355 protein-coding genes, 3 tRNA genes and 2 riboswitches (1 of these 360 only partly in view) are annotated in these 394760 nt (G+C 73.6%); of the genes, 186 read left to right on the top strand and 172 right to left on the bottom strand.

Annotation, left to right across the window (positions count from 1 at the left end; all coding sequences use genetic code 11):
- Nucleotides 1-18 precede the first annotated feature (18 nt).
- The 4 genes from ACQP60_RS09765 (at nt 19) to ACQP60_RS09750 (ending at nt 5981) form a co-directional block, all read left to right on the top strand.
- Nucleotides 19-936: a carbohydrate ABC transporter permease gene (locus tag ACQP60_RS09765; protein ID WP_429731424.1), complete on the top strand. Its 918-nt coding sequence runs from the start codon at nt 19-21 to the stop codon at nt 934-936.
- A 100-nt stretch (nt 937-1036) separates the two neighbouring features.
- Nucleotides 1037-2347, top strand: coding sequence for an ABC transporter substrate-binding protein (locus ACQP60_RS09760; protein ID WP_429731377.1), 1311 nt, complete (start codon nt 1037-1039; stop codon nt 2345-2347).
- Nucleotides 2348-2513: 166 nt separating this feature from the next.
- Nucleotides 2514-4790, top strand: a complete 2277-nt coding sequence (locus ACQP60_RS09755; protein ID WP_429731375.1) for a glycoside hydrolase family 43 protein — start codon at nt 2514-2516, stop codon at nt 4788-4790.
- Between the two features lie 78 nt (nt 4791-4868).
- Nucleotides 4869-5981: an App1 family protein phosphatidate phosphatase gene (locus ACQP60_RS09750; protein ID WP_429731372.1), complete on the top strand. Its 1113-nt coding sequence runs from the start codon at nt 4869-4871 to the stop codon at nt 5979-5981.
- On the opposite strand, the gene ACQP60_RS09745 is transcribed toward ACQP60_RS09750, so the two are convergent.
- The 5 genes from ACQP60_RS09745 to ACQP60_RS09725 all read right to left on the bottom strand — a co-directional run bounded on the left by ACQP60_RS09745 (nt 5948) and on the right by ACQP60_RS09725 (nt 10065).
- Nucleotides 5948-6634, bottom strand: a complete 687-nt coding sequence (locus tag ACQP60_RS09745; RefSeq protein ID WP_429731370.1) for a response regulator transcription factor — start codon at nt 6632-6634, stop codon at nt 5948-5950. The genes ACQP60_RS09750 and ACQP60_RS09745 overlap by 34 nt on opposite strands.
- A gap of 49 nt (nt 6635-6683) precedes the next feature.
- A complete protein-coding gene (locus tag ACQP60_RS09740; protein WP_429731367.1) occupies nt 6684-7973 on the bottom strand; it encodes a sensor histidine kinase in 1290 nt (429 codons plus the stop codon).
- A 119-nt stretch (nt 7974-8092) separates the two neighbouring features.
- A complete protein-coding gene (locus ACQP60_RS09735) occupies nt 8093-8791 on the bottom strand; it encodes a ubiquinone/menaquinone biosynthesis methyltransferase (RefSeq protein ID WP_429731364.1) in 699 nt (232 codons plus the stop codon).
- Entirely contained in the window at nt 8788-9435 is a 648-nt protein-coding gene (locus ACQP60_RS09730) for a lysophospholipid acyltransferase family protein (protein ID WP_429731360.1), read from the bottom strand. Before ACQP60_RS09730 ends, ACQP60_RS09735 begins: the two co-directional genes overlap by 4 nt.
- Before the next feature lie 60 nt (nt 9436-9495).
- Complete coding sequence (locus ACQP60_RS09725) at nt 9496-10065, bottom strand: TetR/AcrR family transcriptional regulator (protein WP_429731357.1); 570 nt, start codon at nt 10063-10065, stop codon at nt 9496-9498.
- Between the two features lie 111 nt (nt 10066-10176).
- Here ACQP60_RS09725 and ACQP60_RS09720 point away from each other — a divergent pair, with 111 nt between their 5' ends.
- Nucleotides 10177-11019 (top strand): alpha/beta fold hydrolase, encoded by an 843-nt coding sequence (locus tag ACQP60_RS09720; protein ID WP_429731354.1) that lies wholly within the window; start codon nt 10177-10179, stop codon nt 11017-11019.
- A gap of 19 nt (nt 11020-11038) precedes the next feature.
- Here the strand turns inward: ACQP60_RS09720 and ACQP60_RS09715 are convergent, their stop codons facing one another.
- Both ACQP60_RS09715 and ACQP60_RS09710 read right to left on the bottom strand, forming a co-directional pair.
- Nucleotides 11039-12286, bottom strand: coding sequence for an NYN domain-containing protein (locus ACQP60_RS09715; RefSeq protein ID WP_429731351.1), 1248 nt, complete (start codon nt 12284-12286; stop codon nt 11039-11041).
- A gap of 52 nt (nt 12287-12338) precedes the next feature.
- Nucleotides 12339-13202 carry a phosphotransferase gene (locus ACQP60_RS09710; RefSeq protein ID WP_429731349.1) on the bottom strand — a complete coding sequence of 288 codons (864 nt, stop codon included), beginning with the start codon at nt 13200-13202 and terminating at the stop codon, nt 12339-12341.
- Nucleotides 13203-13368: 166 nt separating this feature from the next.
- On the opposite strand from ACQP60_RS09710, the gene ACQP60_RS09705 reads away from it, so the two are divergent.
- The 10 genes from ACQP60_RS09705 to ACQP60_RS09660 all read left to right on the top strand — a co-directional run bounded on the left by ACQP60_RS09705 (nt 13369) and on the right by ACQP60_RS09660 (nt 25036).
- A complete protein-coding gene (locus ACQP60_RS09705) occupies nt 13369-15639 on the top strand; it encodes a carbon starvation CstA family protein (protein WP_429731346.1) in 2271 nt (756 codons plus the stop codon).
- Nucleotides 15623-15859 carry a YbdD/YjiX family protein gene (locus tag ACQP60_RS09700; protein ID WP_429731344.1) on the top strand — a complete coding sequence of 79 codons (237 nt, stop codon included), beginning with the start codon at nt 15623-15625 and terminating at the stop codon, nt 15857-15859. Before ACQP60_RS09705 ends, ACQP60_RS09700 begins: the two co-directional genes overlap by 17 nt.
- A gap of 78 nt (nt 15860-15937) precedes the next feature.
- Nucleotides 15938-16261 (top strand): hypothetical protein, encoded by a 324-nt coding sequence (locus ACQP60_RS09695; RefSeq protein ID WP_429731341.1) that lies wholly within the window; start codon nt 15938-15940, stop codon nt 16259-16261.
- Nucleotides 16258-18081, top strand: a complete 1824-nt coding sequence (locus tag ACQP60_RS09690; protein WP_429731338.1) for a polymorphic toxin type 30 domain-containing protein — start codon at nt 16258-16260, stop codon at nt 18079-18081. Before ACQP60_RS09695 ends, ACQP60_RS09690 begins: the two co-directional genes overlap by 4 nt.
- Entirely contained in the window at nt 18048-18452 is a 405-nt protein-coding gene (locus ACQP60_RS09685; RefSeq protein ID WP_429731335.1) for a hypothetical protein, read from the top strand. The genes ACQP60_RS09690 and ACQP60_RS09685 overlap by 34 nt, the downstream gene beginning before the upstream one ends.
- 21 nt (nt 18453-18473) lie before the next feature.
- A complete protein-coding gene (locus tag ACQP60_RS09680; RefSeq protein WP_429731333.1) occupies nt 18474-19610 on the top strand; it encodes an SseB family protein in 1137 nt (378 codons plus the stop codon).
- A 14-nt stretch (nt 19611-19624) separates the two neighbouring features.
- Nucleotides 19625-20524: an NADP-dependent oxidoreductase gene (locus ACQP60_RS09675; RefSeq protein WP_429731329.1), complete on the top strand. Its 900-nt coding sequence runs from the start codon at nt 19625-19627 to the stop codon at nt 20522-20524.
- Between the two features lie 93 nt (nt 20525-20617).
- Nucleotides 20618-20724: riboswitch (SAM riboswitch) on the top strand.
- 5 nt (nt 20725-20729) lie between these two features.
- Nucleotides 20730-21752, top strand: a complete 1023-nt coding sequence (locus ACQP60_RS09670) for a methylenetetrahydrofolate reductase (protein ID WP_429731326.1) — start codon at nt 20730-20732, stop codon at nt 21750-21752.
- A gap of 25 nt (nt 21753-21777) precedes the next feature.
- The gene (gene metE / locus ACQP60_RS09665) at nt 21778-24171 is read left to right on the top strand and encodes a 5-methyltetrahydropteroyltriglutamate--homocysteine S-methyltransferase (RefSeq protein ID WP_429731323.1); all 2394 of its coding nucleotides are present in this window, start codon (nt 21778-21780) and stop codon (nt 24169-24171) included.
- A 349-nt stretch (nt 24172-24520) separates the two neighbouring features.
- Nucleotides 24521-25036 (top strand): FBP domain-containing protein, encoded by a 516-nt coding sequence (locus ACQP60_RS09660; protein WP_429731320.1) that lies wholly within the window; start codon nt 24521-24523, stop codon nt 25034-25036.
- A gap of 8 nt (nt 25037-25044) precedes the next feature.
- Here the strand turns inward: ACQP60_RS09660 and ACQP60_RS09655 are convergent, their stop codons facing one another.
- Nucleotides 25045-25521, bottom strand: a complete 477-nt coding sequence (locus tag ACQP60_RS09655) for an SRPBCC domain-containing protein (RefSeq protein WP_429731318.1) — start codon at nt 25519-25521, stop codon at nt 25045-25047.
- A gap of 16 nt (nt 25522-25537) precedes the next feature.
- Here ACQP60_RS09655 and ACQP60_RS09650 point away from each other — a divergent pair, with 16 nt between their 5' ends.
- The gene (locus tag ACQP60_RS09650) at nt 25538-25879 is read left to right on the top strand and encodes an ArsR/SmtB family transcription factor (protein WP_429731315.1); all 342 of its coding nucleotides are present in this window, start codon (nt 25538-25540) and stop codon (nt 25877-25879) included.
- 14 nt (nt 25880-25893) lie between these two features.
- Here the strand turns inward: ACQP60_RS09650 and ACQP60_RS09645 are convergent, their stop codons facing one another.
- The 8 genes from ACQP60_RS09645 to ACQP60_RS09610 form a co-directional block, all read right to left on the bottom strand.
- Nucleotides 25894-26553 (bottom strand): GOLPH3/VPS74 family protein, encoded by a 660-nt coding sequence (locus tag ACQP60_RS09645; protein WP_429731312.1) that lies wholly within the window; start codon nt 26551-26553, stop codon nt 25894-25896.
- A gap of 43 nt (nt 26554-26596) precedes the next feature.
- Entirely contained in the window at nt 26597-28096 is a 1500-nt protein-coding gene (locus tag ACQP60_RS09640) for an aldehyde dehydrogenase (NADP(+)) (RefSeq protein ID WP_429731309.1), read from the bottom strand.
- A 10-nt stretch (nt 28097-28106) separates the two neighbouring features.
- Nucleotides 28107-29108, bottom strand: coding sequence for a proline racemase family protein (locus ACQP60_RS09635; RefSeq protein WP_429731306.1), 1002 nt, complete (start codon nt 29106-29108; stop codon nt 28107-28109).
- Nucleotides 29109-29164: 56 nt separating this feature from the next.
- Nucleotides 29165-30082 (bottom strand): dihydrodipicolinate synthase family protein, encoded by a 918-nt coding sequence (locus ACQP60_RS09630; RefSeq protein WP_429731304.1) that lies wholly within the window; start codon nt 30080-30082, stop codon nt 29165-29167.
- Between the two features lie 72 nt (nt 30083-30154).
- Nucleotides 30155-31603: an FAD/NAD(P)-dependent oxidoreductase gene (locus tag ACQP60_RS09625; protein WP_429731301.1), complete on the bottom strand. Its 1449-nt coding sequence runs from the start codon at nt 31601-31603 to the stop codon at nt 30155-30157.
- Nucleotides 31600-31911 (bottom strand): (2Fe-2S)-binding protein, encoded by a 312-nt coding sequence (locus ACQP60_RS09620; RefSeq protein WP_429731297.1) that lies wholly within the window; start codon nt 31909-31911, stop codon nt 31600-31602. The genes ACQP60_RS09625 and ACQP60_RS09620 overlap by 4 nt, the downstream gene beginning before the upstream one ends.
- A complete protein-coding gene (locus ACQP60_RS09615; RefSeq protein ID WP_429731294.1) occupies nt 31908-33107 on the bottom strand; it encodes an NAD(P)/FAD-dependent oxidoreductase in 1200 nt (399 codons plus the stop codon). Before ACQP60_RS09615 ends, ACQP60_RS09620 begins: the two co-directional genes overlap by 4 nt.
- Before the next feature lie 85 nt (nt 33108-33192).
- Nucleotides 33193-33870 (bottom strand): GntR family transcriptional regulator, encoded by a 678-nt coding sequence (locus ACQP60_RS09610; protein ID WP_429731291.1) that lies wholly within the window; start codon nt 33868-33870, stop codon nt 33193-33195.
- 303 nt (nt 33871-34173) lie between these two features.
- Here ACQP60_RS09610 and ACQP60_RS09605 point away from each other — a divergent pair, with 303 nt between their 5' ends.
- From ACQP60_RS09605 to ACQP60_RS09565, 9 genes are all read left to right on the top strand, one after another.
- Nucleotides 34174-36111, top strand: coding sequence for a glycoside hydrolase family 127 protein (locus ACQP60_RS09605; protein ID WP_429731288.1), 1938 nt, complete (start codon nt 34174-34176; stop codon nt 36109-36111).
- Between the two features lie 72 nt (nt 36112-36183).
- Entirely contained in the window at nt 36184-37899 is a 1716-nt protein-coding gene (locus tag ACQP60_RS09600) for an ABC transporter substrate-binding protein (RefSeq protein WP_429731285.1), read from the top strand.
- A gap of 4 nt (nt 37900-37903) precedes the next feature.
- Nucleotides 37904-38860 carry an ABC transporter permease gene (locus ACQP60_RS09595; RefSeq protein ID WP_429731282.1) on the top strand — a complete coding sequence of 319 codons (957 nt, stop codon included), beginning with the start codon at nt 37904-37906 and terminating at the stop codon, nt 38858-38860.
- Nucleotides 38860-39858, top strand: a complete 999-nt coding sequence (locus ACQP60_RS09590) for an ABC transporter permease (protein WP_429731279.1) — start codon at nt 38860-38862, stop codon at nt 39856-39858. The genes ACQP60_RS09595 and ACQP60_RS09590 overlap by 1 nt, the downstream gene beginning before the upstream one ends.
- Nucleotides 39859-39868: 10 nt before the next feature.
- Complete coding sequence (locus ACQP60_RS09585; RefSeq protein ID WP_429731276.1) at nt 39869-40723, top strand: ABC transporter ATP-binding protein; 855 nt, start codon at nt 39869-39871, stop codon at nt 40721-40723.
- Complete coding sequence (locus tag ACQP60_RS09580) at nt 40720-41685, top strand: ATP-binding cassette domain-containing protein (protein WP_429731273.1); 966 nt, start codon at nt 40720-40722, stop codon at nt 41683-41685. The genes ACQP60_RS09585 and ACQP60_RS09580 overlap by 4 nt, the downstream gene beginning before the upstream one ends.
- A complete protein-coding gene (locus ACQP60_RS09575; RefSeq protein WP_429731270.1) occupies nt 41682-42965 on the top strand; it encodes an alpha/beta fold hydrolase in 1284 nt (427 codons plus the stop codon). Before ACQP60_RS09580 ends, ACQP60_RS09575 begins: the two co-directional genes overlap by 4 nt.
- A complete protein-coding gene (locus ACQP60_RS09570) occupies nt 42962-44395 on the top strand; it encodes an aminopeptidase P family protein (RefSeq protein ID WP_429731267.1) in 1434 nt (477 codons plus the stop codon). Before ACQP60_RS09575 ends, ACQP60_RS09570 begins: the two co-directional genes overlap by 4 nt.
- Nucleotides 44396-44475: 80 nt before the next feature.
- Nucleotides 44476-46497, top strand: coding sequence for an RICIN domain-containing protein (locus ACQP60_RS09565; RefSeq protein WP_429731265.1), 2022 nt, complete (start codon nt 44476-44478; stop codon nt 46495-46497).
- A 93-nt stretch (nt 46498-46590) separates the two neighbouring features.
- Here the strand turns inward: ACQP60_RS09565 and ACQP60_RS09560 are convergent, their stop codons facing one another.
- Nucleotides 46591-46815: a hypothetical protein gene (locus tag ACQP60_RS09560; protein WP_429731262.1), complete on the bottom strand. Its 225-nt coding sequence runs from the start codon at nt 46813-46815 to the stop codon at nt 46591-46593.
- An 89-nt stretch (nt 46816-46904) separates the two neighbouring features.
- On the opposite strand from ACQP60_RS09560, the gene ACQP60_RS09555 reads away from it, so the two are divergent.
- Nucleotides 46905-47480 (top strand): GNAT family N-acetyltransferase, encoded by a 576-nt coding sequence (locus tag ACQP60_RS09555; protein WP_429731260.1) that lies wholly within the window; start codon nt 46905-46907, stop codon nt 47478-47480.
- A 34-nt stretch (nt 47481-47514) separates the two neighbouring features.
- On the opposite strand, the gene ACQP60_RS09550 is transcribed toward ACQP60_RS09555, so the two are convergent.
- Nucleotides 47515-51612, bottom strand: a complete 4098-nt coding sequence (locus ACQP60_RS09550) for a phosphodiester glycosidase family protein (RefSeq protein ID WP_429731257.1) — start codon at nt 51610-51612, stop codon at nt 47515-47517.
- Between the two features lie 173 nt (nt 51613-51785).
- Here ACQP60_RS09550 and ggt point away from each other — a divergent pair, with 173 nt between their 5' ends.
- On the top strand, nt 51786-53642 hold the full coding sequence (ggt, locus tag ACQP60_RS09545) for a gamma-glutamyltransferase (RefSeq protein ID WP_429731253.1): 1857 nt from the start codon (nt 51786-51788) through the stop codon (nt 53640-53642).
- Nucleotides 53643-53760: 118 nt separating this feature from the next.
- Here ggt and ACQP60_RS09540 read toward each other — a convergent pair whose 3' ends face one another.
- On the bottom strand, nt 53761-54246 hold the full coding sequence (locus ACQP60_RS09540) for a MarR family winged helix-turn-helix transcriptional regulator (RefSeq protein WP_429731251.1): 486 nt from the start codon (nt 54244-54246) through the stop codon (nt 53761-53763).
- A 39-nt stretch (nt 54247-54285) separates the two neighbouring features.
- Here ACQP60_RS09540 and ACQP60_RS09535 point away from each other — a divergent pair, with 39 nt between their 5' ends.
- A complete protein-coding gene (locus tag ACQP60_RS09535) occupies nt 54286-55251 on the top strand; it encodes a DMT family transporter (protein ID WP_429731248.1) in 966 nt (321 codons plus the stop codon).
- Here the strand turns inward: ACQP60_RS09535 and ACQP60_RS09530 are convergent.
- Nucleotides 55194-58106, bottom strand: a complete 2913-nt coding sequence (locus tag ACQP60_RS09530; RefSeq protein WP_429731245.1) for an FAD-binding and (Fe-S)-binding domain-containing protein — start codon at nt 58104-58106, stop codon at nt 55194-55196. The genes ACQP60_RS09535 and ACQP60_RS09530 overlap by 58 nt on opposite strands.
- Nucleotides 58103-58633: a serine hydrolase gene (locus ACQP60_RS09525; RefSeq protein ID WP_429731242.1), complete on the bottom strand. Its 531-nt coding sequence runs from the start codon at nt 58631-58633 to the stop codon at nt 58103-58105. The genes ACQP60_RS09530 and ACQP60_RS09525 overlap by 4 nt, the downstream gene beginning before the upstream one ends.
- A 130-nt stretch (nt 58634-58763) precedes the next feature.
- On the opposite strand from ACQP60_RS09525, the gene ACQP60_RS09520 reads away from it, so the two are divergent.
- Nucleotides 58764-59315, top strand: coding sequence for a P-loop NTPase family protein (locus ACQP60_RS09520; RefSeq protein WP_429731239.1), 552 nt, complete (start codon nt 58764-58766; stop codon nt 59313-59315).
- A 22-nt stretch (nt 59316-59337) separates the two neighbouring features.
- Here ACQP60_RS09520 and ACQP60_RS09515 read toward each other — a convergent pair whose 3' ends face one another.
- The 8 genes from ACQP60_RS09515 to ACQP60_RS09480 all read right to left on the bottom strand — a co-directional run bounded on the left by ACQP60_RS09515 (nt 59338) and on the right by ACQP60_RS09480 (nt 67903).
- Entirely contained in the window at nt 59338-60009 is a 672-nt protein-coding gene (locus ACQP60_RS09515; RefSeq protein WP_429731236.1) for a GAP family protein, read from the bottom strand.
- 66 nt (nt 60010-60075) lie between these two features.
- Nucleotides 60076-60513 (bottom strand): (deoxy)nucleoside triphosphate pyrophosphohydrolase, encoded by a 438-nt coding sequence (locus ACQP60_RS09510; RefSeq protein WP_429731233.1) that lies wholly within the window; start codon nt 60511-60513, stop codon nt 60076-60078.
- A 117-nt stretch (nt 60514-60630) separates the two neighbouring features.
- Nucleotides 60631-60861 (bottom strand): helix-turn-helix domain-containing protein, encoded by a 231-nt coding sequence (locus ACQP60_RS09505; protein ID WP_429731230.1) that lies wholly within the window; start codon nt 60859-60861, stop codon nt 60631-60633.
- 250 nt (nt 60862-61111) lie between these two features.
- Nucleotides 61112-61480: a glycine cleavage system protein GcvH gene (gene gcvH, locus ACQP60_RS09500; RefSeq protein WP_429731227.1), complete on the bottom strand. Its 369-nt coding sequence runs from the start codon at nt 61478-61480 to the stop codon at nt 61112-61114.
- Nucleotides 61481-61548: 68 nt separating this feature from the next.
- Nucleotides 61549-62712: a glycine cleavage system aminomethyltransferase GcvT gene (gcvT, locus tag ACQP60_RS09495; RefSeq protein WP_429731224.1), complete on the bottom strand. Its 1164-nt coding sequence runs from the start codon at nt 62710-62712 to the stop codon at nt 61549-61551.
- Between the two features lie 80 nt (nt 62713-62792).
- Nucleotides 62793-65735 (bottom strand): aminomethyl-transferring glycine dehydrogenase, encoded by a 2943-nt coding sequence (gene gcvP, locus ACQP60_RS09490; RefSeq protein WP_429731421.1) that lies wholly within the window; start codon nt 65733-65735, stop codon nt 62793-62795.
- Between the two features lie 326 nt (nt 65736-66061).
- Nucleotides 66062-66168, bottom strand: a riboswitch (glycine riboswitch).
- A 79-nt stretch (nt 66169-66247) separates the two neighbouring features.
- Entirely contained in the window at nt 66248-66913 is a 666-nt protein-coding gene (locus tag ACQP60_RS09485; protein ID WP_429731221.1) for an HdeD family acid-resistance protein, read from the bottom strand.
- Nucleotides 66914-66994: 81 nt separating this feature from the next.
- Nucleotides 66995-67903, bottom strand: a complete 909-nt coding sequence (locus tag ACQP60_RS09480; RefSeq protein ID WP_429731219.1) for a LysR family transcriptional regulator — start codon at nt 67901-67903, stop codon at nt 66995-66997.
- 197 nt (nt 67904-68100) lie between these two features.
- Here ACQP60_RS09480 and ACQP60_RS09475 point away from each other — a divergent pair, with 197 nt between their 5' ends.
- Complete coding sequence (locus ACQP60_RS09475) at nt 68101-68541, top strand: CBU_0592 family membrane protein (RefSeq protein WP_429731216.1); 441 nt, start codon at nt 68101-68103, stop codon at nt 68539-68541.
- A gap of 7 nt (nt 68542-68548) precedes the next feature.
- On the opposite strand, the gene ACQP60_RS09470 is transcribed toward ACQP60_RS09475, so the two are convergent.
- From ACQP60_RS09470 to ACQP60_RS09460, 3 genes are all read right to left on the bottom strand, one after another.
- Nucleotides 68549-69046: a DUF6328 family protein gene (locus ACQP60_RS09470; protein ID WP_429731214.1), complete on the bottom strand. Its 498-nt coding sequence runs from the start codon at nt 69044-69046 to the stop codon at nt 68549-68551.
- Entirely contained in the window at nt 69043-69822 is a 780-nt protein-coding gene (locus tag ACQP60_RS09465; protein ID WP_429731211.1) for an endonuclease/exonuclease/phosphatase family protein, read from the bottom strand. The genes ACQP60_RS09470 and ACQP60_RS09465 overlap by 4 nt, the downstream gene beginning before the upstream one ends.
- 97 nt (nt 69823-69919) lie before the next feature.
- A complete protein-coding gene (locus ACQP60_RS09460; protein ID WP_429731209.1) occupies nt 69920-71101 on the bottom strand; it encodes an aminotransferase class I/II-fold pyridoxal phosphate-dependent enzyme in 1182 nt (393 codons plus the stop codon).
- A gap of 82 nt (nt 71102-71183) precedes the next feature.
- On the opposite strand from ACQP60_RS09460, the gene ACQP60_RS09455 reads away from it, so the two are divergent.
- Genes ACQP60_RS09455 through ACQP60_RS09445 form a run of 3 tightly spaced genes read left to right on the top strand, consistent with a single transcriptional unit; the run spans nt 71184 to nt 73196 of the window.
- The gene (locus ACQP60_RS09455; RefSeq protein ID WP_429731206.1) at nt 71184-71735 is read left to right on the top strand and encodes a DnaJ family domain-containing protein; all 552 of its coding nucleotides are present in this window, start codon (nt 71184-71186) and stop codon (nt 71733-71735) included.
- 7 nt (nt 71736-71742) lie between these two features.
- Complete coding sequence (locus tag ACQP60_RS09450; protein ID WP_429731203.1) at nt 71743-72333, top strand: AAA family ATPase; 591 nt, start codon at nt 71743-71745, stop codon at nt 72331-72333.
- Nucleotides 72330-73196: a Nif3-like dinuclear metal center hexameric protein gene (locus ACQP60_RS09445; protein ID WP_429731200.1), complete on the top strand. Its 867-nt coding sequence runs from the start codon at nt 72330-72332 to the stop codon at nt 73194-73196. Before ACQP60_RS09450 ends, ACQP60_RS09445 begins: the two co-directional genes overlap by 4 nt.
- Here the strand turns inward: ACQP60_RS09445 and ACQP60_RS09440 are convergent.
- The 4 genes from ACQP60_RS09440 to ACQP60_RS09425 all read right to left on the bottom strand — a co-directional run bounded on the left by ACQP60_RS09440 (nt 73184) and on the right by ACQP60_RS09425 (nt 77432).
- Nucleotides 73184-73600 carry a RidA family protein gene (locus ACQP60_RS09440; RefSeq protein WP_429731198.1) on the bottom strand — a complete coding sequence of 139 codons (417 nt, stop codon included), beginning with the start codon at nt 73598-73600 and terminating at the stop codon, nt 73184-73186. The two genes, ACQP60_RS09445 and ACQP60_RS09440, sit on opposite strands and share 13 nt — an antisense overlap.
- An 81-nt stretch (nt 73601-73681) precedes the next feature.
- Entirely contained in the window at nt 73682-74974 is a 1293-nt protein-coding gene (locus ACQP60_RS09435) for an alanine racemase (protein WP_429731195.1), read from the bottom strand.
- Nucleotides 74974-76281 carry an MFS transporter gene (locus tag ACQP60_RS09430; RefSeq protein ID WP_429731193.1) on the bottom strand — a complete coding sequence of 436 codons (1308 nt, stop codon included), beginning with the start codon at nt 76279-76281 and terminating at the stop codon, nt 74974-74976. The genes ACQP60_RS09435 and ACQP60_RS09430 overlap by 1 nt, the downstream gene beginning before the upstream one ends.
- Before the next feature lie 32 nt (nt 76282-76313).
- Nucleotides 76314-77432 (bottom strand): M20 family metallopeptidase, encoded by a 1119-nt coding sequence (locus ACQP60_RS09425; protein ID WP_429731191.1) that lies wholly within the window; start codon nt 77430-77432, stop codon nt 76314-76316.
- 160 nt (nt 77433-77592) lie between these two features.
- Here ACQP60_RS09425 and ACQP60_RS09420 point away from each other — a divergent pair, with 160 nt between their 5' ends.
- From ACQP60_RS09420 to ACQP60_RS09405, 4 genes are all read left to right on the top strand, one after another.
- Nucleotides 77593-78279, top strand: coding sequence for a helix-turn-helix transcriptional regulator (locus tag ACQP60_RS09420; protein ID WP_429731188.1), 687 nt, complete (start codon nt 77593-77595; stop codon nt 78277-78279).
- Between the two features lie 25 nt (nt 78280-78304).
- Complete coding sequence (locus tag ACQP60_RS09415) at nt 78305-79921, top strand: N-acyl-D-amino-acid deacylase family protein (protein WP_429731185.1); 1617 nt, start codon at nt 78305-78307, stop codon at nt 79919-79921.
- A gap of 15 nt (nt 79922-79936) precedes the next feature.
- Nucleotides 79937-81367 carry a GntT/GntP/DsdX family permease gene (locus ACQP60_RS09410; protein WP_429731183.1) on the top strand — a complete coding sequence of 477 codons (1431 nt, stop codon included), beginning with the start codon at nt 79937-79939 and terminating at the stop codon, nt 81365-81367.
- Between the two features lie 63 nt (nt 81368-81430).
- Nucleotides 81431-82582 (top strand): alpha/beta hydrolase, encoded by a 1152-nt coding sequence (locus ACQP60_RS09405; protein ID WP_429731180.1) that lies wholly within the window; start codon nt 81431-81433, stop codon nt 82580-82582.
- On the opposite strand, the gene ACQP60_RS09400 is transcribed toward ACQP60_RS09405, so the two are convergent.
- The 3 genes from ACQP60_RS09400 to ACQP60_RS09390 all read right to left on the bottom strand — a co-directional run bounded on the left by ACQP60_RS09400 (nt 82515) and on the right by ACQP60_RS09390 (nt 85090).
- A complete protein-coding gene (locus ACQP60_RS09400; protein ID WP_429731177.1) occupies nt 82515-83060 on the bottom strand; it encodes a GNAT family N-acetyltransferase in 546 nt (181 codons plus the stop codon). The two genes, ACQP60_RS09405 and ACQP60_RS09400, sit on opposite strands and share 68 nt — an antisense overlap.
- 90 nt (nt 83061-83150) lie before the next feature.
- Nucleotides 83151-83663 (bottom strand): nucleoside deaminase, encoded by a 513-nt coding sequence (locus ACQP60_RS09395; protein WP_429731174.1) that lies wholly within the window; start codon nt 83661-83663, stop codon nt 83151-83153.
- A complete protein-coding gene (locus tag ACQP60_RS09390) occupies nt 83663-85090 on the bottom strand; it encodes a nucleobase:cation symporter-2 family protein (RefSeq protein ID WP_429731171.1) in 1428 nt (475 codons plus the stop codon). Before ACQP60_RS09390 ends, ACQP60_RS09395 begins: the two co-directional genes overlap by 1 nt.
- Nucleotides 85091-85226: 136 nt before the next feature.
- On the opposite strand from ACQP60_RS09390, the gene ACQP60_RS09385 reads away from it, so the two are divergent.
- Complete coding sequence (locus tag ACQP60_RS09385) at nt 85227-86141, top strand: LysR family transcriptional regulator (RefSeq protein WP_429731168.1); 915 nt, start codon at nt 85227-85229, stop codon at nt 86139-86141.
- On the opposite strand, the gene ACQP60_RS09380 is transcribed toward ACQP60_RS09385, so the two are convergent.
- The gene (locus ACQP60_RS09380; protein ID WP_429731419.1) at nt 86101-86637 is read right to left on the bottom strand and encodes a low molecular weight protein-tyrosine-phosphatase; all 537 of its coding nucleotides are present in this window, start codon (nt 86635-86637) and stop codon (nt 86101-86103) included. The genes ACQP60_RS09385 and ACQP60_RS09380 overlap by 41 nt on opposite strands.
- A gap of 93 nt (nt 86638-86730) precedes the next feature.
- Here ACQP60_RS09380 and ACQP60_RS09375 point away from each other — a divergent pair, with 93 nt between their 5' ends.
- Nucleotides 86731-87654 carry an SDR family oxidoreductase gene (locus ACQP60_RS09375; protein WP_429731165.1) on the top strand — a complete coding sequence of 308 codons (924 nt, stop codon included), beginning with the start codon at nt 86731-86733 and terminating at the stop codon, nt 87652-87654.
- Nucleotides 87655-87926: 272 nt separating this feature from the next.
- Here ACQP60_RS09375 and ACQP60_RS09370 read toward each other — a convergent pair whose 3' ends face one another.
- Nucleotides 87927-88886, bottom strand: coding sequence for a diguanylate cyclase domain-containing protein (locus ACQP60_RS09370; RefSeq protein ID WP_429731162.1), 960 nt, complete (start codon nt 88884-88886; stop codon nt 87927-87929).
- A gap of 193 nt (nt 88887-89079) precedes the next feature.
- Here ACQP60_RS09370 and ACQP60_RS09365 point away from each other — a divergent pair, with 193 nt between their 5' ends.
- From ACQP60_RS09365 to ACQP60_RS09355, 3 genes are read left to right on the top strand one after another with little or no spacing between them, the layout of a single operon-like run.
- Complete coding sequence (locus ACQP60_RS09365) at nt 89080-92469, top strand: DUF5979 domain-containing protein (RefSeq protein ID WP_429731160.1); 3390 nt, start codon at nt 89080-89082, stop codon at nt 92467-92469.
- A 43-nt stretch (nt 92470-92512) separates the two neighbouring features.
- Nucleotides 92513-93433 carry a GNAT family N-acetyltransferase gene (locus tag ACQP60_RS09360; RefSeq protein ID WP_429731158.1) on the top strand — a complete coding sequence of 307 codons (921 nt, stop codon included), beginning with the start codon at nt 92513-92515 and terminating at the stop codon, nt 93431-93433.
- Complete coding sequence (locus ACQP60_RS09355; protein WP_429731155.1) at nt 93430-94218, top strand: alpha/beta hydrolase fold domain-containing protein; 789 nt, start codon at nt 93430-93432, stop codon at nt 94216-94218. Before ACQP60_RS09360 ends, ACQP60_RS09355 begins: the two co-directional genes overlap by 4 nt.
- 22 nt (nt 94219-94240) lie before the next feature.
- Here the strand turns inward: ACQP60_RS09355 and ACQP60_RS09350 are convergent, their stop codons facing one another.
- The 6 genes from ACQP60_RS09350 to ACQP60_RS09325 all read right to left on the bottom strand — a co-directional run bounded on the left by ACQP60_RS09350 (nt 94241) and on the right by ACQP60_RS09325 (nt 100751).
- Nucleotides 94241-95188, bottom strand: a complete 948-nt coding sequence (locus tag ACQP60_RS09350) for an ornithine cyclodeaminase family protein (protein WP_429731153.1) — start codon at nt 95186-95188, stop codon at nt 94241-94243.
- Between the two features lie 140 nt (nt 95189-95328).
- A complete protein-coding gene (locus tag ACQP60_RS09345; protein WP_429731149.1) occupies nt 95329-98007 on the bottom strand; it encodes a pectate lyase family protein in 2679 nt (892 codons plus the stop codon).
- 252 nt (nt 98008-98259) lie between these two features.
- Nucleotides 98260-99126 carry a DUF3800 domain-containing protein gene (locus ACQP60_RS09340; RefSeq protein WP_429731146.1) on the bottom strand — a complete coding sequence of 289 codons (867 nt, stop codon included), beginning with the start codon at nt 99124-99126 and terminating at the stop codon, nt 98260-98262.
- 80 nt (nt 99127-99206) lie between these two features.
- Complete coding sequence (locus ACQP60_RS09335) at nt 99207-99782, bottom strand: dihydrofolate reductase family protein (RefSeq protein WP_429731143.1); 576 nt, start codon at nt 99780-99782, stop codon at nt 99207-99209.
- A 41-nt stretch (nt 99783-99823) separates the two neighbouring features.
- Nucleotides 99824-100426: a DUF1062 domain-containing protein gene (locus ACQP60_RS09330; protein WP_429731141.1), complete on the bottom strand. Its 603-nt coding sequence runs from the start codon at nt 100424-100426 to the stop codon at nt 99824-99826.
- Between the two features lie 241 nt (nt 100427-100667).
- Nucleotides 100668-100751: transfer RNA gene (locus tag ACQP60_RS09325), tRNA-Leu, on the bottom strand.
- Between the two features lie 253 nt (nt 100752-101004).
- On the opposite strand from ACQP60_RS09325, the gene ACQP60_RS09320 reads away from it, so the two are divergent.
- The 7 genes from ACQP60_RS09320 to pknB are packed head-to-tail and all read left to right on the top strand — an operon-like array spanning nt 101005 to nt 110225.
- The gene (locus ACQP60_RS09320) at nt 101005-101724 is read left to right on the top strand and encodes an FHA domain-containing protein (RefSeq protein ID WP_429731138.1); all 720 of its coding nucleotides are present in this window, start codon (nt 101005-101007) and stop codon (nt 101722-101724) included.
- Between the two features lie 10 nt (nt 101725-101734).
- Nucleotides 101735-102226, top strand: coding sequence for an FHA domain-containing protein FhaB/FipA (locus ACQP60_RS09315; protein WP_429731135.1), 492 nt, complete (start codon nt 101735-101737; stop codon nt 102224-102226).
- A gap of 7 nt (nt 102227-102233) precedes the next feature.
- Nucleotides 102234-103643 (top strand): Stp1/IreP family PP2C-type Ser/Thr phosphatase, encoded by a 1410-nt coding sequence (locus ACQP60_RS09310; protein ID WP_429731132.1) that lies wholly within the window; start codon nt 102234-102236, stop codon nt 103641-103643.
- Nucleotides 103640-105220 (top strand): FtsW/RodA/SpoVE family cell cycle protein, encoded by a 1581-nt coding sequence (locus tag ACQP60_RS09305; RefSeq protein WP_429731130.1) that lies wholly within the window; start codon nt 103640-103642, stop codon nt 105218-105220. Before ACQP60_RS09310 ends, ACQP60_RS09305 begins: the two co-directional genes overlap by 4 nt.
- A complete protein-coding gene (locus ACQP60_RS09300; RefSeq protein ID WP_429731128.1) occupies nt 105217-106680 on the top strand; it encodes a peptidoglycan D,D-transpeptidase FtsI family protein in 1464 nt (487 codons plus the stop codon). Before ACQP60_RS09305 ends, ACQP60_RS09300 begins: the two co-directional genes overlap by 4 nt.
- Nucleotides 106677-108209, top strand: coding sequence for a serine/threonine-protein kinase (locus ACQP60_RS09295; protein ID WP_429731126.1), 1533 nt, complete (start codon nt 106677-106679; stop codon nt 108207-108209). The genes ACQP60_RS09300 and ACQP60_RS09295 overlap by 4 nt, the downstream gene beginning before the upstream one ends.
- Nucleotides 108210-110225, top strand: coding sequence for a Stk1 family PASTA domain-containing Ser/Thr kinase (gene pknB / locus ACQP60_RS09290; RefSeq protein ID WP_429731123.1), 2016 nt, complete (start codon nt 108210-108212; stop codon nt 110223-110225).
- A 53-nt stretch (nt 110226-110278) separates the two neighbouring features.
- Here the strand turns inward: pknB and ACQP60_RS09285 are convergent, their stop codons facing one another.
- The gene (locus ACQP60_RS09285) at nt 110279-110959 is read right to left on the bottom strand and encodes an aminodeoxychorismate/anthranilate synthase component II (protein WP_429731120.1); all 681 of its coding nucleotides are present in this window, start codon (nt 110957-110959) and stop codon (nt 110279-110281) included.
- A 101-nt stretch (nt 110960-111060) separates the two neighbouring features.
- Nucleotides 111061-111792: a DUF881 domain-containing protein gene (locus tag ACQP60_RS09280; RefSeq protein ID WP_429731117.1), complete on the bottom strand. Its 732-nt coding sequence runs from the start codon at nt 111790-111792 to the stop codon at nt 111061-111063.
- Nucleotides 111793-111933: 141 nt separating this feature from the next.
- Between ACQP60_RS09280 and ACQP60_RS09275 the strand changes: the two genes are divergently transcribed.
- A complete protein-coding gene (locus tag ACQP60_RS09275) occupies nt 111934-112197 on the top strand; it encodes a cell division protein CrgA (protein WP_429731114.1) in 264 nt (87 codons plus the stop codon).
- Between the two features lie 74 nt (nt 112198-112271).
- Here the strand turns inward: ACQP60_RS09275 and ACQP60_RS09270 are convergent, their stop codons facing one another.
- Nucleotides 112272-112955 carry a rhomboid family intramembrane serine protease gene (locus ACQP60_RS09270; RefSeq protein WP_429731112.1) on the bottom strand — a complete coding sequence of 228 codons (684 nt, stop codon included), beginning with the start codon at nt 112953-112955 and terminating at the stop codon, nt 112272-112274.
- A gap of 315 nt (nt 112956-113270) precedes the next feature.
- Nucleotides 113271-113810, bottom strand: a complete 540-nt coding sequence (locus tag ACQP60_RS09265; protein ID WP_429731109.1) for a peptidylprolyl isomerase — start codon at nt 113808-113810, stop codon at nt 113271-113273.
- A gap of 93 nt (nt 113811-113903) precedes the next feature.
- Here ACQP60_RS09265 and ACQP60_RS09260 point away from each other — a divergent pair, with 93 nt between their 5' ends.
- The gene (locus ACQP60_RS09260) at nt 113904-114926 is read left to right on the top strand and encodes a hypothetical protein (RefSeq protein ID WP_429731106.1); all 1023 of its coding nucleotides are present in this window, start codon (nt 113904-113906) and stop codon (nt 114924-114926) included.
- A 174-nt stretch (nt 114927-115100) separates the two neighbouring features.
- Here ACQP60_RS09260 and ACQP60_RS09255 read toward each other — a convergent pair.
- From ACQP60_RS09255 to gyrB, 6 genes are all read right to left on the bottom strand, one after another.
- Nucleotides 115101-115176 (bottom strand) — tRNA-Ala (locus ACQP60_RS09255).
- Nucleotides 115177-115206: 30 nt separating this feature from the next.
- On the bottom strand, nt 115207-115326 hold the full coding sequence (locus tag ACQP60_RS09250; protein WP_217700772.1) for a DLW-39 family protein: 120 nt from the start codon (nt 115324-115326) through the stop codon (nt 115207-115209).
- 63 nt (nt 115327-115389) lie between these two features.
- A tRNA-Ile gene (locus ACQP60_RS09245) sits at nt 115390-115463 on the bottom strand.
- Between the two features lie 116 nt (nt 115464-115579).
- Complete coding sequence (locus ACQP60_RS09240) at nt 115580-116443, bottom strand: DUF3566 domain-containing protein (RefSeq protein ID WP_429731102.1); 864 nt, start codon at nt 116441-116443, stop codon at nt 115580-115582.
- A complete protein-coding gene (gene gyrA / locus ACQP60_RS09235) occupies nt 116443-119064 on the bottom strand; it encodes a DNA gyrase subunit A (protein WP_429731099.1) in 2622 nt (873 codons plus the stop codon). The genes ACQP60_RS09240 and gyrA overlap by 1 nt, the downstream gene beginning before the upstream one ends.
- A 109-nt stretch (nt 119065-119173) precedes the next feature.
- On the bottom strand, nt 119174-121285 hold the full coding sequence (gene gyrB, locus ACQP60_RS09230; protein ID WP_429731096.1) for a DNA topoisomerase (ATP-hydrolyzing) subunit B: 2112 nt from the start codon (nt 121283-121285) through the stop codon (nt 119174-119176).
- A 442-nt stretch (nt 121286-121727) separates the two neighbouring features.
- Between gyrB and ACQP60_RS09225 the strand changes: the two genes are divergently transcribed.
- Entirely contained in the window at nt 121728-123281 is a 1554-nt protein-coding gene (locus tag ACQP60_RS09225) for an LPXTG cell wall anchor domain-containing protein (RefSeq protein ID WP_429731093.1), read from the top strand.
- 79 nt (nt 123282-123360) lie between these two features.
- Here ACQP60_RS09225 and ACQP60_RS09220 read toward each other — a convergent pair whose 3' ends face one another.
- From ACQP60_RS09220 to dnaA, 5 genes are all read right to left on the bottom strand, one after another.
- Nucleotides 123361-123855, bottom strand: coding sequence for a DciA family protein (locus ACQP60_RS09220; protein ID WP_429731416.1), 495 nt, complete (start codon nt 123853-123855; stop codon nt 123361-123363).
- A gap of 112 nt (nt 123856-123967) precedes the next feature.
- A complete protein-coding gene (gene recF / locus ACQP60_RS09215) occupies nt 123968-125158 on the bottom strand; it encodes a DNA replication/repair protein RecF (RefSeq protein WP_429731090.1) in 1191 nt (396 codons plus the stop codon).
- 32 nt (nt 125159-125190) lie between these two features.
- Nucleotides 125191-126087 (bottom strand): phosphogluconate dehydrogenase (NAD(+)-dependent, decarboxylating), encoded by an 897-nt coding sequence (gene gnd / locus ACQP60_RS09210; RefSeq protein WP_429731087.1) that lies wholly within the window; start codon nt 126085-126087, stop codon nt 125191-125193.
- A 41-nt stretch (nt 126088-126128) separates the two neighbouring features.
- On the bottom strand, nt 126129-127262 hold the full coding sequence (gene dnaN, locus ACQP60_RS09205; RefSeq protein ID WP_429731084.1) for a DNA polymerase III subunit beta: 1134 nt from the start codon (nt 127260-127262) through the stop codon (nt 126129-126131).
- 648 nt (nt 127263-127910) lie between these two features.
- The gene (gene dnaA / locus ACQP60_RS09200; protein WP_429731081.1) at nt 127911-129326 is read right to left on the bottom strand and encodes a chromosomal replication initiator protein DnaA; all 1416 of its coding nucleotides are present in this window, start codon (nt 129324-129326) and stop codon (nt 127911-127913) included.
- A gap of 418 nt (nt 129327-129744) precedes the next feature.
- Between dnaA and rpmH the strand changes: the two genes are divergently transcribed.
- From rpmH to ACQP60_RS09160, 8 genes are all read left to right on the top strand, one after another.
- Nucleotides 129745-129882, top strand: coding sequence for a 50S ribosomal protein L34 (rpmH, locus tag ACQP60_RS09195; protein WP_013840089.1), 138 nt, complete (start codon nt 129745-129747; stop codon nt 129880-129882).
- A gap of 3 nt (nt 129883-129885) precedes the next feature.
- A complete protein-coding gene (gene rnpA / locus ACQP60_RS09190) occupies nt 129886-130275 on the top strand; it encodes a ribonuclease P protein component (protein WP_429731077.1) in 390 nt (129 codons plus the stop codon).
- Nucleotides 130272-130595: a membrane protein insertion efficiency factor YidD gene (yidD, locus tag ACQP60_RS09185; protein WP_429731074.1), complete on the top strand. Its 324-nt coding sequence runs from the start codon at nt 130272-130274 to the stop codon at nt 130593-130595. The genes rnpA and yidD overlap by 4 nt, the downstream gene beginning before the upstream one ends.
- A 57-nt stretch (nt 130596-130652) precedes the next feature.
- Nucleotides 130653-131585, top strand: a complete 933-nt coding sequence (yidC, locus tag ACQP60_RS09180; RefSeq protein WP_429731071.1) for a membrane protein insertase YidC — start codon at nt 130653-130655, stop codon at nt 131583-131585.
- 23 nt (nt 131586-131608) lie between these two features.
- Entirely contained in the window at nt 131609-132139 is a 531-nt protein-coding gene (locus tag ACQP60_RS09175; protein WP_429731068.1) for a Jag family protein, read from the top strand.
- Between the two features lie 79 nt (nt 132140-132218).
- Nucleotides 132219-132881 (top strand): 16S rRNA (guanine(527)-N(7))-methyltransferase RsmG, encoded by a 663-nt coding sequence (rsmG, locus tag ACQP60_RS09170; RefSeq protein WP_429731065.1) that lies wholly within the window; start codon nt 132219-132221, stop codon nt 132879-132881.
- Between the two features lie 164 nt (nt 132882-133045).
- Nucleotides 133046-134113: a ParA family protein gene (locus ACQP60_RS09165; RefSeq protein ID WP_429731062.1), complete on the top strand. Its 1068-nt coding sequence runs from the start codon at nt 133046-133048 to the stop codon at nt 134111-134113.
- 106 nt (nt 134114-134219) lie between these two features.
- The gene (locus tag ACQP60_RS09160) at nt 134220-135638 is read left to right on the top strand and encodes a ParB/RepB/Spo0J family partition protein (RefSeq protein WP_429731059.1); all 1419 of its coding nucleotides are present in this window, start codon (nt 134220-134222) and stop codon (nt 135636-135638) included.
- 3536 nt (nt 135639-139174) lie between these two features.
- Here the strand turns inward: ACQP60_RS09160 and trxA are convergent.
- From trxA to ACQP60_RS09130, 6 genes are all read right to left on the bottom strand, one after another.
- Nucleotides 139175-139507, bottom strand: a complete 333-nt coding sequence (gene trxA / locus ACQP60_RS09155; RefSeq protein ID WP_429731056.1) for a thioredoxin — start codon at nt 139505-139507, stop codon at nt 139175-139177.
- Between the two features lie 33 nt (nt 139508-139540).
- Nucleotides 139541-140581, bottom strand: a complete 1041-nt coding sequence (gene trxB, locus ACQP60_RS09150; RefSeq protein WP_429731053.1) for a thioredoxin-disulfide reductase — start codon at nt 140579-140581, stop codon at nt 139541-139543.
- Between the two features lie 108 nt (nt 140582-140689).
- Nucleotides 140690-142633 carry a protein kinase family protein gene (locus tag ACQP60_RS09145; protein WP_429731050.1) on the bottom strand — a complete coding sequence of 648 codons (1944 nt, stop codon included), beginning with the start codon at nt 142631-142633 and terminating at the stop codon, nt 140690-140692.
- A gap of 148 nt (nt 142634-142781) precedes the next feature.
- A complete protein-coding gene (gene murJ / locus ACQP60_RS09140; protein WP_429731047.1) occupies nt 142782-144638 on the bottom strand; it encodes a murein biosynthesis integral membrane protein MurJ in 1857 nt (618 codons plus the stop codon).
- The gene (locus ACQP60_RS09135) at nt 144635-147019 is read right to left on the bottom strand and encodes a DUF6049 family protein (protein ID WP_429731044.1); all 2385 of its coding nucleotides are present in this window, start codon (nt 147017-147019) and stop codon (nt 144635-144637) included. Before ACQP60_RS09135 ends, murJ begins: the two co-directional genes overlap by 4 nt.
- A gap of 25 nt (nt 147020-147044) precedes the next feature.
- Nucleotides 147045-147695 (bottom strand): NUDIX hydrolase, encoded by a 651-nt coding sequence (locus tag ACQP60_RS09130; RefSeq protein ID WP_429731041.1) that lies wholly within the window; start codon nt 147693-147695, stop codon nt 147045-147047.
- A gap of 83 nt (nt 147696-147778) precedes the next feature.
- Between ACQP60_RS09130 and ACQP60_RS09125 the strand changes: the two genes are divergently transcribed.
- Both ACQP60_RS09125 and ACQP60_RS09120 read left to right on the top strand, forming a co-directional pair.
- Entirely contained in the window at nt 147779-149266 is a 1488-nt protein-coding gene (locus tag ACQP60_RS09125) for a CCA tRNA nucleotidyltransferase (protein WP_429731038.1), read from the top strand.
- Between the two features lie 93 nt (nt 149267-149359).
- Nucleotides 149360-150643: an MFS transporter gene (locus ACQP60_RS09120; protein ID WP_429731035.1), complete on the top strand. Its 1284-nt coding sequence runs from the start codon at nt 149360-149362 to the stop codon at nt 150641-150643.
- 107 nt (nt 150644-150750) lie between these two features.
- Here the strand turns inward: ACQP60_RS09120 and ACQP60_RS09115 are convergent, their stop codons facing one another.
- From ACQP60_RS09115 to ACQP60_RS09100, 4 genes are all read right to left on the bottom strand, one after another.
- Nucleotides 150751-152223 (bottom strand): MDR family MFS transporter, encoded by a 1473-nt coding sequence (locus ACQP60_RS09115; protein ID WP_429731413.1) that lies wholly within the window; start codon nt 152221-152223, stop codon nt 150751-150753.
- Between the two features lie 466 nt (nt 152224-152689).
- Entirely contained in the window at nt 152690-154033 is a 1344-nt protein-coding gene (locus tag ACQP60_RS09110; protein WP_429731031.1) for an MFS transporter, read from the bottom strand.
- A 178-nt stretch (nt 154034-154211) separates the two neighbouring features.
- Nucleotides 154212-155303: an inositol-3-phosphate synthase gene (locus tag ACQP60_RS09105; RefSeq protein WP_429731028.1), complete on the bottom strand. Its 1092-nt coding sequence runs from the start codon at nt 155301-155303 to the stop codon at nt 154212-154214.
- Nucleotides 155300-155974, bottom strand: a complete 675-nt coding sequence (locus ACQP60_RS09100; RefSeq protein WP_429731025.1) for a PadR family transcriptional regulator — start codon at nt 155972-155974, stop codon at nt 155300-155302. Before ACQP60_RS09100 ends, ACQP60_RS09105 begins: the two co-directional genes overlap by 4 nt.
- A gap of 310 nt (nt 155975-156284) precedes the next feature.
- On the opposite strand from ACQP60_RS09100, the gene ACQP60_RS09095 reads away from it, so the two are divergent.
- The 5 genes from ACQP60_RS09095 (at nt 156285) to rplI (ending at nt 160745) form a co-directional block, all read left to right on the top strand.
- On the top strand, nt 156285-158828 hold the full coding sequence (locus ACQP60_RS09095; RefSeq protein ID WP_429731022.1) for a transglycosylase domain-containing protein: 2544 nt from the start codon (nt 156285-156287) through the stop codon (nt 158826-158828).
- A 156-nt stretch (nt 158829-158984) separates the two neighbouring features.
- Nucleotides 158985-159275: a 30S ribosomal protein S6 gene (gene rpsF / locus ACQP60_RS09090; RefSeq protein ID WP_429731019.1), complete on the top strand. Its 291-nt coding sequence runs from the start codon at nt 158985-158987 to the stop codon at nt 159273-159275.
- A 126-nt stretch (nt 159276-159401) separates the two neighbouring features.
- A complete protein-coding gene (locus ACQP60_RS09085; protein ID WP_429731016.1) occupies nt 159402-159950 on the top strand; it encodes a single-stranded DNA-binding protein in 549 nt (182 codons plus the stop codon).
- A gap of 89 nt (nt 159951-160039) precedes the next feature.
- A complete protein-coding gene (rpsR, locus tag ACQP60_RS09080) occupies nt 160040-160276 on the top strand; it encodes a 30S ribosomal protein S18 (RefSeq protein ID WP_100422261.1) in 237 nt (78 codons plus the stop codon).
- Between the two features lie 19 nt (nt 160277-160295).
- Complete coding sequence (rplI, locus tag ACQP60_RS09075; RefSeq protein WP_429731013.1) at nt 160296-160745, top strand: 50S ribosomal protein L9; 450 nt, start codon at nt 160296-160298, stop codon at nt 160743-160745.
- A gap of 66 nt (nt 160746-160811) precedes the next feature.
- Here the strand turns inward: rplI and ACQP60_RS09070 are convergent, their stop codons facing one another.
- Nucleotides 160812-162116 carry an MATE family efflux transporter gene (locus ACQP60_RS09070; RefSeq protein ID WP_429731410.1) on the bottom strand — a complete coding sequence of 435 codons (1305 nt, stop codon included), beginning with the start codon at nt 162114-162116 and terminating at the stop codon, nt 160812-160814.
- A gap of 456 nt (nt 162117-162572) precedes the next feature.
- Between ACQP60_RS09070 and dnaB the strand changes: the two genes are divergently transcribed.
- Both dnaB and ACQP60_RS09060 read left to right on the top strand, forming a co-directional pair.
- Nucleotides 162573-163940 carry a replicative DNA helicase gene (gene dnaB, locus ACQP60_RS09065; protein ID WP_429731010.1) on the top strand — a complete coding sequence of 456 codons (1368 nt, stop codon included), beginning with the start codon at nt 162573-162575 and terminating at the stop codon, nt 163938-163940.
- 430 nt (nt 163941-164370) lie between these two features.
- The gene (locus tag ACQP60_RS09060; RefSeq protein ID WP_429731007.1) at nt 164371-165093 is read left to right on the top strand and encodes an AAA family ATPase; all 723 of its coding nucleotides are present in this window, start codon (nt 164371-164373) and stop codon (nt 165091-165093) included.
- A gap of 37 nt (nt 165094-165130) precedes the next feature.
- On the opposite strand, the gene ACQP60_RS09055 is transcribed toward ACQP60_RS09060, so the two are convergent.
- Nucleotides 165131-165628: a MarR family winged helix-turn-helix transcriptional regulator gene (locus ACQP60_RS09055; RefSeq protein ID WP_429731004.1), complete on the bottom strand. Its 498-nt coding sequence runs from the start codon at nt 165626-165628 to the stop codon at nt 165131-165133.
- 162 nt (nt 165629-165790) lie between these two features.
- Between ACQP60_RS09055 and ACQP60_RS09050 the strand changes: the two genes are divergently transcribed.
- Nucleotides 165791-166549 (top strand): SDR family NAD(P)-dependent oxidoreductase, encoded by a 759-nt coding sequence (locus ACQP60_RS09050; RefSeq protein WP_429731001.1) that lies wholly within the window; start codon nt 165791-165793, stop codon nt 166547-166549.
- A gap of 7 nt (nt 166550-166556) precedes the next feature.
- On the opposite strand, the gene ACQP60_RS09045 is transcribed toward ACQP60_RS09050, so the two are convergent.
- Together ACQP60_RS09045 and ACQP60_RS09040 are read right to left on the bottom strand one after the other, a co-directional pair.
- Nucleotides 166557-167660: a Gfo/Idh/MocA family protein gene (locus tag ACQP60_RS09045; protein ID WP_429730998.1), complete on the bottom strand. Its 1104-nt coding sequence runs from the start codon at nt 167658-167660 to the stop codon at nt 166557-166559.
- The gene (locus ACQP60_RS09040; RefSeq protein ID WP_429730995.1) at nt 167645-168352 is read right to left on the bottom strand and encodes a ThuA domain-containing protein; all 708 of its coding nucleotides are present in this window, start codon (nt 168350-168352) and stop codon (nt 167645-167647) included. Before ACQP60_RS09040 ends, ACQP60_RS09045 begins: the two co-directional genes overlap by 16 nt.
- 150 nt (nt 168353-168502) lie before the next feature.
- Between ACQP60_RS09040 and ACQP60_RS09035 the strand changes: the two genes are divergently transcribed.
- The 4 genes from ACQP60_RS09035 to ACQP60_RS09020 are packed head-to-tail and all read left to right on the top strand — an operon-like array spanning nt 168503 to nt 171395.
- Nucleotides 168503-169576, top strand: a complete 1074-nt coding sequence (locus ACQP60_RS09035) for a LacI family DNA-binding transcriptional regulator (RefSeq protein WP_429730992.1) — start codon at nt 168503-168505, stop codon at nt 169574-169576.
- 38 nt (nt 169577-169614) lie between these two features.
- A complete protein-coding gene (locus ACQP60_RS09030) occupies nt 169615-170214 on the top strand; it encodes a dihydrofolate reductase family protein (protein ID WP_429730989.1) in 600 nt (199 codons plus the stop codon).
- 51 nt (nt 170215-170265) lie between these two features.
- A complete protein-coding gene (locus ACQP60_RS09025) occupies nt 170266-170598 on the top strand; it encodes a hypothetical protein (RefSeq protein ID WP_429730987.1) in 333 nt (110 codons plus the stop codon).
- Nucleotides 170599-170648: 50 nt separating this feature from the next.
- Nucleotides 170649-171395: a sulfite exporter TauE/SafE family protein gene (locus ACQP60_RS09020; protein WP_429730984.1), complete on the top strand. Its 747-nt coding sequence runs from the start codon at nt 170649-170651 to the stop codon at nt 171393-171395.
- A 10-nt stretch (nt 171396-171405) separates the two neighbouring features.
- On the opposite strand, the gene ACQP60_RS09015 is transcribed toward ACQP60_RS09020, so the two are convergent.
- The 9 genes from ACQP60_RS09015 to ACQP60_RS08975 all read right to left on the bottom strand — a co-directional run bounded on the left by ACQP60_RS09015 (nt 171406) and on the right by ACQP60_RS08975 (nt 178583).
- Nucleotides 171406-172773 (bottom strand): threonine/serine exporter family protein, encoded by a 1368-nt coding sequence (locus tag ACQP60_RS09015; RefSeq protein ID WP_429730981.1) that lies wholly within the window; start codon nt 172771-172773, stop codon nt 171406-171408.
- An 80-nt stretch (nt 172774-172853) separates the two neighbouring features.
- Nucleotides 172854-173873, bottom strand: a complete 1020-nt coding sequence (locus ACQP60_RS09010; RefSeq protein WP_429730978.1) for a cation diffusion facilitator family transporter — start codon at nt 173871-173873, stop codon at nt 172854-172856.
- Entirely contained in the window at nt 173870-174244 is a 375-nt protein-coding gene (locus ACQP60_RS09005) for an ArsR/SmtB family transcription factor (RefSeq protein WP_429730975.1), read from the bottom strand. The genes ACQP60_RS09010 and ACQP60_RS09005 overlap by 4 nt, the downstream gene beginning before the upstream one ends.
- Before the next feature lie 58 nt (nt 174245-174302).
- Nucleotides 174303-174425, bottom strand: a complete 123-nt coding sequence (locus ACQP60_RS09000) for a hypothetical protein (RefSeq protein ID WP_429730972.1) — start codon at nt 174423-174425, stop codon at nt 174303-174305.
- A complete protein-coding gene (locus tag ACQP60_RS08995) occupies nt 174422-175375 on the bottom strand; it encodes an alpha/beta hydrolase (RefSeq protein WP_429730969.1) in 954 nt (317 codons plus the stop codon). The genes ACQP60_RS09000 and ACQP60_RS08995 overlap by 4 nt, the downstream gene beginning before the upstream one ends.
- Before the next feature lie 77 nt (nt 175376-175452).
- On the bottom strand, nt 175453-175908 hold the full coding sequence (locus tag ACQP60_RS08990) for a nitroreductase/quinone reductase family protein (protein WP_429730967.1): 456 nt from the start codon (nt 175906-175908) through the stop codon (nt 175453-175455).
- 165 nt (nt 175909-176073) lie between these two features.
- Nucleotides 176074-177198, bottom strand: a complete 1125-nt coding sequence (locus ACQP60_RS08985) for a M15 family metallopeptidase (protein WP_429730963.1) — start codon at nt 177196-177198, stop codon at nt 176074-176076.
- Nucleotides 177199-177406: 208 nt separating this feature from the next.
- Nucleotides 177407-178051 carry a DUF305 domain-containing protein gene (locus ACQP60_RS08980; RefSeq protein WP_429730960.1) on the bottom strand — a complete coding sequence of 215 codons (645 nt, stop codon included), beginning with the start codon at nt 178049-178051 and terminating at the stop codon, nt 177407-177409.
- Between the two features lie 79 nt (nt 178052-178130).
- On the bottom strand, nt 178131-178583 hold the full coding sequence (locus ACQP60_RS08975; RefSeq protein WP_429730957.1) for a hypothetical protein: 453 nt from the start codon (nt 178581-178583) through the stop codon (nt 178131-178133).
- A gap of 155 nt (nt 178584-178738) precedes the next feature.
- On the opposite strand from ACQP60_RS08975, the gene ACQP60_RS08970 reads away from it, so the two are divergent.
- Both ACQP60_RS08970 and ACQP60_RS08965 read left to right on the top strand, forming a co-directional pair.
- Nucleotides 178739-179056: a DUF4235 domain-containing protein gene (locus ACQP60_RS08970; RefSeq protein ID WP_429730954.1), complete on the top strand. Its 318-nt coding sequence runs from the start codon at nt 178739-178741 to the stop codon at nt 179054-179056.
- Nucleotides 179057-179060: 4 nt separating this feature from the next.
- Nucleotides 179061-179987 carry a hypothetical protein gene (locus ACQP60_RS08965; RefSeq protein WP_429730951.1) on the top strand — a complete coding sequence of 309 codons (927 nt, stop codon included), beginning with the start codon at nt 179061-179063 and terminating at the stop codon, nt 179985-179987.
- A 16-nt stretch (nt 179988-180003) separates the two neighbouring features.
- On the opposite strand, the gene ACQP60_RS08960 is transcribed toward ACQP60_RS08965, so the two are convergent.
- Together ACQP60_RS08960 and ACQP60_RS08955 are read right to left on the bottom strand one after the other, a co-directional pair.
- On the bottom strand, nt 180004-180297 hold the full coding sequence (locus ACQP60_RS08960; RefSeq protein WP_429730948.1) for a DUF4287 domain-containing protein: 294 nt from the start codon (nt 180295-180297) through the stop codon (nt 180004-180006).
- A complete protein-coding gene (locus tag ACQP60_RS08955) occupies nt 180297-180647 on the bottom strand; it encodes a cupin domain-containing protein (protein WP_429730945.1) in 351 nt (116 codons plus the stop codon). Before ACQP60_RS08955 ends, ACQP60_RS08960 begins: the two co-directional genes overlap by 1 nt.
- 173 nt (nt 180648-180820) lie before the next feature.
- Here ACQP60_RS08955 and ACQP60_RS08950 point away from each other — a divergent pair, with 173 nt between their 5' ends.
- From ACQP60_RS08950 to ACQP60_RS08915, 8 genes are all read left to right on the top strand, one after another.
- Nucleotides 180821-182008: an ROK family protein gene (locus tag ACQP60_RS08950; RefSeq protein WP_429730942.1), complete on the top strand. Its 1188-nt coding sequence runs from the start codon at nt 180821-180823 to the stop codon at nt 182006-182008.
- A 25-nt stretch (nt 182009-182033) separates the two neighbouring features.
- Nucleotides 182034-183281 (top strand): Gfo/Idh/MocA family protein, encoded by a 1248-nt coding sequence (locus ACQP60_RS08945; RefSeq protein WP_429730939.1) that lies wholly within the window; start codon nt 182034-182036, stop codon nt 183279-183281.
- A gap of 94 nt (nt 183282-183375) precedes the next feature.
- A complete protein-coding gene (locus ACQP60_RS08940) occupies nt 183376-184296 on the top strand; it encodes a carbohydrate ABC transporter permease (protein ID WP_429730936.1) in 921 nt (306 codons plus the stop codon).
- Between the two features lie 14 nt (nt 184297-184310).
- Entirely contained in the window at nt 184311-185273 is a 963-nt protein-coding gene (locus tag ACQP60_RS08935; RefSeq protein WP_429730934.1) for a carbohydrate ABC transporter permease, read from the top strand.
- A gap of 11 nt (nt 185274-185284) precedes the next feature.
- Complete coding sequence (locus ACQP60_RS08930) at nt 185285-186640, top strand: ABC transporter substrate-binding protein (RefSeq protein WP_429730931.1); 1356 nt, start codon at nt 185285-185287, stop codon at nt 186638-186640.
- 32 nt (nt 186641-186672) lie between these two features.
- Entirely contained in the window at nt 186673-187665 is a 993-nt protein-coding gene (locus ACQP60_RS08925) for an ArsR/SmtB family transcription factor (protein ID WP_429730928.1), read from the top strand.
- 42 nt (nt 187666-187707) lie between these two features.
- Entirely contained in the window at nt 187708-188916 is a 1209-nt protein-coding gene (locus ACQP60_RS08920; RefSeq protein ID WP_429730925.1) for an MFS transporter, read from the top strand.
- A gap of 63 nt (nt 188917-188979) precedes the next feature.
- Nucleotides 188980-189324, top strand: coding sequence for a DUF5808 domain-containing protein (locus tag ACQP60_RS08915; RefSeq protein WP_429730922.1), 345 nt, complete (start codon nt 188980-188982; stop codon nt 189322-189324).
- 47 nt (nt 189325-189371) lie between these two features.
- On the opposite strand, the gene ACQP60_RS08910 is transcribed toward ACQP60_RS08915, so the two are convergent.
- From ACQP60_RS08910 to ACQP60_RS08885, 6 genes are all read right to left on the bottom strand, one after another.
- Complete coding sequence (locus ACQP60_RS08910) at nt 189372-190151, bottom strand: thioesterase family protein (RefSeq protein ID WP_429730918.1); 780 nt, start codon at nt 190149-190151, stop codon at nt 189372-189374.
- 82 nt (nt 190152-190233) lie between these two features.
- A complete protein-coding gene (locus ACQP60_RS08905) occupies nt 190234-190875 on the bottom strand; it encodes a LysE family translocator (RefSeq protein ID WP_429730915.1) in 642 nt (213 codons plus the stop codon).
- 9 nt (nt 190876-190884) lie between these two features.
- Nucleotides 190885-192042, bottom strand: a complete 1158-nt coding sequence (locus tag ACQP60_RS08900; RefSeq protein ID WP_429730912.1) for an FAD-dependent oxidoreductase — start codon at nt 192040-192042, stop codon at nt 190885-190887.
- Nucleotides 192032-192268: a helix-turn-helix domain-containing protein gene (locus ACQP60_RS08895; RefSeq protein WP_429730909.1), complete on the bottom strand. Its 237-nt coding sequence runs from the start codon at nt 192266-192268 to the stop codon at nt 192032-192034. Before ACQP60_RS08895 ends, ACQP60_RS08900 begins: the two co-directional genes overlap by 11 nt.
- Nucleotides 192268-192747 carry a DUF2975 domain-containing protein gene (locus ACQP60_RS08890; RefSeq protein ID WP_429730906.1) on the bottom strand — a complete coding sequence of 160 codons (480 nt, stop codon included), beginning with the start codon at nt 192745-192747 and terminating at the stop codon, nt 192268-192270. The genes ACQP60_RS08895 and ACQP60_RS08890 overlap by 1 nt, the downstream gene beginning before the upstream one ends.
- Before the next feature lie 81 nt (nt 192748-192828).
- Nucleotides 192829-193494, bottom strand: coding sequence for a hypothetical protein (locus ACQP60_RS08885; protein WP_429730903.1), 666 nt, complete (start codon nt 193492-193494; stop codon nt 192829-192831).
- Between the two features lie 57 nt (nt 193495-193551).
- Between ACQP60_RS08885 and ACQP60_RS08880 the strand changes: the two genes are divergently transcribed.
- Nucleotides 193552-194775, top strand: a complete 1224-nt coding sequence (locus ACQP60_RS08880; protein ID WP_429730900.1) for a low temperature requirement protein A — start codon at nt 193552-193554, stop codon at nt 194773-194775.
- On the opposite strand, the gene ACQP60_RS08875 is transcribed toward ACQP60_RS08880, so the two are convergent.
- Both ACQP60_RS08875 and ACQP60_RS08870 read right to left on the bottom strand, forming a co-directional pair.
- The gene (locus ACQP60_RS08875; protein ID WP_429730897.1) at nt 194714-195562 is read right to left on the bottom strand and encodes an alpha/beta hydrolase; all 849 of its coding nucleotides are present in this window, start codon (nt 195560-195562) and stop codon (nt 194714-194716) included. The genes ACQP60_RS08880 and ACQP60_RS08875 overlap by 62 nt on opposite strands.
- A 29-nt stretch (nt 195563-195591) precedes the next feature.
- Complete coding sequence (locus ACQP60_RS08870) at nt 195592-196470, bottom strand: CPBP family intramembrane glutamic endopeptidase (RefSeq protein ID WP_429730894.1); 879 nt, start codon at nt 196468-196470, stop codon at nt 195592-195594.
- Nucleotides 196471-196608: 138 nt separating this feature from the next.
- On the opposite strand from ACQP60_RS08870, the gene ACQP60_RS08865 reads away from it, so the two are divergent.
- On the top strand, nt 196609-197826 hold the full coding sequence (locus ACQP60_RS08865; protein ID WP_429730891.1) for an MFS transporter: 1218 nt from the start codon (nt 196609-196611) through the stop codon (nt 197824-197826).
- On the opposite strand, the gene ACQP60_RS08860 is transcribed toward ACQP60_RS08865, so the two are convergent.
- On the bottom strand, nt 197780-198211 hold the full coding sequence (locus tag ACQP60_RS08860; RefSeq protein WP_429730887.1) for a VOC family protein: 432 nt from the start codon (nt 198209-198211) through the stop codon (nt 197780-197782). The two genes, ACQP60_RS08865 and ACQP60_RS08860, sit on opposite strands and share 47 nt — an antisense overlap.
- A 71-nt stretch (nt 198212-198282) precedes the next feature.
- On the opposite strand from ACQP60_RS08860, the gene ACQP60_RS08855 reads away from it, so the two are divergent.
- The 3 genes from ACQP60_RS08855 (at nt 198283) to ACQP60_RS08845 (ending at nt 203063) form a co-directional block, all read left to right on the top strand.
- Nucleotides 198283-199338: a YdcF family protein gene (locus ACQP60_RS08855; RefSeq protein ID WP_429730884.1), complete on the top strand. Its 1056-nt coding sequence runs from the start codon at nt 198283-198285 to the stop codon at nt 199336-199338.
- 108 nt (nt 199339-199446) lie between these two features.
- On the top strand, nt 199447-201645 hold the full coding sequence (locus tag ACQP60_RS08850; protein WP_429730881.1) for an adenylate/guanylate cyclase domain-containing protein: 2199 nt from the start codon (nt 199447-199449) through the stop codon (nt 201643-201645).
- Entirely contained in the window at nt 201642-203063 is a 1422-nt protein-coding gene (locus tag ACQP60_RS08845; protein WP_429730878.1) for a mechanosensitive ion channel domain-containing protein, read from the top strand. The genes ACQP60_RS08850 and ACQP60_RS08845 overlap by 4 nt, the downstream gene beginning before the upstream one ends.
- 2 nt (nt 203064-203065) lie before the next feature.
- Here ACQP60_RS08845 and ACQP60_RS08840 read toward each other — a convergent pair whose 3' ends face one another.
- Nucleotides 203066-204550, bottom strand: a complete 1485-nt coding sequence (locus ACQP60_RS08840) for an MFS transporter (protein WP_429730875.1) — start codon at nt 204548-204550, stop codon at nt 203066-203068.
- Between the two features lie 84 nt (nt 204551-204634).
- Between ACQP60_RS08840 and ACQP60_RS08835 the strand changes: the two genes are divergently transcribed.
- The 3 genes from ACQP60_RS08835 to glmS all read left to right on the top strand — a co-directional run bounded on the left by ACQP60_RS08835 (nt 204635) and on the right by glmS (nt 207316).
- Nucleotides 204635-205108 (top strand): MarR family winged helix-turn-helix transcriptional regulator, encoded by a 474-nt coding sequence (locus ACQP60_RS08835; RefSeq protein WP_429730872.1) that lies wholly within the window; start codon nt 204635-204637, stop codon nt 205106-205108.
- A 68-nt stretch (nt 205109-205176) separates the two neighbouring features.
- Nucleotides 205177-205437: a hypothetical protein gene (locus ACQP60_RS08830; protein ID WP_429730868.1), complete on the top strand. Its 261-nt coding sequence runs from the start codon at nt 205177-205179 to the stop codon at nt 205435-205437.
- Between the two features lie 40 nt (nt 205438-205477).
- On the top strand, nt 205478-207316 hold the full coding sequence (glmS, locus tag ACQP60_RS08825) for a glutamine--fructose-6-phosphate transaminase (isomerizing) (protein ID WP_429730865.1): 1839 nt from the start codon (nt 205478-205480) through the stop codon (nt 207314-207316).
- A 31-nt stretch (nt 207317-207347) separates the two neighbouring features.
- On the opposite strand, the gene ACQP60_RS08820 is transcribed toward glmS, so the two are convergent.
- From ACQP60_RS08820 to ACQP60_RS08810, 3 genes are all read right to left on the bottom strand, one after another.
- On the bottom strand, nt 207348-207764 hold the full coding sequence (locus ACQP60_RS08820) for a VOC family protein (protein WP_429730862.1): 417 nt from the start codon (nt 207762-207764) through the stop codon (nt 207348-207350).
- 155 nt (nt 207765-207919) lie between these two features.
- Nucleotides 207920-208513: a hypothetical protein gene (locus ACQP60_RS08815; RefSeq protein WP_429730860.1), complete on the bottom strand. Its 594-nt coding sequence runs from the start codon at nt 208511-208513 to the stop codon at nt 207920-207922.
- 179 nt (nt 208514-208692) lie between these two features.
- Complete coding sequence (locus ACQP60_RS08810; protein ID WP_429730857.1) at nt 208693-209412, bottom strand: alpha/beta fold hydrolase; 720 nt, start codon at nt 209410-209412, stop codon at nt 208693-208695.
- Between the two features lie 124 nt (nt 209413-209536).
- Between ACQP60_RS08810 and ACQP60_RS08805 the strand changes: the two genes are divergently transcribed.
- Nucleotides 209537-211021, top strand: a complete 1485-nt coding sequence (locus ACQP60_RS08805; RefSeq protein WP_429730854.1) for an SH3 domain-containing protein — start codon at nt 209537-209539, stop codon at nt 211019-211021.
- Here the strand turns inward: ACQP60_RS08805 and ACQP60_RS08800 are convergent.
- The gene (locus tag ACQP60_RS08800; protein ID WP_429730852.1) at nt 210994-212274 is read right to left on the bottom strand and encodes an MFS transporter; all 1281 of its coding nucleotides are present in this window, start codon (nt 212272-212274) and stop codon (nt 210994-210996) included. The two genes, ACQP60_RS08805 and ACQP60_RS08800, sit on opposite strands and share 28 nt — an antisense overlap.
- 96 nt (nt 212275-212370) lie before the next feature.
- On the opposite strand from ACQP60_RS08800, the gene ACQP60_RS08795 reads away from it, so the two are divergent.
- Together ACQP60_RS08795 and ACQP60_RS08790 are read left to right on the top strand one after the other, a co-directional pair.
- Nucleotides 212371-213213 carry a LysR substrate-binding domain-containing protein gene (locus ACQP60_RS08795; RefSeq protein ID WP_429730849.1) on the top strand — a complete coding sequence of 281 codons (843 nt, stop codon included), beginning with the start codon at nt 212371-212373 and terminating at the stop codon, nt 213211-213213.
- 122 nt (nt 213214-213335) lie between these two features.
- Nucleotides 213336-214595, top strand: a complete 1260-nt coding sequence (locus ACQP60_RS08790; RefSeq protein ID WP_429730846.1) for an MFS transporter — start codon at nt 213336-213338, stop codon at nt 214593-214595.
- Here the strand turns inward: ACQP60_RS08790 and ACQP60_RS08785 are convergent.
- A complete protein-coding gene (locus ACQP60_RS08785; protein ID WP_429730843.1) occupies nt 214564-214944 on the bottom strand; it encodes an ArsR/SmtB family transcription factor in 381 nt (126 codons plus the stop codon). The two genes, ACQP60_RS08790 and ACQP60_RS08785, sit on opposite strands and share 32 nt — an antisense overlap.
- Before the next feature lie 98 nt (nt 214945-215042).
- On the opposite strand from ACQP60_RS08785, the gene ACQP60_RS08780 reads away from it, so the two are divergent.
- Nucleotides 215043-216458, top strand: a complete 1416-nt coding sequence (locus tag ACQP60_RS08780) for an FAD-dependent oxidoreductase (RefSeq protein ID WP_429730839.1) — start codon at nt 215043-215045, stop codon at nt 216456-216458.
- A 13-nt stretch (nt 216459-216471) separates the two neighbouring features.
- On the opposite strand, the gene ACQP60_RS08775 is transcribed toward ACQP60_RS08780, so the two are convergent.
- The 5 genes from ACQP60_RS08775 to ACQP60_RS08755 all read right to left on the bottom strand — a co-directional run bounded on the left by ACQP60_RS08775 (nt 216472) and on the right by ACQP60_RS08755 (nt 221427).
- Entirely contained in the window at nt 216472-216906 is a 435-nt protein-coding gene (locus ACQP60_RS08775) for an arsenate reductase ArsC (RefSeq protein WP_429730836.1), read from the bottom strand.
- A 53-nt stretch (nt 216907-216959) separates the two neighbouring features.
- Nucleotides 216960-217787, bottom strand: coding sequence for a hypothetical protein (locus ACQP60_RS08770; protein ID WP_429730833.1), 828 nt, complete (start codon nt 217785-217787; stop codon nt 216960-216962).
- A 19-nt stretch (nt 217788-217806) separates the two neighbouring features.
- Nucleotides 217807-218313, bottom strand: coding sequence for a nucleoside deaminase (locus ACQP60_RS08765; RefSeq protein ID WP_429730830.1), 507 nt, complete (start codon nt 218311-218313; stop codon nt 217807-217809).
- 32 nt (nt 218314-218345) lie between these two features.
- Entirely contained in the window at nt 218346-220169 is a 1824-nt protein-coding gene (nhaA, locus tag ACQP60_RS08760; protein ID WP_429730827.1) for a Na+/H+ antiporter NhaA, read from the bottom strand.
- A gap of 106 nt (nt 220170-220275) precedes the next feature.
- On the bottom strand, nt 220276-221427 hold the full coding sequence (locus ACQP60_RS08755) for a GTP-binding protein (protein WP_429730824.1): 1152 nt from the start codon (nt 221425-221427) through the stop codon (nt 220276-220278).
- A gap of 102 nt (nt 221428-221529) precedes the next feature.
- Here ACQP60_RS08755 and rpmB point away from each other — a divergent pair, with 102 nt between their 5' ends.
- Genes rpmB through ACQP60_RS08720 form a run of 7 tightly spaced genes read left to right on the top strand, consistent with a single transcriptional unit; the run spans nt 221530 to nt 223200 of the window.
- Complete coding sequence (gene rpmB / locus ACQP60_RS08750; protein WP_429730821.1) at nt 221530-221766, top strand: 50S ribosomal protein L28; 237 nt, start codon at nt 221530-221532, stop codon at nt 221764-221766.
- Nucleotides 221766-221933: a 50S ribosomal protein L33 gene (rpmG, locus tag ACQP60_RS08745; RefSeq protein ID WP_429730817.1), complete on the top strand. Its 168-nt coding sequence runs from the start codon at nt 221766-221768 to the stop codon at nt 221931-221933. Before rpmB ends, rpmG begins: the two co-directional genes overlap by 1 nt.
- A complete protein-coding gene (rpsN, locus tag ACQP60_RS08740) occupies nt 221933-222238 on the top strand; it encodes a 30S ribosomal protein S14 (RefSeq protein ID WP_429730814.1) in 306 nt (101 codons plus the stop codon). Before rpmG ends, rpsN begins: the two co-directional genes overlap by 1 nt.
- 14 nt (nt 222239-222252) lie before the next feature.
- Nucleotides 222253-222531, top strand: a complete 279-nt coding sequence (locus ACQP60_RS08735; RefSeq protein WP_429730811.1) for a type B 50S ribosomal protein L31 — start codon at nt 222253-222255, stop codon at nt 222529-222531.
- Nucleotides 222528-222650, top strand: a complete 123-nt coding sequence (gene ykgO / locus ACQP60_RS08730) for a type B 50S ribosomal protein L36 (protein ID WP_079573901.1) — start codon at nt 222528-222530, stop codon at nt 222648-222650. Before ACQP60_RS08735 ends, ykgO begins: the two co-directional genes overlap by 4 nt.
- A gap of 37 nt (nt 222651-222687) precedes the next feature.
- Complete coding sequence (gene rpmF / locus ACQP60_RS08725) at nt 222688-222852, top strand: 50S ribosomal protein L32 (protein WP_429730808.1); 165 nt, start codon at nt 222688-222690, stop codon at nt 222850-222852.
- A gap of 36 nt (nt 222853-222888) precedes the next feature.
- Nucleotides 222889-223200 (top strand): DUF1330 domain-containing protein, encoded by a 312-nt coding sequence (locus tag ACQP60_RS08720; protein WP_429730805.1) that lies wholly within the window; start codon nt 222889-222891, stop codon nt 223198-223200.
- Nucleotides 223201-223214: 14 nt separating this feature from the next.
- Here ACQP60_RS08720 and ACQP60_RS08715 read toward each other — a convergent pair whose 3' ends face one another.
- Complete coding sequence (locus ACQP60_RS08715; protein WP_429730802.1) at nt 223215-223502, bottom strand: UBP-type zinc finger domain-containing protein; 288 nt, start codon at nt 223500-223502, stop codon at nt 223215-223217.
- Between the two features lie 98 nt (nt 223503-223600).
- Here ACQP60_RS08715 and ACQP60_RS08710 point away from each other — a divergent pair, with 98 nt between their 5' ends.
- Nucleotides 223601-224356: a response regulator transcription factor gene (locus tag ACQP60_RS08710; protein ID WP_429730799.1), complete on the top strand. Its 756-nt coding sequence runs from the start codon at nt 223601-223603 to the stop codon at nt 224354-224356.
- Here ACQP60_RS08710 and ACQP60_RS08705 read toward each other — a convergent pair.
- Complete coding sequence (locus ACQP60_RS08705; protein WP_429730797.1) at nt 224332-224709, bottom strand: hypothetical protein; 378 nt, start codon at nt 224707-224709, stop codon at nt 224332-224334. The genes ACQP60_RS08710 and ACQP60_RS08705 overlap by 25 nt on opposite strands.
- 250 nt (nt 224710-224959) lie before the next feature.
- Between ACQP60_RS08705 and ACQP60_RS08700 the strand changes: the two genes are divergently transcribed.
- Genes ACQP60_RS08700 through ACQP60_RS08665 form a run of 8 tightly spaced genes read left to right on the top strand, consistent with a single transcriptional unit; the run spans nt 224960 to nt 235345 of the window.
- The gene (locus ACQP60_RS08700) at nt 224960-226693 is read left to right on the top strand and encodes an NAD(P)/FAD-dependent oxidoreductase (protein WP_429730794.1); all 1734 of its coding nucleotides are present in this window, start codon (nt 224960-224962) and stop codon (nt 226691-226693) included.
- Nucleotides 226690-227163: a nitroreductase family deazaflavin-dependent oxidoreductase gene (locus tag ACQP60_RS08695; protein ID WP_429730791.1), complete on the top strand. Its 474-nt coding sequence runs from the start codon at nt 226690-226692 to the stop codon at nt 227161-227163. Before ACQP60_RS08700 ends, ACQP60_RS08695 begins: the two co-directional genes overlap by 4 nt.
- 42 nt (nt 227164-227205) lie before the next feature.
- Nucleotides 227206-229941 carry a cation-translocating P-type ATPase gene (locus ACQP60_RS08690; RefSeq protein WP_429730788.1) on the top strand — a complete coding sequence of 912 codons (2736 nt, stop codon included), beginning with the start codon at nt 227206-227208 and terminating at the stop codon, nt 229939-229941.
- On the top strand, nt 229938-230450 hold the full coding sequence (locus tag ACQP60_RS08685) for a hypothetical protein (RefSeq protein WP_429730786.1): 513 nt from the start codon (nt 229938-229940) through the stop codon (nt 230448-230450). The genes ACQP60_RS08690 and ACQP60_RS08685 overlap by 4 nt, the downstream gene beginning before the upstream one ends.
- A 6-nt stretch (nt 230451-230456) precedes the next feature.
- Nucleotides 230457-232034 (top strand): proton-conducting transporter transmembrane domain-containing protein, encoded by a 1578-nt coding sequence (locus ACQP60_RS08680; protein WP_429730784.1) that lies wholly within the window; start codon nt 230457-230459, stop codon nt 232032-232034.
- A gap of 25 nt (nt 232035-232059) precedes the next feature.
- The gene (locus tag ACQP60_RS08675) at nt 232060-233505 is read left to right on the top strand and encodes a basic amino acid/polyamine antiporter (RefSeq protein ID WP_429730781.1); all 1446 of its coding nucleotides are present in this window, start codon (nt 232060-232062) and stop codon (nt 233503-233505) included.
- A 49-nt stretch (nt 233506-233554) separates the two neighbouring features.
- Nucleotides 233555-234823 (top strand): arginine deiminase, encoded by a 1269-nt coding sequence (locus ACQP60_RS08670; protein WP_429730778.1) that lies wholly within the window; start codon nt 233555-233557, stop codon nt 234821-234823.
- A 57-nt stretch (nt 234824-234880) separates the two neighbouring features.
- A complete protein-coding gene (locus tag ACQP60_RS08665; RefSeq protein WP_429730775.1) occupies nt 234881-235345 on the top strand; it encodes a DUF2255 family protein in 465 nt (154 codons plus the stop codon).
- Here ACQP60_RS08665 and ACQP60_RS08660 read toward each other — a convergent pair.
- Both ACQP60_RS08660 and ACQP60_RS08655 read right to left on the bottom strand, forming a co-directional pair.
- Nucleotides 235342-236031: an ABC transporter ATP-binding protein gene (locus ACQP60_RS08660; RefSeq protein WP_429730771.1), complete on the bottom strand. Its 690-nt coding sequence runs from the start codon at nt 236029-236031 to the stop codon at nt 235342-235344. The two genes, ACQP60_RS08665 and ACQP60_RS08660, sit on opposite strands and share 4 nt — an antisense overlap.
- A gap of 34 nt (nt 236032-236065) precedes the next feature.
- The gene (locus ACQP60_RS08655) at nt 236066-237184 is read right to left on the bottom strand and encodes an FtsX-like permease family protein (protein ID WP_429730768.1); all 1119 of its coding nucleotides are present in this window, start codon (nt 237182-237184) and stop codon (nt 236066-236068) included.
- Nucleotides 237185-237333: 149 nt separating this feature from the next.
- Here ACQP60_RS08655 and ACQP60_RS08650 point away from each other — a divergent pair, with 149 nt between their 5' ends.
- The 3 genes from ACQP60_RS08650 (at nt 237334) to ACQP60_RS08640 (ending at nt 240446) form a co-directional block, all read left to right on the top strand.
- On the top strand, nt 237334-238524 hold the full coding sequence (locus tag ACQP60_RS08650) for a sensor histidine kinase (protein WP_429730765.1): 1191 nt from the start codon (nt 237334-237336) through the stop codon (nt 238522-238524).
- Nucleotides 238521-239156 (top strand): LuxR C-terminal-related transcriptional regulator, encoded by a 636-nt coding sequence (locus tag ACQP60_RS08645; RefSeq protein WP_429730762.1) that lies wholly within the window; start codon nt 238521-238523, stop codon nt 239154-239156. Before ACQP60_RS08650 ends, ACQP60_RS08645 begins: the two co-directional genes overlap by 4 nt.
- 423 nt (nt 239157-239579) lie before the next feature.
- A complete protein-coding gene (locus tag ACQP60_RS08640) occupies nt 239580-240446 on the top strand; it encodes an Ntn hydrolase family protein (protein WP_429730760.1) in 867 nt (288 codons plus the stop codon).
- A gap of 843 nt (nt 240447-241289) precedes the next feature.
- Here the strand turns inward: ACQP60_RS08640 and ACQP60_RS08635 are convergent.
- The 8 genes from ACQP60_RS08635 to ACQP60_RS08600 form a co-directional block, all read right to left on the bottom strand.
- Nucleotides 241290-242180: a hypothetical protein gene (locus ACQP60_RS08635; protein WP_429730758.1), complete on the bottom strand. Its 891-nt coding sequence runs from the start codon at nt 242178-242180 to the stop codon at nt 241290-241292.
- Entirely contained in the window at nt 242177-242617 is a 441-nt protein-coding gene (locus ACQP60_RS08630; protein WP_429730755.1) for a hypothetical protein, read from the bottom strand. Before ACQP60_RS08630 ends, ACQP60_RS08635 begins: the two co-directional genes overlap by 4 nt.
- A gap of 116 nt (nt 242618-242733) precedes the next feature.
- A complete protein-coding gene (locus ACQP60_RS08625; protein WP_429730753.1) occupies nt 242734-243489 on the bottom strand; it encodes a TIGR02391 family protein in 756 nt (251 codons plus the stop codon).
- 225 nt (nt 243490-243714) lie between these two features.
- Nucleotides 243715-246612 carry a hypothetical protein gene (locus tag ACQP60_RS08620; protein WP_429730750.1) on the bottom strand — a complete coding sequence of 966 codons (2898 nt, stop codon included), beginning with the start codon at nt 246610-246612 and terminating at the stop codon, nt 243715-243717.
- 337 nt (nt 246613-246949) lie between these two features.
- A complete protein-coding gene (locus ACQP60_RS08615) occupies nt 246950-247141 on the bottom strand; it encodes a hypothetical protein (protein WP_429730747.1) in 192 nt (63 codons plus the stop codon).
- A complete protein-coding gene (locus ACQP60_RS08610; RefSeq protein WP_429730744.1) occupies nt 247141-247365 on the bottom strand; it encodes a helix-turn-helix domain-containing protein in 225 nt (74 codons plus the stop codon). The genes ACQP60_RS08615 and ACQP60_RS08610 overlap by 1 nt, the downstream gene beginning before the upstream one ends.
- 281 nt (nt 247366-247646) lie before the next feature.
- Nucleotides 247647-249056 (bottom strand): recombinase family protein, encoded by a 1410-nt coding sequence (locus ACQP60_RS08605; RefSeq protein WP_429730742.1) that lies wholly within the window; start codon nt 249054-249056, stop codon nt 247647-247649.
- Nucleotides 248942-250324: an HNH endonuclease signature motif containing protein gene (locus ACQP60_RS08600; RefSeq protein WP_429730740.1), complete on the bottom strand. Its 1383-nt coding sequence runs from the start codon at nt 250322-250324 to the stop codon at nt 248942-248944. The genes ACQP60_RS08605 and ACQP60_RS08600 overlap by 115 nt, the downstream gene beginning before the upstream one ends.
- A 165-nt stretch (nt 250325-250489) precedes the next feature.
- Here ACQP60_RS08600 and ACQP60_RS08595 point away from each other — a divergent pair, with 165 nt between their 5' ends.
- The gene (locus tag ACQP60_RS08595) at nt 250490-251530 is read left to right on the top strand and encodes a S66 family peptidase (protein ID WP_429730737.1); all 1041 of its coding nucleotides are present in this window, start codon (nt 250490-250492) and stop codon (nt 251528-251530) included.
- Nucleotides 251531-251571: 41 nt separating this feature from the next.
- On the opposite strand, the gene ACQP60_RS08590 is transcribed toward ACQP60_RS08595, so the two are convergent.
- Nucleotides 251572-252369: an isocitrate lyase/PEP mutase family protein gene (locus ACQP60_RS08590; RefSeq protein WP_429730734.1), complete on the bottom strand. Its 798-nt coding sequence runs from the start codon at nt 252367-252369 to the stop codon at nt 251572-251574.
- A 77-nt stretch (nt 252370-252446) separates the two neighbouring features.
- Here ACQP60_RS08590 and ACQP60_RS08585 point away from each other — a divergent pair, with 77 nt between their 5' ends.
- Genes ACQP60_RS08585 through ACQP60_RS08575 form a run of 3 tightly spaced genes read left to right on the top strand, consistent with a single transcriptional unit; the run spans nt 252447 to nt 253849 of the window.
- Nucleotides 252447-252809 carry a YidH family protein gene (locus ACQP60_RS08585; RefSeq protein WP_429730731.1) on the top strand — a complete coding sequence of 121 codons (363 nt, stop codon included), beginning with the start codon at nt 252447-252449 and terminating at the stop codon, nt 252807-252809.
- Nucleotides 252810-252828: 19 nt separating this feature from the next.
- The gene (locus ACQP60_RS08580) at nt 252829-253179 is read left to right on the top strand and encodes a DUF202 domain-containing protein (protein ID WP_429730729.1); all 351 of its coding nucleotides are present in this window, start codon (nt 252829-252831) and stop codon (nt 253177-253179) included.
- Nucleotides 253180-253237: 58 nt separating this feature from the next.
- Nucleotides 253238-253849: a Pr6Pr family membrane protein gene (locus ACQP60_RS08575; RefSeq protein ID WP_429730726.1), complete on the top strand. Its 612-nt coding sequence runs from the start codon at nt 253238-253240 to the stop codon at nt 253847-253849.
- An 18-nt stretch (nt 253850-253867) separates the two neighbouring features.
- Here ACQP60_RS08575 and ACQP60_RS08570 read toward each other — a convergent pair whose 3' ends face one another.
- The 3 genes from ACQP60_RS08570 to ACQP60_RS08560 form a co-directional block, all read right to left on the bottom strand.
- Nucleotides 253868-255751: an alkyl/aryl-sulfatase gene (locus tag ACQP60_RS08570; RefSeq protein WP_429730723.1), complete on the bottom strand. Its 1884-nt coding sequence runs from the start codon at nt 255749-255751 to the stop codon at nt 253868-253870.
- 44 nt (nt 255752-255795) lie between these two features.
- Complete coding sequence (locus ACQP60_RS08565; RefSeq protein ID WP_429730720.1) at nt 255796-257493, bottom strand: SulP family inorganic anion transporter; 1698 nt, start codon at nt 257491-257493, stop codon at nt 255796-255798.
- A 108-nt stretch (nt 257494-257601) separates the two neighbouring features.
- Nucleotides 257602-258015, bottom strand: a complete 414-nt coding sequence (locus tag ACQP60_RS08560; protein WP_429730718.1) for a hypothetical protein — start codon at nt 258013-258015, stop codon at nt 257602-257604.
- Between the two features lie 279 nt (nt 258016-258294).
- On the opposite strand from ACQP60_RS08560, the gene ACQP60_RS08555 reads away from it, so the two are divergent.
- Both ACQP60_RS08555 and ACQP60_RS08550 read left to right on the top strand, forming a co-directional pair.
- Complete coding sequence (locus ACQP60_RS08555) at nt 258295-266109, top strand: DUF5979 domain-containing protein (protein WP_429730715.1); 7815 nt, start codon at nt 258295-258297, stop codon at nt 266107-266109.
- Between the two features lie 89 nt (nt 266110-266198).
- Nucleotides 266199-266516, top strand: coding sequence for a GlsB/YeaQ/YmgE family stress response membrane protein (locus ACQP60_RS08550; RefSeq protein WP_429730712.1), 318 nt, complete (start codon nt 266199-266201; stop codon nt 266514-266516).
- 16 nt (nt 266517-266532) lie between these two features.
- On the opposite strand, the gene ACQP60_RS08545 is transcribed toward ACQP60_RS08550, so the two are convergent.
- Nucleotides 266533-267615 (bottom strand): AI-2E family transporter, encoded by a 1083-nt coding sequence (locus ACQP60_RS08545; protein WP_429730709.1) that lies wholly within the window; start codon nt 267613-267615, stop codon nt 266533-266535.
- 339 nt (nt 267616-267954) lie between these two features.
- Nucleotides 267955-268374 carry a transferase gene (locus tag ACQP60_RS08540; RefSeq protein WP_429730707.1) on the bottom strand — a complete coding sequence of 140 codons (420 nt, stop codon included), beginning with the start codon at nt 268372-268374 and terminating at the stop codon, nt 267955-267957.
- 169 nt (nt 268375-268543) lie between these two features.
- Between ACQP60_RS08540 and ACQP60_RS08535 the strand changes: the two genes are divergently transcribed.
- Both ACQP60_RS08535 and ACQP60_RS08530 read left to right on the top strand, forming a co-directional pair.
- Complete coding sequence (locus tag ACQP60_RS08535) at nt 268544-269551, top strand: LacI family DNA-binding transcriptional regulator (protein ID WP_429730704.1); 1008 nt, start codon at nt 268544-268546, stop codon at nt 269549-269551.
- 150 nt (nt 269552-269701) lie between these two features.
- Nucleotides 269702-272683: a fibronectin type III domain-containing protein gene (locus tag ACQP60_RS08530; protein ID WP_429730701.1), complete on the top strand. Its 2982-nt coding sequence runs from the start codon at nt 269702-269704 to the stop codon at nt 272681-272683.
- Between the two features lie 20 nt (nt 272684-272703).
- Here the strand turns inward: ACQP60_RS08530 and ACQP60_RS08525 are convergent, their stop codons facing one another.
- The 3 genes from ACQP60_RS08525 to ACQP60_RS08515 are packed head-to-tail and all read right to left on the bottom strand — an operon-like array spanning nt 272704 to nt 278162.
- The gene (locus tag ACQP60_RS08525) at nt 272704-274839 is read right to left on the bottom strand and encodes a hypothetical protein (RefSeq protein ID WP_429730699.1); all 2136 of its coding nucleotides are present in this window, start codon (nt 274837-274839) and stop codon (nt 272704-272706) included.
- A gap of 12 nt (nt 274840-274851) precedes the next feature.
- On the bottom strand, nt 274852-276867 hold the full coding sequence (locus ACQP60_RS08520) for a DUF6807 family protein (protein WP_429730696.1): 2016 nt from the start codon (nt 276865-276867) through the stop codon (nt 274852-274854).
- Complete coding sequence (locus ACQP60_RS08515; protein WP_429730693.1) at nt 276864-278162, bottom strand: ABC transporter substrate-binding protein; 1299 nt, start codon at nt 278160-278162, stop codon at nt 276864-276866. The genes ACQP60_RS08520 and ACQP60_RS08515 overlap by 4 nt, the downstream gene beginning before the upstream one ends.
- A 207-nt stretch (nt 278163-278369) precedes the next feature.
- Here ACQP60_RS08515 and ACQP60_RS08510 point away from each other — a divergent pair, with 207 nt between their 5' ends.
- From ACQP60_RS08510 to ACQP60_RS08490, 5 genes are all read left to right on the top strand, one after another.
- Nucleotides 278370-279314 carry a carbohydrate ABC transporter permease gene (locus tag ACQP60_RS08510; protein WP_429730690.1) on the top strand — a complete coding sequence of 315 codons (945 nt, stop codon included), beginning with the start codon at nt 278370-278372 and terminating at the stop codon, nt 279312-279314.
- Nucleotides 279307-280218 carry a carbohydrate ABC transporter permease gene (locus ACQP60_RS08505; RefSeq protein WP_429730688.1) on the top strand — a complete coding sequence of 304 codons (912 nt, stop codon included), beginning with the start codon at nt 279307-279309 and terminating at the stop codon, nt 280216-280218. Before ACQP60_RS08510 ends, ACQP60_RS08505 begins: the two co-directional genes overlap by 8 nt.
- 61 nt (nt 280219-280279) lie before the next feature.
- Nucleotides 280280-281035 carry a GH25 family lysozyme gene (locus ACQP60_RS08500; RefSeq protein WP_429730685.1) on the top strand — a complete coding sequence of 252 codons (756 nt, stop codon included), beginning with the start codon at nt 280280-280282 and terminating at the stop codon, nt 281033-281035.
- A gap of 18 nt (nt 281036-281053) precedes the next feature.
- Nucleotides 281054-282223 (top strand): VanZ family protein, encoded by a 1170-nt coding sequence (locus ACQP60_RS08495; protein ID WP_429730681.1) that lies wholly within the window; start codon nt 281054-281056, stop codon nt 282221-282223.
- Between the two features lie 62 nt (nt 282224-282285).
- A complete protein-coding gene (locus ACQP60_RS08490) occupies nt 282286-283764 on the top strand; it encodes a mannitol dehydrogenase family protein (RefSeq protein ID WP_429730679.1) in 1479 nt (492 codons plus the stop codon).
- A gap of 15 nt (nt 283765-283779) precedes the next feature.
- Here ACQP60_RS08490 and ACQP60_RS08485 read toward each other — a convergent pair whose 3' ends face one another.
- Together ACQP60_RS08485 and ACQP60_RS08480 are read right to left on the bottom strand one after the other, a co-directional pair.
- On the bottom strand, nt 283780-284832 hold the full coding sequence (locus tag ACQP60_RS08485) for a YihY/virulence factor BrkB family protein (RefSeq protein ID WP_429730676.1): 1053 nt from the start codon (nt 284830-284832) through the stop codon (nt 283780-283782).
- Nucleotides 284833-284913: 81 nt separating this feature from the next.
- Nucleotides 284914-285861: a sugar-binding transcriptional regulator gene (locus ACQP60_RS08480; RefSeq protein ID WP_429730674.1), complete on the bottom strand. Its 948-nt coding sequence runs from the start codon at nt 285859-285861 to the stop codon at nt 284914-284916.
- Between the two features lie 169 nt (nt 285862-286030).
- Here ACQP60_RS08480 and ACQP60_RS08475 point away from each other — a divergent pair, with 169 nt between their 5' ends.
- The 4 genes from ACQP60_RS08475 to ACQP60_RS08460 are packed head-to-tail and all read left to right on the top strand — an operon-like array spanning nt 286031 to nt 289763.
- A complete protein-coding gene (locus ACQP60_RS08475) occupies nt 286031-287398 on the top strand; it encodes an ABC transporter substrate-binding protein (RefSeq protein WP_429730670.1) in 1368 nt (455 codons plus the stop codon).
- Nucleotides 287395-288348: a carbohydrate ABC transporter permease gene (locus tag ACQP60_RS08470; RefSeq protein WP_429730667.1), complete on the top strand. Its 954-nt coding sequence runs from the start codon at nt 287395-287397 to the stop codon at nt 288346-288348. Before ACQP60_RS08475 ends, ACQP60_RS08470 begins: the two co-directional genes overlap by 4 nt.
- Nucleotides 288349-288350: 2 nt before the next feature.
- On the top strand, nt 288351-289232 hold the full coding sequence (locus tag ACQP60_RS08465) for a carbohydrate ABC transporter permease (RefSeq protein WP_429730664.1): 882 nt from the start codon (nt 288351-288353) through the stop codon (nt 289230-289232).
- A 15-nt stretch (nt 289233-289247) separates the two neighbouring features.
- Nucleotides 289248-289763: an LURP-one-related/scramblase family protein gene (locus ACQP60_RS08460; protein ID WP_429730661.1), complete on the top strand. Its 516-nt coding sequence runs from the start codon at nt 289248-289250 to the stop codon at nt 289761-289763.
- Between the two features lie 5 nt (nt 289764-289768).
- On the opposite strand, the gene ACQP60_RS08455 is transcribed toward ACQP60_RS08460, so the two are convergent.
- Entirely contained in the window at nt 289769-290509 is a 741-nt protein-coding gene (locus ACQP60_RS08455) for a MarR family transcriptional regulator (RefSeq protein ID WP_429730658.1), read from the bottom strand.
- A gap of 244 nt (nt 290510-290753) precedes the next feature.
- Between ACQP60_RS08455 and ACQP60_RS08450 the strand changes: the two genes are divergently transcribed.
- Both ACQP60_RS08450 and ACQP60_RS08445 read left to right on the top strand, forming a co-directional pair.
- On the top strand, nt 290754-291419 hold the full coding sequence (locus ACQP60_RS08450; RefSeq protein ID WP_429730655.1) for a DUF4097 family beta strand repeat-containing protein: 666 nt from the start codon (nt 290754-290756) through the stop codon (nt 291417-291419).
- Between the two features lie 67 nt (nt 291420-291486).
- Nucleotides 291487-291981 (top strand): pyridoxamine 5'-phosphate oxidase family protein, encoded by a 495-nt coding sequence (locus ACQP60_RS08445; protein ID WP_429730652.1) that lies wholly within the window; start codon nt 291487-291489, stop codon nt 291979-291981.
- A gap of 40 nt (nt 291982-292021) precedes the next feature.
- On the opposite strand, the gene ACQP60_RS08440 is transcribed toward ACQP60_RS08445, so the two are convergent.
- Both ACQP60_RS08440 and ACQP60_RS08435 read right to left on the bottom strand, forming a co-directional pair.
- Nucleotides 292022-293116, bottom strand: a complete 1095-nt coding sequence (locus ACQP60_RS08440) for an RDD family protein (RefSeq protein ID WP_429730649.1) — start codon at nt 293114-293116, stop codon at nt 292022-292024.
- 59 nt (nt 293117-293175) lie between these two features.
- Entirely contained in the window at nt 293176-294348 is a 1173-nt protein-coding gene (locus ACQP60_RS08435; protein WP_429730646.1) for a PEP/pyruvate-binding domain-containing protein, read from the bottom strand.
- A gap of 109 nt (nt 294349-294457) precedes the next feature.
- Between ACQP60_RS08435 and ACQP60_RS08430 the strand changes: the two genes are divergently transcribed.
- A complete protein-coding gene (locus ACQP60_RS08430; protein ID WP_429730643.1) occupies nt 294458-294877 on the top strand; it encodes a DNA-binding protein in 420 nt (139 codons plus the stop codon).
- Nucleotides 294874-295524: a helix-turn-helix domain-containing protein gene (locus ACQP60_RS08425; RefSeq protein ID WP_429730641.1), complete on the top strand. Its 651-nt coding sequence runs from the start codon at nt 294874-294876 to the stop codon at nt 295522-295524. The genes ACQP60_RS08430 and ACQP60_RS08425 overlap by 4 nt, the downstream gene beginning before the upstream one ends.
- A gap of 10 nt (nt 295525-295534) precedes the next feature.
- Here ACQP60_RS08425 and ACQP60_RS08420 read toward each other — a convergent pair whose 3' ends face one another.
- Nucleotides 295535-295981, bottom strand: a complete 447-nt coding sequence (locus ACQP60_RS08420) for a MarR family winged helix-turn-helix transcriptional regulator (RefSeq protein ID WP_429730638.1) — start codon at nt 295979-295981, stop codon at nt 295535-295537.
- A gap of 177 nt (nt 295982-296158) precedes the next feature.
- Between ACQP60_RS08420 and ACQP60_RS08415 the strand changes: the two genes are divergently transcribed.
- The 3 genes from ACQP60_RS08415 to ACQP60_RS08405 all read left to right on the top strand — a co-directional run bounded on the left by ACQP60_RS08415 (nt 296159) and on the right by ACQP60_RS08405 (nt 299141).
- The gene (locus ACQP60_RS08415; protein ID WP_429730635.1) at nt 296159-297364 is read left to right on the top strand and encodes an MFS transporter; all 1206 of its coding nucleotides are present in this window, start codon (nt 296159-296161) and stop codon (nt 297362-297364) included.
- 48 nt (nt 297365-297412) lie between these two features.
- Nucleotides 297413-298243: an aldo/keto reductase gene (locus ACQP60_RS08410; RefSeq protein ID WP_429730632.1), complete on the top strand. Its 831-nt coding sequence runs from the start codon at nt 297413-297415 to the stop codon at nt 298241-298243.
- 148 nt (nt 298244-298391) lie between these two features.
- Nucleotides 298392-299141, top strand: coding sequence for an SDR family NAD(P)-dependent oxidoreductase (locus ACQP60_RS08405; RefSeq protein WP_429730630.1), 750 nt, complete (start codon nt 298392-298394; stop codon nt 299139-299141).
- On the opposite strand, the gene ACQP60_RS08400 is transcribed toward ACQP60_RS08405, so the two are convergent.
- Together ACQP60_RS08400 and ACQP60_RS08395 are read right to left on the bottom strand one after the other, a co-directional pair.
- Nucleotides 299095-299511, bottom strand: coding sequence for a DMT family transporter (locus tag ACQP60_RS08400; RefSeq protein ID WP_429730628.1), 417 nt, complete (start codon nt 299509-299511; stop codon nt 299095-299097). The two genes, ACQP60_RS08405 and ACQP60_RS08400, sit on opposite strands and share 47 nt — an antisense overlap.
- Nucleotide 299512: 1 nt before the next feature.
- Complete coding sequence (locus ACQP60_RS08395) at nt 299513-299827, bottom strand: DMT family transporter (protein WP_429730626.1); 315 nt, start codon at nt 299825-299827, stop codon at nt 299513-299515.
- 112 nt (nt 299828-299939) lie between these two features.
- On the opposite strand from ACQP60_RS08395, the gene ACQP60_RS08390 reads away from it, so the two are divergent.
- Complete coding sequence (locus ACQP60_RS08390) at nt 299940-300503, top strand: TetR/AcrR family transcriptional regulator (RefSeq protein ID WP_429730623.1); 564 nt, start codon at nt 299940-299942, stop codon at nt 300501-300503.
- A gap of 12 nt (nt 300504-300515) precedes the next feature.
- Here the strand turns inward: ACQP60_RS08390 and ACQP60_RS08385 are convergent, their stop codons facing one another.
- The 4 genes from ACQP60_RS08385 to ACQP60_RS08370 all read right to left on the bottom strand — a co-directional run bounded on the left by ACQP60_RS08385 (nt 300516) and on the right by ACQP60_RS08370 (nt 304115).
- A complete protein-coding gene (locus ACQP60_RS08385; RefSeq protein WP_429730620.1) occupies nt 300516-301115 on the bottom strand; it encodes a TetR/AcrR family transcriptional regulator in 600 nt (199 codons plus the stop codon).
- Nucleotides 301116-301166: 51 nt separating this feature from the next.
- On the bottom strand, nt 301167-301889 hold the full coding sequence (locus ACQP60_RS08380; RefSeq protein ID WP_429730618.1) for an ABC transporter ATP-binding protein: 723 nt from the start codon (nt 301887-301889) through the stop codon (nt 301167-301169).
- On the bottom strand, nt 301886-303025 hold the full coding sequence (locus ACQP60_RS08375) for an ABC transporter permease (RefSeq protein ID WP_429730615.1): 1140 nt from the start codon (nt 303023-303025) through the stop codon (nt 301886-301888). Before ACQP60_RS08375 ends, ACQP60_RS08380 begins: the two co-directional genes overlap by 4 nt.
- A 106-nt stretch (nt 303026-303131) precedes the next feature.
- Nucleotides 303132-304115, bottom strand: coding sequence for an ArsR/SmtB family transcription factor (locus tag ACQP60_RS08370; protein WP_429730612.1), 984 nt, complete (start codon nt 304113-304115; stop codon nt 303132-303134).
- Between the two features lie 87 nt (nt 304116-304202).
- Here ACQP60_RS08370 and ACQP60_RS08365 point away from each other — a divergent pair, with 87 nt between their 5' ends.
- From ACQP60_RS08365 to ACQP60_RS08345, 5 genes are all read left to right on the top strand, one after another.
- The gene (locus tag ACQP60_RS08365; protein WP_429730610.1) at nt 304203-305492 is read left to right on the top strand and encodes an MFS transporter; all 1290 of its coding nucleotides are present in this window, start codon (nt 304203-304205) and stop codon (nt 305490-305492) included.
- Nucleotides 305493-305620: 128 nt separating this feature from the next.
- Complete coding sequence (locus ACQP60_RS08360; protein WP_429730607.1) at nt 305621-306610, top strand: CorA family divalent cation transporter; 990 nt, start codon at nt 305621-305623, stop codon at nt 306608-306610.
- Between the two features lie 60 nt (nt 306611-306670).
- Entirely contained in the window at nt 306671-307408 is a 738-nt protein-coding gene (locus ACQP60_RS08355) for a response regulator transcription factor (RefSeq protein ID WP_429730604.1), read from the top strand.
- Nucleotides 307409-307755: 347 nt separating this feature from the next.
- On the top strand, nt 307756-308790 hold the full coding sequence (locus ACQP60_RS08350) for a sensor histidine kinase (RefSeq protein ID WP_429730601.1): 1035 nt from the start codon (nt 307756-307758) through the stop codon (nt 308788-308790).
- Entirely contained in the window at nt 308787-309761 is a 975-nt protein-coding gene (locus ACQP60_RS08345; protein WP_429730598.1) for a TAXI family TRAP transporter solute-binding subunit, read from the top strand. The genes ACQP60_RS08350 and ACQP60_RS08345 overlap by 4 nt, the downstream gene beginning before the upstream one ends.
- 12 nt (nt 309762-309773) lie before the next feature.
- Here the strand turns inward: ACQP60_RS08345 and galE are convergent, their stop codons facing one another.
- The 3 genes from galE to ACQP60_RS08330 all read right to left on the bottom strand — a co-directional run bounded on the left by galE (nt 309774) and on the right by ACQP60_RS08330 (nt 314356).
- Nucleotides 309774-310877, bottom strand: a complete 1104-nt coding sequence (gene galE / locus ACQP60_RS08340; RefSeq protein WP_429730595.1) for a UDP-glucose 4-epimerase GalE — start codon at nt 310875-310877, stop codon at nt 309774-309776.
- A 119-nt stretch (nt 310878-310996) separates the two neighbouring features.
- The gene (locus ACQP60_RS08335) at nt 310997-313210 is read right to left on the bottom strand and encodes a HelD family protein (RefSeq protein WP_429730592.1); all 2214 of its coding nucleotides are present in this window, start codon (nt 313208-313210) and stop codon (nt 310997-310999) included.
- 156 nt (nt 313211-313366) lie between these two features.
- A complete protein-coding gene (locus ACQP60_RS08330; RefSeq protein WP_429730589.1) occupies nt 313367-314356 on the bottom strand; it encodes an arabinan endo-1,5-alpha-L-arabinosidase in 990 nt (329 codons plus the stop codon).
- A 338-nt stretch (nt 314357-314694) separates the two neighbouring features.
- Here ACQP60_RS08330 and ACQP60_RS08325 point away from each other — a divergent pair, with 338 nt between their 5' ends.
- Entirely contained in the window at nt 314695-316773 is a 2079-nt protein-coding gene (locus tag ACQP60_RS08325; protein WP_429731407.1) for a heavy metal translocating P-type ATPase, read from the top strand.
- A gap of 71 nt (nt 316774-316844) precedes the next feature.
- On the opposite strand, the gene ACQP60_RS08320 is transcribed toward ACQP60_RS08325, so the two are convergent.
- The 3 genes from ACQP60_RS08320 to ACQP60_RS08310 all read right to left on the bottom strand — a co-directional run bounded on the left by ACQP60_RS08320 (nt 316845) and on the right by ACQP60_RS08310 (nt 322496).
- Nucleotides 316845-319469 carry a polysaccharide lyase family protein gene (locus tag ACQP60_RS08320; protein ID WP_429730587.1) on the bottom strand — a complete coding sequence of 875 codons (2625 nt, stop codon included), beginning with the start codon at nt 319467-319469 and terminating at the stop codon, nt 316845-316847.
- A 127-nt stretch (nt 319470-319596) separates the two neighbouring features.
- Nucleotides 319597-320883, bottom strand: a complete 1287-nt coding sequence (locus ACQP60_RS08315; protein ID WP_429730584.1) for an MFS transporter — start codon at nt 320881-320883, stop codon at nt 319597-319599.
- Nucleotides 320884-320948: 65 nt separating this feature from the next.
- Entirely contained in the window at nt 320949-322496 is a 1548-nt protein-coding gene (locus ACQP60_RS08310) for an alpha-N-arabinofuranosidase (protein WP_429730581.1), read from the bottom strand.
- 212 nt (nt 322497-322708) lie between these two features.
- On the opposite strand from ACQP60_RS08310, the gene ACQP60_RS08305 reads away from it, so the two are divergent.
- From ACQP60_RS08305 to ACQP60_RS08290, 4 genes are all read left to right on the top strand, one after another.
- Nucleotides 322709-323710 (top strand): LacI family DNA-binding transcriptional regulator, encoded by a 1002-nt coding sequence (locus ACQP60_RS08305; protein ID WP_429730578.1) that lies wholly within the window; start codon nt 322709-322711, stop codon nt 323708-323710.
- Between the two features lie 112 nt (nt 323711-323822).
- A complete protein-coding gene (locus ACQP60_RS08300; RefSeq protein WP_429730575.1) occupies nt 323823-326126 on the top strand; it encodes an alpha-L-arabinofuranosidase C-terminal domain-containing protein in 2304 nt (767 codons plus the stop codon).
- A gap of 66 nt (nt 326127-326192) precedes the next feature.
- A complete protein-coding gene (locus ACQP60_RS08295; RefSeq protein WP_429730572.1) occupies nt 326193-327716 on the top strand; it encodes an alpha-N-arabinofuranosidase in 1524 nt (507 codons plus the stop codon).
- A 21-nt stretch (nt 327717-327737) separates the two neighbouring features.
- On the top strand, nt 327738-330038 hold the full coding sequence (locus ACQP60_RS08290; RefSeq protein WP_429730570.1) for a beta-L-arabinofuranosidase domain-containing protein: 2301 nt from the start codon (nt 327738-327740) through the stop codon (nt 330036-330038).
- 5 nt (nt 330039-330043) lie between these two features.
- Here the strand turns inward: ACQP60_RS08290 and ACQP60_RS08285 are convergent, their stop codons facing one another.
- The 6 genes from ACQP60_RS08285 to ACQP60_RS08260 form a co-directional block, all read right to left on the bottom strand.
- A complete protein-coding gene (locus ACQP60_RS08285) occupies nt 330044-330334 on the bottom strand; it encodes a DUF1905 domain-containing protein (protein WP_429730567.1) in 291 nt (96 codons plus the stop codon).
- 47 nt (nt 330335-330381) lie between these two features.
- On the bottom strand, nt 330382-331983 hold the full coding sequence (locus ACQP60_RS08280) for an alpha-amylase family glycosyl hydrolase (protein WP_429730564.1): 1602 nt from the start codon (nt 331981-331983) through the stop codon (nt 330382-330384).
- A 41-nt stretch (nt 331984-332024) separates the two neighbouring features.
- Complete coding sequence (locus tag ACQP60_RS08275) at nt 332025-332759, bottom strand: VIT1/CCC1 transporter family protein (RefSeq protein ID WP_429730561.1); 735 nt, start codon at nt 332757-332759, stop codon at nt 332025-332027.
- A gap of 44 nt (nt 332760-332803) precedes the next feature.
- Nucleotides 332804-333721: a cation diffusion facilitator family transporter gene (locus tag ACQP60_RS08270; protein WP_429730558.1), complete on the bottom strand. Its 918-nt coding sequence runs from the start codon at nt 333719-333721 to the stop codon at nt 332804-332806.
- Nucleotides 333718-334083, bottom strand: coding sequence for an ArsR/SmtB family transcription factor (locus ACQP60_RS08265; RefSeq protein ID WP_429730555.1), 366 nt, complete (start codon nt 334081-334083; stop codon nt 333718-333720). Before ACQP60_RS08265 ends, ACQP60_RS08270 begins: the two co-directional genes overlap by 4 nt.
- Nucleotides 334084-334198: 115 nt before the next feature.
- Nucleotides 334199-335596, bottom strand: a complete 1398-nt coding sequence (locus tag ACQP60_RS08260) for a glycoside hydrolase family protein (protein ID WP_429730552.1) — start codon at nt 335594-335596, stop codon at nt 334199-334201.
- 306 nt (nt 335597-335902) lie between these two features.
- On the opposite strand from ACQP60_RS08260, the gene ACQP60_RS08255 reads away from it, so the two are divergent.
- The 5 genes from ACQP60_RS08255 to ACQP60_RS08235 all read left to right on the top strand — a co-directional run bounded on the left by ACQP60_RS08255 (nt 335903) and on the right by ACQP60_RS08235 (nt 341853).
- Complete coding sequence (locus ACQP60_RS08255) at nt 335903-336964, top strand: LacI family DNA-binding transcriptional regulator (protein ID WP_429730550.1); 1062 nt, start codon at nt 335903-335905, stop codon at nt 336962-336964.
- A gap of 52 nt (nt 336965-337016) precedes the next feature.
- Nucleotides 337017-338642, top strand: coding sequence for an FAD-dependent oxidoreductase (locus ACQP60_RS08250; RefSeq protein WP_429730547.1), 1626 nt, complete (start codon nt 337017-337019; stop codon nt 338640-338642).
- A gap of 197 nt (nt 338643-338839) precedes the next feature.
- Entirely contained in the window at nt 338840-340009 is a 1170-nt protein-coding gene (locus ACQP60_RS08245) for an ABC transporter substrate-binding protein (protein WP_429730544.1), read from the top strand.
- 1 nt (nt 340010) lies between these two features.
- Nucleotides 340011-340907: a carbohydrate ABC transporter permease gene (locus ACQP60_RS08240; protein WP_429730542.1), complete on the top strand. Its 897-nt coding sequence runs from the start codon at nt 340011-340013 to the stop codon at nt 340905-340907.
- On the top strand, nt 340897-341853 hold the full coding sequence (locus tag ACQP60_RS08235) for a carbohydrate ABC transporter permease (protein ID WP_429730539.1): 957 nt from the start codon (nt 340897-340899) through the stop codon (nt 341851-341853). Before ACQP60_RS08240 ends, ACQP60_RS08235 begins: the two co-directional genes overlap by 11 nt.
- A gap of 10 nt (nt 341854-341863) precedes the next feature.
- Here the strand turns inward: ACQP60_RS08235 and ACQP60_RS08230 are convergent, their stop codons facing one another.
- Complete coding sequence (locus ACQP60_RS08230; RefSeq protein ID WP_429730535.1) at nt 341864-342808, bottom strand: oxidoreductase; 945 nt, start codon at nt 342806-342808, stop codon at nt 341864-341866.
- Between the two features lie 96 nt (nt 342809-342904).
- Here ACQP60_RS08230 and ACQP60_RS08225 point away from each other — a divergent pair, with 96 nt between their 5' ends.
- Complete coding sequence (locus ACQP60_RS08225; RefSeq protein ID WP_429730533.1) at nt 342905-343555, top strand: DNA-binding response regulator; 651 nt, start codon at nt 342905-342907, stop codon at nt 343553-343555.
- Between the two features lie 7 nt (nt 343556-343562).
- Here the strand turns inward: ACQP60_RS08225 and ACQP60_RS08220 are convergent, their stop codons facing one another.
- The 4 genes from ACQP60_RS08220 to ACQP60_RS08205 all read right to left on the bottom strand — a co-directional run bounded on the left by ACQP60_RS08220 (nt 343563) and on the right by ACQP60_RS08205 (nt 345965).
- The gene (locus tag ACQP60_RS08220; RefSeq protein ID WP_429730530.1) at nt 343563-343694 is read right to left on the bottom strand and encodes a hypothetical protein; all 132 of its coding nucleotides are present in this window, start codon (nt 343692-343694) and stop codon (nt 343563-343565) included.
- Entirely contained in the window at nt 343691-343972 is a 282-nt protein-coding gene (locus ACQP60_RS08215) for a dihydrofolate reductase family protein (RefSeq protein ID WP_429730527.1), read from the bottom strand. The genes ACQP60_RS08220 and ACQP60_RS08215 overlap by 4 nt, the downstream gene beginning before the upstream one ends.
- Before the next feature lie 62 nt (nt 343973-344034).
- Complete coding sequence (locus ACQP60_RS08210; protein WP_429730524.1) at nt 344035-344691, bottom strand: response regulator; 657 nt, start codon at nt 344689-344691, stop codon at nt 344035-344037.
- 107 nt (nt 344692-344798) lie between these two features.
- A complete protein-coding gene (locus tag ACQP60_RS08205; RefSeq protein WP_429730522.1) occupies nt 344799-345965 on the bottom strand; it encodes a sensor histidine kinase in 1167 nt (388 codons plus the stop codon).
- 156 nt (nt 345966-346121) lie between these two features.
- Here ACQP60_RS08205 and ACQP60_RS08200 point away from each other — a divergent pair, with 156 nt between their 5' ends.
- The 11 genes from ACQP60_RS08200 to ACQP60_RS08150 all read left to right on the top strand — a co-directional run bounded on the left by ACQP60_RS08200 (nt 346122) and on the right by ACQP60_RS08150 (nt 355336).
- Nucleotides 346122-346559 (top strand): hypothetical protein, encoded by a 438-nt coding sequence (locus ACQP60_RS08200; RefSeq protein WP_429730519.1) that lies wholly within the window; start codon nt 346122-346124, stop codon nt 346557-346559.
- The gene (locus ACQP60_RS08195) at nt 346556-348175 is read left to right on the top strand and encodes a multicopper oxidase family protein (protein WP_429730516.1); all 1620 of its coding nucleotides are present in this window, start codon (nt 346556-346558) and stop codon (nt 348173-348175) included. The genes ACQP60_RS08200 and ACQP60_RS08195 overlap by 4 nt, the downstream gene beginning before the upstream one ends.
- Nucleotides 348176-348226: 51 nt before the next feature.
- Nucleotides 348227-348802, top strand: coding sequence for a GNAT family N-acetyltransferase (locus ACQP60_RS08190; RefSeq protein WP_429730513.1), 576 nt, complete (start codon nt 348227-348229; stop codon nt 348800-348802).
- Nucleotides 348803-348860: 58 nt separating this feature from the next.
- Nucleotides 348861-349307 (top strand): helix-turn-helix transcriptional regulator, encoded by a 447-nt coding sequence (locus ACQP60_RS08185; protein ID WP_429730510.1) that lies wholly within the window; start codon nt 348861-348863, stop codon nt 349305-349307.
- A gap of 14 nt (nt 349308-349321) precedes the next feature.
- Nucleotides 349322-349732, top strand: coding sequence for a VOC family protein (locus tag ACQP60_RS08180; protein WP_429731403.1), 411 nt, complete (start codon nt 349322-349324; stop codon nt 349730-349732).
- Nucleotides 349729-350232: a YdeI/OmpD-associated family protein gene (locus ACQP60_RS08175; RefSeq protein WP_429730508.1), complete on the top strand. Its 504-nt coding sequence runs from the start codon at nt 349729-349731 to the stop codon at nt 350230-350232. Before ACQP60_RS08180 ends, ACQP60_RS08175 begins: the two co-directional genes overlap by 4 nt.
- A 36-nt stretch (nt 350233-350268) precedes the next feature.
- Nucleotides 350269-350850 carry an MOSC domain-containing protein gene (locus ACQP60_RS08170; RefSeq protein ID WP_429730505.1) on the top strand — a complete coding sequence of 194 codons (582 nt, stop codon included), beginning with the start codon at nt 350269-350271 and terminating at the stop codon, nt 350848-350850.
- Nucleotides 350851-350905: 55 nt separating this feature from the next.
- Nucleotides 350906-353287, top strand: a complete 2382-nt coding sequence (locus ACQP60_RS08165) for an ATP-binding cassette domain-containing protein (RefSeq protein WP_429730503.1) — start codon at nt 350906-350908, stop codon at nt 353285-353287.
- Nucleotides 353288-353309: 22 nt separating this feature from the next.
- Nucleotides 353310-354077: an SDR family NAD(P)-dependent oxidoreductase gene (locus ACQP60_RS08160; protein ID WP_429731400.1), complete on the top strand. Its 768-nt coding sequence runs from the start codon at nt 353310-353312 to the stop codon at nt 354075-354077.
- A 62-nt stretch (nt 354078-354139) separates the two neighbouring features.
- Nucleotides 354140-354424 (top strand): DUF6412 domain-containing protein, encoded by a 285-nt coding sequence (locus ACQP60_RS08155; protein ID WP_429730500.1) that lies wholly within the window; start codon nt 354140-354142, stop codon nt 354422-354424.
- A 132-nt stretch (nt 354425-354556) separates the two neighbouring features.
- Nucleotides 354557-355336 (top strand): YidC/Oxa1 family membrane protein insertase, encoded by a 780-nt coding sequence (locus tag ACQP60_RS08150; protein ID WP_429730497.1) that lies wholly within the window; start codon nt 354557-354559, stop codon nt 355334-355336.
- Nucleotides 355337-355441: 105 nt separating this feature from the next.
- Here the strand turns inward: ACQP60_RS08150 and ACQP60_RS08145 are convergent, their stop codons facing one another.
- Nucleotides 355442-355903: a DUF2000 domain-containing protein gene (locus ACQP60_RS08145; RefSeq protein WP_429730494.1), complete on the bottom strand. Its 462-nt coding sequence runs from the start codon at nt 355901-355903 to the stop codon at nt 355442-355444.
- A gap of 114 nt (nt 355904-356017) precedes the next feature.
- Here ACQP60_RS08145 and ACQP60_RS08140 point away from each other — a divergent pair, with 114 nt between their 5' ends.
- Nucleotides 356018-356479: an Lrp/AsnC family transcriptional regulator gene (locus ACQP60_RS08140; protein ID WP_429730491.1), complete on the top strand. Its 462-nt coding sequence runs from the start codon at nt 356018-356020 to the stop codon at nt 356477-356479.
- Between the two features lie 83 nt (nt 356480-356562).
- A complete protein-coding gene (locus ACQP60_RS08135) occupies nt 356563-357363 on the top strand; it encodes an SDR family oxidoreductase (RefSeq protein WP_429730488.1) in 801 nt (266 codons plus the stop codon).
- Between the two features lie 16 nt (nt 357364-357379).
- Here ACQP60_RS08135 and ACQP60_RS08130 read toward each other — a convergent pair whose 3' ends face one another.
- Nucleotides 357380-357979 carry a GNAT family N-acetyltransferase gene (locus ACQP60_RS08130; RefSeq protein ID WP_429730485.1) on the bottom strand — a complete coding sequence of 200 codons (600 nt, stop codon included), beginning with the start codon at nt 357977-357979 and terminating at the stop codon, nt 357380-357382.
- Nucleotides 357980-358088: 109 nt separating this feature from the next.
- Nucleotides 358089-358652, bottom strand: a complete 564-nt coding sequence (locus ACQP60_RS08125) for a GNAT family N-acetyltransferase (RefSeq protein ID WP_429730482.1) — start codon at nt 358650-358652, stop codon at nt 358089-358091.
- Between the two features lie 103 nt (nt 358653-358755).
- On the opposite strand from ACQP60_RS08125, the gene ACQP60_RS08120 reads away from it, so the two are divergent.
- Nucleotides 358756-359904 (top strand): GNAT family N-acetyltransferase, encoded by a 1149-nt coding sequence (locus ACQP60_RS08120; RefSeq protein ID WP_429730479.1) that lies wholly within the window; start codon nt 358756-358758, stop codon nt 359902-359904.
- A gap of 19 nt (nt 359905-359923) precedes the next feature.
- Here the strand turns inward: ACQP60_RS08120 and ACQP60_RS08115 are convergent, their stop codons facing one another.
- From ACQP60_RS08115 to ACQP60_RS08105, 3 genes are all read right to left on the bottom strand, one after another.
- Nucleotides 359924-360586 (bottom strand): MBL fold metallo-hydrolase, encoded by a 663-nt coding sequence (locus ACQP60_RS08115; protein WP_429730476.1) that lies wholly within the window; start codon nt 360584-360586, stop codon nt 359924-359926.
- 19 nt (nt 360587-360605) lie between these two features.
- Nucleotides 360606-361514: an alpha/beta fold hydrolase gene (locus ACQP60_RS08110; protein ID WP_429730473.1), complete on the bottom strand. Its 909-nt coding sequence runs from the start codon at nt 361512-361514 to the stop codon at nt 360606-360608.
- A 173-nt stretch (nt 361515-361687) separates the two neighbouring features.
- A complete protein-coding gene (locus ACQP60_RS08105) occupies nt 361688-362536 on the bottom strand; it encodes an endonuclease/exonuclease/phosphatase family protein (RefSeq protein ID WP_429730470.1) in 849 nt (282 codons plus the stop codon).
- Nucleotides 362537-362606: 70 nt separating this feature from the next.
- Between ACQP60_RS08105 and ACQP60_RS08100 the strand changes: the two genes are divergently transcribed.
- The 3 genes from ACQP60_RS08100 (at nt 362607) to ACQP60_RS08090 (ending at nt 366081) form a co-directional block, all read left to right on the top strand.
- Nucleotides 362607-363170: a hemerythrin domain-containing protein gene (locus ACQP60_RS08100; RefSeq protein WP_429730467.1), complete on the top strand. Its 564-nt coding sequence runs from the start codon at nt 362607-362609 to the stop codon at nt 363168-363170.
- A 100-nt stretch (nt 363171-363270) separates the two neighbouring features.
- Nucleotides 363271-363678 carry a DUF3817 domain-containing protein gene (locus tag ACQP60_RS08095; RefSeq protein WP_429730465.1) on the top strand — a complete coding sequence of 136 codons (408 nt, stop codon included), beginning with the start codon at nt 363271-363273 and terminating at the stop codon, nt 363676-363678.
- Nucleotides 363679-363771: 93 nt separating this feature from the next.
- A complete protein-coding gene (locus ACQP60_RS08090) occupies nt 363772-366081 on the top strand; it encodes a 5'-nucleotidase C-terminal domain-containing protein (protein WP_429730462.1) in 2310 nt (769 codons plus the stop codon).
- Nucleotides 366082-366158: 77 nt separating this feature from the next.
- Here ACQP60_RS08090 and ACQP60_RS08085 read toward each other — a convergent pair whose 3' ends face one another.
- The 3 genes from ACQP60_RS08085 to ACQP60_RS08075 form a co-directional block, all read right to left on the bottom strand.
- A complete protein-coding gene (locus ACQP60_RS08085) occupies nt 366159-368267 on the bottom strand; it encodes a hypothetical protein (RefSeq protein WP_429730460.1) in 2109 nt (702 codons plus the stop codon).
- A 148-nt stretch (nt 368268-368415) separates the two neighbouring features.
- Complete coding sequence (locus ACQP60_RS08080; protein ID WP_429730457.1) at nt 368416-369345, bottom strand: hypothetical protein; 930 nt, start codon at nt 369343-369345, stop codon at nt 368416-368418.
- A gap of 1 nt (nt 369346) precedes the next feature.
- Complete coding sequence (locus ACQP60_RS08075) at nt 369347-369805, bottom strand: Lrp/AsnC family transcriptional regulator (protein ID WP_429730455.1); 459 nt, start codon at nt 369803-369805, stop codon at nt 369347-369349.
- 137 nt (nt 369806-369942) lie between these two features.
- Here ACQP60_RS08075 and ddaH point away from each other — a divergent pair, with 137 nt between their 5' ends.
- The 4 genes from ddaH to ACQP60_RS08055 all read left to right on the top strand — a co-directional run bounded on the left by ddaH (nt 369943) and on the right by ACQP60_RS08055 (nt 375394).
- The gene (gene ddaH, locus ACQP60_RS08070; protein ID WP_429730452.1) at nt 369943-370884 is read left to right on the top strand and encodes a dimethylargininase; all 942 of its coding nucleotides are present in this window, start codon (nt 369943-369945) and stop codon (nt 370882-370884) included.
- Nucleotides 370881-372095, top strand: coding sequence for an ornithine cyclodeaminase (locus tag ACQP60_RS08065; RefSeq protein WP_429730448.1), 1215 nt, complete (start codon nt 370881-370883; stop codon nt 372093-372095). Before ddaH ends, ACQP60_RS08065 begins: the two co-directional genes overlap by 4 nt.
- Before the next feature lie 397 nt (nt 372096-372492).
- Nucleotides 372493-373698 carry a hypothetical protein gene (locus ACQP60_RS08060; RefSeq protein WP_429730445.1) on the top strand — a complete coding sequence of 402 codons (1206 nt, stop codon included), beginning with the start codon at nt 372493-372495 and terminating at the stop codon, nt 373696-373698.
- A 217-nt stretch (nt 373699-373915) separates the two neighbouring features.
- Nucleotides 373916-375394, top strand: coding sequence for a zf-HC2 domain-containing protein (locus ACQP60_RS08055; protein WP_429730443.1), 1479 nt, complete (start codon nt 373916-373918; stop codon nt 375392-375394).
- An 83-nt stretch (nt 375395-375477) separates the two neighbouring features.
- Here the strand turns inward: ACQP60_RS08055 and ACQP60_RS08050 are convergent, their stop codons facing one another.
- The 4 genes from ACQP60_RS08050 to ACQP60_RS08035 form a co-directional block, all read right to left on the bottom strand.
- Nucleotides 375478-377061 (bottom strand): M20/M25/M40 family metallo-hydrolase, encoded by a 1584-nt coding sequence (locus ACQP60_RS08050; RefSeq protein ID WP_429730440.1) that lies wholly within the window; start codon nt 377059-377061, stop codon nt 375478-375480.
- Nucleotides 377062-377183: 122 nt separating this feature from the next.
- Complete coding sequence (rlmC, locus tag ACQP60_RS08045; protein WP_429730438.1) at nt 377184-378461, bottom strand: 23S rRNA (uracil(747)-C(5))-methyltransferase RlmC; 1278 nt, start codon at nt 378459-378461, stop codon at nt 377184-377186.
- 48 nt (nt 378462-378509) lie between these two features.
- Complete coding sequence (locus tag ACQP60_RS08040) at nt 378510-378932, bottom strand: VOC family protein (protein ID WP_429730436.1); 423 nt, start codon at nt 378930-378932, stop codon at nt 378510-378512.
- A complete protein-coding gene (locus ACQP60_RS08035) occupies nt 378929-379558 on the bottom strand; it encodes a DinB family protein (RefSeq protein WP_429730433.1) in 630 nt (209 codons plus the stop codon). The genes ACQP60_RS08040 and ACQP60_RS08035 overlap by 4 nt, the downstream gene beginning before the upstream one ends.
- Before the next feature lie 135 nt (nt 379559-379693).
- Here ACQP60_RS08035 and ACQP60_RS08030 point away from each other — a divergent pair, with 135 nt between their 5' ends.
- Nucleotides 379694-380341, top strand: a complete 648-nt coding sequence (locus ACQP60_RS08030; RefSeq protein WP_429730430.1) for a biliverdin-producing heme oxygenase — start codon at nt 379694-379696, stop codon at nt 380339-380341.
- An 18-nt stretch (nt 380342-380359) separates the two neighbouring features.
- On the opposite strand, the gene ACQP60_RS08025 is transcribed toward ACQP60_RS08030, so the two are convergent.
- Nucleotides 380360-382147, bottom strand: a complete 1788-nt coding sequence (locus ACQP60_RS08025; protein WP_429730428.1) for a SpoIIE family protein phosphatase — start codon at nt 382145-382147, stop codon at nt 380360-380362.
- A 92-nt stretch (nt 382148-382239) separates the two neighbouring features.
- On the opposite strand from ACQP60_RS08025, the gene ACQP60_RS08020 reads away from it, so the two are divergent.
- The 3 genes from ACQP60_RS08020 to ACQP60_RS08010 all read left to right on the top strand — a co-directional run bounded on the left by ACQP60_RS08020 (nt 382240) and on the right by ACQP60_RS08010 (nt 386725).
- The gene (locus ACQP60_RS08020; RefSeq protein ID WP_429730424.1) at nt 382240-383067 is read left to right on the top strand and encodes a CPBP family glutamic-type intramembrane protease; all 828 of its coding nucleotides are present in this window, start codon (nt 382240-382242) and stop codon (nt 383065-383067) included.
- Between the two features lie 128 nt (nt 383068-383195).
- Nucleotides 383196-385433, top strand: coding sequence for a SpoIIE family protein phosphatase (locus tag ACQP60_RS08015; protein WP_429730421.1), 2238 nt, complete (start codon nt 383196-383198; stop codon nt 385431-385433).
- A gap of 413 nt (nt 385434-385846) precedes the next feature.
- Nucleotides 385847-386725 carry a LysR family transcriptional regulator gene (locus ACQP60_RS08010; RefSeq protein ID WP_429730418.1) on the top strand — a complete coding sequence of 293 codons (879 nt, stop codon included), beginning with the start codon at nt 385847-385849 and terminating at the stop codon, nt 386723-386725.
- A gap of 12 nt (nt 386726-386737) precedes the next feature.
- Here ACQP60_RS08010 and ACQP60_RS08005 read toward each other — a convergent pair whose 3' ends face one another.
- Nucleotides 386738-387448: a DUF305 domain-containing protein gene (locus ACQP60_RS08005; RefSeq protein WP_429730415.1), complete on the bottom strand. Its 711-nt coding sequence runs from the start codon at nt 387446-387448 to the stop codon at nt 386738-386740.
- Between the two features lie 141 nt (nt 387449-387589).
- Between ACQP60_RS08005 and ACQP60_RS08000 the strand changes: the two genes are divergently transcribed.
- The 5 genes from ACQP60_RS08000 to ACQP60_RS07980 form a co-directional block, all read left to right on the top strand.
- Nucleotides 387590-388990 (top strand): LVIVD repeat-containing protein, encoded by a 1401-nt coding sequence (locus ACQP60_RS08000; protein WP_429730412.1) that lies wholly within the window; start codon nt 387590-387592, stop codon nt 388988-388990.
- A 503-nt stretch (nt 388991-389493) separates the two neighbouring features.
- Complete coding sequence (locus ACQP60_RS07995) at nt 389494-390477, top strand: ABC transporter permease (RefSeq protein WP_429730409.1); 984 nt, start codon at nt 389494-389496, stop codon at nt 390475-390477.
- A 13-nt stretch (nt 390478-390490) separates the two neighbouring features.
- Nucleotides 390491-391426 carry an ABC transporter permease gene (locus ACQP60_RS07990; RefSeq protein ID WP_429730406.1) on the top strand — a complete coding sequence of 312 codons (936 nt, stop codon included), beginning with the start codon at nt 390491-390493 and terminating at the stop codon, nt 391424-391426.
- On the top strand, nt 391423-393516 hold the full coding sequence (locus ACQP60_RS07985; protein ID WP_429730403.1) for an ABC transporter ATP-binding protein: 2094 nt from the start codon (nt 391423-391425) through the stop codon (nt 393514-393516). Before ACQP60_RS07990 ends, ACQP60_RS07985 begins: the two co-directional genes overlap by 4 nt.
- A gap of 48 nt (nt 393517-393564) precedes the next feature.
- Nucleotides 393565-394760, top strand: the 5' portion of a protein-coding gene (locus ACQP60_RS07980) for an ABC transporter family substrate-binding protein (RefSeq protein WP_429730400.1). The gene runs 568 nt beyond the window's last position; the window shows 1196 of its 1764 coding nt (coding positions 1-1196); it begins with the start codon at nt 393565-393567; the stop codon falls past the right edge of the window.

Raw genomic sequence — 394760 nt, 5'->3', positions numbered from 1 at the left:
CTACTCCGGAGACAACCGATGAGCGCCCCGACCCTCTCCCAGCCCGCACCCGTGCGCGAGCCGGCCACCATCGACACGTCCCTGCGCAAGGCGGCCAAGCGGCGTAAGGGGGCCCGGTCGCTCGGGTTCCACGCCTTCATGATCATCTGCACCGTGGTCGTGCTGTACCCCGCGGCGTGGATGCTCATGTCCTCGTTCAAACCCAGCAACGAGATCATCGGGAACATCAGCCTCTGGTCGGACAATCTGTCGTTGTCGAACTTCGCGACCGCGTTGTCCGGGATCGGCGGGGTCGGGTTCTGGACCTTCTTCGGCAACTCGATGATCCTGGCGGTCGCGTCGGTGGTCGGGGTGATCCTGTCCTCCACCGTCGCCGCCTACGCGTTCGCCCGGATCGACTTCCCCGGCCGGGGCATCTTCTTCGCGATCATGATCGGCACCCTGCTGCTGCCGTTCCACGTCGTGATCATCCCGCAATACATCATGTTCAACGAGCTCGGCCTCGTGAACACGTTCATCCCCCTGCTGGCACCGAAATTCCTCGCCGGCGAGGCGTTCTTCGTGTTCCTCATGGTCCAGTTCATGCGCAACCTGCCCCGAGAGCTCGACGAGGCCGCCCGCATCGACGGCGCCGGGCACGGGCGCATCTTCGGCTCCATCATGCTGCCCCTGATGCGCCCCGCGATCATCACCAGCTCGATCTTCGCGTTCATCTGGTCCTGGAACGACTTCCTCGGCCCCCTGCTCTACCTCAAGAAGCCCGACCTGTACCCCCTGCCCATCGCGCTACGCCTGTACGTCGACCAGACCAGCGTGTCCGACTATGGCGCCCAGATGGCCATGGCCGTCCTGGCCCTGCTGCCCGTGATGCTCTTCTTCATCCTCTTCCAGCGCTACATCGTCGACGGCGTCGCCACCCAAGGCCTCAAGGGCTGACGCCCCCGCGTCTGCACCACCCACCGGAAAACCGACCAGCCGCTGCGGGCACGACCGCCGCGGCCCGACCCCCGCAGTGCTGCGGGACGGAGGAACCACCATGAAGCTCGCACGTCTTTCCGGGGCGGTCGCCGCCGTCGCCGTCACGGTCGGCCTCACCGCCGCCTGCGGCAACGGCGGGGCCGACGCCGGCCCGGCCGCCAAGGTCTCCACGGACGAGGACATCACGCTCTCGTTCGCGTGGTGGGGCAACGACGACCGCGCCGCCCGGTACGAGAAGGCGATCGACGCCTTCGAGGAGAAGTACCCGAACATCACGATCCAGACGCAGTTCCAGTCGTGGGACGACTACTGGACGGCACGCTCCACCGAGGCCGCCGGCAGCGCCCTGCCCGACGTCGTCCAGATGGACGCGGGCTACGTGCGGCAGTACGGCGCCACGGGGCAGCTCGCCGAGCTGGACGGTCAGGAGGGGGTCAACCTCGACACCTCCGGCGTGGACGAGACCGCGCTCGCGTCGGGCCAGATCGAGGGCAAGACCTACGCCGTGCCGGTCAGCCTGAACACCCAGTCGATCATCTACAACGCGAAGCTCCTCAAGGAGCTCGGCATGGAGCCCCCGGCCGAGGGCTACACGTGGGACGACCTGGTGCAGTGGTTCGCCGACGTCGCCGAGGCGGGCGCGAAGCACGACCCGCAGGTCTACCCCATCGGCGACATGACGGGGAACAACCCGTGGTTCCTGCAGTGGCTGGTGCAGCAGGGCAAGGTGCCCTTCACCGACGACGGCCAGATCGCGTTCACCCAGGACGACGTGCAGGCGTGGGCCGACCTGTGGGCCCCGCTGCGCGAGCAGAAGGCGTTCTTCCCGGCCAAGCGCGCGGCGCAGCTCGAGCCCAAGACGGGCCTGAACTCCGCCGAGGTCGTGGCCGAGGCGAACTGGGACACGCTGATGCCCAACTACACCGCGGAGCTCGGCAGCGAGGACCTGGAGCTCATGCCGATCCCCACGGGTGACGACGGCAAGAAGATGTACTGGCACTCCGGCGTCATGCTCTCGGCGTCGGCCAGCTCGTCCCACCCGGACGCGGCGGCCGCATTCATCGACTTCATGACGAACGACCCGCAGGTGGGCGAGATCTTCGGCACCAGCAAGGGCGTGCCCGCCACCGACGCCCAGAAGGACGCCATGAAGATCGAGGACGGGTCGCCCGACGCCCGCCTGCTCGACTACGAGGACGCCCGCGCCGACGACGTCACCGAGCCCGCCCCGGTCCCGGTCGAGGGGTACGGCGAGATCGAGGTCGAGATGGCGCGCCTGTCCGAGGAGATGCAGTACGGCAACCTCGACGAGGACCAGTTCGCCGCCCAGTGGTTCGCGTACGTGCAGGACACCGTCAAGGCGCAGTGACCCCGGGGTGCGGCGCCCGGCGGGCGTCGCACCCCGCTCGGCACCACCCCTCGCCACCACCCGGCGGCAGCACCCGCTCGGCGCATCGACGCGCCGCGGCGAAGCAACACCCTCACCTGTCCGGGACACCGCCGTCCCCGGCCCTGCAGAAGGAGTTGTCCCACCCATGTCACGAGCTACCACGCCTCGCCGCGGGAGGGTCGCCGCCCTGCTGGTCGCGGTGGCCGCGTCGGCAGGCCTGGTCGCGTCGTCGGGCGCCACCGCCTCGGCCGACCCCGACGACGCGCCCGGCACGTACCGGAACCACATCATGGACAACCTCGCGGACGCGTTCTCCGACCCGTCGATCATCCGCGGCAAGGACGGGTACTGGTACGCGTACGCGACCCAGACGAGCATGCGCAAGGACAACCAGGGCGGGCCCTGGGAGGACCAGTACTTCATGCCGATCACGCGGTCGAAGGACCTGGTGAGCTGGGAGTACGTGGGCGAGGTCTTCGGCCCGGACAACCACCCCGAATGGCGCGACTTCGCCACTACCTACTACTGGGCGCCCGACGTCCGGTACATCGACGGGAAGTACTACCTCTACTACTCGGTGGCCGGGGGCGACAAGAACACGATCGCCCTGGCCACGGCCGACCACCCCGCTGGGCCCTGGACCGACATCGGCCACCCGGTGCTGCCGTACGACTACCAGCACAAGGTGGTCAACCAGATCGACCCCGCCGTCTTCGTCGACGACGACGGCCAGAAGTACCTCTACTACGGCTCGTTCAAGGACGGCGGCATCCAGGCCGTGCACCTCAACGACGACGGCACCGAGGTCGTGGGCGACTCGGTGCAGGTGGTCGGGGCCCGGCGCGGCGAGGCCCCGTACGTCGTGAAGCGCGACGGCTGGTACTACCTCTTCTACTCGGGCCTCGGCTGCTGCGCGAAGGCCGACGGCGCCTACCCGGTCTTCGTGGGGCGGGCCAAGGACCCGATGGGCCCGTTCGTCGACGCGGAGGGCGTGGGCCTCACCGGCCTGCACCTGGGCGGCACGATCGTGAACTCGCCCAACGGCAACCGATGGGTCTCCACCGGCCACTCGGCCAATGTGGTGGACAAGTCCGGCCAGGACTGGATCCTCACCAACGGCTTCGACCGCACGGAGACGGACCCGAGCTGGGGCGGCCGGCCGGCAGTGATGGACCGTCTCGACTGGATCGACGGCTGGCCCACCGTGCGGGCGGGCGAGTGGACCAGCGACGACGTCCAGACGGCGCCCGTGGGCGCGTGGGACGCCGGCTCGGACTTCACCCACGGCCTGCGCGGCTTCACGGCCGTCGGCGCCGGGCGCTGGACGACGGGCACCGACGCCGACGCGGGCGCCTACGCCCGGCCGGTCAGCCGGGGGGCCGACCCACAGCTCCTGCTCCCCCGCGAGGCGCCGCACGGCGACGTGCGGCTCGAGGCCGACGTCCGCCTGCGCGACGAGGCGGGGCGGGCGGGCCTGGTGCTCGCCTCGGACGGCGAGGACGACCACGCGATCGCATGGCTCGACGCGTCCGGCCGGCTGTCGGTCGAGCTGACCCGGCACGGCGTCGTCGTGCAGCGAAAGGCGGCGCGCCTGTACGAGGGCGTGGACCTGGCCACGTGGCACTCTCTCACCGCCGAGGTCCGCGACGGCACGGCCGACGTGCAGGTCAGCGCGGACATGCTCGGCATCCCCCTGGCCGAGCTGTCGATCGACGTGCCGCGCTCCTGGGACCGCGGCGGCGCCGCGTCGACGCGCGGCTCCGGCGAGGCGGACAACGTGGGCGTCACGACGCTCTACACGCCGGTGACCGAGAAGGTGGCCGACCCGGAGGTCGGGCCCGAGCTCACGGAGTACGGCGAGGAGTTCGACGACGCGGACCTGGACGGCTGGTCGTGGTTCGGCCCGGCGGACGGCCAGGTCGCGGACGGCGAGTACGTCTGGCCCACGCAGGACGCGGACTTCTCCGGCAAGGGCACGATGGCGTCCGCGCTGCTGCGGGACGCCCCGACGGGCACGTACACGGCGGAGACCAAGCTGCACCTGCCGATCACCGACGCGCCCGACGGGCGCAGCCAGGCCGGGATCATCGCGTTCCAGAGCCCGGAGGACTCCATCCACCTGGCGCCCACCCGCACCGGACCGTCGCGGCAGGTGTTCCTGTGGATCGGCCGCGACCGCGACAGCTGGCCGGAGATGCAGATCGGCCCGTCGGCGGACACCATGTGGCTCCGCCTGCGGCACACCGTGGACCCGGACAGCGGCGAGCACCTGTTCCGCGCGGCGACCAGCCGCGACGGCGAGCACTACGTCTGGGGCGGTGTCTGGCACCTGCCGGCCGGGCAGGAACCGCGGATCGGCCTCGTCTCCCTCGCTGGCGAGGGCCTGACCGCCGAGTTCGACTACGTACGGTTCTACCGCTGAGCGACGGCGACGGCCCCTCCGGCGTGGTCTGACCCGCCACGACGGGCACGAGCAGCAAGGACCAGGGACGATCGGGACATGCCCGGCCCGCACGCCCCCGCCACGCAGACCTCGGACCCCCGACCCACGCAGCGACCGCACGTCGCCGCGGCGGTCGAGGACTGGTGGTGCACCGTGGCGGGGGCGTTCCTGCGCCGCCGCGGCTGGGTGCCGCGCGTGCTCCCGTACACGGGCTACGGCACGCCGCGCGGCGTGCGGGTGCTGGCGCGCGTGCTGCTGGTGCCGCCGTCGCGGGCGCGTGGCCCGCTGTCCCCGGTGCGGCACGCGGACCGGCGGCCGCTGCGGAGCTACCTCACGCTCCCGGCCCCCGGCGAGCGGCTCCGCGTCGCGGTGGGCGGCGCCGTCGTCGACGTCGCGACCGACCGCGCGGGGTACGTGGACGTCGAGGTGGCGCTCCCCGACGCCGCTCCCCTGGCGCCCGGCCGGCACGACGCGACCCTCACGGCGCTCCGCGCCCGGGACGACGCCGCGCCCGTGGTCGCCTCCGTCGTCGCACCCGTCGTCGTGGTGGGCGACGACGCGACGTTCGGCGTCGTGAGCGACATCGACGACACGGCGATGGTCACCGCCGTCCCGCGGCCGTTCGTCGCGGCGTGGAACACGTTCGTCACGCGGGCGAGCGCGCGCCGCCCCGTGCCCGGGATGCCCGCGCTGTACCGGCGCCTCGCCGCCGAGCACCCCGACGCGCCGTTCGTCTACCTGTCCAACGGCGCGTGGAACACCGCGGGCACGTTGGCGCGCTTCCTCGACCGGCACGGCTTCCCGCCCGGCCCGCTGCTGCTCACCGACTGGGGTCCCACGCAGACGGGCTGGTTCCGCAGCGGCCCGCAGCACAAGGGCGACAGCCTCGACCGGCTGATGATCGCGTTCCCGCGGGTGCGCTGGCTGCTGGTCGGCGACGCCGGCCAGCTCGACGAGGACGTGTACGTCCGCGCGGCCGCGCGCTGGCCCGGCCGGGTCGTCGCGATCGCCGTGCGGCAGGTCGACGGCGCGCGTCCGCGCCCCTCCCGCGGGCGCCCGGACCCCGGCGCACCGCTGGTGCACGGTGCGGACGGCACGGAGCTCGGCGCCCGGCTCGACGCCGTCCTCGACCCGCGTCACCAGCGCAGCGGTACGAACCCGGACTCGTAGGCGCGGACGACGGCCTGGGTGCGGTCGCGCACCTGGAGCTTGGCGAGCACGTTGCCCACGTGCGTGCGCACCGTCTCGACCCCGAGGTACAGCTCGCGGGCGATCTCGGCGTTGGACAGGCCGGCGGCGACGAGCCGCAGCACCTCCGCCTCCCGCTCGGTGAGCCCGACCGACTGGAGGCGGTCGGCCTGCGAGGTGTCCGGCCCGTGGGTGGCGACGAGGCGCCTGATGGCGTCCGGGAACAGCAGCGAGTCCCCCCGGGCGACGACGCGCACCGCGTGCACCACCTCCTGCGGGCGGGCCCGCTTGAGCAGGAAGCCGTGCGCTCCGGAGTGCAGCGCGTCGAGCACGTAGTCGTCGTTCTCGAACGTCGTCAGCACCAGGACGCGCGGCGCGGGGGCGTCCGGCCGCCCCGACGCGACGACGGCGCGCGTGGCCGCGATCCCGTCCACCTTCGGCATCCGCACGTCCATGAGCACGACATCGGGCCGGGCGTCGCGCACGACCTGCGGCACCTCGGACCCGTCGCCCGCCTCCCCCACGACCTCCAGGCCGGGCTCCGCGTCGAGGATCACGCGCAGGCCCGCGCGCACCAGCGGCTCGTCGTCGACGAGGACGACACGGACGACGGCATCAGCACCGGGGACGGTCACCCGGACGATCCTGCCGCAACCACCGCCCGCCGTCGCCCGGGGAATCGGCTCAGCCGAGCGGGAACCGTGCCCGCACGACCCAGCTCCCGTGGTGCGGCCCTGCGTCGAGCCGGCCCCGCAGCAGGCGGACGCGCTCGGCCATCCCGTGCAACCCGCGGCCGCCGCCCGTCGACGGCGTGGCCGGCGTCGGCGCGTCGGGCAGCGGGTTCGACACCTCGGCCACGAGTGCGCCGTCGGCGAGGGACACCCGCACCGTCACGGGGCGGCCCGGGGCGTGCCGGACGGCGTTGGTCAGCGCCTCCTGCACCACGCGGTACGCCTCGTGCGACGTCGCGCGCGGCAGCGTGCCCGCGGCGGGGGTGTCCAGGTCGAGGCGGACGTCGGTGCCGGCGTGCCGAGCGTCGTCGACGAGGGCGGGCAGGTCGTCGATCGACCGCGCCGGGGCGCGCCGGGCGGACGCGTCCGACGCCGCGTCGTCGCCCGCGCGCAGCAGGCCCAGCACGTGGTCGAGGTCCGCCATCGCGCCGCGGCCCGCCTGCTCGATGGCGGCGAGCGACCGCCGGGCGGCCTCCGGGTCCGTCTCGACCTGGCGGGCCGCGGCCGCCGCCTGGAGCGTCGTGACCGTCAGCGCGTGCCCCACGGAGTCGTGGAGCTCGCGGGCGAGCCGGCCGCGCTCGGCGAGCCGGTGCGCCCGCGCCTCCAGCTCCGCGATCCGCGCCGTCTGGTCCGGGCCGAGCAGCGGCTCCGCCGACTGCCGCAGCAGCCGCCGGGCGAGCGCCGTGCCGTACGGCAGCGCGACCAGCGCCAGCACGGCCAGCGCCAGCCACCCGGCGGGGTTGCTGGCGAGCGCGGGCCCCATCTGCACGAGGAATGCCCGGTCGATGCCGAACGCCGACAGCACCAGCTGCGTCGCGAGCGGCACCGCGACCAGCAGCCCCAGCGTGACCACCGCGCCGAGCACGAGGTGCAGCGCGAACCAGGCGGCCCCGCGCCAGCGGGTCGCGACGGTGGGCACCCCGGCGGGGTCGGGCAGGATGCGCGCGTCGACGTCGAGGAACGTCCGCACGGCGGCGATCTCCAGCGCCCGCACGGGCGCGAGGAACGGCGGCGTGCACACGATGACCGCGGTGATCAGCGCCAGCACCCCGACCGCGACCCGCGGCGTCGTCGGGTCCGCGAACATCTGCACGAACCCCGCCGCGAGGGCGAAGTACGCCCCCGCCAGCACGCCGCCGATGACGAGGTACACCCCCGCCCGGACGGTCGACGCGCTGGTCAGGGGAGACAGCGCCCAGCGCAGCGTGCGCCGCCCCTCACCGGTCGTGCGCCGCCTCACCATGGCGCCCAGTCTGCCGATCAGGGCGCGCAGGCGCCTCCCCCGGCCGGGGGATTCGTGCGACGTAGTACCTGGTGACGCTCCTGCGAGATGAACCGTCACCGGGTACTACGTCACCTCCGTCAGAAGGGCTTGCGGGCGCTCACGATCATGTGGGTGCCGAGGAACCGGCGGCGCCAGGTGACGTCGTCGAACCCGAGGCGCCAGAGGATCGACGCGACCTGCTCGGGGGACATGAACCCGAGGGTGGTCTCCTCGAGGTAGGTGTACGACGTCTTGTCGCGGGCCACGAGCTGGCCGAGGAGCGGGATCACGACCTTCACGCCGAGCGCCACCGGGTACTTCAGCAGGCCGCGCGGCGGGCACGTCTCGAGCAGGGCGAGGCGGCCGCCGGGCTTGAGGACGCGCAGCTGCTCGGCGAGCACGCGCTCGGCGTCCTCGACGTTGCGCAGCAGGTAACCGTGCGTGACGGCGTCGAACGACGCGTCGTCGTAGGGCAGGGCGTTGGCGTCCGCGAACTGCCAGGTCACGGCGTCGGCGCCGGGCTTGGCGCGCGCGCCCTCCAGCATCCCCTCGGAGAAGTCGACGCCGTGGATCGTGGCCCCCGGGTACTGGCGGGCCGCCTCGAGGGCGATGACGCCGGTGCCGGTGGCGATGTCGAGCAGCGACCCGCCGGCGGGCAGCTGGGCCCGGCGCGCGACGTCCCGGCACCAGGCCGCGTGGCGCCCCAGCGTCATGAGACGGTTCATCCGGTCGTAGTAGCCGGGGACCGTGTCGAAGAGGCGCTGCACCTCCTCGCCGTGCGGCGAGGGGGAGGTCACGCGGCGAGCTCCTGGCCGCTCATCTTGTGGATGGAGTCCATGACGTGGTCCGTCAGCTCACGACGCACCTGCGCCGGCCGGGCGCCCGCCGTGAGCTGGCGCGACGGGTCGATCGGCGCGCCGAAGTGCACCTGGATGCCGCGGGTGGGGCGCGGGAGCCGCTTGCCGACGGGCTGCACCTTGTCCGTGCCGCGCAGCGCCACCGGGACGACGGGCGCCGAGCCCGCGAGCGCCAGCCACGCGACGCCGGTGTGCCCCTGGTGCAGCTTGCCGTCGCGCGAGCGCGTGCCCTCGGGGTAGATGCCGAAGGCACCGCCGCGCTTGAGCACGACGAGCGCGTCGTCGAGCGACCGCTGGCCGGCGCGCGGGTCCTCCCGGTCCACGGGGATGTGGCCCATCGTGGTGAAGAACCACCGCGAGAGCCGGCCCTTGAGGCCGCGGCCCGTCCAGTACTCCGCCTTCGCGATGAAGGTGACGTGCCGGGGCACGACGAGCGGGATGATGATCGAGTCGATGAACGACAGGTGGTTGCTCGCGAGGATCACCGGTCCACGCCGCGGGATGTTGTGCAGTCCGGTCACCTGGGGGCGCAGGAGCACGTACACCAGGAGCGACAGGACGAGGCGCAGGAACCGGTAGGTCACCGCACCATTGTGCCCCCTGCTCCGTGCGGCCCGGCCGAGGCCGCCCCCGCGGGCGCGTGATCAGGGAGTTCGCGCCGTCTCGACGGCGAGCAGCGACGCGGCCGCACGGCGTGCCTCGCGGGCGACGTCGGCGTCGTGCGTGATCGCGGCGGTGGTCTGCGCGCCCTCGGCGAGCAGCACGACCTGCAGCGCGACGGCGTCGGGCAGGCCGGCCTCCCGCACGAGGCCCAGGACGTGCTCCCGGAAGGCCTCCTTGTGCCCGCGCACGGCCTCCGCGATGCGGGGCGACGTCGCGCCCAGCTCGCCGAACGAGTTGATGAACGCGCACCCCCGGAACCCGTCCTCCCGGAACCAGGCGTCGAGGAAGTCGAAGACGCTGAGGATCCTGTCGCGTGGCGTCGCCGCACCGGCGGCTGCGCGCTCCACGCCCTCCGTCCACTGCCTGGTCCGCAGGGCGAGGACGGCGACGACGAGGTCCTCCTTGGACTGGAAGAGCCCGTAGATCCGCTTGAGCGACACCCCGGCCTCGGCGCGCACGGCGTCCATGCCCACCGCCTGCACGCCGCGTGCGTAGAACAGCCGGTCGGCGGCGGCGACCACCGCGTCCCGCGCCGCCTTCTCGTCGAGCATCGTTCACCCTCTCGTCGTCGTCCCTCCCCTTGCGGGGAGAACCATCGTTCTCTACTGTAGCGAACAGCGGGAGAACGATCGTTCTCCCCCTCCTTCGGAAGGGGCACCACCATGGGCTACATCACCGTCGGGCAGGAGAACAGCACGGACGTCGAGCTCTACTACGAGGACCAGGGCTCCGGGCAGCCGGTGGTCCTCGTGCACGGGTACCCGCTCGACGGGCACAGCTGGGAGCTGCAGACGCGCGAGCTCCTCGCCGCCGGGTACCGCGTGATCACCTACGACCGCCGCGGCTTCGGCGCGTCCAGCAAGGTCGGTTCGGGGTACGACTACGACACGTTCGCGAAGGACCTCGACACCGTCCTGACCACGCTCGACCTGCGCGACGTCGTCCTCGTCGGCTTCTCGATGGGCACCGGCGAGCTCGCCCGGTACGTCCGCAACCACGGGCACGAGCGCGTCGCCAAGCTCGCGTTCCTCGCGTCGCTCGAGCCGTTCCTCGTGCAGCGCGACGACAACCCCGAGGGCGTGCCGCAGGCCGTGTTCGACGGCATCGTCGACGCGGCCCGTGGCGACCGCTACGCCTGGTTCACCCAGTTCTACAAGGACTTCTACAACCTCGACGAGAACCTCGGCACGCGGATCTCCGAGGAGGTCGTGCGCGCCAACTGGATCACCGCCGTGGGCTCCGCGCCCGTCGCCGCCTACGCCGTCGTCCCCACCTGGATCGAGGACTTCCGGCCCGACGTCGAGGCGGTGCGCGACGCGGGCAAGCCGACGCTGATCCTGCACGGCACGAAGGACAACATCCTGCCCATCGACGCCTCGGGCCGGCGCTTCCACGCCGCCGTGCCGGACGCCGAGTACGTCGAGGTCGAGGGCGCGCCCCACGGCCTGCTGTGGACGCACGCGGACGAGGTCAACGCGGCGCTGCTCGCGTTCGTCGGGCGCTGAGCCCGACGCCCGCGGGCGCTCAGCCCGCGGTGAGCAGGTAGTCGTCGGCGTCGTCGTCCCACGCGAGGGCGACGGCGCCGGCGGCCGCGGCGCCCTTGGCGAACTGCAGGAACCCGCGGTAGCCGAGCGCCTTCTCCGAGAAGTCGGGGCGGCGCTTGCGCACCTCGTTCTTCAGCCCGGACAGCGGCGCGGCGCCGCCGGCGTCGCGCACCACCTGGCGCAGCAGGTCGAACGCGCCCTCGGTGTCCTGCTGCGCGGGCAGCTCCACCTCCGGGTCGCCCGTCGACGGTCCGGGCGAGAGGACGACGAAGCCGCGGTCGGCGAGGAAGCGCAGGAACTCGCCGAAGGTGCGGAAGCCGTAGTCGGACTCGCTGAACGTGGGGTCCTTGCGGACCATCGTGCGCTTGAGCATCGACGCGGTGACCGAACCGCTGGTCGAGGCCTGCAGGTCGGCGAGGGTCTGCGCGACCTTCACCTCCATCGTCGGCTCCTCCGCGGCCGCCGCGGCGTCGTCGTGCTCGACGTCGGCCTCGGGCTCGACGTCGGCGGCGGCCTCGGGCGCGGGCTCGACGGCGGGCTCCGCGGCAGAGGCCTTCTTGCGGCGGCGGGTGCCCGACGTCGTGCCGGACGCCGCGGGCGCGGCCTCCTCGGCCGGAGCGGCTGCCTCGGCCGGAGCCTCCGCGGGCGCGGGGGTCTTGGCACGAGTGCCACGACCGCCGCCGGACCGGCCGCCGCCCTTGCCGCCCCGTCCGGACCGCTTGGGGGCGGTCGCCTCCGACTCGTCGGGCACGTCGACGCCCTCGAGCCGGTCGTAGAAGAGGAACTCGTCGCACGCCGGCGGCAGCAGGCGGGAGGTCGAGTTCTCGACGCCGACGCCGATGACCTTCTTGTCGAGCTCGCGCAGCTTGTGGACGAGCGGGGAGAAGTCGGAGTCGCCGGTGCACATGACGAACGTGGTGATGTACTCGCGCTCGAACGCCATCTCGATCGCGTCGACCACCATCTTGATGTCGGCGGCGTTCTTGCGGGACGCGCCCATGCGCTGCGTCATCTCGATGAGCTCGACCTGGTGGCGGGTGAGCATCCGCCGGTCCTCGTCGAAGTACGACCAGTCCGCGTACGCGCGGCGCACCACGACGCGTCCGCGCACCGCCAGCGCGTCCGCGATGGGCTTGAAGTCGAACTGCATCCCGCCCAGGTGGTCGCGGGCGCCGAGCGCCAGGTTCTCGTAGTCGAGGAAGACGGCGAGGCGCTCTTCGGTGTCCATGGCCGCCACACTATGCCGACCGCCGGGCCGGCCGCTGCCTCGCGGCCGGTCGTCAGGGGCCGTCCGGTCCCGCGGTCAGGGCGCCGAGGGCGGGCCAGGGGGCGCCCGCACGCAGCAGGCGGAGGAGCTGCTCCCCGTGACGCCGCCCGTCCGGGAACTGGTCCCCCCTCTCCCACCGCCACGCCGCGACCATGGCGAGCACGAGCTCCCGGCACCGGTCGAGGAGCGCGTGGTCGATCCCCGGGTAGGCCGCGGCGACCTCCGCGGGAGCGTGCGCGACGTCGAACTCCACCGGCCCGCGGCAGCACGTCTCGAGGTCGACGAAGAGCGGGCCCTCACGCGTGCTCAGCAGGTTCCCGGGGTGGGGCTCGCCGTGGAGCAGCTGCTCCCGTCCCGTCCCGGAGACCTCGTCGTGCAGCCGCCGGAGCCGGCCGCCGAGGAACGCGCGCTCGTCGTCCGGCAGCTCGGGCGAGAGCTCCGGCACGGCGACGACCCGCTCCGCCTCGGCGATCCGGTCCGTGAACCGGGGAACGGCCGAGTCGACGTCCCGCATCGCCGCGTGCAGGCGTTCGAGCGCCCGGGCGTACGGGCCCGGCGCGACGACCGGCGCCGTCGGCGCGTAGTACACCCACAGCGTCACCGCGAACCCGTCCCTGACGCGGACCCGGGGGTCGACCCGGGGCTCCAGGGCGGCGACGGGGGCACCCGCGCGGGCGAGCCGTCGGGCGAGGTCGACCTCGAGCTGCGCGACCTCCTGGCCCACGGGAGCGACCCGGGCCATCACCCCGCACGGCTCGAGGCGCAGCGCGAGCTTGTTGGAGCTGTAGAGCACGGTCACGTCGTCGACCCGCAGGCCCAGCGAGACGGCGGTCGCGCGCGCGGCGTCGATCGCACGGGCGAGGTCGGGCTGCTCCACAGCGAGGATCGTGGCACCGGCGTGAGCACACCCTGCCGAGCCCCGACGGCGTGTTGCGCTTACCACGGCCGCCGCCGCACCGTCCAGGCTCCGGACGTTCCGTCACGCTTTCTTCACCCCCTATCCTGTGTCGAGTCCCGACGACGCGACGCCTTGGAGGCTCACCTTGTCAGCAGATTCCGGAGCCATCACGGCGACGGACGAGATCGTCCCCGACCCCTCGCTCCCCCCGACGGCGGTCCCCGCCGAGGACCTCAAGCCCCGCTGGACGCCGGCGAAGATCGCGCTCTGGGCGGCGATCGCCCTGCTCGGCGGCGTCGCCTGGGTGATGATCGCGCTGGTGCGCGGCGAGACGGTCAACGCGATCTGGTTCGTCTTCGCCTCGGTGTGCACGTACCTCATCGGGTACCGCTTCTACTCGAAGGTCATCGAGCGGTACATCACCCGCCCCGACGACCGCCGCGCCACCCCCGCCGAGACGCGCGAGGACGGCAAGGACTTCGTCCCCACCGACCGCCGCGTGCTGTTCGGCCACCACTTCGCCGCCATCGCGGGCGCCGGCCCGCTGGTGGGCCCGGTGCTCGCCGCGCAGATGGGGTACCTGCCGGGCACCATCTGGATCATCGTCGGCGTCGTGCTCGCGGGCGCCGTGCAGGACTACACGGTGCTGTTCTTCTCCATGCGCCGCGGCGGCCGCACGATCGGCCAGATGGCGCGCGAGGAGCTGGGCCGCATCGGCGGCGTGGCCGCGATCGTCGCGTCCCTGCTGATCATGATCATCATCGTGGCGATCCTCGCCCTCGTGGTCGTCAACGCCCTCGGCGAGAGCCCGTGGGGCGTGTTCAGCGTCTCGATGACCATCCCGATCGCCCTGTTCATGGGCATCTACCTGCGCTTCCTGCGCCCGGGCAAGATCACCGAGGTCTCCCTCATCGGCTTCGTGCTGCTGCTCGCCGCGATCATCGGCGGCGGCATGGTGGCCGACACCGCGTGGGGCGCCGAGTTCTTCCACCTCGACCGCACCACCATCGCCGTCGGCGTCATCGTCTACGGCTTCGTCGCGGCCGTCCTGCCGGTGTGGCTGCTGCTCGCCCCGCGCGACTACCTGTCCACCTTCATGAAGGTGGGCGTCATCGTGGTGCTCGCCGGCGCCGTCGTCATCGTGCGCCCCGAGATCTCCGTCCCCGCGATCAGCGAGTTCGCAGGCTCCGAGACCGGCCCGGTCGTGGCCGGCAACCTCTGGCCGTTCCTCTTCGTGACGATCGCGTGCGGCGCCCTGTCCGGGTTCCATGCGCTCATCTCGTCGGGCACGACGCCGAAGCTCGTGGAGAAGGAGCGCCAGACGCGCTTCATCGGCTACGGCGGCATGCTCATGGAGTCGTTCGTCGCGATCATGGCGCTCGTCGCCGCGATCTCGATCGACCGGGGCGTGTACTTCGCGATGAACTCGTCGGCGGCCGCCACCGGCGGCACCATCGAGGGCGCGGTCGCGTTCGTGAACTCGCTCGGCCTTGCCGGCGTGAACCTCACGCCCGACACGCTCAGCACCCTGGCGAGCCAGGTCGGCGAGCCGTCGATCGTGTCCCGCACGGGGGGCGCGCCGACGCTCGCGCTCGGGCTGGCGCACATCATGCACCAGCTGGTGGGCGGCACCGCGATGATGGGCTTCTGGTACCACTTCGCGATCATGTTCGAGGCGCTGTTCATCCTCACCGCCGTCGACGCCGGCACCCGCGTGGCCCGCTTCATGCTGCAGGACACCATCGGCAACGTGGCCCCGAGGTTCAAGGACGTGAGCTGGCGTCCCGGGGTGTGGATCTGCACCGCGATCATGGTCGCGGGGTGGGGCACGATCCTCTACCTGGGCGTCACCGACCCGCTCGGCGGCATCAACACCTTCTTCCCGCTGTTCGGCATCGCGAACCAGCTCCTGGCCGCCATCGCGCTCGCCGTCGTGCTGGCGATCGTCGCCAAGCGGGGCCGCGCCTCCTGGGCGTGGCTGTGGATCGTGGCCGTGCCGCTGGCCTTCACCGCGCTGATCACCATCTGGGCGTCGTTCGAGAAGATCTTCTCGGACGTGCCGGCGGTCGGGTACTGGGCGCAGCACCGGGCGTTCAAGGACGCGCTCGCGGCCGGCGAGACGTCGTTCGGCACCGCGCCCGACGTCGCCGCGATGGAGGCCGTGGTCCGCAACACCTTCGTCCAGGGCACCCTGTCGATCGTGTTCGTGGTGCTGTCGATCGTCGTGATCCTCGCGTCGGTGGTCGTGACGATCAAGGCGTTCCGCACCGGCGGCGGCGAGAACCACGAGGACGCGCCCGTCGCCTCGCGGCGCTTCGCCCCGGCCGGCCTGTTCGCGTCGGCGGAGGAGAAGCGGATCGAGAAGCAGTGGGCCGACGCCGGCCTGCGGGAGACCAGCGGTGCCGGGCACCACTGACGCCCGCACCGGCATGGTGCACGACGCCGCCCGGGCGCTGGCCCGGGCGGCGTCGAACCTGCGCTGGTACGTGCGGCAGGTGATGGGCGACGACGCCTACCGCACGTACGTCGCGCACGAGCGGTCCGCCCACCCGGACCGCGAGCCGATGGGCGAGCGCGAGTTCTGGCGCGAGCACTACGCCGAGCAGGACCGCAACCCCGGCTCCCGCTGCTGCTGACCATCGGCGGCGGGGAGATCTCCTCTCGTGCATCAGGTGTGAACCCGATTACTCTCTCCCGGGGACGAAGGGGGAGCAGTGGCCGATCTTCGGGTGGACCTGGACGCGGTGACGGAGCTGGGATCGAGCCTGACCACGGTGGCGGAAGAGTTCGAGAACGCGACGACGCGCTCCGACCGGATCGCGGACGCGGTGGGGCACGACGGGCTCGCGGGCGCGGTACGCGACTTCGCGAGCTCGTGGGACGACACCCGGCAGAAGATGACGGAGAACCTGCGGCTGCTCGCCGAGGCGTCGGTGCAGGTGGCGCAGGCGTTCACCGACATCGACTCCGACCTCGCCGACGGGATCCGCGGGGACGGCGCCCCGGCGGCCCCGGCCACGCCCGGGGGGCCGGTGTGAGGCCGGCGGACTGGTCCCCGGTCGGGCTGGACTCCGACCCGACGCCCGGGGACCCGGTGCTGGTGCTGTCCGGTGGGCAGGACTACCTCGAGGTCGCGGGAGCGATCGACGACGCGGCCGCCGCGATGGCCCGACTGGACGTCTCGGGCACGATCTCGCAGGCCGTGGACGCGCTGATGGAGACCAAGGAGGACACCGTCAGCGAGATCCGGCGTGCCCACTCGCGGTACCAGGCGACGGGCGAGGCGCTGGTCGACTACGCCGGTGCTCTGGAGCGGGCGCAGACCGCGACTCTGGCCGCGCTCGAGCGGGCGCGGCAGGCACGGGCCGCGGCGGACGACGCGGCGGGGTCGCGGGACCGGTTCCAGGACCTGGCCGACGGCGCGACCGACGCCGAGACCAAGCGGGAGTACCAGCAGCAGGCGGACGCGGCGGGCTCGAGCGCCGACGACGCGAACGGGCGCGTCTGGTCCGCCCGGTCGGACATCGAGTCGGCGGTGAACGACCGGGACCGTGCGGCGGGTGACGCGGTCTCGCGGATCGAGGACATCACCTCCGGTGACGACCTGAATGACTCGTGGTGGGACGACTGGGGATCGAAGGTCGTCGCCGCGATCGCCGACGTCGCCGACATGGTCTCCACCATCGCAGGCCTGCTGGCCGTCGTCGTCGCGTTCATCCCGGTGGTCGGCACCGCCTTGGCCGGGGTACTGATCGTGGTCGCCGCGGTCGCGGCGATCGTGTCCGCGTTGGCGAACATCACCTTGGCCGCGACCGGGGAACGCTCCTGGGCCGACGCCGGGATCGCGATCGCGGGAGCCGCCCTGTCCGTGATCGGGCTGGGTGGCGCCGCCAAGGCCGCGACCGGGCTCTCGAGGACCGCGTTCAAGCAGGGCTTCCGACAGGGCATGAGGTCCGGCGCGAAGAAGGCGTGGTGCAAGGTCGGGTTCGGCACGTGCTTCACCGCGGGAACCCTCGTCCGTACCCCGGAAGGCGACCGTCCTATCGAGGACCTCAGGGCCGGGGACAAGGTCTACGCGCACAACCTCGCGACCGGGGCCGACGAGCTCCAGCTCGTGACCGAGACGTTCGTGCGCCGGACGACCACCTTGTACCACCTGACCATCGGGGGCCACACCGTCACGACCACGGACGAGCACCCGTTCATGGTGGCGAACATGGGCTGGATCCTCGCCCGTGACCTGCAACCCGGCGACATCCTCGTCACCCCCAGGACGGACGGTGCCCCCGGGAGCGGCACCGGGACGGTCACTCTCGATCGCATCGACATCGAGCAGCGCGACAGCACCGGCGGACCCGACGACGCCCGCGGCCCCGTCACCGTCCACAACGTCCACGTCGAGACCCACCACAACTTCTACGTCCTCGCAGGCGACCTGCCCGTCCTGGTCCACAACGCGGGTGGGCACGGCGGCGCCGGGGCCTGGCCCGACGAGGTGATCGCCTCGCGGGCCGCCCCCGGCAGCCCGTTGCGCAAGGTGCCGGACGACGCCGAGATGCTCCCGTTCGCGCCCCACTCCGGGGGCGGGGCGCAGAAGGGCGTGAACTTCAAGTGGACCGATGCCGACGGGAAGACCCACCGTTTCCGTGCGCACGACGCCGACGGCACCGCGCCTCCCGGGTCGAACGCTGCCGAGGGCCCCATCTATCGTCACCGGGTCGGCAACAAGTGGGAGATGGAGAACGGCGAGTTCGCCCACCCGCAGGCCCACAACCCGAACAGCCCGAACTACAACCCGGAACAGGCCAACGCGACCCACATCCCGTGGCCGAGCGACGTCCCGCTCCCGTGGTCGTGACGATGGAGGAGAAGTCCACGATGGCTCTTGAAGCGCCGCACATCCGTCAGCTCGCCGCAGAGCTCGCCGCGCCCCTTCCTCGTGGCCGCGAGCTCGCGGCAGAGAATGCTGCGGCATGGGCCTCCGAGACCATGCCGCCCGGCCTGGCTGCCGCCCTGTCGCGCCTGCTCGAGGTCGCGCTCGTCCTCGAGGATGACGAGACGGCCATGGAGGCAGAGCTCAACGCGCTCAGCGAGATGTCGGGCTACGGGCTCGTCCCCAGGGACGTCATCGAGCGGGTGCTCGCGAGCCGGGAATGGGCGTTCCCCTGGGCCACCGACCTCGTCGAGGGCCTGCGCGAGGACCTCCCCGTCGCGCGCGAGCAGGCGTAGCGCCACAGGAGCTGATCGACCATGACGGAAGCATCGCCCGGCCCGGGGTCGACACCCCTCGCCGTGGCTCTCGCCGCGGCCGACCGCGACGCCGTCCTCCGCGCGCTGCGCTCCGACCCGGTCGTCGTCCCCGTCCTCCCCCGCGACGACGACACCCCGCAGGTGCGGGTGTTCCCCGCACCCGAGGATGCCCCCCTCCCGTACGCCCTGTGCCTCTTCTCCACGCCCGCTGCCCTCGAGCAGTTCCTCACCGCGGACGACCCGTCACGCGCCTACAGCCTGCGCCGCCGCGCCTCCCTGGTCCCGTTCCTGCGCCGGCACGGCGCGGTGCTCGACCGGGTCGTCGTCGACCCCGGGAGCGCCCGCGAGATGACGCTGGGCGTCGCCGAGCTCGGGGACGCGCTGGGCCCGGGAGACCCCGCCGACAGCACCGGCCTGGCCGACAGCACGGGTGCAGGCATCAGCATCGAGGGCCTGCACGCCATGGCCAGCGTGAACGAACCCGGGGGGTCGCGCGGGATCGGCATCGAGCTCAATCTGCCGGACCACTGGTCCCTGATCGACCTGGAGGACGCGGAGCAGCGGGACGGGCAGATCCGCGCCCTCGTCAAGCAGCAGGGCGCGGCGCTCGGCGACCGCGGTGCACAGCTGCGGCGCGACCTTCGCGACCAGCTCACCGCCGCCGCCACGAAGGCCGCGGCCGCGGGCGGGCAGGTGATGGGCTATCTGACGCTGCCCGGCAAGGACGCCGCCCTCGCCCTGAGCCTCACGCTCTACTGGCACGATCTCGGCCCCGAGGCCGGCGGCGTCACGCACCTGCGACGCATCCACGACCGTCTCCACCCCGGGCTCGGGCCCGGCGACGGACTCACCGTCACCGACACCCTGTCCGGCCCGTTCCTGCGCCACGTGCGGCTCGGGCGAGGCGCGTCCGAGCTCGGAGGCAGTGACGTCCCCCTGCTCCTCGTCGACTACTGGGCACCGGCTCCCGGCGCCCAGGCCGTCGCCCGCCTCGCGTTCTCCACCCCGCACGTCGAGATCCGCGACGCGATCGTGGGACTCACCGACAAGGTCCTCTTCGCCACCGAGTGGCTCATGAGCGCCCCTGGCGACGCCCCGGACGCGCCCCTCCCCGGTGCCGCGCCCGCCCTGCCCTGACACCGGAGGACGACGTGCGTGCGATGGTGGTCGAGGCCTTCGGCGGACCGGAGGTGCTGCACCTGGCCGAGATGCCCGCGCCGCGGCCGGGGCCAGGGCAGGTACGCGTCCGCGTGGAGGCGGCGGCCGTCAACGGCTGGGACGTCAAGACCCGCGCCGGGGCCACCGGCGCGCCCGCACCGACGTCGCCGACCGTGCCGGGCCTGGAGGTGGCGGGCGTGGTCGACGAGCTCGGCGAGGGCGTGCAGGGCGTCGCGCCCGGCGACCGCGTGGTCGGGTTCGCCGTCGGCGGCGGGTACGCGGAGCTCGCGCTGACCGCCGTCTTCGCGCGCGTGCCCGCCGGCCTCGCCCCGACCGCCGCCGTCACGCTCCCCGTGGCGGCGGAGACCGCCACCCGCGTGCTGCGCCTCCTCGACGTCGGGCCCGGCGAGACGCTGCTCGTGCACGGCGCGTCCGGGTCGGTGGGCGAGCTGGCCGTCCAGCTCGCCGTGCGTCGCGGCGTCCGCGTGATCGGCACGGCGTCGCCGCGGAACCACGACCGGGTCGCCGCCCTCGGCGCGACGCCCACCACCTACGGCGCAGGGCTGGTCGAGCGGGTGCGCGCCCTCGCCCCCGACGGCGTGGACGCCGTCCTCGACACCACCGGCGCGGGCGTGCTGCCCGACTCGATCGCGCTGCGCGGCGGCACCGACCGCATCGTCACCATCGCCGACGACACCGCCGCGGAGCTCGGCGTCGTGGCCAGCTGGCGGTCCGAGCGCGACGCCGGCGAGCTCGCCGAGGCCGTCGACGCCCTGGCACGCGGCGACCTGGCGACCACCGTCGGCGCGGTGCTGCCGCTGGCCGACGCCCCGCACGCCCACGAGCTGGTCGAGTCAGGGCGAGCCGGCGGCAAGGTCGTGCTGGTGCCCTGAGCAGGGCGTTCCCGCCCGCCCGGCATCGACGATCGTCTCAGCAGGCGGTCTCATCCTCGCCCGCATCGCGGATGCTGCGTACGATCACGTGACAAGCCATCCAGAGCGGCCGAGAGTCCTGGCTCGACGACGCCGCAGCAACCCGTTCTCCGACGGAAGCCTCCCGAGGACGAAGGTGCTCACGCCAGGATCGATGGAGTGACGCATGGTCGCAGAGGCATCCCTTTCGCCCACCCCGGCGCTGCCGGCACGCCCGACGGTCTCGTTCGAGCTCATGCCGCCGCGCCGGCCGGACGCCGCCCCCAAGTTCTGGGAGACGGCGCGCCGGCTCGTGGCCGCGCGCCCGGACTTCGTGTCCGTGACGTACGGCGCGGGCGGCGGTGACCGGGCGACCGCCCGCCAGGTCGTGGCGACCCTGCTCGAGGGCACGCCTGTCCTGCCCGTGGCCCACCTGACCTGCGTCGGCGCCCACCGGGAGGACGTCTCCGCCGTCATCGACGACTTCCTCGACGCCGGCACGCGCGCGTTCCTCGCCCTGCGGGGCGACCCGCCGAAGGACCAGCCGGACTGGGAGCCGCCCGCCGACGGCGTCGCGTCGTCGATCGAGCTCGTGCACCTGCTGCGCGAGGTCGAGGCCCGGCGCTGCGCCACCGACCCCGGGGCCGCGCTGCGCGGCGCCGCCCGGCCGATGACGATCGCCGTCGCGACGTTCGTCGACGGCAACGTGCAGGCCGGCACCACCCGGGCCCAGGAGGTCCGGCGCCTCAAGGAGAAGCAGGACGCGGGGGCGAGCTTCGCCATCACGCAGCTCTTCTACGAGGCCGACTCCTACACCGACTTCGTCGCCGAGGCCCGCGCGGCCGGGGTGACGATCCCGATCCTCGCCGGGCAGCTGCCCACGACCGAGCCGCGTCGGCTCCGTCGCGTCGAGGAGCTCACCGGCGTCCGCGCGCCCCGGCACCTGCTGGACGCGCTCGACGCCGCGGGGGACCCGGAGGCCCAGCACGCCTACGGGACCGCGCGCGCCGTGGAGCTCGCCCAGCGCGTGCTCGACGCGGGCGCCCCCGGCATCCACGTGTACACGTTCAACAAGTACCGTCCCGCTCTGGACCTGCTCGAGGGTGTCCACCTCGGCGGACCGGCGCCGGCCGACGCCACGTCGGACGGCGCGGACCTGGCCAGAAGGCCGTGGGTACCGAGCATCCCGACCCAGGCTCCCGCCGTCTGACGGGCGCCCGACCTCTGGAGTGCTCATGTCCACCCCACCGACCAGCCCCACCCCCGCCGCCTTCCCGGGCGGCACGATCCTCGGCTACCCGCGCATCGGGCGCCGCCGCGAGCTCAAGAAGGCCGTCGAGTCGTTCTGGGCCGGCCGCACCGACGCCGTCGACCTGGAGGTCACGGCCGGGGCGCTGCGCCGCGAGACGGCCCGCCGCCTCGTCGACCTCGGCCTGAACCCCGACGACGGCTCCGTGCCCGGGTCGTTCTCCTACTACGACCAGGTGCTCGACGTCGTCGCGCTGCTGGGCGCCGTCCCCGAGCGGTTCCGCGACCTGCTCGACGACGAGGACGGCTCGCTCGAGCTGGACGGCTACTTCACCGTGGCCCGCGGCCGCGGCGAGGACGCCCCGCTCGAGATGACCAAGTGGTTCGACACCAACTACCACTACCTCGTGCCGGAGATCAGCGAGACGACGCCGGTCTCGTTCGCCGACCACCGCACCGTGCGCGAGTACGCCGAGGCCAAGGAGGCCGGGGTCACGACCCGCCCGGTGCTCGTGGGCCCGGTGACGTTCCTCGCGCTGTCCAAGGCGGCCGACGAGGCGGGCGACGGGTTCCACCCGCTCGACCGGCTCGACGACGTCGTCGCCGCGTACGCCGACCTGCTGCGCGCGCTGGCCGCCGTCGGCGTGCCGTGGGTGCAGCTCGACGAGCCCGCGCTCGTCACGGACTCCCTCGACGTGCCGGCCGAGCGGCTGCACGACGCCGTCCGGTCCGCGTACCGGACGCTCGCGACCGGCCTCGCGACGGCCACCGACGACACCGACGGCGAGCGGCCCGCCATCCTCGTGACCGCGCCGTTCGGCGGCCTCGGCGACGACGGGCTGGCCGTGCTTGCGGGCACCGACGTCGACGCGGTCGCGATCGACCTGGTCAAGGGCGCCGCTCCGGGCGGGCCGGTGCCCGGGCTCGAGGGCAAGACCCTCGTCGCCGGGGTGATCGACGGCCACAACGTGTGGCGGGCCGACCTTGCCGCGAAGCTCGACGTCGTCGAGTCGCTGCGCGGCCTCGGCGCCGGGGCCCTCGCCGTCGGCACGTCGACGTCGCTGCTGCACGTGCCGCACGACGTCGAGGACGAGGTCTTCGGTGACGGTCCGGGCACCACCCTCGACCCACGCCTGCGCGACTGGCTCGCGTTCGCCGACCAGAAGGTGGGCGAGGTCGCGACGCTGGCCCGCGGGCTCTCGGACGGGCGCGACGCCGTCGCGGACGCGCTCGCCGCGTCGTCCGCGGCCGTGGCCTCGCGCGCGACGGCGGCCGGCGTCGTCGTGCCCGAGGTGCGCGCGCGGGCCGCTGCGCTGACCGACGCCGACTTCGCCCGCGGCCCGTACGCGGAGCGGGCGGCCGCGCAGGCCGCGCGGCTGAACCTGCCGCCGCTGCCGACCACGACGATCGGCTCCTTCCCGCAGACGCCCGAGATCCGCAAGGCCCGCGCCGCGTGGACGAAGGGCGAGCTGCCCGACGCCGACTACGCGGCCGCGATGCGGGCCGAGATCGCGCGGGTCGTGGCGCTGCAGGAGGAGCTGGGCCTCGACGTGCTGGTGCACGGCGAGCCCGAGCGCAACGACATGGTGCAGTACTTCGCCGAGCAGCTCGACGGGTTCGCGGTGACGGCGAACGGCTGGGTGCAGTCGTACGGGTCGCGCTGCGTGCGCCCGCCGATCCTGTGGGGTGACGTGCAGCGGCCGGCGCCGATCACCGTCGAGTGGTCCGCGTACACGGCGTCGCTCACCGAGAAGCCGGTCAAGGGCATGCTCACCGGCCCGGTGACGATCCTCGCGTGGTCGTTCGTCCGCGACGACCAGCCGCTCGGCGACACCGCCAACCAGGTGGGCCTGGCCCTGCGCGACGAGATCGCGGACCTGGAGGCCGCGGGCATCGGCATCGTGCAGGTGGACGAGCCCGCGCTGCGCGAGCTGCTGCCGCTGCGGCGCGCGGACCAGCCGGCCTACCTCGACTGGTCTGTCGGGTCGTTCCGCCTCGCGACGTCCGGCGTCGACGCGGCCACGCAGGTCCACACCCACCTGTGCTACTCGGAGTTCGGCGAGGTCATCGGCGCCATCGACGGCCTGGACGCCGACGTGACCTCGGTGGAGGCGGCCCGCTCGCGCATGGAGATCGTGCCGGAGCTCGCCGACGCCGGGTACTCCCGCGGCATCGGGCCGGGCGTCTACGACATCCACTCCCCCCGCGTGCCGTCGCCGGCGGAGGTCACCGAGCTGCTGACGCTCGCCGTCAAGGCGATCGACCCGGCGCTGGTGTGGGTCAACCCCGACTGCGGGCTCAAGACCCGCCGGTACGCGGAGGTCGAGCCGGCCCTCGCCCACCTGGTCGCCGCCGCCCGCGAGGTCCGCGCGGCGCTCTGACCCCTGCCGAGCATGCAGTTGCGCACGTTCTGGGCGCTCAGAACGTGCGCAACTGCATGTTCGGCGCGACGTGGCGGGGAGTGACGGAATTGACGTCGCCCCGGGCGACGGCGCGTGGCAGCATGGACGGGCCGGTCGCGCCGTCGCGCGCGAGCGGACCAGTCTTTCCACACGAGCGAGGAGCGAGCCATGCCGGGCGTCGCAGCGAGCGGGGTGGGCCATCAGGCCTGCTCGGGCAGTCCCGCCTGCCCCGGCACCGCCTCCGGTTGAGCCCCGCGCGTCGGGCCTCCAGGTGAGGCGGTGCGGGGCTTCGCCCTGCCCACCCCCGCTCACCTGAAAGCCGTTCCTCATGACCCCGCTCACCGAGCAGCAGCTCCGCGCCTCCCTCGTCAACGCCACCCGCAGCGAGCGGCAGCGCATGATCGTCCCCGACCTCGACGCGGTCGACTGGGACCGCCTCGACTACCTCGGCTGGCGCGACCGCAAGCAGCCCCTGGCCGCGTACGTCGTCATGCCGCTCGACGACGCTCCCGACGCCGAGCCCGTCGGCGTCCTCCTGCGCGCCACCGAACGCACCGGCCCGCGCCGCGCCGCCATGTGCGCGTGGTGCGAGGACGTCGTCGCGACCCGCGACGTGCAGCTGTTCGTCGCCAGGCGCGGCGGAGCCGCCGGCCGCAAGGGAGACACCGTCGGCACGCTGATCTGCGGCGACTTCCGCTGCTCCCGGAACGTCCGTCGTCGGCCCTCCCTCGCCGAGGCGGGGCGCGACGACGACGCCGTCCGCCGGGCGATCGTCGAGCGGCGCGTCGCAGCCCTGCGCGAGCACGCCCGCGCGTTCCTCGACGAGGTGCGCCGCACCGCCTGATGGGCGACCTATCGGTAGAAGCCCTCGCGCAGGTTGATGCCGTGCTCGACCCACGCCTTGAGCGCGGCGAGCATGCCGGTCCAGCCCTCGCAGTTGCCGAACGCGCTCTTCGCGCCGTCCGGCGTGACGGCCCACGAGGACTCGGTGATGGTGACGAGGGTGCGGGTGTCGTCGTCGAGCGGCTCGAGCTCGAACGTCGTCGTGGTGGAGCCGGAGCCGTCGGCGGTGTCCGCACCCTCCCACCGGACGACGATGCGGCGGGGCGGGTCCGCCTCGAGGACGGTGACGGGGAAGCGGCCGGGGAAGTCGGCGAAGTCCCAGGACACGTCGGCCCCGGGCTCCAGGCGCCCGCGGGCGCCGCCGGTCGTGAAGTACTGGGACAGCTGTGCGGGGTCCGCGATGGCCTCGTAGACGTCACGGCAGGGGCGCGAGATGCGGCCCGAGACCGTGAAGGTGAGCTCGGAGAGTGCCTGCGTCGCGTTCATGTTGTATTTTTATCACATGAGTTCGCCGGCGCCCAGGGATGACGACGACCGCGCCGACGACGACGCGGTGTTCAAGGCCCTCGCCGCCCCGGTCCGACGCCGCATGCTCGACGCGCTCAAGGAGTCCACCCGCACCACCGGCGAGCTGTGCGCGCTGTTCCCCGAGCTCGACCGCACCACCGTGCTGCAGCACCTGCGCGTGCTCGAGCGGGCGGAGCTCGTCACCGGCCGCAAGGTGGGCCGCGAGCGGCACCTCGCGCTCGCGCCGCTGCCCATCAAGCGCCTCCACGACCGCTGGATCGGCGAGTACGCCCGCGCCGCCGTCGACCTGCTCGGACGGCTGGACGACGACGCCTGACCGGCGCCGCCCCGTCAGGTCCCGGCGGGCAGCACCAGCGTCGCGGAGCCCACGACGCCCACGACCGCCGCCACGACCGCCCCGGCCGCCTCCCGGACCGCGCTCCCCCGCCACCACGTCGCCGCCACTTCGCGCATCCGGGCGTCGGCCTCGCGGCGGCGCTCGCGCGGGACGCGGGGCCGGAGCCACCCCGAGCCCTCGGCGAGGGTGAGGAGCGCGGCCGTGCGGTCGCCGGGTGCCGCACCGTCGAGCAGGACACCGTGCACGCGACGGCGCAGCACGGCGACCGCGGGCCCCTCGACCGTGCGCCACCGGGTGCTGCGCAGCACGCCCCAGACGGCTCGGTCCTCACGCCGGAGCAGGCCCTGGGCGACGAGGCCGTCGAGCATCGGCCGCTCGACCCGGCGGGCCAGCACGTCGACGAGCTCCGTCGCGCGCCAGGGCGCCGACGCGGCGAGGTCGAGGGCGTCATCGAGCTCGCGGCGCCCGGTCGGCGCACGGTCGAGGACCACGACCGGCCCGTCCTCGCCGCGGGCCGGCAGCGCGACGCGCCCGGCGATCACCAGCTCGACGAGCAACGCGCCCGCGAGCCGGTAGGGCGCGTCGTCGAACAGCGACGGGCCGGTGCGCAGGTCGTCGTGGGCCAGGAGCAGCAGCTCTTCGGCGATGAGCACGTGGTGGGTCCTCCCGTGAAGCGCCTGGTCGTGGCCTCGTCGCCTACCAGTGCGCCGACTCTGCCACACCCGAGCGCGTCTGCGGCACCCCCCACGGGTTACCGTCCTGCAACGGCGCGGGCAGCGCGTCCTGCGGGGCGTCCTGGAACGTGACCCCGCGGAGGAACCGGCCGATCGCCGCGGTGCCCACGGACGTCGCGTCGGTCGTCGTGGCCGGCCACGGCCCGCCGTGCTGCATCGCCGGCGTGACGGCGACGCCGGTGGGCCAGCCGTCGACGAGCACCCGGCCGGCGTGCCGACCCAGCGTCGCCAGCAGCCCGGCGACCTCGGCCCCCTCGTCCGGGCCGCGGTGCACGGTCGCGGTGAGCTCTCCGGGGAAGAGCTCGGCGACCACGGCGCCCAGGTCCGTGCCCTCCGGGTACGTGACGAGCACCGCGAACGGCCCGAACACCTCCTCCAGCACCGTGTCACGGTGCTCGCGGAGCGAGGCCAGGTCCGTCTCGACGAAGGTCGGCGTCGTACGCACGACGCCGTCCTCCCCCGTCCGCGCGGACCCCTCGGCCAGGACGCCCACGCCGGGCGTGGCGAGGACGGCGGCCCGTCCGGCGACGTATCCCGCGCCGACGCGCGGGTTGAGGAGCGCGTGCTCGGGCACCGCGGCCGCCGCCTCGGCGACAACCCCGCCGAGGCCGTGGCCCTCGGGCACCAGCAGGAACCCCGGCTTCGTGCACAGCTGGCCCGCGGAGCCGCTGACCGATCCGACCCAGCCGCGGGCGATCTCCGCGCCGCGGTCGGCGAGGGCGGCGGGACGCACGAGCACCGGGTTGAGCGAGCCGAGCTCGCCGTAGAACGGGATCGGGTCGGGGCGCGACGCCGCAGCGTCGGCGAGCAGCCGGCCCACGCGCGTGGAGCCGGTGAACGCGGCGGCCCGGACCGCGGGGTGCGCCAGCAGGTCACGACCGGCGTCGTCCCCCTCGACCAGGGCGAAGGTGCCGCCCGGCAGCCCGGCGCCGGCGAGGGCGTCGGTCATGAGGTCGGCGACCCGGCGGGACAGCTCCACGTGCCCGGGGTGTGCCTTGACGATCACAGGACAGCCGGCGGCGAGCGTAGCCGCGGTGTCGCCGCCCGGCACGGAGAACGCGAAGGGGAAGTTGCTGGCCGCGAAGACGAGCACGGGACCGACCGGCCAGAGGGTGCGGCGCAGGTCGGGGCGCGGCCCGAGCACGAAGTCCGGGTCGGCGGCGTCGAGCCGGACGTCGAGGTAGGCGCCGGACTCGACCACCCGGCCGAACAGCCGCAGCTGCACCCGGGTGCGCTTGAGCTCGCCGCGCAGCCGGGCCTCGGCCAGCCGGGTCTCCGCCGCGGCGAGCGCGACCAGCTCGTCCTCGTGCGCACCGAGCACGTCGGCGACGGCGCGCAGCGCGTCGGCCCGCGTCGACGGCGGGAGGTCCGCGAGGAGGGGCGCGGCCGCGGCGGCGGCGCGGGCCGCCTCGTCCGCCTGCGCGGGCGCCGTCGTCGTCGGGGCACCTGTCGGGGTCGTCATCGTCTGCACCTCAGAACTGGAAGCCGGTGGGGAACGGGTCGCTCGGGTCGAGCAGGTAGGTGCCCAGGCCGGTGACCCAGGCACGACCGGTGATGGTGGGCAGCACGGCGGGGATCCCGGCGACCTCGGTCTCCCCCACGAGCCGCCCCACGAAGCGCGAGCCGATGAACGACTCGTTGACGAAGTCCGCGTCGAGCGCGAGCTCGCCCCGCGCCCACAGCTCCGCCATCCGGGCGGACGTGCCGGTGCCGCAGGGCGACCGGTCGAACCACCCGGGGTGGATCGCCATCGCGTGCCGGGAGTGCTCGGCGGTGGAGCCCGGCGCGATGAACTCGACGTGGTGGCAGTGGTCCACGCCCGCGATCGTGGGGTGCGACGGCGGGGCCGTGGTGTTGATCGCGTCCATGATCGCGAGCCCCGCGGCGAGGATGTCCTGCTGCCGGGCGCGGTCGAACGGCAGCTTCACGTCGTCGAGGTCGACCATCGCGTAGAAGTTGCCGCCGAACGCGAGCGAGTAGGGGACGGTGCCGAGCCCGGGCACGTCGACCTCGTCGTCGAGCCGGACGACGAAGCTCGGCACGTTCTCGATCGTCACCGACTCGGCGTGCCCGTCGCGCACGTCGACCCGAGCGACGACCACCCCGGCCGGGGTGTCCAGCCGGATGGTGGTCGTCGGCTCGGTGACCGTCACCATGCCCGTCTCCACCAGCACGGTGGCGACGCCGATCGTGCCGTGCCCGCACATCGGCAGGCAGCCGGAGACCTCGATGTACACGACGCCCCAGTCGCAGTCGTCGCGGGTCGAGGGCTGCAGGATGGCACCGCTCATCGCGGCGTGCCCCCGCGGTTCGTTGACGAGCAGCTGGCGCACGTCGTCGAGGTGCTCGATGAAGTGCAGCCGCTTGTCGTTCATCGTGGCGCCGGGGATCACGCCCAGCCCGGACGTGACGACGCGGGTGGGCATGCCCTCGGTGTGCGAGTCGACGGCGGTGAAGGTGCGGGACGATCGCATGGTCGGCCTCTCTGGGTGACGGGCTCGGTGTTGTCCAGGCTCGGAGTTGTCCGGGCTCAGCGCTGGGCGATGTACGCGAGGGCCTTCTCGGTGTCGGCACGCACGGCGGCCTCCTGCTCCGGGGACAGCGGGCCGCGCGGCGGGCGCGTCTCGATGCCGAACGGGCGCCCCGCGATCTGCGTGGACAGCTTGATGGCCTGCACGAACTCGGTGCGCGAGTCCCAGCGGAACATGGCGACCACGTTCTCGTACAGGTTCCGCGCGTCGGTGATCTTCCCGGCCCGCACCAGCTCGTAGAGCTCGACGGCGACCTCGGGGATCGCGTTCGGGTAGCCGGCGAACCAGCCCGTCGCGCCCATGACGAGCGACTCGAACAGCAGGTCGTCGGCCCCGGCGATGACGTCGATGTCGGCCACCTCGCGCAGCTCGGAGATCCGGCGCACGTCACCGGAGAACTCCTTGATCGCCACGACGTTCTCGAGCTGCGCGAGCTCGGCGACGAGGTCCGGCGTGAGGTCCACCTTGGTGTCGAACGGGTTGTTGTAGACCATGATCGGCAGGCCCACCTCGTTGACGCGGGCGTAGTGCTCGACGATCTCGCGCCGGTTGGCCCGGTAGATCGTGGGCGGCAGCAGCAGGACGGCGTCGGCGCCGTCCTCCTGGGCGAGCTCGGCCCAGTGCTGCGCCTGGTGCCAGCCCACGCCGTGCACGCCCGCGATGACGATGCCGCGGCCGGCGACGGCCTCCACGGCGGTCTGCACCACCTTGCGGCGCTCGTCGTCGGTGAGCGACGAGTACTCGCCGAGGGAGCCGTTGGGTCCCACGCCCCGGCAGCCGGCGTTCATGAGGTGGTCGACGTGTGCGGCGTAGCCGTCGTAGTCGACCGCGAGCCCGGCAGGCGCCGCGGCGTCGGGGGTGAACGGCAGCGTCGTCGCGACGACGACGCCGCCCAGGTCGATCTTCTGGGAGCTCATGCGGTGTGTCCTCTCGGTTCACGCGCCGCCGGGGCCGGGGCGCGAGGGTCGGTGTCGGGATGAGGGTCGGAGTCAGGGGCTGTCGGTCGCGGGGTCGTCGGGCAGGGTGGCGAGGTCGCCCAGCCGGACGGGCACGACGAGCGGCCTCCGGTCGGGCACCGCGGGCGTCGCCCCCGCGCCCTCGCCGGCCGCGGGCTCCGCGGCCCCGACGAGCTCCGCGACCGTGCGGCCGCAGATCCTCGCCTGGCAGGGGCCGAGCCCGGCGCGGCTGGTGAGGCGCACGGAGCGCAGGTCGGTCGAGGCGGTGGCGCAGGCGGCGGCGCGCAGGGTGCCGGCGTCGACCTCCTCGCAGCGGCAGACGAGGGTGTCGTCGCGCAGCCAGGAGGTCCAGCCGCCGCGGATGCCGTGCGCGGCCTCGAGCCGGCGCGCGAAGTCCGCGGACCGGTCCCGGCGGCGCACCGCGCGGGCGAGCGCGGCGTCGTCGGGCGCGCCGGTCGCGGCGTGGTGCCCGGCCACCCACCCCTCCGCGAGCGCGGCCTCGGCACCGCCGATGCCGGTCAGCTCGCCGGCGGCCCACACGCCGGGCGCGGTGGTGCGCTGGCGGTCGTCGACGACGACGAAGCGGTCGGAGGAGATCGCGCACGCCGCCGCGACCGCCAGCTCGAGGCGGGGCGTGAAGCCGTGCGAGACGCACACGGCGTCCGCCGCGACCGTGCGCTCGGTGCCCGGCACGGGCGACCACCGCGCGTCCACGCGCGCGACCGTCACCTCCTCGACCCGGCCGTCCCCTCGCGCGGCGACCACGGCCTCGCCGACCCGGTACGTGACGCGGTGCCGGGCGAGCGCCGCGGCGTACCCGCCGAGCTCGCCGGTCTTGTGGGCCGCGCCCAGCAGCCCGGCCGGCCGCGCGCCCCAGCCTCGGACCAGCGCCGCCGGGGTGGCGGCCTCGTGGACCGACAGCACGCGCGCGCCGGTGCGCAGCAGCGACGTCGCGACGGGCAGGAGGAACGGCCCCGCGCCGGCGACGACGACGCGGTCGCCGACGGCCACACGCTCGGCCTTGGCGAGGGCCTGGGCCGCGCCGGCGGTCGTGACTCCGGGCAGCTGCCAGCCGGGGAACGGGAGCGTCCGGTCGTGGGCCCCCGTGGCCAGCACGAGGGCGTCGGGGGTGAGAGTGAGGTGCTCGCGGCCCGCGGCGTCGGCGGTGCCGACCAGGACGCGCAGGAGCACTCCGTCGTCGAGCCGCTCGAGCGCCCACACCTGGGCCGACGTCAGCAGCGTGACCCGCGGGTGCCCGGCGACGACGTCTCGCAGCGCCGTGAACGTGCCCCAGCCGTGATGGAAGGAGGCCTCGTCGGGCGCCGTCGTCCCGCCCGGCTGCACCCGGTGCCGCCAGAACTGCCCGCCCACCTGGTCCGACGCGTCGAGCAGCGTCACCTCGGCGCCCGCGCGGGCGGCGGCGCGCGCGGCGGACAGGCCCGCCGGCCCGGCCCCGACCACGACCACCGCGCGGCGGCTCACGACGTCGCCTCCGCGCTCGTGCCGGGCAGCGGGTCGTGCTGCGTCTCGACGACGTCCCCGTCGGCCGCGCGCCGCAGGCACGCCCGCACGTCGCGGGCCCCGTTGACGGTGACGAGGCAGTCGAAGCACACCCCGATGCCACAGAACACGCCGCGGGGCGCGGCGTCGACGCTGGTGGTGCGCCACGACCGCCGCCGGGCGGCCAGCAGCATCCCCGCGATCGTCTGCCCCTCGATGCCCGCGAAGGGCTCGCCGTCGAGCGTGATGGTCAGCGGGCGCGGCCCGGCGTCCTGCCGGTGCGTGGTCATGAGGCCTCCCCTGGATCCTCGGACGGGGAACCCGCGGCGAGCACCGCGGGGCGGTCGACACGGAACGGCGCGGGGTCGACCTCGGGCGCCGCGCCGGTGAACAGGTCGGCGAGCAGCTCGCCGCTGACGGGCCCGAGCCCGATGCCGGCGCCCTCGTGCCCGGTCGCGACCCACAGGCCCGGCGTCCGCGGGTCGGGGCCCACGATCGGCAGGTGGTCGGGCACGTAGGGGCGGAACCCGAGATAGGTCCGCATGACGCTCGCGTCGGCGAGGAACGGGAACAGCCGCACGGCGCGGGCGGCCATCTCCCGCAGCACGGCGGCGCGCAGCCGGTCGTCGAAGCCGACCTGCTCGCGGCTCGACCCGATCAGCACGGTGCCCGCCGCGGTGGACTCGACCACGCTCGACGTCTGCAGCGCGGCGTCGCCGGACTGGGTGGCACCGACGTAGTCGCCGTCGTAGACCTTGTGCCGCACGACGTGCGGCATCCGGGTCGTGACCAGCACCATCCCCCGACGCGGGCGCACGGGGAGCGCGACCCCCAGCCGGGCGGCGACGACGCCGGACCACGGCCCCGCCGCCAGCACGACGGCGCCGGCCGGCACGTCGCCGGCGGTGGTGCGGACCCCGACCAGCCGATCGCCGTCGCGCAGCGCACCCACGACCTCGACACCGGTGCGCACCCGGGCCCCGGAACGTCGCGCCGACGCGAGCAGCGCCTCCGCCGCGGCGACGGGCTGCACCTGCGCGTCCTCGGGATACCAGACCGCGGCAGTGAGGCCGGGGTTCAGGGCCGGTTCGAGCTCGAGCGCACCGGCGACGTCGACCTCCCGCGCGTCCACCCCGGCGCTCCGCTGCCGGGCGGCGAAGTCCCGCAGGGGCTGGGCCCCCTCGGCCGTCGTCGCGGCGACCAGGCCGCCCTTGGGGTCGTACTCGACGGCGGGGAAGCGGGGTCCCAGCTCCTCGGCGAGCTCCTCGACGAGGGTCGGCCAGCGGCGAGCGGCGTGCTGCGCGAGGACCAGCTCGGGGCCGGGTTCCTTGTCGGAGACGAGCAGGTTGCCCTCGCCGTGGGCGGTGGTGCCCGACGCCGCGCCGCCGCGGTCGAGGACGGTCACGGCGAGCCCGCGACGGGCGAGCGCACGGGCGCACGCGGCACCCACGATGCCCGCCCCCACGACCACGACGTCGTCGGTCATCGACAGCTCCTTCGAGTAGATGGCCAGTAATATGTCACATACCAGGACGGGAGAGGGGTCGGCCACGTCGCCGAGCCCCGTCGGGTCAGTCCTCCTCGGGGCGCCCCGCCCACCAGCCGGTGGTGTGGCCGATGTGACGACGCATGAGGTCCCGCGCCCCGGAGGCGTCACCCGCGGCGAGCAGGTCGAGCAGCTCGTGGTGCTCGGCCGCCGACTGCTCCAGGTGATCGGTGGCGACCATCTGGGACAGGCCGAGCAGCCGCGCGCGGCTGCGCAGGTCGGCCACGACGTCCACCAGCAGGGGGTTGCCCGCCAGGGTGGTCAGCCGCAGGTGGAAGTCACGGTCGGCCTCGAGGTATGTCACCAGGTCGCCCGAGCGCGCCCCGGTGACGATGGCGTCGGCCTGCTCGCGCAGCGCCGGCAGCGCGCTCTGCGGGAAGCGGCCCGCGAGCTTCTCCATCGCCGGCGGCTCGAGGAGCTGGCGCACCTCCGCGATGTGGCTCAGCATCTCCGGCGACACCTCGGTGACCCGGAAGCCCTTGTTGCGGACCGCCGTGACGAACCCGCGCTTCTCGAGGTCCAGCATCGCCTCCCGCACCGGCGTCGCCGACACGGCGAAGCGGGCGGTGAGCGACGGCACGGAGACGAGGGTGCCCGGGGCGAGGTCGCCCGAGACGATCGCGGCGGTGAGTGCCCGCGACACGGTCTCACGCAGGCTCACGGGCGCCTCGATGCGGCGGAACGACGCTACGGCTTCCGACATGAGCACTTCCTCACGGGGTTGATCCGGGGGTGGTGGACATCACAGTAGTGCATGATATGTTACCGCCCACATCGGCTGGCAGGTCAAGACGACCCGCCAGGCGACGGGCACAGGGGCCGCGACCCGGCACCTCGCCCACCTGCAGGAACGGCGCGGTTCCGGGCATCTGCCGGCACCGGGTCGACCCCGCCGGACGCGACGACGCGGACGGCGGCAGCAGTACCGGACGACGACGTCAGCCGGCTCGCCCCCGGGCGACGCGGCAGGACATGTGCCATGTGATATACCACCGAGGAGATTGTCGTGGCGACCACCCCGAACCTGGCTCCCGAAGCGACCCGGGCGCCCGCCGTCGCTGCCGCGGGGCGCGCCGGCCGCCCGCTCGGCACCGACCGGGTCCGCCTCACCGGCGGCCTGCTCCACGCCTGGCAGCGGCGCAACCGCGTCGTCACCGTGCCGCACGTCGTCCGCGAGGTGCGGCAGGCCGGCAACCTCGACAACTTCCGGCGGCTCCACGACCCGGCGGTCGGCGACTACCGCGGGCGCTACCCGTTCCTCGACACCGACGTCTACAAGACGCTCGAGGGGATCGCCTACGAGCTCGGCCGCGAGCCCGCCGACGAGGACGAGGCCGCGGCGCTGGAGACTGCCCGCGACTTCTTCGAGGAATCGGTGGCGCTGATCGAGCGGGCCCAGCGGCCCGACGGCTACCTCGGCACCTTCTACCAGTCGCCGCAGAGCCCCAAGGAACCCTGGCAGGACCTCTCCTGGGGCCACGAGATGTACAACCTCGGGCACCTCGCCCAGGCCGCCGTGGCGGCGTCCCGCCAGCTCGGCGACCGCCGGCTCCTCGACGTCGCCGCGCGGTTCGCGGACCTCGTCGTCGAACGCTACGGCCCGGACGGCGAGCCGGCGTACTGCGGCCACCCCGAGGTGGAGATGGCCCTCGTGGAGCTCGCCCGCGAGACGGGCGACCGCCGCTACCTGGAGCAGGCCCGGCTGTTCGTCGACCGTCGCGGCGCCGGGACCCTCGCGCACACGATCTTCGCCGCGGACTACTTCCAGGACGCCGTGCCGCTGCGCGAGCTGGAGTCGGTCACCGGGCACGCCGTGCGCATGGTCTACCTCGCGGCCGGGGCCACCGACGTCGCGCTCGAGACGGACGACGCCGCGCTGCTCGCCCACCTCGAGCACCTGTGGGACGACATGGTGGCCCGCAAGTCCTACCTCACCGGCGGCATCGGCTCGCGGCACTCCGACGAGGCGTTCGGCGACCGGTTCGAGCTGCCCGCCGAGCGCGCCTACGCCGAGACGTGCGCCGCGATCGGCACGGCGCAGTGGGGCTGGCGGCTCTTCCTCGCCACCGGCCGCGCCGACGTGCTGGACCACGTCGAGCGGGTGCTGCACAACGCGTACGCCGTCGGCCTGTCCGAGGACGGCGCCGCGTTCTTCTACGACAACCCGCTGCAGCGCCGCCCCGACCACGAGCAGCGCAGCGGTGCCGAGAAGGACGGCGAGCTGCTGCGCCGGGCCTGGTTCGGCTGCCCCTGCTGCCCGCCCAACGTGGTCCGCTGGATGTCGGAGCTCCAGGACCACCTGGCCGTGGCCGACGACGACACCCTCACCCTGGCCCTCTACGCGAGCGCCACGATCGACTCCCCCGCCATGGACGTCGACGTGACGACGGACCTGCCGTGGGACGGCCGCGTCACCGTGCGCGTGCGCCGCGCCGCGGACGGCCCCACGACGCTCGCGCTGCGCGTGCCCGCCTGGGCCGACGGCGCCACCGCGACGGTGGACGGCGAGCCCGTCGCCGAGCTCGCGGCCGACGGCTGGCTCCGGCTGACCCGTGCCTGGGCGCCGGGCACGACGGTCGTGCTCGACCTGCCCATGCAGGTCCGCGCCGTCACCGCGCACCCGCACCTGGACGCCGCGCGCGGCACGGCCGCCGTCCTGCGCGGGCCGCTCGTGTACTGCGTCGAGCAGCAGGACTCCCCCGCCCCGGTGGACGACCTGCTCCTCGCCGCCGAGGACGTGCCCCGGCTCGCGGTCGACGAGGACCACCCGTGGCGCGTGCTGCGCGGCGACCTCGCCGTCGCGCCGCCGACGGGCGACGACCCGTACCCCCCGCTGGGCGCCACGGCGCCCACCACGCACCGCGCGCCGGTGGCCCTCGTGCCCTACGCGCTCTGGGGCAACCGCGAGGTGGGCGCCATGCGCGTCTTCCTCCGGACGTCCTGACCCGCACCACCGCACTCCCCGACCGACCCGTCGCACCATCCCCACCCTGGGAGGTTTTCCATGACACGACGAGTGACCAGACCAGCCCTCCGTGCCGCAGCGTTCGGCGTCGCGGCCCTCCTCGCGCTCGGCGCGTGCTCCTCCGGCGGCGGAGGCGGGGGCTCGACGGCGAGCACCGCCGGCGGCCTCCAGGGCGAGCCCGCCGAGGGCGGCGTCGTGCAGGTGCTGCAGAACGCCGACTTCTCCTACCTCGACCCGGCCAAGGGCTGGGACGGCGGCGTGAACAACTTCTACCGGCTCGTGTACCGCACGCTCACGACGCCCGCCTCGGGCAGTGCGGAGGACCCGAACGAGATCGTGCCCGACCTCGCCACGGACACCGGCACCGTGTCGGACGACGGCCTCACCTGGACGTTCACGCTCAAGGACGGGCTGAAGTTCGACAACGGGGACCCGATCACGTCCGCCGAGGTGAAGTTCGGCGTCTCCCGCGCCTGGGACCCGGAGATCGGCATCGGCTCCCCGTACGCCAAGCAGGTCATCGACGCCCCGAAGGACTACGAGGGCCCGTACAAGTCCGGCGACCTGCCGACCATCGAGACGCCCGACGACACCACGATCGTCTTCCACCTCAAGGCGCCGTTCCCCGACTTCCCGGCCGTCGCGTCGCAGCCGAACTTCGCGCCGTTCCCCGTCGGCTCCGGCGCCGGCGACGAGTTCCTCAACGACATCGTCGCGTCCGGCCCGTACACGCTCGACGAGTACACCCCCGGCAGCGTCATCAAGCTCGTGCGCAACGAGAACTGGGACCCGGCCACGGACGAGGTGCGCACCGCCAAGCCGGACGGCTGGAACTTCCAGCTCGGCCTCGACCCGGCCACCATCGACGAGCGCCTGCTCGCCGGCCAGGGCACGGACGTCAACGCCATCGGCGGCAACCTGCAGCCCGCCACCCTCGCCCGCCTGCAGGACCCGAAGTACAAGGACCGCCTGGTCGACTGGCCGGGCGTCTGCACCACGTACATGGGCCTGAACACGACCAAGAAGCCGCTCGACGACGTCAAGGTGCGCCAGGCGATCTCGTACGCGGTGGACAAGGCGGCCGTGCAGAACGGCACCGGCGGCACGATGCTCGCCGACATCGCCAGCACGACCATCCCGGAGTCGGTCGCCGGGTACAAGGAGTTCGACCTCTACCCCAGCGAGGGGAACACCGGCGACGTCGAGAAGGCCAAGGAGCTGCTCGCCGAGGCCGGCTACCCGGACGGGTTCGAGATGACGCTCGACATGCGCACGCAGCCCAAGCTGCAGGCGCAGGCCGAGGCCGTCCAGCAGTCGCTGTCCCGCGTGGGCATCAAGGTCACCTTCAACCCGATCGACACCTCGAAGTTCTACGAGACGATCGGCACGCCCAAGCTGCAGAACGACGCCGCGATCACCGGCTGGTGCCCGGACTGGGCGTCGTCGGCCAGCACGGTCATCCCGCCGCTGTTCGACGGGCGCCGCATCACCGACAAGGGCAACTCGAACCTCGGCCAGATCGACGACCCGGCGATCAACTCCGCCATCGACGACGCGCTCGCCATCACCGACCCGGCGGCGGCGAACGAGGCGTGGGGCAACCTCGACGAGCAGGTCCTCGCCGAGGCGCCGATCGTGCCGCTGCTGGTGGAGAAGGTCGTGCTGCTGCCCGGCGAGAACGTCACCGGGGTGTACTCCAGCCCCGGCGTCGCGACCGGTGGGCTCGACTACACCGGCGTCGGGCTCAAGGACCCGAGCAAGGGCTGATGCCATGACCCTCAGCATGACCACGCTCGAGGCAGAGACCGGGGGCGCGCCGTCCGTCGGCGACGCGCCCCCGGCGCCCCGGCAGGGCGTCTGGCACCACCTGCTCCGCAGCCGCGGGGCGGTGCTCGCCCTGTCGTACATCGCGCTCGTCGCGCTCCTGGCCGTCGCCGCGCCGCTCGTCGTCAAGCTCTCCGGCTGGGGGCCGTACGAGTTCGACCAGGCCGCCATCGACCCCAACCTCGGCGGCCTGCCGATCGGCCCGCTCGGCGGGATCAGCGCCGAGCACTGGTTCGGTGTCGAGCCCGGCACCGGCCGCGACCTGTTCGCACGCATCGTCTACGGCGCGCGCACCTCCATGCTCATCGCGCTCGCCGCGACCGCCCTCACCACCCTGCTCGGTGTCCTCTTCGGACTCCTCGCCGGGTACCACGGGGGCAAGGTCGACCAGGTCGTCTCGCGCGTCATGGACTTCCTCATGGCGTTCCCCGCCCTGATCTTCATGATCGCGATCCTGTCGGCGCTGCCCGCGAGCAACCGCGCGCCGCTGCTGGTGCTCGTCATCTCGGTGTTCGGGTGGCCCTACCTCGCCCGGGTGGTGCGCGGGCAGACCATGACGATCACGCAGCGCGAGTTCGTCGAGGCGGCCCGGGCGTCCGGGGCGTCGGGCTGGCGGATCGTGCTGCTGGAGATCCTGCCGAACCTGCGCTCCACGATCATCGTCATGACGACGCTCGCCGTGCCCGGGTACATCGGCACCGAGGCCGGGCTGAGCTTCCTCGGCGTGGGCGTCGTCCCGCCGACCCCGTCCTGGGGGCAGATGATCGCGCAGTCGATGAGCTGGTACGCCGTCGACCCGATGTACTTCCTGATCCCCGGAACCTTCCTGTTCCTGCTCGTGCTGTCCTTCACGGTCCTCGGCGACCGGCTCAAGGACGTCGTCGACGCGGGAGAGAGGCGCTGATGGTCCGCTTTCTCGTGACGAGGCTCGCCGGCATGGTCGGGGTGCTGTTCCTCGTCGTCCTGTTCACGTACGCGATCTTCTTCGCGCTCTCCCCCGACCCGGCCGTGCAGATCTGCGGCAAGAACTGCACGCCGGAGCTGATCGACCAGATCCGGAACAACCTGGGCCTGGACCGGCCGTTCTACGAGCAGTTCTTCGGCTTCCTCGCCGGGCTGTTCGTGGGCACCACGTACGGCACGGGCGCCAACGCGATCGACTGCGCGGCGCCCTGCCTCGGCTATTCCTTCCAGACCGGGCAGCCCGTGCTCGAGATGTTCGAGCAGCGCTTCGGCGTCTCGGCCACGCTCGCCGTGGGCGCGGCCGTGCTGTGGCTGCTCATGGGCGTCTCCGGCGGCATGATCGCGGCGATCAAGAAGGGCACCTGGTTCGACCGGGCCGCGACCGGCGCCGCCCTGGGCGGTGTCTCCATCCCCAACTACGTGCTCGCCCTGGTGCTGCAGTACGTGCTGGTGGTGCGGCTCGGGTGGCTGCCGTTCCCCCAGGCGGTGCCGTTCGCCGCCGACCCCGGGCAGTGGTTCCTCAACTTCGTCATGCCGTGGCTGGTGCTCGCGTTCACCTACGCGTCGATGTACCAGCGGCTGACGCGGGCGAACGTGCTCGACACGCTCGACGAGAACTTCGTGCGCACCGCCCGCGCCAAGGGCCTCGCGCCGCGGCTGGTGTGGCGGCGGCACGCGCTGCGGCCCGCGCTCACGCCGGTCGTGACGCTGTTCGGCATGGACTTCGCCGGCCTGCTGGGCGGCGCGATCATCATCGAGACCGTCTTCGGCCTCAACGGCATCGGCAAGATGGCGTCCGACTCGATCACCAAGAACGACCAGCCGGTGATCATGGGCGTCACGCTCGTCGCGGCGTTCCTGGTGATCGTCGGGAACGTGATCGTCGACATCGTCTACACGACCATCGACCCGCGCGTCCGGGTCGGGGCCCGGGCATGAGGGGGCGAGCATGAGCACGCTGCTCGAGGTCGAGGACCTCACCATCACCTTCCGGACGGCGCACGGGCCGGTCGACGTCGTGGACGGGCTCTCGTTCACGCTGGAGCAGGGCGCGTCGCTGGGGATCGTCGGCGAGTCGGGCTCCGGCAAGTCGATGACGTCGCTGGCGGTCATGGGGCTGCTGCCGCCCACGGCGAGCCTGCGCGGCCGGGTCTCCCTGGACGGCGCCGAGCTCACGGCGCTGCCCGAGTCGAAGGTGCGGCGCCTGCGGGGCGACCGCATGGCGATGATCTTCCAGGACCCGTTGTCCTCGCTGAACCCGTACTACACGGTGGGGATGCAGATCGAGGAGGCCTACCGGGCGCACCGGCCCGGGGTCACCCGGCGGGCCGCCCGCAAGGTCGCCGTCGAGGCGATGGAGCGGGTGCACATCGCCGACGCGGGCCGGCGGGTGGACCACTACCCGCACCAGTTCTCCGGCGGCATGCGCCAGCGCGTGATGATCGCGATGGCGCTCTCCACCGAGCCGGACCTGCTCATCGCGGACGAGCCCACCACCGCGCTCGACGTCACCGTGCAGGCCCAGATCCTCGACCTGCTGCAGGAGGTGCGACGGGAGACCGGGACGGCGCTGATCCTCATCTCGCACGACCTCGCCGTCGTCTCCGAGATCGCCGAGCACGTCGTCGTCATGCGGCACGGCGTGGCCGTGGAGCAGGCGCCCGCCGACCGGCTGTTCTCCGACCCGCAGCACCCGTACACGCGGGCGCTGCTCGACGCCGTCCCGCGGATCGACGACGAGATCGGCGACCTGCGGGGCATCGACACCGCAGCCAGCACCGCCGGCGTGGGAGGGAAGCGATGAGCGCGACCAGCACCGGGCAGAGCACCGCGGCCGGCACCGGATCGAGGGCCGTCACCCCCGCGAGCGCACCGGCGGCCTCGACGGCGCACGACGACGGGCCGCTGCTGCGCGCCACGGACCTGGTCAAGGAGTTCGCGGTGCCCGGCACCGGCGGGCTGCTGGGCCGGGCGGACACGTTCCGCGCGGTGGACGGCGTGAGTCTCGAGGTGCGCGCGCGGGAGACGCTGGCCCTGGTCGGCGAGTCGGGCTCCGGCAAGTCGACGACGGCGCGGATCGTCGCGCGGCTGACGGACGCGACGTCGGGCGAGGTCGTCTTCGACGGCGAGCCGGTGACGCACGCGAAGGGCGACCGTCTGCGCCGGTTCCGCAGCGAGGTGCAGGTGGTCTTCCAGGACCCGTACTCGTCGCTCAACCCGCGGCACACGGTGGAGCGGATCGTCACCGCGCCGCTGGTCTACCAGGGGCGGGAGGTGCCGGGCGGCACCCGGGCGTTCACCCAGCAGCTCATGGAGCGCGTGGGCCTGGACCCCGACCACCACCGCCGGTACCCGTCGCAGTTCTCGGGCGGCCAGGCGCAGCGCATCGGCATCGCCCGCGCGCTCGCCGTGTCGCCGCGGCTCGTGGTCTGCGACGAGGCCGTCTCCGCGCTCGACGTGTCCGTGCAGGCGCAGATCATCAACCTGCTGCGCCGGCTGCAGCGCGAGGAGGGGTTCAGCTACCTCTTCATCGCGCACGACCTCGCCGTCGTGCGGCAGATCGCCGACCGTGTGGCCGTGATGTCGAAGGGGCGCATCGTCGAGCAGGGCGAGCGCGACGCCGTCTTCGACGACCCGCAGCACGAGTACACCCGGACCCTGCTGGCCGCCGTGCCGCGCATCCGCCCCGAGTGGGAGCGGGCGCGCCGCGAGGCCGCGGAGGTGCGGGCCGCGACCGTAGCCACCGAGGAGGAGACCACCGCGTGACCACCTATCACCTGCCGGGACTGCACGTCACGGAGCGCACGACGGCGGTCCCCCTCGACCACGCCCGGCCCGAGGGCGAGCAGATCGACGTCTTCTGGCGCGAGCTGGTCGACCCCGAGCGCCGCGGCGACGACCTGCCCCTGCTGGTCTACCTGCAGGGCGGGCCGGGCGGCGCGTCGCCGCGCCCGCTGAAGCGGGACGGCTGGCTCGACGAGGCCCTGACGACGTACCGCGTGATCCTGCCGGACCAGCGCGGTACCGGCCGCAGCACGCCGCTGGACGGGGAGGCGGTCGCGGCGCGCGGGGACGCCGTCGCGGGCGCCGACTACCTGGCGTGCTTCCGGGCGGACTCGATCGTCGCCGACCTGGAGCACGTGCGGCGCACGCACTACGACGGCCGCCGGTGGGCCACCCTGGGCCAGTCGTTCGGCGGGTGGATCACGCTCGCCTACCTGTCGACGGCGCCGGAGGGGCTGGCCGCCTGCTACGTCGCGGGCGGCATCCCGGGCACGCCCGCGAGCGCCGACGAGGTGTACCGGCGCACGTTCGCGCGCGCCGAGGCCAAGACGCGGCGCTTCTACGACCTGTACCCGCAGGACGTCGACGCCGTGGCCGCGATCGCCGACCGGCTCGCCGAGGGCGACGTGCGCCTGCCCGACGGCGACGCGCTCACGGTGCACCGGTTCCAGTCCCTGGGGATCGACCTGGGGATGAAGCCCGGGTCCGAGCGCCTGCACTGGCTGGTCGACGAGGCGTTCGTGCGCCCCGGCCGCCTGTCGCACGCGTTCCTGGAGCAGGTGCTGGTGCGCTCGTCGTCGGCGTCGAACCCCCTGTTCTGGACGCTCCAGGAGTCCATCTACGGCGACGGCGCGAACGGCCCGACGGCGTGGGCGGCGCAGCGCGCCCGCGACGAGCGGCCGCAGTTCGGGCCCGACGAGCGGCCCCTGCTGCTCACCGGCGAGATGGCGTTCCCGTGGATGTTCGACGAGGTGCGGCTGCTGAGGCCGTTCGCGCCGGCGGTGCACGAGCTCGCCGCGCGCCGGGAGTGGAGCCCGTTGTACGACGTCGAGCGCCTCGCCGCGAACGACGTGCCGCTGGCCGCGGCGGTCTACTTCGACGACATGTACGTGGACTCGGGCCTGCAGCTCGACACCCTGTCCAGGCTGGGGAGCTCGCACGCCTGGGTCACCAACGAGTACGAGCACGACGGGATCGGCGACCCCCGGGTGCTGCGGCGCCTGCGGGAGCTGGTCCGGGACGCAGGAGGAGAACGACGATGACGCAGCAGGCCCACCACCACCGGCCCCCGCACTCGGGCAACCGCACCCCGCGCCTCACGGAGGTGCCGGCCTTCACCGAGATGATCGCCCAGGGCTGGTCCACCGACGTCGTGCCCGCCCGGGTGCCCGACGACGCGGCCGAGGCCGCCGCGGCGCACCGTGCCCGGCTGGCGGAGCGGCTCGGCGGGCGGACCGTCGTCGTCGGCGCCGGGCGCGCGCCCGTGCGCAGCAACGACACGTCGTACGACTTCCGCGCCGACAGCGACTTCGTGTGGCTGACGGGCTGCCAGCTCGAGGACGCCGTCGTCGTGCTGCACGGGGCGGACGCCGTGCTCTACGCGCCGCCGCCCGCGCGGCCGGGCGACCCGGCGTTCTTCTCCGACGCGATGCACGGCGAGCTGTGGGTGGGCGCCTCGCCCGGGCTCGGCGAGTGGGCGCAGGCGCTCGGCGTCCCGGTGCGCCCGCTCGCGGAGCTGGACGACGCCCTGGCGCACGGCTCCGGCTGGTGGGCCGGGCGCGCGGTGCCGGCCGACGTCGTGGCGCGGCACGGCCTGGAGCCGTCGGCCGAGCTCGCGCGGGCGTGCGCGGACCTGCGCATGGTCAAGGACGCCTGGGAGGTGGCGCAGCTGCGTGCCGCCGTCGACCACACGGTGACCGGCTTCGAGGCCGTCGTGCGGGAGATCCCGACGGCGGTCCGGGCCGGTGGCGAGCGCTGGCTGCAGGGCACGTTCGACCGGCACGCCCGCACCACCGGCAACGGGCCGGGCTACGCGACGATCGTCGGCAGCGGCCCGCACGCGCCCACCCTGCACTGGGTGCGCTGCGACGGCCCGGTGCTCCCCGACGCGCCCCTGCTGCTCGACATGGGCGTCGAGGAGAACACGCTCTACACGGCCGACGTGACCCGCACGGTGCCGCCGTCGGGCCGATTCACGGACACGCAGCGGGCCGTGCACGACCTCGTGGAGAAGAGCCACCGCGCCGGGATGGCGCACGTGCGCCCGGGGGTGAACTACCTCGACTTCCACTACGCGGCCATGGAGGTGATCGCGCAGGGCCTGCACGACTGGGGCCTGCTGCCCGTCTCCGTCGACGAGGCCCTCTCTCCGCAGGGCCAGCACCACCGGCGCTGGCTCGTGTGCGGCATCGGGCACCACCTGGGCCTCGACGTGCACGACTGCGCGCACAGCGAGTGGCAGCAGTACATGGGCGCCGACCTGGAGCCGGGCGTCGTCATGACCGTGGAGCCGGGCCTGTACTTCCACGCCCACGACCTCACCGTGCCGCCGGAGCTGCGCGGCGTCGGCGTGCGGCTGGAGGACGACCTGCTCGTCACCCCGGACGGCCACGAGGTGCTGTCCGACGCCCTGCCCATCGACGCGGCCGGCGTCGAGGCCTGGACGGCGGAGCGGCTGCCCGCCGTCGTCTGAGACGTCCCCGCCCCGGGCGGGGTCCGCACCACCGCAGCACCAACGTCAGGCACCACCTCGCAGACGAAGGGAACACTGCAGTGAAGAGCATCCGAGCCAGGTCCGGCCGGGCGGTCGCGGCCGCTGCGGTCACGGCGGCCGCGACGGCCGTGTCGTTGCTCGCCGTGGCGGGCCCCGCCACGGCCGAGGACGCCGCGACGATCCCGGTCGCCGCCGACGGCACCGTGGCCGCCGACCCGGCGTACGACGGGCCGCAGGTCACCGAGGTCCGCGTGATCAACGAGGGCAAGTTCCTCGAGATCTCGTGGGACCGGTACGTCGACGAGACGGCGGCGGTGAGCCCCGAGCACGTCACGCTCACCCAGGGCGGCACGGCCGTCACCCTCACGCCCAAGCCCGCCACCGGGCCCACCGACACGATCTTCTTCGACAAGGACAACCGGCAGATCGCGGCGTCGGACGCGAACAGCATGGCCCGTCTGCCCGAGGACCTGCACCTGGCGAGCATCGCCTACACGGGCACGCTCGACCCGGACGAGCCCCTCACCGTCACGGTGGACGGGTCGCAGATCGAGGACGCGGAGGGCCGGCCCGCCCGGGACGCGACGTACACGGGCGTCCCGCGCCTCGACTACTACACGCAGTCCGTGACGACCGGGTCCGGGATCGTCGTCAAGGCGAACCCGCGCGTCGACCCGGCCACGCTCGACCTGGCCGCCGCGCAGGTGGACGTCCAGCTCGGGAAGTCCGACAACGGGATCGCGGCGCGGATGGCCGACTTCGGCTGCTCGCTCGCCGTGTACGCGTCCCGGGAGAACGCCTACCTCGTGCCCGAGCACCGGGGCGGCTACGACCCCGAGATGTACGACGTCGAGGGATACGGCGGGAGCGAGTGGAACGGCTGCGTGTCGTCCATCTCCGAGCGCAACGTGCTGCGCACCCGCGGGGACGAGAACGCGTTCCTCAACACCGGCTACCCGAACGAGAACATCCTGATCCACGAGTTCGGCCACGCCGTACGGCTCGTGGGCATCGAGACCCTGGCCGACACGGGTCTGTCCGACGAGCTGTACGACGCGTACGAGAACTCGTGGTCCACCGGCCGGTGGCCGAACACGTACGCGATCGGCAACATCGACGAGTACTTCGCCACGCTGTCCGCCATCTGGTTCGACGTCATGGCGGAGAAGCCGGACTGGACCGACGGGGTGCGCAGCCCGATCAACACCCGCGCCGAGCTGAAGGCGTACGACCCGCAGGCGTACGCGCTCCTCGCCAAGGTCTACCCCGCCGACCTGACCCTCCCGGCCCCGTGGGACGAGCCGGCGCCCGACGTCTACCACGGCGACTACACCCAGCTCCCGGAGCGGCCCGAGCGCGCCACCGCCGAGGACGTCGACTTCGCCGCCGACAGGTTCCGCATCGTCACCGACGGGATCGGCACCGAGTACCAGGTCGACCGGTACGCGGGCGACGCCGACCACCCCGAGCGCGACGTCGTCGTCTGGTCGAGGTGGGGCGACGGCGTCTGGTCCCTCGCCCCCGCGGGCGGCGGCGCGTACACGATCGCCGCCTCCGACGGGTCCGGTGCGCTGACGGCCGTCTCGGACACCGAGGTGCGGTACGCCGGCGTCGAGGCGGACCCGGACGACCCGCGGCAGCGGTGGACGTTCGTGCCCGACACCTCGACGGAGGCCGAGCCGTACGACGGGCACCTGGTGAACGCGGGCACCGGCGGCGCGCTCGACGTCGACGGCCGCACCACGTCCGGCGTCTCGCTCACCCTGACCGCCCCGGCCGACGCGACCCGGTGGCTGCTGGAGGACACGACCCGCACGGCGGCCCAGGGCGTCGGCGCCTACCTGCTGCCGGACGTCACGGCGCCGGAGGTCACGTCCGCGTGGGCCCACCCGAACCGGAAGTCCCTGACCCTCGACGCCACGGACGACGCGTCCGGCGTCGCCCTCCTGGAGTACCGGGTCGGCCGCGACGCGTGGGCCACCTACCGAGGAGCGATCAGCATCGGTCCGCGCGACCGCGTCGAGGCGCGCGCCACGGACCGTGCGGGCAACGTCTCGTCGGTCCTCGTCGTCACGCGCTAGCCCAGACACCGAACAGGCGGTTGACACCGTGATCGCGCGATCTCGCGCCTGATCACGGTGTCAACCGCCTGCTCGGCAGTGCTGGGGCGCGGGTCAGCCCCGCTCGTGCGCGCCGATCATCGGGAGGCCGAAGGCCAGCCCGACGAGGAGGATGCCGCCGACGACCATGTACGGGTCCAGGGTCGGGTTGCCGCCCGAGGCACCGGAGCCGAACAGCACCAGGCCGGCGGCGAAGAGCACGAACGCGCCGAGGAAGCGGCCGAGGACGGCACCGGTGGGCTCGGACTTGACGCGCGGGTTGACCTGGAAGTCGCTCATGGTCCGAGGATAGGCCGCCCGCGGCGGACGCGGCGAACCGCCCCCGCTGGCACCGTGCCTGTGCGCCGCCGGGTGCCTATCGTCCGGACATGGGGTACGCGACGAAGCACCTGACCACCGACACGTGGGACGACTTCGCGGCTCTCGTCGAGGCCCACCACGGAGTCTGGGGCGGGTGCTGGTGCATGGGGTTCCATCCCGAGGGCCTGAGCCGGGACAGCACGCCGGAGGGCAACCGCGCGGCGAAGCTGGCGCACACGCGTGCGGGGACGGTGCGGCAGGTCCTCGTCTACGACGGGGACGCGTGCGTGGGCTGGTGCCAGTACGGCACGCCGGCCGAGCTGCCGAACATCAAGAATCAGAAGGCCTACGAGCGCGACGCGGCGGAGCCGCCGACCTGGCGCATCGGCTGCATCTTCACCGCCGCGAAGCACCGGGAGCGCGGCGTCGCGCGGGCCGCGGTCCGCGCGGCTCTGGACGCCATCGCGCAGGCGGGCGGCGGGACGGTCGAGGCGTACCCGGAGCAGACCGTCGACCGGCCGCCGCAACGCGGCGCCTACCTCCACACCGGCCCGGAGGAGCTCTACGCGCAGCTCGGCTTCGTCCGCGACCGGCGGATCGCCAAGTGGCGGTGGGTGATGCGGGCCGACGTGCCCGCCGCCTGACGCCCCCAGGGCAGGCGGCGGGCGCGTCGACCGTTCACCGGCGCACGCGGACCGCCAGCTCCTTGCTGCGGGTCTCGCCCGCCGCGTTGGTGAGCACGGCGACGTACCGGTGCGTGCCGGGCTCGCGGCCGGTGAGCACCGTCGCGGCGGACTGCGCCTCTCCCCCGGTGCCCGGGACCAGCTCCTGCCGGTCCACCTCGACGCCGTCCTCGTACAGCACGTAGCCCGTCGCCTGCGTGCCCCACCACTTGTCCATGGAGACGACGTAGTCCCCGTCGCCGGGCACCTCGTCGGAGGCGTTGTCGTGGGACAGGACGGGCGTGCCAGGGTTCGCGTCGGTGACACGCACCGTGTGCGGGCCGGCGCACGGCGTCGTCCCGGCCGCGTTGACGAGCTCGCACGTGTACTCGTACTCGCCGTTCGCCTTGCCGGTGATGGGGACGGCGACCCGCTGCGCGTCCGTGCCGCCGTGCGTCAGCTTCTCCGTGCGGATGAGCTCCCCGTCCTCGTAGAGCCGCAGGCTGGTGGCGTTCTCGCCCCACCACAGGTCGACGAGGACGCGGTAGTCGCCGTCGCGCAGCCCGGTGTCCCAGCCGTTGTCGTCGCTGATCCGCGCGGTGCCCGGCGCCCCGGCGGGCACCAGCACGTCGAGCGTGCCGGCGACGCCGTTGACCTCGACCTGGACGGTCGCACGGCCGGGCGCGACGGCGGTGACGTCGTGCGTCGCCGGGTCCAGCGCGAGGACGGCGCCCGACGGCGCGTCGTCGGGCGAGCCGACGAACACCCGGTCCCCTCCCCAGCGGGACGAGACGGGCCACGCGACCGGCACCTGCCGGGTGCCGTCCTGCGTGACCAGGGCGCTGACCTGGCCCGAAGTGCCCACGGCGAGCTCCTCGGGGCCGCTCACCGCGACGCTCTCGGCGCGCGTCTCGACCTCCCAGGAGAACCAGCCGTCATCGCCGGTGCCCTCGGCCGCCGGGTCGACGCCGATCATCGACCAGCCGGTGAACCCGCCGTCGGCGGGCGTGCTGGCCGGGCTCTTGCCCGAGTTGCCGTTGACGACGTACGGGATGCCGTCCGCGGTGGCGGCGTGGAAGACGCCGACGTGCGACCCGACCGACGCGAGCTGCTTGCCCGACGTCTCGCGGAAGTCCTCGAACCAGCCGCGCAGCGTCTCCGCCTCCACCCGGTCGACGAGCTGGCTGGCCTTCGTGGGCAGCGGGTCGTCGAGCGGGTGGTGGAAGAGGGTGACCACGCCGGTCACGGTGTCGTCGGTGGCCGCGTCGTCGAGCGCGTGGCGCAGGGCCTTGAGCTGGGCGAAGTCGGCGCCCAGCCGCCCGGCCGACGAGTCGAGCATGACGAGCCGGGTGGTGCCGCCGGCGGCGGGCACGTCCACGACGTGCGTGCGCTCGCCGAACTCGTCCTCGAAGTTCTCGATGGACCCGCCCATCACCTCGTGGTTGCCCGGCAGGTAGTACCAGGGGAAGTCGGCGTCGGCGAGGCCCTCGTCGAGCACCTCGCGGGCCAGGTCGAAGTCGGCGGGCGACGCCTCGTCCACCAGGTCGCCGTTGATGACGAGCAGGTCCGGGTCGGCCGCGACGATCTCCGCCAGCGCCTGCTTCGCGCCCTGCACCGCCCCGGACCCCGGGTCCCGGGCGACGAACTGCGCGTCCGACAGCACCGCGACGCGCAGCGGCGCGTCGTCCGTCGCGCCGTCGGCGACGACAACCGGGTCCTCGACCCGCTCCGCCGCCGGCGCCTCGACGTCCGGCGGCACCTGGGCCCGCAGGTCGGAGACGACGACCTCGCCCGTGTACTGCTCCGCCGCCCGCGTCTCGAGCACGCGCAGGCGCTGGAGGGTGAGCGGGAACGCGACGCCCTCGGGGACGGCGAGCTGCACCTGGCGCCAGCCCTCCCACGACACGGTCGGGCCGTCGAGGTTGGTCACGACCCCGTCGCCCTGGCGCACCTGGAGCCGCAGCCACGCGCCGTTCCCGTCGCCGTGCACCCACGCCGTGAGCGTGCGGGGCTGCCCGGGCACCACGACGCCGCCGTCCGGCGCGACGGCGTACTGCCCGCGCGTCGCGGTGGACTGCGTGAAGTCGTAGGTGAGCTTCAGGCCCGCCGCGCCCTCGTGGCCCTCGGCCGGGCCGACCGAGCCGCCGGGTGCCCGGTCGTGCGCGGAGGTCCAGCGGGCGGCGTCGGCCAGGTCGGCGACGACGACGTCCTCGAGCGACACCGCGACGGCGACGTCGACCTCCTCGTCGCCGACCGCGAGCGTGAAGGTCGCGGCGCCGGAGTCCCGCAGCGCCCGGACCGCGAACGACCCGTCCGCCGCCGGCTCCAGCGCGGCGACGCCGTCGCCGCCCGTCACCTCGACGTCGCGCGCCTCGACCGGTGCGGAGTACCCGTCGGCGTCGTGCCCGACGACGGTGAGGGACGCGGTCGCGTCCGCGTCGGGGAGCGTCACGACCGGCTCGGGCACGGTGAGCCGCTGCAGGCCGCCCAGCACCGTGACGTCCGCGGCGCCCGTCGCGACGCCGTCCGACGCGGGGGACGCGGCGCGGACGGTCGCGGAGCCCGGCGCGACGCCGGTGACGACGCCCGCGCCGTCGTCGGCGCGCGCGACGGTGGCCGCACCGTCGTCGGAGGAGGTCCAGGAGTCGGGCCGGGTGTCGACCGGCGCGCGGGACTCGTCGTAGCCCTTGGCGGTCAGCGTGCGGTGCAGGCCGGGGAAGACGCGCAGCGCGTCGCCGGCGGGGGCGTCGCCCGTGGGCACGGCGGCGTGCACGTCGAACGCGTGCACCTCGCCCGAGCCCTCCGGGGTGAAGAGCCCCAGGCCGTTGGCGTCGAGGCGCTCGCCGCCGTCCGACGGGCTGTTCAGCACGCTGGTGCCGGCGTCGCCGGGCAGGCGCGCGACCATCGTCGTCGAGCCGCCGCCGTCGAGGTTGATCGCGTCGTCGGCGCCGAGCTGGGCGAGGAACCGGCCCAGCTCGGGCAGGGACGCGCCGATGCTCTGCGCCTGGCGGCCGTCCACGACCACGAGGTACGCCGTCGCGCCGTCCGCGCTGAGGCCCACCGCGGTGCGGGGGTGGCGGAGCGTCGCGAAGTCGCTGGTGGACGACGTGACCTCGCCGTCCTCGAGCAGCCAGTCGTCGGGGTCGCCGCCGATGGCGGTGCGGAGCTCGCCGAGGTCGTCGCGCAGGCCGTAGGCGAGCGTCACCTCGCCACCGGGCGCCAGCGCCGCCAGCGCGTCGGCCGCGGCCCCCGGCCGGGCGACGACGGCGCGGACGTCGTCGGGCAGGCGGCCGGAGCCCGGCGCGCCCACCGCGACGACCGACCCGGGCGAACCGTCCGCACCGCCGCGGACCTGCACCTCCACGCCCTGCTCCCCCGCGCCGAGCGGCCGCGTGCGCGCGGCGTCCCCCCAGGAGGAATCGAAGACGGCGACGCCGCCGGCCGGGACGGCGGTGACGTTGAGGCCCGCGACGGGCAGCTCACGGGAACCGTCGCCCGACCCGAGGGTGATCGTGCCCTCGAGGAACAGCTCCGCGAGGCGCGCGACGCCCGAGGCGTCGACCGTCAAGGCCTTCTCGCGGCCGGGCGCCGCGGACTTGAGCAGGGTGCCCTCGTCCACGGCCGCGCCGAGCGCGGCCCCGGAGTTGTTGATGTCGAAGAAGTCGCCGTTGATCGCGGCGACGGCGCCCCGGTCGGCCGCCATCTCGCTCACGGTCGCGTGACCGGCGACGGCGTCGGGGCCGAGGTACCCCAGCCGCGGCCCGCCGTCCCGGCCCAGGTGCGCGACGAGCACCTCGCCGCTGAGCCAGCCGTCGGCGGAGACCCGCGCGAACTCGGTGAGCTCCAGGCCCGGGGCGATCAGGCGCTCCGCGCGCCGGGTGACGATCGCGGCGCCCGCGTCGTCGAGCGGCAGGTCGGCGACGTCGTCGGTGAGCGCGTCCGTCGCCGCCGGGTCCACGCCGGCGGTCGCGACCGGCAGGTCGAGCGGCTCGTCCGGCGGGACGGCCACCGCGGCGCCGGCGGGCACCGTCATCGCCAGGCCGAGCAGGAGACCGACCCCGGCGGGGACGGTACGTCGGGCAGGGGGCAGAGCTCGGCTCGGTGCTCGGCTCATTCTGGGGTCCTCCGCTAGGTCGGGCCGGGACGTGCGCCGTCGCAGCGTCCCGCGACCAGGTTGCCACCAACTTTCACAGTGTCAACCAGGAGGGAAACTTTTCGCCGTGGCGAACCGGCGACGCGCCGGGTCACGACGCGCGACCGCCCTCGAGTTCCGCCATGGTGGGACGCATGGACCACCGCCGTTCCACCGCCCGCCCCGCCCGTTCCCGCGCGCTCGCAGCGCTGGGCGCCGCCGCGCTGACCGCGACGACCGCCGTCGTCGGCACCACCGCCGCGACGTCCGCGAGCGCCGACCCGCGCGACGACGTGAAGGTCCCGACCGCCGTCGGGTACGGCGGCGCGATCAGCACGGTGGACCCGGAGGCGAGCCGGGTCGGGCTGGAGGTGCTGCGCAAGGGCGGCAACGCGGTCGACGCGGCGGTGGCGGCCGCCGCCGCGCTGGGGGTCACGGAGCCGTACAGCGCCGGGGTCGGGGGCGGCGGGTACTTCGTGTACTACGACGCCGACAGCGGCGAGGTGCAGACGATCGACGGCCGGGAGACGGCGCCGGCGGACATGCCGACCGACGCCTTCGTCGACCCGGGCACCGGGAAGCCGTACCCGTTCACGCCGGACCTGGTGACGAGCGGCGTCTCGGTGGGCACCCCGGGCACGCCCGCCACCTGGCAGACCGCGCTCGACGAGTGGGGCACCTACTCCCTGAAGAAGGCGCTGAAGCCGGCGACGCAGCTGGCGCGCCGCGGCTTCGTCGTCGACCAGACGTTCCACGACCAGACCGCGGACAACGCGGAGCGGTTCGCGGCGTTCCCCGCCACGGCGGAGCTGTACCTGCCGGGCGGCGAGCCGCCCGCCGTCGGCAGCGTGTTCCGCAACCGCGACCTGGCGGACACGTACGACCTGCTGGCGAAGCACGGCACCGACGCGTTCTACGGCGGCGACCTCGCGGCCGAGATGGTGGACGTCGTCCAACGCCCGCAGGTCTCCCCGGACACGGACCTGCCCGTGCCGCCCGGCTACCTCGAGCTCGACGACCTGGCGGGGTACGAGGCCCTGGTGCAGGACCCGACCGTGTCCGACTACCGCGACTACGACGTCTACGGCATGGCGCCGTCGTCCAGCGGCGGGTCCACGGTGGGCGAGGCCCTGAACATCCTCGAGACGTTCGACCTGGAGGGGATGGACGACGCCGCCTACCTGCACCACTACCTGGAGGCGAGCGCCCTGGCGTTCGCCGACCGCGGCGCGTACGTGGGCGACCCGGCGTTCGTGGACGTCCCCCTCGACACCCTGCTGTCGGACGACTTCGCCGCCGAGCGCGCGTGCCTGCTCGACCCGGAGGCGGCGGCCACCAAGCCCGTCGCGCCCGGCGACGTCGAGGCCGACGACGCGGCGTGCGGCGAGACGATCGCCCCCGCCGACTCGGACACGGAGAACGTCTCGACGACGAACCTCACCGTGGTGGACAAGGACGGGAACGTCGTCGAGTACACCCTGACCATCGAGCAGACCGGCGGCTCGGGGATGCTCGTGCCGGGCCGCGGCTTCCTGCTGAACAACGAGCTCACCGACTTCTCCACCGTGTGGGCGGCGGACGACCCGAACCGCATCGAGCCGGGCAAGCGGCCCCGGTCGTCGATGTCTCCGACCATCGTGCTGCGCGACGGCGAGCCCGTGCTCGCGCTCGGCTCGCCCGGCGGCTCCACGATCATCACGACCGTGCTGCAGACGCTGACCAACCACCTCGACCGGGGCATGCCGATCGGCGAGGCGCTCGCCGCCCCTCGCGCGGCGCAGCGCAACACGGCGTCGGTCACCGCCGAGCCGGAGTTCATCGAGGCCTACGGCCCGGCGCTGGAGGGGTACGGGCACACGCTCGTCGCGTCGGGCGACGCGTTCACCTCCGCCGCGGAGATCGGCGCCGCCACGGCCGTGCAGATCGGCGACGGCGGCCTGCTCACCGCCGTGTCCGAGCCGCGCCGCCGCGGTGGCGGCGCGGCCATGGTGGTGCACCCGGCCGACGGGTGAGCCGCTCCAGGCGCGGCGGCTGCTTGTGCTGCTCCAGGAGGGTGCGCCGGTCGACGTCCGGCACCGGCCAGCACCGCGGGCCGGATCCTCATGCCCGCGAGCGTAGCGACCGCGGGCGTCAGCCGCCGACGAGCTTGCGGAGCAGCGCCTCCAGCTGCTCCCGCTCCTCCTGCGAGAGGGGGGCCAGCAGGCCGTCCTCGAGCTCGAGGTGCGCGGGGTACGCCTCGTCGATGAGGCGGCGACCCTCCGGCGACAGGGTGACCACACGCCCGCGTCCGTCGTCGGCCCGCGCCTGCCGGACCGCCAGACCGGCGGCCTCCAGGCGGTCGACCCGCTTGGACGTCGCGCCCGCCGTCACCATCGTGTGCTCCGCGAGCTCCCGCGGGTGGAGCGCGAACGGTGCGCCCGCGCGCCGCAGCGCGCAGAGGACGTCGAACTCGCCCTCCCCGATCCCGAACCGGCGGTAGTTCGCGACGAGCGCGGCGGTGAAGTCGTCGGAGATGCGACGCATCCGCCCGATCACCGCCATCGGGCTCGGGTCGAGGTCGGGGCGTTCCCGGCGCCACTGCTCGACGAACGTCGCGACGCGATCGACCTCAGCCATGGACCCACTCTACTTTCCATGGAAAGTAGAGTGGTTTCCATGGAAAGTATGTCGTGGCCGCGCCGGGCCTGGCTCCGTGTCCGCTGGCCCCTGGTCGCGGCGGTCGGGCCGGTCGCGTTCGGGTCGAACTACGTCGTGACGCACCACCTCCTCCCGGGGGGCACGCCCCTGTGGGGGTCGGCGATCCGCGCGCTCCCGGCGGGTCTCGTCCTGCTGCTGGTCGCACGCCGGCTGCCGCGCGGCGCCTGGTGGTGGCGCTCGGTCGTGCTCGGCACCCTCAACATGGGGATCTTCTTCTGCCTCGTGTACGTCGCGGCTCAGCTGCTCCCCTCCAGCGTCGCCGCCTCGCTCATGTCGCTCAGCCCGCTGGCGATCGCCGGCGCGGCGTGGCTCCTGCTCCGCGAGCGCCCCACGCCGCGCGTCGTCGTCGCGGCCGCCGTGGGCGGTGCCGGCGTCCTGCTGATCGTGGGCACCGCGACCGGCGCGCTGGACGGCTGGGGCATCGCGGCGTCCGTCGCCTCGATGGTGCTCTCGTCCGTCGGGGCCGTCCTCACCAAGCGGTGGCAGGACGGGACGCCGGTGCTCACGGTCACGGCGTGGCAGCTCGTCGTCGGCGGGCTCGAGCTGCTCGTCGCCGCGGCGCTCGTCGAGGGCGCGCCGCCCTCCCTGACCCTCACCGAGACCCTCGCGTTCGCGTACGTGAGCCTCGTCGCCACGGCGCTCGGCTTCGTCTGCTGGTTCAGCGGGTTCCGCCACCTCCCCGCCGGGGCCGTGGGCGTGATCGGCCTGCTGAACCCCGTCACCGGCGTCGCTCTCGGCGTCCTCGCGGGGGGCGAGGTGCTCACCGGGCTCCAGGCCCTCGGCATCGGGCTCGTGCTCGTCAGCGTCGCGCTCGTGAACGCGGGGCGCCGGACCCCGCGCGACGCACCGCCACGGGGCGAGAGCGCTCAGGTCAGGCCGGCGCCGCGCGTCGCCGCCTCCAGCAGCTCCAGCACGTGCACGTAGTCACGGCCGGTGGCGCGGGACATGCCCATCTCGCAGGTGCGGTTGTTCGACACGTAGGCGTCGTACCGGCCGCCGGGCCGCGCCCGCTCCCCCGCCGCGACGTCGGCCGCCTCGGCGTGCGTCGCGGCCGCGGTGAGCTCGGGGTGCAACATGCCGCGGTCGCCGGCGAAGCCGCAGCAGCCCCACGCCGCGGGCACGACGGCGTCGTCGGCGACGGCGGCGGCCACGGCCTTCAGGTCGTCCACGGCGCCCAGGTGCACCGTCGCGCAGGTGGGGTGCACGACGACGCTCGGGAGGCGCGCGACGTCGACGCCGCGCTCCGCGAGCGCCGGCAGCACGTCCGTGCGCACGAACGTCACGGCGTCGACGATGCGCAGCCGCGCGAACCGGGCGGCCTCCTCCCCGGACAGGTGGTGCGGCGTCTCGACCAGGCCGTGCGTGCAGCTCGACGCGTCGCACACGACCGGCAGCTCGCCTCCACGCGTCGCCGCCCACAGCGCGTCGAGCACCTGCCGCGCCATCCGCGCCGCGCCGTCGGGCAGGCCCTTGCTCACCCACGGCGTACCGCAGCACAGGCCGCCGATGCCCGCCGGCACGGCCAGGCCGATCCCGGCGCGCTCGCACAGCGCGCGGAGCGCCGCCTCGGCGCCCACCGGGCGCCCGTCGGCGGGCCCACCACCCTCGGGCACGCCGCCGTCCGCCGGGGCGAACAGCTCGCCCATGCACGAGGCGAACAGCACGGCCCGCGGCTCGCCCGCGCCGACGCCGTCCACCTCGCGCTGCGGCCCGGGGCCGGGCAGGTCGTCGTCCACCCGGGGCACGACGTCGGTGCCGACGATCCCGCGCGCCACCTCCGAGGCCACGCGCACCACGGGCGTCGGCACCTGCCGCACCACACCGAGCGCGCCCCGCAGGACGTCCACGACCGGCCCCCACGACCCCGCGAGCGCCTCGCCGCCCTTCTGCACGAGCGCGGGGTTCGACCGCGCCCGGTGCCCCTTCATCACCACGCCGGTGTCGATGCCGACGGGGCAGGCCTCGACGCACAGGGAGTCGGCGGCGCACGTCTGCACGCCCCAGTACCGGTACGCCTTCTCCAGCTCCTCCCGCTCGTGCTCGGGCGCGACGGCGAGCTCCTTGAGCAGCGCGATGCGCTGGCGCGGCGTCGTCGTCACGGTGCGCGACGGGCAGCCGGGCTCGCAGTAGCCGCACTCCACGCAACGGTCGACGAGCGGCGCGTCCTCGCCGCCGGCGGACGCCTCGACCTTGAGGTCGCGCAGGTGCTCGTGCGGGTCGTCGGTGAGGATCACGCCCGGGTTGAGCAGCCCTCGCGGGTCGAAGAGCCCCTTGATCTCGCGCATGACGGCGTACAGGTCGTCGCCGTACTGGCGACGCACGAAGGGCGCCATGATGCGGCCCGTGCCGTGCTCGGCCTTGAGCGAGCCGCCGCGGCCGAGGATCAGGTCCACGAGGTCGTCGCTGAACGCCGCGTACCGGTCCAGCTCCGCGGCGTCGCCGAGGCGCGGCGTGATCATGAAGTGCAGGTTGCCGTCCTTCGCGTGCCCGAACGTGACGGCGTCGTCGTACCCGTGGCGCGCGAACAGGCCGCCCAGGTCGCGCACGGTGGCGGTGAGGTCGGGCACCGGGACGACGACGTCCTCCAGCAGCGCCGTCGCGCCGGCCTTCCGGGCGCCCGCGACCGCCGTGTACAACCCCTTGCGCACGTGCCACAGGCGCTCGCGCGTGGCGGGGTCGGTCGTGAGCGTGGCGGGCAGCTCGAGGTCGAGGCCGTCGACGACGGCGCGGGCGGCGTCCTGGAGCGGCGCGAGCGCGTCGTCGGTCGCGGCTCGGTACTCCACGAGCAGCGCCGTCTGGCCCGTGATGCCGGCGCCCGCGGCCAGCGACCGCATCGACGGGTCCGCCTTCGGGTCGGCCGCCGCGACGCGCAGCGACGCCGCGTCCATGAGCTCGATCGCCTCCGGACCGGACGCGCCCAGCGGGACGAGAGCGTCCGTGGCCCGCTCCAGGGAGTCGAAGACGAGCAGCGTCGTCGCGACCCGCGTCAGCAGCGGCACCGTGCGGAAGGTGACGTCCGCGACCCAGCCCAGCGTGCCCTCCGAGCCGATCATCAGGTGCTCGAGGATCTTCACCGGGCTGTCGTGGTCGAGCAGCGCGTTCACCGAGTACCCCATGGTGTTCTTCATCGCGAACTGCCGCTCCACCTCGGCGCGCATCGTCGCGCTGCCGCGCACCCGGTCGCGCAGCTCCGCGAGGCCGCAGTACAGGTCGGGCTCCAGTGCGGCGAGGCGCGGGTCGGCGTCCGGCGCGCCCGTGTCGACCACGGTGCCGTTCGCCAGCACCACCGTCATCGCCTCCACCGTCCGGTACGCGGTGCGCGTGGTGCCCGACGACATCCCGGAGGAGTTGTTCGCCACCACTCCGCCGACGGTGCACGCGACCTCGCTCGCCGGGTCCGGCCCCAGCCGCCGCCCGCGCCGCGCCAGGTGCCCGTTGACCAGCCGCAGCGTGGCGCCGGGCTGGCAGCGCACGCGCTCCCCGCCGTCCAGCACCTCCACCCGCGCGAACCGGGTGCGCGTGTCGACGAGCATCCCCGCCCCCGACGCCTGCCCCGACAGGCTCGTGCCGCCCGAGCGGAACGTCACCGGGAGGCCGCGGCGGCTCGCCTCCCGCATCGCGGCCACCACGCCGTCCACGTCGTGCGCGCGCACCACCACCTCCGGGCGCAGCAGGTAGTGCGACGCGTCGTGCGCGTGCGCCACCCGCGTCAGCAGGTCGGTGCGCAGCTCGTACCCGTCGGTCGCCGCGGCGCCGCGCGTCGTGCTCCGTGCCGTCATCGCCCCTCCTCCGCGGCCCGGGCCGCCAGCCGTCGGCGGCGCGGCTCGACGCTCGCCGCCCGCCCGCCGTGCACCCGGTTCGTGAGCAGCACCGCCGTCGCCCCCGTGCCGAGGTCGGCGACGAACGACGTCCCCGTGAATCCCGCGTGCCCCACCTGGCCTCCCGACACCATGAACCCCGGATCGCCGCGCCGCAGCCCGAGCGCCTGCCCCCACGGCGCGCCCGCGCGGCGCGCCGTCGCGCCGGTCGACGTCGCTGGTACGTCGAGCACCTCGCGCGCCGGGGCGTCCGGGTCGAGCAGGCCGTCGTCGACCAGCGTCGCCGCGGTGACCGCCACGAAGGCCTTCGTCACCGACGCGAGGTCGAACCGGGTCGCGGCGCCCGTCGTCCCCCGGGCGGCACCCGGCCCGGCCGCGAACGCCTCCCCCGTGCCCGCCGACGGCGCGACGAGGGCCGCCGCGGACGACCACCCTTCGTCGTCGGCGCGCCCGTCGAGCAGGCCGGCGGGTCGTGCGGGGTGCGGCACGGGAACTCCGTCCTCGGGTCGACGCCGACCCGGTGCTGGCAGATTTCTCCCTACCGTACTAGCGGTCGGGCACAAGTCTTCAGGACGTTGTCCCGTGCCCGCGACGTGCCCCGTTCCGTATCCTCGGCGGGTGCCCCCGGACTCTCCCGCTCCCCCGCCCCTCACCGCCCGCCGCATCCTCGTGGCGGGGACGTCCGGAGCCGGCAAGTCGACGCTCGCGCGGCGCGTGTCGAACGCCCTCGGCCTGCCGTACACGGAGCTGGACAGCCTGTTCCACGGCCCCGGCTGGACGCCCCGCGCCGAGTTCGAGGACGACGTCCGTGCCGTCGTCGCGCAGGACGCCTGGGTCAGCGAGTGGCAGTACACGCCCGTGCGGCCGCTGCTGCTGGAGCGCGCCGAGCTGCTGGTGTGGCTCGACCTGCCGACGCCGGTCGCGCTGTGGCAGGTCGGGCGCCGCACCCTGCGACGTCGGCTGCGGCGGACGGAGCTGTGGAACGGGAACCTCGAGCCGCCCCTGTGGACCGTCCTTGCCGACCGCGACCACATCCTGCGGTGGGCGTGGCGCACCCGGCACAAGCTCCGCGGGCTGGACGCGCGGCTGGCGCGCGAGGCCCCGCACCTGCAGGTCGTGCGGCTGCGCAGCCGCCGCGCCGTCGAGCGCTGGGTGCACTCCCTGGCGTGACGCCCGACGAGATCGTCAGGAGTCAGAGCGCGCTGATGCCGTCGCCGATCATCTTGGCGCCGATGACGAGCAGCAGGACCGCCATGATCACGGCGTTGTTCTGGACCATCCACGTCTTCAGCCCGTCGAGCACGCGGGCGGCGCGGGCGCCCATCGCGAGGTAGATGACCAGCGGGGTCACGACGCCGGCGCTGGCGATCAGCGCGAAGACGACGGCGGCCACCACCTGCGCGTTCGTGTCGCCCGGCGCGGCCGCGGCGATCGCGGCGCCGCCGGAGACGACGAGCAGCAGGTTCTTCGGGTTCACGGCGGAGAGCAGGACGGCGAGGCCCAGCGCCTTGCCGGGCGTGAACTGGTCGATCGCCGCCATCCACGTCGGCGTCTCGGGCGCCACGCCCTCGCGCGGGCGTCCCCGCCACTGCTTCACCGCCAGCAGCAGGAGGCCGAGCCCCAGCACGATCTTGACGATCGCCGCCCACAGCGGCGAGCCCTCGTCGTCGGGGACGGCCGAGCCGGCGAGCACGGCGACCAGGCCGACGACCACCAGGACGGCGACGAACCAGCCGATGAGGAACGCGGCGGCGTTGGCCTTCGCCCGCCGGCTGACGAGCATGAGCACCACAGCCACGATCGGCAGCGGGCTGATGAGCACGCCCACCGCCACGGGCAGGGACTGACCGATCGCTGCGCCCACCTGTGCTCCTCCGTCCGGCGATGGTCCGAAGGTAGGCGGGGCGGGGCGACGGCGCGCGCCGAGGCGTCAGCGAGCGGCGTCGACCGGGTCGTCGAGGATGCCCTCGAGCGCCTCGACGATGCGGACGTCGCCGTCCAGCCAGTCGACATCGAGCAGCGAGGACCGGTCCAGCCAGCGCAGGTGGTCGTGCTCGACGAGGGGGCGCGGGTCGCCGTCGACGACGACCGCCAGCCACAGGCGCAGCACGTGCCGGTCCGTGATGATCCAGCCGCCGTCGTCGGGGCCGGGCAGCTCGTCGCCGAGCTCGACCCGCACCCCGAGCTCCTCCATGAGCTCGCGGTGCAGCGCCTCGACCGGCGTCTCCCCCGGGTCCACCTTGCCGCCCGGGAACTCCCACCGGCCCACGAGGTGCTCGGGCCGGCTGCGCCGTGCGGCGAGCAGGCGCGCCGGGCTGTCGAGGTCGTCGACGATCGCGGCGGCGACCACGAGGCGGCGTGCTGTCATGACGGAAATTCTGCCATCCGGGTCCCGACGGCCCGGGTCGTGACCTGTGCCCGGACGTGCGAGAGCCCCGCGCGACGACCTCCCCTGTCGTCGGGCGGGGCTCGCACCTACCCGCTGTCAGCCGACCCCGAGGCCGGCCTGTCGCGCCCATGCGACGGCCTCGGCCCGGTTGGAGACACCGATCTTGCGATACACGCTGCGCACCTGCGACTTCACCGTGTTCCGGGTGACGAACAGCTTGGTCGCGATCTGCTCGAGGGTGACGTCCTCGGACAGGTTGGACAGGACCACGCGCTCGCGGCGCGTCAGCAGGCGGTTCGTCACCGGGGCCATTTCGATCGTGCTCATCGTTCTTCCTCCGTCGACGGCCGCCGACCGAAGGTCGACCAGGGGAAGCCGTCATGGATGAAGATGCGCACGGGCCGAGGTCATGACGCGAAATCCTGCGGATCGCCGTCGCCCGGGGACGACCACGGCCGGTCGCGCCGCGTCGTGGGGCACGGCCGGCCGTGTCGTCGCAGGTCAGCGCGGTTATCCCAGGCAATCAACGCATTTCGGACCCGATAGTCACGATTCGGTCACGAAAACCGGGAAAGCGTCAGCCGGCCTGGGCGGCGTACTCCTCGGCCGTCAGCAGCGCTCCGCGGGAGGTCACGTCGACCTTGAAGAGCCAGCCCGCGCCGAAGGGGTCGGAGTTCACGACGGCCGGGTCGTCCACGGCCGACTGGTTGACCTCCACCACGGTGCCGCTCACCGGCGAGTACAGCTCCGAGACGGACTTGGTGGACTCGATCTCGCCGACGACGGCGCCCGCCTCGATCGTCGCGCCCACCTCGGGCAGCTCGAGGTAGACGACGTCACCCAGCGCGTCGGCGGCGACGGACGTCACGCCGACCGTCGCGGGCGACGCGTCGTCCACCCACTCGTGCTCGGCGGAGTAGCGGAGGTTCTCGGGGAAGTCGGCCATGGGGACTGCTCCTTCAGTTCTGCGTGCTTGACGACGGTCGGGATCAGGAAGAGGTCAGGACGATCGTCCTATGCCCGCCGGTAAAAGGGCAGCGGCACGACGACGAACGGCTCGGCGCGGCCGCGCACGTCGACGGCGAGCGCGGTGCCCTCGGCGGACACCTCGGGCGTCACGTACGCCATCGCCACCGGGTAGCCGAGCGTCGGCGACGGCGCACCGGACGTCACGTGGCCGACGACGGCGCCCGCGGCACCGTCGAGACCGCGCTGCACGACGTCGTACCCCGCGCGGGCGGGACGGCGCCCCTCGCCGCGCAGGCCGACGAGGACGCGGGCGGGCGCGCTCTGGGCACGCGCCGCGAGGGCGTCGCGGCCGACGAACGGCAGCGGCTCGCCGTCGGCGCCCTTCTTGTCGAGCTTGACCACGCGACCGAGGCCCGCCTCGTACGGCGTGGTCGTCTCGTCGAGCTCGTGGCCGTACAGCGGCATCCCCGCCTCCAGGCGCAGCGAGTCGCGCGCCGACAGGCCCGCGGGGACCAGGCCGCGCCCCTCCCCCGCGGCGAGCAGCGCGCGCCACAGGTCGACCGCCCGGTCCGCGGGCACGAACAGCTCGAAGCCGTCCTCTCCCGTGTACCCCGTGCGGGCGGTCAGCACCGGGATGCCCGCGACCGTGGCCGGTGCGGACGCGTAGTACTTCATGGTGCGGACCGTCTCGACGTCGTCCGGCGCCGTGAGGCCCGCGACGATCTCCTCGGCCTGCGGACCCTGCACCGCGAGCAGGGCGGTCTCGGCCGACCGGTCCGTGACGACCGTGTCGAACCCGGCGGCGCGGGCGACCAGTTCGGCGGCGACGCGCGGCGCGTTGCCGGCGTTGGCGACGACGAGGAAGTGCTCGTCGGCCAGGCGGTAGACGATGAGGTCGTCGAGCACGGAGCCGTCCTCGGCGCAGATCATCGAGTACCGCGCCCGGCCGACGCCGATCGCGCTCGCGTTGCCCACCAGCGCGCCGTCGAGCGCCGCGCCGGAGCCCGGGCCCTCGAGGTGGATCTCCCCCATGTGCGACAGGTCGAACAGTCCGGCGGCCTCGCGCACCGCGCGGTGCTCCGCCAGGTCGGAGGTGTACCGCAGCGGCATCTCCCAGCCGCCGAAGCCGGTGAGGCTGGCGCCCAGCGCGACGTGCTCGTCGTGCAGCGGCGTGGTCTTGTCCTGCGTCTCCTGCTGGTCCTCGGCCATCGAGGCTCCCTTCGGTGTTGTGAGCACGATTCCGGGGACGGTCGAGGCCCGAATAGTCCCCGAAATCGTGCTCACAGCGGTCAGTGGGTGGGGGCGGGCTCCGCGTAGGACTCCAGGGGCGGGCAGGCGCACACGAGGTTGCGGTCGCCCTTGGCGCCGTCGATGCGGCGCACGGGCGCCCAGTACTTCGCCCCGCGCAGGCTGGGCAGCGGGAACGCCGCCAGCTCACGGGAGTACGGGTGCGTCCACTTGTCGGCGACGACGCTCGCCGCCGTGTGCGGGGCGTGGCGCAGCGGCGAGTCCTCGGCGCTCCACTCCCCCGCCGCGACGCGGTCGATCTCGCCGCGGATGGCGATCATCGCGTCCACGAAGCGGTCCAGCTCGGCCAGGTCCTCGCTCTCGGTGGGCTCCACCATGAGCGTGCCCGCCACCGGGAACGACATCGTCGGCGCGTGGAAGCCGTAGTCGATGAGGCGCTTCGCCACGTCCTCCGCGGTCACGCCCGTCTCGGCGGTCAGCGGCCGCAGGTCGAGGATGCACTCGTGCGCCACCAGGCCGTTCTCCCCCGTGTAGAGCACCGGGAAGTACGGGTCCAGGCGCTTGGCCACGTAGTTCGCGGTGAGGACGGCGGCCTTCGACGCCTCCGTCAGCCCGTCCGGGCCCATCAGCGCGAGGTACGCGTACGAGATCGGCAGGATGCCCGCCGAACCGTGCGGTGCCGCACTGACCGGGGCGATCCCCTCGGCGCCGTCCTGCGCGTCCGCGCTGCCGAGGCCCGGCGTCGGGTCCGCCGGCAGGAACGGCACCAGGTGCGCCGCCACCGCGACCGGGCCCACGCCCGGGCCGCCGCCGCCGTGCGGGATGCAGAACGTCTTGTGCAGGTTGAGGTGCGACACGTCGCCGCCGAACTCCCCCGGCCGGGCCAGGCCGACCAGCGCGTTGATGTTCGCCCCGTCGATGTACACCTGCCCGCCAGCGTTGTGTACAAGGTCGCAGACCTCGCGCACGTGCTCCTCGTAGACGCCGTGCGTCGACGGGTACGTGATCATGATCCCGGCCACCTGCGGGCCGTGCTGCTCCAGCTTCGACCGCAGGTCGTCCAGCTGGATCTCACCGTCGTCCGCCGTCGCGACCACCACCACGCGCAGGCCCGCCAGCGCCGCCGACGCCGCGTTCGTGCCGTGCGCCGACGCCGGGATCAGCACGATGTCGCGGTGCTCCTCGCCCCGCGACCGGTGGTAGCCCTTGATCGCGAGCAGCCCCGCGAACTCGCCCTGCGAGCCCGCGTTCGGCTGCACCGACACCCCCGCGTATCCCGTGATCTCCGCCAGCTGCGCCTCCAGCGTCGACACCAGCTCCGCGTAGCCCAGCGCCTGGTCGGCCGGCACGTACGGGTGGATGTCCGCGAAGCCCGGCCAGCTGATCGCCTCCATCTCCGCCGTCGCGTTGAGCTTCATCGTGCACGAGCCCAGCGGGATCATCGTGCGGTCCAGCGCCAGGTCCTTGTCGCTCAGCGCACGCAGGTAGCGGAGCATCGAGGTCTCGCTGCGGTGGATGTGGAAGATGGGGTGCTGGAGGTAGGGCGTCGTTCGAGTCACGGACGCGGGGAGGTCGGCGATGCCCCGCGCGGACGCGTTCACGGGCGCCTGGGCGCCCTCCACTTCGGGACTTCTTACGTCCGCGCGGGGCATCGCCGACCTCCCCGCTTCCTGCACCACGTCGCCCACCTGCGGGGTGGCGGCTGCGAAGGCGGCGAGGACTGCCGCGACGTCGGACTGGGTGGTGGTCTCGTCGCAGGCGATCTGTACGTGGTCGGCGTCGGCCTTGTACAGGTTGTAGCCGGCGTCGGCCGCCGCTGCCACGACGCGCCCTGCCTGACCCGGGACGACGGCGCGGACGGTGTCGAAGAAGACGTCGTGCTCGACCGTGACGCCCGCGGCGCGGAGGCCCGACGCGACGGCGGCGGCGCGGGCGTGGGTGCGCTCGGCGATCGCGCGGAGGCCGTCGGGGCCGTGGTAGACGGCGTACATCGAGGCCACGATGGCGAGCAGGGCCTGCGCGGTGCAGATGTTGCTCGTCGCCTTCTCGCGGCGGATGTGCTGCTCGCGGGTCGCGAGGGCCAGGCGCAGGCCCGTGGCGCCGTCGGCGTCGGTCGAGACGCCGACCAGGCGACCCGGGAGCTGGCGCTCGAGGCCCTTGCGGACCGCCATGAAGGCGGCGTGCGGACCGCCGTAGAAGAGGGGGACGCCGAAGCGCTGCGCCGAGCCCACCGAGACGTCCGCGCCCAGCTCACCCGGGGAGGTCAGCAGCGTGAGGGCCAGGAGGTCCGCCGCCACCGTGACCAGCGCGCCGCGCTCCTTGGCCTCCGCGACCACGCCGCGCGCGTCCAGCACACGGCCCGACGCGCCCGCCTGCTGCACCACGACGCCGACGAGGTCGCCGTCGGGCAGCGTGCCGCCCGCCGCGACGAACGCGTCGAGGCCAGCGGCCAGGCCGCCGTCGAGGTCCACCACGACCACCGGCAGGCCGATCGCCTCGGCCCGGCCCCGCGTGACCGAGAGGCTCTGCGGGAAGAGGTCCGCGTCGAGGACGACGTAGCCGCTCTTGGCGCGGGACGCGCGCCACATCAGCGCGACCGCCTCCGCGACGGCGGTGGCCTCGTCGAGCAGGGAGGCGCCCGCGATGCCGAGGCCGGTGAGGTCCTCCACGGCCTGCTGGAAGTTGAGCAGCGCCTCGAGGCGGCCCTGCGAGATCTCCGGCTGGTACGGCGTGTAGGCCGTGTACCAGGCGGGGGACTCGAGAACGTTGCGGCGGATCACCGGGGGAGTGGTGGTGCCGTAGTAGCCCAGGCCGATCATCTGGCGCTTGACCTGGTTCTTCCCCGCGAGGTCGCGCAGGTGCGCGAGCACCTCGGCCTCGGAGCGGGCGGCCGGCAGGTCCAGCGGGCGGTCGGTGCGGATCGAGGCGGGGACGGCGGCGTCCACCAGCGCGTCGAGGCTCGCGTGGCCGAGGACGTCGAGCATCGCGGCGACCTCGCGGCCGCGCGGGCCCACGTGCCGGTCGGCGAAGACGTCGGGGTCGACGCCGGTGGGGGCGCCCGCGAGGGACGTGGACGAGTCGTCCTGGGTGGTGGTCACGTCGGAGCTCCGTAGGTCGGGCCGGGCAGGCGGGGGACTGGCAGGTCCTCCCCGCTCTGTCATCGGACGCGCGCGCGTCGACCTGAGAGTTTTGCCGGTCCGCCGTGGCGTCGTCGCAGACGTGACCTACGACGGCGACGGGGCGCGCCGACTTGCACCGTCGGTGGGCCGCGCCCGTCGCGAGGACGGAGCGGGCCGCTTTCCAGAGTTGCCTCGCCGCGACGGTACGGGTGCCTGAGAGATTCCCGGGGAGGGTTGCTCCTTCGGCGCCGGCCGGCCACCTTGCGGGGCGCGGCGCGAGCTCTCCCGTCGCGGTTCGAGCGGCTATGTGGCAACCGCACCCGGGGGTACGGCCGCGTTGTGGGGGCAGCCAGGGCTGCGGTGTGACGCCGTCGATCCTACCCGGCGGCCGCGCCACCCCGGGCCTTGCGGGCGTCGCGGGTACGGGTGCCGGCAGAGAACGCGCCGACGACCAGCACGGCCCCCGCCATCACCAGGTAGAGCGCGAGCAGCTGGGCCGACGTCGACACGCTCGTCGCGGGCCGCGCGAGCATGACCACGCCGAGCACGATCCACAGCACCGCGTTGACCAGCTGCCAGTCCCACGACGTGGTGCGCAGGGCCCGGCCCCGCAGCGCGCCGATGACGCCGGCCACGCCGGCCGCGCAGGCCCACACCGCCACGACCAGCACCATCACCGGGCCGGACATCGACGGCCAGAGCACGATCACCAGACCCGCGGCGATGCTCACGACGCCCGCCAGCAGCCGCCAGCTCACCTCGTCGCCCTCGCCCCGCCGCCGACCCGAGCGCTTGGTGGGGGCGCCCTCGACGGTCAGCAGCACGCCCTGGGCGAGGATCACGAGCCCGATGAGCCAGCGCACCCACGTGAGGCCCTGGTCCGGGTTGGCGAACAGCACGATGCCGGCCGCCAGGTAGAGCAGCGCGCGCAGGTACGTCAGGCCCCAGAGTCGGCGTGCGACGCCCAGCGTCCGGTCCGACAGCGGCGCGGGCTCGCGGCCCTTCCCGTCCGCCGCGGCCGCGCCCGGCGTGGTCTCACCCATGTCGCGATGGTAGGAGCGCCCGCGGCCGGACGCGCGGCGACCTGCGCCGTCGTCGGGCCGGGCGAGGCGTCGGGAGGGGCGTCAGGCGAGCTCGAGGTCGCGGGTCACCTCGACCATCGCGTCGACGACGGCGCGCACGGCGGGGCCCGGCTCGTGCCGGGTGGCGCGGTGCCGCGCGACGATGCGCCGGGTGCCGAGGCCGGCGAGGCGCGCGACCTCGACGCCCTCCGGCACGTCGCCGCCCTGCAGCGCCAGGGCGGGCAGCATGGCGACGCCCTGGTTCGCCGCCACGAGCGCGAGCGCCGTGTCGAAGTCGAAGAACCGGTGCCGCTGGCTGACGGTCGTGCCCAGCGTGCGGGCCAGGCGGCGCAGCGCGCGGTCGGACGCCGTGTCGGCTTCCGCGCCCACCCACTGCAGAGTCGCCAGGTCGTCGAGGCGCTCCGGCATGGGCAGGCCCGCGGGCACGACGACGCACCACGGCTCGTCGAGCAGCGGGACGTCGTGGACGCCGCGGGGCGCGGGGGAGTCCATGTCGGCGTCGCGCTCGAGCAGGATGACGTCGAGGTCGCCCGCGCGCAGCATGCGGATCGCCTCGGCCGGCTCGTGCTCGCGCACGTCCACCTCGACGGCGGGGTACTGCTCGGCCAGGTCCAGGAGCATGGGCGCCACGACGGCGCGGATCCCCGTCTGGAAGGCGCCCAGCACGACCGTGCCGCTCACCCCCTCGCCGAGCCCGGCGATCGCCTGCCGCGCCTCGAGCAGCTCGGCCTCGATCCGTTCACCCGCCTCGGCCAGCACTCGGCCCGCCGGGGTGAGGGTGACGCCGCGCGGCCCGCGGTCGAGGACGGCGATGCCCTCCTCGGCCTCGAGCCGGGCGATCTGCTGGGACACCGCGGACGGGGTGACATGCAGAAGATCTGCTGCCGCGAGCACGCCCCCGGCGCGGTGCACGGCAAGGAGGAAGGCAAGTCTCCGTGGGTCTGTGGCCATGTAGGGATACTAACTGCCGGTCGGAGAAGGATTTGATTGTGCTGAACGCAGATCGTGCTGCAGAATCGTTTCGACGCCGGCCGGACCTTCTCCGGATCCCGGTTCCCGGCCCCGGTTCTCGGGTGCGGCGTCCACATCCTCAGCTTCTTCCTTCCGTGGCACACCTGTGCCACGCCGACCCCCCGGAGGTGCCCGTCATGACGATCTCCCTGCTGACCGTGATTACCGCCCTCGGCTGGGTCGGCGCCATCGCCGTCGTCCTCGCCTACGGCATGGTGAGCAAGGGCCGCTGGACCGCCGACTCGCTCCCGTTCCAGCTGTCCAACGTCGCCGGCGCGGCCGTGATGCTCGTCATCGCGATCGTGAACGGCATCTGGCCGTCCGCGCTGTCCAACGTCGCCGCCGTGATCATCGGCGCCGCGGCGCTGCGCACCCTGGCCCGCGCACGCCGCGCCGAGCGCGCCGCCGCCGCACAGCTCGCCGCCGTGCAGGCGATCGGCGACCCGCACGCCGTCGTCGTCCTCGACGGGGCCGCCGACCCGGCCGCCGGCGCCCTCGTCCCGGACGCCCTGGTCGACGCCGAGCCCGTCGACGTGACCGAGCTGCCCCGCCAGGAGCGCGTGGACCTCGCCGCCTGACGACGGGTCACCCGCGGTGGTGCCGCACGAACGCCGGCACCACCGCCCACAGGCCGAGCAGCACGACGGCCGACACGACGCCCACGACGATCCCCGCCGTGCGGCCCACGACGACGTCGAACACGAGCTCCGCCGTGCCCGCCAGGGCGATCGCGAGGAGCACCAGCCCCGCGCGTGCCATCCGGTCGCCCCCGGTCACCACCGAGCGCTTGAGGTGCTGCCGGAACAGCGCCCGGTGCAGCGCGACCGGCGCCACCAGCAGGCCCGTCGTGGCCACGCACACGAGCACGAGCACCAGGTACACGGTCCGCTGGTAGTCGTCCAGGTCCCCGAAGCGGCTCTGGAACGGCAGGATCAGCAGGAAGCCGGTGAGGATCTGCACGCCCGTCTGCATGACGCGCAGCTCCTGCAGCAGCTCGTTCCAGTTGCGGTCCGAGCGCTGCTCCGGCGTCTCGGGTCGGCCGTGCCCGCGGTCCGGGACGCCCCCGGTGGGCATCTCGGTCATGCCGCCTCCTCGCCGAGCACGACGTCGACCACGACCGCACGGTGGTCGCTGACGCCGAGGTCCACGGCCCGCGCGGCGGAGGTCGCGGTCACCGGTCCGTCGGCCAGCACGTGGTCGATGCGGATCCAGGGCCGGCTGCGCGGGTAGGTCGGCACGTGCACGAGCTCGCGCCAGCCCGTGCGCCGGGCGGGCAGGTCGCCGCGCGTGTTGAGGTCCCCGAGCAGCACCAGGGGCCGCGGCGCGTGCCGCACCCGCCGCCGCAGGCGCCGCAGCTGCGCGGCCTTCCACGGCTCGCGCTGGGACAGGTGGGTGGCGACGACGGTCAGCGGGCCGTCGGGGGTCGTGACGGCGGCGGCGACGGCGACGCGCGGCTCGTCCACTCCGAGCGGCGGCAGCCCCGGGAGGTTCAGGCCGGGGAGCCGCATGGCGCGCCACGCGCGGACCGGGTGACGGCTGAGCAGCGCGATGCCGTAGCCGGCCGGGGCGGGCAGGCGGCCGTCGTCGCCCTCGGCCGTGCGCGGTGCCCGACGACGCCGCCACGCCGGGTCGAGGCCCCCGCGGACCGCGGGGACGAAGCGGTGCTCCGGCATCCCGAGCGCCGCGGCCAGCCGGTAGGCCTGCGCCTCGCCGCCGGACCGCGCCTGGCCGTGGTCCACCTCCTGGAGCGCCACGACGTCGGCGTCGAGCGCGGCCAGCGCGGCCTCGAGCCGGTCGAGGTCCACCTGCGTCCCGTCCACCAGCGCGTGCTGGATGTTCGCCGTCACCAGCCGGATCATCCGTCCTCCGTCCGCCGTGCATGAGTCCGCGAGATGGTGCGAGCCTCCCGCACCCCACGGCGTCTCGCACCCACGATGCCCGGCGGCCGACGTCCCGTCAGAGGGTGCGGTGCCAGGCGACGATGCGGTCGACGGCGCGGGAGACGACGTCGGGCGCGGCGGCGAAGGAGAGCCGCACCCAGTCGCCGCCGGCCACGGCGTCGAAGTCGGCGCCCGGCGTGATCGCGACGTCCGCCTCTGCGAGCAGGCGCCGACAGTAGGTCACCGAGTCGCCGCCGACGGCGTCGCGGAAGCCCGCGACGTTCCCGTACAGGTAGAACGCCCCGTCGGCGGGGGCGACGGGGCGCCAGCCGAGCTCGTCCACGCGGTCGAGCAGCGCCGCGCGCGACGCGGCGTACCAGGCCACGTTCTCGGCCGCTGCGGCGTAGCCGGCGGGGGAGAAGGCCGCGACGCCCGCGTGCTGCGCCAGCGCGGGGGGCGAGAGGGCCACGTTGCCGGCGAGCGCGTCGACGGGGCTGACCAGCTCGTCGGGCAGCACGAGCCAGCCCAGCCGCCACCCGGTCATGGCCCAGTACTTGGAGAACGAGTTGACCACCACCGCGCCCGCGTCCGTGTACATCGCGGCCGTGGCCTGCTGTACATCTGCCGAGTAGGCGATGCCGTGGTAGATCTCGTCGCTGATCAGGCGGACGTCGTGCTCGTCGCACCAGCGGGCGAGCGCGGCCAGCTCGGCGGGCGGGAGCATCGTGCCGGTCGGGTTGGCGGGAGAGGCCACCACCAGCCCGTCCAGGCCGCCCTCGTAGTACGCCTCCATGAGCTGGGAGACCGTGGGCTGGTACCGGGTGTCCGGGCCGCAGTCGAGCTCGACCACCTCGCAGCCCAGCGCGGCGAGGATGTTCTTGTACGCCGGGTAGCCCGGGCGGGCGAGCGCGACCCGGTCGCCGACGTCGAACGCGGCGAGGAACGCGAGCAGGAACCCGCCGCTCGACCCGGTCGTCACGGCGATGCGCGCCGGGTCCACCTCGACGTCGTACCAGCGGCGGTAGTGCCCGGCGATCTCGCGCCGCAGCGCGGGCACGCCCATCGACTCCGTGTAGCCGAGGTCGGCGGTGCGCAGCAGCTCCGCCGCCTTCTCCCGCACCACGTCCGACGCCCCCGTGGACGGCTCGCCCGCGCACAGGTTGAGCACGTCGTGCCCCGCCGCGCGGCGCTCGTTGGCCGTGGCCAGCACCTGCATGACGGCGAACGGCGGCACGTGGCTGCGACGCGAGACCTTCATACGGCCATCATGCCGGGTCGCCTCCGGCCGTGGGCGCCCGGTCCGCGCATAGTCTGGGAGCAGACGACCCGGAGGGATTCCGATGTTCCGACGCCGCCGTGACGACCAGGGCGACCCCGCACGCCGGGCCGCCCAGTACCAGGTGGACCGCGAGATCGCGGCGGAGGCCGCCGACCCGGAGGCGGAGGCCGCCGACGGGGGCACCGACGCGGACCGGGCCGGCGCGCAGCCCCGCCGCCGCATGGACGACCGCGCCCTGTGGGTGGACACCGTCGTCGACCAGGCGATCCGGCGCGGCGAGTTCGACGACCTGCCGCTGCAGGGCAAGCCGATCCCCGGGCTGCGCGGCACGCACGACCCGGACTGGTGGCTCAAGAACCTCGTGGAGCGCGAGCAGATCACCGGCGTCCTGCCGGCGGCGCAGCTGCGCCGCGACGACGCGGAGCTGGACGAGACGCTCGACCGCGAGCCCGAGGAGGAGCGCGTCCGCGCGACCGTCGAGGAGTTCAACGCGCGGGTGGTCGACGCCCGCCGGCAGCTGCTCGGCGGGCCGCCGGTCGTGACGCCGACCCGGGACGTCGAGCGCGAGGTGCAGCGGTGGCGCGAGCGCCGCCGCGCCCGCGGGATCTTCTGAGGCCGCCGTGGCCGACGTCGTCGTGGTGACGGGACCGCCGGGCTCGGGGAAGTCCGCCGTCGGGGCGGCCCTGGCCGGCCTGCTCGACCCCTCCGTGCTGCTCGAGGCGGACTGGTTCTTCGGCCGGTGGCGGCGCGGCGCCGTCGACCCCTGGCTCCCGGAGGCCGCGGTCCAGACCGCGCCCGCGGGCCGGGCCGCGCTCGCCGCGACGGTCGAGTTCGCCCGCTCCGACGCCTGGGTGGTCTACGACGGCGTGCTGCACCGCGAGGCCGCGCGGGACCTCGCAGCCCGCGCCGCCGACGCCGGCGTCGCCGTGCACCGCGCCGTGCTGCTGCCGCCGGTCGACGTGTGCCTCGCCCGCGTGGCCGCGCGCACGGGGCACGGCTTCGACGACCCGGACGCCACGCGGGCCATGCACGCGCAGTTCGCGGCAGAGGCCGACCATCCGGCGGACGACGGCGCGGCGAACGCCGCCCTGCGGGACGACGGCGCGTCGCCCGGCGACCTCGCGGCGCGGGTCCGCGACCTCGTGCTCGCGGGTTCTCTGCAGGTACCGGGCACGAGCGCGTCGGCGCCGCCGGTTACCGTGGCGCCGTGACGACGCGCCCCCACGACCCGACCCTCACCGCCGCGTGCCTGGTCTCCCGCGCGGCCGCGGCGCTGGCCGTGACGCCGCGTCCGACGACGGTCGACGGCCTCATCGCCGGCGACCCCGGCTCGCTGGTGCGCGGCGTCGCCGTGACGACGCTGGCCACGCTCGAGGTGCTGGAGCGCGCGGTGGCGGCGGGGGCGAACGTCGTCGTGACGCACGAGCCGCCGGACTACGACCACACCGGCGCCGCGGTGCCGGACCTGGAGGCCGAGGGCGATCCCGTGCTGACCGCCAAGCGCGCGTTCGTGGCCGACCACGGCCTCGTCGTCTGGCGCGCGCACGACGCCTGGCACGACCGCCGTCCGGACGGCGTCGACGAGGGTGCGGCCCGCGCGCTGGGCTGGACGCTCGACCCCGCCGCCGAGGGGGCGTCGGTGTGCGACGTCGGCCCGACGACGCTGGACGACCTCGCCGCGCACGTCGCGACGGCGCTCGGGTCCCGCACCGCCCGCTACGTCGGCGACCCGGACCAGCCGGTGCGCCGCGTGGGCCTGGACCTGGGGTTCCGCGGCTTCGCGCGCAACCGCGCGGTGCTGCGCCGGGACGACGTGGACGCCGTCGTCGTGGGGGAGGCGCACGAGTGGGAGACCCAGTCGTACGCCCTGGACGCCGCGCACCTCGGCACGACCGGCCGGGGTGCTCCGAAGGGGCTGGTCGTGGCGGGGCACGTCCCCGCCGAGCAGGCGGGGATGGCGTTCTTCGCCGACTGGCTGCGCGACGTCGTCCCGGAGGTGCCGGTCACGTTCTTGCCCGCGCCGGACGTCGCCCGGCCGGCGCGGGTCGGACCCGGCGGCGGTCAGCCGACGTAGGCGAGCGCGTCGATCTCGACGAGCATCTCCTCGCGCGGCAGCCCGACCATGACGGTGGTGCGCGACGGCAGCACGGCGTCCGGGCCGAGCCGCTCGGTGAGGAACGCGCCGTAGGCGTCGTTCATGGCGGCGAAGTCGTCGCGCGTCGTGAGGTAGACGCGCAGCATCACGACGTCCGCCATCGTGCCGCCGCCGGCCTTGACGATCGCCTCGACGTTCTGGAGCGTGCGCGTGGTCTGCGCGGCGACGTCGCCCGGGTAGAGGTACTCGTTGGTCGCCGGGTCCACGGGGCCCTGCCCGGAGACCTGCAGCAGGTTGCCGACCCGCACGCCCTGGTGGAACGTGTGCGCCGGCGCCGGGGCCTGGTCGGTGGAGATCGCGGTCTTCGGGGTCTGCTCGGCCATCTGCTCGTCCTTTCGGGTGGTACGGCGCACGACACGCCGCGGGATTCTGATGGGGCGTCGCTGATCGCTACGCGGGCACGGTCAGAAGTACACGCGCACGAGGTCCACGACGACCGGGTCCGCCGCGTCGGCGTCGTCGATCACCGGGACGAGCTCCCACTTGTCGAACGCGGTGCACGGATGGGACAGCCCGAGGCGCACCACCATCCCCACGTCCAGCCCGCCCTCCGGCAGCGCGGACTGCAGGTACGCGTGCTGGTCGTTGAGCGCGGTGACCCGCACGCCCGACACGTCGACGTCGGGATGCCCGAGCACGCGCTCCGGAACGGGCAGGTCGATGTCGAACGGCACGTCGCGACGCCCGGCGTCGGAGAAGGCCAGGCCGGGCTGCGGGTGGGAGAGCACCCGCGTCCACGCGTGCATCGCGGGGCGGAGCGACGCGGTCGCGCCGGGCTGCTCCAGCGCCGAGATGCGCGCATAGTGTCCCGCGTCGTGGGCGACGTACGCCCCGGAACGGAGCACCACCCGGGTCGGGGTCCCGCGCGTGCCGTCAGGGTCCGCGAGGCCGCCGCACTCCTCAGCCACCACGTCGAAGAACGCGCTGCCACCGGCGGTGACGACGGCGCCGTCCCGGTAGAGGCCGGCCTCGTCGATCCGCCGGTGCAGGTGCGCGAGCGCCGCGAGGTAGTCCCGCACCCGGGCCACGCCTGCCTCGCTCCGATCACCGGAGAGGGCGCCCTCGTAGCCACCGACGCCGGCAAGGACGAGACCGGGTCTCCGGTCGACCTCCCGAGCGAGCTCGAGGGCCGCGTCGATGCTACGGACCCCGGTACGGCCACCGTCCGCGCCGAGCTCGACCAGCACCCGGAGCGGCCGCTCGGCGTGGCGCTCGTCGAACACCTGCGTCATCAGGTCGAGCTGGGTCGTGCCGTCGATCCAGCAGTAGAGCTCGAAGCCCGGGTGTGCCAGCAGCTCGTCGGACGCCCAGCGGAGGCCGACGGGGTCGATCAGCTGGTTGGCGATGACGATCCGGTCGAAGCCGTACCACCGCGCCATCTGGGCCTGCCAGGCCGTCGCGAGCGTGATCCCCCAGGCGCCGCGGTCGAGCTGCTCGCGCCAGAGCTGGGGCGACATCGTCGTCTTGCCGTGCGGCGCGAGGTCGAGCCCGCGCTCCGCGCACCATCGCGCCATGCTGTCGAGATTGTGGTCGAGCGCGCCGCGGTCCAGCGTGAACACCGGGGTGCTGAGCTCGCTCAGACGTGGCCCACGAGCGAGGTACTCCCTGTGCGTCAGTCCCCACGACGACGGCGGCAACGACTTGTGCTCCGGGAGCAGGACCTCCCCGGCGATCGCGTCGATCTTTGCCTCGTCCATCAGTCCACCTCGATCGCGTCGACGGATCGTTCCTTGCCGAAGAAGCCTAGGAGCAGGGCACCCAGGACCGCGACAGCACCCCCGACGGCGAAGGTCCCCGTCCAGCCGAGCGCCGACTCGATGAGGTAGCCGGTCACGATCGGGGCGAAGATCGACGCCGTGGTCGCGAACATCTGCACCGCCCCGGACACCGAGCCATAGGCGTCGCCCGGCACCGCCTCGCCGATGATCAGCCAGTACTGGGCGCCGGTGAAGTAGAGCAGCAGGATGACGACGGCCATCAGCAAGATGGCTCCGGTCGTGGAGGCCACGACGCCGACGAACGCGAACAAGAGGGCCGTGAGCGTGAGGCACACGACGACAGTCCAGCGTCGTGCTTCCATGGACCGCCCCGTCCGGCGCGCGATCCAGTCCGTCACGACACCGCCGAGCACCATGCCGACGCACCCACCGATCCACGGGAGCGAGCCGCCGATGGACAGCTGGGCGAGGTCGATTCCCCGCTCCTGGACGAGGTACGTCGGGAACCAGTTGAGGAACGTCCACAGGATCCATGCGTAGCCGAAGTAGGCGACCGCCGTGGCCCAGACGCTGGAGATGCGGAGGTAGCGCCACCATGCCGACGCGCGACCGGCTGTGGTCTTGCCCGCCGACGCCTGCCCCTCGCGGATGTAGGCAACCTCGGCCTCGGAGGCGCCGCGGTGCTGCTCGGGCGTGTCCCGCACGACGACCAGCCAGCCCACCAGGAAGAGGATCCCGACCGCGCCGAAGATGATGAACGGGAGGCGCCAGTTGCCGTCGGTCGCCGCCATGATGGCGACGACGATCGGCGTGCCGACGGCCCCGCCCAGCGGCGTGGAGGCGTTGGCGACACCTACGGCCATCCCGAGCTCACGCTTGGGGAACCAGTTGTGCATGAGCTTCGCCGTCACCGTCGCCTGCGGGCCCTCGCCTGCGCCAAAGAGCAGGCGGATGATCAGGAAGCTGATGAAGCTGAAGCCAGCCGCGGTCAGGGCCGTGAACACCGACCATGCCGCGATGGCCCAGGCCATGACGTTCCTCGGCCCGTACCGGTCGGCGAGCCAGCCCCCGATGAAGCCGAACGGCGAGTAGGTGAAGGCGAACGCCGCGGCCAGCCAGCCGAACGCGGAGGAGCTGAACCCGAACTCGGCGATGATGAACGGCGCGGCGACGCCGAACGCTGCACGGTCCGAGTAGTTCAGCCCGAGGACGAGGAAGTTCGTGGCGAGGACGCCGAAGCGCGCTCGCGTGCGACGACCGACGGTGGTCGCGGCAGATGTGACCATGAGTGACCTTCCGGGTTGCTGATCGACGGCGATCAGTGGATGAAGCTGGTGATGACCGCGCACGCCGCGTCGAGCTCGTCCAGGGGGACGTACTCGTCGGCGGTGTGCGCCTTGCCGATGGACCCGGCGCCGAACACGACGCAGGGCACGCCGTCCAGCGCCAGCTTCGACGCGTCGGTGCCGTGCCCGACCCCGAGGGGAGCGCCGTCGAGCCCGTGCGACCGCAGGACCGCCTGGAACTGATCGAGCGCGGGGCTCTCGGTCGCTGCCAGGGCGTAGTCGACGATGTGGGGCTCCGCGACCTCGACGACGTCGGGCCAGCGGGAGGTCAGGTCGTCGGCGAGCGCCTCCCACACCTGGTGCGGATCCTCGCCCGGGACGGTGCGCCGGTCGATGGTGATGGTGCACGTCTCGGGCAGGATGTTCGGCCCGGCCCCGCCCTCGATCATCGTGACCGCCAGGGACGGTGGCCCGACGAGCTCCTGGGCCTGTGCGTCGAGCGCCCCCTGGACGTCGGGGCCCTGCAGGTAGGAGACGACCTCGGCCGCGAGCGAGATCGCGTTGCTGCGCCCCCACGGCTCGGAGCTGTGCCCGCCGTCGCCCCGGACCGTGATCCGACAACGCATGCAGCCCTTGTGGGCCACCACCATGCGCAGCGAGGTGGGCTCGCCGACGATCGCGGCCAGCGGCGTGCGCGCCCAGGTGCGCCGCAGCTCCTGGACGCCGACGTAGCGGTGCTCCTCGTCGACGACACCGGCCAGCACCACCGTGCGGGACGGGACTCCCGCCGCGGCGACCGCCTCCATCGCGCTGAGGAAGACGGCGAGCTGCCCCTTGGCGTCGCAGGTCCCGCGGCCGTACGCGCGGCCGTCCTGATACGTCACCTCGTACGGCGCGACGGTCATGCCGTCGGCCTCGACGGTGTCGAGGTGGGTCTCGAGCAGGATCACGTCGTCCGAGGCCCCGGCCAGGGTCACGACGACGTTCGCCCGACCGTCCTGCACGGGGACGAGCTCCGCCTGCATGCCCCGGGCTCTCGCCCACTCGGCGACGAACTCGGCCAGCGGCGTCTCCGCTGGCGTCGCGGCTTCCCGGGGGTTCACCGAGGGGATGCGGACCAGCTGTTCGAGCAGCGCGCGGGGACCAGTCATGGGTGCTCCTGTCTCCTTCGACCGGTAGAGGGCGCACGCAGTCAAGCACGGAGATTTACCGAATGTCTAGCGCCTTGACTACTTTTACATCTGGCTAGACTGACGCCAGCTACGAGGTCGAGGAGGCCCTGTGTCAGATCCGGGAACCCCGGTGTCCGCGATGACCCCGGAGATGAGCGCACTGTTCACGCCCGTTCCCGCGGTCGACTCGATCGAGACTCTCGCCGCCATGCTGAGGCCGGTCATGCGGGCGATCGCCACGGCCGTCGGCCCGCACTGCGAGGTCGTCCTGCACGACCTCCGCGACCACCACATGGAGCGGACGATCGTCGCGATCGAGAACGGCCACGTCACGGGCCGTTCCGTCGGCGGACCGTCGACCAATCTCGGGCTCGAGGTGCTCAGCTCCGAGAGCGAGGACCACAACCGGTTCGGCTATCCCGGTCGGACGTCCGGTGGCCGGGACCTCAACTGCTCCTCCATCTACTTCCGCGACCAGGACGGCAAGGTCATGGCCTCGCTGTGCATCAACGTCGACCTGACCGCCCTGCAGACCGCGCGGACGGTCCTCGACGATCTGCTGCCGCAGCGTCGGAGCCAACCGGTGAGCGAAGTCATCGCGCCGGACATCACCACGGTGCTCGACGACATGATCGAGGCCGCGATCCGTCAGGTCGGCAAGCCGGTACCACTCCTCGGGAAGCCCGAGCGCGTCGAGATCCTCCGCTACCTGGAGGAGCGCGGGGCATTTTTCGTCAAGCGATCGGTCGAACGCACCGCGAGGCGACTGTCCATCTCGAAGGTGACGGCGTACGGATATCTGGACGAGATCCGCAACGGTTCGTGACGACGCTGCTGCAGGGAGGTCCGGCATGGCCGCCGAGTGGCTGATCCGCGACGCGCTGGTGCTCGACGGCACGGGCGCGCCGGGCGTCGTCGCCGACGTCGCGGTGACCGACGGCCGCGTCACCGCCGTCGACGAGGGCCGCGCCGACGCCCGTGCCGCCGGCGCGCACCGCACGATCGACGCCGAGGGCCGCGCGCTGACGCCCGGCTTCATCGACATGCACGCGCACTCCGACGTGCAGATCCTCGCCCACCCGGACCACACGGCGAAGGTGAGCCAGGGCGTCACGCTCGAGGTGCTGGGCCAGGACGGCCTGTCGTACGCGCCCGTGGACGACCGCACCCGCGCGGCGATCCGGGCGCAGATCGCGGGCTGGAACGACGACCCGCCGGGCTTCGCCTGGGACTGGGAGTCCGTGGCCGGCTACCTCGACCGCCTGGACCGCGGGATCGCGTGCCACGCCGCCTACCTGGTGCCGCAGGGCACGCTGCGGCTCCTCGTCGTCGGGCCGGACGAACGCCCGGCCACCGCCGCGGAGGTCGCCCGGATGGGCGAGCTGCTCGCGCAGGGGATGCGGGAGGGCGCGCTGGGCATGAGCAGCGGCCTCACGTACACGCCCGGCATGTACGCCGACGACGACGAGCTCGCCGCGCTGCTGCGCGTCGTGGCCGAGCACGACGGCTACTACAGCCCGCACCACCGGTCGTACGGCAAGGGCGCCCTCGAGGCGTACGCGGAGATGATCGACCTGGCCCGCGCCACGGGCTGCGCGCTGCACCTCACGCACGCGACGATGAACTTCGCGCCGAACAAGGGCCGTGCGGGCGAGCTGCTCGCGCTGATCGACGCGGCGCTGGACGACGGCGTCGACGTCACGCTCGACACGTACCCGTACCTGCCCGGCTCGACGACGCTCAGCGCGATCCTGCCGAGCTGGTCGTTCTCCGGCGGCACGGACGCGCTGCTCGCGCGGCTCGCGGACCCCGCCGACCGCGAGCGCATCCTGTACGAGCTGGAGCACGTCGGCACCGACGGCTGCCACGGCTGCGTGGCCGAGTGGGACACGATCGAGATCAGCGGCGTGCAGAACCCGGCGCTGTCCGGCCGCGTGGGCCGCACGGTCGAGGCGATCGCCCGCGACGAGGGTCGCGAGCCCGGGGACGTCTTCGTGGAGCAGCTCGTGGCCGACCGGCTCGGCACGACGATCCTGCAGCACGTGGGCCACGAGGAGAACGTGCGCGCGATCATGCGGCACCGCACGCACTGCGGGGGCTCGGACGCGATCCTCGTGGGCGGCCGCCCGCACCCGCGCGCGTGGGGCACGTTCCCGCGCTACCTCGCGCGGTACGTGCGCGAGCTCGGCGTCCTCACCCTCGAGGACTGCGTGCACCACCTCACGGGCCGGCCCGCGGCCCGCCTGAAGCTGGCCGACCGCGGGCTGGTCCGCCCCGGTTACGCCGCGGACCTCGTGCTGCTCGACCCCGACACCGTCCAGGACACCGCCACGTTCGAGAACCCCCGCCAGCAGGCGGCGGGCATCGACCTGGTCCTGGTCGACGGCGTCGCCGTCATCGACGACGGCGCCCGCACCGACGCCCTCCCCGGACGCGCGCTGCGACGCACCGGGAGCGGCACCCGCTGAGACAGGAGGAACCCGATGCACGCGCTGCTGCAGGCCGCGGGGGACGACGACAACACGCTCGAGCTGATCAACCAGCCGTGGTCGGAGCACGACACGCAGGTGCTGGTGGTCACCGCCATCGGCATCGCCGTGGTGGTGCTCCTCATCACGATGCTCAAGATGCACGGCTTCCTGGCCCTGACCATCGGGTCGCTGTTCGTGGCGATCGGGTCCGGCATCCCGCTCGGCGACGTCGCCGGGGTGTTCGAGACCGGCGTCGGTGACGTCCTGGGCACCGTCGGCGTGCTGGTGGTGCTGGGCGCCATGCTCGGCAAGCTGCTCGCCGACTCCGGGGGAGCGGACGAGATCGTCGACAAGATCTTCCGCGGCAGCACCGGGAGCCTGCCGTGGCGGATGGCGCTCATCGCGTTCCTCATCGGCATCCCGATGTTCTTCGAGGTCGGGCTCGTCCTCCTGATCCCGGTGATCATGCTGGCCGTCCGGCGCTCGGGGCTGCCGGCGATGCTGCTGGCCATGCCGGCGCTGGCCGGGCTGTCGGTGCTGCACGGTTTCGTGCCACCGCACCCCGGGCCGCTGGCCGCCATCGGCAACCTCGGCGCCGACGTCGGCATCACCATGGCGCTCGGCCTGCTCATCGCCGTGCCCACCGTGATCATCGCCGGCCCGGTGTGGGGCCGGTTCGCCGCCAAGCTCGTGCCGATCGGCGCGCAGGGCGGCGGCGGGGGCATCGTCGCGGCGGACGACGCGGGGTCGGGCGAGCCCGGCACGGTGAAGACCCACAACCCCACGTTCGTGCTCACCCTGGTGACGATCCTCAGCCCGGTGATCCTCATGCTGGTGCGCGCGGGCGTCGAGGTCTGGGCCAGCCCGGACTCGTGGTTCTTCCCGTTCGTGTCGTTCATCGGCGAGCCGCTCGTGGCGCTGCTCATCGCCGTCCTGCTCGCGATGATCACGTTCGGCACCAGCGTCGGGTTCTCGCTCGGCACCCTCGGCTCGAAGATGACGGAGAGCCTCAAGCCCATCGCGAGCGCCACGATGATCGTCGGTGCCGGCGGCGGCTTCAAGGCCGTGCTGGTCGAGGGCGGCACGGGCATCGCCATCGGCAAGGCCGCCGTCGCGATGAGCCTGTCCATCCTGCTGCTCGGCTGGCTGATCGCCGTGCTGGTGCGGATCGCGACCGGGTCCGCGACGGTCGCGATCGTCACCGCGTCGGGCATCGTCGCGCCGCTCGCCACCGGCCTCACGCCGACGCACCTCGCGCTGCTCGTGCTCGCCATCGGCGCCGGCTCGCTGATCCTGTCGCACGTCAACGACGCCGGGTTCTGGCTGGTCAAGGAGTACTTCGGCATGACGGTCGGACAGACCTTGAAGACCTGGACGGTGATGGAGACGATCATCGCCGTCCTCGGCCTGGTCTTCACCTGGCTGCTCTGGCTGGTCGTCTAGCCGCCGACAGGCTCACCCGGCGGTGGGGTCGCGGCAGCGCGCAGCATTCCTTACGTTCGGGGCGTGGAGGACGAGACCGACCCGGGCAGCACGTGGGAGCCCGACGCGCTGCCCGGCTTCGAGCGGCTGACCCTGCCGCTGGAGCCGGACTTCGAGGGCGACGTCGTCGCGACGCTGGTGCGGAGGGCCGTCGAGCCGGGCGTCGCGACGCCCGGGCGGGACGCCGGCATCGACGTCCTGTACGTGCACGGCTGGGTGGACTACTTCTTCCAGACCCACCTGGCGGCGTTCTGGGAGCGGCAGGGCGCGCGGTTCTACGCCCTCGACCTGCGCAAGTACGGCCGGAGCCTGCGCGAGCACCAGACGCCGGGGTTCGTCACCGCGCTGGCGACGTACGACGAGGACATCGAGGCCGCGCTGGCCGTGCTCGGCCACGGCCCGAAGCCGTCGTCGGGCCGCCGCCTGGTGCTCATGGGCCACTCGACGGGCGGGCTGGTGCTGAGCCTGTGGGTGTCGCACCGGCCGGGGCGCGCGGACGCGCTGGTGCTCAACAGCCCGTGGCTCGAGTTCCAGACCCGCAGCGTGGGGCGGTGGATGCTGGAGCCGGGCCTGCGCGCGCAGGCCGCGCTCGCGCCGCGCAGCCACCTGGTGAACGTGGACCTCGGGTACTACGTCCGTAGCGTCTCCAACCGGTACGACGGCGCGTGGGAGATCGACCCGGCCTGGCGCCCCGACACGGGCTGGCGCACCACCCCGGCGTGGCTGTCCGCGATCTTCCAGGGGCAGGAGCGCGTGTCCCGCGGGCTCGGCATCGACATCCCGGTGCTGGTGCTGCTGTCGACCCGCTCGACGGCGCCCGTGCGGTGGAGCCCCGAGATGATGACCACCGACTCCGTGCTCGAGGTGGGCGGTGTCGCGCGCCGCGTCCCCGCGCTGGGCAGCCTCGTCACCCTGGTCCGGATCGACGGCGCCCTGCACGACGTCACCCTCTCCGCCCCCGCGGTGCGCGACGTCGTCTGGCGCGAGATCTCCCGCTGGGTCCACGCCTACGTGCCCGCCCCGACCGCGGCGGCCGAACCCGAGCCGACGGGCGTGGCCGCCTGGTGGCGCCGCACCTTCGGCGCCGGCCGCCCGTCGCGGCGCGGGGTCAGAGCGCCCGCACCAGCTCGATCTCCTCGCCCTGCTCGAGGACGAAGCGCTCGCCCGACGGCGTGAACCCGAGCTTGGCGTAGGCGGCCTGCGCCCGCGGGTTGTCGACGTGCACGCACAGCCGCGCCCGGGCGACACCGGCGCTCCGCGCCCAGTCCTGGACGCCGTCGAACAGCCGCCCCAGCAGACCGGCGCCGCGGTGCTCGGGCCGCACGAACACGCCCACCAGGTGCACCTGGCGCTGCGCGACCGGCCCGCCCAGCACGTCGGTCGCGCCCGGCTCCTCGATCAGGCCCGTCGTCGTGGCGACCCACCTGCCGTCCGCGTCGACGGCGACGAGCGCCGCCACCGCGTCGCTCGTCGCGTTGCCGCGCGCCCGCTCCTGCCAGAACGCGTCCGGGCGCGCCGCCGCGACGTCGTACGTCTCGAGGAACGCCACCGGGGCCGCCGGGTCCTGCAGCGCCGCCAGGCGCAGGTCGCGGGTCTCGCGCCACTCGTCCTGGCGGGCGCGTCGGACGGTCGGCGGAGCGGGGGGTGTCGTCATGGACCGATCCTTTCACCGCACGGCCACGGCCCGCGCCGGGATTTCCGGGCGGGCCGCGGTGGCTGGACGGGCGCGGGACGGCGTCGCCGGTCAGGCCGCGCCGGCGTCGGACCGGCGGGTCCAGAAGCCGACGTGCGGCGCTGCCGCCTCGTCCTCCAGGAGCGGGCCCACGATCTCGATCTCCCGCTGCCCGTGCGCGACCACGTCCCGGCACGGCAGGGCGAACGTCGGGTTCTCCGGGTCGTCACCGGTGAGGTCGAGGAGCCGCGTCTCGGAGAGCGCGTAGACGACGCGACCGATGCCGCACCAGTACACGGCGCCGGTGCACATGACGCATGGTTCGGCGCTCGTGTAGAGGGTGGCGCCCACCAGCTCCTCGGGCGACAGCGTCCGGGCTGCCTCTGCGGCGGCCATGAGCTCGGCGTGCTGGGTCGGGTCGCCCTCCGGCGGCATCGAGTTGTTCCCGCGGCGAGAGACGACCCGCCCGTCGGCAGTGGCGACCAGCGCCGCGAACGGGTGGCGTCCCCGCGCCTTCGCGTCGGCGGAGAGCGCGATCGCCTCGCGCAGCAGGGAGAGGTCGGTGTCGGTCGGCAGGTGGGCCATCAGGCGCTCCTCGGGGTGGGGACAGGGTGGGTAGTGGGGTCGGCGGTCGGTTCCGCCGACGGCGCCGGCTCGGCGGGCGCGTCGTCCGCGGCACGGCGGTTGAGCAGGGCGTTCATGAGCACGGCGACGATGGCGCAGAGGAAGATGCCGCTCTCGAGCACCATCCGCAGCGGGCCCTGGACGTCGGCCAGCAGCTCCGGCATCGCCATCGGAAGGACGCCGACGCTGATGGAGATCGCGACGATCAGCGCGTTCGGCGTGTCCTGGTAGCGCACCTGCGCGAGCTCCTGGATGCCCGCGGCCGTCGTCATCCCGAACATCACGATCGCCCCGCCACCCAGCACCGCGGGAGGCACGGCCGCGATCACCGCGCCGAGCTTGGGGACCAGCCCCAGGACGACGAGGATCGCGCCCGCGACCGCGACGACGTACCGGCTGCGGACCTTCGTCATCGCGATCAGCCCCGTGTTCTGGCTGAAGGCGTTGAGCGGGAACCCGTTGGCCAGGCTGGAGGCCATAGTGGACAGCCCTTCGGCACGGAAGGCGTCACCGAGCCTGCGGGGCGTGATCTCCCTGCCCACCATGCGTCCGATGGCCAGGGTGTTGCCGGTCGTCTCGGCCATGATGACGACCATCGCGAGGGTCATGACCAGGATCGGCACCGGCTCGAAGGTCGGGACGCCGAACGCGAGCGGCGCGGAGACACCGAACCACGCCGCGTCGCCGACGCCGGAGAAGTCGCTCATGCCGGCGGCGACGGCCACCACCGTCCCCACGAGGAGCCCGACGAGCACCGCGAGGGCGGACAGCAGGCCCGTGAACCGCACGTACACCACCAGCGTGACCACGATCGTCAGCAGCCCGACCAACAGGTGACGGGGTGCCCCGAAGTCCTCGGCTCCCTCGCCACCGCCGAGCCACCCCGCCGCGGCGGGCATCAGCGAGATCCCTACCACCGTGATGAGGCAGCCGATCACGACCCGGGGGAAGTACCGCAGCAGGCGCGAGAAGACGGGCGCCAGGCAGATCGCCAGCGCGCCGGCGACGAGGCACGACCCGACGACGGCCGTCATCCCGTACTCGGTGCCGATGAGCAGCATGGGCGACAGGGCGATGAACGACGCGCCCTGGATCAGCGGCAGCCGCGCGCCGAAGCGCCAGAACCCGAAGGTCTGCACCAGGGTCGCGAGTCCCCCGAGCAGCAGGTTGGCGTTGACGAGGGTGACGGTCTGTGACGACGTCAGGCCGAGCGCGCCGGACAGGACGAGCGGCACGGCCACCACGCCGGCGTAGATGACGAGCACGTGCTGCAGGCCGAGCGTGATCATCGACCGTGCCGGGAGGATCTCGTCGACGGGGTCGGTCGGGCGGTCGTTCCTGGTGGCGGTCGGGCGGTTCGACCGCCCCGGGCGGAGCTGAACAGTCATGGGGCTCTCCTCTCCTCGTGACCCGGGCGTCGTTGCTCGGGCGGGATCGGCCTCGTTGCCAGTGACCGGGAGACTACGGGCGCACTTGTCGATGGCAGAACTGAGTTTCTATCGACGGATCCGATAGTTTGCGCGCGTGAGATTCTCGATCGACCAGGTGGAGGCGTTCGTCCTCGTCGCCCGCCACGGCTCGTTCTCCGCGGCCGCACGCGCGATGCAGCGTTCGCAGTCGACGGTAAGCGTCGCCATCGCGAACCTCGAGATCGCGCTCGACACCGAGCTCTTCGACCGCTCGACGCGTCGTCCGTCCCTCACCGCGGCGGGCGAGGCGATGCTGCTGGAGGCCCAGGCGCTGTACGACCGCAGCGTGTCGTTCGAGCGGCACGGGGACGCCCTGGCCGAGGGCATCCCGACCAGCGTCACTCTCGCCGTCGCCGCACCGTACGCGCTGATTCAACCTGTCCTCACGGCGTTCGCCACGAGGTTTCCCCACACCGATGTGCGCCTGCGCAACCCGGCACAGGGCGACGCCGCCGCGGCCGTGCTGCGCGGCGAGGCGAGCGTGGGCGTCGCATTCGCGGTCCCGGACTACGACGAGACCCTGGCCTTCCACCAGCTCGGCAAGGTGATCATGGCGCACATCGCGCACCGCGATCACCCGCTGGCGCAGATCGCCCGGCCCTCGTTCGACGACCTCCGCGCCCACCGCCGCATCGCGTACGACGCGCACGCGCGCGCCCTGCCGACCAGCGAGTACCTGCAGTCCGTCCAGACCTGGACGGCGGACTCCTACGAGGCCCTCATCTCGCTGGCGCGCTCGGGCGTGGGCTGGGCGACGCTCCCGCGCCTCCTGGTGCGCGACGAGCTGCGCTCGGGGCGGCTCGTCGAGCTCTCCCTGGAGGCGTACCCGCACACGGACTGGATCGTGTCCGTCGACCTGCTGTGGCAGCGCCGGCGGCGGCTCGACGCCGCGGAGTCATGGCTCGTCGACGCGTTCCGGCGCCTGAAGATCAGCGAGACGTCGCCGTTCGGTCAGTCGACGACCCGGTGAGGCGCGCCCGCACGTGCTCGACGATCCCGTCGGCGGCGGCCTCGATCTCGGCCAGGGTGGTCTCGAAGCCGGACTCGTCGCCGTACCAGGGGTCGTCGACGTCGAGCAGGTGCTCGTCGCCGCCGGGCTCGACGACGGGGGCGTCGGGGTCGAACGACCGGTAGAGACGGATCTCGGCGAGCCCGGGCGACCCGGCGGCACGGTCGGCGAGACGCCGCAGGCGGCGGGCGTGCTGCGCCGTCATGGGCAGCAGCAGGTCGTGGTCGGCGAGGTCCGCGGCGGTGACCTGGCGGGCGCGGTGCCCGTCGCCCGTCGGGTAGCCGTGGGCGGCCAGGGTGCGGCGGGCACGGCCGTCCACGGGGTTGCCGTGCTCCTCGTCGCTCACGCCGGTCGAGTCCACGACCACACGGTCGCCGAGGCCGGCGGCCTCGAGCCGGTCGCGCAGCACGATCTCGGCCATGGGGGAGCGGCAGATGTTGCCGGTGCAGACGGTCATCACGCGGTACGGGGCGCTGTACGGGGTGGCGGTCACCGGCCCATTCTCGCCTCTCGCCGAGCCCTGCCCCCCGATCCGTGCCTACCGTGTGGCATGGCGAGATGGGCGGCGGACGGGCTGATCGCCGTGACCGGTGCGAGCGGACGGCTCGGGTCACGACTGGCGTTCCGGCTCGCGGCGGAGGGCGCGCGGCAACGGCTGGTCGTGCGGGACCCGGCGCGCGCCCCGCGCCTCTCGGACGGGAGGCCGCTGCCCGAGTGCCAGGTCGCCGTGGCCGACGGCTACCGCGACACGGAGGGGATGCGCGCCGCGTTCGACGGCGTGCGGACGGTGTTCCTGGTGAGCGCGCGCGAGGCGCCGGACCGCGTCGCGCAGCACACGGCGATGATCGACGCCGCCGCCGCGGCCGGCGTCGAGCGCCTCGTGTACACGTCGTTCGCGGGCGCGGCCCCGGAGGCCGTCTTCACGTTCGCCCGCGACCACTGGCACACCGAGGAGCACCTGGCCGCCGTCGGCGCCCGCACCGGGCTGCGCTGGACGGTGCTGCGCGACAACCTCTACTTCCACGCGCTGAGCACGTTCGTCGGGCACGACGGCGTGATCCGGGGCCCGGCGGCCGACGGGCGCGTGGCGGCCGTGTCGCACGACGACGTCGCGGACGTCGCGACCGCCGTCATCCTCGACGAGCGGCCCGCCCGGCACGACGGCGCGATCTACGAGGTCACCGGGCCGCAGGCGCTCACCCTCGACGAGGTGGCGGCCACGCTCGGCCGCGCCGCCGGCCGCGACCTCACCTACCACCCCGAGACCGAGGAGGAGGCGTACGCCTCCCGCGCCGGGTACGGGGCGGAGCCGTTCGAGCTCGACGGGTGGGTCTCGTCGTACACCGCCATCGCCGCGGGCGAGCTCGCGCACGTCTCCGACGACGTCGGCCGGCTCGTCGGGCGGCCCGCGCGCTCGCTCGCGCAGTGGCTCGACGACTACCCCGGCGAGTGGGCGCATCTGCGGCGTGCCTGATCGCGGTCGGCGCGTCCTGCCGAGTTCACCCTGAGGAAAACCCTTGGCCTCCCTCGCCGTGCGGGCGTAGCGTCGTCGGCACATGAGAAGGGAGGTGATCCGAGCAGTGAAGACTCTTCGGACCCATGAGGTGGTCGCGCGCTAGTCGCGCGCGCTAGAACGTCGGGCGGGTAGCGAGTTCCTCGCGACCACCGGAGCCCGCGGGTGCCGTGACCTCGTCCAGCACGGCAGGAGGCTCGACCTCCAGCCCGCGGGCTTTCTCGTACCCACCGTCAGGCGAGCACGGCGGCCTGGCGCTCCCGCCGCAGGCGTCGCTCCGCCTGGGCGACGAGCTCGTCGGCGTCGGCCGCGCCGGCCACGGACCACGCCGCTGCGGCGTGCAGCCCCGGCCAGACCACGCCGTCGAACCCGTCGGAGGGCGCGGCGACGTGCGCGAGCACGTGCCGGCGCAACGCGTCCGCGGACGCCGCCGCCTGGATGTCGTCCATCGCCGGCAGGGTGGCCAGGACGGCGAAGACGTCGCCGTCCACCCGACCCGCCTCGCAGCCGGCGGGCAGCGCCGCCGCGATCCGGGCCGCGAGCTCCGCGAGCACCTCGTCGCCGCCGTCCTGCCCGAGGTCGGCGTTGAGCCGCGCCATGCCCCGCACGTCGAGCAGCACCAGGACCACGCGGGTCGCGCCGCCGCGCACCAGGGTGCAGCGGTGCCGCAGCGCGTACCAGGTGGCGGAGCGTCCCGGCAGTCGCGTCAGCGGGTCGTGGGTGGAACGCTCGGCCAGCTCCGCGACGACGGCGCGCATGACGTCGGCCGTGCTCGCGGCGCCCCACGACGAGGGGCCGCTGACCAGGACGTCGTCGTAGCGCCGGTCCGCCGTGCGGGCCATCGCGCGCCCGGCGACGTCCGCCAGCGCCGTCCCGGGGGCGACGACGAGGGGCGACCAGTCCGCGACCGCCCCGGTGGGGCGCCGTTCCAGCACCGCGCGCCCGTAGCCCAGGCGTCCCGTGAGCGCGGCCGTGAGGCCCGACCGCGTGACGATGCCGGTGCGGGCCGGCGCGGCGTCGTCCTGCACCGCGACCGACCCCACCTCCGGACGCCGGAAGATCACCTCCAGCTGCCCGACGGGCAGCGTCGAGCCCACCACCAGCACCGGCTGCGCGAGCTCCCCGACGGACGCCGCGCGCGCCGACCGGCGCGGGGCGACGTGGCGGGCCAGGCGGGCGATCTCGTCGTGCACAGCGGAAGTATGGCCGCGGCGCGACACCGTCCGGCGCCCGTCGCGGAGAGTTCGCCGAGCGTTCGCCGCCCGTTCAGCGTTCGCCCTGCTCAGCCGGCCGACGACTTGGGAGCGCGACCACCCGGCGCCCGAGGACGCCGGTCCCTAGAGTGTCGCGAGGGTACGCGATGTCGGGACGTCTCGGGGGCGACGGATGCGCAGGACGAGCAGGACGACCGGTCGCAGGACCACGAGCGGCCTGCTGGCCGCGGCGCTCGCGCTGGGCGGGCTCGTGGGCCTCGGGGCACAGACCGCGACGGCACCGGCCGCGTCCGCCGCGGCGGACGGGGAGGTCAACCCGTTCTCCTCGTCCGGCGGGTTCACCGTGTACGCGCAGCGCGACGCGATCGTCGGCAACCAGGAGCTCGAGGGCTCCCTGGCCGCCGGGCGGAACCTCACCGACACGACGGTGGCGCAGTGGGCCGTGATCCACGTGGCCGCCGGCACCGCCGACTACACCATCCCCACCGTCGACGGCGACCCGACGCGCCTCCTCGTCGGCCGGTTCGACCCGGACGAGTCGCGCAACGTCGGGCAGGTCAACATCACGAGCCGCGGCGCGACCACGCCCGAGAACGTCGGCACCCTCAAGACGGTGGACCGCGACCTCGGGCCGTACGACACGTCCGCCCGGGGCGAGGGCTGGGTGCGGGAGTCGGAGCAGGGGTCGAACCCACCCCTGATCGACGCGACCGCCCAGACCTTCCCCGCCGATGCTGAGCCGCCCACGGGCAGCAACACCTCGATCTTCACCGAGCAGACCGGCGACACGCAGGAGGTCGTCGCGGGGTACGTGCAGGCGAACCAGGACGCCAGCCTCGACGACACCACCGCGTGCCTCGCGACGATCACCGATCCGGGCGGCCACGACGTGAACCACGTGACCGTCGCCGAGGACGACGGCGTGCGCAAGGTGCTGTCCACGCTCGCCTCCGACCGGCCCAACGTGGTGGCCTACGAGGACGTCGCGGGTGCCGACCTGCTCCAGTTCTCCCCGGGCAGCGCCGTGCCCGGCGCGCAGAACCCCCTGATCATCCGCGTCCCTGCGGGGACGACGGACGTGCACGGGCTGCGGGTGGACCCGCAGGGCCAGTACTCGCCGTACATCCTGTGGGACCTGTCCGCGGTCACGGGCGACGTGACCGTCGCACACACCGGCGAGCGGATCGACGGGTCGATCTTCGCCCCGAACGCGAACGTCACGGTGGACGCGGCGCCCCTCGACGGCCAGGTCGTCGGGCAGGACGTGACCCTGCTGGGCGGTGAGGTGCACTCGTTCCTGTTCGCCGGCACCGTCCCGTGCGGGGAGCCGCACGGGACGTTCGAGCTGTCCAAGGAGCTCGACGGCATCGCCGCGGAGGACCTGCCGGAGGGCACGACGTTCCCGGTCGACTGGACCGCCACGTCACCCGACGGCGAGGTGCTCGGGTCCGGGACGCTCGCCCTGCCCGCGGACGGCAGCGCGGTGCGCCCGCAGGACGTGGACGGCACCTTGAGCACCTTCCCCGTCGGCACGGTCGTGACGTTCGAGGAGCGCCCGCCGGGCGACGTACCCGGCTGGGCCTGGACGGGCACGTCGGTGTCACCGTCCTCGCTGACCATCACGGACGAGGGCGACGCCGTCGTGGGCGCGACCGTGAGCAACACGGCGGAGCGCACCCGGGGTACGTTCGAGATCACCAAGACGGTCAGCACGGGCATGGACGACCAGGTCGCGGTGCCGGAGGGCACCACCGTCACGATGCGCTGGACGGCCGTCGACCCCGACGACAACCGGAGCACCGGCACGATCGACCTGGTCGCGGGGGCCGACGGGAGGTTTGCACCGGCCGGTCCCGTGGACAACGACGGCGACCCCGTGACCTTCCCCGTCGGCACGGAGGTCACCCTCGCGGAGGTCGCCAGGGACGACCTGCCGGCCGACCTCGCCTGGGGCGGCGTCTCGTGGAGCCCGGGCCGCACGATCACCATCGACCGGGAGGGCCAAACGGTCGCCGAGCACGTGACGAACATGCTCGTCACGAATACGGCGCTGCCCGAGTACGCCGCGTTCAGCGTGGTGAAGGTCCTCGATGTCGACGGACCGGTGGACCCGGACCTGCAGTTCTCGGTCGAGTACACGTTCGACCCGCCCGGCGGGCCGCGCGAGGGCCGGCAGCGGGAGATCGCCGTCGGCGACCCGGTGACGATCGACACGCTGCTGGACGGCGAGCAGATCCCGACGGGGACCACCGTGTGGGTGCGGGAACCCGAGCCGCTCTTCGACGAGGGCATCGTCTGGGACGAGACGACCCTGCTGGCGGACGGCGAGCCGCTCACCGACCCCGACGAGGACGGGTTCTACCCGCTCGAGCTCGAGGGCGGGGAGACCGTCACGCTCGAGGTGACGAACGTCGGGCACGTCCCGACCGGCTCGTTCACGCTGGCCAAGGAGCTCGACGGGCCGGACGCCGAGGACGTGCCGGAGGGCACGGAGTTCACGGTGGGGTGGACGGCGACGTACGTCGACGGCACGACGACCAGCGGCTCCACCGCCCTCGCACCCGACGGCGGGCCGGTGGCCCCGACGGGCGCGGACGGCGAGCCGCTCGACTTCCCCGCCGGCACCACGGTCACGTTCGACGAGGCCGACCTGCCCGACCTGCCCGGCTGGGACTGGGGCGAGCCCACGATCTCTCCCGCCGAGATCACGGTGGGCGACGGCGAGACCGCCGCCGTCACCGTCACCAACTCCGCCACGGTGGAGCACGGCGCGTTCGAGGTGTCGAAGGCGCTCGAGGGCGCGGACCCGGGCGACGTGAGCGGTGACGGGTTCAGCGTGCCGTGGTCGGCGACCCTGCCCGACGGCAGCACCGACGAGGGCGTGCTCACCGTGCCGGCGGACGGCACCGCCGTCGGCCCGGACCGCGAGTTCCCGGTGGGCACCACGGTGCACGTCACCGAGGAGCCGCCGGCCGACGCGATGCTGCCCGACGGCTGGACCTGGGTCGTCCCCACCTGGTCCCCGGGCAGCAGCCTGACGATCGACGAGGGCACGGGCACCACGGAGCTCACGGTGACGAACTCGGCCGTGCCCACCACGACGCTGCGGGTCGAGAAGCTGGTCGAGGGAGCGGACCTGCCCGACGGCACCCGCTTCCCGGTCGAGTACCGCCTGGACGACGGCCCGGTCCGGCAGGGCGACCTCGTGCTCGGCGACCCGTTCGTGGCGGACGACGTCCCGCTGGGCACGACCGTCGAGATCCGCGAGGCCGACCCGCCCGCCGTCGACGGCAGCACGTGGGACTCGGCGCGCTGGGCGATCGACGGCCGGGCGCTCGAGCCCGACGACGACGGCTGGGTGGTGATCCACGCGGACGACGAGCGGCTCAACGCCGTCACCCTCACGAACACGGCCCGCCCGACGACGCCGGAGCAGCCGGGGTCGCCCGGCGGCCAGCTCCCGCAGACGGGGTTCGGCGGCGGCACCCTGCCGCTGCTGGCCCTCGGCCTGCTGCTCCTCGGCATCGCGGTACGCGTCGTGGCACGGACGCTGCGGGCCTGACCTCGCCGGGGACGAGGGGCGGCCGACGCGCTAGCCTGCGCGGATGGCCGACCCGACTCCCGGCGCAGGCGTGCTCCCGACGTGGGAGCTCATCGACGACCCGCAGGCCTTCCTCGACGAGGTCGGCGACGAGCTCGCCGACGACCCGGTGCGCGCCACGGTCGTCGCGACGACGGCCCGACGCCTGGCCGACGGCGCCGCACGTGGCGAACCCGCCCCGGACCACCCCTGCTGGTTCGCCGTGGCCCGGGACGACGCCGGCGCCGTCGCCGGTGTGGCCATGCGGACCGCGCCGCACCCGCCCCACCAGGCCTACCTCATGGCGGCGTCGGCACCGGCGGCCGCCGCCCTGGCCGACCTGCTCCTGGAGCGCGGCGAGGTCGTCCCCGCCGCGAACGGCGACCTGGTCCCGACCCGGGCGTTCGTCGACCGGGTCGCCGGGCGCACCGGCGGGGCCGTGACCGTCGTCCGGCCGTCCCGGCTGTTCGAGCTCGGCACCCTCACGCCTCCGGCCGACCCGCCCGCGGGGGAGCCGCGCCCGGTCACCCCGGCCGGCGTGGGCCTCGCCCACCGCTGGTTCGCCGGATTCGCGCGCGAGAGCGACCTGCAGGCGGGCAGGGCGCCGCGCGACTCCGTTCCGCAGCACACCCGGGAGCAGGTCGCCGCGCGCGTCGAGGCAGGTCAGCTCTGGTTCTGGGAGGTGGACGGCGTTCCCGTGTCCATGGTCGGGCACGTCGGTCCGGCGCTGGGCGTCGCGCGGGTCGCGCCGGTCTTCACGCCCGCCGAGCACCGCGGCCGCGGGTACGCGGGGGCCCTGGTCGCGCACGTCTCCGCGGTGCTGCGCGACGCGGGGCACCGCGTCACCCTGTTCACCGACCTGGAGAACCCCGTGTCCAACGCGCTGTACGAGCGGCTCGGCTACGAGAAGGTGGTCGACATGGCCGAGCTGCGGATCGTCCCGTGACCGAGGGCGCGCCCGACGTCGCGGCGCTGCGGCGCGGCGCCCACGAGCGCGCCGTCGCCCGTCCCCGGCGGCCGTTCGCGGGAACGGTGACGGACTGGGTGCCCCGTGGCGTCGCGCTGCGCCGCTACACGCCCGACCGCCGCCACCCCGGCGCGGCGGCCGTGTTCCTGCACGGCGGGTACGGCCTGTTCGGCGACCTCGAGCTGCAGGACGCCTGGTGCCGGCGGGCCGCGGAGACGCTCGGCGTCGTCGTGCTCGGCGTCGACTACCGGCTCGCGCCGGAGGCGACGCTCGACGACGCGGTCGCCGACGCCCTGGCCGCCGTGGACCTGCTCGCGGACGAGGGCTACGACCGCCTCTACCTCGACGGCGACTCCGCGGGCGGCGCGGTCGCCGTCCTCGCCGCCGAGCGCGCCGCACGCCCGCTGGCGGGCCTGCTGCTCACCAACCCCAACCTCGACCTGTCGCTCGAGACCTACGACGACGACCTGCCGGGCGGCCCGGGCCGCGAGCTGTCCACGTTCGCGATGCGCGCGTGGACCGGCGTCGACCCTGCCGACGCGCCGCGCCTGCACCGGTCGGCGACCGGCCTGCCGCCGACGCTGGTCGCGGTGGGCGAGCTGGACTCGCTGCGTCCCGAGGCACGGGCCCTGGCCGACGCCTGCCGCCGCGACGGCGTGCCCTGCCGGCTGGTCGAGCTGCCCGGCGCCGAGCACGGGTTCGTCGGCACCGAGCACGCGGGCGCGGTGCTCGCCGAGGCCGCGGCGTTCCTCGGCCTCGGCTGAGCTCCCCGACGGGCGGGCGTGCTCAGGCCTCGCCCGCCTCGGCGACGCCGACCGCGACGGCGAGGTCCTGCCACGACATGCCGGAGCCCTTGAACACGTTCGGCCGGTCGGTCGCGCGGGCGTGCCCGCGCACGAGGTCGGCCAGGGGTACGAGGTCGTCGGGCCGCAGCGCGCCCTCGTCCACGGCAAGGACCACGTCGCCGCACTCGCGCATCGCGGTCGCCCTGTCCTCGACGACGACGAGCGCCCGGCCCATGAGCCCGGAGTCGAGCTCCCGGCGGCCGGGCTCGTGCGAGCCGATGGCCACGACGCACGCGCCGTCACCCACCAGCGCGCCGTCGAAGAGCGGCTCGCCCGCCGACGTCGCGCACACCACGAGGTCGGCGTCGGCGACGTCGGACGTGCTCCCCTCGCGGGCCGGGAGGCCCCGCGCGACCAGCGTCTCGACGGCGGCCGCCAGGCGTCCCGGGTCACGCCCGACGAGCGCGACGTCGTCGAGGTCGCGCACCGCCGCCATCGCGACCGCGTGCTCGACGGCCTGCGGCCCGGTGCCGACGACGACCAGGCGCCGCGCGTCCGGCGCCGCGAGGTGGTCGGCCGCGACGGCCGAGGTCGCGGGCGTGCGCAGCTCGGTGAGGGCCGACCCGTCGAGCTGCAGCCGCGGGGTGAGCGTGGCGGCGTCGAGCAGCAGGTAGGTCGCCTGGATGCGCGGCAGACCGCGCGCCGGGTTGTCCGGTGCGACGGTCGCGATCTTGACCCCGGCCCAGTCGCCGAACACCGACGGCATGAGCAGCAGCTGTCCCGCGCCGGCGGCCACCGACGACCGCGCCGGGTCGTCGGCCGGGTCGAACCCGTCGAGCAGCGCCCGCTCGACCAGCCGACGGGCCTCGTCGGGCCCGACCCGGCGGCGGACCTCGTCGCCCGTGACGAACGGCAGCCCGCTCGTGCGGTCCGGGGAACCGGCGCTCATCTGCTGTCTCCTGGCCTCGACGTCCTGGACGCGGCCAGGATGTCACGTCGGCCGGCACACGACCGGCCGGCCCGTCGGAGGGGTCGACGGGCCGGCCGGGGTCGGGGTGACGGCGCGACCGCGCCGTCGAGGGGGTCAGGTCAGCCGAAGGTCACCTCCAGCGAGCCGTCCGCCGCGAAGGACCAATCGAGAGCGCCGTCGTACGCGCCGCAGTCGCCGGTGCCGTTCCAGGCGTTGGTGCCGTCGTCCGAGCCGGACAGCTTGTCGTTCGACCCGCCGCCGCACGAGACGTTCCCGCTGAACCTGTGGGAGCCCTCGTCGAACGCGAAGTTGCGCTCGGCGCTGCCGATGCCCACGTTGCCCGTGACGGTGATCGAGCCCGGGTTGCTGTTGTAGGTGAACCCGTGGTGCCCGTTGTCGACCGCGATCGAGTCGCGGATCACGTGGTCGACGGGGATGTCGGAGCCGCCCAGCTTGAAGCCGTTCCGGTCGCCGCTGCCGGCCTGCGAGCCGTCGGAGAGCGTCCCGTTCTCGTACGAGAGCGAGTGCTCGATCGTCACGACGCCGATGGGGCCCGTGTCCGTCTTGGCGTACAGGTCCCAGCCGTCGTCGATGTTGTTGTGCGCCACGCAGTCGCGGAAGACGTTGCCCTCGCCGACCGTCAGCTTGGCCGCGAAGCCGTCCGCGTCCTCGCCGTCGGAGTCGACGTTGTCGTAGGACTCCGAGGAGAGCACCAGGTTGTCCGACGGCCACTCCTCCTTCGGCGCGCCCGCGACCAGGCGGGCGATCTGCAGGCCCGTGTCGGCGTTCCCGCGGGTGACGACGCGCTCGATCACGTTGTCGTCGCCGCCGAGCAGGATCCCGTTGTCGCCGGCGTTCTGGACGGTGATCCCGTACACGTGCCAGAAGTTGCCGCCGATGGCGAGGCCCCGGTTGGCGGGGTCCTCGGCCTGCGCGGAGAAGTCGAGCACCGGCTTCTCGCCCGGGTACGCCGACAGCAGCGTGCGCTCCGCCGACGTGCCGTCGTTGCCCGGCTCGATCGTGAGCGTGTCGGCCAGGTCGTACTGGCCGCCGCGCAGGTAGATCGCGCCGCCCGGCTCGACGGCGGCGATCGCCGCGGCGACCGTCGTCGGGTCGGCCTCGGTGCCGGCCGCGCCGGCCGAGCCGTCGGGGGCCGCGTAGATGACGTCACCGCTCGGGGTCGGCGGGTCCGTCGGCTCCGGGTCGGTGGGGTCGGTCGGCGGGTCCGTGGGGTCCGTCGGCGGGTCCGTCGGGTCCGTCGAGCCCTGGCCGGCGTACGTCTCGAGCTCGGCGACCTTCGGCGTGCCGGAGGCACTGGTGATCTCGAGGTCGAGCTTGCTCAGCGTCGTCGAGGGCAGGTTCACGACGCCCGCGCGGCTGCCGGTCGCGAGCACGGCGCCGGTGTCGTGGTTGACGACGCGGAACGCCGTGATCGTGCCCTCCGAGCCGGCCGCCTCGACGACGTTCACCTGCGACACGGTCTGCGGCGTCGCCCACTTCACGGACACGCGGCCCGTGGTGCCCGACGGCGACCAGAACGTGCTCAGGTTGCCGTCGATCACGTTGCCGAAGCTGGTGCCCGACGCCTTGGACGAGCCGTCCGCGCCCGCGCCGACGCTGAGGTTGGTGCCGCTCGGCGGGTCGGTCGGGTCGGTCGGCGGGTCGGTCGGGTCGGTCGGCGGGTCCGTGGGGTCGGTCGGCGGGTCCGTCGGATCGGTCGGCGTCTGCGCCTCGCACGAGCCGTCGGACACCTTGAGGCCCTTGTTCGCCCCCGCGGTCGCGGCGACGACGTCGGGCACGCAGTCGGCGGCGTCGAGCGAGTAGGCGTAGGGGATGCTGACCGTCGTCGTGGACGTCGGGTTCGGGCCGGCCGGGTTGTTGTCCTCGCCCGGCTCCGACCAGGTGACGTTGTCGAAGGTGTTCCCCGCGACCTGCCAGTAGCCCGGCAGGTCGGTGTAGAACGTGCCGAGCACGTCCTTGGAGTCCTGGAAGTAGTTGTTGTCGACCTTCGCCTTGCCGCCCGCGCGGGCGTTGATGCCCGACTCGTGGATGTCGACGTAGTGGTTGTTGTAGATGTGTGCCGTCGCCCCGCGCAGCAGGGGGAGGCGCGAGTCGATGTTCTCGTAGAGGTTGTGGTGGTAGGTGACCGGCCCGTTGTTCAGGTCGCTGTCGCCGGACCCGACAAGACCGCCGCGGCCGGAGCCCCGCAGGATGCTGTAGGAGAGCGTCACGTACTTCGTGTCGCCCTTCATGTCGAAGAGGCCGTCGTAGCCCTCGGACTCGCCGCCCGAGGCCTCGAGCGTCACGTGGTCCGCCCACACGTTCGAGACGCCGGACTCCATGCCGATCGCGTCGCCGCCGTTGGACGTCGGGGAGCCCGACTTCTTGACGTTCTTGACCGTGACGTTCTGGATGATGATGTTGCTGGCCTCGCGGACGTGGATGCCCACCTGGTCGAACGTGGCGCCGCTGCCCACCCCGACGAGCGTGACGTTGCTGATCTGCTTCAGCTCGATCACCCCGTCGGCGGTGTTGCAGCTGTCGCCGGAGACCTTGCTCGTGTTGCTGTGGTTGATCGTGCCCTCGACCTGGATCGTGATCGGGGTGTCCTCCGAGGCGCGGCCGCACAGGGCCTCGTGGATCTGGGTGCCGGTCGTCGCCTTCACGACCGTGCCGCCGGCGCCGCCCGTCGTGCCACCGTTCTGGGTGGCGAACCCGGTCGGTCCGGTCTCCACCGCCTGGGCGCCGGGGAGCGTCAGAGCGGTCACTCCGATCGCGGCGGCCAGGGATGTCGTCACCCCCGCCGCCAGGAGTCGTCGCGCTGCTTGCCGTCTCATCGTTGCTGCCTCACCTTCGTCGTCGAACGCGGGACTTGCAGGCCGGTGCCGGGGTCGAGCCGCTCGGCGGTACACCCGCTGTCCGAAACCGCCTTGGTCACGAACAGATCACAGCAACCGGTTTCTTGACCGTAGGGGACCGGTTTCCCGAAGCGCAACCCCCAATTTTCACCCGACCCTCGGACCGGCCGTCGTCGACGGGACAGCCCGGCGTCAGGCGGAAGGCCCGGCGGCGCGACGCGCCCAGCCCGCCAGGAGGTCGGCCACCTGCACGCGCGGGTCGCGCCGGGAGTCCACCTGGCGCACCGCGAGCAGCGGCGGCGGGGCGGGCGCGACCGCAGCGGCGAGGGCCGCGGCGAGCACCGCCGTCCGCTGCGGCGTGAGCGCGCTCTGCTCGTCGTGCACGACGGCGACCGAGCGCCGGCCGTCGCCCCACCGCAGCACCGTCTCCGCGAGCGCGGGCACCAGCGGCTCGAGCGGCGGCGGGACGGCCGGGTCCCCGTCGAGCAGCCGGTCCAGGACCGCCACGACGTCCCGCCGGGTCAGGCCCGCCAGCTCCGGGACGCCCTCGGCCGCCACGCCCGGGGCGAGGGCGACGAACCGGTCGACCGCGTCGTCGTCGGGCCGGCGCCGGTGCTTGAGGTGGGTCATCGCGACGAACGCGGCGAGGACGTCGGTCCGCTCGCGCACGACGGCGACCGCCCGGCCGTGGTCGCGGCCGAGTCGCGTCCCGTCGAGGTACGACGGCTCACCCGTGAGCAGGTCGAGCACCCGGCCCGCGACGTGGTCGCGCTTGTCGACCACGTGCACCGTCGAACGGCCCGCCAGCTCCGCCAGGAACCACGCCACCGCCTCCGGCTGCCCCGGCCGCAGCAGCAGGTGGGCCTTGTGCTCCGCCGTCCGGCGGTGGTTGAACCGCGACCGCAGCGTGCCGAGCACGGCGGCCGCCTCCGCCACCGTGAGGTCCACCGCCGCGTGCGCGATCACCGGCGACGCCGGGTCCAGCAGGTTCGTCCCGGAGAAGCCCGACTCGTCGCACGCGACCTCCACGACGGCGGGCGCACCGGAAGGCACGGTCATGGGGTCATCCTGCGCACCGGAACGCCCGGCGACCAGAGCAATCTCGTCCTGGCACGCGGGGAGAGCACCGCGCCCGATGGTCAGCGCCGCACGTCGTACACCAGCTTCACGACACCGTTCGCGTACGCGGCCGACTCCCGCAGCGCGAGGGTGCGACGGTCCGCGCCCGTCGAGCCGAAGATCGTCTTCCCGCCCGGGAGCAGGTACGGGAACATCAGCAGGTTGTAGCGATCGACGAGGCCGGCCTCGCCCAGCCGTAGCGCGAGCTCCGCGCTGCCGTGGATGAAGATCGGGCCGCCGTCGGTCTGCTTGAGCGCGGCGACGTCCTCGGTGCTGCGCAGGATGGTCGTCGGACCCCAGCCGTCCACGAGGGTGTCGTCGTCGAGCGTCGTCGACACGACGTACTTCGGCAGGTCCTCGTACGCCGCATGGTCCTCCGACCCGGGCCAGACGGCCGAGAACGCCTCGTAGCTGCGGCGGCCGAACATGAGGGCCGTCGTCTCCTCGAGCTCCTCACCCTTGAGTGCATACGCCTCGGGGTCGAAGTCCGTCTCGAACACCCAGCCTCCACCGGGGTGTCCCTCGGCCGTCCCGCCGGGGGAGTCGACCGAGCCGTCGAGGGTGATGAAGCCGGTGTAGACGAGCTCTCGGGTCATGGTGCCGCTCCTGTCGGGGCTCTCTTGCCGTCCTGTCGTCCCTAGGTCGAACGAGAGTCCGCCGGATCGACAGCGGTGGGCGGCCCGCCCCGGAGCGTGAACGCGAAGTCGTTCGCGAGCGTCCCCGTCAGGCGGGACGACGAGACCAGCGCGCCCGCGGCGACGAGGCGCCGGACCTCCCCGCCCGTGACGCCGAGCCCGAGCGCGATGAGCCGCGTCGGACGGACCGGGACCTGCGCCGCGAACCGCACCTCGACGTCGAGCGTGCCGCCGTCGCGCAGCGACGGGGCGTCCGGAGGGAGCGGGGCGTCGAGGCGCCACGCGCCGGTCCAGTCCAGCCGCACCCGGTTCCTCCGGAGCAGGTCCGGGCTGCGGAGCAGCTCGGAGACCAGCGCCGGGTCGTTGGCATGGAGCCGGTCGAGCAGCGCCGGGGACACGGCGCGGACGTTCGCACGCTCGACGACGGTCAGCTTCGCCGTCTTCCCGCACCCGGCGCACAGGACGAGCAGCCACGCGTCGAGCGACTTGTGGTGGGCATTGACACGGAACGCGCCGCTGGCGGCGAACCGTCCGGACGGGCAGGAGGCGCAGGAGCGGAGGACCGCGGGCAGGCAGGTGGGGACGACGGACCAGGAGGTGAGCACGAGAGGGCACCGTTCGGTGAGAGGTCGGGCGTGGCGACGGAGCGCGGCACACCAGGTGCGACGCGCGACGATCAGCGCTCGGGACTTCTCACCGCTGGTACAAGGGCCCACCTCTCGACGGAGATCTTCGGTGATCTCCGGCGCACGCTAGCCGCGCGGGGGCGCCGGCCGCGACGGAATTTCGGCTCGGGAAAGCAGAAGGTCCCGGCCAGGAGAACCTGACCGGGACCTTCTCTTCACGTGCGCGAGGGGGGAGTTGAACCCCCACGCCCTCTCGGGCACACGGACCTGAACCGTGCGCGTCTGCCTATTCCGCCACTCGCGCGTGCCGCAGAAGATTAGCACGGCGCGGGGGGTGCTCCCCAATCGCCTGCTGAGGGCGCTGCGCGCCGGAGAACGGCCGGGTCCCGCCGCAGGTGGCGAGCGTGGCGCCCGTCACCCGACCGTGACCTGCCGGTTCCGCTTCTGCGCCGAGCGTTCGCAGGAAATCCACACCGCGCGGAGGAGTGGTGCTGCAGCGCTGCCTACGATCTAGATAGTCTGCCCGCGGACGTGTCGGGCCAATGAGAGGAGGTGGCATGGGCGCCCTGGATCGCTTCGAGAAGAGCGTGGAGCGCGTGATGAACAACGCGTTCGCGAAGGTGGGTCGCAACAGCGAGATCAAGCCGGTCGAGCTGGCGAGCCGCCTGCGGCGCGAGATCGACGACCGCGCCGCCGTCGTCGGGCGCGACCGCACGGTCGTGCCGAACGAGTTCACGATCGAGCTGTCGTCGGCCGACTTCTCGCAGATCGACGCCTGGGGCGCGGAGACGATGGCCGACGAGCTGGCCACGAACCTCACCGAGTACGCCGCCTCGCAGCACTACGCCTTCGTGGGCCCGGTCAGCGTGTCGTTCGAGGAGCACGAGGACCTGCCGGGCGGCCGCTTCCAGCTCCGCTCCGCGACCGTGCGCGGCAACGTCGCGCCCGCCACGTCGGCGGCGCCGTCCACGCGCCACCCCCTCATCGACATCGACGGCCAGCGCTACCTGCTCACCGGCCCCGTCACGGTCATCGGCCGCGACGCGGAGGCCGACATCGTCGTCGACGACCCGGGCGTCTCGCGCCGCCACCTGGAGATCCGCGTGACGCCGGACGGCGTCGTCGCGACCGACCTCGGCTCCACGAACGGCCTGTTCGTCGAGGGCCACCAGGTGCCCGCCGCCACCCTGCTCGACGGCAACACCCTGACCATCGGCCGTACCCGCATCATGTTCTGGACCGGCAGCGCCTCGGGCCAGCAGAACGAAGGCTGGTGATCCCCCCAGGATGAGTGAGCTGACGATCACCCTGCTGCGGCTGGGCTACCTGGTGCTGCTCTGGGTGTTCGTGCTCTCCGCGATCGCGGTGCTGCGCCGCGACCTGGCGCCGCGCGGCGCCCCCCGGGCCTCCAAGGCCGAGCGCCGCCGCGCCGAGGCCGCACCCGCGGCAGCCGCTCCGGCCGCCGCGGCCGCGCCCGCTCGACGTTCCGGCCCCACCCGCCTGGTCGTGACGGCCGGGCCGCTCACGGGCACCACGCTCCCGCTGTCCTCGGCGTCGATCCTCATCGGTCGCTCGCCGGGCTGCACGCTCGTGCTCGACGACGACTACTCGTCGTCGCGGCACGCCCGCATCTTCCCGCAGGGCGACCAGTGGTACGTGGAGGACCTCGGGTCGACGAACGGCACCTTCATCGGGGACGCCCAGGTGTCGGGACCGCAGCCACTGGCGCCGGGTGTCGGCGTCCGAATCGGCCAGTCCGTCGTCGAGCTCCAGGGGTGACCGCCCCGTGACCCTCACCCTGCGCTACGCCGCGCGGTCCGACGTCGGGCTCGTGCGGTCCAACAACCAGGACTCCGCGTACGCCGGGCCGCACCTGCTGGTCGTCGCCGACGGCATGGGCGGGCACGCGGGCGGCGACGTCGCGTCGCGCCTCGCGATCGCGGCCCTCGCCCCGCTCGACCGCACCGAGCACGGCCCCGAGCAGGCATTGACCGACCTCGAGCACACAGTGGAGCGCGCGCGGCAGGACCTGGTGCGCGCCAGCGACGCCGACCCCGAGCTCGTCGGCATGGGCACCACCGTCACGGCCCTGCTGCACACCGGCACCACGCTGGTGATGGCGCACCTCGGCGACTCGCGCGCCTACCTGCTGCGCGAGGGGCGGCTCACGCAGGTCACGGTCGACCACACCTTCGTGCAGCACCTGGTCGACACCGGGCGCATCTCCCCGGAGGAGGCGGAGCACCACCCGCAGCGCAACGTCGTCATGCGGGTGCTGGGCGACTTCGACGTCGACCTCACGCCCGACATGTCGGTGCGCGAGGCGCGCGCCGGCGACCGGTGGCTGCTGTGCTCCGACGGCCTGTCCGGGTTCGTCTCGCCCGAGCAGATCACCGAGGTGCTCACCGAGACCGACAGCCCCGACGAGGCCGCCGACCTGCTGATCACGCTGTCCATGACGGCGGGCAGCACCGACAACATCACCGTGATCGTCGCCGACGTCGTGGACGACGGCGACGCACCGGTCGCCGAGGACACGGCGTCGGCCCCGGTCGAGGGCGCCACGGTCCCGCAGGTCGTGGGCGCGGCGGCGACGGGCGAGATCCCCGCCGTCCTCGCGACCCCCGCGGAGGACCCGGCGGACGACCCGGCGCCCGTCGACGAGGGCACGGACCCCGTCGACGACGACCCCGAGGACGACGACGCCGACGACGCGGACGCCCGCCCGGAGCGCAAGCGCCGCCCGTGGCTCACGGTGCTCGTGGTGCTCGTGGTGCTGGGCGCCGTCGGGTACGGCCTGTGGCGCGCGTACGGCTGGACGCAGCAGCAGTACTACGTCGGCGTCGCCGACGGCGAGGTCGCCGTGTTCCAGGGCATCCCCGCCAGCGCCGGCCCGCTGACGCTCTCCACGCCCGTGGAGCTCACCGGCACGCCGGTCTCCGACCTGCCCGACTACTGGGCAGACCGCCTCGACGGTTCCATCCGGGCGTCGTCCGAGGCCGAGGCTCGCGAGCGCGCGGACCGGCTCATCGCCGAGGCCGCCCCCGAGCCGACCCCCACTCCCACCCCCTCCGCGACTCCCTCGAGCACGCCGACCGCGACGCCGTCCAAGGACACGGCGACCACGAAGCCTGCCGCCGCCAAGCCTGCCGACGGCGCTGCCGACAGCACGGCCGACGGGGGGTCGAAGGGGTGAGCGCCGTCGTCGAGACCCCCGAGCGCACGGTCGAGCCCACCGAGCGCCGGCCGGCCCGCCTGGCCGAGCTGTTCCTGCTGATCCTCGCGCTGGCCGCGGGCATCAGCGCGTTCGCGATGGTCGGCCGCAGCGTCACGGGCGAGCTGCCCGCCGACTTCTGGGCGGTCAGCCTCCTCCTCACCGGCATCTCCGTGGCCGCGCACGTCGTGCTGCGCCTCCGCGCGCCGTGGGCCGACCAGGTGATCCTGCCCGCGGTCGTGCTGCTCAACGGCCTGGGCCTGGCGATGATCCTGCGCCTGCAGCTCGCGGGCACGAAGGGCGCCGACGCGTGGTCGCAGATGATGTACACCGCGCTCGGCGCGGTCATCGCGATCCTGATCGTCTGGTTCCTGCGCGACCACCGCTGGATCCGCCGCCTCACGTACACGGCGATGCTGGTCGGCCTGGTGCTCGTCGTGCTGCCGCTGGTGCCGGGTATCGGCCGAGAGATCAACGGCGCGCGGATCTGGATCAACATCGGCTTCTCCGTGCAGCCCGCCGAGTTCGCGAAGATCGCGTTCGCCATCTTCTTCGCCGGCTACCTGGTCGCCAACCGCGACACCCTGGCCCTCGCCGGCAAGAAGGTGCTCGGGCTGCAGCTGCCCCGCATCCGCGACCTCGGCCCGATCCTCATCGTGTGGGCCGCGTCGCTCGCCGTCCTCGTCTTCGAGCGCGACCTGGGCACCTCGCTGCTGTTCTTCGGCCTGTTCGTCGCGATGCTGTACCTCGCCACCGAGCGGTTCAGCTGGGTGCTCATCGGCCTCGTGCTGTTCGCCGCCGGCGCGCTGGTCGCCGCGAGCGTGTTCCCGCACGTCGGCGCGCGCATGGACGTGTGGCTGCACCCGTTCGACAACGAGCTGTACAACGCGGTGGGCGGGTCGTACCAGATCGTGCAGGGCACGTTCGCGCTGGCCGCGGGCGGGCTGTTCGGCACGGGCTGGGGCGAGGGCTACCCGTACCTCGTGCCGTACGCCTTCTCCGACTTCATCTACTCGTCGCTGGGCGAGGAGCTGGGCCTCACGGGCCTGCTCGCCATCCTGCTGACGTACCTCCTCATCGTGCAGCGCGGTCTGCGCACCGCGATCGCGGTGCGCGACGGCTTCGGCAAGCTGCTGGCCGGCGGCCTCGCGTTCGTCATGGCGCTGCAGCTCTTCGTCGTGGTCGGCGGCATCACGCGGATCATCCCGCTCACCGGCCTGACGCTGCCGTTCATGGCGCAGGGCGGGTCGTCGCTGCTGGCCAACTGGATCGTCATCGCGCTGCTGCTGCGGATCTCCGACAACGCCCGGCGTCCCTCGGCGCTGCCGATGCGCGGCACGATCGCGCAGGGCGGGGCGATGCACGACCCCATCGTGGTCGGCGCGCACGACGGCACGACGCCGGGCGGCGGCGTCCCCGTGCGGCGATCGGCCGCGGACGCGCCGTCGCGCGGGTCGACGCCGTCGCACCCCACCTCTCACCCCACCGAGGCGCTGGGCGGTCCGCTCGACCCGCGCCGCGACGATCCCCGAGGAACGAACGGAGGTGAGCACCTGTGAACACGACCCTGCGCCGGCTCGCGAGCGTCGTCATGGTCATGTTCCTGGCGCTCATGGTGTCGACCACGTGGATCCAGTTCTTCCACGCCGACGAGCTCAACAGCGACACCCGCAACATCCGCTCGATCTACGCCGAGTACGGGCGCGCCCGCGGCCCCATCGTCGTGGGGGGCGAGGCGGTCGCGCTGTCCAAGCCCGTCGACGACGAGTTCGGCTACCAGCGCGAGTACACAGACGGCAAGCTCTACGCCCCGCTGACCGGCTTCTTCTCGCTCGCCAACGGCACGACGGCGATCGAGCACGCGGAGAACGACTACCTCAACGGGCAGGCCGACGCCCTGTGGGTGGACCGCCTGCAGAACCTGCTCACGGGTCGTGACCCGGAGGGCTCCTCGGTGGAGCTCACCGTCGACCCGAAGGCGCAGAAGGCCGCCTGGGACGGCCTCGGCGACCAGCGCGGCGCCGTCGTCGCGCTCGACCCCAAGACCGGCGCGATCCTCGCGCTCGTGTCCAAGCCGTCGTTCGACCCCAACGACCTCGCGTCGCACTCCACCAAGAAGGCCGGCGAGGCGTACACCGAGCTGCTCAACGCCGACGGCGAGCCCCTGAAGAGCAACGCCACCGCCGACGCGTACCCGCCGGGCTCGACGTTCAAGCTCGTCACGACCGCCGCCGCGCTCGAGAGCGGCGACTACACGCCCGACACGGTCATCGACGCCCCGTCCGCGTACACCCTCACCGGCACCACCACGCAGGTCGGGAACTTCGCCGGCACCTCCTGCGCCTCGTCGGGGAAGATGACGCTGGCGGACGCGCTGCGGATCTCCTGCAACACGGCCTTCCTCGGGCTGGCCGGCGACCTGGGCGCCGACACGATGGACGAGCAGGCCGAGAAGTTCGGGTTCGGCAAGAAGTTCCAGATCCCGTTCTCCACCGCCGCCAGCTCGTACGACCAGGACCCGGACGCGATGAACACGGCGCAGGTGGAGCTGTCGGGCATCGGTCAGGGCAGCGTGATCGCCACCCCGCTGCAGGTCGCGATGGTCTCCGCCGCGATCGCGAACGGCGGCGAGGTCATGGAGCCCTACTCCGTCGACACTGTCCGCGACCCGCAGCTCGAGGTGGTCCGGCAGACGTCGCCCACCAGCCTGGGCCGCGCCGTCTCGGACAAGACGGCGTCGCAGCTCACCGACATGATGAAGAGCGTCGTGGAGTCCGGGTCGGGCACCAGCGCCCAGATCCCCGGCGTCACCGTCGCCGGCAAGACCGGCACCGCCCAGCACGGCGACAACTCCGAGCCGCCGCACGTGTGGTTCACCGGGTTCGCGCCGGCGGACGATCCGCAGGTCGCCGTCGCGGTCGTCGTCGAGGACGGCGGCGACCTCGGCGGCCAGGCCACCGGCGGCTCTGTCTCCGCGCCGATCGCGAAGGCCGTCATGGAAGCGGTGCTGAACGGATGAGGCCGGCCACGGGGCTCGCGCTCGGCGAGCGGTACCGCCTGACGCGTCGCATCGCGATCGGCGGCATGGGCGAGGTCTGGGTGGCCGACGACGGCTACCTGGGCCGCGAGGTGGCCGTGAAGGTGCTCCGGGAGGAGTACACGGGCAACGAGGACTTCCTGCGCCGCCTGCGCACGGAGGCGCGCAACAGCGCCGCGCTGTCGCACCCGAACATCGCGCAGATGTACGACTACGGCGAGCAGGACGGCGCCGGCTTCCTCGTCATGGAGCTGGTGCTGGGCGAGCCGCTGGCCGACCTGCTGGAGCGCGAGCCCGTCGTCGCGCCCCGCAAGCTGCTGCCGATCCTCGCCGCCACGGCACGGGGCCTGCACCACGCGCACCTGGCCAAGGTGGTGCACCGCGACGTCAAACCCGGCAACATCCTGCTGGAGCACGGCGGCAGCGTGAAGATCACCGACTTCGGCGTCTCCCTCGCCGCGAACCAGGCCCCCATGACCGCCACCGGCATGGTCATGGGCACGGCGCAGTACCTCTCGCCCGAGCAGGCCGTGGGCCAGCCGGCGACGTCGGCGTCGGACGTCTACGCGCTCGGCGTCGTCGCCTACGAGGCGACGGCGGGCAAGCGCCCCTTCACCGGCTCGACGCCGGTGGACATCGCGGTGGCGCACGTCAACGCGCCCGTCCCGCCGCTGCCCACGCACGTGCACCCCGGCCTCGCGGACGTCATCGGGCGGATGCTCGAGAAGGACCCGTCGCGACGGCCCGAGTCGGCCGCCGCCCTCGCGGGGGAGCTCGAGGCGCTCGCCCGAGAGATCGCGGAGGACCCGCTCGGGGCCCGGTCCCGCTCGGCGCGGCGCGCCGCCGCCGCGCGCCAGGGCGCCCGGCCCGCTCGCGCCGTCCCCGCCCACGCCGCACCCACGACGCCGCGACCCGCCGGTGCTGCGAGCCCCGCGAGCCCTGCCGGTCCGGGCGGCCCCGCCGGCCCCGCCACGCCCCCGTCGGCCGCGATGCCCGTCGCGTGGGCCTCCGTGACGTCGTCCGAGGACGAGCGCACGCCGGCCCCCGAGCCCTCGCGCGCCGCCCACCGCGACGAGCCCGCTCCGGAGACGCCCGTCGACGGCGTCGCCGCCGGCCGCGCCTACCCGCTGCGCCGCGAGGTGCGCGACGCGCGCCGCCCCCCGGTGCGCAAGCCGCAGCCGACCGGCACCCGCAGCCGTGCGGCGTCCCGCACCGCCCCGGAGGCGAAGCCCGCCCGTCGGACGTCGACGTCGACGGGTCAGCGCTTCGGCCCGCTCGGCCGCCTCTCCTGGCCGCTGCTCGCGCTGCTCGGGCTCCTCGTCGTCCTGCTGCTCGCCACCCTCGTGCAGGCCATGGCGGCCGACGCCGAGGGCCAGGCGGCGGCGCTCCTGGCGGGACCGGCCCTCGCGCTGTCCCGCCCCTCCCGCACGGATGCGCGTCCCTCCTCTGGGATGATGCTCCGAGACACGCCGCGCGCCCCGCGCGCGGCCATGACCGAGAAGGACATCTGAGTGGTGGACAACACGCCCCGGGTACTCGCCGGCCGGTACGAGGTCGGTGAGCTCATCGGCCGCGGCGGCATGGCCGAGGTGCACATCGGGCACGACACGCGCCTGGGTCGCACCGTCGCGATCAAGGTGCTGCGGTCCGACCTCGCGCGCGACCCCTCGTTCCTGGCGCGGTTCCGCCGCGAGGCGCAGTCGGCCGCCGCGCTGAACCACCCCGCCATCGTCGCCGTCTACGACACGGGCGAGGACACGCACACGGACACGCAGGGCGCGTCCGTGCACGTCCCGTTCATCGTCATGGAGTACGTCGAGGGCCACACCGTCCGCGACATCCTGCAGGACGGCGCGGCGGTGCCGATCGAGGAGGCCATCGAGATCACGGCGGGCGTGCTGAGCGCCCTGGAGTACTCGCACCAGGCCGGCATCGTGCACCGCGACATCAAGCCGGCGAACGTCATGATCACGCCCACCGGCGCGGTCAAGGTGATGGACTTCGGCATCGCGCGCGCCGTGGCCGACTCCGCCGCGACGATGACGCAGACGCACGCCGTCATCGGCACGGCCCAGTACCTGTCGCCCGAGCAGGCCCGCGGCGAGACCGTCGACGCCCGCTCCGACCTGTACTCCACCGGCTGCCTCCTCTTCGAGCTGCTCACCGGGCGTCCGCCGTTCATCGGCGACTCCCCGGTCGCGGTGGCGTACCAGCACGTGGGGCAGGCGCCGCAGCGGCCCAGCGAGCTCGCCTCGGACGTGCCGGAGGTGCTCGACCGCATCGTCCTCAAGTCGCTCGCCAAGGACCGCGACGCCCGCTACTCGACGGCCGCGGAGTTCCGTGCCGACCTCGAGACCGCCCTGCGCGGCGGCGACGTCACCGCACCGCTGATCGGCGCGGCCGCGGCCGGCGCCGCGGCGACGCAGGTCATGGGCCAGCCCGCGAGCACGCAGGTGATGGACCCCGCGAGCACGTCGCAGTGGGGCACCACCGGCGTCCAGGGTGCGAACGGCGGCGAGCCGGACGACGAGAAGAAGAGCCGCAAGGGGCTCATGTGGGCGCTCATCGCCATCGGCGCCGTCGCGCTGGCCGCGATCATCACGTTCATCGTCATGAACGGCGCCAACGCCACGACGATCGTCCCCGAGCTCAAGTCCAACGTCACCCCCGCCGAGGCGGAACGGGAGATCACCGCCGCCGGGCTGAAGTACGAGCAGGCCACGGACACCGAGTCCACGGAGCCGGAGAACACGTTCCTCGGCCAGGACCCGCCCGGTGGGAGCGAGGTGGAGCGCGACACCGTCGTCACGGTGACGTTCTCCGCCGGGCCCGACACCATCGCCGTGCCCAAGCTCGCGGGCATGACGCAGGACGAGGCCGAGGCCGCGCTCGAGGACGCCAAGCTCACGCTCGGGGACGTGTCCGACGCGAACAGCAAGGACGTCGAGGAGGGTGACGTCATCGAGTCGAACCCGGCCGCGGGGCAGGCGGTGAGCGAGGGGTCGTCCGTCGACCTCGTGCTCTCCAACGGCCGGGTCGAGCTGCCGAACCTCGTGGGCAAGTCCGAGCAGTCGGCCAAGGACACGCTGTCCGGGCTCGGCCTGAGCAACTCCACGAGCACGGAGGAGAGCGACAAGAAGGCAGGCACCGTCATCCGGCAGAGCCCCCAGGCGGGCAACGTCCCGCAGGGCAGCTCCGTGGAGATCGTCATCGCCAAGGAGAAGGCTCCTGAGATGACGACCGTACCGAACGTCGTCGGGAGCTCGGCCGCCGAGGCCCAGGCCGCCATCAACGCCGCGAACCTGAGGCCCCAGATCTCCTTCGAGCCCTCGGACGACGTGGCGAACGGCTTCGTGATCTCCCAGGACCCGGAGGGCGGCGAGGTGGAGGTCGGCTCCGACGTCGCCGTCGTGGTGTCCAGCGGCCCCGAGGCGGAGGAGACGCCGAGCGGCGAGCCCACCGACGGCGAGACGGACGACACGGGCGACCCGCTCGGCATCCTGCCCGGCAACGACGACGAGGGCTGATACGTGACGAGCCCCCGGGACCTCTCGGTCCCGGGGGCTCGTCGCGTCCGCGGTCAGCCCTGGTGCACCAGCGGCGCCATGCCGACGGACCGCTCCACCGCGCCGTCGTCGCCGCACACGGCGAGCCAGTTGGCGAGCAGCCGGTGCCCGCCCTCGGTGAGCACGGACTCGGGGTGGAACTGCACGCCGTGCAGCGGCAGCTCGCGGTGCTGCAGGCCCATGACGACGCCGCTCGCCGTCGCGCCCGTCACCTCGAGCTCGGCGGGCACGCTCTCCGGGAGCACGGCGAGGGAGTGGTAGCGGGTCGCCGTGAACGGCGACGCGAGGCCGTCGAGCACGCCCTCGCCGTCGTGCTCCACGAGGCTGGTCTTGCCGTGCATGAGCTCCGGCGCGTGCGCCACGGTGGCGCCGTACACCTCGGCGAGGGCCTGGTGCCCCAGGCAGACGCCGAGCATCGGCGTGCGGGAGCGGGCGCAGGCACGGATGACGTCCTCGGACGACCCGGCCTCCTTGGGCGTGCCCGGGCCGGGGGAGACGAGCACGCCGTCGAACGGCGCGCCGTCGGTGTCGTGGAAGACGCCGTCCGCGTCGGGCTCGGGCACGGCGTCGTTGCGCACGACGGCGGTCCGCGCCCCGAGCTGGTCGAGGTACCCGACGATCGTGTAGACGAACGAGTCGTAGTTGTCGACGACGAGGATGCGCGGGCCGGCGGTCGTGGGGGTGGGGGTGGTCATGGCTGTCTCGCTTCGGGGAGATGGTCAGGCGGGCTGCGGGGCGGGACGGCGGCCACGCCATCGCCGGCCGGGCCGCGCGGCGCTCACGACGGTCGCGGAGCTCACGAGAACACGTCCGTGCCGGCGGGGACGGTCGCGTACTTCATCTCGGAGCTGCCGGTGTACGCGGGCAGCTCGAGCGTGCCCGCGTCCTTCACCGACCAGCCGAGGGCGACCCAGTCGACGTACTGCTGGTAGATCGCGACCCCCGGGTCGGCGTCGAGGGAGGCGCGCAGCCGCTCGGGGTCGCCGACCGCCTCGATCACGTACGGCGGCGAGAACACCTTGCCGTGCAGCAGCAGGATGTTGCCGGAGCAGCGGAACGCCGACGTCGCCGTGACGCGCTCGCCCTGCAGCGTCATCGCCTCGGCGCCGCCCGCCCACAGCGCGTTGATCACGTGCTGCACGTCCTGCTGGTGCACGACCAGGTCGTCCGGCCGCGCCCCCGCGATGGACTGGCTGGACGCCGGTGCGTCGTCGAGCGCCACCCGCAGCCCGGGCCCCGAGACGGGCGCGGCACCGGTGACGACCGACTCGTCGGCCACCAGGTCGGCGCTCCGCGTGGGCAGGTCGGTGCCGACCTGCTTGCCGAGGTCGTCGATCTCCGCCTCGAGCTCGTTCATCCGGTCGGTGAGGTCGGCGACCCGGTCGGACTCCGTGGTGACGAGCTCGGCGAGGTCCTGCGGGTCGCGGCCGTCCTTGGTGTCTGCGAGCTGCGCGCTGGCGGTGAACAGGAGCCCGGACGCGGCGAGGACGCACGCGACGGTCGCGCTCTGGCGCAGTCGGCGGTTCATCGGCACCCCTGTCAGTCCGTGCTGTCCGGACGCTGTCCTTCTCGAGCCTGCTGACGACTACGCTAGTCGACAGAATCGCCGACGGTGGCGGGCATCCGGCCCGCGGCCGCCGCCCACACCGTCCGGACAGGAGATCTCCCCGTGCCCGAGTCGAAGTCCCGCAAGAAGAAGAGCGCGCCCGCCGACCAGGCCGCCGCCCCGGCGAAGGCGAAGCCGGAGGGCAACCCGCGCTGGCTGGTCCCCACGATGCTCACGCTCATGCTGCTGGGCCTCGCCTGGATCGTCCTGTACTACCTCACGGCGCAGGGCCTGGGCCTGCCGATCCCGGCGCTGGGCGCCTGGAACCTTGCCGTCGGGTTCGTGCTGATCATCGCGGGCTTCGGGCTCACCACCCGCTGGCGCTGACGCCGCGGGTTGCACCCGTGTAGTTCGCTCCACACCTGTGGACAACCCTGTGGGCGGCGGCACGTCCTCGCAGGTCAGAGCCAGCCGACGGACGCGTACTTCCACAGCGTCGCGGCCAGGAGCACGACGGCGACGCCCGCCGGGAGCAGCCACCCGACCAGTGCCTGGCGCTCCCGCGGCGCGAACGCGAACCCGGCCCCCATCGCGAGCCCGACCGCCAGGCCGCCGAGGTGCGCCTGCCAGGCGATGCCCCCGACGAAGAACGGGATCGCCATGTTGATGGCGATGAGCACGACGATCTGCGCGGCGCTGCGCCCGGTGCGACGCAGGACGGGGATGATCGCCCCGAACAGGCCGAAGACGGCCCCGGAGGCGCCGACGACGGGGGTGATCCAGGCGTAGCCCATCGGGTCGGCGAGCAGCAGGTAGCCCACGGAGCCCGCGATCGCCGACAGCACGTAGAGCGCGATGAAGCGGCCGCGCCCGAACGCCTGCTCGAGGAACGGGCCAGTCAGCCACAGCGCGTACATGTTGAACAAGATGTGCAGCGGGCTGCGGGAGTGCAGGAACGCCGCCGTGAGGAAGCGCCACGGCTCGTCGAGGCCCACCGACGGGGCGAACGCCCAGCGCTGGGTCCACTCCCCGCCGGTGACGAGCTGCAGCACCCAGCTCACGACGCACAGGCCGACGATCGTCAGCGTGACGACCGGCCGACCGCCGCGGACGGTGCCGCCGAACATCGTGCGCGCGCTCGGCACCGCGCGCGACGCCTCCTTGACGCAGTCGACGCACTGGATCCCCACCGCGGCCGGCCGCTGGCACTCCGGGCACGTCGGCCGGCCGCAGCGCTGACAGCGCACGTAGGAGACGCGGTCGGGGTGCCGCGGGCACACCGGCGGGGCCGTCGGCTGCGGTTCTGGAGTCGGGGTCGAGATGGGTCAGCCCTCCGTGAGCCGAGAGAAAGGTCGGGGTCGGGAACCTCGTCGCAGTCCTATCTTTCCCGAAGTAGAGCGCCCCCTGGGGCACGTGAACGGGACTGCGACGAGGTTCTCGACCCCGACCTGGACCGAACCTCAGTCGTCGATCGTGACCGAGTTGATGACGATGTCCTGCACCGGACGGTCGCCGGGGCGCGTGGGCGTGTTGCCGATCGCGTCGACGACGGCGCGGGACTCGTCGTCGGCCACCTTGCCGAAGATGCTGTGCTTGCCGTTCAGCCACGGCGTGGCGGCGGTGGTGATGAAGAACTGCGAGCCGTTGGTGCCCTCGACGGCGCCCGTGACGGGGTTGCGGCGCTTGCCGGCGTTCGCCATCGCGAGGATGTACTTGTCGTCGAACTGGAGCTCCGGGTGGATCTCGTCGTCGAAGGTGTAGCCGGGGCCGCCGGTGCCGGTGCCCAGCGGGTCCCCGCCCTGGATCATGAAGTTGTCGATGACGCGGTGGAAGATCACGCCGTCGTACAGGGGGTCGTTGCGCTCGGCGCCCGTGGCCGGGTCCGTCCACGTCGTGGTGCCCTTGGCCAGCCCGACGAAGTTCGCGACGGTCTTGGGCGCGTGGTTCGGCAGCAGCTCGATGCGGATGTCACCGGCGGTGGTGTGGAGGGTTGCGAACATGCCCTCATCCTCTCACTCTCCCTTCCCCGGACTCTCACGACGCAGCCCGCGCGTAGCGCTGCAGGCCAGGGCACCTGGTGGCACAGTGGGTCCATGGTGCGAAAGAACGTGGGCGACGGCGTCAAGGACGCTGCCAAGGACCAGGCCGAGAAGCTCTCCTCGAAGGTGTCCGAGAAGGTGAGCTCGACGATCAACGACATCGACACCGAGAAGCTCAAGGGCTCCGCGACCGAGGCTGCCGCCGTGCTGGTCGACGTCGGCGCCCGTGCGGCGGGCGGGGCGAAGGATGCCGCGAACCAGGCCAAGGACTGGGCCGAGCCGCGGGTCGACTCGTTCCTCGAGTGGCTCGTGCCCCGCGCCGAGAAGGCGTGGCGCGAGAGCGTGCTCGCGGCGGCGCCGCGGGTCGAGAAGGCCGCGGACAAGGCGGGCCCGCTCGTGGACACGGCGCACGACAAGATCGTGGACGACTACCTGCCGCGGGTCGTCCAGGCGTTCAACGACGCCGCGACGCGCGCGGGTGCAGCCGCCGGGGCGGCCGGCGTGCTGGCGGCGGACGCCGCGCGCGACGCCGCGGAGAAGGCGGGCCGCGCGGGCAAGAAGGCCGCGAAGCAGGCGGCCAAGGAGGCCGCGAAGGCCCAGGCGGCCGCCGAGAAGGCGGCGGAGAAGGCCGCCAAGGAGGCCGAGAAGGGCGGCAGGGGCAAGGGGCTGTTCTGGTTCCTCGCGCTCGCCGGGGCGGCGGTGGCCGGCTTCGCCTTCTGGCGCCGCGCCCAGCCGCAGAACGACCCGTGGGCCGAGCCGTGGGAGCAGCAGTCCGGTCCTGACTTCGACGGCGCGGCGCGCGACGCCCGCCACGCCGTCGGCGACGCGGCGGAGGCCGTCGGCGAGGCCGCGGGGCACGCCGTCGCCAAGGGCCGTGAGGCCGCCGAGCGCGCCTCCGAGAAGGCGGCTGAGCTCGGCGAGGAGGTCACCGAGGCCGTCGACAAGGCCAAGGACAAGGCGACCGACGCCGCGAAGAAGGCCACCAGCCGCACGCGCTCCGCGGCCCGCAAGGCCGAGGACGCCGCCGCGGACGCCGCCGACGACACGAAGGACGCGGGGGAGAGCGACAAGGCCTGACCGCCCGCCGCAGGACGGCACCGCACCGCTCCGTCCGCTCCACCACAAACCGCAGGGCCTCGTCCGCACGGACGGGGCCCTGCGGCGTACCAGGGGTCAGCCCCCCGGGCACCGCAGGCACGCTCCCGCGGGACGACGAGACCCCGCACGCCGTCGGGCGTACGGGGTCTTCGGTGGTGGAGCCAAGGGGACTCGAACCCCTAACCCCCTGCTTGCAAAGCAGGTGCGCTACCAATTGCGCCATGGCCCCTGGCGGCCTCGTCAGACGGGCCGGGCGTGCTCAGTCGATGGTGTCGGTGACCTCGGACCACAGGTCCCGGTCGGCCGAGTCCTCGTTGAGACGGCGCCAGACCAGGTAACCCGCGCCCAGCGCGAGCAGGAGGACGAACAGCTTCTTCATCTTCTGCCTCCTCGTCACGACCGTCGTCGTGCGTCTCGGGCCCGGGCCTGAGGTGGCCTGGAGTGGGGCTAGGAGGACTTGAACCTCCGACCTCTTCCTTATCAGGGAAGCGCTCTAACCGTCTGAGCTATAGCCCCGAGCGCGCCCCCACGAGGGAGCGCGTGCAGCACGGAACATTACCGTACGCGCGGGTCCGTTCCCAAACCGGGAGCGGCGTCACGCGGTGTGACGTCGGTCCCGGCCGGGACGGGGTTCACTCGTCCGTCAGCGTGAGGTGCACGCCGCCGACGAGCGCGGCCGTGATGTTGTACAGGATGGCCATGATCGTGGCGAGCGCGGTCAGCAGCACCACGTTGACGATGGCGATCAGGACGGACAGGGAGACGACGCGGTCGAACTCGATGAACTGCATGAGGTTCACGGCCTGCGGGCCGATCGTCTCGCTGAGGAAGCCCTGGATCTTCGCGAAGGTGCCCATGTCGTTGAGCACGTACCAGACCACCATCGTGGCGACGACGGTGATGAAGCCGATCGCGACGGACAGCAGGAACGCGAGCTTCATGATCGACCACGGGTCGACCCGCGAGACAGACAGCCGCACGCGCCGCGCGCCGGCTCCGGTCGTCGCGGCTCCCACCATCGAGCCTCCTGCGGGCGCCGCTGCGGCGGCGGCCGTGCCCTGCACGCCGCCGGCCGAGTAGTGCATCTCCGGACGCGGCTCCGCAGGCTTCGCGGCGCTCGGGGCCGTGCTCGTGCCCCCGGAGGCCTCGGCGCCGATCTGCCCCTTGCTCGCCCCCTCCGGCATGACCGACTGGACCTTCTTCGCCGCGCTGCGTGCCGCGGCGAGGGCCGCGGCCGCCGCCTTCACGGCGCCCTCCTTCACGGGGGAGGCGCCCTGGGCGGTGGTCCCGTCGGCCGCAGGGGCCGACGGCGGGACGACGGGCGGTGCGGGCGGCGCCGGCACCTCACCGACGCGCACGGCGCCGGTCGCGGGGGCGGTCGAGGTGGTCGACGTCGTGCCCGACGCCGGACCGCGGCGGTGGGTCGAGTCGTCGATCTCCGCCTCCCGGGCGGGAGGCGCCGACGACGCCCTGGTCGACGCGCTGTTCTCCGTCATCAGTCCTCGTCCCCGCTCGTGGTCTGCTCGTCGGCGGCCTGCTCGTCCACGCTAACCGACTCGTCGCCGCTTGCCTCGTCGACGTCCCGACGTTCGACGTTGCGGGCGACGGCGATGATGCGGTCCCCCTTGTCGGGCTTGGCGAACGTCACGCCCTGCGTGGTGCGGCCGGTGAGGTTCACCTCCGCGACCGCCGAGCGCACGATCTTGCCACGCTCCATGATGACCAGCACCTCGTCGTCCGCCTCTGTGACCAAGGCCCCCACGAGGTCTCCACGCGCCTCCACCAGGTTGGCGACCTTGATGCCGTAGCCGGCGCGGCCCTGGACGCGGTACTCGGTGATCGCGGTGCGCTTGGCGAAGCCGCCCTCGGTCACGACGAACAGGTCCGTGCCGGGGGTGACGACGTCCGCGTTGAGCAGCTCGTCCTCCTCGCGGAACTTCATGCCCGTGACGCCCGACGTCGCACGGCCCATGGGGCGCAGCGTGTCGTCGTCGGCGGGGAAGCGGATCGACTGGCCCTTGCGGGACACGAGGATGAGGTGGTCGTCCGCGTTCACGAGGCGCGCGGCGACCAGCTCGTCGGGGTGGCCGTCGTCGTCCTCGCGGAGGTTGATCGCGATGAGGCCGCCGGACCTCGGCGAGTTGTACTCCCCGAGGCGGGTCTTCTTGACGAGCCCGCGGCGCGTGGCGAGCACGAGGTAGTCGGCGGCCTCGTAGTCCGGCAGGTCCAGCACCTGGGCGATGCGCTCGCCCGGCTGGAACGCCAGCATGTTCGCCACGTGCTGGCCCTTGGCGTCACGACCGCCCTCGGGCAGCTCGTAGCCCTTCGCGCGGTAGACGCGGCCCAGGTTGGTGAAGAACAGCAGCCAGTGGTGCGTCGTCGTGACGAAGAAGTGCTCGACGATGTCGTCCTCGCGCAGCGCGGCGCCGCGCACGCCCTTCCCGCCTCGGCGCTGCGCCCGGTAGCTGTCCGACCGGGTGCGCTTGGCGTAGCCACCGCGCGTGATCGTGACGACGACCTCCTCCTCGGGGATGAGGTCCTCGACCGACATGTCGCCGTCGAACGGCAGGATCGTGGTGCGGCGCTCGTCGCCGTACCGGTCGACGATGTCGTCGAGCTCGTCCTGGACGATCGTCCGCTGGCGCTCCGGCTTGGCGAGGATGTCCTTGTAGTCCTCGATCTGTCGCTGCAGCTCGTCGTGCTCGTCGATGATCTTCTGCCGCTCGAGGGCCGCGAGGCGACGGAGCTGGAGGGCGAGGATCGCGTTGGCCTGCTGCTCGTCGACGTCGAGCAGCTCCATGAGGCCCGTGCGGGCCTCGTCCACGTCGGGGGAGCGGCGGATGAGGGCGATGACCTCGTCCAGCGCGTCGAGCGCCTTGAGGTAGCCGCGCAGGATGTGGATCTGGCGCTCGGCCTCGGCCAGCAGGTACTCGGTGCGCCGGCGCACGACCTCGATCTGGTGCGTGGTCCAGTGCCGCACGAAGGCGTCGAGGCTGAGCGTGCGCGGCACGTCGTCGACGAGCGCCACCATGTTCGCGCCGAAGCTGAACTGCAGCGGCGTGTGCTTGTACAGGTTGTTGAGGACGACCTTGGCGATCGCGTCGCGCTTGAGCACGATGACGAGGCGCTGGCCGGTACGGCCGGACGTCTCGTCGCGGATGTCCGCGATGCCGGCGAGCTTGCCGTCGTTGACGAGGTCGGCGATCTTGCTGGCCAGGTTGTCCGGGTTGACCTGGTAGGGCAGCTCGGTGATGACGAGGCAGATCCGGTTCTGGATCTCCTCGACGTTGACGACGGCCCGCATCGTGATCGAGCCGCGACCCGTGCGGTACGCCTCCTCGATGCCCTTGGTGCCGAGGATCTGCGCGCCGGTCGGGAAGTCGGGGCCCTTGATGCGCTGCATCAGCGCGGCGAGGAGCTCCTCGCGGGAGGCGTCGGGGTTGGCCAGGTGCCAGCGGACGCCCTCGGCGACCTCGCGCAGGTTGTGCGGCGGAATGTTGGTCGCCATGCCGACGGCGATGCCGGCCGAGCCGTTGACCAGGAGGTTCGGGAACCGGGCGGGCAGGACGACGGGCTCCTGCGTGCGGCCGTCGTAGTTGTCCTGGAAGTCGACCGTGTTCTTCTCGATGTCCCGGACCATCTCCATGGCCAGCGGGGCCATGCGGCACTCGGTGTACCGGGGGGCGGCGGCCGGGTCGTTGCCGGGCGAGCCGAAGTTGCCCTGGCCGGCGACCAGCGGGTAGCGCAGCACCCAGTCCTGCACGAGGCGCACGAGCGTGTCGTAGATCGCCGTGTCGCCGTGCGGGTGGAACTTGCCCATGACGTCGCCGACGACGCGCGAGCACTTCGAGTACGCGCGGTCGGGGCGGTAGCCGCCGTCGTACATCGCGTACAGCACGCGGCGGTGCACCGGCTTGAGGCCGTCCCGCACGTCGGGCAGCGCGCGCCCCACGATGACGCTCATCGCGTAGTCGAGGTAGCTGCGCTGCATCTCCAGCTGCAGGTCCACCTGGTCGATGCGGCCGTGCTGCACCGCGACCGAGCCGTCGGTCGTGTCGATCGCCTCGTCGTCCGGGGCGCCGTCCGTCATGTCGGGACCGGGGGTCTCGTCCGTCACCGTCTACCTTCTTCCTGTCCTGCGCCGCCGGGGCGCGGGTTCCGTCGTCCTCGAGGTCGGGCCGTGTACAACCGCGTGCGTACGATCTGTACGACGCGGGTCTCAGCCGCTAGATGTCGAGGAAACGGACGTCCTTGGCGTTGCGCTGGATGAAGCTGCGGCGGGACTCGACGTCCTCGCCCATGAGCACCGAGAAGATCTCGTCGGCCGCGGCAGCGTCGTCCATGGTCACCTGCAGCAGGGTGCGGTGCTCCGGGTCCATGGTGGTGTCCCAGAGCTCCGTGTAGTCCATCTCGCCCAGGCCCTTGTAGCGCTGGATGCCGTTCTCCTTCGGGATCCGCTTGCCGGCGGCCAGCCCCTCCTTGAGGAAGGCGTCCCGCTCGCGGTCGGAGTACACGTAGTCGTGCGGCGCGTTCGACCACTTGAGCCGGTACAGCGGCGGCTGCGCCAGGTACACGTGGCCGTGCTCGATGAGCGGACGCATGTACCGGAAGAGCAGCGTGAGCAGCAGGGTGCAGATGTGCTGGCCGTCGACGTCGGCGTCGGCCATGAGCACGATCTTGTGGTACCGGAGCTTCGAGAGGTCGAAGTCCTCGCCGATGCCCGTGCCGAACGCCGTGATGAGGGACTGGATCTCCTGGTTGGAGAGCGCCTTGTCGAGGCGTGCCCGCTCCACGTTGAGGATCTTCCCGCGCAGCGGCAGGATCGCCTGGTTGTGCGGGTTACGACCGCGGACGGCGGAGCCGCCGGCCGAGTCGCCCTCCACGATGTAGATCTCGCAGTCCTCGGCGCGGTTGGACTGGCAGTCCTTGAGCTTGCCGGGCATCCCGCCGGAGCTCAGGATCCCCTTGCGCCGGGTGGCCTCACGGGCCTTGCGGGCCGCGATGCGCGCCTGGGACGCCTGGATGGCCTTGCGGATGACGTCGCGCGCCTCCGTCGGGTGGGCGTCGAACCAGTCCACGAGCTTCTCGCGCACCACGCGCTGCACGAACGTCTTCGCCTCGGTGTTGCCGAGCTTGGTCTTGGTCTGGCCCTCGAACTGCGGCTCGCCGAGCTTGACGGAGATGACCGCGGTGAGGCCCTCGCGGATGTCGTCACCCGTGAGGTTGTCGTCCTTCTCCTTGATGATCTGCTTGTCGCGCGCGTAGCTGTTCACCAGGGTGGTGAGCGCCGCGCGGAAGCCCTCCTCGTGCGTGCCGCCCTCCGTGGTGGAGATGGTGTTCGCGAACGTGTGCACCGACTCGCTGTACGCGCTGGTCCACTGCATCGCGATCTCCACGGAGATCTTCCGCTCCGTGTCCTCCGACTCGACGTCGATGATCTCGGGGTGGATGAGCTCGGACTTCTTGGCCGCGTTGATGTGCGCCACGTAGTCCGTGAGGCCGTTGTCGTAGCGGTACGTGACCGTGCGGACCGGGTTCGCCTGCTCGACGTCCGCGGCGCCGTCCGCCGACGTCACGTCGGCGTCCGCACCGTCCGGCGCCTGCCCGGCCACCTCGTCGTCGGCGACGGCGTGACCCGCGCGCTCGTCGCGCAGCGTGATCTGCAGGCCCTTGTTGAGGAAGGCGTACTGCTGGAAGCGCGAGCGCAGCGTCTCGAAGTCGTAGTCGGTGGTCTCGAAGATCGAGTCGTCCGCCCAGAACGTCTGCGTCGTGCCGGTGGCCTCGCCCTCGGCCAGCGGCTCGAGCTTCTGCACCTCGGTGACCGGCTCGCCGCCGTCGCGGTACTCCTGGCGCCAGTGGAAGCCGTCGCGCTTCACCTCGGAGACGAAGCGGGTGGACAGCGCGTTCACGACCGACATGCCCACGCCGTGCAGGCCACCGGAGACGGCGTAGCCGCCGCCGCCGAACTTGCCGCCCGCGTGCAGGATCGTCATCACGACCTCGAGCGTCGGCTTGCCCTCGGTGGGGTGCATCGCGACGGGGATGCCGCGGCCGTTGTCGCGGACCCGGACGCCGCCGTCGGCGAGGAGGGTCACCTCGACGCTGTCGGCGTGACCCGCGAGGGCCTCGTCCACAGAGTTGTCCACAATCTCGTAGACGAGGTGGTGCAGGCCTCGCTCGCCCGTGGAGCCGATGTACATGCCCGGGCGCTTGCGGACCGCCTCGAGGCCCTCCAGGACGGTGATGTTGCCGGCGTCGTACCCGTTCCCCGGTCCGGCTGCTCCGTTGGCTCCGTTGGCGACTGTGTCGGGACGGGGGGTGTCGGTTCGGTCTGCCACAGGCGGAGCTGCTCCTCGGTCGTCGTGCACGCGCCGGCGCTTCGTGCGTGGTGCAGGCGGCGCGGCTCTCAGGTTCCGGGCTGCGCACGACCGAGCCGTGCGAGAGGTCGCAGCACGACCCGGAATGACCGTCCCAGTCTACCTGCCAGAGGCAAGGAAACGGCGGATTGACGCCGCTGGAGGGAAGTTCCGCACACGTTGTCCACAGGTCGTGGAAAGCGCGCTCTCCACAGCCTTGTCCACAGGTTTGTCCCCAAGGTTGTCCACAGTTGGGGGGTGATCGGGGCGGCTCTTCCGGAACGTCGGGTTTTTGTGCTCTGACCGTTATCAACGGCTCTCCCGATTTACTCCAAAAACTGGTGTACTACACCACGACTCCCCGTTTCGCACGTCGACTGGCGCGCGCCCGTGCACCGGTCACCACCGAAGGGACAACCCCACAGTGAAGAGGACTCTGGCCGGCGTCGCAGCGACGACGCTCGCCGTCGGAGGGATGCTCGTAGCCACCGCGGCGCCGGCCTCCGCCCACACCCCCGGAGCGTCGGCCACCTGCGACACGCTCACCGTGAACCTGGCGGCATACGCCGACGGCCACGACGGCCGGACCAACACCGTGACGGTGAAGGTTGACGACAAGACCGTGGTCGAGGAGTCCTTCGGGACCCGGTACCACAACGACGACATCGACATCTCCGGCAGCGCCCGGTGGACCGTCGAGGTCGATGCGTGGGACGGCCGCAACGGCACGCAGTACGACTGGTCCTACGGCGAGAGCACCAAGGCGTGCCCGGCTCCGGAAGTCACCGACGTCCAGGTCGGCATCTACCTGTACCCGAAGCTCGACAAGGACAAGCCCGCCGCGTGGGAGAACTCCGGCGAGCAGCAGCTGCTCGGCACGACGCCGCTCTCCGTTCCCGAGGACGAGCTCAAGAACGACCAGCACTGGTACACCGAGCTCCCTGAGACGGACGCGCTCGACGACATCGACCTGTGCACCGGCTGGGGCATCCAGCAGGACCTGGTGCGCGGCGGCGTGGACGAGTACACGATGCCGGAGACGATCACCTACCCCGACGGCTCCTCCATGGACGGGCACCTGGTCGACTGGCAGCACCAGGAGCTGAGCGACTTCGGCATCGAGCTGCCGTCCGCCGAGGACTGCGCCACCCCCACCGAGCCGGAGGTCCCGGTCGTCGAGGAGCCCCAGACCGTCGTTCCGCAGGCTCCGGCCGCCCTCGACGTCTGCGGCGCGGTCGCGTCGGACGTCATCCTCCCCGCGGACACCGCGGACGTCACCTACCTGACCACCGAGCAGGGCGTGCTCGCAGTGCCGACGGAAGGCCGCACCTTCGGCGACGACCTGGGCGGCTACACCCGCACCGAGGGCGGCGACGTGATCTTCCCGATCGAGCAGCTCGTCCCCTCGGCCGAGGACTGCGCGCTGATCCCCGGTGACATCGGTGCCGTCTGCGTGGGCGACACGCCCTACCTGGACTACGGCGTCGCGCTGCCCGAGGGCGTCGAGGTGGACGACGACACCCCGCTGACCATCACGTTCCTGAACCCGGACGGCGGCGACGACTACGTCGCCACCGACCAGCCGCTGGAGGGCCAACTGCTGTGGCCGGGCGCCTCGGACACTGCGCCGAAGCAGTGGCCGGGCTGGGAGCAGCAGGACGACGGTTCGTACGTCGAGACCGACGGCAACTACGCGTGGACCCGGGAGGGCGTCGAGGTGCTCTTCGAGGTCAACCCCGAGTACTCGCAGATCGTGAGCTACCCGGAGGCGAACACCGAGTGCGCGAACCCCGTCGGCGCGGGCGGCGCTGACGTCGAGGTCGTCGCGGACGGCAGCGACGTCCCGCCGGCCTCCGCCGAGGCGGCCGACGAGCTCCCGCAGACAGGCGCGACGGTCGGTGTGGTCGCCGGGATCGCCGCGCTGCTGATCGTCGGTGGCGGTGTGCTGTTCTGGCTCCGCCGGCGCATCCAGCACTGACGCACCACGCACGGAGCGAGGGGCCCGGCCGCAGACGCGGCCGGGCCCCTCGCTCGTCATCCACAGCGCCCAGGAGCGCTCAGCCGTAGGTGTCGCGCGGCCCCGGACCGCGGACGGAGCGCCGTCCGCGTCGGAACCCGGGCCCCGCGGGTCCGAGCACCGTCACCTGCTCGACGACGCCCTCGCCGATCTCCTCCTCGAGCCGACGCAGGAGCGTCGGCACGAGCAGCCGCACCTGCGTCGCCCACGCGGTCGAGTCGGCGCGCACCACGAGCACCTTCTGCTCGAAGGTCTCGGGCTGGCAGTGGTCGGCGACCTGGTCGCCCACCACCTCGCGCCAGCGGCCGATCACCCCTCCCACGGAGACGTCCGCCGTCCAGCCCTTGTCCCGCATGAGCCGCCCGACCACCTCCGACAGCAGCTGCGGGTCGCGGGCCCCCGGCCCCTGCCCCGACAGGCGCGGCTCGGCGAGGGGGGAGCGGCGTGCGGGCGACCCCGGCCGCAGGCCCTTCGCCCGTGCGGCGGCCTTCGCGCGGTTCAGAGCCTCGCGCGCGACCGCCGACGGCGGCGTCAGCTCGGTGCGGTCCTTGACCGGTCGCGGATCCTCGGCGCGCGACGACGCTCCGGCCGCGCCGTCGTCGTCCACCGGTCGGTCGCCCGGGAGGCCGCCGTCGACGCCCTCGTCGTCACTCCGCACGGCGCACCTGGCCCGGGGTGACCTCGAACCTCGCGCCGAGCAGCCCGGGCGGGACGTCGTCGGGCACGGCCGCGGTGACCAGCACCTGCCGTGCGGGCGCGACGAGCTCGGCGAGCCGCTCGCGCCGCCGCACGTCGAGCTCGGCGAACACGTCATCCAGGATCAGGACGGGATCGGCATCCGTGTCGAGGTCGGGGTCCCAGAACGCGGCGTCCGGCACGTGCTCCGGATCCTCTCCACCACCGAGCAGCCGGTACGACGCCAGCCGCAGCGCCAGCGCGAACGACCACGACTCCCCGTGGCTCGCATACCCCTTCGCGGGGAGCCCGCCGAGGGTGAGGACGAGGTCGTCGCGGTGCGGGCCGACGAGGCTGACGCCGCGCTCCAGCTCCTGCGCCCGTGCCTCCGCCATCGCCGCGAGGATCGCCTTCTCCAGGTCCTCCGCGGCGGGCGTCGCACCGTCCGCGACCCCCGGGACGCTCGACCGGTACGTCAGCTGCGCGTCGCCGTCGGCGTCGCTGACCTGCTCGTACGCGGCCGCGACGTGGGGGCGCAGGGCCTCCACCAGGGCCAGCCGCATGGCGAGGATCTGCCCGCCCAGCTGCGCGGCCCGCGCGTCCCAGACCTCGAGCGTGCTCGTGTCCACAGGCCCACCGCCGGAACGTCGGGCCCCGCGCAGCGACTTGAGCAGCGCCGACCGTTGCCGCACGACCCGCTCGTAGTCGCCGATCAGGCCCGCGGCCCGGGGGAGCAGCTGGACCACCAGCTGGTCGAGGAAGCGCCGCCGGCCGTCGGGGTCGCCCTTGACGAGCGCCAGGTCCTCGGGTGCGAAGAGCACCGTGCGCAGGATGCCCAGCACGTCGCGCGCGCGCCCCAGCTGTCCGCGGTTCACGCGCGCGCGGTTCGCCTTGCCGGCCGTGATCTCCAGCTCGACGGTCGACGCGCGGTCACCGCGGACGATCCGCGTCCGGACCACCGCCCGCTCCGCGCCGGCCCGGATCAGCGGGGTGTCGTTCGCGACCCGATGGCTGCCGAGGGTCGCCACGTACCCGATCGCCTCGACGAGGTTGGTCTTGCCCTGGCCGTTGCGCCCGACGAACGCGTTCGACCCGGGCTGTAGCTCGACGTCGGCCGCGGCGTACGAGCGGAAGTCGAGGAGGGAGAGGTGGGAGACGTACATCTAACCTGCTCGGCGGCCCGACACCGCCGACCTCACTGCGCGGGCTTGACCGCGTGCCCGCCGAACTGCTGGCGCAGCGCGGCCACGGCCTTCATCGCCGGGGACTCCTCCTGGCGGGACGCGAACCGCGCGAACAACGCCGCCGAGATCACCGGGAGCGGCACCGCGTTGTCGATGGCCTCGTCGACGGTCCAGCGGCCCTCGCCCGAGTCGTCCACCCAGTCGTCGATCGCCGCCAGCGCCGGGTCCTCCTCGAGCGCCTTCACCATGAGGTCGAGCAGCCAGGACCGCACGACCGTCCCGCGCATCCACGCCTTCATCGTGCCGTGCACGTCGGTGACGATGTCCTTCTTCGCGGCGAGCAGCTCGTAGCCCTCGGCGTAGGCCTGCATCAGGCCGTACTCGATGCCGTTGTGGACCATCTTCGCGAAGTGCCCCGCGCCCACCTCTCCGGCGTGCACGAAGCCCTCCTCGCGGGGACCCTCGGGACGCAGCGCGTCGAAGACGGGCATGAGCGCCTCGACGTGCGCACGGTCGCCGCCGCACATCAGGCCGTACCCGTTCTCCAGGCCCCACACGCCGCCGGAGACGCCGACGTCGACGTACCCGATCCCGCGCTCGGCCAGCTCCGCGGCACGCGCCTGGTCCTCCGGGTAGTGCGAGTTGCCGCCCTCGACGACGACGTCGCCCTCACCCAGCAGCGTGCCGAGCTCCTGCACGACGCCGCGCGTCGGGTCGCCGGCCGGCACCATCACCCAGACCACGCGGCGGTCCGTGGGAAGGGCGGCCACGAGGTCCGCGAGCGACGCGACGTCGGACACCTCGGGCCGCGGGTCGTAGCCCGTGACCTCGATGCCGCCGTGGCGGAGCCGCTCGCGCATGTTGTTGCCCATCTTGCCCAGACCGACGAGTCCGATGTGGCTGACCATGGGTACCTCCAGGTGCGGTGCGGGCGGATGGGCAGGGCGTGTCAGCCCGCGAAGCGGATCGGCACGAGCAGGTAGCGGTACTCCGACGAGTCCTCGCCGTCGAGCGACTCCTGACCGGTGAACTCCACCGGCTTGTTCGGGTGCGTGAAGGACAGCCGGACGAAGTCGGTGCCGAGCGCGCCCAGCCCGTCCAGCAGGAACTGCGGGTTGAACGCGACCTGGATGTCCTCGCCCACCAGCACGGCCTCGAGAGCCTCGGACGCCTGCGCGTCGTCGCCCTGGCCGGCGTCGAGCACGACCTGACCGTCGGTGAACGACAGCCTGATCGGAGTGTTCCGCTCCGCCACGAGGGACACGCGCTTGGCGGCCTCGATGAGCGGCGCGGTCGCGACGACGGCGTGGATCGGCGTGGCGTCCGGGAAGAGGCGGCGCACCGGCGGGTAGTCGCCGTCGACGAGCTGCGACGTCGTGTGGCGCCCGCCGGCCTCGAACCCGATGAGGTCCACCCCCTGCCCGGTGGACAGGCCCACGTTGACCAGGCCGCCGCCCCCGCCGAGGGACTTCGCGACGTCGGTCAGGGTGCGGGCACGCACCAGCGCGACGGCCGAGTAGCCCGGCGTGGCCGGCGTCCAGGTGAGCTCGCGCAGGGCGAGGCGGTACCGGTCGGTGGCGATGAGGGTGATGCGCTCGCCCTCGATCTCCATGCGCACGCCCGTGAGCAGGGGGAGCGTGTCGTCACGGCTCGCGGCCACGCTGACCTGCGCGACGGCGTGCGTGAGCGCGTCGCCCGTCACGGTGCCGCTCAGCTCCGGCATCTGCGGCAGTGCCGGGTAGTCCTCCACAGGCATGGTGAGCAGCGTGAAGCGGGAGGCGCCGCACGTCAGGACGACCTTGGTGCCCTCGAGCGTGACGTCCACGGGCTTGTTGGGCAGCGCACGGGAGATCTCGGCCAGGAGCCGACCCGAGACCAGCACCGTCCCGGGCTCGGAGACCTCGGCCGGGATCTCCGCCCGCGCGGAGACCTCGTAGTCGAAGCTGGACAGCCAGATGGTGCCGGCGGTGTCGACCTCGATACGGACGCCCGCGAGCACCGGTGCCGGCGGGCGCGTGGGGAGCGTGCGCGCCGTCCAGGTCACGGCCTCGGCCAGGACGTCACGCTCAACCCGGAACTTCATCCCACTCCTCGCGTTGTCGACCCTTGTCGATCGAAGCGGACGTGCGGGCATGGGGTCGGTGGCCCAGGACCTGCCCGGACCGTCGGAGTTCCCCGACCTGCCTCGTCGTCCGAGCCAAACCCTACGCGAGACAAGGGCTCTTCGGCACGCGATCCTCAGCCCGGGGTCCGGGCGGTCCTGGACGGTCGAGCCGTCCTGATGAAGGTGTGGGGAAATTTCTGATGATCACACGTTCGTCATCGTCATAGGGGTTGTGGAATCTGGGGATGACGAACGTTTATGCAGGTCAGGGCGTTGATGAGGGTGTGGAGGCTGTGGGGGCGCCGCTGTGGACAACACCTGCGGCCTGTGGGTGACGGAATCTGTACCCACAGCCGTCCACCGATCGGGTCGTCGTCGTCCACGGATCTGGGGCAGTGGTCCACACGCGTCCACAAGGTTTTCCACAGGTGTGAATCGTCCTCTCGCCCGCGCACGGTCGGTTGTCCACGATATTGCTCCACAGCCCTGGGGACAGATGGACCGCAACCGGCGGTTTCCGGGCATAGCCCTGTGGGCGGAGGTGTGGAGAGACGCCGACGGGCCCGGATCCACAGCCCTGTGGAGAGCGTGGTCGGGCCCGCGAGGCGGTCGGTCGTGCGGAAGAGGTCAGCCGCGGTGCTGCTGCTTGATGCGGCTCGTGAGCTCGGTCACCTGGTTGTAGGTGGAGCGACGCTCCGCCATCTGGCCCGCGATCTTCTTGTTCGCGTGCATGACCGTGGTGTGGTCCCGCCCGCCGAACTGCTGGCCGATCTTCGGCAGCGACAGGTCCGTGAGCTCGCGGCACAGGTACATCGCGATCTGGCGGGCCGTGACGAGCACCCGGGACCGCGAGGACCCGCACAGGTCGTCGATCGTGAGCCCGAAGTAGGCGGCCGTCTGCGCGATCACCATGGACGGGGTGATCTCCTGCGTGTCGTCGTCGGTGATGAGGTCCTTGAGGACGATCTCCGCGAGGGCCAGGTCGACGGCCTGCCGGTTGAGGTTGGCGAAGGCCGTGACCCGGATGAGCGCGCCCTCGAGCTCGCGGATGTTCGTGGAGATGCGTGAGCCGATGTAGCTGAGCACCTCGGCGGGGACGTCGAGCCGCTCGCTCGCCGCCTTCTTGCGCAGGATGGCGATGCGGGTCTCGAGGTCCGGCGGCTGCACGTCCGTGATGAGGCCCCACTCGAAGCGCGAGCGCAGCCGGTCCTCGAAGCCGTTCAGCTGCTTGGGCGGGACGTCGGAGGTGATCACCACCTGCTTGTCCGCGTTGTGGAGCGCGTTGAAGGTGTGGAAGAACTCCTCCATCGTCTGTTCCTTGCCCTCGAGGAACTGGATGTCGTCGATGAGGAGCACGTCGACGTCGCGGTAGCGCCGCTGGAAGGCGCCCGCACGACCCTCGCCGATGCTGTTGATGAAGTCGTTGGTGAACTCCTCCGAGTTCACGTACCGCACGCGCACATGGGGATAGAGGTTGTGGGCGTAGTGGCCGATGGCGTGCAGCAGGTGCGTCTTGCCGAGTCCGGAGTCCCCGTAGATGAAGAGGGGGTTGTACGCCTTCGCGGGCGCCTCGGCGACGGCGACGGCCGCGGCGTGGGCGAACCGGTTGGACGAGCCGATGACGAAGGTCTCGAAGATGTACTTCGGGTTGAGCCGGGTCGGCTCGGCCTGCTGCTTCGGGCTGGGCGGCAGCGGCGGCGCCTCGGGCTCGTCGGGGACGCCGGGTTCCGGGGGAGCGGTGTAGTCCTGCGACGGGCCGGTGAGGGTGTCGCTGCTGAGCTCGGGGTCCACCGTGATGCCGAAGCGGATGTCCCGGCCGAGGGTGGAGGCCATCGCGGAGACGAGCTGGTCGCGGACGCTGGTCTCGAGGTAGGCGCGCGTCTGCTCGTGCGGCACGGCGATGAACACCGTGTCCTCGAGGATGGCCATGGGCTTCGCGAGCTTGATGAACGCGAGCTGCCGCGCGGTCATGTCGGGCCGGGCCTCGAGGGTGGCGAGCGTGTGTGCCCAGACGTCGGTGATGTTCTCGTCCGGCTGGGCCACGGGCGTCGTCCTTCGGGTCGTTCGGGATGGGGCAGCTGTAGGTCAACGAGGTCGCGAGTCTGCCACGCCGGAACTCCGTCCACAGCGTTGTCCACATGCTGTGGAACCTGTGGAGAATTCTGTGGACGATGACCGTACCGGGCGGCCGGCGCGACGTCGCGCCGAGGTGCGTGAGGTCGTCCACATCGTAGCCACCGGCGGCCGGGCGTCGCCCCCGGGCGGGTTTGACCGGAGGGCCCTCAACAGCGTAACGTCGGACAGCCGTTCCAGGTCCTTTCGCGCGCCCTTAACCGGGCTGCCGGTCCTCGGGCCGGCCCGGTCGGTGCTTCCACGTCTCGTGCGCGGGTCCGACCTGCGACAAGACCGACATCGTCGAGGAACTGACGGTGTGCCTCCCCGACGTTTCTTGGAGTACCTCGTGAGCAAGCGGACCTTCCAGCCGAACAACCGCCGTCGTGCCAAGACCCACGGCTTCCGGCTGCGCATGCGCACCCGCGCCGGCCGCGCCATCCTGGCGAACCGTCGGCGCAAGGGTCGCGCCGAGCTCTCTGCCTGACGGATGCTGCCCGCGGCGCACCGACTGCGCCGTTCCGTCGACTTCGAACGGACGGTGCGCCGCGGCACGCGTGCAGGTCGATCGACCGTGGTGGTGCATCTTCTCGTCGACCCCGACGCCGGCCCTGAGGCCGGCGTCGGTGCTGTCGCGGGCGGTGCACCGTCACAGGTCGGTCTTGTCGTCTCCAAGGCCGTGGGGAACGCCGTGCACCGCAACCAGGTGAAGCGCCGTCTGCGGCACCTCGCCGCGGCGCACCTTCCTGCGCTTCCGGCCGGGGCCCGGATGGTCATCCGCGCCCTGCCCGCGTCGAGCGGCGCCACGTACGCGGAGCTCGACCACGACCTCGAGAGCTGCCTCGACCGCGCCGTCGCGCGTGCCCGGAGGACGACGTGACCGCCTCGACGTTCGATCGCGGGCGTGACGCTCTGCGGAACCTCCCGGCAACGGTCCTCATCGGCGTCCTGCGCGTCTACCAGTCGGTGATCTCCCCGCTGACCGGCCCCACCTGCAAGTACTACCCGTCGTGCTCCCAGTACGCGATCATCGCGATCCGTACGCACGGGACCCTTCGGGGAACCGGCCTCGCTCTGTGGCGGATCCTGCGGTGCAACCCGTGGAGCCTCGGCGGAGTCGACGACGTCCCACCCGCTCGTGCGAAGCACGCCGACACCGCCGTCGACGCCCACGAGCACCGCGGCGCAGCTCGCCACTGACCCTCCCGGACGGCGCCGCCGGGGACGCAGACTTTCCGACAGAGGAGACATATCGGGATGGACACCATCCTCTACCCCATCGAGTGGGTCGTGGCCTGGATCATGTACGGGGCCCACGCACTCTTCACGACCCTCGGGATGCAGGACGGCCCGGGTTGGGCCTGGGTCCTGTCGATCGTCGCTCTGACGATCGTCATCCGCATCGCGCTGATCCCGCTGTTCTTCAAGCAGATCAAGGCGTCGCGCGGCATGCAGATGATGCAGCCCGAGCTGCAGGCGGTGCAGAAGAAGTACAAGGGCAAGACGGACCCGGCGTCCCGCGAGGCCATGGGCCGCGAGACGATGGAGCTCTACCGCAAGCACGGCACCAACCCGATGGCGTCGTGCCTGCCGATCCTCCTGCAGTCGCCGATCTTCTTCGCCCTGTTCCGTGTGCTGAACCACCTGTCGGCGATCGCCGAGGGGAACTACCGCACCATCGGCCCGATCGACCAGCGGGTCGCCGCGGACATCGAGCACTCGCAGCTCTTCGGCGCCCAGCTCTCCGACGTCTTCCGGACCACGGACTCGACGACGTCGCGCATCGTGGTCATCTGCCTGATCGTGCTCATGAGCGCCACCATGTTCTTCACGCAGCGCCAGCTGACGATGAAGAACATGCCGAAGGCGGCCCTGGAGGGGCCGATGGCGAGCACGCAGAAGATGATGCTCTACATCCTTCCGGTGATCTTCCTGATCTCGGGCATCAACTTCCCGGTCGGTGTGCTGATCTACTGGGTCATCTCGAACCTGTGGTCCATGGGTCAGCAGTTCTACACGATCAAGCGGATGCCGGCACCCGGCTCGGAGGCGGAGCGTCTCCTCAAGGAGAAGCAGGCGCGCAAGGCCGCGGCGAAGGGCGCCATCGAGGCCACCCCGGAGCCGGAGCCCGAGAAGCCCCGCGGGCAGCGTGAGCAGCCCAAGCGCAAGAACCGCCAGAAGCGCCGCTGAGCAGCGAGAGGAATCGAACACCGATGACGACGGACACTCCGGTGGAGCCCGGGCCCGACCGTACGAAGCGCCTCGAGGAGGAGGGCGAGATCGCGGCGGACTACCTCGAGGAGCTCCTCGACATCGCGGACCTCGACGGCGACATCGACCTGGACATCCAGCACGACCGCGCCGCAGTCGAGATCGTCGCGGACGAGGACGAGGACCTGTCGGCGCTCGTCGGGCGCGACGGCGAGGTGCTCGAGGCCCTGCAGGAGCTCACGCGGCTCGCCGTCCAGGCGCGGACGGGGGAGCGGAGCCGGCTGATGCTGGACATCGCCGGATTCCGCGCCGCTCGTCGGCAGGAGCTCACGGCTCTTGCCGAGGACGCGATCCGTCGGGTGCAGGAGTCCGGGCACGAGGTCGAGCTCGACCCGCTCAACGCGTTCGAGCGCAAGGTCGTGCACGACGCCGTCGCCGCCGCGGGGCTGGTCAGCGACTCGCGCGGCGTCGAGCCTGCGCGATACGTCGTGGTGCAGCCGGCTGCCGACGAGGGTGTCGCGTCGGAGTCCTGAACGACGACACGAGAGCCCGTTGTTTCACGTGAAACGACGGGCTCTCGTCATGAGTGGGAGCGTGAGGGGAAGTGGGAGCGTGAGCGACGAGATTGCGGTGCCGTCGGGCGACGAGGATGCGATCCTCGGCCGGAGCGTGGCCGTCCGGGAGTACTTCGGCGATCGGTACGAACTGGTGGCGAGGTTCGCCGACAGCCTTCGCGACGAGGGTGAGCTGCGGGGCCTCATCGGCCCGCGCGAGGTGGCACGGTTGTGGGAGCGCCACATCCTCAACTCGGCCGCGGTGACTCCCTATCTCGGCGACGCGCGTTCCGTCGCCGACATCGGGTCTGGCGCTGGACTTCCCGGGATCGTCCTGGCGATTCAGCGACCGGACGTGGACGTGCACCTGATCGAGCCGATGGAGCGGCGGACGGCGTGGCTCCAGGAGTGCGTCGACAACCTCGGCCTCGAGAACGTGCAGGTCAAACGCGGACGGGCGGAGGAGTACCACGATGCGTTCGAGGTCGATGTGGTGACGTCGCGCGCCGTCGCAGCCTTGAGCAAGCTGGCACGGATGAGCCTTCCGCTCGCCCGTAGGGGCGGCGCGATGGTCGTCCTGAAGGGGCGCAACGTCGAGCGTGAGATCGACCCCGCGCGCAAGGTGCTGCGCTCGTTCAAGACGGCGGAGCCGGAGATCCTGGAGGGACGCACGATCGACGATGTCGAGCCCACCACGATTCTCCGCATCCGGCGCAGCTGACCGCCGAACGCCCGCACTCCCGAACCCAGGTCTGTCCACGGGACGGAGTTTTGACCCGTCGCGACGCCGGTGAGGCCGTAGAGTGAGCGCGGAGCACCGGGCCGTGGCGGCGTACGTGCCGCGAGCTCGGTGCAGAGTCTTGTGACGAAGCGGAGGAGCGGCACGTGAGCACGAGTACGGAGCACGTCGACGACGTCCCGCAGAACGATGGGACCACGACGGGCGATCCGCACGTTTCACGTGAAACAGCGCCGACGCTCGCCTGGGCGGCCGGCGGGCTTCCGCCGGCGATCGACGGGCACCGGGCCGCGCTCGTGGCCTCTGTGCCGGAGGCTGACGAGTCCACCCCCCTGGCGGCGCAGCTGGCGATCGACGCGCGACGGCGGATCGAGCTGCAGGGTCGGCAGTTCCCGCGACCGGAGCGCACCCGCATCATCACCGTCGCGAACCAGAAGGGCGGCGTCGGAAAGACCACGACGACGGTCAACCTCGCCGCCGGCCTGGCGCAGTCCGGTCTCAAGGTGCTGGTCATCGACAACGATCCTCAGGGCAACGCGTCCACGGCGCTGGGCCTCGAGCACCGTGCGGGCACGCCGTCGATCTACGAGGTCCTGGTCGAGGACGAGCCGCTCGCGAACACTGTGCAGGAGTGCCCGTCGGTCCCTGGCCTCTTCGGAGTTCCTGCCACCATCGATCTCTCTGGGGCAGAGATCGAACTCGTCTCCCTCGTTTCACGTGAAACACGACTTCGCCGCGCTCTCGATGCCTATCTGGCAGAGCGGGAGCGTCGCGGCGAGGAGCAGATCGATTACGTCCTGGTCGACTGCCCTCCGAGCCTCGGACTGCTTACCGTCAACGCTTTCGTCGTCGGACGCGAGGTCCTGATCCCGATTCAGTGCGAGTACTACGCGCTCGAGGGCCTCAGCCAGCTCCTCAAGACGATCGAGCTGATCAAGGCCCACCTCAACCCCGAGCTGCGCGTCTCGACGATCTTGCTCACGATGTACGACGGCAGAACCAACCTTGCTCAGCAGGTGGCCGCCGAGGTACGCGAGCACTTCCCCGATCAGACGCTGCGCACGACCGTCCCGCGATCGGTGCGCATCTCGGAGGCGCCGAGTCACGCTCAGACGGTGATGACCTACGACCCGGGATCGACGGGGTCGTTGGCCTATCTCGAGGCCGCCCGCGAGCTCGCGGAGCGCGCACCGCAGCGCGCTGACCTGCGATGACGATGAGGGTGGCCGGTGTGGAAGGCTCCCCGACGGCCCGGGGAGACGTCAGCAACTTCACGATGACCAGGAGAGCGCGGGGCCAGATGGTTCAGGAGGCTGGAGCATGAGTCAGAAGAAGCGTGGCCTGGGGCGGGGGCTCGGGGCGTTGATCCCGTCAGGTCCGGAGGGTGACCGTCCGGTCGACGTCTTCTTTCCCTCGGGCGAGGGCCGGGACTCCTCGGACACTGGAGCCGCGCTCGCGACCGTTGGCGCGGATCGCCCCACCGGGGACGCCACTGAAGACTCGGGACGGACGACGCGCCGGTCGGCGTCGTGGGATTCTGCCATCGCCGGCGGTCGGCTGAGCATCCGAACGGGCGGAGAGTCGCAGCCGAAGGAGCCGACGGCCATCCCGGCTGCGTCGGGGTCCGCATTGACCGAGACGAAAGAAGAGTCGACGGCGCCGCGTGACTCGGTGGCGGTGCGTACGGATGAGGACTCACTCGGTGCCGACGGACTCTCTTTGGGTCTGATCACGAGCATCGAGATTCCCGAGGTGGGGGTCGACGGCGACGACGCGTCGTCGGGCGTGGAGTCACCGAACGGTGAGGTCGCCGCCGAGCGGCCGGAGACCGCGGATCCGGCAGAAGAGGGTGACTTGGTCGACGATGCCTCCGTTTCACGTGAAACGGAGCTGAGGCCGGTCCCTGGCGCTCGGTTCGCAGAGATCCCCGTGGAATCGATCAGGCCCAACACCTGGCAGCCCCGAACCGTCTTCGATGACGGTGAGCTGGACGAGCTGGTGGCGTCGATCTCCGAGATCGGCGTGCTTCAGCCGATCGTGGTGCGTCCTGACCTGTCTGACCAGGGACGATACGAACTCATCATGGGTGAGCGGCGGTGGCGTGCGAGCCAGGCTGCCGGCCTGGACACCATTCCGGCCATCGTGCGCGAGACCGACGACAGCGACATGTTGCGCGATGCTCTCCTGGAGAACCTACACCGGGCGGCGCTCAACCCGCTGGAGGAGGCAGCGGCCTATCGGCAGCTCCTGGACGACTTCGGGTGCACTCACGAGGAGCTGGCGACCCGAATTGCCCGGTCTCGCCCGCAGATCTCGAACACCTTGCGCCTGCTGAAGCTGCCTCCGCTGGTGCAGCGCAGGGTCGCCGCAGGCGTCCTGTCGGCGGGCCACGCGCGAGCGCTCCTGTCGCTGAGCGATGGCGCGGAGATCGAGCGACTTGCTCAGCGGATCGTTTCCGAGGGGCTGTCGGTGCGCGCCACCGAAGAAGTCGTCACTCTTCTGACCAGCGGAGACACCGGCACCCCCGCACGCCGAGCGCCCCGCGCCGGCCAACGGAGCGAGGCGATGGATGAGCTGGCGACACGCTTGGCCGACCGCTTCGAGACCAGGGTCAAGGTGAGCATCGGAAAGACGAAGGGTCGCCTCACGGTCGAGTTTGCGTCGGTCGAAGACCTCAACAGAATCCTGGAAGTCATGGCGCCGGAGGATCCTGGCCTCTTGAGGTCTGGACCCGCCTGATCACCCGGCCGGCCAACGGGCACCGTTCCTTGAGGGAGCGGTGCCCGTTTGTCGTTGGCCGCAGATCACGTGGCTTGACCCTCAGTGTGGCGACCTCGAGGGTTCTGGGTTCACACGCAGGCGCCCGCTTGAGCGCCGGGTTGCTGGGGTTGATCGAGCTCTGCGTTGGCGCCCTCCGTTTCACGTGAAACACGGTCGCGGCCTCCGGCCAGATGGTCAGGCGTCCGCGACCGTGGCCCGGAGATTGCGGCCCAAGTTGTTCGACGACCTTGCCGGGAGGGGAGGGATACCGCTGGCGCAGGAACCGAGCTGCTCCGCGTGACCGCTCGCTGGTGAGACACCGGCAGCAGAATTCCTGGTGACCGAGGCTTGGAGGCGTGGGCGGGGGAAGCGTGCGATGCCGTTGTTGTCAGGGCGCGACGTCTGAGGGCACAGACGAAGCCCGATAGGGGTGGCGTGGGGCTTCGTCACTGGTCTGACCGGGAGGTTCGTCGTGGCCTCTCCGCGCCCGGCGATGGGATGCTCGCGAGTTCGTGGAACCCGACGATCTGTCTCCGCTGCTCCTGCGGCCACGCGGTCGACGGCCCATCACCGTACTGCGGAAGCGAGGCAGGAGGGAGGACTCGGGGCGTGCGGCGCGGCCCGGGCGGCAATGCGCGCGATGCTCCGCGGTGGCCCAGCAAGGGTGCCCGTCTTGTGCACGGGGGTCGCGGCCTGTGGTGCCGGGAGCAATGCAGATGGCCGGTGGAGTGGGCATCGACCCGATCACGGCGAATGCACGCCCTGACACGCACCCCACGTGGCCAGGAGAACGCACCGACGCAGACGTGAAGGGTTGTCGGGAGTTGACGTCCGGCCTGCCTTGAGGCGGTGCGAGTATTCCGTGGTGCAGGCTCCCCGTTCCACGTGAAACATCGCGCCGGCACTGAACCTGTCGCCAGGAGGCGTCCGTGGCGGGTACGGATGAGCCGCTTATGGCAGCCGCGCAGCACCAGACCAGGACTGAGTTCCTGGATCGGCGCCGACCTGATCGCGCGTGTGTCGGTGGGCCTCATGGTCCGCAGCGGCCTGATCCTGGGCTATCTACCGGGAGAGGGGAGGGGCGTGTTTCACGTGAAACGACAAATGACGACGCTGCCGGCGCGCGGAGTTCAGCTGCCGTGAGGGAGCGTGGGCGGGGGGGAGCGCATCTGAGGTCGTGCCTTCTTGCCCCGCGGTGTGAGCAGGTGGCATGGAGGGCTCCCGGATCCGAGCGCCAGGTCTGCCGAGCAGGAGGGCGACTGTGGCGCAGGTGGGCTGCATAGTCCGGTCAGCGCAGGGCCACCCCCGTACGACAGGACGGATCGGGGGTGGCCGAGGGCCTGCCGGGTGGCGCGGTGGAGCTGTGGCACGGTTCGGACTGCGGGGCCGGACCAAGGCAGACCAGTGCGGGAGGTCCAGCCCAGGAAGAGTTGAAGGAGGCGCGCAAGGAAGGCCGGCAGCGGGCCGACGAACGCCTAGCGGGTCAGACGCTGCTCGGCTCCCTGATGACGGGCAGAGTCGGACAATGTGGCCCGAAGGCGGAGTCGATGCTCTGACAACCACGCGTGGCGGACAGCACGCCCGGACAGCACGCCCGGACAGCACGCCCGGACAGCACGACCGGACAGCACGCCCGGACAGCACGCCCGGACAGCACGCCCGGACAGCACGACCGGACAGCACGACCGGACAGCACGCCCGGACAGCACGCCCGGACAGCACGCCCGGACAGCACACTCGGACATGGCGGGGCGCCCCAGAGTGGGGGCGCGAAGTTGGCCCTGATCAGGGAAGACAACCTCGAGGCGGACGGCGGGGTGATCGGTCCACCGTGTTCCGTCCCGCCTAGCGATCCGGGAGACCGACCCGATTCGCAGAGCCTTCGATACCCAGTGACGGGTGGGCGGCGTGCTTTCCGTTGCGGCGCCGGCGTACGCAACGGCTACTCACGACGCGGGGACGGGCCGCGACGGGGGAGTGGAGACTGTGCGGGGCCTCGTGGAGTAGCGGGCGGGCGCGCCACGAGCGGAGCCGCCCACGACCGGCGCGTCGCCGGAACTGAGCTGCGCATCGTGCTCCCCGGGTTCGCCCCCGTGGGTTGGACGCCGTGGTTTGGACGCCGTGGGTTGGACACCGTCGGCGGCCGCGGGGTGGACCCCGCGCCCGGCCCACTGCGTTGGACGGTGGGTTGGACGGCTATCGACCCCCCCCGTCCCAGCAGGACGGCGGTCGCCAAGCCAAGGGCGACGGAGGCCAGCCAGGTGGCATGGTGTCCACCTCGCCATGTCCAACGCACCGTCCAACGCACCCCGGCAGCTTGAGGTCGGCGGATGGTTCACGGCTCGACACGTGGCCGCCAGGGCCGATGACCGGTCGGCACGGAGACCAGGGTCGATGGAGTCCACCAGGGTCGCGAGAAGCCTGCCACGAGGGGAATGACGCGCGGCGTCGACCTGGGAGCACGGGCTCGGCATCTCTCCGCGTCGCAATGCAGTCGACGACAGCCTGTTGAGGAGCGCGCGGAGGGTTCGGCGGAGCCGGCCCGATGCTGTGGACGACAGTGAGCGGGTGGTTACGCCGCCGGGCGGAACCGCCGGCCACCATGCCCATGCCCTTTCAGGCCGAGCCGATCGGCGCGCACCTCCCGCAGTGCTCCACGACGCGAAGCACCGGGGATCGCCCTGCCGACGTCGTCGCGCACGCTGCGGGCAATGCGGATGACGGGACCAGTAAGACATCTCGGTCACCTTGGGCAGATGGTGCTGATCGGGTGGTTCCGCGGAATCGGAGTTCTCGACCACGGGATGGGACTTGGCGGCGGGAACATCCGCGGGACGGTCTGGCGTCATGGCGGCGGCACGTCGTGCCCGGAGACTGCTCCACGTCTCGAGGCCAGGGCGCGATCACGGGGGAACGCGGAAACCAGCATGCCCCGGGCGTGCCCGGCGAAGTCCGGTGCCGTGTGCCGGCCTGTCGTCCTGCTGCGAAGTCGGATCACCGACGAGGCACCGCCAGGCGGTAGACGTCCGCGGGATGATGCGGAAGGGCACGTCGTCACGTGCGCAGAGCGCCGCCGCGCCCCAGGGGTGGTCACGTGCCCGACGAGGGCGACTACCCGGCCGGGCGCTCGTGCGTCGGTCGCGGGCGACCTTGCCGCGCTCGACGGCGCCGCGCCCGACGCCTCTGGGTGCGGCTCTTCAGAGACGGCGCTGCGCGGACACGGCACTCCGTGGACACGGCGCCACTGGGGCCGCCGAAGATCGTGACACCTGGGCGCGATGCCGGTCACGACGGAGACCTACCGCGGAGGCGCGGCGGGAGCTCACGGAAGGCGTGCACCGGCATCAGCTAGGTGACCGGGAACCAACGCCACCGGACGTGCATGGCGATGCACGCGAGGCCGTCGGGTGCGGACGTCCGTGTCGCCGCTGAACATGACCACCTGAACACGACCGCACTCGACACGACGAAGGCCCCCGTGTTTCACGTGAAACACGGGGGCCTTCTCGAGGTGGTCAGGCGCTCGGCGCGAGGACCGCGTCGATCTCCTCCTGGAGGGCGCGCTTGGGGCGCGCACCGATCACGGACTTCACGAGCTCGCCGCCGGAGTAGACGTTGAGCGTCGGGATCGACGTGATGCCGTAGGCCATGGTGGTGGCCTGGTTGGCGTCGGTGTCCAGCTTCACGATCTTGATCTTGCCCTCGTACTCGTCCGAGAGCTCCTCGAGGATCGGGGCCACCATGCGGCAGGGGCCGCACCAGGTCGCCCAGAAGTCGACGAGGACGGGAACGTCGGACTCGAGGACCTCGGCCTTGAACGTGTCGTCGGTGACGGCGACGGTTGCCATGTGTCGCTCCTTCGGGATCGGTAGGGGAGAGAGTCAGCGGGCGAGCGCGGCGGGAAGCCCGTCGGGGTTCGGGACGGCCGGGGTGCCGGCGAGGGACTGCTCGCCCTCGGCGTCGGCCACCTCGGTGAGGTAGGACTGCGCGTCGAGCGCCGCGGCACAGCCGGAACCGGCAGCCGTGATCGCCTGGCGGTACGTGTGGTCCACCGCGTCGCCGCAGGCGAAGACGCCGGGGAGGTTGGTGCGCGTGGAGCGACCCTCGACGAGGATGTAGCCCTCGTCGTCCAGATCGATCTGGCCCTTGACCAGGTCGGTGCGCGGGTCGTGACCGATCGCGACGAACAGGCCGGTGGTGTCGAGCTGGCGCTCCTCGCCGGTGACGGTGTCGCGCAGGGTGAGGCCGGTGACCTTGTCCTCGCCAGAGATGCTGGCGACCTCGCTGTTCCACGCGAACTCGATCTTCGGGTCGGCCTGGGCGCGGTCGGCCATGATCTTCGATGCGCGGAGCGAGTCGCGGCGGTGCACGATCGTCACCTTCGACGCGAAGCGCGTGAGGAAGGTGGCCTCCTCCATCGCGGAGTCCCCGCCGCCGACGACGGCGATGTGCTGGTCGCGGAAGAAGAACCCGTCGCAGGTGGCGCACCACGACACGCCACGGCCGGAGAGCTGCTTCTCCTCGGGCAGGCCGAGCTCGCGGTACGCGGAGCCGGTCGCCAGGATGACCGCACGAGCCTTGAACGTCTCGCCGCCGCCGGTCACGACCGTCTTCACGTCGCCCGTGAGCTCCACCTGCTCGGCGTCGTCCCACAGCACGCGGGCACCGAACTTCTCGGCCTGCTCGCGCATGGCCTCCATGAGGTCCGGGCCCTGGATGCCGGCGGGGAAGCCGGGGAAGTTCTCCACCTCGGTGGTGTTCATCAGGGCGCCACCCGCGGTGACGGAACCCGCGATCACGACGGGTGCCAGACCAGCCCGCGCGGCGTACACGGCCGCGGTGTAGCCCGCCGGCCCCGAGCCCACGATGACGATGTCGTGCACGGTGGCCTCACCGGTGGTGTTGGTCGGCTGATCGGTCACGTTCTCTCCTGCTCGTCTGGTGGTCGTTCGCGTCCTGGGGCGCCATCGCCCTCAACACCCCGAGGGGGTGTGGTGTTCCCGGGCGACGGGTCGGTCGCCCGGGAACGGTCACGAGAGGACGATCTCGTTGAGCTCGAGGTAGTTCTTGCCGTTCGTCTGGGGGAGCTCGGTGATCCAGATGACGAAGGAGTCCGCCACGGTCTCCTCCGAGAGGTCGAGCGTCGTCTCGGAGCTGAACGAGCCCTCCGCGAGCACCGGGCCGTCGGTCGGCTTGTCGCGCGAGGTGGCGCGGACCTCGACGTGCCCACCCTCCGAGTTGGTGTTCAGCGTGATCGAGGTGACCGGCGCCGGCTTCTCCAGCTCGATGACGTACCCGAGGCCGGAACGCAGCCCGGCGAAGTCGGGCGTGTTGAAGTACATCGTGTACCAGAACGTCGACGGGTCGCCGTCGTACGCGAGGTCCACGGCCTCGGGGTGCTGGCCGTCGCCCTCGGGGTCGAGCTGGTCGCCCGACTCGATGACGGGCCGGACCTCGGGCGTCTCCTCCGGCTCGCTCGACTCCTCGGTGGTGGGCTCCTCCGCGGCGGTGCCGCCGCCGGCGTCCTCGGTGGCGGCCGGGCTCTCGGCCACGGCCGGCGGGGACGACGGCGACAGGACCTTCGAGACGGCCCAGAGCGCGCCCGCGAGCACGAGCACGACGACGAGGCCGAGCACGATCGGCGTCGGGTTCACCCCGCGCCGCTTGGGCGCGGGTGAGGACGCGAAGCCGCCGGTGTCCGTGCGCGGCTCGCTGCCGCCGGGCGGCGGCGGCACCGGGGCGTGGGCCGTCTGCTGCGGGCCGGGAGCCGCGTAGTTCTGGGTGCCGTAGCCCGCGGCGGGGGCGCCGGCGTAGGCCTGCGTGGGTGCGCCGGGCTGCACACCTGCGGGCTGCTGCACCGGTGCCATCGCCGCGGTGGCCTGGGTGGGAGGCACCGGCGGCTGGGCCGCCGTGGGACCGGCGGGCGGCATCGCCTGCGTGGCCCCCGGCCCCGCCGCGCCGGCACGCTGGGCGGCCATGCCCGCTGCCGCGCCGACCGCTCCGCCGACGGCGGCCGAGCGGGCGATGCGCCCGCTGGCGGGCCGGCGGACGGGCGGGGCGGGCGGGGGCGTGCCCGGCAGGGCGGCACCCGTCCCGACGGCGCCCATCACGGACGACCGCACCGGCGGCTCGGTCGACGGCTGCACGAACTGCGGGAGCGACGCGACGACGGAGACCTCGCCCCAGGGCGCGAGCGCGGCGACGACATCGCCCGGGGCGGACGGCGCGTCCGGGGAGCCGGAGCCGAAGGTGCGGCGGACCAGGGCGTCGAGCTCGGGGTCGACGTGCGGCACCAGCGTCGACACGGGGACGACGCCGTTCTCGTCGCGCTGCGCGGGCAGCGGGCGTACGGCGTCCGGGGCGATCCACGGCTCGTCGAGCGAGTCCCCGGGCCACCGCGCGGTGAGCGCGTAGTAGGCGAGGGCGACCAGGTCGCGCGCGTCGGCCGCGGCCGCGCCCGCGCCCGTGACGTGCTCCCGTCCGCCGTCGACCCCGGCGAGCGCGGCGTCGATGCCGAGCCCGGTCACGACGACGCGGTGGCCATCCACCCGGACGGCCTCGGGCCGCAGCGCCAGGTGGTGCACGCCGCGCTGACCCGCTGCCTCGAGCGCCGCCGCGGCCTCCCCGACGACGGCCCGCGCCTGCTGGGCGTCGACGAGGCCGCCGGAGACGACCTCCGTGAGCGTCGTGCCGCGGTAGGGCTCCGAGATGATGTAGCTGCGCTGGCCCGCGCCGAGGTCGGTGCTGCCGACGTCGAGCACGCGGGAGAGCCGCGGGTCGGCGACGAGCGCCGCCCGACGGGCCGCGTCGAGCGCGGCGGACGCGTACTGGCCGTCGATGAACGTCACCCGGACGGGGCGGTCCAGGATCTGGTCGTGCGCTTCCCACGCCTCGGCTGCGGCGAGGTCGGTGGCCGCGAGCTGGACGAGTCGATAGCGATCAACCATGACGGTCCCGGGATGGGCGGTGCTCACCTGTGCTCCTCGGTGGGGGTGCGGGGGGAGAGGGTCCTCCGGTCCATCGGACCATGGTACGGGCGGGCCGGTGGCCGCGAGGTCGCGCGCGGTGGGCGTGCCCGCAGGGCCCTCACGGAACCCGCCCGCGCCGGGCACGCGGCCGTCGTCATCGCTTGATCCGCCGGAGGATCGGTGCGAGCGCGTCGTCGAGCTCGCGCACGTGGAGGACCTTCAGCGCGAGGACGTAGCCGACCACCATGACGATCCCGGCGACGGCCGTCACGAGCAGCGAGTGCCCCCACGACGTGACGTCGTAGCCGTCGAGCAGGCGGACGGTCAGCCATCCCAGGAGGGCGGCGATCAGCGCGCCGACCAGCGCGCGGACGTAGAGCTGCAGCACCCGCCGGCCGTCCATGCCGTGCAGCTTGCGGCGCATGCCGCGCACCCGCAGCAGCAGCGAGATCCACGTGGACAGGGCGTACGCGCCACCGGCGGCGACGGCCCACCACTCGGGAGGCAGCAGGCGGGTCGCGACCCACAGGACGACGACCATCGACACGGTCGCGATGACCTGGATACCGAAGATCGAGCGACCGTCCTCGAACGCGAAGTACATGCGGCGGACCAGCACGGTCGCTCCGAGGGCGACGATGCCGACAGCCATCGCCTGGATGATCGGCGCGACGGCAGCGATGGAGTCCCGCCCGAGCGACGGCAGCAGCGCGCCGGTGAGCGGCACCGCCAGGACGACGAGGGCCGCGGTCGAGAAGACCGAGAAGACCCCGGCCGAGCGCATGCCCAGGGACATGTCTCGCCGCACCCCGGGGATGTCGCCGGCCTGGACGGCCGCCGTCATGCGCGGGAAGAGCACCGTGACGATGGAGACGACGACGAGTGAGTGCGGCAGCAGGTAGATCGTCATCGCGTTGGTGTACGCGGCGTTACCGGCGATCACGATGTCGGGGTCGGTCGTCGAGCGGCCTGCGGCCCAGAGGACGTTGGTGAGGAAGAGGACGCCGAGCTGCTCGAGCGCCACCGCCCCGATGGTCCAGCCGACGACGGCGCCCGCCGCGCGGAGCCCGATGCCTCGCAGACCGAAGCGGAACCGCCACCGGAAGCCGGAGCGGCGCAGGGCGCCGACGAGCACGAGCGCTTGCGCCGCGATGCCGAGCGTCGCCGTGCCGGCGAGCACCGACGTCTGCGCCGTCGACCACTGGGACAAGTCGGAGATGCCCTGGTCCGGTGCCGCCCCCCACACCAGGAGGAACGCACCGAACCCGAGCAGCGAGACGACGTTGTTCGCCACGGGGGCGACACCGTAGGCGCCGAACTTGCCCTGCGCGTTGAGCACCTGGCCCAGCAGCATGTACAGGCCGTAGAAGAAGACCTGGGGGATGCACCAGTAGGCGAACACGATCGCGAGGTGACGCGCGTCGGGGTCGAGCGGCACCGAGATCGTGGACAGCCAGACGATCAGAGGAGCCGCGACCACGAGGACCGCCGTCAGCAGCAGCAGGCCGAGGCCCGAGAGGCTGAGCAGCTTGTCCAGCCGCTCGCGGGCGTTGTGCGCGTTCATCGCCCGCAGGATCTGCGGGATGAGCACGGCCTGGAGCACGCCGGCGGAGATGAGCGCGAACAGCATGTTGGGCAGCTTGTTCGCGATGTCGAACGCGTCGGCGACGGTACCGGCCGTGCCGACGCAGGCCACCAGCAGCATGGCGCGGATCAGTCCGGAGGCGCGGGACGCCACGGTGCCGAGCGTCATCACGACGGAGCCGCGGCCGAGGCTGGTGCTCCGCACCGCGTCGGCGCCGCCGCTGCCGTCGTCAGCGCCACCTCCCGGCCCGGCGTCGCCGCCGTCCGCACCGGCAGCGGCGCCCTGGCCCGGTCGGCTGACGGCAGGGTCGCCGACCGGGTGCCAGCTCGCGCCGGCGGCACCGGTGGGCGACGCCGGGTCGGTCGCGTCGCCCTCGCCGGGCAGCTCGGGCCGGCCGTCGTCGGGGAAGGCGGACGTCGAAGTCATGAGGGGTCGGTCTCCGTGGCCTGGGCGGGGGGCGTGCGGGTGGCGGGGGCGCGGCCGCCACCGGGGTCGTCCGGCGGTTCGTGCGGCTGGTCGTGCGGCTGGTCGTCGTGGTCGGCCCCGGCACCCGCCGCGTCGGGTGCGGCGGCGTCGGGCCCCTGCGGGTCGGCGGCGGCCGCCGCGACGCCCTCGCCGGTGGTCCGCGCCGACGACCGTCCCCGACGCACCGTACGCCAGATCCCCCCGAGGAAGAGGAGCGCGACCAGCGCGGCGACGACGGCGGTGCCGGCGGTCTCCCAGCCGGCACGGACGCGCAGGGAGAAGCTGGTGGGCCCGGCGACGACGGTGCCGCTCGGCGCGAGGACCTCGACCTGCAGGTTGACGTCGCCGGAGCCGATGGCGCGCACGGGGACGTGCACGTTCATGGAGGTGCCGGCGGGGACGACGACGGTGGGCCGCGACTCGACGACCAGCCGGGACGCATCGGGCCGCAGCACCACGGTGACGGTGGCGTCCACCGGCAGCTCGTTCGAGACCGTCACGGGGAGCTTGCCGGTGTCGCTGACGAGCGTGACGTTGGAGCGGTCGGCGACGCCGATGCCCTGCTGGAGGGCGTCGGACTGCTCGACGGCGAGGTCGACGGCGTGGTCGCGGGCGTCGGGCTGGGTGCGTGCGGCGACGGCGAGCGGCGCGACGAGCGCCTGGTCGGCCTCGCCGCTCAGCTCGACGGGGTCGCTGGCCACGGTGGAGAACGCGGCGAGATCGCGGTGGGAGTCGAGGAGCCGGCGGACGGAGGAGGACGCCAGCTCACCCTTGGTCCGGCCGGCGCGCTCGCCGCGCGCGGGCTCGTCGCGCGGCACGCGGGAGGCGGGGGCGGCGACCGTCTCGGACAGGGGCACGACGTCGGCCCACGACGCGTCGTCGAGGGCACCGAGCACCTCGCCCACGAGGGCGGGGTCGGGGGACCAGCCTCGCGGCAGCGCGGCCAGCAGGTGCAGGCCCTCCTGCCCGGACTCCGCCTGCTGCAGGGCGACGAGCGCGGCGTCGGCGAGCACGCGGGCGGACGCCTCGGCGGCGGTGGGCGCCTCGGCGTCGTCGGTGAGGGAGGCGATCGCGGACGAGAGGCCGTCGTCGGCCACCAGGGCCGGCACCTTGCCCGACGGCGTGTCCACGGCCGTGCGGGCGGAGGCGGCCGCACCGTCGTCGGGGTCGAGCCCGTCGGTGACGACGACCTGGTCGACGGCGGCGTCGCGTCCCGCGGCGAGGGTGGCGACGTCGGGCCGCCCCTCCGGCCAGGCGAGGGTGAGGTCCCAGCCCTCCGGCCGCTGCCACGTCGCGCCGAGCGCGGCCTCCCCGCCCGTCGCGGCCGCGACGTCCGCCCGGGACGGGTCGGCGTGCGCGACCGCCGCGAGGTCGGGGTCGTAGCCGGGCAGGACGGCGACGTCCGCCGGCTCGCCGGAGGCCGCGGTGCGCACGATGCTGCTCGTGAGGCTCGCCGAGGCAGCGCCGTCGTCCGCCGCGGCGTCGCCGTCGACGGGCGCGCCGGTGAGCCGCGTGGCCCACGCCCGCGCGTCGTCGTCGTCCGTGCGGGCGGCGGCCGACACGAGGGCCGGGTCGACGGCGAGGGACATCCCGGGCGAGGCGCCGGTGACGGCCGCCGCGTCGAGCAGGCGGGTCAGCCGACCGTCGGTCGCGGTCGCCGTCGCGATCTCCAGGTCGTAGCCGTCCGGGTCGAGCGGGTCCACGGCGGGGCCGGTGACGGGTGCGGCGACGCTCACCGCGACCGGGTCGGGCGCGTCGCCCTCCGGCGCGAAGAGGAGGAAGGTGTGGACGACGTCGAGCGTCGAGCCGCCACGCGTCAGCGCGACGGACATCTCCCGCGGCCCCCAGGGGTTCTCCGCGCTGAGGCCGAGGGCGTCGACGTCGAGCTCCATCGTCACCTGGGCGGAGCCGCCGGGCGCGAGCCGGTCGACGGCCTCGGTCTCCTGGGCCCGTCCCGCGACGCCGGTGCCGTCGTCCTCGGCCCAGGCGGCCAGGTCCTCGCGCGACGTCAGCGGTCGCCACGAGACGCCGAGGTCGAGCGCGGCGCCCTCGAGCACCTCGTCGGTGCCGTTGGTGACCCGCAGGGTGACGGTCACGGTGGAGCCGGGCGCCGCGAGCACCGGCGCGGAGCTCACGAGCTCGACGGTCGCCTCGCCGTCGCGCGCGGCGGGCAGGGCCGAGGGCGGCGACACGGCGGCCGACGCGCCCGCGCCGGGGAGCGCGACCAGCGCCCCCGTGAGGAGCAGCCCCGCGAGCACGAGGACGACGCTGAGCAGGCGGGCCGGGCGGGCGGGCGGCGGTGCGGGTGCGGCGACAGCACCCGAGGGTCGGGAGGTGATCACGCGGCGGGCCTCACTCGACGGCGCCTCATTCGACAGCCCCGAGGCCGGGGTGACCGAGCACCTCGGGCGTCCGGCGCAGCACCTGCTGCGCGACGATCGCGAGGCGTTGCTCGTTGGGGTAGGAGAGACGGTCCGTCAGCTGCTCGACGGGGACCCACAGGGCGTCCTCCGCCTCGCCGTCGGGGTCGCCCTCGGCGGTGATCGTGCCGCCCTCCGCGCGCAGGAGGAAGTGGTGCACCAGCTTGTGGACGCGGTGGTCCTCGCCGCTGAACCAGTAGTCGATGACGCCCAGGCGCGTGCGGATCGTGCCCAGGATGCCCGTCTCCTCGCGGATCTCGCGGACGGCGGCCTGCTCCGGCGTCTCCTCGCCCTCGAGGTGGCCCTTGGGCAGGCACCACTCGAGCCGTCCGCCGCGGTTGCGCCGCACGATCACGGCCGCCTCCGGGCCGCTCGCCGTGACCTGCACCACGAGCCCGCCCGCCGACGTCTCCTCGTGGACCGGCAGGTGCGTCGTCGTGCCCGACGGTGCCACGCCCACGACGGCGGGGGTGGTCGTGCCGCGCGGGCCGGCGAGGCGCGCAGGGTCGACCTTGAGCGGGTGTCCTCCCGGTGGCACGGGGACCGGCGCGGCCGGGCGCCGGCGCCGCGGGCCGGGAACCGGGGCCGGGGATGACATGCGCCCCACCCTACCGAGTGACGACGCCCCGCCGACCCAGCCGACGGGGCGCGCACGGCCGGGATCTGGGAGGATGGGACGCCGTGTCGACCCCTGAACCCCCGGCCCCTGCCGCGCTGCTGCGCCGCGCCCTCGCCGTGCTGACCGAGATGGCCCCCGCGGCCGTCGAGCTGGGCGAGGTGTTCCGTGCCGCCGGGCACGAGCTCGCGCTGGTCGGCGGGCCCGTCCGCGACGCCTTCCTCGGCCGCACCAGCAACGACCTCGACTTCGCGACGTCGGCCTCGCCCGACGAGACGCAGGCGCTCCTGGCCCGCTGGGGCGACGCCCACTGGGACATCGGCAAGGAGTTCGGCACCATCGGTGCGCGGCGCTTCGCGCGCACGGGCCGCGGGGGGCCCGACGGCGGGGACGTCGTCGTCGAGGTCACCACCTACCGCAGCGACGAGTACGACCCCGCCTCCCGCAAGCCCGTCGTGGCGTTCGGGGACACGCTCGACGGCGACCTGTCGCGGCGGGACTTCACGGTGAACGCGATGGCGGTGCGGCTGCCCGACCTCACCTTCGTCGACCCGTTCGACGGGCTGTCCGACCTGGCCCGGGGCGTGCTGCGCACCCCGATCGCGCCGGAGCGGTCGTTCGACGACGACCCGCTGCGCATGATGCGCGCGGCCCGGTTCGCCGCCCAGCTCGGGTTCGACGTCGAGCCCGCGACCCGGCAGGCGATCGTCGACATGGCGGGCCGGATCGACATCGTCTCGGCCGAGCGCGTGCAGGCGGAGATCACCAAGCTGCTGCTGAGCGACCGGCCCCGCGCCGGGCTCGAGGTGCTGGTCGACACGGGCCTGGCCGACCACGTGCTGCCCGAGCTGCCCGCGCTGCGGCTGGAGATCGACGAGCACCACCGCCACAAGGACGTCTACCAGCACTCCCTCACCGTGCTGGAGCAGGCCATCGCGCAGGAGACCGGCCCCGACGGCCCGGTGCCCGCGCCCGACCTGGTGCTGCGCCTCGCCTCCCTGCTGCACGACGTCGGCAAGCCGGCCACCCGCCGCTTCGAGCCCGGCGGCGGCGTGAGCTTCCACCACCACGAGGTGGTCGGCGCCAAGCTGGTGGCCAAGCGGCTGCGCGCGCTGAAGTACGAGAAGCAGGTGGTCAAGGACGTCGCCCGCCTGGTGGAGCTGCACCTGCGCTTCCACGGGTACGGCGACGGGCAGTGGACCGACTCCGCCGTGCGCCGCTACGTCACGGACGCCGGCCCGCTGCTGGAGCGGCTGCACCGGCTCACCCGCGCCGACTCCACCACCCGGAACAAGCGCAAGGCGCAGCGCCTCGCCGACTCGTACACCGACCTCGAGCACCGCATCGCCGCCCTGCGCGAGCAGGAGGAGATCGACGCGATCCGCCCCGACCTGGACGGCTCGCAGATCATGGCGATCCTCGGTATCGCGCCCGGGCCCGCCGTCGGCCAGGCGTACAAGCACCTGCTCGGCCTGCGGATGGAGCACGGACCCCTCGGCGAGGAGCGCGCCGAGCAGGAGCTGCGCGCCTGGTGGGCGGGCCGCGAGGCCTGACGGACCCTCCCGCTCCGCGCTGCGGCGGGTCTATCCTCACGCTTGCGCGCGGGCCCGACGCGAGCCCCGGAGCGCGACGAGCGGAGGCGGGGCATGAGCGGGTCCGGTGTGACGTCCGGCGGCCCGGGCGGGACGGGCGGCGACGCCGCGGACCGGCGGGCGCGCCTCGTCGTGACGGCGTTCTACCTGGTGCAGGGCATGTGCTTCGCCGGCCTGCTCGCGCAGGTGCCGACGCTGCAGCACGACCTCGGCATCTCGGACGGCACGCTGACGCTGATCCTGCTGCTGGTGCCGGTCGTGGCCGGCGTCGGCAGCGTGCTCGCCGGGGCCCTCGCCCCGCGGGTCGGCAGCGCCCGTCTGCTGCACGTGTGCGGGCCGCTCGTGGCGCTCGCCGTGCTGGGCGCGGGCCTGGCGCCGACCGTCGCGATCCTCTATCCCGTCGTCGCGGCGGTGGGGCTGCTGCTCGGCCTGGTCGACGCGAGCATGAACATGCAAGGCGTGGAGGTCGAGCAGCGGTACGGCCGCAGCCTGCTCAACTCGTTCCACGGCGCGTGGAGCGTGGGCGGCATCCTCGGGTCCCTGGCGGCCGTGCTGGCGCACTCGCTGGGGTGGTCGCTCGCCGCCGGGCTGGGGCTCGTCGCCGCGGTGGGCGTCGCCGTCGACCTCGTCGCCGCGGCCGCGTCCGGCGGCGGCGTGCCGCGCGCGGCCGAGCGGGAGGCGGTGCCGGGACTGGTGCTGGCGGAGCAGCCCGCCGTCGCCCCGCGGCCGGACGCCGGTGCGTCGCGCGCCGCCCGCCCGCCGTGGGGGCCGCTGATCCTGGTGGGCCTCGCCGTGACGATCGTGTACGTCGCGGACTCGGCGACGTCGAACTGGTCCACCAAGTACATCCAGGACGCGCTGGGGGCTGCGGCGAACGTGGCGCCGCTGGGGCTCGCCGCCTACCTGGGCTGCCAGCTCCTGGGCCGGCTCGCGGCGGACCGGCAGGTCAACCGGTTCGGGCCGGTGGTGCCGGTGGCCGTCGGCGGGATCGTCGGGACGGCGGGCCTCGCCGCCGTGACGCTCGCGCCGGGGCCGTGGGTCGCCGTCGTCGGGTTCGGGCTCACCGGGCTCGGCCTGAGCGTCGTGGTGCCGCTGTCGTTCTCCGTGGCGGGCCGCCTCGACCCCGAGGGGACCGGGATCGCCGTCGCGCGCGTGAACCTCTTCAACTACGTGGGGTTCGTCGTGGGGGCGGGCCTGATCGGGGGCGTCGCCGAGCTGCTGAGCATGCGCCTCGCGTTCGCCGTCCCCGCGCTGCTGGCTCTGGGCGTCGTCGCGCTGGCGCCGGCGTTCAGGGTCGCGGCCCGCGACGACGTCGCGTCACCGGCCGCGACGCGCTGACGGTCGGGGACGGGCGGGGACGACGACGGGCGGCCACCGTCGTGCGACGGTGACCGCCCGTGGCGGCCGCGGCGGCGCCGCCGGCCCGTGACGGGGCCGGCGACCGGTCAGTGCGCCGCCGGCATGCCCTCGCCCTCGGGAGACGCGGGCACGCGCCGCAGCAGGAGCGACAGCCCCACCGCGACGAGCATGATCGCCGCGCCCCAGACGAACGCGTCGCCGACGCCCTCCGCCAGCGCGACCTGCGCGGTCGCGCCGTCCTCCAGGAGGGCGACGGACCGGGTGGTCATGACCGCGACGAACATCGCGGTGCCGGCCGCACCGGCGAGCTGCTGCACCGTGCCGATCGCGGCCGACCCGTGCGAGTACAGGTGCGGCGTGAGCGACGACAGCGCCGAGGTGAACAGCGGCGTGAACATGAACGCCAGGCCGAGGCTCAGCGTCACGTGCAGCGCCAGGATGTACCAGGGCGACGAGTCGGCGTGCACCTGCGTGAACAGGGCCAGCGCGATCGTCACGACGACCAGGCCGGGCGTGACCAGCGGGCGCGGGCCCACCTTGTCGTAGAGGCGTCCGACCGTCGGGCCGAGCAGACCCATGAGCAGGCCCCCGGGCAGCACGACGAGGCCGGTGGCCAGGGGCTCGAGGCCCATCGCGTCCTGGAGGAACAGCGGCAGCAGGATCAGCGAGCCGAACATCGCGAGCATGCCGACCGCCATGATGGCGAGGCCGACCGAGAACCCGCGGAACCGGAACACGCTCAGGTCGAGCAGCGCGCGGTCGTCGCGGGCCAGCAGGAGCTGGCGCCACGCGAACAGGCCGAGCACCGCGACGCCCACGACGATCGGGATCCACGGCGCGACGGGCGGCGCGTGGCGCGCGGCCTCTCCGATGCTGGACAGGCCGTACACCAGGCCGCCGAACGCGACGGCCGCGAGGAACAGCGACAGGGGGTCGAGGCGCGAATGTGTACGGTCTGCGACGTCCCGGACGTACAAGAAGCCCATGACCAGGGCGAGGACGGCGATCGGCAGCACGATGCCGAAGACCCAGCGCCAGCTCAGCAGGTCGAGGATGACGCCCGAGATGGCCGGGCCGAGCGCCGGCGCGGCCGCCATGACGATGGAGATGTTGCCCATCACCTTGCCGCGGATGGCCGGCGGCACCACGGTCATGATCGTCGTCATGAGCAGGGGCATCATGATCGCGGTGCCCGACGCCTGCACGATGCGGCCGCCCAGCAGCCACCCGAAGCCGGGGGAGAGCGCCGCGAGGAGCGTGCCCGCGCTGAACAGCGACATCGCGAGCAGGTAGGCCCCGCGCGTGCCGAGGCGCTGCAGGAGGAACCCGGTCGCGGGGATGATCACCGACATCGTGAGCATGAACGCGGTGGTGAGCCACTGGCCCGTGCTCGCGGTGATGCCGAGGTCGGCCATGAGCGGGGCGAGCGCCACGCTCATCGTCGTCTCGTTGAGGATGACGACGAACGCCGACCCCAGCAGCAGCGCGATGACGGTGAACTGCTGGCGGGTGAGGCGCTGGGGCACGGCCTCGTCGACGACGATGCCGTGGGCGGGCATCGTCGCGTCGGCGGTGCCGGACTCGGTGGTGGCGGGAGTCGTCAGGGTGGCCTCCGGGGGTTGCGCGTCGGGGGTGACGGTGGTGTCGGTCTGTCGGGGGGCTGGCACGCTGTGCTCCGCTCGCGTCGTGCCGGGTGAGCCCGGCGGAGGGCAGGGGAGGGCCGACGCCGGGTGGGCGCGGCACGTCGTCGTGGTCGGTCGTGGTCGCGGGGGCGGTCACCCTCGGTGCGAACGTCGTACGGTCGCCGGACGGGCGAGACCGTACTGTGTACGACCACGAACCATCCTGCGATATTCCCGCTTGCCGTGACGACCTGATTTTCGGTCGGAACTCGTCGGTCGACGGCGCGCGGAGTCGGGAGAGCGTCGGGGGACCGCGGAACCTCAGCCTGCGGCCTGGAGCGGGCCGGGAACAACGGCCGGTCCGAGAACGGTCGTGAACCGTGGGTTCACGACCGGGAGGGAGTCAGGCGCGCGCGGCGGCGTCCTCGGCGCCCCCGGAGCGGCGGACGCGAGCGGGCACCTCGACGGGGGTGCGGGCACCGCGCGTCGCCATGAGCAGCGCGGCGAGCACGTAGGCGACGGCGAGGCCGACGAAGACGCCGCGGGACCAGCCCGTGTCCGGCAGGGTGAAGGCGGCGAGGGCGGCGGCGCCGACGAACGCGGCGTTGTAGAGCACGTCGTAGAAGGCGAAGGCGCGGCCGCGGAACTCGTCCTCGGCGTCGCGCTGCACGATCGTGTCGACGGCGATCTTGGTGCCCTGCGCGGCGAGCCCGAGGAGCGCGGCGCCCGTGTAGACGACGACGCGCTCCGGCGTCGTGACGAGGAGCAGCTGGCTCGCGGCGGCGAGGAGCAGCATGACGGCGATCCAGCCCTGGGGGCCGGTGCGGCGCGAGAGGGTGGGCGTCAGCACCATCGCGAGGGCGCCGCCGGCGCCGGTGAGCCCGATGACGACGGCGAAGGTCGCCATGCCGGCGCTCTGGCTGCCGGGGTCGAGCAGGTTGCGCGAGATGAGGATCGACGCGATGAACACGACGCCGTAGAGGAAGCGGTGCACGGCCATCGCGAGGAGCGCCTGGCCGGGGGTGCGGCGGGCGACGAGGTAGCGGGCGCCGTTGGCGAGCCCGCGGGCGACCTTGGCGATCTCGCCCCGCAGGTCGGCCTCGGCCGGCTGCTCGGGGCCGAGCTGGGTGCGCCGCAGGCGCGTGGCGAGCAGGGACGCGACGCCGAAGACGAGGGCCGCGCACACGAGCGCGGAGGAGTCCTTGACCCGGCCGGGCTCGAACATCAGGCCGAGGACGAAGCCGATGCCGCCGCCCACGAACGCGGCGCCCGCGCCGAGCGTGGGGGACAGCGAGTTGGCGGTGAGCAGCAGGGGCCCGTCGACGACGCGCGGCAGGCCGGCGGACAGGCCGGCGAGGAGGAAGCGGTTGACGGACAGGGCCGCGAGGCCGATCGCGTAGATGGCCCAGCCGACGCCGCCCGCCAGCATCACGCTCGCCATCGCGAGCGTGAGCACCACGCGCACCGCGTTGCCCCACACCAGCACCTGGCGGCGCTGCCACCGGTCGAGCAGGACGCCCGCGAAGGGCCCGACGATCGTGAACGGAGCCAGCATGACGGCGAACGCTCCGGCGATGGCCGCCGCCGTGCCCTGCGACTCGGGGGAGAAGAACAGCAGGGAGGCCAGGCCCACCTGGAACATGCCGTCGCCGGCCTGGGAGACGAGCCGGACGGTGAAGAGCTTGCGGAAGCCCTCCAGCCGCAGCAGCGCGCGCAGCTCGTACCAGGTCTCGCCGATCGCTCCCACGTCCTTACCCTCCCACGCCCGTCCCCGACCAGACAGAGAGGCCTTCCCCCGCGCGGGCGGGGGGAGGCCTCTCCGGACCGGCGTCGTCAGCGCTCGATCCCGATGTTCGCGCCGCCCTTGCGCTCCGCTCCGGGCGAGTGCCTCGTTCCTCGGCCCTCACCCTTCGCAGCGCTCCAGGTCAGCGCTCGACGTCGCCGCGGATGAACGCCTCGAGCTGGGCGCGGCCCGCGGTGTCCTCCATCTGCACGGGCGGGGACTTCATGAAGTACGTCGACGCCGAGAGGATCGGGCCGCCGATGCCGCGGTCCAGCGCGATCTTGGCGGCGCGGACGGCGTCGATGATGATGCCGGCCGAGTTGGGGGAGTCCCACACCTCGAGCTTGTACTCCAGGTTCAGGGGCACCTCGCCGAACGCGCGGCCCTCGAGGCGGACGTACGCCCACTTGCGGTCGTCGAGCCACGCGACGTAGTCCGACGGGCCGATGTGGACGTTGCGGTCCTCCTTCTTGCCGCCGAGCGGGCCCTCGAGGTTCGAGGTCACCGCCTGCGTCTTGGAGACCTTCTTCGACTCGAGGCGGTCGCGCTGCAGCATGTTCTTGAAGTCCATGTTGCCGCCGACGTTGAGCTGGTAGGTGCGGTCGAGCACGACGCCGCGGTCCTCGAACAGCTTGGCGAGCACGCGGTGCGTGATCGTGGCACCGACCTGCGACTTGATGTCGTCGCCGACGATCGGCACGCCGGCGTCCTCGAACTTCTTGGCCCACTCGGGGTCGGAGGCGATGAAGACGGGCAGCGCGTTGACGAAGGCGACCTTCGCGTCGATGGCGCACTGCGCGTAGAACTTGTCCGCCTCCTCGGAGCCGACGGGCAGGTAGGAGACGAGGACGTCGACCTTCGCGTCCTTCAGCGCCTGCACGACGTCGACCGGCTCGGCGTCCGACTCGTCGATCGTCGCGGAGTAGTAGTCGCCGAGACCGTCGAGGGTGTGGCCGCGCTGGACGGTGACGCCGGTGGGCGGCACGTCCGCGAACTTGATGGTGTTGTTCTCGGAGGCGTGGATCGCCTCGGCGAGGTCGAAGCCGACCTTCTTCGCGTCGACGTCGAACGCCGCGACGAACTCCAGGTCACGCACGTGGTAGTCGCCGAGCTGCACGTGCATGAGGCCGGGGACGGTGTCGGTCGGGGCGGCGTCGCGGTAGAAGTGCACGCCCTGGATCAGGGACGATGCACAGTTTCCGACACCGACGATGGCAACGCGGACGGAGGTCATCCTCGCTCCTTGTTTCTCTGGGCCGGCGCGTCGGACGCCCCGGCGTTGTGGTCGCGGGCGCGGCCGAGAGCACGGTCGCGTTCCGTGGTGATGAGTCCGTCGAGCCAACGCACCTCGCGCTCGACCTGTTCGAGCCCGTGACGCTGCAGCTCGAGGGTGTACTCGTCGAGCCGCTCGCGGGTGCGTGCGGCAGACTCTCGGACCGCCTCCAGCCGCTCGGTGAGCCGGGTGCGCCGGCCCTCGAGGATACGGATGCGGGTCTCGGCGTCCGTCTGCGCGAAGAACGCGAAGCGGACGTCGAAGTTCTCGTCCTCCCAGGCGGCCGGCCCGGACGACGCGAGGACGGTCTGGAGGTGCTCCTTGCCGTCCGCGGTGAGCCGGTACACGATCCGCCCGCGGCGGCCCGACAGGGGTGCCTTGCCGTTGGCCTTGGCCCCCGACTGCCGGGAACCCGACGCCCGGCCCGTGGGGGCCGAAGCCTCGCGCTCCGTGGTCTCGATGAGACCGCGGGCGACGAGGGACTTGAGCGCCGGGTAGAGCGTGCCGTAGGAGAACGCGCGGAACGAGCCGAGCAGCAGGTTGAGCCGCTTGCGCAGCTCGTACCCGTGCAGCGGGGCGGAGTTGAGCAGGCCGAGGATGGCCGTCTCGAGCACCACAGACCTGCTGCGCACGAGGGTCCCCCTTCCGCCCTGTCGTCCCGTTGCTGCCGACCCGTCGTCACGACGTATCGAGTCGATACATCGCGAGAATAGGACTCGCCGACATGGTCGTGCAACGGGAGGCGACCGCGCGTCAGGTCCGCGCAGTTGTGAAGGTTCCGCGGAGCGCAGGCCAGAGGGCTGCGGACGCCTGGGGACGAACCGTCGCCCCGGGCGCGCGAGGCTCCCTCTGGCCCCATGGCATCGCCTAGTGTTCCCTGTGGTCCGCAGGCCGGCGCACTCTACGAGCAGCCCGCCGGTCCCGCACGACGAAAGGCTTGACGTGGCGAGGAGACGTCGCTTCTGGAACTACCCGCGCCCGCGCAAGGGCCCGGTGCAGCGCTGGCTGCCGTCCTGGCGCATCGTCGTCGGCACCCTGCTCACGGGGACGGCGCTGGGCGCGGGTCTGTTCGTCGCCGCGTGGAGCACGACGACGATCCCGAAGAACCTCGACGAGGTGAACAACCAGGCCACGACCGTCTACTGGTCGAACGGCAAGCAGATCGGCCAGTTCGCCGAGCAGAAGCGCGAGCTCGTCCAGCTCGAGGACCTGCCGCCCTACGTGGGCAACGCCGTCGTCGCGTCCGAGGACGACACGTTCTGGACCAACAACGGCATCGACCTCAAGGGCATCGCGCGCGCGGCGGTCAACAACCTCAAGGGCGGCGGCCGGCAGGGCGCGTCCACGCTGACGCAGCAGTACGTCGAGCGGTACTACCTCAACACCGAGGACTCGTACGCCGGCAAGGCGCGCGAGGCGATCATCGCGCTCAAGGTGGCGCAGACCCAGCCCAAGGAGCAGGTGCTGGAGAGCTACCTCAACACCATCTACTGGGGCCGCAACACGTACGGCATCCAGGCCGCGTCGCAGGAGTTCTTCGGCAAGGACGCCAAGGACCTCACGCCGTCCGAGGCCGCGCTGCTCTCGGGCATCATCCCGTCGCCGAACAACTGGGACCCGTCGATCAACCCGGACCGGGCCAAGGAGCGCTGGGAGCGCAGCATCAACCGGATGTACCAGCAGGGGTACATCACCAAGGACGAGCACGACAAGGCCGAGTTCCCGAAGTTCAAGGAGCGGAAGGAAGCGACCAACACCTGGGGCGGTCAGAAGGGCTACCTCATGGACCAGGTGCGCAAGGAGCTCGTGAAGTCGAAGAGCAACCCCGACGCGCCCCTCGAGTCCGAGGACGAGCTCGCGACCCGAGGGCTCAAGATCACCACCACGATCGACCAGAAGCTGCAGAAGACGGCCGTCGAGGTGGAGAAGACGCTGCACGAGGACGGCACGTACGGCAAGGCGAACAAGAACGTCCGCATGTCGCTCGTGTCGATGGACCCGCAGACCGGTGCCGTCAAGGCGCTCTACGGTGGGCCGGACTACGTGAAGCAGTCGCTGAACACGGCGACGCAGGACGTCGTCCAGGCCGGCTCGACGTTCAAGCCGTTCGCGCTCATGGCGGGCCTCGAGAACGGCGTCACGCTCGAGGACAGGTTCGACGGGAACTCCGGCAAGGTCTTCCCCGCCGCGAACAACGGCGAGGACTGGAAGGTCCCCAACTTCGGCGGAGCCAACTACGGCGGCAGCATCGACCTCACCACGGCGACCGCGCACTCGGTGAACACCGCGTACGTGCAGCTCAACGACGAGGTCGGCCCCGAGAAGACCCGCGAGGTCGCCGAGCGTGCGGGGATCCGCAAGGACGAGAACTACCCGCTGACGGCAGGGCTGTCGAACGTCCTCGGCGTCGACTCCGTGCGGCCGATCGACCTCGCCCGGGCCTACTCGACCATCGCGGCGGGCGGCTACCGCACGACCCCGCACATCGTGGCGAAGGTCGAGACGCTCGACGGCACCGTGCTCTACGAGGGGCCGCAGGAGCAGGAGAAGGAGTTCGACGCGGACGTCACCACGGCGGCCACCTACGCGATGACCAAGGTCGTCGAGGACCCGACCGGCTCGGGCCGGGTCGCGCAGGAGCTGGGCCGCCCCGTGGCCGGCAAGACCGGTACGTCGAACGACAACAAGTCGGCGTGGTTCGCGGGCTTCGTGCCGCAGCTCACGACCGTCGTCGGCCTGCGGCAGTACACGACGCTCGACCTCGAGGCGGGCAAGATCGCCGGCCAGGACGAGATCGACGGCTTCGGCGAGTGGCAGGAGATCACGGGCGGCAGCTGGCCCGTCCGCGCCTGGACCGACTTCATGCAGGTCGCGACCGAGGGCATGGAGTCCGAGGACTTCCCGGAGTACGTGCCGGCGCAGCCGACGTTCACCCCGTCGCCGACGCCGTCCGAGACGGAGGAGGAGACGGTCACCGTCCCGGACGTCACCGGCTGGGACATCGCCAAGGCCACCCGCGAGCTGGAGAAGCTGCAGCTCAAGGTGAGCACGAGGGCGCAGAACAGCGACCAGCCCAAGGGGACCGTGCTGGAGATGTCGGGCGCGAACACCGAGGTGCCGGTCGGCACGACGGTCACTCTCGTCGTCTCCACCGGCCAGCCGGACCAGCCGGAACAGGTCGTGGTGCCGAACGTCGTCGGGCAGCCCCGGACGACCGCCGAGCAGATGATCTACGGCGACGCGCTCCAGCCTGCGGTGCGCGAGGAGTTCAGCGACCAGCCCGTCGGCACCGTCATCGACACCGACCCCGGTCAGGGCACCAGCGTCGACCAGGGCTCCACCGTGACGCTGATCGTCTCGAAGGGCCCCGAGCCCGGCAACGGCGACAACGGCAACGGCAACGGGAACGGCAACTCGCCGTCGCCCGACCCGGACGAGAGCGAGAGTCCGGGCATCGACTGGCCGCTGGACGGCGCCGAGGAATGACGATTTCCGGGACGCCCGCACCGGCGGGTATCCTGGTCGACTGGCTGTGCCCACCACCCCGGACCGTTCCGGGGTGGTGCGCGGCCGACGCACGCAAGAACCCTCCTGTCACGGAACGACCGTGACCGCTGAGACCAGAGGAGGTGGGTTGAACACATGCGTCAGTACGAGCTGATGGTGATCCTGGACCCGGAGGTCGAGGAGCGCACCGTGGCCCCGTCGCTGGACAAGTACCTGTCGGTCATCTCGACCGAGGGTGGTTCCGTCGACAAGGTCGACATCTGGGGTCGTCGCCGCATGGCGTACGACATCAACAAGCGTTCCGAGGGCATCTACGCCGTCGTCGACTTCACCTCGACGCCGGCCACCGCGAAGGAGCTGGACCGCCAGCTCGGCCTGAACGAGGCCGTGCTGCGCACCAAGATCCTGCGCACCGACGCCCGCTGAGACCTGAACCGAATCTCTGCCCCCGTCGCGGGCGGCGTCCTGGCCGCTGTGGATATCCACGGCGCGGATGTCACAGCCCCGTGATGGGATCCCCTCACGACTCTCGGACGAACGAAGGAGCATGGCATGGCTGGTGAGACCGTCATCACGGTCGTCGGAAACCTGGTCGCGGACCCGGAGCTGCGCTTCACCCCCTCAGGGGCTGCCGTCGCCAACTTCCGCATCGCGTCCACGCCGCGCACGTTCGACCGCCAGACCAACGAGTGGAAGGACGGCGAAGCGCTGTTCCTGTCCTGCTCGGTCTGGCGCGAGGCCGCGGAGAACGTCGCCGAGTCGCTGACGAAGGGCATGCGCGTCATCGTGCAGGGCCGTCTGACGCAGCGCTCGTACGAGACCCGCGAGGGGGAGAAGCGCACCGTCATGGAGCTGCAGGTCGACGAGGTCGGCCCGTCGCTGAGGTACGCCTCGGCGAAGGTCACCCGCGCCCAGCGCTCGGGTGGCGGCGGCTTCGGCGGTGGCGGCGGCAACCAGGGGGGCGGCTACGGCGGCCCCCAGGGTGGCGGCCAGCCCGGCGGAGGCTTCGGTTCTTCCGGCGGCGGTCAGAGCAACGACCCGTGGGCCACGGCCGGTCCCGCCTCCTCCGGTGGCGGGTTCTCGGACGAGCCCCCGTTCTGATCGGCGCCAGTCCCCAGATCACCCGTCCCCCGACGTCGGCCCTCGCGGCCGTCGCCTCGTGAGGACAGCACCTGTGAAGGAGCAACACCATGGCGAAGCCTGTGGTGCGCAAGCCCAAGAAGAAGGCCAACCCGCTCAAGACGGCCAAGATCGAGTCCGTCGACTACAAGGACACCGCGCTGCTGCGCAAGTTCATCTCCGACCGCGGCAAGATCCGCGCGCGTCGCGTGACCGGCGTCTCCGTCCAGGAGCAGCGCCAGATCGCCCGTGCGGTGAAGAACGCCCGTGAGATGGCGCTGCTGCCGTACTCGTCCTCGGCCCGCTGACCGGAAGGATCACTGAATCATGTCGAAGCTGATCCTGACCCACGAGGTCACCGGTCTCGGTGAGCCTGGCGACGTCGTCGAGGTGAAGGACGGGTACGCCCGGAACTTCCTCATCCCGCGCCGTCTGGCCACCCCCTGGACCAAGGGCGCCGAGTCCCAGGTCTCCGCGATCCGCAAGGCCCGCAAGGCCCGCGAGATCGCCACGCTGGACGAGGCCAAGGCGGTGGCCGACTCGCTCGCCGCCAAGACGGTCGTCGTCACGGCGCACGCCGGCGAGTCCGGCCGTCTGTTCGGTGCGGTCACCACCGGTGACATCGCCGACGCGGTCGTGGCCGCCGAGGGCCCGCAGGTCGACAAGCGCAAGATCGAGATCGGCCAGCCGATCAAGACGACCGGTGAGTACACCGTGTCGGTGCGCCTGCACCCCGAGGTCTCCGCGAAGATCGCCGTCAAGGTCGTCGCCGGCTGAACGCCTGACACCTGACAGCCGAAGGTCCCGGCCCCCGCGAGGGGACCGGGACCTTCGTCGTCCGAGTCACGCGCCCGTCACCATCCACCGGTCGCCCCGGGCGCGCAGGCCGGTCGTGAGGGCGCGGGCGAGCATGAACACGCCGGCGAACGCGCCCCACAGCCACGCCAGCCCGATCGCGCCGTCGGGCGCCCAGGCGCGGACCGCGAGGGCGAACGGCACGTAGACCACCAGGGTGAGCAGCCCCGCCCAGGCGAGGAACCGGCCGTCGCCGGCGCCGATGAGGACGCCGTCGAGCACGAAGACCCAGCCCGCCATCGGCATGAGCACGCCCGTGACGACGAGGCCCGCAGTGATCGCGACGCGCACGTCGTGGTCGGACGTGAACAGCGGCGCGAGCCACCAGCCCGAGACGGCGAACACGACGCCGATGACGACGCCGGCGCCGACCCCCCACTGGAGCGAGCGGCGCAGGACGGCGCGCACGCGCCCGACGTCGCCGGCCCCGAGGCCGTGGCCCACGAGCGCCTGGCCCGCGATGGCGAGCGCGTCGAGGGCGAACGCGGCGAGCCCCCACAGGCTGTTGACGACCTGGTACCCGGCCAGCGCCGTCGCGCCGAGGCTGGTCGCGACCGCGACGGTGAGCAGGATGGCGAGGCGCAGCGACGCCGTCCGGACGAACAGCGGCGCCCCCGCCCGGGCGTTGGCCCAGATGCCCGCGTGGTGCGGCCGCAGCGACGCGTGGTGGCGGCGGGCGCCGCGCACCACGACGACCGTGAGGACCGCGCCCATGCCGAGCTGGGTCGCGGCGGTGCCGATGGCGGAGCCGGCGATGCCCAGGCCCGCGCCGTACACGAGGACGACGGACAGGATCGCGTTGACGACGGCGCCCGTGGACGCCACCCACAGGGGCGTGCGCGTGTCCTGCAGGCCGCGCAGCACGCCCGTGGACGCCAGGACGACGAGCATCCCGGGCAGCCCGATCACCGACCAGCGCAGGTAGATGGCGGCGTAGCCCGCGACGTCCGCGCCGGCGCCCATCGCCCCGACGGCCCAGTGGGCCCCGACGGCGAGGACGGCGGCCAGCACGACGCCCAGGCCGAGGGCGAGCCACATCCCGTCGATGCCGGACTGCAGGGCGTCGCGGGTGCGTCCCGCGCCGACCAGGCGGGCGACGGCGGCCGTGGTGGCGTAGGCGAGGAACACGCACAGCCCGACGAGCGTGACGAGCAGCGTGGACGCGACGGACAGGCCGGCGAGCTGCGCCGTGCCGAGATGGCCGACGACGGCGCTGTCGACGAGCACGAACAGCGGCTCGGCGACGAGGGCGCCCAGCGCGGGCAGCGCCAGGGCGAGGATGTCGCGGTCGATGCGGCGGCGGTCGTCCTTGTGGTCGCCCCGGTTCTCGCCCCTGTGGACAACCTTGTGGGCGGCCTCGGCGGGCGGGTGACCCTCCGGCGGCGTCGGTGAAGGAGGGGTGGCGCCGGGGTGTCCGCCGTCTGGATCCGGGGTGCGGTGCACCTCACCCAACTTTCTTCTCCTCCACAGCCTGAGGGTAACGTCGTCGCAGGTCAGAGCCTTGCGAAAAGTTGTACACAGCCGATATCCCCAGTTGTGCACATGCCTGTCCACTGCCCGTGCACAGGCTCAGGCGCATATCCACAGGCCCGTCCACACCTGTGTCCACACCGTCGATTGCGCACGGTCGCGGGCGCGCCTAGCGTCGTCCGCGGTGTCAGAGGGCCACGGTAGAACGTGGACCTGACAGCGGGAGTCGATGTCCGGTGACGGACCGGACGCCGGCGACGGCGGGGGAGCGGGGTGAGCATGTCGATCGAGGAGCTCGAGGCGGGATATCAGGGGGCGCCCGGCGCCACCTTCGACCGCACACCTCCTCAGGACGTCGCCGCCGAGATGAGCGTGCTCGGCGGCATGCTGCTCTCCAAGGACGCCATCGCCGACGTCGTCGAGCAGATCCGCGGCAACGACTTCTACCGCCCCGCCCACGAGGCGATCTACGACGCCATCATCGACCTGTACGGCCGCGGCGAGCCGGCCGACGCCATCACCGTCGTCGCCGAGCTCACCAAGCGCGGCGAGCTCGCCCGCGTCGGCGGCGCCCCGTACATCCACGACCTCATGGCCGGCGTCCCCACCGCCGCCAACGCCGGCTACTACGCGCGCATCGTCCAGGAGCGCGCCGTCCTGCGTCGCCTCGTCGAGGCCGGCACCAAGATCGTGCAGCTCGGCTACGCCACCGACGGCGGCGACGTCGAGGGCATCGTCAACACCGCGCAGGCCGAGATCTACGCCGTCACCGAGCGCAAGACCTCCGAGGACTACCTGCCGCTCGCCGAGATCATCGGCGGCACCATGGACGAGATCGAGGCCGCCGGGAACCGTGGCGAGGGGATGGTCGGCGTCCCCACCGGCTTCGCCGACCTCGACCGGCTGACCAACGGCCTCCACCCCGGCCAGATGATCGTTATCGCCGCCCGGCCTGCCATGGGCAAGTCAACGCTGGCAATCGATATTGCCAGGGCAGCGTCAATTAAACACCAACAGTCGTCCGTCGTCTTCTCGCTGGAGATGAGCCGCAACGAGATCACGATGCGTCTGCTGTCCGCGGAGGCGCGGGTCCACCTGCAGAAGCTGCGGAACGGCTCCATGGGCGAGGATGACTGGCAGAAGGTCGCCAAGGTGATGGGCCGGGTCTCCGAGGCACCGATGTTCATCGACGACTCGCCGAACATGTCGCTCACCGAGATCCGCGCCAAGTGCCGACGGCTCAAGCAGAAGCACGACCTCAAGCTCGTCGTCATCGACTACCTGCAGCTCATGACCTCCGGCAAGAAGGTCGAGTCGCGACAGCAGGAGGTCTCCGAGTTCTCCCGTGCGCTCAAGCTCCTCGCGAAGGAGATCGGCGTCCCGGTCATCGCGCTGTCGCAGCTGAACCGTGGTCCTGAGCAGCGACAGGACAAGAAGCCTGCGATGTCCGATTTGCGCGAGTCGGGCTCTATCGAGCAGGACGCCGACATGGTGATCCTGCTGCACCGCGAGGACGCGTACGAGAAGGAATCACCCCGTGCGGGCGAGGCCGACCTGATCGTCGCCAAGCACCGTAACGGCCCCACCGACACCATCACCGTGGCGTTCCAGGGGCACTACTCGAGGTTCGTCGACATGCAGTCCTGATCCCGGAGTAGTGAAAGACGCCACGCCGCTGCACGAACCCTCCCCGGTGGACACGTCGAGTTCCAGGCCCCGATCAGGACAGCGTCGCGGCGCGGTTCGTCTAGTCCGACTCTCCGGGGACCGAGCCGGGCGGCGGGCCGGGGCTCTTCGGCTCGTCGAGGGGATCGGTCGTGGAGTTCGGCGTCCCTGGACGGGCCGGTGGGCCGGGGCTCTTCGGCTCGTCCAGGGGATCGTCGGCGCGACGCCTGGCCGGGTCGGTGGGCTTGCCGGGACTCGTCGGCGGACGCTGGTCGGAGTTCTCTGAGCCGCTCACGGTGTCTCCTTCGGTGGTGGACGGCGAGCTGCGCACTCCACCTGATCGTCGCGCGGGGGAGCCGTGGTCGCACGAGGTGGTGAAGTCGCGGTCCGTGCTGCGGGGCATGATGCCCTCGTGGACTTCTCGCAGCCGCCGGTGGTCCGGGTCGCGCCGGACGCCGAGCACCCGCTGCCGGCGGGCGTGTGGCCGCGCACCGTCCCCGCCGTCGAGCAGGTGCTGCGTGACGGGCTGGAGCTCGCGCCGGGCGTGACGTTCCTGGTGGGGGAGAACGGCAGCGGCAAGTCGACGCTCGTGGAGGCGGTGGCGGTCGCCTACGGGCTGTCTCCCGAAGGGGGGACGGCGCACGGCCGGCACTCGACCCGCGAGACCGAGTCGCCGCTGCACCGTGCCGTCCGGCTGCAGCGGGGCGTCGGGTCGGGGCGGTGGGGCTTCTTCCTGCGCGCGGAGACGATGCACGGCTGGTACACGTTCCTCGAGGAGCACCCGGGGCCGAGGGACCCGGTGTTCCACGAGATGAGCCACGGCGAGTCGTTCCTCGCGGTCCTCGAGTCCCGCTTCGACGGGCCGGGCCTGTACTGCCTCGACGAGCCGGAGGCGGCGCTCAGCTTCTCCTCCACGCTCAGCCTCATGAGCGTGCTCGAGGACCTCGCCGGGCACGGCGGCCAGATCCTCTGCGCCACGCACTCGCCCGTGCTGGCGGCACTGCCCGGCGCGACGATCCTGGAGGTCGGGCCGTGGGGCCTGCGGCCGACGACGTGGGACGACCTCGAGCTGGTGCAGCACTGGCGCGCCTTCCTCGACGCGCCCGGCCGCTACCTGCGTCACCTGCTCGGGTGAGCGTGTCGCCGGCGCGCCGACCCGGAGCGGGGGTGCGTCAGCGTGGCTGCCAGCCGCCGTCCTCCCGCACGGCGCGCCCGATCCGCCGGCTGATCTCCCGCAGCTGACGGGTCTGCGGCGCCGTCAGCCGGTCCAGCACCAGCTGGTGGACGAGGCGGACGTGGCCGGGGGTCGCGTCCCGGACCTTCGCCCGGCCGGGCTCGGTGAGGACGGCCAGGGTGTAACGCCCGTCCGAGGGGTCGGGGGTGCGCCGCATCCACCCCTGCCTTTCCAGACGCACGGCCGCCCGCGAGAGGCGGGAGAGCGTGCTGTTCGCATAGCCGGCCAGGACGCTCATCCGGAGGCTGCCGTCGGGCGCCTGGGCCAGCGCATACAGCACGCCGTACTCGAAGTGGGACAGCTGCGAGTCGCGCTGGAGCTGGGCGTCCAGCGCGGGCGGCAACCACTCCAGCACGGTCGCCAGGGCGGCCCAGGTCTCGAGCTCCTCGCCCGTGAGCTCCTCGGGTGCGACGGCGCGCGTCTCAGGGTCCTGCATGACCGTCAGCGTACGGGTTCTCAGCCCGACCAGTAGCCGAAGTGACTTGCTCAGGAAAGTCAATCCTGCCTAGTCTGCGCTTGCCTGGGCAAGTGAAGCAGGCGGACGACGACGACGGGAGGGCAGCAGGTGGACCTGGGGCTGGCAGGCAAGAGGGCGTTCGTGAGCGGGTCGACGCAGGGCATCGGCTTCGCCGTGGCCGCGACGCTGCTCGCCGAAGGGGCGTCGGTGGTCGTCAACGGGCGGACCGAGGGCGGCGTCGCGGCGGCGGTGCGACGGCTGGAGGCGGCGGTGCCCGGCGCCGCGGTGTCCGGGATCGCGGCGGACTTCGCGGAGCCCGACCAGGTCCGGCGGCTGATCGACACTCTGGGTGAGGTGGACGTCCTGGTGAACAACGTGGGCGTCTTCGACGTCCAGGCGTTCGAGGACGTGCCCGACGACGTGTGGCAGCGGTACTTCGACATCAACGTCATGAGCGGTGTGCGCCTGTCCCGGCACACGCTGCCCGGCATGCTGGACCGGGGATGGGGCCGTGTCGTGTTCGTGAGCAGCGAGTCCGGCGTGAACGTCCCCGCCGACATGATCCACTACGGGACGACGAAGGCCGGAGCGCTGGCCCTGGCCAACGGCCTGGCCAAGCTCACCCGAGGGACGGGCGTCACGGTCAACACGGTCCTCGGCGGTCCGACGTACTCCGACGGCGTCGCCCGGGCCGTCGAGGAGCTCTCTCGGGCCCAGGGCGTCCCCGCGGACCAGGTGCGGAGCGCGATCGAGGCGGCGAACCGGACGTCGCTCCTGCAGCGGTTCATCGAGCCGGCCGAGATCGCGCACCTCGTCGCCTACCTGGCGGGCACCGTCTCCTCGGCCACCAACGGCGCGGCCCTGCGCGCCGACGGTGGCGTGCTGACGACGACGCTCTGACAGCCCGTCAGACGCGCGGCGCGTCCGAGAGCGGCACGGCCGCGGGCCGTTCGCAGGTGCTGGCGACGGAGACGGGCGTCCCCTTCTCGGCGGCGGTGAGCAGCGACGTCATGACGTCGAGCACGTGGTACGCCAGGTCGCCGTTCGCCCGGGCGGTCTCGCCGGGCGGGGTGGCGGCCAGGTCGGCGAGGCCGTAGCCCCGGGCGGCGTCGCGGTAGCCGGCGCTCACGGGGAGGTCCTCCCACTCGCCGCCGAGCCGGTGCAGCTCGACGGTGCCGTCGAAGTTGTTGGGGTCCGGCACGACGAGCGACCCCTGGTCCCCGTGGACCTCGATGCGCGACGCGTGGGTCGCGACGGCGTCGAAGCTCATGACGAGCGTCGACAGGGCGCCGGACTCGTGCCGCAGCACGCCCGAGACGTGGGTGTCGACGTCGACCGGCACCTGCTCGCCCTCGCGCGGGCCGGACCCGATGGTGCGGGTCGTCCGCGCCCGGCTGGCGCTGCCGACCACGGACTCGACGGGTCCCAGCAGCGTGACCAGCGCCGTCACGTAGTAGGGGCCCATGTCCAGCAGCGGGCCGCCGCCGGGCTGGTAGTAGAAGTCCGGGTTCGGGTGCCAGCGCTCGTGCCCGGGCGTCACCATCGTCGCGGTCGCCGCGACGGGCGTGCCGACCAGGCCGTCGTCCACCGCCTTGCGCGCCGTCTGGACGCCGGTGCCCAGCACGGTGTCCGGGGCGCAGCCCACCCGCACACCCGCGGCGCGGCCGGCCTCGACGATCGCGCGGGCCTCGTCGGTGGTCGCGGCGAGCGGCTTCTCGCCGTACACGTCCTTGCCCGCCGCGATCGTCTTCAGGGCGATCTCGGCGTGCGCGGCGGGGATCGTCAGGTTGAGCACGACGTCGACCTCGGGGTCAGCGACGAGCTCGTCGACGGTGAGGGCACGCACGCCCTGCTCGGCGGCGACGGCGGCCGCCCGCGCGGCGTCGAGGTCCGCGACGGCGACGAGCCGCACGGCCGGGTCCTCCGCTGCCGCGAGCCGCTCGAACGTGCTCAGGTACGCGCCGGAGATCGCCCCGACGCCCACGATGCCGATCCTCAGCGGCTGGCCCACAGGATGCCCCTCTCGATGATGGTGCGGACGTTCGGGTCGTTCACGACGTCGAGGCTGTGCCCCGGCGTGGACACGAAGACGCGGCCGTCGCCCCACTGGCGCGTCCACACCGCCGGGCAGGTCACGGGCCGGTGCCACGGCTGGTAGTCCGGCGCGGCGATCGTGGTGGTCGCCAGCACGTCGTTGTACTCGTCGGTGAGCACCCAGTACTGCTCGGTGGTGAGCTCGAAGTCGGAGATCCCCGCGACGATCGGGTGGTCGGCCTGCTCCGGAACGATGTCCACCGTGTACCGCACGAAGCAGTCCGTGCCGTCGCCGGGGAGCTCCTCGCGCGGCGCCTTGGCCGGGTGCGTGGCGAACTGCCCACCGATGAGGTGCAGGTAGTCGGCGCTGCTGCGGTACGCGTCGGCGATGCCGCCGTGCCAGCCCGCGAGGCCGGTGCCCGCCCGGACGGCGGCGGTCAGGCCGCGCAGCTCGTCGTCGGCGATGGTGCTCATCGTGACGGTCTGCACGACGACGTCCACGCCGGCCATGTAGTCGGCGTCGGCGTACACGGTGGTCTCGTCCTCGACGTGCACCTCGTAGCCGTGCTCGGTGAGGAACGGGACGAACGAGTCGGTGGTCTCCACGGGCTGGTGCCCGTCCCACCCGCCCCTCACGACCAGCGCCCGTCGCTGTCTGCGGTCTGCCATCTGCAACTCCCATTGTTGCGCAACTTCATGGTGTCTCTCGGATGTGCCCGACGAGTCTTCCACGGAGCAACGCCGGCCATCAAGAGCTGTCTCGAGGAGGCGCTGTCGAGTTAGTTGCGCAACTTCTGACGCCGCCGCTAGGGTCCCTGTGTGCCCGCCGACCGTCCCACCACGCTCGCCGACGTCGCCGCCGCCGCCGGGACCACCGTCCCGACCGTCTCCAAGGTGCTGCGCGGCCGCTCCGACGTCTCCGCCGCGACCCGCGCCCGCGTGATGGCCGCCGTCGACGACCTCGGTTACCGCGGCCGGGCGGGCCGGGGCCTGGCCCCGCGGGGCGACCGGCCGCCGCTGGTGGACCTCGTGCTCAGCGGCGTGGACGGCACCTGGGCCAACCGCGCGCTCAGCGGCGTCGAGCAGGCGGCCACCGCGGCCGGCCTCGACATCGTCGTCTCCGTGGCGCGGCAGCCCGACGACGCGTGGCTCACGCGCCTGCTCGCGCGCCACTCGCGCGGGGCCGTCGTCGCGCTCGTCGACACGACCCGCGAGCAGCTGGCCACCCTCACCGCGGCGCGCGTCCCCGTCGTCCTGCTCGACCCGGTGACCCAGCCGCCGCGGACCGTCGCGAGCGTCGGCGCCACCAACTGGGCCGGAGGGCGGGCGGCCGCCGAGCACCTGCTGGGCCTGGGGCACCGGCGGCTCGCCGTCCTCGGGGGGCGGCGCCGGCACCTGTACAGCCAGGCCCGCGTGGACGGCTTCCGCTCCGCGGCCGCGGAGGCGGGCGCCGACCTGCCCGACGACCGCGTCGTGCACGGCGACTGGACGCGCGCCGGCGCCGCCGCGCTCGCGGCCGGCCTGCTCGCCGGCCCGGACCGCCCGACCGCCGTCTTCGCCTGCTCGGACACGATGGCCCTCGGGGTGTACGACGCCGTGGCCGCCGCCGGGCTGCGCGTGCCGGACAACCTCGCCGTCGTCGGCTTCGACGACCTGCCCGAGGGGGAGTGGGTCCGCCCCGGGCTCACGACCGTGCACCAGCCGATCGCGGAGATGGGCGCCGCGGCGCTGCGGATGCTCCTGCGCCTCGGCGACGAGCCGCCCGCGCAGCCACCCGTGGACGCACCGCGCGAGGAGCTCGCCACCACCCTCGTGGTCCGCGGCTCGACGGCGCCGCCGCCGGCGGCGGGCGCGGATGTCGAGAACCGTCGCGCGGCTCCGTCCCCGGGGTGAGGTGCCCGTCCGGGGCGCCCGGACCGAAGGAGCCGACCATGTCGCACCCCACCGGCCGCACGGTGGCCGCCAACCTCAGCCTCAGCCTCGACGGCCGGTACCACGGCCCCGGCGGGCCGGCTGACTTCGGGGCGTTCCTGCCGTACGTCGCCACGGACACCGCGCGGGACCAGATGACCCGGATGTGCGCAGCCGCGACGACGGCGGTGCTGGGGCGCGTCAACGCGGAGGGCTTCCTGGGCTACTGGCCGTCCGTCGCGGACGACGCGGACGCCGACCCGCGCGACCGGGCGTACGCGCGCTGGCTGGTCGACACGGAGAAGGTCGTGCTCTCGCGCACCCTCGCGACGTCGCCGTGGCCACGGGCCCGGGTCGTGGACGCGCCCGCACCCGACGTCGTGCGGGAGCTCCGGGGCGCGGGCGCCGGCGAGATCCTCGTGAACAGCAGCCCGAGCGTGATCAAGCCGCTGCTCGCCGCGGACCTGGTCGACCGGCTGTACCTCCTGGTCGTCCCGGCGATCGTCGGTGGTGGCGAGCGCCTGTTCGACGACGGCCTGCCGGGCACCACCTGGACGGTGTCCTCGCAGGTCGTGGGTGCGCAGGGGGAGGTTGCCGCGGTCTACGACCGGGTACGGTGACGGCACGACCGGCGCCGTGGTGCGCCGTCCCGACTCGAAGGAGAGCATCCCATGCCCACCACCAGGAAGATCCTCACCGCCGCCGCCGGTCTCGGTCTCGCCGCGGGCCTCGTGGCGACGGCGGCGTCGGCCTCGGCCGCGGAGTCGTACGGCGACGTGACGTTCTGGGCGACGACGTCGTTCACCGGGCAGTCGGTCACCCTCCCGGTCACGGACGGCTGCACCAGCCTCCCGTTCGTCGCCCACGCCGAGTACAACGCGAGCTCCACCGGCATCGACGTCTACGCGACGCCCGACTGCAGCGGCCCCGCGCTGCACTTCCCGACGACGGACATCCACAGCTTCGGCGGTTTCGACGGCCTGAGCTTCCGCGCCTCGAGCTGACGCGCGGACCCCGCGCCCGCCGACGGCCCGCCCGCGACTACGCTGCCCCGGTGCTCGAACCCGCCCCCCTGATCACCGGACTGCCGTGGACCGGGTGGGCCGTCGTCGTCCTCGTCGCGCTGCTCGTCGGCTTCTCGAAGACGGCGCTGGGTGGGCTGGGCATGATCGCGGCGGCGCTCATGGCGCTCGTCGTCCCGGCGAAGGAGTCCACCGGCGCGGTGCTGCTGCTCCTCGTCACGGGCGACCTGGTCGCGATCTGGGCCTACCGCAAGCACGCGGACTTCCGGGTGATCGGGCGGCTGCTCGCGCCGGTGCTGGCCGGCGTGGCGCTCGGCGCGGCGTTCCTCACGTGGGTCAGCGACGACGTCATGCGCCGCACGATCGGCGGCATCCTGCTGGCCCTGCTGGTCCTCAACCTCTGGCGCGACCGGCTGCGGGTCGACACGCGCGCCGCGACGCTCGGGTACGGCGGCCTGGCGGGCTTCACGACGATGGTCGCGAACGCCGGCGGCCCGCCGATGAGCCTCTACCTGCTGGCCGCGCGCTACGAGAAGTGGCGGTTCCTCGGCACGACGGCGTGGTTCTTCTTCACGGTGAACGTCATCAAGCTGCCGGTCGCCGTCGGCGTCGGGATCGTCGGCGCGGACACGGTGGGGCTGTGGGCCGTGCTGGCGCCGGTCGTGCTGGTCGGCACCTGGATCGGCCGGCGCGTCATCGGGCACGTGGACCAGCAGCTCTTCGAGCGCCTCGTCACCGTGCTGGTGGCGGTCGCGGCCCTCAACCTGCTGCTGCTCTGAGGCGGCCCCGTCACGTCGGCCGCAGGCCCCAGCGGGCCGGCGCCATCGTGTAGATCTGCCGGTACAGCGCGGTGCCGACGAGGACGCCGAGCGCGATGGCGACGATCGACCCGGCGATGGTGGGCAGGCTCGTGGAGCTGACGGCGTCGCCGCTGGCGGTCTGGGTGAGACCGATCAGCCCGGTGGCGCCGGGCACGAGCAGCCAGAACGCGGGGAGGAAGCAGACGACGGCGGGCGGGGCGCCCTTGACGGTCTGCACCAGGTACGCGCACAGCGTGAGCGCGGCGGCGCCGAGGAAACCGCTGTAGACGCCGCTGGTGACGGTCGCGCCGACGACCTGCCCGCCGTACGCCACCAGCAGCACGACGGTGAGGAAGAAGAGCGACCGGGGCGGCCCGCAGTGGTACAGGAAGATGCCGAGCGAGAAGAGCAGCACGCCGACCCACGGCTGGAACGCCCCGAGCGTCGTGGGGGAGGAGGCCAGCGCGTCGGCGCTGGGCACGTGGGTGATCGCCAGGGCCGCGAGGATCCCGAACGCGAGGAACAGCAGCTGCGCCAGGCCGGAGACGAGGCGGCTGGACCCGGCGACCATGTCTCCCGCGGCCAGCTCCTGCACCCCGGTGGTGAGCGCCGCCCCGGGCAGCAGCGTGACCAGCGGGGGCACCAGCACCTGCAGCGGCTCGCTCACGACGGCGGTGTCCGCGAGCCCGAAGACGAGCAGCGCCAGCACGAACGCGGTGACGACGGGGAGCAGGGTCGCGGCGTACGTGCCGGGCCGCACGGTGAGCTTGACCGCGCCCACCAGCACGCCGAGCACGAACGCGTACAGCAGGCTGACGGGGTTGCCGCCCAGCAGCACGAGGCCCAGCCCCGCCGCGGCCAGCCCGTGCCCGGCGGTGCGCACCCAGCGCGGGAACCGCGGGTGCGCGTCCCGGACCTGCTGCAGCCGCTGCACCCCCTCCGACGCGTCGATCCGGCCCGCGACGGCGTCGTCCACGACGGCGTACACCTGCGCGGCGCGGTCGAAGCGGACCTCGCCCCCGGCGGACTCGGCGACGTCGAACCGGGTCTCGGTGTCGCCCGGCATCTTGATGAGGATCAGCGTCGGGAACACGAACAGCGTGGTCTGCGGCGACCCGAGCGCGACGGCGACCCGCTTGAGCGTGTGCTGGATGTCCGTGGCCGCCGTCCCGACCGTGAGCAGCGCGCCCCCGAGCAGCACCAGGAACTCCTGGAGCCGCTCGGACGCGGCGTCCACCACGGGCTCCGCCTCGAGCGACCGGCGTCGCAGCGAGAAGCGCCGCAGGTGGAGGTGCCGGGGCCACCGTCGCGGCGGCGGGCTCGCCGGACGGACGTCGTCGTCGCCGTCTCCGGTCACCGTGCCTCGCCCTCTCCCGACGGGTGCCGCATCGCGCTCGCCACCCTAGGGCCGGACCCGGAGGGCGACCACCGGACCCGTCAGCCCGCCCGCGGCACCAGGTCGACCGTCCCCACGCCCGGCAGGGCGTCGATGACGGCGTGCTCGCCCGCTGCGCCGATGACGTCGGCGTCCGCGACGGCGGCGCCGGGTGCGACGCGGATCGTCGCCTGGACCGCGAGGCGGTGGCCGGTCCAGCGCAGGCGGAGGTTCTCCACGGCCTCGACGCCCGGCACCTCCGACAGGGCGTGACGCGCGCGGAGCGTGAGGTCGGGGTCGACGCCGTCGAGCAGCCGTCGCCCGACGTCCCGGGCGGTGCCCCACAGCAGCACGACGATCGCGGCGGTGATGAGCAGGCCGACGACCGGGTCGGCGAGCGGGAGTCCGGCCCACACGCCCAGGGCGCCGACGACGACCGCGAGCGAGGTGAACCCGTCCGTGCGGGCGTGCACGCCGTCGGCGACGAGCGCCGCGGAGCCGATCCGGCGGCCGACCCGGATGCGGTAGACCGCCACCGCCTCGTTGCCGGCGAAGCCGACCACGCCGGCGGCGACCACCCAGCCGAGGTTCGCCAGCGGCTGCGGGTCGGCGAGCCGACGGACCGACTCGATCCCGGCCACCAGGGCGGACAGGGCGATCATCGCGACGATGAACAGCCCGGCGAGATCCTCGGCGCGGCCGTACCCGTGCGTGTAGCGGGAGGTGGCGGCGCGGCGGCCGAGCACGAACGCGATCCACAGCGGCACCGCGGTGAGGGCGTCGGAGAAGTTGTGGATCGTGTCGGCCAGCAGGGCCACCGACCCGCTGATCGCGACGATGCCGAGCTGCGCGGCCGCCGTCAGGCCGAGGACGACGAGGCTGGCCTTGACGGCCCGGATGCCCTGCCCGCTCGCCTCCAGCGCGTCGTCGATGGAGTCCGCCGCGTCGTGCGAGTGTGGCACGAACACGTCGTGCAGCCAGCCGCGGAGCCCGGTCGAGTGCTCGTGCTGGTGGTCATGGTCGTGCTCATGGTCGTGCTGGTCGTGCTCGTGGGTGCGGCCCGGTGAGGGGTGGGTCGTCATGACACGGAGCCGTGGTCGTCGGGGTGCGCCGCGTGGTGCGCGGGCGTGGCGTCGACGGCGTGCTGCGCCTGGAACACCGCCTGGGTGACGAGCTTGCGCGCGTGCTCGTCGACGAGCGAGTAGAAGACGCGGTTGCCGTCCTGTCGCGCCCGGACGATCCGGCCCCACCGGAGCTTCGCGAGGTGCTGCGAGACGGCGGTCGGGGACTTGTCGACGACGTCGGCGAGGTGGTTGACCGACATCTCCTCGCCGCGCAGGGCCAGGATGATCCGCACGCGGGTCGGGTCGGCGAGCAGGGCGAACACCTCGACGGCCAGGTCGACGTACGCCGAGCTCTCGTCGAACGTGCACGACTTCGTATCTTCGCTCATACGCAGATAGTAGACCGGGGGTCCCGTCCGGTGTCCAGGCGCCCGCCCGGGCCGCGCGTCAGTGCCCGAGGAAGACGACGACGGCGTAGGTGACCGCGGCCGTGGCCGCCGCTAGCAGGGCCAGGGCGATCCAGCCGACGACGCGTCGTGCGCGCCCGGCGCGCGGTGCTGGCTCGGTCATCCGGTCCGGTCCTCCAGGAAGTCGAGCGTGGCGTCGAACGACCGGACGGCCTGCGGACGGTCGAAGTCGAACTGGTACTCGTGCCCGAGGCCTTCGCCCTCGTCCCAGAACAGGGTCTCGGTCGGGACGCCGCGCCCCTCGAGCGCGGTCGCGAGCTCGCGCCCCTGGCTCTCGAACGGGTCCGCGTCGCCGACGGTGAGGTAGGTCGGCGGGTAGTCCGCGGTCGCCTGCTCCGTGGTGGAGAGCTGGTCGGCGAACGGGGCGTCCGCCCAGTCGCGGTGGCCCGTGTACGCCCAGAGGAACGTGCGCAGGCCGGGGAAGCCGGTGGCGGCCAGGGTGTCCAGGTCGTACGCGCCGCAGTACAGGACGACGCCGCGCAGGCGGTCCGTCGGCACGCCCGGGGTGAGGCCGAGGTCGGCGGCGAGCCCGGGGTTCGTCTGCACGGCGGCCAGCTGGCTCGCGATCTGCGCGCCCGCGGAGTCGCCGCCCAGGACGACGCGCGCGGGGTCGCCGCCGTACTCCCCGATCCGGTCCTGCACGAAGCCGAGCGCGGCGTTGGCCTGCCGCACCGGCACGGGGTACTGCGCCTCCGGGGCCAGCGTGTAGTCCACGCTGACGACCGTGTACCCGCGGCTCGCGAGCAGGACGGAGAAGTCCTCGACGGTCGCGGGCGAGCCCGAGACGAAGCCCCCGCCGTGCACCCACACCACCACCGGGTGCGGCCCCTCGGCCCGCGGCGCGTACACGACGACGCTCGCGTCGGGGGCGTCCGGGGTGGGGATCGGCACCGTCTGCGGCGCTGCGACCTTCGCCCGCGCGTCCTCGACGTCGGGCGGCGGCGTGACCCCGGGTGCGGAGTCGAACAGCGCCCGCAGCATCGCCGCGCCCGGCTGCACGGACACCTGGTACCAGCCGAGCGCGAGCAGCACCCCGAGCAGGACGGCGATCACGGCCCGGAGCGTGCGCCGCAGCCAGGGCCGGCCCCCGCGTGCCGGCGGCCCGGGTCCGTCCGTGGCGGTCACGACGCTCAGCGCCGGGTCAGGCGGATGACCGGGAGCTCGCGGTCCGTCCGCTCCCCGTACCGCGCGAAACCGGGCGCGGTGGCGACGATGGTCCGCCACACCTCGGCGCGCTCCTCGCCGTGCAGCTCGGTGGCGGAGACCGGGACCTTCTCGCCGCCCGTCTCGACGGTCGCGCGGTCGGGGGCGGCCGCCAGGTTCAGGTACCAGGCCGGGTTCTTCGCCGCGCCGGCCGCGGAGGCGACCACGTACCAGGACCCGTCGCCGGCCGGGAAGGACGCGACCGGCACCGGCCGCTCCTCGCCGCTCCTCCGACCGATCGTGGTCAGCACGAGCGTGTCACCTGCCCCTGCCCGGCTGCTCCGCCGCCGGATCCGGTGCGCCATCCGCCGGTTCATCCAGGCGAGGAACGGGCCGCGCGGCTGCCGCGCCCCGCGCGTGCCCTGCGGGTGGGTGAAGGTCATCGGCTCCTCCGCCGTCGTCGACGTCGTCGCTGGTCAGGGTGTCCGGCCCGACTGTACGCCCGGGCTCGCGACGGCGCCCGTGGGCGTCGTCGGGCGCGTCGACGGTCCCGGGAGCGGGCTGCGGCACCGACATCGCGCCGAGGTCCGCACGTCGCGCCCGACCGGTCAGTAGCCGCCCATCTGCGTGACGCCCGCGGTGTACTCCCAGTGCCACGGCTCGTACTTCGAGCCGCCGGGCCGGGCCCAGTCGGGGTTGTCCCAGCCGTAGGCGGGGGCGTTCGCGGCGAGCCAGTCCCACCGGGAGCCGGAGTAGGTCTCGGGGCAGATGTCGACGGCGAGGCCCCAGCCGTGGTTCGACGTGCCGGGCACGGCCGCGAGGTATCCCTTGGCGGCCTTGGTCGCGACCTGCTGCGAATAGCTGCGGAAGCCGTCCGTGATGCACATGGACTCGCCCCACGCCGCCTTGTAGGCCTCGTTGAGCTCGGCGAGCGCGACGGCCGCGTCGGCGCGGACCTGCGTGCGCCCGTCCCACAGGGTGCACAGCTCGCTGGACGGGATCTGCCCGTTGGAGCCGGTGCCGGCGGCCTTGCCGTCGCAGCCCGGCAGCACGGGCGGGGGCGCCTCGATCTCGCCCCGGGCGAGCTTCTCGACCGACATCTTCGCCTTGTCGGACACCGTGACGGTCGCGCCGGCCGCGGTCTGCTGCACGGTCGAGACCTTCGCGACCGCGGCCCGAGCGCCGCTGCGCGACGCACCGCCGTCGCGGTCGTCGACGGCGGCGGCCGCCGCGGCGGTGATCGCCTCGAGCGAGCCCGTCGTCGGCTGGTCGTCGGGCTCTGGCGCCGAGGCCTGCGGCGCGATGGCGGTGAGCGTCGTGGTGGTCGCGACGGCGACGGTCAGCCCGACGCCCAGTCCCGCCAGGCGGCCCGGGACGCGCTTGCGCGCCGACTTGCGCACCGGACGGCGCTCCGAGCGGGTCGTCTCGCCGCGGGTGGTCTCGCTGCGCGGGGTCGCGCGGCCGGCGGCGGGCCGCACGGGGTCGAACACGTGGGCGTGCACGACGGCGGGCGCGGCCGTCGCCGGGGCGTGCACGGGGGCGGCGGGCGCGACGGGGGACGCGGCGGGGAAGGGAGCGGCAGGGGTCGCGGGGCGGGTCGGGGCGGGCTCGCGCACCGGCTCCGGCACGTGCCGGACGGCGGTGACGGGGCGGCTGCGCCCGCCGCGTCCGGGGTCGCGACGGCTCGGGTACGTGCGGGTGGCGGGGGCCGGTGCGGGCTGGGTCTGCGTCATCGCGCGGCCTGCGCCGACGCGTCGGACGGAGCGGGTGCGCCGCGGTGCGCGGTGCTCCTGTGAACGTGGGTTGTCATGCGACCTCTCCTGCTGCCTGAACCACCGGCCCGGAGGAACGTACCGCACCGGCGGGTGGAATGTCACGAAACGATCACGAGCTGGTCGGCCCGCGGTGACCCGGGCCGTCGGGGCCCGGGTCACCGGTGCGTCACCGGGACGCCAGGAGGTCCCGCATCTGCTGGATCTCGGCCGTCTGGGTGTCGACGACGGCCTGCGCCATCTCGACGGCGCCGGCGTGCCGGCCGCCGGACACCTCGGCCTGCGCCATCTCGACCGCGCCCTCGTGGTGGGCGACCATCTGCTCGAGGAACAGCCGCTCGGCGTCCGTCCCGGTCGCGTCCCCGAGGGCCTGCAGGTCCTCGGGCGACATCATGCCCGCCATGCCGTGGTCGCCGTGGCCCGAGCCGGCGCCGGCCTCGGGGTCGGCGCCCCAGTCGTCGAGCCAGCCGGTGAGCGTGTCGATCTCGGGGCCCTGGGCGGCCTTGATCTGCTCCGCCAGGCCGACCAGCTCGGGGCTGATGCCGTCCTTGGCGAGCAGGGCGTCGGACATCTCGATCGCCTGCTCGTGGTGGGGGAGCATCATCTGCGCGAACATCACGTCGGCGGCGTTGGCCGCGGCGTCCGAACCGGCGTCGGTAGGCGCGTCGGACGAGGCGCCGGCGGTGGGGGACATGCCGTCCATGCCGTCCATGCCGTGGCCGGTGCCGTCGTCCATGCCGCACGCGGCGAGCGTGAGGCCGACGGCGAGGACGAGCGCGGGCACGCGGGCGCGCGCGAGGAACGTGTGGGTCATGGGGTCGTGCCTTTCTCGGGGTTCTCGGTGGGAGTCGCGGCGGGCCGGCGCCCCGGTCTGGGGGCGGGCCCGGGCGGTCCTACGTCCGAGAGATCCCGAGGGCGTGCAGGCTGGGGCCGGCCGCCGGGAGCGAGAGGGCCGGGAGCGGGAGCCACGCCACGGCGCGCGGGCCCTCGGCGCGCAGCAGCGCGCGGGCGCCGGGGCCGACGAGCGTGAGCAGCACCGCCAGGATCATGAGGCACATGGCCGTGACCAGCTCGTGCCCGCCGCAGCCGCCGGCGCCGCACCCGGTGGGGGCGTCGGAGCTGTGCACGGCCGGGGCGTCGGCGTGCGTCGTCGTGCCCGCCGTCGTGCCCGGTGCCGTGTGGGCCTGGGTCACCACGGCGACGGGGGCGTGGTGCTCGGCGTGCCGGGTCGCGGAGCCGCTCATGGCGTGCATGAGGACGACGCCGACGACGAGCGCGAGCACGAGCAGCACGCCGGCCAGGCGCCCGCGACGACTCGTCAGCAGGGGGCGCACGGTGCGGATCATGCGTCCTCCCTCGCGTGATCGTCGTGGCGGGTTCGTCGTGGTGGTGCGTCGGGGCCGCGCCGGCGGCCGACCAACCCTGGCACTGTAACCGCCGCTCGGGCCGTCGCCAGCCGTCGCCCCGTGCGGGCCGCCCCGGCCCGGCCTAGCGTCGGGGCATGAGCGAGGACAACGACGTGGTCCGTACCGAGAAGTCGGGCGGCAAGGCCGCGAAGATCCTGTACCGGCCGGTGGGGATCGTCAGCTCGATCGTTGGCGGCATCGTGGCGGGGCAGGTCTTCAAGCAGGTCTACAAGCGGGTCGCGCCCGGGCACCCCGACGACGCGCCCACGCCCCTGCAGTCCGAGTACCGGCTGCGGGAGATCCTGCTCGCGTCGCTGCTGCAGGGCGCGATCTTCGCCGTCGTGAAGGCGGCCATCGACCGCGGCGGCGCTCGCGCGTTCGAGCGCTGGACGGGCGAGTGGCCGGGCGACTGACCCGGTGACCACGGACCCCCGGCCGACGGTCCCGCGGCCCGCCGACCGGGTGTGGCGGCGGGTGCCCGGCGGGGCGCGGTCGCTGCTCGAGGGCGGCCTGCCCGGCGCCGACCTGCGCACGCTGCTGCTCGACGTCGCCGCCGCCCGCGCCGCCACGACGCGGCCCGCCGACGTCCTCGCGCAGTGGCGCCGCGACCGCATGGTGCGGCCGGCGGCCGTCGACCCGCGCCGCCTCTGGGCGCTGGAGGCGCGCCTGTGGGCGGAGCTGCCCGACGAGTTCGCCGCGGTCGAGCCCGCGCCCGTCGCGCCGCTCGCCACCGCCGCGGCGCTCGGCGGGGTGAGCCAGCAGCGCGTCGTGACGACGACGCGGCTCACCGAGGTGGTGAGCGACTCCAGCAACGTGCTCGCCGTCGAGGCCGCGGACCGCCGCTCGTCCCGCCCGCGCGACGAGCCGGTGCACGTCGCCGCGATCCAGCGCCAGCTGCGGGCGCAGGTCTTCGGCCCGGGGGCGGCCGCGCACTTCCGGCTCCTCGTGCTGGTGTCCAGCGCTCGCGCGACGGGCTCGGCGCAGACCGAGGCGGGGCTGCTCGTCACCCACGTGCGGGCGTGGCAGCGGCTGCTGGCCGCGACGGTCGCGCCCCGCCGGCCCCGGATCCTGCTCACCGTCTGGGGCGACGGCGGCGTGGCCGAGCGCGTCGCGGACACGGTGCTGCCCGCCGTCCGCGACGACGTCGTACCCGTGGTGGCGGACCCCGCCCGCGAGCGCGCCCGCGGCTACTACGACGGCGTCGCGCTCCGGGTCGTGACGGACGACGAGGCGGAACTCGGCGACGGGGGCCTCACCGACTGGACCGCGCGCCTGCTCGGCGACCGCAAGGAGCGGTGCCTCGTGTCGTGCGTCTCGACGGAGCGGCTCCTCGGGCCGGCCTGACGCGCACCCGGGGTCCTCACCCGTCCGCGGGCCGGGCGTCCTTGCCGTCGAGCCACAGCCGGTCGCTCGCGTCGCGGTGCGTGCCGTCCGTGCCGACGTGCTTCGAGCTGATCCGGTCGCCCTTGACGATCACGTGCGCCATGGCCTGGGCGTGCCCGTGCCCGATCCCGTACGTCTCCTTGAGCCACCCGACGACGGCCATGGTCTTGCTGTCGGGGCCGAAGCCCTGCTCCGCGGCGGCGTCGACGATCTGGCGGGGCGTGAGCCCGGTCTTCGTCTCGACGGCGTCGAGGTAGGCCTGGAACGACATCAGCGGTGCTCCTCGCTCTTGTTCTGCTGGATCATCGTGGCGGACGCGTGGATGCACATCATGCGCAGCACGCCGGTGCCGGTGTTGGTGAACCCGTGCCAGACGTCGGGCCCGACGACGGCGGTGTCGCCGGTGCGGGCGACGACGGTCTCGGCGCCGATGCGGATCGTCGCCTCGCCCTCCAGCACCGACCACGTCTCCGTGTAGGGGTGACGGTGCAGGTCCGGGCCCTGGCCGGGGTCGTTGGTGACGAGGAAGAACGACACGCCCGAACCGTGCTGCCGGCCCTCGAAGCGCAGCGTGCGCGAGTGCGGCAGGCGGATGGTGTCGGCGGGGACGACGGCGGCCATGGTGGCTCCTCGGTGGTGGTCGGTGGGCTGACGTCGTCCAGCCTCGCCGGGGCGACATCGTCCGACGAGGGTTTCGACCGACGTCGAAAGGCGTGGCCCGCGGCCGTCGCGAGCCTCGAGGAGATCGCTTCTATTCATTGACAGAGTGAAGGAAAGAGGGCCAGGCTCGGGACGTGCAGCGCCGCGCAGACGTCCCCCGCCTCGGCTCCCTGGAGCCTTCCGCCCGAGCGGTCGTGCGCGCCCTGCTGCTGGCCGGGCCCCTGTCCCGGGCGGAGCTCGCACGGCGCCTGGAGCGCTCGCCGGCGAGCATCACCAAGATCACGCAGCCGCTGCTCGCCGCCGGCCTGATCACCGAGGACTCGGCGTCGCCCGGGGAGAGCCGCGGCCGCCCCGGCGTCCCCCTGGTCCTGCAGGCCGGGCGCCACCGGTTCATCGGGGTCAAGGTCACGTCGGACGAGGTGTTCGCGGTCCGCACGGATGCCGCCGGGCTCGTCGAGGCGTCCGGCCATCGCGACCTCGCGGACGTCGAGCAGGGTACCGTCGTCGGCCAGATCCTTGAACTGGTGAACGAACTCCGCGGGTCGGGCGAGATCCAGGCGCTCGGCGTCGGGCTGGCCGGCCGGATGTCCCGGTTCGACGACATCGTGCGCCACAACCCCTTCCTGGGCTGGGACCAGGTGCCGCTCGCCGACATCCTGGAGCGGGCGACCGGCATCCCCACCGTGCTCAGTGAGGACGCCCGTGCGCTGACCGCGGGGGTGCAGTGGTCCGGTCCCGGCCGCGGCATGAGCGACCTCGCCGTGCTGACGGTCGGCGTCGGCGTCGGGCTGGGCATCGTCATCGAGGACCGGGTGCTCGCCGGCCCGTCGGGCAGGGTCGGCCGGATCGGGCACATGCGGGTCGCGGACTCCGGCCCGGTGTGCGAGCGCGGGCACCGCGGCTGCGCGTCGGCGTTCCTCACGACCGCGGCCATCACCCGCGGCATCGGGGTGCCGCGCGGGCGGGCCGACCTGGACCTCGATGCCGCGCTCGCGCTGGCGGACGACGGCGACCCGGTCGCGCTGCGCGTCTTCGCCGACGCGGGCCACGCCCTGGGCGTGCTGATCGCCCAGCTCGCGAACGTGCTCGGCCTGCCCGCCGTGATCCTCGCGGGCGACGGGCTCGGCATGCTCGCCCACGCCCGGCCCGCCCTCGACGCCGCGCTCGCCGACCACCTCGACCCGAACGCCACGCGGCCGGAGGTCGTGGCGTTCTCCTCCGGCTTCGACGAGTGGGCCCGCGGCGCCGCCGTCGTCGCCTGTCAGTGGATGCTCGTCGATCCGCCGTCCCACCGCACCCACCTGACCCGACACCCCGCCTGACCCGACACACCAGCAGGAGGCACCGTTGTCCGCACTTCCCCTCGACCCGACCGCCCCGCTCGCGCAGGATGCCGGCTCGATCAGCATCGGCATCGTCGGCGCGGGCCAGTTCTCGCGCAGCTTCGCGACGCTCTGGGACCTGCACCCGAACGTCGACCGGCTCACCATCACCGACCTGGTCCCCGAGCGGGCCAAGTCGCTGGCCGACCGCTACGACCGCGCCACCGTCGTCGACAGCTTCGAGGAGATGCTCGACTCGGACGTCGACGCCGTCGCCATCTTCACCCAGCGCTGGACGCACGCGCCGCTGGTGCTGGCCGCGCTGGAGGCGGGCAAGCACGTCTACTCGGCCGTGCCGATGGCCACCGAGCTCACCGACATCGAGGAGATCATCGCCGCCGTCGGGCGCACCGGCCTCACCTACATGATGGGCGAGACGAGCTACTACAACCCGGCCACCGTCTTCGTGAGGGAGAAGGTCCGCGAGGGCGCTCTCGGCCAGGTCTTCTACGCCGAGGGCGACTACGTCCACGACATGGACCTCGGCTTCTACGCCGCGTACCAGTACAGCGGCGGCGAGAACTGGAAGGCCACCGCGAGCTACCCGCCCATGCTCTACCCGACGCACGCCATCGGCGGCGTGCTCGGCGCGCTGCCCACCCGCGCGGTGAGCGTGAGCTGCATCGGCGTCGAGGACCGCCGCGGCGACGGCGTCTTCGACCGTGAGGTCAGCCAGTTCGGGAACAGCTTCTCCAACGCCACGGCGCTGTTCGAGCTGGCCGACGGCGGCGCGATGCGCACCAACGAGATGCGCCGGGTGGGTTATCCCTCGCACATCCGGGAGTCGCGGTTCCGCTTCTTCGGCACCGAGGCCAGCTTCGAGCAGCTCGCCCACCAGAGCGTGTGGAACGACAAGGAGACGTCCACGGACGTGTCCGCCGACTTCGTCCCGGTCCGCGGCGGGGGCGACGACGCGGACCTCGCCGACGTCGACCCCGCGCTGCGCGAGGCGTTCACCTCCGGCTCGGCGCCGGTCCACGACCGGACGCGGCTGCCCGCCACGTACGCCGACGCGCCGAACGGTCACGAGGGCTCCCACCACTTCCTCGCCGACGACTTCGTCCGCGCGGTGGTCACCGGCGAGCACCCGCCCGTCGACGCCTGGCTGTCCGCGAAGTTCACGGCGCCCGGCATCGTGGCGCACGCCTCGGCGCTGGCCGGCGGCGAGCGCCTGCCGATCCCGGACTTCGGGGACCGCCCCGAGCGCGACTGAGCGTCACCCCCGCGGCCCGGCGTCGCCGACGACGCCGGGCCGCACCGCACCGCACTGTCCGAGCACTGCTTGCAACGACGCAAGGAGGAACCTGATGGCTGCACCGTCCGCGCCACCCGTACCGACCGTCCGTGGGAGACGGTCGGGCCGCCGGGACGACACCCGGCTCGCCCTGCTCTTCATCCTGCCGGCCAGCATCGGCCTGCTCGTCTTCTACTTCTGGCCGCTGGTCCGCGGCATCTGGCTGAGCTTCACGTCCTGGGACCTGCTCAGCCCGGCCGAGTTCGTCGGTCTCGACAACTACCGCGAGATGGTGGCCGACCCGGTGTTCTGGAACGCCGTCCGGGTCACGCTGCTGTACGTCGTGATCAACATCGGCCTGCAGACGGTCGTGGCGCTGGTGATCGCGGTGCTGATGCAGCGCCTCAGCCGGTCGACGCTGCTGCGGTCGCTGGTGCTCGCGCCGTACCTCGTGTCGAACGTGGTCGCCGCGCTGGTGTTCCTGTGGATCCTCGACTTCCAGCTGGGGATCGGGAACCAGCTGCTGGAGTGGGTCGGCCTGGAACGCATCGGGTTCTTCACCTCCGAGACCTGGGCCATCCCCACCATCGCGATGGTGAACGTCTGGCGGCACATGGGGTACACCGCGCTGCTGATCTTCGCGGGCCTGCAGGCCATCCCGCCCACCACGTACGAGGCGGCGCGGGTCGACGGCGCGTCGGAGGTGCGGACGTTCTTCGGCATCACGCTCCCGCTGCTGCGCCCCATCCTCGGCCTCGTGCTGATCATCTCGGTGATCGGGTCGTTCCAGGTGTTCGACACCGTCGCGGTCACGACGAACGGTGGCCCCGTGGACGCCAGTCGCGTGCTGCAGCTCTACATCTACGACAAGGCGTTCGGTCAGTTCGACTTCGGGTACGCCTCGGCGCTGAGCGTGGCCATGCTGCTGATCCTGGTGGTCGTCACCTTCTTCCAGTACCGCATGACGCGGGCCGGCCAGACGGACCTCAACTAGGAAGGGCGGCGACCATGACCGAGACCACGACGGCACCTGCCGCACCCACGACCGCCCCCGCGCCCGAGACGGGCACGACGGCGCCCCCACGCCGTCGTCGACGCCGGGTCACGCCCGGCCGCGTGCTGGCCTGGGCGGTGATGATCATCGTCCTGCTCGTCACCCTGTTCCCCTTCTACTGGATGCTGCGCACGGCGCTGTCCAGCAACGGGGCCCTGTACGCCAACTCGACGTCCCTGCTGCCGGTTGACTTCAGCTGGGGCGGGTTCGAGCGCGTCTTCGGGCTGCAGTCCACCGAGGAGTCCATCGCCCAGGGCGGCTCCGGGGCCTCCATCGACTTCTGGCTCTACCTGCGCAACTCCGTCGTGGTGGCCACGGTCGTCACGGCGTGCCAGGTGTTCTTCTCCGCGATGGCCGCGTACGCGTTCTCGCGGCTGCGCTGGCGGTGGCGCAACGCCGTGTTCGCCGTCTTCCTGCTGTCCCTGATGGTGCCGGTGATCTTCACGCTGCTGCCGAACTTCGTGCTGGTCCGGGAGCTCGGGCTGATCGACACGCTGCTCGGCATCATGCTGCCCGGGCTGTTCATGACGCCGTTCGCGATCTTCTTCCTGCGGCAGTTCTTCATGAACGTCTCCACCGAGGTGGAGGAGGCCGCACTGATCGACGGCGCCAGCAAGGTGCGGGTGTTCTTCTCGATCATCATCCCGATGTCCGTGGGCCCGATCGCGACGATCTCGATCCTCACGTACATCGGGTCCTGGAACGACTACTTCTGGCCGCTGATGGTCTCCTACACCGACGACTCGCGGGTGCTCACCGTCGCGCTCGGGAACTTCAACGCGCAGACGCCGCAGACCGGGCCGGACTGGGCGGGGCTGATGGCCGCGACCCTGGTGGCCGCGCTGCCGATGATCCTGCTGTTCGTCGTGTTCGCGAGGCGGATCGTCAACTCCATCGGCTTCAGCGGGATCAAGTGAGGAGGCGGACCATGCACCACGCACGTCGCACGACGGCGACCCTCGCCGCGGCGGTGGCCGCCGGCTCCCTCGCCCTGGCGGGCTGCGCCGGGCCGGACGACGCGGCGGCCGATGACGCCGTCGTCCTGGACTACTGGCTCTGGGACGCGAACCAGCTGCCCGCCTACCAGCGCTGCGCGGACGAGTTCGAGCGGCAGAACCCGGACCTGCAGGTGCGGATCAGCCAGTACGGCTGGAACGACTACTGGCGCAAGCTCACGGCGGGGTTCGTCGCCGGCGCCGGGCCGGACGTGTTCACCGACCACCTCACCCAGTACCCCGGCTTCGCACAGCGTGGCCTGCTGCTGGACCTAAACGACCTCGAGGCGACGGCCGACGTCGACTACGGCGGGTTCCAGGAGGGCCTCGCGGACCTGTGGGTGGGGCAGGACGGCGCCCAGTACGGCATGCCCAAGGACTTCGACACCGTCGCGCTGTTCTACGACGAGAACGTCATCGCCGAGGCGGGGATGACCCCGGAGGACCTCGCGGACCTCGACTGGAACCCGGACGACGGCGGCAGCTTCGAGGAGGTGCTCGCCCACCTCACCGTGGACGAGAACGGCGTCCGCGGCGACGAGGAGGGCTTCGACGCCGAGAACGTGGCCGTCTACGGTCTGGCGTCGAACGGCTCGGGCGGCATGTCCGGGCAGACGACGTGGTCGTGGCTGGCGGGCGCGACCGGCTGGACGTTCACCGACAAGGACGTGTGGGGCACCGAGTACCACTTCGACGACCCGCGCGTGCAGAAGTCGCTCGAGTGGCTGTTCGGCCTCGTCGACAAGGGCTACATGGCGCCGTACGAGGAGGTGGGCACCGAGCCCAACCCGCAGCAGGCCCTCGGCTCGGGCCGGGCGGCGATCTCGGCGAACGGCTCCTGGATGCTCGGCACCTACGCCAACCTGGCGGGCGTGGACCTGGGCATCGCGCCCCCGCCCAGCGGGCCTGTCGGGCACCCGGTGTCGATGTACAACGGGCTCGCCGACTCGATCAGCGCCCAGACCCCCGACCCCGAGGAGGCGGCCCGGTGGGTCGAGTTCCTCGGGTCGGACGACTGCCAGCGCATCGTGGGCGAGGCCGGCGTCGTGCTCCCCGCGCGGCCCGCGGGCACCCAGGCGGCGGTCGAGGCCTTCGCCGACCGCGGCCTGGACGCCTCCGTCTTCACGGACATGGTGGAGAAGAAGCAGACCCTCTTCTTCCCCGTGACCGAGGAGTTCGGCGCGATCGACGCCCTCATGACGCCGATGATGGACGAGATCTACATCGGCGACCGCGACCCCGCCACGCTCACGGAGGTGAACGACCGGGTCAACGGGCTGCTGAAGTGAGGGCGGGCGGGGCACGGCGCTACGGTGACGCCGTGCCCCGCCCCCGCCGTGACCGCACCGTCGAGTTCCGCCTCGCGCCCGACGACGTCTCGGCGATCCGGTTCGGCGTCTCGCCCGGCCACGAGCTGGCGCACGCGGTGCGCGTGCTGGCCCAGCCGGCGTACCACCCGCTGCAGTGGGGGTGGCTCCGTGCGGCACGGGGCCGGGCCCCGGCGCGTCCCCTCGCGCTGCTGACCCTGCTGGTCGGCGCCGACGGGTACCTGCCGGACTTCCTCACCTCGACGCCCGGCTGGGACCTCGGCCCCGACGAGGAGCTCGACCGCCTGCGCGAGGCGGACCTCGGGCCCCTGCGCGTCGACCTGCTCAAGCGGGTCGACCGCACCGCCGGCGCCGACCGGCGGCTGCTGCAGGCGCTCGCCGACGACCCGGCGCACGCCCGCGACCTCGCCGTCGACGCCTGGCGGCAGGTGTGGGACGCGGTGCTGGCACCGTCGTGGCCGCAGCTCGAGCGGATCCTGCGCGCCGACATCGGCGCCCGCTCCCGCCGCGTCACGACGCACGGCCTCGGCACCATGGTCGACACGCTGCACGCGGCCGTCACCTGGGCTCCCGACGCCGTCCGGGTGCGGCTGCGGATGCACGGCGAGGTGCTCGACTGCGCGGGCAGCGGCCTGGTGCTGGTCCCGTCGGTGATGGCCCCCCGCTGCTCGGTGGTCACCGAGCCGCCCGCGCAGCCGACGCTCTTCTACCCGGCGCTGGGCATCTCCGAGCGCTGGTCCGACGACGTCCCCGACACGTCCGGGGCGCTCGCGGACCTGCTCGGGACGGGCCGGGCGGGCGTGCTGCTCGCGCTGCGCGGGCCGCTGTCCACGAGCGAGGTCGCCGCGGCCGGCGGCCTCGCCGTGTCGACGGCGTCGCACCACCTCGCGCTGCTGCGCGCCGCGCGCCTGGTCGACTCGCGGCGCGACGGCCCGCGCGTGCTGCACGAGCGCACGCCGCTGGGGGAGGCGCTGGTCGGGGGCTGATCGCCCGGCGGCACGGCGTGGGCCGCGCGATAGGTTCGCCCGATGCGTCGACCTGCTCCTCAGCCCTCGTCGTCCGTCGCGCGCGTGCCGGGGTTCCGGCCGCTGCTGGCGATGTCGGCGCTGGGCTTCTCGGGCTACGCGCTGCTGCTGCCTGCAGCGCCGCTGTGGGCAGTGCGCGGCGGCGCGAGCGAGGGTGGCGCCGGGCTCGTCAACGCGGTGCTCATGCTCGCCACGGTCCTCACGCAGACCACCGTGCCGTGGCTGCTGCGGAAGGTGGGCTGGCGGCTCACGATGACGGTGGGCGTCGTGCTGCTCGGCGCGCCGTCGCTGCTGTTCATGGCCACGGACCAGCTCGCGTGGCTGCTCGGGCTCTCGGCCGTGCGCGGCATGGGGTTCGCGGTGCTGACCGTGTGCGGCTCGAGCGCCGTGGCCGCCCTCGTGGACGGCCCGCGGCACGGCCGTGCCATCGGGCTGTACGGACTGTCCATCGCGTTCCCGCAGCTGGTGCTGGTCCCCAGCGCCGCGTGGATCGCCGAGACGCTCGACTTCCGTGTCGTCTTCGCGCTCGGTGCGCTGCCCGTGCTCGCGGCGCCCTTCGCCTCGCTGCTCGGGCGTCGCCTGGACGCCCTCGACGCCGACGCGGGCGCCGACGCCGCCCCGGCCGGCCAGGCCGTCGACGCCGGTGGGCCGGGGCGCGGCCGCGTCCTGCTCGCGCTGGTCATGCCGTCGCTCGTGCTGCTGGCGGTGACGACGCCCGGCGGCGCGCTGCTGACGTTCGCGCCGCAGTTCGCCGGGGGAGCGGGCGCGGCGGTGGCGGGCCTGCTCGGCTTCACGGCCGCGACGGCGCTGTCCCGCTGGGGCGTGGGCGGCCTCGCCGACCGCTTCGGGCCGCGCGTCTTCCTGGCGCCGCTGCTCGCCTTCTGCGCCGCCGGGCTGGCGGTGTGCGCGGGGGCGATCGCCGACGGCGGCCCCCGGCCCGTGCTCCTCGTGCTGGGGATGACGATGGTCGGCGTCTCATACGGCAGCCTGCAGAACCTCACGCTCGTCGCCGCGTTCGCGGCCGTGCCCGCCCGGCAGCACAGCACCGCCAGCGCGGTGTGGAACATCGGGTTCGACGCCGGCACCGGCCTCGGGTCGCTCGTCGTCGGGTTCATCGCCGCGGGCACCTCGTTCTCCGTGGGGCTGCTGACCACGGCCGTCGTGTGCGTGGTCGCGGCCGCCGCCGTCCTGGTCACCCGGCCCTCCCGCTGACCTGGGGCGCGCACCTGGTGCACGATGGGTGGGGACACCGACAGCCGACGAGCGGAGGCCGAGATGGGCACGAAGCAGGAGATCCAGCACGGGAAGCCGGGGCGCGGCCGGAAGCGAGGACCGGGGCTGTTCCAGCTGATCGTGGTCGGTCTGGTCGTCGCGGCCGTCACCAAGGAGCTGCAGAAGGACAAGGAGGACCGCACCTGGCACGGCACCGTCGCCGGGTTCGTCCCCTACGAGTTCCGCCTCCCCACCGTCGAGCGTGTCCGCGAGCGCGTCTGGGACCCGCAGGGCGAGCACATCCTCAGCCCGCACGTCTTCGGCGTGGGCTGGACGCTCAACGTCGGACGCATCGTCGAGCTCGTGCGGCGCAAGGTCGACGACTCACGCGAGGACGCCCCTGCCTGACGATCCGCGGACACCCGTTGCCGACACGCCGGACGACACGTTCGTGGTCACGGCGCGTCGAAGGCGCGGACCACGAGCCCCTGCGCGAGGGCGCCGAACGCGCCCCGCTCGTCGTGCAGCACGCTGGACGTGAGGCCGGCGCCCGTCGCGCCGAAGACGACGCTCGTGTCGAGGCCCAGCCACTCGCCCTCGGGCGCGCGGTGCAGGTGCGCCGAGAGGTCGACGTTCGGGAAGGCGACGCGGCGCGGGTCGGCCCGCACCGTCATCCCGTTCGCGAGGTCGAACAGCCCGACGGTGCGGGCGAGGGCGCTCACGTCCTCGTCCTCGACGAGCGCGTGCCCCGTGCGGACCCAGACGTGACCGCGGCCCGGCTCGGCCAGGTCGCGGCGCGCCTCGATCGACTCGACGAAGCCGCCCGGCCAGTCCGCACCCGGGTCCCACACGGGGGTCGCATCGGGCCCGGGCAGCGCCGCCGGCTCGCCCCCGGCGAGCGCCGTCGTGTCGCCGACGCCGGTGAGCCAGGCCCGCAGCGTCACGACCGTGCGGCCGGAGCAGGCCACCGACGCCTCGACCAGCTCGACGCCGCGCCCCGGGCGCAGCACGCGCACGTCGGCGGTCATCTCCTCCAGGCGGTACGGACCCCAGATGTCGAACGTCAGCCGGGTGACGGCCAGGTCGTCGCGGCCCCGCTTCTCCCGGTCCGCCTCCACGAGGTGCGTGAGCAGCCCGAGCGTGGGAGCCACGTGCTGCTCGTCGGTCTTCCAGGCGCCGCCGACGTGCTCGGTGGGCTGGAACGTCGTCGCGCCGGTGCGGCGGAAGTAGGCCATGGGTCGTCCGTCCTTCGTGGGGAGTGCCGGCCATCCTGCCAGGCCACGCGCTCAGGGGCGGCTCGGGCGGCTCGCCCGGCGCTCAGGCCTTCGCGGGCGTGAGCACCAGCGTGCCGGCGAGGCCGAGCATCATCCCGCCGCCGGTGGCGCGGACGGCGGACAGCCGCCGCGGCGACCGCGCGAACCACGCGCGCGCCGTGCCGGCCAGGACGGCCCAGGTGCCGTCGAGCACCAGCGCGATGAGCGTGAACACCAGGCCCAGCACGAGCATCTGCAGCGGCACCGCGCCGGCGTGGAAGTCGACGAACTGGGGGAGCGCGGCGACGAAGAACACGATCGTCTTGGGGTTGGTCGCGCCGACGACGAATCCCTGCCGCAGCGTGGTCCACGACGACGCGGGTCGCGCCCGCGGGTCGACCGCGACGTCGGTGCCCTCGCGGCGGTGCCGGATCGCCTGGACCCCGAGGTACCCCAGGTAGGCGGCGCCGAGCAGCTTGACCACCGTGAACACGGCGACCGACTGGGCCACGACCGAGCCGACGCCGAGCGCCACCAGGGTGATCGGCACCAGCGACCCGAGCTCGTTGCCGACCACGCTCAGCAGCCCGCCCCGTCGCCCGAGCGACAGCGACCGGCCGATCACGAACAGCACGCTGGGCCCCGGGATCGCGACGAGCACGACCGAGGCGAGCGCGAAGGCGAGGAGCGAGTCCACCGGCGGCACAAGGGGAATCTAGCCCCGCACACCAGGCGTGGCGAGGGCGATCTTCCGGCTCGCCGGCGCGGGGTCCGGGAACGACCCGTGCCCGAAGAGGATGCGCCGGGCGGCGGCGCGACCGGGCGGCGTGCGCAGCGCGGCGACGCCGGCGGCCGCGACGGCGGGGGTGCGCACCAGCGACAGGCCGCGACGCATCGCGAGCCGCCCGCGGAACCGGGCGCGCAGCGCCGCGCCGTCGTAGCGCGCGAGCTCGCGCCGGTCGCCGGTGCGCAGGGCACGGTCGAGGACGTCGGCCGCGTGCGCGGACAGGCGCAGGCACGGGTCGAGCCCGCCCGCGGTGAGGGGAGAGACGGCGCCCGCGGCGTCGCCCACGAGCAGGCCGCGCGGCGCGGCGACCCGGCGCAGCAGCCCGCCCACGGGGATGGGGCCGGCGCGACGCTCGACGGCGTCGGGCACCGGCACGCCCGCGAGGCCGGGCGCCGTGGCGGCGAAACGGCGCAGCGCGTCGCGCAGGCCGTGCGGGTACCGGTCGGGATACCCGGCGACACCCACGTGCGCGTGCTGGCCGTCGTCGAGCACCCACGCGAGGTAGCCGGGCGCGAGGCGCGGGTCGAGCACGCAGTGGAAGGCCGGCACGACGTCGCGTCGCGGCACCTCGAAGACCTCCTCGGCCCCGACCAGCAGCTCGCGGTTGCGATCGAGGCCCAGCTCCCGCGCGACGGCGGACCGGGCGCCGTCGGCCCCGACGACGAACGTCGCGCTCGCCTCGACCGGGCCGCCGGGGCCGTGCAGCAGGTGCGTGTCGCCGTGCGTGCCGAGGTACCGGGTGCCGAGCTCGAGCCGCACGCCGGCGACGGCGGCGCGCGCGGCCAGCTCCAGGTACAGCGCGGCCATGTCGCCCACGCGGAACTCGTCGTGCCGGCTGTCGAGGGTGACCGGGTCCCGGTGCGACGGCGGGTAGAGCACCATCCGCCGGACCGGCGGGCCGAGGTGCTCGGGCGGCAGGTCGAAGTCCTCCAGCGTGCGGCGCACGAAGATGCCCGTGGTGCGGACGGTGGCGTCGAGACGGGTGCGCCGGTCCGCGAGGACGACGTCGTGCCCGCGGCGCGCGAGCTCCGTCGCCGTCCACAGCCCGGCCAGGCCGGCCCCGACGACGAGCACGTCAGCGCGCATCGTGCGCCCCGTCGCCGGGCTCGTCGTCGACCCACTCCAGCAGGTCGCCCGGCTGGCAGTCGAGCACCCGGCACATGGCCTCGAGGGTGGCGAAGCGGACGGCCTTGGCGCGCCCGTTCTTGAGCACGGCGACGTTGGCGGGCGTGAGCCCGACGCGCTCGGCGAACTCGCCGACGCTCAGCTTGCGCCGGGCGAGCTCCACGTCGAGGCGGACGACGATCGGCATCAGATCACCCCGTCGAGGTCGGTGCGCAGCTCCGTGGCCTGCCGCAGCAGCGCACGCAGCACCACCACGAGCAGGCCGACGGCCGCGCCCACGAGCAGCACGCCGAGCAGCAGCGCGGCGAGACCGGCCAGCCCCTCCGCGGCCACGAGCAGCACGAACGCGGCGAGCACGAGCACCCAGGCGCCCGCCACGGCGGCCACGATGCCGTTGACCCACACGAGCGCGTGGTCGGAGAAGATCCGGTCGTCGCGGACCATCGTCAGCAGCCGCCAGGTGCACACGATGACCGCCTCCACGCAGACCAGCCCGACGAGGGCGAGCACGAGGAGCGGCCAGCGCAGGGGAGCGAGGTCGGGCGACTCCTCCGCCATCCGCGCGAACGCGGCGGGCAGGACGACGACCTGGGTGACGACGAGGGCGGCGAAGACGGCGACGAGCAGGCCGCGGAGCGGTCCGACGAGGCGCTGGGTGCGGGACATGCGGACGAGCGTGGCGTCCCGCCTATCGAAAGTCAATAGATATCGATCGCTTCGCGGCGTCTTCGCAGGATCTCCCCGTGCTCAGTCCTCGCCCTCGAACAGCCCGCCGTCGAGCAGCCAGTGGTACCGGAGTCGCAGCGCCCGCTCGGTGCTGGCCAGGATCGTCGCGACCAGGAGCGCGACGTTGAGGCCCGCCGGCAGCCGGACCGGCGAGGTGAACGTGCCGAACCGCTCGGCGACGGGCGGGATCTGCGAGACCTGCTCGACGAGCTGCGGGACGCCGAGCACCAGCGCGACGGCGAGGACGGCCCAGGAGACGGCGCCGACCGTGCGGCTCAGGCCTGGGCGGTCCCGCTCCAGACGGGCCCGCCGGCCCTCGGCGGAGGCGGGGTCGGGTTCGAGCTGGCACTCGCGGCCGTCCGGGGTCACGTAGTGGCAGCGACGCAGGCCGTAGCTGCTGGTGGCCACCTGGATCGCGCCGCCGGTGACGGGGAGCTCGGCGGGGAGCTTCGACGTCGCGACGTGCACGCCGTCGCGGTAGAGCCGGGCCCGCACGTCACCGTCGTCGGAGTCGCCCCAGAGCCGCACGTCGACCGACCACCGCTCGGGGGCGCCGCCGTCGCCCACGAGGTCCAGGTGGAAGAGGGCGCGGGACAGGGGCTGCCACCACCGGAACCGCTGCAGGGCGTGCCCGTCCCCGGGCCTGATCCGGCGCGCGGCGCGCCGGCGTCTGTGGTCCGAGAACATCCCCGGCAGCGTAGCCGGGCCCGCGACCCGTGGCCCGGCGGGCGAGGCGGGTGCACGATGACTCGCGTGAGCACACCCGAGACACCGCGGTCGCGCCTCGTGCGCATGGCCGCCCGCGACCCGCAGGAGCCCGGCCGCACCGCGAGCCCGTTGGAGCTGTTCTTCGACCTCGTGTTCGTGGTCGCGGTGAGCGTCGCGTCCGTGCAGCTGCACCACGCCCTCACGGAGGGGCACGTGGGCAGCGGCCTGGCCTCGTACGGGATGGTGTTCTTCGCGATCTGGTGGGCGTGGATGAACTTCACCTGGTTCGCCACGTCGTTCGACACCGACGACTGGCTCTACCGGGTGCTGACGATCGTGCAGATGTCGGGCGTGCTCGTGCTCGCGGCCGGGATCGAGCCGGTGTTCGTCGACGGCGACTTCACGGTGGTGGTCGCCGGCTACGTCGTCATGCGGGTGGCGATGATCGCCCAGTGGCTGCGCGCGTCGGGCACGGACGGGCCCACCCGCGCCGCGACGCGCGCCTACGCCGCGGGCATCGCCGTCGTCCAGGTCTGCTGGCTGGCCTTCCTCGCGGTGCCTCCGGGGGCGCAGGGGATCGTGTGGGTGGTGCTCGCCGCGGCGGAGCTGGCCGTGCCCGTGATCGCCGAGCGCCGCGGCCGCACCCCGTGGCACCCGCACCACATCGCGGAGCGGTACGGCCTGTTCACCCTGATCCTGCTCGGCGAGAGCCTGCTGGCGTCGTCCAACGCGATCATCGAGGCGCTGCACGACCAGCAGGACCTCGGCTCCCTGGTATCGATCGCCGTCCTCACCGTCGTCGTGACCGCCGCCCTGTGGTGGGTCTACTTCTGGCCGCCGCACCATCACGCCCTCGACGGCCGGCTGAGCCGGTCGCTGCGGTACGGCTACGTGCACTACTTCGTCTTCGCCGCCGCCGGCGCCTTCTCGGCGGGCATCGAGGTGGAGATCGACGCGCTCACCGGGCACACCGCGCTGTCCGACGTCGGGGCGTCGTTCACCGTGACGATCCCCATCGCCGTCTTCGTGCTGGGCATCTGGTGGATCGCGATCCGCGAGAACGCCGACCGCGTCGTCAACGTGGCGCTGCCAGCGGGCGCGGTGCTCGTCCTGCTCGACCCGGTCGTGCCGGTCCCGGTCACCCTCACCGCCGTGATCATGGTGGCGGTCGTCGTGGTGCTGGTGCTGCACCCGCCGCTCAGCGAGCCGCGAGCTCCGCGAGCACGTCGGCGGCCGGAGCGGGGTGCACCAGCCAGCTGAGGTGGCTGGAGGGCAGCGTCCGCACGACGTAGGGGTTGTCCGGCGTGAGCGCGTCGCCCTCGCGGATCAACCGGTCCTGCATCGCGAGCGGCATGCTGGCGTCCTCGCTCAGCCGCACGTAGGCGCGGGGCACCGTGCCCCAGGTCGCGGCCTGGGCACGGTCGTCCGGGGAGCCGGCGTCGAGGTTCTCGTCGGGCTGGAAGGTGGCGAGGAAGGCGCGGAGCTCGTCGTCGGTGCCGTCGGCGAGGAACGCGGCCTTGAGCCCCGCGAGCACGCCCGGGTCCGCGGTGCGGAAGTTGGAGCGCAGGAGGCCGACGTCGGCGGGGTTCGCGACCATCGCACCCGCGACGGCCGTCGCGTCGAAGGACGCCATCTCCGGCTCGGCGTAGTAGTCGCCGACGTCGAGGTCCACGGGGGCCCAGGCCGACACGTACACGAGGCGGTCGACGAGATCGGGTCGCGCGTTGGCCACCGCGGTCAGGGTGACGCCGCCGCGGCTGTGCCCCACGAGGACCACCGGCCCGTGCTCGCGCACCCGCTCGAGCACGCCGATCACGTGCGCGGCGTTGTCCGCGAGCGTCACGCCCTTGATCGCGCCGGGCGCCGTCGCGAGCCCCGCGAGGTCCTGCGGCGCCTGGTACTCCGCGGGATACGTGGCGGCGAACCCGTGGCCGGGGAGGTCGACGGCGAGGGAGCGGAGGCCGCGCAGGGCGAGCTCCGCCTGCAGCGGCGCGAACGAGAAGGAGTTGGCGAAGGCGCCGTGGACCAGCACGACCGTGGGAGACATGCCGGCGAACCTAGCGGAGCGCCCGGGCGTCAGGCCGTCGTGGCCCGGGGCGTGTCGTGCCCGGCGGCGCGGACGTCGACGGCGCGCGCGAGGAACAGCACGACCACGCCGAGCGTGATGAAGAGGACGTTCGTCGGGGTGGCGAGGGCGAGCAGCGGGCTCGTCGGCGTGACGGTCGTGGTCTCGTCGATCCCGCCGGTGGCGAGGAACAGCATCGGGTCGAACAGGCCGTGCAGCAGGATCGGCCACACCAGGTTCCCGGTGACCCGCAGCGTCAGGTACATCGCGACGCCGAACCCGAACGTGTACACGACCGTGACGGCGACCGTCGTCGGGGCCATCCCCGACAGCGCGTTCGCCGAGTGCAGCAGCGCGAAGATCACCGACGACACGACCATCACGACCCACTCGGACGACCCGCCCCGGCGCAGCAGGGTCACCACGACGCCGCGGCACAGCACCTCCTCGACGAACCCGACGAGCAGTCCGGCGAAAAGGGTCGTCGCGACGACGCCGGCCGCGTACGCGCCGTAGTCGACGCCGAGGGCGCGCAGCAGCACGGGCGCCAGGACGAGCGCGGGCGCCACCCACATCCAGCCCCGGCCCGCGGGCTGCGGCCCGAAGAGCACCGGGAACCACCGCAGCGACGCGACGAAGACGACGAGCACGACGGCGCCGACGAGCAGCGGCAGCGCGAGGGCCACGAAGACCCCGGCGGGGGTGGCGAAGAGGTCGTCCGGGTCCACGGAGTGCGCGAACCAGGCGCCGACCACTCGGCTCGCGCCGAGGTACAGCGCCAGGTAGGCCGCGGCCGCCAGCACCGCCCGCCACAGGCCGCCGCGCTCCCAGAAGTCCTGCCAGCCCGAGGACCGTCCCGGGGTGCCCGTGCCCTCGATGTCGCCGCCCATTGCCCGTCCCCGTCTCCCGTGCCGCCGGGGCGGACGCCCCTGCGGGAAAAGTAGACGGCGCGGGGCTCCGGCGCGCGGCGACGACGAGACCTCACCCGGGGTCGAATCGATACGAGGATCGCGGATACGATCGACCGCATGCCCGACCAGCTCCGCCGTCGCCTGTCGCTGTTCTCGCTGACGCTGCTCGTCGGGCTCGGCATGTCGTCCTGGATCACGCGCACGCCCGACGTCCGGGACGCGCTCGGTGCCTCCACGGCGGGGATGGGGCTGGTCCTCTTCGGGCTGTCCGTCGGCTCGATGACGGGCGTGCTGTCGGCGGGGCCGGTCGTGCGTCGCCGGGGCGCCCGCCCGGTGATCCTCGTCGGCTCGCTGCTGGTGGTGGGCGGCGTCGTGGTCATCGGCCTGGCCGCCGCCGCGGGCCTCGCGGCGGGGGCGTTCGCGGGCCTGCTGCTCGTGGGCCTGGGCGGCGGGCTCGGCGAGATCGGCCTCAACATCGAGGGCGCGGCACTCGAGGCCGAGTCCGGGCGGCCGGTGCTGCCCGCCCTGCACGGCAGCTTCAGCCTCGGCACCGTGGTCGGCGCCCTCGTGGGCATCGCGCTCACGGCGCTGGACTTCCCCGTGGTGTGGCACCTGCTCGCGATGGCGGCCGTCATGGCCGCGCTCGTGGCCTGGGCGATGCCGGGGATCCCGGCGGGCACGGGGCGCGACGAGGCGGGGAGGGCGCGGGCGAGCGCCCCGCGTGAACGCCGCCCCAGCGTGTGGCGCGACGGGCGCCTGGTGCTCATCGGCGTCGTCGTGCTCGCGATGGCGTTCGCGGAGGGCGCGGCCAACGACTGGCTGCCCCTGCTCATGGTCGACGGCCACGGGATGTCGGCCACGCACGGGTCGCTGGTCTACGCCGGCTTCGCCGCGGCGATGACGGTGGGCCGGTTCGCCGGCGGGCCGGTGGTCGAGCGGTTCGGCCGCGCCGCGGTGCTGTCCGTGAGCGCCGTGTGCGCGATCGCCGGCATCCTCGCCGTGGTGTTCGCGCCGAGCCCGGTCGTGGCGGGCGTCGCCGTGGCGCTGTGGGGCCTGGGCGCGTCCCTCGGGTTCCCGGTGGCGATCTCCGCGGCGGGCGACGACCCGGAGCGCGGGGCCGAGCGCGTCAGCGCCGTCGCCACCAGCGGCTACCTCGCGTTCCTCGTGGGCCCGCCGCTGCTCGGCTTCCTCGGCGAGCACCTGGGGCTGCGGCTCGCGATGCTCGCCGTCGTCGTGCTGCTCGTCGTGGCGGCCTTCGCCGCCCGCGCCGCCGCGCCGCGCCCCCGGGTCACGCCTCCCGGGCCGCCAGCACCGCGGCCCGCTCGGGCTCGCTGAGCAGGATGCAGAACTCGTTGCCCTCCGGGTCGGCGAGCACCACCCAGCCGCCCTGGCCCTCCGGGCTGCGGCGGTCGGCCACCTGCGTGGCGCCGAGGGCGAGCAGACGCTCCACCTCCTCGGCCTGCGTGCGGTCGGTGGGGCGTAGGTCGAGGTGGCCGCGGTTCTTCACCGTCTTGGGCTCGGGCACCTCGATGAACAGCAGGCGGCCGTGGCTCTCGGCGGGCGCGTCGTGGCCGGCGGGCGGCACGATCATGCACTCCTCGTGGCCGGGCAGGTTGGGGTCGCCCGGCACGTCGACGTAGCCGAGCACCTGCTTCCACCACTCGGACTGGGCGTAGGCGTCGCGGCAGTCGAACGTCGTGTGCGAGATGCGGGAGGTCATCTCCGCATCCGACCACGACGCGCCCCGCGCACCCAGGCTTTATCGCGGCCGGTCCCCCCTATCCTGCGGACGTGAGTGCCGAGGTCAACGCCACCGTCTGGTCCGTCGTCGTCTCGGCGGTGATCTGCGGCCTGTGGGTCGCCTGGCTGGTGCACTCGCTGCGGGTGGACCGACGCCGCCTGCGCAACGGGTTCCTCGCCCTCGCCGTCGTCTACACGGGCGTGGGGCTGCTGGGGCAGCTCGTCGCGCTGGTGCCCGGCGGCACCACCGCCATGGGGCTGATCACCTTCCTCCTGTTCGGCGTCCTCGGCCTGGGGCTCCTCGTGCTCCCGGTCTTCCTGGTGGCCAACGGGCTGACGATGGTGCGCCGCGAGCGCCGCAGCCTCGGCAACCTCCTGTCGCTGCTGGTCGGGGTGGCCATGCTGGCCGCGCCGTTCGTCGTCGCCGCGCCGTTCCTGCTGCGGGTGCCCTGGGCCGTCGGGCTGGTCGTGGGGCTGGCGATGGGCACGGCGTGGCTCGGGTTCGTGTTCCTGGGGTTCGTGACCCAGACGCTGCTGTACCGCCGGTACGCGGCCCGCGTGCCCGCCCGCGGCGTCATCGTGCTGGGCTCCAAGGTGGTGGGCGGCCGGGTGCCGCCGCTGCTCGCGGCCCGGCTCACGGCCGGCCGGGACGCCGCGGTCCGCCTCGGGTCCGACGGCGTCCCGGTGCCCATCGTCCCCTCTGGCGGGCAGGGCGCGGACGAGGACCGGCCGGAGGGCGTCGCGATGGGGGAGTGGCTCGTCGACCGCGGCATGCCCGCCGACCGCGTGCTCGTGGAGGACCGGGCGCGGACCACCCGCGAGAACCTCACCCTCGGCGCCGCCGTCCTGCGGGAGCACGGCACCGACGGGCCGTACCTCGTCGCGACGAACAACTACCACGCGCCGCGCGCGGCCATGGAGGCGATGGACCTCGGCCTCGACGTGCACGCGGTGGGCGCCCCGACGGCGGGCTACTTCTTCCCCAGCGCGTACCTGCGCGAGTTCGTCGCGGTGCTGCGCCGCCACCCCGCGGTGCACGTCGTCGTGGCGGCCGGCATCGTCCTCGTCGCGGCGATCGTGACCGTCGTCGCGGTCTCCGGGCTGTAGCGCGGGCGCCCTCGTACCGTTTCGACGCGCACGATCGCCCCGGGCGACGCAGACTGACGTCACCGCAGCACTGCCGCATCGGTCGACTCGGGCACCGGGGGGAAGTCCGTGAGCACTCAGACCGTCCGTTCCGTCGCGCCCGACGACGAGGGCGCCCTGCCCGTCCGGCAGCCGGCCGACGCCGTGCCGCCCGCCGGGCCGTCGCGTCGTCGTCGCCGGCTGCGCATCGAGATCCAGACGAAGCTGCTCGTGATGCTGCTCGGCATCGCGCTGGTCACCGCCCTGGTCGTGGGCTGGATCGGCTACCGGTCGGGCAGCGCCGCGCTCGAGCGCGCCGCCGAGCAGCAGGTGACGCAGGTCCGGGAGAGCCGCGCGCGGGAGGTCGTGTCCTACTTCACCGGGCTGGAGCGTGCGGTGGTGCTCAACTCGCGCACCGCCGAGCGCTCGATGGCCGCGTTCGAGGCGGGCTGGCGCGGGCTGGCGGACGCCTCGGTCTCGGCCGCCGAGCGGGCGCGGGTCACGTCGGCGTACACCGACGTCCTGCTGCCGCAGCTCGCGGAGAACACCGGCCAGGAGTTCACCGTCGAGTCGTTCCTGCCCACCGACCCGGCCGCGTGGTACCTCCAGGCACACTACCTGGAACCAGGACTCGACTACGACGAGGCCATCGGCGTGGACGACGCCGGCGACGGCAGCGCCTGGTCCACCGCGCACGCCCGGTTCCACGACACGCTGCGCGAGATCGTCACGCAGAACGACTTCGAGGACCTGCTGCTCATCGACCCCGACGGCAACGTCGTGTACTCGGCGTACAAGGGGGTGGACCTCGGCACCAACGTGCTGACCGGCCCGTACGCCGGCGGGTCGCTGGAGGCCACCTTCCGCGACACGATCACCTCGAACGGCCAGGACTACGTGGGCATGGCCGACTTCGAGCCGTACCAGCCGCTGGCCGACGCGCCCACGCAGTTCGTCATGTCGCCGATCCAGGACGACGGGCGCACGATCGGCGTGCTGGCGATCCAGGCGTCGACCGACCGGCTGAACCAGGTCCTCACGAGCGACGGGCACTGGCGCGAGGCCGGGTTCGGGGAGACGGGCGAGACCTACCTGGTGGGCCCGGACGGCCTGATGCGCTCCACCTCGCGGCTACTCGTCGAGGATCCTGAGGAGTACCAGCGTCGGGTGGTCGCCGCCGGCACCCCGCGCGAGGTGGCGGAGACGGTCGTGCGGCTCGGCAACCCGATCCTGCGGCAGTCGGTGGAGTCGAGGGCGGTCGAGTCGGCGCTCGACGGCGACACCGGCATCGTCCGCACCACGGGCTACCGCGGCAAGGACGTCATCGTGGCCTACGGGCCGGTTGACGTCCCCGGTCTGAACTGGGTGATCGCGGCCGCGGTCGACCCGTCCGAGGTGTTCGCCCCGGTGAGCGACTTCCAGCGCCAGCTCGTGCTCGCCATCGCGGGCATGCTGCTGCTCGCGGCGATCGCGTCGCTCGCGCTGGCCCAGGTGTTCGTGCGGCCGATCCGGTCGCTCGTCACGGGGGTGCGCGCCGTGTCCGGCGGCGACCTCGACGCCCAGGTGCGGGTGCGCACCAACGACGAGGTGGGCGACCTGTCCGAGGCGTTCAACGAGATGAGCCGCAGCCTGCGCACCAAGCAGGAGCTGCTGGACGCCGAGCAGCAGGAGAAGGACCGCATCCTGCTCAGCCTCATGCCGCCCGACGTGGCGGAGCAGGTCAAGGGCGGCGAGGAGACGATCGCGCAGGACTACCAGGACGTGTCCGTGGTGTTCGCCGACCTGGTGGGCTTCGAGGAGTTCACCGCCGGCATGGACTCGCGGCAGTCGTTGGACCACCTCAACGAGCTGGTGCGGTCGTTCGACGAGGCCGCCGAGCGGACCGGCGTCGAGAAGGTGCGGTCCCTGCGCAACGGGTTCCTCGCGAGCTGCGGGCTCGTGGTGCCCCGGGTGGACCACACGCGCCGCGTCGTCGAGTTCGCCCAGGAGCTCCAGGCCGCGGTCGCGGCGTTCAACGCCCGGCACGGCGCCGACCTCGCGCTGCGGGCCGGGGTGAACGTCGGCACCGTGACCAGCGGCATCGTCGGCCGGGCGAGCGTGATGTACGACCTGTGGGGCGACGCCGTCGACCTCGCCTACCGGATGCACGCGCAGGAGCCGGAGCCCGGCATCTACGTCACCGACCTCGTCTACGACACGGTCCGCGGCCAGTTCGACCTCGTCGAGGCGGGAACGATCCGCGGGCCGGACGGGGAGCACCCGGTGTGGCGGCTGGAGGACAGGGCATGACCTCGCTGCTGGCCGAGCCGTGGTTCGCCTGGGTCGTCGTGGTGGTGGTCGGCGTCCCGGTCCTGCTGTTCGTGCTCACGCAGGTGCAGGACCTGCTGCGGCGCCGCGGCAGCGCGCTCCTGGGCCCGGTCGCGTTCCTGCGCAACGTCGTGGTGCCGGCGTTCGGGCTCTTCGTGCTGGTGCGGTTCGCCGCCGAGGTGCCCGCCGGGAACGTGTGGGCGCAGGTCCTCGCGACCCTCGCCGCGGTGACCCTGCTGGTGTTCGTGCTGTCCGCGCTGAACGCCATGATGTTCGCTCGCGCGCGCGAGGGGTCCTGGCGGGCCCGCATCCCGTCGATCTTCGTGGAGATCGCGCGCCTCGTCCTCGTCGTCGTCGGCATCGCTCTCGTGCTGTCGTGGGTGTGGGGAGCCGACGTGGGCGGCATGTTCGCGGCGCTCGGCGTCACCGGCATCGTGCTCGGCTTCGCCCTCCAGGGCGCGATCGGGTCGGTCGTGTCCGGGCTGCTCCTGCTCTTCGAGCAGCCGTTCGCGATCGGCGACCACCTCACGGCCGACGGCACGTCGGGCCGGGTGGTCGAGGTGAACTGGCGGTCCGTCCACATCGAGACGGGCTCGGGCGTGCACATCATCCCCAACTCGTCGCTCGGCGGCGCGAGCTTCGTCAACCGCAGCCAGCCGGAGGGGCGGCACGACACGACCGTGGAGGCGTCGTTCGGGGTGGACGACGCGCCCGCCGCGGTGGTCCGCGTGCTGCTCGACGTCGCCCGCGACCTGCCGCTGCTGCGTCCCGGCGCCCGTGCGTCGGTGGCCCTCACCGGGCCGCACGCGTTCACCACCACGCTGCCGGTGCGGAGCGTGGTCGACGCGGGGGAGGCGGCCTCGCAGTTCCGGCTCTGGCTCTGGTACGCCGCGCGCCGGGCGGGGCTCTCGCTCGACGGCGGGGCGCCGGGGCCGGCCGCGGGGGACGACGCGTCGAGAGCCGCGCTGGCCGAGGTGGGAGAGCTCTTCGGCGTCCCGGACGACGTCGCGGTGGCCGCCCGCGACCGCGCCCGCCTGGTCGTCTACGGCACCGGCGAGGTGGTGCACCGGGCGGGGGAGCGGTCGCGCGGGCTGTGCTTCGTGCTGGGCGGGCGCCTGCGGCTCGTCACGTCGTCCGACCCGGAGGCGCGGGCCGTCGAGGCGCCGGTCGAGCGCGGCGGCTACACGGGCGAGGCGTGCCTCGCGCGCCAGCCCGAACCGTTCACGGCGCGGGCGCTCGAGGAGACGCGGGCCGTGCTCGTCCCGGCGGCGGTCGCCCGCGAGGTCGCCCTGGCGGAGCCCGCCCTGGCGCGGCGCCTCGGCGAGGTGGCCGACGCGCGGCGCCGGCTCGCCCGCGAGCTGGTCACGGGCGAGCCGTCCGCCGTCGTCCCGGCGCGCTGAGGTCAGCGCACCAGGGCGGCCTCGGCGTCGGGGACGGCGGCCAGGTGCCGACCCTCCTCCTGCCCGCCGCGCTGCCGCGGGATGCACAGCACGATCGCCGCGCCGACGGCGGCCGCGACGGCGCCGATGACGAAGCAGAGCTGGAACGCGCCTCCGGTGGGGATCGGCGGCGTGCCCGGCGCGAGCACGGTGGTCCGGCTGGTGAGCACGATGGCCATGACGGCGCCCGCCACGGTGGTGCCGATGGAGCGCATGAGGCTGTTCAGCCCGACGCTCGCGGCGGACTCGGCGGCCGGCACGTTCGTGAGGATGAGCGTGGGCATCGCCGCGTACCCGATGCCGACGCCCGCGGACGCCACGCACGAGGCGAGCATGAGCTGCCACGGCGCGTCCATGAGGAAGACCGCGACGACGTAGCCGAGCGCGAGCACGCCCGCGCCGATCGCCATGGTGCTGCGGCCGCCGAGGCGGGTGAGCAGGCGGGACGAGACCGGCGTGAAGAGCATCATCATGAGGCCCGCCGGCGCCATCCACAGCCCGGCCTCGAGGATCGTCTGGCCCAGTCCGTAGCCGGTGGCCTCGGGCATCTCGAGCAGCTGCGGCACCACGATGGACTGGGCCATCATGCCGAAGCCGATGAGGACGGCCGCGAGGTTGGTGAGCAGCACGGGACGGCGGGCGGTGGTGCGCAGGTCGACCAACGGGTCGTCGTGGCGCAGCTCGTACCAGCCCCACAGCAGCAGCACGACGACGCCGCCCACCACCATGCCGAGGGTGCTCGCGGAGCCCCAGCCCCAGTCGTTGCCCTTCGACACGCCGACGAGCACGCCGACCAGGCCGATCGCCAGGCCGATCGCGCCCACGACGTCGAGGCGGCCGGGGTGCGCGTCGTGCACGTGCGGCACGACCGTCGCGGTGAGGGCCGTCATGACGAGGGCGAGGACGACGGAGACCCAGAACAGCACGTGCCAGTCGAAGTCCTGCGCGATCCAGGCGGCGATCGGCAGGCCGAGCGCGCCGCCGACGCCGAGCGTGGCGCTGACGCCCGCGACCGCGGTGTTGCGCAGGTGCGGCGGTGCGATCTCCCGGACCAGGCTGATCGCGACGGGGATGTAGCCCATCGCGACGCCCTGCAGCACGCGGCCCACCAGCACGGGGCCCACGGAGTCGGAGACCGCGCAGACCAGCGAGCCGACCACGAGCACGGCCGCGGAGGCGACGAGCACGGGCTTCTTGCCGTAGAGGTCGGCGAGCCGGCCGGTCACCGGCATCGCGACGCCGCCGCCCAGCAGGGTGGCGGTGACCACCCACGACGCCGTGCTGGCGGAGGTGGACAGGAGCTCGGGGAGCTCGCTCTGGATCGGGATGACGAGCGACTGCATGAGCGCGGCGCAGAGGCTGCTGAAGCAGACGACCACGACGACGGCGACGGCGCGCCGGTCGGTGCGCGGCGGCGCGTCGGGCACGGGGGACGGGGAAGGGCTCACGGCACACCTCAGGATGTGTAACTTACATAAGACCGTGTGTATGCTACCTGCATATCGACCAGCGTCAACCCCCGAAGGATCCCGATGCCGACCGTGACACCGTCGTCCGTGCCGTCGCCCTCGTCGTCCGACCCTGCTGACCTGACCGACGACCGCCGTGTCGCCGGCCTGCTCTTCCGGCTCGACCTCCACCGCCGGCTGGCGGAGCAGCGCAGCCCGCTCGGCACCGCCGACGGCCGCCTCCTGTGGCTGCTCTCCGACGGCCGGCCTCGCACGCTGCGGGAGATCGCCGAGGCGCTGCGGCTCGAGCAGTCCACGGTCAATCGGCAGGTGAACGGGGCGCTCGCGGCCGGGCTGCTGCGCCGGTTCACCGCGCCCGGCCGCTCGGCCCGGCTCCACGAGCCGACCGAGGAGGGGCGGGCCCGGTTCGAGGAAGCGACGAGCCAGGCGCTCGGCGCCTACGCCGACGGCCTCGCCGTGCTCGGCGCCGACGCGGGCACGTTCCTCGAGCAGCTGGAGCGGTTCGCGGACGCCTACGGGGACGCCGTCCGGGCGTAGATGAGGCGCCTCTGCCCGATTTCGGGCAAGATCTGGCATGTCGTTGTCGAGCGGAGCATGATGTCCCGGTGACCGACGCCGATCTCGTCGCCCGCATCGCGACCTCCACGGGGCTCTCCCCGGCCGAGGCGGCGCGGGTCGTCGAGGACGTCCTCGCCTGGTACCGCGAACCGGTCGAGGAGTACGTCCGTCGTCGGCACGCGTCGCTGCGCACCTACGGGCGCCGCAACGAGGAGATCTACGCGCAGATCGCCGCCGAGCTCCGTGAGCGCCTCGTGGCCGCCCCGGAGCTCAGCGAGCGTCAGGTCCGTCGTGTCATCTACGGCTGATCGTCAACGACTGATCATCAACGGCTAGGAGCAACCACCCATGTGCGGAATCGTCGGCTACGTCGGCCCCCAGCAGGCAGCGCCCGTCCTCGTCGAGGGCCTCACGCGGCTGGAGTACCGCGGCTACGACTCGGCCGGCATCGCCGTGCTCAACCCGCGCTCCAGCGCGCACCCGTCGCGCGTCGTCCGGGCCAAGGGCCGCGTGCGCGACCTCGAGGCCGCCCTGCCCGCGCGCCTCGCCGGCACGACCGGCATCGGCCACACCCGCTGGGCGACGCACGGCGAGCCGAGCGAGCGCAACGCCCACCCGCACACGTCGTACGACGGCCGCGTCCACGTGGTGCACAACGGCATCATCGACAACTTCCACGCCCTGCGCTCGCGCCTCACCGCCGACGGCGTCGAGCTCACCTCCGACACGGACACCGAGGTCGTCGCGCACCTCGTGGCGCGCGAGCTGCAGGCCGGGCTGGCGTTCGAGGACGCCGTGCGCGCCGCCGTCGCGCAGATCGACGGCACCTACGCGCTCGCGGTGCTCGACGTCGAGACGCCGGACCGGATCGTCGTCGCGCGCAACGGCTCGCCGCTGCTGCTCGGCGTCGGCGACGGAGAGATGTTCGTGGCCTCCGACGCAGCGGCGATCGTGCGGCACACGAGCCAGGTCGTGCTGCTCGACGACGGCGACTTCGCCTCCGTGACGGCCGACGGGTTCCGCACCTTCACGAACGACGAGGAGCACACGGCGCGCGACGCCGTCACCATCGACCTCACCGTCGAGGAGCTGGAGCTGGGCGGCCACGCCCACTTCATGCACAAGGAGATCCACGAGCAGCCGGAGACGGTGGAGCGGATGCTGTCCGGTCGGCTCGACGACCGGTTCGGCACGGCCAAGCTCGACGGCCTCAACCTGGACCCGCGCCAGCTGCGCCGCTTCACGCGCGTGAAGATCCTCGGCTGCGGCTCCGCGTACTACGTGGGCCAGCTCGGGGCGTCGATGATCGAGGACCTGGCGCGCATCCCCGCGGACGCCGAGCCCGCGAGCGAGTTCCGCTACCGCAACCCGATCATCGAGCCGTCCACCCTGTACGTGGTGGTCAGCCAGTCCGGCGAGACCGCCGACACCCTCTTCGCCGTCCGCGAGGTGCAGCGCAAGGGCGGCACCGTCGTCGGGCTGGTCAACGCCGTCGGGTCGTCCATCGCCCGCGAGGTGGACGGCGGCATCTACCTGCACGCCGGCCCCGAGGTGGCGGTCGCGTCGACCAAGGCGCTCACGCACATGGGCGTCGGGTTCGCGCTGCTCGCGCTGGCGCTGGGCCGCGTGCGCGACCTGTCCTTCGCGGACGGCAAGCGGATCATCGCCGGCCTGCGCGCGATCCCCGGCCAGATCGCGCAGATCCTGGCCGACGAGGAGGACCTCGCGAGCGCTGCCAAGGAGCTCTCCGAGGCGCCGAGCCTGTTCTTCATCGGCCGTGTGCGGGGCTACCCGGTGGCGCGCGAGGGCGCGCAGAAGTTCAAGGAGATCACCTACCGGCACGCCGAGGCGTACCCGACCAGCGAGCTCAAGCACGGCCCCCTCGCGCTCATCAGCCCCGAGCTGCCGACCGTCGCGATCATGCCCGCCGACGACCTGCTGGAGCGCAACATCACCGCCGCGCAGGAGATCCGCGCGCGCGGCGGCGCCGTCGTCGCGATCACGCACCCGGGCGTCGAGCTCGGGGACGCCGCGACGGCGCGCATCGAGGTGCCGCGCAACGAGGTGGAGCTCGACCCGATCCTGCTGACGATCCCCACCCAGCTGCTCGGCTACCACGCGGCCGTCGCCCTCGGCGAGGACGTCGACCGTCCGCGCAACCTGGCCAAGTCCGTCACCGTCGAGTGACGACGACGGGGGTGGTGCGGCATCGGGCGGCTCAGGCGCCGACCTCGTCGAGGAGCTGTCGCACCCCCTCGCCGTCCATCAGGCCGATGACGTTGCCCGCCGGGTCGGTGAACCAGGCGCCGTCGCCGCCCTCCATGAAGCCGCGGGCGACGCCCTTCTCGTCCTGGTCGAAGCCCTCGTAGCGCTCCAGGCTCACGCCCTTCGCGACGAGGTCGTCCACCACCGGGTCGACGTCGTCCACCGCGAGGTGGAAGACGGTGAACGCGGCGGGCGTGTGGTCCTCCTTGGGGTACACGAACACCGGTGAGCTCGTGTCGAGGTGGAGCACCAGGCCCATGCCCTCGTCCAGGGTCGTGACGCGGAGCCCGAGGGTGTCCGCGTAGAAGCTGCGTGCCGCGTCGAGGTCGTCCACCGAGAAGCTGGAGAACCCGCGCCGAGTCGTGACCATCGCCGTTCCACTCCCTCGTGATCGCCGGTCCCCGGGCGTGGGGAGCCGCCACGAGGGTGCCGGACCCCTCCAGGATCCGTCCGTCGTCCCGTCCACGCCGCTGCCCGGACGACCGGGGGCGGGTGAAGTTCGGCCGGCCCGTGGCGTCGTGCCGGTCACGCCGGGTCGGGCTGGTCCTCGACCTGCACGGCCTTGAGCTCGGGGTGGAACGCGAACAGGGCGCCGTCCTTCGTGCCCACCCACCAGCCGTCGCACTGCAGCGAGGCGTCCTGCTCCTGGCCGGCGGTCCACCAGCCGGCCTCGAGGGTCGAGCCGGTGCGGTAGTCGTCGGCGGTGAGGGTGCCGCGCGTGGGCTTCGCGACGAGCGGGTGGCCGGCGTCGACGGACGTGCAGTCGGCCGGCAGGGACGTCACGTCGGCGTCCATCGTGAGGATCATCTCGTCGCCGGTGGTGCGGAAGACGCCGCGGATGTCGGAGGCGTCGTCGGGCACCCAGGAGGGCAGCCCCTCGTCGGCCTTGCCGTCCGCGCCGCTGTCGTACGTGAACGCCCGGGTGTGGCCGGAGCCCCGGTCCTGCAGCGCCTCCGAGATGGCGCCGCACGCCGTCGTCGTGACGGCGACGACGGACGCGAGGGCCAGGACGCCGACGCCGCGGTAGCGCCGCGCGGGCGAGGTCGTGACGGTGGAGACGTCGCCGCGGTCGGCGTGAGGGGTGCTGCGGTGGTCGTGGTGGTTCTCGTGCTGCGTCATGTCCTCGACGCTACGAACGCGCAGGTGGCGTCGTCGTCGGCCCCGGAGCGGAACCTCGGGGGCGCCGCGTACGACCCGAGGGGGACGCCGGGCTCAGGGCCGGGGCCAGGGGTTCGCCGGAGGGCTCACCTGAGGAACCCGCGCACCAGCGGCGTCGCGACGGCCTCGCCCTCGTGGAATTACGCGTGCCGCAGGCCGGGCAGCACCTCGACGCGTGCCCCCGGGATCCGCTCGCCCAGCAGGGCCGCGTTGACGGCCGGCGCGAGCACGTCGTCCGCGCCGTGCAGCACCAGCGTGGGCGCCAGCACCCGGGGCAGCGCGTCCCAGGCGTCGTGGCCGTCGCTGGCGCGCAGGTGGTCGCGGCGCGCCTGCGGGGTCATGGACGGGTCGCCCTCGACCGTCGTCGGGCCGGGGTGGGCGGCCAGCCACGCGGGCGTGTACATGAGGTCGAGCAGGGCGCGCCGGGCCGCGCGCCGGTCCGGCTGCACCATCGCGCGGCGGACCTCGAGCGAGCGCTCGACGGCGTGCGCGCCGCCCGGCGTCGTGCAGCCCAGTACGAGCCGCCCGAGCCGGTGGGGATGGTCGACGGCGAACCACTGCGCCACGCGGCCGCCCATCGACGTGCCGTACACGTCGGCGCGCTCGACGCGCAGGTCGTCGAGGACGGCGGCCACGTCGCCCGCGAGCCGCCGGGTGGTGAGCTCCAGGTCCGTGGGGCCGGAGGCGCCGGTGCCGCGCCAGTCGAGCGTGATCGTGCGCCGCCCGGCACCGAGGCCGTCGCGCGCCGGGTCCCACCAGCGGTGCGAGTTGGCCTGGCCGGCGAGCAGCACCAGCGGGGCGCCCGAGCCCTGCACCTGGTAGGCGATCGTGGCGGAGTCCTCGGCGATCGCGAACGGCACGGGAACCACCCTAGAGAGAGCGGGCCGACGTTCGCCGCGCGCAACGAAGCGTCTCGATCTACCGTCCTGCTGACGGTGTCAACCCGACACGTCGGTCGTGGCCGTATCGGTGCCAGGGGGCGCAGTGAAGACATCGTCGGTTCAGCAGCGCCTCGGCGCGGTCCTGGGGGCAGCCACCCTCGCCCTCGGCATCGGGGTGGCCTCGGTGCTCGTCGCCCCGCCGGCCGGGGCGTCCTCCGGCGTCGTGGCGCCGCTGCCTGCGAAGACGTACTCCCTCTCGTCGTACTACGGGCCCCGCTGCATGCCCGTCGCGGGCGCGTCGACGTGGCACCTCGGGCAGGACATGGGCGCCGCGCGCGGCGTGCGCGTGAACGCCATCGCCGACGGGGTGGTGCTGAAGGCCGGCGCCACCTCCGGCTTCGGGCAGGTCGTGGTGGTGCGGCACACCATCGGCGGGCGCACCGTCTCGTCCGTGTACGGGCACGTGGTCGACGGTGACCGGTACGTGCGCGCGGGCCAGAAAGTCTCCGCGGGGCAGCGCATCGCCGACGTCGGCTCCAGCGGCAACTCCACCGGCCCGCACCTGCACCTGGAGGTGTGGAACGGCACCTACGGGGCGGGCGCGACGCACACCGACCCGCTCACCTACCTCCGCGGCCGCGGGGTCGACCTGCGTGCCACCGCGACGCGGGTCGCCGTGCGCAGCACGCCCACATCGTGCACCTACTACGCGAGCAGCTCCGTCAACCTGCGCTCCGGGCCGTCGACCACGTCGCCCGTGCTCGCCGTCGTGCCGCGGGCCGCGACGCTCACCGCGAAGCCGGGCGCGGCGTCCGGCACCTGGCGGGAGGTGACGTACGGCGCGCGCACCGGCTGGGTCTCCGCGTCGTACGTCACCCCGCGCCGCCCCGCGACCGCCCCGCCCACGACGCCCACGGCCCCGGCGCCGTCGAAGGTCTCCTACGTCGCCGTCTCGTCGCTCAACCTGCGCGCGAAGCCGTCGACGTCGTCGGCCGTCGTCGCCCGGCTGGCGAAGGGCACCAAGGTGACTCACCTGGCCGCGGCGTCGAAGGGCTGGGTCAAGGTGAAGGCCGGGACGCGCACGGGCTACGTGTCGACGGCGTACCTGACCTCCACGGCACCGGCGACGCCGACCACGCCGACCACGCCCAGCGCCCCGGCGGCGACCGTGGCCTACGTGAACACGTCGTCCCTGAACCTGCGCGCGAAGCCGTCGACGTCGTCGGCCGTCGTGGCCCGCCTGGCGAAGGGCACCAAGGTGACGCAGGTGGCCGCGCCGTCGAAGGGCTGGGTCAAGGTCAAGGCGGGCGCGCGCACCGGCTACGTCGCGACGTCCTACCTGACCACCAAGGCGCCCGCCGCCAAGCCCGGCACGACGACGCCCGCCGCCAAGGTCTCGTACGTGACCGTCTCGTCGCTCAACCTGCGGGCCAAGGCGTCGACGTCGTCCCCCGTCCTCGCCCGGCTGGCGAAGGGCACCAAGGTGACGCACGTCGGGGCGGCGTCGAAGGGCTGGCAGAAGGTCAAGGCGGGCACGCGCACCGGCTTCGTCTCGACCGCCTACCTGTCGGCGACCCGGCCGCGCTGATCCAGGGGCTGGCGGTCCAGGCGGGCCGCGACGGCCGCGGCGGCGACGGCGACCGCGGTCGTGGTGGTCGCCAGCCCGACCACCCCCGCCCAGCCGGCGTCCTCCCAGACGTGCGTCGCGACGGCGCCCATGACGGCGCTGCCCACGTAGTACGCGAAGAGGTACGCGCTGGACGCCTGGGCGGTGCCGCGGCCCTGCCGGTGCGCGCGGTCCACGGCCCAGCCGCTCACCAGGGAGTGGGCGCAGAAGAACCCGACGGTGAGGATCCCGAGCCCGGCGACGACGGCCACGACGGAGGACGGCACGGTCACCGCGACCCCGACGGCGAGCAGGACGAGGCCGGTGACGGCGGCGGGGCCGCGCCCGCGCCGTCGGGCCAGGAGCTGCGCGACGGACGGCGTGACGATGCCGACCGGGTACGCCAGGTACACGAGCGTCACCGCGTGCCCGAGGGAGAACGGCGGGGCCTCGAGCCGGAACGCGACCGCGTTGTAGACGCCGACGAACGTGCCCATGCTCGCGAAGCCGACGGCGCACAGCAGCGCCACGACCGGGTCGCGGAACGCCGACGCCGTGCCGGTCAGCACGCTGCCGAGCCGCAGCGGGCGCGGCGTGAACCGGGCCGACCTCGGCACGAACGCCCACAGGGCGACGGCGGCGAGGAGCGTGGTGACGCTCAGCACCTCGGTGGCCAGCGTCCACCCGCCGAGGGCGGCGAGCGGGCCGGGCACGAGCCGCCCGACCGCACCGCCCACCGCGGTGCCCGCGATGTACGCGGCGTTGGCACGGGCGTGCGCGCCCGGGTGCATCTCCTCGCGCAGGTACGCGAGCGCGACGGCGGGCAGGCCGGCCAGCGCGACGCCCGCCAGGCCGCGCAGCACCAGCAGGCTGCCCCACGTGGGCGCGAAGGCGCTCGCCAGCCCCAGCACGCCGGACGCGAGCAGCGACCAGCGCATCACCTCGACCCGCCCGAACCGGTCCGCGACCGGCCCGACGGCCAGCAGCGCGACCGCCATCGCCGCCGTCGTCACTGACAGCACCTGGGCCGACGCGCCCGCGGAGACGTCGAAGTGGGCGGCGACCTGCGGGAGCAGCGGCTGCACGTAGTAGAGCAGCGAGAAGTTCGCGAGGCCGCCCGCCGCGAGCCCGAGCAGCGTGCGGCGGTACGCCCGCGACCCGGGCCGGTGGCCCTCCAGGGGAGCGATGGTGGGCGACGGCGTCGGAGCGGGCGGCGCGGGCGGGGCGGTGGTCACCGGTCCACGATGCGCCCGTCGTTCCGATGCGCCAAATGATCCGAACGCCGGGTCTGATGCCACAATCGCATCTGGCCACCCGGTGGGAGGGATGACATGGACGAGCAGACCCTGCGGGTGTTCCTCTCGCTGTGCGAGACGGAGAGCACCCGCGACACGGCGGCGCTGCTGCGGGTGGACCAGTCGACGGTCTCCCGCACGCTCGCCCGGCTGGAGGCGGGGCTCGGCGTCGAGCTGTTCCGACGGCACGGGCGCCGCATCGCGCTCAACCGGGCCGGCGTGAGCTTCCGCGGCGACGCGGCCCGCGTGCTCGACGAGATCGAGGTGGCGCGCCGGCACGTCCGCCAGGAGGCGCTCGGCGCGCGCACGGTGCGCCTCGGCTTCCTGCAGTCCGTGGCGCGGTGGCTGGTGCCGCGCGTCGTGACCGAGCTGCGTCGTGAGGATCCGGACCGGCGCTTCGAGCTCCGCCAGGGCTTCGCGCAGGACCTGTTCGGCTGGCTCGACGACGACGTGCTCGACCTCGCGCTCGTCACGCCCCCGCCCCCTGCCCGCACCACGGGCTGGCGGCTGCTGCACGAGCAGGTGCTGTGCGTCGCCGTCCCCCCGGGGCACCGTCTGGCCGGGCGCACCGGCGTGGGCGTGGACGACCTGGCGGGGGAGCGGTTCGTCGCGTTCTCGCGCACCACCGAGCTGCGCGGCGTCGTCGAGGGCATGCTCGGCGCGGCCGGCGTGGAGGTCGAGGTCGCGTTCGAGTCCAGCGAGGTCGACACCATCCGCGGCCTCGTCGCCGCGGGGATGGGCGTGGCCGTGCTGCCCCGGCCCGAGCGGCCCGACGCCGCCGACCCGGTCTACGTGCCGCTGGAGCCCCGCACCACGCGGCGGCTCGGCGTCGCGTGGGCGGACGGCGCTCGCCCGCCGGACGCCGTCACCGCCGTCTGACCACTGCCGACCATGCAGTTGCGCACGTTCTGAGCCCCCAGAAGGTGCGCAAGTGCATGTTCGGCGATCTGGGCGGGCGGCTACGCTGCCGGTGCCCCACGACCCGACCCCGGAGGTGCCCGGTGCTGCCGTCGCCCGACGAGCTGCGCACGCTGCAGCGCCGCACGCTGACCGTCGTCGTCGCGAGCCAGGTGCTCGGCGGCGCCGGCCTGGCCGCGGGTGTCACGGTCGGGGCGCTGCTCGCGCAGGACATGCTCGGCACGGACCGGCTCGCCGGCGTGCCGACCATGCTGTTCACGCTCGGCTCGGCGCTCGCGGCGTTCCTCGTCGGGCGGGTCACGCAGCGCGCGGGCCGCCGGCTCGGCCTGGGGCTGGGCTTCGCCGCGGGCGGCCTGGGCGCCGTCGGCGTGGTCGCGGCCGCCGCGCTCGGCGCCGTCCCGCTGCTGCTCGTGTCCCTGTTCGTCTACGGCGCGGGCACGTCCACCAACCTGCAGGCCCGGTACGCGGGCACGGACCTGGCCGCCCCGGACCGGCGCGCGACGGCGGCCAGCGTCGCGATGGTGTCCACGACGCTCGGCGCGGTGGCCGGGCCGAACCTCGTCGAGCCGCTCGGCGGCCTCGCGACGTCGCTCGGGTTGCCCGCGCTCGCCGGCCCGTTCCTGCTCGCGGCGGTCGCCTTCCTCGCCGCCGGCGGCACGCTGTTCGCCTTCCTGCGGCCCGACCCGTTCCTCGTCGCGAAGGAGCTGGCGGCCTCGTCCGACACCGACGGCGCGGTCGACGGCGCGCCGTCGGCGCCGGACGAGGCCGGCACGCGGCGCGTGCCGGCCGGCGTCGTCGTCGGCGCCACGGTGATGGTGCTGACGCAGATCGCGATGGTCGCGATCATGACGATGACGCCCGTGCACATGCGCGGCCACGGCCACGACCTGGGCGACGTCGGCCTCGTCATCGGCATCCACGTGGCGGCGATGTTCCTGCCGTCGCTCGTCACGGGCGTGCTGGTCGACCGGATCGGACGGGTGCCGATGGCGGTCGCGTCGGGCGTGACGCTGCTGCTCGCGGGGATCACGGGCGCCGTCGCGCCGGGCGACTCGATGGTGCTGCTCGTGCTGTCGCTCGCGCTGCTCGGGCTGGGGTGGAACTTCGGCCTCATCGCCGGCACGGCGCTCATCGTCGACGCGACGACGCCGGCCACCCGCGCCCGCACCCAGGGCACGGTCGACGTGCTCATCGCGCTCGCCGGCGCGGGCGGGGGCGCGATGTCCGGAGTCGTGATGGCGGGGTCGAGCTACGCGACCCTGGCCCTCGGCGGCGGCGTCCTGTCGCTGCTGCTGATCCCGGTGCTGTTCCTCACGCGCCGGTCGGCGCCGTCACCGGCGTGAGCGACGACAGCGACCCGACGACGCCGTCGACGGCGCCCGGCACCGCGCGGTAGTACGCCCAGCGCCCGCGCTGCTCGCGCTCGAGCAGGCCCGCCTCGACGAGGATCTTGAGGTGGTGGCTGACGGTCGGCTGCGCCAGGCCCACCGGCTCGGTGAGGTCGCAGACGCACGCCTCGTGGCCCTCGTGCGAGGTGACGATCGACAGGAGCTGCACGCGCGTCGGGTCGGCGAGCGCCTTGAACGTGCGGGCGAGGTCGCGGGCCGCGGCGACGTCCATCGGGGGAGCGGCCGGGCCGCAGCAGCCGCCGTCGGCGGCCACGGGCGTCAGCGGCAGGTCGGTCGTCGTCATGCCTCCATCTTGCCACGCATCGAAGAACGTGGATACGTTGTCCCCGTTCAGTCATCGAAGTTCATCGATACGAGCGGATCGACACGAAGGAGCACGAGATGGTCGAGACGGTGCGGGCCGAGCTGCCGGTGGCCGTGATCGGCGCGGGCCCGGTGGGCCTGGCGGCAGCGGCGCACCTGCTGGAGCGCGGCCTGGAGCCCCTGGTGCTGGAGGCCGGCGGGAGCGTCGGGGCGGCCGTCGCGTCGTGGGGGCACGTGCGCCTGTTCTCGCCGTGGCGGTACGACGTCGACGCCGCGGCGCGGCGCCTGCTCGAGCCGACGGGGTGGACGTCGCCCGACCCCGACGCCCTCCCGACCGGCGGCGAGCTCGTCGAGGGCTACCTCGCCCCGCTGGCCGCGACGCCGGCGATCGCGTCCCGGCTGCGCACCGGCACGCGCGTGCTCGCCGTCGCCCGGGACGGCGCGGACAAGACCCGCTCCCTGGGCCGGGAGCGGCGCGGCTACCGCGTGCGGACGGTGGACGCTTCGGGGCGCGTGGCCGACATCCTCGCCCGCGCGGTGATCGACGCGTCCGGGACGTTCTCGACGTCGAACCCGCTCGGCGTGAGCGGCCTGCCCGCGGCCGGCGAGGCCGACGCCGCGCCGTTCGTCACCGGGCCGCTGCCCGACGTCCTGGGTGCCGACCGCGACCGCTTCGCCGGGCGGCACACGCTCGTCGTCGGGATGGGGCACTCGGCGGCGAACACGCTGCTGAGCCTGGCGGAGCTGGCCGAGTCCGAGCCCGGCACGACGGTCACGTGGGCGATCCGCGGCGGCTCGGCCCGGCGCCTGTTCGGTGGTGGGGCCGACGACGAGCTCCCCGCCCGGGGGCTGCTCGGCACCCGGCTGCGCGAGGCCGTCGACGCCGGCCGCCTGCGCCTGCTGACCCGGGTCTCGATCGAGCAGCTCGTCCCGGCCGGTGACTCGGTCCAGGTGCTCGGCACGGCCAAGGACGAGCCGCTGGCGCTCGACGTGCACGCGATCGTCAACGCGACGGGCTTCCGCCCCGACCTCGGCATGCTGCGCGAGGTGCGGCTCGACCTCGACCCCGTCGTCGAGGCGCCGAGCGCGCTGGCGCCGCTCATCGACCCGAACCAGCACTCCTGCGGCACGGTGCCCCCGCACGGCGAGCAGGTCCTCTCGCACCCGGACGACGGCTTCTACCTCGTGGGCATGAAGTCGTACGGCCGAGCGCCGACGTTCCTGCTGGCCACCGGCTACGAGCAGGTGCGCTCCGTGGCGGCCGCGCTGGCGGGCGACCGGGCCGCGGCCGACGCCGTCCAGCTCGACCTGCCCGCCACCGGCGTCTGCTCCAGCGACCTGGCGCTGGCCGCCGACGGCGAGTCGTCGGCCGGGTCCTGCTGCGGCACCGCGCCGGCGGAGCCGCAGCTCGTCGAGCTCGGGGTCGGTGCCCCGGCCGGCGTCGGCTTCGCGACCGGCGTCGCCCACGGCCGCTCGGGCGACGCGGGCGCCTGATCGGCGGGCGGGCTCAGTGCGCGACGGGGTCGACGCCGAGGGACGCCAGCAGCCCGAGCACCCGGCGCCGGATCTCGTCGCGGATGGGGCGGACCGCGTCGAGGCCCTGGCCGGCGGGGTCGTCGAGCTCCCAGTCCTCGTAACGCTTGCCGGGGAAGATCGGGCAGGCGTCGCCGCAGCCCATGGTGATGACGACGTCGGACGCCTGGACCGCCTCGGTCGTGAGCACCTTGGGCTGCTCGGCGGTGATGTCGATGCCGGCCTCGGCCATCGCCTCGACGGCGACGGGGTTGATCCGGTCGGCGGGCACGGACCCGGCGGACCGCACCTCGACGGCGCCTCCCGACAGGGCGCGCAGGAAGCCCGCGGCCATCTGGGAGCGGCCGGCGTTGTGCACGCAGACGAACAGGGCGGACGGCCGGGCACCGTCGTCGGGGAGGGCGGGCATGCCCTCATATTGATCGACGTCGATGCGCGACGCAAGGGGCCGGCGGGCGGGGCTCAGGACTGCGGCTCGACCGGCCCGTCCTCGCCCACGACCAGATCGCCGCAGCTGGTCTCCTGCGCGGTGACGACCACCGGGTCGTCCGGGCCGGCGCCGTCCGCGACCGTCGACGCCTCGCCGTTGGACGCCGCCAGCGCGCCGTCGTCCAGGTCCACGAACGTGCGCTCGACCGTGAAGGAGCTGCCGTCGGCGGACGTCGCGTTCAGGCCGGCCAGGCGCAGCGCCCCGTCGACCTCCGTGCACCCGACGCCGGTGCCCTGGCCGGTGAAGCCCTTGTCGAAGGTGTAGGGCGCGCCGGCGAGGTTCTGCGTCGCCGCGAGGTCGCAGTCGGCCGCCGAGAACAGCAGCACCTCGCGGCCGGTGTCGACGAGGGCGATCGGCGCGGTGTCGTCGCCCGCCGCCACGACGTTCACGACGGCGGACGCGCGCTGCGGGCTCGCCGAGTCGATCGCCGCCGAGAACGTGGCGCCCGACGCCGTCGTGATCCCGAACCGGCGCTCGGCGCCCCCGGTGAGCCAGGCGGTGTCCGCCTCGCCGTCGCCGTCCACGTCGACGATCTCGTGCGCGTCCGCGCCCTCCGGGGTGCCGTCGTCGGTGGCCGCGCAGCCGGCGGCCCCCGTCGTCGTGGGCGACGACGAGGGGGCGGGCGAGGCGTCCTGGGACGCGGGAGCGGTGGGGGACGGTGACGCGGCCGTCGCGCCGTCGCCGCCGTCGTCCCGCACGACCAGCCAGACGACGACGGCCACCACCACGACGGCGGCGAGCACGACCACCCGCCAGGTCCAGGGGCTGCGGCTCGGGGTGGGCTCCGGGGTGTCGCTCATGCTCCCCAGGCAAACATCGTCAGGCGGGGTCGCGCACGCCGTGCAGGCGGGCGTGCAGGGAGCGCACCTCGTCGGCCAGCGCCGGCGCGGGTCCGCGGGTGGGGACGCCGGGCGCGACGTCGCCCACCGGCAGCGGGGTCACGGGGCCGGGAGCCACGCCCCACTCGTGCAGCCACGCGGTGAGCTGGGCGGTGCTCGTCGCGTACACGATGGGGCCGAGGCCCACCCAGGCGTGCGCCGCGCTGCACATGGCGCAGTGCTCGCCCGAGGTGTACGCGGTGGCGCCCGCCCGCTCCACGGGGCTGAGGTGCGCGGCCGCCCAGCGAGCGATCTCGAGCTCGGGGTGACGGGTCTGGTCGCCGTCCTTCACGCGGTTGCGGTCCTCGAACACGACGGTGCCGGTCGCGTCGACGAGCAGCGAGCCGAACGGCTCGTCGCCGTCGTCCAGCGCCTCGCGCGCGAGGTTTACGCACCGGCGCAGGTACGGCAGGTCGCCGTCGGTCACGGGTTCGGTTTGGTATCCCATATCCCCATCCTCTCGTACCCGCCCCGGCGTCGTCACGACCGGCGCCGCAGCGCCGGGTCGTCCTCGTTCGCCTCGAGGGCGGCGATGAGGGTGCGCGCGTCGTGGGGCCCGCGGTGGCGGGCGCCGTCGAGGAAGAACGTCGGCGTGCCGCGGGCGCCGGAGGCCGCGGCGCTCGCCTCGTCGGCGCGCACGCGGGCGTGCAGGGCCTCGTCGGCCAGGTCGGCGTCGAACCGCTCGAGGTCGAGGCCGATCGCGGCCGCGTGCTCGCGCAGGTCGTCCGGCTCCAGCCGGGACTGGTGGGCGAACAGCGCGTCGTGCATCTCCCAGAACCGACCCTGCCGGTGCGCGGCCTCGGCCGCGACGGCGGCCAGGTAGGCGTGCGGGTGCACGTCCTCCAGCGGCAGGTGTCGCACGACGTACCGCACCCGGTCGCCGAAGTGCTCGCGCAGCTCGGCCCCCATCCCGGTGGCGCGGGCGCAGAACGGGCACTCGAAGTCGAGGTACTCGACGACCGTGTGCGCGGCGTCGGGCTCGCCCTTCACGTGGTCGCGCTCGGGGTCGACGGCGGGGGAGAGCGTGACGGGCAGGTCGGCGCTCGCCTCGCCGTACCGCACGCGGGCGACGGTGAAGATCGCCCAGCCGAGCAGGGTGGACAGCACCATCGCGATGAGGATGCCGACCGTCGCGGCCTGCCCGGCGGGCGTGCCGTCGAACGCGAGGTCCACCACCAGCAGGGACACGGTGAAGCCGATGCCGGACAGGGCCGCGCCGCCGAGCACGCTGCCCGGGCCGACGCCGTCGGGCAGCCGGCCGAGACCCGCGCGGACCGCGCCCCACGTGCCGAGCGCGATGCCCACGAGCTTGCCCACGACCAGCCCCGCCACGACGCCCCACGTGATCACCGACCCGAGCGCCGCGCCCAGCGCGCCGCCGCGCAGGTCGATCCCGGCGTTGGCGAGCGCGAACAGCGGCACGACGACGAGGGACACGGGGCCGCGCAGCACGTCGTGCAGGCGGTGGTTGACGGAGATGGAGCGGGCGAGCCCGACGCGGGCGTTGCGTGCCACGCTCGCGCTGGGCGACTGCCAGTAGTCGCGGAACAGGCTCTTGGCCTGCAGCACGTCGTCGCGCCGCGTGGCGACGGCGGGCACGAGCAGGCCGGCGAGCATCCCCGCGATCGACGGGTGCACGCCGGCCTGCACGGTCGCGCCCCACAGCACCACCACGACGAGGACGTACGGCGAGCTGCGCCACTCGCGCATCCGGCCCAGCAGCCACAGCACGCCGAGCGCGGCCACGGCGACGAGGAGCGGGGCGAGCCGCACGTCCTCGGAGTAGACGACGCCGATGATGCCGACGGCGAGGAAGTCGTCCACCACGGACAGCGTCAGCAGGAAGACGCGCAGCTGGCTCGACATCGCCGGCCCGACCAGCGCGAGCACGCCCAGCAGGAACGCCGTGTCCGTGCCGACGACGACGCCCCAGCCGTGCGGGTCGGCGTGCCCGGCGACGGCGAGGAAGACCAGCGCGGGCACGATCACGCCGAGCGTGCCGGCGACGAGCGGCACCAGGCGCTGGCTGCGCTGCCGCAGCGACCCGATGGCCAGCTCCTGGCGCACCTCGAGGCCGACGACGAAGAAGAACAGCACCATGAGGCCGTCGTTGACCCAGTGGTGCAGGTCCATGTCGAAGCGCAGGTCGCCGACGTCGAGGTGGATCGGCAGCTCCCACAGGCGCTCGTACCAGCCGGAGAGCGGCGAGTTCGCCCACACCAGCGCCAGCAGCGTCACGCCCACGAGCAGGAGCGCCGCACCGGACTCGGTGCGCAGCCGTTCGGCGAGCGCGCGTGCGGCCATGCGTGTCTCCCGTCCGTCGTGGGTGCGGGTCCGCGAGGAGCCTATGACGCCCCCGGGCTCCGGTCGCGGGGACCGGCACGGTGGCCCGCGCGGGGAGCAACAGCGGTCACGCGGTCCGTGTTCCCAGCCAGGGCTCCAGGACGTCCTCGCGGCCCAGCCAGCGCAGCCCGCCGTCCGCCACCTCGTCGCCCGTGGCCAGGGCCTCGCCGAAGGCGTCGAGGATGCGGTCGTGCACCTCGCGGGCGTCGCGGGGCTCGCCCGCCCCCACCACGAGGATGCGGGTGACGGGCGGGTGCCCGGCCGCGACCTCGTCCCAGGTGCCGAGGTCCGCGACGCACAGGGCGCCGCCCGCGCCGTCCCACAGGCACGCGGAGTCGGGCCGGTTCGGCACGTGGAAGACGCCGCGGCTGCGCACCGGACCCGTACCGAGGTCCTCGACGTGCGCGAGCAGCCGTTCCGGGTGGAAGGGCCGGTCGCTGCGCAGCAGGAGGCTCCAGCTCCGGTCGCGGGGGTCCTTGGCCCGGCGGCGGGCACCGCGCGCGCCGAGGGGATGGGCGCGCCGCTCCGCCGCGGCGGGGGCGTGCGAGCGGACGGCGAGCGCGACGGGGTCGAGGTCGTGCAGGCCGTCGACGCGGTGGCTGTCGACGGCGCGCAACCGGTCGACGAGGCCGCCACCCGTGGCGGAGCCGCCGGTCGTGACGACCACGTCCACCTGCTCGAGCTGCGCGGCCAGCGCCTCGCCGACGGGACGCTGGTCGTCGTCGGTGAGCGCGAGCCCGCGCTCGTCGACCAGGTCGTCGCCGAGGAGGTCGGCCTCCAGGGCGTCGAGGTCGACGACGCCGACCGTCGCGGCGAGCCGGAGACCCCCCAGCGCCCCGCCCGGCTCGGCCTGCGTCGCGAGGGCGCGCGCCACGGGCAGCGGCTCCGCGGTGACGGGCAGGGCCAGCACGAGGTGGGCCCAGCGGCCGTCCTCGGCGAGGCGGGCGAGGGCCGGCACGGCGTCCTCGCGCACGCTGCACGACACGCACGCGTGCTCGAGCGCCACCGTCTCGTCCTCCAGGACGCCGGTCGCGTCGACGACGACGCGGCGCAGCGCGCCGTCGTCGGGCAGCAGGTCGTGGCGCACCACGGCGACGCCGGGAGCGCCCAGGGTCAGGCTCGCGGCGGCGGCGTCGCGCAGCACGGGGTCGACGGCGACGAGCACGCTCAGCGCCGGTGCGGCGGGCGTGGTGGGCGCGTGCGGGCGGTCGGGAATCACGAGCACCTCCGGTGGGTTGGGGATGACGGCACTTGAGAACAGTTCTCAAGTCTGTCACTCTAGCGCCCTGATGAGAACGGTTCTCATCTCAGGAGGTTCACGATGTCCGCCCGCTGCCAGGTGCTCGGCACCGTCCCGGGGTTCGGTCACGCGATCTCGCACTCGCACGTGCGGACGAAGCGTCGCTGGGACCCCAACGTCCAGAAGAAGCGCTACTGGGTGCCCTCGCTCGGCCGCACGGTCACGCTGCGGGTGAGCGCCCGGGGCATCAAGACCATCGACCGCGACGGCATCGACGTCGTGGTCGCCAGGATCCAGGCACGAGGAGAGAAGGTCTGATGGCCACCCGCACCGACCTGCGCCCGATCATCAAGCTCCGCTCGACGGCGGGCACGGGCTTCACGTACGTCACCCGCAAGAACCGCCGCAACGACCCCGACCGCGTCGTGCTGCGCAAGTACGACCCCGTCGTGCGCCGGCACGTCGACTTCCGCGAGGAGCGCTGATGGCCAAGACGTCCAAGATCGCCGCCGACGCGCGGCGCCGCGACGTCGTCGCGCGGTACGCCGCCCGGCGAGCCGAGCTCAAGCGCGTCGTCGCGTCGCCGTCGTCCACGGCGGAGGAGCGGGCCACGGCCGTCATGGAGCTGCAGCGCCAGCCCCGCGACGCGAGCCGCACCCGCCTGCGCCACCGCGACGTCGTCGACGGCCGCCCCCGCGGCTACCTGCGCCGCTTCGGCCTGTCCCGCATCCGCCTGCGCGAGCTGGCGCTGCGAGGCGAGCTGCCCGGCGTCACCAAGTCCAGCTGGTGAGAGGAGACACCACCATGAAGCAGAGCATCCACCCCACCTACGGCCCCGTCGTCTTCCGCGACACCAGCGCCGGCACCGCGTTCCTCACGCGCTCCACGCTGGCGGGGGACGCCGCGTCCGGGCCCGGACGGCCCACCCGCACGATCGAGTGGGAGGACGGGAACACCTACCCCGTCGTCGACGTCGAGATCTCGAGCGCCAGCCACCCGTTCTGGACCGGCGCCGCGCGCGTCGTCGACACCGCCGGCCGCGTCGAGAAGTTCCGTCGTCGCTACGGGCAGGGCGCCCGATGAAGGTCCGGGCCTCGCTGCGGTCGCTGAAGCGGCTGCCGGGCGCCAAGGTCGTCCGCCGCCGCGGCAGGACGTTCGTCATCAACAAGCAGAACCCCCGGTTCAAGGCCCGCCAGGGCTGAACCGGGGGTTCTCCCCCCACCGACGAGAGGAGCGGCCGTGGCCGTCCCCAAGCGCAAGACCTCCCGCTCTCGCACCCGCAGCCGCCGGGCCCGGTGGAAGGCCGCGCCCGTGACGCTCGTGCCCGTCACCACGCCCGACGGCGTCGCGCAGGTCCCGGCGCGTCTCGCGCGCGCCGTCCGCCGGGGAGTGCCGCTCGCCTGACAGGATCGTCCGCACGACGACGAGAGAAGGTGGACGATGGCGATCACCCTGTGCGTGCTGCTGTGGGCGGCCGACGGCGAGGCCCCGGCGCTGGCCGACTACGAGACCGAGGTGCTGGCGCTCGTGCCGCGGCACGGCGGACGGGTGCTGCACCGCGTGACCAACGTGGCGCACACCGACGACGCCGCGCACGGCGCCGTGCAGCCCACCGAGGTGCAGCTCATCGAGATGCCCGACGAGGAGGCGCTCGCGGACTTCATGGCCGACCCCGACCGGGAGGCGCGGCTCGACGTCCGCGACCGCGCGATCGCGCGGACCGAGATCCTGCGCGTCCGCCCCGTCGGGTGAGCCGGGCGTAGCGGTCAGGCGGGCGCGGGCATCTCCCGGCCGGGCACGAGCACCTCGTCCACGAAGCACCAGCCCCAGTGCTCCCCGGGCTCGACGGATCGCATCACGGGGTGCCCGGTGGCGTGGAAGTGCGCCGTCGCGTGCTTCGCCGGCGACGAGTCGCAGCAGCCGACGTGCCCGCACTCCAGGCAGGCGCGCAGGTGCACCCAGGTGCCGCCGGCGGCCACGCACTGCGGGCACTCGCCGACCACCTCCGGCGCTACCGGGACGATCTGGTCCAGATGTGTGCAGGTGCCCGTCATGGTGACGCCCTCTCCGGCGGGTCGGTCGCCGCCACCGGCGAGTCTAGGAAGGTGCGGCGTCTGCTGCGGCCTGGGCGCCACCTCGCTAGCGTGTCGTCATGCTCGTCGGACCCCATCCGCACAGCGGCGACGCCCGTGAGCGCACGGCCGTCGTCGTGGAGGACGACCCCGACGTCCGAGACCTGCTCGACGCGGTGCTGACCCAGGCCGGCTTCGTCACGCGCACGGCGGCGTCGGGCCTCGAGGGGGTCGAGCTCGTGCGCACGTTCGACCCGCTGGTCACGACGCTCGACGTGGGGCTGCCCGACATCGACGGCTTCGAGGTGTGCCGCCGGATCCGTGCCGTGTCCGACACGTACGTGGTGATGCTCACCGCGCGCGCGGAGGAGATCGACGCGCTCATGGGCCTGGACGCGGGCGCCGACGACTACCAGACCAAACCGTTCCGGCCGCGGGAGCTGCGCGCCCGGATCGAGGCGATGCTCCGCCGTCCGCGGCGGGACGTGCCGCCGGCCGCCGCGGGTGCGGCCGCTCCGGCCGCCGTCGGGCTCGTCGTGAACGCGGCGGCGCGCACGGTGACGGTCGACGGGGCCGAGGTGCACCTCACGCGCAGCGAGTTCGACCTGCTCGTCGCGCTCACGAACGCCCCCGGGCACGCGATCCCCAAGGACGCCCTGGTCAGGGTGCTGTGGGCGGACGAGTACGACACGGGGACCCCGGTCACCGACCAGGACCGCCGCAGCGTCGAGGTGCACCTGACCAACCTGCGCCGCAAGCTCGGCGACGACGCCGCGTCGCCCCGCTGGATCCGCACCGTGCGGGGCGTGGGCTACAGGTTCGACCACCCCTCCTGAGCGAGGGCGCTGGCGACGACGACCGCGGCGGTCCGGGACTCGTCGGCGATCTGGTCGACGTGCCGCCGTGCGCCCTCGACCCCCTCGGCCTCGAGAGCGTCGAGCCCGCGCGTGGCGGCGTCCGCGAGGGCGTCCATGCCGAGCATGTCCGCGGTGCAGGAGAGGGTGAGGAGCACCTCGCAGGCGGCGTCCGCGTCCGCGCGCGTCAACGCCGCCCAGAGCGTCCCCACGCGGTGCGGCAGGAGGCCCGCCCAGGAGCCCGCGAACCCGGCGACCGCCGCACGGTCGCCGTCGAGGTCGTCCTCGAGCGACTGCCACGCGGCCGCCATGGTGGGGGTCAGGCCCGGGTTCACGGCCGGGGTCCGGAGCGTTCCTCCCGGAGCACCACCGGTCCCGCCGGCCGCGGGGCACGACCGCGCACCCAGGGGGAGGTGTGCTCGGGTGCTCCGGGGGGTCCGGACGGCGAGGTCGACATGGTGCTCCGGGAGGTGATCGTGGGCTTGCGATACCGATCCTGCGGCGCGAACCTCGAGGTGACCGCCGTGCGCCGGCAGGTTTGGCTCAAGATCTGCTCAGGATTCCGGCTCCGCCTACCCTGACCGCATGTCCGAGCGTCCGGAAGCACGCGCCGAGAACCCCTCCGACCGTCCGGTGGTCCTGCTCGTCGCCGACGCGCACGCCTCCCGGGTCGAGGAGGAGTTCCGGGCCCGCTACGACCGTGACTACCGCGTCGAGCTCGTGCGCACCGCCGACGCGGCGCTGGACCGGCTGCGCGACCTGGTGGCCGCGCGGGAGCCGGTGGCGATGATCGCGGCGGAACGCCGGCTGCCCGACGCCACGGGCGTCGAGCTGCTGCACCAGGTGCCGGCGGTCGTGTCGACGGCGCGACGGGTGGCGCTGATCTCCGGCGACGAGTACGCCGACGCCCTGGACGAGATGCGGGCCGCGCTGCTGCGGCGCGACATGGACACGTTCGTCGGCATCCCGCGCGGCGCGCGCGACGAGGAGTTCCACACGGCGCTGGTCGAGCTGCTGTCGGAGTGGGGCTGGTCGGTGGCCCGCCCCACCGTGACGTCCACGGAGATCGTCGCGGCGCCCGGCGACCGGGTCGCGGCCGCCGTCCGCGACCTGCTCGAGCGGCTGGGCGTCCCGAACCGGGTGCTCGCGCCCGACGACGCCGCGGCGCGCGAGATCCTCGGCGAGGCCGGTCCGGGCGCCGTCCTGCCCGTGGTGCGCACGTTCGCCGGCCGGGTGCTGTCGGGGGCGACGCCGTCGGCCGTGGCGGAGGCGATGTACGGCGGCTACGACTCCATCCCGCCGGGCGAGATCGCGGACGTCGCCGTGGTCGGGGCGGGGCCGGCAGGGCTGGCGGCCGCCGTGTACGCGGCGTCGGAGGGGCTGGCGACCGTGGTGCTGGAGCGCGACGCCATCGGTGGGCAGGCCGGGTCGAGCTCGATGATCCGCAACTACCTCGGCTTCCCGCGCGGCATCTCGGGGATGCGGCTGGCGCAGCGTTCCCGCGTGCAGGCCGGGCGGTTCGGCGCCCGCTTCTACACGGGCCGCCCGGTCGCGCGGATCGAGCCGGGACCGGCGGACGAGCCGGAGCACCACCACGTGCACGTCGACGGCGCGCAGCTGTGCGCCCGCACGGTCGTCCTCGCGACCGGCGTCTCGTACCGCCGGCTCGGGGTGCCGGGCGTCGACCAGCACGTCGGCACCGGGGTGCACTACGGCGCGGCGAGCTCGGTGGCGCGCGAGATGACGGACCGGGACGTCGTCGTGGTGGGCGGCGGCAACTCCGCGGGCCAGGCCGCCGTGCACCTGGCGAAGTTCGCCGGCTCCGTGACGATCCTCGTGCGGCGCGGGAGCATCGCCGAGACCATGTCGGACTACCTGGTCCGCGAGATCGCCGCGACGCCGACGATCGCGGTGCGGCCGCGCACGGCGGTGGTCGACGGCGGCGGGGACGGCCGCCTGCAGTGGCTGATCACCGAGGACCTGGACACGGGCGAGCGGTCGAAGACCCACGCCGACGGCCTGTTCTGCCTGCTGGGTGCCGAGCCGGACTGCGGGTGGCTGCCCGACGGCGTCGCGCGCGACGACCACGGCTTCGTCCTCACCGGGCGCGACGTGCCGCAGGAGCGCTGGGAGGACGGCCGCCCGCCCGCCAGCCTGGAGACGACGCTGCGCGGCGTGTTCGCCGTCGGCGACGTGCGGGCCGGCTCGATGAAGCGCGTCGCGTCCGCCAGCGGCGAGGGCGCGTCCGTGCTGCCGCTGGTGCACGCGCACCTCGCCTGGCTGCGGGCGCAGGAGTTCGGGGGAGGGGACCCGGCATGACCGGCCCGCAGGAGAACGGCCAGCAGGTGCCGCGCACCTTCACCCGCAGCCGCGCCCGCGACGTCGGCGACGCGGTGACCAGCGTGTTCGTCCGCCTCGGGCTGGTGCCGGGCACGTCGCTGCTGACCACCAAGGGCAGGCGTTCCGGGCTGCCCCGCACGAACCCCGCGACCCTCGTCACCCTCGACGGGCGGCGCTGGCTGGTGGCCCCGTACGGCGTCGTCTCCTGGGTGCACAACGTCCGCGCCGACCCGCGCGTCCTGCTGCGCCGGGGCCTCGCGCGGCGCGTGTACGTGGTGCGGGCGGCGTCGGCGGACGAGGCAGGGCCCGTGCTGCGGCAGTACGTGCGCCGGTCCCGGCCCACGCGGCCGTACTTCGCGGCGACCGTCGACTCGCCGGTGGAGGCCTTCGTCGCCGAGGCGGACCGGCACCCGGTGTTCGAGCTGGTGCCGTACGACACAGGTCGCTGACCCGCCGCGCGGCCCGGGGCGAACGGGGGTCGAATGGGCCCCATGGGATCTGCGCAGGACGTCGCCACGGACGCGACCCCCTGGTCACGACCGCCCGCCGAGGTGCTCGCCGCGCTGCGCACGGACGACGGCGGCCTGAGCGCCGCGGACGCGGCGGCGCGGCTCGCGGAGGTCGGACCCAACCGGCTGCCACCGCCGGAGAAGGACCCGCTGTGGAAGCGGATCCTCGTGCACTTCGACGACGTGCTCATCTACATCCTGCTGGTCTCCGCGGTGCTCAAGGCGATCCTCGGCGACTGGGTCGACTTCACCGTGATCCTGCTGGTCGCGGTGGTGAACGCGGCGATCGGCTTCATCCAGGAGGGGCGCGCGGAGAGCGCGCTGAACGGCATCCGGCAGATGCTGTCCGTGCACGCCGAGGCGCGCCGGGACGGTGCGTGGGCCAAGATCGACGCCGACGACGTCGTGCCCGGCGACGTCGTGCGCGTGCGCTCCGGCGACCGCGTCCCCGCCGACGTGCGCCTGCTGCAGGCCACCAACCTGCGCGTCGAGGAGTCGGCGCTCACGGGCGAGTCGGTCGCGGCCAGCAAACGGGTCGACGCCGTGGACCCCGAGGCCGGCGTCGGCGACCGCACCAGCATGCTGTTCTCCGGCACGCTCGTGGCCGCGGGCCAGGGCGTCGGGGTGGTCACGGCCACCGGCGAGCGCACCGAGATCGGCCGCATCCAGACGATGATCTCGGAGGTCACGAGCCTGGAGACCCCGCTGACCAAGCAGCTCGACCGGTTCGGCAAGCTGCTCGCGGTGCTCATCCTGGGCATGGCCGTGGTGATGGTCGTCATCGGGCGCGTGGTGCACGACTTCTCCGTGCCGGAGCTCGTCTCCGCATCCATCGGATTCGCCGTCGCCGCCGTCCCCGAGGGCCTGCCCGCCCTGGTGACGATCACCCTCGCGCTCGGCGTGCAGCAGATGGCGCGCCGTCGTGCCATCACGCGCAAGCTGCCCGCCGTCGAGACCCTCGGCTCCGTCACGACGATCTGCTCGGACAAGACGGGCACCCTCACCAAGAACGAGATGACCGCGCGGCTGGTGCGCACGGCCGGCCGGTCGTTCGCCGTCGCGGGCGCCGGCTACGCGCCCGCCGGCGAGCTCACGCTCGCGGGCGAGGGGTCGCGGCACGCCGACCTCGTCGACGACCCCGACCTCGGCGCCGTCGTCGCGGCGATGATGCTGTGCAACGACGCGCGCGTCGTGCCCGGGGACGCCGGAGCGGGCGAGGACTGGCGGCTGGTCGGCGAGCCGACGGAGGGCGCGCTGCGCAGCCTCGGCATGAAGGCCGGCTTCGACACCACGGGCTGGTCGCGGCGGGACCTGGTGCCGTTCGAGTCCGAGAACAAGTACATGGCCACCCTCGACCGGGACGCGGACGGCGGCCTGGTGGTGCACCTCAAGGGTGCGCCCGACCGCGTGCTGGACCGGTGCACCACGCAGACCGCGCCGGACGGCACCGGGCAGCCGATCGACCGCGCGTTCTGGGAGGCGCAGATCGACGAGATCGGCGGCCGCGGCCTGCGGGTGCTCGCCGCGGCCCGGGGCCCGGCGCCGTCGGGCCCGCTCGCCGACTCCCTCACCGGGCTCGAGCTGTGCGGGCTGGTGGGCATCGTCGACCCGCCGCGCCCGGAGGCGATCGACGCCATCGCGCAGTGCCGCGACGCCGGCATCGCCGTCACGATGATCACCGGCGACCACGCCGGCACGGCGGTGGCGATCGGCCGCGAGATGGGCATCGTCCACGACGACGCCGCGCCCGACGGCACGGGCCCCGCCGTCCTCACCGGGGCCGAGCTGGAGGCGATGAGCACCGAGCAGCTGCGCGCCGTCGTGCAGGACGTGCACGTGTACGCCCGCACGAGCCCGGAGCACAAGATCCGCATCGTCTCGGCGCTGCAGGCCCACGGCGAGGTGGTCGCGATGACGGGCGACGGCGTCAACGACGCCCCCGCGCTCACGCAGGCGGACGTCGGCGTCGCGATGGGCATCAAGGGCACCGAGGCCACCAAGGACGCGGCCGAGGTGGTGCTCGCCGACGACAACTTCGCCACCATCGAGCGGGCCGTGGAGGAGGGGCGGCGGATCTACGACAACATCCGCAAGTCGGTGCTCTTCCTGCTGCCCACCAACGGCGCGCAGTCGCTGGTCATCCTCGTGGCCGTGCTGTTCGGGCTGGTGCTGCCGCTCGCGCCGGTGCAGGTGCTGTGGATCAACATGATCACGGCCGTCACGCTGTCCCTCGGCCTCGCCTACGAGAAGGCGGAGCCGGACGTCATGTCGAGGCCGCCACGCGACCCGAAGGCGTCGATCCTCGACGCCGCGTTCGTGCGCCGCATCCTCATCGTGTCGGTGCTCATCGGCGGCGCCACGCTGGTCGTCTTCTACGCCGAGCGCGCGCAGGGCGCGCCGCTCGCCGAGGCGCAGACCACGGCGGTGACCATGCTGGCGCTCGGCCAGCTCGCGTACCTGTTCAACTGCCGGTTCCTCGACCGGTCGAGCCTCACCGTGGACGTGCTGCGCGGCAACCGCGTCATCTGGCTCTCCGCCGTCGCGCTGATCGCCCTGCAGTGCGTGTTCGTGTACGCGCCGTTCATGCACGACTGGTTCGACGCCGCCCCCATCGGCCTCGAGGAGTGGGGCAAGACGCTCGGCCTCGCCATCGTGGTCTTCCTGCTCGTCGAGGTGGTCAAGGCCGTGGGCCGTGCACGCGCCGGGCACGACCGGTGAGCGCACGTCGTCAGGACCGGCTCACGCCGGACCAGCGCGCCGACCGGCTCAAGGAGCGCGTGTACGTCACGTTCGCGGCGCTGGCGGTGGTGCTGGCGCTGCGTGGCCACGTCGAGGGCCTGACGCCCGGCCGGGCGGCGACCACGCTGGTCATCACCGTCGGCGGCACGCTGCTGGCCGTCTTCCTCGCCGACCTCGTGTCGCACGTCGTCGTGCACAACCACCTCCCGTCGCGCGCCGAGGGGCGCCACATGGTGGGCGTGGTCTCCAGCGCCGCCGGCGTCGTCGTCCTGCCGCTCGTGTTCCTGTGGGTGGCCGCGACCGGGGCGTGGACGACGGCGGGTGCGCTCACCGCCTCGACCTACGCGCTCGTCGCGAGCCTCGGCCTGATCGGGTACGTGGCGGTGCGTCGCGCGGCGATCCCCACCTGGCAGAAGTGGCTGCTCCTGCTGGCCGAGGTGGTGCTCGGGCTGGCGGTCGTGGCCCTCGAGGTGCTCGCCCACGGGTAGGCGCACATGACCTGGCTGCTGCTCGTCGCGCTCGCGGTGCCCGTGGTGGTGGCCGTGGTGCTGCTGACCCGTGCGCCGGACGGCCTGGTCCGCGCGGCGCCGCTCGCGCTCGTCCCGGTCGTGGCGGTGGACCTGCTCGGCCCGGCCGGCGGCGTGGTGCTGCGGCTGGACCTGGTGGGTCGCCCGCTGCTGCTGTTCGTCGGGGTGCTGTACGCGGCCGCGCTCGCCCTCACCGCGCGGTCGGCGGACGCCCGGACGGCGTCGCGCAGCGGGCTGCTGCTCGTCGCGTTCGTCGGCACCGCGACGGTGCTCGTCGCCGCCGACGCGGTGACGTTCCTCGCCGGGTGCGTGGTGACGACGGTCGGCGCGCACCGGCTGATCCTGCACCCGCGGACCGTGACGGCGCGGCGTGCGGGCCGGCTCTACCTCGTCCTGGCGGTGGCGAGCGACGCCGTCCTGGCCGTCGCCGTCGTGCTCGTCGTCGCGGCGGGCGGGCTCCGGCTGGCCGACGCCCCCGCAGCCGTCGCCGCCGCGCCCGCGGGCGGGGTGATCGTCGGGCTGCTCCTGCTGGGGTTCGGCATCAAGGCCGCGACCTTCCCGCTGCACGGGTGGCTGCCGATCGACGAGGCGGCGGCGTCCGTGCCAGTCGGGGCGGTGCTGAGCGGCACGGTCGTCAAGGTCGGTCTCGTGGGCTGGCTCCGGTTCCTCCCCCTGGGGCACGAGGCGATGCCGGGCTGGGGCACGGTGCTGGTCGTCGCGGCGCTGGTCGGGGCGTTCGGGGTCCTCGTGCCGGGCGTCCTCACCGACGACCCGGAGGTCTCCCTCGCCTACAGCACCGTGGGGCAGATGGGGTTCCTCGCGATGGTCGTCGGGGTCGCGCTCGGGGCCCCGGACCTGGCGGAGGCGTGCGTGCTCACCGCCGTCGTCTACGCGGTGCACCACGGCATGGCCAAGGGCGGGCTGATCATGGCGGTGGAGGTCTGGGAGCGGTACGGCGCCGGCCGCGCCCGCGCGGTCGTGCTGGGCGGGGCGCTCGTGCTCGGGCTCGCGATCACCGGCGCGCCCCTGGGCAGCGGCGCCGTGGCCAAGTACACCGCCAAGCGGGCCGTGGGCGACGCGCCGTTCCTCGTCGACGTCACGGCGGTGCTGCCGTTCGTCGCGACCGTCTCCACGTTGCTGCTCGTCCGCGCGCTGGTGCTGCTGCGCGCGTCGGGACACGCCGGCCCGGCCGATCCCGACGCCGGGTTGTGGTCCTGGGCCGTGCTCGCCGTCGGCGGGACCGTGGGCACCTGGGTGCTGGCGTGGCTGTGGCTGCCGCCGGAGAAGGTGCCCGGCCTCGACGCCGTGACGGCCTGGGGCGCGGCGTGGCCGATCCTGCTCGGGCTGGCCGTCGCGGGGCTCGTCCTCGCCGCCGCCCGGGCCGGCGTCCTGCCCGCCTGGACGCGCACCCTGCGCATCCCCGCCGGCGACCTCCTGGAGGCCGTCGCGCGGGGCTTCGATCGCAGCGCTGACGGCAGCGTCGATCGCCCGGTCGACGCGCGGACCAGGCGCGACGGTGGAACGATCGGCCGCAGCACCCGGTAGGTCCCACCCCAGGAGGACGCGACAGATGGCGCAGGAGACGACGTCGGGGGCCGGCACGACGACGAAGGTTTCGCTGCTGACCCTCACCGCGATGGTCGTCGGGTCCATGGTCGGCGCGGGGGTGTTCTCCCTGCCGCGGCGGTTCGCCCAGGAGACGGGCGTGATGGGCGCGCTCATCGCGTGGGTCGTCGCGGGCGCAGGCATGCTGATGCTCGCGTTCGTGTTCCAGCGGCTCGCGATGCGCAAGCCCGACCTCGACGCCGGCGTCTACGCGTACGCGAAGGCGGGCTTCGGCGAGTACACGGGCTTCTTCGCGGCCGCCGGCTACTGGGCCAGCGCGTGCGTCGGGAACGTCACGTACTGGGTGCTCATCATGTCGACGCTGGGGCAGTGGATCCCCGCCCTCGGCGCGGGGGACACGGTGCTCGCGCTCGCCCTGTCGACCGTGGGTCTGTGGCTGTTCTTCCTGCTGGTGCGGCGCGGCATCAAGGAGGCGACGGCGATCAACCGGATCGTCACCGTCGCCAAGATCATCCCCATCATCGTCTTCGTCCTGCTGGCGCTGTTCGTCTTCGACCCGAGCGCGTTCGCGGAGAACTGGGGCGGCGCCGACTACGCCGGGAACCTGTTCGAGCAGGTGCGCGGCACCATGCTGGTCACGGTCTTCGTGTTCCTCGGCGTCGAGGGCGCGAGCGTCTACTCCCGGCACGCGCGCCGGCGCGAGGACGTCGGCCGGGCCACGATCCTCGGCTTCGTCAGCGTGTTCGCCATCTTCGCGTCGGTGACGATCGTGTCGTACGGCATCATGCCGATGGCCGAGATCGCCGAGCTGCGGCAGCCGTCGATGGCGGGTGTGCTCGAGGCGGCCGTCGGCGAGTGGGGCAGCATCTTCGTCGGCGTCGGGCTCATCATCTCGGTGCTCGGCGCCTACCTGGCGTGGACCTTGATGGCCGCCGAGGTGCTGTTCGTCGCCGCGAAGGACCGCGACATGCCGCGCTTCCTCGCCCGGTCGACCGACCGCGACGTGCCCGTCAACGCGCTGCTGCTCAGCACGTCCCTGTCGCAGGTGGTGCTGATCCTCACGTACTTCTCCGAGGACGCGTTCGACTTCGCGCTCGACATGACCGCCGTGATGACGCTCATCCCGTTCCTGCTGGCGGCCCTCTACGCGGTGAAGCTGCGCGCCACGCGCGAGACGTACGACGGCGACCCGCCGTCGACCCTGCGCGGGGACCTGGTCGTCACGGTCCTGGCGACCGTCTACACCGCCTTCCTCGTCTTCGCGGCCGGCCTGAGCCTCGTGCTCGTCTCGTTCCTCTTCTACGCGCCCGCGACGATCCTGTTCGTCATGACGCGGCGCGAGCAGGGCCGCAGGGCGTTCACCCCCGCCGAGCTGGTGCTGTTCGTCGTCGTGGTCGCGATCGCCGTCCTCGCGGTGATCGGCCTCGTCGCCGGCTGGATCTCCATCTGACCGTCACCGCCGACCGCACCGTCCGTCGTCCGACCGAAAGGTTCTGCCCATGACCTCCGCACCGTCCGCCCAGCCCGCCGCCCCGGTCCACGGCGTCCACTCGGAGGTCGGCCGGCTGCGCAAGGTGCTGGTCTGCTCGCCCGGGCTCGCCCACGAGCGGCTCACCCCCACGAACTCCGACGACCTGCTGTTCGACGACGTCATGTGGGTGGAGTCCGCGCAGCGCGACCACCTGGACTTCGTCAACAAGCTCACCAACCGGGGCGTCGAGGTGGTCGAGCTGCACGACCTGCTGGCCCAGACGATGGCCATCCCGCAGGCGCGGTCGTGGCTCCTGGACCGCAAGGTGGTGCCGAACCAGGTGGGCCTCGGCCTGGTGGAGGGCACGCGGGCGTACCTCGACTCGCTCACGGACCGCGAGCTGTCGCGCTTCCTCATCGGCGGCCTGTCGACGCACGACCTGCCCGAGGACTTCCGCAGCGACTACGTGAACCTGGCCCGCGAGTCCACCGGCACCCCCGAGTACCTGCTGCCGCCGCTGCCCAACACCCTGTACACCCGCGACACGACCTGCTGGATCTACGGCGGCCTCACCCTCAACCCGCTGTACTGGCCGGCGCGCAAGGACGAGACGCTGCTGATGAAGGCGATCTACTCGTTCCACCCGGACTACGTCGGGTCGCGGGTGTGGTGGGGCGACCCGGAGCAGGACTGGGCGCAGGCCACCATCGAGGGCGGCGACGTCATGCCCGTCGGCAACGGCACCGTCCTCGTGGGGATGAGCGAGCGGACGTCGCGGCAGGGCATCACCCAGTTCGCCAAGGCGCTGTTCGACGGCGGCGACGTCGAGCAGGTCGTCGTCGCCGGGATGCCGCGACTGCGCGCCGCGATGCACCTGGACACCGTGTTCACGTTCGCGGACCGCGACCTCGTCACCGTGCACCCCACGATCGTCGACGGCATCCACGCGTTCACCCTCCGTCCGTCGGACGCCGCGCCCGGCGTGGAGGTCACCGACGAGGGCGACACCCCGTTCGTCGACGTCGTCGCCCGGTCGCTGGGCCTCCCGAAGCTGCGCGTCGTCGAGACGGCGGGCGACGTGTACGCCTCCGAGCGGCAGCAGTGGGACTCGGGGAACAACGCCGTCGCCCTCGAGCCCGGCGTCGTCTTCACCTACGACCGCAACACGCTGACCAACGCCGCCCTGCGCCGCGCGGGCGTCGAGGTCATCACCATCGTCGGCGCCGAGCTCGGCCGCGGCCGCGGCGGCGGGCACTGCATGACCTGCCCGATCTCGCGCGACCCGATCGACTGGTGACCGACTGACCTGCGCCCGCGCGGAATACGCGTGGCCCAGGTCACTGTTCGACCCGTCGTGACCCTCCTGACGCGCGCCACCGCCTTCCTCCACGAGCTCGACGTCCTCGAGGCCCTCGAGGCCGCGACCGCCGTGCAGGTGGTCCTTCCGCGCGAACCCGGCCGGCCGTGGCGCGGCTGGGTGGTGCAGCTGGGTCACGACCTGTACGTGCGTGCGGCGCCGGGCGCGGCGCCCGGCGCCACCGGCCGCGCGCACCTGCAGCTGGACGGCGTCCGCCACCCGGTGGTGCTCGCCGAGGTGGCCCCGGAGCTGCACGGGCTGCTCGACGACGCCTACCTCGCGAAGTACGGCCGGTGCACGCCGGAGAAGGTCGGCGCCGTGACGTCCGACGTCGCCGCCGCGGGCACCTTCCGCGTGCGGCTGCGGCGCGCGACGTGGGGCGAACGGATCGCGGAGGCCGTCGACGCCGCACGCCTCGCCCGCCGTCCGCGGCGCACCCCGGAGCCCTGCCCCAGCTGCTAGACCGGCTCGGCGACCCGCTCGAGGCGGGCGTCGAGCATCCGGACCGTCGCGTCCACGCTGGCCAGGGTGGACGCGTCGTGCGACACCAGCAGCGTGGCCGCGCCCGTCTCGCGGGCCAGGCCCGTGATCAGCTCGACCACTCGGGTGCCGCGCTCGTGGTCGATGGCCGACGTCGGCTCGTCGACCAGCAGCACCTGCGGCCGGCCGACCAGGGCGCGCGCGATCGCGACGCGCTGGCGCTGCCCGCCCGACAGCTGCGCGGGCCGCTTGCGCGCGTGGTCGGCGACGCCGACGGCGTCCAACAGCTCCATCGCCCGGGCGCGGACGGTCGACGGGCGCCGGCCGCGCAGGTGCGCGTGCAGCTCCAGCTGCTCCAGCGCGGTGAGCGAACCCAGCAGCTGCGGCGACTGGAACACCATGCCGATCCGGTCCAGGCGGGCTCGGGTCGCGTCGGCGACGCTCGTGGCGGGGGTGAAGACGACGTCGTCGCCGAAGCGGACCGTGCCGCGGGTCGGGTTGGTCAGCCCGGCGGCCACAGCCAGCAGGCTGGACTTGCCGGCGCCTGACGGGCCGAGCAGCGCGGTCGTCGTGCCCGCCGGGACGGCGAGGTCGACGTCGTCCACGGCGGTGAGCGTGCCGTCGCCGTCGGGGTAGACGAGCGTGATGTGGTCGAGGTGCAGGTCCATCGGGATCCTCCTGGGTGGTCTGCCTGTCGGCGGGTCAGCGGGCCGCGAGCGCGGCGTGCGGGTCGATCCGGGTGATGCGGGCGATCGAGACGGCGGCGCCGGCCAGGCCGAGCACCACGAGCGCCGCGGCGGGCACGAGCGTCGTCGCGGTCGTCACGACCACCGGGACGACGTCGGGCAGCAGCGCCGCCCCCGCGACCGTGAGGCCGGTGCCCACCGCAACGCCGCCGACCAGCAGCACCGCCGCCTGCCCGAGCGCGTCGCGCAGCAGGTAGCGGGTCGAGGCGCCCAGCGCCTTGAGCACCGCGACGTCCCCCGACCGGCCGATGGTCCACACGGTGAAGAACGCGCCCACCACCAGAGCGGAGATGACCAGCAGGAACGCCTGCATCGTCGAGAGCGAGGTGTTCTCCCCGACGAACGACGCCACCGCCGAGCGAGCACCCGACGTCGTGACCGTCGTCGTGCCGAGCGCGGCGTCGGTGTCCGCGAGGGTGGTGTCGTCCGCGTCGTCCGCGTCGTCGGTCGTCGTGAGCGCGACGACGGTCGCGACGTCGTCGCCCCCACCCGCGCCGCGCGCGCCGACCGCCTGCCAGTCGTCGAGCGTCGTCCACACGACGGGGGTGTGCGAGAACGACTCGTCGGCGTCGACCGTGGCCGCGACCGTGAGGTCGGCGCCGCCGAGCGTGACCGTGTCGCCCGCGCTCGCGCCGAGGGCGTCCGCCGCGGCGGGAGTGAGCACGATCGTGCCCGGCTCGACGTCCTGCCCGCCCGGCACGAGGCCCGAGCCCTCCCCGACCCCGAGCGCCGTGACGGACGCCGTCGTGCTGTCCGAGCCGGCGCGCGTCGTCGCGAGGCCCAGCGGCTCGGCGGACTCCACGCCCGGCGCGTCGGCCCAGCCCTCCCACTGGTCGCTCGTCACGCGCGACGCCGTGAACTCGGGGGAGTCGCCGGCGGCGGGCATGGAGAACGCCAGGTGGTCGGCGGGCAGGTCCGTGACGGCCGACGTCGACTCGCGGGCCAGGCCCGCCGTGAGCGACGCGAGGAACGTGACGAGGAACGTGATCAGCACGATCACCACGGACATGAGGACGAAGCGGCCGCGGGCATGCTTCAGATCGCGCAGGGCGACGAACACGGGGATGACCTCCACAGGACGGGTGTTCCGGACTGCCTCCAGCCTCCGCGTCGGGGCGCCCGCGATCATCGGGACCCGGGGTGATCCTGCGGCGCCGAAGGATGGCCCGCCCGTTCCACCTTTCGGACGATGCGCCGGCGGCCCGCGCCGCTACCGTGGATCGGGTGATCCACCCCCAGCCGTCGGCGACGCGCGCCCTCATCCTGGGGCTCGATGTCCTGCTCGCGGCGCTCGCCGTCGTCGCCGTGGTGCAGGCCCCGCCGGGGCGGGCGTGGGCGGCGGCCGTCGTCGCGGCGGCGCTCGTCGCCGTCTACGTCGCCGGACGCCGGGCCGTGCGGGTGCACGACCGGGCCGTCGACACCCCGCGCGGCGCCTGGTGGCCCGACACGGCGTGGATCGCCGCCCTCGTACTCCCGTGGGTGGTGCTGCTCTGGCTCTCGCCGGCGGCACTGTGGCTCGCGTTCCCGCTGATGATCCTGCAGATGCACGTGCTCGGGCCGCACCGCGGCGTCATCGCGGTGGCCGTGACGACGGCGCTCGCCGTCGCCGAGGGGCTCCTCGTGCAGGCCGACGCCGACGACCCCTGGACCGGCTTCGTGCTCGGGCCCGTGCTCGGCGGCGCCGTCGCCGTGGGGGTCGTGCTGGGGATCGAGGCGTTCGTCCGCGAGTCCCAGACGCGGCAGCGGACCGTCGACGAGCTCACCCAGGTGCGCCAGCACCTCGCCCAGGCCGAGCGGGACCGGGCCGTCACCGACGAGCGCGCCCGCCTGGCCCGCGACATCCACGACACCCTGGCCCAGTCGCTGTCCGCGATCGAGCTGCTGCTGCGGGCCGCCGACGACGCCGTCGGCACCGACGACGAGCGGGCCCACGACCTCGTCGGCCAGGCGCGCGGCGCAGCCCGCGACAGCCTCGCCGAGGCACGCCGCGTCGTGCAGGACCTCACGCCGCCCGACCTCGACCGCACCACCCTCGTCGCCGCGCTGCGCCGCGTGGCCGAACGGCAGCCGCTCGACGTGTCCGTGCACACCGCCGGCGACGTCCGCCCCCTGCCCGTGCCCGTCGAGACCGCGCTGCTGCGCATCGCCCAGTCCGCGCTCGCCAACGTGGCACAGCACTCGGGCGCCGACCGCGCCCGGCTCACGCTCACCTACGAGCAGGACACCGTCACCCTCGACGTCGTGGACGACGGCCGAGGCTTCGACCCCGAGCTCGCCACGGGCGCGCCCGGGCGCGGCTTCGGGCTGCCCTCGGTCCGGTCGCGGGCGCGCGAGCTGGGTGGCACCGTCACGCTCGAGACGTCGCCGGGCGCGGGAACCGCCCTCGCGGTGACGCTGCCCGTGGAGGAGCCATGATCGACGTCGTGCTCGCCGACGACCACCCGGTCGTGCGCGCCGGGCTGCGGGCCGTGGTCGACGGGCAGCCGGACATGCGCGTCGTGCACGAGACCGGCACCGCCGAGGACCTCCTCGCCTGGCTCGACGACGGCGGGCGGGCCGACGTCGTCCTGCTCGACCTGCGGTTCGGCGACGCCGGCCCCGGGCGGACCCGGCTCGGGGGCGCCGAGGCGACCGGCACCGTGGTGCACCGGCATGCGACGCCGGTGCTCGTCGTGACCACCTACGGCACCGACGCCGACATCCTCGCCGCCATCGAAGCCGGCGCCACGGGCTACCTGCTCAAGGACGCGCCCACCGAGGAGCTGGCCCGCGCCATCCGTTCCGCCGCCGCCGGCGAGGTCACCCTTGGCGCCGACGTCCAGCGCCGGCTCCTCGGCCGCATGCGGTCGCCGGGCGAGACCCTGAGCGCCCGCGAGCTCGAGGTGCTGCGCCTCGTCACCGCCGGCCGGTCCAACGACGCCATCGCGCGCGAGCTCTTCGTCTCCGTCGCCACCGTGAAGTCCCACCTGGCGCACATCAACACCAAGCTGGGCACCCAGTCCCGCACCGAGGCCGCCGCCGTCGCCCGAGAGCGCGGGATGCTCTGAGCCCGCAGCGGCAACCACCCTGCTGCGGATCAACGCGGCGCGGACGTGGCCACAGAGGCGAGTGACGACGGAGCGCCCCTCTCCGAAGGGTGAGCGGATGGGCCGAGCGGCTCAGAACGGTGGGTCGCCGGGGTCGGGCAGCGGGTCTGGCGGCTCGGGTGGGTCTGGTAGCTCAGGTGGGACCAGGTCGCGGCCGGTGAGGTCGACGGGATCGGCGACGGGGTCGCGGGACGTCCGGCCGGTGGGTGACGTCCAGACGAGGGTGCCGTCGGGCTCCTGTCGTGACTGCCATCGTGTCTCGTGCTTCATCACGTGATGCGGTGTGCGCGTCTTACAACATCGGTGCTCCCACGGGTGACTATTCACCCGGTGCGCGGGCGTGGCCTGCAGACTCTCGGTCGAGTGGTCGGCCATGATGGCGGCGTGACCATCGCGCTCGTGATCAAGGTCAACGACGGTGTCGTCCTGGCCGCTGATAGTGCCACCACCATGGGCAGCGTGGGGCCGGACGGCTCGCTGCAGGTGATGAACATCTACAACAACGCCAACAAGGTGTTCAACCTGCACAAGGGGCTGCCGATCGGGGCAATGACCTGGGGGCTCGGTAACGTCGGGCCTGCGTCGATCGCGACCCTCGCCAAGGACGTCCGCCGCGCATTCCATGGCGAGTCATCGAAGCGGCCCGAGTGGCGGATCGACCCCAGCGACTACACGATCGAACATGTGGCAGACCGCGTGCGGGACTTCCTGTGGGACAAGTACGTCCCTGTTCACGGGGCGGAGCCTGCGACCCCAGAGGAACAGGGGCGCGTCCTCGGCTTCCTCACGGCGGGATACTCGTGCGACTCGGACGATCCGCACGTCTTCACGGTCAGCCTCGGCGAGGACGGCGGCGACCAGGTGACCGAGCACTTGGTGGACGACACCGGCGCGATGTGGTGGGGGCAGCCCGAGGCCATCGCTCGCATCGTCGGCGGGATGAGCCTCGACGCGCTCCCCGCGATGGTCAACGTTGGCATCTCGCCGGACGAGGTGGTGCCGTTCTACAACGCTGTCCGTGCTCAGGTTGCTCCGCAGATGATTCCCCCGGCCATGCCCATCCAGGACGCCATCGACCTGGCCGAGTTCCTGGTCTACGCCACCATCCAGTTCGTCCGATTTTGCCCTGGTAACCCCACTGTTGGCGGCCCCATCGAGATTGCTACGATCACCAAGCACGAGGGGTTCAAGTGGGTCAAGCGCAAGCACTACTTCGACACTCGGCTCAATCCACCCCAGGAGGTGCGCTAGTGATGCTCAACAACGCCGGGACCAACGTCTACCGGTCCGGCCAGGGTGCAGCCGTTGGCGCGCGCAAGGTTGGATCTTCCAGCACAACGACGCTTCGGGCGTCGGCGGCGCCGTCAAAGCGGATCGTGATCACGCCCCCGTCGAAGCGGGACGCCAAGAAGCGCTAGTCCTTGGTGCCCGGGGACGCCCCGGACCTGATCCGTGGCCATCGGCCAGCGCCTGGACGCCCCGGCTAGGCTCGGCCCGAATGCTTGACCTTTCCTTTGCCCGCACAGAGAAAAAGACTGGCACGGGGTCACCCGACCGGCCGCGCTCAAAAAACGTGGGGGGCCTGTGGCGACGGCGGCGCGCGCCGTGACGAATCGCCGGGCTCCAACTCGTTGGTGTTCGTGCGCGTCGCTGTGATGCATCTGCATCGGGCCGTCACGACGCTCAGCACCACCACGCGCTGGTCGTGACCACCTCGTGGTCGTCTTCGTGCTCGGCGCTACGACTGAGCCGTGAGCCTCGGTCTCGCTGGGCTGGCGGCTCGGCCCTCGTGGTGCTGCTGGTCGTGCTGCTGCTCAGCCCTGACCGCGACGTGCACGTGCGTGTCTGTGCGGGCCTGGAGCCCTGGCCCTGCCACCCCTGGGCCTGGTGGGGCTATGGGGCGCCTGAGGGGCCGGGGCGTACCGCAGGCGGGGGGCCTGTAGGCCGGGGGCCCTTGCTCAGGGGTGGGGGTATCTGCTGCTGGGCAGGGGGTGCCCTCGTGCCTGAGGTGGGGGTGGTGCTCCACGACGAGGGGGTGGGGCGCGGTGACCCTGGCCGACTCGCCGCCGCCAGGTGGGATTGACCCAGCCGGGGTCACCGTGGTCTCAGGGCTACCGGACGTGCACGCGGGCGCTGGGGGTAGTAGCGCGTCTGTACCTGGCTGGCGGCCCTGCCCCGTGCGCGTATTCCGGCCTCAAGGGCGCGTACCTCGTGCTCGTCGTGGCGCTCGCGGCGTAGCGCCTCGGAGGCGAACCGGGGCACGTCCGCGACGCGCTTGACGCCGGTCTCGTCCATGCCGAACGCCGGGGTCTCGGTCAGGCTCACCTCGCCTAGCCGCATGCCCTGGGCGCGTCGCTGGCCGACGATGGCGCCGACCTCCGGCGTGGTCATCAGGGCGTTGAATCCGGCGCTGAGGCCGACCCGGCCGAGGTCCGTCAACGCCAAGATTCGGTCCTCCAGTTCGCCCTCGGCCAGCGCTAGCCAGACCTTCAGCCCCTCGTCGCGCCGTTCGATGCCGACGAGGGCGCCGCACCGCACGCCGGTCTCGTGCGCCCAGTGCACCGGGACCTCGGCCACGTCCAGGGACACCACGTCCACCGGGCCGACGTGGGTCACGGTGTGGCCGTCGTGCTGGGAGACTGCAAAGTCGGGCATGACGTTGCCGGTCACGATCCTGGAGCGCGGGCTGTAGGCCTCAAACACCCCGCGTGGTTCCTCGCGCCGGGCACGGGCGGCCACCACGGCGTCGTAGCCTGCCCTGGAGGCCGTCCAGGGCACGTCGGCGAGGTCGTCCGGCGCGGTCCAGCGCAGCAGCGCGGCGGCCGTCTCGTCTGCCGTGAACTGGTTGGGCAGCCCTTCCGCGAGACGTTCCAGGTCGTCCTGACGGATCTGCACGCGGCGGTCCTCGGGCAGGTGGTCGTGCACGCCGCGCGCGAGCGCGGCCCGCTCATCGGGGGTGGTGGGGTAGCTGTTCGTCGTCGTCATCGGCCCGCCACCAGTTCGTCCCACTGGCGGCCCTTGGCCAGGGCAGCCTCGGTCTCGGCCAGCACCGCGCGGCGACGTTCGGCCAGGGCGCGCTGAGCCTCGCGCTCGGCCTCGGCGTCGCGCTCGTCGGCATCGACCTTGTCGGGCTCGGGGTGGGCCTCGGGGATCTGGTGGGCGTCGCCGGTCAGGGGCGCCAGCGGCGTGGGGCGCCCGGCCACGTCGGGCACGGGCTCCACGTCGTGCGGGACCTCGTGCACCACGTCCTCGTCGCCGTCCAGTTCGTGCACCTGCTGCACCGTCACCACCTCCACGCCCGTGACCTCCAGGCCGACCTCGGTGGCAAGCGCGTGCGCGGCGGCCTCGACGTCCTCGCGGCTCAGGAACGGGGCCAGCCTCGCCAGCGCCCGCCGCCTCGTGGTCCAACCCCTGGTTCCCATACCCGCGATTGTCCAGGTAGCCGAGCGGAATAGCGAGGGTTTCGGATGTCCGAACACCGCAGAGAGAAAGTCGTGCAGCCCCGGCGCTGCGGGGGACGGCTAGGCCCGACCGGCGGCTAAGACTGGGCGTCGTCCTCATGCGGGAGGAGTTGGCACTGATCGATCCATCGCGCCAACGTGGACAGGCTGGCCAACTGCTCGAACGCCTCTTGCCGGGGCATCTCGTCGGTGCCGTGCGTGCTGGGGTTCCTGATAGCCATGAAGCACCCCTGAGCGAAAGCCCGGATGCCGTCGCGCATGGCCTTCACGGTCTGGTCGGTGTCCTCACCGGGCCAGCGCAGGCGGGGCTTGCCCGGCTGGGGCGCGCCGTCGCGGAACACCTCGGTCATGAGGCTCTGGTCCGAAACGTCGCGGCGACCAACGCGCTTCTGGACGTCGGCGTTCAGGACCGTGGCGGCCGTCTGCACGGCCTGGCGGTAGTGCTCGCTGGACCACAGCGGGGACGCCGCCGCCCAGACCGTCGGGTGCAGTGAGTCGGCCGCCATCGCCGGGGCGCTGGTACCGAGGTGCTCCCGAGTCTCGGCCTCGGTCCTGACCTTCCCCAGTGCGATCTTCACTGTGGCCAGGCCTGAAGTGATCTCCGCGTACCCGCTCCCCCCAACGATGAGGATGAGGTTAGGCAAGGACTTCTGGCCCATGACTCGGGCGACGATCTGGGAGGTCTGGTCCTCGCGCTCGCGGAGGGGGGAGGTGTGCCTTTCCTTGATGAGGCCGCTTGAGGTAGTGGGCTTGGTCGCAAGCAGTCCCTCGGCTGTGATGATCCACCACTCCAGCCGATTAGCGGCCCATTCCACGTCGTAGTCCTGCGGCATCTGGCCCCTCCACCGTCGTGCGCGTCCTGGTGCGCGTCGTGAGGGCAACCTAGCGGGGGACACCGACACCCCATAGGGGTGGACAGGGTGGACAGTTGTCCACCCCTATGGCTCTCTGCGGTTCAAACCTGCGGGGGTAAAACCCCAGGTGAGAGAGAAAGCATGGACTCGTACGTACGGGGTTCGCGCGTCGTAGGGGTGGACACTTGTCCACCCTGTCCACCCCTACGGCGGCCACCTCAGCCCCTCGCGCCCGGCGGCCCAGTAGCGCACCCCGCGAGCACCCTTGTTCGTCGTCTCGGCGGCCTCTATCTGGCCCAGGCTCACGAGGGACTCCACGACCTCGTCCACCAGATAGCGGTCCCTGCCCGGCAGTTGCCTCTTCAGAGGGCCGCCGGTGATGCCCGCTGACGCGGCGGCCGTGACGATCTTCAGCACACGGGCCGCCACGCGCTTCCTGTCCCGGTTGGCCTTGGCGTCCTCCACGGCCACGGCGTTGCGCGCGTGCTGGCGGGCGTGGGCCTCGCCCTTCTTGGCCACCTCGCGCGCCTGGACGGCCAGCACGTCCTGGAGGGTGACGTTGGAGACGCGCAGGATGTGGCCCGCCAGTGCCCAGTCGTCCTCGCGCACGTCCACGCGGCCCGCAAGCAGCGCGAGGGCCGCCGCGTACTTCAACCGCACCAGGGCACGGTGGCTGGCCAACGGGTCCACGTCCGCATCCCCTCGCACGACGGGGAGGCGTACGGCATCAATCTCGTCCTGGACCGAGGGCGGTACCGTCATGGGCCGTCGCCCGGCTGCTGCGGGGTCGTAGGGCGGCAGCGGGGGCAGCGCGGGCACGCGCCAGCCCAGCGGTCCCGGCCAGGCGGGCTGCACGTCGGGCGCGCCGGGGTCCTTGGCGGGCATCCAGGCCAGCCGTTGGGGCGTGCCGCCGTCGGCGTCGTTCAGGATCGGCCCGCAGCGCGCGGGTTGCGCGCCGATGACGAGGCACACCCGGTAGCCGTGGTCATTGACGACGATGCGGCGTTCGTCGTCGGCGTTCATGAAGCCCAACTGCTCACCCGAGAACACCGAGCGCAGCATGGCCATGATCGTGGCGCCCCTGCGGTCCATGCCAACCGCCACGAGAGCATCGACCTCGGCCACGTTCACGAGACGGCCGAGCCCGTGGGGGCGCCGCTGGGACGGCCCCACGGGCTTGCCGTCAGTGTCCATGTCCCTGTACTTCTCGGTGAGCGACTTCACCAGACCCTCGCCCGACCCGATGGGCTGCTCGAACTCAGGCGCGGGCAGGGGCAGTAGCCGACGGGCCACGCCGTTGGCGGCGCCCTTGCCCCCACCCGATGGCGCCACGATCACCGCCATGAGGTTGAGGGAAGCGTGGTCGCCCAGTTGGTCGGGCAGTACTACCGACGGCGGGATGAGCGCGACGACACGCGCCAGCACGATGCTGAGCACGGCCCACGGCCCCGCCCGCCTGGCCCGAGCAGCCTGCCTGATGTGGTCCAACTCAGGCCTTGCGGTCCAGAACAACTCGTCAGCCTCGCCAGCGTCGCCTGGCCGGTCTACCGCGCCCGCCGTCACGTCAGCGAGGGCGGGCACGGTAGGGGGGTTGGTGGCCATCAGTCCGGCCATCAACGCCTCGTCGTCCGGGCCAGGGCCGTGCGGCAGGTGCTTGCCCAGTTCCCCGGCCGCCTCGTCCTCGGTCTTCTCCGAGGCTTTGCGCACGGCATAGTCGGCTGCCCCGGCCACCTCCCCGAGCGCCGGGGCGCGGCGGGGCTCGGTGTTCTCCAGCAGCCAGGCGAACCTGGCGACGAGGGTGCGCTGAGCCTCAGCCCAGGTGTCGTCGTTCAGGCACCCCAGGCGCCGGGCGCACGCGAGCCGGATCATCTGCGAGAGCAGCCATGGGTGCCGACCGGGCGGGGTGTCGGTGGCCCAGGCGTCGATCATGCGGGCCACGTAGCGGCACGGCTTGGCCAGCCCCTCGGGCCACTTGCTCGGCGGGGTGACCACCTCGCCCACGGCATCGTGGTCCTCGGCCACGACGCGCACCCCGGCCGCCGTCAGGCGGTCCTCCACGTCGTCTAGCGTCAGGACGTCGGTCTCGTCGGGCTCGACGGCGTCCAGCAGCATGACGGCCATCGGCTCGCCCTTGCCGACGTTCCACGTCCCAGGGACGCGCATGACGCGCGCGGCGTCCGAGACGGTATCGACCGTGCCGCCGTGCCGCTCGGCCACCCCGGCCACGAGGCGGGCGAACGCGCGTCCTAGGGCTTGGGCTCGGGCGACGTCGCCCCCGTCGTCCACGCGCCAGCGGGGCTGGAGCCCGTGCCCGCTGAACACCACGACGGCGGGCTGAGCGCCGCCGAGACGCCCGGACACCTCATCCTTGACCGCGTGGGCCGCCTCCCAGGTCGGCAGGTGCTTGCCCGTCCCGCCCACGTCCAGGTCGGCCGGGAACGCGATGACCCCCGACACGTTGGCCGAGGTGCGCGAGGTCACCCCCGCCCGGAAGGCGTTGACGCTCAGCCAGGTGTCGGCCTGGTCGGACAGGTCCCGCGCCAGCAGTTCGGCGGGCGTCACCCAGGTGACGTTGAACGCCTCGCCGGGGGGCATCGTGCACAGGGCCACCCGGTCGCCGTCGCGGTAGCCGCAGGCCTGGAGGAAGCGGGCCAGGTCGCTCGGCTTGGCGCCGTCGTCGGACACGGGCTCCACCTCGAGGTGGGGCTGGGCCTCGAGGTGGTGGGGATCGGGGACCACGGCCAGCACGGCCGCGCGCCACTGCTCGAACCGCTCGGCGTGGTCGTCGGTCAGGTGGTGGACGAACGCCCCGCGCGGGCCATCCTCGCGGCGCACCACCCCGGCGTCCACCAGTTCACCAACGACGCCCAGCAGCCATGCCCGCTTCCCCTTCACGTTGGTCGTGATGCCATTCCCCGTCGCCCGCTTGCTGGTCCTCAGGAACTCCACCAACCGCTCGGCGGCCTCGCTCTTGCGCATGGCTTGGGCGGCCGATTCGCAGTGCTCGTGGTAGCCCTTGCCGATCAGCCGCGCGAGCCGGTCCAACACCTCGCCACAGACGGTGCAGATGGCCTTGTCCATCGTCGTCTCGGTCGTCGTCATGACCGACCACCCCCAGCCCGTCGTGGCCCGGTCGGCGGGCCGAATGCGTCAGGGCCGACGTGTGCCGCCGTGCAGCCCCGTGCGTGCCTGTAGATGCCCGCCGGGGCGTTGATGCTCTGCCGGGCGGCCAGGCGGCGGTCGGCGCGGTTCATGGCCTCGGGCCGCGCCCCGCAGTGCGGGCAGGCCCTCGCCGCACCGGGATGCAGGATCGCTTCCTCCAAGGCTGTGCGCGGCCGGGTCGCCTCGGTAGCCTGGACACGACTAGTCCGGCTGCCTCGGCGGGTGACGTTCTGGTCTTCGGCCCCCGGCGTTCGCGCGCCGGGGGCTTCCTTGCGCGTCACGAGTGGTCACCCCCGTTCGCGGGGGCCGACGTGGTGGCCGACGTCGTGGCGGGGCGGGCAGCCACGATGGACTGCCCGGAGAACATCGCCTTGATGACGGCCTGCTGGTGCGGCGTCAGGGGTGGGGCTTCGTCGGCCTTGCGCACGGCGGCTTCATGGATGCGGGCCAGGGTCTGGGCGTCCAGCATCAGGCCGCGCCCCCGTCGTTGGCACCGCCGGAAGGGGTGGCGGGCTTGGCGGTGATCCAGGCCTGGGCGTCCTCGGGCCGGATGCGCAGCACGCGCCCGATCCGGTAGGCGGGGAGGTCTCCCCGGTCGATGGCCCGGCGCACGGTCATGTGGTTGACCTGGCCAGCGTGGGCGGTGTCCGCCACGCTCCAGTAGGGCTCGGGCAGGGTGGTGGTGCGACTCATCGGGCTCACTCCCCGTTGGTCCAGGACGTCGGACCACGGTTGTGGGCCGTAGACAGGGGGCATGAGTCAGCCGGGACACGGCACTACATGGCGGCCGTCCCGAGGTGGCTCATCTGCACCTCACCCATCTACGTGCCTCCCGAGGGCTCGAACCTCGGTCGCCGCCGTCCGGCGAGGCCCACCCCCCAACCGTTGGGGTCAACGGTGGGGCTGTGGTGGGGGCCACATTACGTGAGTCATCGCCAGAGTCAACGGCAGAACGCTCACGACTTGGCGGGCTGCTATGCGTCCTCGCCGTCGCGCCAGACCAGCGCGATGGTCTCGGGCTGGAACGTGCGCCGGTTGCCCGGCCCGGTGGGGTTGATCGTGACGTGCAGCAGCCGCGCCACGATGGCCCGCTGGCGGTCAATGTCCAGCCCGTCCCAGGCCGCGCGCACGTCGGGGGCACCGACCAGGCCCGCCAGCACGTTGCCGCCCGCCAGCGCCACCTGCTGAGCCTCCAGGGTGGTCAACTTCTCGCGGGCGGTGTTGCTGGCGGCCTTGAACTGGGCCGGGGTCATGTCCCCGTCACCGAACAGGACGGCGATTTCGTCCAGCCGGGCGCGCACGATGGCAGCCTCGCCGCGCACCTCGCGCAGCCGCTCCACACGCTCGGTGTCCTCCACGAGGGCCACGGCGTCGGGGCGGCTCAGGCGCTCCACGATGGTCTCCACCACGAGGGCATCGATGGGGGCGCGGCCTCGCGCCAGGTGGGGGTGCACGCTGCACCGGTAGGTGGGGGTGTTGCGGTTGTTGCGGCCCCCCACCACGGTTACGTCCTCGCCTACGGCCGCGCACCGGCCGCAGCGGGCCAGCCCGGTCAGCAGCGACGCCACGGCCTTGCCCGTGCGCGGGCCGGTACGGCGCTTGTCCGTGACCGCCATGAACGCCCGCCACTCGTCCTCGGTGAAGACCGCCTCCCAGTCGCCCGCGACGCCGGTCAACTCGCCTCTGTAGGTGCCCAGGCCCGCGTAGACAGGGTTCCTCAGCACCTGGTTCACGCGCTGTGCGCTCCACTGCCCGCCGCGTTCCGTGCGCGCCCCGATCCGGGTCCACTCGCGGGCCACGCCGGACTGGGAGCCGCCGTTCATGATGGCGTCGTAGGCCTCGCGGATCAGGCGCGCCTCAGTCTCGTCCAACTTCTTGTTGCCGTGCTGGTAGCCGAACCGGCGGCCCCGGTAGATGGGCTGCCCCCGCTCGGCCATCTGCTCGTTGGCGCGGCGCTGACGCTCACCCTTGCGCCGCACCTCGAACCGAGCGATGCCCGCCAGCATCGTGGCGCGGAACTCGCCGTCGGCCGTGCTCAGGTCAATCTCCCCATCCACCGTGACGGTCATCAGCCCGGCGTCGATCAGGGTGTTCAAGTCGCGCGTGGAGCGCAGCAGCCGGTCCAGGTCCACGGCCACCACGAGGTCCACGCGCCCGGCCTCGGCGTCGGCAAGCATCGCCGCCCAGCGCGTGCCCTTCCCGCGCGGCTTGGACGCGCTGGTGTCGTCGTCCACGTAGGTGTCCACGAGGGTCCACCCGCGCGCCTCGATCAGCGCCGTGCAGCGCCGCACCTGGCGGTCGATGCCGTCGGCGTTGTCCTTGCTCTGCCGCCCGTAGATGGCCGCGCGGCGCGGCTGCTGAGGCCCCTTCTCCTTGTATGCCATAAGCCGAGTTTATGGTGCCGGCGGCACAGATGTGCGAGGTTGTCCGCGGTCGTCCGTCCGCCGCCGGCCCACGCGAGGGTGTGGTCGACGTCGCAGCGGGGTGCCGGGCGGGTGCAGCCGGGGAAGCGGCAGCTGCCGTCGCGGGCCTGGAGGTAGGCGCGCAGGGCTGCGGGAACGGTGTAGGTGTCGGGGTCGGCGGACAGCAGCTCCCCGGTGATCGGGTCGACCAACAGCCGGCGCATCGAGGGTGCCTGGGCCGTGAGGGCTGCCGCGGTCTCGGGGTCGATCGCGCCGTGACCCGTCAGCTCGGCGGGGTCGGCGGTGCGGCCGAGCAGCGCCATCACCGGGACCGTGACCTGAACGCGTGGCGTGATCCGGCGCGCGTGGTCGGCGAGGTCCGGGACGTGCTCGCCGGCGAGGTCATCCGCGACGTCGCCCTCGGCGCCGGCGAGCAGGAGTGCGGCGAGGGTGTCGGCGCGGAGCTGGGCGAGCGTGCGCGGGTCACCGGCGTCGCGGGCGGTCCGGGCGGCGGTGCTGAGGCGGTCGTGGGCGGCGTGGGCGGTGGTGGCGGGGAGGTAGGCGCTGAGCCAGGCCATGCCGTCTGGGGCGGGGTCGACGAACACCCCGCGCTTGGCCGCAACCCTCGCGTGCCGCACGGTGAAGGGCTCGGGGTGTGCCCGGTCACGGGCCCGGCGCAGGAAGGAACGGAACTGGGCCGGCGTGGCCGTCGCGGCCCGCGGGAGCGCGTCGGCCTGCACGGCTGCCCGCGCCTGGGCGTCGGGGAGCTCGGCGAGCACGTCGGCCATCGCGGTGGCCTGACGGGACCCGATCCGGCCACGGCACAGCTCGGCCAGGGTGGCGGACCCGGACGACGTCAGGGTCCGCGCCGTCTCGACGAGGTGGTCCGCCTGTCGCTCGGAGACGCGCAACGTGGTCGCGACGTCCGCGACGAACGCCCGCCGGGCCAGCTCGTGCTGCCTCGCCGTGCCGGCGCGCTGCACGCGCAGCTGTTCGCCGGCGAGCAGGTCGGGCTTGCACCGCACGGCCGCGCGACGGGCGCGCTCCACGGTGAGGAGCTTCTCGCCCTCCAGGGCGTCGATCCGTGCCTGGAGGTGGGCGAGGTCGTCGAGCGCGGCCGAGACGTCGTGCACCGTCGTCGGTCCGGCCGGGGACAAGAGGTCGTCCCACGGAGTGGTGACGACCGGCGGGTCGTCGAGAGCGTCGTCGGGCGCCGTCACGGGCATCGCCGTGGATGTTGTCGTGGACACGCCTGTCACCTCCTCGCCGTCGAGTCACGACCTCCTTGTTCGAACACTAGTTCGATCCTAGCGTCCACCCGAACCCCGCGACCAGGACCGATACCGACCTGTGGACAACCGGTCGCCACCGGAAATCGCCTTGTCCGGGACGGCGCAGCAGGGCACAGTCCGGGCATGACGATCCGCTACCCGCGTCCACTCAGTCCCGGCGACGCGATCGGCGTGACCGCGCCGTCGTCGGGCGTCGCGGCCCCGCTGCACGCACGGCTCCACCATGCCGTCGACGTCGTGCGGGCCAAGGGCTACGACGTACGCCTCGGAGAGACGCCCACGGGGAGGGGGATCGTCAGTGCACCGGCCGACGTGCGCGCCGCCGAGCTCACCGCGATGCTCACGGACCCGGCGGTGCGCGCCGTCGTGCCGCCGTGGGGCGGGGAGCTCGCGACCGACCTGCTGGGCCGCCTCGACTGGGACGCGCTGGGCGCGGACCCGACGTGGCTGGTGGGGTACTCCGACGTCTCGACGGTCCAGCTACCTCTGACCCTGCGCACCGGCGTCGCGACGCTGCACGGCCAGAACCTCATGGACACGCCGTACGACGTGCCGGACGGTCTCCTCGGCTGGTGGGAGGTCGCCGCGGCGGCGCAGCAGGGCGAGGCGCTGGTGCAACGGTCGCCGCGCCGGTTCCGTGCGTCGGGATGGGACGACTGGGAGCAACACCCGGACGCCAGCACCTGGACCCTCGACACGGCGGGCGCCTGGCGGCGCCTCGACGGTGGGGACCCGGCCGCGCCGGTCGACGTCTCCGGCCGGCTGATCGGCGGCTGCCTGGAGACGGTGTCGCTGCTCGCGGGCACGCCGTACGGCGACGTCGCACGCTTCGCGGCCGAGCACGCGCCGGAGGGCCTGGTCGTCTACCTCGACGTCCTGGAGTGGGGCGCGTTCGAGGTCGCCCGGGCGCTGTGGGCGATGCGGCACGCAGGCTGGTTCGACGCCGCGAACGCGGTGCTGGTGAGCCGCACGCACGCGCCGGACGCGGACGGGCTCACCCAGGACGACGCCGTCCGGGACGCGCTCGGCGACCTGGGGATCCCGCTGCTCGCCGACGTCGAGTGCGGGCACGTGCCGCCGTACCTTGCACTGGTCAACGGCGCGCTCGCGCGCGTGCAGCACGGGCGCGAGGAGTCGGTGATCACCCAGCGGCTCGTGCCGTGAGTCGCACGGGCGCCGAGCGGCGTGCTGAGTCGGTCGCGCCGTCAGCCCCGGAACGCCCGCGGCATGACGTCGCGCGCCGGGCCGGTGCGGTCGAGGAACCCGACGTCGCCGGACTGGAGCTCGCGGGCGGCGTCGACCAGCGCGGCCAGGGCGTTCCAGGCGAACGTGCCGCCGACGGAGATCCGCGCGACGCCGGCGTCGGCCAGCTCCTGAGGGGTGGGCCCGCCCGCGACGAGCAGCGCGTTGACGGGCCGGTCCACCTCCCGGCACACGGTCGCGACCGCGGCGGCGTCGCGCAGCCCCGGCGCGTACAGCACGTCTGCGCCGGCCTCCTGGTAGGCCTGCAGCCGCGCGATCGTGTCGGCGAGGTCGTCGCGGCCGTACAGGTGGTTCTCGCAGCGGGCGGTGAGCACCAGGTCGCCGGCGGCCTCGGCCGCGGCGGCCACGCGCTCGACGGCGAGGGCGCGGTCGTAGACGGGTTCGTCGTCGCGGCCGGTCGCGTCCTCGACGGAGCCCCCGGCGAGCCCGGTCGCGCGGGCGCCGGCCATGGTGCGGGCGACGTCGGCGGGGGAGTCCGCGAAGCCGTTCTCCAGGTCCGCGTTCACCGGGACGTCGACCGCGGACGCCAGCGCGGCGGCGTGTGCGAGCGTCTCGTCCCGCGTCGCCCCGCCGTCGGGCCGGCCGAGCGTCGCGGCGAACCCGCTGCTCGTCGTCGCGACCGCGGCGAAGCCCAGGGCGGCGAGGATCCGCGCGGACCCGGCGTCCCACGCGTTCGGCAGCAGGAGGGGGTCGCCGGGGCGGTGCAGGGCCAGGAAGTCCGCGCGCAGGGTCGACGTCATGCGCCCGACGCTAGCCGCCGCCTCCGACGCCGTCGCGCCCGCGCCCGACGCGCCCGCGCTGGATAGGCTCGGGCCTCGTGAGCCGCGAACGCTTCCCCCGGTGGGTGTACGAGAGGGGCACGGAGCCCGACCCGCGGTTCTCGCTGGCCAACGAGCGCACGATCCTCGCGTGGCTGCGAACGGCCCTGGGGCTGATCGCCGGCGGCACGGCGCTCGAGGCGCTGGACCTGCCCATGGAGCCGCACCTGCGCCTCACGTCCGCGATCGTGCTGCTCGTGGCGGGCGCCGTCGTGCCGGTCGCGGCGGCGGTCGAGTGGGCCCGCTCGGAGCGGGCGATGCGTGAGCACGGCCCGCTCCCTGGCGCGATCACCGGGTTCGTGCTGGTCGTGACCATCACCGTCGTGGGCATCCTCGTGCTGCTCGCCCTGCTGCTGCACTGACGGACATGACCGGACCGACATGACCGACCGTCCCCCGCCCCTCGTCGGGCCCGAGCGCGACCGGGGCCTCCAGGCCGAGCGGACGGCGCTCGCGTGGCGCCGCACGCTGCTGTCGTTCACGGCGGCGTGCGCGGTGGCCTGGCAGACGCTGCCGGGCGTGGACGGCCCGACGTCGTTCCTCCTCGCCGCAGCCGTCGGGCTGGCACTCACGCCGCCGCTGTGGTGGTTCGCGAAGCGCCACGCCCGGCACACGCACCGGCACCTCGACACCGACGAGCCGCGCCTGCGGCACGGCCGGCGGATCGTGCTCATGTGCGCGGGCACGGCCCTGCTCGGCCTCGCGGGGCTGGTGGCGATCCTCGTCTTCTGAGGCGGCGGTCTCCGAGGCGGCGGCGGGGCACCGCCGCCCGATGCGGTTCACTGTGCCCATGTTCGTGCTCGTGGGCCTGTTCCGGCTCCTCGTCGTCGCGCTCGGCCTGGTCGGCACGCGCGCCATCTGGCGGGACGGCGACGTCGAGGGCTTCGTCTACTTCACCAACCTCACCAGCTTCCTGGCGGTGGCGGTCTTCGGCTGGGCCGCCGTCACGACGCTGTGGCGCCGGGAGCCGCCGCCCGTCTGGGCGAAGGGCCTGGTGACGCTCGCCGCCGCCATCACGGGGCTGGTCGCGTGGCTGGTCCTCGAGCCGGAGTCGCCGGACGCGCCGGCCGTCTTCCTCGGCCTCACCGACGGGCAGGTGGAGCACCGGGCGCTGCCGATCGCCGTCGTGGCGGACTTCCTGCTGCTCGACCCGCACCGTCGCGCCCGCCTGCGCGACGCGGGCCTGTGGATGCTCTTCCCGGTGCTGTACTTCGGCGCGATCCTGCTGCGCGGGCAGCTCAGCCCGGGCAGCGAGTACCCCTACGGGTTCATCGACCTGGACGCCCTCGGATGGGCCGGGCTGGGGCTCAACCTCGTGATCTACGGCGGCGCGTTCTACGTCCTCGGACTGCTCATCGTCGCCGTCGACCGGGCGCTCCCGGCCCGCCCGCTCGTGCGCTGAGCGGGCCGGGAGGCGTCGTCACGGCGTGACGATGGCGAAGTTCTTGTCGCCGGGGTCGAGGACCGCGGTGAGCCGGCCGAGAACCGAGGCGTCGCCGGAGATCTCGATGCCCGCGGCCGCGAGCGCGGCAGGGTCGCCGGCAGCGAGCACGGGCAGGGCGGCGCGACGGGCGCTGATGGTCGCGTCGGCGTCCCCCTGCTGTTCCGCGGCGCTGTAGGTGAGGACGCCGTTGGCAAGCCGCACCCGGTAGCGCTGGTCGGTGTCGGGCACGACGACGTCGATCGTGAGGTTCTCGTCCCATGCCCGCGGGCCGTTCACCTGGATGGCGATGGCGTCGAAGAGCATCTCGGGGGACAGGTTGGCGATGACGTCGGGCGCGTTGGTCTCGGTCGGGGTGCCGAACTGGCCGTCGCGCAGCTCGGTCGCGCCGGACAGGTAGAAGTCACGCCAGGTGCCGTTCTCCGAGCCGTACCCGAGCTGCTCGTAGGTGTCGGCGAGCAGCTCGCGGGCGGCGGCGTGGGCGGGCTCGGCGAAGACGGCGTGGTTCGCGGCCTCCGCAGCCCACCGGAAGTCGCCGGCGTCGAACGCCTCGCGCGCGTTCGCGACGAGCGCGTCGACCCCGCCGGCGAGCTTCGCGTACCGCTTGGCGCGCTCGACGGGCGTGTGCTCCCACAGGTGGGCGGGGTTGCCGTCGAACCAGCCGAGGTAACGCTGGTAGATCGCCTTGACGTTGTGGCTGACGGAGCCGTAGTAGCCGCGGGCGTTCCAGGCGTTCTCCAGCGCAGGCGGGAGCTGGATCTCCTCCGCGATCTCCGGGCCGGTGAGGCCCTTGTTGAGCAGGCGGAGAGTCTGGTCGTGCAGGTAGGCGTAGATGTCCCGCTGGTCCTGCAGGTACTTCACGACACGGTCGTGCCCCCAGGTGGGCCAGTGGTGCGAGGCGAAGACGACCTCGACGTCGGAGAAGAGGTCGATCGACTCCGTGAGGTACCGCGACCACGCGTGCGGGTCGCGCACGACGGCGCCGCGCAGCGTGAGCAGGTTGTGCAGCGTGTGCGTGGCGTCCTCGGCAGCGCACAGCGCCTGGTGGTCGGGCAGGTAGATGAGCATCTCGGACGGCGCCTCGGTGCCGGGCGCCATCTGGAAGACGAAGCGGACGCCGTCGATGACCTCCTCGTGGCCCGTCGTCGAGATGGTGTCCGTCGGGGGCATGAACGTGACCTCGCCCGTGGAGATCGTCTGCCCCAGCCCGGCACCGACGCCGCCCTGGGGTCCCCGGGCGAGCGCCGCCCCGTACATGTAGGCCGCACGACGATTCATCGCGACGCCCGCGTACACGTTCTCCGAGACGGCGTGCTCCACGAAGCCCTCGGGGGCGTAGATGCGTACCTTGCCGGAGTCGACGTCTTCTTGGGACACGAACCCCTTGGTGCCGCCGAAGTGGTCGGCGTGCGAGTGCGTGTAGATGATCGCCTTGACGGGGCGGTCGCCGCGGTGCTCGCGGTACAGCGCGAGCGCGGCCGCGCCGGTCTCCTTCGTGAGCAGGGTGTCGATGACGATGACGCCCTCGTCGCCCTCGATGATCGACGTGTTCGACAGGTCCATGCCGCGCACCTGGTAGATGCCGGGCACCACCTCGAAGAGGCCCTGGACGGCGTTGAGCTGCGACTGCCGCCACAGGCTGGGGTTCACGGTGTCCGGGGCGTCGCCATCGAGGAACGCGTACGTGTCGTTGTCCCACACGACGTCGCCCGCGCCGTTCGGCACAGCGTTGGGCGATCGGCGGGCGACGAGGCCACGCGTCGCGTCCTCGAAGTCCTGGCGGTCGGAGAACGGCAGGCTGTTCAGCAGAGCCCGCTGCTGCGCAGCGATGGTGGGCGTGGCTGGCTTCGGTGCGGTAGGCATGGCGCCACGATGGCACCGCCTGCCATGCGGCGCGCGGCGAGGGTTCAGCCGTCGGCGGACGCCCGGCGGGTGCGCCGGCGCTCCGCGAGGTCGTAGGCCTCGCGCACGGAGCCGAGCAGCACGTCGGTCTGCGGCACGACGGCGTCCTGGAGGCGCGACGAGACGCCGCCGGTGGCGAACCGGCGCGCCAGCTCCTCGGGGACGCCGCAGACGACGACCTCGACCCCGTGCGCGTGCCAGCGGTCCAGCAGCCGGTCGAGCGACTTGAGGAACGTCGTCGACGGGATGCCGGCGGAGCCGCGCAGCGAGATCACGAGGCCGGCGTCGCGCGTGTCGGCGGTGTGCGGCCACTCCTCCTCGAGGCGGTTCACCTCGGCGAAGAAGCCGGTGCCCACGTAGTGCAGCACGGTGGTGCGGCCGCTGGGCAGGACGGCGGGCGGGTCCTCGACGCCGAAGTCGCCGTCGCCCCGCGGGACGAGCTGCACCAGCCTGCCGCGCTTGGCCGCCTGCACCGCGAACAGCACGATCGACAGGCCGGCGCCGAGGAAGATGGCCTGCTGCAGCGGCAGCTGCGTGGTGGCCGCGAACGTCACCACGAGCGCCGTCGCGGACAGCCACGACGTGCGGAAGACCAGCACGATGTCGGCCCAACGGCCCACCACCAGCTCGCCGCCGATGACGAGCAGCAGGCCGCCGATGACGGCCATCGGGATGGTGCCGGCCAGCGGGCCCACGGCCAGCACGATGACGATCAGCCAGACGCCGGAGAAGATGCCCGCCCAGCGGGTCTGCGCGCCGCCGCTGGTCGCGACGCCCGTGCGGGACAGCGACCCGCCGGTCGGCAGGGCGCCGAAGAACCCGCCGGCCACGTTGGCGAGGCCCTGCGCGGTGAAGTCCTTCGAGACGTTGGTGCGCGACCCGTCGGGGTTCGGCACGGCCGCGCCGATGCCCGCCGCCTGCGCGAGCGCGATGAGCGCGATGGCGAACCCGCCGGACACCAGGTCGGGCAGGGCCCCGACGTCGGGCAGCGTGAACGGCGGCAGGGACCGGGGGATGGCGGCGATGTCGGACACCAGCTCGACGTCCGTGCCGAGCACCGCGACGACGACCGTGACCACGACGAGCGCCAGCAGCGTCGCCGTCTTGCGCAGCCGCGGCACCAGGCTCAGCGCCGCCCACGCGGCGACCGTCGCGACGGCGACGGCGACCGTTGGGCCGTCCCAGTCGCCGACGTGCGCCACCGCCTCGACGAGCTTGCCCACCGTGTTGTGCGACTGCGGCACGTACCCGGTCGCGTCCTTCACCACCCCGGCCACGATCTGCACCGCGATGCCGGCGGTGAAGCCCGTCATCACCGCCGTCGACACGAACGACATCACCGACCCGAGCCGCAGCACGCCCAGCAGCGCCATCCACAGGCCCACCATCACCGTGAGCGCGGCGACCGAGCCCAGGTCCGACGGGTCCAGCCCGGCGTCCGTGAGCACGCTCTTCGCGGACAGCGCGATGGCGCTGGTGAGCGTCGTGACCATGAGCACCGTGCGCGAGAAGAACGAGCCGACGATCGTCGGCACCGCGCCCGACCACAGGCCCATCGGCGCGGAGAACCCGCCGACCGTCGCGTACGCCATGCCCTCCGGGATCGAGAACAGGCCCGTCACGAAGCCGGAGACGACGTCGCGAGGGGTCGGCCGGGGCAGTTTCCGGGTCTTCGGGCCCGCCGCGTCGCTCGCCTCGCTCACTGGGTGCCCTCCTCGGTGGCCGCCGATGCATCAAGCACCTTGCCCCAGCAGGGGGAACACCGCGACCGCTAGTCGCGGCGTCCCCGGGCACCGCCCTCGGGAAGCGACTCAGCTGCAGTCGAGGTCCTGGCCCACGGACGCGGTGGCGTCGACGACGCGCTGCGCCTCGTCCTTGAGGGAGGCGGCCGCCTCGGAGAGCGTCGCATCGTCGTCGACCTGGCCGAACGCCGTCACGAGCGCGTCCCAGGCCTGCTCGACGTCGTCGGTGCGGTCGTCGGACACGTTCGCCAGGCTCTCGTGCAGCGTGCGCTGCGCCTCCGCGGCCTGGTCGCGCGCGGCCTGCACCTGCGCGACGGACGCGTCCGGGCCGAGCGTGCCCGCGAGGTTGCGCAGCGCGTCCGAGTAGGCGGAGAGGTCCTGGCACACCTGGGTCGTGTCGTCGCCCATGGCGTCCGTGCTGGACTCGCCGCACCCCGCCAGCAGCAGGGCCGCCGCGCCCACCGCCGTCGTCCCCACCCTCACGTACCCGTGTCGTGCCCTCGCCCGGCCCATGGTCGACTCCTTCGTCGTGCTCCGACGCCCTCACCTCGACTGTCGCCGTCCTGCGGTGCGCTCGCTCGCGCAGCGGCATCCCGCCCGCGATCCGGGCGTTCCCGACCATTGCGGACGAACCGCCGTTCGCCGAGCCATGTCCCCCGATGTCTGACACCTTCGGAGATGGTGCCTGCGCACAGCGTCGCGCGCGGGCGGTTTGCACCGATGTGTGGAGGGGCACTGATGGTGGAAGGTCGCAGGTCTGCGATGACCAGGGCACGTCGTCACGCGCGGGAGCGCGCGCGCAGAAGGATCCGGCGCGGCGCGTCCGTGCTCGGCGTGCTCGCGCTCGGGCTGGCAGGCGCAGTCATCCCGGCGACCACGGCGTCTGCCGCGAGCTGGGGGATCCAGAAGATCGTCACCAGCGAGGGGCCGTACCAGCCGGGCCAGCAGGTGCAGTTCGCGATCCAGATCTCCTGCTCGGACCCGAACGCCCAGCCCTGCACCAACAGCGTCATGACGGACGAGCTCCCCGAGGGGCTGATCCTCGTCGACGCGAGCGTCTCGACGGGCGACGGCGACTTGGACGTCGACACCGACACCAACACCGTCACCTACTCCGACGACACCGCCCCGAACGGCTCGCAGGCGGTCATCACCGTCACGGCGCAGGTCGACCCCGACCTGCCCTACAGCGCCAACGGGGTGCCCATCACCAACACGGCGACCGTCGACGGCGACAACACCGACCCGGCGACCGCCGACGCGACCGTCACGCCCGTCGTCGACCTGGAACTGGGATCCGAGACGACCAAGTCGATCGATCCCGAGGGGGCGCTCGCGGCGCCCGGCACCGCGGCGACGATGACGATCGGCGCCACGAACACGTCGAACGACCCCGTCGACACGCTGGTGATCCAGGACCCGGTCGACCCGACCGCCGACCCCAACCCGTTCACCTACCTCGAGTACACCGGCACGGGCGACATCACCATGCCGCCGAATGCGACCGAGGTGACGCAGGAGTACTGGGACGGCGACTCGTGGGAGCCGCTGGACGACGCGGTGGACCCGTCCACCGTGCAGGGCGTGCGGTACACGTTCAGCGGTGACATCCAGCCGGGCGCCGAGGCGTCGGTGCCGGTCGAGGTGCAGCAGAGCGAGGCCGTCACCGAGCTGACGGGCCCCCTGACCGTCACCAACGACACGTCGTCGTACGTCACGCACGGCGACGACGAGTCCGACACGACGACGGCCGAGGACACCTACGTCATCACGCCGCCGAACAACTCCGTCACGGCGAGCAAGAGCTTCGACCCCGCCACCGTGAGCGCCGGCGACCCGACGACGGTGACGATCGGCGCCACCAACGCCGGCACCGCGGTGGACACGATGACGATCACGGAACCGTCGCCGGACGGTCCGAACCCGTTCACCGGTGACGACCCGCTCACCTTCACCGGCTTCGGCCCCGACGGCGACGGCACGGGGGTGCAGTGGCCCAACGGGGCCAGCGAGGCGAGCGTGACCTTCACGTGCGCCGACGGCACCTCGCCCACGGTGGAGGCCACGGCGCCGAACACCCTGCCGAACCCGCCCGCCGACTGCGTGGTCGAGGGGTTCACGGTCACCTTCACGGGCGACCTGCCCACCGGCGCCGAGGCGTCGATCCCGTTCACGGCGGACACCGACCCCGACCAGGAGGTCGAGGACGTCACGCACACCAACGAGATCACCGCGACCGTGCCCAACGCCGAGGACACGGCGTCCGCCGACCTCGTCACCCTGGTGGACCGGCTGGCGACGGAGACCGACAAGCTCATCTCGCCGTCGGAGATCCCCGCGATCCCGGGTCAGAGCGTCATCGTGCAGCTCCCGACGCAGCTCCTGCCGTTCGGGCCGGACGGGTCGACCACCAACGCGGACCAGGTCGTGATCCAGGATCCGACCGACCCGGAGAACCCTGGAGAGTGGTCGGAGAACTTCGTGCCGACCGCAGTGCGGTCCACGGACGTGCCGGCGAACTCGACGCTGACCGTCAACTACTGGGACGGCGACTCGTGGGAGCCCGCACCCGGGTGCGGCCCGTTCACCGGCCCGGACACGGTGAGCTGCGACCTGCCTGCCGACGCGCAGGGCGTGCAGTTCGTCTACGACTCCACGGGGGACGGCTTCCCGCCCGGTACCAGCTTCCAGCCGAACTTCGTCGCGGAGTACACCGGCCCCACGGATCGCGACGCCCCGATCGAGAACTGTGGCGCCTCCAGCGCGTCGTCGGGGTCGGTCTCGCCCACCGAGCCGGCCGAGGGCTGTGCCACCGTCGATCCGTTCCCCGTGGACGGCACGGGCGACCTGGACTTCATCGAGAAGACGTTCCTCGGCGAGCCGCCCGTCAGCGTCCTGGCCCGGTCCGACGATCAGGCGACGGCGCAGATCACCTGGTCCACCAACGGCTTCTCCGGCGTGGACCCGATGGTGATCTCGGACGTCGCCGACCCGCAGACGACGGAGATCCAGGACTCGTTCTACGACGCCTTCAACCTGGTGAGCATCCCCGCGATCGACAGCTCGCTGGACCCGCTGATCGAGTACGACGCGATCGTCGGCGTCGAGCTCTGGAACGGGTCGGCCTGGGTGCAGGCGACGAACTCCACCTGCACCGAGGCCACGCCGTGCGACGGCGGGATGCCCGCGGTGGACCTCACCGCGGCGGAGCAGGAGTCCACGACGTCCGTCCGGATCGTGTACACGGAGTCGCCGTCGCGGTCCACGACTCCGGCCGACCCGACCGAGCCGGCCGTCGGCGACGGCGTGGCGCGGTCCACGCTGTCGGACGGCCGGCACCTGAACCTGACGTTCCAGGTGCGGGACTACAAGCGCAGCAACGGTGACCCCGTGCTCGGGTCCACGAACGGCACCCTCTACAACACCGACGACCCCGGGCTGGTCAACGACACCGCGCGAGGAACCGGCACGTTCGACGGCAACGACTACACGGACACCGACGACGCCGACGTGCTGATCATCGACCGGCCGCTCAACGTCACGGTGAGCAAGGACTGGACGGGCGGCCCGATCTCCGTGCCCCCGGCGGACACGCCGGACGAGTTCTACCCCTCGACGACGGTCACGATCACGGGGACCAACGCCTCGGCGGCCAAGGTGGAGCAGCTCCGCCTGGCGGACCCGGTGGCCCAGGGCTCCGGCGACGTGGTGACGGCCGACGGCACCAAGCCCTTCGACGCGTTCACACTGACGGCGATCGACCTCACGCCGCCCGCGGGGGCGACGAGCACCACGGTCACGCTGCACTACGACGACGACACCACCGCGACCTTCGACGAGGCAGGCGCCGAGGCGCTCACGGCGGGGGACCTGACGGACGTCGTCGGCGTGGAGGTCGCGTACGACGGGCTGATCGAGCCGGGCGCGAGCGGCACGATGGACCTCACGCTCCAGCTGCGCGAGAACGACCGCTACACGGACCAGCCCGTGACCGTGAGCGGCTACGACCCGGTCCCCAACCGGGCCGCGGCGACGATCGACGACCCGGGCGGCGTGACGGGAGACGACGTCCGCGAGGCCGACGACGACGCCTCGATGCAGCTGCAGGACGCCGCCATCGGCCTCGAGGTGGGGAAGTCGTTCACCCCCGACACGATCGTCGAGCCCGGCACGGGCCCGGTGACGATGACGCTCACCGGCCAGCCGCTCGGCCCGTCGCGCAGCGTCGAGATGGTGCTGACCGACGACGACCCGCAGTTCTGGAACCAGTACGACTTCGTCGGGTTCGACGGCGCCAGCCTCACCGCGCCGATCCAGCAGGTGCAGGTCGACGCGTTCACGGGCGGCACGTTCACCGGTGACCCGGGATCCTCCGACCCGGTGACCGTGACCGGTGGCGCCTGGGTCGAGGGCACGCCGTCGGGAACCTTCGCCCTGCCCGCCGGGGTCGCGCCGGAGGACGTGCAGGGCCTGCGGTTCACGTTCACCCGGACGGACGGCTCGGTCTGGGAGAACCCGGCCACGCCGACGCAGAGCGTCCCGATCTCGGTCGAGCGACGCGACGAGATGCGCTCCGGCGGTCCGGTGCTGCCCGACCTGGCGGCCAACCCGCCGGGTCCCGGCGAGACGGACCCGGGCGTGGCGAGCAACTCCGTCCGGGGCACCACGACCGGCGCCGACCTCGTCGTCGACCCGGAGAGCGGCGAGCTGGTGCCGGTGAGCGCCGAGGACGAGGCCGAGGCATCGATCCTGTACCAGCACGCCACGAACGGCGTGATGATCGTCAAGGACTTCGACGGGACGGTCACCGGCGGCACCGAGGCGCCGAACGCGGTGTTCCCGATGAACATCACGGTCACCAACACGGGCGACCGGCCGATCGTCGATCCCGTGGTGACCGACCCGATGCCGGTGGACGACGAGGGCGCGCAGCTGCGTCTGGCCGACGTCGACGACCCGTACCGGTACGCGCTGACGGGCGACGACCCCGACCCCGGCACTCCGGACCTGCCCACCGACGCCGCCGACGTGACGGTCGACCAGCAGGGCGACATCGAGAGCCTCGAGTTCGCCTTTCCGGAGGGATCGGTGCTCGAGGTCGACCAGAGCTACACGATCACGGTGATGGTGAGCTTCCGCGTCACCCTGCCGCCGCAGACGGTGGTGGAGAACACCGCGGGCGTCGTCGGCGACAGGCCGTGGGACGAGTGCGAGACGCGGCTGGACGAGGAGACCGGCGCCTGCGAGGCGGACTCCGACGTGCAGTCGACCGCCACGGCCGCGCTGAGCCAGTCGAAGTTCGTCAAGGCGACCAATGACGACGAGCTCGACGTCATCGTCGACCCGGAGGCGACGAACCCCCCGGACGAGTGCACGACGAACGTGTTCGGCTTCTACGCCTACCCGTGCACGCCGGTCATCGCGCCGGGCCACGACGAGACGTGGCGGATCCGCGTGGACAACGTCGGCAACCTGCCCATGAACAAGGTGGTGCTCTACGATCGCCTCCCCACGCCGGGCGACACCGGCTCCTTCGACCCCGCGGAGCGCGGGTCGGCCTGGGCGCCGCTCCTCAACAACGACTACCCGCCGGAGCTCGTGAACGCGCCGGAGGGAGCCGAGGCGACCTTCTACTACTCGACCGTGCAGGACTACTGCATGGACGACATCAACGACCCGATCAACGAGCCGGTGTGCCCCACCGACGACCCGACCAGCGGGTGGGTGCAGCTCACCGGCGACGAGCCGGAGTCGCTCTACGAGGAGATCACCGCGTTCAAGGCCGTGATCACGTTCCCCGAGGACGAGATGTTCCAGCCGGGCGAGTTCCTCGCGCTCCAGGGCGTGACCACCACCCCGCCGACCGCTCCCGATGCCGGGGACCGCTCCATCGCCTGGAACTCCGCCGCCGCCTCGGCCGTGGCGATCGGTCCCGGCGGGAACCAGGTGCGGATGCTGCCCACCGAGGGCACGAAGGTCGGCGTCGCCACCGCCAGCGGCTCGCTCAACGTCGTGAAGTTCGCCGCCGGGCCGGGGGCGGAGTACGCACCGGACGAGTTCCAGGTGAACGTGCAGTGCACGTCCGCCGTCGGGACGTGGGTGGAGCAGGAGCTCGACCCGATCCCGATCACCGTGAGTCCGTCTAACCCGGCGACGGTCGACGACCTGCCGTACGGCGCCGAGTGCACCATCACCGAGGACGACGGGGTGAACGGGGAGACCGAGCTCATCGTCGGGACCGTGACGATCGGCGAGGAGCCGGACGTCACGGGCATCACGGCCGTGAACTGGTACGAGCTCGGCTCGCTCGAGCTGTCGAAGTCGGTCGAGAGCGACGCGGTCGACGAGAACGGCGACCCGGTCTCGTACGGGCCGTTCGAGGCCACGGTCGAGTGCACGTTCCTCGGTGAGCCGGTCTTCGCTGACGGGTACGACGCGGAGAACCCGATGGTCGTGGAGCTGGCCGGGGACGGCACGCCCGTCACCCTGACGGGCCTGCCCGTGAACGCCGAGTGCACGGTCACGGAGTCGAACACCGCGAACGCGGCGTCGACGTCGATGACGGTGACGCAGCCGGGCGAGGACCCGGTCGAGACGGACGGGCCGTCGGCCGACGTCGTCATCGTCCCGAACGATGCCGGCACGGCGGGAACCCAGCTCGTGGCGACGAACGCGTTCGAGGTCGGCGCGATCAACCTGCAGAAGGTGGTCGACGGCGAGGGCGGCCCGGCCTACGGGGCAGGGCCCTTCACCATCCAGGTGGTGTGCACCTACGACGCCGACGGGGAGGGTCCAGGCGAACCGGGAACGGTCTACGACGGCACCGTAGTGCTCGGCGGGGCCGGTCCGCTCGACGCGCAGATCGCGAATCTGCCGGTGGGTGCGGAGTGCACCGTCACGGAGATCGACGACGGCGGCGCGACCGGGTCCGTCGTGGTGCCGGACACGGTGACGGTTGGCGCCGACGAGCCCGCCGAGGTCGTCATCACCAACACGTTCGACGTCGGCACGATCGAGGTGGACAAGGAGCTCGCTGGCCTCGGCTCGCTCTACGGGCCCGGGCCCTTCGAGGTGACCCTCGAATGCACCTACGAGGGCGTCGACCTGGCGATCCCGGGTGGGGCGGTCCGCGAGTTCATGCCCGGCGACCCGGCGATCTTCGAGGGCCTGCCGGTGGGCGCCGAGTGCACGGTCACCGAGACGGACGACTTCGGCGCGTCGTCGACGACCATCGCGGTCGACGGTGGGGACCCGGTCGACGGGACGTCGGTGGACGGCGTGGTCGTGCCTCCGAACGACGAGGACGGGCCTACCGAGGTCACCGTGACCGTGGAGAACACGTTCCTCACGGCCCCCCTGCTGGTCCAGAAGACGGTGGACGGTGACGGTGCGGACTTCGCCCCGGCGATGCCGGAGCTCCCGCCGTTCCCGGAGATCCCGGACCCGCTGCCCACCGATCCCGACGAGATCGACGCGCTGATCGACGCGGCGACCGAGTGGTTCGCCGCCGCACGGCAGGCGTACCAGGACCTGCCGTACCAGGTCACCCTCGAGTGCACGGACAACCAGGGCCAGCCGGTCGAGACGATCCTCGGCGGTCCGGACCGCCGGTTCGGGCCGGGCGTCCCGGCGGTGTACTTCGGGCTGCAGGACGGCGACCAGTGCACCGTCACGGAGACGGGCATCGGCGGCGCGACGAGCGTGACCGTCGACCCGGACCCTGTCGAGATCGACGCCAACACCGAGACCGTCGACGTCGCCACGGTGACGAACACGTACGATGCCGGGTCGATCCAGGTGGAGAAGGTGCTCGACGGTGATGGCGCGCCCTTCGTCACGGCGCCGTTCGAGGTCTCCCTGGCCTGCACGTTCCAGGGGGAGGAGATCGAGGTGCCGGGCGGTGCCACCCGCACGGTGACGCCGGACGAGCCGGCCACCTACGACGGCCTCCCGGTGGGCGCGGAGTGCGTCGTGACGGAGACGGACGCGGCGGGCGCGACGTCGTCCACCGTGTCGACGGCGGTCGAGGACGGCGAGCCGGGCCAGGTCGTCGTCCCGGCCGGGGACGCCGACCCGGCGCTGATCACGGTGACGAACACGTTCGACGTCGGCTCGCTGGCGGTGGACAAGGTGGTCGACTTCGCGGGCGACGCGTACGACGTCGGGCCGTTCGAGGTGACTCTCGCCTGCACGTTCCAGGGCGAGGACATCGAGATCCCGGGTGGCGCGGCGCGCGAGATCGCGGGGGGCGACACGGTCTCCTACGCCGGGCTGCCGATCGGCGCGGAGTGCGTCGTGACGGAGACGGACGACGGGGGTGCGGCGTCGTCCACGGTCTCGACGGTGGGCGACGGCGAGCCGGGCGCGGTCACGATCGCGGCCGACCCGGCGTCGGTCACGGTGACGAACACGTTCGACGCGGTCCCGCCGCCGCCCGGCGGCGGCGACGACGGTGACGGCGGGGGCGGCTGGCTGCCCACGACGGGCGCGGACATCGCCCTGTGGGTGGGGCTCGCCGTCCTGCTCGTCGCGGCGGGCGTGATCGCCCTCGGGATCCGGCGGCGCCAGCAGCACTGATCGCGACACCGACGGCGCCGACCCTGGTCACGGGGCCGGCGCCGTCGGTGTTCCGGGAGCGTGCAGCCGGAGTCCGCCGTACGTTCGACATGGGCGCGACCTGCGCCGTCGTCGAGGAGGGGAGCACGACCGTGACCATCTCGGGCATCATCACCGCGATCATCATCGGCGCGATCATCGGGGCGCTGGGCCGGCTGTTCGTCCGGGGGAAGCAGAACATCTCGATCCTCGTGACGATCCTCATCGGGATCGTCGCCGCCCTGCTGGGCACGTGGATCGCGAGCCTCTTCGACGTGAGCGACACGGGCGGCATCGACTGGATCGAGCTGATCTTCCAGATCGTCCTGGCCGCGATCGGCGTCTCGATCGTCGCCGGGATGGGTGGCCGCCGGAAGAACGTGACCTGATCGCTGTCCGGGCTGCTCAGCCCGTCGTCGCGTCGCCCGCACGGCCGTCGTCCGTGCGGGCGCGCGCATGTCCGAGGACGTCCCGCACGATGACGGTCGCGGGCGCGGACAGCATGGCTCCCAGCAGGCCGGCGAGGACGGCGCCGACGATCGTCGAGCCGAGGTTGACGATCGGGTGCAGCCGCAGCTGGTCGGAGGACAGCTTGGTGAGCATCAGCGTCTGCACCACGTTCTGCACCACGAGGATGACGGCGAGCAGGATGAGCGCCGACGTCGGCCCCTGCGAACCCAGGGCGATGAGGACGGCGAAGGCGCCGGAGAAGATCGCTCCCAGGTACGGGATGTACGACGTCACGAAGGTGACGAGCGCGATGGAGAACGCCAGCGGCACGTCGAGCAGGATCGCGCCGAGGCCGATGAGCACCGCAGTGACCAGGCTCGACGTCGTGAGAGCGCCGAAGTAGCGGCGTAGCGTCGTCGTCGCCTCGTCGATCACGACGTCGCCGCGCGTGCTGCCGACGGACGAGTGGCGCGCCGCGAACCGCTCGATGCGGGGCCAGTCGGCCATCACGTAGAAGAGGAAGAAGACGGCGACGAAGGTGCCGACGACGAACGCCGCGGCGCTGGAGAAGACGCTCCCGAACAGGCTGGCGACGCCGCCGGCCAGGGAGCCCGTCGTCTCGCTCAGGTCGATGCCGGACAGGTCGAGCGTGGTCCCGGCGAGCTGCTGCTGGAGGGTGTCGAGGCCGCTGCCCAGCCGGTCGGCGATCTCGGCGCCCTGGTCGACGACGCCGTCGGCCGTGACCCAGACGGCGACCGCGAGGACCGCGCCCAGCGCGACGAGCACCGCGAGGGAGCCCAGGCCGCGCCGCAGGCCGAGGCGTTCGAGGCGGTCGACCACCGGGTGCAGCAGCACGCCCAGCACGGCGGCGACCACGAGGGGGACGGCGAGCCCGCTGATCGCCGACACGGCGGCGTAGACCACCACCGCGGCGGCGGCGATCCCGACGACGGCCCACCCGATCCGGCCGAGCCGCAGCACGCCGTCGCCGGGGTGCCGCGCCGTCGTCGTGGTGGGCTCGGGATCCTGGTGGGGCACGGTTCTCCTCGGGTCGGTCCCGAGCATCATCCCGCGCGGGCGCCGTCGTGCCACCGGAGCGCGAACGGGCCGGCCGCCCCGGGGACGGCCGGCCCGTGCGCGGACGGTCTATCGCTGACGCGCCTTGACGGTGGTCTCGGCAGTTCTCTCGCGCTTCTGCGCCCGCTTCTCCTTGAGGGAGAGCGCCGGCTGCTTCTTCGAGTTCTTGGCCACGGGAGTTCACCTCCACTCGCCTCCAGACGGGACGATGAACGGGCCACCATAGCAACGTCCCGCCGGGGCCGGGCGAGGCCCGCCGGCGGGACGTCGGTGGTGTCGTGAGAGGTGTCGTGGGGGAGGTCAGGCCGCCGTGCCGAAGTCCTTCCGGCGGCGTGCGCCGTGGGCGGTCTCGCCGTCGGGGATGATCGCGTCGGGCGGCACGACGACGCCGGACGGCACGCGGCTGTCGGTGCCGAGGCGCGTGCCGGAGCCGACGCGGGCGTCGTCGCCGACGACGCCGCGGACGCCGACGTGCACGTTCTCGTCCACGCGGGCTCCGCGCCCGACGACGGCGTCGACGTCGACCCAGCTGAACCGGCCCACCTTGGCGTGCGCGCCCACGCGGGCGCCGGCCTCGACGTACGCGCCGGGCCTGATCGTGGCGTCCGGGTGGACGCTCGCGTGCGGCGAGACGAAGCCCTCGCCGTTGTCGTGCCGGAGGTACCGGGTGAACTTCCCCGGCTCGTGCTCGACCTCGACCTTTCGGGGGATGCGTCGCAAGAGTGCTCCTCAGGGTGCGGGTGAATCTTGTGACATAACGCGCAAGCGGCGGCTGGTGTTCCCGGACGGCGGCACCTCGATCGAACGGCTGCGCGTTCCCGTGTGCAGTACGGTCGGGTCCTCAGCGGGGACGCTCCCAGGTGGCGCGACGACGAAAAGGAGCGTTGGCGTGCGCAGACATCGTGCGAGGCTGGCGGACGTGGCCGAGGCCGCAGGCGTGTCGATGTCGACGGCGTCGAAGGCCATCAACGGGCGCGGCAGGATCTCCGCCGCCACCCGGCGGCGCATCCTGGACAGCGCTCGCGAGCTCGGCTTCGTCGCCAGCAGCGGCCCGGGGCGGCAGCCGGTCACGTCCGTCGGGGTGCTCGCCGCCGACCTCGAGTCCCGGTTCTCGCTGCCCATCCTCGACGGCCTGGAGGACGGGCTGAGCTCGTCGTCGTCCTTCGTGCACCTCGTCAACGCCCGCGGCGACCGGCTGCGCGAGCGGCACCAGCTCAACGCGCTGCTGGACCGCCGGGTGGACGGGTTGATCGTGGTGGGCGGGCGCACCGAGGAGCGCGACCCGGTCGGCGAGGACCTGCCCGTCCCGGTCGTCTACGTGCACAGCCGGTCCCGCGACCCGCGGGACGCCTCGCTGGTCGTGGACGACGCCCAGGGCGGCCGCCTCCAGGTCGAGCACCTCGCGGCGCTCGGCCGGACCCGCGTCGCGCACCTCAGCGGGCGACCGCAGTACCGGGTGGCCGCCGACCGCAAGGTCGGCGTCGCCGAGGCGGCGGAGGCCCTGGGCCTGCACCTCGTCGCCGAGCTCGCCGACGGCCCGCGGACCGCGCTCTGGGGTCGCGCGGCGATGCTCCGCGTCCTCGAGAGCGTCGGCCGCGACGGCGTCGACGCCGTCGTGTGCGACTCCGACGCGATCGCGCTCGGTGTCATCGACCTGCTCCGCCGGGAGTCCCTGCGCGTGCCGGAGGATGTCGCGGTCGTCGGGTACGAGAACTTCGCCCCGCTGGTCTGGAATTCCGACCCGGCCATCACGAGCGTCGACATGCTGCTCGAGGAGATGGGGCGCGAGGCGGCGCGGCGGCTGCACGGCGCGCTCGCGGGCGGCGGCCTCGAGCCCGGCGTCGTCGCCATGCCCTGCGAGCTCGTGCCGCGCGGATCGACGACGCCGGGTCTCTGACACGCGGGGCCGTCCGGGCCCCGAACCCGAGTTCCTGTTGACGAGCACCACCGTCGGCGCTACCTTCAGGAAACCGCATTCCCACAATGTTGCGCACGTACAGAGAGGTACGGACGGATGAGGGCACGACGGTCAGCAGCACGATCCGCGGTGGCAGCCGCCGCCGGAGTGGCGGCCGCGCTGGCCGTCGCGGTCCCCGCGGCACCGGCCTCGGCGGGCGACGACGCCCTGCCGGCGTTCCCCGGGGCGGAGGGCTTCGGGTACGCCGCGACGGGAGGACGTGGCGGCGAGGTCTACCACGTCACGAGCAAGGAGCTCACGGGGCCCGGTACCTTCCACGACGCGCTGACCACGGCCGGCGACACCCCGCGGACGATCGTCTTCGAGGTGGCCGGGAACGTGACGATCCCGCAGATCGTCGTGCGCGACAAGCACGGCATCACGATCGCCGGCCAGACGGCGCCCGGGGACGGCGTGACGATCCGCGGCAACACGGTGCGCTTCGTCGACAGCAGCGACATCGTCATCCGGAACATGCGCTTTCGCCTCGGCTCGGCGTCCACGGACGACGCCATGTACATCGAGGACTCGCAGGACGTCATCGTGGACCACTCGTCGTTCTCCTGGGCGGGGGACGAGGTGCTGTCCATCAAGAGCAAGGACTACGACGACCCGCGGTCGAAGAACATCACGGTGCAGTGGTCGATCATGTCCGAGGGCCGGCTGACCCACTCCATGGGCGGGCTCGTCGAGATGAACACCATCTCGATGCACCACAACCTCTACGCCCACAACAACGACCGGAACCCGAAGACCAAGGGCGTCATGGACTTCGTGAACAACGTCGTCTACAACTGGGGCGACTTCCCCTACGTGGCCGGCGGCGAGTCCGGCACCAAGGGGTACGGCAACGTGGTGGGCAACTACTTCGTGGCCGGCGTGAACTCCGCGAACCCCGGCGAGGCGGTCGTGCGGGGCAACGAGAACTACCAGGTGTTCCTCGACGACAACCGGATCGACAGCGACCGCGACGGCGTGCTGAACGGCCGGGACACGGGCGCGGGGATGATCGAGGCCGCTCGCCCGGCGGTCCGTGTGGACGAGCGCTTCGCCTACCCGCCGGTGCACACCCAGAGCCCCCGCCGCGCGCTCGACCTGACGCTCGACCACGCCGGCGCCTCGGTGGTGCGCGACGCGGTGGACGCGCGCGTCGTCGACGAGGTGCGCCACCAGACCGGCGCGATCATCGGCGACGAGGCCGACGTCGGCGGCTACCCCGACCTCGACGAGGGCACCCCGGCGACCGACGCCGACCGGGACGGCATGGCCGACGACTGGGAGCTCGCGCGGGGCCTCGACCCGACGGATCCGGAGGACCGCAACGGCGACGACGACGGCGACCGGTACACGAACCTGGAGGAGTACCTGAACGAGCTCGCGGCGCCCGGCTTCCCGAAGGGGTACCCGATGACGCCGGTGGAGTGGTCCGGCGACGTCTTCGAGCCGCCGGTGCCCGAGGCCCCGGAGGTCGCCCCGACGGCGCCGCTGGAGGGCGACGCGATCCGCAGCGCCGTCGTCACGGACTCGAGCGCCGACGGGGCCGCCAACGCCGCGCTCTGGTCGATCCAGCAGGACCTGCAGGTGGGCGACTTCGTCGCCGGGGACCGGATGACCGGCAGCAAGGCCTACCGGTTCACGTCGGTGCCCGCGGAGATCCAGGGGCTCGAGTGGGTCCGGTCGGCCGTCGAGTCTCGCGCCGCCACGAACGACGACCTGCTCTCCTTCTACCTGCCCGTGGACGCGGACGTCTGGGTCGCGCACGACACCCGCGTCTCGCCGCGCCCGGCCTGGCTGACCGACGGCTACGAGGCCACGGGCCTCACCGTCGCCGACGACCACGGCGGGTCGTGGAACCTCTTCAAGGCGCGCTTCCCCGCCGGGTCGCACGTCGTGACCGGGGCCAATGCGGGCGGCACGGTGCTCAACTACTTCGTCGCCGTGGACCCGGTGCCGGGTGGGAACGAGCCGGTGGCCGCCCCTCCGGGCGACCTCCGCGCGGAGGCCTCGGGCGAGTCCGGGGTCGCGCTCTCGTGGACGGGTTCGGCCGGCGCGACGGCCTACCTCGTAGCCCGGGAGTCGCCGTCCGAGCCGGGGATGCGGATCGTCGGTACCACCGCGGGCACCTCGTTCCGCGACGCCGACGTCGAGGCAGGCGTGCCCTACCGGTACCAGGTGACGGCGGTCGGTCCGGGCGGCGCCTCCGACGCGTCGGCCCAGGTGAGCGCGCTGGTGACGTCGGGGTCGACGACGGCGCCCGCGCCCGACGACGTGGACGTCGCCGCCGCACGGAGCTACTCCGTCGACCTCGGGTGGTCCGCCGTCGACGGCGCCACCGCGTACGGCGTCTACCGCGCACCCGCGGACGGCGGCGCGTTCGAGCTGCTCGCGTACGTGCCCGACCCGGGGTTCACCGACGACACCGCGGAGCCGTCGTCGTCCTACCGCTACGCCGTGACGACGTACTCGCCGGGCGGGGAGTCGCAGCGCTCTGCCCCGGTCGCCGCCACGACGGGCGGACCGCTCGACCCGGTCGGGGCGCCGGGGCAGGTCCGGGTCCTGGAGGAGTCAGCCACGGCGGTCAGGCTGGGGTGGGAGGCTGAACCGGGCGCCGAGACGTACCGCGTGTACCGGCGGGACGGCGGGGGCGAGCTCGCCCTGGTCGGCACCACCACGGAGCCGGGGTACGAGGACGACACGATCAGTGCCTCCGTGGCCTCCTACGACTACGCCGTCACGGCGGTGAACGAGCTCGGGGAGTCGGACCGCAGCGAGGCCGTCACCGTCGCGCTGCCGGTGCCCGCGCCGCCCACCGACCTGCGGGTCGGGCTCCAGGGCGCCACGTTCACCGGGCTGGTCTGGACGTCCGCCGGCGGCGCCACCGAGTACCGCGTGCTGCGGTCGGAGGCCGGCGGCGAGCCGCAGGAGGTCGGTACGGCGAAGGTGCACACCACCTACGACCGGACCGCCGAGCCCGGGACCGCGTACACCTACCGGGTGGTGGCGGTGAACGCGGCGGGCGCATCGGAACCCTCCGCGCCGCTGGAGGTCCGCACCCTGCCGGGGGCGCCGTGACGTGACGGGACCGGCCGGCGTCAGACCGTGGCGGGGAAGCCCTCCAGCTGGACGTCCCAGCCGGAGGGAAACCCCGCCCCGCCGTCGAGGTGGGTGCGCGCCATGAGCGCGACGGCGGCGAGCAGGCCGCCGTTGCCCGGCAGGTACAGCGGCAGCGAGTCCGTCTGGTGGTTGTGGCCGTTCGGCAGCACGACGTTCTTGCCCGCCGCGTCCATGAGTGCGTCGACCGCCCACCCGGGCTCGCCGAGGCGCGTCGCGGTCATCGCCATCATGGGGTAGTCCCAGCCCCAGGTGGAGCCCCAGTCCCAGTCGCGCAGCACGTCCAGGTACGTGGCGCGCATGATGTCGGGGTCGACGAGCTCGACGTCCGGGACGATGCCCAGCGCGCCGAGCATCGAGGGGTGGTCGGCCCGGATCGTGTAGGGCTCGACGTCGACGCCGGTGTAGACGCCGTCGCGCACGTGCGGCACCACCATGCCCTCGGCGACCTCGGCCCACCGCTCCTCGCGCGGCAGGCCCAGCCGCTCGCGCCACGCGTTCGCGGTGCGCAGCGCCCAGCGCCAGTACGCCAGCTCGAACGGCGGGTTGGACATGCGGTCCCGGACGCCCGCGTAGCTCTCCTGCGCGGGCACGAGCGGCGGGCCCAGCGTGTACCCGTCCGGCCCCTCCTGGGCGAAGTCGGCCATGAACTCCGCCGTCGCGAAGACGACCTCGGCCTGCTCCCGCAGGAACGCGTCGTCGCCGGTGACCCGGTGGACCAGCTCCGAGAGGTAGACGACGTGGGGCTGCTGCCACACGAGGTGGACGCCGATCGAGCTGGGCGTCTCCCGCAGCACGGACCCGAGCTGCTTGGGCCAGCGCGCCCCGGCATAGCCCTGGGCACGCGCGGTCTCCCGGGCCAGCGGCAGCGCCTGCCGGTACCACCCCAGGCTCGGCCGCAGCAGCTCCGGGCGCCCCCACATCGGGAAGTGCGCGGCGTGCCACCAGTGCATCTCGAGGTGGAACTTGCCGCGCCACGAGCTGCACACCAGCCCGGTCTCCTGCGGCGGGAGGGAGCCCGCGCAGTTCACGGCCGTGACGTACTGCGACAGCACGACGCGCCGTTCGAGCTCGAGGGCGCGCGGGTCGTCGGTCCCCGCGAGCTGCAGGGCCGCGCCGGACTCCCAGAACCGCTGCCAGTGCTGTGCCGCCGCCCGGAGCACCTCCCGGGCGTCGCCCGCGGTCGCCGCGGTGTCCGCGTTCCCGGCCCGGGAGGGCAGCAGCACCATGTCGCCCTGGCCGTCGGTGGTGAGCTCGACGGCGACGTCCACGTCGTCCGCCGTGGGCCGCAGCACCACGCGGTGCGGCGCGACGTGCGCCAACTCCGCACCGGTCGCGACGACGTGCACCCGGTACGTCGAGTCGTCGAGCGCCCGCTCCACGAGCCAGCCGCCGGGCACGGCCCGGACGCTCGTCGAGTGGGCGTCGGGGGAGTCCCAGTCCGCGGCGTTGTGCCAGTCCGACGAGCCGTACGGGAAGTCGACGGCGATCGCGAGCCCGGCGGACAGGGCGGACGCGACGGTGACGCCGACCCGGTCTCGCGTCGGGTGGACGGCGGTCCGCACCCGCACCGGCACGCCGCGGTGGGAGAAGGCACTGTCCACCGTCCCCGACCAGAGGTCGAGCACCTGGCGGGTGTCGGCGAGGTCGTCCGGACGCAGCGCGACGAGCCGCTGGTCATCGGCGCCGTCGTCGCCGTCGGGCACCGCGACGAAGCCGATGCGGCCGAGGTCGAGGCGGTGCGGGTTGGCCCGGAACCACCGGTTGGCGTCGTATCCCGGCGTGCCTCGGCGGCTCTCCTCGAGGTACGGCACGTGGCGGCCGTCCACCGCGTGGTACCGCGTGGTCTCCTCGAGCGCGTACTCGCGCTCGCCCGGGATCGTGTGCCAGGCCCACTGCGACTGCGTGCCCAGCAGCGTCCCGGGGGCGTCCCGGTCCGGCTCGTGGCCCCGCTTGTGCACGGGGTACTCGGCGGGCATCGACTGCAGGCCCGTGAGGTCGACGGTGAAGCCGAGCTCGCCGTTCCCCACGGACACCGGGCTGCGCGGGTCCAGGGCGGTCTGCACGACGTGGTGGCGGCGCACGAGCGTGCGCCGGTCGATGGGCTGGGGGTGCACGGTGGGGCCCCTTCAGGCGGGTCGGGCGGCGAGCGGTGCGGGCGCGAGGTCGCGCTCCAGGGCGTCGCCGGCGAGCCGCGCGACGTGCTCGTCGTCGAGGACGCCGTCGGCGACCAGCACGCGGACACGGCGGCGCAGCGGCCGGTCCACGGGCGCGGTGGTGCGGCGGTCCCACGCGAGCGCGAGCCCGACGCCGGGATAGCCGGCGGAGCGGACGAACCACGGGTCGGCGTCGTCGTCGTGCGGGGCGACGAAGACGAGCGTGGCGGGCCCCGCGGCGAACTCGGCGGTCCAGGCGAGCCAGGAGGACGCGGTGCCGTGCACGGCCGGCTCGCCGTGGGCGTCGGCCGTGCGTACGCGGACGTCCGAGCACGGGGCGATGCGCCAGAAGAAGCCACCGTAGCCGCCGCCGGCGCGGCCGTTGCTGCCCGGGCCGCCCAGGGATACGGGGGCTCCGGTGGCGCTGCGGAGCTCGGTCCGCAGGTCCAGCCACCAGCCGTCGGGGGAGGGCGTCGCCTCCCACCGGCGGTGCTCCGTCAGCAGGGGATCGCCCGTCGGGTCGCACCAGGTGAGCTCCTGGTCGACGACGCCGGCCTCCCGCGCGTGCCGGTCGACGCGCACGCGCCCGTGGTCGGGTCGCCAGACGTACTCGCGGTCCTCGGCCGTGAACGTGCGGCCGCCCCAGAGGTTGGTGCCGTCCACGTCCTGGATCGCCACGCCGGCGCCGAGGTGCCAGGCGTGGTCGGCGGGCAGGTGGTCGGTCACGACGACGCCGTCGAGGGTGGTGACCGGGTGCAGGTAGGGACGCGGGGAGAGCGTCGCCGCCACGTCGGAGCCGTCGCGGAGCTCGGCCACGGGCACCCCGCCGACGTCGAGCACGTCGGACGCGGGGAGCCTCCGCGCCCACGGCACGCCCAGCTCGGCGAGCGTCGCCTGCGCGGTGACGGCCCGCGCGAGGATCGCCTCGACGTCGTGCACGACGGGCCGGCGGTCGCGACCCGCGCCGGTCCAGGTCACCGCCTCCGCGGGGATCTGCCGTGGCGGGTCGGCCACGCGCACGGCCTCGAGCACGCGCATGAACGCGCCCGAGTCGGCCAGCGGGCTGAGGAGCTCCGTGCCGGTCGCGCGGTGCTTCTGCAGGCGGTGGTCCAGCAGGTCGTCGAGCAGGTGCGCGCGGCCGGTGGTGAGCGTGCGCCGCCCGCCCGTGCCGTCGATGGTGAGCTCGTCGGTGGTGTAGCTCAGCTCGATCGTGCCGCGGGTGCCGCGCACGCGGACCACCGGCGCGGTCTGCTCCTGCGCGCACAGCGTCAGGCCCAGGGTCACGGCGACGCCGCTCGCCGTGCGGACGCGGACGACCGACGTGTCGTCGGCGTCGATCGCGTGCGCGTGGTAGAGGTCGGCGTCGACGTGGAGCACGTCGTCCGCGCGCCGGGCGCCCGCGAGGCGCAGCGCCGTGACGACGGCGTGGGCGAGCGGGTTGGTGACCACGCCGTCCACCACGTCGACGCCGTCGAGCACGCGCCGGCCCGCCCACGGGGAGCGGTCGTAGTAGCCGACGGTGCGCGACCAGGTGCCGACGACGCCCACGGCCAGCACGTCGCCGATCTCGCCGGCGCGGAGGCTGTCGTCGATGATCCCCAGCGCCTCCGCCCCGAGGCTCTGGAACCCGACCTGGACCGCACGCCCGGCGTCGCGAGCCGCCCGCTCGAGCTCCACGTACTGCGCCCAGGAAGCCACCGGAGGCTTTTCCACGTAGACGTCCGCGCCGGCCGCGATCGCCCGCAGGGCGAGGGCGGCGTGGGTGTGCGGCGGGGTCGAGACCACCACCACGTCGGGCTCGACGCCGGCGTCCAGCAGGGCGTCGAGCGAGTCGAACCAGGGCACGCCGCCGGCGTCGCCCTCGGGCGGGCGAGGGTCCGCGACGCCGAGCAGCCGGGCCCGCCCCGAGCGCTCGGCGCTCCGCAGGTGGTCCAGGTGGCGGGACGCGTAGCCGTGGCCGCCGACGAGGGCGACGCCGGGGGCGGTCACTTCAGCGAGCTTTCGACCTCGGAGATGAACTGCTCGGCCGCGTCGTCCGGCGTCGTCCGCTCGAAGAGGACGTCCTGCATCAGCCGCGTGAAGATGTCTCCGGTGCTGCTGGCGCCTTCGGGGGCGGGCATGCGGGCGCCGGCGTCGGAGGCGGTGATCTCGTCGATGAGGTCGACCTCCTTCTGCTGCACCGTGGTGAGGCTCCCGCGCAGGTGGTCGCGCACCTCCTCGTTCGCCGGGACGCCGCGGTCGGTGCCGACCGCGTCGACCACCCGCGGGTCGTTGATGAGGTAGTCGAGCAGCATCGCCGCGGCCTCGGGGTGCTCGGTCTTCGAGGTGATGGCGTACTCCATCGTGGAGCCGACGCGGTTGCCGCGCGCCTCGGCCTCACCGGGAAGGTTCGCCTCGACGACGGAGTCGCCGAGCGCGTCGGCCTTGAAGTTGCTCCACGCGAACGCGATCCCCTGCTTGCCGGTGCCGAACAGCGACTGCTCGGGCACGGCCGTCGAGTCCTCCACGAAGATGCTGGCCTCGGGGGTGGCGCCGTTCTTCTGGGCGTCGAGCCAGAGCTGGAACCAGGCGGACACAGTCTCGGGGCTCACGCCCACGGTGCCGTCCTCGGCGAAGATGGCCTCGCCGTGCTGGTGCGCCCAGGCGTCCAGCAGCGAGGAGTTGGCGAACGGCACGGTGCCGTAGGTGCCCTTCGGGCTCTTGTCGGAGAGCTCCTGCGTGAGCGCGGCGAAGTCCTCCCAGGTCCAGGTCGAGGTGTCGGGGAGGTCGACGCCCGCCGCCTCGAAGACGGCCGGGTTGAGGAAGGCCGCCAGCGCGTTGACGCCGGACGGGACCGTGTACTGCTTGCCCTCGATCTGACCGATCTCGAGCGTGTCGGCCGGCACCTTGGAGGTGTCGAGGTAGTCGGACACGGTGCCGAGGTCCAGCAGCGCGCCGCGCCCGGCGTACTCGCTCGGGTAGGAGCCACCCATCGTGATCAGGTCGGGGGCGTCACCGCCCGCGACCTGCGTCGCGAGCATGTCCCAGTAGCTGCCGAAGTCGCTGCTCTGGGTCTCGACGGTGATGTTCGGGTGCTCCTCCTCGAACCCCTTGATCGCCTCCTTCGTGATCTGGTTGCGCTCCTCCCCGCCCCACCACGCGAAGGTGATCGTCACCTTCTCGTCGGGGTCGTAGGGGGCGGCGTCGGTCCCCGGCTGGTCGACGGCGCAGCCGGCCGCCGTCGTCAGCACGACGAGGCCGGCGCCGGCCGTCGCGACGGTCGTCCTGAAGTTGAGTCTCTGCATGGGGTCGTACCTCCCTGTACGAGCAGCCCATCCCCTGGAAGGCTCGCGACGGTCGGCGTCAGCGAGCGGGAAGGCGCTTCCCACACTACGAAGATTTCGATACTGTGGTCAACGGTTACCCCAAAAGTTGCGCGCTGGAGCGCAGCGCTCCGTGGTCGAGGAGGTCCACGCGATGAATCGTTCCATAGCGCCGATGGGCGCTCCCGGATGAGCGCGATCACCGAGCTCTCGAAGCTGAGGCGGGGCGGTCGCCCGGTGGACCCGCGCGAGCGGAAGGCGGCGCGCCGGGACAACAAGGCGGCCCTGGTCTTCCTGCTCCCGTGGCTCCTGGGCCTCGTGGTCATCACCGCGGGCCCGATGGTCGCGTCGTTCTACCTGTCCTTCACGGACTACAACCTGCTCGAGGACCCGAACTGGGTCGGGGTGGAGAACTACCTCCGGATGCTGAGCGACGAGCGCCTGCACCAGTCGCTCAAGGTGACCCTCACGTACGTCGTCGTGGGTGTCCCGCTCCAGCTCGCCGTCGCCCTCTTCATCGCCGTGGCGCTCAACCGGGGGATGCGCGGGCTGTCGTTCTACCGCTCGGTGTTCTACCTGCCGTCGCTGCTGGGCGGCTCGGTGGCCATCGCCATCCTGTGGCGCCAGATCTTCGGCACCACGGGCCTGGTCAACCAGGTGCTCGGGCTGTTCGGCATCGAGGGGATGGGCTGGATCTCCAGCCCGGACACCGCGCTCGGCACGATCATCCTGCTGCACGTGTGGACGTTCGGGTCGCCGATGATCATCTTCCTCGCCGGGCTCCGCCAGATCCCGACGATGTACTACGAGGCGGCCGCCGTCGACGGGGCCACCAAGGCCGAGCAGTTCTGGCGCATCACGATGCCGATGCTCACCCCGATCATCTTCTTCAACATCGTGCTGCAGACGATCGGGGCGTTCCAGTCGTTCACGCAGGCGTTCATCATCTCGGGCGGGATCGGCGGCCCGTCCGACTCGACGCTCTTCTACACGATGTACCTCTACAACACGGGGTTCAAGGACTTCGAGATGGGCTACGCCTCCGCGATGGCGTGGTTGCTCGTCCTCATCGTGGGCGCCCTCACCGCCGTCAACTTCATCGCCTCGAAGTATTGGGTCCACTACGATGACTGACACCATCCAGAGGGACGTCGCGGCCGCACCGGCCGCCCAGGAGCCCGCGCCGGTCGCCCCGCGACGTCGGCGCTCCTCCCACCCCGTGCGGAGCCTCCTCAAGCACCTCGTGCTGATCGTCACGGGCGCCGTGATGATCTACCCGCTCCTGTGGATGGTGGTCTCGTCCCTGCGGCCCGACGACCTCATCTTCAGCCAGCCCGGCCTGTGGCTCAGCGACGTCGACCTGTCGCACTACCCGGACGGGTGGAACGCGCTGAGCCACCCCTTCGGCCGCTACATGCTCAACTCGGCGGTCGTGGTGCTGGGGTCCGTGCTCGGCACGCTCGTCTCCTGCTCGATGGCGGCCTACGCGTTCGCGCGGATGCGCTTCACTGCCAAGACGCTGCTCTTCGCGATCATGCTCATCACGATCATGCTCCCCGGGCACGTCACGCTGGTGCCGCAGTACGTGCTGTTCTCCCAGCTCGGCATGGTGAACACCTTCTGGCCGCTGGTCGGGCCGAACATGCTCGCCACCGACTCGTTCTTCATCTTCCTCATGGTCCAGTTCATCCGCGGGCTGCCCAAGGAGCTGGACGAGGCGGCCCGCATCGACGGCGCCGGGCACGCCCGCATCTTCCTGCGCATCATCCTGCCGCTGATGACGCCGGCCCTCGCGACGACCGCGATCTTCACGTTCATCGGGACCTGGAACCAGTTCTTCAGCGCCCTCATCTACCTCACCGACACGGACATGATGACCGTGCCGGTGGCGCTGCGACTGTTCGTCGACTCGCAGGGGGAGAGCAACTGGGGAGCGATGTTCGCGATGTCCATCGTGTCGCTGCTGCCCGTGTTCTTCGTGTTCCTCTTCGGCCAGCGATTCCTGGTGCGCGGCATCGCCACGACGGGGATCAAGTGACGGCGGCGGTGACGGTCGGGGCGGCTAGCCCCGGGCGTCACCGCTGCGGCAAGATCGCGGGGTGAGCGACACCAGACCCCGACGACGGCCCTGGCGGGTCCTCGGGATCACCGCCGGGGCCGTCGTCGTGCTGCTGGGCGTGCTGGCGCTGCTCGTGTGGAACGGGGTGCTCTGGCCCAACCGCCTGGCCGCCGACAAGTACGCCGTGCGCGGCGTCGACGTGTCCGCCTACCAGGGCGAGATCGACTGGCCGGTCCTGGCGGCGCAGGACCTGGACTTCGCGTTCGTCAAGGCCACCGAGGGCTCCTCGCACGTGGACGAGCGGTTCGCGGCGAGCTGGGAGGGCGCGCGCGCCACCGACCTGCTCGTCGGCGCGTACCACTTCCTCAGCTTCGAGAGCCCCGGCGCGGACCAGGCGGCGCACATGATCGACGTCGTGCCCGCCGAGAGAGGCACCCTGCCGCCCGTCGTCGACGTCGAGTACTACGGCGAGTTCGCCGCCGACCCGCCGACCGTCGACGAGCTGCGCGGCGTCCTCGACCCGATGCTGGACGCGCTCGAGGAGCACTACGGCGTGCCGCCGATCCTCTACACGACGCAGCAGATCCGGGCGGACTACCTGGGCGACGACTACGACCGGTACCCGCTGTGGATCCGGTCGGTCGCCTCCACCCCCGACCTGCCGCGCCGCGACTGGGAGTTCTGGCAGTACTCCGACCGCGACACCCTCCCCGGCTACGCGGGCGAGGAGGATCACATCGACATGAACGTGTTCGACGGCACGATCGGCGACCTGAGCGCGCTGACCCAGCCGTAGCCGCATACCGTCGGCGGCGTGATCGATCGATGGACATGGCCGGCCGCGGTGGGCGTCGGCTTCGGGGTGCTGGTCTTCCTCGGGGTGCTGATCCCCGTGCTCCTGGTGCAGCAGCGCCGGTACGGGCGGCTCGACGCCCGGCGGGTGCTCGGCGCGGCGGCGCTCGCGGTCTACGTGGTGACGCTGCTCGCGTACACGCTGCTGCCGCTGCCGTCGGGGGACCTGGCCGCGTGGTGCGCCGCGCACGGGGTGTCCGGCGCGGAGCTGGTGCCCCTGCACTCCCTGGACGACATCCGCCGGGACACGGCGGGCCTCGGGCTGCTGGCCACGCTGCGCAGCGCCGCCGTCCTGCAGGTGGCGTTCAACGTGCTGCTCTTCGTGCCGTGGGGTGTGCTGGCGCGGCGGTACCTCGGGTGGGGCGTGGCCGCGTCCACCCTCAGCGCGCTCGTCGCGTCGGTCGCGATCGAGACCGTGCAGTACACCGGCATCCTCGGGCTGATCCCGTGCTCGTATCGCGTGGCCGACGTCGACGACGTCCTCACCAACACGCTCGGCGGCCTCCTCGGCGCGCTCGTCGCACCGGTGGTGCTGCGCTGGATGCCGCAGTCGCGCGAGCTCGCCGCCGCGCGTCTGGAGCCGCGGCCGGTGACGTTCTGGCGCCGCCTCCTGGGCATGGTCACCGACCTGCTCGCCGCCTTCGTGCTCGGGTCGGCGCTCCAGCTCGCCTACCGGGTGGGGATGCTGGTCGCCGGCCGGGACGTGCCCACGGCCACGACGTGGCCCGACGTGCTGCTCGGCACGGTGGTGCCCGCGGTCGCGGTCTTCCTCGTGCCGCCGTGGGTCGGCTCGGGCGCGTCGCTGGGGCAGCGGGCGGTGTGGCTGGAGCCGCGCTGGCCCGACGGCGCGGGGGCGCTGCGACGCGGGTCGCTCGCGCGCCGTCTCGCCCGCGGGTACCTGCTGCTCGGCCTGTACGGGGCGCTGGGGATCGTGGAGGCGGTGCCGCCGGGCGACGCGTCGAACGCGTGGGCCGGCGCGCTGCAGAACGTGGTGGCGCTCGCCGCGCTGGTCGGCGTCGTCGCGACCGGCGACCGGCGGGGGCTGGCCTGCGCGCTCACCGGGGCGCGGATGGTGGACGCGCGGGCGGGGATGCCGGGGTCGCGGCGACGACCTGATCGTGCTCATCTGTGACGTCGATGCCGCTCGTTTGCTACGTTGGTTCTTCCCTGTACCCGACGGAGCAAGGACGCACCATGACCGCACTCAGCGCCGAGACCGTGGAGTCGCTCGCGAGCGACGACCTGGCCGTCCCGCAGTACGACCGCAGCCGCCTGCGCGCCGGCATCGTGCACCTCGGCGTGGGCGGGTTCCACCGCGCGCACCAGGCGATGTACCTGGACCGGCTGATGAACGCCGGCGAGGCGCTCGACTGGGCGATCTGCGGCGTCGGGGTGCTGCCCCACGACGCCCGCATGCGCGACGCCCTCACCGCGCAGGACGGGCTGTACACGCTGGTGCTCAAGCACCCGGACGGCACGCTCGAGGGCCGCGTCGTCGGCTCGATCGTCGAGTTCCTGCTGGCCCCGGACGACCCCGAGGCGGTCGTCGAGCGCATGGCGTCGCCCGAGATCCGCATCGTCTCGCTGACCGTCACCGAGGGCGGCTACAACGTCAACCCCGTCACGGGGGAGTTCGACGCCGACGACCCGGCCGTGCGCGCCGACCTCGAGCCCGGCGCCGTGCCGGCCACCACGTTCGGGCTGGTCACGGAGGCGCTGCGCCGTCGTCGCGACCGCGGGGTCCCGCCGTTCACGGTGCAGAGCTGCGACAACATCCAGGGCAACGGCGACGTCGCGCACCGGATGTTCGCCGCGTTCGCCCGGCTCAAGGACCCGGGGCTCGCGGCGTGGATCGAGGAGCACGTCCCGTTCCCCAACTCGATGGTCGACCGCATCACCCCCGTCACCACGGACGACGACCGCGCCATGGTGGCCGAACGGTTCGGGGTCGACGACGCGTGGCCGGTCGTGGCGGAGCCGTTCACGCAGTGGGTGGTCGAGGACCGGTTCGCGGACGGGCGGCCGTCGTGGGAGAAGGTGGGCGCGCAGCTCGTCGAGGACGTGGAGCCGTACGAGCTGATGAAGCTGCGGCTGCTCAACGCCAGCCACCAGGCCCTGTGCTACCTCGGCTACCTGGCCGGGTACCGGTACGCGCACGAGGTCTGCGCCGACGCGACGTTCGTGCGGTTCCTGCGCGACTACATGGCCCGCGAGGGAGCCCCGACGCTGCTGCCCGTGCCGGGCGTGGACCTCGAGGAGTACGAGGCCACGCTGATCGAGCGGTTCGCCAACCCGCACGTGCGCGACACGCTCGCCCGGCTGTGCGCCGAGTCCTCCGACCGCATCCCCACGTGGCTCGTCCCGGTGATCCGGGCGAACCTCGCCTCCGGCGGCGAGGTGCACCGGTCCGCGGCCGTCGTCGCCGCCTGGGCGCGGTACGACGAGGCCGTGGACGAGCAGGGCGAGCCCATCGCGATCGTCGACCGCCTCGCCGACCGGCTCAAGGCCGCCGCGGCGCGCAACCGCGAGGACCCGCTCGCCTTCGTGCGCGACGAGGAGCTGTTCGGCGACCTGGCGGCCGAACCGCGCTTCGTCGAGGCGTACACCGCCGCGCTGGACTCGCTGCACACGCTCGGGGCCCGCGCGACGGTGGAGCGCCTCGTCGCGGGCTGAGCGCGGCGGCGGCCGTCAGCCTGTCGTGCGGTCGTGGGCCGCGGCCTCCCGGATCTTGCGGGCCTCCGCGACAGCGTCGCGTCGCTTGCCGGCCTTCTTGTCGCTGGCCCTGGTGTCGCGTGGCGGAAGCTGGAGGGTCTCCTCCGCCGCGATCCCGCCCTGCAGCTGCCGGCTGCGCTCCAGCTCCGCGTCCAGCTCTGCACCGAAGAGGAGCGCCAGGTTGGTGATCCACAGCCACAGGAGGAACACGATGACGGTGCCGAGCATCCCGTACGACCCGTAGCTGCCGAAGTTCGCCACGTAGAAGCCGAACGCTGCCGAGGCGATCGCCCACGCCACGATCGCGACCAGGGCGCCGACGCTGATCCAGCGGAACTTCGGCTGCTTCACGTTCGGTGTCAGGTGGTACAGGAGCGCGACGACGACCACGACCAGCAGGACCGCCACGGGCCACTTGGCGATGTTCCACACCGTGAGCGCGACGTCCCCCAGGCCGATCGCGGCGCCGACGGACCTCGCGACCGGGCCGGAGAGCACGAGGCTCGCCACGATCACCGCGGCGAGCACCACGACGACGAGGGTCACCAGCAGCAGCAGCGGGCGGAGCTTCCAGATCGGGCGCCCCTCCTCGACCTCGTACACCCGGTTCATCGCCCGCCCGAACGCCGTCACGTACCCGGACGCCGACCAGAGGGCGATGACGAGACCGACGACGAGGGCGAGGCCGGCCCCGGTCGATCCCACCAGCCGCTCCACCAGCGGTTCCACGATGGCGAGCGTCTCGTCGGGCAGGAAGTCACCCAGCGTCGTCAGGATCGAGTCGAGCGCGGCCTCGGCGTCGCCGACGAAGCGGAGCAGCGAGACCAGGGCCAGCAGGGCGGGGGCCGCAGCCAGCACCGCGTAGTACGTCAGCCCCGCAGCCAGATCGGTGCACTCGTCGTCCATGAACTCCCGCACGGTCCCCTTGAAGGCCAGCTTCCAGGACGGCTTCTCGAGGTCCGGCGGGGAGTCGGGCTTGCGCGGGTCGTCGGGAGCCGGCTCGGTGCGGGGCTCGTGCGTGTCGGTCACGGGACCTCCTCGGGCGCGGCGGCGGGTTCCGCCAGGGTCACCACCAGGCTCGATGCGTCCGCGGATGCCCGCAATCGGACGTCAGGCGCTCGCGGCGTCGAGCAGCTCCTCGAGCGCGCCCGCGGCGGCGTCGTCGCAGACGACGGTCGTGGCGATGCCGCCGGCGACGGCGGCGCGCAGGCCCCGGGCGGCCTCGCGCCCGTAGCCGGCGGTGACGACCTCGGGGGTGCGCACCAGCTGGTCGAAGGTCACGCCGACCACGCGGGCGTCGAGCGGGGTGACGACGCGGCGCCCCTCGGCGTCGAACAGCCGGCCGGAGCACTCGGCGACCGTCCCGGCGGCGGTGGCGGCGCGCCGCTCGTCGCCCGTGACCCGCGGGAACACGGTGGACCCGGTGGCCGTCCACGCGCCGATCGCGACGACGGCGACGTCGAGGCCGTCGGCACGGTCGAGGGCGGCGGCGATCTCGGGCTGGCGACGCATGCCGGCCGCCGTGCCCGGGTCGGCCACGAGCAGGGGCGACCAGACCGGCCAGGTCCGCACCGCGGGCATCCGCCGGAACGCCTGGATCATGTCGAGGGAGTCGCCCGAGCCGTCCACGGGCAGCGCCCCGACGAGCTGGACGACGTCGCAGGCCGGCAGCGGCTCGAGGTGCCGGACGGCGAGCTCGATCGTGCGCGACCAGGAGACGCCCAGGGTCGCGCCCTCGCGGACGTGACCGGCCACGACGCCGGCGAGCGCGCGCGCCACGGACTCCCGGGTCGTGGCGGGGGAGCCGCCCGAGCCCGCGATCACCACCTCACGCGCGCCGAGGCGGTCGGCCAGCCGCCGGGCGCGGTCGGTGTCGAGGTGGGCGGGCGGCGAGATCTCGATCCGCACGACGCCACTCTCGCGCGCCTCGGCGAGGAGCCGGGCCACCTGGAAGCGGGAGATGCCGCGGGCGGACGCGATGTCCACCTTGGAGCGGTTGTCGAGGTAGTAGTCGCGGCTGACCTCCACGAGGAGGCGGGCGTGCTCGGCGTCGGTCACGGGGTCATCCTCCTCGCTGGTCCGGTCGCCGCGCCACTCTGAGCGCTCGGGTCTTGCTCAGCTGAGCATCACCCACTACTGTCCAGACAGATGAGCGCAGCGCCGCATCTCATCTGTGCGCGGTGGGGCTCGTCGAGACAGCGATCGAACCGACGACGTGAGGACCGCGATGTTCCGACCACGAACCCGGAGGCTGGCCGCCGCAGGCGCCGCCGCCGTCCTCGGGCTCTCCCTGGCCGCCTGCGCGGGCGCGGGCGCCGTGGGCGGGGGAGACGGCGAGCAGATCGTCGTCGCGATCGTCTCGAACCCGCAGATGCAGGACGCGATCTCGCTGCAGGACGAGTTCCGCAAGGAGCACCCCGGCATCGACGTGCGCTTCGTGTCCCTCCCGGAGAACGAGGCCCGCGCCAAGATCACCGCGTCCGTCGCCACGGGCGGCGGCGAGTTCGACGTCGTGATGATCTCCAACTACGAGACGCCGATGTGGGCCGAGAACGGCTGGATCGAGAACCTGCAGCCCTACGCCGACACGACCGAGGGCTACGACCCCGACGACTTCGTGCCCAGCGTGCGCGAGGCGCTGTCGGTGGACGGCGACCTCTACTCGGTGCCGTTCTACGGAGAGTCCTCGTTCCTCGCCTACCGCAAGGACCTCTTCCAGCAGGCCGGCCTCACCATGCCGGACCGCCCCACCTGGGACGACGTCCGCGAGCTGGCCGCCGAGCTGAACGACCCGTCGCAGGACTTCGCGGGCATCTGCCTGCGCGGCCTGGCCGGGTGGGGCGAGGTCATGGCCCCGATGACGACGGTGATGAACACCTACGGCGGGCAGTGGTTCGACGAGGACTGGAACGCCCGGCTCGACTCGCCCGAGGTGCGCGAGGCCGTCGAGACCTACGTCGACACGGTGCAGCAGTACGGCCAGCCGGGCGCCGCGACCTCCGGCTTCGGCGACTGCCTCACGCGCTTCGCGCAGGGCCAGGCGGCCATGTGGTACGACGCGACGTCGATGGTGTCCTCGATCGAGGACCCGGCGTCGTCGACCGTGGCGGGCAAGACGGGCTACGTGCCCGCGCCGGTGAGCGAGACCGACGCGGCGGGCTGGTTGTACTCCTGGTCCCTGGCGATCCCGTCCACCAGCGAGCACAAGGACGCCGCCTGGGACTTCGTCTCGTGGATGACGGACAAGGACTACATCAAGCTCGTCGGCGAGAGGCTCTCCTGGGAGCGGGTGCCACCCGGCAGCCGGCTGTCCACGTACGAGATCCCGCAGTACGCGGAGGTCTCCGAGGCGTACGCCGACGCGACCCTCACCGCGATGAGCGAGGCCACGCAGGACAAGACGATGGTCGCGCCGGTGCCGTACCCGGGCATCCAGTTCGTCGGCATCCCCGAGTTCCAGGATCTCGGCACCCGCGTGGGGCAGCAGATGTCGGCCGCCATCGCGGGCCAGAAGTCCGTGGCGGACGCGTTGAAGCAGTCGCAGCAGTACGCCGACACCGTCGCCGAGACGTACCGCAAGGAGAACGAGCGATGACCGCCGTCACCACGCAGGCCGGGAACCTGCGGCGCGCGCAGGCCCAGCGCGCCGCCCGCGCGGACAAGCACCAGTTCTCCCGCGCCGAGCGGTGGCGCCGGCGCGGGCCGCTGCTGCCCGCGCTGGTCTTCACGATCGTCGTCACGCAGATCCCGTTCCTCGTGACGATCTGGTACTCGCTGCACTCGCGGAACCTGCTGCGCCCCGACTCCGACCTCTTCGTCGGGCTCGCCAACTACGTCGACATCGCGCGGGACTCGGTGTTCCGCCAGACGGCGCTGAACTCGGTGATCATCACGCTGGGCTGCGTGCTGGTCGCGATGGTGCTGGGCATCGTGCTCGCCATCCTGCTGGACCGGCCGTTCCGCGGTCGCGGGGTGGCCCGCACGCTCCTCATCACGCCGTTCCTCATCATGCCGGTGGCCAGCTCGGTGCTGTGGTCGATGGCGATGCTCAACCCCACGTACGGGCTGTTCAACTGGACGCTCGGGCTGGTGGGCATCGACCCGGTCGACTGGACCTCGACGTACCCGATCGTCGCGATCCTCATGGCCCTGGTGTGGCAGTGGACGCCGTTCATGATGCTGCTGGTCCTCGCCGGGCTGCAGGCCCAGCCGAAGGACGTGCTGGAGGCCGCCGCGATGGACGGCGCGGGCTGGTGGCGCACCTTCGCCTCGATCACCCTGCCGCAGCTGCGCCGGTACATCGAGCTGGGCGTGCTGCTCGGGATCATCTACGTGGTCAACACGTTCGACCAGATCTACCTCATGACCGCCGGCGGCCCCGGGACGGCCAGCGCCAACCTGCCGTTCTACATCTATCAGCGCGCCTTCCTCGGCTTCGACGTCGGGCAGGCCGCCGCGATGGGCGTCGTCGTCGTCATCGCCACGATCATCGTCGCCTCCGCCGCGCTGCGGCTCATCTTCCGCAGCTTCGACGTCAAGGAGTGAGCATGACCGCCACCACCACGGCCTCGCGCACGCCCGCCGCGCCGTCGTCGCCCCCGCCGCTGCGGCGCCCGCGGCGTGGCGGCGCCGGTGGCGGCCTGCTCACGGCCCTCACCTGGATCCTCGCGCTCGGGTTCTTCTTCCCCGTCGCGTGGATGGCGATGACGGCCTTCAAGCAGGAGAACCAGGCGTCGTCCGACCCTCCCACGTGGTTCTTCAGCCCGACGCTCGACCAGTTCCGGGCGGTGATCGGGGAGTCCGGGTCGTACGTCGCCAACTCGGCGATCGCGACCGGCGTCTCGACCGTCCTCGTGCTGCTGCTCGGCATCCCCGCCGCGTACGCGCTGTCGATCCGGCCGGTGGAGAAGGTCAGCGACGTGCTGTTCTTCTTCATCTCCACCAAGATGCTGCCGGTCGTCGCCGTCATCGTGCCGATCTACGTCATCGCGGGCCAGCTCAAGGTGCTCGACAACATCTGGACCCTGGTCGTGCTGTACACGGCGATGAACCTGCCGATCGCGGTGTGGATGATGCGGTCGTTCTTCCAGGAGATCCCGGCGGAGGTGCTCGAGGCCGCCGCCGTCGACGGCGCGGGGCTGATGAAGACGCTGCGCTCCGTGCTCATCCCCATGGTGGCGCCCGGCATCGCCGCGACGGCGCTCATCTGCGTGATCTTCGCGTGGAACGAGTTCTTCTTCGCGCTCAACCTCACGGCGTCGCGTGCCGCCACCGTGCCGATCTTCATCGTCTCGACGATGACGAGCGAGGGCCTGTTCCTCGCGCGGCTGTGCGCCGCGGCCCTGCTCGCGTCGCTGCCGGTGATCCTCGCCGGCTGGATCGCGCAGAAGCAGCTCGTGCGCGGCCTGTCGATGGGCGCGATCAAGTAGGGCATCCTGGGCCGCATGGCTCTCCCTCCGCCCCCGGCCGGCTGGTCGCGCTACGTCGTGAAGGCGAAGCTCGTCTCGATGGGCCGCGACTTCACCGTCACGGATCTCGCGGGCGCCGATGCGTTCGTCGTCGACGGCAAGGTCGGGCCGCGCGAGCGCGCCGACGTGCTCGACGCCGCGGGCGCCGTGCTGTACCGCGTGCGCGGCCGCGTCATCAACCTCCCGAAGCGGATGACGATCACCGACGCGGCGGGCACCGAGGTCGCGGAGCTGAACGGCAAGCTCTTCTCGCCGATCCGCTCGGCGATGACGCTCACCGTGCCCGGCGGTCCCGCGTGGGAGCTCCGGGGCAACCTCGTCGAGAAGGAGTACACGGTCACCGCGGGCGGTGCCCCGGTCGCCGTGATCACGCAGAAGTGGGTGACCGTCCGCGACACCTACACGCTGGACGTCGCCGACGGCACCGATCCCGGGCTCGCGCTCGCCGTGCTGTGGGGCGTCGACCGGTGGGTGGAGCGCGACCCGGGCTGACGCTCTCAGGCCTCCGGCGCGTCGTCGGGCGGGGATGCCGGTGCCGGGCCGGTGTGGAGCAGGTCGCGGGCCTGCTCGGCCGCGCGCGTGATGCTGTCGGCGACGAAGTCGATGAAGCGCGCCATGTTCTCCAGGCGGGCGCCCGCGGCCGAGTCACGGCCCAGGACGTCGACCCCCTGCCGGGCGGTGGCGGCGAGGGCGGCGTTGGAGCGCGCGGCGGCGATCATCGACTGGTACCAGGCGTCGCCGTCGGCGGCGTAGCGCTCGCGGCGGCCGTCCTCGCGCTCGCGGCGGACCAGCCCCAGGTTCTCCAGCAGCGCGACCGCCTTGGACACCGACGCCGGGCTCACCTGCAGCCTCTCGACCAGCTCCGCCGCGGTGAGGCTGCCCGAGTCCGCCACGTACAGCCGCGTGAGCACGGCCGCGGCCATACGGGGGAGGCCGGACTGCATGAGCAGCGTCGTGAACGTCTCCTCGTACTCCCGCAGGGCCGTGTCGTCGGGCGCGGCCGCGGCGGCTGAGGACGTGCGCGGCGTGGCGGGTCGACGGCGGTGCGCACGCTGCTGGGTGGCGCGCTGCGCGAGGTCGGCGCGGTAGCCGCCCGGGCCGCCGTTGCGCATCACCTCGCGCGTGATCGTCGACGTCGGGCGGTCGAGCCGGCGGGCGATCTCGGCGTACGCGAGGTCGTCCGCGAGGCCCAGCGCGATCTGCTGGCGCTCCTGGGCGGTGAGCCGGCCTCCCGGCATGGGCGTCCTCCTGGGGTCGAGGCCCGCGGGTCGGGCCGCGCCCACGTTACGTTCACTTCCGGGCGGATGCAACGACCCTCGGCGGAGATTGCGTTGACGTTCAGGCTCGATGCAACGATATGTGCGCTCTGACCTGCGATGACATCCTTCTGGTGCAACACTGCTCTTGCCCAACTTGCGAACGCAACGTAGCGTTTCGTATGTCAGAAAGTCACCGCACCGACCATCGCAGGAGCTGAGCACGATGCAGAACTTCGCCACCCCCGCCCCCGTCTCCGCCGTCGTCGACGTCCCGGCCGGCCGCCTCACGTTCGTCGCCGCCGACCGGGCCGACACCACCGTCGAGGTGCGGCCCGCCGACGCCTCGAAGCGCCGCGACGTCGAGGCCGCCGAGCAGACCACCGTCGCGTTCGCCGACGGCGTCCTGCGCGTCACCGCCCCCGACGGGCACCGTGCCTTCGGTCCCTCCGGCTCGGTCGACGTCAGCGTCCAGCTTCCCGCCGGCTCCGCCGTCGAGGTCACGGCCGCGAGCGCCCCGCTGCGCGGCGTCGGGCGCCTCGGCGCCGTCGTCGTCGAGACGGCGCACGGCGACATCAAGCTCGACGAGGCGGCGAGCGCGCGCCTCGCCACGCAGGCCGGCGACGTCACCGTCGGCCGCCTCACCGGCGACGGCACGCTCAGCACCGCGAAGGGTGACCTCCGCGTGGACGAGGCCGTGCAGGGCGCGCTCGAGCTGCGCACCCAGGCCGGCGACATCACCGTGGGCGTCGCGTCGGGCGTCACGGCGTCGCTCGACGCCGGCACGACGCTCGGCCGCGTCAGCAACGCGATCACGAACAGCGGCGGCGACGTCCAGGTGGCGATCCGCGCCACCACGACGATGGGCGACATCGCGGCGCACAGCCGCTGAGCCGCCGCCGAGGATCCCGGACCCGCCGGGCCGACGAGTTCCGTCGGCCCGGCGGGTCTGTCCTGTCATGACACGCACCGGCACCCTCGACGCCCGCTTCGGCGTGGCCACCGCTCCCACCCCGTGGGCGGAGGTGGAGGCCGCGCTCGCGGCCGCCCCCTCGTACCAGCTCGTCACCGTGCGGGCGGACGGCCGTCCGCACGTCACCCCGCTCGTCGGGCTGTGGGCGGACGACGGCTTCGTCTTCTGCACCGGCCCCGGCGAGCAGAAGGCGCACAACCTCGCCCACAGCCCGCACGTCGCCGTGACGATCGGGTCCCCCGAGTGGGACGCCGGCCTCGACGTCGTGGTGGAGGGCGTCGTCGTGCGCGCGACCGGCGGACCGGAGCTGCGCCGGCTCGCCGACGGCTTCCGCGCCAAGTACCGCGACGCCTGGGACTTCGAGAACGACGACGAGTCCTTCGACCCGCACGGCGAGCGCGCGCTCGTCTACCGCGTCGTGGTCGACAAGGTGCTCGCGTTCGCCAAGGCGCCGCACGGCCAGACGACGTTCCGGTTCTGAGGGTCGGCCGGCAGCGCGCCCATGAACCGGCCGCGGCGAGTCACGACGGGTACGGGTCGGCGTCGACTCCGGGCGCGGGGGCGGTGCACTCGGCGAGGACGCTCCCGCGCCCGTCGACGAGGACCGCGTGGACGGTCCAGCCGCTCACGTCCTCCGGCACGTCGACCACGGCTTCGGCGACCGTCCCGTCCTCCGACCACCACAGGTCGCTGCCCTCACCGACGTCCTCGGAAGGGCCGCCGGGCGTGGCCTGTTCAGCGAAGTAGCTCAGGCCGTCCGGGCCGCGAACCGTCAGTCGGGCGGTGGCCGCGGCGGCGTCCGGATCGGCCCCAGGGTCGCCTTCCTCGCCCACGGTCCAGGCGGACCCGACCTGCCAGTGCTGCCGGGTGATGTGCGAGATCCCCCACCGCGAGTCCCACTGCGTCTCCCGTGAGGTGCCGATCCTCGCCGTCGCCGACATCTCGCCCCTGCCGGCGCAGGTCGTCTCGGCCTCGGAGGTCTGGAAGGAGCCGCCGCTGCTCGAGGTGACGCTCGCCGCGGCTGCCGCCGCGCACAGCACGAGCGCGACGCCGGAGGTGACCTGCCGCGGCCAGCGCAACCACGGCGCACGGGCGTCACGGGCACGGCGGAGGCGCGCGACGAGCGGGTGCGGGGGCGGCGCCGTGGTGCGGACGGCGACGGTGCCGAGCAGGGAGTCGGCGAAGGTGCGGCCGTCCGTGCGGAACGCGGACCGCAGGTAGCCGATCAGCAGGATCGCGTCGAGCACGTGCGCGAACCAGCGCAGCACGGTGCCGGGCAGTCCGATCGGCCGGCCGGTGCGGTCGTCGACCACCGCGACGTGCGCCACCCGCTTGCCCGGCGTCATGCCCGTGTACGCCTGGAGGACGCCGAGCACCAGCAGCGTGCCTGCCGTCCAGGCCGCGCCGCCCGCCCCGCCGGGCTTGCCCAGGCCCGGCAGCGAGGCGAGGGTCGGCGAGGCGCCCGTGGCGACGAAGACCACCGTCGCCACGAGCGCGGAGTCGAGCAGCGTCGCCAGCACCCGCAGCCCCCAGGCCGCGCAGGGGCGGTCGTCGGTGAACGGGCCGAGCGCGCCGTCGAGGGTCGGCCGGGGCGCGCGCGGCGCCGTCGTCGTCATGGCCGGATGGTTCCACGACCGGGCGGGGACGTCCACGGGGTGTCCAGCCCGTGCCCAGGTCAGGCGGTCACGACGGTGCCCGCGTCGCCGTCGACCGTCACCGTCCCCGCGTCGCGCAGGGCCGCGGTCGCGGCGGGCACGCCGAGCACGGCCGGCAGGCGCAGCTCGCGTGCGACGATCGCCGCGTGCGACAGCAGCCCGCCCGTCTCGGTGACGACGGCGGCGACGACGCCGAACAGCGGCGTCCACGCCGGGTCCGTCTCGCGGCACACGAGGACGTCGCCCGGGCGGACGGCGGCGAAGTCGTCCGGCCCGCGCACCACCCGCGCCGGCCCGCTCGCCCGGCCACCGCTCGCGCCCGCGCCCCGCAGCACCCCGCCGTCGTTGCGCTCACCACGTTCTGCGGGCGAGGCGGGGAGGGCCGCCGTGACGGGGCGGGCCTGGAGGAGCCAGAGGGTGCCGGCGTCGTCCACCGCCCACTCGACGTCCTGCGGCCCGCCGCGCACGTCCGCGACCCGCTGCCCGAGGTCGGCGAGGCGCAGCACGGTGTCGTCGTCGAGGCAGGGGCGGTCGCGGTCCGCGGCCGGGACGTCGCGGACGGCGGTGCCGCCGGGGGAGCGGTCCACGCGGGTGCGCTTGCCGCCGGTGCGGCGGTCGGTGATGCGGCCGCCGTCGACAGAGCCGAGCGCGACGGTCCAGCGGTCGGGGTCGACGGCGCCCTGCACCACGCTCTCGCCCAGCCCCCACGACGCCTCGACGACGGTGTGCGCCGTTCCTGTGGGTGGGCCCGTGAACAGCACGCCCGCGGCGCGCGCGTCGACCAGCCGCTGCACGACGACGGCGACGTCGGCGGGGCCGTCGTGGCGGCCGGTGCCGGACGTCGCCGCCCGGTAGGCCGTGGCCCGCGGCCCGGCCGCCGACGCCCGACACGTCGCGACCGCTGCGACGACGCGGTCCGTGCCGACCGCGCCGAGCACCGTGTCGTACTGCCCGGCCGCCGACGCCCGGGCGCCGTCCTCGTCCGCCGCCGACGAGCGCACCGCCACGGCCCCGGACGTGCCGAGCCGGCCGAGGCCCGCCGCGACGGCTCCGGCCAGCTCCGGCCCCGGGAGGGTGGCCGGGACGACGAAGCCGTCCGGCACGGGCAGCCCGGCGCGGCGCAGCGCCCCCAGGGCGGCGGCCTTGCCGCCGTGCTCGGGGGCCGCGTCGTCCAGCGGGACCGTGTCGGGCACCGCCCACCTCCGTCGTCGTGCGTCGTCGTGCGTCGTCCTCGTGTGCCGTCGTCGGCCGCGAGTTCAACATCGCGTTGACAACGGTCCGTTGATGGTGCACGGTCGCGGGATGGAACGCAAGCCCCCCGCCGCCGACCACGCCGCGGATCAAGGCGCCGCCACCGACGAGGCCCGCGCCCGCCGCGTGCTGCTCGACCTGGGCGCCGACGCGCTCGCGCCGCGACCCTGGCAGCCGGCGTCCGTGCCGCCGTCGGCGACCGACCTCGTGCGCCACTACCTGTGGCGGTCCGCGCGCGGGGAGCTCACACCGGAGCAGGACGCCGCGGGGGCGCTCGCCGCGCTCGCGCTCGTGCCCGCGGCACGCGCGGAGGCGGCGCAGCTCGAGACCGCCGCGCTGTTCTCCGCCCGCGCCGCCGGGCACACGTGGGGACGGATGGCGTCCGCGCTGGGCCTCGGCTCCCCGCAGGCGGTGCAGCAGCGGCTCGACCGGCTCGTCGCACGGTCCGGGGGAGCGGGGGAGGCGCCGTGAGCCGCGCGTCCGAGCCCGAGTTCCTCGTGCTGCACGCCGTCCGCGTGCGCGGGACGGCGGACGACGCGGCCGTCGCCGAGCGGTCGGGCGTCGCCGTCGAGGCCGCCCGCGAGCACCTGCTCGACCTCGAGGCGTTCGGCCACGTGACCTGGGCGGAGTTCGCCGGCACGGGCGGCTGGACCCTCACCGAGCGGGGCCGGACCGAGGGCGAGCGCCGCCTCGCCGCCGAGCTGGCCAGCGACCCGACCGGCCGCGCCGCCGCCGTCGTGCGCGAGGCGGTCGCCGCGTTCGGCCCGCTGAACGCCCGGCTGCTCCGGGCGTGCACCGACTGGCAGCTGCGCCCCGGGGCCGGCGGCCGGCTGGACGTCAACGACCACCGGGACGCGTCGTGGGACGGCCGCGTGCTCGACGAACTCGCCGCCGTCGTCGACGGCGTGCGCCCGGTGCTCGCCGGTCTCGCGGGCGAGCTCGCCCGCTTCGCGGGCTACGACCGGCGGCTCGACGACGCCCTGGCCGCGGCACGGGTCGGGGACGGCGCGCGCGTGGCCGGCCTGGGCGCGGCGTCCGTGCACGGGGTGTGGATGGAGCTGCACGAGGACCTGCTCGCCACGGCGGGCATCTCGCGCGGCGCGGAGGTCGTCGACTGACCGGGTCGCGTCAGACCGCGGCGACCTCGTGCAGCGACGACGCGAGCGGGGCGATCTCGGGGATGTCCTCGGCGCGGGTGAGGGCGTCCTCGAGGGCGCGGTCGTGCGTGGGCCGGGCCTTCTCCAGGAGCTTGCGGCCGGCGGGCGTGAGCTCGGTGTAGATGCCGCGGCGGTCGTCGGCGCAGAGGATGCGCGTGAGCAGCCCGCGGTCCTCGAGCCGGGTGACGAGACGGGTCGTGGCGCTGCTGGAGAGCGCGGCGGCGCGCGCGAGCTGCTGCATGCGCATGTGCCACCCGTCCTGGCGGCTCAGGGCGTCGAGCACGGTGAACTCCACCACGGAGAGCTGGTGCTCCTTCTGCAGCGCGCGCTCCAGGTCCGTCTCGATCAGCCCGTGCAGCGCGGCGAGCGTGCGCCAGCCGCGCGCGCGGATCTCGACGGCGTCGTCGGCGATTCCCATGTCAGCGCCTCCTCGCAGGCCTCGTCGCCGGGCCTCGTCATCGGGCCCGTGGCGGCCCGTCGTCTGGGTCACAGCATAGCGCCTTGCGCGGATAGCGCGCGCGTGCAACTATCTAGAACGTTGCGTCTGCAACTACTGCGCACGCAACGTTCCCGTTCCCCGATCCTGGAGGCCTCGATGCCTGCCGCGCTGTACGCCCTCGCCCTCGGGGGCTTCGGCATCGGACTCACCGAGTTCGTCATCATGGGCCTGCTGCCGGAGGTGGCCGCCGACTTCGGCGTCACCGAGACGGTAGCCGGCTACCTCATCTCCGGCTACGCCCTGTCCGTCGCCGTCGGCGGCATCGCCCTGACCGCCGCCCTCTCGCGGGTGCTGCGCAAGCGGGCGCTGATGCTGCTCATGGTCCTGTTCATCGCGGGCAACCTGCTGTCCGCCGTCGCGCCCACGTACGGGATGACGATGGTCGGACGGGTCGTCGCGGCCCTGTGCCACGGCGCGTTCTTCGGCATCGGCGCGGTCGTCGCGGCCGACCTCGTGCCCGCGAACCGCCGCGCCGCCGCCATCTCCGTGATGTTCGCCGGGCTCACCATCGCGAACGTGGCGGGCGTGCCGCTCGGCACCTTCCTCGGCCAGGCGGCCGGCTGGCGGGCGACGTTCTGGGCCATCACCGTGATCGGCGTGATCGGCCTGGCCGGCATCGCCGTGCTCGTGCCGCGCACCGAGCACCGCTCCACCGGCTCCGTGCTGTCGGAGTTCCGCATCTTCCGCGACCGCCAGGTGTGGCTCTCCATGGCCGTCACCGTGCTGGGCTACGGCGGCATGTTCGGCGCGTTCAGCTACATCGCGTTCACGCTCACCGAGGTGAGCGGCTTCAGCAGCGCCGCCGTCCCGTGGCTGCTCGTCGTCTTCGGCGTCGGGCTGTTCGCGGGCAACGTGCTGGGCGGTCGCGCCGCCGACAAGAACCTCGTCAGGGCGCTGACCGTGATCATCTCCGCGCTCGCCGTCGTGCTCGTGGTCTTCGCGCTCACCGCGCAGAGCAAGGTCGCGACCGTCGTGGCGCTGCTCCTCATGGGCGGCTTCGGCTTCGCCACCGTGCCCGGCCTCCAGGCCCGCATCATGCAGTACGCCGAGGCTGCTCCGACCCTCGGCTCCGGCGCCAACATCGCCGCCTTCAACGTCGGCAACGCCTTCGGTGCCTGGGCCGCGGGCCTCGCCCTCGCCGCGGGCCTCGGCTACACGTCGCCGCTGTGGGTCGGCGCGGCCGTCACGGTCGTCGGGCTCGGCGTCCTGCTGGTCGCCGTGCGCACCCGCGGCGGCGAGCTCGCCCGGCCGCGCGTCGCCGGGAGTGACGCCCCGCGCGAGCCCGCGCCCGCCGGCGTCTGACCCTCCATCTCCAGAACGTCAGTACCGCACCACCGGAAGGAACCTCCCTTGAGCACGAACGTCCCCACCGTCACCCTCTCCGACGGCCGCACCATGCCCCAGCTCGGCTTCGGCGTCTTCCAGGTGCCCGACGCCGAGACCACGGCCGCGGTGAGCGCCGCGCTCGAGGCGGGCTACCGCAGCATCGACACCGCCGCCGTCTACGGCAACGAGCGCGGCGTGGGTCGCGCGCTGGCCGAGTCGGACGTCGCCCGCGACGAGCTGTTCGTCACCACCAAGCTGTGGGTCGACAGGCTGGGCCGTGCCGCGGCCCGCGAGGGCCTCGAGGCGAGCCTCGAGAAGCTCGGCCTCGACCGCGTCGACCTGTACCTCATCCACTGGCCGACCCCCGCCACGGACGACTACCTCGACGCCTGGCAGGGCCTGGAGGACCTGCGCGACGCCGGCCTCGCCACGTCGATCGGCGTCTCGAACTTCCTGCCCGAGCACCTCGACCGCGTCGCGGCGCTCGGCGGCAGCACCCCGGTCGTCAACCAGGTGGAGCTGCACCCGGCGCTGCAGAACCGCGAGACCGTCGCGGCGAACGTCCGCCACGGCGCGGTGACCGAGGCGTGGAGCCCGCTGGCGCAGGGCGCCGTCCTGGGCGACGCGCCCGTCGTCGACGCCGCCCGCGCGCACGGCGTCACGCCCGCCCAGGTGGTGCTGCGCTGGCACCTGCAGCAGGGCCGCGTCGTCATCCCCAAGTCCGTGACGCCCGCGCGCATCGCGGCGAACCTCGACGTCTTCGGCTTCGACCTCACCGACGCCGAGCTGGCCGCCATCGACGGGCTCGAGCGCGACGGCCGCACCGGCCCCCACCCCGCGTCGTTCAACGGCTGACCCGGCGCGCCCTGCAGGTCGTCGTGGGTGGGCTCGTGGCCCTGTGTCGTCGCGAAACAGGGCCACGAGCCCACCCACAACGCTGTCGGGGGCGTGGTGCTGGGCGCCTACGCTGGGACGGCACCGTCGACCGTCCCGAGGAGTCCTCATGCCCGTCACCGCTCGCGTCGCCGTCGTCACCGGAGCCAGCAGCGGGATCGGCGCCGCCAGCGCCCGCGCGCTCGCGGCGGCGGGCTTCCACGTGGTCCTCGGCGCCCGCCGGATGGACCGGCTCGAGGAGGTGGCCGCCGAGACGGGCGGGACGGCACTGCCGCTCGACGTCACGGACGACGCGTCCGTCGAGGCGTTCGCCGCCGCCGTCGAGGAGAAGCTCGGGCGCTGCGACCTGCTCGTCAACAACGCGGGCGGGGCGCTGGGGACGGAGTCGGTGGCCGACGCCGACCTCGCCGACTGGCAGCGCATGTACGACATCAACGTGCTCGGCACCGTCCGCGTCACGAAGGCGCTGCTTCCGCGGCTGATCGCGAGCGGTGACGGCCAGGTGATCACCATCGGCTCCATCGCGGGCCGCGAGCCGTACAAGGGCGGTGCCGGCTACAACGCGGCCAAGCACGCCGAGGCCGCGCTGACCCGCGTGCTGCGGCTGGAGCTGCTCGGCCAGCCGGTGCGGGTGAGCGAGATCGACCCCGGCATGGTGCACACCGACTTCTCCCTGGTCCGGTTCAAGGGCGACCAGGAGAAGGCCGACGCCGTCTACGCCGGGGTCGAGCCGCTCACGGCCGAGGACGTCGCCGAGACAGTGGCGTGGATCGCCACGCGCCCGGCGCACGTCAACGTCGACCAGGTGCTGCTCATGCCCCGCGACCAGGCCGCGGCGCAGGTGGTCCACCGGCGCTGACGTCGTCGGCGCCGTCCTGCGCGCCGTCGTCGTGCCCGACCACCTTGAGGCCGATGGCGCAGCCGATGATGCCCACGAGGAACAGCGCCTTGAGCAGCGACGCGGTCTCCGTGCCGGTGACCATCGCCCACGCGACGGTCAGCGCGGCGCCGACGCCCGTCCAGATGGCGTACGCGGTGCCGATGGGGATGTGCTTCGCGGCGTAGCCCAGGCCGAGCATGCTCGCCGACAGGGCCACGACGAACACGATCGTGTCGCCGAGCACCGTGAAGCCGTGGCTCGCGTGCAGGGCGGTGGCCCACACCGCCTCCAGGACGGCGCTGGCCAGCAGCACGCCCCAGGCCAGGCCGTTCGTGTTCTTCGCGCTCATGTCAGCTCACCACCTTGAGACCGACGACCGACCCGACGAGGCCGACCAGCAGCAGGGCGCGCGCGACGGTCAGCCGCTCGTCGCCGCGCACGATGGCGACCAGCACGGTGAGCACCGCGCCGATGCCCACCCAGACGGCGTAGGCGGTGCCGACCGGGATGGTGAGCATCGCGTGCGCGAGCCCCCACATGCTCAGGGCCAGGCCGACGACGAACACCACCGTCGGCACCGGGCGCTTGAAGCCGCGCGACGCGGCCAGCGCGGTCGCCCACACGGCCTCCATCACGCCGGCGGCGATGAGGATCAGCCAGTCCACGGCTCTCACTTCCCCTCTGTCGTGCACCGTCGGGATCTCTGCTGGAAGTTCTTCGCACGTTCGTGCGAAGACAGTTCTAGCACACTTCGCACGACTGTGCGAACATGGGCGCGTGCCCCAGAAGCTCGACCGTGACGAACGCCGCCGCCAGGTGTCCGAGGCCGCGTGGCGCGTCCTCGTCCGCGACGGCCTCGAGGCCCTCTCCGTCCGCAACGTCGCCGCCGAGGCCGGCCTGCCGCAGAGCTCCCTGCGCTACACGTTCCCCACCGTCGCGAGCGTGCGCGAGCGCGCCGTCGCCCTCGTCCTGGAACGCCTGCAGGAGCGGGTGGACGCGGTCGAGGCCGGCGAGGGGTGGCCGCGCGCCGTCCTGGCGCAGCTGCTGCCGCTCGACGCCGAGCGGCGCACCGAGATGGAGGCCTACCTCGCGCTCGGCACGGCGGCCATGACCGACCCCGCCCTGCGCGAGGGCCACCGCGCCGCGCAGGTCGCGATCCGCGACGTGTGCGCCCGCGCGCTCGCCGCCCGCACCGGCCGCCCGCCGTCCGACGTCGAGGTGCGTGAGCTGCACGCGCTCGTCGACGGCCTCGCGCTGCACGTCGTGCGGCAGGAGCCCGGCGACGACGCCGGCTGGGCGCTCGGCGTGCTCGACGCGCACCTGGCGCGCGTCGCCGCCTGACGCCCGAGGCGCTCAGGAGGTCGCGGCGCCGCCGTGGCCGTGCCGCGCGACGAACGGCGCCAGGAGCTCCTCGACGCTGGACCAGACCTCGTCGAACGGGGCCCCGGACTCGAGCATCCGCGACGCGGTGTTGACGACGGCGTTGACCAACTCGGCGGTGCGGTCGGGGTGCGGCACCTCGAGCGCGCGCAGCGTGTCGATCAGCGGCCTCAGGAGCTCCCCGTGCATCGCTCGCATCCCCTCGGCCACGGCGGGGGCGGGGCCGGCGCTCGCCAGGGCGGTGGCGAGCGCGTGCTCGCCCTCGGCCACGAGCTCGAGGTTGGTCCGCGCGTAGGCGAGGACCCGACCGGCGTCGTCGCCGGCGTCGTCCATGGCCCTCGCGACCGTCGCCGCCCACCGGGGGAAGACGTCCTCGACCATCGCGCGCAGGAGGTCGTCGGCGGAGCGGAAGTACTGGTAGATGCTCGGCCGGGCGAGGCCGGAGCGCTCGGCGAGCGCCGCGAACGTCGGCGGGCGCCCCGTCTCGGCGAGGAGCGTGCGCGCGGCGTCGAGGAGCGCCCGCTGCTGCGCCGCGCGGTGCTCGACGACGGTGGGGGCGCTGATGCGCGGCACGGGCACTCCTCCTCGCGGGTGCCCCGGGCCCGCAGGCCCGGGGCGTGACGGTCAGTCGACCAGTCTCCCATCCTCCATCCGCACCACCCGGTCGCAGTGCTCCAGCACGTCGTGGTCGTGCGTGACCATGACGGTCGCGACGCCGTGCTCGTGCGTCTCGGCCGCGAGCAGCTCGACGACGTCGTGGCTGCGCGCGCGGTCGAGCGCCGCGGTCGGCTCGTCGACGAGCAGGAGCGCCGGGGTCGTCACCAGCGCGCGGGCGATGCCGACGCGCTGGCGCTCGCCGCCCGACAGCTCGTGCGGCCGGCGGCCGGCCTTGTGCGCCATGCCGACCTGCTCCAGGAGCTCGAGCGGCGACCGCGCGGAGCCCGTGGCCTTGCGCCCCGTGGCGTGCAGGGCGAAGCGCAGCTGGTCGACAGCGGAGAGCGCGGGCAGGAGGTTGCCCGACTGGAACACGAAGCCGATCCGTTCGCGCCGCAGCCGCGCCTGGCGCGAGGCGGAGAGGGAGCCGACGTCCGCGCCGTCCACCAGGACGGTGCCGGAGTCCGGCCGGGTGAGCGCCCCGGCGACGGCGAGCAGGCTCGACTTGCCGGCGCCGGACGGGCCGACGACGGCGAGCAGCTCGCCCGCCGGGACGGCGAGGTCGACGTGGTCGAGCGCCGTCACGGTGGTGTCGCCGTCGCCCAGGGTGAGGGTGACGTCCCTCAGGCGGAGGCCGTCGCCCGCGGCGGAGCGCGGCTCGGCGGCGAGGGTGGTGGGGGCGGGCTGGGTCATCGCTGTCCTCCGAGGGCGGTGAGCGGGTCGACGCGGGCGATGCGGCCGACGGCGGCGGCCGCGCCGAGGAGCCCGAGCACGATCAGCAGCGCGGCGGCGGCTGCCACCGGCACGGGCTCGAGCGAGAACGGCATGGGCGTGGACGTCAGGAGGGCGCCGAACCCGACGCCGACGCCCACGCCCACCGCCGTCGAGCCGACGAGGACGACCGCCGCCTGCCCCAGGGCGTCGCGGACCAGGTAGCCCGTGCGGGCGCCCATGGCGCGGGCGACGGCGATCTCGTGCCGGCGCTGGATGGTCCACACCGTGAAGAAGGCGCCGACCACGAGGGCGGAGATGGCGTACAGGAACGTCTGGATGAGGTCGAGCGTGAGCGTCTCGGCCGCGTACCCCGGCGACCCCTCGAACGAGTCCTCGAGGGGCACGGCGGCGGTGCCGGTGCCCGCGGAGGCGGCCGCGAGGTCGAGGTCCGCGCCGTCGGCCTCGGCGAGCGCGACGGCGGTCGCCTCGTCGTAGGCGTCGGGCCGCACCTCGTCGCCGGGCCCGGCGCCGGCGTGGATCTCCTGCCAGGTGGCGAGGGGGACGTACGCGACGTCCACGTGCCCGTAGGTGTGCTGGCCGTCGAGCACGCCGACGATCGTCAGCTCGGTGCCGAGCCGGTCCACGGTCACGGTGTCGCCGACGCCGAGCCCGAGGTCGGTCACGGTCTCGCTGACGACGATCCCGTCGCGCGGCCCGAGCCCGTCGCCCTGGGTGACGAGGCCGGGGGCGGGGGCGAGGAACGAGTCGGGCTCGACGCCGAAGAGGGCCAGGTCGACGGCCTCGCCGTCGGGGCCCTCCGCGTTGACGAGCTGGTTGCCGAACAGCGCGGCGTCGGCGACGCCGTCCTGCTCCGCCCACCGGGCCGCCTGGTCCCGCTCCACCGTGCTGCGGGAGAACGCCGAGTCGACGGGGGTGCCCTCGTCGAACGCGAACGCCGTCACGGGGAGCTTCTTGAGCCCGGAGACGCCGTCGTTCACGAGCCCCGAGGAGAGGCCCGAGAGGATGACGACGAGGATCGCCACGAGGGCGACGACACCTCCCATCAGGCCGAACCGTGCCCGCGCGAACACCAGCTCGCGCCACGCCAGAAACATCGTGCTCCCTTCCGCGCCGGCATCAGTTGCCGACGTCACGTCGGGAACGATACCAACGCGACGTCGGGAAACTGTCGGGAGAAGGGAGGCCGGACTGTGGAGTTTGTCACCGGGCCTCGCGGCCGCTGCCGCCCACCAGGGCGTCGCCCACCTCCGAGCGCAGGTACAGCACGGACCGGCCGGAGCGGGCAGAGGTCAGCAGGCCGGCGTCGCGCAGCACCCGCAGGTGCTGGTTGACGGCGCTCGTCGTGACGTCGAGGCGGCGGGCGAGGTCGGTGGACGACGCCGGCTGCTCCAGGGCCGTGAGGAGCCCGGCCCGAGCGCGACCCAGGACCGCGACGAGGGCGTCGCCCGCCACGTGCCGCTCGGCCTGCCACAGCGTGCCCGTGCCGCGCGCGCCGTACATGATCATGGGCGGCTCCTCCGGCGAGATCGGGGCCGACGCCGCGCGGGTGAACAGCGTGGGCACGAGCGTGAGCCCCGCGCCGGTGGTGGAGCGGTGGAACTCTCCGCTGAGCGTCCCGAGGCGGACGCTCACCACGCCGTCGGCGAACGAGACCCGTGGGGAGAGGTCGGCGAACATCGCGCCCGCGCCGCGGGCCGAGATCACCGTGCCGCGGTGCACGACGTCGGCCTGGAGCACGGCGCGCATCCGCGGCCAGACGGGCGCGAAGCACGCGTCCCAGTAGCCGGTGAGCGCATCGAGCATCCGGCGCCGCACCCGGGGGAGCGGGCCGCGCAGCGGGGCGGGCAGGCCGCCCGGGTGCACCGCGGCGAGGTCGTGCAGCACGACCGCGTCGTCGACGGCGGCCACGCCGGCGAGCTCGTCGTCGAGCCGGGTGAGCGGGCTGCCCGGGCGTGGCGTGAGGAAGTCCGGCGTCCACATCACGTCGTTGGTCAGCGCGAGCAGCATCTCGCCGTCGAGCGTGGGACGGGCCTCCTGCACGCGACGCAGCCACGGCAGGTGCACGGGGAAGCGACCGGGGTCGCGCCACGCCCGCAGCGACAGCACCAGCTCGTTCAGCGGGGAGACGGCGAAACGGACGTCGGCGAGGTCCATGCCGGCCAGCTCGTAGTGCATCCATCCCATCAGCGGCTCCGTCCCACCTCGTGAGCATAGATGTAGCGCAGCGCTACATCCGTTCCGGGGCGCGGACGGACGGTCCCTACTGGTGCCGTGATCCAGACCCTCCTGCCGCGGGACCCCGTGGCGCGCGCCCTCACCGTCTCGACCATGGCGTTCGCCGCGTCGACGGGGATCTTCTACACGGTGTCCGTGCTGTACTTCACGCGCGTCGTCGGGCTGTCCGCCGGGACGGTCGGGCTGGGTCTCGGCATCGCCGGCGGCGCGGGCGTGCTCGGGTCGTACTTCGCCGGGCGCTGGTCGGACCGGCGCGGCGCGCACCGCGTGCAGGTGTGGGGCCTGCTCGCGCAGGCGCTGGCGCTCGCGGCGTACTCGTTCACCTCCGACGCCGTGACGTTCACCGCCGTGGCGGTCGTCGTCAGCGCGGGTCGCGGCGTGCAGTCCACGGCGCGCCAGGCGCTGCTGGCCCGGTGGTTCACCGGGCCCGAGCGCGTCGACGTCCGCGCCCGGCTGCGCGTCGTGACCAACGTGCTCATCGGGCTCGGCACCCTCGCCGCGGCCGTCGCGCTGCTGGTCGACACCGCGGCCGCCTACCGCACCGCGATGGTCGCGACGGCGGTGCTGCTGCTCGGCGCCGTCGTGCCGCTGGTCCGGCTGCCGCGCCGCGTGCCCGAGCTGGCCGCGCGGATGCTCGCCGACGCGCCCGCCGCCGTCGCGCGGGACACGGGCTCGACCACCGAGCCCGGCGACCGGGCCGTCGCCGGGGTGCACCCCCTGCGCGACCGCACGTACGTCGCCAGCGTCGTGCTCAACGCCGTCGTCGCCATGCAGTTCGGCGTCATGACCGTGGGGGTGCCGCTGTGGGTCGCGACCACCGACGCGCCGACCGCCGTCGTCTCCGCGCTGCTGGTGGTCAACACGGCGCTGGTGGCGCTGCTCCAGGTGCGCGCGTCCCGCGGCACCCACGACGTGCGGGCGGCCGGGCGGGCCGTGCGCCGGGGCGCCGTCCTGCTGGCAGGCGCGTGCGTGCTGTACGCGGCGGCCGGGTACGGCAGCCTCGTCGCCGCGACCGCGCTGCTGCTGCTCGCCGCCGTCGCGCACTCCCTCGGCGAGGTGCTGTCGGAGGCCGGCGGATGGGGCATGGCGTTCGAGCTCGCCGACCCGCGCCGCGCCGGCGCCTACCAGGGGCTGTCGCAGACCGGGTACGCGCTCGCCGGCATGGCCGCGCCCGTCGTCGTCACCGCGCTGCCCATCCGCTTCGGCACGCCCGGCTGGCTGGTGCTGGGCGCGGTCTTCGTCGTCGCCGGGGCGGGCGCGGCATGGGTCGCGCGGCGGGCGGCGGACGCCCGTCCGGCCCCCGAGGCGGTGCCGGTCGGCAGGTGACGACCAGCGCGGCAGTTTCGTCTCGCCGCGGCAGTTCGAACTGCCGCGGCGAGCCCGAAGTGCCGCCGTGACGGGCGAGGACCGCGTCCCGCCGCGCCGTTCGGCCCGGTTCGTCTGAGAATGCGGGAGTGACGGACCGGACGAGCAGGACGGAGACGCCGGCGGGCGCGGGGGAGTGGTTCGTCGGGCCGCGCGGTGCTCCGGCGTCGTCCGCGGACGACGACCACCCGGCGCGCTGGCTGCACGTCACGGACAAGGCGTCGTTCCTGACCGCGGCGGAGGAGATCGACCCGGCGCTGCGGGAGCGGCTCGCGCACGTCCACCTCGAGACGAAAGCCGTGCCGAAGCGCCCGGTGGCGGCGGTGCGCTGGCTCGACGACGACTGGGTGGCGGTGCTCACGCCGACGGTCTGGTACACCGAGCACGACCGGCAGGTGCACACCGGCGAGCTGGGCGTGCTCGCCGGCCCGGACGCGGTGCTGACGTTCGAGGCCGGCGACGCGGGCGTGCGCGAGCACGCGCTGGACCGCCTGCGCGGCCCGGGCCCCACGCACGGGTCGGGAGCGCAACGGGTGGCGCTCGCCGTCGTGCTGGGCCTGGTGGGGGTGGCGTCGGAGGTGGAGGTCGCGCTGGGTGACGCCGTCGCCGACACGGAGCGCGTCGTCTTCGACCGCGCGACGGCGGACCCGGTGCAGCGCTTGTACGACCTCAAGCGGGAGATCACGGAGGCGCGGCGGGCGCTGCTGCCGGTGTCCGCGGAGCTGCCCGAGCTCACCACCGACGAGCGCCGCGTCGTCGCCGACCGGCGCACGCTGGAGCGGGTGGCGTCGACCGTCGAGCGCATCGACCGGCACCTCGACGCCCACGACGACCTGCTCTCCGACATGCTCCAGGTGCACCTGTCACAGGTGTCGGTGCGGCAGAACGAGGACATGCGCAAGATCTCGGCGTGGGCGGCGATCCTCGTGTACCCCACGGTGATCGCGGGGATCTACGGCATGAACTTCCACCACATGCCCGAGCTGCACTGGCTGCTCGGCTACCCGTTCGCGCTGCTCCTCATGGCGGTCGGCTGCGTGGTGCTCTACCGCGTCTTCCGCCGTGTGGGCTGGCTCTGACGGCGGGGCGACGCTCCGCTACCCTGGCGCCCTCGAAGCGCCCGACGGAGGGACGGTCCCGTGCAGCTGCTCGTGGTCGAGGACGACGACCATGTCGCCGGCGCGCTCGTGTCCGTGCTCGGACGGCACGGCTACGAGGTGGTCCGCGCGCGCGACGGCGCGTCCGCGCTGCGCGAGCTGAGCCCGCGCACCGACATGGTGCTGCTCGACCTGTCGCTCCCCGACGTCGACGGCTTCGAGGTCTGCCGCCGCATCCGCCGCGTCTCGGACACCCCGATCATCATGGTCACGGCGCGCACGCGGCTCGACGCGCGCATCCGCGGCCTCGAGCTCGGTGCGGACGACTACGTGACCAAGCCGTACGACGTGCGCGAGGTGCTCGCCCGCATCGACGCCGTCATGCGGCGCGGCCGGGGGCGCGAGTGGGACGGCGCCCGCGCCGAGACCCCCGACGCGCGCGTCCGGGTCCGCGGCCTGGTGGTGGACCTGGCCCGGCGCGAGGTGCGCCGCACGAGCGACCTGGTGGGGGACACCGTGGGCGCCGTCGTCGAGCTGACCCGCAAGGAGTTCGACCTGTTCGCGCTGCTCGTGCGCCAGCAGGGCTCGGTGCTCACGCGCGAGCGGATCCTGCGCGACGTGTGGGGCTCCAGCTGGAAGGGCCTGGGCCGCACGCTCGAGGTGCACGTCGCGTCGCTGCGCCGCAAGCTCGGCGAGCCCGACGTCGTGGAGACGGTGCGTGGCGTGGGCTACCGGGTGGCGGCGCCCGACGGCGGCGGGCCCGCGGGCGCGGGGGCGTAGGCGTCGATGCGGACCCGGCTGGCGATCATCCTGTTCGTGCCCTGCGTGCTGGTCCTGGCGCTGCTCGGCACCGCGTACGCGGGCAACGTCGCGCGGGCGAACCAGCAGGAGGTCTACCTCGACCGGCTCGCGGACTCGGGCTACCTCGTGATCACGGCCCGGCAGTCGCTGACCGCGGACGACCCGGCGATCGTCCAGGGCGACCTGGACCGCTACCGCGAGGTGTACGGGGTGGAGGCCGCCGTCATCGACCAGTCGGGTGCCACGTGGGCCACGAACGGGCTCGACCCGCAGGGGGTGGACGAGCGGCAGGCGGCGCTCGCGCGCTGCCGTGGAAGGCCGACCGGGTGGTCGTCGCCGAGCCCGTGTACGACGGCGGCGACCTGGTGGGGGCGGTCGTCACCGTGTCCGACGCGGAGGAGGTCTCCCGCAGCATCTGGTCGAGCTGGGGCATCCTCGTCGCGGCGGGCCTGGCCATGTGCGTGCTGGCCGTCGTCATCGCGCACCGCACCGCCGGCTGGGTACTGCGGCCGGTGCGCGCCGTCGACACGGCGATGGGCGAGATCGGGCGGGGGCGGCTCGACGCCCGCATCCCGCCGTCCACCGGGCCGCCCGAGCTGCGCGAGGTCATCACGCGGTTCAACGCGATGGCCGCCCAGGTGGAGCACTCCATGCACCGGCAGCAGGAGTTCGTCTCGAACGCGTCGCACGAGCTGCGCAACCCCCTCAACGCGCTGATGCTGCGCGTGGAGGACCTGGCGTTGTCGACGCCGCCCGAGCACGCCACCGAGGTGGCGCACGTCCGCGCTGAGGCGGTGCGCATGGCGCACATCCTCGACGCCCTGCTGCTCCTGGCCGACGACGCGAACCTGGCCGCGGACGCCCGCCCGCTGGACGTCGCCGAGCTGATCGCGCGGCGGGTGGACAGCTGGCGGCTCGTCGCCGTCGGGCGGGAGCTCACCTTCACCGGCCCCGACGACGCCGCGTGGGCCGAGCTGAGCTCCATCGTGCTCGAGTGCGCGTTCGACGCCGTCCTCGACAACGCGGTGAAGTTCTCGCCCGACGGCGGCCGCGTCGACGTCTCGGTGACCACGGGGGACGGACCGCCCGGCGGCGTCGTCGAGGTGGTGGTGCGCGACCACGGCGCGGGCGTGCCGCCCGAGGAGCTGGACCGCCTCGCGGAGCGGTTCTGGCGCTCGCCCGGCCACAGTACGGTGCGGGGCTCCGGGCTGGGCCTCGCCATCGCGTCCGAGCTGCTCGCCACGGGCGGGGGCGGGCTGCGCCTCGGCCTGCCCGACGGCGGCGGCCTGGAGGTGCGGCTGCGCGTGCCCGCGCTCGCGGTGGGGGCGCCCGCCGCCGGTCCGGCGGAGGTGGTCTCGTGAGGGCGGCGCGCCTGACGGCCGCGCTGGCCGCGACGCTGCTGGCCCTGCCCGCGGTCGCCGGCTGCGTCGGGGACGACGGCGCCGGCGACCCGTGGGACGGGCAGCGCCCCGACGCGCTCACCGTGGCGACCGGCGGCTCGACCGGGATCTACCACGCGTACGGGACGGCGCTGGCGCAGGTGCTCGAGGACCGCTACGACCTGCCGGTCGAGGTCGACGAGTCCGGCGGGTCGGTGGAGAACCTCGAGAGCCTCGACGCCGGCTCGGCCCAGGTGGCGTTCAGCGCCGCCGACGCCGCACGGGACGCCGTCGCGGGGGAGGGCGACTTCGACGAGCCGCTCGAGGTGCGCGCCCTGGCCCGCGTGTACGACGACTTCCTGCACCTCGTGGTCCCCGCCGACTCCGACGTGCGCACCATCGACGACCTCCGGGGCAAGAAGGTCTCCCTCGGGGCGCCGCAGTCCGGCACGGCCCTCATCGCCCACCGGCTGCTCGCGGCGGCGGACGTGCCCTCCGCCGACCTCACCGACGCCCGCCTCGGCCTGGACGCCTCGCTCGAGGCGCTGCGGACGGGGGAGATCGACGCGTTCTTCTGGTCCGGCGGCCTGCGCACCCCGGGCCTGACGGCGCTCGCCGACGACGTCCCGGTGCGGCTCGTGCCGCTGGGCGACCTGGTCGAGGAGGTGCGGTCCCGGTACGGCAGCGGCTACCGGCACGGCATCGTGCCCGAGGGCATGTACGGGTCGTCGCGCGTGGTCGAGACGCTCGCGGTGCCGAACTTCCTCATGGTGCGCGCCGACATGCCGGAGGCCGAGGCCCGCACGCTGGTGTCCACCCTGTTCGACGCGCGGGGGCAGATCGCGGCGCAGGTGCCGTCGGCGGCGAACCTCGACCGGGTGCGGGCGATCTTCACCGACCCGGTGGAGCTGCACCCCGGCGCGCTGCGGTACTACCGCGACACCAAGGACTAGGGCCGAGGGCGTCTACCAGGCCGCGGCGGCCGGCACGGCGGAGACGAGGCGCAGCCGGTGGCCGACGCCGCCGCGCCACGGGGCGGACGGGGCGAGGGACGTGGGGTACCCGGCCGGGTTGCGCTGGTGCCAGCGCCACAGGTCCAGGCAGATGTCCTCGATGCCGCGGGAAGCGCTCCAGCCGAGCTCGGCCTCCGCGCGGGCGGGGTCCGCGTACGACACGGCGACGTCACCCTCCCGGCGGGCGCCGACGCGGTACGGCACGGTGCGGCCCGTGGCGGCCTCGAACGCCCGGACCAGCTCGAGCACGCTGGTGGGGCGACCGCTGCCGAGGTTCCAGGTGGACAGCTGCTCGTCCGTGTCGCCGAGCGCGGCCAGGGCCGCGACGTGCCCGGCGGCCAGGTCGTCCACGTGCACGTAGTCGCGCATGGTCGTGCCGTCGGGGGTCGGGTGGTCGACGCCGTACACCTCGAGGCCGTCGCGCAGCCCCGCCGCCGCCTCCGCGACCGCGGTGAGCAGGCTCGCCGACGCCCCGGTCCGGTCGGGCCCGAGGGAGCCCGAGGGGTGCGCGCCCGCCGCGGAGAAGTGCCGTACGACGCCCACCCGCAGGGCGGGGCCGGCGTCGGCCACGACGTCGCGCAGGATCTGCTCGTTCATCGCGTGGCTGCGGCCGACCGGGCCGGTGGGCGCGAGCGGGGCGTCCTCGGCGTGCGGCAGGTCGCGGCCCTCCCCGTACACGGCGCCCGACGACGACACGACGAGGCGGTCGACGCCGTACCAGGCCATGCAGCGCAGCAGCGTGAACGTGGTGCCGAGGTTGGTCTCGTAACTGTCCAGCGGCCGTACGCCGCGGGCGCTCGGGCTCTTGATGCCGGCCAGGTGCAGCACGGCGTCGAAGCCCTCGGCGTCGAAGAGCCGCTCGAGGGCGTCGATGTCCGCACCGTCGAAGACGTGCACCGGCACGGGCCGGCCCGCCAGGATCTCGACCCGCTCCAGCGCCGCCGGGACGCCCCGGGAGAAGTCGTCCACCACGACGACGTCGTGCCCGGCCCCGAGGAGCCGGAGCACCGTGTGAGACCCGACGTACCCGGCGCCTCCGGTCACCAGGACGCGCATGGGAGTTCCTCGCTTCACTGCTCACGGCGGTTGATGTCGCGTCGTCATCTTGGCGGCCGGGGCCGAGCGCCCGCAGGAGATTTGAGGAAGGTCAGAGGGTGCAAACCCGCACTCGACCGTCAGGAGACCGTCACCTGGGCCAGCTCCTGCGTGCACCGGGTGAGCGCCACGTAGAGCCCGTTCCAGCCCCGCGGCTCGGCCGCGATCCCGTCCGGGTCGACCACGACGGCGCCGTCCCACTCGAGGCCCTTGGCGTCCGTCGCGGACAGCGCGGGCACGCCCTCCGGCAGCGTCTCGCGCAGCGCGGCCAGCCGGGCCGCGGGGGCGACGACGCCGACCGTGCCGCCCTCGTAACGCCCGGCCATCCCGACGACGGCGTCGGCGGCGACGTCCGGCCAGGTGCGCTCGTCGGCGTCGGCCCGCCAGGGCGTGACCGGGGCGGACCGGACGGCGCGCGGCGGGTCGTTGCGGCTGCCCGCGCGGCGCAGCACGGGGACGGTGAGCTCCATGACCTCGCGCGGGGTGCGGTAGCAGATGGTGAGGTCGGCGCGCCGCCAGCGGTCGCCGAGCGCGTCGCCGACGGCCTCGCCCCAGTCGGTCTGCCGGTGCGCCGACGAGGCCTGGTCGATGTCGCCGACGGCAGTGACGGACCGGGTGGGGCAGCGGCGCACCACCATGTGCCACTGCATGCCGGACAGCTCCTGCGCCTCGTCCACGACGACGTGCCCGTACGTCCAGTCCTGGCGCGCGGCAGCCCGCGCGGCGACGAAGACGCCGCCGTCGGGCTCGTCGTCGGCACCGTCGGCACTGTCGGCGTCGTCGGGCTGTTCGGCGCCGTCGTCGCGCGGTTCGCCGAGCAGGTCGGCGAGGGCGTCGAGGAGCGGGACGTCGCTGCTCGCCCAGCCGTCCGCGCCTCCGGCGGGCTCGGCGACGACGCGCGCGACCTCCGCGGGGGCGAGGTCGGGGGCGTGCGCGGCCAGGAGGTCAGGGTCGTGCAGCAGGCGGGCGAGCTCGGTCGCCGGGTCGCGGCGCGGCCACCAGGCGTCGAGCGTGGCGGCGACGCCGGGGTCGACGGCGACGCGCTCGCGCAGCGCCTCCAGGTCCGCGTCCGAGAGCACGCCGTCGACGTCGGAGCCCGTCGCCCCGGTGGGCAGGGCGCGGTCGTCGGCGGCGGCGAGCCGGGCGTCGAGCTGGCCCAGCACGTCCTCGAACCCCTCCTCCGCGCGGGCGAGGAGCTCGGCCTGGCGGTCGGCGACGGCGTCGACGAGGAGGTCGTGCACGCGGTCGGTCACCCGGTCGCGGGCGCGGTGGTAGGAGCCCGCGCCGGCCGCGGCGCGGCGCGCGGCGGCCACCTGGGCCGCGGGGAGCACGTACTCCTCGCCGTCGAGCACCAGGGCCAGCGGGCCGTCGTCCGGTTCGAGCGACGCGGCGAACCCGCGCAGCGCCGGGAGCCACGACGACCGCCCCTTGAGCTCCGCGACGTCGCGACCCTCGGAGCGCGTGGGCCGCACGCCCGGCACGAGCGTGTCGCAGGTGGCGGAGACGACCGCCGTCTCCCCGAGCGCCGGGAGCACCTGGGCGATGTAGTCGAGGAACCGCGTCGACGGGCCCAGCACGAGCACGCCGCGCTCCGCCAGGTGCGGCTGCGCGAACAGCAGGTAGGCCACGCGGTGCAGCGCCACGACCGTCTTGCCCGTGCCCGGGCCGCCCTGCACCACGAGCGGGGTGCGGGCGTCCGCGCGCACCACGTCGTCCTGCTCCCGCTGCAGGGTGGCGACGGCGGTGCCCATCCGGCCGGTGCGCCGCTCGTCCAGCGCGGCGAGCAGCGCCCCCTCGCCGACGAGGCCCGAGTCGTCGAGCCCTCCGTCGAGCGGCTCGTCGTCGACGCCCACCACCTCCGGCCCGCGGGTGCGCACGTGCCGGCGGCGGCGCACGCCCTGCGGGTCCACCGGCGTCGCCGTGTAGAACGGACGGGCGACGGCGGCACGCCAGTCCACGACCAGCGGCTCGTCGTCATCCGTGGCGCCGGGCAGCCCGACGCGGCCGAGCCGGCGCACCGAGCCGTCGTCGCCGTCGAGCCGGCCGAAGATCAGGCCGTGGTCCGCCGCACGCACCTCCGCGCGCCGCGCCCGCAGCCGCGCGATCCGCGCGCGGGCCGCGGCGTCCTCGGGGCGGGCGCTGGCGAGCGCGGCCTCCAGGTCGTCGAGGACCGTGGTGCGTCGTGACCATGCGGCGTCGAGCGCGGCCTGCTCCTCCTCGATCGCGCTCGTGACGGCGTCGGCGTCGGCGTCGGTCGTGGTGGTGGTGGAGACCTGCGGGGAGGGCTGGGGCACGGGACCTCTTTCGTACGGTGTACGGGGCCCTGCCCCAACGCACGGCCTCGCGCGATTGTTCCCTGGGCCCGCCCGCCCCGGCGCCGAACAGGCAGTTGTGCACCATCTCAACCGTCAGAACGTGCACAACTGCCTGTTCGGCGGTGGGTGGCAGCGTCAGTAGACGTACGGCCAGCCGGCGGCGTCGTAGCCGAGCAGGTTGATGCCGAGGAACGACGCCCCGGAGTCCGCGTAGTAGTGGTACATCAGCACGTCGGCGTCGACGTCGGAGAAGACGGTCTGGTGGCCGGGCCCGTGGATCGACCCGTGACCGGCGAGCACCTGCGTGCCGCCGCCCTGGGTCATGGGCACGCCGGCGCGGTCGACGTACGGGCCGGTGACCGACGTCGAGCGCCCGACCATGACGCGGTAGGTGGAGGCCGCGCCCTGGCAGCACGCGTCGAACGACACGTAGAGGTAGTAGTAGTCGCCGCGCCGGTGGATGGTGGGCGCCTCGATCGCGCCGCCGCCCCGGCCTGCGATCGCGTGGAACGCGGTGCCCGAGCGCAGGCCGGACGTCGGGTCGAGGCGGATCATCTTGATGCCCGACCAGAACGAGCCGAAGCTCAGCCACCACCCGCCGTCGGCGTCGACGACGAGCGCGGGATCGATGGCGTTGAAGTCGTCGGAGGTGCTCGACTCGACGACCTTGCCCCGGTGCGTCCAGGTGCCCGGGTCGCCGGTGGGGCTCGTGGCCAGGAAGATCGCGGACGTGTTCACGCCGAACGACGACGCCGAGTACCAGAGGTAGTACTGGCCGTTCGCGTGATGGATCTCCGGCGCCCACAGGTGGGTGCTGCCGCGGGTGTACGGGTCGGCCCAGGGCGTGCCGCCCGGGAACGCGGCGCCGACGTCGGTCCAGCGCGTGCGGTCGGTGGACGTCTTGAGGCGGACACCCTCGCCGGTGCTGGCGACGAGGTAGGTGCCGTCGGGCTTGCGCACGACGTCGGGGTCGTGCACCCCGGTGTCGCCGGTGACGACGCCGGGTCCGGGGTAGTCGGCGGCCGCGGCGGTCGTGACGACGGCGGAGCCGGCGGTGAGCGCGACGGCGGTCACGGCCGTGGTGGCCGTCGCGACGAGTCTGGTCCAGGCGGTGCGGGCGTTCATGGTGCTCCTCTTCGTCGAGGTCTCGCAGTGAGCGTTCGCGTGCCCGAGGAATGTTTCCATCGTTGTAGATCGAAGGCAAGGGTGATGGGGCAGGTCGCGGGCGCGGCGACGACAGGCTAGGGGTCGCGGAATACGGGGAGGGGGTATATGGTTGGCGGCAGCGGGGATACCCCTTAGGGGTATCCATCGAGATCGCGAACCCGTCCGTCCGAGGCAAGGATCGAGCTGTGGACCACTCCTCTCACGACCAGCACACGGGGCACCGCCGCCCCGACGCCGCGCGCGTCCTGGAGAACGACCACGCGCACGAGGGTCACGACATGCACGCCGGTCACGACATGACCGCGCACGACCCGCACGCCGGCCATGACATGCACGCCGGCCACGACATGTCGAGCCACGGCGGTCACGGCGGTCACGGTGACCATGTCGGGCAGTTCCGCCGCCTGTTCTGGATCATGCTGGCGCTGGCGGTGCCGACCGTCGCGCTGTCGCCGATGTTCGCGATGGTGCTCGGCTACGAGCTCCCGGACGCGGCGTGGGTCGACTGGGTCTCGCCGGTGCTCGGCACGGTGATCTACCTGTGGGGCGGCCGGCCGTTCCTCACGGGGGCGGTGTCGGAGCTGCGGGCGCGCAAGCCCGGGATGATGCTGCTCATCGGCCTGGCGATCACCGTCGCGTTCGTCGCGTCGCTGGGCGCCAGCCTGGGCGTGCTCGACCACCAGCTCGACTTCTGGTGGGAGCTCGCGCTGCTGGTCGTGATCATGCTGCTGGGCCACTGGATCGAGATGCGGTCCCTGGCGCAGACCACCTCCGCGCTCGACTCGCTCGCGGCGCTGCTGCCGGACGAGGCGGAGCGCGTCGAGCAGGGCACGGCGGGCGAGCAGGTCGTCACCGTGCCGCCGGCGGACCTGCGGGTGGGCGACGTCGTCCTCGTCCGGCCGGGCGGGAGCGTCCCCGCCGACGGCCGCGTGGTCGACGGTCGCGCGGAGATGGACGAGTCGATGGTCACCGGCGAGTCGCGCACGGTGGGACGCACGGTGGGCGACGCCGTCACGGCCGGCACGGTCGCGACCGACTCCGGCCTGCGGGTCGAGGTCACCGCGACCGGCGACGACACCGCCCTCGCCGGCATCCAGCGGCTGGTCGCCGAGGCGCAGGCGTCGTCGTCGCGGGCCCAGCGGCTCGCGGACCGCGCCGCGGGGTGGCTGTTCTGGTTCGCCCTGGGCGCGGCGGTCGTCACCGCCGTCGCGTGGACGGCCTTCGGGCTGCCGGACGACGCCGTGATCCGCACCATCACCGTCCTCGTCATCGCCTGCCCCCACGCGCTGGGGCTGGCCATCCCGCTGGTCGTCTCCATCGCCACCGAGCGGGCCGCCCGTGGCGGCGTCCTCGTCAAGGACCGGCTGGCCCTCGAGAGCATGCGCACCGTGGACGCCGTCCTCTTCGACAAGACCGGCACGCTTACCAAGGGGGAGCCGACGGTGGCGGACGTCGCGACGGTGGCCGGCACGGCCCTGGACGTGGACGCCGTGCTGGCGCTCGCGGCGGCCGCCGAGGCGGACAGCGAGCACCCGCTGGCCCGCGCGATCGTCCGGGCGGCCGAGGCTCGCGGCGTCGCCGTCCGACGCGCGACGGACTTCTCGTCGTCGCCCGCCGTCGGCGTCGTCGCGAGGGTCGACGGGCACGAGGTGCGCGTGGGAGGGCCGCGCCTGCTGGAGGAGCAGGGCGTGGGCGAGGTGGCCGAGGCGGACGCCTGGCGCGCGGACGGCGCCATCATCCTGCACGTGGTGCGCGACGGCGTCGTCGTCGGCGGGCTGAAGCTCGCGGACGAGGTGCGGCCGGAGTCCGCCGAGGCCGTGGAGGCGCTGCACCGGCTGGGCGTGCAGGTCGTGATGATCACGGGCGACGCCGAGGCGGTGGCCCGGTCCGTCGCGGACGAGCTCGGCGTCGACCGGTACTTCGCCGGCGTGCGGCCGGAGGACAAGTCGGCGCGCGTGGCGGGGCTGCAGGCCGAGGGCCACAAGGTGGCGATGGTCGGCGACGGCGTCAACGACGCCCCGGCGCTCGCGCAGGCCGACGTCGGCATCGCCATCGGCGCGGGCACGGACGTCGCCATCGCGTCGGCGGGGGTCATCCTCGCCAGCGACGACCCCCGGTCGGTGCTGTCCGTGATCGAGCTGTCGCGGGCCAGCTACCGCAAGATGAAGCAGAACCTCTGGTGGGCGGCGGGCTACAACCTGCTGTCGGTGCCGCTGGCGGCGGGCGTGCTCGCCCCGGTCGGGTTCGTGCTGCCGATGTCCGTCGGCGCGCTGCTCATGTCGCTGTCCACCGTGGTGGTGGCGCTCAACGCGCAGCTGCTGCGGCGCCTGGACCTGCGGCCCGACGTCGTGTCCCGCGAGGTCCTTGACCGCTAGGACGCCGCCGAACAGGCAGCTGCGCACGCTCTGGGACTCCAGAACGTGCGCAGCTGCATGGTCGGCGTCGGTCAGGCGATCTCGAGCCGGACGGCGTCGTAGGCGGCCTCGTTCCACAGGTGCTCGGCGCCGGCGTTGATCTGCAGCGTGATCTCGTTGCCGGTCCGCTTCAGCAGGCCCGCGTCGAACGTGATCTCGCGGGTGTGGTTCCGCCCGCCGCGGGCGCTGCGGTAGGTGGCCCCCTTGGCGTCCTCGGGGCCGAAGGTCCAGACGAACGGCTCGCCGTTGACCGTGATCGTGAGGTTGCTGTTCTCGGGCGGCACCGGCAGCGCCGAGCCCATGGCCCACGCCGCCAGCGCGATCGTCAGGGTCGCCTGCGCGCCCGCCTCCGGCGCGCGGTCGAGGTCGAACAGGATGCGCCACGGGCTCTCCTGCCGCGTGACGTGCAGCCGGTACGTCGTCGGCGCCGCCGACCCGTCGTCGTCGCTCACCACGATCTCGACGACGGTGCGCTGCGCGTCGAGCGGGACGGCGAGCCCCGCCTCCGGCACGACGTCGCCCCCGATCGTCACCCGTGCGTCACCGCGGCCGGTGGCGCGGACCGTCACGGACTGCTGGTCCCAGGGCAGGTCCGCGGCGAAGTCGGACCGGAAGGTGCTGAAGCCCGGCACCAGGTCCGCGCCGTCGACCTCGAGGCTCCCGAGCACCGGGAGGGCGGCGTCCGCGGCGAGGATCTCGACGGCGTTGATCCGGCCGTCGCCGCTCGCCGCCAGGTCGAGCCGGCCCCCGGTGACGGTCACCGTCGCCGTGTGCACGGCGTACTCGCCGCGTGCCGAGTCGAGAGCCACCGGCTCCCCGCCGGCGAACGAGACCCGGGTCCTGTTCGCTGCGATGTCGTCGCCGGAGAGCACGGTGACCTCGTACTCGCCGTCGGGCAGGTCAACCGCGAAGGTGTAGCCGGACCCGACGACGAAGTCGCGCTGCAGGTCGCCGTCCGACCCGCGGTCGCGGGAGTCGACGGCGCGGTCGAGGCCGAACCCGCCGCCCGCGGCGTACAGGGTGTTCTGGGCGACCCGCCGGTACCCGTCGGCGACGGGGCTGGACGCGGTGCCGAAGTCGAACAGCCAGACGCCGTCGGCCTCCTCGGGGAGCACGGTGCCCTCCGGCGCCTGCACCGGGTAGGACCGCTGGTACTGGATGTAGTTCCAGTCCTGCGGGGTGCTCGTCCCGACCGTGTAGGTGACGCCGTCGGGGAAGTCGTCGTGGAACGACTCGAACAGCCCGTACCGTCGGAACTCGCGGCCGTGGCGGAACTCCCGGGAGTCGCGCGTGGGGGTGCCGAGCTGGAACACCGTGCGCCCGTGGCTCGTGGGCTCCCACAGCATGCGGCCCAGCGTCACCTCCTGGCCGGCGCCGACCTCGACGCCGTCGATCACGTACTCGCCCCACAGGCCGCCGCCGTACACCGTGAGGCGGTAGGTGCCGGGCCGCACGTGGTCCAGGACGAATCGGCCGCCCTCCTCGACGTCCGCCCAGTAGTTGTAGCCGAGCACCGAGTCCTGCATGGGCGTGCCGTCGTCGGACAGCACGACGACGGCTCCGTCGAGGTTCGGCGTGCCGGGAACCTGGACGGTGCCGCGCACGCGGGAGCGCTTCGCGGTGGGCGTCCAGCCCTCGATCGCGAGCCGGTCGTAGAACTCCGCGTGCCGCTCGAACCGCGCCTGGCGGGCGGCGTCGCGGCGCATCGCCTTCGGGTCGTCGCCCTTGTTGACGTAGACGAAGTACGGGCCGTACGTCTTCTGCCACGCCTGCCCGGCGGCGACGCGCACCGGCGGAGCGCCGTAGTGGGTGGCCTGCGGCTCGACGAGCAGTACCGGGGTGTCGCCGGTCTGGTGCAGGATCAGGTCCTGCCGCACCGGGCCGCCGCTGAACCCCTCCAGGTTCGGCAGCGCCGCCCACATGCCGAAGCCGCCGCCGTACAGCCCGTGCAGGCTGTGGTCCTTCATGGACACGGCCCAGTCGTACTTCGTGTAGTAGCGGCGGGGGTAGGCGGAGCCGGTGCCCTCGAGGTCGTAGGTCGCGTCCATCACCATCTCGGCGCGCGAGATCTCGGCGCCCGTGGGCATCCGGGCCGCGGCCTCGCGCCACCGGACGGCGTCGGCGTCGTCCTCCACCGACGCGTGCGTGAAGACGCCGCCCGCGGTGTAGAAGACGTACCGGTGCTGGTCGGTGCGGAAACCGTGCAGCGCGGCCGGGTGGTCGTAGCTGTAGGCGAGGTGGATGCCGGCCTCGCCGGAGCGCACGACGTGGTGCCGCACCAGCCAGCACGGCATGTCGCCGGTCGGGCTGTGGTGGTACGCGACGTCGACGAAGTCCTGCTCGCGCCGGACGGTGAGGTGGTTGTCCGCCGGCGGGAGCGGCAGGCCGCCGCCCTCGCGGACGGTGTTCATGTCGTAGTTCCCGCGGCCCACCAGGTTCACGCCGTCGTGGACGAGCGAGGTGGTCCGACCATTCGACTTGTCGACGGTGAGGCGGACGAGGCCGTTGTCCACGACGACATGGGTGTCCGTCTCGACGACCTCAGGCGGACCCGAGGCGGAGGCGCGTGGAGCCGGGGCCCACGGCAGCAGCGCTGTTGCGGTGATCCCGGCCAGCTTCCCGAACGTGCGCCGCGTCATTGCGGCCGATGTGGTCATGCCACGGGAAATTAGCACGATTCAATCGTCGATTGGAAGGATTCATTAGATGACTGGCGTGGCGAGGTCGGTCATCCGGTACGAGATCGGTCGGGAAGTGGACCGAACTCGCACCGCTCGACCGATCTCAGGCGGTGGGCGGGGCTGTCGCGATCTCTGGCGTCGTGGTCGACCGATCTCGAGCTCCGCCGCGGCGCAGGACGACGAGGTTGAGCGTCGCCGCGGCGAGCAGCACGACGGCGGTGGCGACGAAGACCGCGCGCAGGCCGGCCTGCGCGGCGACCAGGCCGCCGAGCACCGGCCCCGCGACCTGCCCCACGTACTGCGCGGAGACGCCGAGCCCCAGCACGCGGCCGACGGCGTCCGGCGGGGCGAGGTGGCGCACGGCCGCGGTGATGGACGGCAGCAGGCCGCCGAGGCTGAGGCCGAGCAGCACGCGCAGGACGCCGAGCTGCCAGACGTTCGCGACGAACGCCTGTGCCAGAGCCAGCACGCCCGCCGCCGCGAGGCAGGCGATCACCACACGCGTGTGGCCGACGCGGTCCGCGAGCCGGCCCACCCGCGGCGCCGCGACGACGCTCCCGACGGCGGTCAGCGCGACGAGGATCCCCGCCACCCCGGCCGCGTGCGAGAGCTGACCCAGGTCCTCGACGTAGACGGTGACGATCGGCTCGATCGACATCGTCGAGAACAGCAGCAGGCTCGACGTCGCCAGCAGCGCGACGACGGCGCCCGGGCGCTGCACCTGCGACCACACGCCGCGGCGCGGGGCGGTCGCCGCGCGGGGCGCGCGCGAGGCGGTGCGCGGCTCGCGCAGGAGGAACGTCGTGGCGAGGAACGCGAGGAAGATGACCGCTCCGCACACGACGAACGTCGACCGGATGCCCACCCACGCGGGCACGAACCCACCCACCAGCGGCCCGACGACGTTGCCCGCGAGGATGCCCGACGACAGCACCCCGAGCGCCCAGGCGCTGCGGTCCTTCGGCGTCTGCGCCGCCACGAGAATGGTGGCCCCCGAGGAGTAGCCGCCGAGCAGTCCGACCAGCAGCCGGACCGCGACGAGCTGCTCGACGCTCTGCACGAACCCGAGCAGCGTCATCGCGACCGCCATGCCCAGGCTGGCGCGCACCAGCATGGACTTGCGGCCGAACCGGTCGCCGAGCATCCCCCACAGCGGTGCGGTGAGCGCCGCCGTGAGGAACGTGGCCCCGTAGGCGACTCCCGACCAACGCACGACGGCGGCCGGGTCGTCGACGCCGAGCTGCCGCACGTACTCCGGCAGGAACGGCACCAGCAGCGTCATCGCGACGAGCGTGGTGAACGACCCGACCGTGCCGACGGCGAGGTTGCGCCGCCAGTACCGCTGCTCGGGGTCGGCGACCGCGGGGTTATCGACGTCAGGGCTGCTCATGCCCCAGGTCTACACCCGCCGTCCGCTGAATGGGACTATATGTCTCAGATATCGAACGGCAGACCTCAGGCGAGCGTCAGGCGAACGGTCGCGAACGCCGCGGGCGGCAGCTGCGCCGTGAGGACGCCGTCGGTCACCGTCACGCCGTCGAGCGGCCGCGGCGCGACGGCCTCGGGCGCGTCGAAGGTGTTGTGCGCGGCGGGGTCGTCGGCGGCGAGCACGGTGGCGACGGGCTCGCTCACCGCATGGCCGCGCAGGTCGATCCGCACCGTGGCGGGGGCGTCCGGGTCGAGGTTGGTCAGCGACACCAGCACCGCGCCGTCCTTCGTGGACGCCGACGCCGAGACCGTCCCGACCGCCGTGCCGTCGACGTCGTGCGTGGCCCGCGGCGACCGCTCGCGCACGGGCAGGCTCGCGGCGTCGTGGTGGCCGGCGCTCATCGCGAAGGCGTGGAACGTGGGCGTCTTGATCATCTTCGCGCCGTCGGTGAGCAGCATGGACTGCAGCACGTTGACCGTCTGCGCGATGTTGGCGAGGCGCAGCCGGCGCGCGTGGTCGTGGAAGGCGTCGAAGTGCACCGCCGCGACGAGCGCGTCGCGCATGGCGTTCTGCTGGTACAGGAAGCCGGGGTTGGTGCCGGGCTCCACGTCCCACCAGGTTCCCCACTCGTCGAGCGCGAGCCCGATCTTCGCCTGCGGGTCGTAGGCGTCCATCACGGCCGAGTGCCCGGCGAGGATGCGGCGCACGTCGAGCGCCTTGCGCATCGTGGCCCAGTACTGGTCGCGCGTGAACCGCGTGGCGCTGCCCTTCTCGCCCCAGGTCCCGGCGAACGTGTAGAAGTGGAACGACACCATCTGCCACAGGTTGCGCGGCTCCGCGTCGCCGAGCTTCGCGACCTGCTGCATGAGCGTCTCGGTCCACGCGTAGTCGTCGTCCGACGCGCCCGCCGCGACGCGCACCAGGCGGTTGCCGCCGTGGTCGCGCGCGTACGTCGCGTGCTGGCGGGCCAGCGACGCGAACTGGTCGGCGCGCAGGTTGCCGCCGCAACCCCAGGGCTCGTTGCCGATGCCGAAGAACGACAGGCCCCACGGCTCGTCCCGACCGTGCTCGCGACGCAGGCGCGCCATCGGCGAGTCGTCGCCGCGCGTCAGGTACTCGACCCAGTCCGCGGTCTCCTGCACCGTGCCCGAGCCGACGTTCCCCGAGATGTACGGGGCCGTGCCGAGCAGGTCGCACAGCGCCATGAACTCGTGCGTGCCGAAGGCGTTGTCCTCGACGACGTCGCCCCAGTGCGCGTTGACGATGCGCGGGCGGTCGGCCGCCGGGCCCACGCCGTCGCGCCAGTGATACGTGTCGGCGAAGCAGCCGCCCGGCCAGCGCAGGTTGGGGATCTGCAGCTCACGGAGCGCCTCGACGACGTCGGTGCGGATGCCGCCGACGTTCGGGATGTCGGAGTCCTCGCCCACCCAGAACCCCTCGTAGATGCACCGGCCCAGGTGCTCCGCGAAGTGGCCGTACAGGTGGCGGCTGATCGTCGGGCCGGGGACGTCGAGGTCGACGACGGCGTCGAGGGCGAGACTCGCGTCGGGCGTGGTCGTGGGCAGGTCGGTCACGGGGGGATCCTCCAACGTCGCAGGTGCGGGGCCGACGCTACAGAGCGAGGGCGACGGGCGGCGAGGCGCTCGACCGCCGAGACGACGGCGTCGCTCCAGGCGCGGCAGGCGGCCCGAGATAGGCTCCGCCCGGGGCCGGACGCGGCCCGGGACTCCGGCGGGAGCGCCGGTGGACCAGCTCGATCGTCGGGGGAGCAGGCGCCGTGGTGACGATGAACGACGTCGCACGGGCGGCGGGCGTGTCGTCCATGACGGTCTCCAACGTCGTCAACGGTCGCAGCGGCGTCAGCGACGAGGTGCGACGGCGCGTCCTGCGGGAGCTCGAGCGGTCCGGCTACCGCATGAACGTCGCGGCTCGCACGCTGCGCGCGGGGCGGAGCGGCGTGATCGGCCTGGCCGTGCCCGAGCTGGACCGGCCGTACTTCGGTCAGCTCGGGGCGCTGGTGACCGCGGCGGCTGCCGCCGAGGGGTATCGGGTGGCCGTCGAGGAGACCGGCGCGCAGGCCGAGGGCGAGCTCGCGGCGATCCGGCTGTCGCAGACGTTGTCGTACGACGGGTTGATCCTCAGCGCGGTCGGCCTCGACCTGCAGACCCAGCTCACCGACGCGGGGCAGCTCCCGATCGTGCTGCTCGGCGAGCGGGTCGCTCCGACCGGCGTGGATCATGTGGCGCTCCCGAACCACGAGGGGGCCCGCGCCGCCACCGCGCTGCTCATCGAGCGCGGCTGCCGCAGGATCGCGCTCGTCGGGGGGCGTCCCACCGACGCGACCACGATGCTCAGCCTCCGGCTGGGCGGGTATCGGGCGGCCCTGCAGGACGCCGGGTTGCCGTACGAGCCGGACCTGGTGATCCCCACCGGCGCGTACACGATGGCGGAAGGACGGCGCGCGGGCGCCGAGCTCGGGACCCGCTTCCGCGGATCCGCCCGGGTGGACGGGGTCGTCGGCGTCACCGACACGGTCGCGATCGGGGTGGCGCGCGGCCTGGCCGACGTCGGCGTCCGCGTCCCGGCGGACATGCTGCTGGCGGGGTTCGACGACGTCCCCGAGGCGGAGTACCTCACGCCGTCGCTGACGACGGTGGCGCCGGACCACGCGTGGGTGGCCCGCCGTGCCGTCGGGATGCTGCTCGGCCGGCTCGACGGCTCGCGGGTCGGCGGCGGCGACGAGACGGCCCCGTTCACGCTGGTGGAGCGCGAGTCGACCCGGCGCTGAGGCCGGGCACGACCCGTGGTTCCGGCGGGGTCTGGACACCCGCTTTATCCATAAAGTAGTTTTCCTCGACGGCACGGACCCGACGCCTGCCTCCCACGAACGACGGAGTTCCATGACCGGCACCGCCCCCGCCCCGCTGCGCATCGTCGTCGGCGAGCCGACCGAGCGCGAGATCAGCCCCGACCTGTGGGGCATCTTCCTGGAGGACATCAACTGGGCCCTCGACGGCGGGCTCAACGCCGACCTGGTCCAGAACGGCGGCTTCGAGTACGGCCCCGACGACCACGAGGACTGGGGTCCCCTGACCGCGTGGACCACCGAGGGCGCGGTGCGGGTGCGGCGGGCCGACCCCCTGCACCCGGAGAACGCCGTCCACGCCCGCCTCGACGCGCGCGGCGCGCCGGCACGGCTCGGCAACCTCGGGTACGACGACGGCATCACCGCGCCGGCGGGTCGGTACCGCCTCGCGCTCGCCGTGAGACGGGTCGACGACGACGCCCGGGAGATCCGCGCGGACCTCGGGGGAGCGGCCGCCGACGTGCCCCTGGGTGCCGCGGTCGGCGCGTGGGCGTTCGTCGACGCGACCCTCGACGTCGTCGACGCGCTCGACGCCGCCGAGCTGCGACTGGAGCTCCCCGCCGGCGTGGCCGACGTCGACGTGGTGAGCCTGCGCCCCGTGGACCCGGCGACGGGCGAGCCGCGCACCTTCCGCGCCGACCTCGTCGCCGCCCTCGCGGGGCTGGCCCCCGCCTTCGTGCGGTTCCCGGGCGGCTGCATCGCGCACGGCTACGGCCTCGACAACCTGTACCACTGGAAGTCGACCGTCGGCCCGCGCCACCAGCGGCGCCACCTGCGCAACGTCTGGGGCTACCACCAGTCGATGGCGATCGGGTACTTCGAGTACTTCGAGCTGTGCGAGGCGCTGGACGCCGCCCCGGTGCCGGTCGTCGCGGCGGGCGTCTGCTGCCAGAACATCCCCGGCCGGGCGCGCGCGATCTCGCCCGACGACATGCCGGCGTACATCCAGGACGTCCTCGACCTCGTGGAGTTCGCCAACGGTGCGCCGGACACGACGTGGGGCGCCCTGCGGGCCGAGATGGGGCACCCGGAGCCGTTCGGGCTGCGCTACGTGGGCGTGGGCAACGAGGACGAGATCACCGCGGAGTTCCGGGACCGCTTCGTGCCGATCCACGACGCGCTCCGGGCCGAGCACCCGGAGATCACCGTGATCGGCACCTCCGGCCCGCAGCTCACCGGGCGCGACTTCGACGCCGGGTGGGCGATGGCCCGCGAGCAGGGGGTCGCGGTCGTCGACGAGCACGGCTACCGGACGCCGCACTGGTTTCACCAGCAGGTGGACCGCTACGACGCCTACGACCGGACGGGACCGGCGGTGTACGTCGGCGAGTACGCCGCCCGGTCCACCCGCCTGCGCTCGGCGCTCGCCGAGGCCGCGTGGATGGTCGGGCTCGAGCGCAACGGCGACGTCGTCCGGCTGGCGTCCTACGCGCCCCTGCTCGCCCGGGTCGGGGGGACGGCGTGGCAGCCCGACCTCCTCTACTTCACCGCCACGGACGTGCGCCCCACCGCGAGCTATCACGTGCAGCGGATGTTCGCCCAGACCCGCGGGGACCGCGTCTGCGAGGTCACCGTCGCCGGCGCGGACGACGTCGTGCGGCGCCCCTCGGGCCCGCAGCGCGTCCGCCTCTCGAGCCGCGGCGCGGACGTGACCTGGACCGACGTCGAGGTCGACGGCGTGCGGGTGGACGACGTGCGTACCACGGCCGACGGCGCGGCCCGCGACGTCGGCGCCTGGCCGCGGGAGGGCGCCGAGATCTCGGCGCAGCTCGTGCGCACCGCCGGCACGGAGGGAGTCGTGCTCACGTTCGGCGGCGACGGCGGCGCGTCGTCGGCGTACACGTTCCAGGTCGGGTCGTGGGAGAACAAGTCGACGGTGCTCACCCGGACCGACGACGGCCTCGACAACGAGATCGACGGGCCGCACCCCTTCCGCGGCCTGCGCACCGGCGTCCCCCGCACCGTGCGGGTCCGCTCCGAGCCGGTCGACGACGGGACGCGCGTGCGCGCCTGGGTCGACGAGGCGCTCGTGCACGACGTCGTCGACGTCGACCTGCCCGAGCAGCGCGTCGTCGCGGGCGCGACCGCGCGGGCCGACGGCAGCCGCACGGTCCGGGTGGTCAACGCCTCCCCGACCGCGCGCGAGACCGTCGTCGACCTGCCCGGGACGGGCCGGGTGCACGCCAGCGCCGAGACGCTCAGCGGGCCCGACCCCGACGAGGGCGAGCCCTTCGAGACCTGGCCGCACCCGCCCGTGACCACGGAGCTCGGCGGCGACGGGAGGCTCGAGATCCTGCTGCCCCCGTGGTCCGTCACCGCCGTCACGATCCACGCCTGACCTGCCTTTTCACACCCTTCAGCCAGTCCCTCGATCCAGTCCCGTCAGCACCCCGTGAGGAAACCTGTGAGCACCTCCCTCTCCGCCGTCATCGACCTCGACCTGCCCGGCCCGCGGATCTCCCGGCACGTGTACGGACACTTCGCCGAGCACCTGGGCCGGTGCATCTACGGCGGGTTCTGGGTCGGCGAGGACTCCGCGACGCCGAACGTGCGCGGCATCCGCAGCGACGTCGTCGAGGCGCTCCGCGCCGTCCGCATCCCCAACCTGCGCTGGCCGGGAGGGTGCTTCGCCGACGACTACCACTGGGAGGACGGCATCGGACCGCGCGACCAGCGGCCCCGCATGGTGAACTCGCACTGGGGCGACGTCGTGGAGGACAACTCCTTCGGGACGCACGAGTTCATGGACCTCTGCGAGCTCCTGGGCGCCGACCCCTACGTCAGCGGCAACGTCGGCTCGGGCACCGTGCGCGAGATGAGCGACTGGGTCGAGTACCTGACCCGCGCCGACGACTCCCCGATGGCGGCGCGCCGCCGCGCCAACGGCCGGGACGAGCCCTGGCGCGTGCCGTTCTGGGGGCTCGGCAACGAGGCGTGGGGCTGCGGGGGCAACCTGCGCGCCGAGCAGTTCGCCTCGCTCGCCCGGCAGTACGCCACCTACACCCGCGACCACGGCGACAACACGGTCTACCGCATCGCCGCCGGCGCCAACGCCGACGACTACCACTGGACCGAGACCCTCATGCGGTCGTTCGACCCGCTCGACGAGGACGACCGACCCGCCGGCCCCTACCAGGCCCTGTCGCTGCACTACTACACGATGACCGGACCGTGGTCCGACAAGGGCGACGCGACGCGCTTCACCGAGGACGAGTGGTACCGGGCCCTGTCCCGCGCCGGTCGCATGGAGACCCTCCTGGCGCGGCACTCCACGGTGATGGACCGCTACGACCCGCAGAAGAAGGTGGGGCTCGTCGTGGACGAGTGGGGCACCTGGTGGAACGTCGAGCGAGGCACCAACCCCGGGTTCCTGTACCAGCAGAACACCCTGCGGGACGCGCTCGTCGCCAGCCTCCACTTCGACGCCTTCCACCGGCACGCCGACCGGGTGGTCATGGCGAACATCGCCCAGACCGTCAACGTGCTGCAGGCGATGATCCTCACGGACCCGGAGTCCGGCGCCCTCGTGCTGACGCCGACCTACCACGTGTTCGCGATGAACGCGGGCCACCACGACGCCGACTCGCTCGCGGTGCACCTCAAGGGGGCGCCCGAGATCGAGTCCGACGGTCGTGCCCTCCCGCTCGTCTCCGCGTCGGCCTCGACGCGCGGCGACACGGCCCTCGTCTCCCTGTCGAACCTCGACGCGACGCGCGACCACGCCGTCACGCTCGACCTGCGCGGCCGCACCGTGTCCGGGGCCCGTGCGCGCGTGCTCACGGCCCCCGCGCTCGCCGCCCACAACACCCCGGAGGCGCCCGAGGCGGTCACCCCGGTGCCGTTCGACGACCTGCGTCAGGTCCCCGACGGCCTCGAGATCGTGCTGCCCGCGCACTCGTACCTCACGGTCGAGCTCGAGCTGGCCTGACCGGCGGGGGACCGCGAACCGATGAGACTGTTCCCCGCCGACCGCGTGCGGCTCACCGACGGGCCGTTCGCGCGAGCGCTGCAGACCGACCGTCGATACCTCCTGCACCTCGACCCCGACCGCCTGCTCGCGCCGTACCTCCGGGAGGCGGGCCTGCCCCCGCGGGCGCCGAGCTACGGCAACTGGGAGAGCTCCGGGCTCGACGGCCACACCCTGGGCCACTACCTGTCCGCCCTGTCGCACCTGGTCGCCGCGACCGGGGACACCGAGGCCGGGGCCCGGGTGCGGTACGTCGTCGACGAGCTCGACCGGGCCCAGGACGCCGTCGGCACCGGGTGGGTCGGCGGGGTCCCCGGCGGCGCCGCGCTCTTCGAGGCCCTGCGGGACGCGGCCCCCGACGCAGCGCTCGACGCGGTGCGGGCGCTCGGCTCGAGCGACCACTGGGTGCCCTGGTACAACCTGCACAAGGTGTTCCAAGGGCTGACGGACGCGTACGCGGTCGCGGGGGAGCGGCGTGCGCTCGACGTCGTCGTCCGGCTCGCGGACTGGTGGCTCGACATCGCGTCGACCGTCGGCGCCGAGGCGTTCGAGGAGATGCTCGACACCGAGTTCGGCGGGATGAACGACGCCTACGCGCAGCTCGCCCTGCTCACCGGGCGCGACGACTACGCGCGCATGGCGCGGCGCTTCTCGCACCGCGCGATCCTGGACCCGCTGCTCGAGGGGCGTGACGACCTCACGGGACGTCACGCCAACACCCAGATCCCGAAGGTGGTCGGTTACGCGTCCACGGGGACGGCGACCGGCGACCCGGCGCTCCTGACGGCGGCGGACACCTTCTGGCGCGCGGTGACCGAGCGGCGGACGGTCGCGATCGGCGGCAACAGCGTCCGCGAGCACTTCCACGACGCGGGCGACTTCACGCCGATGATCGACGACCGCGAGGGCCCGGAGTTCTGCAACACGGTCAACATGCTGCGCCTGACGCGCCGTCTGGCGGAGGCGCGGCTGCGTCCCGAGCACCTCGACTACGTCGAGCGCGCGCTGTTCAACCAGGTCCTCGCGTCCCAGCACCCCGACCACGGCGGCTTCGTCTACTTCACGCCTCTCCGGCCGGGTCACTACCGGGTGTACTCGGCCGCGGACGACGGCTTCTGGTGCTGCGTGGGCACCGGGATGGAGGCCCACGTCCGGCACGGCGAGTGGGTGTTCGGCCTGGAGGGCGGGGCCCTCGCGGTCAACCTCCCGATCGGCGCCGAGCTGGACCTCGACGGGTTCGGCCGGGTGCGGCTCGAGACGTCGTTCCCCGACGACGACCGCGTCGCGCTGACGCTGGACCTCGACCGGCCCGCGCGCTTCGCCGTCCGGCTCCGGGTGCCCGGCTGGCTCGACGGCCTCGTCGACCTCACGCTGGACGGCGTGGCCCTGGAGGACACCGACGTCACGAGGTCGGCGGTGCCGGGCGCCGTGCTCCTCGAGCGCGAGTGGCGGCCGGGCGACGTGATCCGTTACCGGATGCCGCTGGCGCTGCGGGCCGAACGCCTGCCCGACGGGTCCGCGTGGCAGGCGTACCTCGCGGGCCCGCTGGTCCTGGCCGGCCGGGGCGACACGCGTCGCCTCGACGGGCTGGTCGCCGACGACAGCCGGATGGGGCACGTCGCGCACGGGCCGCTGCGGCCGTTCGCCGACCTGCCGGTCGTGGCGCCGTGCAGCGACGCGGTGACGGAGTCGGGGCCTCTGCGCTACCGGCTCACGCCGAGGTCGGGCGCCCCCGTCGAGCTCGAGCCCTTCTTCCGGCTCCACGATGCGCGGTACACCGTGTACTGGCCGGTCGCCGACGGCGACGTGCCGGCCCGTCGCGCCGAGCTCGCCGTCCTGGACCGCGGCCTCGCCCTCGACGCCCGCACCCTCGACGCGGTGGCGTTCGGCGAGCAGCAGCCGGAGTCCGACCACGCGTTCCGGGGCGAGGGCACACCCGGTGTCCAGGGCGACCGCCACTGGCGCAGCACCACCGACCGGATGTCCGTCCGGCTGGCGAACGCCGACGGCGCCGGTCGGAGCCTGCGCGTGGGCTTCCGCACCACGGACGAGCCCACCCGCGTGACGATCCGGCTGGCCGGCCGGACGGTCGCCGTCGAGTCGTTCGAGCCCGGCGAGGAGTTCCTCGAGCTCGACTACGACGTCGCGGGGATCCTGGCGGCGGCCGGTACCGACGGTCCTGACGGTACGGACGCCGGGACGGTGGAGCTCCAGCTCGCGGCGGTCGACGGCGGCCCCACGCCGGGGATCACCACGGTCCGGCTGCTGCGCTGGGGGACCTGAGCCGCTCACACGCCGTCGAGCGTCAGGTGCACGACGACCCGGTCGCCGTCGTCCACGCCCTCGGGCCGGCGCACGGCGTCCTTGAGCGGCACGAGGTAGCCGCCGTCCTTGGGGAACAGGGACGTGGTGAACGTCGTCGCGCCGAGGCGTCCGGTGACGGGGATGACGCCCCAGCCGTACGTGACCAGCGGCGCGACGGCGGCGATGCGCTCGGCCTCGGCGTCCGGCACCGCGACGTAGTAGTACGGCGCGGGGCCGCGCCACTGGAACACCTCGCCGTGCACCTCGAGCTCCATGGGCCCAGCGTGCCGCGACCTCCTGACACTGACCGGCTCACGGGAGGTCAGGCGAGATCGAGGACGGCGTACCCGTGCCCGTCGAGGTGGACGACGTCGCCCTCGGTGCGGAGCCCGCGTGCCTCGACGGCCCGGGCGCCCGCGGCACCCGGCACGGCGATCGACACGGGCGCGCGGCCCGGGTTGAGGACGACGGCGAGCGTGCCGCCGCGCAGGTAGGCGAACGGGTAGCCGGTGGCCAGCACCTCCACGGGGGCGGAGGCGTCGAGGCGCCCGTCCGTCGTCCGCAGATGGGCGAGCCGCCGCACGAGGTGCAGCAGGGAGCCCTCGTCGTCGAGCTGGGCGGCCACGGTGGGGCGGTCGGGGTCCGGGTCCTGCGGCAGGTAGCGCGACTCCGCCACGTCCGGGCCGAGCCGGCCGGGCGGCACGTCGCCCCACTGCATCGGGGTGCGCGACCCCGCCCGGTCGTAGGTCGGGCTCAGCCGCGAGCCCTCGAGCGTCGGGGTGTCGGGGACGAACCGCATGCCGATCTCGTCGCCGTAGTAGATCGACGGCATCGACGGCCAGGTCAGCGTGAGGACGAGGGCCGCCCGCGCCTGCTCGGCGTCGCGCGCCCCGGCGACGAGGCGGGTGAAGTCGTGGTTCGACGTCGGCAGGCCGGTGAGGCCGCCGCGCCCGGCCGCGGCGATCGCGCCCGTGGCCTCCTCCCAGGCGCGGACGAACGTGGCCGCGTCGCCCTTCGCGTCGGCGTCCGCCCAGCTCGGGACGTCACCCCACGACGGGTTGACCGTGCCGGCGCCGTTGTTCCACAACGACCGCAGCGGCAGGCCGTCGTCGTCGCCACCGAACTGCAGGAAGAAGTCGGCGTGGAACCCGGACGGGACGGAGACCCGCGGGTCGCCCCACTCGCTGATCAGCACGCGGCCGGGGTAGGTCGCCTCCAACCACTCGCGGTTCTCGCGCCACAGCCGGCCCGTCTCGACGAGGCCCGGGTCGTCCTTGACGAGCGACGCGGCCATGTCGACGCGGAACCCCGCGACGCCCAGGTCGAACCAGTGCGCCATGATCTCCCGCAGCGCCGCCCGGTTGGCCCGCGGGCCGGGGGCGTCGACGGGCTGCCGCCACGGCTCGTCCGGGTGCGTGCGCGCGTACCCGAAGTTCAGCGCCGGCTGCACCGGGAAGAAGTTCGGCAGGTAGTACCCGCTGCGGCTGCCGGGCCCGGGCTGGAAGCCGTCGACGGGCACGTCGCTCCAGACGTAGCGGTGGTCGTCGGGGTCGTCCGCCGACGCGACGAACCACGGGTGCTGGTCGGAGGTGTGCCCGGCCACGAGGTCGAGCAGCACGGAGATGCCTCGCTTGCCGGCCTCCTCCGTGAGCTCCGCCAGGTCGTCGTTGGTGCCGTACCGCGGTGCGATCGTGAGGAAGTCGGCGACGTCGTAGCCGGCGTCGGCGAACGGGGACACGAAGCACGGGTCCAGCCAGACGGCGCCGACGCCGAGCCACCGCAGGTAGTCGAGGCGGGCGGTGATGCCGGCGAGGTCGCCGATCCCGTCGTCGTTCGTGTCGGCGAAGCTCTGCGGGTACAGCTGGTAGAGCACGGTGCGGCCCAGGTGCGGGGCGAGGTCGGTGGCGGCGTGCGGTGCGGGCAACGGAGGCTCCTTCGCGGGTCGGGGTCGGGCAGCGGGAAGGGTCAGACGACGCCGGTGGTGCCCAGCAGCGAGCCGAGGGCGAAGGTGACGCCGAGCGCCAGCGCGCCGCCCACGACGACGCGCGTGACGGACCGGGCGCGCGACGACCCCCCGATCCAGGCGGCGATCGAACCGGCCGTGCCGAGGGCGGCGAGGACGACGACGAACGTCCCTGCGACCTTCCACGGCTCGGGGATGAGCAGCACGGCCAGCATGGGCAGCACGCCGCCGGACAGGAACGCGAGCAGCGACGCCCACGCGGCGTGCCAGGGGCTGACGACGTCGTCGGGGTCGATGTTCAGCTCGGCGGACAGGTGCGCGCCGAGCGCGTCGTGGTGGGTGAGCTCGGTGGCGACCTGGTGGGCGGTGCGCTCGCTGAGGCCCTGCTGCCGGTAGAGGCCGACGAGCTCGTCGAACTCCTCGTCCGGCATGGTCGCGAGCTCGTGCTTCTCCTTGGCGATGAGCGCCTTCTCGCTGTCCGACTGGCTGGACACCGACACGTACTCGCCGAGCGCCATCGAGATCGCGCCGCCCACCAGGGCCGCGAGCCCGGCCGTGAGCACCGGCGCGCGCTCCGGCGTCGCGCCGGCGACGCCCACGACGACGGCGGCCACGGAGACGATGCCGTCGTTCGCGCCCAGCACGCCCGCCCGCAGCCAGTTCAGCCGCTGGGCCAGGCCGCCGGCGTGCGGCTCGCCGGGGTGGCTGGTCGGGTCGGTGTCGGTGCGCTCGGACATGTGCCCAGCACAGCATCGGGCGCCCGGCTCCGCGAGCCCGCAGGTCAGGCGTGCGTGGGGTGCTCGTGCTCCGGGTGCGTGTCCGGCTCGACCTGGAAGGTGGAGTGCTCGACCGCGACGTCGAAGTGGGTGGCCACGCACTCCTGCAGCTCGTCGAGGATGCGCCCGGCGTGCCCGTCGGTGAAGCAGCCGGAGTCGACCACGACGTGCGCCGACAGGATGGGCAGGCCGGTGGCGATGAGGGAGGCGTGGACGTCGTGCACGTCGCGCACGTGCTCCACCTCCAGCAGGTGGGCGCGCACCTCCTCGAGGTCCAGCCCGGGCGGGGTGGACTCCAGCAGCACCGACCCGGCGGCCCGGAGCAGCCTCACCGCGCGCGGCAGGATGAGCGCCCCGATGAGCAGCGCGGCGACGGCGTCGGCCCGCTGCCAGCCGGTGGTGGCGATGACGATCGCGGCGACGATGACGCCCACCGACCCGAGGGCGTCGTTGACCACCTCGAGGAACGCGGCCCGCAGGTTGAGGTTGGCGTCGCGGCGGCTCGCCAGGACCGCCATCGACGCGAGGTTGCCGACGAGCCCGACGACGCCGAAGACCACGAGCTGCGTGGACGGGATCTCCGGCGGCTCCGCGAGCCGCAGCACCGCCTCGACCAGCACGTACACCCCGACGACGAGGAGCACCGCGGCCTGGGCGAGCGCGGCCAGCACCTCGGCCCGTCGGTAGCCCCACGTGCGCTGCGGCGATGCCGGCCGCAGCGACAGGTGCGCGGCGAACAGCGCCAGCGCGAGGCCGCCGGCGTCGGTGAGCATGTGGGCGGTGTCGACCAGCAGCGCGAGGCTGCCGGTGAGCAGCGCGCCCACCGCCTGGGCCACGAGGATCGCGGCCGTGATGCCGAACGCGATCGCGAGCCGGCCCCGGTGGTCGGCGGCGACCTGGGCGTGGTCGTGGTCGTGGCTCACGCGGCGTCCTCCGCGCCGGTGGGACCGTGCGCCGTCGCGCACGTGCAGTCCGGGCCGCAGCAGTCCGGGTCGACGACGAGCGCCAGCCGCAGCATGTCGCCGAGCGCGTGCGCCAGGTGCGGGTCGGACAGCCGGTACTCGGTGCGGCGCCCGTCCGGGCGGCCCACGACCAGGCCGCAGCCGCGCAGGCACGCGAGCTGGTTGCTCATCACCTGCTTGGAGACGCCGAGCGTCGCGGCGAGGTCGGACGGGTAGGCGGGCGCGTCGCGCAGCGCGAGCAGGATCCGCGCGCGGGTGCCGTCCGACAGCGCGTGCCCGAGCCGCGCCAGCGCGGCGGTGTGCGTGAGCGTGACCGTCTCCATGGGCGCGACGGTACAGGTTCTCGTGTACCGATACCAGCGCCGACCATGCACCTGTGCACCTTCCGACGCGTCAGAAGGTGCACAGGTGCATGGTCGGGGAGGTCTGTCGGGCCGGTCAGCGCCCGCGGTCGTGCGGGACGGTGACGTCGACGGTGCAGCCCACCGCGCGGCCGAGCTCGTCGTGGCCGGCGTACGTCAGCGCGTAGACGCGGTCACCGTCGCCCGCGCGCTCGGCGCGCAGCTGGCCGGATGTCGACGGCGTCCCCGGGACGAAGCCGGACACGTCCCCGTCGCCGCCCCCGGCGACGTCGACGAGCTCGAACGCGCGCGGCCCCAGGACTCCGTCCCGGAGGTCGACGTCGACGGACACGTCCACCAGCTTGCCGTTCGGCGGCCAGAGCACGGGCCGGTCGACGGTGCAGTCCAGCTCCCTCGTCGGAACGGGCTCGTCCAGGGCGGCGACGGCGTGGCCGATGGTGGCGGTCAACCGCCCGCCGGCCTCGTAGTACATGTGGGCGGTGCGGCCGTCGAAGTAGAAGGTCGGGGCCGCCGACCGCCCGCTGTCGGGGGCGTCGGCGAGCGAGTCGTGGACCACGCCGAGGTGGATCTCCTGGTCGAAGTTCTGCCCCACGTCCACCGCGTGCATGTTGCCGTCGCTCGCGTGGAAGACGACGAGGTGACGGCCCTCCCAGCGCAGGAAGAACGGTCCCGAGGCGTTCGGTTCCTCGATCCCGCGCGGCGTCACGAGGGGCTCGGGCTGGATCTCCCAGCTGCGCGCGTCGTCGGACACGGCCCAGCGGATCCGTCGGGCGACGGGCCCGTCCTGGCCGGGCAGCGCGTTCGCCGGGTTGTCCATGAACAGCATCAGGTAGCGGTTCCCGAGCCCGGGCACCGACTGCTCGAAGACCTTCGCGTACGAGGTCTCCCGGCCGGTGGTGTCGTCGCGCTGGACGGCGGTCCCGCCGTAGTCGAAATGGACCCCGTCGTCCGAGGTGGCGTAGCGGGTGATCGTGTTCTCGCCGTGGAAGTACAGGAACAGCTTCTGCTCGCCCTCCACCCACACGGCGTGCGGCGACGAGATGTGGCTGACCGCCTCGTAGTGCGGCGACCAGCTGTTGCTGATCAGCGGGTTGCCGTCGTACTCGGTCCACGGCCCGTCGATCGAGTCGGAGTAGGCCAGGGCGATGCCGCCGGGCCGCTCGTGCGGGGCGTAGTACATGTAGTACGTGCCCAGCGGCTCGCTGAAGTAGTCGGCCGCGCGGATGACGCTGGGAAAGATGAACTCGTTCGTCGGGTTGTAGGCCAGGTCGGCCTTGTCGAAAGCGGTCCCGACGTAGCTGAACTCCGGAAAGGTGAACGGCTCGTCCGGGGCTTCCGTGCCCTCGACGGCGCGCGGACCGGTGTCGTCGTCGGCGTGCGGGAGAGCGTGACCTGCGTCGGCGCCGAGAGCGATGACGACGGCGACGGCGAGGCCGGCGACCAGCCGGGCCCCTCTGACGGTTCTGGCGGACATGACGCGCACTCCTTCGTGGCGGGGATGTCGGTGACGGCGGCGCCGTCGTCGGCGACCGCACCGCTGCAGCCTTCGGCGCCGGACGGCCGCCGGTCAAGGAGCCTTATCGAACCCATGAGCAGGTCGCTCGATAATGCGCCGCATCTGATCCCCCGACGGCAGGACTCCCGGGAAACCGGGCGGCAGCGCCCTCCTGGCCGTGATCTCACCGTCATTAATAATGCGCATCATCATGTTGACCCCGGTTCAGCGGACCCCCGAGACTCCTGGCACGTCACCGCCGACGTCCGAGCTCGAGGAGGAGCGTTGCCCCGTCGTCGCATCACGCAGGCCGACGTCGCCGCCATGGCCGGCGTCAGCCAGGCCACCGTGTCGTTCGTCCTCAACGACAACAACCCGAGCGGCGTGCGGATCAGCGAGGAGACCCGGCAGCGGGTGCTCGACGCGATCCGCATCACCGGGTACTCCGCCAACCCCGCCGCGCAGCGCCTCGCGGGCGGGCTCACGCAGATCCTCGGCGTCTTCACCTACGAGGCGACGTTCCCCCAGGGCGGCCGGGACTTCTACGGACCGTTCCTCGTCGGCATCGAGCACGCCGCCGAGAGGCTCGGCGTCGACATCCTGCTCTTCACCAGCGCCCGCGTGGAGGACGGCCGCCGCCGGCTGACCCGCGAGGGCTGGCAGCGGCTCGGCGTCGCCGACGGCTGCCTGCTCCTGGGGCAGCAGGAGGACCGCGGCGAGCTGCAGCACCTGCTCGACACGAACTACCCGTTCGTGTTCATCGGCAAGCGTGGCAGCGACGGCGGGCGTCTGCCCTACGTGGGCGTCGACTACGTCACCGCGACGAGCCGGCAGGTGGAGCGCCTCGCGGTGCTGGGACACACCCGCATCGGCTACGTCGGGCCACGGGGCACCGACCAGCCCACGCTCGACCGCGTCGAGGGGTACCGCCTCACCATGAAGCAGCGCGGGCTCACCGCACGGTTCGTGGAGCTGGACGACGTGGCGGCCGCGGCGGCGGAGATCGTCGACCAGCGCTTCACCGCCATCGTCGTCGCGCCGGAGAACTCCCCGGAGGAGCTCGCCGACGAGCTTGAGCGCCGCGGGCTGCGCGTGCCCGACGACGTCTCCGTGCTGCTCCTCGGGCAGCCGCACCGACCCCGCCCGGGCGGCCGCCCGTGGTCGGGGTTCTTCATCCCCCGCGAGGAGATGGGCGCCCGTGCCCTGCACCTGCTGTCGCGCCTCGTGGCGGCGGACGCCGGACGGTCGGGCCGCCGCGGCGGGGCGCAGGTGCCCGACGACGAGCTGCGCCAGCTGCTCGACTGCGTGGACGTCGACGGCGAGACCCTCGCGCCGCCGCCTGCCTGACGGGCCAGACCTCGCACCACCCATCACAGGACGACAGGACGGAAGAAACCGCGTGACTCCCCAGGACATCCAGACCGACGTGCTCGTCGTCGGAGCCGGCCTCGGCGGCATCGCCGCCGCACTCGCCGCGGTGGACCGCGGGGCGCGCGTGGTCCTCACCGAGGAGCACCCGTGGATCGGCGGCCAGCTCACGTCGCAGGGCGTGCCGCCGGACGAGAGCGCGTGGGTCGAGGACTTCGGCGTCACCGCCCGCTACCGGCGGCTGCGCGACGGCATCCGCGACGTGTACCGGCGGTCGTACCCGCTGACCGACGCCGCCCGGTCGTGGGACGCCCTCAACCCCGGCGCCGGCTGGGTGTCGAAGCTGTGCCACGAGCCGCGGGTGGCCCTCGGCGTGCTCGAGGAGATGCTGGCGCCGTGGCGGTCGTCCGGTCGACTGACGCTGCTGGAGCGCGTGCGCCCGATGTCGGCCACCACCGACGGCGACCGCGTCACCTCGGTGACGCTCGGGTCCGTCGTGGGCGGCGAGCCCGTCACCGTCGCCGCCGCGCTCGTCGTCGACGCCACCGAGACGGGCGAGCTGCTGCCGCTCACGGGCACCGAGTACGTGACCGGCTTCGAGTCGAGCCGGGAGACCGGCGAGCCCAGCGCACCGGACGAGGCGCAGCCGGACAACGTCCAGGCGCTCAGCGTCTGCTTCGCCGTCGAGCACGTGGACGGCGACCACACGATCGACCGGCCCGAGCGCTACGACTTCTGGAGCTCCTACCGGCCCCACGCCTGGAACGGGCGCCGGATGCTGTCGTGGGAGGCGCCCAACCCGCGCACGCTCGCCATGGACGTCCGGACGTTCACCCCGAACCCGGGGGACGACGCCCGCGCGGTCGCGGCCGACCAGTCGAAGAACCCCGGCGACGGCAACCTGTGGACGTTCCGCCGCATCGCCGCCCGCGACCTGTTCGCCCCCGGCCACTACGCGAGCGACCTGTGCCTGGTGAACTGGCCTAGCATCGACTACTTCCTCGCGCCCGTCCTCGACGTCCCGCGCGACGTCGAGGAGGCACGCGTGGCCGACGCCCGGCAGCTCAGCCTCTCGATGCTCTACTGGATGCAGACCGAGGCGCCGCGGGCCGACGGCGGCACCGGCTTCCCCGGGCTGCGGCTGCGGCCCGACGTCATGGGCTCCGCGGACGGTCTCGCCCAGGCGGTGTACCACCGCGAGTCGCGCCGGATCCGCGCCGTCACGACCGTCACCGAGAACGACGTGTCGTACGCCGTGCGCGGCGACGCGGGCGCCACCCGCTACGACGACACCGTCGGCGTGGGCATGTACCGGATCGACCTGCACCCCTCCACCGGCGGCGACACGTACATCGACGTGCCGTCCACCCCGTTCGAGATCCCGCTGGGCGCGCTGCTGCCGCAGCGCGTCACCAACCTGCTGGCCGCGAACAAGAACATCGGCACCACGCACATCACCAACGGCTGCTACCGGCTGCATCCCGTCGAGTGGAACATCGGCGAGGCGGCCGGCCACCTCGCCGCCCACTGCCTCGCGACGGGGCGCGCACCGCACGAGGTCCAGGCGAAGCCCGACCTCCTCGCCGACTTTCAGGCCGAGCTCGTCTCGGCCGGTGTCGAGCTCCGCTGGCCCACGGGCCAGGTCCATCCGTACTGACCGCGGTCCGCACCACGTCCTCGAGCACTCTCAGTCCGAAGGAGCACTGATGAACCCCCGCACCGTCCGCCGCCCCCGCGCGGCCCTCGCCGCGGCCGCCGCCGTCGCGGCGCTGCTCGCTCTCACCGCCTGTGGCGGCGACGGGCAGGGCGTCGCCGGCGACCCGGAGACCCCCCGACGAGCCCGTCGACCTGCGCATGACCGTCTGGACCGCCGACGAGAAGCAGCTCGCGATGTTCCAGGCGATCGCCGACGCCTACGTCGCCGACAACCCGGACCTCGTGTCGAGCGTGTCTTTCGAGACCATCCCGTTCGAGGACTACACGACCGCGCTCACCACCCAGCTCGCCGGCGGGAACGCGCCCGACCTGGCGTGGGTCTTCGAGAGCAACGCGCCGGAGTTCGTCTCCAGCGGGGCGCTCGTCGACCTCGCCCCGGTGCTCCAGGGCACCGAGGGGTACCAGTACGACGACCTGACGCCGAGCGCCCTGGAGCTGTGGAGCGAGGGTGACGGCCTGTACGCCTACCCGTTCTCCAACAGCCCGTTCGCGATGTTCGTCAACACCGACCAGCTCGAGGCCGCCGGCCAGCCGAACCCGGCCGACCTCGTCGCCGACGGGACGTGGACCTTCGACGAGGCGCGCGACATCGCCGCCAAGACCGCCGCCGACTCGGGCAAGCAGGGCCTGGTCGTGCGCGACTTCGACTTCCAGTTCTGGGAGAACCTCGCCACCGTCTGGTCGGGGTGGAGCGCCGCTCCGTGGAGCGCGGACGGCACGCAGTGCACCTTCACCGACCCCGCGATGGTCGACGCGATGACGTGGATCCACGACGCGATCTTCGACGACGACGCGATGCCCGGGCCGGGGACCACCGCCGACTTCTTCGCCGGCGACGCCGCGATGACGATCACGCAGATCAGCCGCGCGTCCTCGCTCGACGGCTCGTTCGACTGGGACGTCGTCCCGCTGCCTGCGGGGCCGACAGGCAAGCAGAACGTCATCGGTCAGGCCGGCATCGGCGTCTTCGCCGCCGGTAAGCACCCGGACGTCGCGGCCGACTTCCTCGCGTACTTCACGAACCCCGACAACGCGAAGGAGCTGGCCGCGTACTTCCCGCCGCCGCGCGAGTCCCTGCTGAACTCCGAGACGCTCGCCGCCGCCAACCCGCAGCTCAGCGAGGACCAGCTCCAGGCCGTCGTCGTCGAGGGCATCCAGGACGCCGTCACGAAGCCGGCGCACCAGAACTTCGCGAAGCTGCAGGAGACGGTGCGCTCCGAGCTCGACGCGATGTGGACGGCGGACGCGGACGTCGAGGCCGTGCTCGGCGACACCTGCGCCGCGATCACGCCGCTGCTGGAGGACTGACGTGTCCCTCACCACCGCCTCGGCACGCGCCCGCCGCGACTGGTGGGTCGGGTACGCCATGGTCAGCCCGGTCGTGCTCGGCGCGCTGCTGTTCGTCGTCGTCCCCCTCGGGATGGTGGTGTGGTACTCGCTGCACGAGTGGAACGTGCTGGCGAACACCTTCCAGTTCAGCGGCGCGGAGAACTACCAGCGCCTCGTCGAGGATCAGGGCCTGCACGACGCGCTGTGGGCGACGCTCTGGTTCTCGATCGGGCTGGTCGTGCTCAACATCGCGCTGGCCCTGCTGCTGGCCGTGCTGCTCGACCAGAAGCTCCCCGGCACGACGACGTTCCGCACGTTCTTCTTCTCGCCCGTGGTGGTCTCCCTCGTCGCCTGGACCATCGTCTGGAGCTTCCTGCTGCAGGCGGACGGCGGGATCAACGGGTTCCTGTCGCTGCTCGGGGTCGAGGGGCCCAACTGGCTGCGGCAGCCGACCACGGCGATGCTCTCCGTGATCGTGGTGCAGGTCTTCAAGAACGTCGGCCTCAACATGATCCTGTTCCTCGCGGCTCTGCAGGGCGTGCCGGAGGAGCTGCAGGAGGCGGCCCGTCTCGACGGCGCGGGCGCCTGGCGCCGGTTCCGGTCGATCACCCTCCCGCTCATCAGTCCGACGATCCTGCTGGTCTCGATCATCACGATCGTCGGCTCGCTCGAGGTGTTCGCTCAGATCGACGTCCTCACCGGCGGCGGCCCCGGCAGCTCGACCACGGTGCTCGTCTACTACCTGTACCAGCAGGCGTTCCAGTTCAACGACTTCGGGTACGCCAGCGCGATCGCCGTCCTGCTGTTCGCCATCGTCCTCGTCCTCACCCTGCTGCAGTGGCAGTCGCGCAAGAAGTGGGTCTTCCATGAAGTCTGACGTGCTCACGGACCGTCCCGCGGCCGCCGGGCCGCCGTCGCCGGGCGGCGCCGGCACGGCCGGCCCCACCGGCTCGGGCGCCCCGGCCGCCCCCGCCCGTCGTGCCGGAGGGCGGCGGCGACGCCGGGGCCGGTGGGGGCTGGTCGCGGTGCTGCTCGTGCTCAGCCTCCCGTTCGTGTTCCCCACCTGGTGGATGGCGACGTCGAGCCTCAAGCCGATGAGCGAGATCCTGCGGTCGGTCCCCACGCTCTGGCCGCAGGACCCGACCTTCGAGGCCTACGGCCGCGTGTTCGCCCTGCAACCGTTCGCCGAGCAGTACTGGAACTCGCTGTACATCGCGGCGCTGGTCACCGGCGGCACGATGCTGGTGTCCGCGATGGCCGGGTACGCCTTCGCGCGCATCCGGTTCCCCGGGGCGAACGCGCTGTTCCTGCTGGTGCTGGTCGGGCTGCTCGTGCCGTCCGAGGTGACGATCGTGCCCCTGTTCCGGCTGGTGAACTCCGCCGGGCTGATCGACACGCACTGGCCGCTCATCGTGATCCCGGTGCTCGGCGCGCCGAGCGTGCTCGCCACGTTCATCATGCGGCAGTTCTTCCTGGGCCTGCCGCACGAGCTCGAGGAGGCGGGGCGCCTGGACGGTCTCGGCCGGTGGGGCCTGTTCTGGCGGGTGGCGATGCCGCTGTCCCGGTCGGCGCTCGCGGCCGTCGCGATCTTCACGTTCCTCAAGTCGTGGAATCTCTACCTCGAGCCCATCGTCTACCTGTCCTCCAAGAACAACTTCACGCTGCCGCAGGCGCTCACCCAGTACGTCGACGCCTACGGCGGTCCGATGTGGAACGTGCAGCTCGCGGCGACCACGCTCACCGTGCTGCCCGTGCTGGTCGTCTTCCTCGTGGCCCAGAAGCAGTTCGTCCAGGGGCTCGCGCACACGGGCCTCAAGGGCTGAGCGGCGCCGGTCAGTCGGCGGCCGGGGCGATCGCGTCGAGGACGGCGAGGTCGTCGTCGGACAGGCGGAGGCTCGCGGCGGCGACGTTCTGCTCCAGGTGCGCGACGCTCCCCGTGCCGGGGATGGCGAGGACGTGCGGGCCGCGGTGCAGGGTCCATGCCAGCCGCACCTGGGCCGGCGTCGCGCCGTGGGCCGCGGCGATCGCCGCGACCTCGGCCGCGCCGGCGTCGTGGTGGGTGCCGTCCGGGATGGCGCCCGCGACGGACGCGCCCACGGAGAAGAACGGCACGAAGGCGATGCCGAGCTCGCCGCAGCGCGCGAGCAGGCCGTCGTCGGCCCGCTCCGTGAGTCCGTACCGGTTCTGCACGCACACGATCGGGGCGATCTCGAGCGCCTCGGTCAGCTGCTCGGGCAGCACGTTGGAGATGCCGATGTTCCGGACCAGGCCCGCGTCGCGGAGCTCGGTGAGCGCGCCGACGTGCTCGGCCACGGAGCCGGGCTCAGTCGTGAGGCCCGTGCCCCAGCGCAGGTTCACGACGTCGAGCTGGTCGAGGCCGAGCTGGCGGATGTTCTCCTCGACCTGTCCGCGCAGCTGGTCGGGCCGCGCGTACGGCTCGAAGGCGCCGTCGCGGGACTGGGAGGCGCCGATCTTCGTGGTGATCACCAGGTCGTCGCCGTACGGCTGCAGCGCGGCCCCGATCAGCTCGTTCGCCGACCGGGTGGGGAAGAAGTAGAACGCGGCGGTGTCGATGTGGTTGACGCCGAGCTCGACGGCGCGGCGCAGCACCGCGAGGGAGTCCTCGCGCGGCCGGACTGTCGCGGAGCCGAGGGTGCCGATCAGGCGCATGGCGCCGAAGCCCATGCGGTTCACGGTGCGGTCGCCGAGCTGCCAGGTGCCGGCGGCGGAGGCGTCGGGAGCGGTGGTGGTGGGGGTGGTGGTCGTGGAGGTCGTCATGTCGTCCAGCCTCGGCGCGGTCGCGGCGGGGATCACGCGGGTGGCAGCTTGTTGCCGACCCTGGCAGCACCCTGCCGCCGGGTGCAGGATCGAGAGATGCAGACCGGAGAGGCCGTCGCCGTCGTCCAGGGCGAGGAGGAGCTCCTCGCCCGCACGGCGCACCTGTTCGCCCACGCGACCGAGATCTCGTGCGCCGCGAACGACCTGGGCACGTGGGTCGTCACGCACGGCCCGCAGGACGCCGTCGCGCCGCCCGGCCGGGACGTCCTCCGCCTGCGCAAGGTCTTCCGACCGGGCGTGCTGCTCGACCCGGTGGCCGCGCGCGGGCTGGCCCGGGCGCGGGACGAGCACGGCGCGCACGTCCGCATCACCACCGAGGAGGTCAACGAGACCATCCTCTTCGACCGCCGGCTGGCGATCCTCGCCGGCGACGTCCGGGCGGGGCGGCGCAGCTACGGCATCGTCACGCAGCCCGAGGCGGTGCAGGGGGTGGCGTCGCTGTTCGAGGCCGTGTGGCGGTCCGCCGTCGACCTCGACGTCTTCGACGCCCGCATCGCCGAGATCCGCGCCATCGCGCCGCAGGTGCTCGACCTGCTCGGGCAGGGCGTCAAGGACGAGACCGCCGCCCGCGCGATGGGGATGGGCGTGCGCACCTACCGCCGCCGCGTCGCCGAGCTGATGGCGGCCCTCGGCGCCACCTCGAGGTTTCAGGCGGGCGTGCGGGCGCGGGAGCTGGGCCTGGTCTGAGCCGCCGTCAGCCGTGCAGCCGCGGCACGTAGACGAGCTCCTGCGTGCGGCCGTCGAGCGTCCGGGTCTCGACCAGCTCGAGGTCGAAGCCGGCGGCGCCGCGGAACAGCGGGTCGACGCCGGTCTGCCCGGTGATCACGGGGAACAGGTGCTCGACACGACGGTCGCGGGGCTGTGGACCATGCGGGTGACCCACGGGTCGCGGACGTCGGAATCGGCGGCACTCGCGGCGAGCATCTGCACGAAGGCCCGGTACGTGGTGGCGCCGAGGACCATCCGCTGCTCGGTGTCGAACAGATGGAGCCGGTGCTCGAGCAGCTCGGGTCCCTGCTTGCCCCAGTAGCCGGTCCAGTCGCCGTGCGCGGCGCCGAACCCGTCCAGGCTGGAGAAGACGTCGAAGGTGTAGGTCGTGGCCATGGTCAGCTCCTCGGTCGGCGCGCCACCGCAGTTCTTGAACATGACTGTACGACTTCGGTGCTCTACGCGCCCGGGCGCACCAGACCCGTCTCGTAGGCCAGCACGACCAGCGCGGCGCGGTCGCGGGCGTCGAGCCGGGTGAGCAGCCGGCTCACGTAGGTGCGGGCCGTGGCGGGGCTGAGGTACAGCTCGCGGGCGACCTCGTCGTTGGTCAGCCCGCGGCCCACGAGGGTGAGCACCTCCCGCTCCCGCTCGGTGAGCCCGGCGACGGCGGCGTCGTCGAGCCGGCGGGGAGCGTCGGCCACGGCGCGCATCGCGGCGGCGGTGACGGCGGGGGAGAGCAGCGAGTCGCCGGCGGCTACCGCGCGGATCGCGGCGCGCAGGTCGCCGGGCGAGACGTCCTTGAGCAGGTAGCCGGCGGCGCCCGCGCGGATCGCCTCGACCACGTGCTCATCCTCGTCGAACGTGGTGAGCATCAGGACGCGGACGTCGCGCAAGGTCGGGTCCGCGACGACGGCCCGCGTCGCCTCGATGCCGTCCAGCCCGGGCATCCGCACGTCCATCAGCACGACGTCGGGCCGCAGCTCGCGCACCCGCGACAGGCCGGCGCGGCCGTCGGCCGCCTCGCCGACGACCGCGATGTCGCCGTCGAGCTCCGCCAGCGGGCGCAGCCCCGCGCGCACCAGCTCCTGGTCGTCGACCAGCACGATCCGGATCATGGCTCCAGTCTGGCCGGTCGGCGCCGTCACGTCGGCAGTTCGCGTTCGGCGCGGCAGTCCGGACTGCCGCGCCGAACGCGAACTGCCGCGGCGAGCGGGCCCGGGCCTCAGCGGGGGAGCGTGGCCGGGAGGTCGGCGACGACGGCGAACCCGCCGCCCGGCGCGTCGCCCGCGGTGAGCGTGCCGCCCAGCAGCCTCGCCCGCTCGCGCATGCCCGCCAGCCCGGCCCCGGGGCCCGGCGAGGTGCCGGCGCCGCGGCCGTCGTCCGTCACCGCCAGGCGCAGGTGCCCGTCGTCGACGCGCGCCTCGACCCGCACGTGCCGGGCGCGCGCGTGGCGCAGCACGTTCGTCAGCGCCTCCTGGGCGATGCGGTACGCGGCGGCGTCGATCGCGTCGCTCAGCGCTCCGGGCGCGACGGCGTCGACCACCTCGACGTCGAGGCCGGCCGCCCGCACCGGCGCGACGAGCCCGTCGAGGCCCGCCAGGCCGAGGGCCCCGCGAGGCAGGGCGTCGGGCGCGGGCTCGCGCAGCACCTTCACCGTGGCGCGCAGCTCGTCGAGGGTGCCCGACGCCGCCTCCCGGACGCGGGCGAGCGCGTCGCGCGCGGCGTCGTCGTCCCGCCCGACCGCCTCGTCCGCGACGCCGGCGTGCAGCGCGACGACCGAGAGATGGTGGCCGACGGTGTCGTGCAGGTCGCGGGCGATCCGCAGCCGCTCGGCCTGGAGCCGCTCCTGCGCGGCGTGCGCCTCCTGCTCCGCCGTGAGCTCGCGGACCAGCACGGCGCGCTCGCGGGCCTCGCGCGCCAGCCGGACGGCGACGCCGAGGGCGACCGCCGCCGCGGTGAGCGCGACGTTGGTGACCAGGTCGTAGGCCGTGAGCGCGGCGCTCGGGTCGACGTCGTCGTCGGTCACGCGGAACCAGGTGGCGACGGCGACCAGCACGACGCCGGTGCCCGCCGCCCAGCCGGTGCGCCCCCGCTCCGCCGCCGCGTACAGCGCGGCGACGGCGGGCAGCACCATCCCGATCGGCGCGAAGCCGAGGGCGTAGTAGGCGCACACGCCGAGGAACGTGAGCACGAGCATCGTGCGCGGCGCGACCCGGCGCAGCAGCACCAGGGCGCCGAACCCGACGGCGAACAGGTACGCCGCCGCGCCGGCGTCGCCCTGGCCCGACGGGTCGGCCGCGATGACGACCGCGACGACGAGCGTCGACGCCAGCGCCAGGACCACGTCGGTCACCCACGGGCTCGGTGGCGGCGTCGCGGACGAGGACATGCCGCCAGGCTAGGCGTCGCCCCAGGAGAGTGCCGAACCGCCTGTTCGCCAGCGGGCGGTCGGGGTGGAGGTCAGGGTCGGTGTCGCCCCGGGGCGACAGCAGGAGACGCTCCCGGGCCGATGTGGCGTCCCCCGCCCGGCGGGGAGGGTCGAGGCATGACCTCGAACCTGCCTTCTCCCCAGCCCGGTCCACAGCCCACGCCGTCGGACACTCCGACGCGCGCCGGCATCTCCTGGCCGCTCGTGGCGGGGCTCGCGTCGATGGCGCTGCTCTGGCCGCTCACCGGGCTCACCGGCATCGGCGGCGCGGGCGCGCCGCGCGCCCTGGCCATCGTCGCGCTCACGGCCGTCGTGTGGATCGGCGTCGTCGGCTTCGGCCGCGTGCCTCGGCCCGTGCTCACCCTGACGATGACGGGCCTCGCGTCCGGCGTCGTCGCCCTGCTCGTCTCGACGCTGTTCGGCGGCGTCGGCCTGGGCGGCGAGGGCGCGGCCGCGTGGACCGCGGTCCCGGCGCTCGCGATGGACGCCGGGTGGGGCGCGCTCGCCGGCGTCGTCGCGCTCGGCGTCCAGAAGGCCCGCGGCGGCGCCCGATGACGGCGCGCCCGGCACACCCGCGGCGACCGACCCGCCGCGCGGTGCTGCGCGCGGCGGTGCTCGCCGCCGTCGTCCCCCTGCTGGCCGCCGGGTGCGGTGCGATCCCCGGCTCGGTGACGTCCGTCGACGAGCCGGAGTTCGACCGAGCGCTGCCGATCCCGCCGCTCGCGGAGTCCGAGGTGGTGGACGGCGTGCGCACCTTCAGCCTCACCGCCCAGGAGGGCACGACCGAGCTGCTGCCCGGCGTCGACACCCCGACGTGGGGTTACGACGGCCCGTACCTGGGCCCGACGCTGCGCGCCGAGCGCGGCGAGCGGGTCGCCGTCGACGTGACCAACGACCTGCCCGAGACCACCAGCGTGCACTGGCACGGCATGCACCTGCCGGCGGCGATGGACGGCGGCCCGCACCAGGCGGTCGAGCCGGGTGCCACGTGGCGGCCGACGTGGACGATCGACCAGCCCGCCGCGACGCTCTGGTACCACCCGCACCCGCACGGCGAGACCGAGAAGCACGTCTACCGCGGCCTCGCCGGGCTGTTCCTGCTCGACGACGACGCGTCGCGCGCCGCCGACCTGCCGCAGGAGTACGGCGTCGACGACGTCCCCGTGGTCGTGCAGGACAAGGTGCTCGACGACGACGGGCGGCTGGTCCTCAAGGACGACGGCGGCGAGCCGGGCACGCTCGGGAGCACGGTCGTGACGAACGGCGTCGCGGGCGCGTACCAGCGCGTCACGACCGAGCGGGTGCGGCTGCGGCTGCTCAACGGGTCGACGGCGCGCACGTACTCCCTGGGGTTCGCGGACCGGGGGATGGACCTCGTCGCCACGGACGGCGGGCTGCTGGACGCGCCCGTCCGGCTGGACCGGGTGCGCCTCGCACCGGGGGAGCGGGCGGAGGTGGTGGTCGCGATGCGTCCGGGCGAGACGACGCGCCTGCACTCGTCCGAGGCCGACCTGGGCGGCGTCGCCGCACCGTTCGCGATGGGCGGCAACGACGCGTTCGACGTGCTGGAGCTGCGCGCCGCGGACGAGCTCGCGCCGTCGCCGGAGCCCGCGTGGGCGCCGTCGGAGCACGCCGCCGGGGACGCCCTGCACGAGGAGGACGCGACCGTGACCCGCACGTTCGACCTCGACGAGCGCACCATCAACGGCGAGCGCATGGACGCCGGCCGCATCGACGAGGTGGCGACCGTCGGCAGCACGGAGGTGTGGGAGGTGCGCAACACCATCCCCATGCCGCACAGCTTCCACGTGCACGACGTGCAGTTCCGGGTCCTCACCGTCGACGGCGAGGCGCCGCCGCCCGAGCTCGCCGGCCCCAAGGACACGGTCTACCTGGAGCCGCGCCGCACCTACCGGCTGCTCATGCGGTTCGAGGACTACACGGACGACGTGCTGCCGTACATGTACCACTGCCACATGCTGCTGCACGAGGACGAGGGGATGATGGGCCAGCTCCTCGTCGTCGAGCCGGGGTCCGACGCGCGTCCCGGGCCGTCGGCGGCGTTGTCGGGGGACGACGGCGGTCATGACAGCGGGCACGACGCCACCGGTCCCGTCGTGGGTGACGGGTACGGCCCACGACGGTCCGCCACCGCGCACCGGCACGACTGACCTGCACGAACGGGCTGGCGCAGCGGCCGACGGCGGTGCCAGGATCGCCGGGTGCCCACCCTGCTGCCCGTGACGTTCGCGCCCTTCACCGACCCCGAGCAGCCGGTGCTCGACGTGCCCGCCGCGGGGGCCCTGCTGCGCCCGTGGCGCCCGGAGGACGCCCCGGCGGTGCGCGAGGTGTACGCCGACGAGGCGATCCAGCGGTGGCACGTGCGCGTCCTGGAGTCGGACGACGAGGCGCGCGAGGTGATCGACGGCTGGCGTGCGGGCTGGTCCGACGGGCGCGAGTCGAGCTGGGCGGTGGCGGACGCCGCGGACGCCGCTGTCGTGCTCGGGCGCATGGTCGTCAAGACGTTCGACCCGCACGGCGTGGGCGTCGTCGCGTACTGGACGGCCCCGGCGGCGCGCGGCCGAGGTGTCGCGCCGGCCGCGCTCGGCGTCGCCGCCGCGTGGGCGTTCGAGGCGGGCTTCCACCGTCTCGAGCTGGTGCACTCCACCGACAACGCGCCGTCGTGCCGGGTCGCCCAGAAGGCGGGGTTCGAGGCCGAGGGCGTGCTGCGGCAGTCCGTGCGGCACCTCGACGGCTGGCACGACATGCACGTGCACGCCCGGGTCGCGACGCCCTGAGGTCGGACGACCGGACCCACGGCAAGCGGGCGTCGGCGGGCCGTGGAAGCATCGCACCGTGACCAGCACCGACGCCGACCGGTTGCGCGACCTCGCGCTGCTGCGGCGTGTGCGCGACCGGATGGACCGGGAGTTCGCGCAACCGCTGGACGTGGAGGCGTTGGCCCGCGGCGTGCACATGTCGGCCGGGCACCTGAGCCGGCAGTTCAAGGCGGCGTTCGGGGAGTCGCCGTACAGCTACCTCATGACGCGGCGCATCGAGCGCGCGATGACGCTGCTCCGGCGCGGCGACCTGAGCGTCACGGAGGTGTGCTTCGAGGTGGGGTCGTCGTCGCTCGGCACGTTCAGCACGCGGTTCACGGAGCTGGTGGGGATGTCGCCCAGCGAGTACGCGCGGCGGGCGCGGTCGTCGGCGGCGGGGGAGCTGCCGTCGTGCGTCACGAAGCAGGTGACCCGACCGGTCAGGAATCGAGAAGCGCCCGCGGTGGACCTCCACCTAGCGTGAATTCCATGAGCGACATCGACATCACCATCCACACGACCTTCCTCCCGCACACCGACCCGGAGGCCTCGCTGGGCTTCTACCGCGACCTGCTCGGCTTCGAGCTGGTCCAGGACGTCGGCCAGGGCGAGATGCGCTGGCTGACGTTCGTCTCCCCGGCGCAGCCCGAGACCCGCCTCGTCCTCACCCCGCCCGCCGTCGACCCCGGCATCACCGAGGACGAGCGGCGCACCATCCGCGAGCTCATGGCCAAGGGGGCCTACCAGTCCCTCATCCTCGGCACGAAGGACCTCGACGGCGTCTTCGCCAAGCTGCAGGCCGCCGACGCCGAGGTGGTCTCCGAGCCCACCGAGCAGCCGTGGGGCGTGCGCGACTGCGCGTTCCGCGACCCCGCGGGCAACATGGTCCGCATCGACCAGGTCGGGTGACGACGGTGTGCGTCCCGGGAGCCCCGCGTCTCACCCGGACCACCCGGGAAGGCGAGGGAACGGTCCTGAGGTTTCGTGCCGTCGTCGAACCCGCGGAGAAGATGCAGGGCCTCGAGGTGCCGCCGGAGGTCGTCGAGGCCCTCGACGGCGGCGCCCGGCCCCCGGTGGTCATCACCGTGAACGGCCACACCTGGCGCAGCCGCGTCGCGATCATGCGGGGTCGGCACCTGCTCGGCCTCAGCCGCGCGAACCGGGAGGCCGCGGGCCTCGAGGTCGGCGCGGAGGTGGAGGTCGAGCTGGCGCTCGACACCGAGCCCCGCGTCGTCGTCGAGCCCGACGACCTGGCCCGCGCGCTCGACGCCGATCCCGCCGCCCGTACGGCGTACGATGCCCTTCCGCCGGGCCGTCGACGGCGTCTCGTGCTCGACGTCGACGGCGCCAAGCAGGCCTCGACACGGGCCCGCCGCATCGACAAGGCTCTGGCCGAGCTGCGGGGCTGAGCCGCACCCGCCGCACCCCCGATCGAAGGAGCACAGGTGACCGTCACGGACCCCTCGACCAGCACCCCGTCGTCCGGCACGACGGCGAGCGTCGTCTCGGTGCACGCGAGCGCCGTCCACGGCTTCAGCAAGCCGGCCGTCGACGAGGTGCTCCTGGTCGAGGGCGTCGGTGTCGCGGGCGACGCGCACGCCGGCGTCACCGTGCAGCACCGCAGCCGGGTCGCCGCCGACCCGTCGCAGCCCAACGTGCGCCAGGTGCACCTCGTCCACGCCGAGCTGTTCGACCTGCTGCGCGAGGCCGGGCACGACGTGGCCCCCGGTGACCTGGGGGAGAACGTCACCACCCGTGGGATCGACCTGCTCGGGCTGCCGGTGGGCACCCGGCTGACGATCGGCGGGGCCGTCGTGACCGTCACCGGCCTGCGCAACCCCTGCCAGCAGATCAACGACTTCCAGCCGGGCCTGCTCAAGCAGGTGCTGCGCCGCGGCGACGACGGCCAGGTCGAGCGGCTCGCCGGGGTGATGGGGATCGTCTCGCGCGGCGGCACCGTCCGGCCCGGGGACGCGATCGCCGTCGAGCTGCCCGCCCCGCCGCACCTGCCGCTGACCCGTGTCTGACCGCGCGGGTGTGACCGTGCCGCCGCCGACCATCGACGACCCGAGGAGCCGCTCCGTGACCACGACCGCGACCACGCCCGACCACGCCGCCGACGCGCACGACGTCATCCGCGTGCAGGGCGCCCGCGAGAACAACCTGCGCGACGTGGACGTCGAGATCCCCAAGCGCCGCCTCACCGTGTTCACGGGGGTGTCGGGGTCGGGCAAGAGCTCGCTCGTGTTCGCCACGATCGCGGCCGAGTCGCGACGGCTCATCGACGAGACGTACTCGACGTTCGTGCAGGGCTTCATGCCGTCGCTGCCGCGCCCGGACGTGGACGTCCTGGAGGGCATCACCACCGCGATCCTCGTGGACCAGGAGCGGATGGGCGCCAACGTCCGGTCGACGGTCGGCACGGTCACCGACGCGAACGCGATGCTGCGCAACCTGTTCAGCCGCGTCGGCGAGCCGTACGTCGGGCCACCGACGGCATTCTCGTTCAACATCCCGACGTCGACGGCGAGCGGTGTGTTCAGCACCGGCAAGGCCGGGGGCGAGGTCGACAAGAAGGTCGTCCGCAACCAGGTGTACCTGGGCGGCATGTGCCCGGAGTGCGAGGGCCGCGGCACGGTCTCCGACCTCGACCTGTCGGTCATCGTCGACGAGTCGCGGTCCCTCAACGACGGCGCGATCCTCGTGCCGGGCTACAAGGCCGACGGGTGGATGGTCCGCGGCTTCTCCGAGTCCGGGATGCTCGACGGCGACAAGCCCGTCAAGGACTTCACCGACGCCGAGCGGCACGACTTCCTCTACAAAGAAAAGGGGAAGATCAAGGCGCTCGGGATGAACATGACCTACCAGGGCCTCATCCCCAAGCTGCGCGAGTCGATGTTCAGCAAGGCGCCCGAGTCGCTCCAGCCGCACATCCGGGCGTTCGTGGAGCGTGCCGCGGTGTTCGTGCCGTGCCCCGCCTGCGACGGCACCCGGCTCAACGAGTCCGCGCGGTCGGCGAAGGTCAACGGCGCCGGCATCGCCGACGTGTGCCGCATGCAGATCACCGACGCCGCCGAGTGGGCGCGCGGGATCGACGACCCGGGCGTCGCGCCGCTGGTCGGCGCCCTGCTGCACCTGTTCGACAAGTTCGTCGAGATCGGGCTGGGCTACCTGTCGCTGGAGCGGCCGGCGGGCACCCTGTCGGGCGGCGAGGCGCAGCGCACCAAGATGATCCGGCACCTCGGGTCCGCGCTCACCGACGTCACGTACGTCTTCGACGAGCCGACCGTCGGCCTGCACCCGCACGACATCGAGCGGATGAACGGCCTGCTCCTGGAGCTGCGGGACAAGGGCAACACGGTGCTCGTCGTCGAGCACAAGCCCGAGGCGATCGCGATCGCCGACCACGTGATCGACCTCGGCCCGGGCGCCGGCACCGACGGCGGCACCATCTGCTTCGAGGGCACGCTCGAGGGGCTGCGCGCGAGCGACACCCTCACCGGGCGGCACCTGGACGACCGGGTCTCCGTGAAGCCGAGCGTGCGCGCGCCGTCCGGCTCGCTCGAGATCCGCGGCGCCTCGCAGAACAACCTGCGCGACGTCGACGTCGACGTCCCGGCCGGTGTCCTGACGGTCGTGACGGGTGTGGCGGGCTCCGGCAAGAGCTCCCTCATCCACGGCAACCTCGCGGGGCGGGAGGGCGTGGTCGTCGTCGACCAGGGCGCGATCAAGGGCTCGCGGCGCTCCAACCCCGCCACGTACACCGGGCTGCTGGAGCCGATCCGCAAGGCGTTCGCCAAGGCCAACGGGGTGAAGCCGGCCCTGTTCAGCGCCAACTCGGAGGGCGCGTGCCCCACCTGCAAGGGCAACGGCCGCATCTACACCGAGCTCGGCTTCATGGAGACGGTCGAGACGCCGTGCGAGGACTGCGGCGGCAAGCGGTTCATGGCGTCGGTGCTGGAGTACACGCTCGGCGGCAAGAACATCGCCGAGGTCTTCGACCTGTCGGTCGCGCAGGCGCACGCCTTCTTCCGCGAGGGCGAGGCGAAGATCCCCGCGGCGCACAAGATCCTCGCCCACCTGGAGGACGTCGGGCTCGGCTACGTGAAGCTCGGCCAGCCCCTCAACACCCTGTCCGGCGGCGAGCGGCAGCGGCTCAAGCTCGCCATGCACATGGGCGAGCAGGGCGGCACGTACATCCTCGACGAGCCCACCACCGGCCTGCACCTGGCCGACGTCGCCAACCTGCTCGGCCTGCTGGACCGGCTGGTCGACGCCGGCAAGACCGTGATCGTCATCGAGCACCACCAGGCCGTCATGGCGCACGCCGACTGGATCATCGACCTGGGCCCGGGCGCCGGGCACGACGGCGGGACGGTCGTCTTCGAGGGCACGCCCGCCGACCTCGTGGCCGCCCGCTCCACCGTGACCGGCGAGCATCTCGCGGACTACGTCGGCGCCTGATGAGGGACGGCGGGTGAGGGTGATGGACCGCTTCGCGGGGCGCGTCGCGCTCGTGACGGGGGCCGCGCACGGCATCGGCGCCGCCGTGGTGCGGCGGCTGGCCGCCGAGGGAGCGTCGGTGGTGCTCGCCGACGTCGACACGGCCGCGGCCGAGCAGACGGCGGCGGCCCTCGGCCCGGAGGCGCTCGTCGTGTCGTGCGACCTCACCGACCCGGAGTCGGTCGCCGCCGCCGTGGCCGCCGCCGTCGCGCGGCGGGAGCGGCTCGACGTCGTCGTGAACGTCGCCGGCGGGGCGCTGGCGCACCCGGACCAGCTCGACGGCGGCACCGACGCCGACTGGGCCGCCACGGTGGACCTCAACCTCGCCGGGCCCGCGCGCGTGGTGCGCGCCGCCGCGCCGCACCTGACCCGCCCGGGCGGCGCCGTCGTGCTGGTCGGGTCGGTCAACGGGCTCGCGGCCTTCGGCGGCGACGCGTACTCCGCGGCGAAGGCCGGGCTCGGCGTGCTGGCGAAGAACCTCGCCGTCCGGCTCGGGCCCGACGGCGTGCGCGTCAACGTCGTCGCGCCCGGCACCGTCCGGACCCGCGTCTGGGACGACCAGGGCGGCCCGGACCGCCTCGCGCCGATGTACCCGCTGGGGCGCGTCGGCGAGCCGGCGGACGTGGCCGCCGCCGTCGCGTTCCTCGCGTCCGACGACGCCGCGTGGATCACGGGCGTCACGCTGCCCGTGGAGGGCGGAGTGCTCGCCGGGCCGCTCGCGACGTTCGCCCGGCTCTCCGACGAGGGGTGAGCGGCGCGCTATCGTGACGGGAGCGCCTCGGGACGAGGCGCGCGACCACGAGGGGAGACGGCATGGGTGACGCCCTGCTCGTGCTGGCGCGCGACGTGTCGTCGTCGCTCGCCGTCCTGCTCGGCACGCCCACGCTGACGACCCTGCTCCTCCTGGTCGGTGCCGCCGGTCTGGTCGCGATGGCCCTGACCTTCGTGGCCCGCGTGACGACGGTCGGGCCGCGCCTGCTGCCCGTGACCGCGCCCGTCCTGCGGCGCGACGACGAGCTCCCGCCGCTCGTCACCCAGAGCGATCCCCACGCGCCCGGCCGCCCCCGGCCCCGCGCTCCCGGTCGCCTCGGCGGCTGATCCCCCTCGGGCACTGCCCGGACCGTCCCCGCCCGGACGGCGCGCCGTCGTGCGCGCCGCGCGCGGCGACCCCGCACGCCCGCGGGGTGATCGGCGAACGCGTACCCCTGCCGTTCGACCGAGGAAACCCCCATGGATCTCTTTGCCCTGCCCCCTGTCGCCGCCGTGCTCGGCGGCGCGTACCGCGCCCTGATGGGCCTGTCGCACCTGCTCGAGCCGGCCCTCGGCGCCGGAGCCGCGGCGGCCGCCGTCGTCGCCGTGACCCTCGCCGTCCGCGCCGCCCTGATCCCCGTCGGCGTCTCGCAGGCGCGGGCCGAGCGCACCCGGGTGCGGCTCGCACCCCGCATCGCCGAGCTGCAGCGGCGGCACCGAAAGGACCCCGAGGCGTTGCAGCGCGCCACGATGCAGCTCTACGCCGACGAGGGCACCACGCCCCTGGCCGGCTGCCTGCCGATGCTGCTGCAGGCCCCGGTGGTCGGGGTCATCTACGCCGTGTTCGTGCACGCGGAGATCGCCGGCGGCGCCAACGCCCTGCTGGGCCACACCCTGTTCGGGGTGCCGCTGGGCACCAGCCTCGTCGGGGTGCTCTCCGGCGGGGCGCCCGGCGTCGCGGCCGTCGCCGTCCTCGGCGCGCTCGTGCTCGCCGTCGCCGTCGTGGCGGAGCTGACGCGGCGCGCCACGCTGCCCGGCGGACCGATCGCCGTCCCCCGCATGACCGCCACGGCCGCGGCCCCGGCGGGGATGCAGCGTGCGCTCGGCGCGCTGCAGTTCGTCACCGCCGCCGTCGCGTGCTTCGTGCCGCTCGCCGCGGGGCTGTACCTGCTCGTGACGGTCGCGTGGACGCTGGTCCAGCGGATCCTGCTGCGCCGCCGCTTCCCGCTCGACGCCGGGCCGAACACGGGAGGACGGTGAGCCGCGGTCGGATCCCGGTGGAGCCGGTCGTCCGGGTCGTCGCCGCTCCGGTCCGCACCTGCTCCACGGGCCCCGTCCGCCGCCGGCAGGGGTGCCGGAAGCTCCTCACAGCAGCGGCAGGCTGCGGATGATCCGGTCGACCCTGTTCCGCGGTCCGACGATCCCGACGGCCGCGTACTCGAAGGCCTCACCCGGGGTCTGTGCCACGGCGTCGAGGTACTCGTCGTAGACGCGGACAGCCTGGCCCACGGCGGGCATGTCGGCGACGAAGGTGAGCTCGTGCGCCCCGGCCCTGGCACGGATGTCCCGCAAGGTTCCGGCGTCCGCCGTGACGATCGAGCAGCCGGTCCACGGCAAGCCGGGATGGACCGTGCCGTCGGCGTCCTTGGCGTCCGGGCCGAGCAGGCCGTCCACGTGTGGCACGGTCGCCGCCGCCACGCAGATCGCCGCGTTCGCCGCCTGGCCGGGCGTCAGCGTGTCGCGGACCGCGACCACCCACTTGAGCCGGGCCCGACGGGTCGGGGTGGACGTGTCGATCTCCTCCGGGGCGAACCCGATGCCGGTCATGCCTGCCTCATTCCTGGTCGTTCGTGCGGCATATCGCGGCTGACGCTACGACAGCGCTCGGACAGTGTGCGCAGAATCCGTACGACATTCGGCAGAAGTGCCAGAATCGACCATATGGACGAACTTGATCGGGCGATCCTCCGGGAGCTCCAGTCGGATGCACGGCGCACCAACCGGGACGTCGCGGCGGCGGTCGGGGTGTCGCCGAGCACCGCGTTGGAGCGCACCCGGTCGCTGCGCGGTCGCGGCGTGATCCGCGGTGCCCTGCTCGACGTCGACCTCGCGGCGATCGGCCGGCCGGTGCAGGCGCTGGTCTCGGTGCGTGTCCGGCCACCGTCGCGCGAGGTGATCGAGGAGTTCCGAGACTGGGCGCAGGACCTCCCTGAAATGCTCGGGGTCTTCGTGACCACCGGCACGGCCGACTTCGTCCTGCACGTCGCCGTACCCGACAACGACCGGCTCTACGCGTTCGTCATCGACCGACTCACACAGCACCGTGCGGTCGCGGACGTGCGGACGTCCGTGGTGTTCGAGCATCTGCGGACGAGCCGCGTCGACCCGGTCCCGGGCGCCTGAGCCAGGCCGTCACGTCCGGGCCTCCGGCGTCGTCGGGGTGGCAGGACGCGCGGTGGTCGCGCGACGACGGAGGAGGACGGCAGATGACGTCGGCAGCACGCATCCTGGTCACCGGCGGGACGGGACACCTCGGCAGGCTGGTGGTGCCGCGGCTGGTGCGGACGGGAGCACAGGTCAGGGTGGTCAGCCGCAGCCCGCGCGCGGACGGCGACGGGGTGCGGTACGTCGTCGCCGACTGGACGACGGGCGACGGCCTGGCGCAGGCGGTCGGCGACGCGGACACGATCGTCCACCTCGCCGGCGACCAGCTCCACAACGAGCCGATGGCGCGGGCGCTGGTGCGGGCGGTCCGGGACGCCGGCACTGACCCGCACCTGGTGAACGTCTCGGTGGTGGGCGCGGAGAAGGTCCCGGTGAGGTCCGGCTTCGACCGCCGCGCCCTCGGCTACATGGCGAGCAAGCTGGCCCAGGAGCGGGTGCTGGAGGAGTCCGGGATCGCGTGGTCCAACCTGCGCGCCACGCAGTTCCACGAGCTGGTGCTCATCGCCGCCCGGGCGCTCGCGAAGCTGCCGGTGGTGCCCACGCCGTCGGGCTGGCGGGCGCAGCCGATCGCGGCCGACGAGGTCGCGGCGCGCCTGGTCGAGCTGGCCCTCGGCGACCCGCAGGGCCGCGTGCCCGACCTCGCCGGTCCCGAGGTGCTCACGTTCCGCGGGATGGTGCGGGACTACCTCGACGCCGTCGGGTCGCGACGCCCCACGATGCCGGTCCGCGTGCCGGGCGCGGCGTCGCGGGCGTACGCGGCGGGCGGCAACCTCGCGCCCGACCGCGCCGTCGGCAAGCAGACGTGGGGCGAGTTCCTCGCGGAGCACGTCGAGCGACGCTGACGGTGCTCGGCAGGGATCAGAGGTCGACGCGCATCACCGCGCGGCGCGACGTCGGGCGGCTCACCTCGCGGAACCCGGCGGCCTCGAACACCGACGCCACCCCGACGTAGAGCTCGCCCCACGAGTCGCTGTACCCGGGCTCGACGACCATCGGATAGCCCTCGACGGCGCGCGCCCCGCGGGAGCGGGCGTGCTCGACGGCGGCGGCCGTGAGGGCCGCGCTGACCCCGCGACGGCGGTACCCGGCGCGGGTCACGAAGCAGACCACGGCCCACACGCCGTCGTCGTCCTTGTCCTCGTCGCGGCCCGACCAGGGCACCCGGGCGGTGCGCAGCCGGGCGTACGCGGTGCGGGGCTCGACGGCGCACCAGCCGGCGGGCTCGCCGTCGAGCCAGGCGACCAGCCCGCTGGTGGTGGGGGCGTCCGGCTCGCCGCAGTGCGTGTCACGGCGCAGCGCGGCCGCCCGCTCCTCGCGGGCGCTCTCGCGCCAGTCGGACGACGGCGTCTGGAACCACCGGCACTGGCAGCGCGCCCCCTCGCCCCGCGGGCCGAGCACGGTCTGCAGGTCGTCCCACGACGCCTCGTTCGCGGGCCGGACGACGATGTCGGACGTCATCGCCCCATCGTGCCCGGCAGCCCGGCCGTCCTCCACAGGGGGTGTCGACGTCGCGGTCGGTCCCCGTCCTGTGCAGAGACGAGGACCGACCGTGACGTCGACGTCAGGCTCACCGAGGGGCGAGGGTCGCCCGGTCGTCCTTGAGGACCCCGTACACGAGCGTGTCGGTCCACTCGCCCTTGGACCACCAGTCCTGGCGCAGGTGGCCCTCGCGGCGCATGCCGACGCGCTCGCACAGGCGGGCGGACGGTGCGTTGCGGGAGTCGAGCTGCGCGACGACGCGGTGCATGCGGTAGAAGCCGAACGCCAGGTCGAGGACGGCGCGCACCGCCTCGGTCGCGAAGCCCTGGCCGGTGTGGTCGGGGTGGAAGACCCAGCCGATCTCGCCGCGGGAGACGGTGTCGCCCGTCGTCCACAGGGCGACGTCGCCGACGACCTGGCCGTCGTGCTCGACGACGAGCGCCAGGGCGGAGCCGGGCTCGTCGATGCGGGTGCGCGCGAGCCGCTTCGCGAGCTGCGCCTCGGCGACCTCCGGCGTCCACGGCTCTTCGAGCAGGTAGCGGGCCACCTCGGGGTCGGCGTAGTAGGCGAGCAGCGGCTCGAGGTCCTCCGCGCGGTGCGCGCGCAGGACCAGCCGGCCCGTGGTCACCGGCAGCGGGGTCTCGGTCGTCACGGTGAGGCACCCTACGCGCCACGGCGGGCGAACCGCGACGTCAGGCGCCCGCCCGCCCGGAAAAGCGCGTGACGGGACGACGTCCGCGGCGCACCGTGAAGTCATGAGCACCCCCGCGGCCACACCGACGTGGCGCCTGGTCGAACCGCCCCGCGCCGACCGCCTCGACGCCCCCGAGGCCTGGGCCTACCACGGCGTCGCCGCGCTGGAGCGGGCCGTCGGGCTGGCCGACCTGGGCCACGACGACCTCGCGCCCCGTGCCGTCGACCTGCTGGTCGGCGACCGGCACCAGGAGCACGCGCGCACCCACCGGCTGGCCGCCGTGGACGGCGAGACCTCGCACGGCGCGCCGCGCGTCGTCGGGCACGGGGAGCTCGTGCTGCCCGTCTCCGACAACCGGCACCTCGCCGTCGTGCGCATCGCGGTGCTGCCCTCGCACCGCGGGCGCGGGATCGGGTCGGCGATCGCGGACCGCCTGCGCCGGGTCGCGCTCACCGAGTGCCGCACGACCGTGTTCGCGGAGGTCGAGCTCGCCCACGAGCCGCCCGACGGCGCCCCCGACGCGCTCGCGCCCCGGGAGGGCCCGGGGCGCGTCTCCGCCGACCTGCCGGGCATGCGGTTCGCGCGCCGGGCCGGCCTGGGGCTGGAGATCGTGGCCCGCCGCTCCGTCCTCGACGTCCCGCTCCCGGACGACGTCGTCGACGAGGTCGTGGCCGGCGCCGCGGCCCGCGCCGGGGACGCCTACCGCCTGCACACCTGGCAGGGCCCGGCGCCCGAGTCGTGGGTCGAGCAGGTCGCGGCGCTCGAGCACAGCCTGTCTGAGGACGAGCCGAACGGCGGCCTCGCGCTGGAGCCCGAGCGGTGGGACGGGCGGCGCGTCCGCGTCGAGGAGGCCAAGCGCGCCGAGCGGGGGATGACGCTGCTGGTCACCGCCGCCGAGCACGTGCCGACCGGCACCCTGGCGGGCATGACGATCCTCGAGTGGGCCGACGACCGCCCCGAGCTCACCGAGCAGGAGAGCACCGTGGTGCTGGCCGCGCACCGCGGCCACCGGCTCGGCCTGCTCCTCAAGGCGGTGAACCTGCGGGAGCACACGCGCCTGCGCCCCGCCGCGCGGCGCATCTCCACGTGGAACAACGAGACGAACGCCCCGATGCTGGCGATCAACGTGGCGCTGGGGTTCCGCCCCGCGGGCGGGTCGGCGGAGCTGCAGGCGCCGCTCGCCGACGTCGTCCCGTTGAGCCGCGGCTGACCTTCGGGCGTGCTGCGGGTCAGGCCGTGCGGACCTCCAGCGCCTCGCCGGGCGAGAGCCGCCGGTACTCGGCCCCGCCGAGGCCGCCCGCGACGCGGTCGACGAGCGCCAGGCCCGCGTCGTTGAGGATCGCGTCGTGGATCGGCACGGCGACGCGCGGCGCCACCTGGCGCACGTAGTCGACCGCCTCCGCCAGCTTGAGCCACGGCGCCGCCACCGGCAGCGCCAGCACGTCGACCCGCACCCCGGCGGGTGCGGGCGTGAACGAGTCGCCGGGGTGCAGCACCGCGCCGTCGACGAGGAACGCGACGTTGGCCGGCGGCGGCATGTCCGGGTGGATGGTCGCGTGCACGTGGCCGAGGGCCTGCACGGCGAACCCGGCCGCGTCGAACGACGCCCCGCCGTCCACCGCGTGCAGCCGGTCGGCGGGGGCGCCCGCGGCGGTCAGCTGCTCGACGACGGAGGCCGGGGCCCACAGGTCGGGCCCGCCGTCGGCGGCCAGCGCGGCGGCCACGCGAGGGACGTCCACGTGGTCGACGTGCTCGTGGGTCACGAGCACGGCGTCGGCGCCGTCGAGGATGCGCGGGTCGGTGAACGTGCCGGGGTCGATGGCGAGGACGCGGTCGTCGCGCTCCAGGCGCACGCCGGCGTGGCCCCAGGTGGTGAGGGTGAGGGAGGACATGCTGCCCATCCTGGCCCTGTTACCTGGATGTGTGCTCAGCGGTGTGCTCGAGCAGGGCCGGCAGGAGCACGTCCCACGACGACGGTGGCGCGACCTGGTGGCCGACGCCGTCGAGCACCAGCAGCCGCGCCCCGGGGATCTCCGCCGCCAGCGCCGCGCCGTGGCCGGGGAACAGCGGGTCCTCGCTGCCGTGCACGACGAGCGTCGGGACGCGCAGGTCCGCGAGCGTGCCCTCGAACGGTGGCCCGGGCTCCGCGGCGAAGTGGTTCGTCCCGGCGGTCGGGTCGATCGACCGCTCGACGGCGCGGGCCGCGACGGCGCGGGTGCGCGCCTCGTCGAAGTCGCCCCGGCCGGTGAGCGCGCGGTCCTCGGCGACGACGGCGTCCACCAGCGCGGCCGTGTCTGCGGGATCGGGCGACTCGCCGTCCCACAGGCCCGCGAGCTCGGGGGCGGACGGTGCGAGCGGGGCGTCGTCGGGCGCGGAGACGGCGCGCGTCGTGGACATCAGCGTGGCCGACGCGACGCGGTCGGGGTGCTCGAGCGCGAGCTCCTGCACGATGGCGCCGCCCATCGACAGCCCCACGAGGTGCGCCCGGGCCGCGCCCACGGCGTCGAGCACGCGCAGCGCGTCCTCGGTGACGTCGCGGCCCGTGTAGTCGGGGGCGCCGGGCGGGCAGGTGGCCGAGCGGCCCGTGTCGCGGTGGTCGTACCGGACGACGTACCGGCCGCCGCCGGCGAGCGCCGCGACGAGGTCGGCGGGCCACCAGTCCATCGACGACGCGACGCCGCCGATCAGCAGCAGCGTCGGGTCGGCCGGGTCGCCGGCCGCCTGGAAGCACAGCCGCGGACCGCCGTCCGTGAAGCGTTCCGGGCCGAGGGCGTCGCCGTCCGCGGGGCCCACGGTCGGGGCGTCTGCAGGTCGCGTCATGCAGGAGGGACGACGCGCGGCCGCCGGACTCATCGCACGACGGCGTCGGACGTCGCCGTCCGGATCCCGCCCGGCGGCGACCGCCGAGCGCGGCACTCTCGGCCCGGGGCGGCAGTTCGAGCTGCCGCCCCGAGCTGAAGCTGCCGCCCCGAGCGCTCGGCCCTCCGGAATGCTCAGGCGGTCGGGAGGCGGAGCAGCGCCTGCACCGGGGTGTGGTCGCTGGGCCAACGACCGTCGCGCCGCCACGTGTTGATGCCGGCGGCGCGCACGTCGGTGCCGGCGGTCGCCAGGATCCAGTCGATGCGCTCGCCGCGGGGCACGGGGTCGGCGTAGTCCGGGAACGTGCCGACCTCCGGCGTCAGCCGCTCGGCCGCCGCGCGCCACGTGTCGAGCAGCCCGCCGTCGGTGACGAGCACGTCGTACGGGGCGGAGGCCCCCGCCGGGGCGTTCGTGTCGGCCGTGAACACCGCCGGCAGCCCGGCTCGCGCGATCTCGTCGAGCACGACGCGGGCGCCGCGCTCCCGCGCGTCGGCGGACTGGTGGTCCAGGTGGGAGTTCACGTGCAGCAGCTCATGGCCGGTGCGCTCGTCGCGGAACCGGGCCGACGTCACGACGCGCGGGTAGACGTGGTCCCACGTCGAGCCCGCCAGCCGGGGCGTGTCGGACAACCAGTACTGGTCCCACCACAGCAGCGTCAGGCGTCGCGCGTCGTAGACGATCGCCGCGTGCTCCCCGGCGGCGCCACCCTCACGCCCGTGCCCCACCGCGCGATAGCCGTCCCCGAGGGCGGCGGTCACCGCGGCGAGCTGCGCGAACCGTGCCTCCTGGACCCCGAGCAGCGTGGGCCGCTCCCGGCCCAGCAGCTCGGCGACGAGCGGCGCGCGGTCGGGCCAGTGGTCCGGGCTGCCGGGCACCGTGTCGTCGATGGCGCAGCGGACGTTGAGGCTCATGACGTGCAGCAGGTCGGCGTCGGGCGCGCCGATCAGCGGGACGCCGTCGGGCGCGGTGGGGGAGTCGGGCACGGCCGCCACCGTACCCGCGCCGTCACGCCGCCCGCCTCGCTGCCGGGCCGCTGCTAGGTTCGGGCGCATCGTGACCGACCTGAACCGAGAGACCAACACACCGCCCACCGATCGGCCCGGCACCCCCGACGCCGCCCGCCTCGTCGCGTGGGGCCAGGAGCTGCTCGCCGTCCACGCCCGCCTCCGCGACGCGCTGGAGGTCGCACGGGAGGCCGTCGACACCGCCGTCGATCCCGCCGACGACGCCGGCCCCGCCCCGGCCGCCGCCGACCCCCGCCGGATGCTCGGCCTCTACTGCCACGGGTTCTGCCAGGCGCTGGAGGGCCACCACCGCGGCGAGGACGTCAGCGTCTTCACCGCGCTCCTCGAGCTGCGACCCGACCTGGCCGGCGTCGTCGCCGAGCTGCAGCGCGACCACCGCACGCTCGACCACCTGCTCGGCGAGCTGACCCGCGCGGTGGACGCCGGCGCGGACGCGGCCACGCTCGACCGGCACCTGGACGGCATCGACGCGGTCATGGAGACGCACTTCCGGTACGAGGAGAAGCGGCTGGTGGACGCGCTCGACGAGCCCGCGCTCGCCGCCGCCCTGTCCGGCACCGACCGCCGCGCCGCCCTCGGCCCCCTCGGCTGACCCGACCCCGAGCCGACGGGCTGTCACCTCCTCGGGCGGGACGACGGCGCGCGTCGGGCAGACTGGGCGCACCGCCGTCCCGCACCGCCGAGAGGTCCGCATGCCCACGACGCCCACGTCCCCCCGCCCGCCGCTGTCCGCCGTGGGCCGCGTCTTCGCCGTCGTCGCCGTGATCGAGGCGTTCACCTGGGCGGGCCTGCTGGTCGGCATGTTCCTCAAGTACGTCACCGAGACGACGGAGGCGGGCGTCTGGCTGTTCGGCCGCCTGCACGGCGCCGCGTTCGTGGCGTACGTCGTGGTCGCCCTGGTCGCCGCGGTGCGGCTGCGCTGGGGCTGGTTCCGCACGCTGGTGGCGCTCGCGGCCGCCGTCCCGCCCCTGACGACGCTGCTCGCCGAGTGGTGGCTGCGCCGCACGGGCCACCTGAGCGAGCCCGCGGCGCCGTCGTCGGCACCGTCGTCGGCAGAGCCGGTCGAGACCCGGGCCGACGACGAGGCGACGGTTTCCTGATCGTTACCCCGTACGCCACGCCGGCGTCGTGAGACGTCGCTACGGTGCCCCTGATATCTCCTCACAGGTATCTCCTCAGATCAGGGAGCACCCATGTCCTTCGTCCGTCCCCTCGCACGCCGGCGGACCGCCGGCGTCGCGTGCGTGACCCTCGCCTTCGCGGGGATCACGACCGCCGGCGCCGTGTCGGCCAGCGCCGACCCGATCGTCGACGTCCAGATCCTCGCCACCAACGACTTCCACGGCCGCATCCAGGCGAACGGCACCGAGGCCGGCGCCGCGGTGCTGGCCGGCGCGGTGCAGCAGCTGCGCGCCGAGAACCCGAACACCGTCTTCGCGGCGGCCGGCGACCTCATCGGCGCGTCCACGTTCGAGTCGTTCATCCAGCACGACAAGCCCACGATCGACGCCCTCAACGCCGCGGGCCTCGACGTGTCGGCGGTCGGCAACCACGAGCTCGACCAGGGCTACGACGACCTGGTGAACCGGGTGATGGCGCCCTACGACGCCGAGACCAACCCGTACGGCGGCGCGCAGTGGCAGTACGTGGCCGCCAACCTCAAGATGAAGGCGACCGGCGACGACGCCGTCCCCGCCACGTGGATCAAGGACTTCGGCGACGTGCAGGTCGGCTTCGTCGGCGCGGTCACCGAGGAGCTGGAGGCCCTCGTCAGCCCGGCCGGCATCGCGGACGTCGACGTGCGCGGCGTCGTCGGCTCCGTGAACGCGGAGGCCGACGCGCTCAAGGCCGAGGGCGCCGACCTCGTCGTCATGCTGGTGCACGAGGGTGCGAAGTCCACGGACTGCGCCGCGATGCCGACGGCGGGCGACGCGTTCGCGAAGATCGTCAACGACGTCAGCCCTGACGTCGACGCCATCGTCTCCGGGCACACGCACCTCGCCTACGACTGCCGGTTCCCGGTGGACGAGTGGGCCGGGGAAGCGGTGACGGAGCGCCCGGTCGTCTCCGCGGGGCAGTACGGCTACAACCTCAACCAGCTCACCTACTCGGTGGACGCCGCGACGGGCGAGCCGGTCGGCGTCGAGACGGGGATCCTGCCGCTGGCGGGCCAGTACCCGGCCGACCCGGCCGTCACGTCGATCGTGTCCGACGCGGTCAAGCAGGCCGACGTGCTCGGTGCCGAGCCGCTGGGCCAGATCGGCGGGGCGTTCAACCGCGCCAGGCTGTCCTCCGGCGGGGAGAACCGTGGCGGGGAGTCCACGCTGGGCAACCTCGTCGCCGAGGTGCAGCGCTGGGCCACGCAGGCTCCCGAGTCGGGCTCGGCGCAGATCGCGTTCATGAACCCGGGCGGCCTGCGGGACGACATGGTCGGCAGCGGCACGGGCGCCTTCCCGCGCACGCTCACCTACAAGCAGGCGGCGGCCGTGCAGCCGTTCGCCAACACGCTCGTCAACATGGACCTCACGGGCGCGCAGCTCAAGACGGTCCTCGAGCAGCAGTGGCAGCGCGACAAGGACGGGAACGTGCCGACGCGTCCGTTCCTGCGCCTCGGCGTCTCCGAGGGCTTCGCCTCCACGTTCGACGCGAACCGCCCCGAGGGCGACCGCATCACCGGCATGTGGCTGGACGGCGAGCCGATCGACCCGGCGGCGTCGTACTCCGTCACGGTGAACTCGTTCCTCGCCTCGGGCGGTGACAACTTCCGCGCCTTCGCGGACGGCGCGAACGCGCGCGACACGGGCAAGGCCGACCTCGCGGCGTTCGTCGACTACATGGCGACGCACACGGCCGACGGCCCGCTCGCCGTCGACCCGAGCCAGCGCGCCGTCGGCGTCTCCTTCCCGGCCGACGCCCCCGAGGCGTACACGCCGGGCGCGACCGTCGCCTTCGACGTGTCGTCCTGGTCGATGTCGGCCCCCGGCGACGTCACCGACCCGGAGCTCACCGTGTCCCTCGGCGACCAGGTGCTGGGCACGGCCGCCGTCACCACCGTGGCGGGCACCACGCCGGACGACACGATCGGCACCGCCGCGGTCTCCGTCGAGCTCCCCGCCGACGCCCCGACCGGCGCCACGTCGCTGACCCTCACGGGCGCGGCGACGGGCACCGAGGTGACCGTGCCGATCGAGGTGGCGAAGTCTGTCGCGACCGTCACGGTGGACGGCCCCGACGTGATCAAGCACAAGAAGGGCCGCGCCGAGCTGGACGTGACCGTCACGTCCGACGGCGCCACCCCGACGGGCACCGTCGAGGCCGTCGTCGGCGGCCGCGTGCTCGACGCCGCCGACCTGGCCGACGGCTCCGCGACGCTCGTCGTCGGGCCGTTCGCCAAGGGCACCGTGGAGGTCGAGGTGCGCTACTCCGGCGACGCCGCCACCGAGGCCGCGTCCGCGACGACGACGATCCAGGTCACCGCGAGCGGCAAGCCCGGCCGCGGCTGACACGCCGCGGTTGACACAGGACGCGGACGGCCCGGTTCGATCTCTCGAACCGGGCCGTCCGTCTGTTCCGGGGTGGGTCAGCGCCGACGCAGGTGCAGCGTCAGCGCCGCGACCCCGCCCAGCAGGCCGAGCGCCAGCAGCAACCCGCCCGCGAGCGCCGCCGGGTCCGCGGGGCTGGACTCCATCTGGGTGCGCATCGTCGTGGTGCCGTCCGCCAGCTCGACCGTCCCTGCCGCCAGCTCGCCGGCGCCGGACGCGAGCTCGGTGCTGCCGCCCGCGAGCTCCGTCGCGCCGCCCAGCAGCCGCCCCGCCCCGGCGGAGAGTTCGGCGGAGCCCGTGGCGAGCTCCGCCGCGCCCTTGTCGAGCCGCTCGCTGCCCTCGCGCAGCCGCTCGGAGCCGGTCGCCGCGTCGGTGGCCCCTGTCGCCAGCTCGTCCAGCCCGACCACGAGCTTCTGCGCACCGGCCTCCGCGTCGCCCAGCTTGGTCGTGAGGTGCCACGCGCCCGCCTCCGCGTCGGCCAGCTTGGTGGTGAGGCGCGCGCTGCCCGCAACGAGGTCCGGCGTCTTGCGGGCGAGCTTCTCGGCGCCAGAGGCCACGAGGTCGGTCGCGCCGGCGACGGTGAGGGAGCCGGCGGCCACCTCGTCGGAGCCGGCGGCCAGCGTCGCCGTGCCGTCCGCGAGCGCGCGAGCCCCCGCGTCGGCCTCGCCCATCCGGGTCGCGAGCGTCGACGCACCCGTGGCGAGATCCGCGTTGCCCTGGGCGACCTTCCGTGCTCCGTCCTGCAGGGTCGAGCCGCCGGCGAGCACCGCCGCCACCCCGCCGCGGACCGTGGCGGTGCCCGCGGCGAGGCCGTCAGCACCGGCGCTGAGCGTGGTGGTCCCGGCGGCAAGAGCCGAGGCGCCGGCGACGAGCCCGTCCTCGGCGGTCAGCCGTGCGTGGAGCGTGTCCGCGCCGTTCGCGACGGCGGCCGTCCCCTGCACGAGGCCGGCCTGGTCGTCCGTGCCCCGCAGCCCGGCGGTCAGCTTCTGGGCCCCTGAGTGGCTCTTCGTCGCTCCGGCGGCGACGGCGGCCGCCCCCTCCTTGAGCTGCTGGGCCTGACTGGCGAGGGCCTGGAGCTTCTCCTTGGTCGCCGGGTCTTCGGTCGCCGCGGCGAGCGCCGCGAGCTCCGAGTCGAGGTGCGCCGTGCCGGCCGCGACGTCGGTGGCCCCCGCCGAGACCGCGGCGAGCCCGTCGGTGAGGGCAGCGCCGGACTCGCCTGCCTGGACGGCGCCGGCCGCCGCCGCGCCGGCGCCGTTCGCGAGCGTGGACACGGAGTCGGCGACCTTGGCGCTGCCGTCGGAGACCCCCTGGGCTCCGTCGGCGACGGTGTGCGCGGCCTCGGCGACCGTGGCCGCTCCCTGCGCGGCCTGGTCGGCCCCGGCGGCGAGCTGTCCGCCCGAGGTCACGAGCCGGTCGAGACCGGCGGACACCTGCGCCGCGCCCGACTTCAGCGACGCGGCGCCGTCGGCCAGGTCGGACGAGCCATCGGCGAGGAGACCGGTGCCGGTGCTCAGGACGCCGAGGCCGTCGGCGACGACGTGGTTGCCGTCCCGGAGCGCGAACACGCCGCCGGCGACGGCGGCGGCGCCGTCTGCCGTCGGCCGGGCGCCGTCGGCGAGCTTGCCGGCACCGGCGTCGGCCCGGGCGGCCCCCTCGGCGAGGGCGGCGCTGCCGTCGTGCAGCTGCGAGGTGCCGTCCGCGAGCTCGGCGCCGCCGTCACGGAGCAGGACGGTGCCGTCGTGCAGCTCGACGATCCCTGCGGAGGCGCGGGTGGCGCCGGGGCTCAGGCGGTCGTTCAGGCCCTCGGACAGCTCGGCGGCGCCGGAGGAGAGCTCGGCGGTCCCGGCCGTGAGGTCGTCGGTGCCGTCGACGAGGCGGGCGGTGCCGTCGGACAGGTCGGCCGCGCCATCGGCGAGCGTGCCGGCGCCCTCGGCGAGGCGGCCGCTGCCGTCGGACAGCTCGGCCGCGCCGTCGCGGACGGCGGTGGCTCCGGCGTCGAGGCGGGTGGCGCCGTCGGCGACCTTGCCGTCGAGGAGCACGAGCACCACGAGCGCGACGAGCGCCGCGAGGGCGAGCGCCGTGATGGCGGTGACCGTGGAGGCGGCGTGGCCGCGGGGTCGGCGGGGGACGGGGGCGGTGGGGTTCATCGGGCCTCACTCCGGACCGCGTCCTCGTCGACGCGGGAGGTGGCACGGCGCGGGGCCGTGGCCCGTCGTCGTCGACGGGTCTGGAGGGAGACTACTGAGGTTGCCTCAATAAGGGGAAGGTCGGCGCCGATTTCACCCGCTCCGCGGGTCAGCCCCAGCCGCAGGCGTCGTGCACGAGGTCGTAGACGGCGGCGCGCTGCTCGTCCGTCATGGGCACGTAGATCTCCGGCTGCCGCACCCCGTCGACCTCGGCGTGCACGGGCAGGAAAGTGCCGCGCTTGTCCTCCGCCACGACGTGCGGGTCGCAGCGCGCCGGCACGACGTCGAGCACCACGTGGCCGGCGCCGGCGGTCTCACCGGGGAGGTCGTCGCCCGTCCAGGCGTCGCCGGCGGCGGGGGAGAGCAGCGTGGTCCCGGAGATCTCCGTGAGCCGCACGTCGGGGCCGCCGGGGACGGGCTCGACGGCGAGGATGATGCGGCCGCCGGGGACGTCGCCGTCGGGCGCGGGCACCCGCCCGGCCCGCACGTCGGTGACGCGCAGGGTGACGCCGGAGGCGACGAGGCGCTCCGCGCACGTCTCCGCGTGCACGGCGGCGAGGCGGCCCAGCGGGTCGACGACCTCCACCTCGACCGCGGTCCCCGCCGGGGTGCTCCCGGCCGCCTCCCCGTCCGCGACGAGCACCGTCGCCGTCGCGACCGGCGTCCGTTGGGCTTCCGCGCCGGTGAGGGTCGCCGGCGCCGCGGTGCCGCAGTCGACCTCCCCGAGCCGCAGGCGGACGTCGCGTCCCACGCCGGGTGGGATCTCACGGGCGCGTGCCGGCCCGTCCGGGCTGCTCGGGCCGTAGCCCGGCGCGTCGAGGGTGCCGCCGAGCAGGGTCACCGTGCGGTCGGAGCCGTTGACGACGTGCAGCTTCGCCGCGCGGTCGGCGTACTGGGTGCGGTCCTGGCGCAGCTCGGCGCTCAGCCCCTGCGCGACGCCGCTCGGCAGCGGTGCGGCGTCGTCGCCGGGGGAGGTGCAGGCGGCCGCCGCGACGACGAGGCCGACCCCCGCGACCAGTCCCACCCGCAGGGAGCGCACGTCACGCCCCCTCCGCCGAGGAGGAGCGGGCGGGCCGGTCGATGACGCGTGTCATGACCAGCGACGTGCGCGTCTTGTCCACGCGGGCGCTGGCGCGGATGGCCTCCACGGTGCGCTCCACGTCGGCCATGTTGCCGGCCATGATCTGCACCATCGCGTCGGCCTCGCCGGTGACCGTGTCGACACGGACGATCTCGGGGATGGTCGCCAGGTCGCGGCGCAGCGTGGCGGGGGAGACGTTGCCGCGGCAGAACAGCTCCACGTACGCCTCGACGCCCCAGCCCAGCTCCTCCGGCGCGACCCGCACCGTGAAGCCGGTGATCTCGCCGCGCGCCAGCATGACGTCCACCCGGCGCTTCACCGCCGGCGCGGACAGCCCGACGTCGGCGCCGATGTCGGCGTAGGTCGCGCGCCCGTCCCGCAGCAGGTGCCCGACGATCCTCCGGTTCACCGCGTCCATGCGGTCTCCACGCGCGTCTCCATGCCGCCACCATGCCCGATCTCTTCCACCGTCGCGCACGATCCGCCGGGTCGGACCCCGGAACGCGCAACGGATCGCGCGTGGAGCGCAACGTCCGCGGCCCTAGCGTCCCGGTCATGACGGCCCTCACCACGCCGACGACGACGTCGGCCACGGTTCCCCAGCCCGCGCGCAGCGAGCGCGCCCCGGAGCGGACGGCCACCCCGCGCCGCTTCCTCATGTGCCCGCCCACCTACTTCGACGTGGTCTACGAGATCAACCCGTGGATGGACCTCGGCGTGCCGGTCGACGCCGGCCGCGCCCTCGCGCAGTGGGAGCACCTGCGCGCCACCTACGAGGCCCACGGCCACCACGTCGAGGTGATCGACCCGGTGCCCGGGCTGCCCGACATGGTGTACGCCGCGAACGGCGGCGTCGTGCTCGGCGGGCGCGCCCTCGCCGCGCGCTTCACCTACCCGGAGCGGCGGCCGGAGGGGACCGCGTACTCGAACTGGTTCGCCGGCGCGGGCGACGGCATCGTCAGCCTCGGCCAGGCCGCCGAGCAGAACGAGGGCGAGGGCGACCTGCTGCTCGCCGGCGACGTCATGCTCGCGGGCACCGGCTTCCGCACCTCCCGCGCCGCGCACGCCGAGGTCGCCGCGCTGCTCGGCGTCGAGGTCGTGACCCTCGAGCTCGTGGACCCCCGCTACTACCACCTCGACACGGCGCTCACGGTGCTCGACGGCGGCCCCTCGCCGCTGGTCGCGTACCTGCCGGAGGCGTTCAGCCCCGCCTCGCAGGCCGTGCTCGCCGAGCGCTACCCCGACGCGATCCTCGCGACCCCGGAGGACGCGGCGGTGCTCGGCCTCAACGCCGTCTCCGACGGGCGGCACGTGTTCCTCACCGACCGCGCCACCGGCATGCACGCCCGCCTGCGCGAGCGCGGCTTCGAGCCCGTCGGCATCGACCTGTCCGAGCTGCTCAAGGGCGGCGGCTCCGTGAAGTGCTGCACCCTCGAGCTCCGCCCCGCACCCACGACCGGCACCGACGTCCCCACCAGCAAGGAGGCCCACGCATGACCGAGCCGACGAGCCTGCCCACGAACGGGGTCCCGTTCCTCGACGTCGCGTCCATGGCGCGCTGGGTGGCGCACCGCGGCCCGGAGGTGGTCATCGGACGCCTCGTGGACGCCCTGGAGGCCGACTTCGCCCGCTGGCCCGACCTCGACAAGCGGCCGCGTATCGCGTCGCACTCCCGCGACGGCGTCATCGAGCTCATGCCGACGTCCGACGACGTCACGTACGGCTTCAAGTTCGTCAACGGCCACCCCCGCAACCCGGCCCGCGGCTTCCAGACCGTGACCGCGTTCGGCGTCCTCGCCGACGTGCGCAACGGCTACCCCACCTTCCTCGCCGAGATGACGCTGCTCACCGCGCTGCGGACGGCGGCGACGTCCGCCCTCGCCGCCCGGTACCTGGCGCGCGCGGGCTCGCGGACCCTCGCCCTGATCGGCGCGGGCTCGCAGTCGGAGTTCCAGGCACTGGGCATGCGGGCGGCGCTCGGCATCACGCACCTGCGCGTCTGGGACACCGACCCGGGCGCGCAGGCCAAGCTCGCCCGGCACGCGCGGGCCCTCGGCTTCGAGGTGCACGAGGCGACCAGCGGCGAGGACGCCGTCACGGGCGCCGACGTCATCACCACCTGCACCGCCGACAAGGCCAACGCGACCGTGCTCACGCACGACATGGTGTTCCGCCTCGCCCGACCGGGCGTGCACGTCAACGCGATCGGTGGTGACTGCCCCGGCAAGACGGAGCTCGACCCGGCGATCCTGCGCGCCGCCGAGGTGTTCGTCGAGTACGAGCCGCAGACCCGCGTCGAGGGCGAGATCCAGCAGACGCCGGACCTCGTCGTCACCGAGCTGTGGGAGGTCGTCGCCGGCCGGCGCGACGGACGGCGGGGCGCCCCCGCCACCGGAGGCCCGGGCGACGCGTTCGCGCGCCACGCGGGCGACCGGCGCACCCCGGACGACACCACCGTGACGGTCTTCGACTCCGTCGGCTTCGCCGTCGAGGACTGGACCGCGCTGCGGTTCGTGCGCGACGACGTCCCCGCCGGCCTGCTGCAGCACCTGGACCTCGTCGCGGAGCCGGAGGACCCCAAGGACCTCTACTCCCTGGTGCTCGAGGCCCAGGAGGACGACCGCGCCGACGCCCGCCGCGCCCTCGACCGCCTCATGGGGCTGGCCGGCCGCGGCCACGTCGAGGCGCTCGCGACCGCGCGGTCCTGACCGCCGTCGCCGCAGCGGACCCGGTCGTGGCCGCCCGCTCCCCGGGGGCGGCCACGGCCGGCGCCGTCACGCGCCGTCGAGCACGAGGGCCGGCAGCTCCGCGAGGGTGCGGATCCGGTGGGTAGCGGTCGTGAAGTCCTGCGCGGCCGTGAAGCCGTGGTGGACGACGGCACAGTCGATCCCCGCCGCGACCGCCGAGGCCAGGCCGCGCGACGAGTCCTCGACGACCAGCGCCTCCCCGGGCGCCGCCCCAGGGCCGCCCGCTGCCGGGGTGCCGTCGTCCCGCCACCTGAGACCCGGCTGGACGGGGACTTGCCGCGACCCTGGGGCGCGCTGCCATCATGTGGCCCGCGAGCGCGCCGTCGGCGCGCCGTTCGGACCCAGGGACGGGGGCACCGTGACCGAGACGGGCGGCGACGACGCGCCGGCGCGCGCGGGTTACGTCGACGACGCGATCCGCCGGATGCGGGTCGCGTCCGCGGCGGCAGGGCGCGGCGGGGCGCCCGGGGCCGCCGGCTCCGCGGACCCGGAGGTGCTGCGCGCCGCGCTCGCGGGCCTCGCGCCCGACGACCAGCGGCTGCTGTGGGCCACGCACGTGCAGCGGCAGGAGGTGTCCACCGTCGCGTCCGCGCTCGGCACGCACCCCCGCACGGTGGCGCGGCTCCTCCCGCCGGCCGAGCAGGCCCTCGCGACGGCGCTCGCGGACGCGCACGCGCGGGGCTGCCCGCCGGGCTGCGCCGACACACGGGCCGCCGTCCTCGACCTCGTCCACCGCCGCCTGCCCGCCGGTCAGGAGGCGGAGCTCGAGGACCACCTGCTCGACTGCGCCGGGTGCCTGCGCGCGTACGTCGACGTGCGCGATCCCGCCTGGGCGGCGCGCGACGCCGGGCCCCGGCTGCTCGCGGGCGGATGGTGCCCGTCCGCGGTCGCGGCCACCGTGGCGCAGGGCGCGGCGGACGCGGCGGCGCGCGCGCCCCGGCCGGCCCGTCGGCAGAGCTGGCTGATCGTCGCGGGCACGGTCGCGTGCGTCGCGGTCGCGGCCGTCGCGATCGCGCTCGGCACCGGCGACGCGGCCCCCGCGGCCCCGGACCCCGGCACCTCGCCGGGCGCGACCACCGTGGGGACGGTGCCCGGCGGCGCGACGTCGCCCGTGGCGACGCCGTCGGCGACCCCGCGCGGTGACGGCACCCCGGGCACCGGACCCACGCCCTCCGAGGGAGCCTCGGCCACACCGTCGGGCGAACCCTCGCCGACCGCCTCGACGGACGACGACGCGGAGGCGGACGGGCCGTCGACCTCGCCGACGTCGTCGCCCGCCCGCGACGACGAACCGACCACGTCGCCCACGTCGTCCGCCTCGACCTCGACCGGCTCGGCGACGTCGAAGCCGACGTCGCGTCCGCCGTCGTCCACGACCACGCCCCCGGACGAGGGCTCGCCGACCGCCACGCCGTCGACGGAACCGACGGACGAGACGACCACCACGCCCCCGGCGGACCCGGACCCGGGCGAGACCGACCCGGGCGAGACGGACCCGGACCCGGACCCGACGGAGTCCGACCCGACGGACCCGGGCGAGGCACCGACCGATCCCGCGCAGTAGCTCGCGGGCGTCGCGCGGCGCCCCGCCGCAGGACGGGCGACCAGGTCGGGAGCCGCCCGAGGTCCGGGCGGGCGCGGCCGAGGTCATGCCGTCCCGGGCCTGGGGATTTGCCTTGCCCCTGCCCGCCGCTGCGATCATGGCCCCCGGCGCGTCCAGGTCGGGCGCCCAGGGGACGGCCCGCGACGACGGGCGCTGACGAGCAGGACGGGGGCGTCGCGTGACCGCGATCCACGACGGCGACGCGCCCGTGCGCCGTGGCGCCGTCGACGACGCCATCCGCAAGATGCGCGCCGCGGCCGCGGCGGAGGGGCGCGACGACGCCCCGGGGGCCGCCGGCACGGTCGACCCCGCGGTGCTGCGCACGGTGCTCGCGACGTTGCCGCACGACGACCAGCGGCTGCTGTGGGACCGGCACGTCGTGGGCCGCGAGCTCTCGGCGATCGCCACCGAGCTGGGCATGCACGCCCGCGCAGTGCTGCGCCGCCTGCGCCAGGCCGAGGAGCGGCTGGGTGCCGCGTTCGCCGCCGCCCACGCCCGCGCGTGCCCGCCGGGCTGCGTCGACACGCGCCAGTCGCTGCACTCGTACGTGCGGCACCGGCTCTCGCCGCCGCGCCGCACCGTCCTCGAGGCGCACCTCTTCGCCTGCCAGGGCTGCATGCGGGCGTTCATCGACGTCCGCGAGGCGGGTTGGGCGGTGCGTGACGCGGGCCCCCTGCTGCTCGCGGGCACGGCCGCGGGAGCCGCCGCGGGCGCCCCCGTGGTGGTCGGCGCGCTCGCCGCCGGCACGACCGGTGCCGGGGCGGTCGCGTGGTCCGGCCCCGTCGGAGCCGCGCTGCTCGCGGGCTGGGAGTGGGTGCGGACGCTCGTGCTGCGGCTCGGCCAGCTCGGCAGACAGCTGGGTACTGCCGGGCTGGTCGGCGCGGGCACCGTGGCGGGCGTCACGGTCGCGGCCGTCGCCGTGGCGCTGAGCGGCGGAGGCGGCGGTCCCGCCGTGGCGCCGCCCGCGGCCGGTCCGACGTCGTCGGCCGTGGCACCCGCACCGGCACCCGGCGACCCCTCGTCTCCCGACGCCCCGCCCGAGCCCGGACCGAGCGCGAGCACCTCGCCCGATCCGGACCCGTCCGAGGAGCCGTCGGCGCCCCCGACCGGCGACCCGACGGCGGACCCGACGCCCGAGCCCACGTCGCCCGGCACCACCCCGACCACGTCGCCGCCGGGCACGCCGCCGTCGTCGCCGGAGCCCAGCGACGCGGGGACCGAGCCGACGCCGTCCCCGTCCCGCTCCACCAGCCCGACGCCGCCCGCGTCGCCGAGCCCGACGCCCTCGACGCCGACCTCGACCCCGACGCCCCCCGCCACGTCGAAGCCCACGCAGAAGCCCACGCCGACGCCCACACCCTCCCCGACGCCGGATCCGACGCCCGTGCGGACCACGGTCACCGTCGCCACGTCCGGCCTGCGCGGGGTCTACGCGGTCACGACGACGGACCCGGACGCCGAGGTCGTCAAGGTCACGGAGGACCGCCGCTGGCTCCGGGCGAAGGAGTGCCGACGAGACGGCGACGGCTGGTACGTGGCGTCGTGGCGGAACGCCGTCGGCGAGGTCGCCGTCACGGTCGAGGCGCCGCCCGGGGCCGACACCGGCGTGACCGTCGAGCGGATCTACAACTGGCCGGAGTGGATCTGGACCTGCTGACCGCCTGACGCCGGTCACAGGTCGAGCCTGCCGGGACCGGGTCCCTGCAGGCTCGACCGCTGTGCGGCGCTGCTCAGGTCAGGTCAGCGCGTGGCGAAGCCGTGCGCCCCGCGGTGGTGACCCCCGCCGTGACCGTGACCGTTCCCGTGGCCGTGGCCCGGCCGGCCGGGCTCGACGCCGTTGACGGCCTCGGTGCTCCACGCCAGCTGCTGCGCGGCGTGACCGATCGCGCGGGACATGATGTCCAGCGCCTCGAGGCTCACGTTGGACAGGTCGTCGCCCTCGGAGTGGTAGTTCTGGTCGAGGGCCTCGCCGGCGACCCCGCCGAAGACGGCGGCCTCCTCCTCCGTCTTGATCGCGTCCGCCCCGGTGAACAGGCCGGAGGCCGGGATGCCGTTGCTGATGAACGCGTCGTAGTCGGAGCGGCCGGAGAACTCCGAGTCCACCCACGCCTGGTCGATGCCGTCGAAGTAGTCGGTGAAGACGGCCTCGGTGGCGACGGAGCCCTCGGGCACCTCGACGGGGGCGGGGAACGTCGACTCGTTCGCGTCGTACACGCCGATCGTGTAGTTCGGCGAGCCCACCATGTCGAAGTTGAGGTACGTGGCGATGTCGTCGAGGGCCTCGGGGTCGTTCGTCACGAGGTCGTCGACGTAGTGCGCGGAACCGACGAGCCCCAGCTCCTCGGCGCCCCACCACGCGAACCGCACGGCGTTGTTGAGCTTGGCGCTCTTCTTGTTGAGCTGGACGGCGGTCTCCAGGATCGCCGCCGAGCCGGTGCCGTTGTCGTTGATGCCCGGGCCTTCCGGCACGCCGTCGAGGTGGGCGCCCAGCATGACGACGTTGTCGTGCCGCCCGCGCTTCGTCTCGGCGATGACGTTGAACGTCTCGGAGGTGCCGATCACGGCCTGCAGGTCGAACGACACCTGGAGCGCCGGGTCGGCCTCGATCGCCGCGACGATGGCCGCGCCCTCCGCCTGCGTCACGCCCACGGTCGGCGCGTAGCCGTCGTTGCGCTCGCCCAGCGTCCCGTTGAGGGCGCCGTCGGTGTTGTTGTAGATGATGAGCCCGGCGGCGCCGGCCCCGCCGGCCGCGAGCGCCTTCGCGGCGAACGCGCACGCACCGCGCTGCACGACAGCGATCTTTCCGGTGGCGTCGACGCCGGCCCACGAGTCCTCGTGCGGGGCCGCGGGGTCGTCGCTGGCGGGGCAGCCGTCCGCGATCGCGGGCCGCACCGCCGTCGCGGTGACGCCGTCGTCGGGCGTGGACGTGGAGTACGTCATCGGTACGGGCTCGAAGTCGACGCCGGGCACGGTGACCGACAGGTCGAGCACGTCGAAGGTGTCGAACTCGAAGTACTGCCGCTCGGGGGAGTACCCGGCCTGGCGGAGCACCTTCTCCACGTACGCGGCGGACGCCTCGTAGCCGGGGCTGCCGGCGGCGCGGTTGCCGCCGTTCTCGTCGGCGATCTCCTGGAACGCCTCCAGGTGGCGGAACACCCGCTCGCCGGTGACCTTCTTCGACAGGTCCGGCCCTGGCACGTGGGTCCCGTGCTTGCCGGTGGCGACGGCGGGTGCCGCCGTCGCCGTGGGGGTGAGGGACGCCGCGACGACGAGCCCGGCGAGGGCAGTGGTCGCGACGGCCGCGGGGAACGTGCGAACTCTCACGGTCGACCTCCAGATGGGTGACTCGGCGGGGCCCGGGTAGGGCCCTCGACGCACCGCGCGACGCTGCGGGGTGCGGTTGGCGCGAGCGTAGGCCTCAGCGCGCTTGCAGGAAACCCCTGGGATCAGTCCGCGGCGCTGGTCCGCTCGAGCAGCACCAGCACCTCGTAGTGGCTGGTCTGCGGGAACATGTCGAGCAGGCGCGCACGGACCGGTCGCAGCGACGGCATGCGAGCGAGGTCCTCGGCGAGCGTCACGGCGTTGCAGCTGGAGTACAGCACGTGCCCGACGGCGGACTCCTCGAGCCGGCGGGACAGGCCGGCGCCGATGCCGCGCCGCGGCGGGTTGACGACCACCAGCTCGGGGGCGACGGCGTCGTGCGACGACCCGGGCACGAGCTCGGTGGCGTCGCCGGCGGCGAAGCGGACGTCGGCGACGGCGTCGGCCCACCACGCGGCGTCGTGCCCGGCGACGACGGCGTCCGCGGGCAGCGCGGCGAGCCCGTCGCGCGTCGTGGTGGCGCTCGCGACGGCCTCCGCGGAGATCTCGATGCCGGTGACGGCGCGCCCGGGGGAGGCGCAGTGCAGCGCGAAGCCGCCGACGCCGCAGTACAGGTCCCACAGGGACGCGGGCGCCACCTCGTCCACCCACGCCCGGGCCTGCGCGTACAGGGCGGCGGCGACGGCGGTGTTGGTCTGGAAGAAGCTCTGCGGGCGCAGGTGCAGCGTGATGCCGTCCCCTCCGGCCTGCCCGCCGACGCGCATCGGCAGGGTCTGCCGCTCGGTGAGCACGATCTCCAGGTCGCCCTCGAGGACGGCGGCGTGCGCCGGCTGCACGTTGACGCTGACCACCGCGACCTGCGGCAGCTCCTCGAGCAGCCACGGCAGGTGCTTGCGCAGGCGCGCGACCGGCTCCTGGCTGCGCAGCACGAACCGCACCATGAGCTCGCCGTCCGCGGAGAGGGTCACGAGCACGTGCTTGAGCTCGCCGCGCCACGCGGACTCGCGCGCCGTCTCGCGGCGGCGTGCCCCGCGCGACGGCGACGTCGCGTCGTAGGGCTGCAGCCGCGCCCGCGTGATCAGGGCGGCCAGGACGGGGAACGACTCCTGCAGCGCGGGCGGGTACAGGCCGCAGTCGGTGAGGTCGATCCCCTGTCCCGCGAACGGGCCCGCCGCCGAGCCCAGGATGCCCAGCACCGGCTCCTCGACCGTGCCGCTGACCACCATCTTCGCCTTGTTGCGGAACCCGGCCTCGGGGCCCGTGACGGCGGGCAGCCAGTCGATACGGTCGTCGGCCAGCAGCGCCCGCACGTGCGCCACCTTCTCGTCCACCTGCGTGGGGTACGGCGTCGCGAGGAGGGTGCACGAGTGGCAGCGGCCGGCGTCGAAGTGGGGGCACTGCACCGGCCCATTGTCCCCCGTGGCCCGACTCCGGTGAGCGCCGCGACCCCGTCAGCCCACGAAGAGGCAGAACGGGTGGCCGGCGGGGTCGGCGTAGACCCGCAGCGGCTCCTCCGGGTCGTCGGACCGGTCGAGCAGCAGCCGCGCGCCGAGCGCGAGGGCACGCTCGTGCTGGCGGTCCAGCGCGGCGACGTCCGGCACGGTCGCGTCGAGGTGCAGCTGCTGCGGCACGCCGTCCTCCGGCCAGGTGGAGGGCGGCAGCGCCGCCACCTGCTGGAACGCGAGCGGGACGCCGCCCGGGTTGCGCAGCACGAGCCAGTCCGTGCCCCGCGGGTCGGGCGCGCCGGGGGACGGCGGTTCGTCGCCGGCGCGGTAGGCGAGCCCGAACAGCTCGCGGTAGAACTCGGCCAGGGCGCGCGCGTCGGTCGTGTCGAGCACGACCTGCCGGATCGTGGGGACGTCGGGGTCGGTCATCGGGGCTCCTCGGGGAACCGCTCGGCGATGCCGCGCAGGGTGGCGGTGTACGCGGCGTAGTCGAAGCCGTCGGCGAGGTTGTCGTTGCCGGGCCGCATCCCGACGGCGCCGTCGGCCTCCTCCCGCAGGATGTCGGCGTGCCCGGCGTGCCGGCTCAGCTCGGTGGCCACGTGCACGAGGATCTGGTGCAGCGTGACGTCGCGGTTCCCCTCGCGCCACCACCAGACGTGCCCGGGCGCGTCCAGCGACAGGGTGTCGATGGTGGCGTCGGCGAAGTCCCACACCTGCCGGTACAGGCCGACGATCCGCTCGGCCGGCTCGTCGGCGGTGGCGAAGAACTCCGCCTGGAGCGCGTCGGCGTCGGCGTCGGGGGCGTCGGCCGCGGCCAGCCACGGCGCGTCGTCGGGGCGGGGCCACGGGCGGCCGAAGACGTCGCCGAAGTAGCCGATCTCCACCGTGGCCGCATGCTTGACCAGCCCCAGGAGGTTGGTGCCGGTCGGCGTGCGGGGCATCCGCGCCTCCCGCTCCGAGAGTCCCTCCACCTTCCACACCAGCGCCTGTCTCGCCTCGCGCAGGTAGCGGTGCAGCACGGCCTTGGCGTCCTGGGGAAGCTCGCTCGTCGTCATCGGCCCAGCCTGCCGGGTGGTACCGACAGCCCGCACGACCATGCCTCGGAATCAGGGTAGGCAAGCCTTACTTCGGCTGTTATGGTGACGCCACGTCGTGACGTCCCGTCATGACACCCGAACGCTGGAGGTCCCATGACGGTGCTCGCCGAGCTCGCCCCGCTCTCGATCCGGCTGCGCGAGGGCACGCGAGCCGAGCACTCGCAGGCGGAGTCCGAGGGCTTCGTCGACCGGCTCCTCTCCGGCGGGCTCGACGTCGCCGCGTACGCCGACCTCGCCGCGCAGCAGCTCGTCGTCTACACGGCGCTCGAGCGGGCGAGCGACCTCATGCGCGCCGACGAGCGCGGCCGCACCCTCGTCTTCGACGAGCTCACCCGGGTGCCCGCCATCGAGCGCGACCTCGCGCACCTGTACGGCGCCGGCTGGCGCGACGTCGTGCGCGTGCTGCCCGCCACCGAGCGCTACGTCGCGCGGATCGATGCCGTCGCCGGCGATGTCGCCTGCTACGCCGCGCACGCGTACACGCGGTACCTCGGCGACCTCTCGGGCGGCCAGGTCATCCAGCGGATGATGCAGCGCCACTACGGCATGGGCGTGGCGGGGCTGGAGTTCTACGACTTCCCCGAGATCCCGAAGGCCAAGCCGTTCAAGGACGTGTACCGCGAGCGACTCGACGACCTCGACCTGGACGACACCGAGGTCGACCTCGCCGTCTCCGAGGCGCAGGAGGCCTTCCGCCTCAACCGCGCGATGTTCGTCGAGCTGGGCGTGGCGCACCCCTGACGGCCCTGTCCGCCCGGGTCAGCGCACCCGGGCGGCGAGCACGGCGACGTCGTCGCGCTGCTGGCCGTGCACCATCCGGTCGACGAGCCGCTGCGGCAGCTCCGCCGTCGGGGCGCCGTGCAGGTCGGCCAGCACGGCGCGCAGGTCCGCGGCGCGGGCGGCGAACGTCGCGGTGCGCGACTCCACGAGCCCGTCCGTGTAGAGCAGCAACGTGTCGCCGGGGCCGAGCTCGTCCGCGTGGTCCCGCCGCACGACCCACGGGTCGACGCCGAGCATGAGGTCGGGGCGGCCGGGGAGCTCCTGCACGCGGCCGTCGGCGCGCAGCACGACCGGACGCGGGTGGCCGGCGCTGGCCCACCAGAGCCGGCACCGGTCGTCGCCGCTGCCCGGCTCGCCGCGGCCGGTGCGGTCCAGGCGGGCGACGACGGCGGTGCCGCTCGCCGTCAGCCCCAGGCCGCGGTTGGCGCGGTCCAGCTCGCGCAGCAGGCGTGCCGGCGGGGCGTCCTGGCACCACGCGAGGGTGCGCAGCATCGCGCGCAGCTGGCCCATGCGGGCGGCGGCCTGCATGTCGTGCCCGGTGACGTCGCCGATCATCAGCACCGTCGAGCGCGCGTCGAGCTCGACGGCGTCGTACCAGTCCCCGCCCACCTTGTCGGTGCGGGTCGCCGACGCGTAGGTGGACGCGAGCTCCAGGTACGGCACCCGGGGCAGGTCGGTGAGCATCGCGGCCTGCAGCGTGGTGGCCACGCGGTGCCGGTCCTCCAGCACCCGGATCCGCACCAGCGCCTGCGCCACGCACGACGCGAGCGTGGCGGCCGTGCGGCGGCTCTCGTCGTCGTGGTCGTGCGGGCCGCGCCACAGCAGCACGACGACGCCGAGCAGGCGGTCGTCCACCACCATGGGCAGCAGCGCCAGCCCGCCGAGGGACGGGTCGATCCACGGCTCCCAGGTGGGCTGGTCGCGCAGCGCGGCCGCGCCGTCGCGGTAGAACGCGGGGCGGCGGGCGCGGGCGACGGACGCCACCGCCGGGTCGGAGAAGCGCCAGTGCCGCGGCAGGTACGGGTAGGCGCCGTCGCGCTCCACGAGGGTGAGGCCGGACGCGCCGGGCTCCGCGAGCGCGAGCGCGGCCCACACGGTGCCCAGCCCGGGGCCGGACGCGCGCAGCGCGTCCACGATCTCGTCGAGGGTGGTCGCGGCGGCGAACCGGTCGGTGAGGTCGAGCAGCATCCGGGTGCGGCGGGTGGCGTGCACCGCCACCTGCTGGATGCGGTGCGCGCGCTGCCGCTCCAGGCGCAGGCGCAGCTCGGCGGTGCAGGCGGCGGCCAGGTCGGCGAGGGTGGCGAGGTCGGTCGCGCTCCACGCGTGCGCCTCGGTGTCCAGCGCGCACACCGTGCCGACGGCGGTGCCGTGCCGGTCGAAGATCGGGAAGCCCGCGTAGGACCCCATGCCGAGCTCGGTGACCGTCTCCCGGCTCGCGAAGCGCGGGTCGGCGCGCAGGTCCTCGACGACGAGGGGCGCGCCGGAGCGGATGGTCTCGCCGCACAGCGGCTCGCGCAGGGTGGTGCGCCGGGTGGCCTGGAACGGGTCCGGCAGCCCGAGCGCGCCGGGGTACACCTGGGAGTCGGGGAGCACGAGCGTCACGAGGGCGGTGGGGACGCCGAGCTGGCGCTGCACCAGCCGGGCGAAGCGGTCGAACGACTCGTCGGCGACCGGCCGGGCGAGGCCCGCCGCGACGAGCGCCTGCACGGCGCCGGCGGTCGGCGCGTCCTGGGCCGGCGCGGCTCGGTCGAAGGATCGAGAGGTCACGGGCACGCACCCCCGTCACGGCTGTGCGCTCCGCGACCCGCGACCATGCCCCGGATTCTCCCACGCAGGCCGCCGGATATCCTCGCCGGACGATGGACGTCACCCGCCGTGTCCCCGCCGCGCTGCCGCGGATCCTGGCCGCCGCCCTCGTGTCCGGGTCGGCCGTGCTGCTGTTCGCGGTGCACGTGCGCCCCCTCGCCTACGTGCCGCTGGTGGCCGGCGTCGCGCTCGGCCTGCTCGTCGACCGGCGGCTCGGCCGCGACCTCGCGCTGATCGCCGTCGCGCTCGGCATCATCTCGACGATCTCCCTCGAGGCGGACCTGTCCGACGCCGGCATCGCGCGCTTCGCCGTCGTCCTCTCGCTGGCCGTGCTGGTGCCCTGGGCGGCGTCGCGCTACCTGTTCCGGGACGACGACGGCTCCGGAGCCGTGCGCTTCCCCGTCGCGACGGGACGGCGCTGGTCGCGCGGGCAGTACGTCTACCTGGTCGTCGTCGTGGCGGTGGGCTACCTCGTGCTGCCCTGGTACTTCCTGGGCTCCGGCGCCTACCTCAACTGGCCCGAGCTCGAGGGCGGGCAGGACGTCGCCCGGCTGTTCGTCGGCGTCAACGCCGTGGGCATCTGGGACGAGCTGTTCTTCGTGTGCACGGTGTTCGCGCTGCTGCGCCGCCACTTCGGGCTGTGGACGGCGAACGTGCTCCAGGCGGCGATCTTCGTGTCGTTCCTGTGGGAGCTGGGGTATCGCGAGTGGGGGCCGCTGCTCACCGTGCCGTTCGCGCTCGTGCAGGGGTGGATCTTCAGCCGCTACAAGAGCCTCACCTACGTGGTGGCGGTGCACCTGCTGTTCGACCTCGTCGTCTTCGCGGTGCTGGTGCACGGGCACCACCCCGAGCTCTTCGACGTCTTCGTCACCGCCCCCTGAGCGGCCCGGGTCGCCACGGGCGCCGCCTGCGGGTTTGGAGCCGCCCTGTGCGGCGTGGGATGGTTCGCTCGCGCACGTCCAGAAGCGGCTGCCGCGCACTGACGAGGCCGGGACGAGGCTGATCGACCATGCAGAGCTCCGCCCCCACGAGTGCCGACGACGCCGACCTCGAGGTCTGTGCGGCCGAACCCATCCACGTGCCGGGCTCGATCCAGCCCCGCGGAGTGCTGCTGGCGCTCGCCGACGGCGTCGTCGTCCAGGCGTCGGAGACCACCGAGGACCTCCTGGGCACGGCGGCCGAGGACGTGCTCGGGTGCACCCTCCCCGCCCTGCTGGGGGACGACGCGGCGGAGGCGCTCCGGCTCGACGACGTCACCGAGGGCGGGCCGCTCGCCGACGGCCTGCGGCGCGTGGTGCTCGACGGCCGCACCTGGGTGGCCTCCACCCACCGCAACCCGCAGTCCGTCGTGATCGTCGAGCTCGAGCCGCTCGCGGACCAGCACGCCGACCCGGCCGAGCCGTACCGCGCCGCGTACACCGTGCTCGGCCAGGCGGCGACGGCCGGCTCGCTGGAGGAGCTGTACGAGCTCACCGCCCGCGGGGTGCGCGAGGTGACCGGGTTCGACCGGGTGATGGTCTACCGGTTCGACGAGGACCACCACGGCCAGGTCGTGGGCGAGGCGCGCCGCGACGACCTCGAGCCCTTCCTCGGTCACCGCTATCCCGCCGGCGACATCCCGCCCCAGGCCCGCGCCCTGTACGAGAAGAGCTGGTTGCGGCTCATCTCCGACGTCGAGGCCGTGCCGCGGCACCTGGTGCCCGCGCTGCTGCCGGGCACCGGCGAGCCGACCGACCTCTCCTTCGCGAGCCTGCGCGCCGTGTCCCCCGTGCACGTCGAGTACCTGCGGAACATGGGGGTCCGCTCCTCGATGTCGATCTCCCTGCTGCGGGGCGGGCGGCTGTGGGGGATGGTCGCGTGCCACCACGTCGACGGCCCGCACACGCCGTCGCTCGAGGTCCGCGCGGCGGCCGAGGCGCTCGCGTCGGGGCTGTCGCTGCAGATGGTGGTGCGTGCCGCCGCCGACGACGCGCAGCACGCCCGCGACGTCTCGCGCGCGCTCGAGGCGCTGGTGCAGGTGGAGGACGACCCCGTGGCCGACGCCGTCGCCCAGCCGGAGCTGCTGCGGATCCTCGGCGTCGACGGCGCCGTGGTCCGCACCGGCGAGGTGACGGCCTCGGTCGGGCTGGTCCCCGACGCCCCCGACGAGGTGGTCGACGTGGTGCGGCGCACGGCCCGGGCGCGCCGCGACGGCGGGACGGAACCCGTGTACACGTCGCACGACCTGCGGGCCGAGCACCCGGGGCTGGCGGACCGGCTGGGCGAGGTCGCGGGCGCGCTCGTCGCCCCGCTGCCGGACGGCGACCTGCTCGCGCTGTTCCGTCGCGAGGTCGCGCGCGAGGTGACGTGGGGCGGCGACCCGCGGGCGAAGACTGTCGACCGGGACGAGAGCGGCGCGGTCGTCCGGGTGGGCCCGCGGCAGTCGTTCGCGGCGTGGCGCGAGGCCGTGCACGGCACGTGCGAGCCCTGGTCGGACCACGACGTGCGCGCCGCCCTCGTGGCGCGCCGGACCGTCGTCGAGCTCCTGTACCGGCGCTCCCGGCCCGACCTGGGCGCCGCGCTGGTGCTCCAGCACTCCTCGCTGCCGGCGGAGCTGCCCACCCTGCCCGGGTGGCGGCTGGAGGCCCGCTACCGGCCCGCGGACGGCGGCAGCGTCGGGGGCGACTGGTACGACGCGTTCGAGCTGCCCGACGGCCGCACCGCGCTCGTCATCGGCGACGTCGCCGGGCACGGCCTGCCCGCGGCGTCGGCGATGAACCAGCTGCGCAACGGCCTGCGTACCCTGCTGCTGGAGCACCGCGACGTCGCGACGGCGGCGGCGGGGCTTGACCGCCTCGCCCGGACGCTCCTCACCGACGACATGGCCACGCTGCTGGTCGGCATCCTCCAGGTCGACCCCGGTACCGGGGCGGGCTCCGTCGACTACGTGTGCGCCGGTCACCTGCCCCCCGTGGTCGCGGACGCGCAGGGCGCCCGGTTCGTCGAGGTGGTCCGCAACCCTCCGGTCGGGGCGATGCGCGAGGCCGTGCGCGCGGGCCGGGTCGACCTCGCCCCCGGGGAGTCGCTGCTGCTCTACACCGACGGTCTGGTGGAACGCCGTGGCACCCGCCTCCTGGAGCGGCTGGAGGACCTCCGCTCCACCGTGGGCCTGACCCGCGACCTCGAGGTCATCGAGCACAAGCTCGCCGGCCTCGAGTCCGACGACGACTCCACGATGCTCCTGGTGACCGCCCTGGGTCGGGGCTGACCGCGACCGTCCTCACCGTCGCCGTCGTCGTCGCCCTCGTCGTCGTCCGCGGCCGCCACGTGGAGCGCGAGCCACTCGCCGGCCACGGCCCGGCGCGGGACGGGTGCGGCCGCGGCGCGGTGCCGCCGCCGGACCGACGCCGGGGGCAGCCGCCGCGCGGGCGCGGGGCGGTGCAGCGGGCGCCCGTGCCGGCGCAGGCCCGCGTGCTCCCGAGGACGTGCGGACTGCTCGTCGACGAGGGGTGGGCGCATAGGACCTCCTGGGGTGTGGTGCGATCGGCCGTGCGGGCCGCTCCCAGGCTCGCCGCGCCCCCGGCACGGATCAACGGCCGATCCGGTTACGCTCGTTCACCCCGGGTCAACGATCGGTCGCCCCGGGCTGAGGGTGCACGGCGGCGAGGGGTGCGACGGGGCGTGGAGCTACGTGAGATCGAGATCTTCCTGACCCTCGCGGAGGAGCTGCACTTCGGCCGGACGGCGGAGCGGCTGCACGTTTCGGTGTCGCGCGTGAGCCAGTCGATCCGCAAGCAGGAGCGGGCCGTCGGGGCTCCCCTGTTCGAGCGCACCAGCCGCAAGGTCGAGCTCACCGCGGTGGGGGAGGTGCTCCACGCCGAGCTCCGGCCGGCCTACGAGGGCATCGGGCAGGCCGTCGCCGCCGCGTCGGCCGCGGCGCGGCGCGTGTCCGGCACGCTGGTGCTCGGCTTCATGGGTGCGGAGGCTCACGAGCTGGAGCCCGACCTCGCCCGGTTCCGCGCGCGGCACCCGGACGTCGAGCTGCGCTTCCACGAGGTGGTCTTCAGCGACCCGTTCGCCGCGTTGCGACGTGGCGACGTCGACCTGCTGACGACGTGGCTCCCCGTCACGGAGCCGGACCTCGCCGTGGGACCCGTGCTGCGGTCCGAGCCGTTGTGGCTCCTGGTGGCGGCCGACCACCCGCTGACCGCGGCGGGCCGGGCCGACGTCGAGACGCTCGCCGACCATGCGGTACCGACGGTCCGCGGTCCCGCGCCCGCGTCCTGGCTGTCCGGCGTGCTGCCCGAGCGAACGCCGGCCGGCCGAGAGGTCCCGCGCGGGCCGGCCGCCGCCACCTACCAGGAGATCCTCGCCCTCGTCGCCGCGGGGAAGGTGGTGTGCCCCGTGCCCGACGAGGGCCGCCGCTACTTCCCGTGGCCGGGCGTCACGTACCTCCCGCTCGACGGCGCGCCCGCGGTGCGCTGGGCGCTGGTCTGGCGGGCGTCCGACGCGACCCCGCTGCTGCGGGCCTTCGTCGCGGAGGTCGCCGGCGCCGGGTGAGCGCGGGCGCAGTCAGCCGGGGAGCTCGTCGAGCAGCCGGGACATCCGGTCGATCTCCGCGATCTGGTCGGCGGCCACGTTCGCGGCGAACTCCTGGACCGTCTCGTCCCGACCGGCGGAGCTGAGCTCGTCGACCATCTCCAGCGCGCCCGCGTGGTGCTTGATCATCCCCTCGAGGAACAGCCGGTCGAACGCGGTGCCCTCGGCGTCCGCCAGGTCGGTCATCTCGGCGTCGGTCAGCATGCCGGGCATGGAGCCGTGGTCGTGGGCCTGCGGGGCGCGCGGCCCGCTCCCGTCGGACGGCGCGGCCGAGGACGCCGTCGCCGCCGCGGGCACCGGGAGGCCCTGGTCCTCGAGCCAGCGGCTCATGTAGTCGATCTCGCCCGCCTGGGTCAGGCGGATGCGGTCGGCGAACTTCGCGAGCGGCGCCGACTCCGACCGGTCCGGGACCAGCTGCGCCATCTCCACGGCCTGGGCGTGGTGGCCGATCATCCGCGTCATGAAGTCGGCGTCGGCGTCGGTGACCACGTCCGCGTCGCCCATGCCCTCGTAGTCCTCGGGGGCGATGGTCTCGGCCGGTTCGCCGGGCTTCCCCGGCGCGAGCACGGCCGACGACGGCGTCGGGGCCGGCGCCGGCTCCTCGGCGGTGCAGCCGGCGACGAGCGCGGCCAGGACGACGGCGCAGGTCAGGGCGGTGCGACGGAGCCGGGGGTCTGTGGTCACCGGAGGATCCTCTCGTGGGGTTGTTGCCGCTGCGTAAAAAGATGCTCGCCCACCTGGCTGGGAGATTGTTTCCAGGCGACACTCAGTGTCACCCAACGAGGAGGTGTGGCGCCCGTGCGTCGTTCAACCCTGAGATCACGGATGAGAAGTTCACGGACGAGGGGCGCCGCAGGTGTCGCCCTCTCGCTGACCCTGACGGCCGGGGCGCTGGGGCTCGCGGGCCCGGCGTCCGCGTCCGACGCCCTCGACCCCGACGTGCCCCCGGGCGAGGTGGCGTCGTCGAACATCGAGCACCTCAGCAACAGCCCGAAGAACGGCGCCCTGCAGGGCACCGGCTCGGACATCGCGTTCCAGGGCGAGTATGCGTTCGCGGGCAACTACGACGGCTTTACGGTCTACGACCTGTCCGACCCGGAGGAGCCCGTCCAGGCGCTGCAGGTGTACTGCCCCGGCTCGCAGAACGACGTCTCCGTCTACGGCGACATCCTGGTGCTCTCCACCGACTCGTCGCGCAGCGACGACTCGTGCGCCTCGACGACCCGCCCGGCGACCGAGAAGGACGCCTGGGAGGGCATCAAGGTCTGGGACATCTCCGACCCGCTGGCGCCCGAGTACGTGAAGTCCGTGGAGACGGCGTGCGGCTCCCACACCCACTCGCTCGCGCCGACGAAGAACGGCAAGGACCTGTACGTCTACGTCTCGTCGTACAGCCCGAGCTCGTCCTACCCGGACTGCCAGCCGCCGCACGACATCATCTCGGTCGTGAAGATCCCGGTGAAGAACCCGGCCGGGGCGGAGCTCGTCGGCACGCCGAACCTCTTCCCGGAGGGCGGCTACCAGGGTGACCCGGACCGTCGCGCCTCGGCGACGTCCGGCTGCCACGACATCACCACCTACGTGCAGAAGGACATCGCGGCGGGCGCGTGCATGGGCGACGGCATCCTCATGGACATCAAGGACCGCGCCCACCCGAAGGTGATCAGCACGGTCCGTGACACCGAGAACTTCGCGTTCTGGCACTCGGCCACCTTCAACAACGATGCGACCAAGGTCGTGTTCACCGACGAGCTCGGCGGCGGCGGGCTGGCCACCTGCACTGGCGAGTACGCCCCGGAGCTGGGCGCGAACGGCATCTACGACATCGAGAAGGACCGGAAGAAGGGCGGGAAGGACGGCACGAAGCTCGTGTTCCAGAGCTACTACAAGATCCCGCGCATCAACGACGCCACCGAGAACTGCGTGGCGCACAACGGCTCGCTGATCCCCGTCGCGGGCAAGGACCTCATGGTCCAGTCCTGGTACCAGGGCGGCGTCTCGGTGTTCGACTTCACCGACTCGAAGAACCCGACGGAGCTCGCCTGGTTCGACCGCGGCGCGGGCGTCTCCGACGGGGGCACCTGGTCCACCTACTGGTACAACGGCTACGCCTACTCGAACGACCTCGCGATCGGTTTCGACACGTTCGACATCGACGACCGGATCGACGGGAAGGCGAAGACCAACCTCAGGTCGCTGAACCCGCAGATGCAGGAGAAGTTCTGAGTCGCTGAGCCCGGCGTCACCCGCCGGGAGCGACGACGTCGGCCGGTCCACCCTCCGCGGTGGGCCGGCCGACGTCGCGCTCGGTGGGAGGCCGAGATAGGTGGCCGAGACGACAATCGTGATCGAATCGATATGTTCGTCGGTCACGGAGGGGCTGACCTGCAATTTTATCGGCCGTATGGTGTGTTCCGTGTCTCATCTCCGGTGCGCTGAATGCCCCGGTGACGCGACGTGAACCACGGCGAAACAGAGCGCGGCTAAGGTCAGCGACTGTTGCACGGGTCTCGTGAGGCGTCCTGCCAAACCCACGGGACCTGCGTCTTCGTCATCAGAGCGCGAGGCCGGTGCCCACGGGTGGGCCTCGCGCGCCGTCGGGCCACGAGCCCCAAGTGCACAGGGAAGTCCATGCGTGTCGCGCCTCTCGCCATGCTGACCGGGAACCAGCCGCCCGGACGAGGAGGCACTCCCGTGCCCGGGCCGATCGATCTGGTCGGTCGCGCCTGATGGGCAGGTTCCTCCTGCGACGTACGGTCAACTACGTCGCGATGCTCTTCGTCGCCGTCTCGGCGACGTACCTGCTGGCCTCGGTCTTCATGGACCCCCGGTCCAACTACCTGTCGCGCAACCCGCGCCCGCCGATGGACTCGATCAACGCGTCCCTCACGGCGGCGAACATCAACGACGAGGACCCGCTGCTGCTGCGCTACTGGCGCTGGCTGACGGACATCGTCCTGCACTGGAACTGGGGCCTGAGCCCCGACCAGGAACCGGTCGGGGCCGCCGTCGCGGCTCGCATCGGTGCGTCGACGCAGCTCGTCACGCTCGCCACGGTGCTCGCGATCGTCATCGGCGTCGCGATCGGCGTCTACACCGCGATCCGCCAGTACAAGTGGCAGGACCGCGTGCTGGGCGGCTTCGCGACCTTCTTCCTCGTGATCCCGACGGCAGTGCTGGCGCTGTTCGTCGTCATCGGCGCGATCTACCTCAACGAGGCGCTCGGGTTCCGGCTCTTCTACGTCACCGGGTTGCACAGCTATGAGGGAGACCAGTTCTTCCCGTGGTTGCTGGACTTCGCCCAGCACCTCATCCTGCCCACGATCGTGCTGACGATCATCGGTGCCGTGAGCTACCACCTCACGCAGCGCACCTACCTGCTCGACACGATGAAGGCCGACTACGTCCGCACGGCGCGCGCCAAGGGCCTGCCGCTGCACCTGGCGATCCGCAAGCACGCGCTGCGCACGTCGCTCATCCCGACGGCCGTGAACGTCGCGTTCTCCATCGCCGCGGTGTTCACGGGCGCGGTGATCACCGAGACGATCTTCGCGATCAACGGCCTGGGCCGGTACTTCGTCACGACGATCAACAACAACGACATCAACGGCGCGACGTGCATCGCGGCGTTCGCGGGCGTGTGCGCGCTCGTGGGCGCGCTGCTGGCCGACGTCGTGGTCGCGTGGCTCGACCCGCGCATCCGGATCAGCTGAGAGGGCTGGACACATGGCTGACTCCGAGCTGACCGTCACCTCCGCCGCCGTCCTCACGGGGGAGGAGGAGCAGAGCACCGGGCTGCGGCGCACCGGGCGCCTCACCCTCATAGCCCGTCGCTTCGCGCGCCGCCCGTCCGCCGTCGTCGGGCTCGTGATGCTGGTGCTGCTCGTCGTGTTCGCGTTCGTGGGCCCGCGCATCGCGCAGTGGGGCTACGACGAGCCCGACTTCCTCGCCCTCGCGCAGGCCCCCTCGGCCGAGCACTGGTTCGGCACGACGACGGGCGGGTCCGACGTCTTCGCCCTCGTCGCGCGAGGCCTCGGCCGTTCGCTCGCCATCGGCATCCTGTCGTCGGTGGCGATCACGGTGATCGCCGCGGTCATCGGCACCACCATCGCCTTCTTCGAGGGCTGGGTGGAGCGCGTCGGCATGTGGATCCTCGACATGCTGCTGGTGATCCCGTCGTTCCTGCTCATCGCGATGATCGTGCGGTCGTCGTCCGGCGCGAACGGCTGGCTCTGGCTCACGCTGGGCATCACGGTGTTCGGCTGGATCGGGTACGCCCGCGTGCTGCGCACCCTGACGCTGTCGTTGCGCGAGCTCGACTACGTGCACGCGGCGAAGTACATGGGCGTGCGGTCGTTCACGATCATCCGCCGGCACCTCATCCCGAACCTCGGCTCGGTGCTCATCATCCAGACCGTGCTCGGCGTGGTCTCCGCGGTGAACTCCGAGACGGCGCTCTCCTTCCTGGGCCTCGGCATCAAGGCCCCCGACACCTCGCTCGGCACCATCCTCCAGGCCGGGCAGAGCGTCGTCCTCACCGCGCCGTGGGTGCTGATCGCGCCGTCGATCGCCCTCGTGCTGCTCACGTTCTCCGTGCAGCTCATCGGCGACGGCCTGCGCGACGCCATCGATCCGAACTCGCGGTCGGGAGGCCGAGCATGAACCCCGTCCTGAGCGTGCGCGACCTGCACGTGAGCTTCGCGTCCGAGGCGGGCACCGTCCGCGCCGTGCGGGGCGTGAACTTCGACCTCATGCCGGGGCGCACGCTCGGCATCGTGGGCGAGTCCGGGTCGGGCAAGTCCGTGACGTCGCTGTCGGTCATGGGGCTGCTCGACGAGAACGCCCGCGTCGAGGGCTCCATCAAGCTCAAGGGCACCGAGCTGCTAGGGCTGAGCGAGCTCGAGCTGTCGAAGTACCGCGGCAACGAGATGGCGATGGTCTTCCAGGACCCGCTGTCGGCGCTGACCCCGGTGTTCTCCATCGGCGACCAGCTCGCCGAGGCGCTCGATCTGCACCAGGACCTGACCCGCAAGCAGGTGCGGGAGCGGTCGATCGAGCTGCTGGACCTGGTCGGCATCCCCAACCCGGCCGAGCGGCTCAAGGCGTACCCGCACCAGTTCTCGGGCGGCATGCGCCAGCGCGTGATGATCGCGATCGCCATCGCGAACGACCCCGACGTCATCATCGCCGACGAGCCCACCACCGCCCTCGACGTGACGATCCAGGCGCAGGTGCTCGACGTCCTCAAGAAGGCGCAGCGCGAGACCGGCGCGGCGGTCGTCATGATCACGCACGACCTCGGCGTCGTCGCGGGCGTGGCCGACGACGTGCTCGTGATGTACGCGGGCCGCCCGGTGGAACAGGCTCCCGTCGACGAGCTGTTCGCCCGGCCCGCCATGCCGTACACGATGGGGCTGCTCGGCGCCGTGCCGCGCCCCGACCGCGGGGAGAACCGGCGCCTGATCCCCATCCAGGGCAACCCGCCGTCACTGGTCGACCTGCCCGTCGGCTGCCCGTTCGCGGCGCGCTGCCCGCTGGCCGAGGACCGCTGCCGCACGGCCGAGCCCGAGCTGCTGCCGGTGGCGGGGCGACCCGAGACCCTCGCCGCGTGCGTGCGCGCCGACGAGCTCGCCGAGCAGGGCGTCACCTTCGAGGAGGCGTACGAGGTCGCCGAGGCCGCCGAGTCGAGCCTCGAGTCGGTGCCGCGCTCCGAGCGCGAGGTGGTGCTCGAGGTCGAGGGGCTCAAGCGGCACTTCCCGCTCACCAAGGGCGGCCTCCTGCGCCGCCGGGTCGGCACCGTCAAGGCGGTGGACGGCGTGACGTTCGACGTCCGGGCCGGGGAGACGGTCGCCCTGGTCGGCGAGTCCGGCTCGGGCAAGACGACGACGCTGCTCGAGATCATGAAGCTCGAGGCGCCGCAGGGCGGCCGGGTCGCCGTCCTCGGCAAGAACCTCGAGGAGCTCACGAAGCGCGAGCGGGCGGCGCTGCGGCGCGACCTGCAGATCGTGTTCCAGGACCCGATGAGCTCGCTCGACCCGCGCATGCCCGTCTACGACGTGCTCGCCGAGCCGCTCAAGGTGCACGGCTGGTCGCGGCAGAAGACCAACGACCGCATCGGCGAGCTCATGAAGCTCGTGGGCCTCAACCCCGACCACGTCGACCGGTTCCCGTCGCAGTTCTCCGGCGGTCAGCGCCAGCGCATCGCCATCGCGCGTGCCCTGGCCGTGAACCCGCGGCTCATCGTGCTCGACGAGCCGGTGTCCGCCCTCGACGTGTCGATCCAGGCCGGCGTCATCAACCTGCTCGAGGACCTGCAGGCGCAGCTCGGCGTCGCGTTCCTGTTCGTCGCGCACGACCTGTCCGTGATCCGGCACATCTCGAGCCGCATCGCCGTGATGTACCTGGGGCAGGTGGTCGAGTCCGGTGACACGGAGGCCGTGTTCACCTCGCCGCGGCACCCGTACACGCAGGCGCTGCTGTCCGCCGTGCCGTTGCCCGACCCGCAGCTCGAACGGGGACGCAAGCGCGTCGTGCTGGAGGGCGACCTGCCCAGCCCGGTCGAGGAGATCCCCGGCTGCCGCTTCGCCAGCCGCTGCCCCGTGCGCGCCACGCTGTCGGCCGACGACCAGCGGCGCTGCGACACCGCGCTGCCGGTGCTCACGGGAGACGACGACCAGCTCACGGCCTGCCACTTCCCGCTGACCCCGGCGTCGGCGGGCACCACAGACGTGCGGGAGACCACCCGCGCCTGACCCGTCCGGGTCATCTACCCGACGGGTAGACGCTTCTCAAGGAGAAACATGACAACGATCCGCAAGAAGGGCGTCGGTGCGGTCGCTGCTGCCGCGGTGCTCGCGCTCACCCTGGCCGCGTGCGGCTCCGGCGGCGGCGACGACGAGGGCACGGCCGAGGGCAACGGCGACGCGTCGATGACGACGCAGCCCGCCGACGGCGTCCCCTCGTCGTACCAGGGCAAGCTGCCCATGCCCGAGGCCGGCAAGGCGTACAACAACCCGCAGGACCGCGAGAACGTCAAGGACGGCGGCACGCTCACGCTGCCGATCGAAGAGGTCACCCCGAACTGGAACGCCTTCTCGGTCGACGGCAACACCCGCTACATGGGCGACTTCTGGAAGCTGTACCAGGCGTCGCTGTGGGACTACGACCCCGCGGGCAACCCGACGCCGAACCCGGACTACCTGTCGAACGTCGAGGTCACCAGCAAGGACCCGCTGGTCGTCACGTACGACGTCAACCCGAAGGCCACCTGGAACGACGGCACGCCGATCGACTGGACGGCCTTCGAGGCCACCTGGAAGGCGCAGTCGGGCAAGTCCAAGGGCTACAACCCGACGTCGACCACCGGCTACGACCAGGTGAAGTCGGTGGAGAAGGGCAAGGACGACAAGCAGGTCGTCGTCACCTTCGACAAGCCCTTCTTCCCGTACCAGTTCCTGTTCATCAACCTGCTGCACCCGGACAGCCTGGATGCCAAGACGTACACCAAGGGATGGGTGAACGAGCCGCACAACGAGTGGGCCGCCGGTCCGTTCATCGTGGACTCGCAGGACGAGACGCAGGCCACCTTCGTGCCGAACCCCCAGTGGTGGGGCGAGACGCCGAAGCTGGAGAAGATCGTCTTCAAGCAGATGGAGGAGGCCGCCTCGATCAACGCGTTCCAGAACGGGGAGATCGATTCCACCGGCGTCGCCGCGGCCGACCGCCTCAAGGTGGCACGCGGCATGGACGACGTCCAGATCCTCATCAACTACGCCCTCTCGACCGGCGTGTTCACGCTGAACACCAAGGCCGAGGCGCTCCAGGACATCGCAGTCCGCAAGGCCGTCACCCAGGCGACCGACGTCACGAAGCTGGCGGAGATCGACTTCCAGGGTCTCGGCTGGGAGGAGGACCCGGCCGGGTCCGAGGTGATGTCGCCCCTCCAGGACGGCTACGAGAACAACATGCCGGCCGACGCCGCGTACTCGGTGGAGAA

Origin of the sequence: Isoptericola variabilis (genome assembly GCF_050311655.1) — a bacterium.
In the GTDB taxonomy this organism is placed as follows: Bacteria; Actinomycetota; Actinomycetes; order Actinomycetales; family Cellulomonadaceae; genus Isoptericola; species Isoptericola variabilis.
This window is presented reverse-complemented; position numbering and strand designations above follow the sequence as displayed.

What these genes read in the sequence shown, in the direction of transcription:
- ACQP60_RS09765 (WP_429731424.1), top strand. Translation starts at nt 19, where the DNA reads ATGAGCGCCCCGACCCTCTCCCAGCCCGCACCCGTGCGCGAGCCGGCC.
- ACQP60_RS09760 (WP_429731377.1), top strand. Translation starts at nt 1,037, where the DNA reads ATGAAGCTCGCACGTCTTTCCGGGGCGGTCGCCGCCGTCGCCGTCACG.
- ACQP60_RS09755 (WP_429731375.1), top strand. Translation starts at nt 2,514, where the DNA reads ATGTCACGAGCTACCACGCCTCGCCGCGGGAGGGTCGCCGCCCTGCTG.
- ACQP60_RS09750 (WP_429731372.1), top strand. Translation starts at nt 4,869, where the DNA reads ATGCCCGGCCCGCACGCCCCCGCCACGCAGACCTCGGACCCCCGACCC.
- ACQP60_RS09740 (WP_429731367.1), bottom strand. Translation starts at nt 7,973, where the DNA reads ATGGTGAGGCGGCGCACGACCGGTGAGGGGCGGCGCACGCTGCGCTGG.
- ACQP60_RS09725 (WP_429731357.1), bottom strand. Translation starts at nt 10,065, where the DNA reads ATGCTCGACGAGAAGGCGGCGCGGGACGCGGTGGTCGCCGCCGCCGAC.
- ACQP60_RS09720 (WP_429731354.1), top strand. Translation starts at nt 10,177, where the DNA reads ATGGGCTACATCACCGTCGGGCAGGAGAACAGCACGGACGTCGAGCTC.
- ACQP60_RS09715 (WP_429731351.1), bottom strand. Translation starts at nt 12,286, where the DNA reads ATGGACACCGAAGAGCGCCTCGCCGTCTTCCTCGACTACGAGAACCTG.
- ACQP60_RS09680 (WP_429731333.1), top strand. Translation starts at nt 18,474, where the DNA reads ATGACGGAAGCATCGCCCGGCCCGGGGTCGACACCCCTCGCCGTGGCT.
- ACQP60_RS09670 (WP_429731326.1), top strand. Translation starts at nt 20,730, where the DNA reads ATGGTCGCAGAGGCATCCCTTTCGCCCACCCCGGCGCTGCCGGCACGC.
- metE (WP_429731323.1), top strand. Translation starts at nt 21,778, where the DNA reads ATGTCCACCCCACCGACCAGCCCCACCCCCGCCGCCTTCCCGGGCGGC.
- ACQP60_RS09660 (WP_429731320.1), top strand. Translation starts at nt 24,521, where the DNA reads ATGACCCCGCTCACCGAGCAGCAGCTCCGCGCCTCCCTCGTCAACGCC.
- ACQP60_RS09655 (WP_429731318.1), bottom strand. Translation starts at nt 25,521, where the DNA reads ATGAACGCGACGCAGGCACTCTCCGAGCTCACCTTCACGGTCTCGGGC.
- ACQP60_RS09650 (WP_429731315.1), top strand. Translation starts at nt 25,538, where the DNA reads ATGAGTTCGCCGGCGCCCAGGGATGACGACGACCGCGCCGACGACGAC.
- ACQP60_RS09640 (WP_429731309.1), bottom strand. Translation starts at nt 28,096, where the DNA reads ATGACGACCCCGACAGGTGCCCCGACGACGACGGCGCCCGCGCAGGCG.
- ACQP60_RS09635 (WP_429731306.1), bottom strand. Translation starts at nt 29,108, where the DNA reads ATGCGATCGTCCCGCACCTTCACCGCCGTCGACTCGCACACCGAGGGC.
- ACQP60_RS09630 (WP_429731304.1), bottom strand. Translation starts at nt 30,082, where the DNA reads ATGAGCTCCCAGAAGATCGACCTGGGCGGCGTCGTCGTCGCGACGACG.
- ACQP60_RS09620 (WP_429731297.1), bottom strand. Translation starts at nt 31,911, where the DNA reads ATGACCACGCACCGGCAGGACGCCGGGCCGCGCCCGCTGACCATCACG.
- ACQP60_RS09615 (WP_429731294.1), bottom strand. Translation starts at nt 33,107, where the DNA reads ATGACCGACGACGTCGTGGTCGTGGGGGCGGGCATCGTGGGTGCCGCG.
- ACQP60_RS09610 (WP_429731291.1), bottom strand. Translation starts at nt 33,870, where the DNA reads ATGTCGGAAGCCGTAGCGTCGTTCCGCCGCATCGAGGCGCCCGTGAGC.
- ACQP60_RS09595 (WP_429731282.1), top strand. Translation starts at nt 37,904, where the DNA reads ATGACCCTCAGCATGACCACGCTCGAGGCAGAGACCGGGGGCGCGCCG.
- ACQP60_RS09590 (WP_429731279.1), top strand. Translation starts at nt 38,860, where the DNA reads ATGGTCCGCTTTCTCGTGACGAGGCTCGCCGGCATGGTCGGGGTGCTG.
- ACQP60_RS09585 (WP_429731276.1), top strand. Translation starts at nt 39,869, where the DNA reads ATGAGCACGCTGCTCGAGGTCGAGGACCTCACCATCACCTTCCGGACG.
- ACQP60_RS09580 (WP_429731273.1), top strand. Translation starts at nt 40,720, where the DNA reads ATGAGCGCGACCAGCACCGGGCAGAGCACCGCGGCCGGCACCGGATCG.
- ACQP60_RS09570 (WP_429731267.1), top strand. Translation starts at nt 42,962, where the DNA reads ATGACGCAGCAGGCCCACCACCACCGGCCCCCGCACTCGGGCAACCGC.
- ACQP60_RS09560 (WP_429731262.1), bottom strand. Translation starts at nt 46,815, where the DNA reads ATGAGCGACTTCCAGGTCAACCCGCGCGTCAAGTCCGAGCCCACCGGT.
- ACQP60_RS09555 (WP_429731260.1), top strand. Translation starts at nt 46,905, where the DNA reads ATGGGGTACGCGACGAAGCACCTGACCACCGACACGTGGGACGACTTC.
- ACQP60_RS09550 (WP_429731257.1), bottom strand. Translation starts at nt 51,612, where the DNA reads ATGAGCCGAGCACCGAGCCGAGCTCTGCCCCCTGCCCGACGTACCGTC.
- ggt (WP_429731253.1), top strand. Translation starts at nt 51,786, where the DNA reads ATGGACCACCGCCGTTCCACCGCCCGCCCCGCCCGTTCCCGCGCGCTC.
- ACQP60_RS09540 (WP_429731251.1), bottom strand. Translation starts at nt 54,246, where the DNA reads ATGGCTGAGGTCGATCGCGTCGCGACGTTCGTCGAGCAGTGGCGCCGG.
- ACQP60_RS09535 (WP_429731248.1), top strand. Translation starts at nt 54,286, where the DNA reads ATGGAAAGTATGTCGTGGCCGCGCCGGGCCTGGCTCCGTGTCCGCTGG.
- ACQP60_RS09530 (WP_429731245.1), bottom strand. Translation starts at nt 58,106, where the DNA reads ATGACGGCACGGAGCACGACGCGCGGCGCCGCGGCGACCGACGGGTAC.
- ACQP60_RS09510 (WP_429731233.1), bottom strand. Translation starts at nt 60,513, where the DNA reads ATGACAGCACGCCGCCTCGTGGTCGCCGCCGCGATCGTCGACGACCTC.
- ACQP60_RS09505 (WP_429731230.1), bottom strand. Translation starts at nt 60,861, where the DNA reads ATGAGCACGATCGAAATGGCCCCGGTGACGAACCGCCTGCTGACGCGC.
- gcvH (WP_429731227.1), bottom strand. Translation starts at nt 61,480, where the DNA reads ATGGCCGACTTCCCCGAGAACCTCCGCTACTCCGCCGAGCACGAGTGG.
- gcvT (WP_429731224.1), bottom strand. Translation starts at nt 62,712, where the DNA reads ATGGCCGAGGACCAGCAGGAGACGCAGGACAAGACCACGCCGCTGCAC.
- gcvP (WP_429731421.1), bottom strand. Translation starts at nt 65,735, where the DNA reads ATGCTCGACGTCCTCGGCCACGCGAGCCTCGACGCGCTGGTGGACGCC.
- ACQP60_RS09485 (WP_429731221.1), bottom strand. Translation starts at nt 66,913, where the DNA reads ATGGGTGAGACCACGCCGGGCGCGGCCGCGGCGGACGGGAAGGGCCGC.
- ACQP60_RS09480 (WP_429731219.1), bottom strand. Translation starts at nt 67,903, where the DNA reads ATGGCCACAGACCCACGGAGACTTGCCTTCCTCCTTGCCGTGCACCGC.
- ACQP60_RS09475 (WP_429731216.1), top strand. Translation starts at nt 68,101, where the DNA reads ATGACGATCTCCCTGCTGACCGTGATTACCGCCCTCGGCTGGGTCGGC.
- ACQP60_RS09470 (WP_429731214.1), bottom strand. Translation starts at nt 69,046, where the DNA reads ATGACCGAGATGCCCACCGGGGGCGTCCCGGACCGCGGGCACGGCCGA.
- ACQP60_RS09465 (WP_429731211.1), bottom strand. Translation starts at nt 69,822, where the DNA reads ATGATCCGGCTGGTGACGGCGAACATCCAGCACGCGCTGGTGGACGGG.
- ACQP60_RS09460 (WP_429731209.1), bottom strand. Translation starts at nt 71,101, where the DNA reads ATGAAGGTCTCGCGTCGCAGCCACGTGCCGCCGTTCGCCGTCATGCAG.
- ACQP60_RS09455 (WP_429731206.1), top strand. Translation starts at nt 71,184, where the DNA reads ATGTTCCGACGCCGCCGTGACGACCAGGGCGACCCCGCACGCCGGGCC.
- ACQP60_RS09440 (WP_429731198.1), bottom strand. Translation starts at nt 73,600, where the DNA reads ATGGCCGAGCAGACCCCGAAGACCGCGATCTCCACCGACCAGGCCCCG.
- ACQP60_RS09435 (WP_429731195.1), bottom strand. Translation starts at nt 74,974, where the DNA reads ATGGACGAGGCAAAGATCGACGCGATCGCCGGGGAGGTCCTGCTCCCG.
- ACQP60_RS09430 (WP_429731193.1), bottom strand. Translation starts at nt 76,281, where the DNA reads ATGGTCACATCTGCCGCGACCACCGTCGGTCGTCGCACGCGAGCGCGC.
- ACQP60_RS09425 (WP_429731191.1), bottom strand. Translation starts at nt 77,432, where the DNA reads ATGACTGGTCCCCGCGCGCTGCTCGAACAGCTGGTCCGCATCCCCTCG.
- ACQP60_RS09420 (WP_429731188.1), top strand. Translation starts at nt 77,593, where the DNA reads ATGACCCCGGAGATGAGCGCACTGTTCACGCCCGTTCCCGCGGTCGAC.
- ACQP60_RS09415 (WP_429731185.1), top strand. Translation starts at nt 78,305, where the DNA reads ATGGCCGCCGAGTGGCTGATCCGCGACGCGCTGGTGCTCGACGGCACG.
- ACQP60_RS09410 (WP_429731183.1), top strand. Translation starts at nt 79,937, where the DNA reads ATGCACGCGCTGCTGCAGGCCGCGGGGGACGACGACAACACGCTCGAG.
- ACQP60_RS09400 (WP_429731177.1), bottom strand. Translation starts at nt 83,060, where the DNA reads ATGACGACACCCCCCGCTCCGCCGACCGTCCGACGCGCCCGCCAGGAC.
- ACQP60_RS09395 (WP_429731174.1), bottom strand. Translation starts at nt 83,663, where the DNA reads ATGGCCCACCTGCCGACCGACACCGACCTCTCCCTGCTGCGCGAGGCG.
- ACQP60_RS09390 (WP_429731171.1), bottom strand. Translation starts at nt 85,090, where the DNA reads ATGACTGTTCAGCTCCGCCCGGGGCGGTCGAACCGCCCGACCGCCACC.
- ACQP60_RS09380 (WP_429731419.1), bottom strand. Translation starts at nt 86,637, where the DNA reads ATGACCGTCTGCACCGGCAACATCTGCCGCTCCCCCATGGCCGAGATC.
- ACQP60_RS09375 (WP_429731165.1), top strand. Translation starts at nt 86,731, where the DNA reads ATGGCGAGATGGGCGGCGGACGGGCTGATCGCCGTGACCGGTGCGAGC.
- ACQP60_RS09365 (WP_429731160.1), top strand. Translation starts at nt 89,080, where the DNA reads ATGCGCAGGACGAGCAGGACGACCGGTCGCAGGACCACGAGCGGCCTG.
- ACQP60_RS09360 (WP_429731158.1), top strand. Translation starts at nt 92,513, where the DNA reads ATGGCCGACCCGACTCCCGGCGCAGGCGTGCTCCCGACGTGGGAGCTC.
- ACQP60_RS09350 (WP_429731153.1), bottom strand. Translation starts at nt 95,188, where the DNA reads ATGAGCGCCGGTTCCCCGGACCGCACGAGCGGGCTGCCGTTCGTCACG.
- ACQP60_RS09340 (WP_429731146.1), bottom strand. Translation starts at nt 99,126, where the DNA reads ATGACCGTGCCTTCCGGTGCGCCCGCCGTCGTGGAGGTCGCGTGCGAC.
- ACQP60_RS09335 (WP_429731143.1), bottom strand. Translation starts at nt 99,782, where the DNA reads ATGACCCGAGAGCTCGTCTACACCGGCTTCATCACCCTCGACGGCTCG.
- ACQP60_RS09320 (WP_429731138.1), top strand. Translation starts at nt 101,005, where the DNA reads ATGGGCGCCCTGGATCGCTTCGAGAAGAGCGTGGAGCGCGTGATGAAC.
- ACQP60_RS09315 (WP_429731135.1), top strand. Translation starts at nt 101,735, where the DNA reads ATGAGTGAGCTGACGATCACCCTGCTGCGGCTGGGCTACCTGGTGCTG.
- ACQP60_RS09295 (WP_429731126.1), top strand. Translation starts at nt 106,677, where the DNA reads ATGAGGCCGGCCACGGGGCTCGCGCTCGGCGAGCGGTACCGCCTGACG.
- ACQP60_RS09285 (WP_429731120.1), bottom strand. Translation starts at nt 110,959, where the DNA reads ATGACCACCCCCACCCCCACGACCGCCGGCCCGCGCATCCTCGTCGTC.
- ACQP60_RS09280 (WP_429731117.1), bottom strand. Translation starts at nt 111,792, where the DNA reads ATGAACCGCCGACTGCGCCAGAGCGCGACCGTCGCGTGCGTCCTCGCC.
- ACQP60_RS09265 (WP_429731109.1), bottom strand. Translation starts at nt 113,810, where the DNA reads ATGTTCGCAACCCTCCACACCACCGCCGGTGACATCCGCATCGAGCTG.
- ACQP60_RS09260 (WP_429731106.1), top strand. Translation starts at nt 113,904, where the DNA reads ATGGTGCGAAAGAACGTGGGCGACGGCGTCAAGGACGCTGCCAAGGAC.
- ACQP60_RS09250 (WP_217700772.1), bottom strand. Translation starts at nt 115,326, where the DNA reads ATGAAGAAGCTGTTCGTCCTCCTGCTCGCGCTGGGCGCGGGTTACCTG.
- ACQP60_RS09240 (WP_429731102.1), bottom strand. Translation starts at nt 116,443, where the DNA reads ATGACGGAGAACAGCGCGTCGACCAGGGCGTCGTCGGCGCCTCCCGCC.
- recF (WP_429731090.1), bottom strand. Translation starts at nt 125,158, where the DNA reads ATGTACGTCTCCCACCTCTCCCTCCTCGACTTCCGCTCGTACGCCGCG.
- gnd (WP_429731087.1), bottom strand. Translation starts at nt 126,087, where the DNA reads ATGGTCAGCCACATCGGACTCGTCGGTCTGGGCAAGATGGGCAACAAC.
- dnaN (WP_429731084.1), bottom strand. Translation starts at nt 127,262, where the DNA reads ATGAAGTTCCGGGTTGAGCGTGACGTCCTGGCCGAGGCCGTGACCTGG.
- rnpA (WP_429731077.1), top strand. Translation starts at nt 129,886, where the DNA reads ATGCTGCCCGCGGCGCACCGACTGCGCCGTTCCGTCGACTTCGAACGG.
- yidC (WP_429731071.1), top strand. Translation starts at nt 130,653, where the DNA reads ATGGACACCATCCTCTACCCCATCGAGTGGGTCGTGGCCTGGATCATG.
- ACQP60_RS09175 (WP_429731068.1), top strand. Translation starts at nt 131,609, where the DNA reads ATGACGACGGACACTCCGGTGGAGCCCGGGCCCGACCGTACGAAGCGC.
- ACQP60_RS09160 (WP_429731059.1), top strand. Translation starts at nt 134,220, where the DNA reads ATGAGTCAGAAGAAGCGTGGCCTGGGGCGGGGGCTCGGGGCGTTGATC.
- trxA (WP_429731056.1), bottom strand. Translation starts at nt 139,507, where the DNA reads ATGGCAACCGTCGCCGTCACCGACGACACGTTCAAGGCCGAGGTCCTC.
- murJ (WP_429731047.1), bottom strand. Translation starts at nt 144,638, where the DNA reads ATGACTTCGACGTCCGCCTTCCCCGACGACGGCCGGCCCGAGCTGCCC.
- ACQP60_RS09130 (WP_429731041.1), bottom strand. Translation starts at nt 147,695, where the DNA reads ATGTCATCCCCGGCCCCGGTTCCCGGCCCGCGGCGCCGGCGCCCGGCC.
- ACQP60_RS09120 (WP_429731035.1), top strand. Translation starts at nt 149,360, where the DNA reads ATGAGCGGGTCCGGTGTGACGTCCGGCGGCCCGGGCGGGACGGGCGGC.
- ACQP60_RS09115 (WP_429731413.1), bottom strand. Translation starts at nt 152,223, where the DNA reads ATGCCCGCCCACGGCATCGTCGTCGACGAGGCCGTGCCCCAGCGCCTC.
- ACQP60_RS09105 (WP_429731028.1), bottom strand. Translation starts at nt 155,303, where the DNA reads ATGACCTCCGTCCGCGTTGCCATCGTCGGTGTCGGAAACTGTGCATCG.
- rpsF (WP_429731019.1), top strand. Translation starts at nt 158,985, where the DNA reads ATGCGTCAGTACGAGCTGATGGTGATCCTGGACCCGGAGGTCGAGGAG.
- ACQP60_RS09085 (WP_429731016.1), top strand. Translation starts at nt 159,402, where the DNA reads ATGGCTGGTGAGACCGTCATCACGGTCGTCGGAAACCTGGTCGCGGAC.
- rpsR (WP_100422261.1), top strand. Translation starts at nt 160,040, where the DNA reads ATGGCGAAGCCTGTGGTGCGCAAGCCCAAGAAGAAGGCCAACCCGCTC.
- rplI (WP_429731013.1), top strand. Translation starts at nt 160,296, where the DNA reads ATGTCGAAGCTGATCCTGACCCACGAGGTCACCGGTCTCGGTGAGCCT.
- dnaB (WP_429731010.1), top strand. Translation starts at nt 162,573, where the DNA reads ATGTCGATCGAGGAGCTCGAGGCGGGATATCAGGGGGCGCCCGGCGCC.
- ACQP60_RS09055 (WP_429731004.1), bottom strand. Translation starts at nt 165,628, where the DNA reads ATGCAGGACCCTGAGACGCGCGCCGTCGCACCCGAGGAGCTCACGGGC.
- ACQP60_RS09040 (WP_429730995.1), bottom strand. Translation starts at nt 168,352, where the DNA reads ATGGCAGACCGCAGACAGCGACGGGCGCTGGTCGTGAGGGGCGGGTGG.
- ACQP60_RS09030 (WP_429730989.1), top strand. Translation starts at nt 169,615, where the DNA reads ATGTCGCACCCCACCGGCCGCACGGTGGCCGCCAACCTCAGCCTCAGC.
- ACQP60_RS09025 (WP_429730987.1), top strand. Translation starts at nt 170,266, where the DNA reads ATGCCCACCACCAGGAAGATCCTCACCGCCGCCGCCGGTCTCGGTCTC.
- ACQP60_RS09010 (WP_429730978.1), bottom strand. Translation starts at nt 173,873, where the DNA reads ATGACGACCCACCCCTCACCGGGCCGCACCCACGAGCACGACCAGCAC.
- ACQP60_RS09005 (WP_429730975.1), bottom strand. Translation starts at nt 174,244, where the DNA reads ATGAGCGAAGATACGAAGTCGTGCACGTTCGACGAGAGCTCGGCGTAC.
- ACQP60_RS09000 (WP_429730972.1), bottom strand. Translation starts at nt 174,425, where the DNA reads ATGACCGAGCCAGCACCGCGCGCCGGGCGCGCACGACGCGTCGTCGGC.
- ACQP60_RS08990 (WP_429730967.1), bottom strand. Translation starts at nt 175,908, where the DNA reads ATGACCTTCACCCACCCGCAGGGCACGCGCGGGGCGCGGCAGCCGCGC.
- ACQP60_RS08985 (WP_429730963.1), bottom strand. Translation starts at nt 177,198, where the DNA reads ATGACGCAGACCCAGCCCGCACCGGCCCCCGCCACCCGCACGTACCCG.
- ACQP60_RS08980 (WP_429730960.1), bottom strand. Translation starts at nt 178,051, where the DNA reads ATGACCCACACGTTCCTCGCGCGCGCCCGCGTGCCCGCGCTCGTCCTC.
- ACQP60_RS08975 (WP_429730957.1), bottom strand. Translation starts at nt 178,583, where the DNA reads ATGATCCGCACCGTGCGCCCCCTGCTGACGAGTCGTCGCGGGCGCCTG.
- ACQP60_RS08970 (WP_429730954.1), top strand. Translation starts at nt 178,739, where the DNA reads ATGAGCGAGGACAACGACGTGGTCCGTACCGAGAAGTCGGGCGGCAAG.
- ACQP60_RS08960 (WP_429730948.1), bottom strand. Translation starts at nt 180,297, where the DNA reads ATGTCGTTCCAGGCCTACCTCGACGCCGTCGAGACGAAGACCGGGCTC.
- ACQP60_RS08955 (WP_429730945.1), bottom strand. Translation starts at nt 180,647, where the DNA reads ATGGCCGCCGTCGTCCCCGCCGACACCATCCGCCTGCCGCACTCGCGC.
- ACQP60_RS08940 (WP_429730936.1), top strand. Translation starts at nt 183,376, where the DNA reads ATGGCTGCACCGTCCGCGCCACCCGTACCGACCGTCCGTGGGAGACGG.
- ACQP60_RS08935 (WP_429730934.1), top strand. Translation starts at nt 184,311, where the DNA reads ATGACCGAGACCACGACGGCACCTGCCGCACCCACGACCGCCCCCGCG.
- ACQP60_RS08930 (WP_429730931.1), top strand. Translation starts at nt 185,285, where the DNA reads ATGCACCACGCACGTCGCACGACGGCGACCCTCGCCGCGGCGGTGGCC.
- ACQP60_RS08920 (WP_429730925.1), top strand. Translation starts at nt 187,708, where the DNA reads ATGCGTCGACCTGCTCCTCAGCCCTCGTCGTCCGTCGCGCGCGTGCCG.
- ACQP60_RS08915 (WP_429730922.1), top strand. Translation starts at nt 188,980, where the DNA reads ATGGGCACGAAGCAGGAGATCCAGCACGGGAAGCCGGGGCGCGGCCGG.
- ACQP60_RS08910 (WP_429730918.1), bottom strand. Translation starts at nt 190,151, where the DNA reads ATGGCCTACTTCCGCCGCACCGGCGCGACGACGTTCCAGCCCACCGAG.
- ACQP60_RS08900 (WP_429730912.1), bottom strand. Translation starts at nt 192,042, where the DNA reads ATGCGCGCTGACGTGCTCGTCGTCGGGGCCGGCCTGGCCGGGCTGTGG.
- ACQP60_RS08895 (WP_429730909.1), bottom strand. Translation starts at nt 192,268, where the DNA reads ATGCCGATCGTCGTCCGCCTCGACGTGGAGCTCGCCCGGCGCAAGCTG.
- ACQP60_RS08890 (WP_429730906.1), bottom strand. Translation starts at nt 192,747, where the DNA reads ATGTCCCGCACCCAGCGCCTCGTCGGACCGCTCCGCGGCCTGCTCGTC.
- ACQP60_RS08885 (WP_429730903.1), bottom strand. Translation starts at nt 193,494, where the DNA reads ATGTTCTCGGACCACAGACGCCGGCGCGCCGCGCGCCGGATCAGGCCC.
- ACQP60_RS08880 (WP_429730900.1), top strand. Translation starts at nt 193,552, where the DNA reads ATGACTCGCGTGAGCACACCCGAGACACCGCGGTCGCGCCTCGTGCGC.
- ACQP60_RS08875 (WP_429730897.1), bottom strand. Translation starts at nt 195,562, where the DNA reads ATGTCTCCCACGGTCGTGCTGGTCCACGGCGCCTTCGCCAACTCCTTC.
- ACQP60_RS08870 (WP_429730894.1), bottom strand. Translation starts at nt 196,470, where the DNA reads ATGGGCGGCGACATCGAGGGCACGGGCACCCCGGGACGGTCCTCGGGC.
- ACQP60_RS08865 (WP_429730891.1), top strand. Translation starts at nt 196,609, where the DNA reads ATGCCCGACCAGCTCCGCCGTCGCCTGTCGCTGTTCTCGCTGACGCTG.
- ACQP60_RS08860 (WP_429730887.1), bottom strand. Translation starts at nt 198,211, where the DNA reads ATGACCTCCCGCATCTCGCACACGACGTTCGACTGCCGCGACGCCTAC.
- ACQP60_RS08845 (WP_429730878.1), top strand. Translation starts at nt 201,642, where the DNA reads ATGACCTCGCTGCTGGCCGAGCCGTGGTTCGCCTGGGTCGTCGTGGTG.
- ACQP60_RS08835 (WP_429730872.1), top strand. Translation starts at nt 204,635, where the DNA reads ATGCCGACCGTGACACCGTCGTCCGTGCCGTCGCCCTCGTCGTCCGAC.
- glmS (WP_429730865.1), top strand. Translation starts at nt 205,478, where the DNA reads ATGTGCGGAATCGTCGGCTACGTCGGCCCCCAGCAGGCAGCGCCCGTC.
- ACQP60_RS08820 (WP_429730862.1), bottom strand. Translation starts at nt 207,764, where the DNA reads ATGGTCACGACTCGGCGCGGGTTCTCCAGCTTCTCGGTGGACGACCTC.
- ACQP60_RS08815 (WP_429730860.1), bottom strand. Translation starts at nt 208,513, where the DNA reads ATGACGCAGCACGAGAACCACCACGACCACCGCAGCACCCCTCACGCC.
- ACQP60_RS08795 (WP_429730849.1), top strand. Translation starts at nt 212,371, where the DNA reads ATGGACGAGCAGACCCTGCGGGTGTTCCTCTCGCTGTGCGAGACGGAG.
- ACQP60_RS08785 (WP_429730843.1), bottom strand. Translation starts at nt 214,944, where the DNA reads ATGACGACGACCGACCTGCCGCTGACGCCCGTGGCCGCCGACGGCGGC.
- ACQP60_RS08780 (WP_429730839.1), top strand. Translation starts at nt 215,043, where the DNA reads ATGGTCGAGACGGTGCGGGCCGAGCTGCCGGTGGCCGTGATCGGCGCG.
- ACQP60_RS08775 (WP_429730836.1), bottom strand. Translation starts at nt 216,906, where the DNA reads ATGCCCGCCCTCCCCGACGACGGTGCCCGGCCGTCCGCCCTGTTCGTC.
- ACQP60_RS08770 (WP_429730833.1), bottom strand. Translation starts at nt 217,787, where the DNA reads ATGAGCGACACCCCGGAGCCCACCCCGAGCCGCAGCCCCTGGACCTGG.
- ACQP60_RS08765 (WP_429730830.1), bottom strand. Translation starts at nt 218,313, where the DNA reads ATGGGATACCAAACCGAACCCGTGACCGACGGCGACCTGCCGTACCTG.
- nhaA (WP_429730827.1), bottom strand. Translation starts at nt 220,169, where the DNA reads ATGGCCGCACGCGCGCTCGCCGAACGGCTGCGCACCGAGTCCGGTGCG.
- rpmB (WP_429730821.1), top strand. Translation starts at nt 221,530, where the DNA reads ATGTCCGCCCGCTGCCAGGTGCTCGGCACCGTCCCGGGGTTCGGTCAC.
- rpmG (WP_429730817.1), top strand. Translation starts at nt 221,766, where the DNA reads ATGGCCACCCGCACCGACCTGCGCCCGATCATCAAGCTCCGCTCGACG.
- rpsN (WP_429730814.1), top strand. Translation starts at nt 221,933, where the DNA reads ATGGCCAAGACGTCCAAGATCGCCGCCGACGCGCGGCGCCGCGACGTC.
- ACQP60_RS08735 (WP_429730811.1), top strand. Translation starts at nt 222,253, where the DNA reads ATGAAGCAGAGCATCCACCCCACCTACGGCCCCGTCGTCTTCCGCGAC.
- ykgO (WP_079573901.1), top strand. Translation starts at nt 222,528, where the DNA reads ATGAAGGTCCGGGCCTCGCTGCGGTCGCTGAAGCGGCTGCCGGGCGCC.
- ACQP60_RS08720 (WP_429730805.1), top strand. Translation starts at nt 222,889, where the DNA reads ATGGCGATCACCCTGTGCGTGCTGCTGTGGGCGGCCGACGGCGAGGCC.
- ACQP60_RS08715 (WP_429730802.1), bottom strand. Translation starts at nt 223,502, where the DNA reads ATGACGGGCACCTGCACACATCTGGACCAGATCGTCCCGGTAGCGCCG.
- ACQP60_RS08710 (WP_429730799.1), top strand. Translation starts at nt 223,601, where the DNA reads ATGCTCGTCGGACCCCATCCGCACAGCGGCGACGCCCGTGAGCGCACG.
- ACQP60_RS08700 (WP_429730794.1), top strand. Translation starts at nt 224,960, where the DNA reads ATGTCCGAGCGTCCGGAAGCACGCGCCGAGAACCCCTCCGACCGTCCG.
- ACQP60_RS08695 (WP_429730791.1), top strand. Translation starts at nt 226,690, where the DNA reads ATGACCGGCCCGCAGGAGAACGGCCAGCAGGTGCCGCGCACCTTCACC.
- ACQP60_RS08690 (WP_429730788.1), top strand. Translation starts at nt 227,206, where the DNA reads ATGGGATCTGCGCAGGACGTCGCCACGGACGCGACCCCCTGGTCACGA.
- ACQP60_RS08680 (WP_429730784.1), top strand. Translation starts at nt 230,457, where the DNA reads ATGACCTGGCTGCTGCTCGTCGCGCTCGCGGTGCCCGTGGTGGTGGCC.
- ACQP60_RS08675 (WP_429730781.1), top strand. Translation starts at nt 232,060, where the DNA reads ATGGCGCAGGAGACGACGTCGGGGGCCGGCACGACGACGAAGGTTTCG.
- ACQP60_RS08670 (WP_429730778.1), top strand. Translation starts at nt 233,555, where the DNA reads ATGACCTCCGCACCGTCCGCCCAGCCCGCCGCCCCGGTCCACGGCGTC.
- ACQP60_RS08660 (WP_429730771.1), bottom strand. Translation starts at nt 236,031, where the DNA reads ATGGACCTGCACCTCGACCACATCACGCTCGTCTACCCCGACGGCGAC.
- ACQP60_RS08645 (WP_429730762.1), top strand. Translation starts at nt 238,521, where the DNA reads ATGATCGACGTCGTGCTCGCCGACGACCACCCGGTCGTGCGCGCCGGG.
- ACQP60_RS08635 (WP_429730758.1), bottom strand. Translation starts at nt 242,180, where the DNA reads ATGACGACGACGAACAGCTACCCCACCACCCCCGATGAGCGGGCCGCG.
- ACQP60_RS08630 (WP_429730755.1), bottom strand. Translation starts at nt 242,617, where the DNA reads ATGGGAACCAGGGGTTGGACCACGAGGCGGCGGGCGCTGGCGAGGCTG.
- ACQP60_RS08625 (WP_429730753.1), bottom strand. Translation starts at nt 243,489, where the DNA reads ATGCCGCAGGACTACGACGTGGAATGGGCCGCTAATCGGCTGGAGTGG.
- ACQP60_RS08620 (WP_429730750.1), bottom strand. Translation starts at nt 246,612, where the DNA reads ATGACGACGACCGAGACGACGATGGACAAGGCCATCTGCACCGTCTGT.
- ACQP60_RS08615 (WP_429730747.1), bottom strand. Translation starts at nt 247,141, where the DNA reads ATGCTGGACGCCCAGACCCTGGCCCGCATCCATGAAGCCGCCGTGCGC.
- ACQP60_RS08610 (WP_429730744.1), bottom strand. Translation starts at nt 247,365, where the DNA reads ATGAGTCGCACCACCACCCTGCCCGAGCCCTACTGGAGCGTGGCGGAC.
- ACQP60_RS08605 (WP_429730742.1), bottom strand. Translation starts at nt 249,056, where the DNA reads ATGGCATACAAGGAGAAGGGGCCTCAGCAGCCGCGCCGCGCGGCCATC.
- ACQP60_RS08595 (WP_429730737.1), top strand. Translation starts at nt 250,490, where the DNA reads ATGACGATCCGCTACCCGCGTCCACTCAGTCCCGGCGACGCGATCGGC.
- ACQP60_RS08590 (WP_429730734.1), bottom strand. Translation starts at nt 252,369, where the DNA reads ATGACGTCGACCCTGCGCGCGGACTTCCTGGCCCTGCACCGCCCCGGC.
- ACQP60_RS08580 (WP_429730729.1), top strand. Translation starts at nt 252,829, where the DNA reads ATGACCGACCGTCCCCCGCCCCTCGTCGGGCCCGAGCGCGACCGGGGC.
- ACQP60_RS08575 (WP_429730726.1), top strand. Translation starts at nt 253,238, where the DNA reads ATGTTCGTGCTCGTGGGCCTGTTCCGGCTCCTCGTCGTCGCGCTCGGC.
- ACQP60_RS08570 (WP_429730723.1), bottom strand. Translation starts at nt 255,751, where the DNA reads ATGCCTACCGCACCGAAGCCAGCCACGCCCACCATCGCTGCGCAGCAG.
- ACQP60_RS08555 (WP_429730715.1), top strand. Translation starts at nt 258,295, where the DNA reads ATGACCAGGGCACGTCGTCACGCGCGGGAGCGCGCGCGCAGAAGGATC.
- ACQP60_RS08550 (WP_429730712.1), top strand. Translation starts at nt 266,199, where the DNA reads ATGGGCGCGACCTGCGCCGTCGTCGAGGAGGGGAGCACGACCGTGACC.
- ACQP60_RS08515 (WP_429730693.1), bottom strand. Translation starts at nt 278,162, where the DNA reads ATGCAGAGACTCAACTTCAGGACGACCGTCGCGACGGCCGGCGCCGGC.
- ACQP60_RS08510 (WP_429730690.1), top strand. Translation starts at nt 278,370, where the DNA reads ATGAGCGCGATCACCGAGCTCTCGAAGCTGAGGCGGGGCGGTCGCCCG.
- ACQP60_RS08505 (WP_429730688.1), top strand. Translation starts at nt 279,307, where the DNA reads ATGACTGACACCATCCAGAGGGACGTCGCGGCCGCACCGGCCGCCCAG.
- ACQP60_RS08490 (WP_429730679.1), top strand. Translation starts at nt 282,286, where the DNA reads ATGACCGCACTCAGCGCCGAGACCGTGGAGTCGCTCGCGAGCGACGAC.
- ACQP60_RS08475 (WP_429730670.1), top strand. Translation starts at nt 286,031, where the DNA reads ATGTTCCGACCACGAACCCGGAGGCTGGCCGCCGCAGGCGCCGCCGCC.
- ACQP60_RS08470 (WP_429730667.1), top strand. Translation starts at nt 287,395, where the DNA reads ATGACCGCCGTCACCACGCAGGCCGGGAACCTGCGGCGCGCGCAGGCC.
- ACQP60_RS08465 (WP_429730664.1), top strand. Translation starts at nt 288,351, where the DNA reads ATGACCGCCACCACCACGGCCTCGCGCACGCCCGCCGCGCCGTCGTCG.
- ACQP60_RS08460 (WP_429730661.1), top strand. Translation starts at nt 289,248, where the DNA reads ATGGCTCTCCCTCCGCCCCCGGCCGGCTGGTCGCGCTACGTCGTGAAG.
- ACQP60_RS08455 (WP_429730658.1), bottom strand. Translation starts at nt 290,509, where the DNA reads ATGCCGGGAGGCCGGCTCACCGCCCAGGAGCGCCAGCAGATCGCGCTG.
- ACQP60_RS08450 (WP_429730655.1), top strand. Translation starts at nt 290,754, where the DNA reads ATGCAGAACTTCGCCACCCCCGCCCCCGTCTCCGCCGTCGTCGACGTC.
- ACQP60_RS08445 (WP_429730652.1), top strand. Translation starts at nt 291,487, where the DNA reads ATGACACGCACCGGCACCCTCGACGCCCGCTTCGGCGTGGCCACCGCT.
- ACQP60_RS08440 (WP_429730649.1), bottom strand. Translation starts at nt 293,116, where the DNA reads ATGACGACGACGGCGCCGCGCGCGCCCCGGCCGACCCTCGACGGCGCG.
- ACQP60_RS08430 (WP_429730643.1), top strand. Translation starts at nt 294,458, where the DNA reads ATGGAACGCAAGCCCCCCGCCGCCGACCACGCCGCGGATCAAGGCGCC.
- ACQP60_RS08420 (WP_429730638.1), bottom strand. Translation starts at nt 295,981, where the DNA reads ATGGGAATCGCCGACGACGCCGTCGAGATCCGCGCGCGCGGCTGGCGC.
- ACQP60_RS08415 (WP_429730635.1), top strand. Translation starts at nt 296,159, where the DNA reads ATGCCTGCCGCGCTGTACGCCCTCGCCCTCGGGGGCTTCGGCATCGGA.
- ACQP60_RS08405 (WP_429730630.1), top strand. Translation starts at nt 298,392, where the DNA reads ATGCCCGTCACCGCTCGCGTCGCCGTCGTCACCGGAGCCAGCAGCGGG.
- ACQP60_RS08400 (WP_429730628.1), bottom strand. Translation starts at nt 299,511, where the DNA reads ATGAGCGCGAAGAACACGAACGGCCTGGCCTGGGGCGTGCTGCTGGCC.
- ACQP60_RS08380 (WP_429730618.1), bottom strand. Translation starts at nt 301,889, where the DNA reads ATGACCCAGCCCGCCCCCACCACCCTCGCCGCCGAGCCGCGCTCCGCC.
- ACQP60_RS08375 (WP_429730615.1), bottom strand. Translation starts at nt 303,025, where the DNA reads ATGTTTCTGGCGTGGCGCGAGCTGGTGTTCGCGCGGGCACGGTTCGGC.
- ACQP60_RS08370 (WP_429730612.1), bottom strand. Translation starts at nt 304,115, where the DNA reads ATGGGATGGATGCACTACGAGCTGGCCGGCATGGACCTCGCCGACGTC.
- galE (WP_429730595.1), bottom strand. Translation starts at nt 310,877, where the DNA reads ATGCGCGTCCTGGTGACCGGAGGCGCCGGGTACGTCGGGTCTCACACG.
- ACQP60_RS08330 (WP_429730589.1), bottom strand. Translation starts at nt 314,356, where the DNA reads ATGAACGCCCGCACCGCCTGGACCAGACTCGTCGCGACGGCCACCACG.
- ACQP60_RS08325 (WP_429731407.1), top strand. Translation starts at nt 314,695, where the DNA reads ATGACCGCGCACGACCCGCACGCCGGCCATGACATGCACGCCGGCCAC.
- ACQP60_RS08320 (WP_429730587.1), bottom strand. Translation starts at nt 319,469, where the DNA reads ATGACCACATCGGCCGCAATGACGCGGCGCACGTTCGGGAAGCTGGCC.
- ACQP60_RS08315 (WP_429730584.1), bottom strand. Translation starts at nt 320,883, where the DNA reads ATGAGCAGCCCTGACGTCGATAACCCCGCGGTCGCCGACCCCGAGCAG.
- ACQP60_RS08305 (WP_429730578.1), top strand. Translation starts at nt 322,709, where the DNA reads ATGAACGACGTCGCACGGGCGGCGGGCGTGTCGTCCATGACGGTCTCC.
- ACQP60_RS08300 (WP_429730575.1), top strand. Translation starts at nt 323,823, where the DNA reads ATGACCGGCACCGCCCCCGCCCCGCTGCGCATCGTCGTCGGCGAGCCG.
- ACQP60_RS08290 (WP_429730570.1), top strand. Translation starts at nt 327,738, where the DNA reads ATGAGACTGTTCCCCGCCGACCGCGTGCGGCTCACCGACGGGCCGTTC.
- ACQP60_RS08285 (WP_429730567.1), bottom strand. Translation starts at nt 330,334, where the DNA reads ATGGAGCTCGAGGTGCACGGCGAGGTGTTCCAGTGGCGCGGCCCCGCG.
- ACQP60_RS08275 (WP_429730561.1), bottom strand. Translation starts at nt 332,759, where the DNA reads ATGTCCGAGCGCACCGACACCGACCCGACCAGCCACCCCGGCGAGCCG.
- ACQP60_RS08265 (WP_429730555.1), bottom strand. Translation starts at nt 334,083, where the DNA reads ATGGAGACGGTCACGCTCACGCACACCGCCGCGCTGGCGCGGCTCGGG.
- ACQP60_RS08260 (WP_429730552.1), bottom strand. Translation starts at nt 335,596, where the DNA reads ATGTCCGCCAGAACCGTCAGAGGGGCCCGGCTGGTCGCCGGCCTCGCC.
- ACQP60_RS08245 (WP_429730544.1), top strand. Translation starts at nt 338,840, where the DNA reads ATGACCGTCTGGACCGCCGACGAGAAGCAGCTCGCGATGTTCCAGGCG.
- ACQP60_RS08235 (WP_429730539.1), top strand. Translation starts at nt 340,897, where the DNA reads ATGAAGTCTGACGTGCTCACGGACCGTCCCGCGGCCGCCGGGCCGCCG.
- ACQP60_RS08230 (WP_429730535.1), bottom strand. Translation starts at nt 342,808, where the DNA reads ATGACGACCTCCACGACCACCACCCCCACCACCACCGCTCCCGACGCC.
- ACQP60_RS08225 (WP_429730533.1), top strand. Translation starts at nt 342,905, where the DNA reads ATGCAGACCGGAGAGGCCGTCGCCGTCGTCCAGGGCGAGGAGGAGCTC.
- ACQP60_RS08215 (WP_429730527.1), bottom strand. Translation starts at nt 343,972, where the DNA reads ATGGCCACGACCTACACCTTCGACGTCTTCTCCAGCCTGGACGGGTTC.
- ACQP60_RS08210 (WP_429730524.1), bottom strand. Translation starts at nt 344,691, where the DNA reads ATGATCCGGATCGTGCTGGTCGACGACCAGGAGCTGGTGCGCGCGGGG.
- ACQP60_RS08205 (WP_429730522.1), bottom strand. Translation starts at nt 345,965, where the DNA reads ATGTCCTCGTCCGCGACGCCGCCACCGAGCCCGTGGGTGACCGACGTG.
- ACQP60_RS08200 (WP_429730519.1), top strand. Translation starts at nt 346,122, where the DNA reads ATGACCTCGAACCTGCCTTCTCCCCAGCCCGGTCCACAGCCCACGCCG.
- ACQP60_RS08195 (WP_429730516.1), top strand. Translation starts at nt 346,556, where the DNA reads ATGACGGCGCGCCCGGCACACCCGCGGCGACCGACCCGCCGCGCGGTG.
- ACQP60_RS08160 (WP_429731400.1), top strand. Translation starts at nt 353,310, where the DNA reads ATGGACCGCTTCGCGGGGCGCGTCGCGCTCGTGACGGGGGCCGCGCAC.
- ACQP60_RS08155 (WP_429730500.1), top strand. Translation starts at nt 354,140, where the DNA reads ATGGGTGACGCCCTGCTCGTGCTGGCGCGCGACGTGTCGTCGTCGCTC.
- ACQP60_RS08150 (WP_429730497.1), top strand. Translation starts at nt 354,557, where the DNA reads ATGGATCTCTTTGCCCTGCCCCCTGTCGCCGCCGTGCTCGGCGGCGCG.
- ACQP60_RS08145 (WP_429730494.1), bottom strand. Translation starts at nt 355,903, where the DNA reads ATGACCGGCATCGGGTTCGCCCCGGAGGAGATCGACACGTCCACCCCG.
- ACQP60_RS08140 (WP_429730491.1), top strand. Translation starts at nt 356,018, where the DNA reads ATGGACGAACTTGATCGGGCGATCCTCCGGGAGCTCCAGTCGGATGCA.
- ACQP60_RS08135 (WP_429730488.1), top strand. Translation starts at nt 356,563, where the DNA reads ATGACGTCGGCAGCACGCATCCTGGTCACCGGCGGGACGGGACACCTC.
- ACQP60_RS08130 (WP_429730485.1), bottom strand. Translation starts at nt 357,979, where the DNA reads ATGACGTCCGACATCGTCGTCCGGCCCGCGAACGAGGCGTCGTGGGAC.
- ACQP60_RS08120 (WP_429730479.1), top strand. Translation starts at nt 358,756, where the DNA reads ATGAGCACCCCCGCGGCCACACCGACGTGGCGCCTGGTCGAACCGCCC.
- ACQP60_RS08115 (WP_429730476.1), bottom strand. Translation starts at nt 360,586, where the DNA reads ATGTCCTCCCTCACCCTCACCACCTGGGGCCACGCCGGCGTGCGCCTG.
- ACQP60_RS08110 (WP_429730473.1), bottom strand. Translation starts at nt 361,514, where the DNA reads ATGACGCGACCTGCAGACGCCCCGACCGTGGGCCCCGCGGACGGCGAC.
- ACQP60_RS08095 (WP_429730465.1), top strand. Translation starts at nt 363,271, where the DNA reads ATGCCCACGACGCCCACGTCCCCCCGCCCGCCGCTGTCCGCCGTGGGC.
- ACQP60_RS08090 (WP_429730462.1), top strand. Translation starts at nt 363,772, where the DNA reads ATGTCCTTCGTCCGTCCCCTCGCACGCCGGCGGACCGCCGGCGTCGCG.
- ACQP60_RS08085 (WP_429730460.1), bottom strand. Translation starts at nt 368,267, where the DNA reads ATGAACCCCACCGCCCCCGTCCCCCGCCGACCCCGCGGCCACGCCGCC.
- ACQP60_RS08075 (WP_429730455.1), bottom strand. Translation starts at nt 369,805, where the DNA reads ATGGACGCGGTGAACCGGAGGATCGTCGGGCACCTGCTGCGGGACGGG.
- ddaH (WP_429730452.1), top strand. Translation starts at nt 369,943, where the DNA reads ATGACGGCCCTCACCACGCCGACGACGACGTCGGCCACGGTTCCCCAG.
- ACQP60_RS08065 (WP_429730448.1), top strand. Translation starts at nt 370,881, where the DNA reads ATGACCGAGCCGACGAGCCTGCCCACGAACGGGGTCCCGTTCCTCGAC.
- ACQP60_RS08040 (WP_429730436.1), bottom strand. Translation starts at nt 378,932, where the DNA reads ATGACCGACCCCGACGTCCCCACGATCCGGCAGGTCGTGCTCGACACG.
- ACQP60_RS08035 (WP_429730433.1), bottom strand. Translation starts at nt 379,558, where the DNA reads ATGACGACGAGCGAGCTTCCCCAGGACGCCAAGGCCGTGCTGCACCGC.
- ACQP60_RS08030 (WP_429730430.1), top strand. Translation starts at nt 379,694, where the DNA reads ATGACGGTGCTCGCCGAGCTCGCCCCGCTCTCGATCCGGCTGCGCGAG.
- ACQP60_RS08020 (WP_429730424.1), top strand. Translation starts at nt 382,240, where the DNA reads ATGGACGTCACCCGCCGTGTCCCCGCCGCGCTGCCGCGGATCCTGGCC.
- ACQP60_RS08015 (WP_429730421.1), top strand. Translation starts at nt 383,196, where the DNA reads ATGCAGAGCTCCGCCCCCACGAGTGCCGACGACGCCGACCTCGAGGTC.
- ACQP60_RS08000 (WP_429730412.1), top strand. Translation starts at nt 387,590, where the DNA reads ATGAGAAGTTCACGGACGAGGGGCGCCGCAGGTGTCGCCCTCTCGCTG.
- ACQP60_RS07995 (WP_429730409.1), top strand. Translation starts at nt 389,494, where the DNA reads ATGGGCAGGTTCCTCCTGCGACGTACGGTCAACTACGTCGCGATGCTC.
- ACQP60_RS07990 (WP_429730406.1), top strand. Translation starts at nt 390,491, where the DNA reads ATGGCTGACTCCGAGCTGACCGTCACCTCCGCCGCCGTCCTCACGGGG.
- ACQP60_RS07985 (WP_429730403.1), top strand. Translation starts at nt 391,423, where the DNA reads ATGAACCCCGTCCTGAGCGTGCGCGACCTGCACGTGAGCTTCGCGTCC.